This window comes from Pseudomonas gingeri, from assembly GCF_013386115.1.
In the GTDB taxonomy this organism is placed as follows: domain Bacteria; phylum Pseudomonadota; class Gammaproteobacteria; order Pseudomonadales; family Pseudomonadaceae; genus Aquipseudomonas; species Aquipseudomonas gingeri.
In genome coordinates this window covers 656,684-1,118,056 of record NZ_JACAOR010000001.1, presented here as the reverse complement: position 1 = coordinate 1,118,056, position 461,373 = coordinate 656,684, and the positions used below count along the sequence as shown (strand labels likewise).

Annotated in this window: 413 protein-coding genes and 5 pseudogenes (2 of these 418 only partly in view); 242 read left to right on the top strand and 176 right to left on the bottom strand. The window is 62.2% G+C overall.

Translation table 11 applies throughout. From position 1 onward, the window contains the following. Both HX881_RS04820 and HX881_RS04815 read left to right on the top strand, forming a co-directional pair. Positions 1-497 carry the 3' portion of an outer membrane protein gene (locus tag HX881_RS04820; protein ID WP_017126109.1) on the top strand. The gene continues 292 nt to the left of window position 1, outside the view, so the window shows 497 of its 789 coding nt (coding positions 293-789); the start codon falls outside the window, past its left edge; it ends in the stop codon at positions 495-497. Positions 498-626: 129 nt separating this feature from the next. After that, complete coding sequence (locus HX881_RS04815; RefSeq protein ID WP_177083157.1) at positions 627-1,262, top strand: DNA-3-methyladenine glycosylase I; 636 nt, start codon at positions 627-629, stop codon at positions 1,260-1,262. Between the two features lies 1 nt (position 1,263). Here the strand turns inward: HX881_RS04815 and HX881_RS04810 are convergent, their stop codons facing one another. The 7 genes from HX881_RS04810 to HX881_RS04780 all read right to left on the bottom strand — a co-directional run bounded on the left by HX881_RS04810 (position 1,264) and on the right by HX881_RS04780 (position 7,192). Then, on the bottom strand, positions 1,264-1,593 hold the full coding sequence (locus tag HX881_RS04810; RefSeq protein WP_218169225.1) for a type II toxin-antitoxin system HicB family antitoxin: 330 nt from the start codon (positions 1,591-1,593) through the stop codon (positions 1,264-1,266). Between the two features lie 8 nt (positions 1,594-1,601). Further along, positions 1,602-1,853: a type II toxin-antitoxin system HicA family toxin gene (locus HX881_RS04805; RefSeq protein ID WP_017126106.1), complete on the bottom strand. Its 252-nt coding sequence runs from the start codon at positions 1,851-1,853 to the stop codon at positions 1,602-1,604. A gap of 202 nt (positions 1,854-2,055) precedes the next feature. After that, complete coding sequence (gene ppnN, locus HX881_RS04800; RefSeq protein ID WP_017126105.1) at positions 2,056-3,429, bottom strand: nucleotide 5'-monophosphate nucleosidase PpnN; 1,374 nt, start codon at positions 3,427-3,429, stop codon at positions 2,056-2,058. A 103-nt stretch (positions 3,430-3,532) separates the two neighbouring features. Beyond that, positions 3,533-3,931 (bottom strand): RidA family protein, encoded by a 399-nt coding sequence (locus HX881_RS04795; RefSeq protein ID WP_017126104.1) that lies wholly within the window; start codon positions 3,929-3,931, stop codon positions 3,533-3,535. A 112-nt stretch (positions 3,932-4,043) separates the two neighbouring features. Beyond that, positions 4,044-5,357 carry a sensor histidine kinase gene (locus HX881_RS04790; protein ID WP_017126103.1) on the bottom strand — a complete coding sequence of 438 codons (1,314 nt, stop codon included), beginning with the start codon at positions 5,355-5,357 and terminating at the stop codon, positions 4,044-4,046. After that, a complete protein-coding gene (locus tag HX881_RS04785) occupies positions 5,354-6,094 on the bottom strand; it encodes a response regulator (protein WP_017126102.1) in 741 nt (246 codons plus the stop codon). Before HX881_RS04785 ends, HX881_RS04790 begins: the two co-directional genes overlap by 4 nt. 126 nt (positions 6,095-6,220) lie before the next feature. After that, the gene (locus HX881_RS04780; RefSeq protein WP_017126101.1) at positions 6,221-7,192 is read right to left on the bottom strand and encodes an MBL fold metallo-hydrolase; all 972 of its coding nucleotides are present in this window, start codon (positions 7,190-7,192) and stop codon (positions 6,221-6,223) included. A gap of 257 nt (positions 7,193-7,449) precedes the next feature. Here HX881_RS04780 and HX881_RS04775 point away from each other — a divergent pair, with 257 nt between their 5' ends. The 4 genes from HX881_RS04775 (at position 7,450) to HX881_RS04760 (ending at position 9,887) form a co-directional block, all read left to right on the top strand. Further along, positions 7,450-7,713, top strand: coding sequence for a DUF2790 domain-containing protein (locus HX881_RS04775; RefSeq protein WP_017126100.1), 264 nt, complete (start codon positions 7,450-7,452; stop codon positions 7,711-7,713). A 62-nt stretch (positions 7,714-7,775) separates the two neighbouring features. Beyond that, entirely contained in the window at positions 7,776-8,000 is a 225-nt protein-coding gene (locus HX881_RS04770) for a hypothetical protein (RefSeq protein ID WP_177083155.1), read from the top strand. Between the two features lie 190 nt (positions 8,001-8,190). Then, the gene (locus HX881_RS04765; protein WP_177083154.1) at positions 8,191-9,117 is read left to right on the top strand and encodes an extracellular solute-binding protein; all 927 of its coding nucleotides are present in this window, start codon (positions 8,191-8,193) and stop codon (positions 9,115-9,117) included. Between the two features lie 2 nt (positions 9,118-9,119). Next, positions 9,120-9,887 carry a molybdate ABC transporter permease subunit gene (locus HX881_RS04760; protein WP_177083145.1) on the top strand — a complete coding sequence of 256 codons (768 nt, stop codon included), beginning with the start codon at positions 9,120-9,122 and terminating at the stop codon, positions 9,885-9,887. 78 nt (positions 9,888-9,965) lie between these two features. Here the strand turns inward: HX881_RS04760 and HX881_RS32645 are convergent, their stop codons facing one another. Next, positions 9,966-10,160, bottom strand: coding sequence for a hypothetical protein (locus HX881_RS32645; RefSeq protein ID WP_146049170.1), 195 nt, complete (start codon positions 10,158-10,160; stop codon positions 9,966-9,968). Between the two features lie 256 nt (positions 10,161-10,416). On the opposite strand from HX881_RS32645, the gene HX881_RS04755 reads away from it, so the two are divergent. Then, the gene (locus tag HX881_RS04755) at positions 10,417-11,745 is read left to right on the top strand and encodes an OprD family outer membrane porin (RefSeq protein WP_177083219.1); all 1,329 of its coding nucleotides are present in this window, start codon (positions 10,417-10,419) and stop codon (positions 11,743-11,745) included. Between the two features lie 94 nt (positions 11,746-11,839). On the opposite strand, the gene HX881_RS04750 is transcribed toward HX881_RS04755, so the two are convergent. Then, positions 11,840-12,784 carry a sensor domain-containing diguanylate cyclase gene (locus HX881_RS04750; protein WP_017126095.1) on the bottom strand — a complete coding sequence of 315 codons (945 nt, stop codon included), beginning with the start codon at positions 12,782-12,784 and terminating at the stop codon, positions 11,840-11,842. A gap of 217 nt (positions 12,785-13,001) precedes the next feature. Here HX881_RS04750 and fabV point away from each other — a divergent pair, with 217 nt between their 5' ends. Continuing rightward, entirely contained in the window at positions 13,002-14,198 is a 1,197-nt protein-coding gene (gene fabV, locus HX881_RS04745) for an enoyl-ACP reductase FabV (RefSeq protein ID WP_177083143.1), read from the top strand. A gap of 81 nt (positions 14,199-14,279) precedes the next feature. On the opposite strand, the gene HX881_RS04740 is transcribed toward fabV, so the two are convergent. The 6 genes from HX881_RS04740 to gltP all read right to left on the bottom strand — a co-directional run bounded on the left by HX881_RS04740 (position 14,280) and on the right by gltP (position 19,620). Next, positions 14,280-14,657 carry a cupin domain-containing protein gene (locus HX881_RS04740; protein ID WP_177083141.1) on the bottom strand — a complete coding sequence of 126 codons (378 nt, stop codon included), beginning with the start codon at positions 14,655-14,657 and terminating at the stop codon, positions 14,280-14,282. A gap of 79 nt (positions 14,658-14,736) precedes the next feature. Next, positions 14,737-15,564 (bottom strand): AraC family transcriptional regulator, encoded by an 828-nt coding sequence (locus tag HX881_RS04735; RefSeq protein WP_177083139.1) that lies wholly within the window; start codon positions 15,562-15,564, stop codon positions 14,737-14,739. 120 nt (positions 15,565-15,684) lie between these two features. Beyond that, on the bottom strand, positions 15,685-16,197 hold the full coding sequence (locus tag HX881_RS04730; RefSeq protein ID WP_177083137.1) for a RidA family protein: 513 nt from the start codon (positions 16,195-16,197) through the stop codon (positions 15,685-15,687). Further along, positions 16,187-17,095, bottom strand: a complete 909-nt coding sequence (locus HX881_RS04725) for a PhzF family phenazine biosynthesis protein (RefSeq protein ID WP_017126090.1) — start codon at positions 17,093-17,095, stop codon at positions 16,187-16,189. The genes HX881_RS04730 and HX881_RS04725 overlap by 11 nt, the downstream gene beginning before the upstream one ends. Before the next feature lie 99 nt (positions 17,096-17,194). Next, positions 17,195-18,034, bottom strand: a complete 840-nt coding sequence (locus HX881_RS04720; RefSeq protein WP_177083135.1) for a helix-turn-helix domain-containing protein — start codon at positions 18,032-18,034, stop codon at positions 17,195-17,197. Between the two features lie 260 nt (positions 18,035-18,294). Continuing rightward, the gene (gene gltP / locus HX881_RS04715) at positions 18,295-19,620 is read right to left on the bottom strand and encodes a glutamate/aspartate:proton symporter GltP (RefSeq protein ID WP_177083133.1); all 1,326 of its coding nucleotides are present in this window, start codon (positions 19,618-19,620) and stop codon (positions 18,295-18,297) included. 225 nt (positions 19,621-19,845) lie between these two features. On the opposite strand from gltP, the gene selD reads away from it, so the two are divergent. Continuing rightward, positions 19,846-20,880: a selenide, water dikinase SelD gene (gene selD, locus HX881_RS04710; protein ID WP_017126087.1), complete on the top strand. Its 1,035-nt coding sequence runs from the start codon at positions 19,846-19,848 to the stop codon at positions 20,878-20,880. Beyond that, positions 20,880-21,974 carry a tRNA 2-selenouridine(34) synthase MnmH gene (mnmH, locus tag HX881_RS04705; protein ID WP_177083131.1) on the top strand — a complete coding sequence of 365 codons (1,095 nt, stop codon included), beginning with the start codon at positions 20,880-20,882 and terminating at the stop codon, positions 21,972-21,974. Before selD ends, mnmH begins: the two co-directional genes overlap by 1 nt. A gap of 138 nt (positions 21,975-22,112) precedes the next feature. Here the strand turns inward: mnmH and HX881_RS04700 are convergent, their stop codons facing one another. Both HX881_RS04700 and HX881_RS04695 read right to left on the bottom strand, forming a co-directional pair. Continuing rightward, a complete protein-coding gene (locus HX881_RS04700) occupies positions 22,113-23,168 on the bottom strand; it encodes a permease (protein ID WP_177083129.1) in 1,056 nt (351 codons plus the stop codon). A 218-nt stretch (positions 23,169-23,386) separates the two neighbouring features. Continuing rightward, positions 23,387-23,824 carry an Lrp/AsnC family transcriptional regulator gene (locus tag HX881_RS04695; RefSeq protein WP_017126084.1) on the bottom strand — a complete coding sequence of 146 codons (438 nt, stop codon included), beginning with the start codon at positions 23,822-23,824 and terminating at the stop codon, positions 23,387-23,389. Between the two features lie 132 nt (positions 23,825-23,956). On the opposite strand from HX881_RS04695, the gene HX881_RS04690 reads away from it, so the two are divergent. Beyond that, on the top strand, positions 23,957-24,853 hold the full coding sequence (locus HX881_RS04690; protein ID WP_177083127.1) for a DMT family transporter: 897 nt from the start codon (positions 23,957-23,959) through the stop codon (positions 24,851-24,853). A gap of 144 nt (positions 24,854-24,997) precedes the next feature. On the opposite strand, the gene HX881_RS04685 is transcribed toward HX881_RS04690, so the two are convergent. Continuing rightward, entirely contained in the window at positions 24,998-25,780 is a 783-nt protein-coding gene (locus HX881_RS04685) for an SDR family NAD(P)-dependent oxidoreductase (RefSeq protein WP_177083125.1), read from the bottom strand. Between the two features lie 102 nt (positions 25,781-25,882). On the opposite strand from HX881_RS04685, the gene HX881_RS04680 reads away from it, so the two are divergent. Continuing rightward, positions 25,883-26,437 (top strand): TetR/AcrR family transcriptional regulator, encoded by a 555-nt coding sequence (locus tag HX881_RS04680; RefSeq protein WP_177083123.1) that lies wholly within the window; start codon positions 25,883-25,885, stop codon positions 26,435-26,437. 4 nt (positions 26,438-26,441) lie between these two features. Here HX881_RS04680 and cuyB read toward each other — a convergent pair whose 3' ends face one another. Then, positions 26,442-27,917, bottom strand: a complete 1,476-nt coding sequence (gene cuyB / locus HX881_RS04675; RefSeq protein ID WP_177083121.1) for a cysteate racemase — start codon at positions 27,915-27,917, stop codon at positions 26,442-26,444. Positions 27,918-27,928: 11 nt separating this feature from the next. After that, positions 27,929-29,215, bottom strand: coding sequence for a cation:dicarboxylate symporter family transporter (locus HX881_RS04670; protein WP_177083119.1), 1,287 nt, complete (start codon positions 29,213-29,215; stop codon positions 27,929-27,931). Between the two features lie 281 nt (positions 29,216-29,496). On the opposite strand from HX881_RS04670, the gene HX881_RS04665 reads away from it, so the two are divergent. Further along, the gene (locus tag HX881_RS04665) at positions 29,497-30,408 is read left to right on the top strand and encodes a LysR substrate-binding domain-containing protein (protein ID WP_103032468.1); all 912 of its coding nucleotides are present in this window, start codon (positions 29,497-29,499) and stop codon (positions 30,406-30,408) included. A 29-nt stretch (positions 30,409-30,437) separates the two neighbouring features. On the opposite strand, the gene HX881_RS04660 is transcribed toward HX881_RS04665, so the two are convergent. The 3 genes from HX881_RS04660 to HX881_RS04650 all read right to left on the bottom strand — a co-directional run bounded on the left by HX881_RS04660 (position 30,438) and on the right by HX881_RS04650 (position 33,317). Further along, positions 30,438-31,466 (bottom strand): polysaccharide deacetylase family protein, encoded by a 1,029-nt coding sequence (locus HX881_RS04660; RefSeq protein ID WP_177083117.1) that lies wholly within the window; start codon positions 31,464-31,466, stop codon positions 30,438-30,440. A gap of 35 nt (positions 31,467-31,501) precedes the next feature. Beyond that, positions 31,502-32,812 carry an MFS transporter gene (locus tag HX881_RS04655; protein ID WP_246356438.1) on the bottom strand — a complete coding sequence of 437 codons (1,311 nt, stop codon included), beginning with the start codon at positions 32,810-32,812 and terminating at the stop codon, positions 31,502-31,504. A 103-nt stretch (positions 32,813-32,915) separates the two neighbouring features. Further along, on the bottom strand, positions 32,916-33,317 hold the full coding sequence (locus HX881_RS04650) for a tautomerase family protein (RefSeq protein ID WP_017126076.1): 402 nt from the start codon (positions 33,315-33,317) through the stop codon (positions 32,916-32,918). Between the two features lie 97 nt (positions 33,318-33,414). On the opposite strand from HX881_RS04650, the gene HX881_RS04645 reads away from it, so the two are divergent. After that, positions 33,415-34,356: a LysR substrate-binding domain-containing protein gene (locus HX881_RS04645; protein WP_177083113.1), complete on the top strand. Its 942-nt coding sequence runs from the start codon at positions 33,415-33,417 to the stop codon at positions 34,354-34,356. A 40-nt stretch (positions 34,357-34,396) separates the two neighbouring features. Here the strand turns inward: HX881_RS04645 and HX881_RS04640 are convergent, their stop codons facing one another. The 3 genes from HX881_RS04640 to HX881_RS04630 all read right to left on the bottom strand — a co-directional run bounded on the left by HX881_RS04640 (position 34,397) and on the right by HX881_RS04630 (position 37,357). After that, on the bottom strand, positions 34,397-35,326 hold the full coding sequence (locus tag HX881_RS04640) for an AEC family transporter (protein ID WP_017126074.1): 930 nt from the start codon (positions 35,324-35,326) through the stop codon (positions 34,397-34,399). 159 nt (positions 35,327-35,485) lie between these two features. Next, the gene (gene ada / locus HX881_RS04635) at positions 35,486-36,550 is read right to left on the bottom strand and encodes a bifunctional DNA-binding transcriptional regulator/O6-methylguanine-DNA methyltransferase Ada (protein WP_177083111.1); all 1,065 of its coding nucleotides are present in this window, start codon (positions 36,548-36,550) and stop codon (positions 35,486-35,488) included. Between the two features lie 105 nt (positions 36,551-36,655). Continuing rightward, entirely contained in the window at positions 36,656-37,357 is a 702-nt protein-coding gene (locus HX881_RS04630) for a 2OG-Fe(II) oxygenase (protein WP_177083109.1), read from the bottom strand. 233 nt (positions 37,358-37,590) lie between these two features. Between HX881_RS04630 and HX881_RS04625 the strand changes: the two genes are divergently transcribed. Continuing rightward, positions 37,591-38,109 carry an RICIN domain-containing protein gene (locus HX881_RS04625; RefSeq protein WP_177083107.1) on the top strand — a complete coding sequence of 173 codons (519 nt, stop codon included), beginning with the start codon at positions 37,591-37,593 and terminating at the stop codon, positions 38,107-38,109. A 140-nt stretch (positions 38,110-38,249) separates the two neighbouring features. Further along, positions 38,250-38,849 carry a flavin reductase family protein gene (locus HX881_RS04620; RefSeq protein ID WP_177083105.1) on the top strand — a complete coding sequence of 200 codons (600 nt, stop codon included), beginning with the start codon at positions 38,250-38,252 and terminating at the stop codon, positions 38,847-38,849. A 1-nt stretch (position 38,850) separates the two neighbouring features. Here the strand turns inward: HX881_RS04620 and HX881_RS04615 are convergent, their stop codons facing one another. Together HX881_RS04615 and ftrA are read right to left on the bottom strand one after the other, a co-directional pair. Beyond that, positions 38,851-39,492: a LysE family transporter gene (locus tag HX881_RS04615; RefSeq protein ID WP_177083103.1), complete on the bottom strand. Its 642-nt coding sequence runs from the start codon at positions 39,490-39,492 to the stop codon at positions 38,851-38,853. Positions 39,493-39,514: 22 nt separating this feature from the next. Further along, positions 39,515-40,483: a transcriptional regulator FtrA gene (gene ftrA / locus HX881_RS04610; protein WP_177083101.1), complete on the bottom strand. Its 969-nt coding sequence runs from the start codon at positions 40,481-40,483 to the stop codon at positions 39,515-39,517. 100 nt (positions 40,484-40,583) lie between these two features. On the opposite strand from ftrA, the gene HX881_RS04605 reads away from it, so the two are divergent. Then, on the top strand, positions 40,584-41,018 hold the full coding sequence (locus tag HX881_RS04605) for a rhodanese-like domain-containing protein (protein WP_017126068.1): 435 nt from the start codon (positions 40,584-40,586) through the stop codon (positions 41,016-41,018). A 90-nt stretch (positions 41,019-41,108) separates the two neighbouring features. On the opposite strand, the gene HX881_RS04600 is transcribed toward HX881_RS04605, so the two are convergent. Genes HX881_RS04600 through HX881_RS04590 form a run of 3 tightly spaced genes read right to left on the bottom strand, consistent with a single transcriptional unit; the run spans position 41,109 to position 46,888 of the window. After that, positions 41,109-42,530: an efflux transporter outer membrane subunit gene (locus tag HX881_RS04600; RefSeq protein ID WP_103032472.1), complete on the bottom strand. Its 1,422-nt coding sequence runs from the start codon at positions 42,528-42,530 to the stop codon at positions 41,109-41,111. Continuing rightward, positions 42,514-43,677 (bottom strand): efflux RND transporter periplasmic adaptor subunit, encoded by a 1,164-nt coding sequence (locus HX881_RS04595; RefSeq protein WP_177083099.1) that lies wholly within the window; start codon positions 43,675-43,677, stop codon positions 42,514-42,516. Before HX881_RS04595 ends, HX881_RS04600 begins: the two co-directional genes overlap by 17 nt. Next, a complete protein-coding gene (locus HX881_RS04590) occupies positions 43,670-46,888 on the bottom strand; it encodes an efflux RND transporter permease subunit (protein ID WP_177083097.1) in 3,219 nt (1,072 codons plus the stop codon). The genes HX881_RS04595 and HX881_RS04590 overlap by 8 nt, the downstream gene beginning before the upstream one ends. 220 nt (positions 46,889-47,108) lie before the next feature. On the opposite strand from HX881_RS04590, the gene HX881_RS04585 reads away from it, so the two are divergent. From HX881_RS04585 to HX881_RS04565, 5 genes are all read left to right on the top strand, one after another. Continuing rightward, positions 47,109-47,513 carry a PA0061/PA0062 family lipoprotein gene (locus tag HX881_RS04585; protein WP_017126066.1) on the top strand — a complete coding sequence of 135 codons (405 nt, stop codon included), beginning with the start codon at positions 47,109-47,111 and terminating at the stop codon, positions 47,511-47,513. Between the two features lie 31 nt (positions 47,514-47,544). Then, on the top strand, positions 47,545-47,955 hold the full coding sequence (locus HX881_RS04580) for a PA0061/PA0062 family lipoprotein (protein WP_177083095.1): 411 nt from the start codon (positions 47,545-47,547) through the stop codon (positions 47,953-47,955). A 193-nt stretch (positions 47,956-48,148) separates the two neighbouring features. Continuing rightward, complete coding sequence (locus tag HX881_RS04575) at positions 48,149-49,633, top strand: tyrosinase family protein (RefSeq protein WP_158683231.1); 1,485 nt, start codon at positions 48,149-48,151, stop codon at positions 49,631-49,633. 56 nt (positions 49,634-49,689) lie between these two features. Beyond that, on the top strand, positions 49,690-50,397 hold the full coding sequence (locus tag HX881_RS04570; protein WP_177083093.1) for a copper chaperone: 708 nt from the start codon (positions 49,690-49,692) through the stop codon (positions 50,395-50,397). 59 nt (positions 50,398-50,456) lie between these two features. Further along, positions 50,457-50,789: a YdcA family protein gene (locus tag HX881_RS04565; protein ID WP_103032978.1), complete on the top strand. Its 333-nt coding sequence runs from the start codon at positions 50,457-50,459 to the stop codon at positions 50,787-50,789. On the opposite strand, the gene HX881_RS04560 is transcribed toward HX881_RS04565, so the two are convergent. The 4 genes from HX881_RS04560 to HX881_RS04545 all read right to left on the bottom strand — a co-directional run bounded on the left by HX881_RS04560 (position 50,790) and on the right by HX881_RS04545 (position 57,281). After that, on the bottom strand, positions 50,790-52,805 hold the full coding sequence (locus HX881_RS04560; RefSeq protein ID WP_017126061.1) for a hypothetical protein: 2,016 nt from the start codon (positions 52,803-52,805) through the stop codon (positions 50,790-50,792). It lies immediately after the preceding gene. Between the two features lie 153 nt (positions 52,806-52,958). Then, a complete protein-coding gene (locus HX881_RS04555) occupies positions 52,959-54,641 on the bottom strand; it encodes an alpha-keto acid decarboxylase family protein (protein WP_177083091.1) in 1,683 nt (560 codons plus the stop codon). Next, positions 54,628-56,385 (bottom strand): flavin monoamine oxidase family protein, encoded by a 1,758-nt coding sequence (locus HX881_RS04550; RefSeq protein WP_017126058.1) that lies wholly within the window; start codon positions 56,383-56,385, stop codon positions 54,628-54,630. Before HX881_RS04550 ends, HX881_RS04555 begins: the two co-directional genes overlap by 14 nt. Positions 56,386-56,582: 197 nt before the next feature. After that, positions 56,583-57,281 carry a YoaK family protein gene (locus HX881_RS04545; RefSeq protein WP_177083089.1) on the bottom strand — a complete coding sequence of 233 codons (699 nt, stop codon included), beginning with the start codon at positions 57,279-57,281 and terminating at the stop codon, positions 56,583-56,585. 130 nt (positions 57,282-57,411) lie between these two features. Between HX881_RS04545 and HX881_RS04540 the strand changes: the two genes are divergently transcribed. The 3 genes from HX881_RS04540 to HX881_RS04530 all read left to right on the top strand — a co-directional run bounded on the left by HX881_RS04540 (position 57,412) and on the right by HX881_RS04530 (position 62,296). Beyond that, the gene (locus HX881_RS04540; protein WP_177083087.1) at positions 57,412-58,062 is read left to right on the top strand and encodes an HD domain-containing protein; all 651 of its coding nucleotides are present in this window, start codon (positions 57,412-57,414) and stop codon (positions 58,060-58,062) included. A 66-nt stretch (positions 58,063-58,128) separates the two neighbouring features. Beyond that, positions 58,129-59,775: a phospholipase D-like domain-containing protein gene (locus tag HX881_RS04535; protein ID WP_177083085.1), complete on the top strand. Its 1,647-nt coding sequence runs from the start codon at positions 58,129-58,131 to the stop codon at positions 59,773-59,775. Between the two features lie 97 nt (positions 59,776-59,872). Then, positions 59,873-62,296, top strand: coding sequence for a P-loop NTPase fold protein (locus HX881_RS04530; RefSeq protein WP_177083083.1), 2,424 nt, complete (start codon positions 59,873-59,875; stop codon positions 62,294-62,296). Here HX881_RS04530 and HX881_RS04525 read toward each other — a convergent pair. Beyond that, positions 62,293-63,531: an NADH:flavin oxidoreductase/NADH oxidase family protein gene (locus HX881_RS04525; protein WP_177083081.1), complete on the bottom strand. Its 1,239-nt coding sequence runs from the start codon at positions 63,529-63,531 to the stop codon at positions 62,293-62,295. The genes HX881_RS04530 and HX881_RS04525 overlap by 4 nt on opposite strands. Before the next feature lie 78 nt (positions 63,532-63,609). On the opposite strand from HX881_RS04525, the gene HX881_RS04520 reads away from it, so the two are divergent. After that, positions 63,610-64,050, top strand: coding sequence for a MerR family transcriptional regulator (locus HX881_RS04520; RefSeq protein WP_017126052.1), 441 nt, complete (start codon positions 63,610-63,612; stop codon positions 64,048-64,050). 36 nt (positions 64,051-64,086) lie between these two features. On the opposite strand, the gene HX881_RS04515 is transcribed toward HX881_RS04520, so the two are convergent. Beyond that, entirely contained in the window at positions 64,087-65,625 is a 1,539-nt protein-coding gene (locus HX881_RS04515; protein WP_177083080.1) for an MFS transporter, read from the bottom strand. Between the two features lie 269 nt (positions 65,626-65,894). Between HX881_RS04515 and HX881_RS04510 the strand changes: the two genes are divergently transcribed. The 7 genes from HX881_RS04510 (at position 65,895) to HX881_RS04480 (ending at position 72,757) form a co-directional block, all read left to right on the top strand. Beyond that, entirely contained in the window at positions 65,895-66,782 is an 888-nt protein-coding gene (locus HX881_RS04510; RefSeq protein WP_177083078.1) for a LysR family transcriptional regulator, read from the top strand. Next, positions 66,775-67,674: a LysR family transcriptional regulator gene (locus HX881_RS04505; protein ID WP_177083076.1), complete on the top strand. Its 900-nt coding sequence runs from the start codon at positions 66,775-66,777 to the stop codon at positions 67,672-67,674. Before HX881_RS04510 ends, HX881_RS04505 begins: the two co-directional genes overlap by 8 nt. A gap of 120 nt (positions 67,675-67,794) precedes the next feature. Then, positions 67,795-68,985 carry a CaiB/BaiF CoA transferase family protein gene (locus HX881_RS04500; protein ID WP_177083074.1) on the top strand — a complete coding sequence of 397 codons (1,191 nt, stop codon included), beginning with the start codon at positions 67,795-67,797 and terminating at the stop codon, positions 68,983-68,985. Between the two features lie 19 nt (positions 68,986-69,004). Then, positions 69,005-69,979: a hydroxymethylglutaryl-CoA lyase gene (locus tag HX881_RS04495; protein WP_017126047.1), complete on the top strand. Its 975-nt coding sequence runs from the start codon at positions 69,005-69,007 to the stop codon at positions 69,977-69,979. Then, positions 69,976-70,371 carry a VOC family protein gene (locus HX881_RS04490; RefSeq protein WP_017126046.1) on the top strand — a complete coding sequence of 132 codons (396 nt, stop codon included), beginning with the start codon at positions 69,976-69,978 and terminating at the stop codon, positions 70,369-70,371. Before HX881_RS04495 ends, HX881_RS04490 begins: the two co-directional genes overlap by 4 nt. Then, a complete protein-coding gene (locus HX881_RS04485) occupies positions 70,368-71,309 on the top strand; it encodes a D-2-hydroxyacid dehydrogenase (RefSeq protein WP_177083072.1) in 942 nt (313 codons plus the stop codon). Before HX881_RS04490 ends, HX881_RS04485 begins: the two co-directional genes overlap by 4 nt. Positions 71,310-71,425: 116 nt before the next feature. Continuing rightward, entirely contained in the window at positions 71,426-72,757 is a 1,332-nt protein-coding gene (locus tag HX881_RS04480; RefSeq protein WP_177083070.1) for a dicarboxylate/amino acid:cation symporter, read from the top strand. A gap of 64 nt (positions 72,758-72,821) precedes the next feature. Here HX881_RS04480 and HX881_RS04475 read toward each other — a convergent pair whose 3' ends face one another. After that, entirely contained in the window at positions 72,822-73,937 is a 1,116-nt protein-coding gene (locus HX881_RS04475) for an MDR/zinc-dependent alcohol dehydrogenase-like family protein (RefSeq protein WP_017126043.1), read from the bottom strand. Positions 73,938-74,085: 148 nt separating this feature from the next. Continuing rightward, positions 74,086-75,096, bottom strand: a complete 1,011-nt coding sequence (locus tag HX881_RS04470) for a substrate-binding domain-containing protein (RefSeq protein ID WP_017126042.1) — start codon at positions 75,094-75,096, stop codon at positions 74,086-74,088. Between the two features lie 338 nt (positions 75,097-75,434). Here HX881_RS04470 and rpiB point away from each other — a divergent pair, with 338 nt between their 5' ends. Both rpiB and HX881_RS04460 read left to right on the top strand, forming a co-directional pair. After that, positions 75,435-75,896, top strand: a complete 462-nt coding sequence (gene rpiB, locus HX881_RS04465) for a ribose 5-phosphate isomerase B (RefSeq protein WP_017126041.1) — start codon at positions 75,435-75,437, stop codon at positions 75,894-75,896. Positions 75,897-76,044: 148 nt separating this feature from the next. Continuing rightward, positions 76,045-78,129, top strand: a complete 2,085-nt coding sequence (locus HX881_RS04460) for a putative bifunctional diguanylate cyclase/phosphodiesterase (RefSeq protein WP_177083068.1) — start codon at positions 76,045-76,047, stop codon at positions 78,127-78,129. Here HX881_RS04460 and HX881_RS04455 read toward each other — a convergent pair. Both HX881_RS04455 and HX881_RS04450 read right to left on the bottom strand, forming a co-directional pair. Further along, a complete protein-coding gene (locus HX881_RS04455; RefSeq protein ID WP_177083066.1) occupies positions 78,126-79,586 on the bottom strand; it encodes a DHA2 family efflux MFS transporter permease subunit in 1,461 nt (486 codons plus the stop codon). The genes HX881_RS04460 and HX881_RS04455 overlap by 4 nt on opposite strands. 161 nt (positions 79,587-79,747) lie before the next feature. After that, positions 79,748-80,395, bottom strand: a complete 648-nt coding sequence (locus HX881_RS04450) for an FMN-dependent NADH-azoreductase (protein ID WP_177083065.1) — start codon at positions 80,393-80,395, stop codon at positions 79,748-79,750. Positions 80,396-80,492: 97 nt separating this feature from the next. On the opposite strand from HX881_RS04450, the gene HX881_RS04445 reads away from it, so the two are divergent. After that, positions 80,493-81,347 (top strand): LysR substrate-binding domain-containing protein, encoded by an 855-nt coding sequence (locus HX881_RS04445; protein ID WP_177083063.1) that lies wholly within the window; start codon positions 80,493-80,495, stop codon positions 81,345-81,347. 16 nt (positions 81,348-81,363) lie between these two features. On the opposite strand, the gene HX881_RS04440 is transcribed toward HX881_RS04445, so the two are convergent. The 3 genes from HX881_RS04440 to HX881_RS04430 all read right to left on the bottom strand — a co-directional run bounded on the left by HX881_RS04440 (position 81,364) and on the right by HX881_RS04430 (position 84,464). Further along, a complete protein-coding gene (locus tag HX881_RS04440; RefSeq protein ID WP_177083061.1) occupies positions 81,364-82,296 on the bottom strand; it encodes a TIGR03571 family LLM class oxidoreductase in 933 nt (310 codons plus the stop codon). A 222-nt stretch (positions 82,297-82,518) separates the two neighbouring features. After that, positions 82,519-83,439: a transaldolase gene (tal, locus tag HX881_RS04435; protein WP_017126035.1), complete on the bottom strand. Its 921-nt coding sequence runs from the start codon at positions 83,437-83,439 to the stop codon at positions 82,519-82,521. Between the two features lie 131 nt (positions 83,440-83,570). Further along, positions 83,571-84,464, bottom strand: coding sequence for a LysR family transcriptional regulator (locus HX881_RS04430; protein ID WP_177083059.1), 894 nt, complete (start codon positions 84,462-84,464; stop codon positions 83,571-83,573). Positions 84,465-84,593: 129 nt separating this feature from the next. On the opposite strand from HX881_RS04430, the gene HX881_RS04425 reads away from it, so the two are divergent. From HX881_RS04425 to dctM, 8 genes are all read left to right on the top strand, one after another. After that, positions 84,594-85,421: an HTD2 family dehydratase gene (locus tag HX881_RS04425; protein ID WP_017126033.1), complete on the top strand. Its 828-nt coding sequence runs from the start codon at positions 84,594-84,596 to the stop codon at positions 85,419-85,421. Between the two features lie 21 nt (positions 85,422-85,442). Continuing rightward, on the top strand, positions 85,443-86,606 hold the full coding sequence (locus tag HX881_RS04420) for an acyl-CoA dehydrogenase family protein (RefSeq protein WP_177083057.1): 1,164 nt from the start codon (positions 85,443-85,445) through the stop codon (positions 86,604-86,606). Between the two features lie 10 nt (positions 86,607-86,616). Then, positions 86,617-87,966, top strand: coding sequence for an MmgE/PrpD family protein (locus HX881_RS04415; RefSeq protein ID WP_017126031.1), 1,350 nt, complete (start codon positions 86,617-86,619; stop codon positions 87,964-87,966). Continuing rightward, the gene (locus tag HX881_RS04410) at positions 87,966-89,180 is read left to right on the top strand and encodes a CaiB/BaiF CoA transferase family protein (protein ID WP_017126030.1); all 1,215 of its coding nucleotides are present in this window, start codon (positions 87,966-87,968) and stop codon (positions 89,178-89,180) included. Before HX881_RS04415 ends, HX881_RS04410 begins: the two co-directional genes overlap by 1 nt. A gap of 172 nt (positions 89,181-89,352) precedes the next feature. Further along, positions 89,353-90,165 (top strand): HpcH/HpaI aldolase/citrate lyase family protein, encoded by an 813-nt coding sequence (locus HX881_RS04405; protein WP_017126029.1) that lies wholly within the window; start codon positions 89,353-89,355, stop codon positions 90,163-90,165. A 90-nt stretch (positions 90,166-90,255) separates the two neighbouring features. After that, entirely contained in the window at positions 90,256-91,242 is a 987-nt protein-coding gene (locus tag HX881_RS04400; protein ID WP_017126028.1) for a TRAP transporter substrate-binding protein, read from the top strand. Between the two features lie 190 nt (positions 91,243-91,432). Then, the gene (locus HX881_RS04395) at positions 91,433-92,071 is read left to right on the top strand and encodes a TRAP transporter small permease (protein ID WP_017126027.1); all 639 of its coding nucleotides are present in this window, start codon (positions 91,433-91,435) and stop codon (positions 92,069-92,071) included. After that, positions 92,071-93,354: a C4-dicarboxylate TRAP transporter large permease protein DctM gene (gene dctM / locus HX881_RS04390; protein WP_017126026.1), complete on the top strand. Its 1,284-nt coding sequence runs from the start codon at positions 92,071-92,073 to the stop codon at positions 93,352-93,354. Before HX881_RS04395 ends, dctM begins: the two co-directional genes overlap by 1 nt. 138 nt (positions 93,355-93,492) lie before the next feature. Here dctM and HX881_RS04385 read toward each other — a convergent pair whose 3' ends face one another. Further along, positions 93,493-93,930, bottom strand: a complete 438-nt coding sequence (locus HX881_RS04385; RefSeq protein WP_017126025.1) for a hypothetical protein — start codon at positions 93,928-93,930, stop codon at positions 93,493-93,495. Between the two features lie 183 nt (positions 93,931-94,113). Next, positions 94,114-94,644, bottom strand: a complete 531-nt coding sequence (locus HX881_RS04380) for a winged helix-turn-helix transcriptional regulator (protein ID WP_103032682.1) — start codon at positions 94,642-94,644, stop codon at positions 94,114-94,116. Positions 94,645-94,888: 244 nt separating this feature from the next. On the opposite strand from HX881_RS04380, the gene HX881_RS04375 reads away from it, so the two are divergent. The 3 genes from HX881_RS04375 (at position 94,889) to HX881_RS04365 (ending at position 97,581) form a co-directional block, all read left to right on the top strand. Then, the gene (locus HX881_RS04375; RefSeq protein WP_017126022.1) at positions 94,889-95,983 is read left to right on the top strand and encodes an NmrA family NAD(P)-binding protein; all 1,095 of its coding nucleotides are present in this window, start codon (positions 94,889-94,891) and stop codon (positions 95,981-95,983) included. A gap of 192 nt (positions 95,984-96,175) precedes the next feature. After that, positions 96,176-96,427, top strand: coding sequence for a hypothetical protein (locus HX881_RS04370; RefSeq protein ID WP_017126021.1), 252 nt, complete (start codon positions 96,176-96,178; stop codon positions 96,425-96,427). After that, the gene (locus HX881_RS04365; protein ID WP_177083055.1) at positions 96,424-97,581 is read left to right on the top strand and encodes an NnrS family protein; all 1,158 of its coding nucleotides are present in this window, start codon (positions 96,424-96,426) and stop codon (positions 97,579-97,581) included. Before HX881_RS04370 ends, HX881_RS04365 begins: the two co-directional genes overlap by 4 nt. A 62-nt stretch (positions 97,582-97,643) precedes the next feature. Here the strand turns inward: HX881_RS04365 and HX881_RS04360 are convergent, their stop codons facing one another. From HX881_RS04360 to HX881_RS04350, 3 genes are all read right to left on the bottom strand, one after another. Then, positions 97,644-98,570 (bottom strand): transglycosylase SLT domain-containing protein, encoded by a 927-nt coding sequence (locus HX881_RS04360; protein WP_083875316.1) that lies wholly within the window; start codon positions 98,568-98,570, stop codon positions 97,644-97,646. A 137-nt stretch (positions 98,571-98,707) separates the two neighbouring features. Further along, positions 98,708-99,127 (bottom strand): cupin domain-containing protein, encoded by a 420-nt coding sequence (locus HX881_RS04355; protein ID WP_017126018.1) that lies wholly within the window; start codon positions 99,125-99,127, stop codon positions 98,708-98,710. A gap of 81 nt (positions 99,128-99,208) precedes the next feature. After that, entirely contained in the window at positions 99,209-99,484 is a 276-nt protein-coding gene (locus HX881_RS04350; protein WP_017126017.1) for a putative quinol monooxygenase, read from the bottom strand. A 228-nt stretch (positions 99,485-99,712) separates the two neighbouring features. Between HX881_RS04350 and HX881_RS04345 the strand changes: the two genes are divergently transcribed. Both HX881_RS04345 and HX881_RS04340 read left to right on the top strand, forming a co-directional pair. Beyond that, the gene (locus HX881_RS04345; protein WP_103032683.1) at positions 99,713-100,153 is read left to right on the top strand and encodes a carboxymuconolactone decarboxylase family protein; all 441 of its coding nucleotides are present in this window, start codon (positions 99,713-99,715) and stop codon (positions 100,151-100,153) included. Between the two features lie 44 nt (positions 100,154-100,197). Further along, positions 100,198-100,833, top strand: coding sequence for an FMN-dependent NADH-azoreductase (locus tag HX881_RS04340; protein ID WP_017126015.1), 636 nt, complete (start codon positions 100,198-100,200; stop codon positions 100,831-100,833). Positions 100,834-100,847: 14 nt separating this feature from the next. Here HX881_RS04340 and HX881_RS04335 read toward each other — a convergent pair whose 3' ends face one another. Next, positions 100,848-101,174, bottom strand: coding sequence for a hypothetical protein (locus HX881_RS04335; protein ID WP_177083053.1), 327 nt, complete (start codon positions 101,172-101,174; stop codon positions 100,848-100,850). 318 nt (positions 101,175-101,492) lie between these two features. Here HX881_RS04335 and HX881_RS04330 point away from each other — a divergent pair, with 318 nt between their 5' ends. The 4 genes from HX881_RS04330 to HX881_RS04315 all read left to right on the top strand — a co-directional run bounded on the left by HX881_RS04330 (position 101,493) and on the right by HX881_RS04315 (position 104,371). After that, positions 101,493-101,957 (top strand): hypothetical protein, encoded by a 465-nt coding sequence (locus tag HX881_RS04330; protein WP_177083051.1) that lies wholly within the window; start codon positions 101,493-101,495, stop codon positions 101,955-101,957. 173 nt (positions 101,958-102,130) lie between these two features. Beyond that, positions 102,131-102,841: a TonB-dependent outer membrane receptor gene (locus tag HX881_RS04325; protein ID WP_244861735.1), complete on the top strand. Its 711-nt coding sequence runs from the start codon at positions 102,131-102,133 to the stop codon at positions 102,839-102,841. After that, complete coding sequence (locus HX881_RS04320) at positions 102,838-103,383, top strand: sigma-70 family RNA polymerase sigma factor (RefSeq protein WP_103032684.1); 546 nt, start codon at positions 102,838-102,840, stop codon at positions 103,381-103,383. The genes HX881_RS04325 and HX881_RS04320 overlap by 4 nt, the downstream gene beginning before the upstream one ends. A 37-nt stretch (positions 103,384-103,420) precedes the next feature. Next, a complete protein-coding gene (locus HX881_RS04315; RefSeq protein ID WP_177083041.1) occupies positions 103,421-104,371 on the top strand; it encodes a FecR family protein in 951 nt (316 codons plus the stop codon). 188 nt (positions 104,372-104,559) lie between these two features. Here the strand turns inward: HX881_RS04315 and HX881_RS04310 are convergent, their stop codons facing one another. Together HX881_RS04310 and gspH are read right to left on the bottom strand one after the other, a co-directional pair. After that, positions 104,560-105,168, bottom strand: a complete 609-nt coding sequence (locus HX881_RS04310; protein WP_017126009.1) for a prepilin-type N-terminal cleavage/methylation domain-containing protein — start codon at positions 105,166-105,168, stop codon at positions 104,560-104,562. Then, positions 105,165-105,620 carry a type II secretion system minor pseudopilin GspH gene (gene gspH, locus HX881_RS04305; RefSeq protein ID WP_177083039.1) on the bottom strand — a complete coding sequence of 152 codons (456 nt, stop codon included), beginning with the start codon at positions 105,618-105,620 and terminating at the stop codon, positions 105,165-105,167. The genes HX881_RS04310 and gspH overlap by 4 nt, the downstream gene beginning before the upstream one ends. A 128-nt stretch (positions 105,621-105,748) precedes the next feature. On the opposite strand from gspH, the gene HX881_RS04300 reads away from it, so the two are divergent. After that, on the top strand, positions 105,749-106,180 hold the full coding sequence (locus tag HX881_RS04300) for a general secretion pathway protein GspC (RefSeq protein WP_177083037.1): 432 nt from the start codon (positions 105,749-105,751) through the stop codon (positions 106,178-106,180). Here the strand turns inward: HX881_RS04300 and gspI are convergent. After that, positions 106,140-106,565 carry a type II secretion system minor pseudopilin GspI gene (gene gspI / locus HX881_RS04295; protein WP_017126006.1) on the bottom strand — a complete coding sequence of 142 codons (426 nt, stop codon included), beginning with the start codon at positions 106,563-106,565 and terminating at the stop codon, positions 106,140-106,142. The genes HX881_RS04300 and gspI overlap by 41 nt on opposite strands. Positions 106,566-106,873: 308 nt before the next feature. Between gspI and gspG the strand changes: the two genes are divergently transcribed. From gspG to gspF, 7 genes are all read left to right on the top strand, one after another. Continuing rightward, positions 106,874-107,323 carry a type II secretion system major pseudopilin GspG gene (gspG, locus tag HX881_RS04290; RefSeq protein ID WP_017126005.1) on the top strand — a complete coding sequence of 150 codons (450 nt, stop codon included), beginning with the start codon at positions 106,874-106,876 and terminating at the stop codon, positions 107,321-107,323. A gap of 8 nt (positions 107,324-107,331) precedes the next feature. After that, complete coding sequence (gene gspK, locus HX881_RS04285; RefSeq protein WP_177083035.1) at positions 107,332-108,318, top strand: type II secretion system minor pseudopilin GspK; 987 nt, start codon at positions 107,332-107,334, stop codon at positions 108,316-108,318. Beyond that, positions 108,315-109,475: a type II secretion system protein GspL gene (gspL, locus tag HX881_RS04280; protein ID WP_177083033.1), complete on the top strand. Its 1,161-nt coding sequence runs from the start codon at positions 108,315-108,317 to the stop codon at positions 109,473-109,475. Before gspK ends, gspL begins: the two co-directional genes overlap by 4 nt. Beyond that, positions 109,468-110,010 (top strand): type II secretion system protein GspM, encoded by a 543-nt coding sequence (gspM, locus tag HX881_RS04275; RefSeq protein WP_177083031.1) that lies wholly within the window; start codon positions 109,468-109,470, stop codon positions 110,008-110,010. The genes gspL and gspM overlap by 8 nt, the downstream gene beginning before the upstream one ends. Then, positions 110,007-112,412 (top strand): type II secretion system secretin GspD, encoded by a 2,406-nt coding sequence (gene gspD, locus HX881_RS04270; protein WP_177083029.1) that lies wholly within the window; start codon positions 110,007-110,009, stop codon positions 112,410-112,412. Before gspM ends, gspD begins: the two co-directional genes overlap by 4 nt. A gap of 112 nt (positions 112,413-112,524) precedes the next feature. Beyond that, positions 112,525-113,931 (top strand): type II secretion system ATPase GspE, encoded by a 1,407-nt coding sequence (gene gspE, locus HX881_RS04265; RefSeq protein ID WP_017126000.1) that lies wholly within the window; start codon positions 112,525-112,527, stop codon positions 113,929-113,931. Then, on the top strand, positions 113,931-115,142 hold the full coding sequence (gene gspF / locus HX881_RS04260; protein ID WP_103032685.1) for a type II secretion system inner membrane protein GspF: 1,212 nt from the start codon (positions 113,931-113,933) through the stop codon (positions 115,140-115,142). The genes gspE and gspF overlap by 1 nt, the downstream gene beginning before the upstream one ends. A 219-nt stretch (positions 115,143-115,361) precedes the next feature. On the opposite strand, the gene HX881_RS04255 is transcribed toward gspF, so the two are convergent. Beyond that, positions 115,362-118,454, bottom strand: a complete 3,093-nt coding sequence (locus tag HX881_RS04255) for an efflux RND transporter permease subunit (RefSeq protein WP_177083027.1) — start codon at positions 118,452-118,454, stop codon at positions 115,362-115,364. Between the two features lie 2 nt (positions 118,455-118,456). Beyond that, positions 118,457-119,614: an efflux RND transporter periplasmic adaptor subunit gene (locus HX881_RS04250; RefSeq protein ID WP_177083025.1), complete on the bottom strand. Its 1,158-nt coding sequence runs from the start codon at positions 119,612-119,614 to the stop codon at positions 118,457-118,459. 155 nt (positions 119,615-119,769) lie between these two features. Here HX881_RS04250 and HX881_RS04245 point away from each other — a divergent pair, with 155 nt between their 5' ends. Next, on the top strand, positions 119,770-120,471 hold the full coding sequence (locus HX881_RS04245; RefSeq protein ID WP_177063752.1) for a response regulator transcription factor: 702 nt from the start codon (positions 119,770-119,772) through the stop codon (positions 120,469-120,471). Between the two features lie 4 nt (positions 120,472-120,475). Then, complete coding sequence (locus HX881_RS04240; RefSeq protein WP_017125995.1) at positions 120,476-121,774, top strand: ATP-binding protein; 1,299 nt, start codon at positions 120,476-120,478, stop codon at positions 121,772-121,774. Between the two features lie 370 nt (positions 121,775-122,144). Here HX881_RS04240 and HX881_RS04235 read toward each other — a convergent pair whose 3' ends face one another. Next, a complete protein-coding gene (locus HX881_RS04235) occupies positions 122,145-123,002 on the bottom strand; it encodes a LysR substrate-binding domain-containing protein (RefSeq protein WP_017125994.1) in 858 nt (285 codons plus the stop codon). 242 nt (positions 123,003-123,244) lie between these two features. Between HX881_RS04235 and HX881_RS04230 the strand changes: the two genes are divergently transcribed. The 10 genes from HX881_RS04230 (at position 123,245) to metC (ending at position 133,911) form a co-directional block, all read left to right on the top strand. After that, positions 123,245-124,078: a transporter substrate-binding domain-containing protein gene (locus HX881_RS04230; RefSeq protein ID WP_017125993.1), complete on the top strand. Its 834-nt coding sequence runs from the start codon at positions 123,245-123,247 to the stop codon at positions 124,076-124,078. A gap of 138 nt (positions 124,079-124,216) precedes the next feature. Continuing rightward, positions 124,217-125,038 carry a transporter substrate-binding domain-containing protein gene (locus tag HX881_RS04225; RefSeq protein WP_017125991.1) on the top strand — a complete coding sequence of 274 codons (822 nt, stop codon included), beginning with the start codon at positions 124,217-124,219 and terminating at the stop codon, positions 125,036-125,038. Then, positions 125,035-126,444 carry an FAD-binding oxidoreductase gene (locus HX881_RS04220; protein WP_177083023.1) on the top strand — a complete coding sequence of 470 codons (1,410 nt, stop codon included), beginning with the start codon at positions 125,035-125,037 and terminating at the stop codon, positions 126,442-126,444. Before HX881_RS04225 ends, HX881_RS04220 begins: the two co-directional genes overlap by 4 nt. Continuing rightward, the gene (locus HX881_RS04215) at positions 126,441-127,655 is read left to right on the top strand and encodes an aminotransferase class I/II-fold pyridoxal phosphate-dependent enzyme (RefSeq protein WP_177083021.1); all 1,215 of its coding nucleotides are present in this window, start codon (positions 126,441-126,443) and stop codon (positions 127,653-127,655) included. Before HX881_RS04220 ends, HX881_RS04215 begins: the two co-directional genes overlap by 4 nt. After that, positions 127,655-128,377 (top strand): amino acid ABC transporter permease, encoded by a 723-nt coding sequence (locus tag HX881_RS04210; RefSeq protein WP_177083019.1) that lies wholly within the window; start codon positions 127,655-127,657, stop codon positions 128,375-128,377. The genes HX881_RS04215 and HX881_RS04210 overlap by 1 nt, the downstream gene beginning before the upstream one ends. Then, on the top strand, positions 128,367-129,056 hold the full coding sequence (locus HX881_RS04205; protein WP_177083017.1) for an amino acid ABC transporter permease: 690 nt from the start codon (positions 128,367-128,369) through the stop codon (positions 129,054-129,056). The genes HX881_RS04210 and HX881_RS04205 overlap by 11 nt, the downstream gene beginning before the upstream one ends. Continuing rightward, positions 129,043-129,864: an amino acid ABC transporter ATP-binding protein gene (locus HX881_RS04200; RefSeq protein WP_017125985.1), complete on the top strand. Its 822-nt coding sequence runs from the start codon at positions 129,043-129,045 to the stop codon at positions 129,862-129,864. The genes HX881_RS04205 and HX881_RS04200 overlap by 14 nt, the downstream gene beginning before the upstream one ends. Before the next feature lie 29 nt (positions 129,865-129,893). Then, on the top strand, positions 129,894-130,490 hold the full coding sequence (locus tag HX881_RS04195) for a cysteine dioxygenase family protein (RefSeq protein WP_177083015.1): 597 nt from the start codon (positions 129,894-129,896) through the stop codon (positions 130,488-130,490). Beyond that, a complete protein-coding gene (locus HX881_RS04190) occupies positions 130,487-131,143 on the top strand; it encodes a glutathione binding-like protein (RefSeq protein ID WP_177083013.1) in 657 nt (218 codons plus the stop codon). The genes HX881_RS04195 and HX881_RS04190 overlap by 4 nt, the downstream gene beginning before the upstream one ends. Positions 131,144-131,169: 26 nt before the next feature. Beyond that, a complete protein-coding gene (metC, locus tag HX881_RS04185; protein WP_177083011.1) occupies positions 131,170-133,911 on the top strand; it encodes a cystathionine beta-lyase in 2,742 nt (913 codons plus the stop codon). Positions 133,912-134,135: 224 nt separating this feature from the next. Here metC and HX881_RS04180 read toward each other — a convergent pair whose 3' ends face one another. The 3 genes from HX881_RS04180 to HX881_RS04170 form a co-directional block, all read right to left on the bottom strand. Next, entirely contained in the window at positions 134,136-138,218 is a 4,083-nt protein-coding gene (locus HX881_RS04180) for an Ig-like domain-containing protein (RefSeq protein WP_177083009.1), read from the bottom strand. 266 nt (positions 138,219-138,484) lie between these two features. Then, positions 138,485-139,369: an EamA family transporter RarD gene (rarD, locus tag HX881_RS04175; RefSeq protein WP_042935272.1), complete on the bottom strand. Its 885-nt coding sequence runs from the start codon at positions 139,367-139,369 to the stop codon at positions 138,485-138,487. Positions 139,370-139,486: 117 nt separating this feature from the next. Further along, entirely contained in the window at positions 139,487-140,449 is a 963-nt protein-coding gene (locus HX881_RS04170; RefSeq protein ID WP_177083007.1) for a class I SAM-dependent methyltransferase, read from the bottom strand. Positions 140,450-140,620: 171 nt separating this feature from the next. On the opposite strand from HX881_RS04170, the gene HX881_RS04165 reads away from it, so the two are divergent. Beyond that, positions 140,621-141,496 carry a DNA/RNA non-specific endonuclease gene (locus tag HX881_RS04165; protein WP_042935271.1) on the top strand — a complete coding sequence of 292 codons (876 nt, stop codon included), beginning with the start codon at positions 140,621-140,623 and terminating at the stop codon, positions 141,494-141,496. Between the two features lie 53 nt (positions 141,497-141,549). Beyond that, positions 141,550-142,446 (top strand): LysR family transcriptional regulator, encoded by an 897-nt coding sequence (locus tag HX881_RS04160; protein WP_017125958.1) that lies wholly within the window; start codon positions 141,550-141,552, stop codon positions 142,444-142,446. Positions 142,447-142,461: 15 nt separating this feature from the next. Here the strand turns inward: HX881_RS04160 and HX881_RS04155 are convergent, their stop codons facing one another. Then, on the bottom strand, positions 142,462-142,896 hold the full coding sequence (locus HX881_RS04155; RefSeq protein ID WP_017125957.1) for a GNAT family N-acetyltransferase: 435 nt from the start codon (positions 142,894-142,896) through the stop codon (positions 142,462-142,464). A gap of 196 nt (positions 142,897-143,092) precedes the next feature. Here HX881_RS04155 and HX881_RS04150 point away from each other — a divergent pair, with 196 nt between their 5' ends. Further along, entirely contained in the window at positions 143,093-144,025 is a 933-nt protein-coding gene (locus HX881_RS04150; protein WP_177083005.1) for an alpha/beta fold hydrolase, read from the top strand. Positions 144,026-144,035: 10 nt separating this feature from the next. Here HX881_RS04150 and HX881_RS04145 read toward each other — a convergent pair whose 3' ends face one another. After that, a complete protein-coding gene (locus tag HX881_RS04145) occupies positions 144,036-144,926 on the bottom strand; it encodes an AraC family transcriptional regulator (RefSeq protein ID WP_177083003.1) in 891 nt (296 codons plus the stop codon). Positions 144,927-145,059: 133 nt separating this feature from the next. On the opposite strand from HX881_RS04145, the gene HX881_RS04140 reads away from it, so the two are divergent. After that, entirely contained in the window at positions 145,060-145,815 is a 756-nt protein-coding gene (locus HX881_RS04140; RefSeq protein WP_177083001.1) for an SDR family NAD(P)-dependent oxidoreductase, read from the top strand. A 16-nt stretch (positions 145,816-145,831) separates the two neighbouring features. Here HX881_RS04140 and HX881_RS04135 read toward each other — a convergent pair whose 3' ends face one another. From HX881_RS04135 to HX881_RS04125, 3 genes are all read right to left on the bottom strand, one after another. Continuing rightward, positions 145,832-147,223 (bottom strand): class II fumarate hydratase, encoded by a 1,392-nt coding sequence (locus tag HX881_RS04135; RefSeq protein WP_177083000.1) that lies wholly within the window; start codon positions 147,221-147,223, stop codon positions 145,832-145,834. A 68-nt stretch (positions 147,224-147,291) separates the two neighbouring features. Further along, positions 147,292-148,593, bottom strand: a complete 1,302-nt coding sequence (gene dctA / locus HX881_RS04130) for a C4-dicarboxylate transporter DctA (RefSeq protein WP_017125954.1) — start codon at positions 148,591-148,593, stop codon at positions 147,292-147,294. Between the two features lie 68 nt (positions 148,594-148,661). After that, positions 148,662-150,017, bottom strand: coding sequence for a class-II fumarase/aspartase family protein (locus HX881_RS04125; RefSeq protein ID WP_177082998.1), 1,356 nt, complete (start codon positions 150,015-150,017; stop codon positions 148,662-148,664). Positions 150,018-150,122: 105 nt separating this feature from the next. Here HX881_RS04125 and HX881_RS04120 point away from each other — a divergent pair, with 105 nt between their 5' ends. After that, positions 150,123-150,863: a GntR family transcriptional regulator gene (locus HX881_RS04120; protein ID WP_017125952.1), complete on the top strand. Its 741-nt coding sequence runs from the start codon at positions 150,123-150,125 to the stop codon at positions 150,861-150,863. Between the two features lie 109 nt (positions 150,864-150,972). Beyond that, entirely contained in the window at positions 150,973-151,353 is a 381-nt protein-coding gene (locus HX881_RS04115; protein ID WP_177082996.1) for a COG4315 family predicted lipoprotein, read from the top strand. Between the two features lie 53 nt (positions 151,354-151,406). Here HX881_RS04115 and HX881_RS04110 read toward each other — a convergent pair whose 3' ends face one another. The 6 genes from HX881_RS04110 to HX881_RS04085 form a co-directional block, all read right to left on the bottom strand. After that, positions 151,407-152,942: a tyrosinase family protein gene (locus HX881_RS04110; RefSeq protein ID WP_177082994.1), complete on the bottom strand. Its 1,536-nt coding sequence runs from the start codon at positions 152,940-152,942 to the stop codon at positions 151,407-151,409. A gap of 99 nt (positions 152,943-153,041) precedes the next feature. Further along, the gene (locus HX881_RS04105) at positions 153,042-153,464 is read right to left on the bottom strand and encodes a hypothetical protein (protein WP_017125949.1); all 423 of its coding nucleotides are present in this window, start codon (positions 153,462-153,464) and stop codon (positions 153,042-153,044) included. 22 nt (positions 153,465-153,486) lie between these two features. Continuing rightward, positions 153,487-155,685, bottom strand: coding sequence for a multicopper oxidase family protein (locus HX881_RS04100; protein WP_177082992.1), 2,199 nt, complete (start codon positions 155,683-155,685; stop codon positions 153,487-153,489). Between the two features lie 111 nt (positions 155,686-155,796). After that, on the bottom strand, positions 155,797-156,546 hold the full coding sequence (locus HX881_RS04095) for a DJ-1/PfpI family protein (protein WP_177082983.1): 750 nt from the start codon (positions 156,544-156,546) through the stop codon (positions 155,797-155,799). A gap of 307 nt (positions 156,547-156,853) precedes the next feature. Beyond that, complete coding sequence (locus HX881_RS04090) at positions 156,854-157,162, bottom strand: hypothetical protein (RefSeq protein WP_177064013.1); 309 nt, start codon at positions 157,160-157,162, stop codon at positions 156,854-156,856. Positions 157,163-157,203: 41 nt separating this feature from the next. Then, positions 157,204-158,316, bottom strand: coding sequence for an AbrB family transcriptional regulator (locus HX881_RS04085; RefSeq protein ID WP_177082981.1), 1,113 nt, complete (start codon positions 158,314-158,316; stop codon positions 157,204-157,206). Between the two features lie 109 nt (positions 158,317-158,425). Here HX881_RS04085 and HX881_RS04080 point away from each other — a divergent pair, with 109 nt between their 5' ends. Further along, complete coding sequence (locus HX881_RS04080) at positions 158,426-159,031, top strand: TetR/AcrR family transcriptional regulator (protein ID WP_177082979.1); 606 nt, start codon at positions 158,426-158,428, stop codon at positions 159,029-159,031. Positions 159,032-159,040: 9 nt separating this feature from the next. On the opposite strand, the gene HX881_RS04075 is transcribed toward HX881_RS04080, so the two are convergent. Together HX881_RS04075 and HX881_RS04070 are read right to left on the bottom strand one after the other, a co-directional pair. Continuing rightward, positions 159,041-159,355 carry a hypothetical protein gene (locus HX881_RS04075; protein WP_177064010.1) on the bottom strand — a complete coding sequence of 105 codons (315 nt, stop codon included), beginning with the start codon at positions 159,353-159,355 and terminating at the stop codon, positions 159,041-159,043. Positions 159,356-159,517: 162 nt separating this feature from the next. Next, positions 159,518-160,282, bottom strand: a complete 765-nt coding sequence (locus tag HX881_RS04070; protein ID WP_177082977.1) for an SDR family NAD(P)-dependent oxidoreductase — start codon at positions 160,280-160,282, stop codon at positions 159,518-159,520. A gap of 321 nt (positions 160,283-160,603) precedes the next feature. Between HX881_RS04070 and HX881_RS04065 the strand changes: the two genes are divergently transcribed. Further along, positions 160,604-161,473, top strand: coding sequence for a helix-turn-helix domain-containing protein (locus tag HX881_RS04065; RefSeq protein WP_177082975.1), 870 nt, complete (start codon positions 160,604-160,606; stop codon positions 161,471-161,473). 55 nt (positions 161,474-161,528) lie between these two features. Here HX881_RS04065 and HX881_RS04060 read toward each other — a convergent pair whose 3' ends face one another. Then, positions 161,529-162,716: a hypothetical protein gene (locus HX881_RS04060; protein WP_177082973.1), complete on the bottom strand. Its 1,188-nt coding sequence runs from the start codon at positions 162,714-162,716 to the stop codon at positions 161,529-161,531. A gap of 545 nt (positions 162,717-163,261) precedes the next feature. On the opposite strand from HX881_RS04060, the gene HX881_RS04055 reads away from it, so the two are divergent. Beyond that, entirely contained in the window at positions 163,262-163,873 is a 612-nt protein-coding gene (locus HX881_RS04055) for a hypothetical protein (protein ID WP_177082971.1), read from the top strand. 101 nt (positions 163,874-163,974) lie between these two features. On the opposite strand, the gene HX881_RS04050 is transcribed toward HX881_RS04055, so the two are convergent. After that, complete coding sequence (locus HX881_RS04050) at positions 163,975-164,379, bottom strand: helix-turn-helix domain-containing protein (protein WP_177082969.1); 405 nt, start codon at positions 164,377-164,379, stop codon at positions 163,975-163,977. A 431-nt stretch (positions 164,380-164,810) separates the two neighbouring features. On the opposite strand from HX881_RS04050, the gene HX881_RS04045 reads away from it, so the two are divergent. Both HX881_RS04045 and HX881_RS04040 read left to right on the top strand, forming a co-directional pair. Continuing rightward, positions 164,811-165,707 (top strand): glycine betaine ABC transporter substrate-binding protein, encoded by an 897-nt coding sequence (locus HX881_RS04045; RefSeq protein WP_177082967.1) that lies wholly within the window; start codon positions 164,811-164,813, stop codon positions 165,705-165,707. After that, positions 165,686-165,904 carry a transposase gene (locus HX881_RS04040; protein ID WP_177082965.1) on the top strand — a complete coding sequence of 73 codons (219 nt, stop codon included), beginning with the start codon at positions 165,686-165,688 and terminating at the stop codon, positions 165,902-165,904. The genes HX881_RS04045 and HX881_RS04040 overlap by 22 nt, the downstream gene beginning before the upstream one ends. Before the next feature lie 90 nt (positions 165,905-165,994). Here HX881_RS04040 and HX881_RS04035 read toward each other — a convergent pair whose 3' ends face one another. After that, positions 165,995-166,858 (bottom strand): LysR family transcriptional regulator, encoded by an 864-nt coding sequence (locus HX881_RS04035; RefSeq protein ID WP_177064003.1) that lies wholly within the window; start codon positions 166,856-166,858, stop codon positions 165,995-165,997. 107 nt (positions 166,859-166,965) lie between these two features. Here HX881_RS04035 and HX881_RS04030 point away from each other — a divergent pair, with 107 nt between their 5' ends. Next, a complete protein-coding gene (locus HX881_RS04030; protein WP_017125934.1) occupies positions 166,966-167,358 on the top strand; it encodes a tautomerase family protein in 393 nt (130 codons plus the stop codon). Next, a pseudogene (locus tag HX881_RS04025) lies at positions 167,359-167,508 on the top strand (IS5/IS1182 family transposase); the annotation flags it as partial. It lies immediately after the preceding gene. Between the two features lie 269 nt (positions 167,509-167,777). On the opposite strand, the gene HX881_RS33110 reads toward HX881_RS04025, so the two are convergent. Together HX881_RS33110 and HX881_RS04020 are read right to left on the bottom strand one after the other, a co-directional pair. After that, the gene (locus HX881_RS33110; protein ID WP_425503449.1) at positions 167,778-167,954 is read right to left on the bottom strand and encodes a DUF6124 family protein; all 177 of its coding nucleotides are present in this window, start codon (positions 167,952-167,954) and stop codon (positions 167,778-167,780) included. A gap of 136 nt (positions 167,955-168,090) precedes the next feature. Then, positions 168,091-168,486: a RidA family protein gene (locus HX881_RS04020; RefSeq protein ID WP_177082963.1), complete on the bottom strand. Its 396-nt coding sequence runs from the start codon at positions 168,484-168,486 to the stop codon at positions 168,091-168,093. 116 nt (positions 168,487-168,602) lie between these two features. Here HX881_RS04020 and HX881_RS04015 point away from each other — a divergent pair, with 116 nt between their 5' ends. Together HX881_RS04015 and HX881_RS04010 are read left to right on the top strand one after the other, a co-directional pair. Further along, positions 168,603-169,529, top strand: coding sequence for a LysR family transcriptional regulator (locus HX881_RS04015; RefSeq protein ID WP_017125931.1), 927 nt, complete (start codon positions 168,603-168,605; stop codon positions 169,527-169,529). A 103-nt stretch (positions 169,530-169,632) separates the two neighbouring features. Next, positions 169,633-169,734: pseudogene (locus HX881_RS04010) on the top strand (transposase); the annotation flags it as partial. A gap of 26 nt (positions 169,735-169,760) precedes the next feature. Here HX881_RS04010 and HX881_RS04005 read toward each other — a convergent pair. Continuing rightward, positions 169,761-171,266 (bottom strand): DUF1214 domain-containing protein, encoded by a 1,506-nt coding sequence (locus HX881_RS04005; protein ID WP_177082961.1) that lies wholly within the window; start codon positions 171,264-171,266, stop codon positions 169,761-169,763. Positions 171,267-171,397: 131 nt separating this feature from the next. Between HX881_RS04005 and HX881_RS04000 the strand changes: the two genes are divergently transcribed. The 3 genes from HX881_RS04000 (at position 171,398) to HX881_RS03990 (ending at position 173,568) form a co-directional block, all read left to right on the top strand. Further along, positions 171,398-172,087, top strand: coding sequence for a helix-turn-helix transcriptional regulator (locus HX881_RS04000; protein WP_177082959.1), 690 nt, complete (start codon positions 171,398-171,400; stop codon positions 172,085-172,087). 20 nt (positions 172,088-172,107) lie between these two features. Next, positions 172,108-172,464, top strand: coding sequence for a TfoX/Sxy family protein (locus HX881_RS03995; RefSeq protein WP_177064000.1), 357 nt, complete (start codon positions 172,108-172,110; stop codon positions 172,462-172,464). A gap of 78 nt (positions 172,465-172,542) precedes the next feature. Beyond that, on the top strand, positions 172,543-173,568 hold the full coding sequence (locus tag HX881_RS03990) for a hypothetical protein (RefSeq protein WP_177082956.1): 1,026 nt from the start codon (positions 172,543-172,545) through the stop codon (positions 173,566-173,568). Positions 173,569-173,722: 154 nt separating this feature from the next. Here HX881_RS03990 and HX881_RS32720 read toward each other — a convergent pair whose 3' ends face one another. Continuing rightward, complete coding sequence (locus HX881_RS32720) at positions 173,723-174,070, bottom strand: DUF6124 family protein (protein ID WP_246356437.1); 348 nt, start codon at positions 174,068-174,070, stop codon at positions 173,723-173,725. Between the two features lie 595 nt (positions 174,071-174,665). Here HX881_RS32720 and HX881_RS03980 point away from each other — a divergent pair. Next, complete coding sequence (locus tag HX881_RS03980; protein ID WP_177082954.1) at positions 174,666-175,031, top strand: DUF3742 family protein; 366 nt, start codon at positions 174,666-174,668, stop codon at positions 175,029-175,031. Between the two features lie 9 nt (positions 175,032-175,040). Here HX881_RS03980 and HX881_RS03975 read toward each other — a convergent pair whose 3' ends face one another. Genes HX881_RS03975 through HX881_RS03965 form a run of 3 tightly spaced genes read right to left on the bottom strand, consistent with a single transcriptional unit; the run spans position 175,041 to position 177,129 of the window. After that, positions 175,041-176,570 (bottom strand): conjugal transfer protein TraG N-terminal domain-containing protein, encoded by a 1,530-nt coding sequence (locus tag HX881_RS03975; protein WP_177082952.1) that lies wholly within the window; start codon positions 176,568-176,570, stop codon positions 175,041-175,043. Continuing rightward, entirely contained in the window at positions 176,567-176,917 is a 351-nt protein-coding gene (locus HX881_RS03970) for a hypothetical protein (RefSeq protein WP_177082950.1), read from the bottom strand. Before HX881_RS03970 ends, HX881_RS03975 begins: the two co-directional genes overlap by 4 nt. Then, a complete protein-coding gene (locus HX881_RS03965) occupies positions 176,914-177,129 on the bottom strand; it encodes a hypothetical protein (RefSeq protein ID WP_177082948.1) in 216 nt (71 codons plus the stop codon). Before HX881_RS03965 ends, HX881_RS03970 begins: the two co-directional genes overlap by 4 nt. 226 nt (positions 177,130-177,355) lie before the next feature. Here HX881_RS03965 and HX881_RS03960 point away from each other — a divergent pair. Together HX881_RS03960 and HX881_RS03955 are read left to right on the top strand one after the other, a co-directional pair. Beyond that, positions 177,356-177,549, top strand: a pseudogene (locus tag HX881_RS03960) (DUF7740 domain-containing protein). Between the two features lie 54 nt (positions 177,550-177,603). After that, on the top strand, positions 177,604-178,227 hold the full coding sequence (locus tag HX881_RS03955; RefSeq protein WP_177082946.1) for a hypothetical protein: 624 nt from the start codon (positions 177,604-177,606) through the stop codon (positions 178,225-178,227). A 343-nt stretch (positions 178,228-178,570) separates the two neighbouring features. On the opposite strand, the gene HX881_RS03950 is transcribed toward HX881_RS03955, so the two are convergent. Further along, positions 178,571-178,918 carry a winged helix-turn-helix transcriptional regulator gene (locus tag HX881_RS03950; RefSeq protein ID WP_218171547.1) on the bottom strand — a complete coding sequence of 116 codons (348 nt, stop codon included), beginning with the start codon at positions 178,916-178,918 and terminating at the stop codon, positions 178,571-178,573. An 18-nt stretch (positions 178,919-178,936) separates the two neighbouring features. Next, positions 178,937-179,881: a LysR family transcriptional regulator gene (locus tag HX881_RS03945; protein ID WP_177082944.1), complete on the bottom strand. Its 945-nt coding sequence runs from the start codon at positions 179,879-179,881 to the stop codon at positions 178,937-178,939. A 220-nt stretch (positions 179,882-180,101) separates the two neighbouring features. Here HX881_RS03945 and HX881_RS03940 point away from each other — a divergent pair, with 220 nt between their 5' ends. Next, positions 180,102-181,751, top strand: coding sequence for a GMC family oxidoreductase (locus HX881_RS03940; RefSeq protein ID WP_177082942.1), 1,650 nt, complete (start codon positions 180,102-180,104; stop codon positions 181,749-181,751). 48 nt (positions 181,752-181,799) lie between these two features. Here HX881_RS03940 and HX881_RS03935 read toward each other — a convergent pair whose 3' ends face one another. From HX881_RS03935 to HX881_RS03925, 3 genes are read right to left on the bottom strand one after another with little or no spacing between them, the layout of a single operon-like run. Continuing rightward, positions 181,800-183,260: an efflux transporter outer membrane subunit gene (locus tag HX881_RS03935; protein WP_177082940.1), complete on the bottom strand. Its 1,461-nt coding sequence runs from the start codon at positions 183,258-183,260 to the stop codon at positions 181,800-181,802. A 34-nt stretch (positions 183,261-183,294) separates the two neighbouring features. Then, positions 183,295-184,869 (bottom strand): MDR family MFS transporter, encoded by a 1,575-nt coding sequence (locus HX881_RS03930; RefSeq protein WP_177082938.1) that lies wholly within the window; start codon positions 184,867-184,869, stop codon positions 183,295-183,297. 44 nt (positions 184,870-184,913) lie between these two features. After that, positions 184,914-185,942: an HlyD family secretion protein gene (locus HX881_RS03925; RefSeq protein ID WP_246356436.1), complete on the bottom strand. Its 1,029-nt coding sequence runs from the start codon at positions 185,940-185,942 to the stop codon at positions 184,914-184,916. A gap of 154 nt (positions 185,943-186,096) precedes the next feature. On the opposite strand from HX881_RS03925, the gene HX881_RS03920 reads away from it, so the two are divergent. Continuing rightward, positions 186,097-186,999 carry a LysR family transcriptional regulator gene (locus tag HX881_RS03920; RefSeq protein WP_177082936.1) on the top strand — a complete coding sequence of 301 codons (903 nt, stop codon included), beginning with the start codon at positions 186,097-186,099 and terminating at the stop codon, positions 186,997-186,999. Positions 187,000-187,042: 43 nt separating this feature from the next. On the opposite strand, the gene HX881_RS03915 is transcribed toward HX881_RS03920, so the two are convergent. From HX881_RS03915 to HX881_RS03905, 3 genes are read right to left on the bottom strand one after another with little or no spacing between them, the layout of a single operon-like run. Next, a complete protein-coding gene (locus HX881_RS03915) occupies positions 187,043-187,516 on the bottom strand; it encodes a nuclear transport factor 2 family protein (RefSeq protein ID WP_177082934.1) in 474 nt (157 codons plus the stop codon). A 15-nt stretch (positions 187,517-187,531) separates the two neighbouring features. Then, positions 187,532-188,368 (bottom strand): SDR family NAD(P)-dependent oxidoreductase, encoded by an 837-nt coding sequence (locus tag HX881_RS03910; protein ID WP_177082925.1) that lies wholly within the window; start codon positions 188,366-188,368, stop codon positions 187,532-187,534. Further along, the gene (locus HX881_RS03905; RefSeq protein WP_177082923.1) at positions 188,365-189,264 is read right to left on the bottom strand and encodes an NAD-dependent epimerase/dehydratase family protein; all 900 of its coding nucleotides are present in this window, start codon (positions 189,262-189,264) and stop codon (positions 188,365-188,367) included. Before HX881_RS03905 ends, HX881_RS03910 begins: the two co-directional genes overlap by 4 nt. 410 nt (positions 189,265-189,674) lie before the next feature. On the opposite strand from HX881_RS03905, the gene HX881_RS03900 reads away from it, so the two are divergent. The 14 genes from HX881_RS03900 to HX881_RS03835 all read left to right on the top strand — a co-directional run bounded on the left by HX881_RS03900 (position 189,675) and on the right by HX881_RS03835 (position 205,349). Further along, positions 189,675-190,994 (top strand): OprD family porin, encoded by a 1,320-nt coding sequence (locus HX881_RS03900; protein ID WP_177082921.1) that lies wholly within the window; start codon positions 189,675-189,677, stop codon positions 190,992-190,994. 155 nt (positions 190,995-191,149) lie between these two features. Then, positions 191,150-192,619, top strand: coding sequence for a benzaldehyde dehydrogenase (locus tag HX881_RS03895; RefSeq protein ID WP_177082919.1), 1,470 nt, complete (start codon positions 191,150-191,152; stop codon positions 192,617-192,619). A gap of 89 nt (positions 192,620-192,708) precedes the next feature. Continuing rightward, positions 192,709-194,424: an FAD-dependent oxidoreductase gene (locus tag HX881_RS03890; protein WP_177082917.1), complete on the top strand. Its 1,716-nt coding sequence runs from the start codon at positions 192,709-192,711 to the stop codon at positions 194,422-194,424. 71 nt (positions 194,425-194,495) lie between these two features. Next, positions 194,496-195,209 (top strand): SDR family NAD(P)-dependent oxidoreductase, encoded by a 714-nt coding sequence (locus HX881_RS03885; protein WP_218171546.1) that lies wholly within the window; start codon positions 194,496-194,498, stop codon positions 195,207-195,209. A gap of 47 nt (positions 195,210-195,256) precedes the next feature. Beyond that, positions 195,257-195,982: an SDR family NAD(P)-dependent oxidoreductase gene (locus HX881_RS03880; protein WP_246356435.1), complete on the top strand. Its 726-nt coding sequence runs from the start codon at positions 195,257-195,259 to the stop codon at positions 195,980-195,982. 82 nt (positions 195,983-196,064) lie between these two features. Then, entirely contained in the window at positions 196,065-196,526 is a 462-nt protein-coding gene (locus tag HX881_RS03875) for a nuclear transport factor 2 family protein (RefSeq protein WP_177082912.1), read from the top strand. A gap of 171 nt (positions 196,527-196,697) precedes the next feature. Further along, on the top strand, positions 196,698-197,957 hold the full coding sequence (locus HX881_RS03870; protein ID WP_177082910.1) for an alpha/beta fold hydrolase: 1,260 nt from the start codon (positions 196,698-196,700) through the stop codon (positions 197,955-197,957). Between the two features lie 38 nt (positions 197,958-197,995). Further along, positions 197,996-198,886, top strand: coding sequence for a VOC family protein (locus tag HX881_RS03865; protein ID WP_177082908.1), 891 nt, complete (start codon positions 197,996-197,998; stop codon positions 198,884-198,886). Positions 198,887-199,031: 145 nt separating this feature from the next. Next, on the top strand, positions 199,032-200,699 hold the full coding sequence (locus tag HX881_RS03860; RefSeq protein ID WP_177082906.1) for an AMP-binding protein: 1,668 nt from the start codon (positions 199,032-199,034) through the stop codon (positions 200,697-200,699). Then, positions 200,696-201,181 (top strand): acyl-CoA thioesterase, encoded by a 486-nt coding sequence (locus HX881_RS03855; protein ID WP_177082904.1) that lies wholly within the window; start codon positions 200,696-200,698, stop codon positions 201,179-201,181. The genes HX881_RS03860 and HX881_RS03855 overlap by 4 nt, the downstream gene beginning before the upstream one ends. Then, positions 201,178-202,329, top strand: a complete 1,152-nt coding sequence (locus HX881_RS03850; RefSeq protein ID WP_177082902.1) for an FAD-dependent monooxygenase — start codon at positions 201,178-201,180, stop codon at positions 202,327-202,329. The genes HX881_RS03855 and HX881_RS03850 overlap by 4 nt, the downstream gene beginning before the upstream one ends. A gap of 87 nt (positions 202,330-202,416) precedes the next feature. Further along, positions 202,417-203,772 carry an MFS transporter gene (locus HX881_RS03845; protein WP_177082900.1) on the top strand — a complete coding sequence of 452 codons (1,356 nt, stop codon included), beginning with the start codon at positions 202,417-202,419 and terminating at the stop codon, positions 203,770-203,772. A gap of 24 nt (positions 203,773-203,796) precedes the next feature. Then, on the top strand, positions 203,797-204,531 hold the full coding sequence (locus HX881_RS03840; protein WP_177082898.1) for an SDR family NAD(P)-dependent oxidoreductase: 735 nt from the start codon (positions 203,797-203,799) through the stop codon (positions 204,529-204,531). A gap of 110 nt (positions 204,532-204,641) precedes the next feature. After that, positions 204,642-205,349: a TetR/AcrR family transcriptional regulator gene (locus HX881_RS03835; RefSeq protein WP_177082896.1), complete on the top strand. Its 708-nt coding sequence runs from the start codon at positions 204,642-204,644 to the stop codon at positions 205,347-205,349. 42 nt (positions 205,350-205,391) lie between these two features. Here HX881_RS03835 and HX881_RS03830 read toward each other — a convergent pair whose 3' ends face one another. From HX881_RS03830 to HX881_RS03810, 5 genes are read right to left on the bottom strand one after another with little or no spacing between them, the layout of a single operon-like run. After that, entirely contained in the window at positions 205,392-206,156 is a 765-nt protein-coding gene (locus tag HX881_RS03830) for an SDR family oxidoreductase (RefSeq protein WP_177082894.1), read from the bottom strand. A 30-nt stretch (positions 206,157-206,186) separates the two neighbouring features. Beyond that, positions 206,187-207,023, bottom strand: coding sequence for an aldo/keto reductase (locus HX881_RS03825; protein WP_177082892.1), 837 nt, complete (start codon positions 207,021-207,023; stop codon positions 206,187-206,189). Positions 207,024-207,057: 34 nt separating this feature from the next. Beyond that, positions 207,058-207,999, bottom strand: a complete 942-nt coding sequence (locus HX881_RS03820; protein WP_177082890.1) for a nuclear transport factor 2 family protein — start codon at positions 207,997-207,999, stop codon at positions 207,058-207,060. After that, the gene (locus HX881_RS03815) at positions 207,996-208,985 is read right to left on the bottom strand and encodes a TIGR03571 family LLM class oxidoreductase (protein WP_177082888.1); all 990 of its coding nucleotides are present in this window, start codon (positions 208,983-208,985) and stop codon (positions 207,996-207,998) included. Before HX881_RS03815 ends, HX881_RS03820 begins: the two co-directional genes overlap by 4 nt. A 16-nt stretch (positions 208,986-209,001) precedes the next feature. Next, on the bottom strand, positions 209,002-209,397 hold the full coding sequence (locus tag HX881_RS03810) for a nuclear transport factor 2 family protein (RefSeq protein ID WP_177082887.1): 396 nt from the start codon (positions 209,395-209,397) through the stop codon (positions 209,002-209,004). A 124-nt stretch (positions 209,398-209,521) separates the two neighbouring features. On the opposite strand from HX881_RS03810, the gene HX881_RS03805 reads away from it, so the two are divergent. The 4 genes from HX881_RS03805 (at position 209,522) to HX881_RS03790 (ending at position 216,379) form a co-directional block, all read left to right on the top strand. Then, positions 209,522-210,412, top strand: a complete 891-nt coding sequence (locus HX881_RS03805; RefSeq protein ID WP_177082885.1) for a LysR family transcriptional regulator — start codon at positions 209,522-209,524, stop codon at positions 210,410-210,412. Positions 210,413-210,542: 130 nt separating this feature from the next. Further along, positions 210,543-211,316 carry a maleate cis-trans isomerase family protein gene (locus HX881_RS03800; RefSeq protein WP_177082883.1) on the top strand — a complete coding sequence of 258 codons (774 nt, stop codon included), beginning with the start codon at positions 210,543-210,545 and terminating at the stop codon, positions 211,314-211,316. Between the two features lie 416 nt (positions 211,317-211,732). After that, the gene (locus tag HX881_RS03795) at positions 211,733-212,617 is read left to right on the top strand and encodes a hypothetical protein (RefSeq protein ID WP_177082881.1); all 885 of its coding nucleotides are present in this window, start codon (positions 211,733-211,735) and stop codon (positions 212,615-212,617) included. Between the two features lie 702 nt (positions 212,618-213,319). Continuing rightward, entirely contained in the window at positions 213,320-216,379 is a 3,060-nt protein-coding gene (locus HX881_RS03790) for an FYVE zinc finger domain-containing protein (RefSeq protein ID WP_177082879.1), read from the top strand. Between the two features lie 159 nt (positions 216,380-216,538). Here HX881_RS03790 and HX881_RS03785 read toward each other — a convergent pair whose 3' ends face one another. The 4 genes from HX881_RS03785 to HX881_RS03770 form a co-directional block, all read right to left on the bottom strand. Continuing rightward, positions 216,539-218,485: an alkaline phosphatase family protein gene (locus HX881_RS03785; RefSeq protein WP_218171545.1), complete on the bottom strand. Its 1,947-nt coding sequence runs from the start codon at positions 218,483-218,485 to the stop codon at positions 216,539-216,541. A gap of 467 nt (positions 218,486-218,952) precedes the next feature. After that, a complete protein-coding gene (locus HX881_RS03780) occupies positions 218,953-220,164 on the bottom strand; it encodes an MFS transporter (RefSeq protein WP_177082877.1) in 1,212 nt (403 codons plus the stop codon). Next, positions 220,161-220,553, bottom strand: a complete 393-nt coding sequence (locus HX881_RS03775; RefSeq protein WP_177082875.1) for a GlcG/HbpS family heme-binding protein — start codon at positions 220,551-220,553, stop codon at positions 220,161-220,163. Before HX881_RS03775 ends, HX881_RS03780 begins: the two co-directional genes overlap by 4 nt. 85 nt (positions 220,554-220,638) lie before the next feature. Next, a complete protein-coding gene (locus HX881_RS03770; protein ID WP_177082873.1) occupies positions 220,639-221,346 on the bottom strand; it encodes an IclR family transcriptional regulator in 708 nt (235 codons plus the stop codon). 386 nt (positions 221,347-221,732) lie between these two features. On the opposite strand from HX881_RS03770, the gene HX881_RS03765 reads away from it, so the two are divergent. After that, positions 221,733-222,872, top strand: coding sequence for an extracellular solute-binding protein (locus HX881_RS03765; protein WP_177082871.1), 1,140 nt, complete (start codon positions 221,733-221,735; stop codon positions 222,870-222,872). Positions 222,873-222,970: 98 nt separating this feature from the next. Here HX881_RS03765 and speB (HX881_RS03760) read toward each other — a convergent pair whose 3' ends face one another. Then, positions 222,971-223,921, bottom strand: coding sequence for an agmatinase (speB, locus tag HX881_RS03760; RefSeq protein ID WP_177082869.1), 951 nt, complete (start codon positions 223,919-223,921; stop codon positions 222,971-222,973). A gap of 119 nt (positions 223,922-224,040) precedes the next feature. Between speB (HX881_RS03760) and HX881_RS03755 the strand changes: the two genes are divergently transcribed. Beyond that, complete coding sequence (locus HX881_RS03755) at positions 224,041-224,931, top strand: LysR substrate-binding domain-containing protein (protein ID WP_177082867.1); 891 nt, start codon at positions 224,041-224,043, stop codon at positions 224,929-224,931. Here the strand turns inward: HX881_RS03755 and HX881_RS03750 are convergent. Next, positions 224,909-225,058: a hypothetical protein gene (locus HX881_RS03750; RefSeq protein WP_177082865.1), complete on the bottom strand. Its 150-nt coding sequence runs from the start codon at positions 225,056-225,058 to the stop codon at positions 224,909-224,911. The genes HX881_RS03755 and HX881_RS03750 overlap by 23 nt on opposite strands. A 154-nt stretch (positions 225,059-225,212) precedes the next feature. Here HX881_RS03750 and HX881_RS03745 point away from each other — a divergent pair, with 154 nt between their 5' ends. The 16 genes and pseudogenes from HX881_RS03745 to HX881_RS32715 form a co-directional block, all read left to right on the top strand. After that, complete coding sequence (locus HX881_RS03745; protein WP_177082863.1) at positions 225,213-226,637, top strand: APC family permease; 1,425 nt, start codon at positions 225,213-225,215, stop codon at positions 226,635-226,637. Positions 226,638-226,702: 65 nt separating this feature from the next. Then, positions 226,703-227,659, top strand: coding sequence for an agmatinase (gene speB, locus HX881_RS03740; RefSeq protein WP_017128643.1), 957 nt, complete (start codon positions 226,703-226,705; stop codon positions 227,657-227,659). A gap of 14 nt (positions 227,660-227,673) precedes the next feature. Further along, entirely contained in the window at positions 227,674-228,504 is an 831-nt protein-coding gene (locus tag HX881_RS03735) for a polysaccharide deacetylase family protein (protein ID WP_017128642.1), read from the top strand. A gap of 9 nt (positions 228,505-228,513) precedes the next feature. Beyond that, positions 228,514-229,437, top strand: coding sequence for an NAD-dependent epimerase/dehydratase family protein (locus HX881_RS03730; RefSeq protein ID WP_017128641.1), 924 nt, complete (start codon positions 228,514-228,516; stop codon positions 229,435-229,437). Positions 229,438-229,460: 23 nt separating this feature from the next. Continuing rightward, positions 229,461-230,186, top strand: a complete 726-nt coding sequence (locus tag HX881_RS03725; RefSeq protein ID WP_177082861.1) for an SDR family NAD(P)-dependent oxidoreductase — start codon at positions 229,461-229,463, stop codon at positions 230,184-230,186. Between the two features lie 36 nt (positions 230,187-230,222). Continuing rightward, positions 230,223-231,134 carry a LysR family transcriptional regulator gene (locus HX881_RS03720; protein WP_177082859.1) on the top strand — a complete coding sequence of 304 codons (912 nt, stop codon included), beginning with the start codon at positions 230,223-230,225 and terminating at the stop codon, positions 231,132-231,134. Positions 231,135-231,306: 172 nt separating this feature from the next. Continuing rightward, positions 231,307-231,651 carry a hypothetical protein gene (locus tag HX881_RS03715; RefSeq protein WP_177082857.1) on the top strand — a complete coding sequence of 115 codons (345 nt, stop codon included), beginning with the start codon at positions 231,307-231,309 and terminating at the stop codon, positions 231,649-231,651. 129 nt (positions 231,652-231,780) lie between these two features. Then, positions 231,781-232,134, top strand: coding sequence for a copper-binding protein (locus tag HX881_RS03710; protein ID WP_177082855.1), 354 nt, complete (start codon positions 231,781-231,783; stop codon positions 232,132-232,134). Between the two features lie 273 nt (positions 232,135-232,407). After that, positions 232,408-233,010, top strand: a complete 603-nt coding sequence (locus tag HX881_RS03705) for a hypothetical protein (RefSeq protein WP_017128636.1) — start codon at positions 232,408-232,410, stop codon at positions 233,008-233,010. A 345-nt stretch (positions 233,011-233,355) separates the two neighbouring features. Further along, the gene (locus HX881_RS03700) at positions 233,356-234,156 is read left to right on the top strand and encodes a transporter substrate-binding domain-containing protein (protein WP_177082853.1); all 801 of its coding nucleotides are present in this window, start codon (positions 233,356-233,358) and stop codon (positions 234,154-234,156) included. Positions 234,157-234,166: 10 nt separating this feature from the next. Beyond that, entirely contained in the window at positions 234,167-234,820 is a 654-nt protein-coding gene (locus HX881_RS03695) for an amino acid ABC transporter permease (RefSeq protein WP_177082851.1), read from the top strand. Continuing rightward, positions 234,817-235,476: an amino acid ABC transporter permease gene (locus HX881_RS03690; RefSeq protein WP_218171544.1), complete on the top strand. Its 660-nt coding sequence runs from the start codon at positions 234,817-234,819 to the stop codon at positions 235,474-235,476. The genes HX881_RS03695 and HX881_RS03690 overlap by 4 nt, the downstream gene beginning before the upstream one ends. After that, complete coding sequence (locus HX881_RS03685) at positions 235,473-236,273, top strand: amino acid ABC transporter ATP-binding protein (protein WP_177082849.1); 801 nt, start codon at positions 235,473-235,475, stop codon at positions 236,271-236,273. The genes HX881_RS03690 and HX881_RS03685 overlap by 4 nt, the downstream gene beginning before the upstream one ends. Beyond that, a complete protein-coding gene (locus HX881_RS03680) occupies positions 236,266-237,456 on the top strand; it encodes an oxamate carbamoyltransferase subunit AllG family protein (RefSeq protein ID WP_177082847.1) in 1,191 nt (396 codons plus the stop codon). Before HX881_RS03685 ends, HX881_RS03680 begins: the two co-directional genes overlap by 8 nt. A 24-nt stretch (positions 237,457-237,480) precedes the next feature. Beyond that, positions 237,481-237,903, top strand: a complete 423-nt coding sequence (locus HX881_RS03675; protein ID WP_017128630.1) for a RidA family protein — start codon at positions 237,481-237,483, stop codon at positions 237,901-237,903. A gap of 27 nt (positions 237,904-237,930) precedes the next feature. Continuing rightward, positions 237,931-238,059 (top strand): annotated as a pseudogene (locus HX881_RS32715) (metallophosphoesterase family protein); the annotation flags it as partial. Between the two features lie 32 nt (positions 238,060-238,091). Here the strand turns inward: HX881_RS32715 and HX881_RS03670 are convergent. The 5 genes from HX881_RS03670 to HX881_RS03650 all read right to left on the bottom strand — a co-directional run bounded on the left by HX881_RS03670 (position 238,092) and on the right by HX881_RS03650 (position 242,247). Beyond that, on the bottom strand, positions 238,092-238,805 hold the full coding sequence (locus HX881_RS03670) for an SDR family oxidoreductase (protein ID WP_177082844.1): 714 nt from the start codon (positions 238,803-238,805) through the stop codon (positions 238,092-238,094). Between the two features lie 52 nt (positions 238,806-238,857). Continuing rightward, positions 238,858-239,406 (bottom strand): nuclear transport factor 2 family protein, encoded by a 549-nt coding sequence (locus tag HX881_RS03665; RefSeq protein WP_177082842.1) that lies wholly within the window; start codon positions 239,404-239,406, stop codon positions 238,858-238,860. 63 nt (positions 239,407-239,469) lie between these two features. Then, on the bottom strand, positions 239,470-239,895 hold the full coding sequence (locus HX881_RS03660) for a MarR family winged helix-turn-helix transcriptional regulator (protein WP_042936608.1): 426 nt from the start codon (positions 239,893-239,895) through the stop codon (positions 239,470-239,472). Positions 239,896-240,132: 237 nt separating this feature from the next. Further along, entirely contained in the window at positions 240,133-240,333 is a 201-nt protein-coding gene (locus HX881_RS03655) for a hypothetical protein (protein WP_017128625.1), read from the bottom strand. A gap of 24 nt (positions 240,334-240,357) precedes the next feature. Further along, positions 240,358-242,247: an MAC/perforin domain-containing protein gene (locus tag HX881_RS03650; protein WP_177082840.1), complete on the bottom strand. Its 1,890-nt coding sequence runs from the start codon at positions 242,245-242,247 to the stop codon at positions 240,358-240,360. 260 nt (positions 242,248-242,507) lie between these two features. Here HX881_RS03650 and HX881_RS03645 point away from each other — a divergent pair, with 260 nt between their 5' ends. Beyond that, positions 242,508-242,702: a DUF7740 domain-containing protein gene (locus HX881_RS03645; RefSeq protein ID WP_017128623.1), complete on the top strand. Its 195-nt coding sequence runs from the start codon at positions 242,508-242,510 to the stop codon at positions 242,700-242,702. Between the two features lie 657 nt (positions 242,703-243,359). Here the strand turns inward: HX881_RS03645 and HX881_RS03640 are convergent. The 3 genes from HX881_RS03640 to HX881_RS03630 form a co-directional block, all read right to left on the bottom strand. Continuing rightward, positions 243,360-244,775 (bottom strand): amino acid permease, encoded by a 1,416-nt coding sequence (locus HX881_RS03640; protein WP_177082838.1) that lies wholly within the window; start codon positions 244,773-244,775, stop codon positions 243,360-243,362. Between the two features lie 151 nt (positions 244,776-244,926). Beyond that, complete coding sequence (locus HX881_RS03635) at positions 244,927-245,979, bottom strand: ornithine cyclodeaminase (RefSeq protein ID WP_177082836.1); 1,053 nt, start codon at positions 245,977-245,979, stop codon at positions 244,927-244,929. Between the two features lie 50 nt (positions 245,980-246,029). Beyond that, positions 246,030-247,064, bottom strand: coding sequence for a histone deacetylase family protein (locus tag HX881_RS03630; protein WP_017128620.1), 1,035 nt, complete (start codon positions 247,062-247,064; stop codon positions 246,030-246,032). Between the two features lie 119 nt (positions 247,065-247,183). Between HX881_RS03630 and HX881_RS03625 the strand changes: the two genes are divergently transcribed. From HX881_RS03625 to HX881_RS03610, 4 genes are all read left to right on the top strand, one after another. After that, complete coding sequence (locus tag HX881_RS03625; protein WP_177082834.1) at positions 247,184-247,684, top strand: Lrp/AsnC family transcriptional regulator; 501 nt, start codon at positions 247,184-247,186, stop codon at positions 247,682-247,684. A gap of 124 nt (positions 247,685-247,808) precedes the next feature. Next, on the top strand, positions 247,809-248,363 hold the full coding sequence (locus tag HX881_RS03620; RefSeq protein ID WP_177082831.1) for a hypothetical protein: 555 nt from the start codon (positions 247,809-247,811) through the stop codon (positions 248,361-248,363). Positions 248,364-248,427: 64 nt separating this feature from the next. Beyond that, on the top strand, positions 248,428-250,179 hold the full coding sequence (locus HX881_RS03615) for a Shedu anti-phage system protein SduA domain-containing protein (RefSeq protein ID WP_177082829.1): 1,752 nt from the start codon (positions 248,428-248,430) through the stop codon (positions 250,177-250,179). A 176-nt stretch (positions 250,180-250,355) separates the two neighbouring features. Continuing rightward, on the top strand, positions 250,356-250,700 hold the full coding sequence (locus HX881_RS03610) for a cupin domain-containing protein (RefSeq protein WP_017128616.1): 345 nt from the start codon (positions 250,356-250,358) through the stop codon (positions 250,698-250,700). A 16-nt stretch (positions 250,701-250,716) separates the two neighbouring features. Here the strand turns inward: HX881_RS03610 and HX881_RS03605 are convergent, their stop codons facing one another. Next, entirely contained in the window at positions 250,717-251,622 is a 906-nt protein-coding gene (locus HX881_RS03605; protein ID WP_177082827.1) for a LysR family transcriptional regulator, read from the bottom strand. Positions 251,623-251,722: 100 nt separating this feature from the next. Between HX881_RS03605 and HX881_RS03600 the strand changes: the two genes are divergently transcribed. The 5 genes from HX881_RS03600 (at position 251,723) to HX881_RS03580 (ending at position 257,281) form a co-directional block, all read left to right on the top strand. Further along, positions 251,723-252,592, top strand: coding sequence for an MBL fold metallo-hydrolase (locus tag HX881_RS03600; RefSeq protein WP_017128614.1), 870 nt, complete (start codon positions 251,723-251,725; stop codon positions 252,590-252,592). A gap of 20 nt (positions 252,593-252,612) precedes the next feature. Continuing rightward, positions 252,613-253,560, top strand: a complete 948-nt coding sequence (locus HX881_RS03595) for an alpha/beta hydrolase (RefSeq protein ID WP_017128613.1) — start codon at positions 252,613-252,615, stop codon at positions 253,558-253,560. 514 nt (positions 253,561-254,074) lie between these two features. Beyond that, positions 254,075-255,013, top strand: a complete 939-nt coding sequence (locus tag HX881_RS03590) for an SAM-dependent methyltransferase (RefSeq protein WP_177082825.1) — start codon at positions 254,075-254,077, stop codon at positions 255,011-255,013. A gap of 51 nt (positions 255,014-255,064) precedes the next feature. Continuing rightward, positions 255,065-256,174 (top strand): terpene synthase family protein, encoded by a 1,110-nt coding sequence (locus HX881_RS03585; RefSeq protein ID WP_177082823.1) that lies wholly within the window; start codon positions 255,065-255,067, stop codon positions 256,172-256,174. A 39-nt stretch (positions 256,175-256,213) separates the two neighbouring features. Next, on the top strand, positions 256,214-257,281 hold the full coding sequence (locus HX881_RS03580) for a Rieske 2Fe-2S domain-containing protein (protein ID WP_177082821.1): 1,068 nt from the start codon (positions 256,214-256,216) through the stop codon (positions 257,279-257,281). A gap of 72 nt (positions 257,282-257,353) precedes the next feature. Here HX881_RS03580 and HX881_RS03575 read toward each other — a convergent pair whose 3' ends face one another. Beyond that, on the bottom strand, positions 257,354-258,268 hold the full coding sequence (locus HX881_RS03575; protein WP_177082819.1) for a LysR family transcriptional regulator: 915 nt from the start codon (positions 258,266-258,268) through the stop codon (positions 257,354-257,356). A 165-nt stretch (positions 258,269-258,433) separates the two neighbouring features. On the opposite strand from HX881_RS03575, the gene HX881_RS03570 reads away from it, so the two are divergent. Next, positions 258,434-259,444, top strand: coding sequence for a zinc-dependent alcohol dehydrogenase family protein (locus tag HX881_RS03570; protein ID WP_177082816.1), 1,011 nt, complete (start codon positions 258,434-258,436; stop codon positions 259,442-259,444). A 348-nt stretch (positions 259,445-259,792) separates the two neighbouring features. Next, a pseudogene (locus tag HX881_RS33105) lies at positions 259,793-260,020 on the top strand (DUF1652 domain-containing protein); the annotation flags it as partial. A gap of 261 nt (positions 260,021-260,281) precedes the next feature. Here HX881_RS33105 and HX881_RS03560 read toward each other — a convergent pair. From HX881_RS03560 to HX881_RS03550, 3 genes are all read right to left on the bottom strand, one after another. Then, the gene (locus HX881_RS03560; RefSeq protein WP_177082814.1) at positions 260,282-261,010 is read right to left on the bottom strand and encodes a Crp/Fnr family transcriptional regulator; all 729 of its coding nucleotides are present in this window, start codon (positions 261,008-261,010) and stop codon (positions 260,282-260,284) included. Positions 261,011-261,058: 48 nt separating this feature from the next. After that, a complete protein-coding gene (locus HX881_RS03555; RefSeq protein ID WP_177082812.1) occupies positions 261,059-269,758 on the bottom strand; it encodes a glycoside hydrolase family 94 protein in 8,700 nt (2,899 codons plus the stop codon). Between the two features lie 209 nt (positions 269,759-269,967). Further along, on the bottom strand, positions 269,968-270,858 hold the full coding sequence (locus HX881_RS03550; RefSeq protein WP_177082810.1) for a LysR family transcriptional regulator: 891 nt from the start codon (positions 270,856-270,858) through the stop codon (positions 269,968-269,970). Positions 270,859-270,963: 105 nt separating this feature from the next. On the opposite strand from HX881_RS03550, the gene HX881_RS03545 reads away from it, so the two are divergent. Then, positions 270,964-271,257, top strand: a complete 294-nt coding sequence (locus HX881_RS03545; RefSeq protein ID WP_177082808.1) for a hypothetical protein — start codon at positions 270,964-270,966, stop codon at positions 271,255-271,257. Between the two features lie 48 nt (positions 271,258-271,305). Beyond that, entirely contained in the window at positions 271,306-272,301 is a 996-nt protein-coding gene (locus HX881_RS03540) for an aldo/keto reductase (RefSeq protein ID WP_177082806.1), read from the top strand. 64 nt (positions 272,302-272,365) lie between these two features. Here HX881_RS03540 and HX881_RS03535 read toward each other — a convergent pair whose 3' ends face one another. Continuing rightward, positions 272,366-273,295 carry a LysR substrate-binding domain-containing protein gene (locus HX881_RS03535; protein WP_244861729.1) on the bottom strand — a complete coding sequence of 310 codons (930 nt, stop codon included), beginning with the start codon at positions 273,293-273,295 and terminating at the stop codon, positions 272,366-272,368. A gap of 156 nt (positions 273,296-273,451) precedes the next feature. Here HX881_RS03535 and HX881_RS03530 point away from each other — a divergent pair, with 156 nt between their 5' ends. From HX881_RS03530 to HX881_RS03510, 5 genes are read left to right on the top strand one after another with little or no spacing between them, the layout of a single operon-like run. Continuing rightward, positions 273,452-274,654, top strand: coding sequence for a mandelate racemase/muconate lactonizing enzyme family protein (locus HX881_RS03530; protein ID WP_177082802.1), 1,203 nt, complete (start codon positions 273,452-273,454; stop codon positions 274,652-274,654). Between the two features lie 22 nt (positions 274,655-274,676). After that, the gene (locus HX881_RS03525) at positions 274,677-275,936 is read left to right on the top strand and encodes an aromatic ring-hydroxylating oxygenase subunit alpha (protein WP_177082800.1); all 1,260 of its coding nucleotides are present in this window, start codon (positions 274,677-274,679) and stop codon (positions 275,934-275,936) included. Further along, the gene (locus tag HX881_RS03520) at positions 275,933-276,973 is read left to right on the top strand and encodes an Ldh family oxidoreductase (RefSeq protein ID WP_177082798.1); all 1,041 of its coding nucleotides are present in this window, start codon (positions 275,933-275,935) and stop codon (positions 276,971-276,973) included. The genes HX881_RS03525 and HX881_RS03520 overlap by 4 nt, the downstream gene beginning before the upstream one ends. Next, a complete protein-coding gene (locus HX881_RS03515; RefSeq protein ID WP_177082796.1) occupies positions 276,970-278,487 on the top strand; it encodes an HAL/PAL/TAL family ammonia-lyase in 1,518 nt (505 codons plus the stop codon). The genes HX881_RS03520 and HX881_RS03515 overlap by 4 nt, the downstream gene beginning before the upstream one ends. Positions 278,488-278,538: 51 nt before the next feature. After that, entirely contained in the window at positions 278,539-279,492 is a 954-nt protein-coding gene (locus HX881_RS03510) for a PDR/VanB family oxidoreductase (protein WP_177082794.1), read from the top strand. A 19-nt stretch (positions 279,493-279,511) separates the two neighbouring features. Here HX881_RS03510 and HX881_RS03505 read toward each other — a convergent pair whose 3' ends face one another. From HX881_RS03505 to HX881_RS03495, 3 genes are all read right to left on the bottom strand, one after another. Further along, a complete protein-coding gene (locus HX881_RS03505; RefSeq protein ID WP_177082792.1) occupies positions 279,512-280,006 on the bottom strand; it encodes a DUF2878 family protein in 495 nt (164 codons plus the stop codon). Beyond that, complete coding sequence (locus HX881_RS03500; RefSeq protein WP_177082790.1) at positions 280,003-280,197, bottom strand: hypothetical protein; 195 nt, start codon at positions 280,195-280,197, stop codon at positions 280,003-280,005. Before HX881_RS03500 ends, HX881_RS03505 begins: the two co-directional genes overlap by 4 nt. A gap of 93 nt (positions 280,198-280,290) precedes the next feature. Continuing rightward, positions 280,291-281,322, bottom strand: a complete 1,032-nt coding sequence (locus tag HX881_RS03495; RefSeq protein ID WP_177082788.1) for a GlxA family transcriptional regulator — start codon at positions 281,320-281,322, stop codon at positions 280,291-280,293. A gap of 94 nt (positions 281,323-281,416) precedes the next feature. Here HX881_RS03495 and HX881_RS03490 point away from each other — a divergent pair, with 94 nt between their 5' ends. Further along, the gene (locus HX881_RS03490; protein ID WP_177082786.1) at positions 281,417-281,878 is read left to right on the top strand and encodes a tautomerase; all 462 of its coding nucleotides are present in this window, start codon (positions 281,417-281,419) and stop codon (positions 281,876-281,878) included. A gap of 21 nt (positions 281,879-281,899) precedes the next feature. Here HX881_RS03490 and HX881_RS03485 read toward each other — a convergent pair whose 3' ends face one another. From HX881_RS03485 to HX881_RS03460, 6 genes are all read right to left on the bottom strand, one after another. Continuing rightward, positions 281,900-283,573 carry a methyl-accepting chemotaxis protein gene (locus tag HX881_RS03485; protein WP_017128594.1) on the bottom strand — a complete coding sequence of 558 codons (1,674 nt, stop codon included), beginning with the start codon at positions 283,571-283,573 and terminating at the stop codon, positions 281,900-281,902. A 398-nt stretch (positions 283,574-283,971) separates the two neighbouring features. Then, complete coding sequence (locus HX881_RS03480; protein WP_177082784.1) at positions 283,972-286,128, bottom strand: AAA family ATPase; 2,157 nt, start codon at positions 286,126-286,128, stop codon at positions 283,972-283,974. A 447-nt stretch (positions 286,129-286,575) separates the two neighbouring features. Beyond that, complete coding sequence (locus HX881_RS03475) at positions 286,576-286,854, bottom strand: DUF3077 domain-containing protein (RefSeq protein ID WP_177082782.1); 279 nt, start codon at positions 286,852-286,854, stop codon at positions 286,576-286,578. Positions 286,855-287,254: 400 nt separating this feature from the next. Next, entirely contained in the window at positions 287,255-287,686 is a 432-nt protein-coding gene (locus HX881_RS03470) for a low affinity iron permease family protein (RefSeq protein ID WP_177082780.1), read from the bottom strand. A gap of 151 nt (positions 287,687-287,837) precedes the next feature. Then, positions 287,838-288,314, bottom strand: a complete 477-nt coding sequence (locus HX881_RS03465; RefSeq protein ID WP_177082777.1) for a PA2171 family ribosome-binding persister protein — start codon at positions 288,312-288,314, stop codon at positions 287,838-287,840. A 152-nt stretch (positions 288,315-288,466) separates the two neighbouring features. Then, positions 288,467-288,997 carry a GNAT family N-acetyltransferase gene (locus tag HX881_RS03460; RefSeq protein WP_017128589.1) on the bottom strand — a complete coding sequence of 177 codons (531 nt, stop codon included), beginning with the start codon at positions 288,995-288,997 and terminating at the stop codon, positions 288,467-288,469. 330 nt (positions 288,998-289,327) lie between these two features. On the opposite strand from HX881_RS03460, the gene HX881_RS03455 reads away from it, so the two are divergent. Together HX881_RS03455 and HX881_RS03450 are read left to right on the top strand one after the other, a co-directional pair. Further along, a complete protein-coding gene (locus tag HX881_RS03455) occupies positions 289,328-291,109 on the top strand; it encodes a DUF1302 domain-containing protein (RefSeq protein WP_258014205.1) in 1,782 nt (593 codons plus the stop codon). A gap of 10 nt (positions 291,110-291,119) precedes the next feature. Next, on the top strand, positions 291,120-292,478 hold the full coding sequence (locus HX881_RS03450) for a DUF1329 domain-containing protein (RefSeq protein WP_177082775.1): 1,359 nt from the start codon (positions 291,120-291,122) through the stop codon (positions 292,476-292,478). A 138-nt stretch (positions 292,479-292,616) separates the two neighbouring features. On the opposite strand, the gene HX881_RS03445 is transcribed toward HX881_RS03450, so the two are convergent. Further along, positions 292,617-293,810 carry a citrate synthase family protein gene (locus HX881_RS03445; protein ID WP_017128586.1) on the bottom strand — a complete coding sequence of 398 codons (1,194 nt, stop codon included), beginning with the start codon at positions 293,808-293,810 and terminating at the stop codon, positions 292,617-292,619. A gap of 126 nt (positions 293,811-293,936) precedes the next feature. Between HX881_RS03445 and HX881_RS03440 the strand changes: the two genes are divergently transcribed. The 3 genes from HX881_RS03440 (at position 293,937) to HX881_RS03430 (ending at position 296,973) form a co-directional block, all read left to right on the top strand. Next, positions 293,937-295,301, top strand: a complete 1,365-nt coding sequence (locus tag HX881_RS03440; protein WP_177082773.1) for an acyclic terpene utilization AtuA family protein — start codon at positions 293,937-293,939, stop codon at positions 295,299-295,301. Between the two features lie 2 nt (positions 295,302-295,303). Continuing rightward, positions 295,304-295,615, top strand: coding sequence for a DUF4387 domain-containing protein (locus HX881_RS03435; RefSeq protein WP_177082771.1), 312 nt, complete (start codon positions 295,304-295,306; stop codon positions 295,613-295,615). A gap of 74 nt (positions 295,616-295,689) precedes the next feature. Then, positions 295,690-296,973: a CitMHS family transporter gene (locus HX881_RS03430; protein ID WP_177082769.1), complete on the top strand. Its 1,284-nt coding sequence runs from the start codon at positions 295,690-295,692 to the stop codon at positions 296,971-296,973. A 54-nt stretch (positions 296,974-297,027) separates the two neighbouring features. On the opposite strand, the gene HX881_RS03425 is transcribed toward HX881_RS03430, so the two are convergent. The 6 genes from HX881_RS03425 to HX881_RS03400 form a co-directional block, all read right to left on the bottom strand. Beyond that, positions 297,028-297,762, bottom strand: coding sequence for an SDR family NAD(P)-dependent oxidoreductase (locus HX881_RS03425; RefSeq protein ID WP_017128582.1), 735 nt, complete (start codon positions 297,760-297,762; stop codon positions 297,028-297,030). Positions 297,763-297,793: 31 nt separating this feature from the next. After that, complete coding sequence (locus HX881_RS03420) at positions 297,794-298,612, bottom strand: ABC transporter permease (RefSeq protein ID WP_177082767.1); 819 nt, start codon at positions 298,610-298,612, stop codon at positions 297,794-297,796. 13 nt (positions 298,613-298,625) lie between these two features. Beyond that, the gene (locus HX881_RS03415; RefSeq protein WP_246356432.1) at positions 298,626-299,804 is read right to left on the bottom strand and encodes an ABC transporter permease; all 1,179 of its coding nucleotides are present in this window, start codon (positions 299,802-299,804) and stop codon (positions 298,626-298,628) included. A gap of 146 nt (positions 299,805-299,950) precedes the next feature. Beyond that, positions 299,951-301,003 carry an ABC transporter substrate-binding protein gene (locus tag HX881_RS03410; RefSeq protein WP_177082763.1) on the bottom strand — a complete coding sequence of 351 codons (1,053 nt, stop codon included), beginning with the start codon at positions 301,001-301,003 and terminating at the stop codon, positions 299,951-299,953. A gap of 149 nt (positions 301,004-301,152) precedes the next feature. Further along, entirely contained in the window at positions 301,153-302,259 is a 1,107-nt protein-coding gene (locus HX881_RS03405; RefSeq protein ID WP_177082761.1) for an ABC transporter ATP-binding protein, read from the bottom strand. Beyond that, a complete protein-coding gene (locus HX881_RS03400; RefSeq protein WP_246356431.1) occupies positions 302,259-303,650 on the bottom strand; it encodes an aminotransferase in 1,392 nt (463 codons plus the stop codon). Before HX881_RS03400 ends, HX881_RS03405 begins: the two co-directional genes overlap by 1 nt. A 187-nt stretch (positions 303,651-303,837) precedes the next feature. Here HX881_RS03400 and HX881_RS03395 point away from each other — a divergent pair, with 187 nt between their 5' ends. From HX881_RS03395 to HX881_RS03380, 4 genes are all read left to right on the top strand, one after another. Continuing rightward, a complete protein-coding gene (locus HX881_RS03395; RefSeq protein WP_177082759.1) occupies positions 303,838-304,722 on the top strand; it encodes a transketolase in 885 nt (294 codons plus the stop codon). Further along, entirely contained in the window at positions 304,719-305,729 is a 1,011-nt protein-coding gene (locus HX881_RS03390; protein WP_177082757.1) for a transketolase family protein, read from the top strand. Before HX881_RS03395 ends, HX881_RS03390 begins: the two co-directional genes overlap by 4 nt. After that, positions 305,719-307,002: an aspartate aminotransferase family protein gene (locus HX881_RS03385; protein WP_177082755.1), complete on the top strand. Its 1,284-nt coding sequence runs from the start codon at positions 305,719-305,721 to the stop codon at positions 307,000-307,002. The genes HX881_RS03390 and HX881_RS03385 overlap by 11 nt, the downstream gene beginning before the upstream one ends. 134 nt (positions 307,003-307,136) lie before the next feature. After that, positions 307,137-307,811 (top strand): FCD domain-containing protein, encoded by a 675-nt coding sequence (locus tag HX881_RS03380; protein ID WP_177082753.1) that lies wholly within the window; start codon positions 307,137-307,139, stop codon positions 307,809-307,811. 2 nt (positions 307,812-307,813) lie between these two features. Here the strand turns inward: HX881_RS03380 and HX881_RS03375 are convergent, their stop codons facing one another. Then, a complete protein-coding gene (locus HX881_RS03375) occupies positions 307,814-309,073 on the bottom strand; it encodes an MFS transporter (RefSeq protein WP_177083203.1) in 1,260 nt (419 codons plus the stop codon). A gap of 258 nt (positions 309,074-309,331) precedes the next feature. Between HX881_RS03375 and HX881_RS03370 the strand changes: the two genes are divergently transcribed. Both HX881_RS03370 and HX881_RS03365 read left to right on the top strand, forming a co-directional pair. After that, a complete protein-coding gene (locus tag HX881_RS03370; RefSeq protein WP_017128571.1) occupies positions 309,332-310,459 on the top strand; it encodes an MFS transporter in 1,128 nt (375 codons plus the stop codon). 58 nt (positions 310,460-310,517) lie between these two features. Beyond that, on the top strand, positions 310,518-311,618 hold the full coding sequence (locus HX881_RS03365; RefSeq protein ID WP_042936503.1) for a LacI family DNA-binding transcriptional regulator: 1,101 nt from the start codon (positions 310,518-310,520) through the stop codon (positions 311,616-311,618). 40 nt (positions 311,619-311,658) lie between these two features. Here the strand turns inward: HX881_RS03365 and HX881_RS03360 are convergent, their stop codons facing one another. Genes HX881_RS03360 through HX881_RS03350 form a run of 3 tightly spaced genes read right to left on the bottom strand, consistent with a single transcriptional unit; the run spans position 311,659 to position 315,784 of the window. Further along, on the bottom strand, positions 311,659-313,257 hold the full coding sequence (locus tag HX881_RS03360) for an FAD-dependent oxidoreductase (RefSeq protein WP_017128569.1): 1,599 nt from the start codon (positions 313,255-313,257) through the stop codon (positions 311,659-311,661). Positions 313,258-313,274: 17 nt separating this feature from the next. Continuing rightward, entirely contained in the window at positions 313,275-315,062 is a 1,788-nt protein-coding gene (locus HX881_RS03355; protein WP_177082751.1) for a thiamine pyrophosphate-binding protein, read from the bottom strand. Beyond that, positions 315,059-315,784: a ThuA domain-containing protein gene (locus HX881_RS03350; RefSeq protein ID WP_042936501.1), complete on the bottom strand. Its 726-nt coding sequence runs from the start codon at positions 315,782-315,784 to the stop codon at positions 315,059-315,061. The genes HX881_RS03355 and HX881_RS03350 overlap by 4 nt, the downstream gene beginning before the upstream one ends. A gap of 391 nt (positions 315,785-316,175) precedes the next feature. Between HX881_RS03350 and hisD the strand changes: the two genes are divergently transcribed. Continuing rightward, positions 316,176-317,459: a histidinol dehydrogenase gene (gene hisD / locus HX881_RS03345; RefSeq protein WP_177082749.1), complete on the top strand. Its 1,284-nt coding sequence runs from the start codon at positions 316,176-316,178 to the stop codon at positions 317,457-317,459. A gap of 168 nt (positions 317,460-317,627) precedes the next feature. On the opposite strand, the gene HX881_RS03340 is transcribed toward hisD, so the two are convergent. The 4 genes from HX881_RS03340 to HX881_RS03325 form a co-directional block, all read right to left on the bottom strand. Then, positions 317,628-318,707 (bottom strand): ABC transporter ATP-binding protein, encoded by a 1,080-nt coding sequence (locus HX881_RS03340; RefSeq protein WP_177082747.1) that lies wholly within the window; start codon positions 318,705-318,707, stop codon positions 317,628-317,630. 5 nt (positions 318,708-318,712) lie between these two features. Continuing rightward, positions 318,713-319,504, bottom strand: coding sequence for an ABC transporter permease (locus tag HX881_RS03335; protein ID WP_017128564.1), 792 nt, complete (start codon positions 319,502-319,504; stop codon positions 318,713-318,715). Positions 319,505-319,532: 28 nt separating this feature from the next. Then, positions 319,533-320,468 carry an ABC transporter permease gene (locus tag HX881_RS03330; RefSeq protein WP_017128563.1) on the bottom strand — a complete coding sequence of 312 codons (936 nt, stop codon included), beginning with the start codon at positions 320,466-320,468 and terminating at the stop codon, positions 319,533-319,535. A gap of 96 nt (positions 320,469-320,564) precedes the next feature. Continuing rightward, complete coding sequence (locus tag HX881_RS03325; RefSeq protein ID WP_017128562.1) at positions 320,565-321,725, bottom strand: ABC transporter substrate-binding protein; 1,161 nt, start codon at positions 321,723-321,725, stop codon at positions 320,565-320,567. Between the two features lie 560 nt (positions 321,726-322,285). Here HX881_RS03325 and HX881_RS03320 point away from each other — a divergent pair. Continuing rightward, positions 322,286-323,386 (top strand): thiamine pyrophosphate-dependent enzyme, encoded by a 1,101-nt coding sequence (locus tag HX881_RS03320; RefSeq protein WP_177082745.1) that lies wholly within the window; start codon positions 322,286-322,288, stop codon positions 323,384-323,386. Here the strand turns inward: HX881_RS03320 and HX881_RS03315 are convergent. After that, complete coding sequence (locus HX881_RS03315) at positions 323,377-324,243, bottom strand: helix-turn-helix transcriptional regulator (protein WP_017128560.1); 867 nt, start codon at positions 324,241-324,243, stop codon at positions 323,377-323,379. The genes HX881_RS03320 and HX881_RS03315 overlap by 10 nt on opposite strands. A 65-nt stretch (positions 324,244-324,308) precedes the next feature. On the opposite strand from HX881_RS03315, the gene HX881_RS03310 reads away from it, so the two are divergent. The 6 genes from HX881_RS03310 to pip all read left to right on the top strand — a co-directional run bounded on the left by HX881_RS03310 (position 324,309) and on the right by pip (position 330,519). Then, positions 324,309-324,542, top strand: a complete 234-nt coding sequence (locus HX881_RS03310) for a hypothetical protein (RefSeq protein ID WP_177082743.1) — start codon at positions 324,309-324,311, stop codon at positions 324,540-324,542. Positions 324,543-324,719: 177 nt separating this feature from the next. Next, positions 324,720-325,781 carry a glycoside hydrolase family 3 N-terminal domain-containing protein gene (locus tag HX881_RS03305; RefSeq protein ID WP_177082740.1) on the top strand — a complete coding sequence of 354 codons (1,062 nt, stop codon included), beginning with the start codon at positions 324,720-324,722 and terminating at the stop codon, positions 325,779-325,781. Next, positions 325,768-326,790, top strand: a complete 1,023-nt coding sequence (locus HX881_RS03300; RefSeq protein ID WP_177082738.1) for a glycoside hydrolase family 3 N-terminal domain-containing protein — start codon at positions 325,768-325,770, stop codon at positions 326,788-326,790. Before HX881_RS03305 ends, HX881_RS03300 begins: the two co-directional genes overlap by 14 nt. Before the next feature lie 109 nt (positions 326,791-326,899). After that, positions 326,900-327,781 (top strand): sugar phosphate isomerase/epimerase family protein, encoded by an 882-nt coding sequence (locus HX881_RS03295; RefSeq protein WP_177082736.1) that lies wholly within the window; start codon positions 326,900-326,902, stop codon positions 327,779-327,781. 63 nt (positions 327,782-327,844) lie between these two features. Beyond that, complete coding sequence (locus tag HX881_RS03290) at positions 327,845-329,431, top strand: GMC family oxidoreductase (protein ID WP_177082734.1); 1,587 nt, start codon at positions 327,845-327,847, stop codon at positions 329,429-329,431. A 143-nt stretch (positions 329,432-329,574) separates the two neighbouring features. Further along, positions 329,575-330,519, top strand: coding sequence for a prolyl aminopeptidase (gene pip / locus HX881_RS03285; protein WP_177082732.1), 945 nt, complete (start codon positions 329,575-329,577; stop codon positions 330,517-330,519). Between the two features lie 29 nt (positions 330,520-330,548). Here pip and HX881_RS03280 read toward each other — a convergent pair whose 3' ends face one another. Then, complete coding sequence (locus tag HX881_RS03280; RefSeq protein WP_017128554.1) at positions 330,549-331,364, bottom strand: AraC family transcriptional regulator; 816 nt, start codon at positions 331,362-331,364, stop codon at positions 330,549-330,551. A 78-nt stretch (positions 331,365-331,442) separates the two neighbouring features. Between HX881_RS03280 and HX881_RS03275 the strand changes: the two genes are divergently transcribed. Next, positions 331,443-332,672, top strand: coding sequence for an MFS transporter (locus HX881_RS03275; protein WP_343054647.1), 1,230 nt, complete (start codon positions 331,443-331,445; stop codon positions 332,670-332,672). Positions 332,673-332,864: 192 nt separating this feature from the next. Continuing rightward, positions 332,865-333,311 (top strand): GFA family protein, encoded by a 447-nt coding sequence (locus tag HX881_RS03270; RefSeq protein WP_177082728.1) that lies wholly within the window; start codon positions 332,865-332,867, stop codon positions 333,309-333,311. Positions 333,312-333,364: 53 nt separating this feature from the next. Here HX881_RS03270 and HX881_RS03265 read toward each other — a convergent pair whose 3' ends face one another. After that, positions 333,365-334,114: an SDR family NAD(P)-dependent oxidoreductase gene (locus HX881_RS03265; RefSeq protein WP_177082726.1), complete on the bottom strand. Its 750-nt coding sequence runs from the start codon at positions 334,112-334,114 to the stop codon at positions 333,365-333,367. A gap of 94 nt (positions 334,115-334,208) precedes the next feature. On the opposite strand from HX881_RS03265, the gene HX881_RS03260 reads away from it, so the two are divergent. From HX881_RS03260 to HX881_RS03220, 9 genes are all read left to right on the top strand, one after another. Next, on the top strand, positions 334,209-334,553 hold the full coding sequence (locus HX881_RS03260) for a winged helix-turn-helix transcriptional regulator (RefSeq protein ID WP_042936497.1): 345 nt from the start codon (positions 334,209-334,211) through the stop codon (positions 334,551-334,553). A gap of 242 nt (positions 334,554-334,795) precedes the next feature. Next, entirely contained in the window at positions 334,796-335,692 is an 897-nt protein-coding gene (locus HX881_RS03255) for a nitrilase family protein (RefSeq protein WP_177082724.1), read from the top strand. 37 nt (positions 335,693-335,729) lie between these two features. Then, entirely contained in the window at positions 335,730-336,893 is a 1,164-nt protein-coding gene (locus HX881_RS03250; RefSeq protein ID WP_177082722.1) for a substrate-binding protein, read from the top strand. Between the two features lie 58 nt (positions 336,894-336,951). Then, positions 336,952-337,785, top strand: coding sequence for a branched-chain amino acid ABC transporter permease (locus HX881_RS03245; protein ID WP_177082721.1), 834 nt, complete (start codon positions 336,952-336,954; stop codon positions 337,783-337,785). Then, positions 337,778-339,589, top strand: coding sequence for an ABC transporter permease subunit (locus tag HX881_RS03240; protein ID WP_177082719.1), 1,812 nt, complete (start codon positions 337,778-337,780; stop codon positions 339,587-339,589). The genes HX881_RS03245 and HX881_RS03240 overlap by 8 nt, the downstream gene beginning before the upstream one ends. Continuing rightward, the gene (locus HX881_RS03235; protein ID WP_177082717.1) at positions 339,586-340,293 is read left to right on the top strand and encodes a branched-chain amino acid ABC transporter ATP-binding protein; all 708 of its coding nucleotides are present in this window, start codon (positions 339,586-339,588) and stop codon (positions 340,291-340,293) included. The genes HX881_RS03240 and HX881_RS03235 overlap by 4 nt, the downstream gene beginning before the upstream one ends. 5 nt (positions 340,294-340,298) lie before the next feature. After that, a complete protein-coding gene (locus tag HX881_RS03230) occupies positions 340,299-341,300 on the top strand; it encodes an asparaginase (RefSeq protein WP_177082715.1) in 1,002 nt (333 codons plus the stop codon). 63 nt (positions 341,301-341,363) lie between these two features. Continuing rightward, on the top strand, positions 341,364-342,461 hold the full coding sequence (locus HX881_RS03225) for a transporter substrate-binding domain-containing protein (RefSeq protein ID WP_017128543.1): 1,098 nt from the start codon (positions 341,364-341,366) through the stop codon (positions 342,459-342,461). A gap of 4 nt (positions 342,462-342,465) precedes the next feature. Next, positions 342,466-343,074 (top strand): ANTAR domain-containing response regulator, encoded by a 609-nt coding sequence (locus tag HX881_RS03220; RefSeq protein WP_017128542.1) that lies wholly within the window; start codon positions 342,466-342,468, stop codon positions 343,072-343,074. Between the two features lie 70 nt (positions 343,075-343,144). Here HX881_RS03220 and HX881_RS03215 read toward each other — a convergent pair whose 3' ends face one another. After that, positions 343,145-343,804: an O-methyltransferase gene (locus HX881_RS03215; protein ID WP_177082713.1), complete on the bottom strand. Its 660-nt coding sequence runs from the start codon at positions 343,802-343,804 to the stop codon at positions 343,145-343,147. A gap of 81 nt (positions 343,805-343,885) precedes the next feature. Between HX881_RS03215 and HX881_RS03210 the strand changes: the two genes are divergently transcribed. Next, a complete protein-coding gene (locus HX881_RS03210) occupies positions 343,886-344,518 on the top strand; it encodes a TetR/AcrR family transcriptional regulator (RefSeq protein ID WP_017128540.1) in 633 nt (210 codons plus the stop codon). A gap of 5 nt (positions 344,519-344,523) precedes the next feature. On the opposite strand, the gene HX881_RS03205 is transcribed toward HX881_RS03210, so the two are convergent. Then, entirely contained in the window at positions 344,524-345,141 is a 618-nt protein-coding gene (locus tag HX881_RS03205; RefSeq protein WP_177082712.1) for a LysE family translocator, read from the bottom strand. 256 nt (positions 345,142-345,397) lie between these two features. On the opposite strand from HX881_RS03205, the gene HX881_RS03200 reads away from it, so the two are divergent. Further along, positions 345,398-345,850, top strand: a complete 453-nt coding sequence (locus tag HX881_RS03200) for an Lrp/AsnC ligand binding domain-containing protein (protein WP_177082710.1) — start codon at positions 345,398-345,400, stop codon at positions 345,848-345,850. A gap of 42 nt (positions 345,851-345,892) precedes the next feature. Here the strand turns inward: HX881_RS03200 and HX881_RS03195 are convergent, their stop codons facing one another. From HX881_RS03195 to HX881_RS03185, 3 genes are all read right to left on the bottom strand, one after another. Continuing rightward, complete coding sequence (locus HX881_RS03195) at positions 345,893-346,294, bottom strand: type II toxin-antitoxin system MqsA family antitoxin (protein ID WP_042936492.1); 402 nt, start codon at positions 346,292-346,294, stop codon at positions 345,893-345,895. A gap of 2 nt (positions 346,295-346,296) precedes the next feature. After that, complete coding sequence (locus HX881_RS03190; RefSeq protein WP_177082708.1) at positions 346,297-346,593, bottom strand: type II toxin-antitoxin system MqsR family toxin; 297 nt, start codon at positions 346,591-346,593, stop codon at positions 346,297-346,299. 105 nt (positions 346,594-346,698) lie between these two features. Further along, on the bottom strand, positions 346,699-348,273 hold the full coding sequence (locus tag HX881_RS03185) for an MFS transporter (protein ID WP_017128536.1): 1,575 nt from the start codon (positions 348,271-348,273) through the stop codon (positions 346,699-346,701). 180 nt (positions 348,274-348,453) lie between these two features. On the opposite strand from HX881_RS03185, the gene HX881_RS03180 reads away from it, so the two are divergent. Continuing rightward, positions 348,454-349,416 carry a LysR family transcriptional regulator gene (locus tag HX881_RS03180; RefSeq protein WP_042936491.1) on the top strand — a complete coding sequence of 321 codons (963 nt, stop codon included), beginning with the start codon at positions 348,454-348,456 and terminating at the stop codon, positions 349,414-349,416. A gap of 25 nt (positions 349,417-349,441) precedes the next feature. On the opposite strand, the gene HX881_RS03175 is transcribed toward HX881_RS03180, so the two are convergent. Then, positions 349,442-350,401, bottom strand: coding sequence for a LysR family transcriptional regulator (locus tag HX881_RS03175; protein ID WP_017128534.1), 960 nt, complete (start codon positions 350,399-350,401; stop codon positions 349,442-349,444). Positions 350,402-350,690: 289 nt separating this feature from the next. Here HX881_RS03175 and HX881_RS03170 point away from each other — a divergent pair, with 289 nt between their 5' ends. The 8 genes from HX881_RS03170 (at position 350,691) to HX881_RS03135 (ending at position 358,863) form a co-directional block, all read left to right on the top strand. Continuing rightward, positions 350,691-351,206 carry a flavin reductase family protein gene (locus tag HX881_RS03170; protein WP_017128533.1) on the top strand — a complete coding sequence of 172 codons (516 nt, stop codon included), beginning with the start codon at positions 350,691-350,693 and terminating at the stop codon, positions 351,204-351,206. A gap of 53 nt (positions 351,207-351,259) precedes the next feature. After that, positions 351,260-352,246: an ABC transporter permease gene (locus HX881_RS03165; protein WP_017128532.1), complete on the top strand. Its 987-nt coding sequence runs from the start codon at positions 351,260-351,262 to the stop codon at positions 352,244-352,246. A 58-nt stretch (positions 352,247-352,304) separates the two neighbouring features. After that, complete coding sequence (locus tag HX881_RS03160; protein ID WP_177082706.1) at positions 352,305-353,255, top strand: sugar ABC transporter substrate-binding protein; 951 nt, start codon at positions 352,305-352,307, stop codon at positions 353,253-353,255. A 21-nt stretch (positions 353,256-353,276) separates the two neighbouring features. Continuing rightward, positions 353,277-354,788 (top strand): sugar ABC transporter ATP-binding protein, encoded by a 1,512-nt coding sequence (locus tag HX881_RS03155; protein WP_177082704.1) that lies wholly within the window; start codon positions 353,277-353,279, stop codon positions 354,786-354,788. 13 nt (positions 354,789-354,801) lie between these two features. Beyond that, positions 354,802-355,599 carry an SDR family NAD(P)-dependent oxidoreductase gene (locus HX881_RS03150; protein WP_177082702.1) on the top strand — a complete coding sequence of 266 codons (798 nt, stop codon included), beginning with the start codon at positions 354,802-354,804 and terminating at the stop codon, positions 355,597-355,599. A 188-nt stretch (positions 355,600-355,787) separates the two neighbouring features. Beyond that, positions 355,788-356,891, top strand: coding sequence for an LLM class flavin-dependent oxidoreductase (locus HX881_RS03145; RefSeq protein ID WP_177056761.1), 1,104 nt, complete (start codon positions 355,788-355,790; stop codon positions 356,889-356,891). Positions 356,892-356,973: 82 nt separating this feature from the next. Beyond that, complete coding sequence (locus tag HX881_RS03140; protein WP_177082701.1) at positions 356,974-357,879, top strand: transketolase; 906 nt, start codon at positions 356,974-356,976, stop codon at positions 357,877-357,879. Positions 357,880-357,882: 3 nt separating this feature from the next. Next, positions 357,883-358,863, top strand: coding sequence for a transketolase family protein (locus HX881_RS03135; RefSeq protein ID WP_017128526.1), 981 nt, complete (start codon positions 357,883-357,885; stop codon positions 358,861-358,863). Between the two features lie 58 nt (positions 358,864-358,921). Here the strand turns inward: HX881_RS03135 and HX881_RS03130 are convergent, their stop codons facing one another. Next, positions 358,922-359,827 (bottom strand): NAD-dependent epimerase/dehydratase family protein, encoded by a 906-nt coding sequence (locus tag HX881_RS03130; protein ID WP_042936587.1) that lies wholly within the window; start codon positions 359,825-359,827, stop codon positions 358,922-358,924. Positions 359,828-359,971: 144 nt separating this feature from the next. Between HX881_RS03130 and HX881_RS03125 the strand changes: the two genes are divergently transcribed. Both HX881_RS03125 and HX881_RS03120 read left to right on the top strand, forming a co-directional pair. Next, positions 359,972-360,895 (top strand): LysR family transcriptional regulator, encoded by a 924-nt coding sequence (locus tag HX881_RS03125; RefSeq protein ID WP_103032494.1) that lies wholly within the window; start codon positions 359,972-359,974, stop codon positions 360,893-360,895. Between the two features lie 113 nt (positions 360,896-361,008). Continuing rightward, positions 361,009-361,791: an SDR family NAD(P)-dependent oxidoreductase gene (locus HX881_RS03120; protein WP_177082699.1), complete on the top strand. Its 783-nt coding sequence runs from the start codon at positions 361,009-361,011 to the stop codon at positions 361,789-361,791. Between the two features lie 14 nt (positions 361,792-361,805). Here HX881_RS03120 and HX881_RS03115 read toward each other — a convergent pair whose 3' ends face one another. Further along, positions 361,806-362,279 carry a MarR family winged helix-turn-helix transcriptional regulator gene (locus HX881_RS03115; protein WP_017128522.1) on the bottom strand — a complete coding sequence of 158 codons (474 nt, stop codon included), beginning with the start codon at positions 362,277-362,279 and terminating at the stop codon, positions 361,806-361,808. Positions 362,280-362,664: 385 nt separating this feature from the next. On the opposite strand from HX881_RS03115, the gene HX881_RS03110 reads away from it, so the two are divergent. The 4 genes from HX881_RS03110 to yghU are packed head-to-tail and all read left to right on the top strand — an operon-like array spanning position 362,665 to position 369,419. After that, positions 362,665-365,853 (top strand): efflux RND transporter permease subunit, encoded by a 3,189-nt coding sequence (locus HX881_RS03110; protein ID WP_177082697.1) that lies wholly within the window; start codon positions 362,665-362,667, stop codon positions 365,851-365,853. A 1-nt stretch (position 365,854) separates the two neighbouring features. Beyond that, positions 365,855-367,042 (top strand): efflux RND transporter periplasmic adaptor subunit, encoded by a 1,188-nt coding sequence (locus HX881_RS03105; RefSeq protein WP_177082695.1) that lies wholly within the window; start codon positions 365,855-365,857, stop codon positions 367,040-367,042. After that, on the top strand, positions 367,035-368,522 hold the full coding sequence (locus HX881_RS03100) for an efflux transporter outer membrane subunit (RefSeq protein ID WP_017128520.1): 1,488 nt from the start codon (positions 367,035-367,037) through the stop codon (positions 368,520-368,522). The genes HX881_RS03105 and HX881_RS03100 overlap by 8 nt, the downstream gene beginning before the upstream one ends. A gap of 18 nt (positions 368,523-368,540) precedes the next feature. Further along, the gene (gene yghU / locus HX881_RS03095) at positions 368,541-369,419 is read left to right on the top strand and encodes a glutathione-dependent disulfide-bond oxidoreductase (RefSeq protein ID WP_017128519.1); all 879 of its coding nucleotides are present in this window, start codon (positions 368,541-368,543) and stop codon (positions 369,417-369,419) included. Between the two features lie 64 nt (positions 369,420-369,483). Here yghU and HX881_RS03090 read toward each other — a convergent pair whose 3' ends face one another. The 3 genes from HX881_RS03090 to HX881_RS03080 all read right to left on the bottom strand — a co-directional run bounded on the left by HX881_RS03090 (position 369,484) and on the right by HX881_RS03080 (position 371,447). Next, positions 369,484-369,849 carry a hypothetical protein gene (locus HX881_RS03090; protein WP_177082693.1) on the bottom strand — a complete coding sequence of 122 codons (366 nt, stop codon included), beginning with the start codon at positions 369,847-369,849 and terminating at the stop codon, positions 369,484-369,486. Between the two features lie 160 nt (positions 369,850-370,009). Beyond that, positions 370,010-370,567 carry a hypothetical protein gene (locus HX881_RS03085; RefSeq protein ID WP_177082691.1) on the bottom strand — a complete coding sequence of 186 codons (558 nt, stop codon included), beginning with the start codon at positions 370,565-370,567 and terminating at the stop codon, positions 370,010-370,012. 316 nt (positions 370,568-370,883) lie between these two features. Beyond that, complete coding sequence (locus HX881_RS03080) at positions 370,884-371,447, bottom strand: TetR/AcrR family transcriptional regulator (RefSeq protein ID WP_177082689.1); 564 nt, start codon at positions 371,445-371,447, stop codon at positions 370,884-370,886. Positions 371,448-371,545: 98 nt separating this feature from the next. Between HX881_RS03080 and HX881_RS03075 the strand changes: the two genes are divergently transcribed. Beyond that, entirely contained in the window at positions 371,546-372,190 is a 645-nt protein-coding gene (locus HX881_RS03075) for a glutathione S-transferase family protein (protein WP_177082688.1), read from the top strand. Positions 372,191-372,211: 21 nt separating this feature from the next. Here the strand turns inward: HX881_RS03075 and HX881_RS03070 are convergent, their stop codons facing one another. After that, on the bottom strand, positions 372,212-373,090 hold the full coding sequence (locus tag HX881_RS03070; RefSeq protein WP_083875452.1) for an AraC family transcriptional regulator: 879 nt from the start codon (positions 373,088-373,090) through the stop codon (positions 372,212-372,214). A 221-nt stretch (positions 373,091-373,311) separates the two neighbouring features. Here HX881_RS03070 and HX881_RS03065 point away from each other — a divergent pair, with 221 nt between their 5' ends. The 5 genes from HX881_RS03065 to fhuB are packed head-to-tail and all read left to right on the top strand — an operon-like array spanning position 373,312 to position 380,807. After that, complete coding sequence (locus tag HX881_RS03065; protein ID WP_017128513.1) at positions 373,312-375,330, top strand: TonB-dependent siderophore receptor; 2,019 nt, start codon at positions 373,312-373,314, stop codon at positions 375,328-375,330. Positions 375,331-375,336: 6 nt separating this feature from the next. Then, positions 375,337-377,043: a cyclic peptide export ABC transporter gene (locus tag HX881_RS03060; protein WP_083875451.1), complete on the top strand. Its 1,707-nt coding sequence runs from the start codon at positions 375,337-375,339 to the stop codon at positions 377,041-377,043. Between the two features lie 56 nt (positions 377,044-377,099). Beyond that, positions 377,100-377,867 carry an ATP-binding cassette domain-containing protein gene (locus HX881_RS03055; protein ID WP_042936582.1) on the top strand — a complete coding sequence of 256 codons (768 nt, stop codon included), beginning with the start codon at positions 377,100-377,102 and terminating at the stop codon, positions 377,865-377,867. After that, positions 377,864-378,811 carry an ABC transporter substrate-binding protein gene (locus tag HX881_RS03050; RefSeq protein WP_177082686.1) on the top strand — a complete coding sequence of 316 codons (948 nt, stop codon included), beginning with the start codon at positions 377,864-377,866 and terminating at the stop codon, positions 378,809-378,811. Before HX881_RS03055 ends, HX881_RS03050 begins: the two co-directional genes overlap by 4 nt. Further along, the gene (fhuB, locus tag HX881_RS03045; protein ID WP_177082684.1) at positions 378,804-380,807 is read left to right on the top strand and encodes a Fe(3+)-hydroxamate ABC transporter permease FhuB; all 2,004 of its coding nucleotides are present in this window, start codon (positions 378,804-378,806) and stop codon (positions 380,805-380,807) included. Before HX881_RS03050 ends, fhuB begins: the two co-directional genes overlap by 8 nt. Positions 380,808-380,810: 3 nt before the next feature. Here fhuB and HX881_RS03040 read toward each other — a convergent pair whose 3' ends face one another. Continuing rightward, entirely contained in the window at positions 380,811-381,794 is a 984-nt protein-coding gene (locus HX881_RS03040) for a DNA-binding protein (RefSeq protein WP_103032496.1), read from the bottom strand. A 178-nt stretch (positions 381,795-381,972) separates the two neighbouring features. Here HX881_RS03040 and HX881_RS03035 point away from each other — a divergent pair, with 178 nt between their 5' ends. From HX881_RS03035 to ahpF, 3 genes are all read left to right on the top strand, one after another. Next, positions 381,973-382,917: a site-specific integrase gene (locus tag HX881_RS03035; RefSeq protein WP_177082682.1), complete on the top strand. Its 945-nt coding sequence runs from the start codon at positions 381,973-381,975 to the stop codon at positions 382,915-382,917. A gap of 132 nt (positions 382,918-383,049) precedes the next feature. Next, the gene (gene ahpC / locus HX881_RS03030) at positions 383,050-383,613 is read left to right on the top strand and encodes an alkyl hydroperoxide reductase subunit C (protein WP_017128507.1); all 564 of its coding nucleotides are present in this window, start codon (positions 383,050-383,052) and stop codon (positions 383,611-383,613) included. 125 nt (positions 383,614-383,738) lie between these two features. Continuing rightward, on the top strand, positions 383,739-385,304 hold the full coding sequence (gene ahpF / locus HX881_RS03025) for an alkyl hydroperoxide reductase subunit F (RefSeq protein WP_017128506.1): 1,566 nt from the start codon (positions 383,739-383,741) through the stop codon (positions 385,302-385,304). A 210-nt stretch (positions 385,305-385,514) separates the two neighbouring features. On the opposite strand, the gene gloA is transcribed toward ahpF, so the two are convergent. The 4 genes from gloA to HX881_RS03005 form a co-directional block, all read right to left on the bottom strand. After that, positions 385,515-386,045, bottom strand: coding sequence for a lactoylglutathione lyase (gene gloA / locus HX881_RS03020; protein WP_177082680.1), 531 nt, complete (start codon positions 386,043-386,045; stop codon positions 385,515-385,517). A 652-nt stretch (positions 386,046-386,697) separates the two neighbouring features. After that, on the bottom strand, positions 386,698-387,057 hold the full coding sequence (locus HX881_RS03015) for a histone-like nucleoid-structuring protein, MvaT/MvaU family (RefSeq protein ID WP_017128504.1): 360 nt from the start codon (positions 387,055-387,057) through the stop codon (positions 386,698-386,700). A 257-nt stretch (positions 387,058-387,314) separates the two neighbouring features. Further along, positions 387,315-388,859 carry an EAL domain-containing protein gene (locus HX881_RS03010; RefSeq protein WP_177082678.1) on the bottom strand — a complete coding sequence of 515 codons (1,545 nt, stop codon included), beginning with the start codon at positions 388,857-388,859 and terminating at the stop codon, positions 387,315-387,317. Between the two features lie 66 nt (positions 388,860-388,925). Next, a complete protein-coding gene (locus HX881_RS03005; protein WP_177082676.1) occupies positions 388,926-389,798 on the bottom strand; it encodes a LysR family transcriptional regulator in 873 nt (290 codons plus the stop codon). A gap of 88 nt (positions 389,799-389,886) precedes the next feature. On the opposite strand from HX881_RS03005, the gene HX881_RS03000 reads away from it, so the two are divergent. Both HX881_RS03000 and hppD read left to right on the top strand, forming a co-directional pair. Then, entirely contained in the window at positions 389,887-390,825 is a 939-nt protein-coding gene (locus tag HX881_RS03000) for a DMT family transporter (RefSeq protein ID WP_177082674.1), read from the top strand. 211 nt (positions 390,826-391,036) lie between these two features. Then, complete coding sequence (gene hppD, locus HX881_RS02995) at positions 391,037-392,113, top strand: 4-hydroxyphenylpyruvate dioxygenase (protein ID WP_177082673.1); 1,077 nt, start codon at positions 391,037-391,039, stop codon at positions 392,111-392,113. A 147-nt stretch (positions 392,114-392,260) separates the two neighbouring features. On the opposite strand, the gene HX881_RS02990 is transcribed toward hppD, so the two are convergent. Then, positions 392,261-392,902 (bottom strand): DUF1345 domain-containing protein, encoded by a 642-nt coding sequence (locus HX881_RS02990; protein WP_177082672.1) that lies wholly within the window; start codon positions 392,900-392,902, stop codon positions 392,261-392,263. A 366-nt stretch (positions 392,903-393,268) separates the two neighbouring features. Between HX881_RS02990 and HX881_RS02985 the strand changes: the two genes are divergently transcribed. From HX881_RS02985 to HX881_RS02885, 21 genes are all read left to right on the top strand, one after another. Further along, on the top strand, positions 393,269-394,402 hold the full coding sequence (locus tag HX881_RS02985; RefSeq protein WP_017128498.1) for a substrate-binding domain-containing protein: 1,134 nt from the start codon (positions 393,269-393,271) through the stop codon (positions 394,400-394,402). A 265-nt stretch (positions 394,403-394,667) separates the two neighbouring features. Beyond that, on the top strand, positions 394,668-407,144 hold the full coding sequence (locus HX881_RS02980; protein WP_177082671.1) for a filamentous haemagglutinin family protein: 12,477 nt from the start codon (positions 394,668-394,670) through the stop codon (positions 407,142-407,144). Between the two features lie 199 nt (positions 407,145-407,343). Then, entirely contained in the window at positions 407,344-407,946 is a 603-nt protein-coding gene (locus tag HX881_RS02975) for a transposase (protein WP_017128496.1), read from the top strand. 74 nt (positions 407,947-408,020) lie between these two features. Beyond that, positions 408,021-409,631, top strand: coding sequence for a ShlB/FhaC/HecB family hemolysin secretion/activation protein (locus HX881_RS02970; RefSeq protein WP_017128495.1), 1,611 nt, complete (start codon positions 408,021-408,023; stop codon positions 409,629-409,631). 23 nt (positions 409,632-409,654) lie between these two features. Further along, a complete protein-coding gene (locus tag HX881_RS02965) occupies positions 409,655-411,499 on the top strand; it encodes a DUF2341 domain-containing protein (RefSeq protein WP_177082670.1) in 1,845 nt (614 codons plus the stop codon). A gap of 11 nt (positions 411,500-411,510) precedes the next feature. Further along, positions 411,511-411,936: an ExbD/TolR family protein gene (locus HX881_RS02960; protein WP_017128493.1), complete on the top strand. Its 426-nt coding sequence runs from the start codon at positions 411,511-411,513 to the stop codon at positions 411,934-411,936. A gap of 2 nt (positions 411,937-411,938) precedes the next feature. Then, positions 411,939-412,646, top strand: a complete 708-nt coding sequence (locus tag HX881_RS02955) for an energy transducer TonB (RefSeq protein WP_017128492.1) — start codon at positions 411,939-411,941, stop codon at positions 412,644-412,646. Positions 412,647-412,686: 40 nt separating this feature from the next. Beyond that, positions 412,687-414,411, top strand: coding sequence for a putative porin (locus HX881_RS02950; RefSeq protein WP_017128491.1), 1,725 nt, complete (start codon positions 412,687-412,689; stop codon positions 414,409-414,411). A gap of 16 nt (positions 414,412-414,427) precedes the next feature. Beyond that, positions 414,428-415,075, top strand: coding sequence for a DNA repair protein (locus HX881_RS02945; RefSeq protein WP_177082669.1), 648 nt, complete (start codon positions 414,428-414,430; stop codon positions 415,073-415,075). Between the two features lie 20 nt (positions 415,076-415,095). Continuing rightward, positions 415,096-415,584, top strand: coding sequence for a YbjN domain-containing protein (locus HX881_RS02940; RefSeq protein WP_042936570.1), 489 nt, complete (start codon positions 415,096-415,098; stop codon positions 415,582-415,584). Continuing rightward, positions 415,581-416,534, top strand: a complete 954-nt coding sequence (locus tag HX881_RS02935; protein WP_177082668.1) for a peptidylprolyl isomerase — start codon at positions 415,581-415,583, stop codon at positions 416,532-416,534. Before HX881_RS02940 ends, HX881_RS02935 begins: the two co-directional genes overlap by 4 nt. A gap of 57 nt (positions 416,535-416,591) precedes the next feature. Continuing rightward, complete coding sequence (locus HX881_RS02930; protein WP_177082666.1) at positions 416,592-417,569, top strand: LysR family transcriptional regulator; 978 nt, start codon at positions 416,592-416,594, stop codon at positions 417,567-417,569. A 435-nt stretch (positions 417,570-418,004) separates the two neighbouring features. Next, positions 418,005-418,937 (top strand): NAD-dependent epimerase/dehydratase family protein, encoded by a 933-nt coding sequence (locus HX881_RS02925; RefSeq protein ID WP_042936480.1) that lies wholly within the window; start codon positions 418,005-418,007, stop codon positions 418,935-418,937. An 80-nt stretch (positions 418,938-419,017) separates the two neighbouring features. After that, entirely contained in the window at positions 419,018-421,837 is a 2,820-nt protein-coding gene (locus tag HX881_RS02920; RefSeq protein ID WP_177082664.1) for a bifunctional glycoside hydrolase/polysaccharide deacetylase family protein, read from the top strand. Then, entirely contained in the window at positions 421,815-425,405 is a 3,591-nt protein-coding gene (locus tag HX881_RS02915) for a tetratricopeptide repeat protein (RefSeq protein ID WP_177082662.1), read from the top strand. Before HX881_RS02920 ends, HX881_RS02915 begins: the two co-directional genes overlap by 23 nt. Positions 425,406-425,433: 28 nt before the next feature. Further along, entirely contained in the window at positions 425,434-425,955 is a 522-nt protein-coding gene (locus tag HX881_RS02910; protein ID WP_177082660.1) for a penicillin-binding protein activator LpoB, read from the top strand. A gap of 5 nt (positions 425,956-425,960) precedes the next feature. Further along, entirely contained in the window at positions 425,961-427,331 is a 1,371-nt protein-coding gene (locus HX881_RS02905; protein WP_103032588.1) for a PelD GGDEF domain-containing protein, read from the top strand. Then, positions 427,309-428,298 carry a HEAT repeat domain-containing protein gene (locus HX881_RS02900; RefSeq protein WP_177082658.1) on the top strand — a complete coding sequence of 330 codons (990 nt, stop codon included), beginning with the start codon at positions 427,309-427,311 and terminating at the stop codon, positions 428,296-428,298. The genes HX881_RS02905 and HX881_RS02900 overlap by 23 nt, the downstream gene beginning before the upstream one ends. Then, positions 428,295-429,827: a GT4 family glycosyltransferase PelF gene (gene pelF / locus HX881_RS02895; protein WP_177082656.1), complete on the top strand. Its 1,533-nt coding sequence runs from the start codon at positions 428,295-428,297 to the stop codon at positions 429,825-429,827. The genes HX881_RS02900 and pelF overlap by 4 nt, the downstream gene beginning before the upstream one ends. After that, complete coding sequence (pelG, locus tag HX881_RS02890; RefSeq protein WP_017128481.1) at positions 429,828-431,198, top strand: exopolysaccharide Pel transporter PelG; 1,371 nt, start codon at positions 429,828-429,830, stop codon at positions 431,196-431,198. Between the two features lie 191 nt (positions 431,199-431,389). Next, positions 431,390-431,908: a GNAT family N-acetyltransferase gene (locus HX881_RS02885; protein WP_042936559.1), complete on the top strand. Its 519-nt coding sequence runs from the start codon at positions 431,390-431,392 to the stop codon at positions 431,906-431,908. 292 nt (positions 431,909-432,200) lie between these two features. On the opposite strand, the gene HX881_RS02880 is transcribed toward HX881_RS02885, so the two are convergent. Genes HX881_RS02880 through HX881_RS02870 form a run of 3 tightly spaced genes read right to left on the bottom strand, consistent with a single transcriptional unit; the run spans position 432,201 to position 436,181 of the window. Beyond that, entirely contained in the window at positions 432,201-433,622 is a 1,422-nt protein-coding gene (locus HX881_RS02880) for an efflux transporter outer membrane subunit (protein ID WP_177082653.1), read from the bottom strand. 1 nt (position 433,623) lies between these two features. Further along, positions 433,624-434,652: an HlyD family secretion protein gene (locus HX881_RS02875; protein WP_042936476.1), complete on the bottom strand. Its 1,029-nt coding sequence runs from the start codon at positions 434,650-434,652 to the stop codon at positions 433,624-433,626. Then, entirely contained in the window at positions 434,649-436,181 is a 1,533-nt protein-coding gene (locus tag HX881_RS02870; protein WP_177082651.1) for an MFS transporter, read from the bottom strand. The genes HX881_RS02875 and HX881_RS02870 overlap by 4 nt, the downstream gene beginning before the upstream one ends. 96 nt (positions 436,182-436,277) lie before the next feature. Between HX881_RS02870 and HX881_RS02865 the strand changes: the two genes are divergently transcribed. Further along, complete coding sequence (locus HX881_RS02865) at positions 436,278-437,036, top strand: IclR family transcriptional regulator (protein WP_017128475.1); 759 nt, start codon at positions 436,278-436,280, stop codon at positions 437,034-437,036. 92 nt (positions 437,037-437,128) lie between these two features. Here HX881_RS02865 and HX881_RS02860 read toward each other — a convergent pair whose 3' ends face one another. Further along, on the bottom strand, positions 437,129-437,395 hold the full coding sequence (locus HX881_RS02860) for a DUF2790 domain-containing protein (RefSeq protein ID WP_017128474.1): 267 nt from the start codon (positions 437,393-437,395) through the stop codon (positions 437,129-437,131). Positions 437,396-438,238: 843 nt separating this feature from the next. Between HX881_RS02860 and HX881_RS02855 the strand changes: the two genes are divergently transcribed. From HX881_RS02855 to HX881_RS02820, 8 genes are all read left to right on the top strand, one after another. Next, a complete protein-coding gene (locus HX881_RS02855) occupies positions 438,239-439,087 on the top strand; it encodes a transporter substrate-binding protein (RefSeq protein ID WP_017128473.1) in 849 nt (282 codons plus the stop codon). 53 nt (positions 439,088-439,140) lie between these two features. Beyond that, positions 439,141-439,803: an amino acid ABC transporter permease gene (locus HX881_RS02850; RefSeq protein ID WP_177082649.1), complete on the top strand. Its 663-nt coding sequence runs from the start codon at positions 439,141-439,143 to the stop codon at positions 439,801-439,803. Positions 439,804-439,812: 9 nt separating this feature from the next. Next, positions 439,813-440,475 carry an amino acid ABC transporter permease gene (locus tag HX881_RS02845; RefSeq protein WP_017128471.1) on the top strand — a complete coding sequence of 221 codons (663 nt, stop codon included), beginning with the start codon at positions 439,813-439,815 and terminating at the stop codon, positions 440,473-440,475. Continuing rightward, on the top strand, positions 440,472-441,263 hold the full coding sequence (locus HX881_RS02840) for an amino acid ABC transporter ATP-binding protein (RefSeq protein WP_017128470.1): 792 nt from the start codon (positions 440,472-440,474) through the stop codon (positions 441,261-441,263). The genes HX881_RS02845 and HX881_RS02840 overlap by 4 nt, the downstream gene beginning before the upstream one ends. Positions 441,264-441,284: 21 nt before the next feature. Beyond that, complete coding sequence (locus HX881_RS02835) at positions 441,285-441,671, top strand: RidA family protein (protein ID WP_017128469.1); 387 nt, start codon at positions 441,285-441,287, stop codon at positions 441,669-441,671. An 87-nt stretch (positions 441,672-441,758) separates the two neighbouring features. Further along, positions 441,759-442,523 (top strand): IclR family transcriptional regulator, encoded by a 765-nt coding sequence (locus tag HX881_RS02830; RefSeq protein WP_017128468.1) that lies wholly within the window; start codon positions 441,759-441,761, stop codon positions 442,521-442,523. Positions 442,524-442,558: 35 nt separating this feature from the next. Beyond that, positions 442,559-443,776 (top strand): amino acid deaminase, encoded by a 1,218-nt coding sequence (locus HX881_RS02825; RefSeq protein WP_017128467.1) that lies wholly within the window; start codon positions 442,559-442,561, stop codon positions 443,774-443,776. 111 nt (positions 443,777-443,887) lie between these two features. After that, positions 443,888-444,814: a sugar kinase gene (locus HX881_RS02820; protein WP_017128466.1), complete on the top strand. Its 927-nt coding sequence runs from the start codon at positions 443,888-443,890 to the stop codon at positions 444,812-444,814. 119 nt (positions 444,815-444,933) lie between these two features. Here the strand turns inward: HX881_RS02820 and HX881_RS02815 are convergent, their stop codons facing one another. Together HX881_RS02815 and HX881_RS02810 are read right to left on the bottom strand one after the other, a co-directional pair. Further along, positions 444,934-445,209 carry a peptidylprolyl isomerase gene (locus HX881_RS02815; RefSeq protein WP_007932676.1) on the bottom strand — a complete coding sequence of 92 codons (276 nt, stop codon included), beginning with the start codon at positions 445,207-445,209 and terminating at the stop codon, positions 444,934-444,936. A gap of 58 nt (positions 445,210-445,267) precedes the next feature. Then, positions 445,268-447,802: a PAS domain-containing hybrid sensor histidine kinase/response regulator gene (locus HX881_RS02810; RefSeq protein WP_177082647.1), complete on the bottom strand. Its 2,535-nt coding sequence runs from the start codon at positions 447,800-447,802 to the stop codon at positions 445,268-445,270. A 135-nt stretch (positions 447,803-447,937) separates the two neighbouring features. On the opposite strand from HX881_RS02810, the gene HX881_RS02805 reads away from it, so the two are divergent. Further along, positions 447,938-449,107: a PilT/PilU family type 4a pilus ATPase gene (locus HX881_RS02805; protein WP_042936475.1), complete on the top strand. Its 1,170-nt coding sequence runs from the start codon at positions 447,938-447,940 to the stop codon at positions 449,105-449,107. A 30-nt stretch (positions 449,108-449,137) separates the two neighbouring features. Here the strand turns inward: HX881_RS02805 and HX881_RS02800 are convergent, their stop codons facing one another. From HX881_RS02800 to HX881_RS02755, 10 genes are all read right to left on the bottom strand, one after another. After that, on the bottom strand, positions 449,138-450,373 hold the full coding sequence (locus HX881_RS02800) for a hypothetical protein (protein ID WP_177082645.1): 1,236 nt from the start codon (positions 450,371-450,373) through the stop codon (positions 449,138-449,140). Between the two features lie 162 nt (positions 450,374-450,535). Beyond that, positions 450,536-450,973, bottom strand: coding sequence for an SRPBCC family protein (locus HX881_RS02795; protein ID WP_177082643.1), 438 nt, complete (start codon positions 450,971-450,973; stop codon positions 450,536-450,538). Positions 450,974-451,082: 109 nt separating this feature from the next. Beyond that, positions 451,083-452,021, bottom strand: coding sequence for a carbohydrate kinase family protein (locus tag HX881_RS02790; protein ID WP_177082641.1), 939 nt, complete (start codon positions 452,019-452,021; stop codon positions 451,083-451,085). Between the two features lie 6 nt (positions 452,022-452,027). Then, positions 452,028-453,518, bottom strand: a complete 1,491-nt coding sequence (gene xylB, locus HX881_RS02785) for a xylulokinase (protein WP_177082639.1) — start codon at positions 453,516-453,518, stop codon at positions 452,028-452,030. 30 nt (positions 453,519-453,548) lie between these two features. After that, positions 453,549-455,030: a mannitol dehydrogenase family protein gene (locus HX881_RS02780; RefSeq protein WP_103032590.1), complete on the bottom strand. Its 1,482-nt coding sequence runs from the start codon at positions 455,028-455,030 to the stop codon at positions 453,549-453,551. A gap of 19 nt (positions 455,031-455,049) precedes the next feature. Then, positions 455,050-456,153 carry an ABC transporter ATP-binding protein gene (locus HX881_RS02775; protein WP_177082637.1) on the bottom strand — a complete coding sequence of 368 codons (1,104 nt, stop codon included), beginning with the start codon at positions 456,151-456,153 and terminating at the stop codon, positions 455,050-455,052. Positions 456,154-456,285: 132 nt separating this feature from the next. After that, positions 456,286-457,122, bottom strand: coding sequence for a carbohydrate ABC transporter permease (locus HX881_RS02770; RefSeq protein ID WP_017128457.1), 837 nt, complete (start codon positions 457,120-457,122; stop codon positions 456,286-456,288). Between the two features lie 10 nt (positions 457,123-457,132). Continuing rightward, a complete protein-coding gene (locus HX881_RS02765) occupies positions 457,133-458,059 on the bottom strand; it encodes a carbohydrate ABC transporter permease (RefSeq protein ID WP_042936471.1) in 927 nt (308 codons plus the stop codon). 155 nt (positions 458,060-458,214) lie between these two features. Beyond that, positions 458,215-459,525 (bottom strand): ABC transporter substrate-binding protein, encoded by a 1,311-nt coding sequence (locus HX881_RS02760; protein ID WP_177082635.1) that lies wholly within the window; start codon positions 459,523-459,525, stop codon positions 458,215-458,217. Between the two features lie 384 nt (positions 459,526-459,909). After that, positions 459,910-460,815, bottom strand: a complete 906-nt coding sequence (locus HX881_RS02755; protein ID WP_103032591.1) for an AraC family transcriptional regulator — start codon at positions 460,813-460,815, stop codon at positions 459,910-459,912. Positions 460,816-460,947: 132 nt separating this feature from the next. On the opposite strand from HX881_RS02755, the gene cobF reads away from it, so the two are divergent. Continuing rightward, on the top strand, positions 460,948-461,373 hold the 5' portion of the coding sequence (gene cobF / locus HX881_RS02750) for a precorrin-6A synthase (deacetylating) (protein WP_177082633.1). 333 nt of this gene lie beyond the right edge of the window; the window shows 426 of its 759 coding nt (coding positions 1-426); the start codon lies at positions 460,948-460,950; its stop codon lies beyond the right edge, outside the window.

Genomic DNA, 461,373 nt, shown 5'->3' with positions numbered 1-461,373 from the left:
ACTACCAGTTCGGCCAGTGGGTGGCCGGTGTCGAGACCGACCTGTCCTATACCGACCTGAATGACAGCCGCAATATCGGCACCCGCCAGTTGAACACCGGCGCCGCGCTGAACAACAAGTTCGAATCGAAGATCAAGTACCTCGGTACCCTGCGTGGGCGTTTCGGCTATGCCTTCGACCGTACCCTGGTCTACGGCACCGCCGGTCTGGCCTATGGCGAAACCAGCCAGAGCGTCGATATGTTCGGTCCGACCGGCAACACCCAGTTCAGCGGCAGCCAGAGCCGGTTCAAGGTCGGCTACACCGTCGGTGCCGGTATCGAGCAGATGCTGACCAGCCAGTTGTCGCTCAAGACCGAATACCTCTACTACGACCTGGGTGAAGACAAGCTCAACGTCAAGGTCATCCCGGGCAGCGGTGGGGCCGGCACCGGTTATGATTCCAGGTTCAAGAACGACGGACAGATGCTGCGAGTGGGCTTGAACTACCGCTTCTGATCCCCGCGAGTGCGTTCGTGCTGCGGCCCGCCCTGGCAACAAGGCGGGCCGTTGTCGCACAAGATCCTCGCAACGGCGTTGCCCGTCGTGTCAGGATTGACCACTACCATTGGCAAGCAAAGGCAGTGCATGGACACGATTTCCCCGGGCCTGATGGTCGACGAGTCGGGCATCACCCGATGCCTCTGGCGTTCTTCCATGCCGGAGTATGTCCATTACCACGATGCGGAGTGGGGGCGTCCCGTCACCGACGATATTCGCCTGTTCGAGAAAATCTGCCTGGAAGGTTTCCAGGCGGGCATGGCCTGGATCACCATCCTGCGCAAGCGCGAGAACTTCCGTGAAGCCTTCGAGGGATTCGATTTCCGGCGTGTGGCCCGCTACACCGACGCCGACGTGGCCCGGCTGATGGATAACCCCGGTATCGTGCGCAATCGCAGCAAGATCCTTTCGGTTCTCAACAATGCCCGCCGCGCCTGCGAACTGGTGGAGGAGAGCGGGTCGCTGGCGGCCTGGATGTGGTCGTTCGAGCCTTCGGCGGATGAGCGGCCCGCCGTGGTGGACTTCGACTACTGGAAGGCCAACCCGACGTCGCCGGCCTCCGTCCGCTTGTCCAGGGCCCTGAAGCAACGCGGCTGGACCTTTGTCGGCCCAACCACGATATATGCCCTGATGCAGGCCACGGGCATGGTCAACGACCACCTCGCCGACTGTGCCTGCCGGGCTGAAATCGAGCAACTGCGCCAGGGCCTGAGGCGTCCCTGAGTCAGGCGTGGCGCAGCAGGTATTCGCTCAGTGCCTGGCGGGTCAGGTCGTTCAATGTCAGTTTCTGGCGCGTGGCGCTGAGGGCGGCGGCCAGGTGCAGGTCATGGCCGACACGGACGTTGAACGAACCCTTGCACGGTACTTCGGGAGACTGCTTGAGGCGCTGGCAGTTGTCGAGATAGTCCTCCACCGCCTCCTTGAAGGCTGTTTCCAGCTCCGCCACGGTCTGCCCCTCATAGCTCACCAGCGCCCGGATGAACTGAAGTTTGCCGAACAGGCAGTTGTCCTCGACGCTGGCTTCGATGGAGCCGTAATAGCCCTTGTAGTGCATCTGATTGGTCACGGAATCAGTCCTCCTGAGCGTAGATGGTCGATCACCTGACGCCTGATATAGGTTCTCAGCTCATTGCCTGGATGAGGTTTATGCAGGCTGATCGCTGCAAGCGGATCGCCGTTGTCGAACTTGACCCGGCTGCCTGAACCTTCAAGCCGGCGGTAGCCGAAATGGCCCAGCAGCGTGACCAGTTCCGGCCATGTGAAGGCCATCCATGGGTTGAGCAGTTTTGCGAGCAGCTTTTCATTCCTGGACACCGGGCCTCCTGCCTGCAACTAAATATAGTTGCACTGATGTTGAGGGTCAAGAATGAGTGGGTTTGCCCAGGCGATCAAGAGGGGATCAGGCGCTGTTTACGTTTCCTACAGGCCTTGAGGAAAGGGTGCTGCGAGCGTTCGCGGGGATGGGGAGCTGGCGGCTGGAGCAGCCGCCAGAATGATCCTGGCGGATCAGCCGATTTCAGGTAACGACCCGATAGCAAGGCTCGTAGGCTGCGCCGCCCGGCAGTTTCATCCGGTGTTGCGCGACGAAGGCCTGGAGCAGTTTATCCAGCGGCCGCATGACTTCGGCATCGCCGTGGATTTCGTACGGGCCGTGTTCTTCGATCAGGCGAATGCCCTTGTCCTTGACGTTGCCGGCGACGATCCCGGAAAACGCCCGGCGCAGGTTGGCCGCCAACTGGTGCGCCGGCTGGTTGCGGTTCAGTTTCAGGCTGGCCATGTTGGCGTGGGTCGGGTCGAACGGACGCTGGAAACCCTCGTCGATCTTCAACAGCCAGTTGAAGTGAAAGGCGTCGTTGCGTTCCCGGCGGAACTGCTTGACGGCTTTGAGACCCAGGGCCATCTGCCGGGCGACCTGGGCCGGATCGTCGATGATGATCTGGTAGTGCTGGTGCGCCGCTTCGCCCAGGGTGGCGCCGACAAAGGCGTGCAGTTGCTGCAGGTAGGCTTCCGCGCTTTTCGGTCCGGTGAGGATCACCGGGAACGGCAGGTCACGGTTGTCCGGGTGCATCAGGATGCCCAGCAGGTAGAGGAATTCCTCGGCCGTACCGGCACCGCCCGGGAAGATGATGATGCCATGGCCGACCCGCACGAACGCCTCCAGGCGCTTCTCGATGTCGGGCATGATCACCAGTTCGTTGACGATCGGATTCGGCGCCTCGGCGGCGATGATGCCCGGTTCGGTCAGGCCCAGGTAGCGGCCGGTGGTGATGCGCTGCTTGGCGTGGGAGATGGTCGCGCCCTTCATCGGTCCCTTCATCACGCCGGGACCGCAGCCGGTGCAGATGTCCAGGCTGCGCAGGCCCAGTTCGTGGCCGACTTTCTTGGTGTACTGGTACTCCTCGCTGCTGATCGAATGACCGCCCCAGCACACCACCATCTTCGGCTCCAGGCCGGGACGCAGGGTGCGGGCGTTGCGCAGCAGGTGGAAGACGTAGTCGGTGATGCCCTGGGAACTGTCCAGGTCGATGCGCTGGCTCTCCAGCTCGTTCTCGGTGTAGACGATATCGCGCAGGGCGCTGAAGAGCATTTCCCGGGTGCTGGCGATCATCTCGCCGTCGACGAAGGCATCGGCCGGGGCGTTCAGCAGCTCCAGGCGTACGCCGCGGTCCTGCTGGTGAATGCGGATCTCGAAATCCTTGTAGGCTTCGAGGATGGTCTTGGCGTTGTCGACATGCGCGCCGGTATTGAGGATGGCCAGGGCGCACTGGCGGAACAAGGTGTAGATGCTGCCGGAGCCGGCCTCGCTCAGTTGTTGCACTTCACGTTGGGAAAGGGTTTCAAGGCTGCCCTTGGGGCTGACCGAAGCATTGATTACGGATCGTTGGGTCATTCTCTATTCCATGAAAGCGACGCGGCCGGGCGACAAGGTGCCGGCGGCATCAGAAAGGCCGGCGTCGACCGTGGTCGTACGCCAGGGGTGAGGCAAGGCGCGATCATGCGCTGCGTTGTACCGCCACGCACTTGATCTCCGCCAGCAGGCCGGGGTGTGCCAGTTCCGCGACGCCGATGGACGTCCAGGCACAGTGCCCGCGTGGAAACACACGATTCTTGACCTCGCGAAAGACTGCCATGTGCTGGCTCATATTGACATGATAGGTGGTCATCTCGACCACGTCGTCAAATGTACAGCCGCCGGCGGCGAGGACCAGGCGCAGGTTTTCCCAGCAGGCGACGAACTGCGCCTCGGGATCGGCGATCACTTCCAGTTGTGCGGTACGGCCCACCTGGCCGGCACAGTACAGCGTCGCCCCGACCTTGACGGCGGGCGCGTAGCCGGCGCGTTCGACGATCGGACGCATGGATTCTGGAATGATGATCTCGCGGTCTGTCATGGGGCGTTTTCCTGATAATGCTGGAAGCGGGCACTCAAAAAGTGCCCTAGCATAGCTAAATCAGGCGCCCAGGTGTGCCTCGCCGGTCCGAGACACGCCGTCGCGGGAACGGTCAGTGCTGAGCCGTCCCCAGTTGCAGTTCCGCGCACAGGCCGCCGCCTTCGCGGTTGCTCAGGGTCAGCGCACCGCCGAGGGCGACCGCCAGTTGCTGGGCGATTGCCAGCCCCAGGCCGGTGCCGCCGGTGCTGCGATTGCGCGAGCTTTCCACACGGTAGAAAGGCTTGAGCACTTCCTGCAGTTCGTCCTCGGCAATTCCCGGACCGCGGTCGAGCACCAGGATCGACAGGCCCTGGTTGTCCTTCGAAGTCACCACCAGTTGGGCGGAACCGGCGAACTTCAGGGCGTTGTCCACCAGGTTGACCAGCACCCGGCGCAGGGCATGGGGGCGAATGTCGATCAGCGCGCCGTTCTTGCCTATCAATTCCACTGCCTGCCCGGTGTCCTGGTAGTCGAATACCAGGCTGTCGAGGAAAGAATCCAGGTCGATACGGCAACTGACTTCGGTGGCGCCGTGCACGCTGCGGGCATAGGCGACGCCTTCGCGCACCAGGTGTTCGATTTCACCCAGGTCCTGCCAGAGCTTGTCCTTTTCCGTGGACTCGTCCATGAACTCGGCGCGCAGTTTCATGCGGGTGATGGGGGTCTGCAGGTCATGGGAAATCGCCGCCAGCAGTTGCATGCGTTCCTTGAGGTAGTCGGCGATTCGTTTTTGCATGGCGTTGAACGCGGCGGCGGCATGGGCGACCTCGGAAGGGCCGGCTTCGTCCAGGTGCACGCCGTGGGTATTGGGGTCGAGGTTTTCCACGGCCTGGGCCAGGCGGGTCAGCGGACGCACGGCGATGCGTACGGCGAGCCAGGTGCAGGCGAGCATCAGCAGCAATTGCCCGAGCAGGACCACCGGTAGCCAGGGCAGCATGGGCATGATCGCCGGCCGTACGTCGATGGTCACCGGACTGCCATCCTTGAGCGTCAGGTGCGCCTGGAAGTGTTTCTGCGGGCCGGGGATATCGTTGAAGGTCACCGGGTAGTCCGGGCCCAGGGCGTCCTCGATCGAGGGCACGGCAACCGGCAGGTCGCCTGCGCTCATGGGCACGCCCTGGGTTCCTTCGTCCAGCAGGTAGCTGTAGTTGTGCCGCGCCAGGCGGGGCAGCCAGCTGTCGCGCTCCACCGCCGGCAGGCGCTCGAGAATGGCGATGGATGTCGACACATCGGTTTCCAGATTGCCGAGCATGGCGTTCTTCGCGCTTTCGTAGCGCTCATAGGCTTGTGCGGCGAAGGACAGCGCCTGGGCCAGGATCAGGCAGATCAGGAAAATCAGCGACAGCCGCGACGCCAGTGTTCGCGGCCAGTGCAGGACGCGTTTCATGACTCGGCACCGAGGATTTCCACCGGCAGGGAGAACACATAGCCTTCGCTGCGCACGGTCTTGATATAGGCCGGTTCCCGCGCATCATCCAGCAGGCGCTGGCGCAGGCGGCTGACCAGCAGGTCGATGGAGCGGTCGAACAGGTCGGCGTCGCGACCCTGGGTCAGGTTGAGCAACTGGTCGCGATTGAGCACCCGCTGCGGGTGGTCGAGAAACACCCGCAACAGGCGATACTCGGCGCCGCTGAGGGCCACCAGGGTGCCGTCCTCGTCCAGCAGGTGACGGGCGGTGGTGTCCAGTTTCCAGCGGCCGAAGCCCAGCAGGCGGCCGCTTTCGGTCACCACCAGGTTGGGCGGCAGCATCCGTGTGCGGCGCAGCACGGCATTGATCCGGGCCAGCAGTTCGCGGGCGGCGAACGGCTTGACCAGGTAGTCGTCGGCCCCCATTTCCAGGCCGATGATGCGGTCGGTCTCATCGTTGCGGGCGGTCAGCATCAGGACCGGGGTGGTCTTGTGCTTGCCGGCGCGCAGCTCACGGCACAGTAGCAGGCCGTCGTCGCCGGGCATCATGATGTCCAGCACGATCAGGTCGACCGGGGTGGTTTCGAGGAAGGCGCGCATTTGCCGGCCGTCGGCGACGACGGTGGTGCGCAGGCCGTTTTTCTTCAGGTAGTTGCCCACCAGCTCCCTGATCTCCCGGTCATCGTCCACGATCAGAATGTGATCGACATGTTCCATCGTTTCAACCTCTGTCAAAAATGAGTCATGGCCCAGTCTAACCGGGGCCGTGATGCTTGCCTGCGGTGCTTTGTATTGCAGTGTATCTGGTGGGCGGCGGATACATGGATATTCAAAAAAGCCGGCTCAGGGACGGATTCGCTGCCCATCCTCGGCGAAATCCAGCGGGCCGCGATAGTTCTGGCGAATGGAGCGGCTGGCGGCGTCACGGAACTCGTCGGTGTCGTTGGGCAGGTGGCTGAGCAGCAGGTGCGTTATCCCGGCCAGATGGCTGATCCTGCCGATATCGACGGGGGCGCTGTGCAGGGTGTAGAGAATCGGCGGGGCGCTGGGCGGGTCGAGCACCGGATCGTTGAACACCAGCAGTTGCGAGCCCTTGGCGATGCGGGCCAGCGCGGCATGGCCGTGGGTGTCGATATCGCCGCTGAACGTGATGCTCTTGCCCTTGTAGTCGACCCGGTAGATCACGGCTGGCGCGTCGCCGTGATGGCCGATCGTTGCGCTGATCAGCAGGCCGTCCTGGTCGAGGATGACCTGGGGCGTATCGTCGTCGGTACTGGTCGGGGCGGACAGGTCGGTGACGTCGAAATTGACATGCCCGGCAAAATCCTCCAGGTAACTGAAGGCGCCGAAGGTTCCGAAGAGCAGGTCGACAAACTGGCTGGTGGCGGGGAAGCGCGCGCCAGGCTTGCCGTTGCCGGCGGTGGTGGGTGTACTGGCGCCGGGGCCGAAGATCCGGAAGTCGATATCGGTGCGAGTGCTCACGGCGCGGGCCTTGATGATGCCCGGCAACTCGGCGGCGTGATCGACGTGCAGGTGGGTCAGCAGCACGATATCCAGCTTGCGCAGGTCGAGCCTGGCCTCGCCGATCCGGGCGAAGGTGCCGGGGCCGGCATCCACCAGGATGCGTGGCGTGCCATCCAGCAGCAGGGCATAACCCGCGCCTGCCCGGCCGTTGGCACCGGGGCCGCCGGAACCCAGTACCAGCATTTCCAGCGCGGCGGGGGCGGGTGTTTCCTGTGCGGCCAGCAGGCCGCCGCTGCCCAGTAGCAGGCTGAACAGGGTCGCGCCCAGCAGCAGGTTTTTCGGGAAAGGCATTGTCTGATTCCTTGCGTCGATCATGTCGGTGATGCAGTTCACCGCAGTCATGTATCCAGGATATTTCCAGCGCGCATGTTGTTCGCCGTACTTTTTTCGTCGGTGTGTATCGCTGTGTATCCCAGGCGGCTCCAGACACTTGAGGTTTAACAGCCACCGGTTCGCGACACACTCGGGATACCTGCCGGGCATTCAATGGGCCCCATCGAGACAACAGCGCTCGCCCCACTGAATCCAACTACCGACGGGAGTCCCTCATGAACACCAAAGCCATCTACGCCGCCTGCCTGTTTGCCGCCCTGAACATCTGCACCCTGTCTGCCCGGGCCGAAGCCCAGGTGCAGCCGCAAACCTACAGCTACGGCACTCACCTGGATGTACGCAAGGTGCTGTCCCTGACCCAGGAAGCCGGTCCGGAGTGCGGCGTGGTCAATGCCCGGATGAGCTACCTCGACTCCCAGGGCCAGCCGCACATCCTCGACTACCGCAAGTTTTCCGATATCTGCCACGAAGGGGGATAAGCCTTGCGTCGTTTTGCCTTTGCCCTGTTTTGCCTTCTATTCCTGATACGAGAGTGCATGCCATGAACCATATTAAAACCTACCTGAGCGCGATTGCTTTCTCCCTGGCCGGTGCCGCGGTGCACGCCGATGCCGCTACCGAAAAGCGCCAATGCCCGGACGGCGTATGCTTCCAGCTGACACCCGTGGCCGCCCAGCCGTCTGCGCCCTTGCTGGGCGAGAACGGTTCCAGCCGTACGCCGCAAGGCCGTTATCTGGAGGAACAACAGGCCAGTGCCCAGGCCTGAACGGCTCCCGCTGACCCAGCGTCCCGGCCCCGAGTGCCGGGCGCCCGGGTCGCCGGCCAAGGCTAACGGACAAAAGATAGCGCCCAAGTCTCAATATCGTGCTTTCCCGCGCCAGCCCCGTTCCCTGCCTTTGTGCGGGGCGTTAGGCTGCGCCGCTATATACATGACCCTATAGCGGTGGAGCGACAGCATGAGCACGCATCTGTGGAAAATGGCCCTGGGCGGATTGGCGTTGTTGATGTCCCTGGTCGTCCAGGCAGCCGAGACCCTGCACGTCACCTATGCCGGCTCCATGGGCGTGGTCATGGACAAGTCCCTGGGGCCGGCGTTTGCCCGGCAGCACCAGCTGACTTACCAGGGGCAGGGCGAGGGCGCCTATGGCCTGGCGCGCATGCTCGCCTCGAAGACGGTGGTGGCGGATGTGTTCGTCTCGATCACTCCGGGGCCCATCGAGATTCTTCGCCAGGCCGGGCTGGTGGATGAGGCGGTGCCGGTGGCCAGCACGCGCATGGTGATCGCCTATAACCCCAGGAGTTCGTTCGCCAAGGCGTTAGAGGCGAGCAAGGCGGCGAATGCCGAGCAATCCTGGTGGCAGGTGCTGCAGCAGCCGGGGCTGCGTTTTGGCCGGACCGACGCGGCGACCGATCCCCAGGGCCAGAACATCGTGTTCGCTATGCAACTGGCGGAAAAATACTACCGTCAGCCCGGCCTGGCGCAGCGGGTGCTCGGCGATGTACAGAACCCGGCCCAGGTGTTTGGCGAAGGTGGCTTGCTGACGCGCCTGGAGGCCGGGCAGGTCGACGCGGCTTCGGGCTACGAGAGTGCGACCTTGTCGGCGGGCCTGCCCTATGTGGCGTTGCCGGACGAGATCAACCTGAGCAACCCGGCGTTCGCCAAGGACTGGTATGACACGGTCAGCCTCAGTCTCAAGGACAAGGCCGGCAAGGATCAGGTCCTGCGTCCGCAACCGCTGGTGTTCTACGCGGCGGTCCTGAAGAACGCGCCGAATCCCGCGCAGGCCAAGGCCTTTGTCGCTTTCATGCAGTCGGCCGAAGGCCAGGCGCTGTTTGCCCATGATGGTTATGGCCGGCCCAAGGGCGATGCGCTGGTCAATTGACGATGTCGATCCTGAGCCTGCGGCTGTCGACCTGGCTGTGCGTGCCGGCGGTCCTGCTGCTGGGCCTGCCGTTTCTGGCGCTGGTACGGGAAACCGCCTGGAGTCATCTGCAACTCGCTTATGGCGACTGGAGTGCGCTGGGTGTGTCGCTGGGGCTGAGTCTGGTATCCAGCGCATTGATCGTGCTGCTGGGCCTGCCCCTGGCCCGCTGGCTGGCGCGGACCCGCTCGGCGTTCAAGCGGAGCGTGGAATCATTGGTGCTGATGGCGCTGCTGACCCCGCCGCTGGCCATGGGCATCCTCCTGGTTTCGGCCTATGGGCCCTATGGCACCCTGGGCGGGCCGCTGGCGCGACTGGGCGTATCGCTGACCAACAATGCACCGGCGTTTATCCTGGCCCAGTTGTATGGCGGCCTGTCCTATTTTGTCCTGGCGGCCCGTGGGGCGTTCGAGGCGGTGCCGTTGTCCCTGGAAGAGGCCGCGCGTGGCCTGGGTTGCTCCAGTGTCCAGGTGCTGTGGCGCGTTACCTTGCCCCTGGCGGCGCGGGCGCTGGCCGCCGGGCTGGCGATTGTCTGGGTCCGGGTGATCGGCGAGTTCGGCATCGTCATGGTCTTTGCCTATTTCCCCCAGGGCATTCCGGTCAAACTGTTCGTCAACCTGCAGAACGACGGGGTCGATGCGGTCTATGCCTTGCTCTGGTTGCTGCTGCTGGTGACCTTGCCGTTTCCGCTGTGGTGCCTGTCGGCGTTTGGTCGGACGACCAGAGGGTAGCGCGGGTAAATGTTGTTATTTACATGGCAACCAGGAATAGCGCCCATGACGAGTTCCTTGAATTGATCAAGTTATGAATTATTGTTTCCGGTTAAAAAAAGCTACTGCACCAGGTACAGTAGCTAAAGTCTTAACCAAAGGATGATGAAGAAGAGTATGGCCCAATAACTGTTCCAGCAACGCACCGGAAAATAATTGAGGCATAACTTTGCCATCGGCGAGAACAGTACCACTGTCGTTCGATGATCGCTTATCACCCGTATCAATAGTCACTATTGATACAAACCTGCCGGATTGTATCGGCGCTCATGCTAAAAAATCGCCACTCGGGGAGCACCCGATACAACAAGAAGGGCATGAGCCTGTCATTGCGTCGTGACCATCGAGCACGACATCGCTGTATTAGCTCGCCTGCCATTACCCGGTTTCCTTCGACCATCCGCCCGGACCCGCAACCTTCTTGCGCAGCCCACGGTTGGCGCTGGATGCCTTATTGATAGAACCAAGGGGAAGTGTAATGAGGAGCGCAATCAAGTCGGCAAAATGGAACCTGGTCACACTGGCGGTTTCACTGGGGCTGAGCCAGATGGCGAGCGCCGCCGCGGTCAGCGATCAGGCCGATAGCAAGGGGTTGGTGGAAGACAGCAGCCTCAATCTTCATCTCAAGAACTACTACTACAACAGCGATCGCAAGAACGGCAACGCGGACCGCAAGGACTGGACCCAGGGCGTGCTCGGCAACTTCAGTTCCGGCTTCACCCAGGGCACGGTCGGCTTTGGCGTGGACGCCTACGGCTTCTGGGGCATCAAGCTCGACGGGGGCGCCGGGACCTCTGGCACGGGCAACCTGCCGGTACGACGCGACGGTTCGCCGGAAGATGACTACGGTACGGCGGGTGGCGCACTCAAGGTGCGGATCTCCAAGACCGAATTGCGTTTCGGCGACCTGCAACCCACCGCGCCGGTGTTCGCCGCCGGCGGCACGCGCCTGATGCCGCAGACCGCCACCGGCTTCAACCTGCTGAGCAGCGAGATCGCCGGGCTGGACCTGGACGCCGGGCACTTCACCGGAGGCAATGGTCCGGTCACCACCAACCACGACCATGACCTGTTTGCTTCCTACGCCAATATAGCCGCCAAGAGCATCGATTATGTCGGCGGCAAGTACACGGTCAATGACAATCTGCTGTTCAGTCTCTACGGCTCCGAACTGGAAGATATCTGGCGCCAGTACTACGCGAACGCCAACTACACCCTGCCATTCTCCGAAGGCAACTCGCTGAACTTCGATTTCAATATCTACCGCACCAATGACGAAGGCCAGGCCAAGGCCGGCAGTATCAATAACACCACCTGGTCGCTGGCGGCCGCTTATACTTTCCTGACGGCCCATACAGTGACCGTGGCCTATCAGAAAGTGCATGGCAATACACCTTTCGATTATGTGGCCTTTGGCACTAACGGCCCTGGCGATACGGGCGATTCGATCTTCCTTGCCAACTCCGTGCAGTATTCGGACTTCAACGGTCCGGGGGAAAAGTCCTGGCAGGGACGTTATGACCTGAACATGGCCAGCTACGGTGTGCCGGGCCTGAGTTTCATGGTCCGTTATGTCTACGGCGATGATATCGACGGTACGAAGATGGCCGCCGACAGCCCGTATCGCAACTACCAGTACGGTGAGGACGGTAGCCATCACGAAACCAACCTGGAAGCCAAGTACATCGTCCAGGCCGGGCCGCTCAAGGATCTCTCGGTGCGCATGCGCCAGGCCTGGCATACCGCCAATAACGACCAGGCCGAGGGCGACGTGAAGGAGTTCCGCCTGATCCTCGACTATCCGATCTCCATTCTGTGATGGATTGACGGGCGCGCACCGCTGGCGCGCCCGACACGTCCCTGCAGGAGCCGGCAAGCCGGCTCCTACATGTTCTGCATTCCGGGCATGCTCGTCAGTCGCTGAAATTGCCGTACTCGGCACCCATCCGGCCGTTGCGCTTGACCCGGTACAGCAGTTCGTCGACCTTCTCGACAAAGCTCAGTGCCGCCTCATCGACCGCGGGGCGGATGGTGCCCACCCCGAGGCTGAGGCTCAACAGCCCGGAAACCGCTGACTTCTCGTGCTCGATCTGCTGCTGGCGCACCAGTTGCAGGCATTTCTCCGCCACTTGCCGGGCCTTGTCCGCCGGCGTTTCCGGCAACAGCCAGATGAACTCCTCGCCGCCGATCCGGGCAATGAAGTCCCGTGGTCGATTGGTCGCCAAGGACAGTGTCTGTGCCACCTGGCGCAGGGCTTCGTCACCCTTGATATGCCCGTAGTGGTCGTTGTACTGCTTGAAGAAATCGATATCGAGGATGATCAGCGACAGCGGCAACTGGTTGTTCTGGGCATACTCCCACTCGCGGGCGAGCACGGTGTCGAACATGCGGCGGTTGGCGATGCCAGTCAGGCCGTCCTGGAACGAGTATTCCTCCAATTGCTTCTGCAGGCGGATCAGGTGTTCTTCGGTCTTCTTGCGCTCGCTGATATCGAACATGAAGCCGATCAGCGCCTCGACTTCGCCGTCCTTGCGCACCACATGCACCACGTCACGGATCCACACGTAGTCGCCGCCGCTGGTCAGCGCGCGATAATCGGCTTCGTGGTCGACGCCGGCCTTGGATTGCGACACACAGAAGTTCACCACATATTCGCGATCATCCGGGTGCATGCGTGCCACCCAATCATCGACCCCGACCCAGCTGTCCGGGGTCCAGCCCAGCAAGGTCTCGATCTGCGGGCCGATATAGCTGAAGGTCATGGTCCGCCAGTCGATTCGCCAGGGAATCGCCTTGGTGGATTCAAGCAGGGTCTTGTACACGTCACTATCGGTTTCGGCGGAAGGCGTGGCGCTCATGGTCGGGTCAGGCTTCGCTGGCGGAGATGGGCGCTAGAATGTTGCGCACACGGCGCGGAATCAAGATCCAGGCGATGCAAGGCAAGGGATTTTGCTTTCCCCGCGCGGGCCTGTGTTGTAAAAGCAGTGACGCATCGGCTTTTTGAACGTCTATGACTAGAATCCGCGACGCTGCAATCGTCAGTGTCGATATCGGCCTAAGAGAAAAGGGGACCTTATGATCATCAAACCACGCGTTCGTGGCTTTATCTGTGTGACCACCCATCCGGTGGGCTGCGAAGCCAACGTCAAGCAACAGATTGACTACGTCACCCAGCAAGGCCCGGTCAATGATGGACCGAAGAACGTCCTGGTGCTCGGCGCCTCCACCGGCTATGGCCTGGCCGCACGCATTACCGCCGCGTTCGGTTGCGGCGCAAAGACCCTCGGGGTGTTCTTCGAGCGTGAAGGCGATGAAGGCAAGCTCGGCACCGCCGGCTGGTACAACAGCGCGGCGTTCCACAAGTTCGCCGACGCCGAGGGCCTGTACGCCAAGAGTATCAATGGCGACGCCTTCTCCGACGAGGTCAAGCGCCTGACCATCGAAACCATCAAGCGCGACCTGGGCAAGATCGACCTGGTGGTCTACAGCCTGGCGGCACCACGCCGTACCGACCCGAAGACCGGCGAAGTCTACAGCTCGACACTCAAGCCGATCGGCAAGTCGATCACCCAGCGTGGCCTGAATACTGACAAGGAAGTGGTTGTCGAGACCACCCTGGAGCAGGCGACCCAGGAAGAAATCGACGGCACCGTCAAGGTCATGGGTGGCGAAGACTGGCAACTGTGGATCGATGCCCTGGACGAAGCCGGCGTGCTGGCTGACGGCGCAAAAACCACCGCCTTCACCTACCTGGGCGAAAAGCTGACCCACGACATCTACTGGAACGGTTCCATTGGCGCGGCCAAGAAGGACCTGGACCAGAAGGTCCTGAAGATTCGCGAGCGTCTGGCGGCCAAGGGCGGCGACGCACGGGTATCGGTACTCAAGGCCGTGGTGACCCAGGCCAGCTCGGCGATCCCGATCATGCCGCTGTACCTGTCGCTGCTGTTCAAGGTGATGAAGGAGCAGGGCGTCCACGAAGGCTGCATCGAGCAGGTCTATGGCCTGTACAAGGACAGCCTGTACTCGCCGACGCCGATTCTCGACGAAGACGGTCGCCTGCGTGCCGACTACAAGGAACTGGCGCCTGAAGTGCAGGATCTGGTCGGCAAGCTGTGGGACCAGGTGACCACCGACAACCTCAATGAACTGACCGACTTCGCCGGCTACAAGGCCGAGTTCCTGCGTCTGTTCGGCTTCGGTATCGAAGGCGTGGACTACGAGGCGGACACCAGCCCGGACGTGGTTATCCCCAACGTGATCCAGGCCTGAGCCAACGGCCTGCGGGCGCGGACTTGAATCCGCCCCGCAAGCCGTCGACCGATGATGATCCGCGGCGTCAACCCTGGCGCCTCAGATCCATACGTCGTTGGCCGCCGTGCGCTCGCCCACTTCGGCGCCGGTGTTCAGTACCCCACGGGGTTCCACCAGCAGCAACTTCACTTCCTTTTCCGCATACGGCTTGTGCTCGACTCCCTTGGGCACCACCAGCATCTCCCCCTGTCCGAGCATGACCTGGCGATCACGAAAGTCGATGCGCAACAGGCCCTCCAGGACGATAAAGGTTTCATCGGTGTCGGCATGGGCATGCCAGATGAAATCACCCTCGATCCTGGCCACCTTGAACTGATAGTCGTTCATTTCGGCCACGACCTTGGCCTGCCACTGTTCGTCGAACAGGCTGAATTTTTCGGCGAAGTTGACGGGTACGAGTGTCTGCGGGGTATTCATGGGACCGGCCTCCGGGGAAATCACGAACCGCCAGCCTAGCGCCGTCCACCCGGGGATTCTTGTACGATCGTGCAACGCCTCAGCGGCGTGGGTTGCCGGCCAGTCGCTGCATTTTCTGCCAGTGTCCCGGGGCCAGGCCGAAGGTGGTACGGAACTGGCGGGTCATGTGGCTCTGGTCGGTGAACCCGGCCATCAGCGCGGCCTCGCTCAGCGAGTGGCCCTGCACCAGCAGCGAACGGACCAGGTCCAGCCGGCGCATGCTCAGGTAGCGATAGGGGCTGGTGCCGAACAGCAGGCGGAAGTCGCGGCACAGGTTCCAGCGGTCGCGACCGCTGTGCTCGGCCAGTTCATCGAGGGTTACGGTGCGGTCCAGCGCGCTGTGAATGAACTCGCGGGCCCGCTCCGCCGCCTGGTAGTCGAAGCTGCGACGTTTGCCCGGCGCACCGCAGACCGCGTTCAGGGCCTGGGCCAGGTCGAAGATCGCATCCTGTTCTTCCAGCGGGTCGAGGGCGTTGTCCATGCTCTGCAGCAAGGCTTCGGTGGCGACCCGCAGACGCGGATCGGCACTCAGCCCGCCGGGCACGAAGGGCAGGGGCTGGCCGCCGAGGGCCGACTGGATCAGCGAAGGCTGCAGGTAGATCATCCGGTACTTGAAGCCGTCGCGGGTTCCGGCCTCGCCGTCGTGCACCTCGTCCGGGTGCAGCACCATGGTGCCGCCGGGCAGGCTGTGACGCTGGCTGCCGCGATACTTGAAACTCTGCACGCCGCTCAGGGTGCGGCCGATGGCGTAGGTGTCGTGGCGGTGGAGCGTGAAGCCGTGCCCGGAAAAGAACGCTTCGAAGCGTTCCATCTGGCTGGACTGCGGTGCGCGCTGCACCCAGTCGACATTCGGCGTTTGCTTGCCCATGGCCCTGTCTGCCCTTTTCCTGACCGAGATACGCGGCATCGGCCTGGCCGAATGTCCGCGTCCTCGGATAGTAAAGGAAAATGCCGGGCGCTGCTTGGCGCCAAGCTCCAGTGCCGCCCTCTAGTCCCGCAGGCGCACCACCCCCTCGATCTCGACTGCCGCGCCACCGGGCAGGGAATGCACGCCGATGGCCGAACGGGCGTGCCGGCCGCGCTCGCCGAATACCTGGGTCAGCACCTCGGAAGCGGCATTGATCACCTCGGACTGGGCACCGAACTCGGCCTGGGCACGCACGTAACCGGTGATCCGCACCACCTGCCCGACCCGTTCCAGGTCACCGTCACAGGCCGCCGCGACAATCGACAGGAAGTTCGCCAGGCACAGGCGCGCCGCTTCCCGGGCCTGCTCGATCGACAGTTGCTGGCCGACGATCCCGGTATGGCGGATTTCCTCGTTGTAGCGCGGCACCTGGCCGGACACCCACAGCAGGTTGCCCTCGCGCAGGCCCAGCTGGAAGTGCAGGGGGGCCACGAAACGCTGCGGCGGATCGGGGTAGAGTGCCTCCAGCCGGGCCTTGAACGGCGGCAGGAGGTCACTGAACGGCAGCCACTGGGGCTTCGGATCAGGCGCCATGAACGTCTCCCGCCGGCTGTTGCTCGGTGGCAAAGGCGCTGTAGCCGCCGACAAAACAGCCGGTCGGTGTGGTGCCGCCGTGGCCCAGGTCGAAGCGTACGTAGATATCCGAGGGACGCCCCATGGCGCGGCCCTGATGCACCAGGATCGGCGTTTCACCGGCCTCGATCATGCCGTACTCCAGCAGGCCGAAGGCCAGGGCCGTCGCGGCGATGCCGGTGGCGGCGTCTTCGGGGTAACCCGAGGCCTTGGGGAACTGGCGGCTGTCGAACTGGCGCTCGACGCCAGGATGCGGGCAGAACAGGTAGAAACCGGTGGAGTCCAGCAGCTCGCACAAGGCTTCGATCCGTGGCGAGTCAGGCCGGGCGGCATCCAGCAACTCGGGGCTTTTCACCGGAATCAGGGTCTTGACCCGGCTGGTGGCGGCGTTGAGGAACGGCAGGTCGAGGATATCGGCGGGCTGCAGGCCGATGGCTTCAATGATCTGCCCGCGCAGCTCCGGACGCTGCAGCGTTTCCACGGTGCCCAAGGGCTGGGAAATCTCGATAAACGGGTCTTCGAGTCCGCCGTCCTGGACATGGGCGGTCACGGTGCCGCTGAGGGTCTCGATGGACAGCCGGCTGCGGTCCAGCTTGCCGAGCTTGTGCAGCAGCCAGACCGTGCCGATGGTGGCGTGGCCGCACATGTTCATTTCGTGCAGCGGGACGAAAAAGCGGAAGCGGTAGTCGTTGGCGCCGGGTTGTTCGGGGTTGAACGCAAAACCGCTTTCATGACCGTAGGCGCGGGCGATGGCGGTCATCTGCTCGGCCGCGAGGCCTTCGGCATCGACGACGATGGGCGCCGGATTGCCGCCGCCACGCTTGGACTTGAACACTTCTACAACCTGTACATCACTCATACCAGACCTCGAAAGACGGGAGACGAGGTCGATTGTGGCAATGGCGCCGGGACGGCTCTAGGTCGATCGGGTCGACGATGCGGACATTTGGGCCATGCCTCAATGAGGCTTGCGCAGGTCGCTGGGCACCCGCCCCAGGTAACGCTTGAACAGGCGGGCCAGGTAGGAGGGTGAATCGATGCCTACCGCCAGGCTGACTTCCAGGATCGACAGCGAGGTGCTGGAAATCAGCCGGGCGGCGGTCTCCACCCGCGTGCGGTTGGTGAAGTCCACCAGGGTTTCCTCGGCAAAGGCCTTGAACAGACGGGTCAGGTGGCGGCGCGACAAGTGGAACTGGTAGCCGATGGTGTCGACATCGAGGTTGTCCTGCAGGTGATCGCGCACGTACATCTGGATGTCGCGCACCAGCAGGGCGTTGCGATGGCTCTCGGTGCCTTGCAGCGTCGGCTGCTGGCGCGCGATCAGTCGTGCGCATTCCTCGAACAGCAGGTGATTGAGATGCGGCAACTGGCGATTGAAGGCTTCGGCGGACGAGGCCCGGGCGAGCTGGTCGTGCAGGCGCAGGATGCTGTCCAGTGCTTCGCTGCCCTGCCAGATCCCGGAGCGCGTGGCCTGGGTGGCGAAGCGGTCGTAGCCGGCGAGCTGCCCATGGTGGGCGATGTAGTTCGAGTCGATATACAGCGTGATGTGTCTTTCCCGGCCGGGGGCGGCCTGGGTCGAGTGGGCGAAGTCCGCCGGTACCAGGGAAAACGCCTGGCGCGAGACGTGCACCGCGTTGCTCGTGCTTTCGGTCGACAGGAACAGCCCGCCCTGACGCGGCAACAGCAGCATATGACAGTCGTGGGCGTGCCAGTCCTGGGCATAGCCGGTGCTTTCGCTGATCTCGAAACGGAACACATTGGGCGACATGCCGCTGAGCTTGGGCGATAAATGGGCCATGGGATTGACCTCCAGGGTGGTCATTCAGGGGGATCGCGTCATCGTTCACGTCCATCGCCAGCAAGCCGGCTCCTACAGGCTGGCGTTCCACCACGAAGATAGTGTCACGGGCAAGACTTGCAGGAGCCAGCAAGCCGGCTCCTACAGGCTGGCGTTCCACCACGAAGATAGTGTCGTGGGTAAAACTTGTAGGAGCCGGCTTGCTGGCGATAGGGCCCGTCAGAACACCGAAGGCCTCTGTGGCGAGCCTAGTCTATCCGTTAACGCACCGGGACAAACGCCTGCTCGTCGTCTGGTTGTGGCTTCGACAGCGATTTCCAGTAGCGCTCGCCAACGGCATCGTCGTACATGCCTTCCCAGCGGGCCACCACCAGCACCGCCAGGGCATTGCCGACGATGTTCAGGGCGGTGCGGGCCATGTCCATGATCCGGTCGACACCGGCGATAAAGGCCAGTCCTTCCAGGGGAATCCCGACGCTGCCCAGTGTCGCCAGCAGCACCACGAAGGATACCCCCGGCACCCCGGCAATACCCTTGGACGTGACCATCAGCGTCAGCACCAGGGTGACCTGTTGCCCCAGGGACAAGTCGATGCCGTACAACTGCGCGATAAAGACCGCCGCGATGCTCTGGTACAGCGTCGAACCGTCGAGGTTGAACGAGTAGCCGGTCGGCACCACGAAGCGGCTGATGGCCCGCGGTGCACCGTAGGCTTCCATCTTCTCGATGATCCGTGGCAACACGGTTTCCGAACTGGCGGTGGAATAGCCGAGGATCATCTCGGCCTTGAGGATCCGCATCAGCTTGAATACCGAGAAGCCGCAGGCGCGGGCCACCAGGCCGAACACCACCACGCCGAAAAAGGCGATGGCGGCATAGACCAGGCCGACCAGGCGCGCCAGCGGCCACAGCGAGGCGAAGCCGAAGTTGGCGACCGTCACCGAAATCAGCGCGAACACCCCCAGCGGGGCATAACGCATGATCATGTGGGTGACCTTGAACATGCTCTGGGAAACCCCTTCCAGTACACTCACCAGCGGCAGGCGCAACTCGTCCTTGAGGCTCGACAGGCCCAGGCCGAACATCACCGAGAAAAAGATGATCGGCAACATGTCGCCGCGCACGATGGCCGCGAAGACATTGGACGGCACCAGGTTCAGCAGGGTGGTGATAAAGGCGTGGTTGGCCTGGACCTCGTTGGTGGTCTTCTCGTACTGCGAGATATCGGTGGTGCCCAGCAGGCTCATGTCGATGCCATGGCCCGGCTGGAACAGGTTGGCCAGGACCAGCCCGACAATGATAGCCAGGGTGGTGATGACCTCGAAATAGACCATGGTCTTGAAGCCGATGCGCCCGAGCTTCTTGCCGTCGCCGACCCCGGCGATGCCGACGATCAGCGAGGAAATGACGATCGGGATGACGATCATCTTGATCAGGCGGATAAACAGGTCGCCCGCCGGTTGCAGGATCGTGCCGATCCACCAGGCCTTGTCGCTGCCTGCGTGATGGAGTAGCGCGCCGACGGCGATGCCCAGGATCAGACCGATCACGATCTGCCAGGCGAGGCTCAGTTTTGCCTTGGTCATAGTAGGTGGGTTCCCATGTTGTTAGATGTAGATGCGGGGCGCCGGGGTGAGCAGAGGCTCGCCGCTTGTGCCGTGCAGCGGTAGCGCAGTTCGATGTTGAGCTTCGGATCGGCACTCATGGATGCCGATCGGGCCGGCCATGCTCACGATTGGGCCATGGCTCGTACGGGCTGAGCGACGGCGGCTCTGTTAGACTCGGTGAATTTGAGATCGCGAGGTGTACCGATGAGCGAACCGATTCGCCTGACCCAGTACAGCCACGGCGCAGGCTGTGGTTGCAAGATTTCGCCCCAGGTGCTGGAAGTGATCCTCGCCGGCAGTGGCGCCCAGAACCTGGACCCGAAGCTCTGGGTCGGCAACGCCTCCCGCGACGACGCGGCGGTGTATGCCATTGATGAGGAACGTGGGGTGGTCTCGACCACCGACTTTTTCATGCCGATCGTCGACGATCCCTTCGATTTCGGTCGGATTGCCGCCACCAATGCCATCAGCGACATCTACGCCATGGGCGGCGACCCGCTGATGGCCATCGCCATTCTCGGCTGGCCGGTGAATGTCCTGGCGCCGGAAATCGCCCGTGAAGTGATCCGTGGCGGCCGCGCCGTCTGCGACGCCGCCGGTATCCCGTTGGCCGGCGGGCACTCGATCGATGCCCCCGAGCCGATCTTCGGCCTGGCCGTCACCGGCCTGGTGGACAAGCGCCATATGAAGCGCAACGACACCGCCACCGCCGGTTGCACCCTGTACCTGACCAAGCCCCTGGGCATCGGCGTGCTGACCACCGCGGAAAAGAAGGGCAAGCTGCGCAACGAGGACGTCGGCGTGGCCCGCGACTGGATGTGCACCCTGAACAAGCCTGGCAGCCGCTTCGGCAAGCTGGCGGGCGTGACCGCGATGACCGATGTCACCGGCTTCGGCCTGTTGGGGCATCTGGTGGAGATGGCCGACGGCAGCGGTCTCACCGCGCGCATCGTGTATGAACAGGTGCCGCGCCTGCCGGCGGTGGAGTACTACCTGGACCAGGGTTGCGTGCCCGGCGGTACGCTGCGCAATTTCGACAGCTATGCGAGCAAGGTCGGCCCCCTGCGCGAACTGCACAAGCGCGTGCTGTGCGACCCGCAGACCAGCGGCGGCCTGCTGGTAGCAGTGACGACCGAAGGCCAGGCGGAGTTTCTTGCCGTCGCCGCCGAACTGGGCCTGGCCCTGGAGCCCATCGGCCAGTTGGTGGAGCGACAGAGCCACGCGGTAGAGGTGCTCTGATGTCCGGCGATATCACCGACTACCGCGAACTGTTTCTCAACGATGTGCCGATGATGGACACCCGGGCCCCGGTCGAATTCGCCAAGGGTTCCTTTCCCGGCGTAATCAACCTGCCGCTGATGACCGACCTGGAACGCCAGCGGGTCGGCACCTGCTACAAGCAGCACGGCCAACAGGCGGCCATTGTCCTCGGTCACCAGCTGGTGTCCGGCGATATCAAGGCGGACCGGCTGCAGGCCTGGGCCGATTTCACCCGGGCCCATCCCGATGGCGTGCTGTATTGCTTCCGTGGCGGCCTGCGCTCGAAGATCGTCCAGCAATGGCTCAAGGAAGCCGGGATCGACTATCCGCGTGTGACCGGCGGCTACAAGGCCATGCGTACCTTCCTGCTGCAGAGTATCGAGCAGGCGGTGGCGCAAGCCGACTTCCTGCTGTTGGGCGGCATGACCGGGACCGGCAAGACCGATGTGATCGTCCAGTTGGACAACAGCCTGGACCTGGAGGGACACGCCAATCATCGCGGTTCCAGTTTCGGCAAGCGCGCCACCGGGCAGCCATCCAATATCGACTTCGAAAACCGCCTGGCCGTGGACCTGCTGAAGAAGCGTGCCCGGGGTATCGGGCAGTTCGTGCTGGAAGACGAGAGCCGCATGGTCGGACGTTGTGCCTTGCCGCTGGCGCTGTACCAGGGCATGCAGCAGTTCTCCATGGTCTGGCTCGAAGACAGCCTGGAAAGCCGGGTCGAGCGGATCCTGCGCGACTATGTGGTGCAGCTCTGCGCGGAATTTGTCGCGGTGCATGGGGAGCAGGGGTTCAAGCTGTTCGCCGAGCGGTTGCTGGCGAGCCTCGACAACATCCACAAGCGCCTGGGCGGCGAGCGTCATCAGCGCATGCGCGGGTTGATGGCCGATGCCCTGGCGGAGCAGGAGCGCAGCGGCAGTGTCGACCTGCACCGCGCCTGGATCCAGGGCCTGCTCAACGAATACTACGACCCGATGTATGCCTTCCAGCGGGAAAGCAAAGGTGCGCGCATCGAGTTTGCCGGCGAGCAGGCGGCGGTGCTGGAGTACCTCAGGGCCCGTCGGCGCACCTGAGAGTCTGAAGATGCCGCCTATGGGAACGGGCTTGTGTCGGAGCAGAACCTGTGGGAGCGGGCTTGCCCGCGAAGAGGGCCTGGAGGCCGCCAGAAGCTTCGCGGGCAGGCACCGCTCCCACACGGATTCTCGGTGGGTCTAGAGAATCACCACCGCCACCAGGCCGCTGACGATCCCCACCAGCATGGTCAGCACGGCCACGGTAACCAGGACCCGGGCATCGAAGTCCTTGCGCAGCATCAGCAGCGACGGCAGGCTGATGCTCGGCAGGGTCATCAGCAGCGCGACAGCGGGGGCGGTGCCCAGGCCCAGGGTCATCATGGTCTGCACGATAGGGATTTCCGCCGCAGTCGGAATCACGAACAATGTCCCGATGATCGCCAGCGGCACCAGCCACAGCAGGCTGTTGCCCATCGCCCCGTCGACATGGGGAAACAGCCAGACCCGTGCCGCGCCCAGCAGCAGGACCGCCAGGATATAGATCGGAATGGTGCTCCAGAACAATTGCCAGAGGGTCTTGCCCCAGCGGGCGAAGAAGCCCCGGGTGTCCGCGTTGCTGGCTTCGGCCACCGCTTCCACGGCCGGTTCGGGCAGGGTTTGCGGGCGCGAAATGCGCTGGGCGATCAGTGATACCCCGAGCACCAGCACCAGGCCGGCCACCAGGCGGATCGCACTGAAGCCCCAGCCCAGTACAAAGCCCATGAACACCAGCGTGGCCGGGTTGAGCACCGGGTTGGCGATCCAGAACGCCAGTGCCGCGCCGACCGAGACATTCTGCCGGCGCATCCCCGCGGCCACCGGGGCCGCGCAGCACGAGCACATCATGCCGGGCAGGGCGAACAGCCCGCCGCGCAGGGTCGAACCGAAGCCGGCGCGACCGAACAGGCGCAGCAGCCAGTCCCTGGGAATCAGCACCTGCAGCAACGAGCCGAGGATCACCGCCAGGACCGCGGCTTTCCAGATCGCCAGGAAATACACCTGGGCATAGGCCAGCGCGGCGGCGACCGGCGAGGCCGGATTGTCATTGATGATCGACGCGCCGATGCTGTGGCTGTCGGCGGCGACAAAGGCCTTGGCGTAATAGGGCGACCACTTGACGTAGTACAGGCCGATGGCGGCGATGGCGAGAAACAGCAACGGTTTCCACCAGAGCGACCAACCCCGGGCAGGGGCGGTGGAGGTAAGTGAAGTCATGGGGAGCGGTGTCCGGAAGCGAGTGAAGGATGATGGGTGAATGATAACCCAGGCCCTGGCCTTCGCCACGTCATTCCCCGCCGAAAGCCTTGTAGGAGCGGGCTTGCCGGCTTGACACCGTGGGAGCGGGCTTGCCCGCGAAGATTTTGAGCGGACGCGAAGCGTCCCATAAGGCATGCCCACGCCGGAGCATGGCCACGATCAAAACCTGTGCGGGATCAGGTCATCGGTGGCAGGCGCCGCTTGACCGGGGTTTTCTTGACGATGGCGGTGTTGGTCTCGGCATGGCTGTTGAGGCGGTCGAGCAGGGTATCCAGCTGTTCCATGTCACGCACATGCAGGCGGGCGATAAAGCAGTCGTCGCCGGTGACCTTGTCGCATTCGGTGAATTCCGGGATGGCCTGGATCTGTCGCTCCACCACCTGCAACTGCCCGGGCAGCGGCCGGATACGCACGATGGCCTGCAACAGGTAACCGAAGGACTTGGGCTCGACTTCGACGGTGTAGCCCCTGATCACCCCGCGTTCCTCCAGGCGACGCAGGCGTTCGGCGACGCTGGGCGAGGACAGCCCGCTGATCTGCGCCAGGGCCTTGAGGGAGCGCCGCGAGTCTTCCATCAGCGCCGTGAGCAAGAGTTGGTCAATCGCGTCAGTCATACTGGCCTCGTAAGGTGATATGAAGATTCTGCCTTGATAAAAAAGGCAAGTTCGATATTCAGCCTGTCATAGGCGCTGGAGAAGCGCCAGGCCCGCTTGGCATACTTTTGTCATCTGCCAAGGAGTCGAATCATGCATCAATCACTGCATCGCGGGTCGCTGGAAATGGTCGCGGCCATGTTGATCTCGGGAACCATCGGCTGGTTCGTGCTGGTGTCCGGCCAGCCGGTACTGGACGTGGTGTTCTGGCGTTGCCTGTTCGGCGCGCTGACCCTGCTGGCGATCTGCGCCGCCATGGGCTTTTTGCGGCCGGGCATGCTGACCCGGACCACTTTCCTGCTGGCGGTGCTCAGCGGGGTGGCGATCGTCGGCAACTGGGTGCTGCTGTTCGCTTCCTACTCGCGGGCCTCGATTGCCATCGGCACGGCGGTCTACAACGTCCAGCCCTTCATGCTGGTGGGGCTGGCCGCGCTGTTTCTCGGCGAGAAGATCACCGTGCAGAAACTGTTCTGGCTGACCCTGGCCTTTGCCGGAATGCTGGCGATTGTCAGTGCCCATGGGCAACAGGGGGAAAGTGGCGGTGACTACCTGTTGGGCATCGGTCTGGCCCTGGGGGCGGCGCTGTTGTATGCCTTTGCCGCGCTGATCATCAAGCGCCTGGCGGGGACGCCGCCGCATCTGATCGCACTGATCCAGGTCTGTACCGGCGTGCTGTTGCTGGCGCCATGGGCGAATGTGTCAGGACTGCCGGCGCAGACCAGTGCCTGGGGTAGCCTGCTGACCCTGGGTATCGTCCATACCGGCGTGATGTATGTGCTGTTGTATGGGGCGATCCAGAAGTTGCCGACGGCCCTGACCGGAGCGCTGTCGTTCATCTATCCGATTGCGGCGATCTTCGTCGACTGGTTCGCCTTCGGCCATCGCCTGGAGCTGTTGCAGTGGCTCGGCGTGATCGCGATCCTGCTGGCGGCCGCGGGCATGCAACAGGGTTGGACGCCCTGGGCACGCCGGGTTGCAGCGCGCGGATAATGATCGTTCCCACGCTGGCGCATCTGATCGTTCCCACGCTCCAGCGTGGGAATGCCTTTCTGGACGCTCTGCGTCCGCTCTTGTGACGCAGAGCGTCACGATCTGCATTCCCACGCGGAGCGTGGGAACGATCATGCCCCTGAATCAGTTGCGATAACGCGCCGCCGGCAGCACCTGCATGTAGTTCGGCAACATCGCCAGGCGCGCGGCTTCCAGGGCTTGCCACTGGCCTTCGTCCGGCAGTGGCGGAATGGTCACGGTTTCGCGGCGATCGAAGCCCACCAGCGCCGCATCTACCAGGTCATCGACCTCCATCACGGCTGACAGATCCTCGACCCTCTTGCCGGAACGCTCCCAGATCTCGGTGCGGGTGGCCGACGGCAACACCGCCTGCACATACAGGCCCTGAGCGCCCAGTTCGATATTCAGCCCCTGACTGAGGAACAGCACGAAGGCCTTGGTCGCCCCGTAGACCGTCAACTGGATTTCCGGGGCCAGGCCGACCACCGACGCCACGTTGATGATCGAGCCGCCACCGGCCTTGACCAGGCGCGGGGTGATGGCGCTGGTCAGGCGGGTGAGGGCGGTGATGTTGAGGTTGATGATCTGGCTCACCACGTCCGGCGTCTGCTCGATAAAGGTGCCGGTGCCGTTCATGCCGGCGTTGTTGACCAGGATACCGATGCTGGCATCGTCCTTGACCCGTGTTTCGATGCGGGCCAGGTCGTTGGCATCGGTCAGGTCGGCCTGCAGCACGTCCACCGTCACGCCGGTTTCGCCGCGCAGGCGCTCGGCCAGCACATCCATGCGGGCCTTGTCCCGGGCAACCAGGACCAGATTGTGTCCACGCTTGGCGAAACGGTCGGCATAGACGGCGCCGATACCGGTGGAGGCGCCTGTGATCAGAACGGCAGGTTTGACGGTCATGGCAAGTAATCCTCGTTGCGTTGATTTAATCATGATGAATGTCATGTTTAGTAAATATGATCGCTGTCATGTATACTGTCAAGCCTATCAGCGGAGGTTCGGATGAAAGTCAGTCGCGAGCAGGTTGCGCAAAACCGCGTGAATATCCTCGAGGCCGCCAGCCGGCTGTTTCGGGCCCACGGCTATGAGGCGGTCACGGTCGCGCAGGTGATGAAGGCCGCGGGCTTGACCCATGGCGGTTTCTACGGATATTTCGCCTCGAAGGACGATCTGGTGGCCCAGTCCCTGGCCCATGTGTTTTCCACGGCGCCGCCGGCGGGAGCCGATGTGGCGGCTTATGTCACGCAGTACCTGAGTGCCGCGCACCGCGAAGACTGTGCCGGCGGTTGTCCGATGGCCGGCCTGGCCTCGGAAACCAGCCGCCAGGCCCCCGAGGCGCGGGCGCAGATGAGCAGCAGCATCCGGCGCCAGATCGCCCGCCTGAGCGAAGGCCTGCCCGGCGCCACGGCCGGGGAAAAACGCCGCGCCGCCACCGGCAACTGGGCGGCGATGGTCGGTGCCATGGTGCTGGCGCGGGTGTGTGACGATCCGCTGATGGCCGACGAACTACTCAAGGACACCCGCGACTGGTTGCTGGAGAAAGACCGGCCCGCCTGACGGCTCAGGCTTCGGGTTGCGACTCGCAGGCCAGTGCCTGGCGCACGCAGCATCGGGCGAGCAGGGTGGTCGGGTCGATCAGGCTGACCACGCCGCTGTCCAGGGCAAACCGCTCGGCATGGGGCAGGATCAGGGGCAGTTCGGTGCACCCGAGAATCAGCACCGAGGCCCCGGCCTGGCACAAATGGTCGGCGGCTTCGAGCAACTGCTCGCGGCAAAGGCCGTCGGTGTACCCGGCCTTGACGCCCCGTTCGCCATAGATGGCCGCCATGACCAGCGCCTGCACCGCAGGTTCGGGCTCGATCAGCCGCAGCCCCAGCTGCTGCGCAACCTCATGGTAGACACGACTCTGCAGGGTGCCTGAAGTGGCGAGCAAGCCGACGATTTTCCCCGCGCCATGCCGATCGGCGATATGGCGGACGGTCTCGCTGAGCATATTGATGATCGGCGTGCGCAGGTAAGGCTGGATGCGCTCGACAAAGGCATGGGCGGTGTTGCAGGGAATGGCGATGGCGTGGGCGCCTTCCTGCTCCAGGCGTTTGCAGGTGGCGTACAGCGCCATGCTCGGGTCGGTGGCCTGGTGCAGCAGGTTGGCGGTGCGGTCGGGAATCTGCGGGTTCTGCTCGACCACCATCCTGATATGGTCCTGATCCTTGTCCGCCGGTGTGTGCCGGATCACCTTGGCCATGAAGTCGACCGTCGCCGCCGGGCCGACACCGCCGACGATGCCCAGCTTGAACCGCGGCGGCGGACCCTGGTCGCTGGCCCGGGTCGCGTAGTCGGCGTAGAGCTGGTTGGCATCGAGCAACGGAACGCCGCGGCGTTGCAGATCGAGGCTGACCAGCGACAGCTCGGTCATGCCTGGCAGGATCAGCGCCACGTCCTGCTCCAGCAGTTCCAGGCAGGCCTGGTGCAGGTGTTCCAGGGGCGGTCCGTCGAAACAGCCATCCTTGATCCCGTCGACACCGTACATGGCGTCCATCAGGCGGGCCTGAGTGGCATCGCCGGGATAGACCAGTTCATGGTCGGCGCCGAAGTAGCGCTCGAACAACCCGCCATGGCGCACATAGTCCGAGGTCAGCACGCCCAGCCGGCTGCCCCGGGGCAATGTCCGCTCGACCTGCTGGCGCAACGCGCCGAGCAGGTCGAATACCGGGATGTCCAGCTCGGCCTGGATCTCCTCGCGAAAGGTATGGCTGGCAAAGCACGGCAGCAGAATGGCATCGGCACCGCCACTCTCCAGGGACTGGCACATCTGGAACGCATAGAACTTGCGTGAGCTCATGCTGGCGTCGCGGTCCAGTGGCAGCAGCACATCCTTGAACGGGTGTTGCTCGAACAGAAAGTGATAGCGGCCCTGGTCGGCCAGTACCGAACGGCTCCTGATCAGCTTGAAGAACAGGTCGCCTCCGGCCAGCGAGCCGAGGCCCCCGACGATGCCGAAGGTCTTGCCGGGTGTGCTGGAGTTGTTTGCTTTCATGATGACCAGACTCAAGCCAGGGACGATACGGTGGGTGCGCTGCGAACGGGGGTATCGGCGGGCGTGTCCGTTTGCGCGCCGTCTTCCATCTTCGCCACCACGGCGGTGGCGATGCTGTTGCCGACGATGTTGGTCGCGGTACGGCCCATGTCGAGGAACTGGTCGATGCCGATGATCAGCAACAGGCCGGCCTCGGGCAGGTTGAACATCGGCAGGGTCGCGGCAACCACCACCACCGAGGCCCGGGCCACGCCGGCCATGCCCTTGCTGGTGACCATCAGGGTCAACAGGATCAGTGCCTGCTGGGTGAAGCTCAGGTCGATGTTGTAGGCCTGGGCGATAAACATGATCGCGAAGGCCTGGTACATCATCGAACCGTCGAGGTTGAACGAATAACCCAGGGGCAATACAAAGCTGGAAACGCGCTTGGGCGTGCCGAATTTCTCCAGGGCCTCGATGGTCTTGGGATAGGCCGATTCGCTGCTGGCGGTGGAGAAGGCCAGCAAGACCGGTTCGCGGATCAGCTTGCCCAGGCGCCATACCGAACGGCCGAGGAACAGGTAGCCGGCACCGAACAGCAGGGCCCAGAGCAGCAGGATGCCGAGGTAGAACTCACCGATCAGCTTGCCGTAGTCCAGCAACAGGCCAAGACCCTCGGTGGTGATTGCGGCGGCAATGGCGCAGAACACGCCGATGGGCGCGAAACACATCACATAGTCGGTGATGCGGAACATGATTTTCGCCAGTTCATCCACCAGGTTGCCGATGCCGCTGTGGCCCTGTTTTTTGAGGAAGGACAGGGCAAAGCCGAAGAACAGCGAGAAGATCACGATCTGCAGGATCTCGTTGTTGGCCATGGCTTCGGCGATGCTGCGGGGAAACACGTGGCCGATAAAGGTCTTGAGGCTGAAGTCGCCGATATTCACTGGTACCGCGGCCGCGCCGGCCTGTACTTGCAGGTTGAGGCCCGCACCGGGCTGGAACAGATTCACCAGCAACATGCCGATCAGCAGGGACAGCACCGAGGCGCTGACAAACCAGGTCATCGCCTTCAGGCCGATCCGGCCCACGGAGCGCGAGCTGCCCATGCTGGCGATCCCGCCCACCAGGGTGGCGAATACCAGCGGGGCGATGATCATCTTGATCATGCGCAGGAAGATATCGGTCACCAGGCTGAAATAGCCGGCCAGTTCCCTGGCGGCCTTGGCGTCGCCGGCGTAGCGGTGGCACGCCCAGCCCACCAGGATGCCGAGGACAATCGCCAGGGCGATTTGTTTTGGAAGTCGTTTGCTGTTCACAGGAACACCCTCAAGGACAGATCGTTGTTTTTTTCATCACGTGGCGACACGTTGGATGGGGTTTCAGCAGGGGCAAGTCGAAGCAGCGGCCGCTTGTTCTTGTTGTGTGTGGCAAGGGCCGATGTCGCCAGTCTATGGGCGACCGCGGGACTCGATGATGAGTAAATGCCATACACTCATGCGTAATCGGAATAGTTTGCCGGCGCTGATTGCCCGACACTGGCGCCTGTCTCCGACTACCCGTCCTCATCATCGCCCCATAGCCATCGTCGGGAGCCACCATGCAGATCAAGTGGATAGACGACATCCTCGCGGTTGCCGAACTGAAGAACTTTTCCCGCGCGGCTGAAGTGCGCTGCATCACCCAGTCAGCGCTGTCGCGGCGGATTCGTTCCCTGGAGGAGTGGGTCGGGGTGGAATTGGTGGATCGCGGCACCTATCCGGTGCAACTGACCCCGGCGGGCCGGACTTTTTGCGAGCAGGGCCGGGAAACCCTCGCCGACCTCATGGAACTGCGCTCGACCCTGCGCCATGGCGACCGCATGCCCGGGCGTTCGATCCAGGTCGCGGCCGGGCACAGCCTGTCGATGACCTTCCTGCCCAAGTGGCTGATGCGCTTCCAGCGCGGCAACGCCGGCTTCAATGCCCGGGTCGTGGCGGCCAATATCCATGACGCGGTCATCGCGCTGGCGGAAGGCGGCTGCGACCTGATGATCGGTTATCACCATCCCCAGGCGCCGATCCTGCTCGACCCGGAGAAGTTCATCAGCCTGACCCTCGGGCATGACTCGTTCATCCCGGTGTCGGCGCCGGACAAGCGCGGGGCGCCGCTGTATGCCTTGCCCGGCAAGAAGAGCGCGCCGTTGCCTTACCTGGCCTACACCGCCACGACCTTTCTCGGGCGGGTGGTGGAGGTGATCCTGAAAAACGCCGACAGCCCCTGCGAACTGAACCGCTGCTATGAAGCCGACATGGCCATGCTGCTGATGAAGATGGCCCAGGAAGGCTACGGCATCACCTGGCTGCCCGAGAGCGCGGTGCTCGACGAGTTGCACAAGGGCACGCTGGTCCGCGCCGGCGGCCCGGCCTGGAGCGCCGACCTGGAAATCCGTTCCTATTGTTCGGTGGCCAATGCCAACCCGACCATGCGCGAGTTGTGGAAATCCCTGGAGGCCGAGCGGCGCCCGATCTGAACGCGCTCGCCCGTTGCCGCGCGCAAGCCTCAGATCGTCTCGGTTTCCCTGAACGAAAGCGGGCTGCCCAGGGTGTAGCGAGCGATTTCATCCTTGCGCATGAACTTCACCCCATGATGACTGTTGGCGTATTTCAGGAACTCATCCCAGACCCTGACCATCTGGGGTGAGCCGCTGATGCGGTCGTGGGCGCTGATGGACATCATCCGACGGCGCGTGCTGCCTTCTTCGTAAAGCTGGTCGAAGTCGAGCTTGACCTGTTCCAGGAACTGGCTCGGCGAGTAGTTGCGACCTTCGATCAGGAGGATGTCGTTGTTGCGCAGGGTATAGGGCACCACCACGAAATCCTTGTCGTTCACGGGCTCTATAAAGGGTTCGTCGCGACTGAGATCGTCGATATGGTAGAGGTAGCCGAGTTCCTGGAGCAGCGCCAGGGTGTTCGGGCCGCGTCGCAGCCAGTTGCAGTTGTAGCCGACGGGTTTCTGGCCGGTGACCTCTTCGATCATGTCCCGCGCCTGTTGCAGGAACAGTCGCTCTTCGTCACGGCTCATGGCGTATTGCGAACTCCAGCGTGGCCCGTGCCCCGCCGCTTCGTGACCGCGCCTGACGATCTCCCGGGCCAGTTCGGGATGATGTCGGGCGGCCTCGCCGATCATGTGGCAGGTGACCTTGACCCCATGACGATCCCAGAGGTCCAGCATCCGTGGGATACCCTCCCGGTAGCCGTAGGCGAACCAGGTATTGGTGGCTGCGTCCGAGGGGACGCTGTCGGGAAAGTCGACGCGGGGGAAGGGGCTGTCAGTGCCTTTTGGCGGTTGGCCACCGGCTTCGAACTGCATGGACACCGACACCACCAGGCGGGCATCGGCGGGCCAGAACCGGCCTTCGCCGCTTCGCGCCTTGCCGGCGGCGGTGCTGCCCGTCGCCGCCATTGCCGGAGATATCAACGTGCCGGCCGCGAGAATGGCCGCCCCGGCCCCGGCCTGCTGGATGAAGGTCCGCCGCTGGGGATTTTCGGGCAGGTGCTGGGCGTCGGTGGTCGAGTCGTTCGGTTTCATGGGGTTGCCTCGGGGTTGGGCGTGACAAGGCACTGTCACGACATCGGTTTGAATGCTGGGGTGCGTGCGGGCCTGTTGTTCGCGCCGTGGCCCAGCGTCAGCAGGCCCGCCAGCAGCGCCGTGACACTCAGGAACACGATGGCGGTGCCGGTGTGTTGGCTTCGGTCGATCAGCCAGCCCATGACGCTGGGGCCGACAAACCCGGAAAGGTTGCCTACGGAGTTGATGAACGCAATGCCGGCTGCGGCCGCCACACCGTTCAGGCGTTGGGTGGGCAGGTTCCAGAACAGCGGCAATGCGGACAGGATGCCGGCGCTGGCCAGCGTCAGGCCGAACAGCGACAGGACCATCTGCTGGTCGCTGAGGACCGTGACGAGGAAGCCCGCGCTGGCGACCAATGCCGCGAGTCCCACATGCAGGCCCCAGCGGCGGGTCCTGTCGGCACTGCGTGCCACCAGATTCATCGCCACCGCCGCGCACAGGTACGGGATTGCCGATAGCCAGCCGATGGTCAGCGTGTCATTGACGCCAGCGCCCTTGATGATCGTGGGCAGCCAGAAATTGATCCCGTACAACCCCATCAGCAGCAGAAAATAGATCAGTGAAAACATCAGGGTGATGGGGTTGAGCAGTTCCTTGAAGCGATGGGCATGTGGTTGGCGGTCGGGCGTGGCCAGGTCGTTCAGCAGCAGGGCTTTTTCTTCACTCGACAACCAGGCGGCCTGCTTGGGCGTGCTTGGCAGCAGCCAGTAGACCAGGCCCGCCACCAGTACCGATGGCAGCCCCTCGACCAGGAACATCCAGCGCCAGCCTGCCAGGCCGTGGGCTCCGTCCGTCACCGACATGATCCAACCCGAGACCGGGCCACTGATCACTCCCGCCAGCGCGCTGGCTGTCATGAACAGGGTGGTCATGCGGCCACGCCGCTGTGCCGGAAACCAATAGGTCAGGTACAGGATCACCCCAGGAAAGAAACCGGCCTCGGCCACACCGAGAAAGAAACGCTGGAGATAGAAAGCTGTCGGTGTCTGGATAAACATGGCAGCGGCCGAGACCAGTCCCCAGGTCAGCATGATGCGGGCGATCCATCCCCGCGCGCCCAGGCGGTGCAACAGCAGATTGCTCGGCACTTCGAAGAGGAAGTAACCGAGGAAAAAAATCCCGGCGCCGAGTCCATAGGCACTGGCACTGAGTTGCAGGTCGGTCGCCATCTGCAATTTTGCCGTGCCGACGTTGACTCGATCGAGAAACGCCAGGACCTGAGCCAGCAGCAACACCGGCATCAAGCGCCAGGTGATACGCAGGTACACCGGGTCCAGTCGCCGGGACGGCTCGCTGGGAGGCAAGACGGTATCCGGGCTGCCGTCTTGGGGTGGGAGCAAGGGATCGCTGGAGAATGACGAATTATTCGAGTTGTATGTCATGACGACTTTCCAAGAGGGGCGTAGGTCAGGAAATCGGCGCGGCGTTGAATGTCAGGCCGCTCTGTTGTCGCGAATCGGTTTTCAGGTAGGAAGAGCGCTCGGCACTTTCGATGAATACGCAGCATTGCCACCAGAAAGGGCTATCGAATGCGTTGATCGCCGCCACCAGGCGGTCGTGGATGATCTGCGCCATTTGCCGCTGGACTTCCCTGGGGCGGGGGTTGGTGGTGATCAGCCTGGCAATCACGAATTCCGCGTGCGGATCGTTGCCGGCCAGTGCCGCGTGGCAGGCATGAACGCGACTCTTGAAATCGCCCAACTGCGCATGGCCGGTCGCGGCGAGGTCGATATGGATCGTGTGCATGATCTGCATGAAATCCAGGCGGCTTAAAAGTCCGGCCGTGCTTTCAACGACGATGTGGGGCATGGCGACTTTCTCTCGAACGGCAGGTGAGGCTTCATTTAAGCAAGCGTGCACCGCATAATAAAATTATGTCTGTCTTGCTGAAATATAAGGCTGCCTTATGAATACCGCCGCTATCGACCTTCGCCTGCTGCGCAGTTTTATTGCCACCGCCCGCCTGGGCAGCGTGACCCGGGCCGCCGACCTGCTGCATCTGACCCAGCCGGCGCTGTCGCAGCATCTACGTGAATTGAGGGGCTTGATGGGCGTGCAGCTGCTGGATCGGGTCGGGCGCGGCGTGGCCCTGACGCCGGCGGGTATCGAGCTGTTTGGCCTGGTGGAGCCGTTGCTCGAGGATCTGGACACGGCCCTGGCTTCGGTGCACGGGTTATCGAGGGAAGTGAAGGGACGGTTGCGGATCGGGGCCATCGACACCTACTCACGGGCGCTGGTGATTCCGGCGGTCGCCGAACTGCTGGTCGCTCACCCGGAACTGAAAGTCTCGATTGAAGAAATGCCCGCTGCGCAGATCGACAGGGCGCTGATTGAAAACGAGATCGACATTGGTCTGGCGTTTTCCAACCTGTCCAGTCCCGACATCAGCCAGTGCACGCTGTTCGAAGAGGTCCTGGCGCTGATCCGCCTGCGCGCGGATAACGACAGTGGCGGTGCGCGCGTTTCGATGCAAGAGTTGGCAGGCATGCGGTTGGCCTTGCTCAATCGCAACTTTGCCATGCGACGGCAAATCGACTCGGCGTTCTCGCGAGCCGGACTGCCGTTGGATGTACGTGTAGAAGCGGCCAACGTCGATTCACTGGTGCGGCTGGTTGACCGAGGCGATTGGGCGATCATTGCCAGTCCGCTGGCCATCGATGACGTCGAGCGATTTGAGGTGCGGCAAATCGACCACGGCGACCTGAGTCGTATCGCGGCATTGCGCTGGCGCCGCGGTCGCTCTTTCTCCGCCGCCACTCTGGCGTTCAATCACGTGCTGATGGGGCGACTCCAGCGATTGCCAGGCATCCGCTTGTCCGATGAGGCGCAAGCGATGTCGCAAGCCTGATGGGCCTTGTTCAGTCTCGACAGTGGCCGGGACGTGGTCGTCAGTTGCCGATCAGGTAGAGGCAGATCGACAGGGTCACCAGCGATCCCAGGGTGGAAATCAGGATCGCGCTCGATACCACCGAGGCTTCGCGCTTGTAGTACTCGGCCAGCATGAACGGCCCGGTGCCGGTGGGCAGGGCACTCAGCAACAGGGCCGAATTGGCCCACAGCGGTGGCAGGTGGAAGACCTTGAAGGCAAGGAACCAGGTCAGCAGCGGGTGGGCGATCAGCTTGATCAGCACCAGCAGTGTCACGCCCTGACGAGGGCCCTGTTGCTTGTGGGCGAGGAACAGCCCGAGGGAAATCAGCGCGCACGGAATGGTCGCGGCGCCCAGCAGGCCGAGGAACTTCTCGAACGGTGCCGGCAACGGCGCGCCGCCCCAGGCCCACAGCGCGCCGAGCAGCGGTGACACCACCAGCGGGTTTTTCGCCAGGGCCAGCAGTACCTTGAAGATGATCCGATGCACCTGACGCTCGGTCTGCAGGCCGATCTCGATACACACCAGGGCCAGTCCGAACAGTACGCAGACCACCAGCAGGGAGGCGATCAATGCCGGTTCCAGACCATTCTGACCCAGCACCATCACGCACAGCGGAATGCCGATATAGCCGGTATTGGCATAGGACGCACTGAGGGCGTCGATGCTCGCATCGGCGAAATGCCCGGCCTTGCGCCAGCGCAGCAACAGGGTCAGGACAAACATCGCCAGCGTACCGAGAGTGAACGCAAGGACAAAACCCGGGTGCCAGATCTGCTCCCAGGTGGCTGTCGCCGTGGCCTTGAACAGCAAGGCCGGCAGGCACAGCCAGACCACCATGCGATTGATCTCGGAGGCCGCGTTGGGCCCCAGGCGATTGGTGCGACGGCAGATGAAACCGACCAGGATCAGGGCAAAGATGGGCAGCAGAACGCTTAATACGGAAGACATTGAAGCGGAAGCCTTGGACATGCGCGGGTGGGTGGGGAAGGGTAAAGGGGGAGATCGTTAGCTTGCAATCTTTACCCGCGATGTTTCATGAGAAAGCGATCCGGCGCAATCGCGGTTCCCGGGCCGGTCGCGCCGGGTCGGCGGCGCGACCTTGTCGTGTCAACGGGCTTCGCGGTCCAGCAACTGCCGCTTGCGTTCCACCCCCCAGCGATAACCGGACAACTCGCCATCGCTGCGCACCACCCGATGGCAGGGGATCGCCACCGCCAGGCTGTTGGCGCCGCAGGCCTGGGCCACGGCGCGGAAGGAGGTCGGCGCGCCGATCATCCGGGCGATCTCGGCATAACTCGCGGTACTGCCCACCGGAATGCTGCGCAATGCCTGCCAGACCCGTTCCTGGAAGGCTGTGCCGCGCAGGTCCAGTGGCAGGTCGAGGCCGATGGCCGGCGCCTCGATAAAGCCCACCACCTTGGCCACCAGTTGCTCGAACTCGCCGTCGCCGCCGATGAAATGGGCCTGGGGGAACTTGTCCTGCAGGTCCCTGGCCAAGGCATCCGGATCATCGCCGAGGAGGATCGCGCAAACGCCGCGCTCGCTCTGTGCCACCAGGATCGCGCCGAGGGAGCACTGGCCGATGGCAAAGCGTATGGCGGTATTGGCGCCGCCGGCGCGGTAGTCGGAGGGTTTCATGCCGAGCACGCCGTTGGAAGCTTCGTAGAAACGGCTGCTGGCATTGAAGCCGGCCTCGTACAGGGCCTCGGTGACCGAACCGCCGCGGGCCAGTTGCGCCCGCAGCTTGCCAGCCCGGTGGGCCGCTGCGTAGGCCTTGGGCGTCAGGCCGGTGACCGACTTGAACACCCGGTGGAAGTGAAACGGACTCAGGCCCAGTTGTTCCGCCAGGGGATTGAGCGAAGGCGTGCTGTCCGACGCCTCGATCAACTGGCAGGCACGGGTCACCAGGGCCACGTGCTGCTCATTGGCCGAGGTCTGGTCGGCGGCGGCGCGGCGGCTGGGCCGGTAGCCGGCGGCCTCGGCCTGCTCGGCCGTGTCGAAGAATTCGACATTCTCCGGCCGGGGCCGGCGGGCGCCACTGCTGGGCCGGCAATACACGCCCGTGGTGCGCACGCCATAGACAAAGTCGCCATCGGCACTGGCGTCGCGCGTCAGCACGGCCTGCCAGCGTGGATCGCGTTCCACCGGGGTTGCCTGGATCGAAGTATTCATGGTGCTCTCCTATCGGAAGATTCAGTTCTCGCTCAGCTTAAGGGCGCTACGAGACCGGAAAACTCCGAGTCTTGCGGTTGAATTCTACTGTTTGTGAGCAGGATGTCAGGTGGCGTCATGAAAGATGATGCCCAGGGTATGCCGTCGACCCGTGTGCACGCGGCTGACACCATGGCGCATGTTGACCCGATAGGAACCGCGACTGCCCTGCACCGGTCGTTGCGACACGGCAAAGATCAGTGCGTCGCCCTGTTTCAGCGGTGCCACCTGTGGGCGGCTCTGCATACGCGGACGTTGTTCGGTCAGGACGAACTCGCCGCCACTGAAGTCATCTCCCGGACGCGACAGCAGTATCGCCACCTGCAAGGGAAACACCTGCTCGCCATACAGGTCCTGATGCAGGCAGTTGTAGTCCCCGGCGTCATATTGCAGCAGTAGCGGTGTAGGACGTTGCTGGCCGGCTTCATGGCAATGCTGGAGCAGCGCCGGGTGGGTCACGGGAAAGATAGTGGCGACCTGCATGCGCTGGTTCCAGTCATTGGCGATCAGCGCCAGCGGCGGATAAAGCGCCGTGCGCAGTTGCTGCACGGGGTCCGGCAACGGGTAGGCGAAATACTGGTATTCACCCTGGCCGAAACCGTGGCGGGCCATGACTACCCGCGAACGAAATACCTCCTTGCGCGGGTAAAGGGCCGCCAGTTCCTGGCATTCTTCGGGACTGAGCAGGCTGGGCAGCAGCGCGTTGCCTTGCTGGTCCAGGTCGTCGCGGATCGCCTGCCAATCCAGGGCGCGTATTCGGCTGTGCATGATGAGGTGGCCTCGAACTGTCTGCGGAACCGGCAGTCTGGCGAGCTGACGGGGCGCGAACACTCCGACTCTTGCGGTCGAATTGGCAGGAGTGGGCCAGTTATAGGGAAAGATACTACGTGCTATTCGGAAACTGTCTATAAACCTGTCATTTCTGACAGTAGATCGACTTGTAACTCGTGACCAAGATATTCAGTAACTATCTCTCGGGCACAATAACAAGGAGCACTGTCATGCAAGATGAACATACCCCAGATGATCGTGAAAACCCTGAGCAGGCAATTCAGGGCGCCCCAGGGTCGCCTGTAAAAATCCAGCAGGGCGTCTACAAGATTTACACCCATTTAAGTGGCAGCAAGCTGGTTAGCATGTCTTTGAGCGGAAACGACCCGGATTCTCGTAATGTCAGGTTGTATCAGGATAGCAGCGCTGCGGAGTCCACCTGGAGTATCAGCCCCCTGAGCAACGATGCCTATTTGATGCGCAACGGAAAAATGCCTCAGTTGGCGATCCGCCAGGTCAGCGGAAATAATATATATGCTGAATATCAGGCATCCCCAATCAGTTTTTCTGCCTTTTATTGGTTTTTCAAGAATGCGGGTAATGGTTATATGTATATCGAAAATAGATCCTATGGCCATGTAATGGAGGTGAAAGGGTCGAATACGGCCGATAATACCGACATTATCGGCTGGCCCTATGCTGGAACGGCAAGCCAGAAGTTCAGGTTGGTAAAAATCGGAGATCTTTAACGTCATGTTGACGCTGTGGTGGTGACGCAGGGATATCGGCGCAAGATGAATGTCAGGGCGTCTGGATCGAGGGGGGCTGTGCTTCCCCGGCGCGCTCGCCTAGGATGCTCGCTCTGTACCCTTGCCAGGAATCCTCGTCCATGTCCGCCGCCCATCGTCTTGCCGTGCCGTTGTCCAAAGCCTACCGCCTGCTCAATCACGGCCCGACCGTACTGGTCAGCGCCGCCCACGACGGCCAGCGCAATATCATGGCGGCCGCCTGGGCCATGCCGCTGGATTTCGAGCCACCGAAGATCGCGGTGGTGGTCGACAAATCGACCTGGACCCGACGCCTGCTGGAAGCTTCGGGAACCTTCGTGGTGAACGTGCCCTGTGTCGCCCAGGCCGATATCGTTCAGACCGTGGGCACCACTTCCGGCCTTGAGCTGACCCAGAGTCACAGTCGCGACAAGTTCGATGCCTACGGCCTGGAAACCTTTACCGGCGAGAAAATCGCTGCACCGATGCTGGAGGGCTGCGTGGCCTGGCTGGAGTGCCGGTTGTTGCCGGAGCCACGCAACCATGAACAGTACGACCTGTTCCTCGCCGAAGTGATCGCGGCCCAGGCCGACTCACGGGTGTTCAGCGAGGGCCGTTGGCATTTCGAAGGGCATGACGCCTTGCGGACCTTGCACCACGTCGCCGGCGGACATTTCCTGAAGATCGGCGACGCGGTGGACGGCGAGTTGCTGCAATCCTGATTCAGCGATTGGCCATCAGGTGGGCGCCGAACAGCAGGTAGCAGGTGCCGGCGAAGCGGTCCAGACCCTTGCGGCAGCGACTGTAGAACGCCGACATACGCGTGCTGGCAAACACCAGGGCGACGCTGCAATACCAGCAGAAGGATAGGCTCGCCATGGTCGCGACGGCCATCGCCAGCAACGGCGCCGGGGGGGAGCTGGGCATGGTGGTGGCGAAGATCGTCGCGACGAACAGCGCCGACTTGGGGTTGGTCATGTTGCCCAGCAGACCGCGCATGTAGGCGTAACCCAGGCTGCGGCGCGGTTCGCCGAGGGTCGGTTGCTGCCCGGCCACGGTCGGTTGCCGGCGCAGGAACAGCTTCACGCCGAGATAGACCAGGTAAGCGCCGCCGGCGATCTTCAGGATCAGGTACAGGGCCGGCGCCGCGGTAAACAACGACTTGATACCCAGGCCACCGGCCAGCCCCCAGAGCACCGTGCCGGTGGCGACGCCAAGGGCACAGGCCACGCCATGCTTGCGCGAATTGCCGGCGGCGAGCTGGGCGGTGGTGAAGAAGTTCGGGCCGGGCGTCACCACGGCGACCGCCCAGAGCAGGGCGAGGGAAATCAGGGGGCCGGCATACATCAGGTGCTGGGTATCCATGGGGTAGGGATCTCGGTGCTGTTCAAGATTTTTGCGCCCGCCCGAAGCGTTCGCGATAAACCGATGGGGGCAGGCCCACCACGCTGCGAAAGGCCACGCGGAAACTCTCGACGGAGCGATAACCGCATCGCTCGGCGATACGATCGCTGCTTTCGTCGCCACTTTCCAGCAATTCCCGGGCCCTGGCCAGCCGTTCCTGCTGCAGCCAGGTCTTTGGGGTGATGCCAGTGGCTTCGCTGAAGCGGCGCAGGAAGGTGCGTTCGCTCATGGCCGCCTGGCTGGCGAGCTGGCGCACTTCCAGTGGTTCATGCAGACGTTCGCGGGCCCACTGCATGATCAACGACAGATCATTGCGCGGGGTCCGGCCGACCGGCGCGGGAATGAACTGCGCCTGGCCTCCGCTGCGCTGGGGCGACATCACCAGGCGCCGGGCCACGGTATTGGCCACCTGGGTGCCGAAATCCCGGGCCACCAGGTGCAGGCAGGCGTCGATACCGGCCGCGCTGCCGGCCGAGGTGATGACCTGCCCGGCATCGACGTAAAGCACGTCGGGATTCACTTCGATGGCGGGGAAGCGCTCGGAGAGCTCCTGCGTGTATCGCCAGTGGGTGGTCGCCTGGCGGCCATTCAACAACCCGGCGGCGGCCAGCACGAAGACCCCGGAACAGATCGAGACGATCCGCGTACCACGGGCATGGGCCCGTTGCAGGGCTTCGAGCAATGCGGCCGGCGGCGGCTCGCTGCGGCTGCGCCAGCCGGGCACGATCAGCGTGCGGGCATCTTCCAGCGTTTCCAGGCCGCCATCGGCGAGCACCTGGATGCCGCCCATGGCGCGCATCGGGCCGGGGTCGACACCGACGATCCGGTGCTCATACCAGGGGAAGTCGAACTCCGGACGCGGCAGGCCGAAGATCTCCACGGCGATACCGAATTCGAAGGTGCAGAGGCCATCGTAGGCCAGGATCGCAACCAGACCGGGGAAAACAGGCATTTGGCGGAAACTTACCAGTGAGTGTCTTGTCCGCCACTGTAGCGATAACACCGGGCTGGATAAAGTATTTCCACACCCACCGATTGAAAAGGTTCACACCATGACCAGCCTGGTTCGCAGTATCCCCGCGGCGCCTTCGGCGATTGCCCTGATGCATTTCAGCAGTCGCCTGACGTTCGAAACCGATTGCTCTGACGTACAGGCCAGCCAGCAAGGCGGCGAGGTCGATTTTGTCCTGGTGGATGTGCGCGGCGAAGCCGCCTTCGCCCGTGGGCATGTGCCGGGGGCGATCAATATCCCGCACCGGCTGATGACCGCCGGGTTCCTCGCGCACTACCCGAAAGGCACCTTGTTCGTGGTGTATTGCGCGGGGCCTCATTGTAACGGCGCCCAGCGTGCGGCGTTGAAGCTGGCCGCACTGGAGTATTCCGTGAAAGAGATGATCGGCGGGCTGACCGGTTGGCTGGACGAGGGCTTTGCCCTGGCGGGAGAGGCGCCGGCGCAACCCCGGGACGGGATTGCCTGCGCCTGTTGAGGTCGTGTGCAGGCAGGTCCCCAGGTGCTCTGCCGTGCACCCGGCCTGGGTGATGGGCGTTCCCACGCCGCGAACGTGGGAACGCTCAACTCAGGCGTCCGGTTGCCAGCCACCTCCCAGCGCCGCCATCAACCCCACGCTGGCCTGCAACTGCCGGGTCTGCAGGGCCTGCAACTGCCGCTGCGCCTGCAAGGCGGCGGTCTGCGCGGTGACCACGTCGAGGTAGTTCACGGCTCCGGCCTGGTAGCTGTTCATCGCCAGGGTCTGGGTATGCTGCGCGGCGTTCACGGCGGCCTGTTCATCCTGCGCCTCCTGTTGCAGGTCGCGCAGTTGCGCCAGGTTGTCCTCGACTTCCCGCACGGCCCGCAGCACATGGCTGCGGTACTGCGCCGAAGCTTCCTCGAACTCGGCCCTGGCCTGCTGTTCCTGGGCATCGAGCCGACCGCCGTCAAAGATCGGCAGGTTGACCAGCGGCCCCAGCGCCCAATAGCGATTGCCGGCCGAGAGCAGGTTGCCGACCCCCTGGGTCTGTCCGCCGAGCAGGCCGGTCAGGCTGAAGTCCGGGTACCAGGCTGCCTTGGCCACGCCGATCCCGGCGTTGGCGGCAAACACCCGGCGCTCGGCGGCGGCGATATCCGCACGGCGTTGCAGCAGGTTACTGGGCAAGGCAGCCGGCACTTTGGGAATCGCCAGGATCTGCACGGTCGGCGCCAGTTGGAAATCGCTCGCCGACTCACCCACCAATTCGGCAATCGCATGCTCGGCCAGGTTGCGCTGACCGCGCACTTCATCCAGCTGGGCCTCGGCCTCGGCCAGTTGGCTCTGGGCGCGGGTCAGGTCCAGTTCGGACGCGATCTTGCCTTCATACCGGTCACGGGTCAGTTGCAGGGCCTGGCTGTAGTCGTCCAGCGAACTGGAGAGAATCCGGCTCTGGGCATCCAGGCCGTTGAGCTGGATATACAAGGTCGCCAGTTGCTGTTGCAGGCTCAGTCGGGCCACCGCCAGGTCGTCGCCCGAAGCCTGGGCCTGGGCATCGCCGGCGGCGACCTGGTTGCGGATCCGGCCCCACAGGTCGAGGTCGAAGTTCAGGGCGAAACCCGCCGTGTTGCTGTTGTACACCGACGGCTGGGTACTGCCGCGCAGCGGTCGCGTGTCCGACTGTCGCTGGCGTTCGGGTTGCGCGCTGGCGGTGATCTGCGGGAACAGCCCGGCATGCAACTGGCTGGCGAAGGCCTGGGCGCCGTCATAGTGGGCGAGGGCGGCGGCGAGGTCCGGGTTGGCCTTGAGCAGCCGCTGTTGCAGGTCGTTCAGGTGCTCATCCTGGAACAGCAGCCACCATTGCCCGGACAACTGATTGCCGGGCCTGGCCAGGTGCCACGGGCCGTCGCTGGTCTGCTCGCGGTAGTGCTCCGGCAGGTCGATCCGTGGTGGCTTGTAGGTTGGCGCCAGCGAGCAGCCCTGCAAGCTGGCGATCAACAGCAGCCAGGCGCTGCGCTTAAGCCTTGGGGACATGCTGGCCTCCGGCGTCGGCAAGCTTGACCTGGTCGCCTTCGCGCAGCGCATCCGGCGGGTTGTCGATCACGGTATCGGCCGGCTTCAGCCCCTGGTCGATGACCAGGCGTTCACCGAGATCGAGGCCGATATGGATATCGCGCAGGTGCACATGCTGCTGCGTGTCCATGACCGCCACCTGGGTACCGGCGGATCGAAAGATCAGGGCGCTGGCGGGAATGCTCACCCCATGGGTGTCGGCGGGGATCGGGATGGTCGCTTCGGCGTAGTCGCCGGGCAGCAGGGCGTTGTCCGGGTTGTCGGCGACGAACTGTGCCAGCAGGGTGCCGGAGCGCGAATCGACGGCGGTCGAGTTGCCCACCAGGCGCGCGGTAAAAGTCTTGCCCGGATGCTCCGGCACGCTCAACCGCACCTGCAGGCCGGGACGGATCACGCTGGCGTAGTTCTGCGGGATCGGCACGTAGAGACGCAACTGGTGGGTGTCGGCGATATCGAACAGTTCCGGGTCGCTGTCACTGTCGGCCTTGATCAACTGGCCGATATCGGTGTTGCGCGCGGTAATGGTGCCGGCAAACGGCGCGCGGATGGTCTTGTAGGCCTCCAGCGCCGACAGTCGGGCGTAGTCGGCCTGGGCGGCTTCGGCATTGGCCTGGGCGGCCGCAGCGTTGGAGCTCTTCTCATCGGCTTCCTGTTGCGAGACCGAGTGGGTGCTCACCAGGTTTTTCCAACGGGTCGCGGTGGTTTGCGCCAGGCGCGCATTGGCCTGTTCCTGGAGCATATGGGCATGGGCCTGGGCGACCTGCTGGTCGAGGTCCGGGCTGTCGATCCGGGCCAGCACCTGGCCGGCCTGGACCTGGCTGCCGATATCGCTGTTCCACTCCTTCAGGTAACCGCTGACCCGTGCATGGATCGGTGCCTTGCTCCAGGCCTCGAGGTGGGCGGGCAGGCGCAGGGTGTCGCCGGCGGCGTTCTGCCTGGGCTGGAACACACTGACCAGGGGCACGGCGGCGGTTTCGGTCCAGGCGGTCACCGCCTGTTCATGGCGGGTTCGCGCGGCAATCCCGTTGGCCACCAGCAGGGCGGCCAGGGTCAGGCCGCCAACGCCCATGTAGAGCAGGCGTTTGCCTGAGGGTTTGCGATCAGTCATGGGTACTTTCTCCAGCAACGGCGCGAGTAGGGTGACGTCCGTGCACCAGGCTGAACACCACGGGGACGAACAATAGAGTGGCAGTGGTCGCCAGGATCAGACCGCCGATCACGGCGCGTCCGAGGGGGGCGTTCTGTTCTTCGGAAATGGCCAGCGGCAACATGCCGATGATCATCGCCAGGGCGGTCATGCACACCGGGCGGAAACGGGTATAGCCGGCTTCCAGCGCGGCCTTGAGGGCATCGCCGTGCTCGGCCAGGCGTTCGCGACAGAAACTCACCACCAGGATCGAGTTGGCGGTGGCCACGCCCATGCACAGGATGGCCCCGGTCAATGCCGGGACCGACAGCGAGGTGCCGCTGAGGAACAGCATCCAGACAATCCCGGCCAGGGCCGCGGGCAGGGCGGTGATGATCACGAACGGGTCGACCCAGGACTGGAAGTTGACCACGATCAGCAGGTAGATCAGCACCACGGCACCGAGCAGGCCGAAGCTCAGGCCACTGAAGGCTTCATGCAGGGCGTCGATCTGGCCATGCAGGCTGACAATCGCGCCCTTGGGCCGGAGCGACGAGGCATCGTCGAGGATCTTCTGGATGTCATGGGCCACCGAACCGAGGTCGCGGCCCTGGACGCTGGCGTAGATATCCAGGGTCGGCTGGATGTTGTAGTGGGTGACCACCGCCGGGCTCTGCACCCGGCTGATGGTTGCCAGGCCGCCGAGGATCTGCGACTGGCCGTTACTGCCGGTGACCGGCAAGGCTTCCAGCGACGGCAGGCTGTCGAGACGGTATTGCGGGGTGGCCGCGACCACGCCGTAGGACACGCCGTTGGCCGGGTTGAGCCAGAAGGTCGGCGCTACCTGGGAACTGCCGGCCAGGGAGGCGACCATGCTGTTGGTCACGTCACGCTCGGTGATGCCCAGGCCCTTGGCGCGCATCCGGTCGACCTTGACCTGCAACGATGGATAACCCACCGACTGCTGGATTCGCAGGTCGGCGATGCCCGGCACATGTTGCAGGCGTCGTTGCAGTTCGAGGGCGAACACGCGGTTCTCCTCGGCACTGCGTCCGGAGATCTTCACATCCAGCGGCGCCGGGGCACCGAAGTTGAGGATCTGGCTGCTGATGTCTGCCGGGAGGAAGGCGAAGTGGCTGCCGGGGAAGCTTTCCGGCAGGGCGCTGCGCAGTTTCTTCACGTAGTCGGCGGTCGGCTGGTGGTCCGCCTTGAGGGTGACCTGGATATCGCCGTCCTGCGGGCCGATGGTGCCGCTGCTGCTATAGGCCATGTCGATGCCGCTCAGCGGGATACCGATGTTGTCGACGATATTGTCCAGTTCCTCGGCGGGAATGATCTCGCGGATGCGTGCTTCGATGCGGTCGAAGGCCGCCGCGCTTTCCTCGATCCGCGTGCCCAGCGGCAGGCGCACATGCAAGGCCAGGGCGCCGGCGTCGGTGGCCGGGAAGAAGTCCTGGCCCAGGCTCGGCAACAAGGCGAAGGACGCCAGCACGCAGGCCAGGAAACCCAGCAGGAAACGTTTGCGGCAGCCCAGGGCGAGGGTCAGCAGGCCATGATAGACGTCCCGCACGCTGGAGAAGCCGCGTTCGAAACCCTGCTGGAAATTCAATACGCCCTGCAGCAGCGCATTGCGTGGGCGGGCGTGCTGCTCGCCTTCGTGATGGTTGATGAATTCATCCTCGGGATGATGGCCGGCACCGCCTTCGACGACATGGGGCTTGAGCAGGAACATCGCCAGGGTCGGGACCAGGGTCCGCGAGAGGATGAAAGAGGAGGCCATGGCGAAGATCACCGCCAGGGCCATCGGCCGGAACAGGAAGCCGGCAATGCCCTGGAGCATGAACATCGGCACGAACACGATGCAGATACACAGCAGCGAGACAAAGGCCGGGCCGACGATCTGCCTGGCGCCGTCGAGGATCGCGTCCTTCACCGCCTTGCCTTGTTCCAGGTGCCAGTTGATGTTCTCGATAGTTACCGTGGCATCGTCCACCAGGATCCCCACCGCCAGCGCCAGCCCGCCCAGGGTCATGACGTTGAGGGTCTGGCCGGTGGCCGCGAGCAGGGCGATGGCCGAGAGCACCGCGAGGGGAATCGAGGCGGCGATGATCAGGGTCGAGCGCCAGCTGCCGAGGAACAGCAGGATCATCGCACTGGTCAGCAGGGCGGCGATGATCCCTTCGCGGGCGACGCTACCCACCGACTGCTTGACGAACACCGAGGCGTCGCCCAGCAGCGAGGTCTTGAGTTCCGGCGGCAGGGTTTCGTTGATCAGCGGCAGCATGTTGCGGATGCCGTCGACGATCGACAGGGTGGAGATATTGCCGTTCTTCATCGCCGGCATCAGTACCGCGCGGCGACCATCGACCCGCACGATATTGGTCTGCGGCGGCGAGCCGTCACGCACGTGGGCGACCTGGCCGATGGTGATCAGGGCGCCGTCGACGGTCTTGATCGGCAGGTCGTTGAGTTCCTCGATGACTTTCGGGCTGTTGTTCAGCAGCACCGTGTATTCGTAGGGGCCGAGTTTGGCGGTGCCCACCGGAATGATCTGGTTCTGCGCGGCCAGGGCATTGCCCACGTCCTGGGCCGACAGACCCTTGGCGGCCAGCGCCTGGGGATCGAGGTCAAGGGTGATCTGGCGTTGCTTGCCGCCCATCGGCGTGGGGATCGCCAGGCCGGGAACGGCGGTCAGCGGCAGGCGGATGTTGTTCTGTACCAGGTCGCGGATCTTCGCTTCCGACAGGGTCGGGCTGGAAAACGCCATCTGCAGGATCGGCACCGTCGAGGCGCTGTAGTTGAGGATCAGCGGCGGGGTGATACCCGGTGGCATCTGTTTCAGCACGGTCTGCGAGACCGCCGTCACCTGGGCGTTGGCGGTGCGGATGTCCACTCCCGGTTGAAAGAAGATCTTGACGATGCCCATGCCGGGCAGCGATTGCGACTCGATATGTTCGATGTCGTTGACCGTGGTGCTCAGGGAGCGTTCGTAGGTGTAGATCACCCGGCCGGCCATGTCCTCGGGGGACAGGCCGTTGTACTGCCAGACCACCGCGACCACCGGGATGCCGATGTCGGGAAACACGTCGGTGGGGGTACGCAGGGCCGCCAGTGGCCCGATGATGCAGATGAAAATCGCCAACACGATAAATGTGTACGGCTTGAGCAATGCGGTCTTTACCAGCCCGAGCATGCGTTGAACCTCCGGAGAGTGGAATTGCAGACCCCGGCAGTCTTGCCGCTGGAACTTAACGTTTGGCTTTCACCAACATGAAGGATCTTTTAGATAAGGACTGAAATTCCCTTCATCTCTATTCACTTGTTCAAAACGCTCTGCCTCGCCACTCTTGACCTCGATTCGACGGCCGGTCCGTCCACGAAAACAACAGATCAATGTGAGAGGAATTCATACGATGACACTTAAGCCGCTGATGCTGATCCCGACCCTCGGCCTGGTTTGCCTGCTGTCCGCCTGCGCCGGTCCCGTTCCCAAGGCCGACCCGAGCCAGGCCTGGATCGGCCTGCAGGGCGAGTCCAGCGACGACTTGCTGGCCGAGCGTGTGGATGGCAAGCGTGTGGATGATGGCCGCTACTTCGAAGTGACACCGGGCAAGCACAACCTGGAAGTGACCCTGATCCAGGGCGCCAACGGTGACGACGACCAGCCCGAGTGTTCCGGGCATGTGGTGTACGACCAGTTCAAGGCGGGTCGGCAGTACCACCTGGTGGAGTCGGGCTCGGGCACCGATGTCGGCGCGGTGCTGATGAATGACCACGGCAAGCAAGTGGCCGAGTCCCATCTCTTCTCCTGTATCTGAGCAACGAATTTTCCATTCGAGGTAATGCGTCATGACACTCAAACCCCTGATGTTGCTGCCAACCCTGGGTCTGGCTTTTCTCCTGTCGGCCTGTGCCGGCCCCATGCCCAAGGCCGATCCGAACCAGGCCTGGATCGGGCTGCAGCAGGAGACACCGAATGATCTGCTGGCGGAAAAGGTCGATGGCAAGTCGATCGATGACGGGCGCTTTTTCGAGGTGAGCCCGGGGGCGCACAAGCTCGATGTGATGCTGGTGGAAATCCCCACGGGCGACGCCAACCAGGAAGACTGCTCGGGGCAGGTGTCCTATGACCAGTTCAAGGCCGGTGAGCACTACAGACTGGTGGAATCAAGCCTGGGCCAGGAAGTCAGCGCACGGCTGATGGATTCCCATGGCAAGGAAGTGGCGGACACCGGCGACTTCCAGTGCATGCCGGGCTGAGGTCGTCGGGCGCCTGATGTGCCGCGGGGACCGCCGGTCTGGTTCATGGGCGCGCTCAAGGCAGATTGACATCACCTGATCTACTGTTGCTCTCGGGCCAGCCAGTCCCCGGCCCGATGGAGGTTCAGGGAGATCGATCATGGCACATGTACGTCGCGATGTATGGAAGCTGGAGCCGGGCTGGAACGACACCTTGTTGTGGTATGCCCGTGCGGTTGAAGCACTGCGTAAAAAACCGATCACCGATCCTGCCAGCTGGCTGTTCCTGGCGGCGATACATGGCATTACCCGGCCGCTCTGGGAAAATGCCGGTTATGTAACCGCGCAGACGCCGTTTCCGCCGCCAGCGCAGCAGAAGCTCTACTGGAACCAGTGCCAGCATCAGAACTGGTACTTCTTTCCCTGGCACCGAGGGTACCTCGGTGCGTTCGAGCAGATCGTGCGCGCCACTATCGTCGATCTCGGAGGCCCGCCAGGCTGGTCGCTACCTTACTGGAACTACAACGGCAGTACCCAGGCACAGGAGTTGCCGAAGTGCTTTGCACAGCAGAACTGGCCGGACGGTGCGCATAACCCGTTGTATGTCGAGCGTCGTTATGGGTTGAACAAGACCCCGATTGTCATCCCTGCGCAGTACATCCGGCTGAAAGCACTGCGCGATCACACCTTTGCCGGCTCTGAAACCGGCGTTCCTCCCGGTTTTGGTGGGCCGGAATCGCTCTTTATCCAGCATGGCGTCGCCAACGGACTGCTCGAGTCCGAGCCCCATAACAACGTCCACGGTGTCGTGGGCGGCAGTTCAGGCAAAACCAGTGGTTTGATGAGCAATCCCAATACCGCGGCGCTGGACCCGATTTTCTGGTTGCACCACGCCAATATCGATCGTCTCTGGGAGGTCTGGCTCAAAGCCTATGGCGGTAATCACAACCCCCCGAATCCGGACTGGGTGGACGGTCCCCTGGATGCCGGACCACCGTTCATCATGCCGCAGGCCGGTGGTGCCGCGCCCTGGAAATACAAAGTGCGCGATGTATTGGATACACGTGTGCCCAAGTTGGACTACACCTATGAAGACACGACCGCGCCGCAGGATAAACACCCCCTGCTCCAGCGCCGTCTGTTGAATCTTGGAGCCATAATCGCAGCGCCGATCCCGGAGGTGCTGATGACCCGTGATACCGATGTCGAACTGATCGGTGCCAATTCCTCGGTGCTCAACCTCTCGGGCGGCAGCGTCGACACCTCCGTGCACCTGGACAAACCAGGCTCGCAGAAAGTGCTGAACAGCCTGAGATCGGTCGCGAATTTTTCCCTGGCGGTTCCGACGTTGCCGGATCGGGTGTTCCTGAACCTGGAGCATATCCGCGGCAACAAGGATTCGGCGCTGTTTGAGGTCTACGTCAATCTCGCTCCGGAGGCCGTTCCCGACGAGCATCCGGAGTTGCATGTCGGGACGATCTCGCTCTTCGGTGTCGAGCAGGCCAGCCAGGCCGATGGTCACCATGCTGGCAATGGTGTCAGCCAGGTATTGGATATCACTGAAGTGGTGGATGCCCTGCATCTCGGCGGAATCCAGGACCTGAGCAAGCTGAATGTACGTTTTGTGCCCGTCACGCCTGTCGGTCCCGACGACAAGATCACGATCGGTCGAGTGAGTCTCTACCGTCAAGGCGATTGAGCATGGGACGGTATCTGCTGCTTTTCCTGACCCGGGGCAGCCGGCCGTGGCTGATAGTGATCAGCCTGGCCGGTTGGGGCTGGCTGGTGGGGGGCGTACAGAGGCTTTCGGTCCCGGCGTTCTGCGGGACCTGGCCTACCCTGGGTTATGCAGCAAGCTGGCAAGGTATTGAACAGGCGCTGCTGTTCAACCCGCCAGGGCAACTGCTGGGCGGCTGGAGCCTGATGCTGGTGGCGATGATGCCCTTGTTGATGGTGCATCCGCTGGAGTATCTATGGCGGACCAGTCTGTCGAGAAAGCGCTGGCAGGCGCTGGGCCTGTTCGTGATCGGTTTCGGCAGCGTCTGGGTCCTGGCGGGGGTGGGGCTGTTGAGCCTGGTGGTGAGCGTGCGGGTGCTGCTGGGTATCGAGCCCTCAGGCGTTTTTCTGCTTGGTTTGTCGATCTGCCTGTTATGGCAGGCCTCTCCCGTCAAGCAGCACAGCCTGAATCGTTGCCATCATCAACCCCGCATTTCGGCCTTCGGTTTTGGTTTCGTCACGGACTGCCTGAGGTTCGGAGTTGTCAGTGGTGTCTGGTGTGTGAGTTCGTGCTGGGCGTTGATGCTGCTGCCGATGTTGATGGAACAAGGGCATCTGGTCTTGATGGCGTTCGTCATGGTCTGGATGCTGCTGGAGCGTTTCCTGAGAAATCGACCTCCACACTGGCGCTGGCCTTTTCTGGCCGAGATCGATGCGTTGAGGGCGCGAGCGTTGAAGCAGAGATGATATCGTAAGGCCATCTATTGCACGGATGCGCCGCCATGAACTGTCCTTCTCGTTCCCGAATGTTTTCCCGACTGCGTCACCTGACCCTGGTAGCGCTGCTGCTGGGCAGCAGCGCCGTGCTGGCCGCCAATACACCCTGTTCCGGCAGCAAGGGCGGGATCGCCGGGTGCGATGGCGAGACCTTCCTGTGCAATGACGGCTCGATCAGTGGCTCGAAGAAGAACTGCTCGGCGGTGCTGGGTATCCGCGAGGACGCCCGGCCGGCGCGCCCGCAGGGCTTGCTGCAGGGCGCCGAGGGTTGCCAGTGTGGCAGCGGCAGTTACTGCACCGGGCCCCGGGGTGGGGTCTATTGCCTGACGCCCGGTGGCAGTAAAAGCTACAAGCGCAAATAGTCAGTAGGGCGCGGCACTGATGGTCGCGTTGCGCCAGGCGGTCTGCAGTTGTTCATTCAGCAGGGGCGGAACGCTTTTCCCCGGCTGCTTCTCCAGGCTGAGTTTCAAGCCATTGAGCGAACGACCGCTGAGACGATTGCCCGCCAGGTCCTCGCGGAACACCCGCTCCGCGTCGGCATACTGGCCCTGGTCGAGCAATGCGTAGCCGAGGGATTCACGCAGGGTGTAGTACCAGTCCGGTGGCTCGTTGTAGCTGAGGTTGTCCTGGATCTCGACGGCCTTGCGCCAGGCGTCGATCACCTGGGCCTTGTTGTCCCCCTGCAGGGCCTTGAGGTCGGTGAGCAGCGCCTGTGGCGAATCCTTGGTGAACACTTGCACGGCGGCCTCCTTGAGCGCCATCAGGTCCAGCTTGCCCTGGCTGCTGTCCTGGGCCTTGTTCAGAAGGATCAGGTCGGCAATGCGAAACAGCTCGATGGCCTTGTTGCTGCCGTAGTTCAAGTCCGGGGTGTCCTTGAGGCTGGCATTGACCGCCTGCCAGTAACCCTTGAGCGCGTCGCGCGCGGCGGCGGTGTCGAGCCCCGGCTTCGCCACTTGCCGATAGGCTTCGGCATAGGCGGCCATGGCCTGGGTGTAGGGATTGGTCAAGGCTTTCCAGGACGTCTTGCTGTCCTTGTTGGCCGCGGTACAGGTGTCGTTGATGGTCTGCAGGCCGGCCTTGATCTTCGGCTCGATACGCTGCAGCGTGTCCCAGTCCTGGAAGCGCACGGCGAAGTAATAGGGCACCGCATAGAAGTAGTCGGACTTGACGCGGATCTCATCGGGATACTGTTTGCAGAGGAAATCCAGCGCCGCGTAGCGGGTGGTGTTTTCCACCAGTTCCTCGGCCATGTTCATGGCTTCGTTCTGCCGGCCTTCGATGGACAGGGTCCAGACCAGGAAGTGGATGTTGTGCCCCAGGTAATGCAGCGGGTAGGGGCTCTGCGGGTTGACCTGGTGGGTGTAGGCACGGTCCACCGAGACCGCGGTGTAGTTGGCGACGCTGGCCAGGGCATTGTTGCCGGTGCGCTGGTAGATGTGCGAGGCCATGTGCACCAGGTGGCCGATCGCCGGGTTCTGGTCGCGGAAGCGGTCGGCCATGGGCAGGCCGCTGGTGGGGAAGGGCGACTCTTCTATGGCATGGATATAGAAGTGGTTGGCGCCGGTATGGAACTGGTCCTGCACCAGTACCCGGTTGAGCACCTGCAAGGCCTCGTAGGCCGCGGGAGTGGGACGCACTTCATCGGAGATCGCTTCGGCGCCTTGCCACCATTTCCACGGGGTGAGGTTGAGCAGGGCGTCGGCATACAGCGTGGCGGCGTCGAGATCGTCGAAATAGGTCTGCGACAGGTTTTTCATGGCGTCGGCATAGCGCTGGTTGCCTTCCTTGCTCAGGAATACCTTGCCGTCCCTGGCCGTGTACAGGGTCAGGAAGGCATCGGCGTAGTCGACCTCGCGCTGCAATTGCCGGTCGCTGAAACGCTCTTTGCCGGCCGGGTCCTTGAGGCGGGCCCTGGCGTTGTCCCGGGCGATCTGCGCCGAGCGATAGGCCAGGCGATCGCAGCCGGTGGTGGCATCGCTGTTGATATTGGAGTTGGCCGACAAGGCGATCCCCCAGTAGGGCATCGCCGCGCCTTCGTCGAAGCGACTGGCCTGGTAGAAGGCCCGAATGGCTTCGGAAAAGTTGAAACCATATTGCAAGGCAATGCCCTGGCTGTAGAACGCCTCGACCTGGTCGGCGTCCTTGAAGCTGACCAACGGATAACGGGTGCCGCCCAGGCCCGAGAGCAGGTGATCCTTGGCGGTGTCCTGCTCGCTGACACACTCGTGCAGCACATCGAGGTAGGGTTCGTCCGGCGTCGCCGGGATGAAGCTTTTCGGTTCTGCGGGGGCCTCATGACCCAGGGTGTGGGCCTGGGCCGTGCCGGCCAGCAGGAGCAGGGCCATCAGTGGCGGGTGGATCAGGTTGCGGACGTCCATGCAGCAATTACTCCGAACGGGGTGTCAGTTGTGTATGCAGAGGGTTGCCGGCTTCTTCGCTGGCAAGCCAGTTCCCACCAGTGCCCGGTTATACGGGCTCGGACACTGTGGGAGCGGGCTTGCCCGCGAAAGGGCCCGCAAGGTGGACACTGTCTAACCGGCCAGACGGGCAATCTGCGGCGCCAGGTCCTTCTGTGGAATGACCACCTGTACCAGCACGGTCTTGCGGTTGTCGAGCAGCTTCGGCAACAACTCGTCCAGCTCGCCCTGGGTCGAGACCCGATGGCCCTCGGCGCCGAATCCCTTGGCCAGCGCCAGGTAGTCCCAGGTCGGCAGGATATCGAACGGAGCGAACTCTCCGTCCTCCTTGAACGCATCGATATCCACGAATGCCTGCTCGATGGCATAGACCTCGTTGCTCATGACAAACACCACGGCATTCACCCGGTTGCGCACCAGGGTCGAGAGCGACTGGCACATCATCATGAAGCCGCCGTCACCGGCCACAACGAACGGCCGGCGGCCGCTGCCCATGGCCACGCCCAGCGCACAACCGGTCTCATGGCCGAGGGAGCCCCAGATCGCATCGGCGACAAAGCTGTCCCGGGGCATGTCCATCAGGTTGCTGGCGGCATAGAGCGACGAACTCTCGCCGAGGATCAGGCTGCCGTTTTTCCACCAGCCATGGGCACGGGCGAAGCCGTCCAGGGTTTCGAGAAAGCGCGTGTAGCCCAGCAGCGGGTCGTCGCCGTGGGCGGCTTTCAACAAGGACGGCACGGGCTCACGGAGCACGGGTGGTTGCGGGAACTCGTCATCCAGGCCCAGGGCCCGGGTCAGGGCCGTCAGGTACTGGGGCAGCGGCACATGGGGGTAGTACTGCAAGCCGGTACGGGCCAATTGGGTATTGACCAGCGTGATCTTGTCGAACTTGTTGTCCAGCAGTTGCAGGTAGTCGTCGGTGAAAATCACCCCCAGGGCGAGGATGCAGTCGGTCTGCTCCATCAGGGCCTGGGTCTGCGGCAGTGACGCCGTGCCGGCATAGGTGCCGATAAATTGCGGATGGCTTTCGTCGAGAACGGTCTTGGCTTCCAGCGACGTGGTAAACGGCAGGCCGCTGGCTTCGATCAGGTGCAGGGCCTGTTGCTGCAGACCGAAGCGAGCGATCTCGATGCCGAGCATGATGATCGGTTTGCCGGCTGCCCTCAGGCGTTCCACCGAGGTTTCCACGGCGGCTTTCAGGGACGTCTCGTTGCACCGCGTCGGTAGCGGCAGCAGGCTGCCGACCGGGCGCTCGCAACAGCCGCCCCAGACATCCTGCCAGGCTTCCAGGTAGACCGGCCGCCGCTCGCTGATGGCGGCGACCAGGGCCTTGTCGATCAGGGCCGGGGCGGTCTTTCTGTCACTGAGCAACTCGCAGGCGACGGTGATGTTTTCAAAGACCTTGCGCCCCACCTCGAGATCACCGGTGGAGTGATGGAACAGGACATCCTCGGACCAGATCCGCTGGCGATTCTTCGCATTGGGGCTGGCGCTGATCACCACCACCGGGTTGCGTTCCACATAGGCGCCGGCAATGGCGTTCACGGCACTGAACGTGCCGACGCCATACTGCAGCGAAACTGCGCCAATCCCCGTGTAGCGGGCATAGCCATCGGCGGCATAGGCGGCGCTCATTTCATTGATTTCGCCCACGGGGTGGATATCCGGATCGCGCTCCAGGGCATCCATGAACTTCGAGACATAGTCGCCCGGCACCTGGAAGACCTTGTCCACCCCCAGTTCCTTGAGGCGGGCCAGCAGGTAGTCGGCGACGCTGAAATCATCAGTCTTTTCCATGATCGATCCCCTTGTACGCGAACTCGGTCACGTCATTGAGCGTCTTCGCGCAATCCTTGCAGGGCGGACGATGGTCCGGGTCGAGGTTGCAGCCATCGGGTGTCGGCACCGGCAGCAGGGCATAGTCCTTGGGCAGCCAGGCCGGACGCTTGAGACCGAAGAAATCCTGCAGCGTCGATTCGGCCACGGTGACCGCGCCTTCGACCCAGCCCTGGCCAATGGAATAGGCTTCGCCGACGATATAGATCTGCTGTTGTTCCACCGGGTGGCGCATGCGGCAGATGATCCGGTCGATCCGGTAGTTGGCCTTCCACTCGTGCCAGCCGCCGCCATACGGATCGCTGTCCCAGGCGTGGTAGACCGCCGAATAGGGCCGCGGCAGCTCGACCTGGTCGTGGACCTGGGTCACCTGCATCTGCGCGACGCGGACCATTTCGTCGCTGACCGGGAACTGGGTCCTGGGCACCACGGGTTCGGCCTTGAGCTTGCCGGCCAGGCTGGCCGGAGTGAAGCCGACAAAGGGGGCGCCATCCTCCAGGCCTTTCCAGAACGGTACGGTCCCGATGTCGTTGTAGGAGGCCATCAGCAGCGAGTTGAGCGTGTGTTCGCCGCCTTTCTGCTCGCACTCGGTGCCCATGTAATAGATCTGCCGCACCGGCAGGTCGGTGACCGAACGCCCGGCCACCAGGCCGAGGGCGCGCCACCAGGGTTGTTCGTAGGCCAGGAACAGCTTGAAGGCCGATTGCACCAGCACCGAGCCGAGGTTTTCCTTGAGCCACGGGTCGCTGAAGAACGGCGAGTCGATCAACTCCAGTGCGCGGCGCGGCATGGCGAGGATGATTTTCTTCGCCTTGACCACCTGGCCGCCGCTGCTGTCGCGAGTGGCACCGTCGACGCTGACGGTGTTCTGGAAATGCAGGCGATAGGGGAATTCGGCGTCCTTGGCGTAGAGGATACTGGCCAGGCGCTGGTTCATCTGCACCCGCTGCTGGCCCGGCAGCTTGCCCGGCAGTTTGGCGAACTTGGCAGCGAGGGTCAGCGGCAGGCTCTGGAAACCCTTGGTCAGGGTCAGGAACTCGGTGGTGTCGCTGTATTCGGTGGCCGGCAACTGGGTCACGGCGCTGGCGTTGGCGACGTTGGCGTCATAGCCGCCGGCGTCCTTCATGAACTGGTAGCCCTCGTTGCTCATCACCCGGTACAGCAGGTCCCAGAAGCCGTACTTCCAGATCTCCTTGCCGAACACCTTGACCTGCATCTGCTGGCACAGGCTGAGCTTGTCGAAACCGGGATAGACGTAGTTCATCACCTTGACCTGCAGGTCCTCGGGGCAGAAGCCGCGCTCCGACCAGGCCAGGTCATAGGGGATTTTTTCCGGCGCCTCGACGAAGTCGCGGTAACGGAAACGCTTGCCCCGCAGGTAGAACAGGTTGTTCTTCGAATACACCGGCTTGGGCGCGCCCATGGGGAAGTCCTGGCTTGGCAGCTTGAGGTGCTTGACCAGGTTGTCCACCAGTACGTGGCCGTCCTTGCCGGGGATGTAACGCATGCCGCCGACCTCGGCGACCACGTTCGGCAGGCCCGGTAGATTGATGCTGAAGAGCCGGCCGCCGATGCGGTCGCTGTATTCGAACAGGGCAATGTCCTGCGTATCGCCATGGGTCTGTTGCAGACGCCAGGCGCTGTAGGTGCCTGACACTCCGCCGCCGATCACGGCAACGTCCAGTTCCAGTTCTTGCGACTTCATGACGAACTCCATTTCGGGAAGGAGAGGGACCGCGTTTTCCGGTCGCGACCTAGTATCGTCGAGTTTTGGCGGAATGCCAGTTTGCCATCATCGGGGTTTCGAGGCGGCGGGTCACCTGTCCGTCGATGGACGAAAAAAGGCTGGGAGAGAGAGGGGAATCAGGTCCTTTCGATGCGTTGAAAGGACCTTTGCAGCCGTTACGCCTGGGGCTGGCGCCGGTCGCTGCGGTAAACCCGCAGGCAGACGCCGGTGGCGACCAGTACCGGCAGTATCAGTGCCCACAAGCCACAGGCCAGGTAGAGCAGGGCCGCACCGATACAGCCGAGGGCAAAACCCAGCAGGGTGGTGCAGATCGGCTTGAGGCGTTGCTTGATGACGAGCCGCTGGGCGTCATCATGCTCGGTCCACAGGGCGAATACATCGACGGCGAACTGGGTGACATTGCCGGTCATCAATGTGGTCGGTGGCGTGCCTTTCATATGTTGGCGGGAAATGGCGTTCTGGATCGCCATGGCGGTGACCCCGGTCATGCCGGTGACCAGCGCCGTGGCGCTGTCGCCATCGGTAAACGGCCCCCAGACAATCGCCAGCAGGGCAAAGGCCGCAAGCATCAGGGTGTGGGCGATCAGCAACAGGCGCAGCGGTACCCATCCGCGCCGATGGATCGCCACGGCGGCCAGGTGGGTCAGTCCCACCACCAGGACGAACACCGGCAGGGCGATCAACTTGGGCAAGGCGCCGGAAGTGCCATGGACGATACTCACCCCCAGGGTCACGAAGTTGCCGGTGACATGGGCGGTAAACAGGCCCTGCAGGGCGAGGAAGCCCAGGGTGTCGACAAAGCCGCCGTTGAAACTGAGGGCCGGGCCCACACTGGGGTGCAAGGGGGATTCCATGGCCTGTCCTCGGGTTTGGGTGACGCAGGATTGATCGGGGTTGCCGGGTGGCAGCAGACGGTAACTCGCCGCTGGTCGTCGATCAAGGTAGAGTCCGGCTCCTGTGTCGTTGCCACTTCGAGGCCCGTGAATGACTGCCGTGTGTTTTGCTCCCTGCCACTCCTTGGCCGGGCGCTTGCTGGAACTGTTGCCCGTGGTCCAGGGGGACGGTTCCCATGACCTGTCGCATATCCATCGGGTATGGAAAAACGTCTGTGCGATCCAGCGCGAGGAAGGCGGGGACCTGGACATCCTGATCGCCGCGACGCTGTTGCACGATTGCGTGGCGGTGGAGAAAGACTCGCCGCTGCGGGCCCGTGCTTCGCGCCTGTCGGCGGAAAAAGCCTCGACCCTGTTGACGCAACTGGACTGGCCGGAACCGAAGATAGCCGCCACCGCCCATGCCATCGAAGCCCACAGCTTCTCGGCGGCGATCGCCCCGACCACCCTCGAAGCCCGGATCCTGCAGGATGCCGACCGACTGGACGCGCTTGGCATGATCGGCGTGGCGCGCTGTTTCCATGTCGGCGGGCGCCTTGGGCTCAGCCTGTACGATCCGGCGGATCCGCTGGCGCAACACCGTGGGTATGACGATCAACGCTTCAGCCTCGATCATTTCCAGACCAAGCTGCTGCACCTGGCCTCGGGTTTCCAGACCGCCACGGGGGCACGCTTGGCGGCGATCAGGCATGAGCGTCTGCAGCGTTTCATGGAAGATTTCATGGAAGAAATAGGCGTGTGAACTGCCTGGCGCTATGAAAATTCGCTACGCTCGATGGCCACAGCAAACGGCTCAAGGATGTGATTCATGCGCGTACTGCAAACCAACGCCCAGGACGATTTCCGGGTCAAGGCGTATGCCGGCACCAGCGGGGTGCTGCTGGCAATGGACCTGGCGGAGTCGAAGCGGGCTGGCCTGTTGGGTTTTGCCATCGAGCGCCAGGTGGGGACCAAGCCCTGGTTGTTTCTCTTCAACAGCCTGACCTTTCCCGGCAAGGAGCACACCTTTCCCCAGTACCACGCCACCCCCAGCGATCTGGCGCCGTTGCAGAAATTCCGCTGGGCCGACTACAACGTCGAGCCCGGCACCACCTGCAATTACCGCGTGCACCTGGCCTACGGCACGCCCGATGCGCCACAACTGGGCGAGTCGCTGGCGGTCACGGTAACCACCGACAACGGCCTGCCGAAAAACCAGCGGGTGATCTTCAATCGCGCGGTGGCGGCGAGCCAGGGTTTCGAACGCAAGTTTCCCGACCTGGACAAGCAGCTCACCACCCAGAAAGACCTGCCTATCGAGGCCTGGCCCGACGCCGCGCGCCTGTGGCTGGAGAATGGCCTGCTGGAAGAACTGCTCGGTTTTATCGCCCGTGCCACGGATGCACAGTGGGGGCTGGATATCGCCATCTACGAGTACCAGTTGAAGGCGATTGTCGATGCCGTCAACGCCGCCCAACAGCGCGGCGCGCGGATCCGTGTGCTGTACCACGCCAAGGTCGGTGACGACGACACCACCCTGAACGAACAGAACCTGGCGGCGATTCCCGCCGAGGGCAAGCGCGGGCGGGTGACCAGCAATATCTTCCACGACAAGTTCATCGTCCTCAGCCAGCGCGATGCCGCCGGCGAGTATCGGCCCGAGGCGGTGCTGTGCGGCAGTACCAACTTCACCGCCAATGGCGTCTACCGCCAGGCCAACGTGGTGCACATACTCGACGACAGTCGCCTGGCCGGCGAATACATCCAGGTCTTCGAACAGATCTGGGCGGCGCCGGCGAATGTGGCGGCGACCCGCAAGTGGATTACCCAGAACAACCCAATGGACCCGGCCCAGCCCTTGTTCGCCGGGTTTTCCCCGCGCACCGGCCAGGGCGACCTGAAGGAATTCGAGCAGATCATCACCGCGGCGCGCAAGGACCTGCTGTTCGCCACGGCCTTCGCCTTGCCCCAGCAGATTCTCGATGCCTTGCTCGGCCAGCCCCATGACGATGTCTTGCGTTATGGCCTGCAGAACACGGCCAGCAGTATTTCCGGCATCCACGCCGACCGCACCGATGACTTTGTCGCCACGGCGCTGCTCAATACCGGCCTGGAAGGCTGGATCAAGGAAGGGCTCAACGGTCAGAAGGGGCGGCTGCTGGTGCACACCAAGGCCATCGTCACCGACTTCACCACCGACTCGCCGACCATCATCAGCGGCAGCCACAACCTCAGCGTCGGCGCCAGTGACGGCAATGACGAGAATTTCCTGGTGATACGTGGCGATGTCGACCTGGCGGACCGTTATGGCCTGGAGATCCTGCGTTTCTACGAGCATTACCGGTTTCGCTATTACGCGAAGAAACTGGCGCTCAAGCAGGTCCAGCCGCTGTCGCCGGACAATAGCTGGAGCGACGGGTATTACCAGGACGGGGACCTGAAGATGTTGTCGCGGTTGCGGTTTGCCGGGCGTTGAAGTGGATTCGATGATTGCCAGGTTCAAGACTGGATGATATTAAAGGGCCATTTTTATTTCGGGCCTTGCCCGGCAATCGAGCAAGGAATCGCCAGGCATGGACAGCAGTGATGGATCGAGTGGCAATGAAGAGCTGATTCCACTCAGCAGTGTCATTAAAAATACCGTTCTGAGCGGCCTTTCCTACCCGGTCCCCAAGGATAAGGAAAACGTCGAGAAAAACCCGGCTCTTGCCCCCGTTCACTTCGTCACCACGCACAATGATGATCCCTGGTCGGCAGGTCTGGATGATCGTCTGGGAGTGGCTGAAGAAGCCAAGGCATTTGCCCGCATGGCGTTAGCCAAGGCGTTTACACCGCCCTTGGCCATCGGCTTGTTTGGCGACTGGGGCAGCGGCAAGTCGTTTTTCATGAGGTTGGTGTACGAGCATATCGAGCGTCTGACCTCAGCGACGCTTCCGGTCAAGGGCGCGCCAGAGGCTGGCTCATCGGACTTTCACCGTGAGGTGGTGCAGATCCGCTTCAATGCCTGGCACTACGCCGAGACCAACTTGTGGGCCAGCCTGGTCGAGCACCTTTTTACGGAGCTGGATCGTTGGTATGGCGCCAACCATCACGATGATCCCCATGCACTCCTCGATGGCTTGTCAACGGCAAGGGCGTTGACGCTGGAGGCCGCGAAAGAACTGGTGGAGCAGCGGCTCGAGCAGCGCAAGGCCTCCCAACGGTTGAGTGAGGCCGAGACGCAACTGGCGGTGGCCCGTGCGTCATTGAAAACGTCTGCTGACCTCTATGTGGGAGCCGTGATCTCTGTATTCGCTGATCCGAAGTCTGATTCTGAGTCTGATCCGGGCATCGAAGAAATCAAGACTGAATTCAAGGCGGCGGTAAGCGAGCTGGGTATTGCACATCTGGCCGGAGAGGTTGAAAGCTTCCAAAAGGTCTCATCGTCACTGCAGGGCGAAGCTACACGGGCTCGCCTCTTGTTTGACGGCTTCAAGTACCAATTGCAATCGGGTTTTTTCATCGGACTTTTCGCAGTGATCGTATTGGCGACGCCCTTTGTTGCGGCGGCGGCAGTGAAGCTCATTCCGTTTCTACAGGGATTGCACGAGGGCGTTTTCGCGCTGGCGTTCGGATTGGCAGGCGTGACCGGGTTGGCCACAAAACTGTTGAAAACGGTCAGGGGCTCCCTGGATAAACTGGAAAGATCCAAGCGTGCGCTGGATATTGCCGTAGAGAAGAAACTCAAGGCTGAAGTGGCGCAGGTGCAGAAGGCGCAAGCGAACCTTGGCAAGATCAGCGCCGATGTGGAAGCGGCCAAGGCCCGTGTGCAAGTAACCAGTGCGAAGCTGGCGCAGGCAACGCAGGACTTTCAGGAGGGCACCGGCGCCGGGCGCCTGAAGCAGTTCATTCGTGAGCGGGCTGATGGGCGCTATGCGCAGCACCTTGGCTTGATCGCAACCATTCGCAAGGACTTTGAGCAGTTGGCGTCCAATATCGCCCAACTTGCAGGTAATGCTGTCGCCACCGGTAGCGATGGAAGCCGGGAAAAACCTCCCTCTGCGGTCCTGGCTGCGGAGCGTGCTTTCAGGGCAGAAATGGGCCGATTCCTGTGGCGCTATCGGCATGAGCTTGAAGCGGATGAGCTTCTGAAACTGCGCAAACCTCTTTCCTTGTCTTCACGAACTGCAGACGAGATCTCTTTCAAGCGGATCGTGATTTACATCGATGACCTTGATCGCTGCCCGCCAGAGAAGGTCGTGGATGTGCTGCAGGCGGTTCACCTGTTGCTGACATTTCCGATTTTTGTCGTCATGGTCGCCGTGGATGTGCGCTGGGTCAGCAATGCGCTGCTCAAGCACTATCGGGGAATGATGTCCGGTGTTCGAGACTCAGGAAAAGACATCGCGTCGGCTACCGACTACCTGGAGAAAATTTTCCAGATACCCTACTGGATGAGGCCAATGGACGAGCCGGCGAGCCGACTCTTCCTGAGCGATCGCCTGCAAGGCATTACACCTTCCTCCTTGGGGCTGCCTCCTCTGGCGAACGATTCCGGGAGCACGCGGGAGGAGGCGGTGCATCGTGTTACCAGGAACTTGTCGATCAACAATCGTGAAATCGACCTGTTCAATCAGTTGGCTCCCTATATCGGCGGTTCTCCCAGACGAACCTTGAGGTTCTTGAATATCTACCGGTTGATCAAGGTCAGCCTGAAAAGCATTGACCTGAAGGAATTTGAGGACAATGGGTTCATCGCACTCATGGCACAGATTGCCTTGGCTACAGGCCACCCGGATACGTTCGAAAGGTCGTGTTCGTTACTGGTTGAGGATGTTGGCTGGACGGAGCTGCGTCATGACCTGCTTGGAAAGGAAGAGGGACGCAGCCTGCAGATCAGGCAGGTCGCCAATATCCTGGATATCTACTTCAAGACGTCTCAACTGATTGAGGGGCGGCGGATGAGGCTGCTGAAAAAATACGCCGCCATTGCCCGCCGCTACTCCTTTGTCGGCTAGGCACCGGCCTTCAATCGGCTCATCTCGCGGCGATACTGCTTCGTCCGTCGACCGATAAACAACCGATCCAGCACCAAAGCCCACACCGCCGAAACCTCGGGCTGCGGGCGGCGGCCCTTGCTCAGGCGCTTGAGCTGGAATTTGACCACCGCCATGCTCGCCAGCGAGGCCAGTGGTTTTTGCTTCCAGCGGATCGGCTGCAACTGCGGATGGGTGTCACGGCCTTCGCGCCAATGCCGGGGCAGGTGCGGTTCCAGCGCCAGGGCGGTACCGATACCGGCCATGGCGATGCCGCTGTCCAGCACCTGCTCGACAACGGGCAGGCGGCGGATGCCGCCGGTGACCATCACCGGCATCGTCGCCACCTTCGCCAGTTCGCCGGCCATTTCCATGAAGTAGGCTTCCCGCGCCAGCGTCCGGCCATCCCGGGCTTCGCCTTGCATGGCCGGGGCCTCGTAGCTGCCGCCGGAGAGTTCGACCAGGTCCACCGGCAGCTCATTGAGCCATTCGATCACCTGGCGCGCATCGTCGGCATCGAAGCCGCCGCGCTGGAAGTCCGCCGAGTTGAGCTTGACCGCCACACAGAAGGTCGGCGCCACCTCGGCCCGAACCGCCTTGACCACCGACAATAGCAAACGGGCGCGGTTTTCCAGGGAGCCGCCCCAGCGATCGGTACGTTGATTGCTCAGCGGCGAGAGGAACTGGCTCAGCAGATAGCCGTGGGCCGCATGAATCTGCACGCCGGTAAAACCCGCCTGTTCGGCAAGCCGGGCGCTGCGGGCAAAGCGTCCGATGACGTCCTCGATATCCGCTTCACTCATGGGGCGCGGCTCGGCGAACATCTTCGAGAATCCACCCAGCTCCAGCGGAACCGCCGAGGGAGCCCAGGCGATCTGGCCGAGATTGGCCATGGTCTGGCGCCCGGGATGGTTGATCTGCATCCAGAACTGCGCGCCCTTGGCCCGGCCGATCTCAGCCCACTGGCGGAACTTGCGCAGATGCCGCTCATCTTCCAGCACCACGCCGCCGGGGCCGGTCATGGCGCGCCGGTCGATCATCACGTTGCCGGTCAGCAGCAGGCCGGGCTCGCCATCGGCCCAGGCGCGGTAGAGTTCCATCAGGTGGGAGGAAGGGGCGTTGTCCAGGTCGGCCATGTTCTCTTCCATGGCAGCCTTGGCAATGCGATTCGGGATCTGTACGCCGTTGGGTAGCGGCAATGCTTGGAAGGGTGACATGCTTGACTCCGGGGTAGTAGGGAGTTCAGGCTAAGCTTAAAGTAAACTTTAATGTCAAGCCCCGATACGAGGATTTCCATGAAGATCGGTGAACTGGCTCAACGCAGTGGCCTGGCGGCCTCGAAGATCAGGTTCTATGAAGCCCAGGGCCTGATCCGCAAGGTGCATCGCCAGGCCAATGGCTATCGGGAGTATCCGTCCGAGGTGTTGCAGACCTTGTCGATCATCCAGTGCGCCCAGCAGGCTGGCTTCAGCCTGGAGGAGCTGCGAGCGCTGGTGCCGGCTTCCGAACCGGGAGTCTGGGATCATGCGGAAATGATCGAGAGCCTGGAACGCAAGATCGCTCAGATCGAGGCCATGCAGGCCCGTCTGGCCCAGAGCAAGCTGCAACTGCTCGGGGTGGTGAACAGTATCAGGAGCAAGCCGGCGGACATGCCGTGCGCGGAAAACGCCGAGCGCTTGATGGCGTCGCTGAATGTGCCGCAGGTAAACGCCAAGGGGCGCGGCGTCGAGCAGTAGCTCGTCGAACCGCGCCTTTCCCTCAGCGCGCCGGTGTTATTCCCCGGCCAGGGAAAATGGTTGCGCTCCGGGGAGCGGATTGCGCATCAATGTGCCCACCACCAGCGCGCCGAACAGCGCCAGCAGACCCGCGACCCAGAGCACCGTGCCAAAGCCGCCGACGAAAGCCTGGCGGGCCAGTGGCTGCACCACGGCGCGTGCCGACTCCGGCAGTACGGCCATCGCCGCCGGCATATCGCCGGCCACCACCCGCGAAGCAATGGCCTGGGCCTGATCGCGCCACGGTGCGGCCTGCGCGCCGAGACTGGCCTGGAGCAGGTCCTGGGTATGGCCGGCGAGCAACGCACCGAACACGCCGATGGCCAGCATGATCGCGCTGAAGCGCATGGTGGTGCTCATGCCCGAGGCCATGCCGGAGCGCTCCCGGGGGACGCAGGCCATGATGTTTTTCTGGGTATCGCCATTGAGCAGTCCGGCACCGGCGCCCGTCACGGCAATCGCCAGGCCGAAGGCCAGGTAGCCGCCGCTGCTGACCGCCCAGGCACTGAGCAGATTGCCGCAGCCGACCAGGGTCAGCCCGCTGGCCATCACGGTCGCGGGCTCCAGGCGCGAGGCCAGTCGCACGCCGATACGCGGGCAGATCAGCATGGTCAGGGCAAAGGGCAGCATGCCCAGGCCAGAGGCGATGGCCGACAGGCCCAGGCCGTTCTGCAGGTAGAACGGCAGCAGCGTCATCATCACCTGGGCGCAGCCGGCGTAGGCGAACATCCCCAGCAAGGCCCCGATAAAGCGCGGATAACGGAACAACTGCAAGTCGACCATGGGGCGTTGCTGCACCCGCTCGACCACCACGAACACACCGAGCAGAGCGACCCCTCCCAGCAGTCGGGCGTAGGTCAGCGGATGGCTCCAGCCAATCTGGTTCGCTTCGATCAGGCCCCAGATCAGGCACAGCAGCGCGCCGCTGAAGGCCAGGCTGCCCCAGGGGTCGAGACGGGCCGACTGGCTGTCGCGGGACTCGGGTACCGCATGCCGGACCATCGCCATCAGCAGCAGGCCGATGGGCAGGTTGATAAAGAAGATCCAGCGCCAGCCCAGGTACTGGGTGATCAGTCCACCAACCGTCGGCGCGGCGGTCATCGCCACGCCCATGCAGGCGCCCCAGAAGGCCCAGGCCTTGGCCCGCTCGACTTCATCGTGGAAGGTGTGGCCGATGGAGGCGAGGGCGGAAGTCAGCAGCAGCGCGGCACCGACGCCCTTGATCGCCCGGGCGATATCGAGGAACAGGCTGCTGGGCGCGGCGCCGCAGCCGAGGGAGGCGAGAATGAACAGGCTCAGGCCCCAGAGCAGGGTCTTCTTGCGGCCGAAGCGGTCGGCGATGCTGCCGGCGGGCAGCAGCAGGGCGGCGAACGCCAGCATATAGGCGCTGACCACCCACTCGATATCGGCAAAGTTCGCCACCAGGTCACGGGCGATGCTCGGCAGGGTGACGGCGACGATATTGGTGTCGAGGACAATCAGCGAGCAGACGCCGGACGCCGTCAGCAGCGTCCGGCGCGGGCTGACCCGGCTCATGGGCGTACCTGCGCCGGCAGCCTGGTCGTGGCTGTCCCGACCAGGCGGCGGTCCGGTTGCCGTCGGAAGATTGCCTCGGGGGCAACGATGGGCGTCGGATCAGCCGCCGCGACCAACGGTATGCCCGAACAGGTACAAGGCAACGGCGCAAGGAAGTTGACGGACATGCTCAAGGCTCTCTACTGTGACGGTAAGACAGCTTAACGCGGGGTCGGCCCGGCTTTGTTAGGCCAGTCCTGGTACTTCATTACCTTTGAGCTAATGCCCGTATGGAAATCCGCCATTTCCGTTATTTCCTGGCTGTTGCCCAGCAGCGCAATTTCACCCGCGCGGCAGAACAGCTGGATATCGCCCCGCCAACCCTGAGCCGGCAGATCCAGGACATGGAAAATGCCCTGGGCACCCGGCTGTTCCTGCGGGGGCAGCGCGAGGTCAGCCTGACCGAGGCGGGCGCGGCGCTGCTGCCGGAGGCCGAGGCGACCGTGCGCCAGTTCGAGCACGCGCAGCGCAACGCCCAGCGGGCCGGGCGCGGCGAGATCGGTCATATCGAACTGGGCTATGTCGCCGGGGCGGTGTATTCCGGGGTGTTGCAGCGCCAGGTCAAGGCCTTTGTCCGGGCCTTCACCGATGTCAGCCTCAATGTGCGGGAAACCCCCATGGCGACATTGCCCGGGCTGATCGCCGAAGGGCGTTTCGATATCGGTTACGTGCGCTCGCCGATGTCCCTGCCCGAGGGCGTGGACGCCGTGCGTCTGAATACCGAAGGCTTTGTGCTGGCGATGGCCGACGACAGCTGGTTGTGCCGCCTGAAAAATATCGGCGCCGAGCACCTGCAGAACGAGACCTTCGTGCTGCCGGAGCAGATCAGCGGTACCCTGCAGGTCGCTGCCCAGGGCGGTTACGCGCCGAAGCTGGGGCCGCAGCCCGGCGGGCTGGTGGCGGTGATCGCCGCAATATCCCTGGGCCAGGGTGTGGCGGTGGTGCCGGAATCGGTGATCGGCCATATCAACCTGCCGAATGTGGTCTATCGGCCCATCGAGGGTTGCCAGGCCACGTCCTGGTTGTCGCTGATCCATCGCCGCTTCGAGAAGGCACCGGCCGTGGCCCGCTACATCGAGCGGGTCAAACGTGAATTCCCGGAGAAGCAGCATGATTAATCCCGCGCATTTCGACCTGCAGTCCCTGCGGGTGTTCCTGCTGGCCGCCGAGCACGGCAGCCTGACCAAGGCGGCCGAACACGCCAACATGACCCTGTCGGCCCTGAGCAAGCGGATCGCCGAACTGGAGCGCACCACCGACTGCCCGTTGTTTACCCGTTTGCCCCGGGGGCTGGAGCTGACCTCGGCGGGGCACGGATTGCTGGTCCATGTGCGCAGCATTCTCGACGGAGTCAACCGCATGGCCGTGGAGGTCGGCGATTTCGCCGTCGGCGTTCGCGGGCATATCAAGGTCTGGGCCAACACCTCCGCGGTGGTGCAGTTCCTGCCCCAGGACCTGGCCCGGTTCCTGTCCCACAACCGGCAGGTGCGAATCAGCCTGGAGGAAGCGCTGAGCGAGGCGACCATCGACGCGGTGGAAACCGGCCGGGCCGATATCGGCGTGTTTGCCGACAATGTCCCGTCCCCGGGGCTGGAGACCTTTGCCTACCGCACCGACCAGTTGGTGCTGCTGGTGCCCTCGGCTCATCCGCTGGCCGGCCTGGACAGCATCGCCTTCGTCGACACCCTGGACTTCGACTATGTAGCGCTGAACCAGGGCAGTTCATTGCTGCGCCGGATTACCGATGCGGCCCATCGGGCGAGCAGGGTGCTCAACGTGCGAATCCAGGTCAGCAGCTTCGACGGCATCTGCCGGATGATCGAGGCCGGGTTGGGCATCGGCATCCTGCCCCGGGCCGCGGTGCGTGCCGAACTGCTGGGCGCGGGTTTGCACGCGATCGAATTGAGCGATGCCTGGTCGCGACGGACCTTGTACCTTGGGGTGAAGTCCCGGGCCGGCCTGGCGCCGGAGGCCCTGCGCCTGTTCGAGTTCCTGCGCACGCCGCCATAGCGGGTGGCCGATGACCCTTTCCTGAATGGAAAGGGTCATGGATCAATCACGGATTTTCATGTCGCCTGTCCCCGCTGACAATCCCCCTCACTTCTTCAGGAACAGGTTAAAGGGGGCGCCATGCAAAAGCCGTTGCAGGGGATCCGGGTGATCGAACTCGGGCAACTGATCGCCGGGCCGTTCGCCGCCAGGATACTCGGCGAGTTCGGCGCCGAGGTGATCAAGATCGAACCGCCGGTCACCGGCGATCCCCTGCGCAAATGGCGCCTGCTGCACGACGGCACCTCGGTGTGGTGGGCCGCGCAGTCGCGCAACAAACGCTCGCTGACCCTCGATCTGCGCCAGCCCGAGGGCCAGGAACTGGTTCGGCGCCTGATCGCCGATGCCGATGTCCTGATCGAGAACTTTCGTCCCGGCACCCTGGAAGGCTGGGGGCTCGGCTGGGATGCGCTACATGCCTTGAACCCGCGCCTGGTGATGCTGCGGGTCTCCGGCTACGGCCAGACCGGACCTTATCGCGACCGTCCCGGCTTCGGCGTGATCGGTGAAGCCATGGGCGGCTTGCGCCATTTGTCCGGCGAGCCGGGGCGGACCCCGGTGCGGGTGGGCGTCTCCATCGGCGATTCACTGGCGGCGCTGCACGGGGTGATCGGTATCCTGCTGGCCTTGCGTCACCGCGATCAACAGGACGGGGAAGGGCAACAGATCGACGTCGCCCTCTACGAGTCGGTGTTCAACATGATGGAAAGCCTGTTGCCGGAATACTCGGTGTTCAACGCTGTGCGCGAACCGGCCGGCAGCAGCCTGCCGGGGATCGCGCCGACCAACGCCTATCGTTGTCGCGATGGCGGGTTTGCGCTGATCGCCGGCAATGGTGACAGCATTTACCAGCGGTTGATGGAGGTGATCCGGCGTCCCGACCTGGCCGCCGATCCGCGCTTGGCGCAGAACGACGGTCGTGTACTTCACGTGGAACGCATCGATACGGCGATCTCCCAATGGACCGCGCGGCTGCCCCTCGACGAGGTGCTGTCGATTCTCACCGAGGCACGGATTCCCGCCGGCAAGATCTACAACGCCGCCGACATCGCCCAGGATCCGCATTACCGGGCGCGGAACATGCTGCTCGACAGCCACCTCGATGACGGCACGCCGGTGACCTTGCCGGGCATCGTGCCCAAGCTCAGCCTTACGCCGGGGGAGGTCAGCCGTCCGGCACCGAGACTCGGCGAGCACACCACGCAGATTCTCGACGCACTCGGCATCGAACCGGACCGGCAGGCCGACTGGCGCCAGCGCGGTATCATCTGATCACAAGGAGCCCCATCCCATGCATCCGCAACGCCTGTACTTGCAGGAGGTCGCGCCCCGCGACGGCTTCCAGAACGAAGCCCGCTTCATCGACACCGCCGACAAGATCGCCCTGGTCGACGCCCTGGGCCTGTGTGGCTACGCCAAGATCGAAGTCACCTCGTTCACCTCGCCCAAGGCCATACCGGTGTTGCGCGACGCCGAGGCGCTGATGGCCGGTATCCAGCGCCGGCCCGGGGTCGAATACACCGTGCTGGTGCCCAATGTGCGGGGCGCCGAGCGGGCCCTGGCGTGCGCCATCGACGAGGCCAACCTGGTGATGTCGGTGAGCGAGGCGCATAACCGTTCGAACCTGCGCATGAGTCGCGAGCAGTCTTTCAGCCAGCTGTGCGAAGTGGTCCAGGTGATCGGCGCGGGGCCGGTGGCGGTCAATGTGTCGTTGTCGACGGTCTTCGGCTGCCCGATGCAGGGCGATATCGAGATCGACGAGGTGCTGCGCTGGGTCGAACGTTTTGCCCGTCTCGGAGTGCGTGGCGTGACGCTCTGCGACACCACGGGCATGGCCTATCCTAGCCAGGTCGAGGCGCTGTGCCGGGTGGTGCGCGAGCGTTTTTCCGACTTGCAGCTGACCCTGCATTTCCACAACACCCGGGGCATGGCCCAGGCCAACGCCCTGGCGGCGATTGCGGCCGGTATCGATCGCTTCGATGCATCCCTCGGCGGCCTTGGCGGTTGTCCCTATGCACCGGGGGCCAGCGGCAATGTCTGTACCGAGGACCTGGCGCACATGCTGCAACTGATGGGCTTCGACACCGGTCTCGACCTGGACCGGGTCCTGGCGGCCGCGGCCCGTCTGCCCGGACTGGTGGGTCATGAAGTTCCCAGTCAGATACTCAAGGCTGGCAAGCGCCTGGACCTGCATCCGATTCCGGCCCACGTCGCCAGCCTCGATAAACAACTGCCTTCCAACCGCCTTCAGGAGTTGAACCCATGATCGACCATCTCGACCACCTGGTGCTGACCACCATCGATCCCGTTGCCGCCGAGGACTTCTATGTCCGGGTATTGGGCATGCAGTTGGAAACCTTCGCCGGAGGACGCAAGGCGTTCCGCTTCGGTAACCAGAAGATCAACCTGCATGTGCGTGGCCATGAGTTCGAGCCCAAGGCCCACCTGCCGGTACCGGGTGCGCTGGACCTGTGCTTTATCGCCGCGATTCCCCTGGAGGCGGTGATCGAACGGTTGCGCCAGGCCGACTGGCCGATCATCGAGGGGCCGGTGATGCGCACGGGCGCCACCGCGCCGATCCGCTCGGTGTATGTGCGCGATCCGGACCTGAACCTGATCGAGATTTCCGAACTGGCCGGGGAGAGTGACGCCCGATGAACATCGTCTTTCTCGACAGTGCCAGCTTGCCGTCGAGTATCGCTCGTCCGGCCTGGGTCACCTCCTGGATCGATCGGCCCGATACCGCCCCGGACCTCCTGGCGCGGGTGGCGGCCGACGCCGAAATACTGATTACCAACAAGGTCCGTCTGGGCGCCGCGGAACTGGAGCGCCTGCCGAAGCTGCGCTTTATCTGTGTCGCCGCGACCGGCTATGACTGCATCGACCTGGCGGCCTGTCGGGATCGTGGCGTGATGGTCTCCAATGTGCCGGCCTATTCGGCGCAGAGTGTCGCCGAGGCGGTGATTGCCTCGATATTCGCCCTGCGTCGACAGCTGTTCGCCTACCGTGAGGCGGCCCTGCGGCAATGGCCGGAGTCCCGTCACTTCTGCGTGCACGACCAGCCGATCCTGGATGTGCGTGGCAGTGTGCTGGGCGTCGTCGGCAAGGGCGGCATCGGTTCGTTGACCGCACGTATCGCCGAGGCGGTGGGCATGCGCGTGATCTTTGCCGAGCATCGTGGCGCGAGCCAGGTCCGCCAGGGCTATCTACCGTTCGAGGCGGTGCTGGAGCAAAGCGATGTGATTTCCCTGCATTGCCCGCTGACCGAGCACACCCGCCATCTGATCGGGGCCGCCGAACTGCGGCAGATGAAACCCACGGCCTTGCTGATCAATACCGCGCGAGGGCCGTTGGTGGACGAAGCGGCACTGCTGGAAAGCTTGCGCAGCGGCCGGTTGGGCGGTGCGGCGCTGGATGTGCTGGCGGTCGAACCGCCGGAGGCCAATCATGCGCTGCTCGCCTGCCGGCACCCGAACCTGATCATCACCCCTCATGTCGCCTGGGCCAGCCAGAGCAGTCTGCGACGCCTGGCCCAGGCGATTGTCGCCAACCTGGAAGCCTTCCAGGCGGGAGCGCCGATCAACCGAGTGGCCTGAGTGGCCCGGCGGCACCCGTCTTCAAAACAATAACAAGCGTGCTCCCCACGGGGTTGGCCGATTCAGGGCCCGGCCCCCTGCTGCCCGGGGAACGCCCATGCTGACGAGGACCTACCATGACAAAAACAATCGCTCCCTCGCTGACTGCCGCCATACCCCGTCGACTCCGCTGGCTCTCGATCCTGCGTCATCTCTATGTGCAGGTGCTCGTCGCCATTGTCCTGGGTATCCTCTTCGGGCACTTCTATCCGCAATTGGGGGCCGACATGAAACCCCTGGGCGACTCGTTCATCAAGCTGATCAAGATGCTGATCGCGCCGATCATTTTCTGCACCGTGGTCAGTGGGATCGCCAGCATGCAGAGTCTCAAGCGCATCGGTCGGGTCGGGTTCAAGTCACTGCTGTACTTCGAAGTACTGACGACCCTGGCCCTGGTGGTCGGCCTGATAGGTGTCAACCTGCTCAAGCCCGGTGTCGGCCTGCATATCGATCCGGCCAGTCTCGATGTCCATGCCATCGAGTCCTACAGCAAGGTGGCCCATGAACAATCCGTGGTGGGCTTTCTCACCCACATCATCCCTGCCACGGTGTTCGGTGCCTTTGCCGAGGGTGACGTCCTGCAGGTGCTATTCATCTCGATCCTCTTCGCCTTTGCCCTGCAGATGCTGGGGGCAGCCGGCAAACCTGTGCTGGAGTTGATCGACCTGATCGCCCAGGCGTTCTTTCGCATGGTCAGGATCGTGATGTATGTCTCGCCATTGGGAGCCTTCGGCGGTATGGCGTTTACCATAGGCCAGTATGGGGTTGGTTCCCTCGGCCACTACGGCAGCTTGCTGCTCTGCTATTACCTGACGGCTGTGTTTTTCGTGTTCGTGATTCTGAATCTCGTCGCGCGACTCGCCGGCTTCAGCCTCTGGAGTTTCCTGAAGTACATTCGCGACGAGTTGTTCCTGGTGCTGGGCACCTCTTCATCGGAGTCGGCGCTGCCACGTCTGATGGGCAAGCTGGAACGCCTGGGCTGTGAGAAGTCAGTGGTGGGCCTGGTGGTGCCGTCGGGCTACTGCTTCAACCTGGATGGCAGTTGCATCAACATGACGGTGCTGGCGATCTTCATTGCTCAGGCCCTGGACATCCAGTTGTCCCTCGGGCAGCAGGTCACGCTGTTGCTGATCCTGTTGTTGACCTCCAAGGGCGCGGCCAGCGTCACCGGTGGCGCGTTTATCACGCTGGCGGCGACCCTCGGCAGCCTGGGGGTGATCCCGGCGGCGGGGTTGGTGCTGGTATTGGGGATCTACCGGTTCATTTCCGAAGGTGGCGCGCTGATCAATGTGATAGGCAATGGCATTGCGACTTTGTTTATCGCCAGGTGGGAAGGCGCTCTGGATAAGCAACAGTTGGCCTCGGAGTTGTGCCAGGGAGCGCCCCGCGAGGTGGATGCACAGCCTTGACCGAATCGCCCAAGGGCGGTGCCGCGACCACCCGGTCCACGAAAGCCGGGTGGTCGAGTACGGCTCAGGGTTCCAGTACGACTTTCAGGGAGCGATCGCCGCGCTCCATCACCGCGAAGGCATCCATGAAGTCCGCCAGGGCGAACTTGTGGGTCACCACGTCGCGCATGTCGATCTTGCGTTGGCCGATAAAGTCGATGGCCCGCGGGTACATGTAGGGCCCCAGGTGCGAGCCGAGCACATCCAGTTCCTTGCGGTCGCCGATGATCGACCAGTCCACGGTGGCCTCGTCATTGAACACGCTGAATTCGACGAAGCGTCCGAGCTTGCGCAGCATCGCCAGGCCCTGGTTGACCGCCTTGTGATGGCCGGTGGCTTCGATATAGATATCGCAGCCGTAGCCGTCGGTGATGGCGCGGATCTTTTCCAGGACGTCCTCACGGGCCGGGTTCCACACTTCGTCGGCGCCCATGCGCAAGGCCAGTTCGGCGCGTTCTGGCTTCATGTCGAGGACGATCAGGCGCTTGGGGTTGCGCAAGCGCACCGCGCCGATGATGCCCAGGCCGAGGGTCCCGGCACCGGCCACGACGACGATATCGTCGAAACCGACATCCGCACGATCGGCGGCATGCAGCGAACAGGCGAGGGGTTCGATCAGGATCGCCTCGTCCGGCGGGATGCTGTCCGGCACCTTGTGCACGATGCCTTCCCTGGTGAAGATCATGTACTGGGCCATGGCGCCCTGGACGTTGTTCTGGAAACCGTACAGGTCGTGTTTCTGGCACATCCAGTACTGGCCGTGGTTGCAGAAGCGGCAGCCCCAGCACGGCACGATCTGTTCGGAAATCACCCGGTCGCCGATCTTCACGCCACGTTTTTCCGCACCCGGGCCGAGGGCGACCACGCGGCAGACGAACTCATGGCCGGGGATCATCGGCGGCTTGACGTAGCGCGGTTGTTCGGCGTCGCCCCAGAACGACGGCGCGCCGCGAAAGGTCTTGATGTCGCCCATGCAGATGCCGCACAGCTCGACCTTGGTGAGAATCTCGTCGGGGCCGGGTGTCGGTACCGCGACTTCTTCCAGGCGGTAGTCCTCGGGGCCGTAGCAGACCACGGCCTGCATGGTGGCGGGGATGACCGGCTGGTCGTGGCGGGAAGGTTGCTCGATAACACGGGTCATGGCAGTGGACCTCGGAAAACACGGGGTGACGGCGTGCGGCAGTGGTCGATCGGTCGGTTTGCACGGGCGATCACCGGCGCCGCGACGCGGGGGGCACCAGCCCGGTGACTGCGCGGGGCTGGGCTCGGTGGTTCCTGATGGCTCGGGGCTACTTGGCGGTGCCGGAAACCTGCAGGTACAGCGCGTCGGCATTGGCGTTGGTGACCGGAACCCATGGCAGGATGTAGGTCTTGTCGGTGCCGTCACCCCACTTCAGGTCCTTGGCGTAGCGCTGCCAGATCACTGACTGCGGCTTGTAGTCCTTGCCGACGAGGGTTCGCAGGGCCACGTCGAGAGCGCCCTGGGACTGCGCCTGGGCATCCTGCAGGAAGGTGGTGACTTCGTCTTTCTTCGCCGCCTGGATGGCATCGGGCATGCCGTCGATCGCGGTGATGGGGACGTCGTTTGGCGACAGGCCACGGGATTTCACCGCTTGCAGGGCACCCAGGGCCATGTCGTCGTTCTGCGCGATGATGCCGGAGATGCCGCCGTTGGGGTGGGCGTTGAGCCAGTCCTCGGTCAACGAAAGGGCTTCGGCGCGCGACCAGTTGGCGGTCTTCATCTCGATGACCTTGATGCCCGGGTTCTTCAGCAACACTTCGACTTCGCCCTTTTGCCGATCGATTTGCGCCGACTGGCCGATCGGGCCCTGGATGATCACCACGTTACCCTTGCCCTTGAGCTTGTCGACCATGGCCTGGGCCTGGAGGCGCCCGCCCTCGATATCGTCGTTGCCGATGTAGGGCACATTGGCGCTGGCGACCTTGGTGTTGGAGGCGATCACCGGCACGTCGCTTTCCTGGGCGCGGGCCACGGTGGCAACCCCGGCCTTGGTGTCGATCGGCACGAAGATGATCGCGTCGTAGTGCTGGGTGACCATGGTCTCGATCTGGTTGTTCTGGGTCAGGGCGTCGTAGTTGCCGTCGAACACGGTGATCTGCACCGTGCCGTCCTTGACCGCCGGGTGCTCCTTCAATTCGCGGACCCAGTTCTGCATGAACTGACCCTTGAGGCCATAGACGGCGGCACCGATCTTGTAGGTCTTGCCCTGGGCGAAGCTGACGCTGCTGGCGAGCAGGGAGACGGCCAGCAGGGCGAGTACTGTTTTACCTGACTTCATGGAGAACACCTTTATTGTTGTTGTCGTTCGTTTTTGGCGAAGGCAAATGGCGGGTCAGCGTTTTCTCTTGCTGTGAAATTCCTGTGGGTCGCAGCGTCATGTCTCGCTGTGAATCTATGTGTATCAAATGAAATTCTGATCAGTCAATGGGTTTTTGTTCAAAAAATTATGAAGGGCTGCCAAAGGCGGCATGTCGATGGTTTGCCCTGTTTTCTAGTGGCTAAAGCAAATCATGCTTGACAGTAGGGGGTGTAATGCCTGAGAAATGACTGATCAAATTCTCATATGAAGATCATATGATCAGTTTTTGCCTCATCACGGCAGCGGAGTGAAACGCCATGAATACAGCATTCTCGGTGGCCATCGGGTGTGACGAAGCGGGTTATGAGCTCAAGGAGGTGCTCAAGCGGTATATCGAGACCCTGGGGCATCCGGTTGAAGACTTCGGCACCCATTCGCTCGACCCGGTGCTCTATCCGGACATCGCCCTGGCCGTGGCCAATGCGATCAAGGGCGGCGCCCATCGACTGGGAGTGCTGGTCTGTGGCACGGGAATCGGCATGGCCATTTCCGCCAACAAGGTGTTCGGAATCCGCGCGGCCCAGGCCCATGACACCTATTCCGCCGAGCGCGCGCGCAAGAGCAACGATGCGCAGATCCTGTCCATCGGCGCGCGGGTGGTGGGCGCCGAGCTGGCCAAGAGCGTGGTCAAGTCGTTCCTGGAATCGGAGTTCGAGGCGGCGCGGTCCGGAGCCAAGGTCGAGCGCATCAATGCCATCGAGCGCGACGGGCACCCCTAGCCGGCATTCCCCGGCCTGCGGGCTCGCACCGGATGATGCAGCACGTCGCAGCGAATTTCTAAACCCGTGCGTTCGTAAATGAAGCAGGTACAATCCGGGGTTTTAACGGGCTGATATGCCGTCCGGTCCGCTGCTCCAGAGAATTTCGATGCTCATTGGTAGTTATTCCCCCGCGCTGGTCTTCATCTCGCTCTGTGTGGCGATCCTGGCCTCCTATACCGCCCTGGACCTGACCGGGCGCATTGCCACCGCCCGTGGCCGCGCCGTCTATCTGTGGATGGCCGGCGGCGCCCTGGCGATGGGCGTCGGGGTCTGGTCGATGCACTTCATCGGCATGCTCGCATTCCGCCTGCCGATCGAGCTCGGCTACGACGCGCCGCTCACCGCGCTGTCGCTGCTGATCGCGATCCTGTCCTGCGGTTTTGCCCTGTGGCTGGTCAGCCAGCCGCGCCTGCCGTTGTGGCAGCTGGCATTTGGCGCGCTGGTCATGGGTGCCGGTATCAGTGCCATGCATTACTGCGGCATGGCGGCATTGAAGATGCAGCCCGGCATCGACTACGACCCGACCCTGTTCAGTGCGTCGCTGGTGATTGCGGTGGTGGCCTCCGCGGCGGCACTGTGGATTGCCTTCCACCTGCGGCACAACACTCCCCATGTACGCCTGGCGCGCAGCGGGGCGGCGGTGGTCATGGGGATTGCGATTGTCGGCATGCATTACACCGGCATGGCGGCGGCGAATTTCGCCGAAGGCAGCTTCTGTGGCGCGGCTGCCAGCGGCCTGGCGCTGAAGGGCCTGGACCTGCTGGTGTTGGTGACCAGTCTGGCGGTGCTGTCGATCGCCTTGTTGACCTCGATCCTCGATGCCCGGCTGGAGGCGCGCACCGCCGATCTGGCCGATTCGCTGACCCTGGCCAACCAGGAACTGACCCAGTTGGCGCTGCATGACACCCTGACCGGCCTGCCGAACCGGGTGTTGCTGGCGGACCGCATCGACCAGGCGATGCACAAGGTGAGCGCCGATGGCGGCTGTTTTGCCCTGATGTTTATCGACCTGGATGGCTTCAAGCCGGTGAACGATGCCTTCGGCCACCACATGGGCGATCAGTTGTTGCGTGAAGTCGCGCTGCGCCTGCGTGAGGACCTGCGGACCCAGGACACCCTGGCGCGGATCGGCGGCGATGAATTCGTCCTGCTGGCGCAGCTGGCGGAACCGGACGATGCGCTGCAGGTGGCGTCACGCCAGGTCAATCTGCTGTCCCAGGCGTTCCGGGTATCCGGTCATGACCTGCAGATCTCCGCCAGCATCGGCATCGTGATGTACCCCGGCAACGGCCAGACCGCCGAAGAATTGCTGATGAACGCCGACGCGGCGATGTATCACGCCAAGGGCGCGGGCAAGAACGGCCACAGTTTCTTCGATGCCTCGATGAACGGTAATGCACGCAAGCAACTGCAATTGCTCCAGGATCTGCGCCAGGCGCTGGAGTGCGATCAGTTCCGCCTGCACTACCAACCCAAGTTCGATGCGCGGGGCGGCTTGCCCATCGGTGCCGAAGCCCTGTTGCGCTGGGAGCATCCCGAGCAGGGCCTGTTGCCACCCGACACCTTTATCACCCTGGCGGAAAAGAGTGGCCTGATCATCCCCATCGGCGAGTGGGTGTTGAACGAGGCTTGCCGGCAGATGCGGCTCTGGTACGAACAGGGCTACCAGCACTGGCGTATCGCGGTGAACCTCTCGGCCTTGCAGTTCTGTCATGGCGGCCTGGTCGCCAGCGTTGCCGGCGCCCTGGAGCGGCACCGGTTGCCGGCCAACAGCCTGACCCTGGAAATCACCGAAACCACCGCCATGAGCGATGCCGACGCGAGCATGACGGTGTTGCAGCAACTGTCGGACATGGGCGTGGACCTGTCCATCGATGACTTCGGCACTGGCTATTCGAGCCTGATGTACCTCAAGCGGCTGCCGGCCAACGAGCTGAAGATCGACCGCGGTTTTGTCCGCGACCTGGAGCACGACACCGACGACGCGGCGATCGTTTCGGCGATTGTCGCGCTGGGTCAGGCGCTGGGCTTGCGGATTGTCGCCGAAGGTGTCGAGACCGACATGCAGCAGGACTTCCTGACCCGGCTGGGCTGCGATTCCCTGCAGGGTTATCTGCTGGGGCACCCGTTGCCGGCCGATCGCTTCATGGCGGATATCAGCCGGGCCGAGCAGCAGAAGGTGCTGGGTTAATGACCGCTGACCAGCGGAGCCTCGCCGCCAAGGCTGCTGCCGGTTTTCGTGCGCATCAGGGTCGCGGCGATGCCGGCGCCCAGCGCGGAAAACAGCGCGCCCGCCAGGAAGGCTGCCTGATAGCCGTCATTGAGGGCATCCAGGGGCGGCAACCCGGCACTCAGGTGCAAGTGGGTGCGCGCCGCCGCGAGACTGGCGAGCGCGGCCAGGCCCAGTGCGCCGCCCATCATGAACGCGGTATTGACCACTCCGGACGCCAGGCCTGATTCGGATGGCGCGACATCGTTCATCGCTGCCAGCAGCAGCGGGTTGAACGCAATGCCGGCCCCCAGCCCCAGCAGCACCATGCCCGGCAGGATATGGTGCATGAAGGTGCCGTTCACAGGCGCCTGGGCAAACAGCAGCAGGCCGATGGTCGCCAGTGCCAGCCCTGCCGCGAGGGGCAGGCGGATACCGAAGCGCATCACCAGCCTGGCCGAGATACCCAGCGAGAAAACCGCCATGATCAGGTTCGCCGGCAGGAAGGCCAGGCCGACTTCCAGCGGCGTGTAGCCCAGCACCAGTTGCATGTACAAGGCCGAGAGGAAGAACCAGGCAAACATCGCCGCGGCCCAGAGCACGCCGACGACATTGGCGATGGCCAGGTTGCGCAGGCGAAACAGGCGCAACGGCATCAGCGGCACCCTGACCCGGGTTTCGATCACCAGGAAGGCCACCAGCAGGCCGGCGGCCAGGACCAGTTGCCCGACGGTGCGGGTCGAGCCCCAGCCCATCTCGTTGCCATTGACGATGGCGTACACCGCCAGCATCAGCGCGGCGGTCACCGTCAGGGCGCCGGCCACGTCGAGGTCGCGGGAGGGATGTTCGTTGAGGGTTTTCGACAGCAGGCGCAGGGACAGCAGGATCACCGCCACGCCGATCGGCAGGTTGACCAGGAAAATCCAGTGCCAGCTCAAGGTACTGGTCAGGACCCCGCCGAGCATCGCGCCCAGGCTGCCGCCGCCGGCACAGACAAAACCATAGACACCCATGGCCTTGGCGCGGTCGGCCGGTTCGCTGAACAGGTCCATGATCAGCGACAGGGCCACGGCGGTGACCACGGCAGCGGCCAGGCCCTGGAAGGCGCGGGCCCAGACCAGCACCGCCTGGGTCTGGGCGATGCCGCAGGCCAGGGAGGCCAGGGTGAAGAAGCCGATCCCCAGCAGGAACAGCCGGCGATGCCCGTACAGGTCGCCCAGGCGTCCTCCGAGCAGCAGGAAGCCGCCGAAGGTCAGCATATAGGCGTTCACCACCCAGGCCAGGGAGGTTTCGGAAAACTGCAGGTCGGTCTTGATCGACGGCAGGGCGACGTTGACGATGGTGGTGTCGAGCACAATCATCAGGACCCCGAGGCACAGCACGATCAGGGCGATCCAGCGTTGTCGGGCGTCGTGGGCAGGGGTATCGGGGGCAGTCATGATGATCTCTCACTGGGGCAGGCGCGAGAGTGTAGGCACCCGCGGGTGCCGGGCTCAATGGTGAGATTGTAGTGGGGTTGTGAAGGGTTGTTGCAAGGATGTAAGCGCATCACCCGGGGGCGTCAGTGCAAGGATCTGCCGATGACGCCGGGGTGAGTTCATCAGCGTTGTCCGGCCAGCCTGTCCGCCAGGGCATGCGCCTGTTCCGCGCCCGCGCGGCGTGATGCTTCATCCATGTCCTGGCCGAGCAGGGTCTTTTCGACCGTCACCGAATGCACCTCGGTAATCCCGACGAATTGCAGCCATGCCTCGACATAGGGTTTCTGGAAATCGAAGCGTTCGGCGGGGGTGGCCGATTGCGCGGAAAAGTCCAGGCCGCGGGCGTAGGTGACCACGGCGATCCTGCCGCCGAGCAGGCCTTCGAGCCCGCGCTCGGGACCGAATTCGAACAGGATGCCCTTGTGGGACACCAGGTCGATAAAGTGCTTGAGCTTGTAGGGAATGCCGAAATTCCACAGCGGCACCGACAATACGATCAGATCGGCCTTGAGCAGGGGCGCGCCGAGTGCCTCCAGTCGTTGCCACGCTTCGGCCTGTTCCGGGCTCAGGGCGAGGCCGGCAAGGGCGGCGTACTTGGCGTCCATGGCGGGCTGGTCGAGGTCCGGCAACGGCTCGCTCCACAGGTCCAGGGTCATCACTTCGGTTGCGGGGCGGTGGTGCCGGTAGCGTTCGATAAAGCCGTGGGCCGCTTCGAGGGAGGCGGAGCGGTGTTTGCGCGGCGAGCATTCGATATGCAGCAGGGTGGTCATGACGGCCTCGGTTCGGTGGGAGGAGGCGGACATTGCAACATAGTTGTTTTCATTCTATAAATCGTAAATATATGAATGATTGATCACAGTTATCACTATGTTTGACCCCTTGCTGTTGCGCACCTTCGTCGCCGTGGTGGATGAAGGCGGTTTCACCCGCGCCGCGGAGAAGCTGCACCTGACCCAGTCGGCGGTCAGCGGGCACCTGCGTCGCCTGGAAGGCCAGGTCGGCAAGCCTCTGCTCAAGCGCACCACCCGTTCCCAGCAGATGACCGGGGAGGGGGAGCGGCTGATGACCTATGCGCGGAGCATTCTTTCCCTCAATCGCGATGCCTGGGCCGAACTCACGCGCTCGCCGTTCCAGGGCCGGGTGCGGATTGGCGTCTCGGAAGATTTTGCCGAACCCCGGTTGTTGCGCGCGGTGCAGGAGTTTGCCGCGCAGTACCCGGGCATCGACATCGAAGTGCAGGTGAATATTCCGGGCACGCTACTGGGGCTGATGGCGCAGGGGGAGCTGGAGCTGGTCATCGGCTCCTTGTGCGAAACCCGCCAGGCCGGGCAACTGCTCTGGCAGGAACCCCTGGTCTGGGCCGCTTCCGCCCAGGCGTCGACGACCTTGCCCACGCCCTTGCCGCTGGCGCTGTTCCCCGAGCCCTGTCCGTATCGCGAGGTGGCGCTGACCCGGCTGGCCCAGGCCGGCATCGCCCAGCGCACCGCGATGCTCTGCACCAGCAACAATGCCTTGCGCGCCGCTGCCGTATCGGGATTCGCCGTGGCCCCGATGGCCTTGAGCCAACTCGGTCCGGGCTTGTCGATACTGGGCCCCGAATCAGGACTGCCGGCGTTGCCTGACGCGGAGTTTCGCCTGTTCGCCTCGCCGCAGGCCGATCAGGCCATTATCGCGGCCCTCGGCGAAGTGATCGTGGCGTACTGCGCGGCACGACGGAGCTGATCGGGGCAGGTGGGACTCAACGCGGGTCGTGAAACATCGGCAGCACGTGTTCCGCCAGTTCCTCGATCACCTCGTCCAGGGGGCGTTCGCTGTAGCGCAGATGCAGTCCGACATGCTGTACGCCGACCTCGCGCAGTGCCTGCAATTCATCGATCAGGGCCAGTCGCCCGGCGCGCCCGCCAAACCGCAGGCGCTGCATCGGCGCGTGGGGATTGGCCGCCAGGTCGAGGTGGAAGAAGGTGACATAGGGTTTGTCGTCGCCGACTTCGCGCCACAGGCCGACGCGCCGACGATGGTCTTCCGGGGTGCCCGGGTAGCTCAGCCAGCCGTCCATATGCTCGCCGATCCAGGCCGGCGATTGCTGGCCGAGACCCGCCACCAGCAGCGGCAGGGCTTGCTCGGGTCGTGGCAGCAATTGTGCACCCTCGGGCAGGCGTTCCCGGCCCTGGCTGCGGAGCAGTTCGACGGTGTCGCGGAACGATTCGCCACGCTGCTGGTAATCGACACCGAACAGCGGGTATTCCATCGGCCGGTCGCCGCTGGCGACACCGAGCAACAAGCGGCCGCCGCTCAGGTGGTCGATGCTGTTGGCGGCCTTGAGGGTCAGCCAGGGCTGGCGCAGCGGCAGGACCACGGCGGCGGTGCCGAGCATGATCTGGTCGGTGATGCCGGCCAGGTAGCCGAGGTAGGAGAAGGTTTCGAAAACCTGGGCCGCGTCGCCGAAATTCGGGTCGTAGACCGGCACGTCGCGCACCCACAGGGCGCGGAAGCCGGCCTGGTCCGCCGCACGGGCGAGCTGGGCATGGAGGGCCAGGTCGGGAACGCCGAAGGGGCGTTGCTGTTCGTTGCGCGAGCGCTGGCCGTGACTGGACCAGTCATTGTCCAGGGGCAGTTCGAGACCGATGGAGAATTGCTGGCTGCCGAGCAGCCGTTGAAAGCGAGGGTGCATGACACGGGCCTGTAGGTGACTGGAGATGACAGCCAGTATCACAGGGCTCGTTTGTGAGAAAAATGCAGGAACAGGAACAACGCTTTTGCGTTCAGGGCAAAGCACCATAGATCGTTCCCACGCTCCGCGTGGTAACGCAGCCCGTGACGCTCTGCGTCACAAGAGCAGACGCAAAGCATGCACAGACGCATTCCCACGCGGAGCGTGGGAACAGGGCAGGGATTACCTGGAGAGCAGGGCTTCCAGTTTTTCCTGGTCGCGGGCGAACTGGCGAATGCCTTCGGCCAGTTTCTCGGTGGCCATGGCGTCTTCGTTGGAGGCCCAGCGGAATTGCGCCTCGCTCAGGTTCAGGCGCGCTTCGCCGGCATTGCCCGGAGCCAGCTTGCGGGCCAGGGTGCCCTGGTCCTGGGCCAGCTTCTCCAGCAGGTCCGGGCTGATGGTCAGGCGGTCGCAACCGGCCAGTTGTTCGATCTGGTTGATATTGCGGAAGCTGGCGCCCATGACCACGGTCTTGTAGTCATTGGACTTGTAGTAGTTGTAGATGCGGGTCACCGACTGCACGCCCGGATCGTCGGCACCGGTGTATTCGTTGCCGGTGGACTTCTTGTACCAGTCGTAGATGCGGCCCACGAACGGCGAGATCAGGAACACCCCGGCATCGGCGCAGGCGGCGGCCTGGGCGAAGGAGAACAGCAGGGTCAGGTTGGTCTGGATACCGGCCTTTTCCAGTTTCTCGGCGGCACGGATGCCTTCCCAGGTGGACGCCAGCTTGATCAGCACGCGGTCACGGCCGACGCCGGCCTTGTCATACAGCTCGATCAGCTGGTTGGCCTTGCTCAGCAGGGCGGCTTCGTCGAACGACAGGCGGGCATCGACCTCGGTGGAGATGCGCCCCGGAATCGCCTTCAGGATGCCGCTGCCGACCGACACGGCAAAGTGATCGCAGGCCAGGCCGACATCGCCCTTGGCGTGGGCCACGGCGCTTTTCAGCAGCTCGGCGTAACCCGGCAGCGCCGCGGCCTTGAGCAGCAGGGACGGGTTGGTGGTGGCGTCGACCGGCTTGAGGCGGGTGATGGCGTCGAGGTCGCCGGTGTCCGCGACCACGGTGGTGAACTGCTTGAGTTGTTCCAGCTTCGAAGTCATGAGCGTCTCTGTCGGGAAGGGCGTGGATCAATGCACTGATTGAGTGCCTGTGGCGTAAAAAGTTCTGTCGGGGGAATATCCCAAGAATGCCGCCGAACGCAGGTGTTGTGCAACCCAAAACGTCGGACAATTCATGCGGGCGTCGTCGGCATCAGGGTCGCGATCAGGGCCCGGATGGTGCCGGGCAGGGCCTCCAGTTCACGCACCAGAATGCTGCGCTCGCGGATCGCCCAGGGTTCGTCGAGAGTCACTGTCACCAGTTGCATGGTCCGGCTGTGCCGCAGGGCGGCGGACTCGGGAATGATGCCGATGCCCACGCCGGCCTCGACCATCCGGCAGATCGCTTCGAAGCTGGAGACCTGGATCCGCAGCGACAGCGTCTTGCCCAGCCGCTCGACGTGTTCGCGCAGGAAACTCAGCAGGGTGCTGCCTTCATGCAGGCCGATATGCTGGTAGGCCAGGGTCTTGCCCAGTGTCACCGATTGCTGGGTCGCCAGTGGGTGATCCACCGGCACGATCAGCACCAGGCGGTCGGTGCTGAAATGCATCACCTGCAAGCCGCTGGCCTCCACGGGGCCGGCGATGATGCCCATGTCGCTGGTGCCGTCGAGCACGCCGCGCACGATATCCCGCGACAGGCGCTCCTGCAGGTCCACCGTCACCCCGGGGCGTTTCGAGAGGAACCCGGCGAGCACCTCCGGCAGGAATTCGGTGACCGCCGTGGTGTTGGCGAAGATCCGGATATGTCCGGCGGAATCGCCGCCATAGCTGGTGAACTCGCTTTTCAGGTAGTCGACCTGGCGCATGATCAGCCGCGCATGTTGCAGCAGCCGCTGGCCCGCCGGGGTCACTTCGACGCCGCGACTGTCGCGGTACAGCAGGCGGGTGTCGAGCTGCGCTTCCAGGGCCTTGATCCGCGCGCTGGCGGCGGCCGGCGAAAGAAAGGCACGCCTGGCGCCCTGGGTCAGGCTCGGCGATTCGGCGATATGGATGAAGAGACGCAAATCCGCCAGGTCGAAATGCATGGGCGACTCCAGTCAACGGCTAGGCGTTCAGCATAACTGAACGCCGGCTTATTGAAATGCAAATTCTCGGAACGGCGATCAGCTTGCATCATCGGCACACAACGACAATCGGCAAGGGGAAACCTTCCAATGAGTGTGACGGATCTGAGTGCCTGGCTGGGACGGACCGAAGAAGCCCACGACCAACTGAGTCGCAACCTGCTCAAGCGGATTGCCGCGACCTTTGGTGAAAGCGCGCCTTCCCACGGCGAGGCCCTGCCGCCGCTCTGGCAGTGGTGCTTTTTCCAGGATCCGGTAGCCGAGAGCCAGTTGGGCGGCGACGGTCACCCGGCCCGCGGTGGCTTCCTGCCGCCGGCGGACAATCGCAACCGCATGTGGGCCGGTGGTCGCCTGGAGTTCTTCCACGACCTGCGCGCGGGTCACGATGCCACCCGGGTCTCGACCATCACCCGGATCGAGGAAAAGCAGGGGCGTACCGGTTCGCTGCTGTTCGTCACCGTGCAGCATGAGTATTCCCAGGATGGCCGGGTGGCGATCCGCGAGGAACAGGACATCGTCTACCGCGAACCCACGCCGCCCAAGCAGGGCAGTGGCGAGGCGCTGGTCGAAGGCGAGTGGCGCGAAGCCGTCGAGCCGACACCGACCCTGCTGTTCCGCTACAGCGCCGTGACCTTCAACGGCCATCGCATCCACTACGACTACCCCTACGTCACCGCCACCGAAGGTTATCCGGGCCTGGTGGTACACGGGCCGATGATCGCCACCCTGAACCTGCGGGCCTTCTGCCGGGCCCATCCCGAGGCGAACCTGCGGCGCTTCGCCTATCGCGGCTTGCGCCCCCTGATCGCTCCGCAGCCCTTCGAGGTCGGCGGGCGGATCGTCAGCCCCGGCGTCGCCGAACTCTGGGCCGGCAATGCCGGCGGTATCGCCCAGCGCGCCGAAGTGCACTTCGACTGACAAGAAAAAGGACATCCACCGATGAATCCGAATCACAACGAAGAACTCAATGCCATCCGCGAGGGCGTGCGCGCCCTGTGCGCCGAATTCGATGCCGCCTACTGGCGCAGGATCGATGACGAGAAGGGGTTTCCCGAAGCCTTCGTCAAGGCCCTGACCGACGCCGGCTGGCTGTCGGCAATGATTCCCGAAGAGTACGGCGGCTCCGGCCTGGGCCTGGCCGAAGCCTCGGTGATCCTCGAGGAAGTCAACCGCTGCGGCGGCAACTCCGGCACCGTGCACGGCCAGATGTACAACATGTTCACCCTGTTGCGCCACGGCAGCGAGGCTCAGAAACGTTTCTACCTGCCGAAGCTGGCCAGCGGCGAGTTGCGCCTGCAATCGATGGGGGTGACCGAGCCGACCACGGGCACCGACACCACCAAGATCAAGACCACCGCGATCAAGCGCGGCGACAAGTACGTGATCAACGGCCAGAAGGTATGGATCTCGCGGATCCAGCACTCCGACCTGATGATCCTGCTGGCCCGCACCACGCCCCTGGCCGAGGTCAAGAAGAAGTCCGAAGGCATGTCGATTTTCCTCGTCGACCTGCGCGAAGCCATCGGCAACGGCCTGACCGTGCAGCCGATCGCCAACATGGTCAACCACGAGACCAACGAGCTGTTCTTCGACAACCTCGAACTGCCGGCCGACAGCCTGATCGGCGAGGAAGGCAAGGGCTTCAAGTACATCCTCGACGGCCTCAATGCCGAGCGCACGCTGATTGCCGCCGAATGCATCGGCGACGGTCGCTGGTTTATCGAGAAGGCCAGCGCCTATGCCCGCGACCGCGTAGTGTTCGGCCGGCCCATCGGTCAGAACCAGGGCGTGCAGTTCCCGATTGCCGAGGCGCATATCGAGATCGAGGCCGCCGACCTGATGCGCTGGCGCGCCTGCGAGGAGTACGACTCGGGCCAGAACGCCGGGGCCAGCGCCAACATGGCCAAGTACCTGGCGGCCAAGGCCTCCTGGGAAGCCGCCAATGCCTGCCTGCAGACCCACGGCGGTTTCGGCTTCGCCTGCGAGTACGACGTCGAGCGCAAATTCCGCGAGACCCGCCTGTACCAGGTGGCGCCGATCTCCACCAACCTGATCCTGTCCTACGTGGCCGAGCACCTGCTCGAACTGCCACGCAGCTTCTGAGGAGCACGCCATGAGCCATACCCGAGTCCTGGCCGCCTTCCTCGCCGAGCTGCGTTACGAGCAGGTGCCCGAGGCCGTGTTCGAACGCACCGAAGACCTGTTCCTCGACTGGCTGGCCTCGGCCCTGGCCAGCCAGGGCGCCCATCCGATCCCGCTGTTCGAGGCCTATGCGCGCAAGATGGGCCCGGTCTGCGGTCCGGCGCGGATCCTGGTCAACGGCCAGAGCAGTTCGGCGTACTTCGCCGCCCTGGTCAATGCCGCCTCGTCCCATCTGGTGGAGCAGGACGACCTGCACAACAGCTCCGTGCTGCACCCGGCCACCGTGGTCTTCCCGGCCGCCCTGGCGGCAGCCCAGGACCTTGGCAAGTCCGGTCGCGAACTGCTGCTGGCATCGGTTGCCGGCTACGAGGCGGGGATTCGCATCGGCGAGTTCCTGGGGCGTTCCCACTACCGGATCTTCCACACCACGGCCACCGTCGGCACCCTGGCGGCCGCCGTGGCCGTGGGCAAGCTGATGGACTTCGACGAGGAACAATTCATCAACCTGCTCGGCAGCGCCGGCACCCAGGCCGCCGGGCTCTGGGAATTCCTGCGCGATGCCGCCGACTCCAAGCAACTGCACACCGCCAAGGCCGCCGCCGATGGCCTGCTGGCCGCCTACCTGACCGCGGACGGCCTGACCGGTGCGCGCAATATCCTCGAAGGCGACCAGGGCATGGCCGCCGGGATGTCTAGCGATGCCGACCCGACCCGGCTGTCCGACCGCCTGGGCAGTCGCTGGGCGCTGGTGGAAACCTCGTTCAAGTTCCACGCCTCCTGTCGCCATACCCATCCGGCCGCCGATGCGCTGCTGGACCTGATGTGGCAGCAAGGTCTGGAGCACCAGCAGATCCGGCACGTGGAAACCCGCGTGCACCAGGGCGCCATCGATGTCCTGGGGCGGGTCGAGGTGCCGCAGACCGTGCACCAGGCCAAGTTCTCCATGGGCACCGTGCTCGGCCTGATCGCCGTGCATGGCAAGGCCGGCTTGCCGGAATTCCACCAGTTGTCCCTGACCGATCCGGCTGTCTCGGCCTTTCGCGACAAGGTCAGCATGACGCTCGACCCAGAGGTCGATGGTGCCTATCCCCAGCGCTGGTTGGGCCGGGTACGGGTCACCACGGTCGATGGCCGCACGCTGCACGGGGCGATCGACGAACCCAAGGGCGATCCGGGCAACAGCCTGTCGCGGACCGAACTGGAAGACAAGTTCCGCCGCCTGCTGCAGTTCTCCGGCGCGCGCACACCCGAGCAGGGCGAAGCCCTGATCCGCCAGGTCTGGGACCTGCGCAACACCACTGATCTGAAGGAGCTGCGCTGATGAACACGGCAGCAGGCAACACCCCGGCCCCCCGTCCGCTGGACGGCATCACCGTCATCAGCCTGGAACACGCCATCGCTGCGCCGTTCTGTACCCGGCAACTGGCGGACCTCGGTGCGCGGGTGGTGAAGATCGAACGTCCCGGCAGCGGTGACTTCGCCCGTGGCTACGACCAGCGGGTGCGCGGCCTGGCCTCGCATTTCGTCTGGACCAACCGCTCGAAGGAAAGCCTGACCCTGGATCTCAAGCAGGACCGGGCCGGCGACATTCTCGAAGACCTGCTGGGCCAGGCCGACGTGCTGGTACAGAACCTCGCACCGGGTGCGGCCGCGCGCATGGGCCTGTCCTTCGAGGCGCTGCACGAGCGTTTTCCGCGGCTGATCGTCTGCGATATCTCCGGTTATGGCGAAGGCGGTCCCTATGAAAAGAAAAAGGCCTACGACCTGCTGATCCAGAGCGAAGGCGGCTTCCTGTCGGTGACCGGCGGCCCGGGTGACGACCAGCTGGCCAAGGCCGGCTGCTCCATCGCCGATATCGCCGCCGGCATGTATGCCTACAGCGGCATCCTCTCGGCGCTGCTGCTGCGGGGCAAGACCGGGGAGGGCAGCCGGGTCGACGTCAGCATGCTGGAAAGCCTGGTGGAGTGGATGGGCTACCCGATGTACTACGCCTTCGATGGCGCGGCGCAGCCACCACGGGCCGGCGCGGCGCATTCGACGATCTACCCCTACGGCCCGTTCCCGGCGGGCGATGGCGGCACGGTGATGCTCGGCCTGCAGAACGAGCGCGAATGGGCAGCGTTCTGCGACAAGGTGCTGCTGATGCCGGAACTGGCGGTGGATGAGCGTTTCTCGGCCAACTTCAAGCGCTCGGCCAATCGTGAAGTGCTGCGCCAGATCATCGTCGACAGCTTTGCCCGGCTCAGCGTCGAGCAACTGATCGCCAGGCTGGAGGAGGCGCAGATCGCCAATGCCCGGGTCAACGACATGCAAGGCGTATGGGATCACCCGCAGCTCAAGGCGCGCGATGGTTGGCGTGAAGTCGACAGCCCTTCGGGGAAACTGCCGTCGCTGCTGCCGCCGGCGCGCAATGCCGCCTTCGCGCCGCGGATGGACGCGGTGCCGGGGCTGGGCCAGCACACCGAGGCGATTCTCGGCGAACTGGGTTTCTCCGCCGAGGCGGTGGAGCAGTTGCGGGCGGGTGGGGTGGTCTGATTGATGTGCTGCTCTCACTGGCCTCTTCGCGGGCGAGCCCGGCTCCCACAGGTTTTATGCCGTTCGCAGGATTTGAGTCCGACTCGAACCTTGTAGGCGCCGGGCTTGCCCGCGAAGAACGATAACGCGGTCTCCCGGATACCCCGCACAACCGAACAACAAGGAACACGACATGTCTTCATCCATTGCCCGCTCCGCGCTTTTCGTGCCCGGCAGCCGTCCCGAGCGTTTTGCCAAGGCCCTGGCCAGTGGCGCCGATGCGGTGATCGTCGACTTCGAGGATGCCGTCGAGGAACCGCTCAAGCGCATCGCCCGCGATCACCTCGGGCAGTTCCTCACGGCCAACCCCCAGGCCCGGGTCCTGGTGCGCGTGAATGCTCCGGATCACGCCGAACACAGGGCCGACCTGGCCTTCTGCAAACAGCATCCCGGTGTGGCCGGCGTGCTGCTGCCCAAGGTGGAAAGCGCCGCCCAGGTCCAGGCCGTGGCGGATACCGGCAAGGCGGTCTGGCCGATCATCGAAAGTGCCCGTGGACTGTTGGCCCTGGCGCAGATCGCCGCGGCACCAGGGGTCGAGCGCCTGTCCTTCGGCGGTCTCGACCTGGCCCTGGACCTCAACCTGAGCAGCGGTTCGGCCGCCGCGCAATTCGCCCTCGACCAGGCGCGCATGGCGCTGATCGTCCACTCGCGGGTCGCTGGCCTGGTGGCGCCGCTGGACGGCGTGCATCCGGCGATCGATGATCCCGAGGGCTTGCGCCAGTCGATTCGTCACGCCTACGAGATGGGTTTTGCCGGGGCCTTGTGCATTCATCCCCGCCAGGTCCCGGTGATTCATGCCGCCCTGGCCCCCAGCGCCGAGGACCTGGCCTGGGCGCAACGGGTGGTGGATGCCGGCAGTCACGGTGCCGGCGCCTATCAGGTCGACGGGCAGATGGTCGACGCGCCGGTGCTGCTGCGGGCGCGTCGTTTGCTGGCGTTCGTCTGAACCGAACGCAGGTACTCAAAATTCGAAATTCACTACACGCATTGCTTTAGGCAACCTGCCTGACAACACAACAATAAGAAGGTGATTTCCATGCTCAAGCTGACCCGGGCGCTGTTCTGCGCCGCCACCTTGATCACCGCCAGCCTCGCGCAGGCGGCCGATCCCATCGTTATCAAGTTCGCCCATGTGGTTGCGGAAAACACCCCGAAGGGGCAGGGCGCGCTGCTGTTCAAGAAGCTCGCCGAAGAACGCCTGCCGGGTCGGGTCAAGGTCGAGGTCTACCCGAACTCCTCGCTGTTCGGCGACGGCAAGGAAATGGAGGCCCTGCTGCTCGGCGACGTGCAGATGCTGGCGCCGTCCCTGGCCAAGTTCGAGCAGTACACCAAGCAGGTGCAGATCTATGACCTGCCGTTCCTGTTCAACGACCTGGCCGCCGTCGACCGCTTCCAGGCCGCCCAGGGCAAGGCGCTGCTGACCTCGATGACGGACAAGGGCATTCTCGGCTTGGCCTATTGGCACAACGGTCTCAAGCAACTGTCGGCGAACAAGGCGCTGCGGGTGCCGGGCGATGCCCGTGGCCTGAAGTTCCGCGTGCAGGCTTCCAGCGTGCTCGAAGAGCAGTTCAAGGCGATCCGCGCCAACCCGCGCAAGATGAGCTTCGCCGAGGTCTACCAGGGCCTGCAGACCGGTACCGTCAACGGCACCGAGAACACCTGGTCGAACTATGAGAGCCAGAAGGTCAACGAAGTGCAGAAGTACTTCACCGAGACCAACCACGGCCTGATCGACTACATGGTGATCACCAACAGCAAGTTCTGGGACAGCCTGCCACCGGATGTCCGCGGCGTGCTGGAAAAGACCATGGCTGAAGTCACCGTCGAGGTGAACAAGCAGGCCGAAGAACTGAACCAGACCGCCCGGCAGAAAATCATCGACTCCAAGACCAGCGAGATCATTCCGCTGACAGCGCAGGAGCGCGGGCAATGGCGCGAAGCGATGAAACCGGTGTGGAAGAAGTTCGAGGGTGAAATCGGTGCCGACCTGATCAATGCGGCGGACAAGTCCAACCAGCCTTGATACGCAGTTGCGAACACCGAACACCTGCAGGAGCCGGCTTGCCGGCGATGGTGGCCGATCATGCGCCGCAAGGCTCACGGGCCCCATCGCCGGCAAGCCGGCTCCCACAAGGGATCGTGTCCGGCCTTGATTGATCGGCATCGTGGCCCACGCCCCGGTACCTCCTTTTCTCTCTCGCGGAGTCCTGTCCATGCAAGCGCAATCCTTGCGACGCATCTGGGAACATTTCGAGGAAGGCCTGATCGCCTTTCTCCTGGCCGCCATGACGTTGGTGACCTTCGTCTACGTGATGGCCAACAACGTCTACACCCTGTTCTTCAGCCTGGCCGACCGCTGGGCCTGGAGCAGCGGCTTCTTCAACACCCTGGGCGACGCGACCATGACCGTGGCCCAGGACATGACCTGGAGCGTGGCGCTGACCAAGGCCATGTTCGGCTGGCTGATCTTCTTCGGTATCTCCTATGGCGTGCGCACCGCCGGCCACCTCGGCGTGGACGCGCTGGTCAAGCTCACCCCACGCCCGGTGCAACGCTACCTGGCGCTGCTGGCCTGCACCTGCTGCCTGGCTTACGCCGGGTTGTTCATGGTGGCCAGCTACAAGTGGCTGAGCGCGGTCCTCACTGCCGGTATCGGCGCCGAGGACCTCGATCAGTTCGGGGTCAAGGTCGGCTACATCGTGGTGATCGTGCCCATCGGCTTTGCCCTGGTGCTGATCCGCTACCTGGAAATCTTCTATCGCATCTTTACCCGTCGCCAGAGCGGCCTCGGCCTGGCCGATGAAGCCGGCGAAGCCAGCAAGCTTGCCGGTGAGCACAAGGAGCAGCACTGATGGCCGTACTCTGTCTGTTCCTGCTGTTGTTCACCTTCATGTTCCTCGGGGTGCCCATCGCGATTTCCCTGGGCCTGTCCGGGGCGGTATCGATCCTGATCTTCAGCCAGGACTCCCTCAGTTCCCTGGCGATCAAGCTGTTCGAGACCTCCGACGCCTACACCTTCCTGGCGATTCCGTTCTTCCTGCTGTCGGGGGCCTTCATGACCACCGGCGGCGTGGCCAAGCGCCTGATCGATTTTGCCAACGCCTGCGTCGGGCATATTCGCGGCGGCCTGGCGATTGCCGCGGTGCTGGCGTGCATGCTGTTCGCGGCCTTGTCCGGTTCGTCGCCGGCGACCGTGGCGGCAGTGGGGTCGATTGCCGTGGCGGGCATGGTGCGTTCCGGTTACCCGAAGGAATTCGGCGCCGGGATCATCTGCAACGCCGGCACCCTGGGTATCCTGATTCCGCCGTCGATCGTGATGGTGGTGTACTCGGCGGCGACCGAAACCTCGGTGGGCAAGCTGTTCATGGCCGGGGTGATTCCCGGGCTGCTGCTGGGCCTGATGCTGATGGTCGCGATCTATATCGTCGCGCGCATCAAGAAGCTGCCGGCGCAACCGCGGGCGACCTTCCGTGAATGGCTGTCGGCGGCGCGCCGGGCGTTCTGGGGCCTGCTGTTGCTGGTGATCATCCTGGGCGGGATCTACAGCGGCCTGTTCACCCCGACCGAAGCGGCGGCAGTGGCGGCGGTGTATTCGGCGTTTGTCGCGCTGTTCATCTACAAGGACATGAAGATCCGCGATTGCCCGAAGGTGCTGATGGAATCCGGTCGCCTGGCGATCATGCTGATGTTCATCATCGCCAACGCGATCCTCTTCGCCCACGTGCTGACCACCGAGCAGATCCCGCAACAGATCACCAACTGGGTGATCTCCGAAGGCCTGACGCCCATCGGCTTCCTGCTGATGGTCAACGTCGTGCTGCTGGTGGCGGGCAGCTTCATGGAGCCGTCGGCCATCGTGCTGATCCTTGCGCCGATCTTCTTCCCGATCGCCATGAAGCTGGGCATCGACCCGATCCACCTGGGCATCGTCATGGTGGTCAACATGGAGATCGGCCTGGTGCATCCACCGGTGGGCCTGAACCTGTTCGTGACCTCGGCGGTGACCGGCCTGACCCTCGGCCAGACCATCCGCGCGGCGCTGCCGTGGCTGATGATCCTGCTGGCGTTCCTGATCCTGGTGACCTACGTGCCGATCATCTCGCTGGCCCTGCCGCACTGGCTGGGGATGCCGTGAAAAAGTCGCGCGTTATCGGCTGATCGAAATCGCCGCCAGCAGAGTGCCAGGCTCTGCTGGCGGCGATTTTGCCTGGTATGCCGACAGGCATGGCGCAAGGTTGCGTTTTGCGACAGCTGTATTACCGGGCTTTCGGAGTTACCCGGTGATTTCGAAATTGTTGATCCTTACCTGATAATGAAAGGAATCAACCGTTTCGGTATCGAAGATCAAGTCGCCCGAGATGTAGGGCCTCGAGTCGTTTTCCCTGATGGTCAATCTGGCGCGTTCGGCCCGGTAGATCAGCTCGGGAAAACCTGGCTGCACCATCATGTAGTAGATGTGATCCACTTCGTCGCCGGGAAACTCATACTCACCCGGTGGCAGTTGTCCGTTGCCGAGTGTGAAGCTTACCGAGTGCCGGACACCCCCCTCCAGCATGACGCCGAGGATGCGTGTGCCTTGCGTGTCGCGAAAGACATCGTCAGCGACAAAGTTCTTTTCGTCGCTTACAAACAGATTTTCGATCACCCCGATCATGACGCCTTCTGCCTTGGCGGAGCCCTTTTTGTGCTTGGCGTTCTGGAAGTCAGACATGTCGTTTCACCCTTCAATTGAAATATTGATGATGTTGATGCCCGGCTCATGTCTGAAGAACGGCGAAGTGTTTTTTCTGCTTCGAGCCGAGAAGCCCAGCTTCTTCCCGTTCCCGCGCAAGGGCTACTGTCAGAAATGACAGTTCAAAAGGCCGCCGGTCGGAAACCGGCCGGGCTCCACGGGTCAAACGCTTGGCGAGGCGACCGTGTCGTCGACCTTGTGGCGGCGTTCGGCATGGGACAGCCTCCAGCGGATCAGTTCGTCCGCTCCCGGGCCTGCCTCGATAGCCAGGTCCCTGGGGCTGATGGGCTCGCCGGTATCCTGGTCGATGAAACTCCACCCCACATCGCCCCCGGTCTTTCGATTCACGACCTTCAGCGGCGGTGTCGAAGCGCCCGAGACTCCCAGGCGATCGCCGATCTGCGCGAGTATCGGCAGGATCACGGCGATCTGCCGGCCCTTTGCGGTCAGCAGATATTCGAAGCGCTCGGGATTCGTCTGGTAACGCTGCCGCTCGACCAGATCGTGAGCCTCAAGGTGCTTGAGGCGGTCGCTGAGCGTCGCGTTGGTCACGCCGGATGACTGGCGAAAGTCGTCATAGCGGCTGAGACCGAGAACCAGATCGCGCAGGATGAGCAGGCCCCAGCGATCACCGATCGCGGCCATCACGCCGGCGATCGGACATACCATTCCGTCGAAACCTTTCGAACGCATAAGTCATTTCCTCGGGGGGCAGGGGAGGTTCGGTGCATCACTCTCTTCATAAGAGTCTAACTGATTCGCGGTGCCGACACAGGCATGCCGGCCCAGGACGTGGATCGTGTTCGAGTTTCTTCGAGCAGAAAGGGTGCTTGTTCACCTAGTAACTCTTATTATAAGATCGACTTGGGCCGTTACCGATGAAACCCTCGCCGCGAATGCCCGGATGCCCCTTTTCGTCATGTTCAAGGAGATATCGATGCCTTCCCAAACCCCTTCCAGGATCTTTGTTGTCGGCGGTACCGGTGCCCAGGGCTTGCCCGTCATCCGTGCCCTGGTCGCCGACGGTAAATACACCGTCCGGGCCCTCAGTCGCGATGCCAACTCGCGTCGGGCCAAGGCCTTGCTCGCGCTGGGTAATGTTTCGATCCTCGAGGGCACGTTTGCCGATGAGGCCACCCTGCGGGAAGGCTTTCGCGGGTGCGACGGCGCCTATATCAACATCGACGGGTTCAACACCGGCGAGAAGACCGAGATCTACTGGGCCATCCGCAGCTATGAGATCGCCATCGAAGAAGGCGTCCGCTTCTTCGTCTACGGCAATCTCGACTACGCGCTCAAGAAGGCCGGTTATGACTCCAGGTTCCGGACCGGTCACTACGACGGCAAGGGGCGAATCGGTGAGTGGATCCTGTTCCAGAACCAGGTCAACAGGGACCGGATGGGGGCGGCCGTGTTCACCACGGGGCCCTACATGGAAATGGCGATCTCGGCGATGACACCCATGACGCCTTCGGTAGAAGACGGTGTGGTGACCTGGCGGGTGCCGCTCGGCACCGGTGCCATACCCCATGTAGCACTCGAGGACTGCGGGTATTACGCCCGCTGGTTGTTCGACAATCAGCAGCAGGCGAACGGCATGAACCTGGAGGTTGCCATCGAACATGTCGACTATCACGCCCTGGCCGCGGCGTTCGAGAAGGTCACCGGGCATCCGGCGCGCTACATCGACACGGAGCTGGAAACCTACTGGAACGGTCCGCTGAAGATGGCCGCCCAGTTGCCTGCCGGTTACAACGCCGATCCCAACGACAAAAGCACCATGAGTTTCCGCGACAACTTCACCGGCTTCTGGAATGTCTGGAAGCATGGAATCGTCGAGCGCGACTACGCGCTGCTGGATGAAATCCATCCCAACCGCATCAAGAGCGTCGAGCAATGGCTCCAGCGCGAAGATCAGGCGGGCAGGGCTTTGGGCAAGGGCGGCCTCTGGGAACGGCTCCAGCCGGAAAACCTGTACACCGCGCCACCGCTGCTCAAGCTGGCCGAGGACAAGCGGCAGGGTCGCTTGTAATCGCCGGATTCGGTGGCGGCGGTTGAATGGGGTAGAGTCATAGTGACCTCTTTTCGTGTCTTTATGACTACTCTTCGGTTGTGGTCAAATTGACTTGTATGCCTCTAACTGTTTGATTTTAATTGATTATATGACTGGCACGATTCGTGATGCAGTTCAGGTGTCACTGAACTGCACCGGGAGTGCCATGTCATGTTCGCCTTTCTCGAATCCCCGCTGAATGTCCTGCACCTGTCCACTCGTATCCTTGTCCTCGGGCTGCTCCTGTTAAGCCTGGGCATCTATGGTGCCTACCTCTACGACGGTCATCTCGGCCTGCCGGTGCTGGTGTCGATGCACGCGATGGTGATTCTCGGCCCGACCCTGTTGAAGATCGGCTATGTGATGCGCCTGCTCGCCCAGCGCCAGTTGGGTCTTGCCGGCCAGCGGCTGCAAATTGCATGAAGTCGCTACCGCTCTGGAGCCTGGGCTTTCGACCATTCTTTCTCGGTGGGGCGCTGTTCGCCTGTATCGCCCTGGCGGGCTGGGGTGTCTGGCTGTACGGCGGTTTCGGCAACTGGCAGCCGTTCGCCGGCGGACTGGCCTGGCACCGGCACGAGATGCCGTTCGGCTTCACCGGCGCGCTGATTGCGGGCTTTCTGCTGACCGCCGTGCCCAACTGGACCGGAGGCCCTGGTACCCATGGCTGGCCGTTGATCGGCTTGTTCGCGCTCTGGTCATTGGCGCGTATCGCCTGGTGGCTGCCGCTGCCCGGTACCTGGGTGATTGCCCTGCAACTGCCGTTCCTGCCCACGCTGGCCTGGTTGCTCGGGCAGCAGTTGCTGGCGGCGAAGAAGCGCAACAACTATCCCATTGTCGCGGTGCTGGGCTTGTTGGCTGTCTGTCAGGGACTGACGCTGTGGGGCATCGTGGAGCAGGACGACGGCTTGCAGCGTCGTGGGGTACTGGCCGGAATATGGTTGGTTGCCGCCCTTATGAGCGTGATCGGCGGGCGGGTCATACCGTTCTTCATCCAGCGCGGGCTCGGTAGCAGCGTGCCGTTCGTGGCCCTGGCCCATGAGGACAAGGTGCTGTTGCTCGGCACGTTGCTGGTGGCCTTGTTGACGGCCTGTGGTCTCGGCGAGTCTGCCCATTCATGGTTGGCGGCGCTCTACCTGCCGTTGGCCGGGTTGCATGGCCTGCGCCTGTGGCGCTGGCATGATCGCGGACTCTGGCGGGTGCCGCTGCTCTGGTCGCTGTACCTGGCCTATGGCTGGCTGTTGATGGCCACGCTGGGCATGGCCGCCTGGCATCTGGGGTGGCTGGTGCAACAGAGCCTGGTCAGTCATGGCCTGGCGGTTGGCGGTATCGGTGGGATGATCCTGGCGATGATCGCCCGGGTCAGCCTGGGGCATACCGGACGTGCCCTGCAGCCGCCCAGGGCGCTGGGCTGGGCATTTGCCGCGTTGCAACTGGGGGCGCTGTGCCGCATTGTCCTGGTGCCGTTCCTCGATCTCGGCCTGGGGATCGCCGCAGCGCTCTGGAGCCTGTCGTTCGCGCTGTTCCTGATCCATTACACGGGCATGCTGCTGCAGCCACGGATCGCGTCCCGGGCGTAGCGCCACGCCGGCACTTCAACGGGCTCGAAATGCCGGCAGGACCTATGGGACGGCGGGTATCCTCAAGCTACGTTGTTGCGCAACTGCTGGGCAATCTTTTCTACACTGGCGGCGTACTCGTCGGCCTTGATCACCCGGCCATAGGAGTCCGTCGCGCCCGGCTTCCAGTTATCACCGCCGTTGTACTTCTGCAGTTGGGAGGTCGTGTCGCCACCTTTGCTGCCCATGATCAGCGCGGCCATTGCCACCTGATCCGACTGGCTGCCATGGTTGTAGGCGTGCCCGGTCTTTTCCTGGAACTGGCTGGCGTAGGCGGCCCGTGTGCTCGGTTCCACCTGCATGACGCCGTCGCCGCCGCTGGGGCCGGAAAGATCCTTGCCGAAGTTGCTTTCCTGCTTCGACTGCGCCGCCAGTACGTAGGGGTCGACACCGAATTTCTTGCCGGACTCCACGCAATCTTTCCAGAGGCTCTGGGGCATGCCTTTGGGGGCGTTGCCGACATCGGCCGTACTGGCGGCGCCGTCGGCACCTTGCGCTTTCTGCGGGCTGTTGCCGGGTTGAGCCGCGAGGTTCTGCGGCGCGGGCGAAGCGCCGCTGCCTGATGGACGGCTGTTGCCGGCTCCGGCAGCGCCCCCGGCTTTGTCCGAGTCGCTGTCGCTATCGTCCGCGTTGCTACCGCCCATCATTTTCATCAAGGCTTGCAACAGGGACTGCAGCAGCTTGATGACTTCGTCCATGCCACCGGCTTCGCCCTCGTTGCCGGGCGATTGCACCGAGCGGTTATGGGCTGCCGAGGCGTGTGAGGCGTCATGTGTGCCCTCGATTCGCGACGAGGGCGGGGCAAAGTTCACCGCACCACCGTTGCCACTGCCGAACAGCAAGGAGGCGGCAAGGTTGTTCTGTCCGTTGTGGCCAGCCGTTGCGGAATGTTCGTGTGGCGTGAGGTTCTGCGGAATGAACGCAGATCCTCCGTTTACGGATAACGACATATGTGTGCTCCCTTGTTATCGCAGTGGTGAGATACCCGTCACGCAAGCGGATCTGGAAGGCTCATCGGAACGAGGTCAGAGCCTGTAGAAATGCCGCTTGCGTATCGGTGAGTGGTCGGGAGCGTGAATCAGGTTCCTTACTGATTCAGCGGAATCAGCACCGCGTCCTTCTCGTCCATGAACATGAACACCAGCAACCTGGCGGGCTTCTTGTCGCTGGCGTTCTTCGATACCAGGTGTTCGGAGCCGGCCGGTTCGTACCAGGATTGCCCGGCCTTGTAGGTGATCGCCTGTTCACCCTTGACCTGGGAGGTGATCTCGCCTTCCAGCACATAGGCCATGGCCGTGCCCTGGTGCTTGTGGGCAATCGAGGACTGTCCCGGCAGGTAGTCGACCGTCAGCATCATGGCTTTCTTGCCCGGCGCATTGAGCAGCGGGTGTTCCTGCAGCACGGTGATCTTTTCCTGACTGGAACCGGCTTCATGGGCAAAGGCGCCGGTGCTGGCGAGCAGGGTCGCGGCGATCAGGGTCGAGGTGACGAACTTCAGGGTTTTCATGATGTGTTCTCGCGTGGGAAGTGAATGCTGGAGCGCTCATGACCTGAGCGCTCGGAAATCAGGCACTCGGAAATCAAGAGCTCAGTGCTGGAAATCGATGCCGCAAGCCAGGCCGCCCAGCAGGTCGATAAAGCCCTGCAACGCCGGCAACTGGAAATGCGCTTGCAGCGCCGCGGGAGAGTGCCAGTGCCCGGTCACGGTCCAGTCGCCCGCCTCAGCGCCGCACACCACCGAATAGTCCAGGCAGCCGGGTGCGGAGCGCAGTGTTTCGACCAGGGCGTTCAACTGCTGTCCGAGCGCTTCGCTATGCCCCGGGACCGCCTTGAACCGGACAATGTTGATCACGTGAGCGGGCATTCTGGATTCTCCTGTGTGACGGCCGACCCGACGGCAGGGCGGTGTCGACAAAGAGTAGGGCGCGGGGCCGGCCGGACCTATAGCCAATTCCCGGCAAATCCCACGGGCCAATCCGGGGGCGCAGTTGGCCTCCGCAAAAAAGCCGGGATTGGCTATCCGTCATTTGGCGTCCGGGCCTTAGGCTGGGCGTCACTGAATCACGTCAATGAACCACGAGGGAGTCGCGCCTTGGAGCCACGCCTGGATTTCTATACCGCGTCACCCCAGGCTCTCAAGGGGTTGCTGTTGCTGGAAGAGGCCACCTTCGGCCTGTCCATCGAAAAGCCGCTGCTGGACCTGGTGAAGCTGCGGGTCTCGCAACTCAACCATTGCGCGTTCTGCGCCGATCTGCACAGCCAGGAGGCCCGCGGCGGGGGCGAGAGCGAACGGCGCCTGTACGGCATATCGGCCTGGCGCGACTCGCCGCTGTACAGCGCCCGCGAGCAGGCCGCGCTGGCCTGGAGCGAGGCCCTGACCCTGCTGGCCCACGATCCGGTCAGTGACGAGTTGTATGCCCAGGCCCGCCTGCAGTTCAGCGAGCGCGAACTGGTGGACCTGAGCATGGCGATTGCCGCGATCAATTGCTGGAACCGCCTGGCCGTGGCGTTTCGCCAACCGCTGGCGGTCTGAAGCCACCTTCTTCTCTTACATCTGTACCAAAGAGGTTATCTGCAATGAAACTGATGCACGTCGACGCCAGCGCGAAAGGTGAATGGTCCAACTCCCGGGCGTTGTCCCGGCATTTTATCGAGCAGTTGCGCGAGCTGGGGGTCGAGCTGGAAGTCGATTACCTGGACCTGAGCGTCGAAACCCCGCCCCATGTCACCGAGGCATTCGCGGTGGCGACCTATACCCATCCGCAGGCTCGCACGGAGGCGATGAAGCAGACGCTGGCGTCCTCCGATGCCCTGTGCAAGCGGGTCATGGCGGCCGATGCCTGTCTGTTCGCGATGCCGATGTACAACTGGTCGATGCCTTCGACCTTCAAGGCCTTTATCGACAGCATCACCCGTACCGAACTGACCTACCTGAATACCCCGGAAGGCATCGTCGGCCAGTTGACCCGGCAGAAGGTGCTGTTCCTGACCAGTCGCGGCGCCGACCTGCGGCCGGGCAATCCCATGGCCTGGATGGATGCGCTGACCCCGGCGCTGAAGGCGGCGTTTGCCTTTATCGGCGTGCGGGACCCGCAGTTCGTCGACGCGCAGCCATTGCAGTTTTCCGATGCCGAGGCTCGTCTTGAAGCCCTGGAGCGGGCCAAGGCAGAGCTGGCGGTCGTGGCCCGGCAGTGGGCGCTGCAGGCCGCCTGATCAGGCCGCCGGGCCTACTGCCCCGATGGCGGCCGTTGTGGCTTTACCGAGGTACCGAAGGTATTGCCCATGCGGATACTGGTCGCCGCCGGGGTGGCCAGGCCGACCTGGTTCGGCGCTTTTTTGCTGATGCCGGCTTTCAGGGCTTCCTGGTTTTTCTGATTGGCTTCGGCACTCTCCGGGCTGCTCATCTGCTGACTCAGGCAGTTGTAGTCCGGCGCCTTGTAGCCACCGACACTGACTTCGACGCAGCCGACCGGCGTGGCTTCCGCGGCCTGGCCCGGGCCGGACACACCGGCGGCGAGCAGAAGGATGCAGGCATAACTCGACAGGTACTTCATAAGGCCCTCCTGGCCGACCCCGAAGTGGGGTCCTGGAGCCCTGAGTCTAGTGCAAAGGCCGCGCCGGTTGGGTGATGGTTTTTTTGCAGTAGCCGAATGCCAGATAGCCTGTCCAGGCCCTGCCGATGACACCGGCTCCACGGCCGGTTTCCGATCAAAGGTCCTTCGAACTGTCATTTCTGACAGTAGGCATCACTCTCCAGGTAGGTAGAGACTGATTTATCGGTCCGACGTGCAAAGTCGTGGGCTGTTTCCCCTGCACATCAGCCAGGACTGAAAATCCGCATTTTCACGATTTAAACGCAAGGGTGAACCCACATGGCAGACATCGAGGATTTTGAAACGGGAGAAAGCGCGGCGAATACACCGCAGGCAACCACCGGGGAACTGGTCGGTACGCTCACCTCCTTGGGCATCAGCCTGGATTTTGAGACCACGTCAATGTATCGGGGCACAGTCGTATCGGGCGGCACTCGCGTACTGGTGGATATCGGTGACGCGGGTACGGGTAGGCGTAAACTGGAATTCACCCTGTCTGAAGCGGACCTGCCGTCGGGCACCTACCCCCTTCCCAGCGAAAAAATAAAAAACGTCCTCTACGCAACGCAACCGAATAATGAAGGTGCAATCAAGACCTACCCCGTCAAGAGTGGCGAGTTCGTACTGGTCAATCGCGCGCCAGAATTGTACCTGGCGGGCCACTTCAGATTTGAAACCCATCCAGTCGAAAACCTGGCCTATCTGGTTGCGGTTCATCGATTTGAAATCAAGGGACAAAATTGACGATACATCCACCAGGCATCGGCAGGGGCAGTAACCTCGGCACTTTGCCGTGCTTCGGATATCGGCAAACCGCAACGGCCACCCGAGACGCCGTAACAACAGGTTCATAAACAGCCATCAGGATAGCGGTTTTGAGGGACACGTCAGCAGTGCAGGGACTTCGATCCGTGGCCATGCGTCTGTCGTTTTTTCGCTTGAGCCTGGTGACCGTCGTCCTGGCCTGGCTGGTCGGTGGCGGGTTGTCCGCCTGCCTGGCCGCCGAGCCGCTCATGGTCGATCCCCAGGCCCGCGTCGAACTGGATATTGCCGCCCAGGACCTGGCTGGCGCACTGGATTCCTTCAGTCGCCAGACCGGGATGGCAGTGCTGGTGGATCGCGACCTGACCCGCGCACGGCGTTCGCTGGCGGTTCACGGGCGTTATCGCGCCAGCGAGGCCTTGAGCCTGTTGCTCACCGGCAGCGGGCTGATGGCGCGTTATGCCCGGGCCGATGCCTTTACCTTGCAGGTGGCGCAGGTCAGCGATGTACCGTCGCCCCGGGATCCTGGCGGCAGCAAGGGAGCGGCACTGGCCAGCAGTTATGCCCGGGCGATCCAGCTGGCGATTGAGCAGGCGCTGTGTGCCTTGCCGTTGACCCGGCCGGGGACCTACCGGGCGGTGTTGCAGGTGTGGATCGGCCAGGGCGGCGAGTTGCAGCACAGCCGCCTGGTCAGTTCGACCGGAGATGTTCAGCGCGACGGGGCGCTGGTGGAGCGCTTGCGCACGGTCCGGGTAGAGCGTCCGGCACCGTCGTCGCTGCGCCAGCCCGTGACCCTACTTTTAATGCCGGATTCAGCAGGAACAAGCATGGATTGCACAGAACGCAAAGGAGCCGCCGGAGTATGAAGAATATCGGGCACAGTCCGATGGTCCGGTTGTTCCTGACCTCCTACGACGACTTCAAGGTGCGCCTGCGGCGCCGCCTGGGTTCGGAGGATCTGGCCAATGACGTCCTGCATGAAACCTACCTGCGGGTCGACCGCATGGAGGCACCGCTGAACCTGACCCAACCCAATGCCTATTTGTACCGCATGGCCCTGAATATCGCCGCGGACCGGCGCCAGGCCGATGCCCGGTTGCTGACCGGCGAGGAAGTGGAGGAACTGTTGCAGCTCAGCGACGAAGCCCTCGACCCGGAGCGGGTGGTGGGGGGCCAGAAGGAAATCCAGTCGCTGCTCAAGGCCTTGTATGAATTGCCCCCGCGGCGCCGGCGGATCTTTATCGCCGCCCGCCTGGAAGAGGCGCCGCACCTGGAGATCTCCCAGCGTTTCGGCATCTCCACGCGCATGGTCGAGAAGGAGTTGAAGGCCGCGCTGGGCCATTGCGCGGCCCGCCTGGAAAGAAAAGTGATTCAGCGGTTCGGTCCCGGGGCGGGAAAACCGTCTTAGTAATACATCAGCGAAATCTTCGTGAGTACCTGTGCGCTTGAACACGACTTCCATCACCGAATTGCCGGGCGGCCAGACCGCCCGATTGCAGAGCGAAGCCCAGGATTGGCTGATTCTTCTGACCTCCGGCCAGGCCACCGGCGCCGATGCGCGCGCCCTGCGCCAATGGTGCGAACAAAGCCCCGAGCATGCCCGGGCCTTTGAACAGGCCAAGGTGTTGTGGCAGTCCCTCAAGCCGGCCCTCGAACAGTTGCAGCATCCGCCGCGGGCCCGACATTTCGGGCGCCGGGCGTTTCTCGGCGGGGCGATTGCCGCGTCGGCGGCTTTTTTCCTGGTGCGCGCCACGGTGCCGGGCGGTTTCTCCGGCCTGGGCGCCGACTACACCACTGAGGTCGGCGAGCAACGGCGGGTCGACCTGGCCGATGGCATCAGCCTGGAGCTCAATACCCAGACCCGGATCAATCGCCTGCCTTCGGTCAACGGTGACTCGCAGATCGAACTGGTCAGCGGTGAAGTGGAAGTGCTGGCGCGGACCCAGGCGCCGGTCAAGGTCCAGGCCGGCAGCGGCCTGCTGACGGCGGAACGGGCGCGGTTCAACCTGCGCAATCTCGACCAGAGCGTCTGCGTCACCTGTATCGAAGGCCTGTTGACGGTCGACGTGCAGGGGCGCCGGTTCCGTCTGGAGAGCGGTCGCCAACTGGTGTACGACGCCCATCAGGTCGGCGAGCTGCAGAATGCCGATCCGTCGGCGGTGATCGCCTGGCGCAACAAGATGCTGGTGTTCAACGACGCTACCCTGGCCAGCGTGATCAGCGAGATCAACCGCTACCGACCGGGCATGCTGGTGTTGCTCAACAGCGAGCTGGGCAAGCGCAAGGTGCAGGCGCGTTTCAGTCTCGATCAACTGGCGGGCGTGGCCTTGCTGATCCGCGATGCCTACGGTGCCAAGTGCACCGAATTGCCGGGCGGGGTGGTGTTGCTCAGCTAGTGTTGTTGTAGTGCCTGTTGGGCCTTTTCGCGGGCAAGCCCGCTCCCACGGTTAAAACTCCCATTGCGGGGGCTCGCCTGCGAAGAGGCCCTCAGCCCCCCCTGAAAATTCCTGATTCACCCGTGTTCCCTTGTGGGAGCGGGCTTGCCCGCGAAAGGGCTCTCAAGGTTTGCCACCCATTCCCGAGTTCACTCCAGCGGCCCCAGCACCTGCCGATAGCGCTCCAGCCCTTGCGGTGTATTGCGCACCAGGCTGATCTCCAGTCCCGTCGGATTGTCCTGCTGAGTGCCGGTCAGTCGCCGCCAGCCCTTGCCGGGCTGCCACACCCGCAGTTCCATCGACGTCACCTGCTCCAGTACCGCCACGCCGTCCTTGGGCGCCGGCAACGGGAAGCGCGTACGGGCAGGCGCCACCGCGCGATACAGCGTGCCGCCCTGCAACCACCAGCGCACCCGTTGCAGGCTGCCGTCCTGTTCCGCGGCCGTGCGAATCAGGTCGAGGCGAAAGCCCTTGCCCTCCGGGCTGCGCACCGTCAGGGCAGCGGGGGCCTGCGACGGTGGCGGCTCCTTGTCGGCAATCGGCGGTTCCACCAGTTCGATACCGGCACGCAAGGCCACGTCGCGCTCCAGTTGGCCCAGCGCCGCGAGCAGTTGACGGGTCTGTCCGGCGCTGGCCTTGAGGTGTTCGTCGGCGCGATTGACGCTGTCCAGGCCACGCCAGGCAATGATGCTGACCACCGCCATGAGCATGATCGCGATCATCACTTCGATCAGGGTAAAGCCGGCCTGGCGCTTCATTGCACGCGAATCTCGCCATTGGCAGCGCGCACCACGCCGATGCTGTGCTGGCCGTCGGAAAGCGAGACACGTAGCGGTGGTGCGATCCATTCGGCGTCCAGCACCAGGCTCTTGCCACGGTCGAGTTGCACCTGCATCGGTGTGCTTTGCCAGCGGGTCGGGCGCAGTTGCGGGTCGCCGTTGAATTGTTCGAGGCCGCCCTGGATATCCGCGCGACTGAAGCGATAGCCCCTGGCGTCGCTCAGCCAGCGGATTGGCCGGCCATCGGCGCGGGCTTCGGCCTGGGCCACCTGCAGGGCCTGGGCCAGGCGCTCGGCGTCCTTGCGCAGCAATTGCAGCGGATCGGGCTTGATGCTCAGGCTGATGGCCGCGCTGGCGATGCCGATGATCACCAGCACGACCATCAGTTCGATCAGGGTAAAACCCGCCTGGGCAGGGTATGGGGCATCCATTCGACAAGGCTCCTTGAGTCTCCTTGCATGCTGCGCGGCAAAGATGATGGGCGTGTGAAATAAAAACGTGAGAATTGCCTGTTAGGCTGAAAAGGTTTCGGATCACCCACGAAAAAGGAGCCTCGACGATGCAATGGACCCCGCGCTTTTCCCAGCCCCAGATTGTCCAGTCGGTGGGCCTGCTCGCGGCCCTGGCGGGCGCGGTGGTCTGGTCGACGCTGCTGCTGACCCCGGCCGTGTCCCAGGTGCCCGAGGGCCAGTCGCCGGGCGCGGTCGTGCGCAGTGACAATCCGGCGCTGCAGTGGTTTTCCAATCAGCCGGCGCAGCTCGATATCAAGGTTTCCGGAGTGATGGCCGGCGTGCGCGGCGCGGTGGCGATTCTCAGCCTGAACGACGGTCCGCCCCGCAGCTTTCTGGCCGGCGAGCGCCTGGGGCAGGGGGTGAAGCTGCTGGCAATCGAGGGCGATGGCATTCTGATCGAGCGTGGCACGGAAAAACTGCACCTGACCGTGACCCGTCTCAGCGAGGCGCCGTTCCTGCCGAAACTGACCCGACCCTGAGGTCCGACACCGCCGGCGGCGGGCTCAACAGGGTCTCCAGCCGCGCCAGCGGCGGCGCCTCGTGGCGTCGATCGAGCACCAGGATCTCGACCCTGAACAGCCGCGGACCGCCCCCCGGCCCGATGGTCTGGTCGCAGCGCAGGGCCATGCGGCCCTGATCGCATTCAAAGGATTTGCGCCCAAGGGGCAGGCGGCCCTCCAGGCGTAGCTCGGCCAGGCGACTCTGTGCCGCCAGCAGGGCCATGGAACGGTCGCGCAACAGACCGTTGCTCTGGGTCATCAGACCAGCCACGCGGATCGCCGCGGCCATCGCCACGGCAATGATTGCCAGGGCCACCAGCACTTCGATCAGGGTAAAGCCGCGTTGGCGGGGAGGGCGTTGCATGGGCGTCTCGGAACGGGAAACCGAGGCAGGAGCCTAGCGCGCTTGTTTGACCGCTTGCTGACCAAAGCTCCCGAGCTTTTCAGGCGGTAGCGGACTCTACCAGATCGTTCCCATGCTCTGCGTGGGAACGCTTCGCTGGACGCTCCGCGTCCGCTCTCGTGACGTGCAACGTCACGGGCCGCATGCCCACGCAGCGCGGGGGAACGATCTTCAAACCAAGGCCCTGTTCACCCGAGGATTTTCAATACCAGTGACATATCTTCTTGCAACAATCCGCCGCGAATCGAATCAAGCCAAGGATTGTCGAGATGGATATCGCGCGCATCAATTCCCGTTCCAGCACTCGTCGGGCACAACAGGGATTCACGCTGATCGAGATCATGGTGGTGGTGGTGATCCTCGGGATTCTCGCCGCCATGGTGGTACCCAAGGTCCTCGATCGTCCCGACCAGGCCCGGGCCACCGCGGCCAGGCAGGACATCGGCGGATTGATGCAGGCGCTCAAGCTCTATCGCCTCGATCACGGCGGCTATCCGAGCCAGAACCAGGGCCTGAAGATCCTCGCCGAGCGTCCGGCGAACGCCAAGGACAGCAACTGGCGCTCCTACCTGGAGCGCCTGCCCAACGATCCGTGGGGGCGTCCTTACCAGTACCTCAATCCTGGCGCCAATGGCGAAGTCGACGTGTTTTCCCTGGGTGCCGACGGCAAGCCGGACGGTGACGGGGTCAATGCCGATATCGGCTCCTGGCAACTGTAGCGCCAGCCATGAACGCCTATTCGCTGACAGCGGCGAAGCAACAGGGCATGGCGATCATCAGCGCCTTGCTGATCGCCGCCGTGGTGGCGGTGATCGCCGGCGGCATGCTCACTCGCGAGACGGTCTTTACCCGTGGCCTGGAGGCCGAGCAACTGCGGGTCCAGGGCTCCTGGCAGTTGCGCGGCGGCCTTGAGCTCAGTCGCCAATTGTTGTGGGAAGCCCGCCAGCGCGATCCGTTGACCCATCTGGCGCAAGCCTGGGCCCAACCCTTCGTCGCCTCGCCGTCGGGCGAGCGTGGCGGCCAGTTCGACGGCCGCCTGGAGGACGAGCAGGGCAAGTTCAACCTGCGCAACCTGGTGCAGGACGAGCGGGTCGACGCCGAACAGATGCAGGGCTTTGCCCGCCTGTGCGAGTTGCTCGGCGTCAAGGCGGCGGTAGGCCAGCGTATCGCCCAGCGGGTGATTGCCTCCTATCCACGGGTGTCGGACCCCGACCGCGTGCCGGCGACGACCGTGCGCGGCAGTTTCGACAGTGGCCGGCTGACCTCGCCCGGAGCCGCCCTCAAGCCACTGCCGGCGACCCGGCCGATGCTGCGCAGCCTGCAGGACCTCAGGAGCGTCGAGGGTGTGGATGAGCAGACCCTGGCCTTGCTCGCGCCCCATGTGACCATCCTGCCGGCCAACACCTGGGTCAACGGCAATACCGCGACCGCCGAGGTGCTGGCGTCCCAGGTCCCGGGACTGTCACCGCAACGTGCCCGGGGCCTGATCAACGAGCGCGATGCGGGGCAGTGGTTCATCAACCGCGGCGACTTCGTCAATCGCCTGCGCATGCCGCAATTGATCGTCACCGATATCAAGGTCGGGATCACCAGCGACTGGTTCCTGCTCACCGGGCAATCGCGTGGCGAGCGGCGTCGCGTCAGCCTGGCGGCGCTGTTGCACCGCAGCCAGGAGCAGATGCCCCAGGTGATCTGGTCGCGGGTGGGCGTATGACGTTGCTACGCGTGGCGCTGTCGCCCCTGGACAGCCTGGACCTCGACAGTCCGCTGGCCTTTGCCCGGCTGGATCGCCAGGGCCAGGTCGAAGCAACCGGCCAGGCCAGCCTGGCGCGCCTGGCCCAGGCGCATAAAGGCCTGGCCGTGGAGTGTTACCTGCATCCACGGGACAGCCTGCTGGCCAGTCTCGAACTGCCGGTCCTGGCGCCGGCGAAGGTTCGCGCAGCGGTCGACTGCGCTGCCCAGGCGTTGATCCTCGGCGGCTGCGAGTCGATGCATATCGTCCATGGCCCACGGGACACCGAGGGCCAGGTCCAGATCGCCTGGCTGCAACGTGCTGCGCTGGAACGCTTCGGCGCGTTGTTGCGACAGGCCGGGATCAAGCTGCGCGGCCTGTATCCGGCCGCCGGTTGCCTGCCGGTGATTGCCGGCGAGCCGGTGGTGGAGGCCCTGGATGAACACCTGCTGATCCGCCTGGGCACCGACCGGGCCGAGGTGCATCCGGATATCGATCAGGCGCTGGCGCAACTGCTCGGACGGGGCGAAGTGCTGCACTGGCTGGGCGAGCCGCCGCTGAGCCATGCCCTGGTCCAGGTATTGCCCGCCAATCGGCGCTGGAGCGGCCCGACACCGACCTGGGGCTTGCACGGTGCGTTGCGTCAGCCGGGAGCCGAAGGCGGTCACTGGGGCCGGGCGCTGGCCTGCTGCGCGCTGGCCGTGGTGGTCTGGGCGGTGGGCTTGAACCTCTATGCGGCGCGGCAGGTCGAGCAGGGCCAGCAGCTCAAGTCGTGGATGGTACAGCGGGTCAAGCAGGCCTTTCCGGCGCTGCCGATGGTGCTCAATCCCCTGCAGCAGGCCCGTCAGCAACTGACCCAGCGGCAGACGGCCGGTGACGGCGACAGCGATTTCTCCCGACTGGTCCAGCAGGCCGGCCTGGCGATGCCGTTCATGGTCGGTGGCGTGCAAAGCCTGGTGTTCGACAACGGTGAACTGCACCTCGATACCCTGTCGGACATGCGCAAGCCGGGCAACGGCGGTACCTGGCAGGCCACGCTGGTCCAGGCTGGCGTGCTGGCCACGCCGGCGCCCGAAGGCTGGACCCTCAGGGTCCAGGCCGAACCGATACAACCGGTGGCGGAGGCGGAAAATGAGTAACCCCTGGTTGAACCGGTACCGGGCCCGCTGGCAGGTCCTGGCAAGTCAGGCACAGGCGTACTGGAGCGGCCTGGCGTTGCGGGAAAAACGCCTGGTCAGCGGTATGGCCCTCGGTGTTTCGGCGCTGTTCGTCTGGCTGGTACTGATCCAGCCGCCGCTGAAGAAAATCGATTTCTGGGCGCTGGAAACTCCCAGGCTGCGCACTCAGGCCCAGACCCTCGACAGCTTGCTGCAAGGCCTGGCGATGCCGGGCGTCGACGGTGTCGAGCCGGGCCTGCGCGCCAGCCTCGAAGCCAGCGGGCTGGCCGGGCATTACCAATTGCAGGGCAGTGCCGAAGGCTGGCTGCTGACCTTCGACGACGCCCCGGCCGATGCGCTGGTGGGCTGGCTGCTGGGCAACCCCCGTTCTTTCACCCTGGAAGTGGTCGAGGCCCGTCTGCAACGCACGGGTACGACCGAACCCGATGGCTCGGCCGGCCGATTGTCCGGAACCGTTCGCATGGATCAGGCGCGTGGCGCTAAGGAAGCTTCATGAAGTGGTCAGGTTCTTTGTATGGGTTGCGTTGCCGGCAAGCGGCGGCCCCGTGGTTGCTGCTGGCGTTGACGGCGTGCAGCAGCGGCACGACACCGCAGGCTCCGCTGCTGGTGGAAAGCGAGCTGGGCCGGCCACTGGGCTCGACGGTCAAGAGCGGCGACGCCGTGGCGGATCGGCAGCGGGTCCAGGCCCAGGTCGAACAGCAACGGCGCGTGCAACATCCGCTGAACACCACGGGGAAAGGCAAGGGTGCTGCCGGTAAAAGCCTGCCGGCGAGCAACCCCCTGGGTGACCAGCCCGTGCAACTGAATTTTGTCGACGCCGATATCCAGGCGGTGGTCCGCGCCTTGTCGCGCTCCACCGGGCGGCAGTTTCTGGTCGATCCGCGGGTCAAGGGCAACCTGACCCTGGTTTCCGAAGGCGAAGTGCCGGCCCACCGGGCCTATGACATGTTGCTGGCGGCCTTGCGCATGCAGGGTTTCAGCGTGGTCGATGTCGGCGGTGTCAGCCAGGTGGTGCCGGAAGCGGACGCCAAGCTGCTGGGTGGGCCGATCTACAGTGCCGATCGCCCGGCGGAAAACGGCATGCTGACCCGCACCTTCCGCCTGCAATACGAGAATGCGGTCAACCTGATCCCGGTGCTGCGGCCGATCGTTTCGCCGAACAACCCGATCAATGCCTATCCGGGCAACAACACCGTGGTCATCACCGACTATGCGGAGAACCTGCAACGGGTGGCGAGCCTGATCGCCAGCATCGATACGCCGAGCGCCATCGACACCGATGTGGTGACCATCCAGAACGGCATCGCCAGCGATATCGCCAGCATGGTCGCCGAGCTGCTGGAGAACCAGGGCAACGATCCGACCCAGAAGATCAGCGTGCTCGGCGACCCGCGCTCCAACTCGATCATCATCCGCGCCAGCAGCCCGGAGCGTACGCAACTGGTGCGGGAACTGATCTACAAGCTCGACAATGCCCAGAGCAATCCGAGCAACCTGCATGTGGTCTACCTGCGCAACGCCCAGGCCGGCAAGCTGGCCCAGGCCCTGCGCGGCCTGCTCACCGGTGAAAGCGACAGCGGCGAAGGGCAGGGCGACCCGACCCGGGCGATGCTCAGCGGTGGCGGGAGCAACAGCAGCAGCCAGAACAACCAGAACAGCAGCCAGGCCAATGGCAGCACCCAGGGCAGCACCGCCACCAGCGCCAGCAGCGGCTCGGTTTACGGCCAGGGCGCCCGCTCCGGCGCCAGCCAGGCCGGTGGCGCGACGGCGTCCGGCGAGCAGAACGTGGCGTTTTCCGCCGGTGGCGTGACCATCCAGGCCGATGCCACCACCAACACCTTGCTGATCTCCGCACCGGAGCCGTTGTACCGCAACCTGCGCGAGGTCATCGACCTGCTCGACCAGCGTCGCGCCCAGGTGGTGATCGAAAGCCTGATCGTCGAAGTCAGCGAAGACGACGCCAATGAGTTCGGCGTGCAATGGCAGAGCGGCAACCTCGGTGGCAACGGTGTGATCGGTGGCGTCAACCTCGGCGGCACCGGGCTGGTCACCACCGCCAAGAACAGCATCGATGCCTTGCCCCAGGGCCTGAGTGTCGGCGTGGTCCGCGGCGCCGTGGACATTCCCGGGATCGGCCGGGTGATGGACCTCAAGGTGCTGGCCAAGGCCCTGAAAAGCAAGGGCGGCTCCAATGTGCTGTCAACGCCGAACCTGCTGACCCTCGACAACGAAGTGGCGAGCATCTTCGTCGGCCAGACCATTCCCTTTGTCAGCGGCCAGTACGTGACCAACGGCAGCAACTCGAGCAACAACCCGTTCCAGACCATCCAGCGCGAGGAAGTCGGTCTCAAGCTCAATGTCCGGCCGCAGATCTCCGAGGGCGGCACGGTCAAGCTGGATATCTACCAGGAAGTCAGCAGCGTCGATGATCGCGCCACCGCGACGGCCGCCGGCACCGTGACCAACAAGCGCGCGATCGACACCAGCATCCTGCTCGACGACGGGCAGATCATGGTCCTCGGCGGCCTGTTGCAGGACGGCTACACCCAGAGCAACGACGGCGTGCCGTTCCTGTCGGACATCCCCGGCATCGGCGCGCTGTTTCGCCACGAACGACGTACCACCAACAAGACCAACCTGATGGTGTTCCTGCGGCCCTACATCATTCGCGATGGTGCAGCCGGGCGGGCGATCACCTTGAATCGCTACGATTTTATCCGCCGCGCCCAGGGCAGCCTGCAGCCGGATCGCAACTGGGCCATGCCGGACATGCAGGCGCCGCAGTTGCCGAATGCCGCCGAAGCGATCCCCGGTTCGCAGCCGTCGCCCGTGCCACAGACGCCACGGGCGCCGATCCGCGCGGTGCCGGTGTCGCTCAATGACAGGTCGCAGCCATGAACCCTTGTGGGAGCGGGCTTGCCCGCGAAGCTTTTGGCGTCCTCGAGGTCCTCTTCGCGGGCAAGCCCGCTCCCACAGGTAGGGCGCAAGCGGCGCGAAGGGAGTGTTCACCATGAGTGCGTTGCCGTATGCCTGGGCCAAGGCGCAGCGGGTGGTGTTGTGCGACGGTGTGCTGAGTGCCTGTCCCTCGACGCCGGGCTGGGCCATCAGCGAGGTGCGCCGCCAGTTCGGTCCGGCGCGCCTGGAGCGGGTGCGCGACGAAGAACTCGACGGCCTGCTCGCCAGCTCCTACGCCGATACCGGCAGCGCGGCGGCGGTGGTCGGCGCGGCGGAAAACGAGGTGGACCTCGACCGGCTGATGCAGGACATCCCGGAAATCACCGACCTGCTGGACACCCAGGACGGCGCGCCGGTGATCCGCATGATCAATGCCTTGCTGACCCAGGCGGCACGGGACGAGGCCAGCGACATCCATATCGAGCCGTTCGAGACCCATTCGGTGGTGCGCTACCGGGTCGACGGCACGCTGCGCGACGTGGTGTCGCCACGCAAGGCGCTGCATGGCGCGCTGGTGTCGCGGATCAAGATCATGGCGCAGTTGGACATCGCCGAAAAACGCCTGCCCCAGGACGGTCGGATTGCCCTGCGGGTGGCCGGGCGTCCGATCGATATCCGCGTCTCCACCGTGCCCACCGGGCATGGCGAGCGGGTGGTGATGCGGCTGCTGGACAAGCAGGCCGGGCGCCTGCAACTGGAAACCCTGGGCATGGACCCCGACGTGCTGGCCCGGCTCGATCACCTGATCCGCCAGCCCCACGGCATCGTCCTGGTCACCGGTCCCACGGGCAGCGGCAAGACCACCAGCCTCTATGCCGCGCTGGCCCGGCTCGACGCCAGTACCAGCAATATTCTCACCGTCGAGGATCCGGTGGAATACGACCTGCCGGGCATCAGCCAGATCCAGGTCAACGCCAAGATCGACATGACCTTTGCCCTGGCCCTGCGGGCGATCCTGCGCCAGGACCCTGACATCATCATGATCGGCGAGATCCGCGACCTGGAAACCGCGCAGATCGCCGTGCAGGCCTCGCTCACCGGTCACCTGGTGCTGGCGACGCTGCACACCAATGACGCGGTGTCGGCGGTCAACCGCCTGATCGACATGGGCGTGGAGCCGTTCCTGCTGGCGTCGTCGATGCTCGGGGTACTGGCCCAGCGGCTGGTGCGACGGCTGTGCCAGCACTGTCGCGAGGAGGACCCGGCCACGCCGGGCACCTGGCGTCCGGTGGGCTGCAGCGCCTGCAATCACACCGGCTACAGCGGCCGTACCGGCATCCACGAACTGTTCTGCATCGACGATGACGTCCGCACCCTGATCCACCAGGGAGCCGGGGAACAGGCCCTGCGCCTGGCCGCTCGCGCGGCCGGCATGCTGAGCATGCGCGAGGACGGTGAACGCTGGGTGCGCAGCGGTGCCACGGCGCCGGAAGAAATCCTTCGCGTGACACGGGACGCCTGATGAATCGCTATCGCTTCGAAGCCGCCGACGCTCTCGGCAAGATCGAATCCGGCCATCTGGAGGCGGACAGCCAGAGTGCGGCGATGGGCGTGCTGCGCAGTCGCGGCCTGACCGCCTTGTCGGTCAAGGCCGACGGGGGCGAGAGTGGCGGGGCGGGCGGCGGTCTGTTCAGCGCCAAGCTGTCGGACAACGACCTGGCCTGGGCCACCCGCCAGCTGGCGAGCCTGCTGGGTGCCAGCCTGCCACTGGAGGCGGCGCTGAGCGCCACGGTGGAACAGGCCGAACGCAAGCATATCGCCCAGACCCTGAGCGCGGTGCGCGCCGATGTCCGGGGCGGCATGCGCCTGGCCGAAGCCCTGGCCAAGCGCCCCAGGGACTTTCCGGAGATCTACCGGGCGCTGATAGCCGCGGGCGAGGAGTCCGGCGACCTGGCCCAGGTCATGGAGCGACTGGCCGACTACATCGAGGAACGCAACAACCTGCGGGGCAAGATCCTCACCGCCTTTATCTATCCGGGCGTGGTCGGGCTGGTGTCGGTGGCCATCGTGATCTTCCTGCTCAGCTATGTGGTGCCGCAGGTGGTCAGCGCGTTTTCCCAGGCGCGCCAGGATCTGCCGGGGCTGACCCTGGTGATGCTCAACGCCAGTGACTTCATCCGCGCCTGGGGCTGGCTCTGTTTCAGCGTCATGGCCGGTGGTTTCTGGGGTTGGCGCCTGTACCTGCGCAAACCCGCGGCACGTCTGGGCTGGCACAGCCGGATCCTGCGCCTGCCGCTGATCGGGCGTTTTGTGCTGGGACTCAATACCGCCCGGTTCGCCTCGACCCTGGCGATTCTCGGCGGTGCCGGGGTGCCGTTGCTGCGGGCATTGGAAGCGGCGCGGCAGACGGTGTCGAACGATCGCCTGAGCCTGAGTGTGAGCGAGGCCACGGCGCGGGTCAGGGAAGGGGTGAACCTGGCAGCGGCGCTGAAGGTCGAGAAGGTCTTTCCGCCGGTATTGATCCACCTGATTGCCAGTGGCGAGAAAACCGGTTCGTTGCCGCCGATGCTGGAACGCGCGGCACAGACCCTGTCGCGGGACATCGAGCGGCGGGCCATGGGCATGACCGCGCTGCTCGAACCGCTGATGATCGTGGTGATGGGCGGGGTGGTGCTGGTGATCGTGATGGCGGTATTGCTGCCGATCATCGAGATCAACCAGCTGGTGCAATAGCCGAGACAGGAGTGTTGCCTGTGCCGGCCTCTTCGCTGGCAAGCCAGCTCCCACAAGTGTCCGAGTCGAACACAAACGATGCGCACGACCCGATTTCCTGTGAGAGCTGGCTTGTGCCAGCTCCCATAAGTGCCCGAGTCGGACACAAACAATGGGCACGACCCGATTCCCTGTGGGAGCTGGCTTGCCAGCGAAGGGGCCCTCGGGATCACTCCCTGATCAAGGCTCCTTGCGCTTGACCAGCTTCATCACCACCACAAAGAACACCGGCACGAACACCACGGCCAGGGTCGCGCTGATCATCCCGCCGATCACCCCGGTACCGATGGCCTGCTGGCTCGCCGAGCTGGCCCCGGTGGCGATCGCCAGGGGCACCACGCCGAGAATGAACGCCAGCGAGGTCATGATGATCGGCCGCAAACGCAACCGTGCGGCCTGTACCGTCGCGTCCAGCAGGTCATGGCCCTCGTCGTACAGGCTCTTGGCGAACTCGATGATCAGGATCGCATTCTTCGCCGACAGACCGATGATGGTGATCAAGCCGACCTTGAAGAACACATCGTTGGGCATCCCGCGCAAGGTTACCGCCAGCACCGCGCCGAGCACGCCCAGCGGCACCACCAGCAGCACCGAGGTCGGAATCGACCAGCTCTCGTACAGCGCCGCCAGGCAGAGGAACACCACCAGCAGCGACAGGCCGAGCAGGATCGGTGCCTGGGAGCCGGACAAGCGCTCCTGCAACGACAGCCCGGTCCATTCCAGGCCCAGGCCCGCCGGCAGTTGCGTCACCAGGCGCTGCATTTCCTCCATGGCCTGGCCGGTGCTGTAGCCGGGCGCCGACTCGCCGGAAATGGCAATCGCCGGGTAGCCGTTGTAGCGGGTCAACTGCGCCGGGCCCTGGGTCCAGCGGGCTTCGACAAAGGCCGACAGCGGGACCATCTTGCCGTTGCTGTTGCGCACATGGATCTTCAGCAGGTCCGCGACCTGGGCGCGCTGGTCGCCCTCGGCCTGGATCACCACCCGTTGCATGCGTCCCTGGTTGGGGAAGTCGTTGATATACGACGAACCCACCGCGGTGGAGAGGATATTGCCGATATCGGCAAACGACACGCCCAGGGCGTTGGCCTGCTTGCGGTCGACTTCCAGCTGCACCTGAGGCGCCTCGGCCAGGGCGCTTTCGCGGACATTGGCCAGTACCTTGCTCTTTGTCGCCGCCGCCAGCAGCTCGGTACGGGCCTGCATCAAGGCTTCGTGGCCGACGCCGCCACGGTCCTGCAGGCGGAACTCGAATCCGCTGGAGGTGCCCAGGCCATCCACCGGTGGCGGCAGGATTGCGTAGGCCACCGCATCCTTGAGGTCGCCGAAGGCGATATTCGCCCGTTCGGCGATGGCCGCCGCCGAGTCCTGGGCACTGCGCTGCGACCAGTCCTTGAGCGTGGTGAAGGCCAGCGCGGCGTTCTGGCCGCTGCCGGAGAAGCTGAAGCCGAGGATCATCGTGGTATCGCCGACACCGGGCTCCGTGGCGTTATTGGCCTCGATCTGTTCCACCACCTTGACCGTGCGGTTCTTGCTCGCCCCCGGCGGCAGCTGGATATCGGTGATGGTGTAGCCCTGATCTTCCACCGGCAGGAACGAGGCCGGCAGGCGGCTGAACAGCAGGCCGAGGACCACCACCAGCACGCCGTAGAGCAGCAGGTAGCGGCCGCTGCGTTTCAGGGCCTGGACCACCCAGCGTTCGTAGCCGGCGCTCATCTGTTCGAAGCGGCGGTTGAACCAGCCGAAGAAGCCGCCCTTGGCATGGTGTTCGCCCTTGGCGATCGGCTTGAGCAGGGTGGCGCACAGGGCCGGGGTCAGGGTCAGGGCGAGGAACGCCGAGAACAGGATCGAGGTCGCCATGGACAACGAGAACTGCTGGTAGATCACGCCCACCGAGCCCTGCATGAACGCCATGGGAATGAACACCGCCACCAGCACCAGGGTGATGCCGATGATCGCGCCGCTGATCTGGCCCATGGCCTTGCGCGTCGCTTCCTTCGGCGACAGGCCTTCATTGACCATGATCCGCTCGACGTTCTCCACCACCACGATGGCGTCGTCCACCAGGATACCGATGGCCAGCACCATGCCGAACATGGTCAGCACGTTGATCGAGAACCCCAGGGCCAGCATGGTGGCAAAGGTCCCCATCAGCGCCACCGGCACCACCAGCGTCGGAATCAGCGTGTAGCGGATGTTCTGCAGGAACAGGAACATCACCGCGAACACCAGCAGCATCGCTTCGCCGAGGGTGTAGACCACCTTGGTGATCGAGACCTTGACGAACGGCGAGGTGTCGTAGGGGATCTTGTATTCCACGTTCGCCGGGAAGTAGCGCGACAGCTCATCCATCTTCGCCCGTACCAGCGTCGCGGTCTTCAGGGCATTGGCGCCGGGGGCCAGTTGCACGCTGAAGGCGGTCGACGGCTTGCCGTTCAGGCGCGTCGAGTACTGGTATTCCTGGCTGCCGACCTCGACCCGGGCGACATCGCCGATACGTACGCTGGAGCCGTCCGGATTGGCCCGCAGGACAATGTCGGCGAATTCCTGGGGCGTCGACAGCTGGCCCTTGACCAGCACCGCCGCGGTGATTTCCTGGGTCGACGGCCCCGGCAGGTCGCCGATGCTGCCGGCCGATACCTGGGCGTTCTGCGCGGCCACGGCGGCGCTGACATCGGCGGCGGTGAGGTTGAAACCCACCAGCTTCTGCGGATCGATCCAGATCCGCAGGGCGCGTTCGGCACCGTACAGCTGGGCCTTGCCGACACCGTCGAGGCGCTTGATCTCGTTCATCACGTTGCGCGCCAGGTAGTCGCTGAGCGCGGTGTCGTCGTACTGGCCGTCATTGGAGGTGAGGGTCGCCAGCAGCAGGAAACCGGCGGAGACCTTCTCCACCTGCAGGCCTTGCTGGGTGACGGCGGCGGGCAGGCGTGGTTCTACTGCCTTGAGGCGGTTCTGCACGTCGACCTGGGCCATCTCCGGGTTGGTCCCGGGCTGGAAGGTCGCGGTGATGGTGGCGCTGCCCAGGCTGCTCTGGGATTCGAAATACAGCAGGTGGTCGGCACCGTTGAGTTCCTGCTCGATCAGGCTGACCACGCTTTCGTCGAGGGTCTGTGCCGAGGCGCCGGGATACACCGCGTAGATTTCCACCTTGGGCGGGGCGACGTTGGGGTACTGCGCCACCGGCAATTGCGGGATGGCGAGGACACCGGCGAGGAGAATAAACAGCGCGACCACCCAGGCGAAGATCGGGCGGTCGATAAAGAAGTGCGGCATGCTCACTGTCCTTTGGACTGGGCGAGGGAAACAGGGCTGTCATCGACCTGCACCAGCTCGCCGGGACGGGCGTGCTGCAGGCCTTCGACGACGATGCGGTCGCCGGGCTTGAGGCCGTCGTTGACGATCCAGCGGTCGTTCTGCACGGCGCCGAGGCTGACCGGGTGTTGGCTCACGCGCTGTTCGGCGTCTACCAGCAGCACCTGGGGAATCCCCGCGCTGTCGCGCAGGATCGCCCGTTGCGGCACGCTGATGCCTTCGCGGTTGAAGGCCTGCTCGACCTTGACCCGGACGAAGCTGCCCGGCAGCAGGTCGAGGTCCGGGTTGGGGAACTCGCTGCGCAGGATGATCTGCCCGGTGCTCGGGTCGACGCTGATATCCGTGAACAGCAGCTTGCCCGGCAGCGGGTAGGCGCTGCCGTCGTCCTGGATCAGCGTGGCCTTGGCCTGGTTCTGCCCGACCTGTTGCAACTGGCCGGCGCGGAAGGCCCGGCGCAGGTCGTTCAACTCGCGGGTGGACTGGGTCAGGTCGGCGTGGATCGGGTTCAGTTGCTGAATCAGGGCCAGGGCGGTGGTTTCGTTCTGGCCGACCAGCGCACCCTCGGTGACCAGGGCCCGGCCGATGCGCCCGGAGATCGGCGCGGTGACGGTGGCGTAGCCCAGGTTGAGCTTCGCCCGCTGCACCGCGGCCTGGTTGGCGGCGACATCGGCGGCGCTCTGGCGCGCGGCGGCCTGGGCGTTGTCGTAGTCCTGGCGGCTGATGGCGTTGCTGTCCACCAGTTCGCGGTAGCGCTGGTGCTGCAGTTTCGCCTGGAACGCATTGGCCTCGGCTTTCTGCAGGCTGGCGACGGCGCTGTCGAGGTCGGCCTTGAACGGTGCCGGATCGATCAGGAACAGCACATCGCCCTGCTTGACGTCGCTGCCTTCGTGGAACAGGCGCTTGAGCACCACGCCGGCGACCCGCGCGCGGACTTCGGCGATCCGTGGCGCGGCAATGCGCCCGCTCAGTTCGCTGCTGATCGACAGGGCTTGGGTACGGATGGTCTCGATCCGGACCTTGGGCGCGGGCGGGGCCTCGGGCGGACCCGCGGACTTGTCACAGGCGCTCAACGCCAGGGCCAGGGCCGACAGGCAGAGCGGGGCAAACAGCTTCTTCAACATAATCGAGTCCCAGTAATGACCCGGGCATGCTAAGGGCGGCTGTCAAGCGGTGCTGTGAAGCTATGTAGGTCGTTGGTGAAAAAGTGTGAAGCTTGTGCTCGCGCACGCGAAAGGGCGTATATCCTTCACGGTTTTCCACCTACCTGTAGTTATTTATGCCGACGATTCTCCTGGTCGAAGACGACACCGCACTTTCCGAACTGATCGCCAGCTACCTGGAGCGCAACGGCTATCAGGTCAATGTGCTGGCCCGTGGCGACCAGGTGCGCGAGCGGGCCCGGCAGAATCCGCCGGACCTGGTGATCCTCGACCTGATGCTGCCGGGCCTCGACGGTTTGCAGGTGTGCCGCCTGTTGCGGGCCGATTCGGCGACGCTGCCGATCCTCATGCTCACCGCCCGTGACGACAGCCACGACCAGGTGCTGGGCCTGGAAATGGGCGCCGACGACTACGTGACCAAGCCTTGCGAGCCGCGGGTGCTGCTGGCCCGGGTGCGGACCCTGTTGCGCCGCAGCAGCCTCAGCGAGCCGCAGGTGGCCAGCGACCAGATCCTGATGGGCAACCTGTGCATCGACCTGTCCGAGCGCACCGTGACTTGGCGCGAGCAGCCGGTGGAACTGTCCAGCGGCGAATACAACCTGCTGGTGGTGCTGGCCCGGCATGCCGGCGAGGTGCTCAGCCGCGACCAGATCCTGCAGCGCCTGCGCGGCATCGAGTTCAACGGCACCGACCGTTCGGTGGACGTGGCGATCTCCAAGCTGCGGCGCAAGTTCGACGACCATGCCGGCGAGGCGCGCAAGATCAAGACCGTGTGGGGCAAGGGCTACCTGTTCAGCCGTTCCGAGTGGGAATGCTGAGTCGATGCTGAAGATTCTGATCCGCCTCTACCTGGTGACCATCGTGACCTTCAGCGCGGCGATCTACCTGGTGCCCGACCTGGTGATCGGGCTCTTTCGCGAGCGCTTCATGAGCTACAACATCGACCAGTCCCGGGGCATGCAGGGGCTGTTGGTCAAGCAGTTCCACGAAGTGCCCAACGGCCAGTGGCCGGCCCTGGCGATCGAGCTGGACAAGCGTTTCGCGCCGCTGCGGGTGGCGCTGATCCGTATCGACGACATCAGCTTCAGCGAGCCCGAGCAGAAGCGCCTGCGCCGCGGCGAGAACGTGATCCGCCTGGGCGACTGGGGAGCGCCGAACCTGGTGGCCTCGCCGCTGGACGGGCAACTGGCGGTGGAACTGGTGGTGCCGCCCGATCCGCTGGACGTGAACCTGCTGTACTGGAGCATGAACGTGCTGATCGGCGCGGCGTTGCTGGCCTGCCTGCTGTTCTGGCTGCGCCCGCACTGGCGTGACCTGGAGCGCCTCAAGCAGACCGCCCGGCGCATCGGCCAGGGCCAGTTGAGCGAACGCACGCATATTTCGCCGCGCTCCAATATCGGCGAGCTGGCGTCGGTCTTCGACACCATGGCCGGCGATATCGAATGCCTGCTCAACCAGCAGCGCGACCTGCTCAATGCCGTCTCCCATGAACTGCGCACGCCCCTGACCCGGCTGGATTTCGGCCTGGCCCTGGCGCTCTCGGATGACTTGCCGCAGCCTTCGCGCGAGCGCCTGCAAGGGCTGGTGGGACATATCCGCGAACTGGACGAGCTGGTGCTGGAACTGCTGTCCTACAGTCGCCTGCAGAACCCGGGGCGGGCGCCGGAGCGGGTGATGGTGTCGCTCGACGAGTTTGTCGACAGCATCCTTGGCAGTTTCGACGAAGAACTGGAGGCTCCGGACATCGTTATCGATGTGCTGATGCACGGCTCCCTGGAACGCTTTTCCCTCGATCCGCGACTGACCGCGCGGGCCGTGCAGAACCTGTTGCGCAATGCCACCCGGTATTGCGAGCGGCGGATCCAGATCGGTATCCGCGCCAATGCCGAAGGCTGCGAACTGTGGGTCGACGACGATGGCATTGGCATTCCCGAGCAGGAGCGCGAGCGGGTCTTCGAGCCGTTCTACCGCCTGGATCGCAGCCGTGACCGTTCCACCGGCGGCTTTGGCCTGGGGTTGGCCATCAGCCGCCGGGCGGCCGAGGCCCAGGGCGGTACCCTGACCGCCGAACCGTCGCCGCTGGGCGGCGCGCGTTTCCGCCTCTGGTTGCCGGCGGTCTGAAGTCGTTGGCAACCTCAAGTCCGCCTTCGGGGGCAAGCCCCCTCCCACAAGGTTGAGTGGCTACATGGAAGGGAGGCAGTCTCCTGCCACAAGGTTGAGTGGCTATGTGGAAGGGAGACAGTCTCCTGCCACAAGGTTGAGTGGCTATGTGGAAGGGAGGCAGTCTCCTGCCACAAGGTTGAGTAGCCATGTGGAAGGGAGGCAAGCCCCCTCCCACAAGGTTGATCGGCTATGTGGAAGGGAGTCAGTCTCCTGCCACAAGGTTGAGTAGCCATGTGGAAGGGAGGCAAGCCCCCTCCCAAAAGTTTGATCGGATACTGTGGGAGGGGGCTTGCCCCCGAAGAGGCCCTGGAGGGCGGCATCCATCTTCCTAGAGCCCCTGGCTGGCGCGGATCAGGTCATAGGCCCGGCGCACCAGCGGATTGACCGTGTTGGGCCGGATCCACAGGTGATAGGTGACGTCCGGCAGCCGTGGCAGGCCGTCATTCTCTCCCAGCACGCGCATATCCGGGCCCAGCAACTCCATGCTGCGGGGCGTCACTCCGAGTCCGGCACGAATCGCCGCCTTGATGCCGATCAGGTTTGACGCCAGGTACGCCTGGCGCCAAGCGATGCCCTCCCGCTCCAGCGCCTCCATGGCATAACGCCGATAGATGCTCGGTTCCTCCACCAGGATCAACGGCAGCGGCTCGCTGGGCACATGGATGTACTGCGCCGAACAGATCCACCACACCGGCGAGGTGCGCAGGGCAAAGCCTTGCAGGCGCGAGTCCTCGCGGGTGGAGATGACCATGTCGATCTTGCCCCGGTGCAGGTCGTCCATCAGGTAGGGGCTGCGTCCCACATCGATTTCCAGGCGCAGCCGTGGCGCCGAGCGGGCGATGTGGCTGAGGATCGGCGGCAGGATGGTGTCGGCGATATCGTGGGGCGAGCCGATGCGCAGCACGCCGCTCAGGTGGCTTTCGTGCAGCGAGTTCAGGGCTTCATCGTTCAGCGAGAGCATCTGCCGGGCATGGCGCAGCAGTTGCCGGCCGGGCTCGGTGAGCTGTTTCTGCCGGCCCTGTTTCTGGAACAGGCTGACCCCGACCTGATGTTCCAGGCGTTGCATCTGCTGGGTCACCGACGATTGGGTACGGGCCAGGTGCTGGCCGGCTTCGGCAAAACTGTGATGGTCAACCACCGCGACGAAGGTGCGCAGCAGTTCCAGGTCCAGGGTCGGGGAGGGCATGGCGGCTCGAATTCATATCAAGGGCGATCCTCAATAGATTACGTATTCTTATGTATTTGGCGAGAGGAAATTACAGGTGGCTTGAAAGGTCCCAGTAAACAGGGGTTATGCCGTTTTTCTCAAAAGCTAATAACCAGAAAGTTATAACAATATTAGATATTTGCATTTCCGTTCCGGTGGAGCGCTCCCTAGCATGCGGGCAAAGAGGTCGGGAGACGCCGATCGCCACCGAGGGGATATTCATGCAGTTCACGCGCACATCGATCCAACGTTTCCTACCCGCCGTGCTCGGAACGGTGCTCGCCTTGGGCGCGGCCGGTGCCGCCCAGGCCGATGCCACCCTCGACAAGATCCAGCAGCGGCACAAGCTGGTGGTCGGCGTGCTGCTGTCCGGCGGGCCGTTCGGTTCCATCGACCCTGCAACCCAGGACCCCAAGGGCCTCAACGTCGACCTGGCCAATGCCCTGGGCAAGGACCTCGATGTGGCGGTGGAGCTGGTCGCGGTATTGCCGGCCAACCGGGTGCAATTCCTGCAACAGGGCAAGGTCGACCTGCTGATCGCCAATATGGAGTGGACCGCCGAGCGCGACACCCTGCTGGGGCATGTGCCGACGCCGTTCTACAAGGTCGGTGGCACCGCGGCAGTGCCGAAGGACAGCAAGATCACCCGCTGGGAAGACCTCAAGGGCCAGCCGGTGTGCACCTCCCAGGGCAGCAGCTACGTCAAGCCGCTGAGCGAACTGGGTGCCGACCTCAAGGCCTTCAAGAGTTCGTCGGAATCCCTGCTGGCGCTGCGTGGCAACAACTGCGTGGCGGCGGTCCATGACGCGACGCTGATCAATCCGTTGCTCGCCGGCAACCCGGAGTGGAAGGACTACCGTGCCCTGACGCCGGAACTCAACCCGGCGCCGTCGGTGATCTGGACCCGTCTCGGCGAAACCGACACCCAGAAGCGCCTCGATAGCGTGGTCCAGGGATGGCATCGCAGTGGCTGGCTGATCGAGGCCGAGAGCCGCAATCACATCACCCCGGCATCGCCTGCGCTGGTTGAATTGCATAACCAGTTCAAGGGCTGACCCTTACCTCACTTCGATCGTTCCCACGCGCAGCAACGGCGCGCAGCCCCTGAGGCCCGGCGTCACAACAAGGACGCAGAGCGTCCAGTGAGGCATTCCCACGCAGAGCGTGGGAACGATCATCAAGGAATATTCCACATGTTCAGATACCTCCCCGTCGCCCTGGCCCTCCTGACCGGCCTGGCCCACGCCGATGCCACCCTGGACAAGATCCAGCAGCGCCACAAGATCAGTGTCGGCGTGATCCTCAGTGGTCCGCCGTTCGGCACCATCGACCCGGCCACCGGTGCCCACCAGGGCTATAACGTCGAACTCGCCAAGGGCCTCGCCGAACGCCTCGGCGTCGAGCTGGAAACCGTCTCGGTGCTGGCGCCCAACCGCGTGCAGTTCCTGCAGCAGGGCAAGGTCGATGTGCTGATCGCCAATATGCAGTTGACCGAAGAACGCGCCGAGATCCTCGACTACGTGCCGACCCCCTACGAGGAAGTCGGCGGCGCCGCGCTGATCCGCAAGGGCGCCGGTATCAGCCGCTGGGAAGACCTCAAGGGCAAGCCGGTCTGCGTTTCCCAGGGCAGCAACTTCATCAAGCCGCTGCAGGAAACCTATGGCGCGCAGATCAAGGCCTTCCGCAGCCAGTCCGAGTCGCTGCTGTCGCTGCGCGGCAACGGCTGCGTGGCGGCGGTGCACGTCAGCCCGACCATGCACAGCCTGCTCGACGAAGCGGAGTGGAGCGGCTATGAGATCCCCTTGCCCGACGACCTGATCCCGTCGCCGTCGGTGATCTGGGTGCGCAAGGGCGAGAAGGACACCCAGGCCCGTCTCGACGCCATCGTGCGTGACTGGCACCGCAGCGGCTGGCTGATCGAGCTGGGCAAGCGTACCGGCATGCCGCCGTCCCAGGCCCTGCTCAAGCTGCATGAGCAATATCGTGGCGCAGCACCCCTGGCGGCCGCGCAATGAGTGCTTTGTTCACGCAGTTGCAGCAATTGCTGGGCGCCGCCCATGTCCATGAGGGGGCCGACGCGGCCGCCTGGCTGAGCGACAAGCACCGGGTCTATCACGGCAAGGTGGTCGCCGTGGTGCATCCGGCCAGCACCGAGGAAGTCGCCGCGCTGGTCCGCGTCTGTGCCCACCATGGCGCGCCGCTGGTGGTGCAGGGCGGCAATACCGGCCTGATGGGCGCGGCCACCCCGGATGACAGCGGTCGCAGCGTGCTGGTACGGCTGGACCGGATGAACCGCATCCGCCAGATCGACACCGACAATGACACCTTCACCGTCGAGGCCGGCTGCATCCTGCAGAACCTGCAGGACGCCGCGCGCCAGGCTGGACGCCTGTTTCCCCTGAGCCTGGGGGCCGAGGGCAGTTGCACCATCGGCGGCAACCTCGGCACCAATGCCGGCGGTACCGGCGTGTTGCGTTATGGCAATACCCGCGAGCTGACCCTCGGCCTGGAAGTAGTCACCGCCGACGGTGAAATCTGGAACGGCCTGCGCGGCTTGCGCAAGGACAATACCGGCTACGACCTGCGCGACCTGTTCGTCGGCAGCGAAGGCACCCTGGGCATCATCACCGCCGCGACCCTCAAGCTGTTTCCCCTGCCCAGGGCCCAGAGCACAGCGTTGCTGGCATTCGATTCGCTGGAGCAGGCGGTCGGTTTCCTGTCCCATGCCCGAGGCGGGTTCGGCGCCGACCTGACGGCTTTCGAACTGATGTCCGCGGCTTGCCTGGTATTGCTGCGCGAGCAGTTCCCGGACGGCCCGCAGCCGTTTGCCGGGGCCGCACAGCCCTGGTACGCCTTGCTTGAGCTCTCCGACAACCACAGCGCCGAACATGCCCGCGAGTCGTTCGAACGGGTGCTGGGCGAAGCGTTCGAGGCCGGCCTGCTGGCCGATGCGCTGATCGCCGAAAGCCTCGCCCAGAGCGACGCGCTGTGGCAGTTGCGGGAGAACATGAGCGAAGCCCAGGCCCGCGAAGGGCGCAACATGAAGCACGATATTTCGCTGCCGATCTCGCGGATCGCCGAGTTTGTCAGCCGCACCGATGCCTTGCTGCAAGAACACTTCCCCGGCGTGCGCAACCTGACCTTCGGCCACCTGGGCGACGGCAACCTGCACTACAACGTCGCGGCGCCCATCGGCCAGTCGGTCGAGGCGCACATGGCCAACTACGGCGCCTTGAGCGCCCTGGTCCATCGCAATACCCACGCCTTCGGCGGTTCCATCAGCGCCGAGCACGGCATCGGCCAGCGCAAGCGCGCGTTGCTGGCCGAGGTCAAGAGCCCGGTGGAGCTGGACCTGATGCGCCGGATCAAACAGGCCCTCGATCCTCGCGGGCTGCTCAACCCAGGCAAGGTGCTGCCATGACCGTTCAACTTTCCCGGCGGGTGCAGAAAGTCTCGCTGTCGGCCAATGCCGCCGCCAAGTCCCAGGCCACTGCACTGCGCGAGGCCGGACGGGACATTCTCGACCTGACCACCGGCGAGCCGGATTTCGACACGCCCGAACATATCAAGCAGGCGGCCTACGCGGCCATCGCCGGCGGCGCCACCAAATACACCGCCACCCCGGGCGTGCGGGCCCTGCGCGAAGCGGTGCAACGCAAGCTCAAGGGCGAAAACCGGCTGGACTATCCGTTGTCCGGCATCGTCATCGCCAATGGCGCGAAACAGATCATCTTCAATGCCTTCGCCGCGACCCTGGACGAAGGCGACGAGGTGCTGGTGCCGGTGCCGTACTGGCCGTCGTTTCCCGACAGTGTGCGGATCAACGGCGGCGAGCCGGTGTTCGTGCAGTCGGGCCTGGAGCAGGGCTGCAAGCTGCAACCGGCGCAACTGGAGGCGCTGATCGGCGAGCGCACCCGCTGGCTGATCCTCAACAGCCCGGGCAACCCCAGTGGCGCGGTGTACAGCGCGGCCGAGCTGCTGGCCCTGGCCGAGGTGCTGCGTCGCCATCCCCGGGTGCTGGTACTGCTGGACGAACTCTACGAACATATCCGCTTCGACGGCCAGCCGCCGCTCAACCTGCTGAATGTCGCGCCGGACCTGCAGGAGCGCTGCCTGCTGGTGGGCGGGGTATCCAAGACCTACGCGATGACCGGCTGGCGCATCGGCTTCGGTGCCGGTCCGCAGGTGCTGACCAGTGCCATGGCGGTCGTGCAGTCGCAGTCGGCGTCCGGGGCCTCGTCGGTCAGCCAGGCCGCGGCCCTGGCCGCCTATGAAGGCGGCCTGGCGTTTCTGCAACCGCAGGTGGCGGCCTATCGCGAGCGTCGCGACCTGCTGTTGGCGGCGCTGAAGGACGTTAACGGCCTGGAAGTGCTGACCCCCGAGGGCGGTTTCTTTGTCTTTGTCCGCTGTGCCGGGCTGATCGGTCGGCGGCGTCCGGACGGGCGCCTGATCGGCAGCGACAATGACCTGGTGGATTACCTGCTGGAAGAGGGCGTGGCCGGTGTCGCGGGTAGCGCCTATGGCTTGTCGCCATGGTTCCGCCTGTCGATCGCCACCGCCACCGACAGTGTCCGCGAGGCCGGCCGGCGTATCGCCGCGGCCTGTGCCAGGCTGGTCGAGGACCACGGCTGATGGAAAGCTTTGTGCAATGGGCGGCGCACCTGGGCCTCAACTACCGGTTCCTGCTGGATGCCTATCAGCGTGGCAGCCTGATCGACGGTGCCTGGACCACCATCCTCCTGTGCCTGCTGACCATTGTCGGCAGCCTCCTGGCGGGACTGGCCCTGGCGGCGATGCTCACCAGCGGCAACAGCTGGCTGGCGCGCCCGGCGCGAGTGTTTGTCGAAGTGACCCGCAACACGCCGACGCTGGTACAGCTGTACTGCGCGTTCCTGGTGCTGAACATGCTGCTGACCCAGGCCGTCGGCGCGGCCAACCCGCTGACGCCGTTCGCCTGGGTGGTGATCGTGATTTCCCTGCACAAGGGCGCGTTTCACGCCGAAGCGCTGCGGGCCGGGATCGAGGCGGTACCGGCGGTGACCCTGGAGGCCGCCAGTTCCCTGGCCTTCAGCAGCCGCCAGTTGCTGTGGAACGTGCAACTGCCGCTGGCCTTGCGCTTTGCCTTGCCGTCCCTGGTCAACAACCTGATCGACCTGGTGAAGATGACTGCCGTGGCCTCGGCCATCGCCGTCGGTGATATCACCTACGCCTCGATCATGATCTGGACCCAGAGCGACAACGTGCTGGAGCTGATGATCCTGATCCTGAGCTTCTTCGGCCTGCTGAGTTTTATCGTCAACTGTGTCGGCCGCTATCTCGAAGCGCGCCTGAGGATGCCCGGCTATGGCCATTGAATTGCCGGTTATCGAATCGCTGCTGCGCTGGTCCCCGGCGTTGGCGGTGGGCTTTGGCCAGAATATCCTGATCAGCCTGCTGGCGATCGCCATCGGCTCGGTCCTGGGCCTGCTGATCGGCGCCCTGGGGCTGTCGCCACTGCGCCTGTTGCGCTTGCCGGCGCGGCTGTGGGTGCAGGTGTTCCGCAACGCGCCGTGGCTGGTACTGATCTACTTCACCACTTATGTATTCCCGTTCGAAATCCATGTCGGCAGCCACTACCTGCCGTTTCCCGACTGGCTGAAAGTCACCATCGGCCTGGCCTTGCCGGCCAGTGCCAACGTCGCCGAGATCTTTCGCGGGGCGATCGGCTCGATTCCCGCCACCCAGTGGGAAGCCGCGCGTTCCCTGGCCTTCAGTCGCGGCCAGCTGTTTCGCTCGATCATCCTGCCGCAGTGCTTCAAGCGCATGCTGCCACCGTGGATGAACCTCTATGCGGTGATCACCATGGGCACCGCCCTGGCGTCGCTGGTGGGCGTGCATGACCTGATCGACACCGCGCAGATCGCCAGCAACACCGTCAACCGCACCGGATTCACGGTCCTGATCTACTTCAGCGTACTGGCGTTGTTCTTCGCCTATTGCTACCCGATTTCCCGTCTGACCCAACGCCTGGAGCGACGTTATGCCTTCTACTGAAACGCTCGTCAGCCTGCGCGACCTGCACCTGTCGTTCGGTGCCAACCCGGTGCTCAAGGGCATCGACCTGGATGTCCAGCGCGGCCAGGCGGTATCGATCATCGGCCCGTCCGGCTCGGGCAAGTCGACCATCCTGCGGTGCATCACCGGGCTGCTCAAGCCCCAGCGCGGCAGCATCCGTGTCGGCAGCACCGAGGTGCACCAGTTGCAGCGCGAGGCCGAACTGATCGAGCTGCGCAAGCGGGTCGGCTTCGTGTTCCAGCAATACAACCTGTTCCCGCACCTGTCGGTCCTGGAAAACCTGCTGATCGCTCCGTGCAAGGTGCTCGGGCGCAGCCGCGCGGACGCCGAGCAGCAAGCCCGACAACTGCTGGCCAAGGTGCGCATGGAGCACAAGGCCGAGGCCTTTCCCGGCCAGCTATCCGGTGGCCAGCAGCAGCGGGTGGCGATTGCCCGGGCGCTGGCGATGCGTCCGGAACTGATCCTGTTCGACGAAGTGACCTCGGCCCTCGATCCGGAAACCGTCGGCGAAGTGCTGACGGTGATTCGCGAACTGACCGAGGAAGGCATGACCTGCGTGCTGGTGACCCACGAAATGCGTTTCGCCGAGGACATCAGCGACGTGGTGTATTTCACCGAGAACGGCCGGATCGTCGAGTCCGGCAGTGCCTACCAGATTTTCCAGGAGCCGCAGAGCGAACGCACCCGCGAGTTCCTCCGGCATGCCCTGGGCGACGCCAACCGCCGCCCGGTGCAGGCCGACCCGTTCCGGCTGAGCAATATCAGTCCCTTTAGCCTGTCCATCTGACCGTGATTCACCTGATAAGGAGCCTGCCCATGAGCACCACCGAACGCGCCAACGTGATCGAATCTTTCCTGGTGAAGATCCGCGCCATCCACCAGCGCGGCGTCGATCGCGCGGCCCTGGAGCACATCGTCGCCTTGCTGGAAGAGCTGGCCGAGCGCCGCGACCTGTTCAACTTCGAGTATTTTCCGGCACCTGTGGCGGGCGAGGGCAACACCGCCTTCCGCTACCGCCTGAACGATGACGGCGAGACCCCGACCCTGTACCTCAACTCGTTGCTGCCGGGCAAGAACACCATCGCCCACAACCACGAGACCTGGGCGGTGATCAGCGCCATCGAAGGCCAGGAACTGAACCGCGTGTACACCCGCAGCGACGATGGCTCCGACCCGAAGCGCGCGGTACTGGCGCTCGAACGTGAAGTGGTGGTGCAGCCCGGCACCTCGATCGCCTTCCTCGGCGAAGACCTGCACAGCATCCGCGTCGATGGCGAACAGGCCACCTTGCACTTCCACCTCTACGGTCGTCCACTGGAGTCCCTCGAAGGCCGCTACGGCGTGCAGGACGATGGCACCGTCCTGAACTACAACAAGTCGCAGATGGCGCCTTCGATCAAGGCCTACGCATGATCGACTTCCACTACTGGCCGACGGCCAATGGCTTGAAGGTCGGCATCCTGCTTGAGGAGCTGGGGCTGGAGTATCGCCTGCAGGCGGTGAATATCCGCACCGGGCAGCAGCGTGACGCGGCTTTCCAGCAGATCAGCGCCAATGGCCGGATCCCGGCGATTGTCGACCATGCCCCGAACACCGGCAGCGAACCGCTGAGCCTGTTCGAGTCCGGGGCTATCCTCACTTACCTGGCGGACAAGAGCGGGCGCTTCGTGCCGGCGGCCGGCAGTGTCGAACGCCAGCGGGTGCAGGAGTGGCTGTTCTGGCAGGTCGGGCATATCACGCCGTACCTGAGCCAGTGGCAACTGTTCCGGGAAAAGGCCCCCGAGCCGATTCCCTTTGCCCTCGACCTGTTGCAGGGCGAGGCCACCCGTTTGTATGAGGTGCTGGAGCGGCGCCTGTCCCAACGGGCCTTCGTGGCGGGTGACTATAGCATCGCCGACATGGCGATCTTTCCGTGGATCCAGCCGCAGCGCCAGGGTTTCGACTTGCTCGACTACCCGGCGATCAGTGCCTGGCGCGAGCGGATCAAGGCCCGTCCGGCCGTGCAGCGGGCCTATGCCCGCGGCCGCGAGCTGGCACCGGCTGAACGTTCACTGGTGCTGGAATGACTTCTTTATCCCGAGGCGAGGCTTTCGTGAGCACAACCATTACCCCGGCACAGTTGCAGACGTGGCTGTTCGATGGCCGGGAAATCGCCCTGTTCGACATTCGCGAGCACGGGCAGTACGGCTCGGCGCACCTGTTCCACGGCGTGCACCTGCCCTATAGCCGCCTGGAGCTGGAAGCCCGGCGCCTGGCGCCGAATCCGGCGGTACGCCTGGTGATCTACGACCAGGACGGCGGCGATCTGTCATTGCGGGCTGCCCGGCGGCTGGCCGAACTCGGCTACAGCCAGGTACACCGCCTCGAAGGCGGCGCCGAGGGTTGGCAGGCTGCCGGCCTGAAGCTGTTCGCCGGCGTCCATGTGCCGTCCAAGGCCTTTGGCGAGCTGGTGGAAGAAGCCTGTCACACACCGCATATCAGCGCCGGCGAGCTGGCGGCCTGGCAGGCCGAGGGCAAGCCCCTGGTGCTGCTCGACGGTCGGCCGTTCGACGAATACCGCAAGATGACCATTCCCGGTTCGATCTGCTGCCCGAACGGCGAGCTGGGCTATCGCCTGCACGACCTGGTGCCGGATGAGTCGACGCCGGTGGTGATCAACTGCGCCGGGCGTACCCGCAGCATTATCGGCGCGCAGACCCTGATCAACCTGGGGGTGAAGAACCCGGTCTATGCCCTGGAGAACGGTACCCAGGGCTGGTTTCTCGCCGACCTGCAACTGGAGCACGGCAGTAGCCGGCGTTATCGCGACGAGGTGGCGCCGACCGGTCTGGAGCAGCAGCGCGAAGCGGCCCGGCAACTGGCGCGGCGTGCCGGCGTGCCCAGCGTCAGCGCGGCGCAGGTCAGTGCCTGGGCCGCAAGCGGCGAGGGCAGCCTGTTTCTCTGCGACGTGCGCAGTGCCGAAGAGTTCGCCCTGGGCAGCCTGCCCGGTGCGCAACACACTCCCGGCGGCCAGTTGATCCAGGCCACCGACCTGTATATCGGCGTGCGCAAGGCGCGGGTGGTGGTGTTCGACGGCGATGGCGTGCGTGCACCGATCGTGGCCAGCTGGTTGCGCCAGTTGGGTCACGATGCGCGAGTCCTCGACGAAGGCCTGCACAGCGGCCTGCATTTGCCGGTGGCGACGTTGCCGGCATTCTCCGAACTGCCCGCCATCGACGCGGTGAGCCTGGCGCGGGCCTTGGCCGAAGACAGCGTGGCGCTGATCGACCTGCGTCCGGGCATGACCTTCCGCAAGAGCCATCTGGCCGGTTCGCAATGGTCGATCCGCTCGCTGCTGGCGGCGCAAGTGGCCGCCGAGACACGGCCGCTGGTGCTGGTCGCTGACGATCTGGCGGTGGCGCAACTGGCGTTGCTGGAATTGCCGCCGGCTCAGCGCGCCCAGGCCCGTGTGCTGTCGGGAGATATCCAGTCCTGGCAGGACGCCGGCCTGAAGCTGATCACCGATGCGTCGGCCTTGCCGGATGAGCAGTGCATCGACTTCCTGTTCTTCACCCATGACCGTCACTCCGGCAACAAGGACGCGGCGCGCCAGTACCTGGCCTGGGAAACCGGCCTGCTGGGGCAGATGACCGAGGCCGAGATCGCCAGCCTGAGTCCATTGGCACCGGCCAGCGCGCCGGTCGATGTGCGCACCCGCCTGGTCCACGCCGCGCGGACCCGCGAGGGTAGCGGGGCGCGGGCGGTGAATGTGCCGGTGACGCGTCTGAGCACGGTGCTGTTCGACAACCTGGCGCAGATGCGCGACGCCCGTACCCGACGCGACAGCGAGCGGGTGCTGAGCTACGGCGCCCGTGGCAATCCGACGGCCTTTGCCCTGGAAGACCTGGTGACCGAGCTGGAAGGCGGTTACCGCACGCGGCTGTTCGGCACCGGCCTGGCGGCGGTGGCTCAGACGCTGCTGGCGTACCTGCGCCCGGGCGATCATGTACTGATCACCGATGGCGTGTACGGACCGGTACGCCGGCTGGCGAAGGAGTTTCTCGCGCCGTTCGGCATCGAGGTCGAGTATTTTCCGGCGGATGGCCGGGATCTCGAATCCCGGTTGCGGGCGACGACACGGATGGTCTACTGCGAGGTGCCGGGTTCGCTGCTGTATGAGTTGAGCGACCTGCCGGCGATCGTCGCCTTGTGCAAGCCGCGCGATATCCTGGTGGCGGTCGACAACACCTGGGGTTCGGCGTACCAGTATCGGCCGCTGGCACTGGGCGCGGATATCTCGATCATGGCCCTGACCAAGTACCTGGCCGGCCACAGCGATGTGGTGATGGGCAGCGTCTGCACCAACGAGGTCGCCTGGCAACCGTTGGCGCGCATGAGCGACAGCTTTGGCAACACGGTCAGTCCCGACGATGCTTTCCTGGTGCTGCGCGGTGCGCGGACCCTGGCGGCGCGGTTGGAAGTGCACCAGCGCCAGGGCCTGGAAATCGCCCGCTGGCTGCAGGCACAACCGCAGGTCCGGCAGGTCTTTCATCCGGCGTTGCCGGAGCATCCGGGGCATGAGGTGTGGCAGCGCGATTTCACCGGCAGCAACGGACTGGTGTCGTTCGAGTTCGCCGAGACCGATCCGCAGCAGGCCGAGCGCTTTATCGGCGCCTTGAACCTGTTCGGACTGGGGGCGTCGTGGGGCGGCTATGAAAGCCTGGTGACGCTGGCCGACCTGGAAGATCGCGAGTTCCCGGTACCGTCGCGCAACCCGGTGATCCGCCTGCATATCGGCCTGGAGGCCGTGGCGTCGTTGATCGAGGATCTGCAACGCGGATTTGCCGCGCTCTGAGTTGGGGGCAGGCAACCTTTTGCGCATTCAGGTAACGACCCGAAAGTCCGGATGGCGAGTCGTGACGGTCATTCAACGCCGTGAGGGGTTGGCTAGCTGTCAGCAATGACAGTGGCGACGAGTGGTTGAGGTTGCCTGGCGGGGGGCTGATACAAAAAAAGGGGAGCGGGGCTCCCCTTTTTACAAGGTTTTAAATCCGTTTCAAAACAGTCACGGATGGTTTGTTAATTATATTCAGTTATGCAAAATGCTCCCCACGAGCTGGCAGATGTCGGGCTGCAGGAAACATTTCCAGTGGTCGATGAGTAGATCAGATTCTGGCCCAGGCTACAGCCGGCGCCTGAGGTGTCGCACCAATATGCATTCTGCAGTAAATTACTCCGTGGAAATGGGCTGGTGTAATACCTTTTCAATAAGTCCATATCACTCTGAGGTAAATTGCTTCCTCTCCTGTTGATTCTCCAGGTATTCGCTTCATAAGATGCCAGTCGTGAGTTGTTGATATTCAATTCCCACACATTGCTGACCGTCACGTCATATCCCAGGGTTTGCCCGGTCCGTTCGTCCCGGACGGTGATCCGTGCACTGCCGTTTCTCAGGCCTACGACTTTGCCTGTTTCCGATACGGGGGCGATGCTGATGTTGTTCGAGCTGTAGGTGTATGAGCCGGAACCTGCCGTCGGGGTGCGGGTAGCCGTGTTGTTGAGAAAATCGTTTCCGGTCTGCGGCCAACCGAGGCTGGTACGGATGGCTTTCCCATTCAGAACCATCGGTGAGGTGTTCATGGCCAGGGGCGGGTGTAATTGCACCGTAAAAGTCCTGATATCCGATGAAAGTGTCCCACCCACTATTTTAGCGACAAGATCGTATTTCTTTTCCGATAAGTTATGGATGTGGTCGCTCCAGGCGTTGGAACCGTTGACACCGGTGCTCAAGAGGATATCCCCACCATTTCGTACTTCTATCGTGGAGTTGGGCGTTGCGGTGCCAGAGAGTGTCAGGCTCGTCTGGTTCGTGGTGCCATTGTGGGGGACTGAAAGTCCTGAGGAAGTATGTACGCCGGTGATATTCGGTTTCACCTCGTCGGTGACGTTAAAGGTGCGTACGTTCGAAAAAACCGTGGAGGGGTGATAGAGCGACCGGACATAAAACCTTCTTTCACCGGTTGGTCGGGTGGATGTGGTGAAGGTCCATATACCCGAGGCGTTGGCAGCCGCGGTGCCCAGGACTTGAGCTGAGGGGCCGTTGCCGTCTTCGATCTGGACGCGTTGAAGATTGCTGGCGACCCCTGTCAGGGTGAAAACCCTTTCCCGGGTAGTAGTCCCTTGTTCGACTTCAACCCCCTTGGGATCTTTCACGGAAGTCAAGCTAGGGGCCACCAGCGCCGTGACGGTAAAGGTGCGCGGCGGCGTGGACACCGGGTTGCTGTCATAGACGCCGCGCGCGTTGATGCTGTAGGCCTTGTTCGTCACCGTCAATGCGGATGAGGTCCAGACACCGCTGCCGTTGGCGTTGGCGGTGCCCATCACGTTATTGACGTCCCGAATTTGCACTTGTTGCCCATTGGGGGCGGTGCCTGTGACCGTCACTGTTGTGGTGACCACCGTGGAGCCATTGGTGATTTCACCGTTAGCGGCGTTCTTGACGGAGGTGATGGTCGGGGCCTCTACCTGCACCGCGTTACGGACGATATAGCTGCGCACCGGGAAAGTCAGCGCATCGGCTTCATTCGAGCCACCGCCAAAGACGACCTTGAACGTGACGCGCAATTCGCTGCCATGCGCCAGAGCTCGCAACCATGTGGCGTAGTCGGGATTGCTGGTAATGACCCGGGTCAGGAATTTCTGACCGAATTCCGCGGCACTGATCGGCGAAGCGGTCCAGATCGGTAACCGATTGAGCGTGCCATCCGGGTTGTCGCTTTCCAGGGCCAGCCAGACCCGGTCACCCTGGCGATAGAACGGCCAGGCATCGACCCGGAACGTCACGGTGCCGTTGACATCCACCTGGCCTGAGCCAGCCTCCAGTATCTGCAAGGGCGGCAGTCCTGAGTCCGGTAGGCTTTGGAGGGTCAGGTTCAGCGGAGCCGAAGGCGTGGTGGTACCGGCGCGGGTCATGGCGTAGCTGACTTCCACCTGCTTGCCGATATTGATCGCGACGGTCGTGTCCGGGACGTCAAAGTCGACGTATTGCTGGCTCTCGTTCCCCGGCTTGGGAACAATGTCCGGGCTGCCTATCGATCCCGCAACCCCTTTCCAGAACGCCTGGATATTGTCTGAGTTCTTCATGCCGTCATAGCGAACCCGTATTGTCGCCCCGTGCTGGGCATGGATCGGGTTGAGCAGGTGACCACCTGGCTCGGTGGTTTCCAGGACATGGGGCATCGGCAGGTCCAGCGCGCCGCCGACCTTCATGATGAAGGGATGGGAAAAGCGGGGCCGTGCGCCAGCCCGGGCGAGGGTGTAGTACAGGTGCATCGAGCGGTCGAGGTTGGGCAGGATGTACTCGCGCTTGAGGGTGAAGGGCAGGTCCCGACCGACCCAGGTCGCGGTGACAGGGAAGACGAATACCGGCGCGCTGCCCCCGGCGACGCTGCCCTCGGCGTGGAGGTTGATGATGTCGTTTTCGATGATGTCCACGTTCGCCTTGACCAGTACCCTGGCATCGAACGGTGACACCTGGGGGTCGAAAATGTGATCGGGGGGTGGCGCCTCATCCACCTCTACCGGTGGTAGAGAAGCCTGGGGTTGGCCGACATCGAGTAGCAGGTCCTCGGACGGGAATTTCCCCCTCTCGTTTTCCACCCAGTAGTAGAGGCGCAAGGTCCCGCCTTCGAGCCGGGCGATATCGCCATTGGGACCGTTCTGCAAGTGGAAGACGATATCGCCGGTGCCGGCGATATCGTCGACTTCCTTGTAGTACGACCGGCCATTGGCATAGGTGCCGTCGAGCACCAGGATGACCCGGTCGAAAGGATCCTGGCCCACATATTCCTTGATATGGACGATCAGGAAGGCGATATCCGGCGGTAATACATCGCCGGGCGCGCCCTCGACCGTGGGGGCGGGCAGGCCGGTACCGACCTGGGTGCCGGTGATATAGACGATGACGCTACGCGACCCGCGCTCCGGCGCGGAGGGGCGGATACGTTTATAGGAAATCTGTACCCGGCCCTTGATCAGCGACCTGATCTCGGCGTTGTCCCAGGGAATTCTCGCGCTGCGTCCCACTTCGTTGGCCGCGACGGGATGATCGATATAGCGGATGACAGGCAGCCCCGTCGAAGTCTTGCTATTGAGCTTTATCCGGATCGTATCGCCAACCGCGAAATCATCCCGGTGCACCACCACGACGATGGTGGCATCGGCGCCGTCGAGCGCATCGGCATCGAGTTCATTGTGCTCGTCGGATTCCTCCACATAGGGTTCGTAGAGCAGGGGCTCGGCCTGATCGTCCAGACGCACTTCAAGTAGCTGCGCCGGTGACCAGCCATCGGAGTAGTTGCCGACCTCGTCGACCACCTCGTATTCACAGACATGCTCGCCGCTGCCGATCTTTTGCCAGTCGCCGGTATTGACCCAGAGGGTGATCGGGTCGGTGCTTTCGATTTCGCCCTCGGTGACCCGGTGCTCGATGATATGGCCGCCGATGCTCAGGCGGATGCGATCGCGTACGGCGCGGTTGATGTCCGGTGCCGGGTTGCTGACCGCGGGGTAGAAATCGATGCGGACCGGGACCGGGGCGATGATGTCGCCTTCGCCGACCCCAAAGTCGATCAGGTCCTGGGGAAAGACCGGCATGGCCAGGTTTTCGTTGTAGTAGGTGCTGGCGACGGGATTGCGACCGCCTGGGGAGACGGTATCGACCTTGAGGCGAAAGCGCGCGGTTTCATCGTCGTTGCCACTCACCCGGGTCAGGTGAAAGAACACCGGATCGGCGGGGCCGTCGGGCAGGCGTGCGCGGGGGATGAACAGTGATATCTGCGCGTTGTTGGCGGCCTCGATATCGCTGACGGTATGAAAGGCCACAGGAGTGACGGTGTCACGGCAGAACAACTCGATAAAGTCGTTTTCGGCCATGGGCCGGTAGGGCAGCAGGATGCACTGCAGGCCCTTGTCCCGGTGGGCATCGAGGGCCGCGCGGTTGATGCCGCCGTCGAAGCCGACCACGGGCGCGGTCATGTTGGGGATGTAGAGATCGAGCTCGTTGAAGGGCACGGGGGTGATAGGTTCTGGCTGGCTCAGATCGAAGGTGCGCACGGGCAGCGGGTTGTCGGCGAGGCGTGTGGGATCGAGGCTGTCGTTCATGGTCGGGGTTCCTGACAGGTCACGGAAAAAGGCGACCCGAAAGCCCGGATGGCGAGTCGTAAAGACCATTCAACGCCGGGAGGCAGTGGCTGACTAGCTGTCAGAAATGACAGTGGCGACGAGTGGTCAGCCCACGGTGGGAGGTGCGCGCAAAGCCTCGACAGTACGACGAGTCAGGGAGCGCAGGTTTCAACGGCAGCCGTGTGCTGCTGCCGTTCGCGTTCGCCAAGGCCAGCCCCTTGGTCTTGAGCCTGCTCGGGCTGTGGTCAGTGTGAGCGGCGCTGTCCCAGCAGGCGCTTGACGCCTTCGAGCACCAGTACCACCACCGCCAGCCAGATCGGGATATAGGTCAGCCATTCCCCCGCGCGGATGCTTTCGCCCAGCAGCAGGGCGACGATCACCAGCAACACCGGTTCGACATACCCCAGCAGGCCGAACAAGCCGAACGCCAGCAAGCGGCTTGCCAGCAGGTAGCAGATCAATGCCGCCGCACTGATCACTCCCAGCAACGGAATCAGCACGTACAGCGAAGGGCGTCGGTCGAGCACGGCAAAACCCTGTTCGCCGTGCTGCACGAACCACCAGGCCACCGGCAACAGCAACGCCATGTCGAGCCACAGCCCGCCCAGGTTGTCGGTGCCGTTGCGCCGACGCAGCACGAAGTACACCGGGTAACCGAGGGCCACCAGCAAGGTGGTCCAGGAGAAACTGCCCACCTGGTACAACTCGTTGAGCACGCCGCAGAGGGCCAGCAGGGCGGCGATGGTCTGCAACCGCGAGAGCTTTTCGCCGTAGACGATACGCCCGGTCAGGACCATGGTCAGGGGCAGCAGGAAGTAACCGAGGGACACGTCCAGGCTATGGCCGTTGAGCGGCGCCCAGAGGAATATCCACAACTGTACGCCGAGCATCGCCGAGGACAGCAGCAACTTGGCCAGCAGCATCGGCTGCTGGCGAATGCGGATGAAGATCGCCGGCACCAGTTTCCAGTCACCGGACAGCAGCATGAACACCGTCATGCAAGGCACGGTCAGCAGCATGCGCCAGCCGAAGATGTCCTCGCCGTTCAGGGGCTCGAGCAAGGACGTGTAGAAATACATGATGGCGAACAGGCAGGACGCCAATACCGATAGAACAATGCCTCTGGACACAACAGCCTCACGGGTGGGCAAACATGGGTTTCTTATAGTCGACAGCTTGATACTTTGTAGCGGTCGAGGCAAACCGGCCGGCCATTTTCCAGGCGCGGCCAGGGATCGGCGTCGCTTTCAGTGTGAAGGCGTGTCGCCCGTCTTGTGCTGACGGAACACCAGGGCCTTCAAGCCGCTTTCGACATCGCTGTCGGGAAACTCCGGCGGGTTGTCCAGGCGCTGTTCGAAGCGCAGGCTCGGCGCCTCGCGGGTGACGCCGTCGATCAGGAAGTCCGAACCCGTGGACGGGTCGTTCATGCAGGCCAGAACCGTGCCCTGGGCCGTCAGCAGTTCCGGCAGGCGACGCAGGACCCGCTGGTAATCCTTGGTCAGCAGGAAGCTGCCTTTCTGGAACGAGGGTGGATCGATGATCACCAGGTCATAGGGCCCGCTGTTGATCACCTTGCCCCAGGACTTGAACAGGTCGTGGCCGAGAAAGCTCACCTTGCCCAGGTCGTGGCCGTTCAGGCGGTGATTGTCGCGGCCACGGCTGAGGGCGGCGCGGGACATGTCCAGGTTCACCACATGCTGCGCGCCGCCGGCGATGGCCGCCACCGAGAAGCCGCAGGTGTAGGCGAACAGGTTGAGCACCCGCTTGCCCCCGGCATTGGCCCGCACCCAGTCGCGGCCGTAACGCATGTCGAGGAACAGGCCGTTGTTCTGCTTCTTGCCCAGGTCCACCCGATAGCGCAGGCCGCCTTCGGTCAGGGTCCATTCGTCGATGGCTTCGCCGAGCAGCCATTCGGCCGGGCTCAATGGCAGGTAGCGGTGTTGCAGCAGCAGGGTATGGGCGCCACTGCCGGTCCAGGTCGCGGACTGGCTCAGTTCCCCCAGCACCCGCTTGAGTTCCGCCAACTGCTCGGGCTCCGGTTCCTTGAACAGCGAAACCATGACCACGCCCTGAAGCCAGTCCACCGTCAGTTGCTCCAGTCCCGGCCAGCAGCGTCCGCGCCCGTGGAACAGGCGCCGGGTTTCGGCCGGGGCCGCCGCCAGGGCGTCGAGCAGGTGAGCGTGGAGGGTGGAAAGGGCTTGGGGATTCATCGGGCAGGGTCGGCAATCTGAAAGGGCCGGCATTTTAACCCCATTCCCGCGAAAAAACGGCATCGAGGAATCGCTGTCATTTGCCTGCGGTAGATGGTAAAAGCCCCTCCGAACCCCGATCCAGAGGGCTTTTTCGTTAGTTTCCGGCCATCCAATTCGAAGATTTCAAGCATGCACCCAGGCAAGATCGCAGTGGGGTTGTCAGCCCTTTTATTGTTCACCAGCGGCACGGCGCAAGCGCGCAGCCTGCTGGATCTCATCGCTCCACCGGCCCAGCACGAGAAACAGGCACACCGTTCCGGCTCCATCAGCCAGGACGCGGCGCTCGACCTGTATTCCAGCCAGGAGCGCCAGCCCTCGTTCGACGGTTGTGCGCAGTTGTTCCCGAACGCCAGGCCGATCAATCCCGGCAGCGTGCCGGCGACCATGAAGCCCCTGGCCCTGTGTTCCGACAACTTTGCCGTGCTCTATTCGCAAACCAGCAAGACCCCGCTGGTGGTAGTCGAACGCCTGAGTTCGGCGCAACTGAAGGACGCCAAGGGCGAGGAGCGCACCAACCAGTTCTACCCGGACCCGCGTATTCCCAAGGGCGGCCGGGCCGAACTGAGTGACTATCGTGGCCAGCATCCGGCGGTGGACCGCGGGCATCAGTCGCCGGCGGCCGATGCGCCGAGCCCCAATGCCATGGCCCAGTCCTTCGCGTTGTCGAACATGGTGCCGCAGGACCCGACCAACAACCGCAAGATCTGGAGCAAGGTCGAGGCGGATGTGCGCAAGTTCGCCATGCGCGCCAATGGTAATGTCTATGTATTTACCGGCCCGTTGTTCGACGAGGGCCACGGCACCATCGGCGACAACCGGGTCTGGGTGCCGACCCGGCTGTTCAAGCTGGTCTATGACAGTGCGTCCGGGCGGGCCTGGGCCTATGTGCTGCCGAACGCCGAAACCGCCATCGAGCGGCCGATGGACTACGCCACCTTCGTCAAGACCACGGGCCTGCGACTGCTGGACAGCCTGCCGGTGTCGGGCTCGCTGGCCAAGGGGTAGTCGGTGCCGGGTGGGTGCCCGGCCACCCGTTGCTTACAGAGGAGGGCGTTTCGATGTTGCGCACCAACCTGAATGAAATCCTGATCTTCATGGCGGTGGTCGACGCTGGCAGCTTCGTCGGTGGCGGGCAGGCGATGGGGCTGACCCGTTCGGCGGCCGGCAAGGCCGTGACGCGCCTCGAGGAAACCCTCGGTGTGCGCCTGCTCAACCGCACCACCCGGACGCTGAGCCTGACCGAGGAAGGGCGGATCTTCTACGACCAGGGCTTGCAGATCCTCGCGGCGGTCGATAACGCCCAGACCAGCGTCGGCGGGGCGACGGGCACGCCACGGGGTCTGTTGCGCCTGACCGTGCCCGATGCCTTTGGCCGGCTGGTGCTGCTGCCGTTGTTGCAGCAGTACCTGGAGCAATGGCCCGAGGTGCAGGTCGAGGTGAGCTTCAGCGATCGCATGGCCGATATTGTCGAGGAGGGCTTCGACCTGGCGGTACGGGTCGGCGGTGCCAACCTGGACCGGCAACTGGTGTCACGGGTGGTTACCCGCTACAAGGCCGTGCTGTGCGCCGCACCGGGCTATATCGCCGGGCACGGGCAGCCGTCGAACATCGATTCGCTGGTCGGCCACGACTGCCTGTTCTTCAGCAGCCGCACGCGCAAGCAGAGCTGGCGCCTGCGGGACAGCGACGGCACCTGGGTCAAGGCCCAGGGCCGCAGCCGCATGCGCCTGGACAGCGCCGAGGCGCTACGTGAAGCCGCCCTTGCCGGATTGGGTATTGCCCAAATGCCGGATTTCCTGGTGGCCGCGGACCTGGCGTCGGGACGCCTGGTGCCGGTGTTGCCGGCGGTGGATGCCGGCGAGGTCGAGATCCTGGTGATTTACCCGACCAGACGTTTCCTCGAACCGCGTGTGCGGCGCTTTATCGACCTGATGGTGGACAAGCTGGGCAACTGACCGTGGGCCGTGCACCTAGACGTTGTGATTGTCCGAGCGGGTAAACGAGTAGCGGTCGATATCCTGGCGCAGTTGCCAGCCCTGGCTGTGCCAATACTCGGCGGCGCTGGTGTTGGTCTTGATCACATCGAGATGGCACTTGAGGATGCCGTGGGACTCCAGTGTCGACAGGCAGCGCTGCACCAGGGCATTGGCGATGCCCTGGCGGCGGTGACGCGGCAGTACCACCAGGTGCTGCAGGTAGCCCCGGCGCCCGTCATGGCCGGACATGATGCAGCCAGCGGGTTCGCCGTCGATTTCAGCAACAAAACTCATCCCGGGATTACGTTCCAGGTAGCGGGCGGTCGACTCGCGGGAGTCCGCCTCGCGCAGGGAAATGCCGGGGGTACTGCGCATCAGGTCGATGACGGCCGGGTAATCGTCCAGGGTCATGGTACGGATAGTGAACATCGGAGGGGGCCTGGTGGGGTTGAGGGTCCGGCCTGGCAGCCTAGCAGAAGCGCTATGACGGTTGTTGTGCCGAACATGAATCTTGCGGGGCCGCAGGCGGTTCTGCTTGTGTTGCCGGCACGCCAGCGGGGAGACTGCTGCCATGAGTCGGCAGTGGTGAACATGCTGCCGCGAATCCAGCCCCGGAGAAGCCTTGATGCTCTTGATCCTTGCCCTCATCGCTCTGGCCGTTGCCTGGGCGTGGTGGACCTATCCCCGTGTAGGAGGGCTGCTGTTCGACCTGATTACCGCGATCGAGGCGCGGCTTTCACGCCTGACACAGATCCCGGTGTCGATCGACTCGATGACCCTGGCGACCTTCCAGGGCGGCACCCCGGGCAATACGGCGCCCTTGCTGTTGATCCACGGCTTCAGTGCCGACAAGAACCTGTGGATCCGCTTCGCCCGCGGTTTTGTCGCCGACCACCAGGTAATCATTCCCGACCTGGCCGGCCACGGCAAAAGCGGCTTCAAGGCCGGCGGCGACTACAGTATCGCCGCCCAGGCAAAGCGCATGGTCGAAATGCTGGACGCCTGCGGGATCGACCAGGTGCATGCGGTCGGCAGCTCCATGGGCGCGTATGTCGCTACCTGGCTGGCGGCGCATTACCCGCAGCGGGTGCTGTCCCTGGCGTTGATGGGGCCGGTGGGGGTCAACCTGCCGCAGCCCAATGAAGTGGAAGAGCTGGTCAAGCAGGGTCGCAACCCGTTCCTGATCCGCTCGCGGGCGGAGTTCGACCGTTTCTTCGCCATGACCATGGCTTCGCCGCCGTGGATTCCGGGGGTGTTGCTGGCGTCGGAGGCGCAGCTCTATATGGATCGACGCAGCGAGCTGGCGGAAATCTTCGATGACTTTCATGACAGCCCGCGCATGGAGCCCTGGTTGGGCCATATCCAGGTGCCGACCCTCCTGCTATGGGGACGCGAGGACCGCATGGTGCCGCTGGCCAGCGCACAGACCTGGATCGCCGGGATTCCCCATGCCCGCCTGGAGTGCTGGGACGGCGTGGGCCATCTGCCGATGGTCGAGCGCACGGAGCAGACGGTGGCACAGTACCGCCAGTTCCTCGGCGAGGCGCGGTCGGTCTGAGCCATGGCGCTCAGGCTTCCTGCGCCCAGCTGCGCAGTGCCTCGGTATCCTTCGCTGGCGGCAGACCGAACATCCGACCGTACTCGCGGGTGAACTGCGAAACGCTTTCGTAGCCCACGGCAAACGCGGCGCTGCTGGCCGAGGTGTTTTGCGAGAGCATCAGCCGGCGGGCTTCGATCAGGCGCAGTTGTTTCTGGAATTGCAGCGGGGTCAGGGAGGTCACCGCCCGAAAGTGCTGGTGGAACGACGACAGGCTCATGCCGGCCGTCGCAGCCAGGCGCTCGACTGGCAGTGCCTGGGTGAACTCGGCCCGCAGCAGCGCCACCGCCCGGGCCACGCGCTGGGCATGGCCGCCGGCACCGCCGAGGCGGCGGATCGCCGGGCCGTGCTCGCCGGCCAGCAACCAGTAATGCAGCTCGCGCACCAACTGGGTGTGCAACACCGCCGCCGATTCCGGACGGTCCAGCAGGCGCATCAGCCGCAACGCCGCGTCGGCCACCTCGCTGTCGGTGGGCTCGACCCGTACCGGGCCGCCATCGGCGACCGCGGTTTCCTTCATCTGCAACACCAGCTCGGCGATCACCGCGAGGTCCAGGTCCAGCACCAGGGAAAGGTAGGGCGTGCTGGCACTGGCCCGGGTGATCTGGCTGACGGTCGGCACATCGGCGGTGATCAGCAGTGAATCGCCGGCATGGAAGTCGAAGCTCTGTGCGCCCATAGCCACGCGCTTGGAACCTTGCAGCACCAGGCACACGAGTGGCCGGGTAATCGCGTGGACCAGGCCGCTGGGGCTGGTCGTACGGATTGTCGTCAAGCCGGGCACCGGTGTCTGGGCAATGCCCGTGGCGTCGGCATTGGCTTCGACGTAGCGGCGAACGGCGGTCAGCAAGGTATCGCTCATGCAGCGTTCCTCAGGTGGGGCAACGGCGGTGTTCAACATTTGGAGAAATGGGCAGGGAACGTCCATTTTTCGGCAAAACCGGGTGGTGGCGCGCTCCCTATCATGGCATCACACCCCACACAGGAGCTGTCACATGACCAAGATCGCTATCATCACCGGCGCCAGCCGTGGCCTGGGCCGCAACACTGCACTGAGTATCGCCCGCCATGGCGGCGATGTGGTTATAACTTACCAGAGCCGGGCCGAAGACGCGCTGGCCGTGGTCGCGCAGATCCAGGCCTTGGGCCGCAAGGCCGTGGCCTTGCAACTGGACACGGGCAATGTCGCCGGCTTCGCGGCTTTTGCCGAGCGCCTGCGCGTGGCCCTGCAGGAAACCTGGCAACGCGAGACCTTCGACCATCTGGTGAACAATGCCGGCCACGGCGACTACGCACTGATCGAACAGACCACCGAAGCGCAGTTCGACGGCCTGGTCAACGTACACTTCAAAGGCGTGTTTTTCCTCAGTCAGGCGCTGCTGCCGCTGATGGCCGACGGTGGTCGCGTCGTCAACCTGTCCTCCGGGCTGACCCGGGTATCGTTCCCCGGCTACGGCGCCTACGCGGCGGTGAAGGCGGCGGTCGAGGTGCTGTCCCTGTACATGGCCAAGGAGTGGGGAGGTCGTGGCATCGCGGTCAACACCGTGGCGCCGGGTGCCATCGAAACCGATTTCGGGGGCGGCGCGGTGCGCGACAACCCCGAAATCAACCGGCTGTTCGCCGACATGACCGCGCTGGGCCGTGCCGGTGTGCCGGACGATATCGGGCCGATGATCGCCAGCCTGCTGTCCGAGGACAATCGCTGGGTCAACGCCCAGCGGATCGAAGTCTCCGGCGGCCAGGGCATCTGATCGCGACAACGCCCCGTTACGCTGGATGGATCATCGTTTCGGGGCGTACCCACTGGTTGTATTCCTGCGCCGTCATGAAGCCCAACCGCACGGCAGCCTCCCTCGGCGTCAGCCCTTCCTCGGCGGCCTTTCGCGTGATCCGCGCCACCTTGTCATAACCCAGCACCGGGTTGAGGGCCGTTGCCAGCAGCAACGAGCTGTCGACATTGCCGGCCAGCCGTTCACGATCGACTTCCAGGCCCTTGATCAGTTTCTCGGTGAAGATACCGACACTGTTGGACAGCACGTCGATGGACTGCAGCAGGTTGTGGATCAACACCGGCTTGGCCACATTCAGTTCGAAGGTGCTCGAGGCGCCGGCAATGGTGATGGTGGTGTGGTTGCCCATGACCTGCATGGCCGCCTGGACCAGCACTTCGGCGATGGTCGGGTTGCGCTTGCCGGGCATGATCGAGGAGGTGAGGCCGTCGTCAGGCACCAGCAGTTCGCCGAATCCGCAGCGCGGACCGGAACCCAGCAGACGGATATCGTTGGCGATTTTCGTCAGGGACACGGCCAGCACATTCAAGGCCCCGGAGACTTCCACCAGCGCATCATGGGTGCCCATGCCCTCGAACTTGCACGGGTTCGGCTCGAACTGCTCAGCGCTTATTTCGCTCAATGCCTTGCAGAACGCCACATCGAAACCGACCGGGGTATTGAGCCCGGTGCCGACGGCGGTGCCACCCTGGGGCAGGCTGCGCAACCTGGGCAGGCAGGCTTCGACGCGGGCGATGCCATGGCCGATCTGCCGGGCGAAGCTGTCGAAGGCCTGGCCCTGGCTCATGGGCACCGCATCCATCAGGTGGGTACGGCCGATCTTCAGCACGTCACGCCAGGCCACGGCCTTTTCGTCCAGTCCGTCACGCAGGCTCGCCAGCGCCGGCAGCAGGCGGCCGCACAGTTCCAGCAGGGTGGTCAGGTGCATGATGGTCGGGAAGCTGTCGTTGGAGGACTGCGAGCGGTTCACGTGGTCATTGGGGTGCACCGGGGACTTGCTGCCGAGGGCGTTGCCCAGTATCTCGTTGGCCCGATTGGCAATGACCTCGTTGGCGTTCATGTTGGTCTGGGTGCCCGACCCGGTCTGCCAGATAGACAACGGGAAGTGCTCGTCGAACCGGCCATCGATCAGTTCTCCGGCCGCCTGCTCGATGGCCGCCGCCATGTCGGCCGGGAGCGCGCCGAGTTGCACGTTGGCGCGCAGGGCGGCCAGTTTCTGCTGGCCGAAGGCGCGTACCAGACACGCTGGAAACTGCTCCCTGCCGCTGCCGAAAACGGCCAGGGCGCGTTGGGTCTGGGCGCCCCAGTAACGGTCGGCGGGGATGGATACGGGCCCGAACGCGTCGTGTTCGATGCGCATGCTGGACATGAAGATGACTCCGGGAAAAGGGTTTCGAAGGAGATCGCGCGGGCCGAACCGACCCGCGCCGCAAAAGGTCAGAGCGCGGCGCCGGGCGCTCGGCCGAGGGTGCGCTCATACTCGACCTGGGCCGCCTGCTCGGAGAACTCGCCGGACCATTTCGACACCACCACCGTCGCCACGCTGTTGCCGATGGTGTTACAGGTGGCGATGGCCATGGACATGAAGCGATACACGCCGAACAGCAACGCCAGGCCTTCCACCGGCAGCACGCCGATGGCGGTCACCGTGGCCGCGAACACCACGAAGCTGCCGCCCGAGACCGCCGCCGCGCCCTTGGAGGTCAGCAGCATGATGGCGATGACGCCCAACTGTTGTTCCCAGCTCATGGGTACGCCATAGGCGTTGGCGATAAACAGCACGCTCAGGGACATGTAGATCGAGGTGCCGTCGAGGTTGAAGGCGTAGCCGGTGGGCAGCACCAGGCCGACGCTCTGCTTGGAGCAGCCGAACTTCTCCAGTTTCTGCAGCAGTCGCGGCAAGGCGCTTTCCGAGGAGGCGGTGCCGAGGACGATGAAGATCTCGTCCTTGATGTACTGGAGGAAACGCCACAGGCTGAACCCCCACAGGCGACACACCAGTCCCAGTACCACGAAGATGAAGAACAGGATCGCCACGTAGAACATCAGCACCAGGTTCGCCAGCGACATCAGCACTGCCGTGCCGTTGCTGCCCACGGCGTAGGCCACCGAGCCGAAGGCACCGAGCGGGGCGAACTTCATGATCAGGTTGATGAACTCGAAGAAGCATTCGGAGATCCGGCTCAGGCCGTCCTCGATCACGGCACGGCGTTCGGTCTTGAGCGCCAGCAAGGCGAAACCGAACAGCACCGAGATCACCAGTACCTGCAACAGCTGACCACCGGCAAAGGCGCCGACGAAGTTGTCGGGGAAGATCTCGTAGATGAATTCCAGGGTCGATGCCGGGGCATGGCCCTTGGCGACGGCCGCCGAGGCCGCGGCGGCGGTGGCCGTGCTGGGATGGGCGTTGTGCATGCCCGCGCCGATCTCCAGCAGGTTGCCCCACAGCAGTCCGATGGCCAGGGCCACGGTCGACACCACCTCGAAGTAGATCAGCGCCCGCAGGCCGACCTTGCCGACCCGCTTGATATCACCGGCCGAGGCGATACCGTGGACCACGGTGAAGAACACCAGCGGGGCCACGGCGGTCTTGATCAGCTTGAGGAAGATATCGCCGAGGATCTTGAACTTGGCGGCCAGCTCCGGGGCGAGGAAGCCGAAGGCGATACCCAGGGCCATGGCGGCGACGACCTGGAAGGTCAGGTCCTTGTAGAACGGTTTTTTGCTCAGAGTAGTCATGTCGCGATCTCATTGTTGTTATTGGCGAGAGTCGGGTCGGGGGCTCGCTCGTCATGAGCCCCTGACGATCAGCGTCTGACGGAGCCTTCGCGCGCCAGGGCGATGTCCACCATCCGTGGGGCCAGGCCCAGGTAGTTGGCCGGATCGGTCAGGCGCTTGAGTTCCTCGATGTCCAGCTGCGCGGTGGCTTCGCCCTGGGCGAGCAGCGCATCGAGCAGGCTGGTGCCCTGGTCGTTGGCCAGGCGGCAGGCGGCATAGACCACGTCGTGGGCGACCTGGCGTCCGAGTGCCGGGGCCAGGCCCATCATCACGGCTTCGGCGACGATCAGGCCCTGAGTCATGTCGAGGTTCTTGCGCATGCGCTCGGTGCGCACTTCCAGTCCCGCGAGCATGAACCGGGCCTGGCCGAGGGAGGCGGCGCTCAGGGCGAAGGCCTCCGGAATGGCGATCCACTCCGCCTGCCAGGGACCGGTGGAACGCTCGAAGTCCTGGATCATCGCGTCGAGCATCAGGCCCGCATGCTGGCGCACGCCCTTGGCGGCGGCGTACATCAGCTCGCAGGAAATCGGGTTGCGTTTCTGCGGCATGGTGCTGCTGGCGCCGCGGCCCTTGACGAAGGGTTCGTACACTTCACCCAGCTCGCTGGTCATCATCATCATGACGTCGAGGGCGATCTTGCCCAGGGACCCGGTGACCAGGCCGAGGAAGTTCAGGGTTTCGGCCAGGCCGTCGCGGGCCACGTGCCAGGTGGCCTGCGGGATTCCCAGACCGAGCTCGGCCATCAATGCCTGCTGGACGTCCAGGCCCTTGTCGCCCAGCGAGGCGAGGGTGCCCGCGGCGCCGGCGAACTGGCCGATTTCCACCCGTGGACGCAGCTCCACCAGGCGCTCGGCATGGCGGTCGAACATGCTCAGCCAGACCGCGCACTTGTAGCCGAAGGTGATCGGCAGGGCATGTTGCAGGTGGGTACGGCCGGCCATGGGCGTGTCGCGATAACGCAGCGCCAGTTCGGCCAGCAGTCCGCGCACCGCCTGGATATCGCGCTCGACGATAGCCAGGGCGGCGCGGACTTGCAGGACCACGGCGGTGTCCATGATGTCCTGGGTGGTGGCGCCCCAATGCACGTAGCGACCGGCATCGCCGCAGATCTTCGACAGTTGTTCCACCAGCGGCAGGATCGGGTAGCCGACGATCTCGGTCTCTTGCTGCATCAGGGCCAGGTCGAGGGCGTCGTAGGTGGAGAGGGCGGCGATCTGTTCGGCGGCCTCGGCGGGAATCACTCCACAGCGAGCTTCGGCTCGGGCCAGGGCGACTTCCACTTCGATGTAGCGTTCGATCAGTGCGCGATCGGAGAACACACCGCGCATTTCGGCCGTGCCGAACATGTCGCGAAAGAGGGCGGAATCAAAGACGGTACTCGACATGGCGGCAATCCTGATTTGTATGTTTTATTAAGTACATATATATTATGTCCGTACATTATGATTGCCTGACTGCTGATACACTGTCAACTCGATAGCGAGGTACCAATGGAAGGCGTGAATCAGAGGCGTTATGCGGTGGTGGCTCGGGATCTGATCGACGGTATCGGCAATGGCCGTTACCCCGTCGGCTCGTTGCTGCCGACAGAGTTCGAGCTCTGTGCGCTGTATCAGGTGAGCCGGCAGACGGTGCGCGCGGCCATCGATCAGTTGCAGGGGCAGGGCATGGTGTCCCGGCGCAAGCGGGTGGGGACGCGGGTGGAGGCGGCATCGCCCCAGGGCGGTTATTCCCAGGCCCTGGCCTCGGTGGCCGACCTGGTGCAGGTGGCGGAAACCCATGTCCGGGATATCCAGGATGTCCGGCACTTCGTCGCCGATATCGCGCTGGCGCGGCGACTGGGCCTGGAGCCGGGCGGGCACTACTTCTGTGTGTCGAGCATCAAGGTCGACAACAGCGAGGCCCATGCGCCGCTGTGCTGGACCGACGTCTATGCCGAGCAGGCCTTCGCCGAAGTGATCCCCCAGGCCAGGGAGCATCCCGACGAGCTGATCGCCGCGCTGATCGGCAAGGCGTTCGCACGGCAGATCGATGTGGTCGACCAGCAAGTGCGACCGGTGCAGTTGGGCGCCGAGCTGGCGGGCAGCCTCAAGGCCCAGGCCGGCTCCCTCGGGCTGAACATCATTCGCCAGTACCGGGACCAGGACGGGGCGCTGATTGCCGTGTCCGAGACGGTCTATCCCAGCGATCGTTTCACCCTGGTCATGCAGATGAAGCGCGACCGGGTATAAATATTTTCCAGAGGGGGCGAATAAAACGCCGGGTGATGTGTTTGCCGTATGTGGCGCCTGCCTGCGCCACCGCCATACGGCCACTTAACCTGAAAACAGAGAGCTTCCCATGCTGAAGAAAATCACCCTCGCTGCTGCTGTCGCCATGACCTGTCTTTCCGGCGTGGCCTTTGCCGACGCACCGGCCAAGGTCGTCGACACCGCAGCGGGCAAGGTCCTGGTCGATGCCAAGGGCATGACCCTGTACACCTTCGCCAAGGACAGCGCGGGCAAGTCCGCCTGCAACGGTCCTTGCGCGAGCAACTGGCCGCCGCTGCCAGCCGCTGCCGGTGCCAAGGCCTCCGATGGCTACAGCATTGTCACCCGTGATGACGGCAGCCAGCAGTGGGCCTACAAGAACATGCCGCTGTACAGCTGGGTCAAGGACAGCAAGCCGGGCGACACCAGTGGTGACGGTGTCAACCAGGTCTGGCATGTCGCCAAGCCCTGATTGAAGGGGGTGCCGGGCCCGCAAGTCGTCATCGTGCGGGCCCGGCGGCACGCTCACTCGGTTTGCAGCAGCAGGGTCACGTCGATAGTGGGGTCGCCCATCAGCTTCTGCGGAAACCGGTCGCCGACGAAGTCCTGGTTCACCGGTTCCACCCAGACACTGAGCTTGCCACCCTGCACCGTGGCCAACGGCAGTTCGAAGTCGAAATGGGCCAGGGCATTGGCCACGCAATTGGCACAGGTCTGGGCTTCCTCCGGCTGAAACAAGGCCTTGGAGGCGATGGTCTTGCCGTCTTTCTGCAAGTGCACCGAGAAACTGCCCGGAATTTTCAGGCGGTTGATGCCGCTGACCCGCACATTGACCCGATCGGCCGCGACGGTGAAACGTTTTGACGCGGGCAACGTGCGCTGGGTCTTGGTCAGGAAAGCCACCTTCGACGCCACCGCCGGTGAGTGGTAGTCGATGTCGAGCTGAGCCACCGAATCGATGATCGTCACGGTGTTCAGTTTCGGCGGATCGTTGGTGAACGGGTTAAGCAACTGCAGTGCCGGAACGGTGAAAATCTGGTAGCTGACCGGGTCGATCGCTTCGTTGATGGTGGTGAGCAGGCCATGCAGGTCGGTGGCCTCCATCTTCTTCTGCCATTCCCAGAACAGCCGGTCCCAGTTGCAATGGAAGAACCAGAACACCGGGTCGAAGGCCGCTATCCCCTGGTCCTGCATGGTCGGGCCGATCGAGTTGTGGCCGGCGTCGTGGGCGGCAATGATGGTGTTGTAGGCGGCGCCGGACCAGAAGCCGTGGAAGTCTTCCCAGTCGGTCTTGCTCATGGCGCGGTTGACGTCGCCGGTCACGTCATACGTCACAAGATTCCGGGCAATCTCGTCATAGGCGAATCGCTGGGTGGTGTAGCCCTGCGGGTATTTGGGGCTGGCGTCCTTCTGCAGCACATAGCGGTCGAAGGGGGCGCTCTTGAGCACGTCGGGAAAGGGCGTGGTGATATCCCAGTACGGCAGGGTCACGTTCTCGCAACCGGGTATCGACCTCATGGCATTTTCGAAGCTGACCAGATAGGCCCGGTGCCAGGGGTTGTAGCCAGGGACATGGTGCATGCAATAGGTGTTGGGCGCCGGAAACCAGTGGTAGGCGGCCTGGACGAAAAAGCTGTTGGGGTCGCTGGGGTCCTTGGCGACCATGGCGGAAAACGCCTTCTTGAGCAGGTCGAGTTCCTTGCTGGATAACGTGGTGATGTCCTTGCGGATCCGACCGGCCGGAGCCGCGGCGCTCAACCAGGCGCGGGCGGTGAAGTTCGTCACGCCGGACTTCGCCGGAGGCGTGCCTTTCGGGTAACCGTTGTTCATCCAGTTGAGAAAGGTACCGACCCAGTCGGCGGGCCAGGGATTGTGCGGTGGCATGTTGCCGCCGGCGACCTGCTGGTAGATGTCGCCGGCATGGGTCATCACGGCGTCGTAGCTGGCGAGGTCGAGGCCTTGCGCGGCCATATGGTTCCTGTCTACCGAGGTAAACATATCGCGGATCTGCCCGTACCAGGTCGGGTTCGCGATCGGGGCGGTCTTGGTGGTCGATGGCATGTCCAACTCCTTGTCGTCAACAGCATTCGGGCGCTCCCGTGGCACGAATCCCGGAGGCCAGTGCCCTGGCGATCCGGGAGTGGGGAGCGCAGAGGGTGTCTAGCCAGCCTTGACGCTGATGAACGAGGCCACCAACCCCGCCGGTGCGCCATCATGCGGCTTCACGCGGATGACCGAGCCGGTGATGGCCGCGACCTGGTTCACGCCATTCGGCCAGTGTTCGGTCAGCGAGCCGTCATAGTCGTAGAAGTAATCTTTCGTCGCGGTGCCGGGGCGTCCGCTGCCCTGGATATGCACGTGGGCGGCCACATTGCCGTGGGCCGGGGTGATGACGCCTTTCAGGTCCATGGCGTCGGTGCCGAAGCTGAGGACGCCGATAAAGGTATTGTCGGCGGTGTTCTCCACGTTCCACACGCCTTCGGCGAACAGCAACTTGATGAGTTTGGCCGGGTCGCCGTCGGTGAGCGCCGGGTTGTTGAGGAAGCTTCTGTAGGTCCATTTTCCAGCAAAGGGATTGCTCATGCGTGACATCTCCTTATCAGTGCTACGGTTTGTCCGGGTGTTGATGCGCGGTGTGCTTCATGCCGGCCATCCCGATGCCGCCGCCGGCGGCACTGAGGTCCGGGACGATCTGGATGTTGGTCATCATGCCGCCGTCCTCGTGGTCGAGGATGTGGCAGTGGATGACGAACTCGCCGATATAGCGGTCGTAGTGGGTGCGTACCAGAACCTGATAGTCGTTCTGGACGAAGATGGTGTCCTTGAACTCGTGCCACATGCCGCAGTACTGGTTCTGCAGGCCCAGTTCGTCGGCGGGCACCAGGCATTCGCCGTTGGGGCCGAAGATGCTCCTGGCCGTCTCGCCGGGCTTGCCGTAGAGCACATCCATCACCTGGAACGGATTCACATGAATATGGAAGATATGGGGTTCACCCCCTGAGGTCAGTTTCCAGTCGTCCGTGGTGTTGACCTGGCGGGTGAAGTCGATGCGATCCGGATCATAGGATTTGTGGTTGATGTAGAAACCAAATGCCCCGGTCCAGGGGTCGCCCGGCTTGGCCGGTGGTGTGGCAGCCGGCGACGGTGGCGAGGGCGGGTTGCCGATGAAGAAATGGGCGAGTTGCAGCTCTTTGTCGGGCGTCTCGTCCTTGAGGTCCGGCATCCCGCGCCAGGGCGACAGGTTGCCGCTGCGCAGGCCTTCCAGGGCGGCGGCGGGAAGATCCTTGTCGGCCTTGTTGGCGTCGTAGAGCGCCTGCTGGATGTACGCCTGGGGATCGCTCGTCACGACCTTGCCACCTTTGACCACGACCGTCGCCAGCAACTGGGTTTCGTTCGGCCCCTGGCCGCCCGGGCCCTTGCCGGGACCACCGGCATTGGCGCGCTCGGCGGGTGTCGCCGCCTGGTTCAGCACACAGTAGGTGCCCTCGCGGGGAAACATCAGCAGGACATCGCTGCGGTAGCCCGGCTGCAGGAAGTTGCTGCCGATGCCGCCGCTCACGCTTTTCCTGTTCACGCCGATGGGGCGGATCGAGGTACGGGTGAGTCCATCGGCGGCGATCTCGAACTGCGGCACCAGTTCGACGGGCGCCTTGCTGTCCGCAACGGTAATCGGACAGAGATCGGCAATCCGCTGTGCCTGTTCTTTCGGGGTGCCAACCAGGGGGGCCATGGCGTTTGCGAGCTTGGCCTTGGGGCTGGTGGTGTCGAGGGGGACGATCTGCAGGTTCACCGTGTCATGGATGCCGCCGTGAATGAAGCGCCAGCGCACTATCTCGCCGGCCTGGATGTTTTTCCCGGCAGATGTCTGTGTGATGGTCGGCTGCACCACACCGTTGATGCTGGTGAATCGCCCGCTGTTGTCCCACACGGTGGGTGAGGAGAGCTGCGCGTCGAAGTTCTCTATCACGCCGGTTTTCCCGTTGGGGCAGATCCAGGTGCCGAGTTGATCCTGGATAATGTTTCCCTGGTCATCGAAGCAGGCATAGGGGATCTGCTGGAACAGCAGCACCTGCTCGGGAATGGGCTGACCTGCCGCATCCTTGAGAATGGTATCGATGTCTCCCGGCTTGCCTCCGGTGTAGGGGCGGTCGCCGCGAATGATCAGGGGGCCGGCAGCGCCGCTGGCGACTTGCAGCGCGGTGGAACCGTGGCGGTGGGCGTGGTACCAGAACGTGCCGGAAGGGTGGTCGGTGGGGATATTGATCTCGTACTCGAAACGGGTTTGCGGGCCGATATTGAGCAGCACGTTGTCGCTGTTGCCCGCCGGCGAGACGTGCAGCCCGTGGTAATGCAGGTTGATGGTGTTGAAACAGCCCGGCGAGCCATCCGCCGGATCGCCGCCGTTCGGACAGCTGGGATCGTCCTTGGTCAATTGGTTGTCCAGGTGCACGCGCAAGGTATTGCCCGGCCGCACGTCGATCTGTGGGCCGCCCAGGCAGCCGCCGTAGGAGCGCAGCTTGACGGTGTCTTTCGCGCCGTCGGGATTGTTCGGGTTGTTGATCTGGTTCTCGCGCTTCTGCACTTGCAGGTTCAGCTCGACGGTCTGGCCATCGCGAGTGATATCGCCCGCCGGGTTGCACCCTGTGCCCGCCAGTTCCAGTTCGGTGGTCTTCAGGGGACCTAGCGCCCCTTTTTCAAGGAGCCTGGGCGGTGTGAGGAAGGCTTGGGACGTCAGGTCGGCGAGTGCCGCCGAAGAGCTTGCACACACCAACAGTCCAGCCAGGACCCTGCGAAGTGAAGCCATGTTGTTCTCCCTGCGCAATGCGCGAGTAACGGCGACGACCATCGCGGCCGCGTGTCCCTTGATCATTCGAGTGTTATCGGAGCCGACATCAGGTCCCGGATTACCAGCGGTTCACGGGGCGTGGCCTCTGCGTCGGAGGACCTGGGCGATGGTTCCGGCCATGCCGGAAACATCACAGCGGCTGGCGTCCCCAGGGGTGTAGACCGGCGGTTCGGCAACCGAGGGATCGCCGCTGTTGAAGGGCGGGCAGGGGTTGTACTGGATGTTCAGCTGGACCTTTTGCGCCACGGTGTCGCTGGAAATTTTCGCGATGATTTCCAGCGCCTCGTCGAGCCCCGACGAAATGCCGCCACCGGTGATGCGCTGCCTGTCGCGCTTGTAACGCGGATAGCCGGGCACCACCTCGATCTCCGGGAACAGTTTCAGGCAGGCGATAAAGGCCCAGTGGGTGGTGGCCTGGTAGCCATCGAGCAGTCCCGCGGCGGCGGCCAGCAGGGCGCCTTCGCAGACCGAGGCGGCCAACTGCGCGGCCTGGCCCTGGCGCAGCAGCCAGTCCATGCGCGGTTGATCGAGCATCAGGCGTTGCAAGTCCCGGGGATCGCCGCCGGGAATCCATAACAGGTCGATCTGTTCGTGGGTATCGACGAAATTCGGCAAGTTGCCGCCCAGGGTCAGGCCATCGCGAGTCGTGATGGCCGGCCCGTCGAGGGAGACCAGCCGCACCTCTCGGGTCGGTGTATCGGGCAGTTGCGGTTCGAGCAGAGCCATCCAGTTGAACAGCTCATAGGGCACGGAGACGTCGAGCAGATCGACGCCGTTATAGACCGGGATTGCGATCAGGTACCGTCCTGGTACTGGCATGGCTCCCTCCTTGGGGAACACCGCGCGGCGAACGCATGGGCGTCGTCAGGGTGAACTTCCTGCTGATCAGCGAGGCGGTTTCCGGGATGGGCAAGCCGCAGGCCTTGCTGCCGGGATCAATATCCTGGGGGGCAGCGGCTGGAGCATAGTCGGTGGCCTATCGAGTGCAAGGCGTTTCGTCGGCAGCCGCCGAGTGGTAGGCCGTCGAGGTTGTCGTCGGATTTGCGGTCTGTCGGTGGGCGATGATGCGCAGGGGCATCGCTCGTTTATCGCCACTGGCGTGAAGCCGACCACGGGCCCTGGGTCATCAGTCCGGGGCAGAAGGGCGCCGCTGCTTGCCGAAATGGATCGACAGGTAGGTCCCGATCGCCAGTGCTCCCGCCATCAGCGCGATAAACGCCGGGTCGTAACCGATCGTCACCGGTTGCCTCGACAACAGCACCAGACCCACCAGCAGGTTGAACATGCCCCAGAGAAAGTTCACCAGCGGCGAGGAGGGACCTTTCCCGCGCGGCCTGGCAAAGGGCGTGGGGAAGATTTCACCGCGCAATCCGGCGGCGAGGTGTGGCAGGGCGTTGCAGATGAATACGCCGGCAAGGAATGCTGGAATGTACATGGATCACCTTCCGTAACGAAGAGTAGGTAGCGACTGGGTTTTCAGGTATCCACACGACTGCCCGACGGGGCGAGGCGTCGGGAGATAAACGCCGCAATCGCCGGACCCGCCAGCAACACGACGGCAAAGCGGGCCATCTGCATGGTCATGACAAAGGGCATGTCGACCTGGCTGGAGGCGGCGATGATCGCGACGGAATCGGCGCCGCCGGGGCTGGTGGCCAGGTAGGCGGTGAGAGGATCGATACCGGCGGCAAAGACAAACACCGCAGCCAGGGCGGCACAGGCGGCGATCAATGCCAGGGTGCTGGCGAGAATCGCCGGAAAGGCCTTCAGGGCATATTTCACCAGGGGCCGGGTGAAGGGCATGCCGATCCGCCAGCCGATCACGGCGTAACCGAGTGCCAGCAGCCAGTGCGGCATCTCGAGGGTGATCAAACCGAAGTGGGTGAGGGCAATTGCGCCCAGCAGCGGCACCAGCAGCGAGGCGACCGGGATCTTGCTCAGGCGCGCCACCAGCGGGCCGGCGGCTACCAGTCCCAGAGTCTGGGCCAGCGCCAGCCAGTCGATGGCCGGGAACCAGATGAGGGTGTGCACCGCATGCACCACGCCGGCACCGGTGAAATGGGTAATCAGCGTGGCGATCACCGCGACCAGGATCACCCGTGTGTACTGCATGCAGGCGACCAGTTGCGCGTCGGCGCCGGCATTCTCGGCCATCAGGATCATCACCGTGGCGGCCCCCGGGCTCAGGCCCCAGACGGCGGTGGTCCCCGGCAGCACCCGCAGGCGGGTCAGCAGCCAGCCCAGCGCGGCGCTGATGGCGATCACCGCCAGTACACCGACGATAAACAACGGCCAGTTGCCGATGGCCGCGCCGGACAGCGACTGCACCAGGGTTTTCCCGATCATGCAACCCAGGATGCCTTGGGCGAAGGCCGAGGCTGACCGGGCAATCCGTAGCCGGTTCTCGACAAAGGTGATCGCCACCATGATTGCGCCAAGCATCGGTCCCAGCAGCAGTGCCGCCGGAATACCGCTCCAGGTCAGGAACATGGCCAGCAACGCCGACAACCCCAGCAATACCGCCCACTGCCAGACCGAGACGTACTTGCCGGCTCCGGCACTGGCGGCATGATTATCCGCGTTGGACATGAAAGGCCCCTTGAGTGAGCCGGCGTGGTTGCCGGGCGTTGCTTCGGGTTGGGGGAGTGCTAATATGAGAGGATATCCTCTATTAAGATAGTGAAGGGCATCCTCTCATATGTCAACAAAACCACCCGCCAGGGGGCAGGAGCCACAGCGTGCCCGGGGGCACTTGCGCGTGGCGGCGATCCTCGAGGCCGGCGTCGAACTGTTCACGCAGAAGGGTTTCGACGCGACGACCATGACCGAGATCGCTGCCCGCTCGGGAACGGCGATTGCCTCGCTGTACCGGTTCTTTCCGACCAAGCAAGCCGTTGCCGAAGCGCTGTTGCTGAACTATGTCGAGCACGCCCTGACGTCCCTTGAAGCGCTGGCCATGCAGGCGCGCGCAATGACCCCGGACGAACTGGCGACGGCGTTTATCGATTTCAGCCTCGGCTTGCAGTCCCAGCGTCGCTTCGCCATCAACCTGGCCGATATCGGCGGGGCCAGTGACAGCGAGCGCCAGCGTTTTCGCAAGGCCATGCTGGAAGGGATCGAGGCGGTGGTACGCGAGGTGATCCCGGCCCTGTCCGCCGTCAGGTTGAAGGCCGTGGCCGGGACGCTGCTGATCCAGTTCAAGGGGGTGGGTCTGATCAGTCAGGAAGCGCCGGCCCGGCAGCGGGTGTTATTGGCGGAAGCCAGGGAGATGCTGCGGCTCTATCTGCTGTCGCTGGTTGGATAAGGGCCTGCGCTATATCGGTTTGTCGTCGGCGTCGACCTGGTTGATGCGGTTGTACAGGTTTTGCAGATAGGCAAAGTCGGCGGAAAATAGCTCTTCGATCACCCTGGTATTGATCATCTCGAGACTGCCCAGCCGCACGATCACCCGCGACAGCACGATGATCGGCAGGTAGGCCGGGTTGGCCTGGACCCGGTGGTCTTTCAGCGGCAGGATTTCATCGCCTGCCGTGGCCAGGCGCATGACACCGTTCTTGTGCAGATTGCCGTCCCCGTCGCGGTAGCCAATGGGCAGGGTGAATTCCACTTCGGTGGTGATGATGCTCATGCGGGAAGCTCCTGTCGGGATATGCGGGTCATGTATAGCCAAGGTTGTTCAGGGCGTCGAGTGCGGCGATTGATTCAGTGCGTTGGCTGGAGTCGAATCGATACGCGCCAGAAGTTGCTGACCTTACCCGTTTGCGCCCTGATCCGTTGGAATGCAGGTTGACTACCCGGCAGTGACGGTCATGCCGCCGTCGACCATGACCACAGAGCCGACCATGAAACTGGCGCGATCCGATGCGATAAAGGCGACCACCTCGGCGATTTCCCCGGGTTGTGCCGCGCGGCCGATTGGCGCGGCTTCGCCGTGTTTGGCAAGGAAGGCCGGGCCGTCATCGACGACATCGTTGAGGATGTTGGTCACCACGTCACCGACGCCGATGGCGTTGACCCGAATGCCATGTTCGATGACTTCCAGGGCCAGGGTACGGGTCAATTGGGCGAGTGCGCCCTTGGAGGCCGTATAGGCCGCGATGGTCGGGAAGGCGAAATAGGACGCATAAGACGCGATGTTGACGATCGCCCCGGATTGGTTGGGCATCATCGCCTTGACCGCTTCGCGGCTGTGCAGGAACGCCGCCGTGACATTGACCGCCTGAATGCGCTCCCAGTCTTCACGGGTCATGTCGATGACGAGTTTGTTGAGGATGATGCCGGCGTTGTTGACCAGGATGTCCAGCCGGCCGAACTGCTCGACGGCCAGGGCGACGGCACGCTCGGCGGCGCCGTCCCGGGTGATGTCGGCAACCAGTGGCACCAGGCCCGGGAGGGCGAGTTCCTCGACCGCGGGGTTCAGGTCCTCGGCAATCACTTTCGCGCCACGGGCGTGCAGCAACAGTGCGATGGCCCTGCCAATCCCGCTGGCGGCACCGGTCACCAGGGCGACTTTGCCTTCCACTTCCCGAGGCATGTTGTGCTTGATATCGATCATGCTGTTCTCCAGCGTTGTGATCCGGCGAGATATTCACCCGATCGGCACCTGCAAGGTGCTGTCGTCAGCGACAGGCCTACTGTCTCGCAACGCTGGAGAGGGGGCTTTCGCCGACTTGCCGAGACTGTCGGGGTTTTGCGCCGGATGTCGTTGGGGGGACGCTTGTCCCTCGCTTGTCGATTGGCGAAAGCCCCATACTGTTCGTCCAATCACATGGATCGGCATGTGCAACGAGGGCAGGCTCTGATGGTGCAAGCCAGGCGACAAGGCACGACACAGACTGCGACTCCCTGTGCGGATCAACGCATTACCGGGGAGTCGATGTGCGACTATCTGCCGGGAGAATCCAGGGATCAGCCGTCGCGACCACAGATCCAGGACGTAGTGATACAGCTGTTCAGCCATCACAGCATCGTCGAGCCCATTCTGGTGCCCGCCGTGGTTGAGCCGTTGCTGGTGCTTGTTCTTGCCGGGGCGGCGAGGGTGGAGGAGCGCGCCCTCGGCGGGGACTGGGACGTGGCTGAAGTCAGTGCCGGCGACTTTTTCCTCACCAGTTCGGCTGAGCCTTATGAGATGCGCTGGCAGACCCTGGGCGGCGATACATTCGAAGTCATGCACCTGTACCTGGGATTGCCGCTGATCGACCATGCCGCGCGCGAGTTGTTGGGAGAACGGGCTGCTCCCGTGGCCTTTCGCGATCTATCGGGTGCACGAGACGCTCGCGTGGCGTTTGTCATGGAACAGCTGCGTACCGAACTGGTAGATGAGCGCTCGCCGAGCCCACTGTTCGCCCAGAGCCTGGCACAGGCATTGGCTGTCCATCTGGTGCGTACTTATCTCGCTGCGCGCCGTCCGGGGCGGCGGGTGAACGCGTTGCAGGCTTACAAGTTGCGCCGGGTCATCGACGCGATGAACGCGCAGTTGGCTGACGACTTCAACCTGGCCCGACTGGCCGGGCTTGCCGAACTCAGCGCGTACCACTTCAGTCGAATGTTCAAACGTGCGACGGGGCTGTCGCCTTCGCAGTACTTCATCCGCTTGCGCATGGCCCGTGCAAGGCATCTGTTGCTCGAGACCCACCGCAGCGTCATCGATGTAGGGCTGGAGGTCGGCTATTCCAGCCCCAGTCATTTTTCGCAGGTGTTTCGCCGCGAAGCAGGCGTCACGCCCAGCGAGTTTCGCCAGGCTTGAAGCCGATTGGCCGAGAGCTGTCGTGATTCTGCCATCGCTGTCGCGGGGGCAGAGCTCAATGGTCGTCCGCATCCGGCTTGTAGCCGTTCACGACGATCTCCGCGATTTCTGGCTGTGCCAGGTATCCCGTATGGGCTACCAGTGGGTTCTCCAGAAGCCCAAACCAGGTCCGGGCATTCGAGACCACGACGTCCACGGTGGCATAGGCTGGCCGTCGTGGTGAGTTTCGAAGCGAATAGGAAAGAAGATCGTTGGGATCTGACAGGAAAACCACCAGCGGCGTATTGCTTTTCAGGTCGGTGCCTTCAGTGGTCAGTCTCATCCGCGGTGCATAGGTACTGAGAAGTCTGGCCAGTGAATCGTCGGCCACTGGCTGCTGCCTCACGTTCAGATCGCCGGCCTCTTCGAGTGTTTGATCGGCAAGTTGCAGGATGGGGATCTGGTTGGCCGACATGAAGATACTCTGCACGCGTGTGAAAAGCGCTTCAGCCGCGGCGTTATCTGCTCCGCCATGGGCCCTGAGGGCGTCGATGGCATCGAACCCCACCTTGCTACCCAGGCTTGAAGTGAAGATGACGAGTGGCGTGTGGCGGGCAGCGACTTCAGTTCTCAGTTCATCATGCTTGCGGGTGTGCTTGCCGGGCACTGCAGCAGCCAGGATTGCTTCCTGGACTTGCAGGCTGATGCCTTCACGGGCACGCCCCTGATAGGCCACGGCATCTGCCAGGCAGTCGTCCATCAACCGGTCCTTGCCCAGGCGATTGACCAGGGCGCGGGTCTCTTTGAAGTCGGGTGAGGTGATCTCCTTGGGCAAAAAGTCAGGCTTGTCAGAGCCACGGCCGCACACGCCGGTTTTATTCGATTGGTCATAGCACAACTGGGCCTTGAGGGGCGTCAGCACCGGTGACCACACCAGGGCGGCGATATTGACCGTTCCCTCGCTGAGGTTGAGGGACCGTTTGTAGATCAGGGCATCCGATGCTTCTACCTGGGTAGGAGCGATGGATTCAACAGGAGCGGCGCCCAACTGTTCCGAGAGGGCGTTGATGGACTCTATCGCCCAGGATGAATCGTGGGTGCACATGCCATGGACGGCGATAATGTCCATCTCCGGCCGCTCTTTATGCTGGCTGGCCAGAATTTGCTTGATGCCCTGAATACTGGGTTTTGAGTTGTCGTGGGTGAGCAATATCGGATGTTTATAGGGAGTCGTGCAGCCCATCAGGCACATCGCAGAGGTCATTCCCCATACCGTGGTTGAGAGCCAAGAACGATGTGCCATAGCAGCCTCCGATCCGTGGTCATGGTGTTCGTTCGAGTTTAGTTGCAACTGGCCATCTCTCCAGGGCGCAGATCTTCTTTTTTCAATGTGAAACACGACCTTGAAAAATCAGTTGGTTATAGCGGAGCAGAAAAGAGGGGAGGCGGTGTCGCGGGTCATTTGTCTTTGTGGACGATGGGTTATCTTCTGATTGTTCTAGTTCACTGTGGTGTAGGCAGCTCAGAAACTTTGGTCAACATCTCGCCTGGTGCCAAAGGGCACACATTGGGTAGTCGCCTGGCTGCTGCACGATGAATCAACCTGAGTTCTCAAGAAATCTTCGTTTGTTACATCATGGCATTTGGCTATTGATCTACGCTCTCGGAAGGCATCGACCAGGAGAGTAGTGTTCCTGCCTTGCCTCATACCGGTTTGTCGTGCTGATGAGCAGGCTGGGTTCATTCGAACACCTGTCAGTCAGTGGCGCTGGCGCTAATGAAGCAGGTCAAATCTCAAGGAGCGATTCGATGCCTCAAAGAATATCCATCGATAAAAATGTCATGGCTCTGATAATGGATGGCGTTGATTTTGACACGGTGTCCATTTTTTATATTGTCGGGCATGGGACAAAAATTGATAAAAGATTCATTGCCGACATGAGTGTGTATTTTCCATGGGGAATAGACAACTATGGATGGTATGAGTCGGATACTGGTTTTCCACTACTCGAGATTTACAACTGCTACCGCCGACGCGGCCAAATGGGGCGTACGCCTAGCTCTAGCTACGATATCCAGAAAGTGGCGACTCCCTCCAAAGGGGCTTCCAATGAAACGCCATTGCTCTCCACGCGAAAGAGTGTAATCCCTGATATCAGCCTGACGCCAAAGGACCTCAACGTGGCGTTCTGCGAAAGAATGCTGGCCAAGTATTACCTTGATGGCGGCGGTTTGGACGATGTGGGGATTGTGTGCCTGACTGGAGATAAAAAATTAAGCGAGGTATTGAGTAGCCTGAACAAGGCTCCACATGGGGGGCAGTATTCTGATTTATTGGTGATTTGCCTGTGTTGCAGTGTCGCGCGTGGAGACGAGCACAACGCTGACAGTAGAGCGCAAGGGTATTCCCAGCTGCTGTGAGACGTAAGTGTCCGGTTGCGTCGTGAATGTAGGCAGCCCTCCCAGTGCGCTTGAAGGGTCAGCGCACTGAGGGAAAACCGCTCTCTGGACTGGCAAAGAGGTTACTCGGCAAAGCTGAACTCAATCTGCTGAAGGGTTATTGCCGAGCTTCTGCTGCGGGGTTGAGGGCGACGCTGTGGCATCGGTGGTTCCTCGTTGAACGGGATCTGCAGTTTCTTGAGTACGCCCGACTCTGCCAACTCGGCGGCTTCCCGTTCCATGCGACTGGCCAACATCTTGATGGACTGTCCGGTCTCTGCCCCCAGTGTGATAGCGACCAATGTCAGCGGGCTCACGTTGAGGGGGACACTCAGGGCGCTGATCATCTCCATCGTCGGACAGCACTGGCCACGTTCCAACTTCGAGATGTAGGTCCGACTGCTGACCTCGGCGAGATTCTTCTGTGAAAGACCTCGAGCGGCGCGCATGGCTTTGAGCACGGTGGCAAAGGCTGTTTTGAGCGACATAAAACGTTCCTGACAGTGGTGCACTTCTGTACCCATCGGGCGACTTGTCCAGATGTAAATCGACGTTCCAGAGCCGTGAGGCTACCACAGCACCGGGCGTCGTTGTCTCATGGTTTCAGGACATCATGATTTTCCTCTAGGCGGCAATGGAAATACGCCAGGCCGACTTGTGAGAGGGGTTGTCGGCTCTAAGCTCCTGCGGGTCCTTAGATAATCGCACTGGTTGGCCTTGGATCCACTAGAGAACGGTGGGGGGCGTTGGGCTACTTGCCTTCGAACGTACCCTAATCTCTTTTTGCAACTGGCGATTATCAATTTTTTGAAGAAACTAAATCGCTCCCAAGCGTGCTTTTTCTCGTAAAAATAAACATTCAAGCTGCTGGGCAAATTATGTATGAGCGGGTTACATATCAGCCATCTAGAGGCCAGCTATGCCAAAATTAAATGCAACGAACAGCGCACGGATCGCTAACGGTGCAGCCCTTGCGACTCCGTTTTTCGATCACGGGACGCCCAAACGCCGCACGGTCCGGTTGGGGGTTACGGATTTATCGTTTCATCGAGCAACCGCGGCACTCGTTGCGGTGGTTTTACAGCAGATGGGGTTTACGGTAAAACGCAGCTTCGCCTTGCATGAGGCCAATTTCGAACAACTCCGTACAGGGGAGATCGATATGGTCGCCTCCGCGTGGATACCCTCAAGTCATGGGATCTACAAGGCGCGGGTGGAGGAGGTGGTTTTGACCCGCGAACTCGGTCTTCACTATCAGCCATACGCACTGTGGGGAGTACCGGATTACGTTCCACAGGAAGAGCTTTCAACGATTGAGGATCTGCTCAAGCCGCAGGTTCTTGCTCGCATCTGTACCACTATCCAGGGCATTGGTCCTGGTGCGGGTATTACTCGATTTTCCCTGCGAATGATGGATGACTACGGCTTGAAAGCCGCGGGCTATTCGTTCCGCACGGGTACGCAGGACGAATGCATTGCGGCATTTGAAGACTTGGTGGATGCGCAACGCTGGGGGGTAGTACCTCTTTGGCAGCCCCAATTCCTCCACCATCGCCATCGGATCCGCGATCTCAAAGATCCCAAGGGGCTGCTGGGCGAAATTGATAAGGCGGTTTTATTGGCGCGTACTGATCGCCTGGACATCTTTACCGATGCTGAGCTTGACGTGCTGGACAATATCCGTCTCTCCAACGCCATTGTTGCAGAACTCGATTACGCCATTAACCGTCAGGGAAAAAGCCCCGATCAGGCTGCCCACGACTGGTTGGAGGCGCACCCTGAAGCACTCCTTAAATGGAAAGCCCCTTTGTTCTAAAAGGTGATAACTTCCCGTTTTCCAAGTCCTTCAAGGCCCAAGTCATTCAAGAGTGTGCCCAGCCCGGCACTTCGATTGCCAACATCGCGCTCGGCCATTGCCTCAACGCGAACCTCGTCCACAAATGGATTCAGCTGCATGCGCAGAACAGCCTGGCGCAGCCACCTGCATTTGCTCCGTTAGCCATGCCGCTGTGAACCACTGGAAAAACAAGGTCATGCCACCGACTCAGACAGGAACCTAGTCTCTGGGCAGCCGCCGGGAGCACACTGGCGGGTGCTGAGCCCCTAGGAGAAGTGCGTGACCAACATCTCTCGAACCGCGCTGACCAGCGGCGCCTCACCAGGGCGCGGCGGTAACAGGCTGAACTCAACATCGGGCAGCGCCGGAAGCGATTGAGTCGACCGGTAGACTTCGGCTCCAGCAGGCACCGCTGAGCTGTTCAGGCACGCCACTCCCAGCCCTGCCATCAGCGCCGATTGCAGGCCCCCGACACCCGACGCTGAATGCGCAATGACATACGGTACACCACGCGCATCCAGTAGATCGATGGTGAATCGCTGCAAACTACAATCCTGGGGAAGCACCACCAACGGCAGCGGCGCCAGGTGCTCGCGCTGCGCGTCAAACCCACTGAGTGCCACCCACCGCAGGGCCTCTCGTCGCACGGGGATGCCTTCGGGAAGGCTGCGCCCGTCAAGGATGCGCATCGACAGGCCGATATCGAATTCGCCGCTGTTGGAGCCATTTTCGATTTGCAGGCTTTTGCGCACCGAAACATGCAACCGAAGCTGCGGATAGCGCGTGCGCAACCCCTTCAACATACCAGCGATGGCGCTCGGCAAAAAATAGTCGGTGATGGCCAGGCGCAATTCCCCGGTCAGGGTCACACCGCGCATGTCCTCCAGCACACAATCACTCAAAGCGAGCAATTCAAGCGCATGTACCAACAACCGCTCTCCGGCGGGGGTGGGACTCACGCCTTTTTTCCCGCGCTCCAGCAGCGTCACACCGGTAAATGTTTCCAGCTTGCGAAGTTGTTCACTGAGTGCTGACTGCGAGCGGCATAGCTTGGGCGCGGCCGCCGACAGGCTGCCGCACTCCAGGATCGTGACGAAGGAGCGCAGTTGCTCGAGATCAAACGGGCGCATATCTATCCTGCGTTTTTTCCGATAGATACCATTATATCTTCCCGTTTTTCAGAACCGGATAATTTTTTTACTCTGGCGCCTCACCCTATCCTTACGAGGAATTCCCCATGCCAGGCATCACCCTGAAAATTTCCGGCGAGCGCAATCCCGAGCTTGTCCGCCAACTCGTCCCGCAGCTCACCGCGCTGACGTGCGAAGTGCTTGAGAAGCGTCCGGAACAGACCTTGCTGATTCTCGATTTTGTGCCTCATGAGCAGTGGTTCATTCATGACCGCTCGCTGGCCGAACATGGACGTAATGCATTCCGCCTGGAAGTGACCGTCACCGATGAGACCAACACCAAAGCGCAAAAAGCGCGCTTCCATCGTGAAGCCTACGTGCTATTAGCCGAGTTGATAGGCAACCTGCATCCGCACTCCAATGTGCACATCATCGACTGCCGAGCCAGTGCCTATGGTTATGAAGGGGTTACCCAGGAGTACCGATATCAGCATGCTTAAGAGCAGGCGTTGTATGCGGACGCTGGATACACCGGTGTCGAGAAGCGTGAAGAGCACGAAAATCTTAATGTGATCTGGCAAGTGGCGGCTCGCTGCAGCACTTACTCCAAGCTGAATAAACGCGGCGTGCTCTACAAGGCCAATCGCAGATGGGTGCTGCTCCATGGTTTGACGTGCGATAGCCGATTCGGCTGTGCCCGGGGAGGGCGCCGCAATGGTAATGCAGCACAGTCAGATGTTGCGCACCGGTTTGTGAGCAAGGATGTATTTTTCTGACGTTCAACAACCGCACTGAATGGAGTGAGTGAGCTGATATACGAAGTCGATAGTGACAGGCCGGATACTCGCTTCATCGACTAAAAACTGTTGGTCATTCCAAAAAACGGGAAGCGAGGCTTCCCGTTTGTGCTTCTGGCGCGTCAACCTCTGACGCGGGCTTCCCGCATATCCAGCACTGAATCTATCTTCTGCTGCGCCAACTCGATCAGGTGCACCACACCCATCGCGACCTTGCGATTCGTGCCGGTCTGGTTGTCGGCGTTTTCATAGGCCGTAGCCGCTGCCGATTGCAGAATCGAGTAGGCGTCGAGCAGGATGGTTTCCCGATCCGGCCAAGCTTAGTAGGCATGACCCGTATGACTACTTGAAGGGCGTTCTGGAGCGACTGCCAACGCAGCGCGCGATTGAAGTCGTTGAGTGATGCCCGCTCGCTTAAGGGGAGCAGGCGTAGACTCAGTCGTTAGGGAGTTTAGCGACAACCTTGATCTCAACATCGAAACCGTACAGCCAAGTGACCCCTACCGCCGTTACGGTGGGGAAAGGCGCCTCGCCCCAATACTCCGGCACGACCTCCCACACCTGTTCGAAAATCTTCTGCGGCTCAACCATGAAGACGGTAACGTCTTGGACATCATCAAAGCTGCAACCTGCTGAGGCCAGCACCGCGTTGAGATTCTCGAAAGCGCGTCGAACTTGTGCTTTGAGCTCTGGCTCTGGTGACCCATCTTCACGGCTGCCCACTTGCCCGGAAACGAAGAGCAAGCCATTGGCACGTACCGCAGCTGAATAACGATTGCGCTCGTAAAGGGCCTGACGGCGGGCGGGGAATACAACATCTCGTTGGTTCATCAGAAAACTCCAGCAGTTGGGAAGCGACATGAACACTTTACGGAGCTTGCTCGGGTGCAATAAACAGGTAATGCTGGCCATCACTGTTTGTAATATCCAAACAATATGGAGCCCCCATGGATCGTTTCGATGCCATGCAAGCCTTCGCGCGGGTGGTAGAAACCGGCAGCTTTACTCGGGCCGCCCACACCTTGCACATGAGCAAAACCACAGTGAGCCAACTTGTCCAGCAACTGGAGGCGCGCTTGCGCGTGAAGCTGCTCAATCGCACCACGCGCAAGGTGAAAATGACCGCCGATGGCACCGTCTACTACGAGCGGGTGCAATTCTTGTTGGCGGCGTTAGATGATGCTGAAACCGCGCTATCCAGTGCCGCAGCTGCGCCGCGTGGGCGCTTGCGGGTGGATGTGCCCAGTCCGCTGGCCCGGTTGCTACTGATTCCGGCGCTACCGGCATTCCATGAGCTCTACCCGGATATCCAGCTAGATCTGGGCGTGAGCGACCGTCATGTGAGCCTGATAGATGAGAGCGTCGATTGTGTGATTCGCGGCGGAGAGATCACCGACACCTCCCTGGTCGCGCGGCACATCGGCGACCTGCTGCTGGGAGTGTACGCAGCACCCTCATACCTGGCTCTCTATGGCGTGCCGGCACATCCACGCGAATTGCAGGAAGGCGAGCATCGTGTCGTGGGGTATCGATGGGCGCGAACAGGCAAAGCGCTCCCTTACACCTTGCGGCGCATGGGCGAACAGCTGGAAGTGCACGGCCGACATGTGCTGGCCGTAGACGATGGCAATGCCTATCTAGCAGCCGGACAGGCTGGCCTGGGGGTACTATGGCTACCGCGATATATGGCTTTGCAACCAGTGGCGAGTGGCGAACTTGTGCCGCTGTTCGAGGACTGGGACATCGCGTCGATGCCGCTATATATGGCATATGCACCGAACCGCCATGTTAGCCGAAAATTACGTGTGTTCATGGACTGGGTAATGGAGTTGATGATCAAGCATGTGCCGGAGATTGCTCCGCCCACGCGCTGACACTCCATAGATCTCTGACATCGCCGCGCCTGGTTGCAGTGTAGTGGTCCAATGAAACCGGCCACCCATTCAGGCGAGAATACTCGCCAGATAGAGGTGTCTGATGACCAAGCAACGTCGTTCCTTTTCCGCTGAATTCAAACGCGAGGCCGCAGGCCTCGTGCTCGATCAAGGCTATAGCCATATCGAAGCCAGCCGCCCCCTCAGAACTGTGGGTTTGTGAGCAGTGACCTAAGCCTGTATCTGAAGCACGGGCTCAATATCCGCCAGTACCCATGATCGTTCGAAATAAGGTTCGAGTGGGCCGAAGAGGCGAAAGTAGGTGTACCAGGACTTGGCCGGTGTCGTCGGAATCCAGTTTCTTTCATAGCCGGCCGGCGCAGTAGGGCCAAGGATGATGTCTATGGACCCATCGGGGTTCTTGAGCAGGTCCTGGCGTGAAGAGCGATCGGCGATCTCCCGGGTGTTCCCAATCAGGCCGCGCGTCTGAGTGTCGTACAGCGTGATGGACCAGAACAGTTTTGCCGGGACATGCGCCGGTACCCGCAGGCGATAGGTTCTGCCGCCGTCGAACGCTGCTCCTGATTTGTCCTGATAAGCGGCGAGGTACGCGGAGCCCACCCCTGGCGTCTGGGTGAGGACTGCGGCCGATGTCCCGGTGACTTCGTAAAAGAATGCCGTCCGTTCCTCCAGCAGCGCTCCTGTAGGCCCGTCTTGTTCATTGTCGTAATGGGGGGCGATGAGGTACTCCCAGCGAGTGTCCTCGCGATAGTGGATACCGGCCAGGCGCTTGCTGAAAGCGGTCACTTTGGCCATGGCCTCGCCCATCGATGCAGCTTTTTCCAGGATAAGCCGCTGGCGTTCGTCCGGCGCAAAGGCGCGGTTCGTTTCGATACCCAGAGGTCTGAGCATGGCCGCGAAGAAGCAGTCGCGTTCCTCCACGGGCTCGTCCCGTAGCGCGTTCGCCAGTCTGGACCAGTAAGCCATGCCGCCAGGATGGGCCATGCTGGTGAGTTCGCCTTCAGGCTTGAAACGCAGCAGGCGTGCGGACTGCCGCACCTGGCCGCTGTTGTAGAAGGTCACTTTCGTGGTTGAGAACACCGTCGCCACCTTGTCGGGGTCGGTATCCAGACCACGGCAGAACATCATTACCTTGCAGGTGCGTGAGTGCAGGATATGTGCGTCGGCAGGGACGGCAGCGGGAGCAACATGGCCCGGCCCGACCAGGACATACACCGCGCCGTTGCCAGCATCCGGGCCGGTCATGCCGACATCGGTCAGTGGGCGATCCCACCAGTCAATCAGCGAACCCGCCGTGGCGCCGGGCGGGTAATGAAGCATCATCGGCCCGTGGGACAGATCGAAGTAGGCGAAGACATAGGGGGTTGTGACGTTCGAGCCCAGCATCACGCTGACCTCACGATAACCATGGACGAGCACAAGATCACCGCTATGGGCGCCTGCATTGTCGACGAGCATTTGTCGCGCGCTCTCCATGCCGACGATGGGCACGCTCCACAGGTAGCACTGGGTGGCCCGTTGGAAATCCATCTCGTCGTACAGGTGCTCAACGGCATCGGGTGTCGGCATACCGAGGTTGAATGTCATAAACTCATCTCGAGTCTTCAGGTGGTCTGCGATGTGGGTTGCATGCTCGGCGCCCATCGTGGTTCTGATGGCGCTCAGGACAGCCAAGCCAGCCGTCATTTTTAACGCGTCTCTTCTGTTGATCGACATTACCCAATCTCTATTTTTCAAACTGGATAAAATCCTAGCATTGGCCTGTTGCCACCCTTGTGGCAACAGTGTCGATAACCTGTGTCATCGCGGGTTCATGTTCAGCGCAGTCATCGCGTATAAGGAGTGTCATGCGTCGAGCAGATCGTTTATTTCAGGTCATCCAGATATTGCGCAGGCGAGGAACGGTAACGGCTGCGGGCATCGCCGAAGAGCTGGAGGTGTCGCGCCGAACCGTCTACCGGGATATCCAGGACATGATGGCCAATGGTGTGCCTATCGTGGGCGAAGCCGGCATCGGTTTCGCGTTGCGCGCTGGGTATGATTTGCCGCCGTTGATGTTCAACGAGCAGGAACTGGAAGCGTTGGTGCTGGGCGCTCGAATTCTCCAATCCTGTGCGGACCCGCAATTGGGAAGGGCTGCGGACGACGTGATCGCCAAGATACGCGCAGTATTGCCACAGAAGCTGCGGCCGCATATCGACGCGCTATCGTTGTGGGCGCCTGGCGATCCTCAACAGGAGTCGATTTCCATCGACCGTGCGGCGCTGAGAGCGGCCATTCGATACCAGCGCAAGATCAATTTCGCTTACGTCGATTTGCAAGACGTCGCTTCTGTTCGCACCGTTCGCCCGCTCATCATGGCCTTCTATGGCCCCGTTTGGCTGTTGGCGGCCTGGTGTGAAATGAGGAACGCATTCAGGGTGTTCCGCCTGGATCGCATGGCCGAGATGTCAGTGCTCGATGAGCCATTCCGACAAGAGCGCGGAAAAACGGCGGCCGACTTCCTCAAGCAAGACGCCGGGTACAAGCATCAGTGACGCCACAGGGAGGCACCGTCATGTCCAGTTCTCGCCAATATCTGAATTTTGTCCTGGAACAACTGGAGCCTCTGGGCTCGGTGGCCAGCAAGCGCATGTTTGGATGCACGGGCATTTACCTGAACGGCCTGATGTTCGCACTCATTGATGGCGACGACGGTGTGTATGTCAAATCCGACGCCGACAGCGTAGGCTTTTTCGAGGCCGCGCAGTGTTATCCCTTTACCTATCAGTCACGCGGTCGCGAGGTGGCTTTGTCGTATTGGTCCATTCCCCATAGTGCGCTGGATGACCGCGATGAGCTGCTGCTGTGGGCGCGGCGCGGCGTGGAGGCTGCGGTCCGTGCCTCACAGAAAGGTCGCCTTTCAGGCAGCTGATACGCCTGCCGTCAACTACGCTCCACTCGACAGGGCGCCCCGGGGCGTCACCATGGACGCTGTTGGGGAGGGAGTTCAATGTGCAGTTGGGGGCTTAACGAAGTCAGGGTCGCGGTGCTGGATGTCATTGATACCTACGTCAATGACCTTTGCACGTGTGCTCCGGCGCAGGGTGGCACTCTCCTGTATCCGGGCTCGGGCGCTGACATCGCCAACGCATTGTTCTCCTCAGCCAGCCGGATCGACACTTTTGTCTTTGTGGACAATTGGCAAGGTGGCGGCGGTGTCGAGGTCGCGTTTGAGAAAATTGCTGAAGCCTTGCGCAAAGCCATCCCTGATGATGCTACTCCCGAACCGCTTGCCGCTGAGGATGTGCGGGCGTTCGCAACCCAGATCAATATCGCCTCTGCCTGTCCGATGCTGGCCTTCCAGTTCATGTTCAAGGGCAGGGCCAGGCGGCTGCTGTTCTTGCGAACCTCGTTGGAACGCTTCTTTACCGACAATGGCGGCTTTCGATGCCATGTGGTTTTCGTCAAGGACCTGGGCGGAACCACCTCCACGGTCTCCTGCGAGATGGCGCTACCGTGCCTGCATCTGCACGGACTGTTCGTAACCAACGAAACCATTCTGCACATTCAACTGTATGGCCTCAGACGACTGGTCAGTCTTGTCGGGGTCGGGTATGGGGATACGGTCGTGGCGCATAAAGTGCGCGATTTGGATGTGGGTATTCTTCAGGGCGTGAGTGAATTCGCTGATCAACTCAAGCGCGCCGCCGATGCGTTTTTTGCGGAGTATGAGGACACCTATGACTTTCTTTCCCTGAATTATGGGGCCGTACAGCCTCATGAGGTCAAGATCCTTGCCGACGGTATGGCACGGATAAAACCCCTGCTGACACCCTACGGGTTGACACCTGACGAGCAGTTCGAGATCTGCAAGAGCGTGCTCCAGGCCGGCACCTGGGTGCCTCAATGGGATCATGACATTCCCGCCTACCTGGCTGCGTGGCAGTTACAGCATATGCAGGCGCACACGGCCATGCTCCTGAACCGACCACGCCCACCTGGACGCCCTCGTACGATCAAGCCGAGTTTTCACTAGGTCGTCTCCCATTGTAGAACGCGGTGAAAGTTTCCTTGCTCACGGAGCGACCGGGGGAGGGGCGCGATTACCGGCTGCTCGGCGCCAGGGCGCGCCCAGCGTTGGGCGATAAGCAAAACGGGAAGCCAGGCCTCCCGTTCGGTGCAGCGCCTTGTCAGCCGTTGGCGCTAACGCTCAACTCATTGAGCATCGTATCCATTCTCAGCTGTGCCAGCTCAATCAGGTGCACCACGCCCATCGCTACCTTGCGATTCGGGCCGGTCTGGTTGTCGGCGTTTTCATAGGCCGTGGCTGCCGCGGATTGCAGAATCGAGTAGACGTCGAGCAGGGTGGTTTCCCGATCCCTGGGCAGAGGCAAGTCCTCCAGCAGCACGGTGACAGGGATGGACTTCGAACCTGCCTTGGGCCCAAGGTCATAGTGAGACAAGGCCAGGTCGGCGATACGAGAGTCGATGTTTACGGCGTTGGGTGATGCAGGCGGATTGGGGGTTACTTTGAACATGTGGCGTGACTCCAAGTCAGTCAACGAGGGAGCCGCCACCATCGCTACTAAACGATGTAAGGGTGGCGGCCGAACGCAGGTTAGTAGACCGGTGACTAGGCCCGGCGCGCACGAAGGCGCCCTGCGCACGGCCACCATAAAGCCAGGTCGAAGAAACATACCTTGCAGAAGGGGGCACTTTGCGCCTAGTCACACGGCGGGCTACTAAACCCGATCACTGATGAGCAGTGACGAGTTGAAGCCTAGCGAGGTGATCAGGCGCAAACAAGCGGTCAGGATTTTCTAGGAAATTTCACTCAATGGAAAGAGTTCTATCCTGCTGGCGGCTCGAAATCACTGGCCATAGGGGACAAATAAAACATGTTGTAACATTTGACGGTTTTGAACGAGTGTCCTCCCATTTTTTCAGTGCTGTTTCAGAGCAATTCTTCAAACCGGCGTGTCCCTCAAAAAGCAGCCACGTTCTGTTGGCGAATCAGCTTCTTGTTTACGAAAGGCCCTACAGTGTTTTTTGTCGACTATCTGCAAAGCTGACCTGAGCGTCGCCCCTTCGGGGCGTCCGAGGAGCGAAATCATCAGTTACGAGGTCAGAAGCATGGTTGCCGACACCAAGAAGAAAGGACTCATCTACCGCCTGGGCTGTGTCTACGGCTGGCTCTCCGGTTGTTACCGCAGGTATGAGGAACCAGTGATTCGCTGGGCAATGAGGAAGGGCATGCCCGCCACATTGGCGGGCATGCTGAGCGGGCTGGTACGGCTGGCGTTGATTGGGGCTTTTTTGTACCTGGCGTTCTGGGTTCTGGTCGCGATTATTGTATCTGTTGTACTCATGGAGATAGTGATCTGTAGTTTTTCTTCGGACCCTACTGAGGAAATAGTTACCTTTAATGCTGATGAAGTATTCCCTGATCCTTACTCGCCGGAAAATATCAATGATCCTGCATTTTATCGTGACGTCTAATCAATAAATTTAGTTTTGTTTATATTTAGCTATTAATTTTTTTGAGGATTTCTGCACTATGCCTTTGCCTTGGCCTCCGAGCTGCTGTGCACTATTTGTTCCTTCTGCAAGACCTCGTAAAATTTGTCCTGATTGAAGCCCAACCCAAGTCAGTGATGTCATCCAGAAAGAGGGCATCAAAAGAAACATCGCCCCCATCACAATGTTCAGCAGAAAATCCGCCTGCTGATTGTTCAATCCCATCAACGGATTCAAATTCGCATGCGGCGAGGTGAACCCATACAGGGTGTCGAAGATGGTGCTGTCGATCCAGCGTGCTAGCTGGAACCAGAAGTCCACGAAAATCATCGCGAACTGCATCACCGATATCGTAATGGCTGCTTTCAGGTCGTAGCTGCCGAACACCAACACCAGCGGAATGCAGATCACCAACGCCATCTTCAACGCCGCCATCACCATCGGTAGCGCCTGACGCACAACGTCCATGGCGGGAAGGTTCGCCAGACTGCCCGTGGCCGTTCCCACAGCCCCGGTCACACGGATGGCGGTATCGGGTATCGACGCCCCGATCCGCCCGCCGTAATCCGTATAGACGTTGCCCTGGGTCATGCGCTGGCTACTGGGAGAAACAACCTGCCGGATGATCGAGTCGTTCACCTCATCCTGACTGGCGAAGCTGGCCCATCGGGCGAAACGCTCCAGCAGGCTGCTGTCCACCTCGGCAAGCAGCCGATTGCGCAACCCTTTGTCACCGTCATTCCACCACTGATTGCAGGTCGGGTATCCGCCGCCATTGCTGACCTGCGCCAGGCCCATGTCCCGATCCGGGTCATAGGGCCACTCAGCACGCGGGGTCTTGGAATGGTAGGTATCGTAGTACCCTGACTGCTCCAGGAAGTACCGGGAGCCGATCCAGTTGATGTCGTTGGTTATCTCTTCGGTGAGGGTGGGGCGGTTCATGAACAGCTTCGCCCGGGCGTAGCCGTAGCAGTCGTTGGTGAAGTCGGCGACCTCCTGACCGAGCAGAGGATCGTTCAAGCGGGTGTTGTTCACCTGCATGCGCATTTGCCGCAGATCCGTTCCACAAGGGATGGCCGCGACTGCTGCACCACTCACCGCCTTGGACATCGAATGCACGAAGAACCACCACACCGGCACCTTGGCGCTCTGGTCGTTCAGGGTGGTGAAGGACCGTCCCCAGCCGGTGTCCTGAGGATCGGGTTGCAGGTACTGACATTGCTCTGAACGGCTCTTGTCGAACTGCAAGGTGCTGAGGTCTAGCTGAATGAACGGTACCCCGGCAAACAGGATCACTGCCGTCGCCAACCACAAGCGATGTTCGATGCTGGCGCTGGCGGCCAGTGCTCTGTCACCGTCACCGCCTTCCTGGCGCGCCTTGAGCCACTCCTGGAGCATGATCACCACAAAGGGTAATGCGAACAGGCCTGACTCCATCAGCACGTTCCAGATCCCGTTACCGACCAGCCAGCCCACCAGGGTCAGGTAGTACTCCAGATAATCGTTGGTGTAGAGCGTCATGTCAGGACGTCCCACTGGACGTACGCCCGCAGTATCTCCACCACTAGCAGCGCCAGAGCAACGGCCTTTTCGGATCGTCTCAGCCCCTTGAGAAAGGCCGGCTGAGCCCTGAGCAGCTTCTTGCGAAAGCGCATCCATCCCAACACGCCCAGGCCGTACAACGTGAGGCGTGAAACCAGGAAGTGCCAGTAGGTATCCACTTGCCACCCCTGCCAGGCGGTGAGATGCATCAGGGAAAGGCCACCCACGTTCATGAGGGTGGCGACGAGGAGGGCCAGCAGGGCGAACACCATCGGCCCGAAGAGAATCAGCCCGAGCAATTGCACATATTGGCGTGTGATCATCATTTCACCGCCTGCTTGCACGCGAGCGAGACATGGCAATAGTCGGCAGTCAGCGAGCGCTGGCCGGCGACCTCAAATGGCGAATTGAATGCAGCGCTGAAGGTCGGTACGAGGAGGGCAGAACAGCGCTTGATGACGCTGGCCGGCGACCAGACCCTCTTCATCGATGCAACAGCAACAGTGGAGATCGAGAGTTGAAAGCAGGGTAGAGGCATGGCGTGGCTCCTGAGAAAGAAGCCTCGAATCCTCCTCAAGACGTCGCAGGATCACAGCCGGAAAACTGATATGCAAAGGGAGCTTTTGCTTATGGTGATTGCGCAATAGTTGGTTCAGCTTCTGCGCTGATCCCGCCTGCCGACCGAGGGACGATCCGCCCGGCCTTTGGAGAAAACCCCGAGGGCGCCGATAGCCTCTCGTCCAGATCGACCGAGCCACTGATTCATGAACCTCACCGACGCTGTCCTCATCCTGCTACTGGCCGCCCGTATCCACGGTACGGACGAAGCCGTGCGGGCCTCCGCCAAGAGCTGCGTGAAGAAGCTGCCGCGGGGCAGCGCGACCTGATCTACAACGTGATCAACAGCCGCAGCCCCATGGAACTGGTGGCCTTTCTGGCTGAAAATCTCAGTGACTGAACTGTTCTACAGTACAGAGGAAAGTCCAACCAACGGAATAAAAAGAGAGGGACCATGACCATTTTTAACGTGAACTTCGCTGTCGACGACATGGAAGGCCGGACTGTATTGGTCTTCCTCAAGCCGCAACAACCGCAGCGCGACTACCAGATTCATGCTTGGCAGGTACTGGAGGGGGCGCCGGGCGCTACCGAATCGTTCAACTACGAGGCGATCATCGAAACCGATGTGACTACATTCGGCGGAAGGGATGACAAGAGGATTGTCTCGGAGCGCCGGGTTATGACTCCTGGCGCGCTGTTGCAGGCGATCAGTCCGAACGGATTGTCGCCGCTTTTGCAACCGGCCCCGACCTCGCTGGCGATGGAGAAACTGACCCCCCAGCAGTGCGGGGTAATCAACAAGACCAACCCCTACTTCCAGTTTGACTGCAACTGGTACGTCAACGGAAGCCCGGTGGTGACCATGCCCAAGGTGGATGTAATGATGACAGTGAGCTTCGAATACTTGCCGAACTTCTACTTCATGGTGGCGACACCACCGAGGGTTGGGCAGACCTATATCGTGCAGAACTTCTCTGATACGACCCAGTACGTCCTACCCATCACCGCCACGGAGGTGGATGTCATCCTGACCCGGGAGCATGGGCTGTGGAACTTCGACTTCCAGGCCAAATGATCCTGGCGCACGGCGGCGCTTGGTTGCTGCCGTGCGTTTCTTCGAGGGCACGGGAAAAAGAGGCTGCGTTATCCGCAACCGGTGATTGGGTTAGAGGGTACGACCTGATCCACAAACGGGAGGCCAGGCTTGAGGGCCGTCTGCTGTCGACCCATAGGGACTCACGAATACGCTGCTAAGCTCTGTGATGTGGCCAATGGCCATTTTTCACTTCTTTCTCGTTTCGAGCTGTGTTTCTGGTATGGCACTCAAACCATACAAGGAGTTACGCATGGACAAGGAAAGGGTTGAGTCGCATCTGAGGCATGACATGCGCCTTCCAAGGGGAAGGTATGTACGCAAGTTACTCGCATTCCTCCGCAGCCCGCTCGCCGGGTACATCACCGGCATCAATTTGCGGGTCGATGGTGGCTTGTCTCCCATGCTCTGATTCCTGGCGCATCGCAGCTCTCATCAGGCCATCCTCTGCCAGCTCGCGCAGATGCTGCGTCAGCATTTTCTGCGAGATGCCGGGCAGGTCCCGCTTCAACTGCAAGGTGCGCAGGGAGGGATCGGCATAGAGCCTGAAGATAATGGGCAGCTTCCAGCGCCCAGGATCATCCGTATCGCCCTCGCCACGTGTGCGACTGAGTCTCCATAGCGGTGCGCTGCCAGCGCTTTCTGAAGACCCCAATCGAATCGAAGCCGTCATCTGTACAGGGGGGGCTGCTCATGTCGCCGACAGGACCTGCTGTGCATCACATACCGATTCGATCGCCAGATCCCAGGTCGCCGGATTGCCGAGGCGCACCTTGAGCAACTCGACGAGTGCATTGATTTTTTTCGAGCCACGTTTCGATGGTTTGAAAATGACCGAGATCATGCTGTCCTTTGGCGCGTAATCCTCCAGGACGATCACGAGCTCACCGGCCACGATGGCATCGGCCACGATAAAGGTTGGCATGATGGTGATTCCCAATCCGGCCTTTGCGGCATCAAGCAACTGGAAGCCGCTGTCACTTCGCAATCTGGAGTGAATAGCGAATCGCTGCAGTTCATCGCTCACGGGCAAATTCCAGAAACGGTCGTTTTGTCCCAGGCTGTAGAACAGTCCGTCGTGATCGCTCAGGTCGCTGGGATGCAGGGGCACTCCACGTTTGGCCAGGTACTGTGGGCTGGCGCAGATGACATGGCGGTTGGGCAGCAACGGTTTGGCGACGACTGCGCCATCCGGGATTCGCCCTGCACGAATGATCAGGTCGAAGCTTTCGTCCAACGGATTGACGAAGTCGTCACTGGCCCGAATATCCAGGTGCAGGTCGGGATGGGTCACGGCGAATTCGGTCAGGATCGGGGACAGATAGCGAAGCCCCAACACCATGGGTGTGGCAATTCGCAGATGGCCACTGAAACCGGCGCAGGAGGATTGCAGGCTGTCTTCGGCACTGGCGACATCATCCAGGATGCTGACGCAGTGCTCGTAGAAGCGCAGGCCCGCCTCGTTGACGTGCAACTGCCGGTCGCGGCTGAACAACGCGACCTTCAAGCGCGACTCCAGTGCGGCGAGTCGAGTACTCACCACGGATTTGCTTGTGCCCAGCGCGCGTGCGGCGGTTGCCAGGCTGCCGGCATCGACCACCGCCACGAACGTGCTCATTTCGACCAGCTTGTTCAAATCCTGAGCCCTTTATTCGGATGGCCTGACAACGCGGGCCCCGATGGGAGCAGGGCCTTAAACGTATCAGTCTATGCCATGACCTTCTGTTCGGTCTGCCCCGGGATGGTTCTTAAAAGCCGAACGCCGGATCGATTTTTACTGCCTGTTTCCGATAGCCGGTCGCGCCTAGATTCCGCCTTGATTATTCCCGGAAAAGCTGACTTAACGAGGTGGTTTCATGAGTGACTCAAGCGATTTGATCAATCCTGGTCGAAGAAAAGTCCTTGGCCAGACGCTGGCGCTGTCCGCCGCAACCCTGGTCGGTGCGGGCCTGGGTATTGGTTGTGATGCCTATGCGGACAACAAGCCCGCCGGCAAGGGACAGGGGGAGGCGCCGTTCGATGTGATCATCGTCGGGGCGGGATCGGCAGGCGCGGTCCTGGCTGCGCGTTTAAGTGAGAACCCCAGGCGCCGGGTGTTGTTGCTTGAAGCGGGCAACAACTATGCGCCCGATCGCTATCCCAAGGAACTGGTGAAGTCGGACACAGTGGGCGCGAACCTGGATCCGCGCTTCGAGTGGGGCTACAAGACCGAGCCGGGCTATGTCGGCCATCCGATCCTGGCCATCCGCGGCAAGGTTGTGGGCGGAAGCTCCGCGATCAATGGCGCCGTGGCCGTCAGGTCCCGACCTGAAGATTTCGCCCGCTGGAACCTCCCGGGCTGGAGCTACGAGGACATGCTTCCCGCCTTTATCAAGCTTGAGGCCCACAGTGGCGGTGCGACAGGCCGGCATGGCGCGAAGGGGCCGTTGCCGGTCCATCAGTTGGCCCGTGCCGATGTCACCCCGATGCAACGTGCTTTTATCGATTCAACAGTCGCATCAGGATTCAAGGCAATTGCTGACTTTGATGGGGAGGAGGCCAACGGGGTCGGCCCTTATGCCATGAACGTCGTCAACGGCGAGCGTATCAATACCGGGATGGCTTACCTGACCAGCGCCGTGCGCACCCGACCCAACCTGACCATCATCTCGGATGGCCTGGTGGATAAGGTGTTGTTCGACAACAAACGTGCAAACGGCATCAAGTTGGCCAACGGAGCGTCTTATCGCGGTCATGAAGTCGTTCTGTCTGCTGGCGTCTATGGCAGCGCTGCCGTGCTCATGCGCTCCGGTATCGCGCCTGCGGACCATTCCCGGCGTCTGGGCTTGCCGGTGTTGGTGGACCTGCCCGTGGGACAGAACCTGGTTGACCATCCGTTCTACTACAACGCCTATGCCGCTCGTCCGGAAAAGCTCGGTGCGCAATCGCCGGCGATTGGTGCGTTTCTCTGGACGCACAGCTCGACGGCTGCTCGGGGAGAGTTGGACCTGCATATCACCGCGACGCACCTTTTTCCTCAGGACAAGAGTCCTACCGGGGCGGGGTTTGTGCTGGCCGTCGCCCTGACACGGCCCTTGTCACGTGGCAAATTTTGGCTGGACAGCCTAGACCCGTCAGCCGCGCCGCGTATCGATCTTAACTTCCTGGCCCAGGAGCATGATCGCCAGCGCTTGCTTGAGGGGGTCAAGCTGTCGCGTCGGATTGCCCAGCGGCCTCCGCTGAGCGAGATGATCGCCAGCGAACTGATGCCGGGCGAGGACGCCCGCAGTGATGAGGAGATACTCGCTGCCATCAAGGCCACGCTGGACAGCTACGAGCACCCGGCCGGTACCGCACCTATGGGGCTGGCCAGCGATCCAGCGGCGGTTGTGGACCTGCAGGGGCGTGTGCATGGCATCACCGGACTGCGGGTCGTGGATGCATCGATTTTCCCGGACGCCATGTCGGCGGCCACCAACGTGACCACCATTGCGGCCGCCGAGCACATCGCATCGATGATGGGCTGACGGGCTCATGAAACCCGCCAGGGCGCTCCAGCCCTGGCGATCAGCCGATCAACGGGGCTGATGTGTCTTGGGGAGGGGCGCCTGGGTGATCGAACCGGCGGTACTGACGATCAAGACGGCGCTGTCGGCTAACTGTTGTGCTCGCACTCCGACGTTCTGGTAACACCGTGACTGCCACTCCCGCTGCGCGTCCAGGCGTTGCAGTTGGCTGGCACCGCCCGCCGAATAGGCTTTTTCCGTACGTGCCAGGGAGGTTGCGGCCGAGGTCAGCGCGGTGTCGCTCGCCTCACTGAGCGCAACATCGTGGGTCAGCGCCTGAAGGCTGTCGGCCACCTGTCCGAAGGCCTTGATCACCACCTGCTGGTAGTCCGCCTGGGCGGCTGCATAGTCAGCCTTGGCGGCGTATTGGGCCGCGTGCAAACTGCCGCCATCGAACAGCGGCGCCGTTAGCCCGCCAATGGCATTCCAGGCGAGACCTGCCGGCCCGGAAAAAACACCCTGTTCACTCAATGCTGCGCGCAACTCGATGTGCGGATAACGATTCGCGGTGGCGATGCCCACGCTGGCGCTGGCGGCATGTAAGTGAGCCTGGGCGGCAAGGATGTCCGGGCGCTGGCTGGCCAGTGCCGAGGGAAGGGTCAGTGGTAAATCAGCCGGTAATACCAAATCCTCCAGGGCCAATTCGTTGGAGTGTTCTGGGGCCGGTAGTGCTCCGGACAACACGGCCAGTGCGTTTTGTGCCTGTGCTCGCTCTTGCTGGAGTAGAGGCACTTGCCCTGCGGTGTCGGCGATCAGGCGCGACTGGCGATCAAGCTCGTCCTGGGTGGCCACGCCGCTGAGCATCGCCTGTTGCATCAGTGTCAGTCGGTCGCGCTCGATCTCCAGCAACGTGTTGATAATGCGGAGCCTGGAGGTGGCTGAAGCCGCTCGAATCGATTGATAGACGACCTGCGCGCTGACATTGAGCATCACCGCATCCAATTCGTTGCTGGCCAGGATTTCCTGTGCCTGATGCTGCTCGACGGTGCGTTTGATCGCACCAAAGAAGTCGAGATCAAAGGTGGCTGCCAGCCCCGCCGAGTAAGCGCTGAAGGTCGGTGTCTGGCGGTAGTCCGGACCCAGCTCGGCAGCCCCGATGCGGGTTCTGCCGATGCCGGCGTTGGTATCCACCTGCGGTTTTGCGCGCCCCGCCACGCTTTGCGTGATATAGGCCGCACGTTCCAGGTGAGCACGAGCGGCCTGGATATCCAGGTTGCCTTGCAAGGCGTGCTCGACGCTGTCGTTGAGCTCGACGCTGCCGAAGGGGCGCCACCAACCCCAGCCCACCGCGCGGGTGTCGTGCAGCGTCTGCGTGCCAATGCGCCGCGGTTGTGTTGCCAGGTACGTCGCTGTCGCAGGCGTCTGGGGCGGCTGAAAGTCCGGGCCCGCGGCGCAGCCGCCCAGCAGCATTGCGCCGACCAGGGGCAGCCTCACGCACACGGACAGTTTTCTATCGGTCTTCAAACTCATGGTGGATAATCCCATCGAAGTCATTGAGGCAGCGTCAGTCATGCTGACGTTTGAAAAACAGCACCACCACGAATGCAGCGAACAGGCAGGTGCCTTGCAGCCAGATGGTGTCCGCGTAGGCCAGCAGCGAGGCCTGTGTCCTGATCTGTTCGCCCAGGGTCATGTAGGCTTGATGCTGGGCTCGGAGCGGATCGGCACTGGCGATACTCATGAAGTGTTCGGTCAGGGTGTGCAGCCGGGCGCTGGTGGCCGGGGAAAACAGCGTGACCTGCGTGGTCATGACTTCGGAGTGGTATTGTTCGCGGTGGGTGATAAAGGTTTGCAGCAAAGCGATGCCGATGGCGCCCCCGAGGTTGCGCATCATGTTGAAAATCGCCGCAGCCGAACCGACGAACCGACGTTCGACATTACCGGTGGCCAGCGCCGCCAGAGGCGTCATCACCAGCACCTGGGCCAGCGCGCGGATAATGTTGGAGAACATGAATTGTTCTCCGGAGAAGTCCGGTGAGAGCGGCGTGGCGAACACGGTACCGACGCCGTACAGGAGAAAACCCAGTGCGGCGAGCATGCGCGGATCGATCAGGCGCATCAGTCGAGGCAGAAACGCAATCAACAACAGCTGCGGCAGCCCTAGCCAGATCATCACTGCGCCGATCTGCCGCGAGTTGTATCCGTGCAACCTCGCCAGGTACATCGGCAAGGTGAAGATCCAGCCGTACATGGTGAAGCCAAACACAAAGTTGAGCACCGTACCCAGGCCGAAGTTGCGCTGGCCAAGAATGCGCAGATGCAACAACGGCTCCTTGCGCCAGAACTGGATCACGGTGAAGATGATCAGCGACACTGTGGCGATGACCGACAGATTGAAGATATAGGACGAGCCCAGCCAGTCCTTGCGATTGCCTTCTTCCAACACGGTTTGCAGGCAGCCCAGGCCGACTGCCATGGTGAGGATGCCCCACCAGTCTCCTTTGGCGAGTAAATGCCATTCGCGCTCCGTCGCGGCAATCGTGGTCCAGAGAATCGCCACGGTGAGCAAGCCTGGCAGTACGCTGATATAGAAGATCGATTGCCAGCCGAACCGATCGTTGAAATAGCCGCCGGCCACCGGTCCGATGGAGGGGGCGAGCACTGCGGCCAGTGAGTACACCGCCATGCCGATTGCCAATTGATGGCGGGGCAGGCTGGTCATGATGATGGAGAAGGCCAGGGGGATCAGCGCCCCTCCGGCGAACCCCTGGATCGCACGCATCACGATCATCTGCCCCAGGGTATGGGTGAAGGCGCAGGCAACGGTAAAGACGATGAACGCCACGGCGCTGCCGATCAGGTAGGTACGCATCGACAAAATACGTGTCAGCCACCCACTCATGGGAATGACAATGATTTCCGCGACCAGGTAGGACGTGGTGATCCAACCGCCTTCGTCGGCTCCGGCGCCGATGGCACCTTGGATGTCGGCCAATGAAGAGCCGACGATCTGGATATTGAGGATGGCGAGAAACGCGCCCAGGGCTGCGCCGCAGACAGCGATCCAGGTTTTCAGCGAGGCACCGGCGGGCGGGCTGGAGGCTTCCTGTGAGGCCGAGTCACGGCTGGCGACAGTCATGGCATGCTCCCAGGTACTTTAGATGTGGATGAGGCATGGTCGGCTTACCCCTGGTGGCCTGTCGTGACGTCGACCTGCACCGACATGCCCGGACGCAACCTGCCTTGCAATTGGCTGGGCACATCAAGGGTGATCCGCACCGGAATACGCTGAACGATCTTGGTGAAGTTGCCAGTGGCGTTGTCCGAGGGCAGCAGGCTGAACTCCAGCCCGCTGGCCGGGGAGAGGCTCTGTACATGCCCGCTGAGGTCTTCGCGGCCAAAGCTGTCCACGTGAATTCGTGCTCCATCGCCTTCGCGCAGATTCTCCAACTGTGTCTCCTTGAAGTTGGCGATGACATAGACCGCTTGCAGCGGCACGACAGCCATCAAGGCACTGCCCGGTTGCACCCATTGGCCGGGACGAACAGTCCGTGAGCCCACCGTTCCGTCGAAGGGCGCGATGATTCGGGTGTAGGTCTCGTTCAGTTCGGCTTGTTGCAGCGCGGCTGCGGCCTGCTGCAATCGTGCCTGTGCGACGATTTTATCGGCCGTCAGTGTCTCGACCCGGCGTTGGCTGGCGCGGGCTGATGCACGTTGCTGCGCCAGTTGGGCTACGGCGATCTGTTGTTTCGCGTCGTCCTCCTGGGCGCTCTGCTGCGAGGTGTAGCCGATGCCATTGAGGGTGCGTGAGCGATTACGGTTGAGCGAGGCGATATCCAGTTGTGCGGCCATGGCGGCAACCCGGGCGTTGGCCTCGTCGATGCGGGCTGATTGTTCCCGGATCCCCGCGTCCAGGCTGGTGAGGGCAGCGGCTGCCGCATCTCGTGCGGCAATGGCTGCGGCGAGCGCCGCCTGGAAGTCATGGTCATCGAGCCGGGCCACTACCTGACCGGCCCGGACCACCTGATTGTCCTCGACATCGACCGAGGCTACGTAACCGCAAACCCTGGGCGCAATGACCGAGAAATCGGCTTTCACATAGGCGTCGTCAGTGCCTTCGATGAAGCGCCCGCTGGTCCAGTAGCGGATCGCTGCATAGGCGACGAAGGCAAGACAGACAGCAGCGACAAGGACAATGAGCAGCCACCGCAAGTAGCGTCTCGATGATGTAGGGGAGGGGGAAGATAGGGAGTGTTCCAACACAGATGCTCCAGCAAGAATAGGCGAAGTACATGACATCACGGGTGCTGCGGTCTTGGCGCCGGGCCTGGCGATGGCTATGCTTCCGATTTTCGGAAGCATGTTCATGGCGGATGAAATCAACGATCTGCGGCTGCTCGTTCAGTTGGTCTCCTCGGCGGGAGTCACCAAGGCTGCGATTACCCTGAACAGCTCGCCAGCGGCTGTCAGCCGTCGTCTCACGGCCCTGGAAAATCGCCTCGGGGTGCGCTTGATCGATCGTCACGCCCGGCGTTTTCGCCTGACCGAAGAGGGGGCGCTGCTGCATGAACGGGCACTGTCGATCCTGGAGCAGGTGGATGAAGTCGAGGCTGAAATCAGCGTCGGCAGCCAGCCGAGCGGGCGGTTGCGGGTCTGTACTCCCGTCCATATCGGTCGAACGGACATCGGTCCGTGGGTGGCGCAATTCACGCAACGCTATCCCCATGTCAGTGTTGAGTTGGTGTTGACGGATGCCGAGGTCAATCTCGTTGAAGAAGAGATCGACATCGTGATTGGCGTTGGCGAGCCAGATTCACAATCGGTGGTCAGGCGTAGCTTGCTGGTGAATCGTCGAGTGATCGTTGCCTCGCCCGACTACCTTCAACGCAAGGGGGCGCCACGGGTGCCCGAGGACCTGCTCAAACATGATTGCCTGCTGTTGGTACGTGGACGGCGGGTGTTCGATCGCTGGCGTTTTGTCGAAGATGGCAAAGCCTATGAGCTTCAAGTGCGCGGCCGCATGCTCACCAACAGCAGTGAGGTCACTCATCAATGGGCGTTGAGCGGCTACGGTATTGCGGTGAAGATGCTTTATGACATTACCGAAGACCTGGCTGCCGGTCGGCTGGTGGAGTGCCTGCCGGAGTTCGCCAGTGATGGCATCGACCTGTACATCTGCTATGCCGCCAGACGCCATCTGCCGGGGCGGGCCCGGGTATTCATCGATTTTCTGGTGGAGGCAATGGCGCGTCGCGCGCTGTCGAGTTGAGTCAGACCGGACGCTGGTCACCCGCGCCCGGCCTTGTCGGTGGTCAGAGGCCAGTCGCTTCGCTACCGGCTACCGGCTTCCATTTCTCCAATGGCGTCAGGTAGTGCAGTTCAAATCGACGCTCGACAAAAGCCCAGCGCCCGCTTCGTCGCTCAAAGTGGTCGTGGTACAACCCGCTGATCTGCGTCGGGCCCATCTCCACGTGAATCACCAGACAGTCCACGGCGACCTTGGCGGTGGCACGATCACCTTCCAGCTCAAGCAAAGTGTTGGCCATCCAGTGATGCATGTGTGGCATATGCGACCAGTTCTGGTGCGCGGACGCGATGATGGCTTCGATACCTTCGAAATAGCCGAAGGCATCGCCCAGGTCCAGGATCGCGCCTTCGTGCCAGATGCTGCGCAGCAGGGTTTCATCGCGACTGTCGAACGCGTGCCCGTATTCGGCGACCAGGCGGTGAATCGCCAGCTCGCTTTCTATCGCGTCCAGACGGGCTTCCAGCGCTTGCTTGCTCATGATGTTGCCTCTTGATCAGTGTTGAAAATCAGTGCTGAGGGTGAGTGCTCGCCAGCGAGCGCTTTCCTCGGCGACGGCGGCCAGCTTGTCTTCGACGACCTTCAGGGCGTCGGCACCGGCGATAAAACGCAGGGGCGGATGTTGTTCATTGACCAGTTGCACCACAGCGCTACCCAGGCGCGCCGGGTCGCCCACCTGCTGGTGGTTGCGGGCGGCGAAGACCGCTTGGGCCCTGGCCCGGTATTCGTCGTAGTCGGCAATTTCGCCGCTGCCCAGTTTCAACGAACGGCTGTCGAGAAAGTCGGTGCGAAACGCGCCAGGTTCGACGAGGGTCAGCTTGATACCAAAGCCGGCGATTTCTTGCGCCAGAGACTCGGAGAAGCCTTCCAGGGCGAACTTACTGGCCGAATACATCGAGGCTCCCGCGACGCCCTTGAAACCGCCGTTGGACGACATGTTGATCACGTGCCCGCCACGCTGCTTTCGCAGCACCGGTAGCACAGCACGGGTGACATTGAATGTCCCCAGGACGTTGGTGGCGAACTGGCGTTCTATGGCCTTGGATTCAATCTCCTCGAACGGTCCGAATTGGCCATAGCCGGCGTTGTTGACCAGCACGTCGAGACGCCCGAAGCGCTCAAGGCCGGCTGCGACAGCGGCATGGGCCTGGGCCTGGTCGCGGATGTCCAATGGCGTACAAAGCACCTGGTCACCGTAGCCGCCGTAAGTTGCGTTCAGTCGCCCGAGGTCGAGGTCGGTAGCGACAACCTGGTCACCCGCCGCCAGCGCGGCCAGGGCGATACCGGCACCGATGCCACCGGCGCAGCCGGTAATCAGCCAGACCCTGCTCATAGCGGCATTTCCTGCTCGATCCAATCCTGTACCGAGTTGAATTCAGGTGCCCAGCCCAGCTCCTGGCGGGCGCGTTTGGCGCGGACCCGGCTGTTGCTGCCGAAGGTGTAGTGCGCGTGCAAGGCGCCCCAACGCTGCGAGGCTTCGTCAACGGTCCAGAACTGCACCGGGCCGAGCTTCAGGCGGCGGGCGATCGACTGGCCGATATCGAGGTAGGCGGCTTCGCCGTTTTCCAGGAAGTAGAAGGCGCCAGCGGGGGCCTTTTCCAGGGCCAGCAGATAAAGCTCGGCGACATCCAGGACATGCACGTTGGACCAGCGATTCACCCCTGTGCCGACGATGCGAACCACGCGACTTTCCCGGGCCTGCTGCACGAGCCAGGGAATCTGTACGCTTTCCTTGTGCACGCCGGTACCGGTGCCGTAAATGGTGCTCGGGCAGATCACCACCGAGCGGATATTCTGTTCGGCGGCTGCCTGTACCTGCAGCTCAATGTCGCGACGTGGCTGCTTGGAGCAAGCCACCACAAAGGGTGTGTCTTCATCAAACACCGAGGGATTGACCTCAAGGCCTTGTGCGTCATCACCGATCACGCTGGACCCACTGGTGTGCAGCAGGGGTTTGCCGGTACCGGCAAGCGCCTTGATGAACGCCTCGATGGCACCCGGGTGGTCACTGTCGGCGGTATGAATGACGCCGTCGCTGGCGCTGGCTTCACGCAGCAACAGGTCGGTGTCGTCGAGGCTGCCGACCACCGGTTCAATGCCCAGCGCCTTTACCTGGCGGGCTTTTTCTTCGTCGCGAACCAAGCCACGGATGGCGTAGCCGGCCCGGATCAATCGCAGGGCGACGGTTCCGCCCACATAACCGTTGGCGCCTGTCAGGAAAATGCTCATGTGTACCTCATTGGGTTGATGACTGAATCCGACGGCGCCCCAGGGCGCCTCGATGTGGACCAATCTATCGGTGATCGGTAGGGCGGATTAAGGGGGGGAAGCGTCGTCTGATAAATGACACTGATGTCATCAATGTGATGCAGAGCGTTCAGCGCGTCCGCCGCATGCGAGAAAATTCACTAATACGTCTAATATTAGACGTATGTGATTGACTGGTCGGTCACTCGAGATCAAGATGGATTTCGGCAAGAAGGGAAGGCCTGCCGGGCGCCCAACGGTAATGGGTGTCGTTACATGCTTGACCCTACAAACAAGGGGAGTGGCGTGCCGAGGCATTGCAACCCTGATGGCCCGGCCGTACTCCGAACATAAATCCTGAACAAATCCAAAAAATACAGGATGCGCCGAACATGACCGTTATCTCTTCAAAGATGACCTGGGCCGCGGTGCTCATTGGTTTCTCACACGCCTCGTTTGCTCTGGACCAAAGCGATGCCGCCGGCTTTCTGGAAGACAGCAAGGCAAAGCTGCTCAGCCGCAACTTCTACTTCAACCGTGATTTTCGTAGCGACTACGGTCCCACCAGCCTGCGCCAGGAGTGGGCCCAGGGATTTATCCTGGATTACAAGTCCGGTTACACCCAAGGGGCCGTGGGCTTCGGTCTCGATGCCTACGGCATGCTCGGCATCAAGCTCGACGGTAGCCCCGGACGCTCGCCCCTGATGCTGCTGCCGATCGACAAGCAGGGCGATCCGAAAGATCAATGGGCCGAAGGCGGTGGGGCGGTGAAAGTTCGCTGGTCCGCGACAGAACTGAAATACGGTAACTTGATGCCGCTCAATCCAGTGTTCGCCATGGCCAATGCCCGTTTGTTTCCTTCCAGCGCCGAGGGCTTTCAACTGCTCAGCGGCGATATACCGCGTCTGAGCATTGACGCCGGGCATTTCACTTCGGGAAACGGTGTCAACGCCACCAGTCATGAGGGGCCTCTGAGTGCGTTCTATGCCCGGATCGACGCCACGCGCGTGGATTACTTCGGAGGCTTCTACAAGGCCACTGATTCCCTCAAGCTGGGAGCCTTCGCCGCTAACTACCAGGATATCTGGAAGCAGTACTTCGCCAGCGCCGACTATCTCTGGGCCATCGATAATCTGCAGGCCGTCAGCCTGTCCCTGGCCGGTTTTCATACCCGGGACAGCGGCCAATCCCTGGCAGGGAAAATCGATAACACCACGTGGTCGGCCAGCTTGGCTTACAAGCGTGGCCCGCACAAATTGACGTTGGCGCGACAGGTGGTCAACGGTGATCAGCCCTATGACTACCTCGGGTTTGGCAGCATGCCGGGTGATGCGGTGGGCTTTCTCGCCAACAAGTCGCAAAACGCCGATTTCAACCTGCCCCATGAGCATTCCTGGCAACTGCGCTATGACCTGGACATGGTGGCGTTTGGCGTTCCTGGCCTGACCCTGATGGGACGCTATCTCACCAGCGATGGCATCGACGGTAGCGGTTATGGCACGGGTGCTTACTCGCGTTTCAAGACCATCAACGACGGCAGTCGTTGGGAGCGAGACCTGGAGGTGCGGTATGTGGTGCAGAGCGGGCCGGTGAAAGATCTGTCGTTTCGGGTTCGACAAGCCACGCTGCGTTCGGATGTCGCGGTACAACGCGCGGACCTGCCCAACCTGGATGAAGTGCGGGTGATCATCGACTACCCGATCTCGTTCTGAGCCGCGGCATTTTCTTGGGTTTGCGAATTGACTATATCGTCAAATATTAGACTTATGTGATTGACAGTGATTTTTCAGGGGAGCAAGATCATTTCACAACGACTTCAACGGGGCATTTTTACCCCGCGATCAATAACAGCGAAAGGAGTTGAACCATGAGTCACCAACAGCTTGCACCCTCTGCCTTGTGGGGTGGCAAGATCTATAGCGCAGGTTGGGTCGAACCTGGCCTGGGTGTCGAAGCGGTCTATGAGAAGGCCACCGGTGCCGAATTGGGTCGAATCGGCTTTGCCTCTGCCAGCGATGTCGCGGCTGCCGCCGCTAGCGCCAAAGCCGCCCAAGTAGGCTGGGCCGCCTTGCCAGCCCCACAGCGCGGCGATGTGATCCGGCGTTTCTCGCAACTGGTCCTTGAGCATGGTGATGAAATTGCCGAGATGATCGTGCGTGAAACCGGCTCCATCCGACCCAAAGGGCAATGGGAAGTGCACATGACCGCTCGTGAGGTACTGGAAGCCGCAGCGCTGGCCAGTCAGCCGGGTGGTGTACTGGCGGCCTCGGCGGAGGTCGGCCGGCAGAGCGTAGCCCGGCGCATTCCCATCGGTGTGGTCGGAATCATCACGCCTTGGAACTCACCCTTTTTGCTGGCCTCGCGCGCCGTGGCTCCGGCATTGACCATGGGCAATGCCGTCATTCTCAAGCCGGACCCGCAGTCGCCGATTTGTGGCGGAGTGTTCTTCGCCCGGTTACTGGAGGAGGCCGGACTGCCCAAGGGGCTGTTCCATGTCTTGCCAGGCGGGGCAGAAACCGGCGATGCACTGGTTCGCGAGCCCTTGGTGAACATGATCAGCTTCACCGGTTCGACCAAGGTCGGCCGCCAGATCGGCGGGATCGCTGGCGAAATGCTCAAGCGGGTTTCGCTGGAGCTGGGCGGTAACAATCCCTACATCGTCCTCGACGATGCCGATATCGAGGCCGCCACCAGTGCTGGCGCCTGGGGCTCGTTCTTCCACCAGGGGCAGATCTGCCTGACCACCGGTCGTCACCTGGTGCATGAGCGGATTGTCGACCGGTACGTCGAATCGCTGGCTACTCGTGCGAAGAAACTGTTGGTGGGCAACCCGGCAGCAGGCGAAGTGCACCTGGGCCCGATCGTCAATGAGCGCCAGGCTGCGGGTGTCGACCGCATTGTTGCCGCCTCGCTGGCCAAAGGCGCCAAGCTGGTGGCCGGTGGTTCGCGCGATGGATTGTTCTATCAACCGACCGTGATCAGCGGCGTGGTACCCGGCATGTCGCTGTTTGACGAAGAGATCTTCGGGCCAGTGGCCGCCATCACCTCGTTCAGTGACGACGAGCAGGCCATCGCGCTGGCGAACCAGACCGACTACGGCCTCAGTGCAGCCATTGTTACCCCCGATCTGGCGCGGGCTCAGCGCATCGCTGATCGCCTGCACTCAGGGATCATTCATATCAACGATCAGACCGTGCTGCATGAGGTCTACGGCCCCATCGGCGGTGTCGGTGTGTCCGGCAACGGGTTCAACCACAGCACACTGACCAATGCCGATCAATTCACCGAGTGGCAATGGGTAACCACCCGAATGGAGGTGCCCCCTTACCCGTATTGAGTCACGTATCTGAACAAGACACGAGAGCACGCTGTCAGGCTGGCTCGACAGGCCAGCCTTCCTGAGAACAAGAATAACGAGGAAGAGCCATGTCCCTTTCAGGATTTGCCACTGAATTGATGCACGAATCCGATATTCGCTTCGATGACGAAGCCGACATTGTGGTTGTCGGTTCCGGTGCCGGTGCCTTCTCTGCGGCGATTACCGCCAGCAAGCACGGTGCTTCGGTGATCCAGCTGGAGAAAGCTGCGCAAATTGGCGGCACGACCAAAAAGGCGGCTGCCGCCTACTGGGTGCCGAATAACCACTTCATGCGCGGTGATGGTCGTGAAGATCCCAAGGCCGATGCCCTGAAGTACATGGCTCGGTTGACTCGCCCTGCCTCCTATGACCCTGCCAAGCCCTGCCTGGGCCTGACCGAATGGGAATACCGCCTGACCGAGGCGTTCTATGACTACGCTGGCGTGGCTATCGAACAATTGACCGAGTGGGGCGCCCTTGAGCCGGTACGCTGGGATATCCAGCCGGACTACTATGCGCAGATGCCGGAGAACAAGGCCCCCTATGGGCGGATCATCTATCCGCATCTGTTTGACGGTGGTGTCGATGAGGTCGGTGACGGCACGGACATGATCAAGGTCTTCGCCCGGGCGGCTTCGGGGCAGGGTATTGACCTGCGCACCGGGCACCAGGTGAGCCAGGTGGTGGTCAACGACCAGCAGCAGGTGGTGGGCGTGATTGCTCATACCGATGCCGGCAGCGTCGCTATTCGAGCCCGCCGGGCAGTGATCTTTGCCAGCGGCGGGTTCACCCATAACGTCGAGTTGCGTACTCAGTCGCTGCCCGGACCGGTGTTCGGTGGTTGTGCGGCCAAGTCCAATACCGGTGACTTTATTCCTATCGCCCAGGCCTTGGGCGCTGAACTGGTCAACATGAACGGTTCCTGGCTGGCGCCTATGGTCCTGGACCGCGCCATCGCCAATCGGCCGGATGCCACCTGCTCGTTCAGCATTCCCGGCGACAGCATGATTTTCGTCAATCGATTCGGCCGACGTGTAGTGAACGAGAAGGCACCCTACCAAGATATCGTGCCGACGTTCTGGGCTTGGGAGTCGCAGAAAGCCGAGTACCCGAATCTGGTTCTGGTGATGTTGTGGGACGAAGCCACTCGGCAGTTTCACGCCGGCGACAAATACGGCAATCCCATTGGTCGAGCGAAGAGTTCCGGCGGTACGGGCCCCGACGGCGGCGACACCTCGCATATTCTTGAAGGCGCCACGTTGGCGGAGCTGGAGCTCAAGATTCGCCAACGCCTGGAGCGCTTTGCCGCCCATACCGGCGGCTTCAACCTGGACGACAGCTTTCTCGACAACCTGCATGACACCATCAAGCGTTTCAACGGCTTTGCCGAGAACGGTCGCGATGAGGACTTTCATCGAGGTGAGACGCCCATTGAGCTGTATTTCAACATGGGGGCGAGACCAGGCAACAACAAGAACGAAACCCTCTGGCCCATCTCCGCAGAGGGACCTTACTACGCGACCTTACTGGCGCCCGCGACCCTCGATACCAAAGGCGGTCCGCGTACTGACATCACCGCACAGGTCCTGAACCGTTCCGGTGCACCCATCGACGGCCTGTATGCCGTGGGCAACTGCGCGGGCGCGATGTCCGGTGGCAGCTACTGGGCCGGGGGCGCCACGCTGGGACCGATCATCACCTTGGGCTATGTCGCGGGAATCAACGCGGCCCAGCAGCCTATCCGGGCAGCGCTTACCCAGAAGTCCCCCGGCCTTTCAGCCTGATCATTATCGGCCGGCCGAAGGTCGGCCTTCATTGGAGACGTATCATGAGTGATATCCGTAGAGTGGCCGTTGTGACCGGCGCTGCCCAGGGATTTGGTCGGGCGATCAGTGTCGGTTTCGCCAGGCGTGGCGTTGATGTCATCGGCGTCGATCTGTCCGATTGCGATGAAACCGCCCGAGAGGTGACTGCCTTGGGCGCTCGCTTCGTGGGGTTGGAAGCCGACGTATCAAGCCCCGAATCCACCGCGACGCTGCAGCAGTTGATCGACAGCGCGTTCGGTCGCTGCGACATCCTGGTCAACAACGCCGGTATCTATCCGAACAAGCCCTTTGCCGAGGTCGATTTCGCCCTGTGGCAACGGGTACACCGTGTCAACCTCGACTCACAGTTCCTGATGGTCAAGGCGGTGTTGCCGGCGATGACCCGCAACCGCTGGGGCCGCATCGTCAATGTCACCAGCAATTCGCTAGGGCTGGCAGCGCCCGGGCTGGCTCATTACATGTCGAGCAAAGCCGGGGTAATCGGCTTTACCCGTGGCCTGGCCACCGATGTTGCCGAACATGGCATCACGGTCAATGCCGTGGGGCCTACTGCGTCGCTGACCCCTGGCGGCAAGTCAGGAATCGACCCTCAGGTGATTCAGGCGCTCGCCGCAACCCAGGCCATCAAACGCCCGGGCACTGCTGAAGATATCGTCGGCACGGTGATGTTCCTATCCAGCGAGGACAGCGCCTGGGTGACGGGCCAGACCATCATGGCTGATGGGGGCCTGGTGCGTTTGTAGTCCTGGTCCGGCTTGAATTTACAGGTCATCAGTACAAGAGGGTATTCATGATGAAACTTGAAGGAAGAGTAGTCATTGTCACGGGAGGGACCGGCGGCATTGGGCGCGCCGTCTGCGATCGTTTCACCGCTGAGGGGGCGAAACTTGTGGTGGTGGTTGACAGGGCCGAGCCCGGTTACGAGTTGCGCCCGGGTCAAACGTTCCGCCAGGGCAGTGTCTCCGATCCGCAGTTCTGGGGCACTTTGGTTGCTGAACTCGAGGGGGCTCACGGCAGTATCGACATATTGATCAACAATGCCGGGATTATCGATCACACGCCGTTGCACGAAGTCGACCTGGATAAATGGGACGAAGTCATTGCTGTCAATCAGACCGCCGTGATGCTTGGCATGCGGGCGGTCATCCCCGGTATGTTGAGAAAGGGCAAGGGCGCGATCATCAACACCTCTTCGATATGGGGCACCGTGGCGGTTGAGGGGGTCGCCAGTTACCACGCCAGCAAGGGCGCGGTCCGAAACTTGAGCAAAAACGCGGCGTTGACTTATGCCAAGCGCGGCATCCGGGTCAATTCCGTGCATCCGGGACTGATCCGTACGCCCATCGTCGACCAGCAGGCCGAGGAGAAAAACGCCTGGGTGATCGCCCAAACACCCATGGGGCATATGGGGCGACCGGAGGACATCGCGGCGGGCATGTTGTTTCTCGCCAGCGATGAGGCCGCGTTCATTACCGGTACGGAGTTGTACATCGACGGTGGCTATACCGCGCAGTGAGCCGTCGAGTTTTTGCACCCACAAATTGACGATTTAGTCGATTAATAAACCTGATGTTCAATAATAAAGTGAGGAAAACATCATGACCGATCAAGCACTGCTCGCTCGCCTGGACGCCCTGGAAAGCCGCGTTGCTATCGAGCGCCTGATCAATACCTATGCCCAGGGCTTCGACAGCCGGGATCCGGAGTTGGTCAGGTCATTATGGTTTAACGATTCCAAGCTGCTGATGGGCTCGTTCGGCAACTACGAAGGACTTGACGCCATCGTCAAGGCCGCCGATGGCTTCTGGAGCCAGATCCGCCACATGCACCACTGGATGGCTGACGTCATCATCGATATCGACGGCGACAAGGCCACCTCGCGGGCCGCGCTGGACTGTTTCGTTATCGATAACACGGATGGCCCGACGCAGATTGGTGGGCTCTACACCGACACCTTTGAGCGCCGCAATGGCCGTTGGGGCATCGTGGTACGCCGCTTCGAGCTGCATTACCAGACACCGCTGACCGGCTGGAAGTCGAAGCAGGGGACTGATGCCTGACGTCCTCGTCTGTGGTTGATGCCCGGTCCGTCCGGTCGCTACGTCCTGACGGATCGAGGCGTGATGAACATTTGCTTTTTAATTGACGTATTAGTTTTATATTTGACATATGTGTCGAATTAAGCGATTTTAGATTCACATACACCGCTGCCCGGATGTTTGGAGAACACCATGAACCACCACGCTTCTTCCCAGGCCACTGCCGGATTCCTCAATACCGACTGGAATCCACGCAACGTACCGGCCGGCACCACGACCACCAATGTGGTGTTGCGCACGGCCGACAAGGCGGCGACTTCTGGCTCCCTGTACCAACCCGCCGTGGCTACCGACACGGTCGTCTGTGTCATGCACCCACGTGAGTTCATGGCTTGTCACTACCTGATTCCGGATATTGTCGAGGCTGGCTTCGCCGCTTGGTCTCAAGCGCCTCGTTCGGTTGGCAATGACCTGCGTCTGGAGCACGAACTCGCCCTGCACGATGTGGCCGCGGGCCTCAATCATCTGCAATCCCTCGGTTTCAAACGCATCATCCTGCTGGGTAATTCTGGCGGTGCCGGTTTGTATGCGTTCTATGCAGAGCAGGCTTCGTTGCCGGGGCATGAGCGGATAGCCAGGACCCCGGGTGGTCGTCCGACCTTGCTGACCGAATTGAACATGCCGGTTCCGGCGGGCCTGGTGTTCGTTGGACCGCATCCCGGGCAAGGGGCGTTATTGCTGAACTGCATCGACCCATCGGTGAGCGACGAGAATGACCCGTTGTCGATCGACCCCGACCTGGACCCGCTGAGCCCGGCCAACGGCTTCAACGGCCCGGGCGATACCCGTTATTCGGCTGATTTTGTCCTACGCTATCGCGCGGCCCAACGTGAGCGGGTGGCGCGACTCGATCAGCGGGCCCGCGAGTTGATCCAGCGGCGCCAGGCCGCCCGCAAACGGGTCAAGGAACTGGGCCGTGACGCCAGCGCCGCGGACCGCCGGGTGGCAGGGCACACGCCGATCATTAACGTCTGGCGCACCGACGCGGACCTGCGTTGCTTCGACCTGAGCCTGGATCGCTCCGAGCGCCGTTTCGGCTCCCTGTGGGGCAGCGATCCTTATGTGTCCAACTACGGAGCGGTCGGTTTTGCCCGCCAGTGCACACCGGAAAGCTGGCTCTCCACCTGGTCGGCCCTGTCGTCCAATGCCTCGCTGGCGCGCACGGCCTACGCGCTGACGCAGCCGATACTGGTGATCGAGTACACCGGTGATCAGGCGTGTTTCCCCGGCGATGTGCAGAAGATCTTCGACGCGCTGGGCTCCAGCGACAAACAACACTATCGCGTCAGTGGCGATCATCACGGCCGCTCGATTGAACCTGACGGTCCGTTGGGCCGCCAGGAAGCCGGCCAGCGACTGTCGACCTGGCTGCTACAGACCTTTGCGCGCTAACCCCTTCCTATCCCATTCGAACCACGCTGGAGGCGTCCATGACTGTATTGGAACCCACACCCGTCACGTTGCAGTTGCACGGTGTCGACCACACCGCGCGACCTACCTGGAAGTTGCGCGAAACCATCGAGTTTTACCGTGACAAGCTCGGCTTGCCGCTGATTCATGTGATTTCTGCAAGGGGTTGGGGGCCCGATACCCATCCCGACTTCCTGCACTTTTTCTTCGACAGTGGAAAGGGCAGCACCATCGCTTTCTTCTATTACCTGGGCTCGGATCAGCCGGACGCCCTGGAAGGTCGTAGCGATATGCGCCCAGTACCGGACGATCATGTCTTCGATGCCACCCACACCGCCTGGGAAGTCCGGAGCGAAGGTGAGTTGCAGGCTTGGAAACAGCGACTGGAAAGCCACGGATTGAGCGTCTCGGTGGAAACCCGGCATGAAGTCATCGAATCGATCTATGTACGCGATCCCAATGGTTACTTCATTGAGTTCACCCGCAAGTTACGGGCCCTGGGCGAGTTGGATGCCAGCGACGGTGCGTTGACCCTGCAGGCTGCGCTGGACGCCGAGAGCAAGGCACGGGAAGAAGGTCGGCGGGTGACCGATATCGACGAGGTCTGGACGCGCAAGGCGCAGTTGATTGATGCCCGCAACGCCGGCGCCAGCGCGCCGATCCGTTTATATATCCCGCAGCTCGAAGAGTTCTCCTCGATTGTCCGGGATGCCGCGCAGCGCACCGATTGTCGGATCGTAGCGATGGCCGGTTACGACCGCATCGACGCCGACGCGCCGATCGAGTTCCGTCGCAGCGTACTGGGGATCAAACCGGCTATCTGGTACGGCCTGTTCACCGGTGGCGTTCACGGCACTATTGAACTATTGGATCGGGAGCACGTGCGGATCGTACCGGCCCTGGCGAACTGAGGGTTTTTGGGACATCGAGTTGTCTGCCTGACATGAAAGCAACCGTCCCAGCCATGCCCTGAACACATGCCCTGAACACCGTGCACTTGCATAAGAATAAGTAACCGCTACGGGAAGGTTTTCCCGGGCAGGAGGCAAGAAGTCAATGAAAGGTATACACAGCCCCATCGCCGGGGTCGTTTATCCGGTGGCGCAACGCGCCGACCAGTATTTCGCCAATGGCGCCTGGGTCGACAGTACCGTCGGTCAGGTCTTGCGTGACACAGCCGCGCGTCACCCTGATCGCATCGCGTTCGTCTGTGACGATATCAACCTGACGTTTGCCGAACTGGATGCCGCCAGCGAGCGACTGGGTGCAGCCTTGCTGGAGATGGGGCTGAACACCGGTGACCGGGCGATTTTCCAGCTCGGTACCTCACTGCAAACCGTGATCGTGCTCATGGCCTGCTTCAAGGCAGGTATCGTGCCGGTCTGCTCGTTGCCGCAGCATCGGGAAGTCGAAATCGGTCAATTGGCCGTCAAGGCCTCGGCCCGGGGCTATTTTGTCCAGGCCGATTTCGGCCGCGACGATCTGGTGGCATTCGCCCGCGGCATGTTGGCCCAGAGCAGTACCCTTGAGCATCTGATTGTCGTGCGTGGCGAATTGACCGGCTTGGCCAATGTCGAGTCGCTGATTGCCAACATGCCGCTGGATCTTGCTCGCCATCGCCTGGCGCGAATCAAGCTGGGTAGCCAGGATGTTTTGAGTTTCCAACTGTCTGGCGGCACCACCGGTACGCCCAAGATCATTCCACGGTTCCACGCCGAATACCTGGGGCATTCACGTGACCTGGCCGGGCTGTATCAGGTCGACGAACGCAGCAAGGTGATCTGGTCACTGCCGCTGTTGCATAACGCCGGGCAGCTTTATGCCTTGCTGCCACCGCTGTTGTTCGGCATGACCACAGTCCTGATGTCTCGGGTCGATATCGCACTGATGCTTGAGCTGATCGAACGGCACCAGGTGACCCATGCTTTGTCCATCGGTCCGGTTGCCCCGCAATTGCTGGCCTATCAGGACGTCGGCAAACACGACCTGAGTTCACTGAAGATGTTTGCCACCATGAGCCGCTCGGAGATTCTCGAAGCTCATCTGAATGTCCCTTGTTCAAACCTCTACGGCCTGACCGAAGGCCTGCTGTTCGGTTCGGCCCCGGATGCGCCGCTGTATGTGCGACATCAGACCCAGGGCGCCTCGGGCTGTGCCCACGACGAGCTGCGCCTGCTCGATCCTGACAGTGAACAACCGGTCGGCGCCGGGCAAATGGGGGAACTGTGCTTTCGCGGGCCATCGACTCTCAATGGCTATTTCAATGACCCCGTCGCCAATCAGGGCGCGTTTACCTCGGATGGTTTCTATCGCTCGGGCGACATGATGACAGCCCATGTGGTCGACGGGGTGACGTATTACACCTTTGAAGGCCGTTTGCGCGACAACGTCAATCGCGGTGGTGAGAAGATCGGCTGTGAAGAGGTGGAAGGCTTTGTCTGTCGGCATCCGGCGATTGCTGACGCCAAACTGGTGGCCATGCCCGATCCGATCTACGGCGAAAAAGGCTGCATTTTCATCATCCCGCGTACCGACGCGGTGCTGCCCGATCTCAAGGGGCTCAGTGACTTTCTGGTCGGGCAGGGGTTGGCCAAGTACAAGTCACCGGAGCGCATTGAGTTGATCGATGTCTTTCCGGTGACCAAGGTTGGCAAGCTCGACAAACCCGCGCTCAAACGAATTCTGGCCGAGCGCATGATCCAGGAAGAGGCCCGTGCATCATGAAAACCACTGAAGCGGTGATCAGTCGGATGCCGTTCATTGTCCGGCGCCGGGTGAAGTGGGGCGATTGCGATCCGGCTGGTGTGGTCTACACGCCAGTGTTCGGGGAGTACGTGATTTCTACCGCCGAACTGTTCTACGAGGAGTTGCTGGGCATGTCGCCCCAGCATGCCAAGCAGTTCCATGGCTTTGGCACGCCGACCCGGGCGCTGGCGTTCGATTTTCGCGGTTCGCTGCGCCCCGATGATGAGTTCGATATCGAGGTGCAGGTCAGTGAAGTCCGCAGTCGCAGCTATGTGTTGACGCTGACCGCGCGGACCCAGGTCGGCGACATTGTCTTCGTGGCCACCCACACACCCGTGTGCGTCGCCCGTGACGAGCGCAAGGGCATCGTTATTCCGGACGTGTTCCGTGAAGCCCTGCTGAGTTATCAGAGTAGTTATGCCCGGGTGCACAAGGCCCCGGCGGGTGAGGTGTCCTCATGAAAATCGCAATCGTTGGCGGTGGACCTGCCGGCCTTTATTTCGCCTTGCTGGCAAAAAAACACAACCCGCGTCATGACATCAACGTTTATGAGCAGAATCCTCGCGATGCCACCTATGGCTGGGGGGTGGTGTTTTCTGATGTCGGCCTGGCTGCCTTCGCCGAAGCAGATCCGGAGTTTCATCGGGAGTTCATTGCCCACCATGTGGCATGCGATTTTCTCGAAATCGTCCATCGCGATACTCATGTGCAGGTTCACGGCAATCATTTTTCCCGTACTTCCCGTATCGATATGCTGCGCACCCTGCAAGGCGCCTGCGAACGTGCCGGGGTGAAGGTCCATTATGGCCAGCGCATCAACGACTTTGACCAACTGGCCAGCCAGGTCGATATCCTGGTAGCAGCCGATGGCACCAATAGCCGGGTCCGCGGCCACTACGCCGAACACTTTCGGCCGAGTTTCGAAGGCCGACGCAACAAGTTTGCCTGGTACGGCACACGGCAACGCTTTCACCCCGTGTCACTGATTTTTCGCGAGAGCGAGCATGGCGTGTTCATCGCCCACAGCTATCAGTACAGCCCGCAATTAAGCACGTTCCTGGTCGAGGTCGATCCGCAGACCTGGCGGCGAGCCGGGTTGGATCATGCCGACGAGGAGCAAAGTCGCCGTATTTGTGGCGAGATTTTTGCCGCTGATCTAGGGGCCAACGAATTGCTGAGTAATCGCTCGTTGTGGTTCGAGGCGAGTGTCGTGCGCAACGAACGTTGGACCCATGGCAATGTCGTGCTGCTGGGTGATGCCTTGCGCACGGTGCATTTCTCCCTCGGGTCGGGAACGCGCATGGCCATGCAGGACGCTATTGCCTTGCATCGGGCACTGGTGGAGCACCCTGCCGACGTGCGCGCGGCATTCGACCTGTTCGAGTCCGCACGGCGGGGCGCTTCCACCAGCTTCCAGAGTGCGGCGTCGCGCAGTCTGGACTGGTACGAAAACGTCGCGAACAAGTTGCACCTGGACCCTGTCAGTTTCGCCTACGACTACATGGGACGTACCGGCCAAGTCTCCCATGACGATCTGCGCCAGCGCGACCCGCACTTTATCGCCGCTGTGGAAAAGCGCATGGCGGCACCGCAGGTCGCGGCGGGCTGAGCCCGGGGGCTGTAGCGTCGCCCGCTGTCAAAGGGGCGGCGCGTATCAACCAATAACAACAATAAACAATGCTTGATGGAGCCACTCATGAACACGATCGACGTGGGCGAGGTTATCGACAACAGTCGACTGAGCCGTTTGCAAGTGCTGGTGCTGGTGTTGTGCGGGTTCTGCATGATCATTGACGGATTCGACGTCCAGGCCATGGGCTACGTCGCACCGGCCATTATCCAGCAATGGGGTATCAACAAGTCAGACCTGGGGCCGGTGTTCGGTGCAGGGCTGATCGGCATGGCCCTGGGCGCGCCGCTGGCCGGTGTGCTGGCCGACCGTTTTGGACGCAAGCTGGTTTTACTCGTTGCCCTGGTCGGCTTGAGTGTTGGCATGGCCGCCACCGCGACGGCCGAGAGTGTCCGCGAGTTGTTGGTGCTGCGTTTTCTCGCCGGTTTCTGCATGGGCGCCATTGTGCCCAATGCCATGGCCATGGCCGGAGAGTTCAGTCCGGCGCGTAATCGCGTCACGCTGATGATGCTGACCTCTTGTGGTTTTGTCGTCGGAGGCGCGTTGGGCGGCACCCTGGCGGCGGTCATGATCGAGCCTCTGGGTTGGCACTCGGTGTTTCTGGTCGGCGCGTTGGCCCCGTTGCTGCTGGCGGGGGTGATGCTGGTGCTGATGCCGGAATCGATTCAATTCATGGTCCTGCGCCAGCGCCAGTTGGACCGCGTCAAGGCCTGGTTGCTGCGTATCGATGGCACGCTGCGACTGGACCAGGCTACTCGCCTGCAGATGCGCGATGCCCCAGCAGGCCAGCGATCGTCGATGCTGGATCTGGTGCGTGACTCACGTGGGTTGGGCACGGCGATGCTGTGGATCATCCTGTTCATGAACCTCTTGGGTGCCTATTTTCTCGCCAGTTGGCTGCCGGTGATCATGCACGGCGCCGGTCATGACACCTCTTCGGCGGTATTGGCCGGCACCTTGCTGTGGATGGGCGGCATCGTCGGCAATCTGGTCCTGGGGTGGTTTGTCGATCGTCGCGGCTTTGGCCCGGTATTGCTATGCATGTTCGCCGTGGCCGCGGTGTCGATTGCCGCGCTGGGCCAAGTGGCAACGTCAATGGTCAGTGCGTGCGTGGTGATCGCCATCGCCGGGTTTTGCATTCTAGGCGGGCAAAGCGCACTCAACGCCCTGGCCACTGTGTTTTATCCCACGACCCTTCGTTCCACGGGGGCCGGCTGGGCATTGGGCATCGGCCGACTGGGATCGATTCTCGGTCCGTTGATTGGTGGCGAGCTGATGCGTTTGGGCTGGAGCCCGCAGGCGCTGCTGCTGGCAGCCGCCGTTCCAGCCACGCTGGCGATGCTGGCCAGCCTGGTGTTCTGGTCCCGAGGCGGTTTGCCGGGGCCGATCGTACCTGCCGCAAGGCAACCCATCGCTGTGTAAACAATAAGAAAGGGAGACACCCAGATGACGCGTTTCAACGGCAAGACGGTGGTTGTGACCGGCTCGGCACGAGGGCAGGGCGCGGCAGAGATCCGGCGATTTCACCAGGAAGGCGCCAATGTCGTGGTCAGCGATCTGTTGGTCGATGACGGTGAGACGCTCGCTGCCAGCCTGGGCGAGCGGGCCATGTTCATCGAGCACGATGTGTCCAGCGAGGGCTCGTGGCGTGAACTGTTCGGTCAGGTCGAGCAGACCTTCGGTGGCTGCGACGTTTTGGTCAACAATGCCGGGATCTATCGCCCAGCGACCATCGCTGAAACGGACAGCGAGTTGATGGAGAAGATGTTCCGTGTCAATCAGCTCGGCGTCCTGCTGGGCATGAAGTACGCCATGGAACCGCTCAGGCGCCGGGGCGGTGGGTCGATCATCAATATCTCATCGGTGGTCGGCTTGCGCGGTTCGGCCGCGACCGTGGCTTATGGCAGCACAAAATGGGCGGTGCGCGGCATGACCAAGGTTGCCGCCAATGAGTTCGCCGAACACCGGATCCGGGTCAATTCGGTGCATCCAGGGTATGTCAGCACCGAGATGCTCAAGGCCAACAGCGAGGCGAGCAATAACGCCGGTACACTGGCGACACCCTTGCAGCGCCAGGGGGCTCCCGAGGAAATCGCAGCCCTGGTGGCGTTCCTGGCCAGTGATGAGAGTGCCTTTATCACCGGCGCTGAAATCGCGATCGATGGTGGCTGGACGCTCTAGGCGATGCTCCGCCGCGCCCTGCACAAGGGCGCGGCGGACATGACTGATCTTGTTCTGAGCCGCTGGCGCTGGCATGCTGCGGCTACTCTGTACGGGATTTACTGCACCTCATGTCCAATACCGCAAAAACCAAGACGCCAGCCCGTTACGAGCTGGTGATGAACCAGCTGATGGAAGCCGCTGAACGCCTGTTCGCGCAGAAAGGCGTGGCCGGTACTTCGCTGCAGGAGCTGGCGGAGGCCGTTGGCCTGACGCGCACCGGTATCTACCACTACGTCAAGGGCAAGGATGAAATGCTCGAGGCGCTGGTGCGTGGTTTCACGCTGGAAACCGCACGGGATCTGGAGCGCCTGGCGGCAGCCGAGAGTGGCAACGCGATCGATCGGCTGCGCGAAGGCGTGAGTAACATGGCCTGCAAGGTGGCCCAGCATCCACAGCGCTTTCGTTTGCTGTTGACCAGTGAAGGGGCCTTCCCGGAAGCCTTGGCCAAACAGTACCGTACCGCCCGCAAGCGTACTTTGGCGGCCTTGACCGAGCTGGTGGCGCAATCGATCCGTGAAGGCTCCTGCCGCGCAGTGAACGATGAGATGGCGGCGTTCTCGTTGTTGGGTGTCTGTAACTGGGTGGCTTTCTGGTATCCCCATGGCGAGAAGACCAGCGACCTGACCCCCGAACAGCTGGCCAGCCAGCTGACGGCGGTTGCGCTGGAAGGCCTGGTGGCCGGGCGTGATGCGTCGGGTGCCGGCGGGATTTCCCAGATGATCGGATTGTTGCGCGAAGACATCGATCGTCTTGAGGGCATGATCGCCCCTCGTTGATTCGCTACCCGTGCCCGGCGAAGCGGGCACGGGCATCCTTTACTACCAGACCGAATCCCCTCGCAGCGCTACATCGGCGCCACCGTCGATGAAGATCGTTTGGCCGGTCATGTGTCCGTTTTTCTCGCTGGCCAGGAACGCCAGCAGTTCGGCGGCCTCAATCGGCTCGTACGGGCCTTTCAATGGCATTGGGCAACCGGCGTTGATCCGGTCCTTGGTGGCCTGGTCCTCGAACAGCCGGGACAACAGCTCGGTCTTGACCAGCCCCGGGGCGATGGCGTTCAAGGGAATCCCGGCGCCGGCCCATTCGGCGTTCACCGCCACACGGCGAATCCAGCGCGACAATGCCTGTTTGGTGCTGGCGTAGGCGTAAGGGGCTTCTTGTGCGCGGGCCATGGCCTGAGCTTCTGTGCCGTCGAGCATCGCGTCCACCAGTTGCGAGTCGAATGCATGGATCGACACGATGGATGACACGGCTACCGCACGGGGTTGCTTGGCCTTGAGCAGCAGCGGTCGCAGGCCTTCCAGCGTGGCCAGCGCGCCGTAGTAGTTGATCGCAACCGTAGCGGGACCGGCGATGTCGACACCTGCGATGGCCAGCACGCCATCAACGATACCGCCGCTGAGTTCGCTGGCCTTGTCGATCAGCGTCTGACGACCTTCGGCGTTGGACAGATCGGCAATGATCTCGGCATCGCGCAGGTCGGCACCGATTACTCGGTGGCCCTGGGACTCGAGCAACTGCCGCGTGGTCCGGCCAATTCCGGATGCCGTACCGGTGATGACATAGGTTCTTGGGGTGGTCATGAAAACCTCGGTTTCAAGGGGTTGGAGAAATCAGGCGCCCATCTCGAAGGTGTCGGGGTCGGGGCCCAGACGTCCGGTTTGCGGGATATGGGAAATTTGCAGCATGTCTTCGGCGTCCAGCACGAAGTCGAAGACATGGATGTTGGCGGCAATGCGTTCGGTGTTGGTCGAGCGCGGAATGACGATATGGCCGCTTTGCAGGTGCCAGCGCAGGACCACTTGGGCGCTGCTCTTGCCGAGCCTGGCGGCGATGCGAGCCAGGAGGGGTTCCTGCAGCAACGCGCCGCCCTGGCCCAGTGGGCTCCAGGATTCGGTGGCGATACCGTGCTGGCGTGAGAACGCCACCAGGGGGGCCTGAACGAAATCCGGGTGGATCTCGATCTGGTTCACCGAGGGGATGACGCTGGTGGCGTCGATGATGCGTTGCAGGTGTTCCTGGTGGAAGTTGGAGACACCGATCGAACGTACACGGCCTTCGTCACGCAGGCGCACCATGGCCCGCCAGCTGTCGACGTAGGCGCCTTTGCTCGGCAATGGCCAATGGATCAAGTACAGGTCCAGCGTTTCCAGTTGCAAGCGCTTGAGGCTTTCGTCGAATGCACGCAGGGTTTGGTCGTAGCCGTGCTCGGCATTCCACAACTTGGTGGTGATGAAAATCTCGTTGCGGGCGATATCGCTTTCAGCGACGGCACGACCCACCCCGACTTCGTTGCCGTAGATCATCGCCGTATCGATGTGCCGATAACCTGCCTGTAAGGCTGCTTTTGACGAGGTGTAGGCCTGTGCGTTATCGAGTTGCCAGACGCCCAGCCCCAATTGGGGAATCTGGGTGCCGTCGTTCAGGGTAATGAGTGGAGCGTGGATCATTGGAGGGTGTCCTGGTGAGGAAAAAGACTCGCGGTCATATCGACGAGGGGGTGGTGATCCAGCCTTCGACGTACTCGAACCAGAAGATGCGCCAGCGCTGGTTTTCCCGGCGTAACTTGATGCGGTAATGAGCGCCGTAGAGTGGCAAACCTTGCGGGGTAGTGGGTTGTTGCGCGATGACCCGGCCCAGCAGCATCTGCGCCTGGTTGCCCTCGATATCGACTCGCAGCGGCACGCAGAAGTGCTGCATCCACGGCCAGGGCTGACGAAAATTCTTGAGTTGGCCCATGACTTCATGACGGCCGTTGAGATCGCCGATGGGGGGGAAGGCGCCGGCGATGTCGTGCGCCAGGGTGTCGCGCATCTGGCCGAAATCTGCCTGATCCATGGCCCAGATGTAGCGCATGAATACCTCGGCCACTTCATCTTGCGCAGTCCCTGCGACACGGGCAAAGGGCAGGCGTGCCCAGGGCGAATCCAGTTCATTGAGCAGATGAGGCGCTGGGTCACCAACTTCCCAGAAGCGCCTTGATCGCGGCGGATTCCAGCGCGGGACGAGGGCATGATTGCCATCGAGCCAGTTGAGGGTCAGTTGCAGTTGGCTGAACAGCCACCCACCATCGGTGGCTGCGAGTTCACCTACCAGCAGTGCACCGAACAACAAGGGTGCGATCGACGTCCCGGGAGGGCTGATCCGTCCATACAGGTAGGCGCCCAGTACGGCGCGATCATCCTCGACGCCGACATGATGGTTGGTGGACTCGATGCGCACGATGTGCCCATGAGGCCAGTCCAGTGCAAGCGCCTTGGCCACTGCGGCGGGCCCCTGCAACTCGCCGTGGGCACTGCTGGACAGTCTCGCCGATGGGGCGAGGGTGCCGGCCATGCTGACCGGCGTGGCGGTAGCCCAGGCAGAGAGGAAATGTTTGAGCCGATCGAGAATATCCCCGCGTGGGGACACGGTGGTATGACTCATCGCGCAGATTCCCGAACGGTTGCCGTGTGCGCCGGGAACAGTGGCAGGATATGTCGGCCCAGCTCTTCGAAAATATCCTCCGGGCGCCGCCGGGTCGGTTTGAGATTGAGCACCAGATGGGTGACGCCGGCGGCCTGTTGCGCCTGCCAGAGTTCGATCAGCGCGTGACGTCCGCCACGCAGCACCTGGCCGCCCTGGATCGGAGCGTCAGGGTTGCGGTCAAGATCGAACCAGCAGCCGTAGCCGTATGGCTTGTAGCCGTGCTCGGCACAGGCATCGTTCCACTGTGGAAGGATATCGGTCATGCCGCGCGGGTCGAAGCCATGCCAGATCCAGGCATCAACATGGGCGGCGAGCCATTCCAGGGATTGTCCTGCACGCCCGGCGGCAATGAACGGAAAACGCTGGATAGCCGGTTTGGGGATCAGGTCCAGGTTACCGTCCATATTGCCGTGGTACTGCGAACGGTAGCTGGGAAATGATTGTTCGCTGACGGTATGGATGATCTGCAGCGCCTCGCGAAAGCGTGCTGCACGCTGATTGAACGTCTGCCCGAATGCGGGATACTCGGCCGGCCGGTCACCGGAGGACAAACCCAGCAGCAAGCGCCCACCGAGTAGCTGGTCGACGCTGGCTGCCTGCTTGGCAACGATCAGAGGATCGCGCAGCGGGGCGACGATACCGGCAGTACCGATAGCGATATTGCGGGTCACGGCGCTTAACCAGCCGGCATAGACCATCGGATCGAGAATCTGCCCGACATCACCGAACGTCGGGTCAAAGAACGGCACATCTCGCAACCACAGGGCGGCGATGCCGACGTCGTCGGCCAACCGCGCCATAGCGGCATGGTTGGCCAGGGTGGGTGCAGGGCTGTCGGGGTAACCCTCCAGGGGCGCAATGAAACCGATACTCAAGTGGCCGGGGCGGAAGACGCGTGTAAAGCCCGGATGTCCGGACAGCGCGGGGGGGAGTAACTGGGTCATGCACGGCTCCTGGCTATCAGCTTTGTGGCAGCGAGGTGGTTTGGTGACCCAGCAAGCGCCAGGTGCCCGACTCCTTGCGCCAGACGACGAGGAACAAGGTGTGCAGGTTCCTCAGTGTGCCGGCTACCGTGGCGATCATGCGCACGCTACCGGTGGCCATGAGCGCGTTCTCGCCCAAGGCGCTGACTTGTTCCAGGTGCTGTTCGGCACTGTGGTAGACGAATGCTCCCTCGCGGAACTTCTTCAGATAACTGGTTTTGTCATCAGTGAAGCCGCTGGAGTGGACGTAGACCACCTCATCGGAAAGCAGTTGTTCAAAACTATTGACGTCTGCGTCTATCATTAGACGAAATCGTTTGTCTTCAAGTTCGGTGGCCAGGGTGAACAGGTCCGTTTCGGTAACTTGATTCATGGGGGGGCCTCCTGAGGCATCACCGGCTGATGTAGCCGGCTTTCACCCTAATGGGGTGGACGCCTTAGAAAAACGGGCTGAATGTCCCTTCACAAAGGACCTCGACGTCATCAATGGAGAATTCATGGACAGTTTGGGTGCGATCGGCGTATTTGTTCAGGCTGCCGAAAGTCGAAGCTTTGTAGCCGCTGGCAGGGTGTTGGGGGTTTCAGCTTCCGCGGTCAGTAAAAGCGTTGCCCGGCTTGAGGAAAAGCTCGGTGTGAGGCTGTTTCACCGCAGTACGCGCAATATTTCATTGACCGCTGAAGGTGCCCGCTTTCTGGAGCGTTGCAGAAGGGTGATCGCCGAGCTGGAAGCGGCAGGGGAGGAACTGCAGCAGACGTCATCAAGCCCGCAAGGTTGCTTGCGTGTCAGCTTGCCCATGGTGGGCAACCATTTCCTGCCGGTTTTTGCCGAGTTCCAGTCGCTTTACCCCGACATTCAGCTGGACCTGGAATTCACCGACCGCCTGGTCGATGTGATCACTGAGGGGTTTGATGCTGTGGTGCGCAGCGGTACGCCGAAGGATTCAAGCCTGTCGGCCCGTTGCCTGGGCAGTTATCGAATGATTGTGGTGGGGGCACCAACGTATTTCGCCACCCATGGAAAACCACTGCGGCCAAGCGACCTCCAGGCGCACAGTTGCATCCATTTTCGCTTTCCGCAAACCGGCAAGCTGCAAGGCTGGACCTTCACCGGTGGCGTCGATGAACCTGAGTTGGATCTGCCACGTTCGATTATCTGCAATTCGGTCGAGGGCCGGGTCTGCTTCGCAGTGAGGGGATTGGGCATCACCTATGCGGCTGACTTCATGGTACGAGATGCGTTGTCGAGCGGTGAGCTGGTGAGCGTGCTGGATGAGTACACCAGTGAAACCAGTGTGTTCAATATCCTGTGGCCGTCCGGGCGTCTTGTGGCGCCCAAGTTGCGTGTGCTGATTGACTTTCTGAGCCACCGGATTCCGTTTCTTTCCTGAACGCTGCTCCTGCTGCAATGGGGGCCACTGGGGGTTAGGTCTCTATTTGACTAATATGTTTTATATTTGACATTTATGTCGATTTTGATAGATTCGAAATGACAACCCTGCCCATCTTCCGGAGAAATCCATGACACGCGTTCGTCCCTATCGAATCGGCCAGATCGTACCGAGCTCCAACACCACGATGGAGACTGAGATCCCCGCCATGCTGCATGCTCGCGAAGCCCTGCTGCCGGAACGCTTTACCTTTCATTCCAGCCGTATGCGCATGCATAAGGTGACGAAGGAAGAACTGGCCGCGATGAATAAGGAAGCGCTGCGTTGTGCGGCTGAGCTTTCGGATGCGCGGGTAGATGTGATGAGCACTGCCTGCCTGGTGGCGATCATGGCCAGTGGTCGTGGTTATCACCGGCAGACCGAGCATGAGTTGTTGGAGATCGCACGTGCAAACCAGTGCATGGCGACAGTGATGACTTCTGCAGGAGCGCTGATCGAGGGACTGAAGATCATGGGGGCCAAGCGGATTTCCCTGATGGCACCTTATATGTGCTCGTTGACTGAGTTGGTGGTGGACTATATCCAGCACGAGGGCATTGAGGTGATCGATGCGCTCAGTTTTGAAATCCCGGATAACCTGGAGGTTGGGCAACGCGATCCCCTGCAACTGCTCGAGGATGTCAAGCGGCTGAACACCCAAGGGGCTGATGTGGTAGTCGCCTCGGCCTGTGTGCAGATGCCTTCGCTTGCAGCTATCCAGCTCATTGAAGACAGGCTAGGCATCCCGACCATCTCGACCGCCGTGTGTACGGTAAGGCGCATGCTCGATCACCTGGATCTGGAGGCGCTTGTGCCGAACGCAGGCTCGTTGCTGGCTGGGAAGTACCCCGGACTGTCGTTGTAGTCTCCATATTTTCTGGAGGGCCTGGCCCTACGGGCGAGGCCCGTAGGGGGGAAACAGTGAAGCGACAGCAGTGCTTCCATCGGCGGCAATGGCAGTCGATCAATTGCACTACCAGAGGCGGCTCAGGATCCAGAGGGCAGCCAGGCTCCCGTGCTTCCAGTAGCTAAGCGCTGTTACGTTCAACTTTGGGGCGTGCTTGAGGCCCTCGAACGGTACCTCAGCAGAGACTTTTCGGTCTGGTTTGCATCAGCGCCATACCCTCCCGCCTTGCGAACCTGCGTTCCGGTGCTAGGATGCCAAAAGGCCACTAATTCTACAGGGATGTTCCCATGCATCGGGCAGGCACAGTCGCATTGATGGTTGGCATGACAATCACCGCTGGGTGCTCAACCAGAAATCTGAAAGAGCCAGATTACGTGGATATATTCAAACCCGTGGCGCTGGGAAAAAACAGTAGCGGAGAAGTTGAGTTTGAGGATTCGCGAGTAGCCCCTATCTCCAATATGTTGCACGCATACATTCCCTATCGGGATGGGGCCGCTACAAACAAGGCAACATTGAGTTCGGTTGCTCTTGGCGGTGCCGGAGTCGCTGCAATTGGGCTGGCGACTGACTCTCACACGGATCTGTATAAGTCATCCGCTGCCATTATCGCAACGGCGTTCGGGCTGGAAAGCTGGGGCAATTTTAAAGGGCAGTTCAATATCTATAATGGTGCTGTGAGTTATCTGGCTTGTGTAAAAACGTATACTTTAACCATAGTTGATAATTCTGATGTGAGTGAGTTTCAGCGTGCCGTTAATCAGCTTCGCTCAAGTTCGGGTAATATAAGTTCAGCATACGGCGTTGGCGTCGGTAATGCCGCTGTCGAAAGCATGGGGGATGTTCCGGAAAAAAGCTTGGTGGATGCATCTAAATATAGCCTTCCTGATGGTTCGGGCTCCGTTATTCCTACCTTGAAACAAGCTGTCAGTGCCAACGCTCTTGCAGAGGCGGAAGTGGCCGATATTGTCAAGGCGGGCGAGATTGTTGCCCATCATAAAAATAGGGTTTTGGCGGATATGACGGATCTGCAGGAAAGAGTTTCAAAGGCAATATCAGATAGCTCGTTTGATACCAAAAAATCGGTGATCGAAATAGCGCCAAAATTATCCGTCCCTTCGAGTCTGGGCAGTGGTGACGCCCAGTCATTAATTAACTCTCAGGAGGTATCTTCGACATTGGGCAAGGCTCATGCGATTATAGATGCCTACAATTCATATCAGCTTTGCAGTACGAAACTAGAGGTTCAGACTAAGTAATTAGGGTGTGAGACGATGATGCCTGAAGATAGTGGTATCAAAACTGCGGTATCGAGTCATTAGAGCTTGCCGAACAATAGCGTCAACATCTTTTTTCGAAGGTGTAGGCTGATCTTCAATTGGAATGGCTTGCAACCTGAACCGTATGTCGTACGGGAGGCTGGATGCGCGTATCCAGATACCCAGGCCAAAGAGGTTCTGCTGCGCAACGCACTCTGAGCTTCGTTAATCTTACGGGTAGCCTGAGCATGGATACGATGGCCTTCTTGAATCATGCGACAACAACGATGTGCGTTCCTGTCACCCTGAGCGCTGATCGTTCTTTTTTTTCGGCATTAAGCTGTTCGTGCCGATGCTAGTCATCCGCCACGCACAGAGAGTCGCCTTTCTCGAAACCTTTGTTTCGTGGACCATCGCTTATCTGAATGCAAGATCAGCCACCAGGCAATCTGCACCTCGTTTCTTCGGTGGGAGGGCGTGCGACGAGGTTGCCCTGCGCCAGTGCGTCGAGGCGACATGCGAGCGTGGCCTGGCCGTCGGGATTGAGGACACCCGTCTGTTGTTTCGTCTCATCCTGATTGTCATTGAGGCGCCTCCTGAATTCCTGGCAGGGGCTGAGCCGGCCCGTATCCTGAGTGATCGCACAAGGGACGCTGACCATCGTCTGGATCAGTTGGCCAAGTGCCCTGAGAGGATGCATTAATGCCTTATCCGCCACTGATCGACGATGCCCTCATGTTTCCGGCACCACCCGTCGTCGCCATCGTTGCTGCTTGCCCACATGGAGTGAACACTTGCGCTCTCACCGCGTTATCGCTTGATGGGCACCCTTCGGCGCCCACCCACTTTGATGCACCCGCTGGAGCGCCCCTGGATTCCGCCGCTGGCGGGCGGTATGTGTTGGCGCCTCTTGCTGAGCAGTTTCCCATCTGTTGGACGCTGGATGGGCATGAGAATGTCCGACGCCTGCGCCTGGAACTTTACCGGCACGGTGATGCGGTAGCGTTCTGGAGCAAGACCCTGGATTACGGAGAGGGTGCACCGGCTGCCGAAGGTTCCACGAACTTCAACGGTGACCTGCACGACAATGTGCATCTGGCGAGCTTACCTGTCTCGCAAGTGGCTGTTGGGGCGCCAGGGGGGGGCGATTTTCCCATGCAGGTGCTCACTGCGGAACATGCACCGTACAAGCTGGTGATGCGAATCCAGGAAGTCCAGCCCAACACTCGGGTTACCTGTGCGGCAAGGTGGATTTACCTGGATGTCATCGTCCACGGTATTACGCTTACCCTGGAAAACGATGGCTGGATACCTCCTGCAGGCGCTGCAGCCGCGTACGCAGATGTACGTTATCGCAGGCTCACGGTGGACACCGTCAATGCGGTGGCCGCGCAACTGCAGGGCCGTGACCTGGGGGTGGATGCCCAAGCCAACGTGAATGTGCCATTGGAAATGAATGTCTTTTCACGAACGTCGAATGACTTCTATTCGAACGCGTTATTCACGGCCAAGAAGTTGCGCTTTCGAGATGGTCCCACGCTTCCGCTTAGCGCCACTGTGCGCCTGCGCCTATCGAATGGAGCAGCGGCAGCGGTTCAGGCGTGTGCAAGTGCCTTGGGTAATCTGAGGTTGCTGTGGGACTGGGAGAGCGGTGTGCGGCCTGTCCACCCCAACCCCACCGCTCAAGCTTTTATCGCCGATGCCTTGGCCTATAAAACCACGGAGTGGCCTGGTGCACGGTCCAATTGCCACATTGATCACGGTGGTAAGCGTGGAGTAGGGGGTGGTGGGCCGCATCCGCATTTCATGGCATTGCATCCGGGCACGCTGGTTGCGCCGGCGGACGCCATTGCTGGCATCAACAATCGTCCTTGGGCGACGTCCTCCGGATTGGTGGCAGACTCGGCCAACGTCAATGGCGGGAAGGCAGGCGTGCTGTTTCTGCCATCGCGCATTGCTGGTGATACCTATCGCCTGCGGGTTTATCTGGGGTATCCGGCACTGGCCGCTTTTGATGTGGCAACAGACGATGACCTACTGACAGCCGCTGGCAACTCTGTGTGCGTGAGAAGCGCGGCTACCTTGACCGTACGCCATCGCATCGATGTCATCCGCCAGTGGAGAAAGAATGCCCAGGCGGATGACGCACTGCTCGACTGGCGGCAGGTTCAGGCCTACCTGTCGGCGGCGTGCATTGACCTCAGGCCGCCTGCTGGGACGCAGAATATCGTAGCGCTGGATTACCAGAATGCTGTCAACGCCGGTCTTGCGAATCTGGGGCCCGCGTTGGAAATTGCGCTGGGACCTGCGATCAATCAACCCAACGGCGAACATGGCATCAACTTCGTTGACTATGCCGCGTTCCGTGCCGGGGTGGGTGTCCACGCCATCGCGCTGGCTGGGGCCCTTGCGGGCCAAGTATTTGCTACCGATAACGCTTTTAGACTGGCACAGATACACCATTTGAACCTGCAAAGGCCTAACGGCTATTACGGGACAGACTTGATTTTTCCTACCCGGGCCGACCTTCCCGGTACAGCTGATCAGCGTCGGGACGTTCTGCTTGCAGGGCTTGGTATCACCAGCGAGCAAACCTACAAGGACAAATGCCGAGAATGGGGTGGGACAATCATCGCCGAACTGTGCAGCCAACACGCCCGCGCCAGAAGCCAGGATATGGCAGGTATTCATTTCTACCACTTTGACTTTGCCGATCAGTGGCACCAGCAGAATATGGTGGCAGAGGCAGTGACGACCATCACCAATTTTGCTGTTTGCCCCGGGTGTGGGGTAGCAACGGCGACGGTCATCGAAGATCAGGACCATCGTGTGTGCAACAACATCGTCAACAACAACGTTTGCGGTTGCCGATTGGACGAGAGTGCAATGGTTGTCAGTTACGCACCGTTTCGCTACATGAACGGTGTGCTGGATCCTTGGGCGAAAGCTAACCTGAACTTTAAGGAGCGTGCCAAGATCCGAGCGGGAGGTTTGTGCAGAACCAGCGCGGCATTGGTGATTGCCCACGAAATTGGGCATCAGTTGGGCATGCCCCATGCGAAATCGACCACGCTTAACCCGTCTGCGGGGGGAATCTCTCCCCTTCAACATGATGCTGGTGACAGTGCCTGCATCATGAGTTACAACTTTACCAATGCCCTTAATCTTCATTTCTGCGGCATTTGCAGCCTGCGTCTGGCCGGTTGGAGCCTGGGTAGATCTGACATCAACGATCTGGACAATCTGCTTCATGATCAATGGACCGTCGCGTTGTCCAACCACTCGGCGTTCAACAAGGCGCTTGCACCGGCTCCCGCAGCTGCGTGGGTGACACCGGACCCCGTTGGGTGCATGACGTGCAACCGTCCTTTTGGGGGGCTGACGCGAGCTCATCATTGCCGTCTCTGTGGCAATGTCTTTTGTGCTGACCATTCAAACCATACGCGTCCTGTACGTAATCCGCTCAAGGCCAATCAGGTTTCAGAGGAGAAAGTATGTGCGGGTTGCCACTTTCAAGGTGGCGTGATCGCGCCCGTGCCGGGTGCCCGCTGGGTGCCTGACGAGATGAAAAACCAATGTGCGCATCAAGGATGCAATGTGGTGTTTTCCTCGGCCAACCGAAAGCATCACTGCCGCAGTTGCGGAAAAATCTACTGCAGTGTGCATGTGCAACATCGCCAGCAGGTTCGCAATGCTTTGACGGCCGAAGGGCCGGTCTCATTGCAAAGAGTCTGCGACGGTTGCGATGCTCGGTATGGGTGAAACCACTGCTTTTCCCGGCTTCAAGCCAGGCGCTTGCGGTGAAAACGATAGGCAGTTCGAGTAGCTGTGCCTGTTGCTGCTGGCAGGCCACAGGCAGGAGCCTGTCAGCCGATGGTTGACTTGGATGGGTTGGACGCGCCTGTAGACCCGATCATTTGCCTACGGTTGCCCGCCTTTATCTTTCGCCAACCGTCGCTGCTCTTTCACCAGACGAACCCTTTCCAGGATGGATCCGGCATATCGTTCCGCACTGTTACGGCTTTGACCCGCGGTAAACACGAGTGGCACGTCGGTGGGCGCGGGAGGAACTCCAGCCGCTGCCAGCTCAGCTTCTGTCTTGCGCAGAATTGCCAGTGTCCCTGCCAGGTTGCCCGATGGGGGAACAGGCGCGGCTGCAAGCGCGGCTTTCTCGGTCAGGGCCATCGGTGTCATGGTCTGTTTGATCGACGGTGTCGGGAGGGGCAATGCGCTGAGGGTGTCACGCGGTGTGGACAGCGAAAGCAGACCGAGCGGTGAGTTGGCCTGGGCGTCGCGCTGTGTCAGAGGCTTGAGGCCCCAGAGTCTTTCCAGCAGCGCAGGTACCGAAGCGTGATCGTACTGGGTCGAGTCAACGGTGCCAGCTGGAATGAGGGGCGAGGCGATGACAGCCGGTACCCGAACGCCAGCGGTGGTGAAGTCAAAACCGTGGGTGTTGTAGTCGTTGTGCGGGTTATCCCCGGGTGCTGGAACGGTTGCAGGTGGAACAGAATCATAGAAGCCACCGTGTTCGTCGTAGATGACGACCAGCAAGCTGGTGTCCCAGTAAGGGGAGTTGCGAATAGCCGAGTAGACGGCACTGATGAGATGCTCGCCCCCATAGACATCATCCATGGGGTGTTGGGAGGAGCCGCCCTCATAGTTGCCAGTCAGGTCTCCGTAATGCGGCTCGATGAAGGTGTAGCAATAGGGATATGGGCCTTGCAGGTCGTCATGAAAGGTCTGCAAAGACTGAGCATCCAGCAGGCTCACGCCGCTGAGCGAACAGACCTGGGGGATTGCGCCGAGCTTTGATCCCTTTTGCGGATCGTCGCTGTAGAGACTCAGGAAATTGTTGTGATCGATATCGTGGTAGATACGGTGCCGGATGTTGGCGCTGTCCAAACGTTGGAATATCGACCCGTTGGGGTACTGGAATCCGCTGACACCCCACTCAAGCATCTCGGCATAGGTTGGGCTGTTATCGAGCCCGGAGGATGAGGCGCCATGCACGAAGAACCGGTTCGGCCATGTCGGTCCCGGCAGTGAAGAATACCAGTGATCGCAGATCGCGAATTCAGTCGCCAGGTTGTAGATCGCCGGCAACTGGCTGGGGGTGTTGAAGCAGGACATGATGTTGATGATGTCTGCGGAGTCTGGACGTTTGTGAGGCGCTTCCGAGGTCGATGTAGCATAACTCTGGGCGAACCCTGAGTTGTTGATGGGGGGATAGGGCGAGCAGGGATTCGGCGGAGTGACCTGGCCGGTCAACTGCTGGAACACGTCGGCAAACTCGTGTCCGGGATCTGTCGTCAGGTTCAGCGGCGCGCCGTCCTGAACGCTATAGCGCTCCTCTCCAACGGCGTTGAAGTCATCCCGTGTGGCGGCCTGAATACCGGGGATCCTGGACATGGCGAAGATGTTGTCGAATGAATGGTTCTCCAGCATCAGTACGAACACGTGCGTAACGGGGGAGGCAGGTGCCAGCCTGGTCATGGGGTTGGTACAGCCACCGGATCTCAGTGCGACGTTGAACGTGCTGGCACTGACCGACAGCGTGATGTCGTGCCCGGCATCCGCGCTTTGCAGTTGGCATTCTTTCCAGTCGCTGTCTGCGGCACTACCGGAACTGATGTAGTAACCGGCTGATGTGCCGTCCGTGACGCGTAGCAGCACCGACCAGTAGTCCAATATGTCTTCGGTGCCAAAGCCCGTCTCGAAAGAGACAATCAGCGGGCCAACGGTCTGTCCGGGTTGAGCCGGCCATTCCCCGCGCTGCTCCCCACCCGTATTTTTGTGGAACAGGAGGATGCTGGCGTTCCCGTCCGTGGCATTGGTGATGTAGATGTTTGCCGTCTGTGGCGTACCCATATCTATACCTCCCTGTATGACCCTCATGAAAAAGCGGTTCGGCCTTGTAGACATGGTTCAATGAGCCAGATGCAGGATTTACTCGTAGTTTCAATAGAGTGAGGATTAAATGAAACCCATGCTCAACTGTCTCAATGGGACTTGCTGAGAGGTGATCCTGAAATAGCGTGGGTTCTTGATAGCAGTGGCCGAACGCTATTTCAAGAATTGCTTAGACCGAGTAGTGCGTATGCAGCATTAACGTTATGTTGTTTTGCTATCGTTCTTTCATGCGGGATACTGGTTGATTCTGTCCGAGTTTGAATATTGGCAGGACCTTGGCGCTCACAAGTGCCAAATCAGCCTGCTGATCTCATTACCCTGCAGGTTTGCTGGGGATAAAATGACACTATGTAGGGTCGTGGGGGCAAATGGGGTCGCCAGCGGTTCGATTAATCGTCTAGGTCTATCCGGGAACACCCATCGCCTCAACCGGCAGTCGTGCGGGGACGATGCAGGCGCTGGTCTTTTCGGTCGAGCGACACCAGCCAGGCCAATGGCAACTGGGCAATGATCACTGTCACGACGCCCGCCCAAGGGGTATGGGCGATTTGCCCGTGATCGACCAGGGCACTACCGCTGGTTTCTCCCAGGGCAATGCCCAGGTTGAAGGCCGAAATGTTCAGTGCCGAGGCGAAGGCCACCGCCTGCGGGGTGTAGCGTTCGGCGGTCGCCAGCATGCCGGCCTGGGCCGCAGGGGAGAGGCCGAACGCCAACACCCCCCAGAAAAACAGCATGACCACCGTTGGCAACTGATAGGGCAGGAGCAGCGCAAGCGCGGCCAGCACCAGTGTCAGCAGCATGAAGATCGTTCGCAGCGCCGCTTGCCAACCCATCGAACTGGCGAGTCGACCCCCGGCGAGATTGCCCGCCAGGGTCGCCAGGCCGAAGACGATCAACAGGAGGCTGGCGCTCGCGCTGGAGAAGCCACTGATGCCTGTGAGGAGGGGCGTAATGAAGGTGAAGGCGGCAAAGCTTGAGCCGAAACCCAGTACCGTCACGGCCATCATTGCCAGAATCGCCGGATGCCTGAGTGCCGCCCATTGAGCGCTCGCCTTGCCCGACGATGGCGTCGGTGCAGGGGGCAGCCACCGGGCGGTTGCCATCCAGGCCAATGCGGCCAACAGCGCCACCGCATAAAACGGCAACCGCCAGCCCAGCGCATTGCCCAGGAAGCTGCCAATCGGTACACCGATGACCATCGCCAGTGTCAGGCCGGCGAACATCACCGCGATGGCTTTGCTGGCCTGCCCCTTTGGTGCCAGGCTGGCGGCAACGGTGGCGCCGATGGCGAAAAAACTGCCATGGGCGAGCGCGGTGATGAGGCGTCCGGCCAGTAACCAGGGGTAATCGGTGGAAAGCGCAGCCATCAGGTTCCCGCCCAGAAACACGGCCACCAGGGTCAGCAGTACCGGCTTGCGCGGCAGGCGGGCCAGAGCCAGGACGGTGAGCGGTGTACCGAGCGCCAGCGCCAAGGCATACAGCCCCACCAGGCTTCCAGCGCGCGTCAGGGGAATGTCCAGGTCAGAGGCGATCGCCGGGAGAATGCCGACGACAATGAACTCGGCCATGCCAATGGCGAAGGCCGTCACCGCCAACGCCAGCACGCCTGGATGAATACGTGGCGTGGTTCGATTCATGGACGACCCGCCGCCTGCAGGGCGATCCACTGATCGGCCTCAACGGTGGCTCCCGCAACGCCCACGGCACCGATGACCTTGCCGTGCTCATCGCACAGCACCACGCCGCCACCGAAGCTGATCAGCCCGCCATTCGTGGCCTCCAGCGAGTAAATGGCGCCACCGGGTTGTGCTTCGGCACCGAGTTGGGCGCTGTCGGTACGAAACAATGCCGCGGTGCGCGCTTTCTTGAGCGAGACATCGATGGCGCCAGGAACTGCCTCATCCATGCGGATAAAGTGACGTAGAAGCCCGGCATCGTCCACGACGCTGATGCAGACGGCGAAACCTTGATCGCTCGCCAATGCTTTTGCACGATTGATGACTTGCTGGGACAGTTGCTCAAACATTCGCAAATTCCTTTGAATCAAACGACAGAATCCAGATGATCCCGGCGATTGCTTTTCAAGGGAACACGGCCACACCCACTGGCGGCTAAAGTTTGAGCATGTCGAACATTTTCCTCATGGCGAGGGTCGCCAGCTTGCGCAGCTCTGCTTCGGGCAAGCGTGGCGCAGGGGCGGCGACACCCAGTGCCGCGACTACGCGACCTTGCAAGCGCAAGGGCAGCGCCACGCAGTTCAAGCCTGGCTCGGCCTCTTCGAGATCGAGCGCGTAACCCTCGCGGACGATGCCACCCAACTCGGTTTCCAGTTCCGAGGGCAGCAGACCCGATCGGCGCAGGTCCTCGTCGAACGCCAGGAATACCTTGCCGATGGCCGAAGTGGTGAGGCCCGCGCGACGCCCTCGTGGACTGGCGACGCGCAAGGTACCGCTGCCCTCCAGGGCATCCATATACAGGTACTCGCGCATACCGCAGGGCACCGCCAGAAAACACGTTTCGCCACTGAGTTCGGCCAGCGCACGCAATGCGGGGGCAAAGGTTTCACGCAGCATCGCATCCGTGTCGTTCAGCGGCTGGGCGATCTCACGCAAGCGCAACCCCAGGGCGTAGTGGGTGCCGCGGCGGGAAATGTAGCCCATGGCGGCCAGGGTATTGAGCAAACCGTGCAAGGTGCTCTTGTGCAAACCGGATTGCATCGCAAGGTCCACCAACCGAATTTCGCCCCCTGCTGCCGCGAGGGTTTCAAGGATCATCATCGCGCGCTCGACGGACTGTATGCCTTTGTTCTCGTTAATCATGTGAGGAAGGTTCGTTGAAATAAGGCCGTAGCGAAGGCCAGCAAACCGCCGAAGCGTTTGGTGGCTTTGGTTTTTTACGGGTGAAATGATTGCATCGTTTAGTTTTGTTAATCGATCGTCAGCGATTTTATATCAATTGATTGATGTGTGGGGGCGCTGAATAATCGGAGGGGCAATGCAGTCAGTACATTGAAACGTTGTGCCAGTGAAGTTGATAAACATTCTATTGAACAATGTCAATTGTTTAAGGGGGTTATTTGTCTTCAAATCAAGAGAGTACTTTATGAGCAGGTACTTGAATGTATGGCGGACGCGACAAACAGACTGACTGCGCGATTAGAATAATGATAAGGGTAAGTTGGATGATAGCCACTCAATCAGGTTTCATGAACGCGCTGAATACGACTCGCTTGGAAAGCCTGCTATCTGCCTTTGGCGGTTGGCTCAGGGCGATTGTTTTTGTCGTTGTGCTTGCGATTTTCTCAGTGCCTGTATCTGCTACGGAAAGGGTCGTGCGGGTGTACGGATGGGCGGAATACATCGGTCTGAAGACCCTGAAGGATTTTGAAGCGCAAACCGGGATCCGGGTCCAGTACGACGTCTTCGACAGTGCCGATATTCTAGAGGCAAAGCTGCTGGCCGGACGCAGTGGCTATGATGTCGTGGTTCCCGGCATCGCCATGCTGGACCGCTTGTTGAAAGCAAACGCACTTCAGCCCAGCGGCCTGCAACAGATGGATCGATTGAGTGAACTTGATCCTGTGCTGCTGTCACAACTGGCGGCGCTGGACAAAGGCAATGTCTACGCGGTCCCCTATACCTGGGGCACTACAGGCCTGGCGATCAACCGCAAGGAAATCGAGAAGCGTATTGCCGATGCCCCCCTGGACAGTTTTGATCTGCTGTTCAAGCCACAGTTCGTGAGCAAACTGAAGGACTGCGGCATTTCGATCCTCGACGCTCCTCAGGAAGTGATCAGTATCGCCTTGAACTATCTGGGAAAACCGCCACATAGCCAGGCCCCGGCAGACCTGAAGGCTGTCCAGCTACTACTGGATCAGCTACGACCATCGGTTCGCTACATTGGCTCGGGCACCCAACCCAGTGATCTGGCCAACGGCGATCTGTGTGTGGCGCTTACCTACAGCGGTGATGCCGTCCTGGCCGAGGCCATGGCTGAAGGCGCAAAGTCATCCGCCAAGGTGGAGTACGTCTCTCCCAAAGAAGGTACGCTCACCTGGATTGACACACTGGCCATCCCGGTCGATGCACCGCATCCCGAAGAGGCCAAACTCTTTATCGAGTTCATTACGCGCGCGCAATCACTTGCAGAACTCACGAACAACTTCTTCTTTGCCAACGCCAACACTGCCGCGACCCGGTATGTCGACAAGGACATTGCTGAAAACCTGGCCATCTACCCCTTGGCCGCCGTGCGCGACAAGCTCTTTGCGGAGGAGCCGATGACGTTACGACTCATGCGTGAGCGCACTCGGATCTGGTCCTCGTTCCGGACCCAGCGTTGACGGGAAAGAGAAAAGGCGCTGTTGATCGACATCAGAGTGTGCCGTCTGGACCCAGGGTCAACCGGCCGGGGCCTGGGTCCGACTGGCTGTCCGTGCTTTCAGCGGTTGGGATTTGCCGCGTACAGGCACACCATTTCCATCGCGATCGCCGCCCCGGCCAGCGCGGTGATCTCGGCGTGATCGTAGGGAGGCGCTACCTCGACGATATCCATGCCGATCAGGTTGATGCCTTGCAGCCCACGCAGAATTTCGAAGGCCTGGTGCGTGGAAAGACCGCCACAGACCGGAGTACCTGTTCCCGGTGCAAACGCCGGGTCCAGGCAATCGATATCGAAGGTCAGGTAGACGGGGTGATTTCCAACGCGCGCGCAGATGGCGGTGGCAATCTCAGAGGGCGACAGCGTGTGTACCTGGCGCGCATTGATGACTTGGAACCCCATCGGTTCATCGTTGCTGACACGAAGTCCGATCTGCGTGGAACGGGAGGGATCAACCAGCCCTTCGCGCACCGCGTGGTAGAACATCGAGCCGTGATCGATACGCTTGTTGACGCCGTCTGACTCGGTGTCGTGATGCGCATCAAAATGGATCAGGGACAACGGCCCGTGCCTGGCCGCATGGGCTTGCAAAAGCGGGTAGGTGATGAAGTGGTCTCCACCCAGCGTCAGCATGCCCGCACCCGCGGCGAGGATATGCTCCGCGTGGGCCCTGATGTCTTCCGGTGTGTCTTGCGGGGTGCCGTAGTCAAAATCGCAATCGCCATAGTCGATACAGGCCAGGACATCGAAAGGGTCGACTTTCCAGGGCCAATGGCGCGCCCATGCGGACTGGACCGAGGCCTGGCGAATTGCACGGGGGCCAAACCGACTGCCTGGCCGATTACTCGTGGCGGTATCGAAGGGAACGCCGGAGACGACGAGGTCGACGCCGGACAAGTCTTTGCTGTAACGGCGCCGCATGAAGCTGGTGATACCGCCGAATGTACTTTCCGCGTGGGTTCCATAGAGGTTTGCGCGGGTGATGGCCTGATCAATGACGGGGTGTTCCATGGACGTGCCTTCCTGAGGGGTGGGGTCATTCAGGACTACGATTGTTGAACGCCGCATGATTGATAGTAAATTGATATAAAGTGTTGGAAAAATCGATAAAAAAACTAAACGGTAAGCTCATGAACCTTCCTCCACTCAAGGCGCTGCGCGTATTTGAATGTGTGGCCAGACTGGGTCATGTCGGCGCCGCCGCTGCTGAACTGCATGTCACCCCCGGCGCTGTCAGCCAGCAGTTACGGGCACTGACCGATGCCCTGGGAACAAAGCTGCTGGTCAAGCAAGGTCGGTCATTGGTACTGACTCCAAGGGGGTTGGCACTTCAGCAGGCGGTGGCCCGCGGACTGACCGAGTTCGCCGAGGGTGTTCGCCTGGCCAGTGACCCTGCGCATTCCCTGCCTGCGCCTGCCGTCTTGACGGTATCGACCGAGCCGATCTTCGGGGCTTCCTGGCTGATGCCCAAACTGTTTGCCTTCAGGGCGGAACACCCGCAGATCCGCCTGAGGCTTCTCGCCGCCGATGGCCTGACAAACGTGGATTGGAAGAGGGCAGACGTCGCCATTCTTTACGGCGCGCCCCCTTGGGAAGGGTTCTGGTGGAGGCCCCTGATCAACCTCCATATGTTCCCGGTCTGCTGCCCACAACTGCTGCATGGACGCAATGGGCTGAAGCATCCCGCAGACCTCATGCACCACCGTCTCTTGCACGAGGACGATGGTTCCCAGTGGCGCCGCTGGCTGGTTGAGGCGCGTATACCGTACCCGGGTGATGCGGATGTGCACCTGGAGGACTTCGGCATGGCGTTGCAGGCGGCCAGGGACGGTTTCGGCGTTGCCCTGAGCGATGAAATCTGCTCGTCGCGGGATCTGCGCGACGGCACGCTCGTGCAGCCTTTTGCGCTCAAGGTGCCGACCGCAATGGACTACTTTTGCGTCTGCAACGAAGAGCGCAGCGCTGAGCCCGAAGTCATGCTGTTCATCGACTGGATCGTCAATCAGGCTCGAAACGTTTGAGTGTTTCATAGCGCTGCTCCACCGCGCATGCCTGCTTCCTTTTTCCTGACAGGCCTGCCAGCCAGGCCGCGACCGCACCGCTGGCCGTCGAGATGACGTCGCGCGGCATCCGTGCGGATTTGCGCAAGTCAGCTTTCGTCTTTGGTAATTGTTGCTGCGCAGCCGACTCCCTATCTTGAATCGATGTAAATGCCCGGCATGCATCGGGTATTGCTCAAGAGCTCCGTCCTACAAGAAGCGTTTTCGCTACCTGCCAATAAAAAACGAGCCTGGGATGAATCATGAAACTCTACGAACTTTTCGGTTATGACAGCCACGGTGTTGTCAGCGAACTCGACACCGCGCTCAGTAAAGGAAAACTCAATACCAAGGACGTCAGCTTTTCTGCTTTGGGCTTCAACGCGCCGGCCTGGGTGGCCGCATCCTCGATGTCGATCCTCTATTCGATCTCCGGCCATCAAGCGCCCCTGGCGATCCTGATCGCCTTCTTCTTCCCCATGCTGGTACTGGCCGTGTGCATGGTGTCGCTGACACGCCAGGCACCGTCGGCGGGGGGCATCTTCACCTTCTGCTCGCGCTTTTTGCACCCGGACGTCGGCTGTATCCTGGGCTGGACCTACGCCGTCGCCTGCATTGCCGTCACGCCGATGTGCGCGCTGATCGGCTCCGAATACATCCAGGCGCTGATTCCTTCGCTGGCCGGCGAGCTCAACGCGAAGATCATCGGTACGTTGCTAATCGCAACCTTCTTCGCGGTGTCGGTGCGCGGGGTCGGAGTGACCGCGAAGCTCGCCAGTACCTTTCTGGTTTTCGAGATAGCCGTGGTCGCCGGCCTCGGCTTCATGGGGTTGATCCATCCCCAGGTCGAGAACCTGTCCTTTGCCTCGATGTATTCGCTGCAAGGCGCCGGCGGTCTGGCGGCGATCGGCCCGGGCGTGCTGTTTGGCGTGTGGATGCTGGCGAACTTCGATTCGGCCATCAACTACATCGAAGAGGCGCGTGTGCCGGTGCGTACCGTGCAGCGCTCGCTGCTGATCGTCCTGACCTCGGCGTTCGTGATCTACAGCCTGGCGGCCATCGGCTGGCAGTACGCGGTTCCGGTGGAGCAATTGGCCGCGATTGTTGAAAACGGCAACGGCGGGCCCATCGCCGCGGTCGCCAATGTCTACCTGCCACCGGCCATGGCCTGGCTGGCGCTGTTCGTGGTGATTACCTCGGCCTGTGCCGGCCTGCAGATTTCGTCCAATTCATCGGCGCGCACGCTGTATCGGATGAGTGAAGAGGGTCATCTTCCCGGTACGTTTCGCGCGGTCAACCGTTTCAAGGCGCCGTGGTTCACCCTGGGCCTGGTGTCGCTTGCCGGTATCGCCCTGGTCTGGTGGAAGCCGCTGGACAAGATCGTCTGGTATTACGACGTAGTCACCATCACCCTGGTGATGTCCTACATCTCGGCGCTGGCGGCCTTCATGGTCATGACCTGGAAACAGCACAAGGCGCCCACCGCAATCCTGCTTTCGATCCCCGCCTTGCTGGCGCTGTTTGTGCTCGCCTATATCGGCTACACCGCCGGAGCCAACCCCGTGTCCCCGGAAGATCTTCATACCGCCTGGTACCTGGGTGCGCTGTCACTGGTGACCGGCGTGCTGATCGTGGTCTCGGGCAAGCGCCGCCGCAAAGTGGCCGGAGCGATACCGGCGAAGGCGTGAAGCCGTCCCCTGAGCTTCCCCTTTCTTATCGCCCATTCATCTGCTGACAACCAGGAGCAATATTGATGGCCAACGATTTTCCGCAACCTCTGGACGCTGCCGTCATCCCCCGTTTTGCCGGTATGCCGAGCTTTATGCGCCTGCCGATATTCACCGACCCGGCCGACGTGCAGATCGCCTTGCTGGGCATCCCCTGGGATGGCGGCACCACCAACCGCGCAGGCGCCCGGCATGGTCCGCGGGAGGTGCGCAACCAGTCGAGCATGATGCGCAAGGTGCACCACGTCAGTCATATTGCCCCCTATGACCTGGTGCGGGTTGGCGACCTGGGGGATGCGCCGGTCAATCCCATTGATCTGCTCGATTCGCTCAAGCGTATCGAAGCGTTCTATCGGCAGGTCCATGAGGTCGGCACCGTGCCGCTGTCCGTCGGTGGCGATCATCTGGTGACGTTGCCGATCTTTCGCGCCATCGCCCGGGACCGGCCGATCGGCATGGTCCATTTTGACGCTCACTCCGACACCAATGACCGTTATTTCGGTGACAACCTCTACACTCACGGCACGCCGTTTCGCCGTGCGATCGAGGAAGGGCTGCTGGACCCCAAGCGCACGGTGCAGATTGGTATCCGCGGTTCGATCTATTCCGCAGAAGACGAAGACTTCGCCAGGGACTGCGGTATCCGGGTGATCCACATGGAGGAGTTCGCCGACATCGGCGTTGCCGCAACCATTGCCGAGGCGCGGCGCATCGTGGGTGACGAGCCCACCTATGTCACCTTCGATGTCGATGTGCTGGACCCGGCCTTTGCCCCGGGGACGGGCACCCCCGAGATCGGTGGCGTCACCACCTTGCAGGCGCAGCAACTGATTCGAGGCCTGCAAGGCCTGAACCTGGTCGGTGCCGATGTCGTGGAAGTGTCGCCGCCCTTTGACGTGGGCGGGGCCACGGCGCTGGTGGGGGCAACCATGATGTTCGAGTTGCTGTGCATTCTCGCCGACTCGATCAAGCGTCGCTCGTAGAAGGAATCGCATCGATGATCGCCTGGCCTGAGAACAAACGCTTCGCCGTGACCTTGAGTTTCGACCTGGATGCAGAAAGCGCCTGGGAGCCATCCAGCCTGTCCGGGCGCCGGCTCTCCCTGCTGTCGATGGGGGCCTATGGCCGCCGTGTCGGAGTGCCGCGCCTGCTGGAGCTGCTTGCCCGCTACGGTATCCGCGCGCAGTTTTATATTCCCGCCCGAGTGGCCGAGATCGACCCCGAGGGGGTGCGCAGCATTGCCGCTGCCGGGCACGGGATTGGCTGCCATGGCTACTTCCATGAGCGTGTCGACGAGCAGACGCCCGAGCAGAACCTGCAGATTCTCAAAGACTCCAAGGCCCTCCTGGAAGCCACCATCGACCGGCCGGTCACCCATTACCGCGCACCCTTGTGGGAGCTGACTCCGGACGTCGTCGATTCACTTCTCGCCCTGGGTTTTCACAGTGACAGCAGCCTGATGGGCGATGACCGGCCGTATCGTGTCGGCAGTCCTGAAAAGAGCCTGCTGGAGCTGCCCGTCAGTTGGCTGCTGGACGATTGGGAGCAGTTCGCCTACTCGGCGGAGCCGGCGGTGGGCAGTGTGATCGAAGACCCGGACAAGGTCTTGCGACTCTGGTCGGCGGAGCTGGAAGGCATGCGTCACTACGCCAGCCATTTCATTCTGACCATGCACCCGCAACTGATCGGTCGCGCCTCGCGCATCGCGATGCTGGAGCGTCTGATCCAGCAGATTCAGCGTTATGACGATGCCTGGATCTGTACGCCTGATGATGTCTACGCTCGCTGGCAGGCGGGCGACTTGGTGCTGCCGCTGTACCCTTACTGAGGACGGATCATGAACATACTGGTAACCGGGGCCAACGGGTTTCTTGGTCAGGAAGTGGTGCGTCAGTTACTGGCCCGGGGAGACGAGGTGGTGGGCTACGACCGCAGCCTGGTGTGCGCCATCGAGCACGCGGCGTATCGCTACGTGCAAGGTGACCTGGCCGACCTGGCGAGTTTGCTGGAGAGCTGCCGCAGCCGCCCGGTCGACGTGATCATTCATACCGCGGCGATCTCGCACCCGGTGGACTCGCGGCGCATTCCGCTGCAAACGGTGCTGACCAATGCCCTGGGCACCACCCATGTCTTCGAATGCGCCCGGCTCAGCGGTATTGCCCGGGTGGTCAATCTCAGTTCCGAATGCGCCTACGGACCCAATCGGGAAATGGACGTGATCGACGAGCGCGCGCCCCTTGAGCCGACCACGCCGTATGGCTGTACCAAGGTGTTCACCGAAAAGCTCGGCCAGGTCTACAGCGACCTGTATCAGGTCAGCGTGGTGTCGCTGCGTCCGGGCTGGATCTACGGTCCCGGGCAGTTCATGCAGTGCTACCTCAAGAGCATGCTCAGAAGCGCGATCGACAACGAGCCGTGGCATGAGGAGGAAGGTGGCGATTACCGCTTTCAGTACGTGCACGTGGTGGACGTCGCCCACGCCTGTGTCCTGGCGGCCAATGTTCAGGAAGAGCGCTTGCAGCAACGGGTGTTCAATGTGACGGCCGGCGAGCAGGACAGTTACCGGGCCGTCGCGGCACGGATTCGCAAGGTCTACCCCCAGGCCCAGCTCAGCATCGGTCCCGGTAGCTTGAGCGTGCTCGATGACAATGCGCGCTTCGATATTTCGGCGGCGGGCGGGCAACTGGGCTACCGCCCCCGGTTCTCCCTGGAGGAAGGCATTGCCATGTATGCGCAGTGGCTGGAACAGCATCCCTACTAATGGCCTGAAAGCCGAGGTGATTGATGAAAACCTATCTGGTAACCGGTGCTGCACAAGGCATCGGCCGCGCGGTCGCGCTTGCGCTCGGTGAACAGGGCAGTCTTGCCGTGCTTAACGACCTGCAGGAAAGCCCGGCGCTGCTGGTCCTGGCCGATGAGCTGAAGGCGCGAGGGGTGGAGGTGCGTCTTGCCCTGGGCGATGTGTCGGATCCGGCAACGGCGGAGCGCGCATTTTCCGGTCTGCAACGCCTGGATGTGCTGGTCAACAACGCGGGGTTCTTGCAGGAAGCGCCGCTGAGCGAGCTCAGCTTCGAGGCGTGGGACCGGATGATCCGCGTGCATCTCTATGGGGCGTTCCTGTTCTGCAAACCGGCGGCTGCCCTGATGACCCGCCAGGGCAGCGGCGCTATCGTCAATATCGCCTCCGATCTCGGGCAACTCGGGTGCGCCAATCTCTGCCATTACTCGGCTGCGAAAGGTGGAATCATTGCCCTGACCAAATCGTTGGCGCGAGAGTTGGCGGCCCATGGTATACGGGTAAATGGTGTTGCCCCCGGCGGCACGTTGACACCGATGGTCGAACGCCTGGGCGAGGCTTATATTCGCGAGGAAGCGTTACGTTACCCGATGCTGCGACTGGGCACGGCACAGGAAATCGCCGCCGCGGTGATCTTCCTGGCCTCGGCGCAGGCCAGTTTCATGACCGGGCAGATTCTGGGGGTCAATGGCGGCGGTGTAATGAACGGCTGATTGTGCTCGTACGCAAAAACACGAGGAGAGGGCGGCATGCTGGTGAACCTGACGGATGTGGATCTGCGCATGCTGCGGATTTTCTGCGCGATCGTGGATGCCGGTGGTTTTACGGCGGCGCAGGTCCCGTTGAACACCAGTCTGTCGCGTCTCAGCGTGCTTGTTCGCGACCTTGAGGTCAGGCTTGGCTACTCGTTGTGCAAACGCGGGAAAAGCGGTTTCCAGTTGACCGAAGAAGGTGAAGAAACCTACGCGGCAGCGCAGGAACTGTTCGCCAATATCGGCCATTTCCGCCAGCGCACGGCAGTGCTCAGCGGGCGCCATCGGGAGTTGTTGCGCATCGGCACGGTCGACAGCCTGATCACCCTCGAACACAGTCCGGTACCGGCGGCCATTGCCCAGTTGCGTGCGGGGCATCCCGGCGTTCATATCGATTTGCAGGTCATGCGGCCCGACGAGCTTGAACAGGCGGTCCTCGAAGAGCGCATCCAGGTGGCCGTCGGTGCCTTTCACCACCGCTTGTCCGGGCTTCACTACCAGGCGTTGTTTGAAGAGGAACAGCATCTGTATTGCGGCCGCGGCCATCCGTTTTTCCAGCGGCCCGATCAGGATCTGACGTATGAAGAGCTGAGCGCGGCGGATTATGTCGACCGAGGCTATGTCGCCGAGAACAAACGACCGTGCGAGCTTCGGTTCGCCAGCGCGGTCAGCGCTTTCTCGATGGAGGCTATCGCACTGCTGATTTTTTCCGATACCTACATCGGTTACTTGCCCACGCACTACGCAGCGAGCTGGGTCGAGCGAGGCCGGCTGCGATCGATCATGCCGCAGCGCCTGGCTTATCGCTCGGCCTTTCATTGCATCACCCGCCAAGGGGTTGAGCAGAAGAGCGCGGTAAGCCGCTTTCTCGACAGGCTCACCGCCCATGCCAGGCTGCATCTGCCTTAGACTCCAGGCGCAGGGCAGGGTGGAAGTCGCGCAGCATCGTGAAAAAACCGGACTGATAACACTGGCTTAATGCAGGTTTGGCGATATGGCCTTCACTCAACACCCTTGATGGGGTGTGGGTGATGTCTGTCCATGACGTTGAACGGCCTTTTGCGAGATTGCCCGGCACTCCATGAAGCGTTATCTGCGGTTTTGTCTCCTGCTCGTGATCAGCCTGGCGCTTCCCCTCAGCGGGATGGCGGGCGTTCGCGTATCGGCAGAACCGTGCCCGATGGAGATGGCGGACAAGACGACGATGGATGGCATGGGCCCGGACTGCTGTCAGGAGGCGAAGAACGGCGCCACCGAGCACGGCAAGTTGTGCAAGCCCGGCCAGGAGTGCAAGACCGCAAGCATGCTGCAAGTCTCGGTGATCAAGCCGCCGATCAGCCTATCCCTCCCTGCCGTCATTTCCTTCTCCAGCGATTTGCTGCCCCAGCAGACCCCGTCCGGGGTGTGGCGCCCGCCACGGGTTTGATTCCTGTCCCTCATTGAGCCTCATGCCGCGTTTGCGCAAGAGGACTGTTGCGCCTGTCTTTTGGCTCGCGCAATGGAAGAACACAGGAACAACAAATTGCCGAATCTACCTGTTTTGAAGGAAAAACCGATGAAACGTACTCTGATTACCGTTGTAACCGCCATGGCCGTGCTCTCTTTGAATGCCTATGCGGAAGAGATGAATATGGGCGGAGAGTCGATGCAAACCATGACCAGGAACCGGGCGCCCAATCAGGTGGCCGTGGCCAAGGCAGAAGGTGTGATCAAGGCGATAGACGCCGAAAAGCACACGGTGACCATTGCCCACGGCGCCATCGCGTCCATCCAATGGCCAGCCATGACCATGGCGTTTTCTGCGACACCGGCGCAACTGGCGGGGCTTCGCAAAGACGACCCTGTCACCTTCAGCTTCGGTCTCTCGGGCACTGCGACAAAGATCGAGTCCATTGAAAAAATGAAGTAACGCGGGGAGGGGCTACCGGCTCGATGAGTCGGGTCGGTAGCCCATGCTAAATCAAACCGCTATCGCCTTGCTCACGGGGCCGAAGGCGCTTCGGAGCTGAAACCTGGCACGGCTTGTCAGTGCAATGTCCTCAAATACCGACTAGTGTTCGCAAGTTCCCGGAGCACAGGATTCTGTCGGCTGGTGGCGTTAACGGACGGAGCCTTTCCTGACCTGGGACCACACCCTTATTTGCGCAATTGGAGAGCGACAGACATGGCAAGGTCGTACAGCTTGAGCCTGAAAAATAACTCCAGCAGGGCATGGACCTTTTATGTTTACCAGGTGCAGCCCAACGCAGGGATCGATAATGTTTTTCCCCTGGCCTGGCTCGCCAGTCCCTACAGCATAGCGCCAAGTGCGCAGATCACTTTCAACTGGAACACGGACTACGGTTTCATATGGGATGAGGTCGGGGTGGTCATGCCGGGGGTGACGTTCTCGGCCTCCGAATGCGTTCCGGGCGGGCTGCTGGAAAACAACACCATCAAGTTCAGTTGCAGCAACAATACGCCCAGATTTGAGGCGGCACTCACGGGCAACCCTGCCGGCTCACTGGTCATCAGTACCGACCAGACGGTGCCCAACCAGGTATTTTCCGTCGGTATCAGCATGAGCGGCGCCGGGACCTTCGTCACGCAAGCCGGCCCGAATCTGACCTCTGTCTTCACCCCGCCGTCGACACCGCGCTACTGGGTTGCCGCCGGGACAGGTGTGCACGCCGGAACTGTCCTGGATGCCACAGACGTCAATCAGAGTTTCGAAGTGATCTTCCCGGTCAACGTCTATGAAGTGGCGTTGAGCCTGGGGATGGACAACGTCTGGCGGCAAGGTTGAACGGTGCGCCGAGGGTCACTTGCAAGAGCGCGGATCCCGCGGGTATCGGATTGGCGCCGGCCCCAAGCATCATCATGCCGCGAGTGATGTGAACCGTAAAAGCACCAACGGGAAGCGAGGCTTCCCGTTGGTGCTCATGGCGCGTCCGCCGCGATCCCTCGCTCGACTTGGATATGTATTTTTAGAATATCAATAGATTTCAATATTCTTTTCCGGACTTACAAAACGCCGCTACGCTCGCTGCCATTCCCCAACATCGCAGCATCCTCCACAGGTCGATCCCTCATGACAGCGTTTCGCTTTGCACCGACAGTACGCAAGCCTGGTCATGGACGTTCCTTGCGCATGGCTTTGGCGCTCACCACTCTTCTGACTCCTTTCCTGACGCAGGCGGCGACGCTGGACGAGGTCAAGCAACGCGGCTACCTGTCGGTGGCCACGGAAGATGAATTCCGTCCCTTCGAGTTTGTGGACAACGGCAAGCCCACAGGCTTCGATAACGAACTGGTGCAAAAGCTCAAGGCTGCCGGGCCGCTGGATGTACACCAGCAGATCATGCCGTTCACCGGACTGCTGGCGGGTGTGGTCAGTGGCAAGTACGACGCCGCCATCACCGGTTTGCTGATCACCCGTGAACGCCAGCAGTCGCTGGATTTCACCACGCCGATTGCCGAAGCCACGGTGTTTTACCTCAAGCGCCAGGGCGATGACCGGATCAAAAGCGTCGCCGATCTCAATGGCCTGACCTTGGGCATCCAGGCGGGCAGTGCGATGTATCAGCGCTTGCCGGAGCTTGAAAAACTGCTGGCGGCCAGCGGTGGCAAACTGGGCAAGATCGTGCAGTACACCTCGTATCCCGAGGCGTACCAGGACCTCGCGCTGGGCCGTACCGACTATGTGGTCAACAACATCGTGGGCCTGAACGCCTTGCTCAAGGAAAAGCCTGGTGTGTTCGAACTGGGCCAGGCGGTGTCGAGCAAGACCTACGTGGCCTGGGGTGTGGCCAAGGGTAATCAGAGCGTGCTCGACTACCTCAACAACTTCCTCGACCAGGAACGCAAGAACGGCGATATCGCGCAACTCCAGCAGAAGTGGTTTGGCACGGTATTCCCCGAGCCGCCAGCGCATTTCATCTCCGAATACTGATTGAGCCCACATGAACTTCACTCAATGGGGCCTGGAGCCAGGCCCCTTGTTGATGGGGGCGCTGGTGACCCTGGGACTGACGGCGGTATCGATCGCCCTCGGCCAGGTGGTCGGCCTGGGACTGGCGCTGTTGCGGCGCCAGCGATGGCCGTTGCTCGGTCCGCTGCTGGCGGCGTATATCAGCGTGCTGCGCGCCACACCGTTGCTGACCCTGGCGCTGGCCGTGTTCTTCATCACCCCGGCGTTGGGGTATGACATCTCGGCACCGGCGGCAGCGGTCCTCGCCATGACCCTCAACACCTCGGCGTTCAACTGCGAAATCTGGCGCGGTGGCTTTGCGCAATTTCCCCGCGATCAACTCGATGCCGCCAAGGCCGGTGGCATGGGCGCGGCATTGCGTCTTCGGCGTATCGTGCTGCCACAGGTCGGACGCCAGATGTTGCCGCTGCTGGTGAACGAGATGACGATCCTGATCAAGAACAGCCCCGCGGTGGCGGTGATCGGCATTGTCGAGCTGACCCGCACCGCGGTACGCATCGGTGCCAATACCTACCGGCCGTTGCCTCCCTTGATTGCGGCGCTGCTGCTGTACATCGTGATCATCTGGCTGGTGGTGGCGGCGCAGCGTTATCTTGAACGTCACTACAAGGCGCGCCTCGCATGATCGCCCATGAGTTTGCGGTGGTCTGGGAGCACCTGGGCGACTTGCTCGAAGGGGCCGGACTGACGGTGGTGTTGTCAGTAATGGCAGGGGCCTTGTCGTTGCTGGCCGGCTGTGGCCTGACCTTGCTGCTGATGGGGCGTCAGCGTTGGCTGGCGTCGGTGTTGCGCGGCTTTATCGAGCTGATGCGCTGCACGCCGTTCCTGTTGCTGGCGTACCTGGTTTACTACGGCCTGCCATCCTTCGGGCTGCGCCTGGGCAATATCCAGTCCGGGTTGCTGGCGTTGTTGCTGTACCACAGCGCCTATATCGCCGAGATTCTGCGCGCCGGCTGGCTGGCGCGACCCCGTGAAGAGATCGAGGCCGGGTTGGCGTTCGGCTTTCGCGGTGTGCTGCTGGCGCGGCGGCTGATCCTGCCGAACCTGTGGACCAGCAGTGCGCCGGCCCTGGGCAACCAGATGATACAGGTGGTCAAGGACACCTCGTTCCTGACCATCATCGCCGTGCCCGAGCTGACCTCGGCGGCCAACAGCCTGCAATCGAACTACTACATTCCCTTCGCCGCGCTGTTCTCGGCGGTGTTTTTCTACTGGTTGATCTGCGTTGTCATCGAGTTGGGCGTTTCGATGCTGCGGCGCAAGGCGGAGCGTTATCAATGACTTCCTTGAATAACCCCACTCCCGTTGCCTTGCAGGTGGCGGGGCTGAACAAAAGCTTCGCCGGGCGCCCGGTACTGCAGGGCATCGACCTGCACGTGGCGGTGGGTGAGACCGTGTGCCTGCTCGGTCCTTCCGGCGCCGGCAAATCGACCCTGCTGCGCTGCCTGAACTGGCTGGAGGTGCCCGATAACGGCAGCATCCATGTCGCCGGCCAGCGCATCGGCTTCAATGAAGACGGCAGCAAGATGTCGGAACGCAACATCGCCAGTATCCGCACCCGAACCGGCATGGTGTTCCAGAATTTTGCCCTGTGGCCGCACTTGACGGTGCTGCAGAACATCATGGAGGCGCCGCTGCACGTACAGCGCCGTCCCAGGCTGGAAGTACAGGCTGAAGCCCTTGAGCTGCTGGCCAAGGTCGGCCTGAGCGACAAGGCGGATGTCTACCCGGCCACCCTGTCCGGGGGGCAGAAACAGCGGGTGGGGATTGCCCGTGCATTGGCCAGTCGCCCGCAATTGCTGTTGTTCGACGAACCCACCAGCGCCCTCGACCCCGAGCGCGTCAGCGAGGTGCTGGCGATCATGCAGTCCCTGGCCCAGGCGGGCATGACCATGATCGTGGTCACCCATGAAATGGAATTCGCCCGGCGTAGCGCCGATCGTATCGTGTTCATGGACCATGGACGGATTGTCGAGACCGCTACCCCGGACGCGTTTTTCAGTGCGCCGCAAACCCGTCGGGCGCAGGAGTTTCTGTCCCACCAGCATCGCCCGGAGGCGGTTGCCCAACATGTCTGAAGCTCACGCCAATGCGTTGGCCGTGCAACGTATTCTCGCCACCGAGCCGGTGCTGGTCGGGTCTGAACCGGCATCCTCGGCCCTGGGTCTCGAAACCGGCCACCTGGGGCATGCCGGCCCACCGTTTGCACATGCCGGGGAGATTCCGGCGGTGGTGCTCAACGCCCTGGCCGGTGCGACCTTGCACGAGGGCTGGGCGGGTGACGTCGATAGCGCCAGGCGGCTGATTCTCGACGGCGAAATCACCCTGCATGCCAACCACGATCTCGGCACCGTTTCGCCCATGGCCGGCGTGGTGCGTCCCGGTCAGTTGCTGATGCGCATCGAGAACCGCGCGGGCAGCGAGGTGGTGCATGCCACCCTCGCCGAGTCCGGGCGCCGGGCGTTGCGCTTTGGTTGCTACGATGGCGTGGTCGCCGAGCAACTCGATTACCTGGATCGGGTGATCGGTCCGAGTATCATCAAGGCGTTGCCCGCTGGAGGATTATCGCTGTTGCCGCTGATTGCCCAGGGCATCGCATTGGGGGATGACACCCATCAACGCAATGTCGGCGCGATGTACGCCTTCGCGGCTCAGTTGCCGGGCCTCGAAGCCGAAAGCCGGCAATGGCTGCTGGGCAACCCGCAGCACTTTCTGAACTATGCCATGGCGGCAGCCAAGCTGGCCCTGGACCGGGCCAGCGGCATCGCGGGTTCGTCGATCATCACGGCGATTGCGCGAAATGGCGTGCACTGTGGCGTGCGCATCGCCGGGGCAGGGCAGCGCTGGTTCACCCATGCAGCCAGCGAGCCGCAGGGGTATTTTTTTCCACCGCACCGGCCCCGCGACGGCCAGCCCGACCTGGGCGACAGCGCCATCGTCGAAGCCTACGGACTGGGCGGTACCATCGCCCATGCCGCCCCCGAACTGGCGCGCTTGATGGGCCAGGACTGGGTACAGGCCCGGGACTGCGGGCGACGCATGCGCCAGCTGTTTGTCGGCCAGCACCCACTGCTAGCCCCGGCGCTGGCCGGTCCTGAGGGCGTGGGGACGGGGCTGGATGCCCGGGCGGTGGTCGCGGCGGCGGAGCCCGTCCGGATTCATACCGGCATCGCCCACCGCGACGGCGTAACGGGCTGGATTGGCATCGGCGTGGCACTGGCGCCGGTGGAATGCTTTCAGACCGCGCTAGAGGCGCTCTGACTTTTTTGCTTGAGGACCCTACGAATGACCCAGGACACGCTGCACCACTTTGTGCCCAATGCCAGCCCACCGCCGCCCTCGGCGATGTATTCCCATGCGGTCCAGGCCGACGGCTGGCTGTACGTCACCGGGCAATTGCCCACCGACCCTGACGACCCCACCGCCGAGCTGCGAGAGGGGATCGAGGCGCAGGCGCAACTGTGTTTCGAGAACCTGCGCCGCATCGTCGATCATGCCGGTTACAGCCTGGATGACACGCTGTTCGTGCGCATCTACCTGAGCGACTACGACAACGACTTCGCGGCGTTCAACCGGGTATACGTGGAGCATTTCAATAACCCGCAAAAACTACCGTCACGCACCACCGTGGGGGTCACCCGGTTGGGACGCAAGGCGCTGGTAGAGATTGATCTGGTGTGTTTCAACCGCAAGCACAAGACGGTTTGACCAGGGCTACAGTTCGCAAGCGCTGTCCGCTATGAGCGTTTGTACCTGAATCCCGGCAGCGCCGGCCCGCGTCGCTTCAAGTTGCCGGTCACACTGGCGTTGCTCGAGGTGTTTGAAACCGCCCTCGAGCCCCGCCTGATCCTGTTGGTTCCGTGACGGCGGCCCATCAGGACCGTCGCTCATGCGCCTCAGGCGGACTGTGGTGGATGGAAATAGGCCGCATCGGCCTGCGACAGGGTGGACTTGATGAACCGGGTGCCTTCGTCCACCAGGACTTCGAGCGAACCATTGTTCAGGCCGTCGAACACGACCTGCGCGACCACTTGCGGATCGGTTTTCGGTACGTCGAAGCCTTTTGTCAGATCCGTGTCCACGAAGCCCACATGCACGGCGACGACCTGGGTATTTTGCGCACTCAGCTCCAGACGCAATGCGTTGGTCACGCTCCACGCCGCCGATTTGGACGCCGCATAGGCCGCCAGCATCGGCGGGCTCACCCAGGTGACATCCGACAACACATTGATCATTGCGCCGCCGCCATTGCTCGACAGAATCGGGGCGAAGGCTTGCGCGGTGCGAACGATGCCGAAGGTGTTGGTATCCATCAGGTGTCGGGATAGTTCGATCATGTTCGCCCCCAACGCACCGTCCTGAAGGATGGCGATGCCGGCGTTGTTGATCAGTACGGTCGTGTCCTGGCATCGCTCGGCAGCGGCAAGGACCGACGCTTCATCGGTGACATCGATCTGCACCGGAACAATACCGGGGACATTGAATCCTTCGACGTTGCGAACGCCGGCATAGACTTTGGACGCACCTTGAGCCAACGCGACCTTGGCAAAGGCCAGGCCGAGTCCGCGGCTGGCGCCGGTCACAAAAACAACGGATCCTGCGATATTCATTGAATGCTCCTTTGTTTCAGAAAGGTCGTGGCATTTGCCCCGACCGGAAGGGCTAAATGCTCGCGACCCGTGGAAGGTAGGGAGCGATCTCGTTCGCGGATTTGACTGGAGGATCCAGGCGGGTATTGGTTGTCGAACCACCGATGTAGCGTTCCGTGATTTTCCAGCCGTCGTGAGTACGGCGCAGGCGGTCCATCATGGGCGAGTAGAGCCAGATGGCGGGCAGATCATCGGGACTGTTCATGACATGGCCGGCCTGAAGCGCGGCAGCGGACTCGGGGGAGGCATAGCGCACCAGCAGGTTCTGATAGCGCACCACCACGCCGTCCTCGTCCTGATCGACGATGTGGTTGGTGGCATGACGACTCACTCCAGGGATCAGGTAGGGGTAGTCATGGGCGAAGAAATGCCTCATTTCCTCATGCCCGCTGATCGTGCCATGGAAATGATAAGCCACTGCATCAGGCAGAAACGCATCGAGCATGGATTCCACGTCCCAGGTTTCGAACCACCAGTTCACCCGGTTCACAAAATCGATGGCGCTGATTCGATCGGCGGGGTCAACACCCGCACCCGTCCCAACTCTTGGAAAAACCTTCATCTTCAGTCTCCTCAGTAACAGATGATCATGTGTGCAATTACACACATTGATTGAAAAAAAACCTCAGGTGTCAGGTATGACCGCCAACAACGACGCTCGAATGGATATGGCCCGATCCGCTCCGACCTGCGCCTCAAGCTCTTGCTGAGCCAAATGCCAGTAGGGCTCCGCTTCCTTGAGCCTGGCTTGCCCCTCGGAAGAGAGCGATAACCGTAATGCCGAGCGTGGCCCCTCTGCGCGACTGTGTATGAAGCCCGCGGTCTGGAGTGGCTTGAGTGCCCTTACCAGCGTGGTTCGCTCCATCACCATGATTTCGGTGAGCTCCGAGATTGAGATGTCCGGATGTTCGGCCAGCATTGCAAGCAGCGAAAATTGCGACACCGATAGATGCGCCGCCGCCATGTGTCGGTCGTAGAGACGAGTGAGGTATCTCGCATTGCGCCGTGCGGCAAGGCAATGGCAAAGATCTGGGCCGGTAATTTTATTCATGACGAACATAATATGTGTATATGCACATCAGTCAATCGATCTTTGATTTTTTTCTGCGTCCCGCAGCAGGATTCAGCACCTCGATAACCTGCAGATGCTGAACTTGCACATGGGTGAGGAGGGAAATGCGGTATCGCGTCGGCCCATGCCAGTCAGGTTGACCGGCATGGACCACCAGGTTCTTTACGTCCCCGTCTGGCGACGAGGTGCTGTTTCAGGCGCCTGGAACGCTTGCAGTCACTCCGGCCAGATCCTGGCCCGGGCCGGCTGGCGGTCGAGAGGGTATTTGTAGTCCTTGGTGTCCGAGGCCTCTATTTTGAAGTGGCTCAACGCACTGGCAACCCAGGCTGCGGAGAGGTCGTGATTGGCGAGTTTCTCTTTGCTGCAGAAGGTCATGCGGGTCGATTTCTGCAGAAACGATTGGTATCCCTTGGGCATTTCAATACTCCTTTCGGATAGGGGTCAGATCACACGGCTGACGTTAATGGGCGACCAGCGCATTTCCGTGTCCCTGGAACGGTACTCCGCCACTTTCACGCGCCGATCTTCAAAGGCGCGCAGGTCCCAGTTGGGGTTGTAAGACAGGCACAAAATGTAGGGGTAGCGCAGGTCCCACAGGTTGATGTCGAGATTGGGCGCGTAGGGCCGCAGCACAGCTTCCCTCTCCAGGGCCGAGCCGCCGCTGTCCCATTGCAGGACGCCGCAGGTCTGGGCGTTGATCAAATAGGAGGGGTGCATGTCGTATTTTGGCCCCGCCGGCTGCGCGTACCACAGCGCCTTGGCGGCATCGCCCGCGCTATCGTCCTCGAGTATCACGCGCTCCGGGACACGGGGATCGGCGGCCATCTGCCAGGTGTTCCAGTGATGGCTGCGGAACTTCAGGAAGGGGATGGCTTCCCCCTTGAAGATGTCATTGCAAGTGAACTTCGCCGTGCCGTCTTCAGTGGTGTAGATGTCAGCGAAAATCTCGAGCTCTGGCCGCAGCGTGCGCTGCGGATCGCCGAAGCCGATCACGTAGACATCCCCACCCTTGTCCTGTGAGGTGCCGCTGCCGTAGCCGATCAGCCCGTAGCTGACGCCGGCATAGGGGCACGGCACGCAGCGCAGGGAATCATCGCGCCAGCGATGCAGTGTCGCCTCCGAGCCGCCGCATTTGTTCTTCAGGAATGCGATGATGTGATCCGGCGGGCTGTAGCGGCTTTCCCGCGGCCAGAACTCCGTCGCCAGCAGTACGATGGCGCGTTCGAGTCCCATGGCTTCGACACCTGACTTGAACCCGTTCCAGAACTGGCTGATGTCGGCGGCGGCACTACCGATAGCGGGGGCCGGGAAATGCTCTTCGCGTCCTTCCAGCGTCTTGCGGTCAATCACGCGCACCTTGATACCGGGCCCGCCGGCGGCATCGCTTTTCAGCTCTCGCCGTGCCGTGTTGCCAACGACGAGGCTGCTGTGGACCCAGGTCGAATGGACGTTCAGATAGCGGCCCATGTAATGATCGAGGGCCGTCTGCGCGGCGATGCGTCGTTTGTCGTCGGCAATGAAGGCGTGGACAGGCTTGAATTCGCGCCCCACGACGACCGGCTTTTTCCCGACGGAGGTGATCCACTGGTTGGTCTTGTCGTCATATTTCTTCGGCTTTGTGAAGATGACGCCGGAGAAGATGTTGTTGTCGCCGCCCTCGGTGGTGACCGAGGCGTCGCGGCTTTCCATGTACTGCTTGCGCTCGACCGTATCATCGATCGAACCGTCAGCCGTGAAGAAGGTGCCGTACTCGGCCTCCAGTTCGATCTTGATCTTTTCGAGCTCCGTCACCTTGGATTTCTGCACCAGGGTCTGGAAGTACAGATTGCCGCCCAGGGTGATCGAGGTCACCACATCGGTGCCGAACAGGTCGAAGAACCGATAGAACTTATGCGCCTCCTCGTGGCTGAACGCCGTGGGCAGGCGTTCGACTTCTGCGTTGAACTTGGGCGAGAGCACCGCGGCCGAAACCGCATCGAGCTTCGCGCCGCCGAAGACCAGACGCAGGGTCCGTACGGCGGCCGTGTTGTCCTGATGGGAGGTGTATTTCTTTTCGAAGTTGAGGTGAAATTCGGCGGAGAACTCACCATAGCTGGCCGTGGTATTGAATTCGGCCTTTGTGGTGTGGCGATAATCCAGGATCGATCTGAAGAACGATGAGTAATCTTCGCGCCGTGTATCCGCGTGCCGCTGGATGCCTGTGCCGGAGGCCGGGTCAAAAACGCGTTCATCCGGTGCCCGGGCCGCGCTGAGGCGGTTTCGACCGTAGCCGAGATCGCCGTTGTGGTCCGCGGATTTGATGACGTGGGTTATGTCCATTTCGCCATTCATGGTTTGCTCCTGCCCAGTAGTGGGTGGGTAGATAATTGCGTTATTGAGTGTGTTCTTGGCCTTATCGGGGCGAGCCAATATGGGGCTGCGTCGCTGATGGCGACAGGCCACAGGGGTATCAGTTCGGGATCAGTTCGGTATCAGACGTTTCGCGCCGATCTGCTGGCCCGGGGAGGCCCTGTGACAATCCCGGCCCGCGCCTGGAGAAAACCATCGAGGTGCCGATACACTCTCGTCCAGATCGACCGAGCCACTGATTCATGAACCTCACCGACGCTGTCCTCATCCTGCTGCTGGCCGCCCGTATCCACGGTACGGACGAAGCCGTGCGGGCCTCCGCCAAGAGCTGTGTGAAGAAACTACCGCGGGGCAAGCGCGACCTGATCTACAACGTGATCAACAGCCGCAGCCCCATGGAACTGGTGGCCTTCCTGGCTGAAAACCTCCAGGACTGAAAGCGCTCGCTGCTTGACCCGGGGATATTCCTGGATGAGTGACAGCTGCAATCGTCCGAGGAAAAGACGGGCAGCCGAAAACAGATGGGCGTTTCTGTTCCGGGCATCGAGCCAGGGTAAATGGCTCCATGAAATGCATCGGAAGTGGATCTTCTTGTCGATCCATTCAACTCATATAGTCGCTCTGTGTCCTGAGCAGTGAGTGGTGGTTGTGATTGCCACTCAAGGTGCCGGGAGTTCCCACTTCACGGAAAGCCGATATATGAATTATAAAAAGTGCTCTATTGGCGTTGGGGCGTCCGCACTTTTGGTGTTGTCAGTCCTGCGTTTATCCGGCTACCAACCGCCTACTCGGGAAGACTTCATAAAGTACCCGTCCCTGCGACAAAAATGGTCGACGGTATGTGACCGGCGCAGCAACCTCGCAGAAGTCAATGCTGAAGGTTGCAAGCATTTGCATGAATGGCAGGCCGCCAGCGAATTCCCTGTCCTGGATAATCTGATGAATCAAAACCTGGGTAAGTAGCCCACAGCACAAAGCTCGATATTTTTCTGGTGCGCCATCAGGGTCATGCACGCCATCCGTGGCGTTGCCGCATCCACAGGACCGCGAGACTGCATTCAGTCTCGCTGGCCACTGACAGGCGCTGTTCTGGATCAGCTGTATTGGCCGGTCGAACCGCCAGCGAGTTCGGGCATCCTGGCGCGGGTGATCTGGAAGGCAATTGCCAGCCAGATGAACCACCCCGGCATGACCATCAAGGCAATACGGGTGTCAGGTCTCAACGCCAGCAGGCACAGGACAAAACCCAGGAACGCCAGGGAGAACCAGGCCATCGGCACGCCACCCGGCATCTTGTAGGTCGATTGCGCATGCAGGTCGGGCCGGCGTTTGCGATAGGCGATGTACGACGCGAGGATGGTCGACCATGTGAAGATCACCAGGATCGCCGACACGGTAGAGACGATGGTGAACGCGGTCATGACTTCCGGAACGATGAACAGCAACAGCACGCCCACCAGCATCAACAACGTAGTGAACCCCAGGCTCAGCAGAGGTACGCTATTTCCCGACAGTCGCCGAAAAGCCCCCGGCGCATTGTTGTGGCTGGCCAGTCCGAACAGCATGCGGCTGGAGGAAAAGACGCCGCTGTTGGCCGATGAGGCGGCAGATGTCAGCACCACAAAGTTGACGATACCGGCAGCCGCGGGAAACCCGGCAACCAGGAACAGTTCGACGAAGGGGCTCTTGCTGGGCGACACCTGTTGCCAGGACGTCACGGCAATGATGCAGGCCAGTGCCAGTACATAAAACAGGATGATTCTCAGCGGAATCGAGTTGATGGCTTTGGGCAGGGTCTTCTCGGGGGCGCGGGTCTCGGCGGCTGCGGTGCCGATCAGTTCGGTGCCGGCAAAGGAGAAGATGGCCATCTGGAAACCGGCAAAGAAACCGAACAGACCGTTGGGGAAGGCTGCCTGTTTATCCAGCAGGTGGTTCAGGGATGCAGTGACGCCGCTGGGGGAGACGAAGGAACTGGCAATCAGCACCATGCTGACGCCGATCAGGGTGATGACCGCGATGATCTTGATGATCGCGAACCAGAATTCCACTTCACCGAAAAGCCTGACGGTCAGCACGTTCAAGGCGAACAGCGTCAGGAGCATCGCGATGGCCGGGATCCAGGCGGGCACATCGGGGAACCAGTACTGGAAGAATCCACCGACCACCACCGCATCGCCCACCACGGCGACGCTCCAGCTCAGCCAGTACGACCAACCGAGGAAAAATGCCGCTCTTGGGCCGAGGTAGGCACCGGCAAAATCCGCGAAGCTTTTGAAGTTCAAGTTGGAGAGCAACAGTTCGCCCATGGCCCGCATGACGAAGTAGACGAACAGACCGATGATCATGTAGATGAGGATGATCGACGTGCCGGAGAGGGCGATGATCTTCCCGGAACCCATGAACAGGCCGGTGCCGATGGCGCCTCCGATGGCCATCAACTGAATGTGACGATTGCTGAGCGTACGCTGCAGCGCGGGCTGTTCAACCCGCCCGGAAGAAGTCGATTTCATTGCAAACCCTCTTGATTTTATGTTTTCGAGTTTTGGCAGAAAAGTGGATGTCCAGCGTTCTTGTCAGAGATGCAACGGCTACTGACGGTGATGGTTGCTGCGCGGCGAGCCGCCCCTCGGCACTGGGCTCGGAAGCTCTCACCGGTGGCGATCAACTGACGCTGCGCAGGCGTGAAGGAACCTCGGGGTGCTGGTCGAGCAACTGGTAGAGGTTTTTGATGTTGGCCGGCGTCGGCACCAGATGGATGCGCTCACCGATGGCATGCTCGCGCGCCAGGTCGTGTACGTAGCGCAGTGACGAAAAGTCTTCCAGGGCAAACCCCACCGAGTCGAAAACGGTGACCTGAGCGTCGTTTTCGCGGCCCGGGACTTCGCCCTGAACAATCCGGAAGAACTCGACGACGGGAGAGTCGGGCTCCAGTTGTTGAATATCGCCTTCAATCCGGGTTTGAGGTTCGAATTCGACGATGACCCGGGCCTTGCGCAGGATGTCGGCATGCAGTTCGGTTTTCCCCGGGCAGTCACCACCGACGGCGTTGATGTGCATGCCGGGCTCGATCATCTCGGGCGTCAGAATCGTCGCATAGGCCTTGTCCGCCGTGACCGTGGTGACGATGTGCGCGCCCTTGACCGCTTCCTGTACCGAGTCGGCCAGGATCACCTCGATGGCCGGGAATGCCGACAGGTTGTGCTTGAGCTTGAGTGAAGCGTCACGATCGATATCGAAAATGCGGATCTCCCTGATGGAGAGCATTTCATGGAAGGCGAGGGCCTGGAATTCGCTCTGGGCACCATTGCCGATGATTGCCATGGTGCTGGACCCCGGCCGCGCCAGGGACTGCGCGACCAGGGCGGAGGTCGCCGCGGTGCGTAAGGCCGTGGTCAGGGTCAGTTCGCTGAGCAGGGTGGGATAGCCACTGTGGACATCGGCCAGGACACCGAAGGCCATGACCGTCAGCAGGTCGCTTTGACCGTTGTCCGGGTGACCGTTCACGTACTTGAACGAGTATTGCCGACCATCGTCGGTCGGCATCAACTCAATCACGCCGTTGGCCGAATGATTGGCGGTGCGAGGCGACTTATCAAACTGCGCCCAGCGTGAGTAGTCGGCGTGGATATAGGTGGCCATCTCGCGGATGGCCCGGCGGATTCCGACGCTGGCGAACAGGCGCGCGGCATGATCGACATCGATAAAAAGAGTCATGTTCTTATTCTCCGGTTCAGGGGGTGAAACGCTGCGACTGAGGGGATGGCTCAGGCGCGCTTGCTTTCGTAGCCATGCAGCACGTTGACCGCGTTGATCCCGATCTCATCGACCATGTAGCCGCCTTCCATCACGAACAGGGTGGGGCAGCCCACACCCGCTATCAGCTCGCCGATACCGATGAAGTCGTCGCTTTCCAGCAGGAAGTGGCTGATGGGATCGTCCTTGAACGTGTCGACGCCCAGTGAAATGACCAGCACTTCAGGGGCGAATTGCTGGAGTTTCTTGCAGGCGTGGAGCAAGGCGTCGCGGTAGCTTTCCCAGGTGGTGTTCCTGGGCAGCGGATAGTTCAGGTTGTAGCCTTCGCCGTGGCCTGTGCCGACTTCGTGGCTGTAGCCCGAGTAGTACGGATAGGACACTGACGGTTCACCGTGCAGCGAGACAAACATGACGTCGCTGCGTCCGTAGAAAATGTTCTGCGTGCCGTTGCCATGATGAAAGTCGACGTCCAGTACCGCGACACGCCGGGCGCCTCGGGTAATGGCCTGCTGTGCGGCAATGGCGGCGTTGTTCAGGTAGCAGTAGCCGCCCATGTATTCACGCGCGGCGTGATGACCGGGCGGGCGGCACAGGGCGAAGGCGCTGTCGTGGCCTTCATCGATCAGGGCCAGGCCTGTGAGGGCGATATCGGCACTGGTTTTTACCGCTTGCCACGTCGTGGCGGTAATGGGCGAGCCGGCGTCCATGGCATAGAAACCGAGCTTGCCGTCGATGAATGTCGGCACCTGCTCGTTGGCCAGATCCCGCACTGGCCAAACCAGTGGCAGGGCGTCATGAGTCCGGCCGGTGGCACACCATTCTGTCCAGGCGCTTTCCAGAAAGCTGACGTAGCGCTCGCTGTGCGCGTTGACATAACACGCGCGGTCGAACGCACGCGGCTCGACGATCTGACCAAGGCCTACCTGCTTGACTCGATCATGGACAGTGTCGGCGCGGCTGGGTTGTTCGAACGACGGCTTGAGCACGCCATCCTTCAATTCGGTGCCGTGATGCAAGCGGTGTGAATCACTGAAAACTGTAAACATTCTGCGCATCCGTTAATGTAGGCCAGTGCAAATATTTTGTTCCGGTCAGGGTGCGATTTCTTTGCTTTATGTTCGTGGTTTTCCAGGTTGTTCGGGCGTTTTTACCCAGGAGTGGTGCAATGCAGAAAAAAATATCCAGGCGCATCAGTCTCGACGAGACCGACCTGGCGATACTCACGTTGCTGCAGGAGGATGCGAGCATTTCCAATGCCGAGCTCAGCGAGCGCTTGTCGTTGAGCCTGACGCCTTGCTGGCGGCGGCGTAAGAGAATGGAAGAGGCGGGCGTCATCAAGGGCTACCAGGCCAACCTCGATCGACGCATGCTGGGGTTGGATATCATGGCGTTCGTGCACATCCGCTTCTCCACCCACGCCGATCATGCTCCGGACGCCTTCGAGGCGGTGATCGCGCAGTTGCCCGAAGTGTTGTCCTGCCACAAGATCACCGGGGATGCCGATTATGTGCTGCAGGTGTTGGCAGAGGATCTTGATAGTTACAGTGACTTTATCGAGCAGGTGCTCAGGCGCCAGATGGGCATTGCATCCATCCAGTCCAGCCTGGCCCTGCGCGAGGTCAAGGCCAGCAGCCGTATTGCGATACCCAAGCCGGGCAAGGACTGAAGGGCAGGGCGTGGTGATGAACCGCCATAGCGGTATCATGGTTGGAGGGGGCCACTGCCTGCACACGGGTGCCAGACAGTGATGGGTCCTTTCAGCGTCTCACTCACCATGGATCATACAAGGCATGCCTGACACGAGTCTGTTGAACGATTTCGCAACTTTGTTTGCCTACAGCTGGTACCGCGACTTTCCCATGGATGGCTATAGCCGCGACATGGGCTCGACTTCTGATTGGAATATCCATACCGGCTATACCGTGCGGCGAGTCGCTGATCTGATGGGGTATTTCGCTCACTTCGAGTCCAGCAACCGCACCGACGCAGTGATACGCGACACACTGCAAGCCGCTGTGGTTTTTGCCGAGTGGGAGTGGTTGAGCCCCTGTGAAAATAGAATCAATGAGCCGAAAAAACTCTCCGACGCCGCCATGACAGAAAACCCCCGGTTCTGTTTCCTGTTCAGCTATGCGCCGACGGGGACTATCGAAAGACAGTTGGACTACATTTCAGGACACTGGCAAGCAGACGTGCCGTTGCTGGTATCGCTGGTTGAGTTCGAGGGCACTAGCAAGCGATTCTTCAAGGGCATGTCCATGCATCGCCTGCACGACGGTACCTGGCAGTTGCTGCGCGAACAGCGAGCCCTGGCGTGGGATGTGCCAGGTACGCGCTGGGCCTAGGCCGAGGCTACATCGATCCTATTACCACCAGGCACGAACTTCTTCATCGTACAGGGATTTCTTGATGGTCCATTCCAGCGGCGCTCAGTTCGAAGATCTTGTCGATCTATTTCGCCAAGCTATCAGTAAGGATAGCCAAAGCTTGAAGCGGGTACTCGCTGACACCGCAGTTGGGAGTGAACCTGTCGTTACCAACAAATATAAAGTGCAAGGCGCGAGCTTCAAAAAAGGCAAGGCTGTGGGTGCACCGACCGAGAAGAAAAAACCTCGCGGGTTTGCCCGTTTCGATGAACTGCCTCATGAGCGAGTGTTGCAGCAGATCATAGAAGATGACCCTGTATTGCTGCACACTCCGAAGCTTTATCTGGGTGGGGTATTTCTTGACTCCATCATCAGCCAGCGACCATTGCCCAACGGCCTTATTCCAGACTTTATGTACCTGACCTGCTCAGGTAACACCCTGAAATTGACACTGGTTGAGATAGAACGGTCTTCACACAGTGTGTTTGGCAATAGTTTTTCTCAGCGCTCCAGACTGAAGGCCGGCGCGCAGAAAGCCCTCGATCAAGTGCTGGAATGGAAAACCTATCTGGCGAGCGTCCATGCGCGCAAGGCTCTATTGGCGCTGCTCAGTCCGCTATTTGAAAAATACCCCCTGCAGGTATTTGATGATAACGGTGATGTGCGTGACTGCATTGTTTTTGATGTCGACTATTTGCTGGTGGTTGGCAACGAGATGCCCTTGCACGAACAGCATTGGCAATTGATTGATAGGATCTACGCTGAGCATGGAATTATTTTATTGACCTATCCAATGATGATCGAGCAGGTGGAGGGTAATCCTAGACAAAAAAATACTCTCAAGATCACCCTTCGAAAGGTCGAGGCTTTAAGTTTGCATGCGCCTGCTATGTTGCAGGCCAAGCTGCCGGCTCTGGTGGATGTTTTTGATCCGATGCAAGCGCAGGCTTTTGATCCTCATGGGATAAAACTGGGTGGTTTGGGTCATAAATTCGTTAACCAGGACTGCACGCAATTCATCGTCCATCCGTTGCGTCGACTTGGTGTGTTTCAGCGAGCACGAGCCCGTTGCGAGTACCCGGGTTGTGATGAAAGATATGATCCGAAGGATAATAATTCTCTAGTGATGCGCAGCTTCTACAATGCACACTGTGGTAAAGACCTGGCTTTGCTGTTCACCGAGAATAATACCGGCCTGCTCTGCAGGACACATGCTGAATTTATTGCCAAATCACCTCTGACAAGCCCAAAAACACCTCATGGCTACGAGGCTTGCATCAATTTGGCGCCACGTTACGATCATGCTGTAGACCAGCTATGGAACCAGTTTGAGCTTAATGAGACGTTGGGCTGCACTCAGGAAATATCGCAAGCAATGGGTTTGGTCGGGCATCCTGATACTCATATGCGGCGTGATATCGAAACGTTGATATGCTTATTGCCTTCGCTAGAGCATCAGGCGCGGAATACACTGCTGAATATTATTAATGATTGGCTACCCTATGTACTTCGTAGCCATGATATCTATATTTCCAATTTTCGTGGTAGCCGTTATCTACACGCTCAACATGAAACCCTTCCTGATTATCAGCAACTTCTGCGTATGAAGCAGATCAGGCTTTTGCAGGATGTCAAAGGGAATTCATGGTGGTTTCCCAGTCTGTTTGGTGATACAGCAATGCGCCATCTTTATGATCGCTATCCAGATCATTATAGCTTTGCACTGACTGCGCTATTTAAAATGGATGCGGAAAACTTGCAGCGTTATGCTGATAAAGCAAAGACGTCTTGCTGAGGTGCCGGATCGCCGTACCGGCAGGTTGAGCCTTACCGGCCCGACCTTTTGTCGCTTCCGGGCCTGACAAGTGATGTATCGCTGTCCCGAGTGCAAAAGTGGGGCTTCACTGATAGAGACAGCGCCCGGCTTTTCCCCTCACGATCAGACGCTGCCCTCACGGCGAGCAGACGACGATGAACAATGAGCAGGCGATACCCGCGACGCGCGGCGTCACGGTGGAGTTACTGACAATGGTTGACCTGGGGCCCGAGATCGAAGGCATGGACGGGCGCCAGTTGCGCATGCGCAAGGTGACCATCGAGCCGGGAGGAGTCTTCGGGCCCGTCCATGATCACAAGGACCGGCCCGGCACCGTCTACATCCTGCAAGGCACGCTCACCGATCATCGCGATGGCATCGCCACGGACTACGGCCCGGGCGTGGGTTGGCCCGAGGACAGGCACACCACGCACTGGCTCGAAAACCGCGGAACCGTCACTGCGGTGGAGATCTCGGTAGATATCGTCAGGCTGGGGTAAGTCCTGCTGCCGCTGCTCAAGCCTGTGCAGCGGCCCCCAGCATCTTGCGCAGCCAGCAGTGGGCAGCGTCCTTGTCGAAGCGTGAGTGCCAGGTGGCATACAGGTTGTAGCGCCGCACCTGCACGGGCAGGGGGAATGACTCCAGGGTTTCGGCATAGCGTGCCAGGAACTGTGCTGGCAAGGTGCAGACCAGGTCGGTCGCCTGCAACATCACCGGCACCAGGCTGTAGTACTGCACGGAAACGCCCACACGCCGGCTGAGGCCTTGTTCCGACAGCGCGTCATCCACGAATCCGTGAAAGCCGCCACCGTCGCCCGACACGATCACGTGTTCGAGCTGCGTGTATTCCGCCAGCGACGGCGGGTGGGTGCCACGGGAGTGACCGATGCGTTGCGCCATCCGGAATTCCTCTTCCAGCAACGATTGCTGAGAGGCTTTGGCGACGGCGTCCCTGGAGGTCAGGGCCACGTCGATTTCTCCGTTTTCCAGTTGTTCGGCCAGCTTGCTCTTGTCGAGGCCGCGAAACGCAAAACGAATGTCCGCACAACCCGCCTCACGGGTCAACTGGATCAAGCGCGGACCGATGATGGCGCCGGCATTGTCGTTGGCGGCAATCGAAAATGTCCGCTGCGCGGTGTGGGGATCGAACTCGGGCGTATGGTTGATCACGTCTTCCAGCGCTTGTAACGCCAGGCGCAAAGGCTCCTGCAAGCGGGCGCCATGAGGGGTGAGGATCATGCCTTTGCCCGAGAGCGCCGGGGTGAGCAGGGGGTCGCCAAACAGGTCGCGCAGTCGCGACAGTTGGGCCGAGAGCGCCGGTTGGCTGATGGCCAGGCGAGCCGCCGCGCGAGTGACATTGCGTTCGTCCAGCAGGGTACTGAGGGAGGCCAGCAACGCCAGGTTATGACCGGTGATATTCATCGTGCTTATGCCTCGTATCCTGAGAGTCGATTTCACCAACAAGGGGCGGCTATATAACATTTTCCCCAATCGACCGGTAACGGCTTGGAGAATCAACCGCATGCATACCTACCCATTTGGCAACGTTTCGGTGACTCGGGTGACCGAGCAGCGTGGCCCCGGATTTACGCCACAGGTGTTGTACCCCGACTGGGACTCCCTGGAGCTGGAACGGCACCGAACCTTGATGGTGCCGGACTGCTTCGATCCCGTGTTGAACCGCTTTATCGCCAGTATTCACACCTGGGTGGTCAAGACACCACACCACACGATCCTGATCGACAGCTGTGCCGGCAACCACAAGGAGCGGCCCGGCATGCCGCGCTTTCATCAGCAGGAACTGCCGTTCCTGGAGCGACTGGCCGAAGCCGGCGTGACGCCCGAGTCGGTGGATTACGTGATGTGCACCCACCTGCACGCCGACCACTGCGGCTGGAATACCCGGCTGGTGGACGGACGCTGGGTGCCGACCTTCCCCAATGCGAAGTACGTTTTTTCCAGGGCCGAACATGAATACTGGCTCAACCAGATAGGCCAGGAGGGCTTCAACGCGAATGTGTTCGAAGACAGCGTGCTACCCGTGATAGGCAAGGGCCAGGCGCTGATCGTCGATAACGAAGGCCTGATCAGCGACACGTTGCTGATTCACCCGACGCCGGGACACAGCGTCGGCCACCTGGCCATCGAGTTGTTGCATCACACCCAGGGCGGGCTGTTCAGCGGCGACATCATGCACCAGCCCCTGCAGGTGTTTCGGCCCGAGTGGAACAGCTGCTTTTGCAGCCACCCGGAACAGGCCCGGGCCTCACGCCGCTGGCTGCTGGAACAGGCGGCAGAACGTGGCTTGACGGTGTTCACCAGCCACTTCGCCCACACCTCCGCCGGTCTTGTGAGCGAGGCGGGCGGTCAGTTTGACTGGCGGTTTATCTGAATCCACGGGAGAGCTTTTGAATGTCCACCATCATCTGCAGCGAATTCAGGATTCCCAGCGATACGCCCGGGATCGAGCTGTATGTACGCAATAAACATCGAGCGGACAGGGAGACCTGGACGGGTGAGAAAACCGTGCTGTTCGTGGCCGGCTCGACTTACCCGGCCTCCAGCACCTTTGACCTGCCGCTTGACGGCCTGTCATGGATGGACCAACTGGCCCAACAGGGTTATGACACCTATCTGGTCGATGTCCGCGGGTATGGCCGCTCAAGCAAACCGCCGGAAATGTTGCAGCCGGCAGAGCACAATCCGCCGGTGGTGCGTGCTCCCGTCGCCACCCGCGATGTGGCCACTGCCGCGGCATTCGTGCGCCAGCGTCGCGGCGTCAGTCGCATCAACCTGATCGGCTGGTCGTGGGGCACATCGCTGATGGCGAGGTACACCGCCGAGCACAATGAGGCCGTGGTCAAGTTGGTATTGGTCGCGCCACAGTGGACTCGTGATACGCCGAGCCTGGCAGACAGCGGCGGCACGCTGGGCGCCTACCGCGTAGTGAAACGCACCGATGCCAAGGCCCGCTGGCTCAATGGCGTACCGGCCGAACGACAGACAGCGGTGCTGCCCGAGGCCTGGTTCGAAGCCTGGGCCGACGCGACATTCGGGCCAGGTGAAAGCCAACTAGATGCACCCAATGGCACCGTGCAGGACACCCGGGAATTCTGGGCGGCCGGCCGGTCCCTTTATGATCCTTCACTGATCCGTGTACCGGTGCTTATCGTGCACGCAGACGGCGATCGTGACTGTCCGCTGGAGTTGTCTCGTGCGGTGTTTTCGAAGCTGACCAATGCCGCCTACCGACGCTGGGTGGAGATCGGCGAGGGCACGCACAGCGTGTTCATGGAACGCAACCGCTGGCAAGTGATCGGGGCCGTGCAGGCGTTCCTTGACGAGCGTGCCCCGTATTGAGTCAGGGGCCGTTCATTGCCCAGGTGGTGTTTCTGGGCAGCGGGACAGGCCAATATATAGCCTTTCAGTATTAATCAGCAAAAAAACATAACATTGATTCTATTAAAAACTTGAAAACCCTAAAGTTGCCAACTAGATTTTCGCCTTGGCAATGTAAATGTCTGATTTTTCCTACGTCGTCTGGTCAGCAGCAACCAAGTAGCGAAGACACAACGGATGGAGTCTTCATTATGGCAGGGTTACTTGTTCGGGGCCCAATACGCCCGCAAAAAAGCTGCGCCGCCTCCTCAAAAAAACAGTGCCCCACCAAAAGGCCAGTCGCATCGAGCGTTTTCGAACTGCATTCTCGAAGGCGCAGGTCGTTTGTTTCTGCAACAACGCTCCTTTGGCAAATACCCTTCTCAAGGTTTGTGGATCAACGCCTGTTGCGGCCGCCTGCGTCCCCGTCGCCGTGGCGGGTAACGCTTCAGTCCGGACACGAACCTGAGCAGAATACCCATGAGGAAATAATCCAGTGAACAAACAGACTGCAAGAACACTCGTCGATGAGTTTCACCCGCCTTATAGAGTCATACAGGGGGCGAACATCAATCCCTACCAGGAAAGAGTTGTATGTGCCTATAGCGATAGTCCTGAAAATTGGCGAAAAGCAATTGGCAACGCCTTATGGTTCCAGTTCGGTGTCTATGATGACCCACGCTCTGCGCAGCCGGTCACACTTGATGAATCTGGTATTCGTTACTTCGAAAGGCAACTGAAACTGGCTGGCCTTGAACAAGGCGGCAACCAAGAAATCAAGCGTATTCTCGATGTTGGCTGTGGCTGGGGTTCGGTCCTGAAGTATCTGGCCGAATATTTTCCTGATTGCCCACATCTGGATGGCATCAATATCAGCGGGCGTCAGCTGGAGCACGCAGCAAAACTCCATATGGAGCACGGCCTGTCAGATCGTATTAACTTGTACCAGTGCAATGCCCAAGATATTGACTTGTTGCCCGCGGCAGATGAGCCCTATGATTTGGTAGTCATACGCGGGGTGATATCACACTTTCCTGATGATTTGTATAAAACAGTAATGGAAAAACTATGGCGGCGCGTCGCCACAGGTGGCACGATTGTTATTTCTGAAAATCTCTACAGTGGAGAGCTTGAAAGGTATACATCCGACATCCCTGATACCATTGACAGACTGGCCTGTAAATACCGGAAAACTCCTGAATATTTTTTAAGTGTAATAAAGCAAAGCGGATTTTCCACCCAGGACATGCGTGTCTTGCCGAGCAATGCCGACGCAATACGTTGGTTGCTTGCCATAAGGTCGAATATAGAAAGAAATTTTCCGAGCGGTGTCACCGGTGCGCTGGAAGAGTTACGTGTAATGTGCGAAAGCTTGGCGGTCGCGATAGTCAAGAATAAATTTTCTGTTTATAGCGCAATATTGAAGCGTTGCTGAGTTGTTGTATCAGTCATCCAGGAAAGTGTGATTGTCGTGAGGGATAAGTCCATGAGTGATTCATCTAATTTTGTGCATGCTCTAACCAATCTGCCAAAGCCTGGAGATAAAATATATCACCCTGATTTCAATTTGACGCTACAGCCTATGTGGCATCCGGATCACGAGGAGACGAACAGGCAGGTCGCGCTCACTGACAGCCCCTATATCCTGGCTCACTATGGTAGCCAGAAGGCAGTTGACCATTATTTATCCATGGAGATGACTGCCTATGGCGGCCTCGCCTATCCACACACTAAAAAGGACAGGATCTATAACTTGGAAAGAATGATGAGCATCACGACGCTCATTGATGACACCACTACAAATCCCGGAATACTCGCAGATCAACAGCGGCAGGCCGAGCTTCGCCAGCACTATTGCGATGCGATAGCAGGTATCAGGCCTCCTGAAGCGTTCCCAATTGCCCAGCTATTGTATGAGGGTTTGCTTCCCATCAAGCAGCAACTGTCTTCGACGCCACGAGTATGGAGGCGATTGGAAGAGTCATTGAACACCTTGATCGCCAGGCAAACCAACTCCCTGGCTTTGGAAATGGACACGCTGACCTTTGAGCGCTACCTGGAGCTACGGCGCGTGGATAATTATGGAGAGTGGGCTGCCATGATGACTGAATATGCGATTGATGTGGATATGACTGACACCTTGGCTGCCGATGAGTCGCTCGTTGCCGTAAGAACAGCTGCTATCGACTCGATCACGTTGGTGAACGATCCTTATTCGTTTCGAAAAGAAATACACATCGCCGATTCTGTCAACTCCGTCTGGCTGTTTATGCGCTTGGAAGGGATCACTCTCCAGCAAGCACTCGATAAATTAGCCGGCATCGTACTGGAAAATGAGAAGAAACTTATTGCCTCTCGCGACAAGGTCCTTGCCGGACCGCTCGGAGAGCGCAACGACGTACGTGAATACCTTACGGAACTGGAACATCTCTGCTCGGGAAATGCGGAGTTCCATGCGGTCAGCACGCGTTACCACGGAAGTGATTTCAAAGGTAAACGATTTATCTGCGGGGAAGTGACCATCAAACCATTGCCCTCTACCGATGAGATCGCCGCTGCGGATATTGCAGAAAAGCAGGCCGGCCGCATGAAGTGATTGTCACCAGGACTGCTATCAACCTCGAGGGTAGATGTCATGTACGCTCCGGATCACACCAACGAAACCGATCTCTCATCATTTCCTTATCCAGACGGCTGGTTTGTGATTGCCACCACTGATGAGCTCAAGCCTGGTGCAGTCATTACCAAACCTTTCATGGGGCGGGATGTTGTGCTCTATAGAACAAATTCTGGTGTCTTGTGCGCTGTTGGCCCCTATTGCCCTCATCTGGGTGCGCATCTCGGCGATGGCAAGGTAGAAGGCGAGGATATTGTTTGCCCTTATCATAAATTCGCCTTTGCGCCCGATGGTCGCTGCGTGCGTACTGGCTGCGGCGACAAGCCCCCACAAGCCCGGTTGGAGAACAGACACGTAAGGGATTGGAATGGCTTCATTGCTGTTTGGCAAAGTGCACACGGGCTGCCTCCGGAGTGGGAACTACCAGAGTTCGACTGGACGGGTTACGGCCCGGCGATAAAAGGCCTGCGTACCCACCCCGGCAGTCTTCAGAATGCGACCGAAAATGCCTTTGACACTGCTCACCAGCACACGCTGCATCGCTGGGAGAGCAACACCGTGTCGCAACAGCCGACAGCCAATGGCCATCGCATGGATATGCTTACTCGCTTAACCGCAAGAGGGCTTCCGGTCATCCTGGATTTCAAGTTGTACGGCCTCGGCTTGATGCGTGTGGAAATGAGCCTGAAGCGTGCCGACGTGCGCGCTACATTCCTGGTGGTGCCCGCCCAGATTGGTCCTTTGAAATGGACATATCGGGAAAGCATGAGGCTGCGTATCGCTTGGCTTGTGAAATGGCCGGCGTTTTTACAGAAACTTGTATACGGAGTGTTCTCTGTTGCTCTTTTCCATCTTTGGTATCTCCCACAGCTGAAACAAGACATGGATATCTGGGAAAAACGAAATTACCCCCTATACCCGAAGCCATCAGCTACCGATGCGCCGCTACTCACATATCGTCGTTGGGCGGCACAATTCTATCCGGTGGAAAAAAGTAAACGTTCCGCCAGCCCTGAAGCCGGAAGATTCGGAGCGGATATCTCTGATGCGAATATCCATTGCGGTAACCAACGCATCGGTAATTGAACCCTATGGCAGGTGATCGGGGCCGTGCAGGCGCTCCTTGATGAGCGCGCCCCGTATTGAGTCAGGGGCCGTTCATTGCTCCAGCCAATCGGCATAAAGACTCGGGAATTTCCGGCTGACCCAGTCGATAAACGCCTGCACTTGGGGGGCAAGATGCGAGCGGCTTGGATACAGCAGCGACACGGGGCGTGGCCGTGGCCTGAATGACTTGAGCACTTCGACCAGTGACCCATCGGCCAGACAGCTGTCCAGCGTGATGCCGGGCGCCTGCAGGATACCGAATCCCGCGACGCCGGATTGGACGTAGGCGTTGGACTCGTTGACGATGATGCCGCGTCGATTGACGTAGCTCCTTTCGGTTCCCTCCTGCAGGAAATGCCACGGTAGCGGTCGATGGTTTTGTCCGGAGAGAAAACTGACACCGCGGTGGGCACTCAAGTCATCCGGTGTCTGTGGGCTGCCAAACGCCTGCAGGTAGGAAGGTGCGGCACACGTCACCATGGTGGCCAAGCCTATGCGCCGCGCGATCAGGCTTGAATCCGGAAGTTCGCCGATACGCAGCACACAGTCCACGCCTTCGGCCACCAGGTCCACGGTTCTGTCGGTGACACCCAGGGTCATTTCGATATCCGGATGGCGGTGGGTGAACTCCTGCAAGCTGGCGATGAAGGCGGGCCGGGAAAAGGCGCTGGGAATGTCGACGCGCAACTTGCCGCGCATGGAGGCGCCGGTCAGATCGAACAGGGAGGTGGCGGCGGCGACATTGCCAAGGATGTCTTTCACCCGCTCGTAGAACTGCTCCCCCTCGGTGGTCAATCTCACTCGCCGCGTCGTGCGCTGGAAAAGCCTGACGCCCAGCGAGGCCTCCAGTTCCTGAATGGCCCTGGTGACCTGGGGCCGCCCCAACTGAATGGAATCCGCCGCTTTGGTGAAACTGCCCAGCTCGGCTACCCGGGCAAATACCTGCATTGACTGGAACAGTTCCATGGCGCCTCGGACGGGTTGTTTGTTGCCAATCATCATCTCCATCCGAAGATGATTGTTGCTCAATAGCATAACAGTCTTGTCATGGCCGACGCATTTATCGAGTCCGGTAGTGGGTAAACAATGGCGGCATTCCACCAGATCCCTGGTGTCCTTCGGAGAAACACAATGAAAGCCTGGCTTCTCAACGATTTCGGACTCGACAACCTGATCCTCGGCGAAACCCCCGCACCAGTACCCCAGGCCGGGGAGCTGTTGGTGAAGGTCGGTGCGGTTTCGCTGAACTTCCGTGACAAGGCAATCGTCGATGGCATCTACGAGCCGCACAAGGTGCCGAAACCGCTGATACCCGTGAGCGACGTAGCGGGCAGCGTCGTGGCGGTAGGCGAAGGCGTCGACCGATTCAAGATCGGCGACCGCGTCAACTCGCATCTCTATTCGCGGTGGCTGGACGGTGCGCCAGGCCCGGACGAACCCGACTATTGCTTCGGCTCGCCGCTGCCCGGTGGCCTTGCCGAGTACATGATCATCCATCAGGAAAGCGCCGTGCGCGCGCCTGACAACCTGTCTGACGAAGAGGCTTCGACACTGCCTATCGCGGCACTGACGGCCTGGTACTCGCTGGTGGATTTCGGGCAGATCAAGCCGGGTGAAAGCGTGCTCGTGCAGGGCACCGGGGGCGTCTCGATCTTCGCCGTGCAACTCGCCACGGCGCTGGGTGCCAAGGTCATCGTCACGTCGAGCCGCGATGAAAACCTGGAGGCCGTGAAGAAGCTCGGTGCGGTCGCGGGTGTGAACTACCGAACCCACGAAAAATGGGCGGAAGAAGTTCTGAAACTCACGGACGGCAAGGGCGTGGATCTGCTTCTGGATGTCGCCGGCGGCAATGGTCTCAACCAGTCGATCGCCGCAACGAAAGCCGCTGGCAAGATCGCCCAGATCGGCTTTCTGACCGGACAAACGACAGCGTTGAGCCTGATGCCCCTGATCTTCCGTCAGACGACTCTGCGGGGTATCGCCGTGGCTCCGCGCTCATCCTTTGATCGCATGAATGCGTTCCTCGAGAAAAACCGGATTCGTCCTGTCATTGACCATGTCTATTCATTCGAAGAGGCACGCCAGGCCTATGAGCACCTGGGCAAGGGCGCATTCGGCAAGGTGGTCATCAAGGTTTCGTAGCGAAAAACAATAGCAGGGTGCTGGTAATGCCCGAGGGCGTGAAATGATCACGCGCCTCGGTCAAGCCAGAGGGGCGTCAGGAAGAGGCCCATCGGCAAGCAGCTGAAGATGCTCACTCCCCTAGTTCAAAACGATCTTAGGCGCTCTTATATGTGGAGTATAATTATATGTGCCGACATCTCGCCAAGTGTTTTGAGATCAAGCGGTCAGGCTATTTCTTTATTCTCTGATCATCACATTTTGCATGAGTATTTTGGCTGACTCCTGTTTTTCAGGAGTCGAAATGCTTTCGGATATTCAGCTACGTCATCTTGTTGAGTCTTCTTTCCTCCCTCTTTCCTCCCTCTTTCTTGCCGATGCCAGATCGACTCTTCCCGGTCTCTGACCGTGAGAATAGTCGACCCTGATTCCGGTCGGATTGAGTTGTTGGTCAGTGTGGGGTTCGTGGCTGAGCTCATTGGTGTGAGAGAAATCGGAAAGCTGGTTGAGGAAATCAAGGAAGATTTGAGATTGACTCACGAGCGGGCTGATCTTTGCCCTGAATATATAAAGTCTAACGGTACTGATTCTGTATGAGCGATGAGCAACGACAGCAGGCGATGGCAAATTGGCGAAGGTTATTGACACAACCCCGAGCTCTTATGAATGCCGAAGAGCGTTATGACGCATTACTACGAGCGGCCGACGCGATGGAACTTGCGCAGCTCATTAGCAGCGATGAGTGGCGTAGATTGATACAGGAGGCCGGAGCGGCGTTCAGAGAGGGGTAGGATGGATTCGAGTTCGGGTAAACAGGCCGAACTGGCATGTTGCAGTATAGAACCGCAGGGACCGTGCTCACTCATGCCTGTGCTGGGGCAGGTAGGGCAGCAGACGATCGGTTTCCTGCCTGACCACCGCATAGCATTCGCAACTCAGTTGCTCGAGCTTGGGACGATCGATCACCTTGATGTGCCCACGGCTGTATTCAATGACTCCCTGGCGCTGCAATTTGCCGGCGGCCTCGGTGACACCTTCGCGACGCACGCCCAGCATGTTGGCGATCAACTCCTGGGTCATGGTCAGTGTGTTACCGGGCAGGCGGTCCAACGACAGCAATAACCAGCGGCAGAGCTGTTGATCGATCGAATGATGTCGGTTACACACAGCGGTCTGGGCCATCTGGGTAATCAGCGACTGGGTGTAGCGCAGCATCAGCAACAGCAACTCGCCGTGACGATTGAATTCGTCCTTGAGTCGCTGTCCGGGAAGACGAAACGCGTTTCCGGCACTTTGCACAACGGCCCGGCTTGGTGTGCTTTCACCGCCCATGAAGACGGCAACACCGACCAGGCCTTCATTGCCCACCACCGAGATTTCCGCCGAAGCGCCGCTTTCCATGACGTAGAGCAGCGAAACGATGCTGTCGATGGGGAAATAGACGTGACGCAAGGTGTCTCCCGACTCATAGAGCACCTCTCCGAGAGGGAGATGCACCGGCTCAAGATCGGGTACAAGGCGATTCTGGACGGCCTCGGAGAGCGCTGCCAGCAGAAGGTTATGTTGTGGCTTGGGTACAACGACCATTTAAAAAGCCACCATCGACTGAATGAACCAACGTCCGACGAGCATAGTTTAGAAAGGCTCGTTCCGTACGTGATCGCTCAGAACGGGCCGCTCAACTCGCGGGGGAACATACACTGCGGGACTGCAAAACTGGACCAGGACCTGGTGTTCGCCACCGTCGTCCTGCAACGCCAGCCTGGCATCGGCCTGTGTTTGGCCGTTGAGGCTGAGGCTGCTTGCCCCGGTGTCCTGCCTGCGGACCTCAATGTGGTAGAGCGTCGTGCCGAACCGGTACTGCAAGGTGTAGCCGGGCCATGCCGACGGCAGTACAGGCTCGATACGCAATTGCTGGCTTGTGCGCACCAGTCCCAGCAGTGACTCGACGATCAGCCGGTACATCCAGCCCGCCGCACCAGTATACCAGCTCCATCCACCTCGACCGACATGGGGGGCGGTGCCATAGACATCAGCGGCCATCACATAGGGTTCGACCTTGTAGGTGTTGATTTGAGCGGCGCTTCGGCGGTTGACCGGGTTGATCATGCCCAGCAACTCCCAGGCCTTGCCGGCGTCTCCCAGGCGTGCAAAGGCCATGCTAGCCCACACCGCAGCGTGCGTGTATTGGCCGCCGTTCTCGCGGATCCCGGGAACGTAGCCCTTGATGTATCCGGGGTCGAGCCCGCCCTTGTCGAAGGGAGGGTCCAGCAACAGCACCACCCCCGTGTCACGTTTGACCAGATAGTGGTTGAGGGCGGCCATCGCCGCGTGTTGCCGAGACGTGTCGGTGGCACCGCAGAGCACCGACCAGCTTTGGGCGATGGAGTCGATCCGGCATTCGTCATTGCTGCTCGAACCCAGGACCTGGCCATCGTCGAAGTACGCGCGACGGTACCAGGCGCCATCCCAGCCCTGACTGTCCAGGTTCGCCGCGAGAATGGCCGCATGCTCCCGGCAACGACGGGAAAAATCGGCATCCTCGTGGATCCGTGCCGTCTCGGCAAATTGCTGCAGCACCTCGCAACAGAAGAACCCCAGCCAGACACTTTCCCCCAAGCCTTTTTCCCCGACACGATTGAGGCCGTCGTTCCAGTCGCCTGTGCCGATCAGGGGCAGGCCGTGAGCGCCACGTCCGAGGCTCTTTTCGATGGCTTGCACACAGTGCTGGTAGAGGCTCCCCCTGAGTGGAGAGCTGCCTGGCAAATCGTAGTAGGACTCTTCACCAGGATTCAGTGCCCGGCCTTCGAGGTAGCCGATGCTCTCATCAAGCACACCGTTGTCCCCGGTGATCAGGACATAACGACTGGTTGCCAGTGCCAGCCACAGGAAATCGTCGGAGCAGGCCGTGCGTACCCCGCGATTGTGCGGTGGGTGCCACCAGTGCTGAACATCGCCTTCGGGGTATTGATGAGCGGCGCAGAGCAGCAGATGCCGGCGTGCCGCCGCCGGGTCCGCATGGATCATCGCCATACTGTCCTGCAACTGGTCGCGAAAGCCGATGGCGCCGCCGGACTGGTAGTAACCACTGCGTGCCTGAAACCGGCAGGCGATCACTTGGTACATCAGCCACCCGTTGACCAGGACATCGATGCCCGGATCCGGTGTCTGGATCTGGATGACCTCCAGGGTCTTGCGCCAATGCGTGATCACGGCGTCCAGTTCGTTGACCGCAGCCCTCAGGCCACGGTACTTCTGCACCAGTCGGGAGGCCGACTTTTCGTCCTGTTCGGCTCCCAGGCGGAAGACCACCTCCTGGGTTTCCCCGTCCGCCAACGCCAACCCTGCCTGAATCGCCCCGCAGGGATCAAAACCACCGCCACAGCGTCCGGACAGGCGCGCCCGTTTCAAGCCGGCAGGTGCGCTCAGTGTGCCGTTGCGTCCAATAAACTCCGCGCGGTCGGCAGTAAAACTGCTCTGTGGCGAATCGCAGTCAAGAAACGCCACTCGACTGGAAAAATCGATGGAATAAGCGTTGCGGGCAAGAAGGGCACCGCTGAAAGGATCCATTTCGGTCGCTACGTGCATCGCCGACTTGCTGCGCAGGTCCCCGAGCACCCATTCCACGTAACACGTCGCCGATATCCTGCGTGGCCGGCCACTGGTGTTGCGAATTTTCAGTCGCGAGAACTTTATCGGTGCATCCAGCGCCACATAGACCCACAACTCGGAGCAGATGCCGTCTTCCTCGTGTTCGAAAACGCTGTAGCCAAAGCCGTGCCGGGTGCGATAAGCGCCTCGGCCGGGGCAGGGCAGTGACGTCGCCGACCAGAAGTGCCCGGTTTCTTCGTCGCGCAGGTAGAGGGCTTCGCCGCTGGCGTCGGTGACCGGGTCGTTGTTCCAGGGAGTCAGGCGATATTCGTGGGCGTTTTCGCTCCAGGTGTAGGCGCTGCCACTTTCGGAGATCACCGTGCCGAACTGACTGTTGGCCAACACGTTGGCCCAGGGGGCGGGTGTCGGTTTGCCGGGCAGCAACGTCATCACGTACTCATTTCCTTCGGGGGAGAACCCGCCGTAGGGCGTGCCCAGGATCAACGAATCGTCTGTCGGATCCGCCTCGGCTGAAGGTGGGGGCGCGATCCGTGGCAGCCGAGGCTCGAGTTGAGGCAGCAGGGGATCTGCGTGGCGGCGCTGGACCTGTTCGACCAGGCTGCCCTTGTCGTCGTTCAGCACCAGCCGGGCAACCGAGAGCATCAAGGTGCGGTCTTCGCTGGACAACTGTTGAGCCGGTCGCACGAAAACTCCCCCAGGGCGATCAACCAGGCTCGCTTCGCTGCCGGAGGTCACCAGCCCCATGATCAGGTCCTGCAGTTGCTGACGGTACCCCACCTGGTCTTCATTCCATATCACCAAGTCTACTGCCAGGCCTTTCTGCCGCCAATAGGCGTGCGCCTTGATCAACTGGTGTACCAGCTCGATGTTGGCCAATTCCGAGATCTGCAGCAGGACAATCGGCAGGTCGCCGGAAATGGCTTGCCCCCACAGCCCGGACTGACTCCGGCGATTGGCGAGCAGTACCGTGCTTTGCGCCCGCAACGAAGGGCTGGCGTAAATGACCGACGCGGCCATCTGCTCGAACAGGCGAGCATCGGCAAGGGTGGCATTCAACTGTCGCAACAGCACCTGGCTGTGGGTCCAGGCCAGGTCAAAGACCCGATCCGCCAGGTGCCGGTCACGGTATTTGTTGATCAACTGCACACAGTGCTCGCGGCTGTCGGCCACCCCGGTCACCAGATCGATGGTTGCGGTCTGGCCCGGTTCCAGGCTGATGCGACAGCGAATGGCGACGATGGGATCGAGCACCGATCCGGCCGTGCCGGAAAGCTGCGGCACCGCGGGCTCCATGACCGCGGGCCGAACCACCGACCGGCCTCGGCCGATAAAGCGGGCACGGTCGGTTTCGTAGGAAATCTCATCGATGCCCGCGCCATGGGCTGCCAGCAGATGGCACATCCAGGGGGTGGATTCCTGGGTGGAGCGTGGGCGGCGCGTACACAGGATGGCCTGTAGCGGTTGCAACAGTTCTGTCTGCACGAACAGGTTGCTGAAGGCCGGATGCACGGCATCACTGATGGCGGGTGCCAGCACCACCTCGGCATAGCTGGTGAGCTCGATGCTGCGACGTACCCGTGCACGGTTGGTGATGTGCAGTCGCCGCAACTCGATATCGTCCTCGGGTGACACGACGATTTCGGTATGGCTGTCGAAGTCCTGCTCACGCACCCTGAATTCGGCGCGGGCATCGGTGAAAATCGCTTCCTGGCTCTGTGTCCTGCTCAGGCTCGGCTGATGGGCCGCCGACCAGAACACGTTATTCTCGACATTGCGCAGGTAACAGAACATCCCCCAGTTGTCACAGGTCACATCCTCGTGCCAACGGGTAATGGACAGCTCGTTGCATCGGCTGTAACCGCCGCCGCCACTGCTGACCATCACATGGTAGCGGCCGTTGGACAGCAACTGCACGGCTGGGCGCTTGCGATCGAGGTCGGTGAAGACCCGCAGCTTGGTTTCATTGATGCGTGCCGCTTCATCGGCCGCCGGCGCATTGGAAGCGTGCAGGTACTGGGCGGCGGTTTTCGGTACCCGTTCCTGAAGGAGCAGGGCCGTGGCCTGGAACTGTGGATCGGATTCAAAGCGGCGCTGCATGGGTCTATCGAGCAACACACTGGTCAAGGCCAGCAGGCTCATGCCCTGATGGTGGGCCATGAAGGACTGGACGATAGCAAAGTCCTGTCCGCGTGGCAGGCGTGCTTCGGTGAAGTCGACCGCCTCATGCAGGCCAAAGCGTCCGGTCAGGCCCAGTTCGGTGAGCCGTTGCAGGTTCCGGCAGGCCGCGATGGGGTCGACCATCAACGCCAGCACCGTGGCATAGGGGGCAACCACCGAATCTTCACCCAGGCCGCGCTTGAGGCCCAGTCCCGGCACCCCGAAGGCCCGGTACTGGTAGTTGAAATGAGCGTCGAGCGTGTTGTAGCCCGACTCGGATACGCCCCAGGGAATGCCCTGGTGATGGCCGTGCTGGATCTGCAAGGCCACCGCTGCACGGCAGGTCTGGTCGAGTAGCGTGCCCTCATAATTGGGCATCACCAGCATGGGCATCAAATACTCGAACATCGACCCGGACCAGGACAGGAGCACGGGTACGCCACCGTTGCTGGTGAGCAGGCGACCCAGGGTAAACCAGCCTTCTTGTGGGATCTGCCCTTGGGCGATGGCAACGAAATTGGTCAGCCGTACTTCCGAGGCCAGCAAGTCGTAATAACCCGTATCGAGCCTGTGTTCATCGACGTTGTAGCCGATGACGAACAGATCACGGCGCGTGTCGTAGAGGAAACGGAAGTCCATGTCCGCCATCTGCGCGGCGCTCTCGGCCAGCCGTGTCAACGTGGCGATACGTGCCGCCGCCAGAGAGCGTACCGCGCCGACCTGATTGCGCTGTTCGGGTAGCCACCGCGTCACGTCGAGTTGGGCCAGTTCGTCCAGGCTGTTCTTCGCCAGGCAGTCATTTGCCTGGGTGTCGGGAAGCTCGAAGCGCCGACTCTCGGCGAGCAGGTCCACGCATTGGGCGAGCGTCGCCTCATACCAGAACTCGCACTCATCGGTGGTCACCGAGCGCGGTGTGGCAACCACCTCGATGATCTGTTCCAGCGTTTCCTGCAGCAGGCTGCGTAACTGCTCTGGATGGGCCGTCGCCCGCGCCATGGTCAACAGGGTGTGTTCCCTCAGGGTGTTGACCGAAGGATCATCGAGTCCGGCGTTGACCAGGGTGTCTTGCAGTACCTCCAGGGTATCGTTCAGGCCATTGAACAGCCGCTGGTGAAGCAGCGGCGCACCGAGCAGTTCCAATAACCCCGGGCGTAGCGTCAGCAGCAGTGCTGCCAGGTTGCCGCTATCGACGGTCGAGACGTACAGCGCTGGCAGGGGCTTCAATGTCTGGGTGTCGTACCAGTTGTAGAAGTGCCGCTGATAACGCTCCAGGCCGCTCATGGTGGTCAGTGACTGCTCCAGCCGCTCAAGCAGTCGGGTGCAGCTCAGGTAGCCGAAGTCGTGGGCCGCCAGATGGGACAGCAACGCCATGCCCATGTTCGTTGGTGAGGTGCGGTGGGCAATGAGAAAACGTGGCGCCTCCTGAATGTTGTCAGGTGGCAGCCAGTTGTCCGCCGGACCGACGTATTGATCGAAGAACGCCCAGGTTCTGCGGGCCAAAGCACGTAGCAGGCGCAACTGCTGATGCGAAGGTTGCAGCTGTGCACGGGACGACGGGCGGCTGATCCACCAGGCCACGGCCGGACCTGCTAGCCAGGCGAGGATAAAGGGCGCCGCCAGGGCGAGTGTCGTCGGCGTCATCAGCAAGAAGACCAGGAGTCCGATCGCGAACACCGGCGCAATCCACATTTCCCGATAAAGATCCTGCAAGCGGTTTTGACCGTTGCGCTCGACCTCGCGGGATGGCTGCCATTGCAACAGCCTGCGTTGGCTGACGGTCATGCGCCATAGGGTGCGCGCCACGGCATCCAGGCTGTAGAAAGCCTCGAAGGGCAGCCAGAGCAGGGGTAGCAGGGCTCGGGTCAGATGTTGGCCGCAGAGCCTCATGGCCGCTATCAGATGCTGTTCCACTGGCACATCGACGGTTTTATTGATCAGCTCTCGCAGCGAACTCGACAGCGGTTGAATCAGAACAAGCATCAACAGGGCCAGTGTCCAGGACAGCGGTTGAGTCGAGCCGGACCAGCCCCATAGCAGCAGGGTGAGTAAGGCGGCCGGCTCCAGGCTGCGCCGCAGGTTGTCAAAGATCTTCCAGCGCGCTACCGCACACAGGCGATTGCGCTCGTTCCCACCGGGGGCCTTCGGGGTCCAGGGCATCAGCCAGGGCAACAATTGCCAGTCGCCGCGAATCCAGCGATGGCGGCGTTTGACGTCGGCGGTGTAACGGGCCGGGTACTCCTCGAACAGTTGCACATCACTGAGCAATCCCGAGCGGGCATAACACCCCTCGATCAAGTCGTGGCTGAGGATATGGTTATCCGGGAAGCGATCCTGCAGCGCATGCTCGAAAGCATCGACGGCATAGATGCCTTTGCCGATGAATGAACCGTGCAGAAAGAGGTCCTGATAGACGTCTGAAACCGCACGGGTATAGGGATCGACCCCGGCTTCGCTGCCGAACAGGCGGGCATAGGGGGAACGGGCGGTACTCGGCAGGCTGATGCCGACCCGAGGCTGGAGAATCGCATAACCACTGACAATGTGTCCGTCCCGCGAGTCGAACCGCGGATGGTTCAGCGGATGCTCCATCGCACCGACGCATTGGCGGGCGACATCACGAGGCAGCTGGGTGTCGGTATCGAGCGTGATCACGTAGCGTACCGATTGCAGGACCTGGATATCACCGACGATCAGGGAAAACCGGTCACGACCATGGCCGCGCAGCAAAGCATTGAGTTCCGCGAGTTTGCCGCGCTTGCGCTCGTGTCCCATCCAGACCTGATCGACGCTGTTCCAGCGCCTGGGGCGGTGGAGCAGAAAGAACCTGTCTTCATCGGGATGCGGGTATTTGCGGTTCAGCGCCTCGATCAAGCCCTGGGCCTGGTCGAGGAGCGCATCGTCCTGGGGGGTTGTCTGCGTCGTGCAATCCATGAAGTCTGTCAGCAGCGCAAAATGCAGATGGGCGTCGCGGTTGGCCAGGAAGCGCACCTCCAGGTTGTCCACCAGTTCGTCGATATCGCCGGCGCTGGCTATCAGGGTGGGAATGACCACCAACGTACGTGCCCGTGCAGGAATACCTGTGCTGTAGTCCAGCCGGGGCAGAACGCTGGGGCGCAAGGTGAGTGTGATCCAGGCGTTGACCAGGTCGATTGCCAGTCGACTGCAGATCAGCAGGACGGGCAGGGCCAGCAACGCCAATGCGTAACCGGGCAGGTGATCGCGATACAGCTCCGTGAAGAACGGCCAGGCCAACAGTGCGCTCACCGCAGCGACCGGTCCGAGGAAAAAGGTCAGCGGTGCACTGAGCAGCCATCGTTGGCAGCGCACGCTCCAAGGCATGCTGGCGCCGATGTGCCGCTCCAGAGTCTCGAGCCCCGGCCCGACCAGGTAGTACCCCACATGGCCGGCGACGTCATCCTGAAGCGGCGGCAAGGCACGTTCGCGGGTCAGGGCGATGGCCGCCTGGGCAATACTTTCCTGTGTCTGGTCAGCCCTTTTGGCCAGGCGTTCGATGACATGCCGGTAGTGGTCGCGGGTCGGGAAATCCATTTGCGGATACACACCGCAAGGGTCAGTGAGCAGGTGCTGCTCCACATGACTCAGGCTTTCGACGAATGCCTTCCAATCGGTCGCGGCGAGCAATCGCAAGCTGGTGATGCTGTTGCTGATCGACACCTGGTCCGCTGCCTGTTGCTGGGCATCGACCTGCACCTGGCGCTCAATGTTAAGTCCCGACTCGCCGAGCATCTGCTCGATCCAGGCCAATGGCAGGATCAGCGCAGCGTTCTGCCCCTGTAGGCGGCGTGCCAGTTCGGCAACGAAGGGAGACGTCATGGGCGGGGCGGAACGGGCCATGTCCGCCACGGTCAGCACGACACTCTTGGCATCGCGCTCGGCAGTCTCGATCAGGTGATCGGCCCAGTCATTGGCCAGGTTGCGGTCCACCCAGTTGGCCATCAGCCGTGAAGCCACCCGTCGCAGGTTTTCGATCAGTGCCAGGCGCAGCATGATCGGGATGGCCCAGAGTTCGCCGAGGGTCAGGGGGGTGACCTGCTGATAACAGCCGACGAACCGGCTCAGGCTCTCGGCATCGACACGCCCGTCGCCGTGGGAGATGGTTTCCAGGGCGATATCGTAGACCCGTGGCAGGCCGGCCGACGGGCCCGCGGCCAGGCACGGCAGCTCGCGGCTGTAACCGCGCGGCAGGTGAGTCTTGGTGGTGCGTATCTGCTCTTCCACCAGGTAGTAATTGTCCAGCAACCATTCTGCCGCCGGTGTGGCTCTGCGAGTGGATGCGGGGGCCGTGGTGAGTGCTCGGCAACTGCTGGCCAGGGTGGCTTCGTTGTCGGCCAGTCGAGCGAGCAGGGCGTCTTTCGATGAACGCCGGTTGAGATGGTGTTGTTGGGCGAGCAGGGTGCCATGACTGGCCATCTGTTCGGCGCTGAACAGCTCCGAGCGCAACAGTGGCTCGTAGGCGAAGGTACGGCGGGACTCGATCCAGTGTTGCAGGCGAACGGCAGGGAAGCGCCACAACTGAAGCAGTCGCATGGGCCAATGACTGTCCATGATTTCCTTGGCATGACATGCCCTAGACAAATGCTGATTAGCCAAGGGCAGGCAGGCATCGCCGGCCATGGGGTGGTCAGGCGAAAGCTCTCAATGATGGGCTTGGGCGCAGGCTTCAAGTGTCGTCGTTGAGGCAGGCGGATGTCTGTGCGCTAGCGAACATAAGAGCTCAGCGTCCGCAGGGCCGTCAGGACGATTCAGAGGCCGAATTAACGCTCGACGGCCATGAGCGCTCGCCGGAACATCGCCACCAGTGGCTTGGGGTCGTCCTTGCGCCAGATGGCATGGACCCTGACCTGTGACGGGTACCAGGGCAGTTCGCGAAAGATGACGCTGTCGACCAGGCAATCCCTGAGACTCGCCTGGACAAAGGTAATGCCCAACCCCGAGGCCACCAGCCGCAAGGCGGCCAGCAGGTCATCGGCTTCGACCTGGATGTCGGGCAAGAAACCGCACGCCGAGCAGTTCTCGAGAAAACGCTGGCGGGCCGCCGGGTTTTTCGCGCCGGCCAAGGCCACCCAGCGCTGGCCGTTCAAGTTCTGGGGGGCGAGGTTCGCTTGCGCGGCCAACGGGTGTCGTTTGCCCAGGGCCAGCAACAAGGCTTCGGTCGAGATCGCCATCGACGCTATGTCCGTGCGCTCAGGCACTGAATACACCAATCCGAAATCGAGGGTTCGGCCCAGCAGGGCCTCGACCTGCTCCGCGGAGCTCAGGGGATGGAGTTCGAAGGTGGCGCCAGGATGGCCTGATTGCAGGCCGGCCAGGGCCCGCGGCAATACACTGGAGTGCATGGCGGCCTCGACATAGCCCACGGCGATATGGCCGGTCTGGCCAAGGGCAATTCTGCGTGCCGTCGCTTCGACTTCAGAGGCATGGGCGACCAGGCTGTAGGCCTCTTGCAGGAAAAGCCGTCCTTCGTCGGTCAGGCGCATTCGCTGGCGCGTGCGTTCGAACAATTTCAGGCCCAACTGTGCTTCCAACTGCATGATTTGCCGACTCAACGGCGACTGCGAGATATGCAGGTGACTGGCGGCCTGCCCGACATTTTCGGTTTCCGCGACAGCGATAAAGGCAGTCAGTAAACGAATATCCAGGGTCATGTAAATCTTGTCTCAAGTCATGCAGAACGCGTCTTGGACCAGAGTAATGTTTTTTGCAACTATCGGTGAGCGATTTAAACCACCGACATCTTGAAGGAAACAGACATGCAGTTCATCACGCTGTCACGCCGTGTCTCGGAACGTTTTTCCGATGCGGACTTCGCCCCTCATCTCGAGGCCGAAGCACAGCAGGCCCGGGCGCTGTATCTGGAGGGTTTCATCCGCACCATCTGGCACCGTGGCGATATGGGCGGCGCTTGCCTGTTGGTGGAAGCCGAGAACGAAGCCGCCGTTCGGGAAAAGCTGGCAACCCTGCCGCTGGTCAATTCCGGGATGCTGGAAGTCATGTCGGTCGTACCGTTGAAGCCCTACGCGGGATTTGGCCCGAGAACCCGGTAACCGCTCTTCGCCCGATAATAGTTCGTACCAAGCCCGAGGAGGCACTCGATGCAATTCGTCAAACTAGGTAAGACAGGACTGGATGTATCGCGCATTTGTCTTGGCTGCATGACCTTCGGCGATGCCGGGTCTGGCACCCATTCCTGGACACTGGACGAAGGGGCGAGCCGGCCCATCTTCAAACATGCCGTGGACCGGGGCATCAACTTCTTCGATACGGCAAACAGCTACTCGGCGGGAACCTCGGAAATCATCGTCGGCAAGCTGCTCAAGGCGTTCACCCGCCGCGATGAAACCGTTGTCGCGACCAAGGTGTTCTACCCGCCCAACATGGGCCAGGGCTCGGACAGACCCAACGACAAGGGCCTTTCCCGCAAGGCGATCCTGTCGAGTATTGACGCGAGCCTGACCCGCCTGGGGCTGGACTACGTGGATCTCTATCAGATCCATCGCTGGGATTACACCACGCCGATCGAAGAGACCATGGAGGCGCTGCACGATGTGGTGAAAGCCGGCAAGGCCCGCTACATCGGCGCCTCGTCAATGTTCGCCTGGCAGTTCGCCAAGGCCCAGGAGGTTGCCAGGCGCAACAACTGGAGCCGGTTCGTGTCCATGCAGAACTATCTCAACCTGATTTATCGGGAAGAGGAGCGGGAAATGATCCCGCTCTGCATGGATCAGGGGATTGCCCTGATGCCCTGGAGCCCGCTGGCACGAGGGCGACTGACCCGGCCTCATGGGCAAGAGACCGAACGGAGCAGGACCGACGTCTTTGGCAAGTCAGTGCTGGACAAGACCGACCTGGTCGACGGCAAAGTCATCGGCGTCGTGCAGGAGATTGCCCGGGAGCGCGGGGTGTCGATGGCCCAGATCGCCATGGCCTGGGTACTGGGCCATCGCGGGGCACCCACCCCCATCGTGGGCGCGTCGAAGGCCGCCCAGATCGACGATGCGGTGGCGGCGCTCGATATCGTGCTGTCGCAAGAGGAGAGGGCGCGAATGGAGCACTTCTACGTTCCTCATGCGGTGACCGGGTTCGTTTGAGAAAACGATAGCGTCCTTGCACGGCACTCCGGCGCTCATGCCCCCTGATGGCAGATGACTTTCGTTACGTCATCGGGGCAACGAACGGCTCATGCAACGTCGGAGTGCTGCCGGTCGCCGCCGCTTGCAGCCACTCTCGCAGTGCACGAATCTTAGGCAACTGCGCCCGGTGCGCCGGGTAAATCAAGAAGTAGGAAATACCCTGGTTGAGCTCGATATCGAACGGCGCGACCAGTACGCCATCGTTCAGGCTTTCGCGCACCAGATTCAGATCCCCCAGTGCCACGCCGTGTCCCCGCGTCGCGGCCGACAGCGCAAGATCCAGGGTGTCGAACGATTGCCCCCGATGGGCCGCCACGCCCTCCACGCCAGCCGCTTCCAGCCAGCGACTCCACCCCTGGACGGGAAAGCAATGCAGCAGCGGCAAGTGCTTCAGGTCGGCGGGCACGGCCAGGCGTTTGCCCAGTTCCGCCGAGCAGACCGGCGTCAGGCGCTCTGGCATCAAGGGGATGGCCTCGACATCCTGCCAATCCCCGCGACCCTGAATGATCGCGGCATCCACGTCGCTGTCCTCGAACCGCGGCTCCCACGCATCGTAGGTCGTCACCCGCACATCCATGTCCGGCATCACCGCGCGCAACCCCGGCAAGAGGGGAAGGAACCAGCGCGTCGCCAGGGTGGGCGGCATTCGCAGGGTCAGTACCTGGCCGGCGTTGCGCAGGCTGTTGCACAGGGTGGTCAGGCGCGCGAAGGCGTCTTCGACCACGGGCAGCAGCGCTTCGGCTTCAGGCGTCAGCCGCAGGCCGGTCTTGTGGCGGATGAACAGCACGACGCCCAGGTGTTCCTCGAGCTGTTGCACCTGGCGGCTGATCGCACTCTGGGTGACGAACAGCGCCTTGGCGGCGCGACTGAAGGTGCCGCAACGAGCTGCCGCGGCAAACACTTCCAGGGCGTGCATGGGCGGCAGGCGACGGTTGAAGACAGGACTGTCCAATACATGATCTGAAAGCATGGATCGCATGAGAATTTACCGCGTTTACTCTTGTATCTGCGCAGCTTAGCTTAGTTGGGTCGACTCACATAACGCTGTTTATCGCATGGATAGCCCGGTGAGTCCGCTTCTCTTTTCATTCCCTGGAGCCGCTACGCGATGAAGATCAAAAGCATCAAGGCCACGCCCATCAACCTGCCGCTGGACGCACCCTACGTCTGGGTTTTCGGTGAGCTGCCAGGCTTTTCCACGACCATTGTCGAAGTCGAAACCGAAGACGGCCTGGTCGGTCTGGGTGAGGCACCTTCCTGGCAGGCCGCGGCGATCATTCGCGATCAGATCGCACCGAAACTGATGGGTCATGATGCCTTTGATATCGCCGGTGCCGAGTTCCTCTGCCTGCCTTACTTCGCGGGTGTCCAGAGCATCAACGACAACGCCCGGATCACTGCCTTCGGTGCCGTGGAAATGGCACTGTGGGACCTGCGCGGCAAGGCCTGGAAGCAGCCGCTGTACCAGTTGCTGGGCGGTGCGGTGCGCAAGGACATTCCCTTCACCGACTACTTCTCCCTGCGCAACGATGGCCCGTTGCAAAGGGATGGAAGCCGGGTGCGCGGCGAGCAGACCCCGGAGGCGGTGGCCGACTACTGCGTGATGCTCAACGAGACCTACGGCACGACGTTTTTCGAGGGCAAGTTCTCCACCCATGACCCGAAAGTCTCCCTGCGCATGCTGGAGCTGATTCGTCAGCGCCTGGGGGATGACGTGATGCTGCGCATCGATTCGAACCAGGCCTACTCGCTGGCCACGGCGCGCCGGCTGATCCGTCCGCTGGAAGAACTGGGCGTGCGCAACTGGGAGGACCCGGTCTCGACCCTCGACGAAATGATCGAACTGCGCCGCCATTGCTCGATTCCGTTTTCCACCCATAACACCGACATCGCCCGGGCGATGGTGCACAAGGTGCCCGATGCGATTGTCGGCAACCCGGCGGTCCTTGGTGGCATCGGCCGACTGCTGCGCTTCATCGGCGCCTGCGAGCACGCCGGCATCGACTTCTGGTGCTACAGCGGCGATTCGGGGGTGGGCAGCGCGGTGTACCTGCATCTGTGCGCCGCACTGGGCTGGATTCGCGAGCCGAATCAGTCGCTATTCCGCATGCAGGTGACCGACGTGATCGAAGAGGGGCCGTTCGTGCCACGCAACAACACCGTACGCGTGCCAGAAGGCCATGGGCTGGGTGTGACGCTGTCCCAGGAGCGCCTGGCGCACGGCCATAAACACTTCCTCGAACACGGCCCGATGAACAAATACCACGATCCGGAAAAGCCCGGCACCTTCCGCCGCCTGCCGCTCATTTGATCTTTTTTTGCGAGGTACCGCCATGCATCAGAATGTGATTGATCGTGCTTATGCGCTGCTGTCCGAGCGTCGCCCTGACTGGGGGCTGGAGCAGCCTTTCTATGTGGACCGGGATTTCTTCGAACTGGAAATGCAGGTGTTTTTCCGTCGCCAGTGGCTGTTCGCGGCCATGACCTGCGAGATCCCCAGGCCGGGTGACTGGCTGCGGGTGGAAGTGGGGCGTGACTCGGTGATTGTCATTCGGGGCAAGGACGGCGAGGTGAAGGCATTTCATAACACTTGCCGCCATCGTGGTTCACGGATATGCCTGGAGGAGCGCGGCAGTACCAAGCGACTGGTCTGCCCCTATCACCAATGGTCCTACGACCTGGACGGGCAACTGATCGGCACGCGCCTGATGGGCGATGATTTCGACCGTGGCGACTTCCAGCTGGCGCCGGTGGCGGTGGGCGTTGCCGGTGGCTACATCTTCATCAATTTCGCGGATGAGCCGAGCGACTTCGAGCCGTTTCGCCAGGACGTCGAACCCTACCTGCTGCCGCACGGCCTGGACGATGCCAAGGTGGCCTGCACCCAGACACTGGTGGAAAAGGCCAACTGGAAGCTGGTGATCGAGAACAACCGCGAGTGCTACCACTGTGTCGGTTCACACCCGGAGCTGATGCACATCATCACCGAGTTCGACGATCCGAACGACCCGCGCATGAGGCCCGAATACAAGGCGTTGGTCGAGCGCAAGGCGGCGGACTGGGACCGCCTGGGTATTGCTCATGCCCATACCCAGGGTAACGACCGCTACCGCGCCGTGCGCCTGCCTTTCACCGATGGTCGTGTGTCGATGACGGCCGACGGCAAACCGGGATGCTCGCGCCTGCTGGGCGACCTGACCGACCCTGACCTGGGCTCGGTGCGCCTGATGAGCCTGCCCAACACCTGGAACCATATCCAGGCAGACCACGCCGTGACCTTCCGCGTGCTGCCGATCGGCCCGGAAGAAACCTTGGTGACCACTCACTGGCTGGTGCACAAGGATGCCCGCGAGGGCGTGGATTATCAGGTCGATCGGCTCAGGGAAATCTGGGCCGTGACCAATGACCAGGACCGTCTTCTGGCCGAAAACAACCACCTGGGGATTCGTGGCAGTGCCTATCGCCCCGGTCCGTACTCCGAGTTGATCGAAGGCGGTACACGCGACTTCATCCGCTGGTACGCCGAGCAGTTCCTGGCCGAGCTGGCACCGCTGGCTCAAACGCAACTTATTCATCGGGAGAGTGCAGCATGACCCCTACGTTGATTGTCAGCCTGGCTGATATCGAAAACCGTGCCACCGCCGCGCTGGTTGCCAGCCATGTCAGCCCCGGCAATGCGCGGGCGGTGGCGCGCTCGATTGCCTTTGCCGAGCGTGACGGGCAGCAGATAGTCGGCTTGTCCTACCTGCCTACCTATTGCGACCACGCCGCGTGCGGCAAGGTTGATGGCAGTGCGCTACCGAGTGTCGAGGCGCTGACGCCCTCGCTGATTCGCGTCGATGCCCGCACCGGTTTCGCCCACCCGGCGTTGGCGGCGGGTATGCCCTTGCTAGTCGAGTCCGCACGGCGCCAGGGTATCGCGGCGCTGGCGGTAGGGCAGTCCTACGCCTGCGGTTCGCTGGGTTATTTTGTCGAAGCATTGGCCGAGCAGGGGCTGGTCGCCCTGATGGTTGCCAACGCCTCGCCGTCGATTGCCCCCCATGGCGGCAAGCGCGCATTTTTCGGGACCAACCCGTTGGCCTTTGCGACCCCGCGGGAAGGGCGCCCGCCACTGGTGATCGATCAATCCTCAAGTGTGGTGGCCAAGGTGGCGGTGATTGATGCGCACCGCCGGGGTGTCGCGTTGCCGGCTGGCTGGGCATTGGATGCCGAGGGGCGACCGACCACCGATGCGGCGGCGGCAATAGCCGGTAGCCTGAGCCCGATCGGCGGGTACAAAGGCGCCAGCCTGGCCTTGCTGATCGACATCCTGGCCGGTGGATTGAGCGGTTCCAACTTTTCCTTCGAGGCGTCTTCTTTCGGTGATTGCGACGGTGGGCCGCCACGCACCGGGCAACTGGTGATCGCTTTTGATCCCGCGGTCTTCGGTGGGGCGGCTTTCGTGGCGCGTACCGAAGCCCTGTTCAGTGCGCTGCAGGCCGAACCCCAGGTACGCCTGCCCGGTGAGCGTCGACTGCAAGCTCGCCAACACAACGAAAATGGCATCGAAGTGCCTGTTGAACTCTGGGAATTGATCGGCCGGTATGCCGACCAGGGATCGCCCGTTGCGCGTGCAGGAGGTGCCCGATGAGCCTGGTTCTGCTTGACCAGCCCTTGAGCGTCGCGCAGGTGGCCGAGATTGCCACCCGGCAAGCGGTACTGGAGTTGTCGAATGCCGCCAGAACGCGTATCGACAACGCCCATGCCATCGTGCGCAGCGTGGTGAACAACAACCTGCGGGCCTACGGGGTCAATACCGGCGTCGGTGCACTGTCCGATACGGTGGTGCCGCCCGCGCAGCAGAAGGCCTTGTCGCGCAATATCCTGATGAGTCACGCCGTGGGGGTTGGCAGGCCACTGGGTGTCAGCGAAACACGGGCGATCATGGTCGCCGCCATCAACAACTATGCGCACGGATATTCCGGCTTGCGGCTGGCGGTGGTCGAACGTCTGGTCCTGCTGCTCAACGCCGGTTGCACCCCGCAAGTACCGCGTCACGGCTCGGTCGGCTACATCAGTCACATGGCGCATATCGGCTTGCTGTTGATCGGTCAGGGCCAATGCGTGCTGGATGGTGCGCGGATGTCCGCCGCGGTCGCGCTCGATCGACTGGGGGTCAAGCCCCTGGTACTGGAAGCGAAGGAGGGCTTGTGTCTGGTGAACGGTTCGCCCTGTGTCACGGGATTGGGCAGTTTGCTGCTGGAGCGCACGCGTCGACTGTTGACCTGGGCGGATACCGTGGCCGCGCTCAGCTTCGAGACCCAGCGTTGCCAGATCCGCGCCTTGCACCCTGTATCCATGGCCTTGCGCCAATCGCCGGGACTGATGCAGGTCGGCCAGCGGCTGACCACCTTGCTCGCCGGTTCGGGCATTCTGCTGGCCGCCACCGGACGCAAGACGCAGGACCCCTTGAGCCTGCGCAGCATTCCGCACGTCCATGGCGCGGTGCATGACGTGTGGGCCCAGGCGCTGACGGTGGTCGAGCGTGAATTGGCCAGCGTCACCGACAATCCGGTGGTTTGCGGCAGCCCCGAAGCACCCGAGATCTACTCCCAGGCCCATGCCGTGGGGGCGGGCATTGGCCTGGCCATGGACCAGATCGCCGTTGCGGCGGCGCAACTGGGGGCCATCTGCGAGCGGCGGATCGATCGCATGGTGAATCCGCTGGTGAGCGGCCTGTCGCCTTTCCTGGCGGGCAGCAGCGGAGAGGAATCGGGGTTCATGATCGCGCAATACACCGCCGCGTCGCTGGTGGCCCAGAATCGCCGCCTTGCCGCCCCGGCCAGTCTCGATGGGGGTGTCACTTCCGGATTGCAGGAAGACATCCTGTGCCACCCGACGCCGGCCGCGCTGAAAGCCCACAAGATCCTCGACAACCTCGAAAGCCTGTTGGCCATTGAACTGCTGGCGGCCTGCCAAAGCTATGACCTCCTGGAGCCGGACCTGAAACCGGCGCCCGCGACGCTGGCCATTTATCAGGCGGTGCGCACACGCGTGACGCGCTACGCCGATGACCGTCCGCTGGGCGAAGACGTTGCCGCGATCAGTCGACTCATTGCCCGCTACAGCCCCGACGACACGCTGTTTCTTTGCCGGGTGCAATGAACACGGGTCAGAGAACCCCGCAGAAGGCCAAGCCGATAGGAGAGGGCATTGATGTTTGAAGTCATCGTCGTAGAAAAACGCCAGGAGGCCGAAGGTGTTTGCAGTTTCGAGTTGCGTCGTGAAGACGGGCAGCCCTTGCCAGGCTTCACGGCGGGCGCGCACATCGATGTGGGCGTGAGTGCCGGGATCACCCGCCAGTACTCCCTGTGCAACAGCCCGTTGGAGCGTGATCGCTATTTGATCGGCGTGTTGCATGAACCGATGTCACGAGGCGGATCGCGTGGCATGCACGAGGGGATTGGCGTGGGGGACCGGCTGTCGATCAGTGCGCCGAGAAACCACTTCCCGCTCACCGCGGGCGCGCGTAAATCAGTGCTGCTGGGCGGTGGTATCGGCATTACGCCGATGCTGGCGATGGCATTTCAGCTTGCCCATCTGGAGGCTGAGTTCGAACTGCATTACTGCGTACGTGAGCCTCGACGCGCGGCATTCCTGCAGCAGATTGCCGCGTCCGCTTTTGCCAGAAGCGTGCATCTGCACTTCGACAGTGGTGAGCGGGATCAATGGCTGGACGTCAACCAGGTGCTGGCTGCGCCCCAGGCTGATACGCACCTGTACGTCTGCGGACCGAAGGGTTTCATGGACCATGTGATAAACACCGCGCACCGCCTGGGTTGGCCGACCGAGCAGATTCACCGCGAGTATTTTGCGGCGCCGGTCGTGGCGCACGCTGTCGATCAGGCCTTCGAAGTCGAGCTGGCGGAATCGGGGTTGGTGCTCCAGGTGCCGGCGGACAAGAGCGTGCTTGAAGTGCTGTGTGCCTCTGGCATCGAACTGCCTGCTTCGTGCCGGCAAGGGGTTTGCGGTGCCTGCATGACAGCGGTCATTGACGGCGTTCCGGATCACCGGGATGTCTTCATGAGCGATAAGGAGCATGCGCTGAACGACCAGTTCACGCCGTGTTGTTCGCGCTCGAAAACCCCACGACTGGTGCTGGCGCTTTAGCAGGCCGACGTTCTGCGGCCTAGCGTCCGGCCAGTCGGTGGAGTAACGGCAACAAGATCGCCCATATCAAGGCCAGCAGCACCGCACTGGGCCACACCCCGAACGGCAGGCCGATGCCTGCCAGTTTGGCGCCAGCCAGATAGGACAGCGGCCCGGCACAGGCGCCCAACAGGCTGCCCAGCCACCAGGGGCGCGCGGTCCACCTCAGGCTGTGACGCAAGGTACTGGCAAACAGCAGCCAAAGGATGGCCAACCAGAGGGGTAGCACCACTTGGGAACCGGGGAAATCAAACAGCCCAAGGTGCAGCAGGGCGCTGTCCAGGACCCAGCCACACGCCGCCACTTGCAACAACAGGCGCCACTCGTTGCGGTCGTCGGCAATCCACAGCAGATGGGCAGCCAGGCAGGCCATGGCAATCAACAGCAGCCACGGCCGCTGCGCGCCCAGCACGCAGGCAAACCAGCCGAGCTGGAACAATCCGGCGTTCAGCAACAGCCGCCCCTGGTTGCTCACGCCGAAAGACCGCTGGCTACAAAGCCGATGCCGCAGTGATCGCAGTAAAAGCCCTCCACCAGTTGTTGCAATGGGGGCTCTTTCAGCAGCTCTGGTTTGCACTCATCAACAGCCAACTGATCCACACGTCGAAAGCCTGCCTTCTCCTCGCCGTTGAAACGCTTCCTGGGGCTGGCCGCGCCGATCAGCATCTTCTTCTCCCGGACGTGTTGGGCAGATCCACAGTGTGGGCGTTCTTCAGGATTGTGCGGCATAAGATGACTCGACTCGAGGCGGTAGTGGTTTTATGCCGGAGCAGGCGATGCTTTGCCATATCTATCATCCGTGGGTGTTGGCGGTGCTTTCGGCCGCGATGCCCGAAAGCGGCTCGGATTGGCCCCAAACACCCTCAGCATCAACCGACGCAAGGCGGTCGCGTCTTCATAACCCACGTGCGCCGCGACCTGCTCGATGGTCATCCGGCTGCTCTCGATCAATTGCCGGGCGCGGTTGAGTCGTACGCTCTGCAGGAGCGCCAGGGTGCTCTTGCCCGTGGCGGCCTGGACGTGGCGGGAGAGGGTGCGCGTGGACATCGCCAGTTCATCCGCCAGCTCCACCACGCTGGGCAGGTCCGGCAGGGCCGATTCGATGCGCTGTGTCAGGCGGGTCACCAGGTCGTTGCCGTTGGACAGCATCATCGGGACGATAAATGGCGACTGGGCCTGGCGCCCGTCGATCAGCAGCAGCCGACTCACCTCGTCGGCCAGCGGCGCGCCAAACCGCGAGCGCAGCAGGTGGAGCATCAGGTCTGTCTGTGCAAAGGCCGCGCCCGCCGTGGTCACCGGACCGTCGGTGCACACCATGCGGTCGGCGTCGACCACACAACGCGACTCCAGTCGGCGCAACTCGCCGGCCAGCCACCAGGAGGTTGTCGCCCGACGCCCGGCCAGCAACTGGGCCGCTTGCAGCAGGAACACCCCGGTGCACGATGCCGCGAACGACCCCCCGTGCGCGCCGTGGGCCCGAATGGCCTGGATCGCCTGTTGCGCATCGGCGCTCGCCATTCTTGCGTCGATGTCCTCGGAGCTCTCAAGCCCCAGGCCCGGAATGATCCAGGTGGACTGATCGTCGGCGGCGCTGTCGGGCAGCGTTGTGGTTTCGAGGCTCAGGCCGCCACTCAAGGCCACCGACTTGCCGTCGGGGGAAACGATGCGCCAGGTGGGACGCGCCGCCTTCAGGCGCGGCGCCACCGCCACCGCGGCACCGAGGATATCCAGGGTGGCCGCCACGCTGCTGGCGTAGCTGCCGGGCAGGACCAGGAGGGTGAAATCATGCATTGTCATAAACCGCCGTAAAGGTGTCATAACGGACACTGGCAGCCTACAGGTTTGCGCCGCCTAATGCATGGCCTCTCATCCACTGGAGCCGTCCATGCCTAACATCCTGTTGAAAATCCCCAAGGGCGCTTTTCCTGGCGCAGCCCGTGCCACCCTGGTGCGTGGCATCAACGAAGCCGCCGCCATTGCCGAACGGATTCCGGCGGATCCCGCCAAGCGCTTCTTGTGCTGGGTCGTTATCGAGGAGGTCGAGCCGGGCAACTGGACCTGCGGCTCGGTCGACATGACCGCGCAGCTGGTACCGTGCATCGCCAGGGTTCATGTGCCGGCCGGCGTCCTCGACGAGACATCGAGGGGCCGTTATGTCGAGTTGATACAGCAGGCTTTCATCGCGGCACAGCCCGCCGATGATCCGCGACGACTGATGACGTCGGTGATGCTGAATGAGGTGGCCGACGGAGCCTGGGGCGCCAACGGCGCGATCTGGAATCTGCCGGCCTTCGCCAGGGCGGCAGGTTTCGAGCACCTGCAGTACCTGGTGACGGGGCAGGACTGACGACCCGGGAAAACCCGGGCGTTACAGCGAAAAGCGCGCCAGCATCCCATCCAGTTCCGCCGCCAGACGCCCCAGCTCCTGGCTGGCGGTGCTGGTCTGGGCGGCGCCGCTGGCCGTCTGCATGGACAGATCACGAATCAGCACCAGGTTGCGGTCCACTTCACGGGCCACCTGGGCCTGCTGCTCGGCAGCGGTGGCGATCACCTGGTTGCGCTCGTCAATGCCGGCCACCGAGCGGGAAATGCTCCCCAGCACATCCTTCGCCACCTGCGCCCGCTCGCGCGTGCGGCCCGCCTGGGCGGCGCTTTCGGCCAGGGCCTGGACGGTCTGGCCGGTGCCCAGGTGAATACCGTCCATCATCTGCTCGATCTCCCGCGTCGAGGCATCGGTACGGTGCGCCAGGCCGCGCACTTCATCGGCCACCACGGCAAAACCACGCCCCGCGTCACCGGCCCGGGCCGCTTCGATGGCGGCATTGAGGGCCAGCAGGTTGGTCTGCGCGGCCACGCTGCGGATCACCTCCAGCACCTTGCTGATGCCCTGGGTCTCCGTCGCCAGGGCCTGGGCACGCAGGCTGGCCTGTTCGACCTGATCGGCCAGGGCGCCGATGTCGGTCATGGTTTCGTCCAGTTGTTGCTGGCCCTCGCGCACGGCGGTGCTTGAGTCGCGCGACTCGGTGGAGGTTTCCAGGGCGTTGCGGGCCACTTCCTCGACCACCTGGCTCATCTGCGTGACCGCCGTGGCGGCCTGTTCGATCTCGCCGCATTGCTGCTGCAAGTCCTGGGCGCTGTCATGCATGATCGCGCCCATCTCCTGGGTTGCCGCGTTGAGGCGGCCAACGGCGCCACCGATCTGCTGGATCACCGCGTGCAACTGGTCGCGCATATGCCCGAGCATCTGCAGCAGTTGCGCCACTTCGTCCTGGCCATGGGCGACCACCACCTGACTGAGATCGCCGGCGGCGACGGTCTTGGCCACCTGCAAGGCCTGGCGCAGCGGCCTGGTGATGCTCACGCTCAGTCGCCAGGCCTGCAACAGCATCAGGGCCAGCGCCACGCCAATGACGATGGGCAGCAACAACTGCACCTGATGGAAGGTGCTGGCGGTGCTTTCCAGGGCCTGGGCGGTGGTCTGCTTGTTCAGTTCACGGAGCAACTGCACCTGCATGTCCATCAGCGAGCCCTGGTTGGACAGGTCGTTGTTGGAGAGGGTGGTGGCCTCGCTGATCTTCTTCTGTTCGACCAGATCGACGGCCTGCCTGAACAGCGTGACAAACTGCTGCGCGGCGTCCTGCAGCAACTTGATCGAGTCCCGCTCCGTGCCTTCCGGGACCTTGGCCAGGTACTCGGTGAACCCCTGGTCCACCTCGGCGCTGAGCTGTTGCAGGTTGATCTTGCGGTTGACCAGTTCGGCCGGGTCGTTGGCATACACCAGCAACAGCGCGGCCTCGGTGCGCATCTTGGCCAGGTCGATGGCGATGGCGTCGGCCTGGGCGATACTCGACAGCGGTCCTTGCTCGATCAGTTCGCCCTCATGGCGAATATGCTGCATCGCCACCAGGCACAATCCGCCGATGGCGGCCAGCAACAGGGCGCACAGGCCGAAACTGGCCAGCAGGCGCTTGCCGATGCTCAGGCGACGCAGCAGGGCGGGGCGGTGGGACGGCTTGCGGAGAAAGGCAAAACGAAGGTTCACGGGCGCGGGCTCTTATGAGAACTACGCCAGCGGTTGTAGCAGGGCTGCGTGATGGCTTTATGTCATTAACGTGGATATAGAAAATTTAATGTTGGGTGTCTGGTAATGAGTGCCATGGCTGGGGGAGGGCTGATGTTGTTGGGCGTCGGTGGCAGGGGGCGGTGTCCAGCCGAGCGGGCGATTCAGTCTGGCGAAGGCATTGGGCAAAGGTCTGCTTTCGGCCAGGAGTGGACGGTCACCCAGTAAATAAATCTGCCCCCTTTTCCACCGCCCCCCTTTTCCACCCACCTGGTTTCGTGATGGGGCTGGGTTCACCCGTCCTGACAAGGAGAGAGCCTGGCTAATAGCCGATGAGACGGAGTACTCGCCATATGGTGAATGCCCGTCTCATGTCGGATTTACTTATTCATCGCCTGGTAATGCTCTCCATACCCTGACTCTTCGAAAATCAACCTCAAGCCGTCCTTGAATACTTGATGGTCAAACTCCTTGATATCAAAAATATTTTGTCCCAACGAATGGGACTCTCGATTCATGTATCTATAGAATGTCACGAATTTATCGCCTGACAGGGCTGGTTTTTGGAAAACATTATTAAGGTCTTTCTTTTGAACAAAATTAAAGAAGTACTCGACAATGTTGCGCATGCAGTTAGCAATTAGCGCAGGTGGTGAGGCTTGGTCCTTTATAATTGACCAGTAAGACTGGTAATCATTCTGGATTTCCTCATAGCTCATTGAAATTACAGAGCTTCCATTTGCATTTTTGATAACCCTGAAAAGATGCTGCGTCTCGGCCCGTTTCTCTTTGTTAGTGTGCGTTAGCTCATAGAAAAAATACAAACTATGAGTCAGGACAAACACTTGGGCATAGCTTTTATCATTGATGAAATATCTCTTGATCAACTGTCCGATATTGAAAACATAAAGGTGGGAAAGGCTTGAGATCGGGTCATCAATGACCACTACTTTCGTCTGCGGAACAGCATTGGCCGTCTTCTGCCCTTTACAAAGCTCAATGAAGTACAGAAAGCTAATGACTGTTTTCTCGCCCTCACTCAGCGAGTGAAATGCATTCCCTTGATCAATGGACCTTGAAACACGATAAAAGTCCTCGCCATGTGATATCACAGAAAAGCCATCGATGCCGATCTCTACCAGTCCGCGATTTATATTTTCAATAGATTCTTCGATATTAACAGTTTGCTTTCTAAGATCAGAGATTTTGAGATTAGAGGCCTCGATAGATTTATTTATTTTGCTGGCGTCTTGGCTGATTTGGCTGGCCTCATTTTGAATGCCAGTGGCCGATTGAGAGTAGGCAGAAATGGTTTGATCGTAGTCCCAACGCATCAAAGCCCAAAAACGAGCCTTTATATCATCCCGAGTTTTTTTCTTGTTCGTGAGTTTGTCATTATGCGATTCGATCAATGTGTTAAGGTCGTTGACCAAACCGTTAAGCACATCAACAGTTGCCTTGGTGTCGGTAAGACTAACTGCCGCGCTCGGGCTCTTGATCTTGTTGCCAATAAGCAGGACGTTCTCACGTATTGACGCTTTCAAAGCCTCAAATGCGATATTCCATGCTTCTGCTAGTTCTTTACTCGCAAGCGCAGAGTTTGAGATGTCCTGGAGGTTCAGGCTAGAGGTTAGTGTTTCATAGGTATTTTTCATTGACTCCAGCGAGTTAACATCATCCTTGTAAGCCTCATCGAAGACTGAACTTACGGAGTCAATAAAACTTTTGGTGATCGTTTCTTGCTGGCAAAAGGGGCATTCCTGTTGATCTTTGTCATTCGAAACGAACTGGAGCCCCTCCTTCACCCAATCAAAGTTCCCTGCCTTGGCTATGAACTCGGCTACTGAACCTTCTTGGCTGCCAACAATGATCTTCGACCAGAGCGAATTGCCCTCAATACTTAGCCAACCAGCAGAAATGTTTGGGATTTTATTGTACGTGACAGCACCTTCACCCTCGATTGATGAGGCCTCTGTCTTTAAATCATCTGCCGTGTAGTCCGGTGCAGCCTCTGGCAAGGGAAGCCCAAGAACATGCTGAAAAAGAAGATCTGTCTTTTTCAAGCCATCCAGGCAGAACTCCAATACACGATCTCCACCAGCATACTTCGTTTTTATTTCCCAGATCTTTGTACTCGCTTTCGATTTCTCTTGGTCTAATTTGGCAGAGTTTGCTGAAGAGGCCGCGGAGTTTTCCTGTTGCGCAGTACGATGTTTGTCCAGCTCTTTCGTTTCTGCTTCAATTTGCTGGAGTGCCACCTTGTTTTCTTTCGAAAGAGTAAAAATTCCTTTTAAATTATCTTCTTCGTAAAAGTAGTCGCTGAGGAAGCTTTGGTTATAGACTAGAAAATCACACGGCTGACTTAATTTTACACTGCATTTAGCAAACCGCGGCTCACTCTGGTTATATAGAAACTCGGAAATAGTGCTTTTCCCGGCTCCATTAAGCCCATAAATTAGCGATGTCTTTCTGGTTGGAGAGAGAATAGATTTGGACTTGTAGCTAGCGACGCCATTTATGTTCAATTCCGTGATCACAGCCTGACTCCTAGTTGTTAAGTGGCTTTGGGCCATTATTATTGGCAGCAAGGAGCATAGGCGACGACGGAAACACCTTCCACACTACTTTAGGCGAGGACAAAGAATTTTGGGCGTGTACAAACCTGGCTTGAGACCGAGGTAGAGCCCCTGCGGGGCGTAGCAGCCCCGTTTTTTCTAGTAGATCATATGCCTAGGCGCTGAGTGGGTGTCCACTGCTGTCACCAGCCACCGCTGGCTGCCTTCCACCTAGTGGCTGATCTGTCTGGATCCAACGCTCATTCACACGGAATAGGGGACCACGGAATAGGGGACACACGGAATAGGGGACAGAGTTATTTATTGGGCAACAGTCCGCTTCTGGCCGGTTGCCGCCGCTGGAAGGGATGCTCCACAGCACCTGTTTTGTATGGGCCAGCCATTGTGGCCGGCCCGTAACTGCCTAGGCTAGACCTTTTGGCCGGACAATATTCTCTGATTCAGATCATCAACCACCGCCTTACCCATTTCGCAAAGGTAATGAGACGCCCAGGCATAACGCTCTCCATCTTTCTCCATGGCAGCGTCCAGGGCCAGATGCTTGGCGCAGTAAAACAGGTTGGAGGCGTGCTCCATGGCGTCCTTGATCGGGATATCGGCGTTGACCCGAAACAACTGCTGATCACCCGCGCCGCAGGAGGCAAAGGTAATGACGCCGAGGGTCTTGATGGGAGGATGGTCGGTCATTGGAAGCCTCCAGAAGTGGTGGAGGCAGAACGAGCATTGGTGCGAAACAACGAGAAAATACAAACTTCCATGGCATGACTCCTGATTTCAAGGAGCTGCAACAGTTCGTTTCCAGGCGAAGGGTGGCAGCTGTACGCGGGCTGGAAACCGGGAAATCAGGACCCCGGCAGACCCGAAGGCCTCCCGCGCACAGCCGCCATGACAGATTAGCGGGCACAAAAAAACGCCTGCAATCGTAATCTATGGAGGCGTCGAGCGCCTGATTTCTTGCCGGGTTTCCAGGCCCGGTCGCTGAATGAGCAGCGACATCCGAAGCCTAGTGCCCAGGCTGAACAGCGACAAGGCCAGGATTATTACCGATTGTGGCGGCAGAATTTCATTGGCGTAAAGCATCCTGGCGCTATGAGTCAGATGGCTTTTTTTCCGCCATTTCCTCCGCAGACGAAGAGGAAACCGGATTAGGGAGCAGCGTCTGATCCGCCTCTTCACCGGAACCGATTTCGCTGTACTCCTTGCGCAACTCACGCAGTTCGCGGTTCTCCAGTTTGTCGAGGCACAAGGCGGCGTTTTGCGCGTCCTTGGTCACTCGCAGCAGCTCATCTATCTTGATGTGCAGAATGTCATTGTCACGGTTCTGGGTGTTCTGGATCAGGAAAACCATCAGAAAGGTGATGATGGTGGTCGAGGTGTTGATGATCAGCTGCCACGTATCGTTGTAGTGGAAATAGGGGCCCGTGGCGGCCCAGATGATGATCAGCACCACGGCGATCATGAAGGTCTTCGAGTTCCCCGCCCATTTTGAAAGCTGTTGGCAAAACTTGGCGAATTTCATGATGGGATTCCTTGTTGTGTGTCCAGATATGGACATCAACTCATTCGTGAAATTCTTTGTTACATCCTGCCGCGTGTGGTCATTTTCTGGCCCTTGTCCGATGGGCACCGAGAGCTCGGCACGCGACCGGGCTCTCGGTGGGTGGCACGCATCAGGCGGCTATCTGTGCGGCACTCAGCTCTTTCTTGTGCTGCGCCTTCATGGCTTCCATCTGCTCGCCCAAGGCATCCAGGGTTTTCTTGCCCAGCAGTTTTTTCGCTTGAGGAAACATCTCGGTTTCCTCTTCTTCAATATGGTGCTCCAGCAGTTCCTTGACCACCTTGGCCCGGCCGGCAAACTCGGGGCTGCTGGGATCGGTGGTCTTGAGGTCGGGCAGTACCAGCGAGTCAACGGTGCGATGCTCTTCCTTGGCTTCGTAATACATTTCATCCTGCTCTTTTCCACCGGCTTTCTTGAACGCCGGATACAGGATTTCTTCTTCCAGCCGGGTATGGATGGAGATTTCCATTTCGAGCTTTGCCACCAGGTCCATGCGCTTTTTCAAGGCACGGTCGGTGGACTCGCTCAATTGGGTCAGGATGGCTTTTACACGTTCGTGGTCGGATTTCAGAAGGTCGATGGCGTTCATTGTTGTTGCCTCTGCTGTCACGGAAGGGCACGGGCAGCTCGATGGCTACGCCGCGGTGTTCTCCCGTTGAAAGCAGCATGACTTGTGCCAGCCCCTTTTACTTGAATTCTCATTATTTATCAATGGGTTGAAAATCCAGTTGGGGGAAGGCGTCATGCAGAGTGCACGGACTGCGCCGCCAGGCATTGCAAATCAGCAAGTCGATATGCGTCTGCGGCCCTGTCCGGCGAGGAGGGCGCTTCAAGCAGGAATCCGCAGCGCCCCAGCACCTTTTTCGAGCCCATGTTTTCCTTGTACACCGTGGCCACCAACTGCGTCAGTTGCCAGTGGGTCTGTGCCACATGGATCAGATGCCTCAGCGCCAGGGTTGCCAGGCCTTGTCCGCAGACATGTTGATCGATCCGATAGCCGACTTCCGCCGAGCCTTTGGGTGAGTTGATGCTTTTCAGGTTGGCCCGACCGACGATTCTCGCGCTGGCATCTTCGATGACAAACGGATGCCAGGTCCCGGCGGCGAAACCGGACAGGTAGGAGTCGATATGGTCGGCTACACCTTGCGGCGAATAAAAAGAAGGCGCGCGGGCCTCGATCTGCGATTCGAACCACTCACGGTTACGTGATTCGAATGCCAGCAAGGCTTCAACATCCGTGCTCTCCAGTTTGCGAACGCTGAACGGTTTCACTGGGTGACGCTCCTGTCTGCCAAATATCCTGGTTTTGTATCCCTCCTCATGGGGTTTCTGCAAGCGTTGAGTGCGCGGTGAGGTTTGCTGCGCTGCCCACTTGCTGTTCCAACAGCGCCCCCATCCCCCCACCTTACAAGACCGCGCCTATCGAACCCCGATAGGGGCATGTGTTGACGAAATTCGTACAGATTTACATCACAATATTGATTGATTAGTCTCAATCTTGTTTCTGTTTGTATATATTGATTTATAAATCAATGTATTTCTGCGAACTGGAACGACCTCCGCATTCTGCTTGTAAAAACACAATAATAAGGTGGACGGGACGTGAGACTTATCACAATAAAAAAAGGCGGCCCAGGCCGCGGTCGTGGTTGGCTCGGGGCACTGGCGCTGGTCTGTCTGTCGCCGGCCAATGCTGTGAGTTTCAACCTCGGTGAGATCGAGGGGAAACTGGACTCTTCACTGACCTTCGGCACCAGTTGGGCCCTGCGCAATCCGGACAAGGACTTTGTCGGCATCGGTAATGGCGGGCGTGGCGACTCACGCACGGCCGATGACGGACGCCTCAACTTTCGCAAGGGAGAAGTCTTTTCGCAGGTCTTCAAAGGCGTGCACGACCTGGAGTTGAAGAGCGGCGATACCGGTGCCTTCCTGCGCGGCAAGTACTGGTACGACTTCGAGCTCAAGGATGGCCACCAGCATTTGTATGACATCCAGGATGATCATCGCGATGCCGGCGCCCAGTCTTCGGGTGTGCAACTGCTGGATGCCTTCGTTTATCACAACTATGAACTGGCGGATCAGACGGGGTCGGTGCGCGTCGGCAAGCAGGTGGTCAGCTGGGGCGGCAGCACGTTTATCAGCGGCGGCATCAACAGTATCAACCCCCTGGACGCCAGTGCGTTGCGCCGGCCCGGGTCCGAGCTCAAGGAAGGGTTGATTCCGGTCAACATGATCTATGTCCAGCAGTCGCTGAATGACGTCGTCAGCGTCGAAGGCTTCTACCAGTTGCAGTGGCAGAAGACCGTGATTGATAACTGTGGAACGTTCTTCGCCAGTTCCGACATTCTCGCCAGGGGCTGTAATGACCGCTATGTGGTGGCGGGCGCCGACATGAAACCGGGGGCCTCCGATAACAGCGGTCTGAATGGCAATACCATTTATCTGCCGCGCGGGCCTGACCATGACGCGCGTGACAGCGGCCAGTTCGGGATCGCCTTGCGTTGGCTGATGCCCGAGCTCAATGACACGGAATTCAGTCTGTACGGCATGAATTATCACAGTCGAACGCCGGTCGGCAGCTCGACGATGACCACCGTCAACCCCTTTACCAGCCCGGCGTTTGGAGCCGCGCATGCTTCCTACTTCCTGGATTATCCCGAGGATATCCGGTTGTACGGCTTGAGCTTCAATACGACGGTGGCGGGCGCTTCCGTGGAAGGGGAAATCAGCCATCGGCCGAACATGCCGCTGGCTTATGACGACCTGACCTACGCCACTTTGCGCCTGTCGCCGCTGGTGCCTTCGGTCATTCCGAACTCTGGCATCCCGGGCGATACGATCAAGGGCTACACACGCAAACCCTTTACCCAGGCCACCCTTAGCGTGACCCAGACGGTGGACCAGATCCTCGGTGCCAGCCGCCTGACGATGCTGGGGGAGGTGGGCTACAGCCACATCTCGGGTATCTCCGAAGGCCAGGACGGCAAGCCAAGGTTCGGTCGTGCCAGCGTTTTCGGTCCGGGTGAATACACCGGGGCCGGCGGTGTCGATCTGTGCCGGACCGTGCTGAGCGGGCGGCCGGAGTACTGCAATGACAAAGGTTTCTATACCCGCGACTCATGGGGTTACCGGCTGCGCGCCGGCCTTACCTATAACGGCGTGATCGGCGGTCTGGACTTGAGTCCGAACATCGCCTTTTCCCATGACGTGGACGGCTACGGGCCGACTTTCACCGAAGGCAGCAAGGCCATCAGTATCGGCATCAATGCCACCTATCTCTCCAACTACAACGCCAGCATCAGTTACACCGATTTCTTCGGGGGTGATTACACCACCAATACCGATCGGGATTTCGTGAGTGCCAGCGTTGGTGTGACGTTCTGAGGAATTGGATATGAGCAGAACAATAAGAACCCTGGGCCCATTGCTGGTCTGGGCATCACTGGCTTCGACCCCGTTGCAGGCCGCCGTGGACGCGGGCGAAGCCGCGAAACTGGGGACGACCCTCACTCCCGTGGGCGCCGAGAAAGCCGGTAATGCGGCGGGCAGCATTCCGGCCTGGACCGGTGGCTTGCCCAAGGATGCCGGCAAGGTCGTTGACGGCTTTCGCCAGGACCCGTTTGCCGCGGAGAAGCCGCTGTTCATCATCGACAGCAAGAACGTCGCCCGTTACCAGGCCAACCTCACGCCCGGTCAACTGGCGATGTTCAAGCGCTATCCGGACACCTACAAACTCCCGGTATACACAACTCATCGCAGTGCCAATTGGCCGGAGTCGACCTATGCACAGATCAGGAAGAATGCGACGCAAACCGTGATGATCGGCGGCGGCAACGGGTTGGAAAACTATTCGAGCCCATTGGCGTTTCCCCTTCCCAGGAACGGCCTGGAAGTGATCTGGAACCATATCACGCGCTATCGCGGCGACAGTTATGTGCGTGTCACTTCAACCTACATGACGACACCCTCCGGGGATTATTCGTGGAAGACCGAGCGGGACACGCTGGCCTTCAGTGAACAGTTGAGCGACTACGATGCGGACAAGCAGAAAAACATCCTCTACTACTTCACTTCGGAAAATATCGCCCCCGCGCGCGACGTGGGGGGCGTACTGCTGGTGCACGAGACACTCGACCAGGTGAAAGAGCCCCGCATGGCCTGGCAGTACAACTCGGGCCAGCGCCGGGTTCGCCGGGCGCCGCAGGTGGCCTACGATAGCCCGGGACCGGGCAACCTGCGCACCAATGATCAGATGGATATGTTCAACGGTTCGCCGGATCGTTACGAATGGACGTTGGTGGGCAAGAAGGAACTCTACATTCCCTACAACAGCTACCGGCTGGCAGACCCGGCCAATACCGTTGATGAGCTGATCCGGCCCGGTCATCTCAATCAGGACAAAACCCGTTATGAGTTGCATCGGGTCTGGGAGGTGATTGCCACCCTCAAGCCCAGTGAGCGCCACGTCTATTCCAAGCGGCACCTGTTCATCGACGAGGACACCTGGAGCATTGTCGAGGCGGATCATTACGACAGCCGTGGCGATCTGTGGCGCGTGTCCGAAAACCACCTTATGGCGCTGTATGACGCTCGACTGACGATCTCGGCGGCGGAAATGACCTATGACCTGACATCCGGTCGCTACCTGGCCAACTACCTGATCAACTCGATCAAGAATGCCTACCAGTTCGGAGTGAAAACCAAGAGTTCGGATTTCACACCGGCTGCCTTGCGTAATATCGGCATTCGCTGAGCTGATGCCATTCACTTGAAAGCATCACGTAGTCTGTAGGAGCCTGGCTTGCCAGCGAAGAGGCCCGTGAAATCGCTAAAAGCTTCGCGGGCAAGCCCGGCTCCTACAGGGGGGGCCGTGTTCTCCCGCGAAGCCTGATCAATCGGGCAGCAGCCCGACATATTTGGCCCTGGGGCGTAGCAGGGGTTGTTGCTGATACTGCTCGTTGGCGTGAGCCAGCCAGCCGATGACGCGACCAATGCCGCCGAGGGCTACTTCCTGGCTGTTGAGGTTGAGCTTGCGGCCGATGAAGCTCAACAGCAGCAGAAACGCCGGTGGCTGTTGAGTGAGCTCCCGGGCGACTTCTATCGCCTTGAGCAGCTTGATGAATTCGGCATCGCCGGCGAATACCTCCGACATGGCGTCGAGCAGGCATTGCGCACGGGGATCGGTCAGCGCGTGCTGATTGGTATCAAATCCCGGTATCGACTCGCCCTGGCGAAAGCGCTGCAGGATCGGCGCGGTAGCGTCTCTGGCCATGCAGATTTCTTCCAGTAGCCGCGTGACGGTTTCGCTGCGTCCGGTGCTCAACCGCCGGCCACGGCTGGCCGCGAGCCCGACGATGGCGGCGTAGTAGGGCGTTACGCCCACGTTGGCGGCGACCCGTACCGTGTAGGTCGTCGGGTCCAGTTCATGGTCGATGCAGAGAATCAGGGCGCGACGTATCAGGTCCGCGAAGGCGGCGTCGACTCCCAGTGATTCGGCGATGAATTGATGCAAGGGCCGCGCATCCGGGCCGTTTGCGCCGACGGCCAGGGCTGCCAGCCAGCGCACGACATCGACGCCGGTACGGGCGTAGCCCTCGGGCGACAGATCATGGGCCCGAGGATTCTCATGCTCGATCAGCGGAAACAGGGCAATGGCTTTTTGCGCGGTGGTCATGTTCTCCAGCGATTTGAGCAAGGCGCCGATGCCCTTGGGGCGCTTGGGCAGGGGCGTGCTGTCGAACACACCGGGGGTCTGCCAGATCCATTGCGCCACTTCCTCGACGCTCGAGTGCTGTGCCAGCTCCACCACGTCACGCCCACGGTAGTACAGGCCCTTGTCGGTCAACAGGGTGATCGCACTGCTGGCCGCGATGCGCTGCAGCTCCGGCATCCCGCCGGCATCTTCCTTGCCCTTGCCCAAGCGATCTATATCCGCCGCCCAATACCGTCGGCTGCGCGAACCCTCGACCTTCAGCGAGCGCAGGTTCTTGCGGCTGACATAGGCATATAGCGTCGGCAGGCTGATGCCCAGTCGGCTCGCCGCTTCATCGGCGGACAGGTACAGATCTTCTTCTTGCGCATCCATCGGCAGGGCTCTCAGGTTGATGAATCTTGTCCAGATTTACACTTGATATATGGCTGTATATCGTACTGTCAACAATCATAACAATACATATATTGATCAATATATGGCAGTGCTTGGAGGCATATCGTGGAAGTAAGAGTATTGGCGCCCACCGGCGTGATCGGAGCTGGTTTCAAGGCCAGCTCTCTGGAGCGGGGCGTATCCCTGAGGCCGCATGTCATTGCTTGTGACGCAGGTTCCACCGATTCCGGTCCGGCCGCGTTGGGCAGCGGCAAGGCCAAGCTTTCCCGGGATGCCTGCAAACGTGACCTGCGGCTGTTGCTGCTGGCCCGGCAGACACTGGACGTGCCGCTCATCATCGGTTCTTGCGGCACCAGTGGCCGGGATATCGGGGTGGACTGGATGGCCGATCTCGCCCTGGAAATCGCCGATGAAGAGGGGCTGCATTTCAAGCTCGCGCTGATTTATGCCGACCAGTCGCCACAAGTCCTCAAGGAACGCATGGCACAAGGCAAGATCCAGCCCCTGGTGCCTGCGCCACACCTGGATGACCAGGTGATCGACAGCAGCCACATCGTGGCGATGATGGGGGCCGAGCCGTTGTCGGCCGCGCTGGATACCGGTGCCAACGTGATCCTGGCCGGCCGTGCCAGTGACTCGGCGTTGTATGCCGTGGTGCCGGAGCGCATGGGGGCCGATCGCGGGTTGACCTGGCACGCGGCAAAAACCATCGAGTGCGGCGCGGCCTGCTGCGTCACGCCGGCGGCTGACGGCTTGATGGCCTACATCCGTGACGATCACTTTGAAATCGAGCCGCTGGATCTGGAGGCACAGGTCACGCCTCTGTCGGTCGCAGCGCATACGCTCTATGAAAACAGCAACCCGTTCCTGTTGACCGAGCCCTCCGGCGTGGTCGATACCGAGCACGCCGTGTACTACGCGACCAGTGCACGTACGGTGCGGGTCAGCGGATCGGATTTTCATCATGCGCCGACCTACAGCCTGAAGCTTGAAGGCTCGCAATTGGTCGGCTACCAGACCGTGGTGATCGGCGGGATTCGCGATCCCAAGATCTTCATGGCCCTTGAAGCCTTGCTGCCCAAGGCCCAGGTGTATTTTCGGGCACGCATCGCCGAGCTGTATGGCAGTCAACTGAGTCCGGAAGACTACGACATCGATTTCCGCATCTACGGCCGCGGCGCGGTGATGGGCCCGCTGGAGGTCGAGACCGCTGTCGTACCGACCGAGGTGGGTATCCTTATCACCATTACCGCCCCCTCCCAGGAACTGGCGAGCAAGATCGCCAAGTTTGTCAGTCATGTCAGCGCGCACTTGCCGGTGCCCGGGTACGAAGGCTTGATCAGCACCATCGCCTACCCCTTTTCGCCACCGGAACTGGAGCGCGGCGCCACTTACCGCTTCAGCGTCAATCATGTGCTGCTGCCGGAGAATCCGCTGGAAATGTTCCGAACCAAGTTGCTGGAGGTATGACCATGACGACCATTGCCGAATTGTGCAGCCTGGTGCGCTCCAAGAATGCCGGGCCCTTCGTGCTGACCTTTGACCTGATGTTCACCAACCAGGCCAACTACGAACGCGTCAACAGGACCCGACCGATCACCAAGGCGCTGCTGGCGCAGATCTACCGGCAGAAAGAGGAAGACATCACCCTGGTCTACCACGACCAGGCGCGGGCGATAAAAGCCTCTTTTCCCCGACCGGTCTTCCAGGGCGAACTGCGTGACAGTGACTGCTATGGCGGTCAGCAATATGTGCCGCTGATGTCCATCAGCGTCCCGGCGTAATCTGCCTTGGCACGGCGCTGTGCGTTTGCTTGCGTCGTGCCGGCTTGGCTCCCACAACAATAAGGAATACAGGCATGGCGCTGGTAGGTTTTGGCATGGTCATCACATTCATGTACCTGATCATGAGCAAGCGGCTTTCCGCGATTGTCGCTCTGATCCTGGTCCCGGTGCTGTTCGCCGTGGCCAGTGGCTTCGGCTCCACGGCCGGGACCATGGTGCTCGACGGCATCAGGCAATTGGCACCGACGGCGATGATGCTGATGTTCGCCATTTTGTTCTTCGCGATCATGTACGACGCCGGATTGTTCGAGCCGCTGATCAGGCGGGTAGTGGCCTCGGTAGGCAACGATCCCCTGCGGGTCACGGTGGGGACGGCGCTGCTGTCCTCGGCGATATCCCTGGATGGCGATGGCTCGACCACAGTCCTGGTGGTCGTGACGGCACTGTTGCCGATTTATCTGCGCCTGGGCATGAACCCCCTGATCATCGCGGTCCTGTTGTTGCTGACCAACAGTCCGATCAACCTGGTGCCCTGGGGCGGTCCCACTGCCCGCGCCGCGAGCGCATTGCACCTGGATGCGATGGTGCTTTTCGTTGGCTTGATTCCAGTCATCCTGGGGTGCCTGGTCTTTGCCTTTGTTGTCGCCTGCTGGCTCGGTATGCGTGAGCGCAAGCGCTTGAACTGGCAGGGAAGCGCCGTCCCCTCATCGATAGATAACACGCCGGACAGTGCTGTCGATAGCCACCGTCCCGGTCTGATCTGGGTCAACCTGGCGCTGACACTGGCGTTGGTGGCGGCGATGGGGTTGCGGCTGGGGCCGCTGCCTGTGCTGATGATGGTGGCGTTCGCGCTGGCACTGCTGATCAATTATCCGAAGCTGGAGGACCAGAAGCGGCGTATCGCGGCTCACGCAGACAGCGTGCTGAGTGTGCTGGCGCTGATCTTCGCGGCCGGTGCCTTTACCGGCATTCTCACCGGCACCGGAATGGTCGATGCCATGTCGAACCGGTTTATTGCCGTGCTGCCCGACAGTGCTGGCCCGCACCTGGCGATCATCACGGCGTTTGCCAGTCTGCCGTTTACATTTTTCATGTCCAACGATGCCTTTTTCTTTGGCATCGTTCCCTTGCTGGCCAAGGCCGCGGCCCAGTACGGCATCGACCCGATGCACGTGGCCCGGGCCGCCGTACTGGGCCAGCCCGTGCACGCACTCAGTCCCTTGCTGGCCGCCGGCTACCTGATGAGCGGCCTGCTGAATCGCGAGGTCGGTGAATTGCAGCGCTTCTGTTTGAAATGGTCGGTACTCAGCGCCCTGGTTGCCATCGGCGTGGCTTTGCTCTGTGGGGCGATTATCTGACCGGCTGACGGCGGCACCGCCTTGGACATCCCTGTCCAGGATCACTGCCGAAGACTAGGACCGGGGAGTCAACAATCCAGCTGTCTCCCCACCGTCCACGGTGAGTGTCGTGCCGTTCACGTAGCTGGAAGCGGGTGACAGCAGCCAGTAGATGGCCTCGGCCACCTCTTGCGGACTGGCGAGGCGCCCCTCGGGGATTCGGGCTGTCAGGGCGGCCAGCCGCGAAGCGTCGTTGACCACCTTGTCCATCATGCGGGTGGCGATCTGGCCCGGGCAGACGGCGTTGAAGCGTACCTGCCCGCCATATTCCAGGGCCAGGGCCTGGGTCAGCCCGAGGAGGGCGGCCTTGCTCGCACAGTAGGTGGCCAGCCCTTGTTCGCCGGTCTTGCCGGCGATCGAGGAGACGTTCACCACCGCGCCTTTGCCTGCTATCAGCCCGGGCAGGGCATGCTTGGTGTAGAAGAATACCGAACGGGTGTTGACCGCAAACAGCGTGTCCCACTCCTGCTGCGTGGTCTCGACGAAGGCCTTGCGCCCGGACATGCCGGCATTGTTGACCAGCCCGGAGAGCTTTCCGTCACTCAGTTGCAGGGCGGTGGCGACGACGTTCCGGCAATCGCTTTCGCTCAGCACATCCCCGGCCACGAAGGTACAGCCGGGCAGGCTTGCGGCCAGTTGCTCGCCGGATGCCTGGTCGCGCCCGCTGAAGACCACCGGATGGCCGAGGCCGGCGAGTTTAGCCACGGTCGCGGCGCCGATGCCTTGGGTCCCGCCTGTGACGATATACATAGGGGTTGCTCCTGTTCTGGATGGGGCTGGGTTACGCCGCCGGTTGTTTGAGGGTTCTGCTCGAACGCAGGGAAAGCCAGGTGGTGCTCAGCAAACCTGCGAGGCCGACCACCAGCAGGAACGATGACATCGCGACAATCGACGGATCGATGGTGTCACGAATGCCGTCGAACATCTGCCGTGGCAAGGTGCGTTGGCCGGGGCCGCCGATAAACAGCACGACGACGATTTCATCGAACGAGGTCATGAAGGCGAAGAGGGCGCCGGAGACCACGCCGGGGGCAATGATCGGCAAGGCGATGGTGACGAACGCCCGAACCGGCGCCGCCCCCGACATGGCCGCCGCGCGCAGCAGGCTCATGTCCAGGCCCTGCAGGCTGGCGGCGACGTTGATCAGGACAAAGGGCGTGGCGAGCACGGTATGGGCGAGGATCATTCCGCTGAGGGTGCCGGTCAGGCCCAGTTGGCCGAACAGGAAGTACATGCCCAGGCCGGAAATCACCGGCGGAATGATCATGGGGGAAATCAGCAGCGCCAGCAGGTTGGTCGCGCCCGGCAGGTTGCGACGGGCGAAAGCGAGCGCGGCCAAGGTCCCCAGCAGGGTCGCCAGCGCGGTCGCGGCGACTCCGACGACCAGGCTGTTGCGCAGCGCCTGCATCCACGGTCCGGCACTGAAGACTTTTTCGTACCAGCGCAGGGACAGGCCCGGCAGCGGATAAGACAGGAACGTGCCGCTGCTGAAGGAAATGGGCACCACCGCCAGCAAGGGCATGATCATGAACACGATCATGGCGATGCCGAACAGGCGCAGTAGGTTGCGGCTGATGAAACAGAGGGTGAAATGATTCATGGACGTTCCCCGATTACCTGATCCCGGCGATCTGGCGGATACCCACCAGTCGGGCCGCGAGCAGATAGATAGCCATTACACAGAGTATCAACACCAGGCCCAGCGCCGAGGCCATCCCCCAGTTCACGGTGGTGTTGGTATAGAAGGCGATGAAGTAGCCCAGCATCTGTTCGCGCGCGCTGCCGACCAGGGTCGGCGTGACGTAGTAGCCCGCCGCGACGATAAAGGTCAGCAGGGTGCCGGAGCCGATTCCGGTCAGCGTCATGGGCAGGTAGACGTGGAAGAAACCCCGCACTGGATGAGCCCCCAGGGAGCCCGAGGCGCGCATGTAGTGCGCCGGAATGCCTTTCATCACGCTGTACAGCGGCAGTACGGTGAAGGGCAGCAGGATATGCACCATCACGATGTAGACCCCCAGCGCATCGAAGATCATCGGTAGTGGATGATCGATCAGGCCCAGGTTCATCAGGAAGGTATTGACGATGCCTTTCTCTTGCAGCACCACAATCCAGGCGGTGGTCCTGGCCAGCAGGGACGTCCAGAACGGCAGCATGACCGCCAGGATCAACACCACCTGGAAGGGCCGCGATGCCTTGACCAGCAGCACGGCAAATGGAAACCCCAGCACCAGGCACAACAGCGAGACCACGAAGGCGATCTTCAGTGTCTTGAAGGTGAGGTCCAGGTACACCCGCTTGTCCGGCTCGACCCGCTGGATACCGTGGGCGGTGCGCTCCAGATCCAGGGCGCTGAGCAAGTAGTAGGCGGTATAGGCCGGGGAGGCCCGTTCGAAGGCATCCCACAGTTCGGGCGTGGCCCAGCGCGGGTCGATGGCGGTCAGGCGGGCACGTGCGGAGTCACCGGCGACGGGCTGTTGATTGGCCTGCCACTGGTAGCGGCGGGCGGTGGTGGTGATGAGAAAACGATAACCGCTGTTTTCGTAGTTCATGCGCCGGGCGGCTTCGCCGACCGCGCCCAGGTTCTCGACATGGACAAGATCCTGTTCCAGGGCCGCAAACACGGCGTCACCGGGTACGCTCAGAGGGGCGCTGCGTTTTTCCTGGTCCAGCGCCTGTACGGTCCGGGGAAAGGCCTGGACCATCTCGGGATTGCTGACCGCGCGATAGAGCATCATCCCGATGGGCAGGACAAAGAACACCGCGGTGTAGATCAGTAGGGGTAAAAGCAGCATCACGGAAACCAGTCGTTTTTGCCGACTCGACTTCTGATGCGCGCTTGCAAGTGAATCCAGCGCCATGGCGGACATATCGACAGACCTCGAAATTCTCTGTCGGCGGCTTCGTCACGCACGAAGCCGCCGTTCAAGCAGGGGGTGACTTACTTCGCCGCCCAGTTGGTGAAGCGGGCCATCAGGTCTTCTTCGTAATTGACCCAGAACGGGGTATTGAGCAACAACGCGTGTTCCAGGTTGGCCGGGGCGGTGGGCAGGCTGCCCAGGGTCTGCTTGTCCAGTGCCGCCTGGGCCTTGTCGTTGACGATGCCGTAGGGAATGGCCTGGGCAAAGGCGCCCTGCGCCTTGGGACTGAGCATGTAGTCGAGTATCGAGTAGCTCTCCTTGAGGTTGGGCGTGCCCTTGATGATCGTCCAGTAATCCATGCTGTAGAGCTGCTGGTTCCAGATCAGCGGGAAGTGCGCGCCCTGCTGGTTGGCGATGGCGATCCGGCCGTTGTAGGCGGCGGTCACCGCGACACTGCCGGACGACAGCCATTCAAGCGGCTGGGCGCCAGTTTCCCACCACTGGATGTAGGGCTTGATCTCATCCAGCTTGGCGAATGCGCGATCCTGCCCGGCCTTGGTGGCCAGTACGCTGTAGACCTCGGCAGGCTTGACGCCATCGGCCATCAGGGCGATTTCCAGGGTCATCCGCGCCTGTTTGCGCAGGCCACGCTTGCCCGGCCATTTCTTCACGTTCCAGAAATCCGCCCAGGTTTGCGGACCGTCGCTGGCGAATTTCCGGTTGTCATAGGTCATGACTTCCGACCAGACGATAGCGCCCACGCCGCAGGGAGCGAACTTGTCCGGCGGGATATCCGCCGCGCTGCTCAGCTTGCTCTGGTCGAGGGGCTCCAGCAGGCCTTGCTCACAGGCCAGGGCCATCTCGTTTTCGTCCATCTGCACCACGTCCCACGTCGGGTTGCCGGCCTGGACCATGGCTTTCTGTTTGGCGATGCCGCCGTCGTAGGTGTCCTGCACCACAGGCTTGCCGCTTTGCGCGGCATAGGGCTTGAAATAGGCCTTGTCGAAAGCTTCCTGGGTGGCACCGCCGAATCCCACCACCGTCAGGTCGCGGGCCAGGGTGGCCTCGCTGGTGAGAAAGGTCGCGGCGCAAATCGAACATACAAGGACGGTACGGCTGAATATCGAGGACATGTCTGTCCCTCCTGCTGTTTGAGGATGTAAGGGATTAGCCAGGTTCAAACGGGGCAGTAGCGAACTAAACGGTGTCGGAAGTGGTTTGCATGGTTGCCTCTCGGGTCATTGTTATTTTCGAGACTTTGGGTTTGGGGGCGTGCGCGGGATCAGGTCAGTTCGAATAGATGGGCGTCTTCGGTACTCCAGTCAAAGCCAGTGATCTGGCCGGGTTGCAGTTGTTTGGAAGCGAGATTGTTGGCGACTTTCACAATCAGCGGTTGCTGGTTGTCCAGGCGCAGATGCACCCGCAGGTGATCGCCCAGATAGACGCTGTCGGTCACGGTGGCTTGCCAGGGCATGGCCGCGGCGGGGCCCAGGCGGATGTTCTCGGGGCGGATGACCAGTTCCACGCGCTCCGGCCGGCGACCGTTCAGGGCCTTCGCCGAGCCGCTGACCTGCAGGCCGTTCTCCAGGGTCACCTGGCAGACCTGGTTGTCGAGGCTGCGGGCGGTTCCGACCAGGACGTTGTTTTCGCCGATGAAGTTGGCGACATAGGCGTTTTCCGGATGTTCGTACAGGGCGGTCGGCGAGCCGATCTGCGCGATATCGCCCTGGTGGAAGACGGCCACCCGATCCGACATGGTCAGCGCTTCGCTCTGGTCGTGGGTCACGTAGACGATGGTGACGCCCAGGGACTTGTGCAGTTGCTTGATCTCGTACTGCATGTGCTCGCGCAGGTTCTTGTCCAGGGCGCCGAGGGGTTCGTCCATCAGGATGATTTCCGGTTCGAAGACCATGGCCCTGGCCAGCGCCACGCGTTGTTGCTGGCCGCCGGAGAGTTCGGTGATGCGCCGCTGCTGCATGCCATGCAGTTGCACCATGTCGATGGCGCGCTTGACCTTGGTTTGCAGGTCGCTGCGGTTCAGGCCGCGCATCCTCAGCGGGTAGGCCAGGTTTTCTTCGACGCTCATATGGGGGAACAGGGCGTAGTTCTGGAACACCATGCCCATGCCGCGTTGATGGGCCGGCTTTTTCTGGATCGGCGTGCCGCCCATGCGGATTTCGCCGCGGGTCGGGGTTTCGAAACCGGCGAGCATCATCAGCGTCGTGGTCTTGCCGGAGCCCGAGGCGCCCAGCAAGGTCAGGAACTCGCCACGGCTGATGCCCAGGTTGAGGTCCTTGATGACCAGGGACTTGCCGTCATAGCTTTTCTGCACGCCCTTGAATTCGATCAGCGGTTCGGTGGTATGAGGTACATCGGCCTTGGCGTTCATCACAGCGACAACCCGTTGGCGACAGCGACGATATCCAGCGCGCGGGTCAGGCGTGCCACCAGTTCGACAATTTCCTCGGCTTCGATGATGAAGGGCGGGGCCAGGGCAATCGAGTCGCCCATGTTGCGCACGATCAGTCCCTGTTCGCGGGTGGCCCGTTCGACCTGGGCGCCTATGTTGACGGAGGCGGTGAAGGAGGCGCGGGTGTGTTGGTCGGCGACCAGTTCCAGCCCGGCCACCAGGCCGATTCCGCGGATTTCACCGATCAGTGGGTGCTGTAGCAGCGGTGCCAGTTGCCGGTGCAGGACGCGCCCCATCTCCCGGGTGTGCTGCGGCAGGTCCATTTCCTGGTAGATCGTCAGGGTTTCCAGGGCCACTGCTGCTGCCACCGGGTGCCCGGAATAGGTGAAACCATGGCCGAAGCCGCCCAGTTGCTGGCTCTGCTCCTCGACGGCCTGGTAGACGTGGCCCGCGACGACGACGCAGGAGATGGGCTGATAACCGGACGACAGGCTTTTGGCACAGGCCATCATGTCGGGGGCGAAACCCAGGGTCTGATGGCCGAACCACTGCCCCGTGCGCCCGAAGCCGCAGATGATTTCGTCGGCCAGGAACAGGATGTCGTGCTTTTTCAGCAGGGCCTGCACGCCGGCAAAATAACCGGGTGGCGGCACGATCACTCCGCCGGCGCCCATGACCGGCTCGGAAATGAAGGCGGCAATGTTTTCCGGGCCAGCGGCTTGGATGCGCTGTTCCAGTTCCAGCAGCAAGCGTTGGGTGAACTGCGCTTCGCTTTCACCCTCGACCCCGTGGCGATAGAAATGCGGGCACTGCACGTGCAGCACGCTGTTTTCCAGGGGCAGGCCGAAGGCTGCGTGCATGTTGGGCAGCCCGGACAGGCTGGCCCCCATGACCGTCGATCCGTGGAAACCCTTCTGATGGGCAATGATCAGGCGCTTGCGGCTATTGCCCCGTGCGCGGTGGTAGGCCCAGGCCAGCTTGATCATCGAGTCGTTGGCTTCCGAGCCCGAACAGGCAAAGAACACCTTGGGCTGCTCGAAGGGAACCAGGCCGGCGATACGTTCGGCCAGCTGCGCGACCACGTTCGGCACCCGGTGGTTGAAGGTGTGGTAGTAGGGCAGGACTTCCATCTGTCGCTGTGCCGCCCGCACCAGCCGCGCATTGGAGAATCCAAGCCCGGCACACCAGAGTCCCGACATCCCTTCGATGTAGTCGCGGCCCTGTTCATCGATCACATGAATCCCTGATCCACGCTCGATAACCAGCGGGCCTTGCTGCTGATGCGCCCGCAGATTGGTCTGCGAATGCAGGTGGAAGCGCACGTCCGTGCGGGCCAGTTCGGTTAGGGGGAGGGTGGTTTCCTGCATCATGACAAGCCTCGTTTGGCGTTACTGATCACTTATAACTTATATGATTGGCACTGAAATGGATGTCGCGCAAGCCCTCGGCGAGAAAAAATAAAAACGCCAGGCGGTGGTTGATTCTACAAAATATAACTTATAAGTTGTAAGAAGAAGGCCATTTCAGGCCTCGATCAACCCACTCAGGAGTGCCCTCATGCCCGCTGCAAATCTTGCGGTTCGTGATCCCGTAACGCCGTTGACGCCCGAGCAGATTGCTCACTTGAAGGAGCGCGCATTGTTCGTGCGCCTGGAAACGGTGCGGCTGATTTCCATCGCCAAGGTCGGCCACTACACCTCGGTGTTTTCCTGTGCCGAGATTTTTTCCGCGCTGTACTACGACGCCATGCGCCTCAAGCGCGGCGAGCCGAAATGGCCTGAGCGGGACCGCTTCCTGATGGGCAAGGGCCACGCTGCCGTGGGGCTCTACCCGTTGCTGGCCGACTGGGATTTCTTCGACAAGTCCTGGCTCGATGACTACACCCGGCTGGGCAGTCCGCTGGGAGATCACCCGGACATGCGCAAGGTGCCGGGCGTGGATTTCAGTTCCGGCTCCATCGGTCACGCCTTGTCTGGCGGTCTGGGCATGGCCCTGGGTGGACGGCTGCGGGGCAAGGCATTCGATGTCTATGTGTTGCTGGGCGACGGCGAGATGCAGGAGGGGCAGGTCTGGGAGGCCGCCCTGGCCGCCGCGCACCACAAGACCGGCAACCTGATCGCCATTGTCGACCGCAACGGCTATCAGCTCGATGGCAAGGTCGATGACGTGGTCGGCATCGAACCGCTCGCCGACAAATGGCGGGCGTTTGGCTGGGACGTGCGCGAGGTGGACGGCCATGACGTCGCCGCCGTTGCCCTGCTGTTGCGCGAACTGAAGGCCGAGCTTGAACGCGAGCGCCCCGTCTGCGTGATCGCGCTGACATCCAAGGGCAAAGGCGTGGAGTACATGGAAACCGAACCCGGATGGCACCTGGGCTGGCTCGCGCCAGAAGATGAAGCGCTTGCCATCGAAGAAATCAAAGCCAAAGGAGGTGTCCAATGAGTGCGCCCATCAACCCCGATAGCTGGCAATACCGCCAACTGAACGCAATCAATCCCGGGCTCAACTACCTTTCCGAAGGCCTGATCGATCTGGTTGCCCAAGGGCATGCGATTGCCGTCGGCACGGCGGATCTCCAGTACTCCAACGGCCTCAACCGGTTTGTCGAGAAGCACCCGGAACTGTTCATCCAGTTCGGTATCGCCGAGCAGAACATGGTGTCCGCCGCGGCGGGGATCGCCACCACCGACACCATGCCGTTCGTGGCCACCTTCGCGTCGTTCCTGGCGTTGTTGTGCTGCGAGCAGATCCGCATGGACGTCGCCTATTCGGCCCTGCCGGTGCGCCTGATCGGTCACCACGCCGGCATCAGCCTCGGTTTCTACGGCACCTCGCACCACGCGACGGAAGACATCGCGATCATGCGCAGCATCGCCGACCTGACGGTGGTCGCGCCAGCCGATGGCCCGCAGTTGGCCGCGGCGATCCGTGCCTCGATTGATCATCCGCAGCCGATCTATTTCCGCATAGGTCGTGGTCAGGAGCCCAACGTCTATCCGGACGATGTCACTTTCGAGTTCGGCAAAGCCATCGTTCATTCCACCGGTCGCGACGTGACCCTGATTGCCACCGGCTCCATGCTTCACCCCACGCTGCAGGCCGCCAAGGCGCTGACGGCGAGTGGCGTTTCCGTCGGGGTCATCGACATGCACACGCTCAAGCCGATCGACCGGGACGCCATCTTGAGCGCCGCCGAAGGCTCGAACCTGCTGATCACGGTCGAGGAACACAATGTGCTCGGCGGATTGGGTGGTGCTGTCGCGGAAGTGCTGACGGAGGAAGGGGCCGGGGTCCGTCTGGTGCGCCACGGTATCTATGACGAATACAGTTTGATCGCACCGCCGACGCACCTTTATCGGCACTACCGCCTGGACGCCATCGGCATCGAGGGCGTCGCGCGTGAAGCACTGGCGAAAGTGAAGAGCGCAGGGGGCCGTCATGTCGATTAATCAATCGTTGTATGCCCGTGCGGAAAAAGTGCTGCCCGGAGGGCATCTGAGTCCAAGCCGCAAGCTGGGCCAGCCCTATGCGTTTGTGCGGGCTGAAGGCGCCTATCTGTTTGACGCCGACGGCCAGCGCCATACCGATTTTCACTGCGGGTTCGGTGCCCACGTTCTCGGGCATGGGCACCCGGCGATTCGCGAGCGCGTGTATGAGGTCACGCAGCGTATCGACCTGATCGGCGCGGGGATCACCGACCTTGAAGTCGAGGTGGCCGAGGCCCTGGTCCGTTACATCCCCTGCGCCGAACAGATTGCCTTCTGCAACAGCGGTTCCGAGGCGACCTACCATGCCTTGCGGCTTGCGCGAGCGGCCACGGGCAGAAAGCGCATCATCAAGTTCCAGGGCGGTTATCACGGCTGGCACGACTACGTGGCGATGAACGGCCAGACCGCCAGGGAACGGATCGGCCAGTTCGATCCCATGTCCGACGGGATCCTGCAGGCCGCCGCCGACTTCACCACGGTCCTGCCGTACAACGACGCCGAGGCGGTCGAGCGGTTTCTCAAGGCCCACCCCGGGGAGGTGGCCGCCATCATCGTCGAACCTATCGCTCACAACATGGGCTCGGTGGCGGCCACGGACGCCTTCCTCAAGGATCTGCGCAGGCTGACCACGGATCATGGCGTGGTCCTCGTTTTCGACGAGGTCATCACCGGTTTTCGTCATGCGCTGGGCGGTTATCAGTCGATCGTCGGGGTCACGCCCGACCTGGCGACCTTTGGCAAAGCCGCCTCGTCGGGGTATCCGGTCGGCTTTATCGCCGGCAAGCGCGAACTGATGCACCTGATCGGCGAGAGCGGCGCCAGGGGCGTGTTCATGGGCGGCACCTGCAACGGCACGCCATCGACGCTGGCCGCGGTCCAGGCGACCCTCGAGGAGTTGGCGCGTCCGGGAACCTATGAAAAGCTGTTTGCCCTGGGCGACTACATGCGCGCGCAGTTGAACGCCATCGTGCAACGGCTGGGCATTCCCGCGCAGAGCGCCGGTTATGGTTCGGCCTGGCTGCTGTATTTTTTCGAAGGGCCCTACAGTCAGTACACCGACCTGCTGCGCAACGACGACAGGCGCGACATGGCGTTTCGTCGGCGCCTGATCGAGCGGCACCACATCTTTCAGCCGCTGCAACTCAAGCGCCTGTATCTCTCGACGGCACACACCCGCGAGATCCTCGATGAGTCGCTGGATGTGATCGAGAGTGTCCTGGCCTCGTTGGCCTGACCGTTGCTTCGGCGAGGCGGCACGTGCGCGAAACACGGCGCATTTGTTGCCTCGTCTCTGGCAGGACTGCATGGCTTATATGTTATAAGTGGTGTCTTATCGCGACCCAAGACCGCAGCTATCAGGAGTCAAGTGTGCAGATTCAACCCTTGGAGCAAGGCAATCTTTCAGCCCGGGCCTACTACTCGCTACGTGAAGGCTTGATCGCCGGAAATTTCCAACCGGGGGAACGGTTGGTCATGCAGGACCTGGCCGAGCGACTGGGTACCAGTGTCACGCCCGTCAGGGAAGCCTGCCTGCGCCTGGTCAGCGAACGTGGCCTGGAACTGCGCTCCGGCCGGTTCGCGACAGTGCCGGCGCTGACTCGCGAGCGCTACCTGGAAGTGCGTACCATCCGTATCGCCCTGGAAGGGCTGGCGGCGGAAATGGCCACCCAGCATGTCACCGAGGCCGACCTGCAGAAGCTCGCGCAACTGCACAGTCTGTTCGAAGAGGCCGACCGCAAGAACGACGGTCTCGCGGCGATGCATCACAACCGCGAGTTCCACTTCACCCTGTATCGCCTGTCCGGAATGGACATGCTCACCGCCCAGATCGAAGGGCTGTGGGTTTCCATGGGGCCGATACTGAATCTGTTCTACACCTTCGGCCACAACTCCTACATCGGTGCCGACGAGCACCTGGTGCTGATGGAAGCGCTGCGGGACAAGAAACCGGCCAAGGCCCGCAAGGCCATTGCCGATGACATCTTGCGGGGCGGGGTCAGCATCTTGAAGTTCATTGATGAAAAGGAAAAAAGACCGGCCTGATTCTACAGGGCGTTGGTTTGCGCCTTTGCACAGGCGACGGCTTTCGGCTTGCGCATCAGCAGCGGGCCGAATGTCGCCAGCAGGCCGAGCATGATCAACGGGAAGAACATCAACCGACCCAGGCCTAGATGGCTGACGATCAGGGTGATCACCGCAGGCCCCACCAGCATCCCGGAAAAGCCGATGCAGTTGACGATGCCGATGTTGCGCCCGGCATGCTGGGGATCCCTGCGCCCGGCGGCGGAGATCATCAGCGGGGCAATGCAGGAAAGACCCAGGCCAAACAGGGCGAAGCCGATAATGCCGGTCGTGGCGCTGCCGCCGACGAGGGTGATGATCATGCCGAGGACGCACAGCGTTCCGCAGGCGAAAACCACTTGCGCATTGCCGAACGCCGCCGCCAGCCGGTCACCGAAAAGACGCCCGACAAAGGCGGCGCCGACGAAGATGGAGACAGCCATGCCCGCCGTGGAAGTGGTCGTCGAGAACTCGCGGCGAATGTATTCCTGACCCCAGTCGGCAATGGCGTTCTCGCCCATCATGCTGCCCAGCAGCAGCGTGCCGAGGGCGATCATGACCAGCAGGGTCCTGGCCGAGGGCCCTTTGCCGGACTCATCGGCCACCCCGGCGTTGTGCCATTCGGCGGCCTGCGGGTCGGGCACATCATGCTTGCCCAGCAGCCAGCGACTCAATACACATCCCAGCACCAGCATGGCGATGCCCAGCAAGGTGTAGGGGACTTGTACGCTGTCGGTGTAGAAACCGGTCAACCCACTGCAGGCCATGCCCAGCAGGAAGCCGCCCAATGAATAGAACGCGTGGAAACCGGACATGATCGAGCGTTGGTAAAACCGCTCGACCTGCACGCCATGGGCATTCAGGGCGGTGTCCAGGGCGCCTCGCAACAGCCCGAGCAGCGTGCCGAAACACAGGGCGAACCAGAAGCCGCTGACATACCCCAGCGGGATGATCGAAAGGGGATAGGCCAGGGCGCCCACGGTGATGACCGGTTTGGCGCCAAAGGTGTCGAGCAGGCGGCCCACCAGCAGGGCGCCGGCCGCGGAACCGACGCCGACGCCCAGGGCGATCAGGCCGAAGTCGCTGTCACCCGGTTCCCCGGCGAGACCCAGTTGGGCCCGGAATACGCTCACGCCCGTGGACCAGATGTACATCATGGCGCCGATCATCATGAAACCGAGAAACGTGGCGATACGTGCCTTGCGGATACGCGGGGGAACGGCGGTCTTCTGGATACGGTTTATCACGCTGCAGGGTCCCTTTTATTGTTGTTGGGTGATGATACGGTTGCAGGTTTGCCATCAAAGTTATACGAATAACCTTTCGAAAAGTAAAACGTGTGGATCATGACCTGTCAACGCTTTTTGGACAGCCTGCATAACCTGTGCACTGGGCTATTGGCCTAATGAATCGTTTTGGGTTATACGTATAACTCAAGTCGTTCAAGCGCAGGGGGTTGCGTGTCATCTCAAGAATTGGTTGTCCCGTGCGCCACGCCGCATATGTCGGCCTACCGGCTGACGTTTCTGATATCGGGTCTGTGCATGGGCGCCTGGGCGCCACTGGTGCCCTATGCGCGCAGCCGCGCCGGGGTCGATGATGGCGCGCTGGGCATCCTGTTGCTGTGCCTGGGCCTGGGCTCGCTGGTGATGATGCCGCTGGCCGGCATCCTCAACGCACGCAGGGGTTGCCGCTTCACCATGCACGTCGGCATCGCCCTGGTGCTGCTGACGTTGCCCATCCTCGCCACGATCGATTCATTCGTCGGCCTGATGTTCGCCCTGACAGTGTTCGGTGCCGGCTGTGGCGCGGTCGACGTGACGATGAATGTCCAGGGAGTCATGGTCGAGCGCGCCACTGGTCGCACTTTGATGTCGGGCTTTCATGGCTTGTTCAGCCTGGGCACGATTGTCAGTGCGGCGGGAATCACCGCCTTGCTCTGGCTGGGCGCCACGCCATTGCAGGCCAGCGCCGCGGTGATGGCGGCACTCGCGGCCTTTGTCCTGACCTGTGGACGGCATATGCTCGGGCGCAGTGGCGACGAGGGCGGTCCGGCTTTTCTCAGGCCCAGCGCGAAAGTCCTGGTGCTGGGGGTGTTGTGCCTGTTCGCCTTTCTCGCGGAGGGCGCGATTCTCGACTGGAGCGCGGTGTTTCTGACCCAGGTGCGCGGCGTCGAACATTCCATTGGCGGCCTGGGCTACGCGGTCTTTGCCGTGATGATGGCACTGGGGCGCTTGAATGGTGACCGCATCCTGCTCAGGCTCGGTCCGCGGACGGTGCTGGTCGGCGGCGGCCTGATCGTGATCCTCGGGTTCCTGGTGGTGGTGCTGGCGCCGAACTGGCTGGTCAACCTGGTGGGGTTCGCGGTCATCGGCACCGGCCTTGCCAACATCGCGCCGGTCTACCTGTCCTTGGCCGGCGCGCAACGGACGATGCCGGGCGAGTTGGCCATTGCCGCCGCCACCAGCCTCGGCTACCTCGGCATCCTCATGGGGCCGGCGGTCATCGGCCTGTTCGCCCACGCGACCAATCTGTCCTGGGCGCTGCTGGCCGTGGCCTCGTTGATGTTCGCTATCATGGGCAGTGCCACGCGACTGGTTCCGAAGGGTTCCCCGCAGCGGTTACACTGAGCGCAGTTACAGTTCAAGGACCTCGTCAGAGGTATTCAGAGAGAGTGGGAAGCAAGCGATGGCAGCCGTTTCAATGAAAGACGTAGCACTGGCGGCAGGGGTGTCCCAGCCTGCGGTGTCCTACGCCTACAATCGCCCCTCGAAGTTGTCCCCGGCGCAACGCGAGCACATCCTCGAGGTCGCCGCGTCACTCGGCTACCCGGGCCCGAATGTCCTCGGGCGCAGCCTGCGCTCGGGCAAGATCGGGGCCATCGGGCTGATGATGATGGACAAGTTGTCCCTGGCGTTTGCCGACCCGTGCACCATCGCCCTGTTGCGGGGTATCAGCGAAGTGGGGGAGCTGGAGAACGTCGCGCTGACGTTGTTCCCCCTCAACAACAACCGCCTGGTCGGGCGTGCCCAGGCCGCCAGTCACAGCAGCCTGGCCCTGCGCGGTCTGGTGGACGGGCTGATCATCTCGACCCTGCCCGATGATCATCCGGCGGTGCTGGCGGTGGTGAAGCAGAATATTCCGTTCGTGGTGATCGATTCGCCGCTGGTGGAGAATTCGTTTTTTGTCGGCATCGACGATCGCGGCGCGGCCCGCACTCAGATGCAACACCTGCTGGACCTGGGCCATCGCAAGATCGGCGTCATCATCGATCGCCTCAATCCGGACGGTTATCGCGGCCCTATCGATCGGCAACGCTTCAAGAGCGCCAGCGAGCGTATTGTCCGCGAACGTCTCACCGGTTATGTGGAGGCAGCCAGCGCCGCCGGCCTGGCTTTCGAGGACCTGAGCGTGATCGAGGCCGGTGGGCTGGATTCAACATCGGGGCAGACGGCGGCCTTCACGCTGCTGACGTCCAACGACGTCACCGCGGTGGTCGCCTGTTCGGATGTCATGGCGATCGCCTGCATGAAGACGGCCCACGCCCTCAATCGCCCGGTCCCGCAGACGCTTTCGGTGATCGGTTTCGACGATATTCCCGAAGCGGTGCAGCTTGGCCTGACCACCATCGCCCAGCCCATGGTGGAGAAGGGCCTCCACGCCGCCCGGCTGTTGACCGAGCAATTGAACGCGCCGGCCGATGCACCGTTGCAACCGCAGCAGAAGATATTCGCCACCCGCCTGGTGGTGCGCACGTCGACCCTCAGCGTGCAGCCGTCCGGCGCCTGAGCCCCTGAAAGCGGCGGTGTGAAGTTCACACCGCCTTTTCCTATTGCCCGGTCTTGAAATGCGCCGCCACCCTCAGGGCATTGGCGGCGATGGTCAGCGCCGGGTTGACCGCCGCGGATGACGGGAAGAACGAGCTGTCCACCACCCAGGCGTTGTCCAGGTCATGCAACTTGCAATTCAGGTCCAGTACGCTGGTGGCCGGGTCGCTGCCCATGACGGCGGTGCCGCACTGGTGCGAGTTGGTGGCGATGCCCATGCGCGCCTTCAGGATCACCGGATAGCCCGCCGCGCGCATGATCTTGCTGGTCTTGTCGACCAGGCCTTCATGCGCCTGCAGGTTGTTCGGCGTCCAGTGGACCTTGATCGCGCCGCGCGCCTTGTCGTAGGTGACGCGGTTGTCCGGGGTCGGCAGATCCTCCGAGGTCAGGTACAGGTCGACGCTGTGGTCGGTGATGTAGCGTGAGGCGAACCTGGGCAGCCAGGGGCGCATCGCGGTGATCATCGGCTCGCGGATCTTCCCCAGCATCTGCACGTTACCCAGGGGGAACGCATTGTGGGGGCTGGCGCTGTACCAGTCGTTGATGGCCAGGGTCTTCTGGAAGGTCACCTTGTTCTTGCGCCGCGGGTCCACCGCGAGCATGAAGGTGCTGTTGTGGACCATGTAGTTGCGGCCCAGTTGCCCGGAGCTGTTGCCCAGGCCATCCGGATGCCTGGCGTTGGCCGACTTGAACAACAGCGCGGCACTGTTCACCGCGCCGCACGCCAGGACAAAGCGCCTGGCGCGCAAGGTCACCTCGCGGCCATCCATCACCCCTTGTGCCTCGGTGACGGTCCGGCCATCGGCGCTGGTATTCAACTGCCTGATCGTGGTGCGCGTCATCAGTCGGATGCTTGCACCCGCTAACGCGGGCCTCAGGGCCGACACTTCGGCATCGGCCTTGGCCTCCACCAGGCAGGGGTAGCCGTCGCAGGTGGAGCACAGCACGCAGCCACCGCCATCGCCATGGTCCACCGCCGCCGGCATCACGAAGGGCTTGAGTCCCGAGCGCCGCATGCTCTGCTCCAGCGCGAGCAGGGCCGGGTCGTGTCGCAGCGCCGGTTGCGGGTAGGGGCCCGAACGCCAGGGTTCGCTGGGGTCGATGCCGGCCTGGCCGTGGACGCGGTAAAGCCTTTCCGCTTCGGCGTACCAGGGTTCGAACTCGGCGTAACTGATGGGCCATGCCGGGGACACGCCCTCGGCGTGCTGGATTTCGCCAAAGTCCGCCTCGCGAAATCGCGGCAGCATGGCGCCGTAGAACTTGGTATTGCCGCCGACGTAGTAGAACACGCCCGGCGAAAATGCCTGGTTGTCCCGGTCCAGCCAGGGTTCGGCGTTGCGGTAACGGCCTTGGCCGAACACCGATTCGGCGCTCCAGTTCTGGATCTCGCGGGGCAGGAAGTCGCCTCGCTCGACCACCACGACGTCCAGCCCGCTATCGCGCAGGGCATGGGCGAACGTCGAACCGCCCATGCCCGAGCCGATAATCACCACATCACAATTGACCGTGCCATCTGCATCAGGTGTCACCACGTCGAGGGCGCGAGGCGCCCTCGGTTGTGGCTTCAGCTCTGCATGATGCGAAATCAATGCATCACTCATTTGAGCCGCTCCAGCGCTTACAGGTGTTGTTCGGAGTTGCGGATTTCCCAGTATTCATCCTGGCGTTCGTCGGTGATGTACTCCGGAATCGGGAAGTCCCACCAGCCGGGCACCCAAGGGCCTGCGGCGTCGCGGTCGGTCGGGACTTCGATCAGCACGGGCACGTTGAGGTCCAGGGCTTCCTGCAGGATCGGCTCGAGGTCTTCCGGGCGCTCCACACGGTAGGACTTGAGGCCGAAGGCTTCGCCCACCGCCTTGAAGTCCGGGCTGTAGGGCGTACCGTCCGGGTGGTTGAACTCGGTGCCGATATGGCGACTGGTCTGCTTGCGCTGGCCACCGCGGATCGACATGTAGCCGGCGTTGTTCTGGATCATGAACACCACCGGGATGTTGTTGGTCACGCAGATCGCGATTTCCTGGGAAGTCATCAGGAAATCACCGTCGCCCAGGATGCACACTACCGGTTGATCCGGCGCGGCCAGCTTGGCGCCGATGGCGGCGGGCACGGCCCAGCCCATGGAGGAGAAACCGCCGGAGGTCAGGTGCGTGCGCGGGGTGTACACCGGGAAGGTCTGCTTGACCGCGCCCTGGGTGTTGCCGGAACCGACGACCACGATGGTGTCGCGGGGGAAGACCTTGCGCAGCGCGCCCAGCGGGCGTTGCGAGGTAAACGGGAAACGCTCGGAATCGCGTCGGCCCGCCAGCTTGGTTTCCCATTCGTCCTGGTAGCCACGCAGATCGCTCAGGTACGCCTCGCGTTCGACGGTCTGGCCTTTCAGGCCTTCGACGATAGCGGCCAGGGCATACCTGGCATCGGCGCAGATACCGACGGTCACCGGGTAGTTCTTGCCGATTTCGTGGGGGTCGATGTCGATGTGGATCAGTTTCGACGGCGGAATGGCAAAGGTCACGCCCTTGGCATAACTGGACGACGACCAGTCGGTGAAACGACAGCCCACGGCGATGATCACATCGGCGGTGGAGGCGACCTTGTTGCCGCACAGGGTGCCGGTCTGGCCGACGCTGCCGGCGAACAACGGATGATCTTCCGGGAAGCCGCTCTTGCCGTTCCAGGTGGTGACCACCGGGATTTTCCAGGCTTCGGCAAGGGCGAACACTTCGGCGCTGGCTTCGCCGGTGATGACACCACCACCGATGACCAGTACCGGGCGCTGGCAGGCCTGCAGCTCTTGCACCGCCCGTGCCGTGGCGGCCGGGTCGGGGAAGCATTTGCCGATGGGAGTACGCTCTTCCAGGGCGTGGAGGGTCACCTCCGCGGCCTCGGCCTGGACATCCATCGGGATTTCCAGATGGACCGGACCGGGACGGCCGGTGACCATCGCGCTCCAGGCCCGGTGCATCATGAACGGCAGTTCTTCGACGCGGGTCGCCACCCAATGGCGCTTGGTCACGGCTTCGGCGATTTTCGGGAAGTCGTTATCGGTGTAGCGCTCCAGCTCCTGCAGCAAACCGTGGCCGCGCATGTGGGTGGGTGGCCCGCCGGTGATCAGCATCAGGCTGGTGGAGTCGGTGAACGCCGTGGCCATGCCGATCACTGTGTTGGCCGCACCGGCACCGATGGAGGTGACGGCCGCCATCGGCTTGCCGCACACCCGGTAGTAGCCGTCGGCGAGGTGTACCGCGCTCTGTTCATGGAAGACCTGGATGAACTTGAGCTTCGAGTCTTCCTCGAGGAAGGCATCGGTGAGGGTCCAGATACCGTGGCCAGGGATACCGGCGACGTATTCGACACCATAGTTTTTCAGGGTTTGCGCCACGATCTGGCTGCCGGTCAATTTGGTCATGACAGGACTCCTTGGGTTGATGAAGTCGGGTGGGATGCATTGGGGATGTCAGTGCCGGCGGCGCGTCCGCGGGTCGCCCAGTTCAGGCCCTGCTTGGTCAGGCGGCGGATATTCGGGTCGGCCAGGTTGCTGGTGTCGTGCCCGATGGAGTGATAGAACACCCGGCCTTCGCCCCACTGGCGCACCCAGGCCACCGGGCTGCGATGGCCCTCCAGCCAGGGGAACGGGTTGCCGTCGAAGGTGGTTTCGGCCAGCACGTGGATGTTCGGATCGACCTGCATGTAGTACTGCTCGGAACGCACCTCGAAGTCCTCGACGCCTTGAGTGACCTCGTGGCTGCGATCGATGAAGTTGACCTGGTACGGATGGGGAAAGCCTTCGCCCATCGGATGCTCGAGAAACGAGCCGCCCAGGACCCAGTGGTACTTGAGGCTGGCGCGAAAGGCCGCGCCCGCACCGTGCCAACCCACCAGCCCGGTGCCGCTCTCGATCGCCTGGAGCAGGCGGTTTTCCTGGGAGGCGGTCAGCGTCTCGGTGGTGACGGCGTTGTTCCAGCCGATCACGATCAGGTCATAACCGGTCAAGTCCCTGTCCAGGGTGAAGATATCGGTCGACTCCTCGACCTCGAAATCCAGCTCCTGGAAAACGGTCCGTGCCCATGCCGCGATTTCATAGGGGTAATGGCCGGGCCAGCCACCGAACAAATACAAGACTCGACTCACGGTTGGTCACCTCTTCAAGTGGGTGTGATTATTAGGTTATACGTATAACCGTTTATTTAAACTATCACTCCGAATTTCTAAGTCAATGGCTCTTTCATATTTTTCGTGCAGGCACCGTTTCGTGCTACGAATAGCCCTGTTTACCGGGATTTAACACTAAAGAAGGGCGGGGAATCATGCCGTTGGTACGGGGAGTCGGAGGTTTTTAAAAGAAAAAGTTATACGAATAACTTATTGGTCATTTGATGTGCTTCAACTGTGCGTCTGTGCTGCGTCAGGTTGCGTCATCAATAAGAGCGCTGCGAAATTGCCCGGGGCAGGGGGGTGGGAAAAGATGATCGCTGACGCCGAGTGCGTCTGGCATGCACTCAGAACCACCTGGAGTACGTTGATGATTCGTTATCTGAAAAAAAGCAAACCGGTCGAAGCCCAAGCCGAGATCGCCGCCCAAGTCCGCGATACCGTTGAGCAGATCATCGCCGACGTCGCCCGCAATGGTGACGCCGCCGTGCGTGAGTACTCGCGCAAGTTCGATAAGTGGTCGCCGGTGTCCTTTCGATTGACCGACGAAGAAATCGCGGCGTGTGTAGCGAGTCTGTCCGAACAGGAAATCGGCGATATCACCTTTGCCCAGGCCCAGGTACGCCGTTTTGCCGAAGTGCAGAAGGCATCCATGCACGATGTCGAGGTCGAAACCCTGCCAGGCGTGATCCTCGGGCACCGCAATATTCCGGTGAACTCGGTGGCCTGCTATATCCCGGGCGGGAAATACCCGTTGTTGGCCTCGGCCCATATGAGCGTGCTGACCGCCAAGGTGGCGGGGGTGAAGCGCGTGGTTGCCGCGGCGCCGCCCTTCGATGGCAAGCCCCATCCGGCCATCGTGACCGCCATGTACCTGGCCGGTGCCGATGAAATCTATTGCGTGGGCGGTGTGCAGGCGATTGCCGCGTTTGCCCTGGGTACCGACACCTTCAAACCGGTGGACATGATCGTCGGCCCGGGCAACGCCTATGTCGCCGAAGCCAAGCGGCAACTGTTCGGCAAGATCGGCATCGACCTGATCGCCGGCCCCACCGAGACCCTGGTGATCGCCGATGACAGCAGCGATGTCGAAATCATCGCCGCCGACCTGCTGGGCCAGGCCGAGCACGGTATCAACTCGCCCGCGGTGTTTCTCACCAACAGCGCCGGGCTGGCGGAAACCCTGCCGGCGGAAATCGAACGCCAACTGACCCTCCTGTCCACTGCGCCCGTGGCCTCGGTCGCCTGGCGTGACTACGGCGAGATCATTCTCTGCGACACCGTCGACGAGCTGGTGCAGGAAGCCGACCGCATAGCCTCCGAGCATGTGCAGGTGATGACCGAGGACCCGTTGTACTTCCTCGAGCACATGACCAACTACGGCGCGCTGTTCCTCGGCGAGCGTACCAACGTCTCCTACGGCGACAAGGTCATCGGCACCAACCACACCCTGCCCACCACCGGAACCGCGCGCTACACCGGCGGTCTGTGGGTCGGCAAGTTCATCAAGACCTGCACCTATCAGCGTGTGCTGACGGATGAAGCTTCGGTGCTGGTGGGCGAGTACTGCTCGCGCCTGTGCGGCATGGAAGGTTTCGCCGGGCACAAGGAGCAGGCCGATATCCGCATTCGTCGCTACCGGAAACCCGCTTGAGGCTTGTCACTCGGTAGCACCAGGCTCCCCACTTCGGGGAGCTTTTTTTTGCCTTCGGGAATACACGAAACGCCGGCGCAAAAAAACGCCGGATCATGCTCTCATCAAAGAGGTCATGAGCCAGCGTCAGGGAGAGGTTCGCAAACTTGTCGTTCAGCGCCTGGTCATTCAGGCCGGGATCACCACGAAGCTCTCGGGTTTGCAGGTCAGCGCCACATCCGTGCCCGGCGGCAGGGCATGGCTGCCGGGCGTCGGCAGTTGCTGGCACTTGAGGTCCAGGGTGCCGCCGGCCACCGCGACGCGGTAGATCACCCGGTTGCCGATGAAGGAGGTGTCCTTGACCTTGCCGGCGAAGGCACCGTTGGCCAGGGCCTCACCCAGCGCCGGCTCCAGGCCGATGGTTTCCGGACGGATCGAGACATTCACCGGTCCGGCCCCCACGCCGCTCTTGGCCGCATGGGCGTAGCGCCCGAACGGCAGCTCCACATAGCCGTCACGGCTGTCGCCGAGGCCGTAGGTGCCATTGATGATATTGGTATCGCCGAAGAACTTCGCGGCGAACAACGTACGGGGCGACCAGTACATCTCCTGCGGCCCGCCGATCTGTTCGATGCCGCCCTTGTTCAGCAGCACCACGCGGTCGGACAGGATCATCGCTTCGTCCTGATCGTGGGTGACATAGACAAAAGTGGTCGAGGTCTCTTCGTGGATCCGCTTGATCTCGTTGAGCATATGGTGGCGAATCTTCAGGTCCAGGGCCGCCAGCGGTTCGTCCAGCAGCAGTACCGCCGGACGATTCACCAGGGCGCGGGCCAGGGCCACGCGCTGCGCCTGCCCGCCGCTGAGTTCGGAGATCCAGCGGTTCTTGAAGCTGTCCAGTTGCACCAGCTCCAGGGCCTTGGTCACTTCACGCTTGATTTCGTCCTTGGGCTTCTTCTTCAGGCGCAGGCCGAAGGCCACGTTGTCGAATACATCCAGGTGCGGGAACAGCGCATATTTCTGGAACACCATGTTCACCGGACGATGTTCGGGTGCCAGGGCCGTGGAATCCTTGCCATCGATCACCACCTTGCCGGTGGTCGGTTCCTCGAAGCCGGCGATGATGCGCATCAGGGTGGTCTTGCCGCAGCCGCTGGGGCCGAGCAGGGTCAGGATTTCATTGCGCTTGACCGTCAGGTCGACTTTGCCCAGGGCGGTCAGGTTGCCGTAGCTCTTGGAGATTCCGGTCAGTTCAATACTGTTGGTCATGGCGATTACTCTGCAATTTCAGCACGTTCAAGTTCAAGGCGGCGACGACGCAGGGTCATGACCAGGCCGGCGATGGCGATGATGGCGATGGTCACGACCAGCATGAACACCGAGGCGGCATTGATGGTGGGGCTGACTGCGCGACGCATCATCGAAAGAATCATCAGCGGCAGGGTGGTGTCGCTGCCGGTGACGAAGACGGTGATCAGGAACTCGTCCATGGACAGGGCCACGGCCAGGATCGCGGCACCGGCGATGGTCGGACCGATGATCGGCAGCGTCACCAGCCAGAATGCCTTGAGGGGCGAGGCACCGAGGTCGCGCGCGGCCTCTTCGAACGACAGGTCGAAGTACTCCAGTCGCGAACGCACCGACTCGACGAAAAACGGAAAGGTGAACAGCGTGTGGCCGATGATCACCGTCAGCAGTGAACGGGGCAGGCCGACCAGCGAGAAGAAAATCACCAGGGCAATGCCCAGGAACAAACCGGGCAGGGCGATGGGGGCGAAGTTCATGAAGGCGAACACGGCCTTCACGCGCCCTTTCATGCGCATCAGCGCCAGTGCCGAGAACGTGCCCAGCAACGTGGTGAGGATGGCCGAACCGGCGGCCACGATGGCGCTGTTGGTCAGGGCCGTCATGAAGTCCGAACTGTTGAACAGCGCCTCGTACCATTGGGTGGAGAAGCCTTCGAACGGGAACGACAGCGATGCGGACGAGTGAAAGCTGAACAACGCGATAATCGCGATGGGGGCGTAGAGAAACAACATGTAGACGTAAGTGAATAGCCGGATCATGGCAGGTTACCTTTTTTGTGGACGGCCATCAGTCGTGGTAGCGCTTGCCGGGTGCCAGGTTTGCAGCGCGCAATACGCCCAGCAACAGCGCGTACACCAGCATGAAGACGATCAGCAGCAGATAGGCCATCGCCGCCCCCAGCGGCCAGTTGCCGACCGAGCGGAACTGGTTGGCGATCACCAGGCCGGTGGTCATCGCATCCCGGCCCCCGAGCAATTGCGGGGTGACGTAGTCACTGGCGGCCAGGACGAAGGTGAACATGAACGAGCTGACGATGCTCTTGTGCGCCATCGGCATGATCACCCGCCACAGGATGGTGGTGCCGCCGGCGCCCAGGTCGGCGGCGGCTTCCAGGTAGTCGCGCTTGATGTCGCGCAGGCCCGATACCAGCAACAGCAGGGTAAAGGGCAGCATGATGTGCACCAGGGTCAGCACCACCGAGAACTTGCTGAACACCAGCCATTCCAGTGGCTGGTCGATCAGGCCGAAGTGCTGCAGGGTGGAGTTGATCACGCCGTTGGTGCCCAGGATCGAGCGCCAGGCATAGACCCGCACCAGGTAGCTGGAGAACCACGACACCAGGGCCAGGTACAGCACGGCGTTGGAGCGTGTGCGGTAGACGATGTAGTAGGCCACCGGCGCACTGATCACCGTCGACAGCAGGGCGGTCCAGAAGCCGTTTTGCAGGGCGATCCAGAGTGATTCATAGAAGCCGCTGGCATTCAGCGCCTTGGCATAGTTGGCCAGGGTGGCGGCGGGTTCCATGCTGAAGGTCTTGGCCGTCCAGAAGCTGGCGATCAGCAGCAGCACCGATGGAATGAGAAAGAACACCACCAGGAAGAACAGCGGAGGCGATGCCAGCCAGTATCCGCTGAGGGTTTTCCGGTCGATTTTCACGCGTTTGCCAGCTTTCGCATCCCGGTCGTCCAGGGTGATGGGCTCGCTGTTGTTGACTACGGTCATGATGAGTTGCCTGTGCTTTTTTTTCGATGACGTGGCGCTTGGGTCAGAGAGCGCGTGTTCGTGGACACGCCCCCCTGCGACGGCTTGCCAAACGCTTTAGAACGAGCCTTTGAAGTTCGCCCACTGGTCGATCCATTCGGCGTAGGTCACGTACTGGTCGGAACTCAGCGGCGGTTGGCCGTAGAGTTTGGATTTCTCGAAGAAGCTATCCAGGTGCTCGTAGTCGAAGGTGTTCCTCAAGTCGCTGGGCAGCAGGGGAATGGCCTTGGGGTTGACCACGCCGGAGAACATGGTGGTCGCCATCTTGGCCTGGGTTTCAGCTTCCAGGGTCTTGTTGATGAACTCCAGGGCCAGGGGTATGTCCTTGGCGGTCTTGGGAATGAACAGGGCGTCGCACCAGAGCGCAGCGCCTTCCTGGGGGACGGAGAGGGCGGTGGTGATGCCACGCTTGATGGTTTCACTCGGGGTGTTGGCAGAGGCCGAGAACACGACGTCCACTTCGCCCGAGACCAGCAGGGACACGGCGTCGCCCGAGGAGGCGGCGAACACGCGGCACTGATCACGGTAAGGCTTGAGTTTCTCGAAGGCGTCGTTGAACTCGGCATGGGTCAGGTTCGGGTATTTGTCGGCGTAGCCGCCAATGGCTGCGATCAGGGACCAGTTCGAGGTGCCGTCGTCGACGAAGGTCAGCCGGCCCTTGAGTTTCGGGTCCAGCAGATCCTTGTACTCGGCAGGTTTGCTCACTTTCCCGGGGTTGTAGACGATGGTGTTCATCCCCCACAGCAGCGGGATGCCCCACTGCTTGCCATCCCAGTACCAGCGGCTGCCCTTGTAGAACAGTGGCAGGGTATTGTCGGCCGAGTAGTTGGGGATCTTCGCGGTGTCGATGGCCTTGAGCAGGCCCATCTCCTTGTAGATCTTCTCGTAGCCCAGTGCGTACATGGTCAGGTCGAGCTGCACCGGATCGGTGCCGGCCAGCCGTGCGGTAATGTCGTCCTGGTTGCTGGCGTAGCTGGAGCGGACGGTGACGCCACGCTGCTTGCGCCAATCGGCCAGTTCCGCTTCGCCGGTTTCACCTTCCCAGCCGAGGATTTCCAGGTGGCCTGTGCTCGCGGCGAAGGCGCTGGGCACGAACGATCCGATATACAAGCCCGCGGCAGAGGCGGCGGCGCCCAGCAGGAACGAGCGCCGTTTCAAGCTGATGGAGTTGAGGTCAATGCCGGTCAAACCATAACCCGTCTCTGTTTCTTTTTTCATTTCGAGTTCCTGCCTAGGGTGGTTGTGTGCAAACGTTGAGCGACTGGCAAGGCGAGCGCCCGGCGGTGGTCGCCGGACGTCTCCCTTTTCCTGCAGTCAGTTGGATCGGCAGTGTTATGACCAGCATTGATTCCCTGCAGCTGGAGAGGTTGGTAAGGCCTCTACTGGACCGATTGACTCTTCCCTGGCTGGGCGACGCGCGCTTTTCCCGGTTTACGGGATAAAGCCTGGAGGCGGCGCGCCCAGCGCTTGATAGGCTCGGCTTTTTGTTTTCATGGATCGAGTATTGGCCGGGCAGGCAAGGCACTCAATTTCGCAGCCCTTTTAAAAGCGACGCACTCTGACGCATCAAAGTGACCTAATCGGCGCAGGCGGCTCCCTTGAGGATAGTTCTCACCCTGGCCGGCGTCGGGGTCGATCATTTGCGTCAACCTGCGTCTCTTTTGCGTGCGCTGCGAAATTGAGCCGGGCCCTGGCTGGGCGAATACTCCAGGGGTGATCCTCGGGCGAGGCGCGGCGCATTCGCGCCGACGCCCGCGCCTGTTTGACTGGAGTATTGCGTGAAGCTCACTGGTGGCCAGATTGTTGCGAAAGCGTTGAAAGCGAACGGTGTCGACTATGTGGCCGGGATACCGGGCGACGGTTCATGGGCGTTGGTGGAAGCCTTGCTGGCGCCGGGGACGGATATTCCGTTCATCCACGTCATGCAGGAGCACAGCGCGGTGCACCTTGCCGACGGTTACTTTCGCGCGTGCGGGCGCCCCATGGCCGTGGTGCTGGCCGGCGCGCTAGGTATTTCCAAGGCCCTGGGCGCCGTAGCGGCCGCGCGCGAGCAGTCCTCGGCGCTGCTGGTGATCAGTGGTGGTCGTGGCGAAGCGGTGACGGGCGGCATTACCCGGGAACAGGTGGCCGTGTCCGCGATCGAGCAACTGCCCCAGGCCCTGCGCCAGGCCTTCGATACCATGTTCAGCGGGCGCGTCGGCCCGGTCAGCCTGGCGATTGAAAACGCCGTGCAGAACGCCGCGATCGATGCCAGCCTGCCGCCGGCCACCTTGCGCGCGGAACCGCCGGTGATCCCACGCAGGAAAGCCGTGTTGCGCGACGAGCGAACGTCGCGTTCGGTCCTGGAAAAAGACGCGATCCTGGTGGTCGGGGCAGGGCGTATCCAGGCCCGGGTCAGTGCGATGTTCCCGGTCCACTATCCCCACAGTCACTTGTGCGCCGGCCCCCTGGGCACCCTGGGCTGGGCCGTCCCCGCGGCGATCGGGGCGAAGCTCGCCATGCCGGCCCGCCAGGTGGTGTGCGCGGTGGGCAATGGCGATCTGTTGCAGTCGATGCAGGAGATGGCCGTGTGTGTGATGCACAGCATTCCGGTGGTGTTCCTGGTCTTCAACAACAGTGCCGACGGTCCCGCGGGCGGCAGGCAGGCCTCGCCTGTCGAGCAGCATCGGGCCGGCGAGTTCAATTTGCCGGACGGCAAGCCATACGCCCCGGATTTCGCCGGCATCGCCCGCAACTTCGGCCTTGAAGCCTGGCGGGTCGAGCACGCTTCACAGCTCAATCCGACCCTGGTCAAGGCACTGAACAGCAAGGGGCCCTCGCTGGTCGAGGTGATGGTGGTGCGCGAGGGCCACGACGCGCCCCTCCCGGCTCAGTCCTGACCGCCCCAGACGATGGTGGCGTTGTCGCCGGTCATGTATTCGCGCACCTCCAGGGGAATCGACTGGTCGCTGGGCAGCACCACGGTAGCGTTGCGCAAGTGATGCTTGCGGATCTTGCCCTTGTCCACGAGCCCCAGGGCCATGCGGGTGGAGAAAGGCTGGCGGAACGAGGACGAGGCCACGCCGGTGACCAACCCGTAGAGGAAGCGGATCGGCCGGCGATGCTGGGGCGTCAGGATCGAGAAGGTCATCTCGTTGCGTTGCTTGCCCTCGAAGTCGACCATGAACAGGCGGTCGCCAAGCAGCAGGCAAAACCCGTGGTAGGTGAAGGAGTAGCCGATCTTGCCGCTGCCATCGCGCAACGGAAAACGTTCGATCGTGACGTATTGCACCATCGAGTCGGCGCGATACAGGCAGGTGACCGAACGCAGGATCCGCCCCTTGTAGATCGATGAGTTGTGGTAGCGGTAATAGACACCCAGATAGTCTTCGAGCAAGTCCGCCGACTGCTTGGCCAGCGGCAGGAAATGATTGAACTGCTCCGAAGCACGCAAGTCCGTCGGCAATTCGTTTTCATAACCTTCATAGAACTTCTTGAACTCGGCGGGCGGGCGAAAAAGATCTTCCGCTTCCATCATGAAATAACGGCCGATCTTCTGCAGGATCTTCTGTGAAGGCACGTGCTGGCCCACCAGGTACTTATTGAACTGCTGGCGGTTCACATCAACTTTTCGACACATATCAGCAACCGACCGGCAGGACTCGACGAGCGTACTCAGGTTCTTTTGCACATTGGCCTGCAAGTCGCTGCGTACCTGCTGGCGCTCAGGGTGCGAAGTGGCGGCCGCTAACGACATGGTGGGGGTCTCTCCTCGACTGGGCATGATTCTCTCGACGGGTCGGCTCGGTTAAGACGCAAGTTATGAAAGTTATAGCCCAGTTATCGAATAACCTTTTGCTTAACCGACATAACCTCTTCAAGCATTTGAATGTCCTGGTGTTGGATAAAGCATGTTCCATGCCGCTTTGTTCGATTGAAACGGGGCGCTTCATGAATAAATGCCTGCGTCAGATTGTAAGCGGTTTGTATCGTCTTGCGGCATTGGCAATCTGCGCGAAGTTGCCGCGCCAGGGCGGAAAAACTTTTATTTGTTGATGATTGGGTTACGCCTGAGGTGAGTGGGTAACACATTGAATTTGCGCGGGTAACACTGCTTGTCGGCGTGGGGTGCTTCAGTTCGCGTCAGGTATCGATCGGGTGCGAAATGGAGAAAGAAAACACCCCCCGTGATACTCGGTGGCAGGTTCTCCCTAACGCTGCTGAGGAAAAACAATGTCAAGCGAACTGCATCGCGCCGCGTATTCGGTGCTGCTTCCCGCATTCGGGGATCTGCGACTGGACGACAATCTGCGCCGGTACCTGAGCCGGGGCGGTGTCTCCCTGTTGCTGGGTGAAACCCGGGAAGAATATGTCGGCCGCGACATGAGCGCGGAGCGCAAGGCCGGCGAGTCCCGTGCCGATTTTATCGATATCGTGCGGGAGGCCACGGCAATTGCCGGTGCGCCGCTACTGATCGCGGTGGACCAGGAACTGGGCGGCATCGAACGCCTGCACCAATTGGTGCCCGCCGTCGCTTCCCGGGCACAGCTGCGGAGCCTCGCTGCCGGGGAAATCGAGCAGCGCTGTTTCGAGATGGCCAGCGCGGCTCGCGACCTGGGCGTCAATCTGTTCCTGGCGCCCATCGTCGATGTGGTCACCGGGGCCAACCCGTGGTTGCTCAACCGACACCTGGGAGCCGATCCGGTTGAGGTCAGCCGGGCGTCCTGTGCCTTTATCCGTGGCGTGCAACGGGCAGGTGTCATTGCCACGGCCAAGCATTTTCCCGGGCACCCTGTCACCGAGCAGGACCCGGCCATTGCCGAGGCTACGGTGCCGGGACCGCTGGAATTGCTCCATGACAACCTCGACGTCTTCAAGACGGTCATCGCCAGCGGCGTGAAAGCCGTTATGCCAGGGCCGGCAGTGATCCCGTCCATCGACCCCGATCACTCCGCCTCGACCTCGTCCAAGGTGATCGCGGTGCTGCGCGATACCCTCGGCTTCAAGGGCCTGATCATTTCCGACGACCTGGACGCGGTGTCCATCCTGCGGGGCAACGGCATCACCGAGACCGCCGTCGCGTCGCTGCTGGCCGGGGCGCATTTGCTGCTGGTGTCCAGTGAGTCGGGCCTGGAGGCCATCGCCGAGGCCATTGTTGCTGCCGTGCATGAGGGCACGCTGGAGCGCCAGATGTTGCTGGACGCTGCCGCCAGGGTTCGCCAACTGGCCATCGCCACTCACGCTGCCGACACCCACGATGCTGACAGCGACGGAGCGGGCCATGAACAGCAATGAACGCAAGGCCTACGGCGTCCTGTTTCCGGTAGTGCTGGATCTGCGGATGACGGATGACGTGCGCCGCTTTCTCGGCGATGGCGGGCGTAGCCTGTTGTTTGGCGAGACTGCCCAGGAGTATGTCAGCGGAAAAATGAGCGCGGACCGCCTGCAGTCGGAAACCCTGGATAAATGGCAGCGCTTCGCCGGCACGGCCACCGAGCTGGCTGGGCCACTGCTGCTGGCCGCCGATGCCGATATCTCCGCTGTTCACCGCTTGCAGGGGATCACCCCGGCGTTGCCCGAGCCGGACGTGGCTCGGGCCATGGACAGCGCCGAGCTGGAGGAGGCTTGCTTTCAGGTCGCGACGGCGGTGCGCAATACCGGCGTGAACCTGCTGTTGTCACCGACCGCCGATGTGGTCGGCGGTACCAATGTCTGGCTGGCGGGCCGTACGTTATCCGACGATGTCCCGCAGGCCGCGGCGATGGTGGCAGCCTATGTCCGGGGTGTGCGCCGGGCCGGGCTGGCGAGCACGCTCAAGCACTTTCCCGGGCATCCGGTGTTGTTGCGGCAGCCGGCGACGGAAGAAGCGCTGGTCGGCGAGTCCATGGCGCAACTGCGTCGTTACTGGCCGGCCTTTCAGGCCGGGATCGACGCCGGGGCGGATGCGGTGATGATGGGGCCGGCGATATTTGCCGCCTGCACCCCGCCGGTGGCCGCATCGGTTTCACCCGAACTGATCGGTGTGTTGCGCCAGGAGTTGGGTTTCAAGGGGCTGGTCATGACCATCGACCTGGACCATCGCTCCACCCAGGGGCAGTTGTCCCTCGGCGAGGTGGCCGTGGCGGCGTTGAAGGCCGGGGCGGACCTGCTGCTGATTTCCGCCGGGGCGATGCCGCAGATGGCGCAGGTCGTGCGGACGATTGTCGCGGCCGTCGCCGACGGCTCCTTGTCGCAGGAGCGCCTGGATGCCGCGGCGCGGACAGTCTCCGGCTTGGCCAATCGCCTGCCGCTCGGCGCCAGATGATCCTGCCTGACGCAGCTTCTGCGTCAGGTTGCGGCGTATTTGGCGGGACTGCGAAATCTCCAGGTGGACCTCATCTCCCTACAATCAACGGCAATGGTAGGAGTGTCATATGACAACCCAGAACAACATCCTGACCCTGCATTCCACCGTCGCGAAACACTCGACCCTGGCCATGGATATCGACATCGCACAGACGGTGGGTTTCGACGCGCTGGAAATCAACAGCAGCAAACTGGAAGCGTATCTGCAGGCCGGTTATACCGAGTCGCAGCTTCAGGAAGTACTCAGGCACGTCCGGGTGCCCGGCATCGGTTACCTGCGCGATATCGAACGCCAGGGCGCCGAGCGCGATGAACTGATGAAGGAAGCTGAGCGGCTGTTTCAACTGGCCAACCTGGCGGGGGCCAAGGGCGTGCAGGTGCTTACCGGTCCCATCAATGTCCAGGCGGTGCTTGATTTCCAGCGGTTTGGCAAGAGCGCCCATTACTCGGGCCTGCTGGGATTCGATCAGGCCGAGCAGTACGCCTTGACCGCGAAAAACCTCGCCGCCCTGGCCGACCTGGCCGGGCAATACAATCTGCTGCTCTACCTGGAAGCCTTGTCCTGGACGCCTCTCAACAGCCTGGAGCATCAACTGCGGCTGATTGATCGCACCGGGCGCGGCAACGTCAGGATGGTGATCGACTACTGGCATTGCTTTACCTCGGGCGTCACCCCCGATGACGTCGCCAGGATGAACAAGGACGTGATCTACGGCGTGCATGTCTGCGATTCGTTGCCCTTCGAGGGCGGCATTCCCAATGAAGAAGTCCTCAGGGATGTTCCCACGGGCAGCGGGGTCCTGGATCTGGCCGAATGGACCTCGGCGGTCAAGGCCACCGGTTACGTCGGCTGGTGGAGCTGTGAGTTGTTCTGCAAGAAGCAGCAGCAACAGAACAGCTATGCCGTCGCCCGGGAGCTGAAGGCGCTGCTGACCCGCCTGGTGCTTTGATCGGACGGGTTGATCGGTCAGGTTTCAACATTCGGCTCAATACTAAAAAGATCTGAGGTCGTCATGGTGGATTTCATCGTAATCGGGGGCGGCTCCACGGGCTGCACGATCGCATCGCGTCTGAGCGAGGACGCGGCGGCATCCGTTGTCCTTTTCGAGGAGGGGCCTCGCGATCGCAGCCCCTATATCCATATTCCCGGGGCCTACTACAAGACCGCCCAGGGCCCGTTGCTCAAACGCTATGCCTGGGAGCCCACCGCGGACCAGCAGCGCAGCGAAACGCCGACCATGGTCCAGGCCAGCGTGCTGGGTGGAGGCAGTTCGGTCAACGCCATGATCTATATCCGCGGCGTGCCCGCCGACTATGATGGCTGGGCGGAGCAGGGCGCTGCCGGCTGGTCTTACAACGACGTGCTGCCTTACTTCAAGAAGGCCGAGGACAACGAGCGTTTCTGCAATGACGTGCATGGCGTCGGCGGGCCGCTGGGGGTGTCCGATCCGATCAATATCCACCCGCTGACCAAAGTCTGGCTGCGGGCCTGCCAGCAGTACGGGCTGCCCTACAACGAAGATTTCAACTCGGGCACGCCCGAGGGCTGCGGGTTGTACCAGATCACCGCCAAAAACGGTTTTCGCAGCAGCGCGGCGGTGGCCTACCTGGCACCGGCCAGGCGGCGGGGGAATCTCACGGTCAAGACCGGTTGCCGGGTGATCCGCATTCTGATGCAGGGCAACAAGGCCGTCGGCGTCGAGTACATCGAGAAGGGCGTGCGCCAGGTGATGCATGCCGACAAGGAGATCGTGCTGTCCTCCGGCGCGATCAACTCTCCGCGGTTGTTGATGTTGTCCGGTATCGGGCCCGCGGCGCAGTTGCAAGAGCATGGCATCCAGGTAATCCAGGATTTGCCTGGCGTGGGGCAGAACCTGCAGGACCATATCGAAGTGTCGCTGGTCTATGAACTGACCGGTCCCCACAGCTATGACAAGTACAAGAAGCCGTTCTGGAAAATGCTCGCGGGGTTGCAGTACGCGCTGTTCAGGCAGGGCCCGGCCGCCTCCAACCTGATCGAGGGCGGGGCCTTCTGGTGGGGCGACAAGGCCGCCAGCCATCCCGATATCCAGTACTTCATGGTGGTGGGCGCCGGCATCGAGGAGGGGGTGGACTCCGTGCCCGGCGGCAATGGTTGCACCCTCAACCTGGGGCAGATCCGGCCACGGTCCAGAGGTCATGTCGGGCTGTATTCGGCCGATCCGATGTCGCCACCGCGCATCGTGCCCAACTATTTTTCCGACCCCTACGACATTGAAAGCCTGGTGGATGGCTGTCTCGTGGGCGACGAGATCATGGCCCAGGCGGCCTTCAAGCCCTATGTGGCCCGGCGTCATGTGCCGGACTCCGGCATCCGTTCGCGCGAAGCCATGAAGCAGTTCTGCCATCGGGAAGCCCACGCCGCGCTACACCCTTCGGGGACCTGCCGCATGGGCGTGGATGAGCTGGCCGTGGTCGGGCCCGACCTCAAGGTGCATGGCATCGACGGGCTGCGGGTAGCCGATGCGTCGATCATGCCGACGCTGATCTCGGGCAACCCCAACTCGGTGTGCATCATGATCGGCGAAAAAGCGGCGGACCTGATCAGAGGTGCCCGCTAGGTCATCCCGTTGCGCTGGTGGTGATAGCGGCCTGATATGGCTTTATCGACGGCCAATGGCTTGCGCGCAGTATGATGCATGCGCAGCCATGGCCGTCGACATATTGGTCAAGCCATGCTTTCCAGCCCATCGCGAGGTCGCCCATGCGTGATTTTTATCCCGAAATTACTCCCTACAAAAGCTATCACCTGCCCGTGGATGCCCTGCATCGGCTCTATGTCGAAGAAGTCGGTAACCCCGACGGACAGCCTGTCGTGTTTTTGCATGGCGGTCCGGGAGCAGGTGTGGCGCCGACGGCCCGGCGTTTTTTCGACCCCGAGCGCTACCGGGTCATCCTCTTCGATCAGCGCGGTGCAGGTCAGTCGTTGCCGCCCGCGGAGTTGACCGATAACACGACCTGGCACCTGGTCGCCGACATCGAGGCCCTGCGCACGCATCTGGGGATTGAGCGCTGGATTGTCTTTGGCGGTTCCTGGGGTTCGACCCTGGCGCTGACCTATGCGCAGACGCACCCCGAGCGAGTCGCCAGCCTGGTGTTGCGCGGCATTTTCCTGGCGCGGCAGGAGGAAGTGAACTGGTTGAATGAAATGGATTCCGGTGCTGCCTGGGTATTTCCCGAGCGCTGGGCGCGATACCGGGATTTCATCCCTGCGCAGGAGCGGGGCAATATGGTCGAGGCCTACTGGCGTCGGCTGGACAGCCCGGACGCGGCGGTGCGCCTGGAAGCTGCCCTGGCGTGGGGGAACTGGGAAGGCGGCATCATGACCCTGGTGCACGAGCCCGACGGCGCGGGGTTGTTCGAGACACCCGAGATAGCCATCAGCATCGCCCGGGCCGAGGCGCATTATTTCCGCAACCGGTTCTTTCTGGAGCCTGGTCAGTTACTCGCCAACGTCGACCGCATCAGGCACATCCCGGCGGTGATCGTGCATGGTCGATACGATCTCATATGCCCGGTGAAGAGTGCCTATGACCTGGCCTGCGCATGGCCGCAGGCGCAGTTGAGGATCGTACAGGCCGGACATACCGCGAATGATCCGGAGATAAGGTCCGCGCTGATCGAGGCGATGGACAGCCAGCCGGTCTGATTCAGGGGCGAGCAGCACCTGCCGTGCGCTCAGCCCCGATCCAGATAGTCCCGTGGCGACTCGCCCAGTATGCGCTTGAACATGGCCGAGAAAGCGCTCGGGCTGGCAAACCCCAGGCTGTCGGCGATGCGATTGATGGGCTCGCCGGCCTCGAGCATGATGAGGGCCTGGGCCAGGCGCACTTGCTGTACCCATTGGCGGTAGGTGATCCCGGTTTCCTTGATGAAGAGTCGGATCAGGGTTCGAGTGCTCGCCCCGACCACTTCGGACCATTGCTCGATGGTTTGGGGCATGGCCGGGGACTCGAGGATCTGCTGGCAGATCGAGACCAGGCGGCGGTCCTGCGGCCAGGGAATTTCCAGCGGGACGGTTCGCGAGTGTTCGAGCTTGTGCAGGATCAGCGCGACCAGGCTTGTGTTGTGCACATCGTCCGGATAAACCATGGGTTGCTCGGCCAGCGCCAGTATCAGCTCGCGCAACAGCGTATCGACCTCGATCACCTTGACCCGCGTACCCAATTGGTCGGCCTGACTGCGTTCGATGTAGAGGGTGCGCATCCGCGTGTCGGTGAGCATGATCTGGTCATGCACGATACCCGCCGGAATCCATAACCCCCGCTGCGGTGGAATGGACCAGATGCCATTGCCGCTGGCGACCCGCATCAAACCTTCGCTCGCGTAGAGAAACTGCCCCCTCGGGTGGCTGTGCGGCACGTTGTAGCTGCCCGCCTTCTGGTCTCGGGAGAAGGCGGTGATCAGCCGTGGCACGTCTTGGTAGTCGTTGTAGTCGTCGCTTTTGCCGTGTGCGTTGAAGGTGTCACTTTGGCGACGAATCTTGGCATTCATGAAAAACCGTCCAGTCCTGGGGCGAGCTTAGTATTTGCCACACAAATGCACTCAGCGATAGAGCCCCGGGGGGATCACGTGTCAGTCCAAGTCAATCGAAAATCGAAGGCCGTTGCATCGGTAGCGGGCCTGGGCCTGTTCATCATGGCCCTGGCCCTGCGGCCAGGTATTGTCTCGGTCGGTCCGCTGGTTCACGCCATTCAGGTCGAGTTTGCCCTGCGTCATGCCCAGGCGGCGTTGCTCACCGCGATACCGGATGTGTGCATGGGGTTCTTCGCGATCTTTATCCCGCGCATCGGTCGTCGCTTCGGCAACGATCGCGTGATTCTTTTCTCCCTGGTACTGCTCGGATTGGCGCTGGTGCTGCGGGCACTGGCGGGCTCGTCGAGCAGTCTCCTGCTGTCGACCTTCCTGGTGGGCGTCGGGGTCGCTATCTCGGGACCGCTTATCGGTGGCTGGATCAAGAGCCACTTTGCGAGCTGGGCGGCATTGCTGATGGGCATCTATGCCGCCGGGCTGGGTGTCGGTGCCACGATGGCGGCCGTAGGCAGTGAGTACGTGGCGCTCGCCGAGGGTGGCTGGCGCCTGGCGGCGGGTGTCTGGGCGATCCTCTGTGTGTTCGCCATTGTCAGTTGGCAACGGCTGGCCTCGATCTTTCCCTCCCGGCCTCACGCTGAACGCGCTTCGACAGCCGTTGTCAGCCAGTCTCCGGCCCGTACTGGTCGGGCCTGGTTGATCGCGGTGTACTTCGGCTTGAGCCAGTTTGTGTGCTACGCCTGCTTTGCCTGGGTGGGTGAAAGCAGTCGGGAGCTGGCGATCAACAGCCTGGGCCCCGGTAGCAACCTGGGCCTGTTCACCGCCATTGTCGCGGCCAGCAGCCTCGTGTCGGGGATCATGACCCGCAACACGCCGGATCGTCGCGGGTGGCTGACCGGGGCCGCGGTCCTGTCCACGGTGGGGGCGGCGCTGCTCTGGCTGTCACCGCACGCACTGGGTGTGATACCGGTGATGGTCATCGCGTTGGGGCAGGGTACGTGTTTCGCCCTGGCCATGACGCTGCCGCTGGACAACACCACTTCCCAGGAAGAGGCCAGCCAGTGGACGGCCTTCATGCTGTTTGTCGGCTACCTCACGGCAGCGCTGGGGCCCTTTGCCTTTGGCTTCCTGCGTGACCGGACAGGCACCTTCGAAGCCTCCTATGGCGTGCTCGTGGCCGCGTCCCTGGCGCTGCTGCTCCTGACACCCATGCTCAAACCACGCGCACAGGAGGCGAACAGTCGTCAGTGCGTAGTGCTTCGCACGCAGTAGGGATCGGACACGGCTTCGCAGAGCTGAGGGGTGGTTCCTTCGCCTGGGTTGGGAGAGGCTCATACATTCCTGACGAGCAGCAGGTCAGTTTTGCCCAATAGGCTTGTCTGAGTATCTGCGCCATGCTGTTTGCAGGTGCCAGGCGGAGGGACTCATCCGCAGGCTTTGGCAGCATCACGAATCGGAGACAGCATGACCCACTCGATCACCACCACAGGCAGTTGCCGTTGCGGGGCAGTCGCTTTCGAACTGCGCGCCGAGCCGATCATTACCACTGCCTGTCATTGCACGGGCTGCCAGAAGATGACGGCCAGCGCGTTCTCCCTTACTGCACTGGTGTTGGCGGAGCACTTCGTGGTCACCCGGGGCACCCCGGTGACCGGCGGTTTGCGAGGCGCGACACGACATCTGTTTTGCCCCGATTGCCTGACCTGGGTGTTCACCCGCCCCGACGGCAACGATTCGGTGATCGGTGTGCGCAGTACCTTGCTGGAAAACCCCGAGCGCTTCAGGCCATTCATGGAAACCTGGACGAGCGAAAAACTGTCATGGGCCGCCACCGGGGCGGCTCACAGTTTCGAGCGATTTCCCGAGCCCCATGAGTACGCGGCGTTGGCCGAAAAATACAGTCAGCATTGAGCTGGCGGCAGGCTGCGCCACCCTCGCGTCTTACTAGGCCGGGCCCTGGGCATCTAGACCTGCGCCGCACCGCCATCGACGAACAGCTCGCTACCGTTGACGTACGAGCTTTCGTCCGAGGCCAGGAACAGCGCCGCGTTCGCGGACTCTTCGGCTTCCGCCAGGCGCCCCAGGGGGGTGGTGGCTTCGACAAATCGGACCATTTCCCGATGCGCTTCGTCATTGTCTGCCAGTGCGTGCCAGCCAGGAGTCGAGGTAGCGCCGGGCACCAGCACGTTGACGCGGATCCTGCGTGGCGCCAGGTCCAGTATCCAGCTGCGGGCGAAGTTGCGGATGGCTGCCTTGGAGGCGCTGTAGACACTGAACGCAGGCGTGCCGGTGATTTGCGTGGTTGAACCGGTGAGGATGACCGAAGCGCCATCCTTGAGTAGCGGCAGGGCCTTTTGCACGGTGAACAGGGTGCCTTTGACGTTGGTGGCGAAGGTGGCATCGAACTGTGCTTCGGTGATCTCACCCAGTGGGGCGAAACTACCACCGCCAGCATTGGCGAACAGGATATCGATCAACCCGGCTTCCTGTTTGACGATGTCGAAAAGGCGATCCAGGTCGGCAAGGCTCGATACGTCAGCCTGGATACCCCGGGCATTTGCGCCGACTTGCGCGACCGCCGCATCCAGTTCTTTCTGCCGACGGCCACACATGAATACCGTCGCGCCTTCTGCCGCAAAACGCTTGGCGCTGGCCAGGCCGATACCGCTGTTGGCGCCGGTGATGACCGCGACTTTTCCTGCGAGCTTGCTCATGTTTTTTCTCCCGGTGGGTAGGTTCGGGATGAGTGTGCATGGATACATTCTGATATGGTAGTACCTACCAAAAGGTGTGTAGGCAGAAAAATTCATGAGCACGACTGAACGTGATTGCGGGTTGGAAGTGGCCCTGGCTGTGATCGGTGGCAAGTGGAAGCCGATCGTGTTGTTCCACCTGAACGGTGGGCCACGACGCTATGGCGAGTTGAAGCGACTGGTGACCGGGATCAGCGAAAAAGTGCTGATTCAACAACTGCGCGAACTGGCTCGCGACGGGATCATTGTGCGTCGTGACTATCAGGAAGTTCCGCCCAGAGTGGATTACGAGATGACGGCGTTTGGTCAATCCCTGGCGGCGGCGTTGGTGCCGTTGTGTGAGTGGGGCAGCGCCAATCGCGCGAGGGTCCGTGAATTACTCGATAGCGTTCTTCCCTGAACGGTTCCGTCCGTGACACGCAGGTGCCGACGCTGTCGACGGGGACTTCGCGGGTTCGATGGCCGTCGATTGAAATGCGTTGACAGCATTCGGTGGACCTGTGTAATTTGATTTCACAGGTCGCCTTTTCTTTTCGAGAGATCGCAGACCCTCAGCAATAGTGCTGAGTACATACCGGCTATAGAAGCCCCTGATTTGCGTTAACAGCGCATTCGGGGGCTTTTTTTTTGGAAAAATTTTATATGTCGACCTTGCAACCCTCCGATTCACCCCAGGAATTTCCCGGCCTCAGCGTGGCCGCCGTGCAAATGGAGCCACGCGTGGGCTGCAAGGCGCACAACCTGGAAGTGTCATTGCGCCTGATCGATGAGGCGGCGAGCGCCGGTGCGCGGGTCGTTGTCTTGCCCGAACTGGCCAGCAGCGGTTACGTCTTTTCCAGCCGCGAAGAAGCGTTCGACCTGGCGGAGCCGGTACCGGCAGGAACCAGCACCCAGGCCTGGACAGACATCGCCCGGCAACGCGACATCTACGTGATCGCCGGCCTTGTGGAACGCGTGGGCAACAAGCTCTACAACTCCGCCGTGATGGTCGGGCCGCAAGGTTACGTCGGCACTTATCGCAAGCTCCATCTGTGGGGCGACGAACACCTGTACTTCGAGGCCGGGGATCTTGGCCTGCCGGTTTTCCATACGCCTTTTGGCCGCCTGGCGATGATCATCTGTTATGACGGCTGGTTCCCCGAAGTCTATCGACTGCTGGCCATGCAAGGCGCGGATATCGTCTGCATGCCCACCAACTGGGTGCCCATGGCGGGACAGCGCGATGACGCCATGATCATGGCCAATACCCTGGCCATGGCCAATGCACACGCCAACAGCCTGAACATTATCTGCGCCAACCGCGTGGGCACCGAACGGGGCCAGCGCTTTATCGGCAACAGTCTCATCGTCGGGGCCGACGGTTGGCCATTGATCGACCCAGGCAGTGCGGACCAGCAGCAAATACTCTACGCCGAGATCAATCTCAAGGCGTCCCGCCAATCCCGGCACCTGACCCTGTTCAACACGGTCCTGCGTGACCGACGCAGCGACATCTACGACCCCATGCTCGGCACGGGCTGGCAACTCCCTCGCTACTAACCCCTACCTACAATAAAAATCAACCGAGGATATTCAGATGAAATCCACTCAGTCGCTCATCCGCATCGCTGTTCTGGCCGCCACTGCGTTGCTGACAGCCCAGGGCCAGGCCGCAGAGCCTGTCAAGATAGGTGTGGCAGTCGGGCTGTCAGGCGCCAACAGCGTCGTGGCGCCTGCCGTCGTGCAGTCCTCGCAGCTCGCCGTTGAGCAGATCAATGCCAGCGGAGGAATACTCGGCCGTCCCGTGCAATTGGAGATTGTCGATGATGCGTCCGGTGCCATCGGGGCGCAGAAGGCTTTCGATACGCTGGTCCTGGAAAAGAAAGTCGACGCCATCATCGCGATGGAAAACAGCGCCGCGCGCAATGCCGCGTTGCCGGTCGTTTCCCGCGGTCGCGTGCCGTACATCTACACCTCGTTCTATGAGGGGCGCTCCTGCAACAAGTGGATGTATGTCAACGGCTGGGTGCCGGAGCAGCAGGTAGCGCCGGTGGTGGATTACTTCAGCCAGAAGCTCGGCGCGAAAAACTACTTCCTGGTGGGCAATGACTACGCCTTCGGCCGCGGCATGCTCAAGTTCACCAAGGCCTATATCGAGCAACACGGTGGCAAGGTCATCGGCGAAGAATACCTGCCGATGGATGGCAGTGACTGGACCGCGGTCATTTCCAAGATCCGCTCGCTGCAACCCGATGCCCTGATCAGTGCCACGGCCGGTGGCGCGCCGAACGTGTCGCTGGCCAAACAGCTCAAGGCGGCTGCCTTGACGCTGCCCTACGGCAACCTGGCCATCGACGAAGGTACGGGCAAGACCATGGGCGATGTCGCGACGGGCATGTATATGTCGGCCTCGTACCTGACCAGTATCGATACGCCGGAAAACAAGAAATTCCTGGCGGACCTCGGGCAGAAATTCGCTGGCAACCTGTCGACGCCCAACGAGCTTTCCGAGCCGCAATACGAAGCATTTTTCCTCTACAAGGCCGCGGTTGAGAAAGCCGGTTCCACCGACTCCGCCGCGGTCGTCGAGGCGCTGAAGGAGGTATCGGTGGTCGGGCCCCGTGGCGTCGTGCGGATGAACGCCAGCCGTCATACCCCGCTGGCGATGCGCCTGGGCCAGATCCAGGCCGATGGCTCGATTCGCATCCTCGCAACCCAGGAGGGTGTCAGTCCGGGTGACCAATGTCCGGGCCTGAAATGATCAAGGGCCTGATCACCAGGCATTGCTTCACGTTGCATTCTCCCCGGAGGGAGACGTCATGGTTCTGATGCTCGATATAACAACAACTATCGCCATGCTGTTCATTGTGACAGCCGGCCTGATGATGATTTTCGGCATCATGAAAATCGTCAATTTTGCCCACGGTGCGTTACTGACCATGGGCGGCTATGCGGCTTTTGTCGTCACTCAACTGGGCTGGAGCCCCTGGCTGGGTTGGCCGTTGGCCCTGGCGACCGGGATGCTGGTCGGCGCGGTCATCGAATACCTGATTGTCCGGCCACTGTACAAGCGGCCCCTGGACGCCATCCTGGCAACCTGGGGCCTGGGTATCGTCATCGGTCAATTGATCATCATCGGCTTCGGTCGGGATGTGAAATTCGCGGACGTGCCCCTGACAGGCACCTGGTCGTTCGGTGGCACGCAATACTCCTCGTATCGGTTGCTGCTGATTCCCCTGGCGCTGGGTTTGTGCGCACTGCTGACGGCGCTGCTCAACGGCACGCGTTTCGGGGTCAAGACCCGGGCAGTGATCATGAACGAGGAACTGGCCAGTGGCCTGGGCATTCACGCCGGGCGCATACGTTTCATCACGTTCAGCCTGGGGGCGGGCCTGGGTACCCTGGCCGGTGCCCTGATCAGTCCGCTGTCGAGCATCGATCCGGGCATGGGCATCACCTGGCTGGTGTCCGCCTTCATGCTGGTCATGGTCTCCGGGCATTCGATGCTCAGCCTGATTGCAACCTGTGCGGTCTTCGGGGCGTGCCAGGTCATCGTCAGCTCCTACGCCAGCCCGGTACTCGGCGGACTGACGATTGCCGTACTGGCGGCCTTGACCTTGCGTATTCGTCCAAAGGGGTTCGCACATGACTAACACCACGTTGCAGGCGGCGAACCGCCCATCCACGCGATCCGTTCGCCAGGGGGCATGGGGACGCTCAGGTGCATTGGCCCTGGTCGGTCTCGTATTGCTGGCCGTGGGTCCCTGGATTTTCGACAGCTACGTCCTCAACCTGCTGATCAAGGCCTTTCTGTTTGCGATCGTGGTCATCACGGTGGATGTGTTGTGGGGCTATACCGGCTACCTGACCTTCGGCCAGTCGGCATTCTTCGGCATCGGGGCCTATGCCGCGGGGCTGGTGTTCACGCACTTCGGTTTTTCGCCCGGCACCATTGCCATCGCCATCGGGCTGGCGATTGTCGTCCCCATGGCGGTGGCCGGCCTGGTCGGCTGGTTGTCGTTCTATCGGGGGGCATCGCCGTTCTTTGCCACGGTGATTTCCCTGGTGTTGCCCATCGTCATGACGCAGCTGCTGCTGTCCGGCGGCGAATGGACCGGTTCCAGTTCGGGGCTGACCGGCTATGACACCTTCGATCTGTCGCTGCCGGCCTGGTACTGGATCGCCGGTGGCGGTGCCGCGCTGACCGGTATCGTCGCCTGGCTCTTCGTGCGCAGTGACGCGGGGCGGGTGCTGGCGTCGATACGTGACAACGAATCCAGGTGTGCGTACCTGGGCATCAATGTCCCGTCCATCAAGATCGTTCTGCTGATCGTGACGGCTGCGATCAGCGGGATCGCCGGCTTTGGCTACGGCGCCTTCAGCGGCGTGGTGGCCCCCGAGTTATCCGGTTTCGTCCTGGGCACCGAGCTGATCATCTGGGTCGCGCTGGGCGGGCGCGGGACATTGTGGGGACCCATGGCGGGGGCGATCCTGATCAACGTCGCCACGGCCTACCTGGGCAGTCGGATGCCGTTCCTGTGGCAGTTGATCCTCGGCCTGTCCTTTGTGCTGGTGATCGTCCTGCTCCCGCAGGGCATCGTCCCGGTATTGCTCAAGCCCTTCGGCTTCGGCGCTCGTGCGCGGCAGGCCCCCACGCTGGTCGAGCGCGCCACCCGAGAGGCGCCCGGGTCGGGCGGTGCTCCCGCCCTGGTCATGGACGAAGTCACCAAGAGCTATGGTTCGCTCAAGGTATTGCAAGGCATCAATCTCACGGCGCAGGCCGGTGACCTGGTCGGCCTGATCGGACCCAATGGTGCCGGCAAGACCACCCTGATGCGTTGCATGAGCGACGGCGCCGATCGTACTTCGGGGACGGTGCATCTGTGTGGCAACGATATCCGCCGGCTTCCGGCCGAGGCCTGCGTCCGTTTCGGCCTCGGGCGCAAGTTCCAGAATGCCAATATCTTCGAGTCGCTGACCGTGGCCGAGTGCCTGCGCATGGCGAGCCTCCTTCACGGGCGCCCCTTGTTGTTCCGTCGGGCCGATACCCTGGCCTTGCCGTCCTATGCCCTCGATGTTCTGCGGGTCACCGGGCTGGATACCCTGCTCGACGTGGTCGCGCGCGATCTGTCCCACGGCGAGCAGCAGGCGCTGGAGCTGGCCATGGTGCTGGCCCTTGAGCCGCGCGTCGTGCTTCTCGACGAGCCGACCGCGGGACTGACGAAGACCGAGCGCACGCAAATCGGTGTCGTGCTGTCCTTGCTCGCCAACCGCTACAAGTTGTGTTGCCTGCTGGTTGAACACGACCTGGATTTCGTCGAACAGATCGCTACCCGTATCGTGGTCTTGCACCAGGGGAGGATGGTCATGCAGGGGACTTTCGAGGAAGTCGTCAACTCCGAGCTGGTCAAGACGATCTATGCCGGATCCGCAATCGTCCCACGGGAGGTCGTATGAACGGTGCTACGTTGCAACTCGATGCGGTCACCAGTGGCTACAGGGCTTCGGTGGTCATCCGCGATTTGTCGTTCAAGGTCCGCGCCGGCGAAGCGGTGGCCTTGCTCGGCAAGAACGGCATGGGCAAGACGACATTGCTCAAGACCATCATGGGCTACCTGCCGAAGCAGCAGGGCACCGTGCGGATCAATGAAGGCGACATCACCGGGTTGTCGCCGCATCATGTCGCCCGGGTCGGCGTGGCCTATGCCGCCCAGGAAAAGGCCCTGTTCACCGAACTGAGCATCCGCGACAACCTGCGCATGGGGCTCGACAAGGATTCGTTGTTCGATGAGCGCTTCGCGGCGATCGAGCCGGTGTTCCCGGTGTTCAAGGACCGCTTGAAGCAGTACGCCGGCACACTGTCGGGCGGCGAGCAGAAAATGCTCCTGGTGGCGCGGGCCCTGATGATGCGTCCCGCGATTATTTTGCTGGACGAAATCACCGAGGGCCTGCAGCCTTCGGTGATTGAGCGGATTGCCGTGGCCCTGGTGCACGAGCGAGAGGTCCATGGCACGACCCTGCTGCTGATCGAGCAGAATGTGCCGTTCGCCTTGAAGGTCGCGGATCGCTACCTTGTACTCAAGCAAGGTGAAATCGAGGAGGAGGGCGATGCCAATGCGCCGGGTGCCACCGAAGCCATTTTCAACCATCTGAGGGTGTGACGCTCATGGTCCTGTCAAGTTCTGGCGAGCTGCCGGCGTGCCTGTTCATCGCCACGGGCGGCACCATCGCCATGCAAGTCGACCCTTCGACGTCGGCGCCCATTCCGGCATTGTCAGGCAGCGATTTGCTCAAGGCGGTGCCTGAGCTGGCGACGATGGCGCGACTGGAAGTCAACAACCTGTCCAATGTGCCGTCAGTCGAAATGGGGCCGCTGCGCTGGCGGCGGCTGCATCGGGAGATCGAGGCCGCGCTGGCGCGCGAGGCGATCGTCGGGGTACTGGTATCCCATGGCACCGATACCCTGGAAGAGACCGCCTGGTTTCTCGACCTGACCTTGACGTCCGACAAGCCGGTGGTGCTTATCGGTGCCCAGCGCAATGCCTCCGAGGCGGACTTCGACGGACCGCGCAACCTGAAGAGCGGCACACGGGTATGCATTGCGCCTGAATCAGCGGGCAAGGGCGTGATGGTCGTCCTCAACGATCAGATCAATGCCGCCCGGGAAGTCAGCAAGACCCACACATCGGACGTCGAGTCATTCAATTCCGGCGACGCCGGCCTGCTCGGAAGGGTGGACGGCGATCGTGTCACCTTTTATCGCGCCTCCTGCCGTCGGCAGTCTCTGCCGCTGGGGGATGCCGAGCTGCCGCGGGTCGATATCGTGCCGATGTACGCCGGCGCGGACGGGGCGTTGCTCGGCGCCGCCGTGCAGGCGGGTGCCCGGGGCCTGGTCATCCAGGCCCTGGGGGCGGGCAATGTGAATGCCGCGATGTATGCCGCCATTCTCGAGGCCATCGCAGCGGGCATCGCGGTTGTCATCGCCAGCCGTGTGCCGCGCGGGCGGGTAAGGCCCATCTATGGCTTTACCGGGGGCGGTGTGACGCTGAAAGATGCCGGTGTGATCTTCGCCAATGACCTCAGCCCGCAGAAAGCCAGGATCCTGTTGATGCTGGCTATGCAGGTCCCCCGGTCTTCGACCGAACTACAAGCCATTTTTGATCGATAGGTGAGCGCCATGCCCAGCACCAGGACAGCAGTCACCAGGGATCAGGGATGGCCGGTTGGCATCTTGTACTCGCGCTCGGGGGCCACCGCGGTCACCGAGTCCGAGCATTTTTTCGGCACCGCGCTGGCCATCGAGGAAATCAATGCGCTCGGTGGCGTGCTGAATCTGCCGTTGATCCCCACCGCGTATGACCCCAAGGGGTCACCGGAGGAATACCGGCGCCTGACGGGCAAGCTGCTCATCGAAGACGAGATCAACGTCATTTTCGGCTGCTCCCGTTCCTCCAGCCGCAAGGCCGTGTTGCCGCTGGTCGAGCGCCATAATGCATTGCTCTGGTATTGCTCCTTCTATGAAGGCTTCGAATACTCGCCGAACATCATCTACACCGGCGCCGTGCCCAATCAGAACAGCATCCAGCTCGCCGCCTACCTGTTGCAGAACAAGGGCACCCGGTTCTTTCTGGTGGGCGCGGACTATATCTATCCGCGCGAATCCAATCGCATCATGAGGGACGTGGTTGAACAATACGGCGGTGAAATCGTCGATGAGGTCTACCTGCCCATCGACGCGGGGCTGGAGCAGCTCAAGGACGTCCTCAACGAAATCCGCGACGCGCAGCCGGATGTGGTGTTCTCGACCCTGGTCGGGCAGTCGGCCCGTTCTTTCTACCAGCACTATGGCGAGCATGGACTGGATCCGAAGAAGATCCCCATCGCCAGCCTGTCCATGGCCGAGGAAGAAATCCGCCTGATCGGCCCACCGTTGTGCGAGGGCCACATCACGGCGGCGACCTATTTCGGTTCGTTGCCCAACGACAGCAATCAACGCTTCATCGAACTGTGGCGCCAGCGCTTCGGCGACCGCCCGACCAGCACCTGGTCGGAAATGGCGTATTCTCAGGTCCACCTGTTTGCACGGGCCCTGGAGCGCGCCGGCAGCCTGGACCGGCGCAAACTGGTCGATGCCGTGCACAAGGTCAAGTTCGCCTCCCCGGAAGGGCCGATCGCCATTGATGCTGAAAACAACCATTGCGCCCTGACTCCCCGGATCGGTATCTGTCGCAGTGACGGACAGTTCGACGTCGTATGGGAAGGTTCAGGCCCGGTGAAACCCGATCCTTACCTCTCCACTTTCGGCTTCTCCGAGTTTTGGTTGAGGTAACGCCATGAGTTCCAGTCTTCGCCGTCTCTATGAAGATCTGCGCAGTATCTGCGTTGCCCTCGTCTATCCGCCCGGGGACGACCGCGATATTGTCATGCAGCAGTTGAAACGCATTGGTTGCCGGGTCAAGGTCGTATGGCCATTTCCCTCGGAGCCGCCCGCGGACGTCGATGTCATTCTCTTTCAGATCACGCAGGAGCTGGAAGGCAACCGGATCTGGTCGGGCGCCTCGGTCAACGCGGCGCTGATCGCCCTCAGCGACTACGAAAGCCCGACCATCCTCAAGTTGCTCCTCGATACCCGTGCCCACGGGGTGATTTCGAAACCCTTTCGTTCCTCCGGGATTCTCAGCACGCTGGTGCTGGCGCGGGCTTCGTACAGCTATCAGGAAAAGTTGCAGGGCAAGATCGACAAGCTTGAACTGACGATCAAGTCGCGTCGGCAGATTGAAAAGGCCATTCGGGTGCTGGTCGAACGCCAGAATCTTACCGAGACACAGGCCTACGAACATATGCGCTCACGGGCCACCAGCCTGCATGTCACGGTCGCCGAGGTCTCCGGGATGATCATCGAGGCCCATGAGGCCATGGAGCGGCTGGGATTGAAGCCTTGACCAGGGGGCGTTGCGGCACCGCCGGCAACAGCCGGCGGTCAGGGCAATACGGATAGATGCTGTCAGTCGTTCAACCCAGGCGCATGGACAGCTCGACATCCTCGGCGAACGGCACGGACAGATACCCCGCCCCAGGCGCACGCACTCGCTCCAGGTACTCGGGGCTGTAGTCGGCGTTATCGGCAATGATCAACGCCCCGGGTTTCAGGCGGCTCTCCAGCAGGTTCAGGATGTCCGGATACAGCGCCTTGGCGCCATCGAGCAGGACCAGGTCGATGCTGTCGGGAAGGTCCCTGGCCAGGGTCTGCAAGGCGTCCCCCACGCGAATCTCCACCAGGTCGAGCAACTCGCCGGCCTCCAGGTTCGCGCGCGCCCGCTCCACCTTGGACGGTTCGAACTCGCTGGTGATCAGCCGACCACCGCCGTTGTCGCGCAGTGCCGCGGCCAGGTGCAGGGTGGAGATACCGAACGAGGTGCCGAATTCGACGATGTTCCGGGCATTGCAACCGCGGGCCAGCATGTAGAGCAGGGTGCCGGTCTCCCGGGAAACGGCCAGCGGGAATTCCTTCAGTTGCGTATAGAGGTCCAGGTATTCGGTCTTGCTGCGCATCAGGCGCGTGCGCTCTTCATTCGAGATATCCGAGAAGACGCTGCTGGTCATCGGCGACTGCGTCTGGGCGAACAGGCGATCCAGCAGGGGCGCGAGAGGCGCGCGGGTCAGGGTGGTCATGGGGGTTTCCTTGGCAAGTCGGTGAGGGGTTATAATGCGAACAAACCTTCATGTTTTCTATTCGCATTGCGAGCCTTGCCCATGACCGAGCGCCCAACCCCGCAGATTGCCTCACGTAAACAGCCACGGCAGGTTCGTTCCAATGACCTGGTTACGGCCATTCTGGAGGCGGCTGTTCAGGTTTTGGCGAAGGAGGGCATGCGCCGTTTTACCACTACGCGGGTGGCCGAGCGGGCCGGCGTCAGTGTCGGTTCGGTGTACCAGTATTTTCCGAACAAGGCGGCGATCCTCTTTCGCCTGCAGAGCGATGAATGGCGCCAGACCAGCGATATGCTGGGCAGCATTCTTGAAGATTCGCGGCACCCGCCATTGGCGAGGCTGCGCAGGCTGGTCCATGTGTTCATCCAGTCCGAGTGCGACGAGGCCGAGGTCCGTGTCGCCCTCAATGATGCGGCGCCGCTGTATCGCGATGCGCCCGAGGCCCGGGAGGTCAGGGCCCGGGGGCGCGGTATTTTCCAGGCTTTCATGCACGAGGTGCTGCCCGGTGCCTCGCCGACGACACGGGCGTTGGCTTGCGAGCTGATCACCACGACCCTCAGCTCGGTGGGCAAGTCCTTTTCGGAAACCCCGCGCACCGGCGCTGAAATCGAGGCTTATGCCGAGGCCATGGCGGATATGTTTTGTGCCTATCTCGATCGGCTCGAGGGTGCCTGAAGCCCTCAGCGCGACAGTTGCTCCATCAACAGGATCACGGCGATCAGGACCATGATCGCCCCCGACAGGCGGCTGACCCTCCTGGCGGCGACGGGACGTGCCTGCAGCACCAGGCGGGAGCCGAACCCCACCAGCAGATAGATCACCGCGCAACTGAAGGTGTGCAGCAGCCCCAGCGCCATGATCTGCAACGGCACCGGCCAGGCGGCGCTCGGATCGGTGAATTGCGGCAGCAAGGCCAGGAACAGCAGGAAGACCTTGGGGTTGAGGCCGCTGACGCAGGCGCCCTTGACGGTCCAGCGCGCCCAGGAGCCCGAAACCTGGCCCTCTGCGGCACTGGGCACGGAAGGATGCAGGAGCATGTTGATGCCCAGCCAGAGCAGATAACCGGCTCCGGCGACGGTCAGCACGGACAGGGCGACAGGATGGTTGGCCACCAGCCCGCCGACACCGGCGGCCACGATCAGCGTCGCCATCAGATGCCCGATCAACAGACCGGCCACGGCGGGCATCACCACACGACCGAACAACCCCGCCGATATCGCATAGGCCCAATCCGCCCCCGGGGTGACCACGAACAGAAACGACACCGCCCAGAAGGCGGCCAGAACACTGGGAGTCATGTTCGCCTACCTGTGAGAATTGCGTGGGGTGGATTGCCGATGACAGTCGGGCAGTGTTTTCAAGCCATTGTTGCAGGCACTTTCAGGGGGGATTCGCATAGTTCTTTCTCGTGGATGGAGGGAAGGCAGCTCGTCTGATTCAACCCGCGCAGATGGCCGGGAAGCTCTGAAGCCCACGAAAAGAATAATTAAAGTCGGTTAGAATATTTTCTCTATTATTCCAATGTGCCTGATGGTTTTGGGGAGATTTTTCCGAGTGGACAGGATTGACCAGAAGATTCTTGCCGAGCTGCAAATGGACGGGCGCCTGTCGGTGACCGAGTTGGCCGATCGGGTTGGCCTGAGCCTGTCGCCGTGTCATCGGCGGGTGCGGGCCCTGGAGGAGTCGGGGGTGATCCTGGGGTATCGCGCGCAGCTGGATCCACGCGCGCTGGGCCTGAATTTCTCGGCGATGGTCTTCGTGACCCTGCGTGAAGGCGACCACCGGGCAGTGGAGGCCTTCGAACAGGCGTTGACCCAGATACCGCAGATCGTCGAAGCGCAACGGCTGTTTGGCGAGCCGGACTTTCTGCTCCATGTCATCGCCCGGGACCTGCCGGCATTCCAGGTGCTTTATGACGAGCGCCTGTCGAGGCTTCCGAATGTCCAGCGCCTGACATCGACCCTGGTGATGAAGAACGTGATTCAGGATCGTTCACTGCCTTTGTGAACAACGCACGGTTGCGTCGTGGCTTGCCTGAACGGTGGTGATCTAGACCGCTCTTACTTCCGCCAGCAGTTCAGGATGGCGATCCAGCAGTTTCAAGAGTTTTACCAGCGCCAGTGGCGGTTTGGTTCGGCCATTCTCATAGCGTGAAAAAGCATTGACGCCACCACCGAAAATCTCGGCTGCTTCACGCTGATCCAGGGCGAGCCGCTTGCGCACTGCCGTGATGAAGCCGGGATCTACGATAGAAGCATTGACCTGCTTGTTGAATTGCAGCATCGCAGTGCTGACGCGCGAGGATTCAGCGGCATCCAGCAGACTCTCTCCGCAGGCGGGGCAGTAGTCTCCGGTAACTGCCGCGATGAACGTCGATTCACCTTTGTATGTATAAGGCATGTCACGGGTATCACGCACCAGTTCGGCGGCCGTACACACAGGGCATTTCATGTTTACAACTCCTTGAAGGACACGATCAGGACGTCATCGATGACCGTGAGTTTCAGGTAAATCTGACCAACGACCGTGCTGGGGCGGTACACATCCTGCCAGATGCGGTGGTCGGCATGAGTAGTCATGCTTTTATGGAAGTCACGGGCCGTCAGTGTCAGGACAATACCGATCATTTCTTCGAAGCCCAACCCCAGAGCAGCTGCGCTGACGAGGGCTGATGAGGTTGATTTCACACGTCCTGCGGCTATCAATGTTCGAAGGGTCGATAGCCTGCAATGGGGCGTTTTCTTTTCCATGGAGAAATTAACCCGGTAGGTTCTATTTAGCAAGTTGGTTAATTTTTTAAGGCGCTGGGTTTCCAATCTCCATGGAGGATGCTTGCAACGGCTGGAACCTGTCTGTCAGTCACATTCGGCAGGTTGGGGGAGTAAATGCTCCGCTTGGTGTGGGGATTTGAGGTGAGTGAGCATTTCATCATCGCTATCGTCCTCGACCGAGCCGCGATCGAGGAACAGGAACACCACGGCGGCCGTCAGTACGGTGATGGCGGTCAATACCAGCAGCAGGGTACTGAAAGCGGCACTGTAGCCCTGGGCCAATGCGGTGCGTCCGGCGGCGGGCAGCAGGTGTTCGGCGCCGCTCAGGTCGCCGGTCGCCAGGTGTTGCGCGGCGGCGACGATATTCGGCAGGGCATCGGCAGGCAGCGCGGCCAGGTTGCCGGCCGTGAAGGCCGAGAGCAATGCGGTCACCACGGCAATGGCCACGCCTTCACCGGCCACGCGAGTGGTGCTGAAAATGCCGGTGGCCATGCCCGCGCGTTCCTTGGGCACCACACTGACCGCCATGCCATCCATCAAGCCCCAGGGCAGGCTGATGCCGACACCGATCACCAGCATCGGCCAGGCCAACTGCCAGGCGCCGCTGCCCACCGGGACGTGACTCAGCCAGTACAGTCCCGCCGCACAGACCAGCAAGCCGCTGCCGCACAAGGTGGAGGGCGACAGCCAGCGGGTCAGGTAACCGGCGACAATCGGCAACACCAGCAGTGGCGCCGACAGGGCGATCAGCAACCAGCCGGCGGCGATTTCGCTCATGCCTTCGATGCCGACGAAGCGGATCGGCAGCAGGATCAGCAGCACCACGAAGGAGTAGGCCGGGGCCGCCGCCAGCAGTTGCACGCCGACAAAACGCGGGAAACGGAACAGCGACAGGTCGAGCATCGGTTGCGCGACACGCTGCTCGATCAGCACAAAGGCGACAAAGGACAGCAACGCGACGACGAACAAGCCCAGTGACAGCGGGTCGGTCCAGCCGCTTTCCGGCACCTTGAGGATGGCGAAGGTGAAGATGCCCAGCGCCCAGGTGAAGGTTATCGCCCCCGGCCAATCGATCCCGGCGGCCTCTGGATTGCGTGACTCTTGCATGCAGCGCGCGGCCAGGACCAGCGAGATGGCTGCCAGCACAGTGATCAGCAGGAAGATCAGGTGCCAGTCGAAGGCCTCGATGATCGCCCCGGCCAGCACAGGGCCGAAGGCCAGGCCGATACCGAAGCTGGCACCGACGAAGCTGAAGGCCCGGATGCGCCCCGGCCCGTCGAACACCTGCGCCAGCGCCGACATGCCGCCGGAGAAAGCGGCCGCCGCGGCCAGGCCCTGGGCTGCCCGCAGTATGTCGAACACCACCAGGTCGGGGGCGAAGGGCAGTGCCGCCGCGAGCACGGCAAAGGCGCTGGCGCCGCCGATAAAGACCTTCTTGCGGCCATAGCTGTCGGCCAGGGCGCCGGCGAGCATCAGGCAACTGCCGAAGGTCAGCATGAAGGCGTTGGTGACCCAGCTCAGTTCCATGGGCGAGCCGCCGAAGGCCCGGCCTATGGCCGGCAGGGCCACGGCGGCAGCGGTGAAGTTGAAGGGCATGGTGATGGCCGTGATGCACACGGCCAGCAAGATCAGGCGTTGTTGCAGAAGCGGAGTGGACATCGGTCGAGATCCTTGCGTCGGGCGAGTACCGCACCCGGGAAGTGAGCGTGACAGCGCCGGCGATCCGGTGGTTTACCGGGGCCGGCAGAACATGCAAGGATCTTAAAGAGCGAGTAATCGAGTTAAAAACGGTAAATATTCCGCCTATATCGGAATAAAAGGATCGAATGGGAGACGCAGGTGGATCGACTCAGTGGCTTGATGCCCTTTATCCGCACGGCAGAGTTGGGCAGTTTCGTTGCCGCGGGCAGGGCGCTGGGACTGTCGGCGTCGGCGGTCGGCAAGGGGGTGACCCGGCTCGAGCAACAGTTGGGTGTGCGGCTGTTCCAGCGCTCGACCCGCAGCCTCAGCCTGACCGACGAGGGGCGGGTGTTCCAGGAGCGTTGCCGGCGCATTCTCGATGACCTGGACGACGCCCAGGCGACCCTGTCGCAGTCCACGGAGGTTCCCCGCGGGCGCTTGCGGATCAGCATGCCGGCGGCCAGCTATGCGTTGTTCGAATCGGTGCTGATCGCGTTCATGGAACTGTATCCCGATATCGAACTGGACCTCGACTTCAGCGACAAGCTGGTGGACCTGATCGAGGAAGGCGTGGACATCGCCATCCGCAGCGGCGAACTGCCGGACTCGCGTTTGATGCGCCGTACCTTGCCCGGTGTGCAACCGGTGCTGTGCGCCGCGCCGTCGTACCTGGAGCGTCACGGCACGCCACTGACACCGGCTGACCTGGACGATCACCTGGCGGTGCGTTTCCGCTACTTCAAGAATGGCAAACTGCTGGATTTCCCCCTGCTGCGCGAGGAAGGCACGCGCGAGCCGCGGACCCGCACGGTGATGGTCAGCAACAACATGGAAATGGTCCGGGGGGCGCTGCTCAAAGGCTTCGGCCTGGGGACCATCCCCGACTTCCTGGCCCGCGAAGCATTGGCTGATGGCTCGCTGCGCTGCCTGCTGCATGGTTATCTGATCCCACCGGACACCATGAACATCGTCTGGCCCTCGAGCCGCCAGTTGTCGCGCAAGATTCGCGTGTTTGTCGACTTCATGTGCGAGCGCCTGGAACAGGAGGCCGCACAGTTACGGGCGACCATCGAGCAGGAATGTCTTTACTCGCTCAGGAGCGCCAGCGAGCTGGCCCGTTAGGGCCGATGCGTACCTGCGCGCCACGTCAGGACAGGCAGACGGGCATCGGGCGTCCATGGACGGGCGGAGTGAGCAGGTGCCGGGCCGGAGTGTCCAGGTGCTTGAAGTAGTCCACGGCGAAATCGACGAACAACTTCACCCGGCGCGGGAGCTTCTTGCCGCCTTCGGTGAGCAGGTGGAACTCGGTGGTCGGACACTGGTAATCCTCCAGCACCGCCACCAGGCGGTTTGACTGGATATCCTCGGCCACTTCCCAGGCCGACTTCCAGATGACGCCCAGGCCTTGCACCGCCCACTGGCGCAGGGTGAAGCCGTCATTGGCCAGGCGATTGCCCTTGACCTGCACCGTGGTGGCGGCGCCTTTCTCGAAGAAGCGCCAGCGATCCAGGGCGAAGTCGGCGCGCAGTTGCACCAGGCAATTGTGTTCCAGCAGGTCCTCGGGAGTACGCGGGGTGCCGAAACGCGCCAGGTACGCCGGAGAGCAACAGACCATCTGCCGGTCGAACCCCAGGGGGCGGGCGATCAGCGAGCTGTCCGGCAGGTCGCCGAAGCGAATGGCGATATCCGAGCCCGACTCGACAAAGTCCAGCAGCCGGTCGGTGAAGAACAGGCGAATGCTGACATTGGGGTTCTCGCCGATAAAGGCGTCGACCAACTGGCTGATCCGCTGGCGGCCCAGGTCGGTGGGGCAGGTCAGGCCGATGGTGCCCAGCAGGTCGCTATGGCCGCTCTTGATGATGCTGTCGAGGGCATCGACCTCTTCGAGGATCTTCAGCGCATTCTCGAACAGGAGCTGCCCCTCGGGCGTGGGGCTCAGGCAACGGGTATTGCGCTTGAGCAGGCGCAGCCCATAAAACTCTTCCATGGCCTTGAGTCGACCGCTCATGGCGGCAGGCGACAGGCCCATCTGCCGACCCGCGGTGGAAAGGGAGCCTGTCTGCACCACCAGGCGAAACAGTCGCATGTCCTGCAAGCGATCAACCATGACTGAATCCACTGCTCGATGAATGTTTCTTGTTGTGGATGAAGTATCGGCTGTTTATTCAAGTGACGCTATTGTCTTTATGTTGTCCGAATAAATCGTATTTGTTGCGCGGCCCCGTGAAATGGGCTGTCTGGGCATTGGTGAATTTAATTCAAATGTGTTTTTTGTTGGCTTCACCTTTCGCTGAAGTTGAAAAGTCAATTTTTCAAAGATGAATAGAAAAGCACGGCTGATTGTTAATAATGGAGACCCGGGCTGATGACAAAAACATAAGAAAGAGGGTTTATGTATGCGTGTGCATTATCAGGAAGTCGCCCATTCGGCCAACCTGGCGGGCGAGTTCAAATCGGCCATGGGGCGCTTCGCCGCGTCGATCACCCTGGTCACCACGATCGATGCCGAAGGGCTGCCCCACGGCCTCGCCGCCACGGCGTTTTCCTCGGTGTCCATGGATCCGGCCTCGGCGCTGATCTGTGTCAATCGCAACGCCAGTGCCTCGCCGATCATCAAGCGTTCCGGGCTGTTCTGCGTGAACATGCTGCAAAGCCAGCATGAACCGATCTGCCGGATCTTCAGCCAGCCCGACTTGCGCGAACGGCGCTTTGTCGAGGGTGAATGGAAGACCGGTATCCATGGTATCCGCTATCTGGCCGACGCCCAGGCGGCGATCTTCTGCGAAGTGGTGCGGGAAATCGAACACGGCACTCATACGGTGATGATCGGCAATGTCATCGATGTCATGACCCAGCCATTGGAACAACCGCTGCTGTATATGGGCGGACGCTATCGGGAGTTGCGCGGTTAGTTGTCAGAATGATGCTCGATCTTATAACAATCAAATAATAAGCGGATGTGGGTATGAATAATCAGTTGCTGGCGAAAACACGCCTTGGCGGTGTGCTGCCCAAGTGGATCGGTGTGGACAGCAGTGTCGCCGGCCCCTTGCTCGGACTGTTGTTGTTATGCGTGGTGTTGACGGTCTTCACAGACAACTTCCTGAGTGTGAGCAACCTGCTCAATGTACTGGACCAGGTCACGGTGCTCGGCATCATGGCCCTGGGCATGACCCTGGTGATCCTCATCGGCGGTATCGACCTGTCGGTGGGCGCGGTGCTGGCGGTGGCGATCATGGTCATGAGCTGGCTCGGCCAGGCTCTCGGCGTGCCGATGTGGCTGGCGATGCTCGCGGCCCTGGTGGTCGGCGCGGCTTGCGGCGCCACCACCGCGTTGCTGGTGGTAAGAGCCGGGCTGCCGTCGTTTATCGCGACGCTGGCGATGATGTCGGTGGCCCGCGGCCTGGCCTATATGGTCACCGATGGCGCCCAGGTCAGTGGTTTTCCCGAATGGTTCAGCAATCTCTCGGTGATCCGCTATGGCGGCGTGCTGTCGCTGACGGTGCTGTGTTTCCTGCTGCTGGCCCTGTTGTTCTGGTTCGTGCTGCGTTTCACCGTGGCCGGCCGCAGCCTCTACGCCATCGGCGGCAGCGCCAAGGTGGCGCGACTCGCGGGCATCCGGGTCAAGGGCTACACCAGCGCCGTGTACATCCTCTCCGGCATCTGCGCGGCACTGGGCGGAATCATCATGACCTCGCGCCTGGACACTGCCGGCGCCGGTGCGGGCGTCGGCTATGAGCTGGACGTGATCGCCGCCGTGGTGATCGGCGGCGGCAGCCTCAAGGGCGGCGCGGGCAGCGTGGTCGGGACCCTGGTCGGGGTGCTGATCATCGGCGTGCTGCGCAACGGCCTGAACCTGGCGGGCATTTCACCCTTTGTGCAGCAGGTGGTGATCGGCGCGGTGATCGCCTTCGCGGTGATGCTCGACCTGCTCAAGCGCAAGGGCGATTGAGGCGATGTCGCCGCTCTTCCCGATTTTCTCCAGAGCCGATAACAAGAAGGATAAAGACATGAATCGTTCCGCGTTTGTGCTGCGTTCCCTGTGGTTGCCGCTGTTCGCCTGCCTGCTGTCCAGTGGCGCTCACGCCCAGGGCAAGGCCGTGGACCAGATCACCGTGGGGATGTCGATCCCGAGCCTGCAATGGGTGTTCTACCTGATGGTGCGTGACGGCGTGATGGAGCAGGCCAGCGGTATGGGGATCAAGAAGGTGCTGGTCTCCGATGCCCAGGCCGATCCGGCGCGGCAGGTCAGCCAGATCCAGGACATGCTCAGCAAGGGTATCGATGTGCTGCTGTACACCGCCACCGGCAGCGCCGCCTCGGCCGTACCGGTACGCCTGGCGCGGCAACAGGGCGTGCCGGTGGTGTGCGTCGACAACTTTCCGAAAAACGTCGAGTGCGATGCCTATATCTCCACCGACAACCTCGCGGCGTCCGGCGAACTGGCCCGGCAGATGATCAAGCTCACCGGTGGCAAGGCACAGATCGGCCTGCTCCAGGGCACCCTCGGCGACTCCACCGAAGTCACCCGTGCCAAGGGCTTCGACGCGGTGCTGACGCAGGCGCCGCAGATGAAGATCGTCGACAGCAAGCCCACCGACTGGCTGCAGGACAACGGCTTCAAGGTGGCCCAGGACATGTTGCAGAAGAATCCACGGATCGACGTGTTCCTCGGCCGTTCCGATGCCCCGGCCCTCGGCGCCGCCCAGGCGGTCAAGGTCGCCAATATCGATCACAAGATCTGGGTGTTCGGTTATGACGGCCTGCCTTCGGCCCTGGAAGCGGTGCGCGACGGCAAGATGGACCTGACCATCACCCAGCAGGCGGTGGAGATGGGGCGCACCGCGCTGCGCACCGCCGTGGATCTGCAGCAGGGCAAGAGCGTGGAGAAAACCCAGTTGCTGCCGGCCTTTGTCACCACCCGTGAAAACGCGGCCGCCTTTCTTGAAAAGCACCCTTGAACTGCCGGAGGAGAGCTTGTGATGCACGCGATCGAGCCTTCGGGCCAAGCCGTTCAGGAGCCGCTGTTCAGGGCCTGCAACATCGGCAAGTCATTTCATGGGGTGCGGGTGCTGGAAGACATCAGCCTCGCTATCGGTTACGGCGAAGTGGTCGCTCTGCTGGGGGAGAACGGGGCCGGCAAATCGACCTTTTCCTCCATCGTCGCCGGCGCCCAGGGACCGTCGAAGGGCAGCATGTTCCTCGCTGGCCAACCCTATGCCCCGGGTGGGCCGGCCGAGGCCATGGCGCTGGGGGTCAATATGATCCACCAGGAGATCCACCTGTTGCCGGAACTCAGCGTGGCGGAGAACGTGTTTCTCGGCCACCTGCCGACCCGTGGCGGGCTGGTCGACCGTGGGCACATGTACCGCGAGACGGAAAAGCAGCTGCAACGCCTGGGCCTGGATATTTCCCCGGATACCCTGGTCGGCCAGCTGAAGATTGCCGCGCAGCAACTGGTGGAAATCGCCCGGGCGCTGACCTTGAACTCGCGCCTGCTGATTCTCGACGAGCCGACCGCGGCCCTGGGCAAGGAGGAAACCGACCTGCTGTTCCGGCAGATCGAGACGCTCAAGGGCCAGGGCGTGTCGTTTATCTATATCAGCCACCGCATGGATGAAATCGCCCGGATCGCCGACAAGGTGGTGGTCATGCGCGACGGCTGCCTGATCGCCCGTCATGACAGCGGCGCGGCGGATGTCGGCCTGCTGGTCTCGCAGATGGTCGGGCGTTCCATCGAGCGGCTGTTTCCGGCGCTGCCCGAGCCGACGGAAGAGCTGGTGCTGCGGGTCGAGCGGCTGTCGGACCGGGCAGGGCGCTTCGCCGATATTTCGTTCGCGGTACGTGCCGGGGAGATCTTCGGGATTGCCGGTATCGTCGGGGCCGGGCGCACGGAGGTGGTCCAGGCGATTGCCGGACTGAGCCCACTGGCCGCCGGCAGTGTCCGGGTCGCTGAGCAGGTCTTGCCGGGCAACGATGTGGCGGCGGCAATCCGCGCCGGGGTGGTGCTGATTCCCGAGGACCGCAAGGCCGAAGGCGTGGTGCTTGGCCAGACCATCGCCGAGAACCTGGCCTACTGCAACCTGGACCGCCTCAGTGCCTGTGGGGTCATGGACAACGGTCGGGTCATGGCCTTTGCCCTGGAGCGAATTGCCGCCCTGGGTATCAAGGGCCAGGCACGGCAGACCCTGGACAAACTCTCGGGCGGCAACCAGCAGAAGGTGGTGATCGCCAAGTGGGTGGCGCGGGGTCCGAAGGTGATCATTCTCGACGAGCCGACCCGGGGCATCGACATGGGCGCCCGCGCGGCGATCTATGAACTGATCGTCGAACTGGCGAGAACCGGCGTGTCGGTGATCGTGGTCAGTTCCGACCTGGATGAAGTGATCGGCCTGTCCCATCGGGTCATGGTCATGGCCCGCGGGCGTGCCCAGGGTGTCCTGCAGGGCCGACAGATCGCCCCCGACCGCATCATGACCCTGGCCACCGCCTAGAGGAAGTTTCAGCATGTCCCATCCTTATCAAGCCTTGCCTTACCCGCCCTTTGCCCAGCTGCTCGATCTGCGCGGCAAGACCGCGGTGGTCACCGGCGGCAGCAACGGTATCGGCTTTGCCATCAGTCGGCGCCTGGCCGAAGCCGGGGCCAGCGTGCTGATCGGCAGCCTGGCGCCCGAGCGCAGCGAAGAGCTGACGGAGGCGGGCCTGGCGGTGTCGTTCATGGCCTGCGACGTGCGCTACCCGCACGATATCCAGCGCCTGGCCGATGCCGCGGTCGAGCGCTACGGCAGCCTGGATATCTGGGTGAACAACGCCGGTATCTACCCGCTCAGGAATATCGACGAGATCGACGTGACCTTCTGGGACCAGTTGCAGGCGATCAATACCCGTGCGGTGTTCCAGGGGGCGCAGGCGGCACAGCGGCAGATGCGCAAGCAGGCGAGGGGCGGCAGCATCATCAACCTGTCCTCGATCTGCGGCCATCGACCCATGGCCAATCACTGCGCCTATGACACGTCCAAGGGCGCGGTATTGGCCATGACCCGCAGCCTGGCGAAGGACCTCAGCGCGTTCGGCATCCGGGTCAATTCATTGTCGCCGGGGCTGACCGCCACGCCCGGCAACCTGGAACCGGAGCTGCTGGAACAGCATCGGCAGAACAACGTCCTGGGGAACATTCCCCTGGGGCGTCCGGCCGAGCCTTTCGAGATCGCCAATGCGGCGCTGTTCCTCGCGTCGCCCATGGCGTCGTACCTGACCGGGGTCGACCTGCTGGTCGACGGCGGGTGGCTGCTGCACGGCAGTTGACCGCCCCGCAAGCATGGCGGTGCGACACCTGAGGCCGTCGCGCCAGCCCCGATTCGCTTCATTGCTTGAACACCGCGCCGGGCGGTGCGGGGCTTTGCATGCCCGCAAAACCGTCCCGGTGTGAAAAACGTCATGGCGCGAACCCCGGTTCGTCCCGTGGCGCTCATTGAAAACCGCAGGAGAACGACATGAAACTTGCCATGTTCATGCAGCCGCTACACCACAAGGGCTGGGACTATCACGAGATGTACGACCAGGACATCGCCTGCGCCGTGCATGCCGACGCCGTCGGTTTCGACGAGCTGTGGGTGGGCGAGCACACCTCGCAGCGCACGGAGCCGGTGACCAACGCCCTGCAGTTCCTTTCCACCCTGATTCCGCTGACCCGACGCATGAAGCTGTGCACCGGCGTGCTGAATCTGCCGCATCACTTTCCGGCACGCATCGCCGCCGACGCCGCGATGTTCGACCACATGGCCAAGGGGCGTTTCATCATGGGCATCGGCCCGGGCGGCCTGGCCTCGGACTTCGAGGTCTTCGGCAGCAACGGCAAGGACCGTGGGCAGATGATGGTCGAATGCTACGAGATGATCCGGGCCATCTGGGGCAGCAATGCGCCTTATGCGTTTACCGGCGAGCACTTCCAGGTCAGCCTCAAGGACTCGGTGAACCATGAACTGGAAATCGGCTACATGCCGACGCCATTCCAGAAGCCCTTCCCGCGGGTCGCGACTACCGCCATGAGCCCGTTCTCCAGCACCGCGAAGCTGGCCGGAAGCAAGGACTGGGACCTGATGTCGGCCAACTTCAACCCCACGGCCACCGTCGCCTCGCATTGGCAAGCCTACTGCAAGGGAGCCGAGGAGGCCGGGGTCAAGGCCGATGCCAACAACTGGCGGGTGGCGCGCTCGGTGTTCGTCGCCGACTCCCAGGCCCAGGCCGAAGACTACCTGGCCCAGGACAGCTGCACCCTGCGCCGCTACTTCGACTACATGATCGATAACCTGTCGAGCAACAACTACACGAAGATCTTCAAGACCCGCCCGGACATGACCGACGAGGAAGTGACGGTGGATCACTGCATCCGCGAGATGGTGATCTACGGCGACGTGAACTCGGTCACCGAGCAACTGGTGGCGTTCAGCGAGCAGACCGGGCCGTTCGGCACCTTGATGACCACTTTCCACGAGTGGGATGACGAGGCGCTGTGGCGGCGCTCGATGGAGCTGACGGCGCAGCAGGTCATGCCGCGCCTGAACGACTACATGACCCCGCGCCTGAAAGCGCAGTAACCGGCCGGCTGCCGGAGTCCGTGTGCGGCCGCGCGCCTGAGCGCCGCGGCCGATTTTTCCGTGATATGTCTGGACACTACCCATGACTGATTTGACAAGACAAGGCCTCGACCCGCGGCCATCGTCCGTGCAGGACGACGCGGCTTTCCAACTGACCGCGCAGGAACTGGCCCGCTTGCGGGACAAGGCGCAATTCATTCGCCTGGAAACCATCCGCCTGATCGAGATCGCCAAGGTCGGCCACTACACCTCGGTGTTTTCCGCCGCCGAGCTGTTCGCCGCGCTGTATTACGACGTGATGGACCTGCGCCATGGCGAACCGAAATGGCCGGATCGCGACCGCTTCATGATGGGCAAGGGCCACGCCGCCGTCGGGCTGTTCCCGGTGCTGGTGGAGTGGGGTTTCTTCGACCAGTCGATCCTCGATAACTACACCCGCCTGGGCAATCCCCTGGGCGACCACCCGGACATGCGCAAGGTGCCGGGCGTGGACTTTTCTTCCGGTTCCATCGGCCATGCCTTGTCCGGTGGACTGGGCATGGCCCTGGCCGGGCGCATGCTGGGCCAGTCGTTCAACACCTTCGTCATGCTCGGCGACGGCGAGATGCAGGAAGGGCAGGTGTGGGAGGCGGCCCTGGGCGCGGCCCACCATAAGGTCCACAACCTGTTCGCGATCATCGACCGAAACGGCTTCCAGCTCGACGGCAGCGTCGACGACGTGATCGGCATCGAGCCGCTGGCGGACAAGTGGATCGCCTTCGGCTGGGAAACCCATGTGGTGGACGGCCATGACCTGGCGACCCTGACCCCGCTGTTGCGCCGGCTGAAAGCCGACACCCAGCGTACCCGACCGGTATGCATCATCGCCAATACGGTCAAGGGCAAGGGCGTGTCCTACATGGAAACCGAGCCGGGCTGGCACCTGGGCTATCTCGATCCCGAAGATGCACAACGTGCCGTCGAAGAAATCAAAAGCAAGGTCATCTAAGCCATGAACAACGCACCTCAGTCGAGCAACTCCTGGCAGTACCGTGAACTCAACGAGCAGACCCCCAGCCTCAATGCCTTGTCCGATGCGCTGATCGAACTGCTCGATCAGGGCCATCCGGTGGTCGCCGGTACCGCCGACCTGCAGTACTCCAACGGCTTGTCGAAATTCGCCGGACTGCACCCCGAACGTTTCGTCCAGTTCGGCATTTCCGAGCAGAACATGGTCTCGGCGGCGGCGGGGATGGCAGCGGTCGGCATGCAGCCGTTTGTCGCCACCTTCGCTTCGTTCCTGCCGTTGCTGTGCTGCGAGCAGATTCGCATGGACGTCGCCTATTCGGCGCTGCCGGTGCGCCTGATCGGCCACCATGCGGGGATTTCCCTGGGCTTCTATGGCACCTCCCACCACGCCACCGAAGACCTGGCGATCATGCGTGCGATCGCCGATCTCACTATCGTCGCGCCAGCCGATGGCAACCAGCTCAAGGCGGCAATCCTGGCCTCGGTGCATCATCCGCAGCCGATCTACTTCCGCATCCAGCGCGGGCGCGACCCCGTGGTGTACGAAGAAGTGCCTGCGTTCGTCTTCGGCAAGGCCACGGTGCACCTCACCGGTGCCGAGCTGACCATCATCGCCACCGGTTCCACCGTGCACCCGGCGCTGGAAGCGGCGCGGGCACTGAATACGGCGGGGCGTTCGGTTGGCGTGATCGACATGACCACCATCAAGCCGCTGGACCGCGAGGCGGTATTGACCGCGGCGCGCAACAGCCGGGCAATTCTCACCGTCGAGGAACACAACATCATCGGCGGGCTGGGTGGGGCGGTGTGCGAGGTGATTGCCGAAGAGGGCATCGGCGTCAAGGTGCGCCGTCACGGGATCTACGACGAGTACAGCCTGATCGCGCCGCCGACGCACCTGTACCGGCACTATCGCCTGGACGCGGCGGGTATCGAGAGCGTGGCGCGGGAAGTGCTGGGCTGATCATCCGATCGTTCCCACGCCGCGGCGTGGGAACGATCACCTCAATACGGCCGGGGGTTTACCACTGCACGTCCGTGCTTTCGATCCACTCCAGGATCGATTCGCGCTTGGGCTGCCAGCCGAGCAATACCCGCGCATTCACCGCCCGCACACGACTGTTGGAACCGATGGCGAAGCGCGCCCAGTCACCCAGTTGGGCAATGGCCTCGTCGGCCGGCCAGCTCTGGATCCGTCCGCCATAACCCAGGGCCTTGCTGATGGCCGTGGCGATCTCGATAAACGAGGCCTCGCCGTTTTCCGCGAAGAACAGCGAAGCCGAGGGGGCCTTTTCGATCGCCAGGCGATAGAGCTCGGCCAGGTCCTCGATATGCACGTTGGACCAGCGATGCAGCCCGGCGCCCATGTAGGCGCCGGCACCATATTCACGGGACTTGGCATAGAGCTTGGGCAACTGGTCGCTCTTGACCGGCAGCCCGAGGGACTCGCCATAGATCATGGTCGGGCAGAACACGATGCTGCGAATACCGTCCTCGACGCCGGCGCGCCGTACCAACTGGTTGATTTCGACCCGGTCCTTGCGGATGTCCATCGGCGTGAACGGTGTTTCATCGGTAAAAATCTCGGCGCGCTCGTAGGCGCCCCGGGCATCGTCACCCACCACGCTGGAACCCGAGGTGTGCAGCAGGACCTTGCCGCTGCCGCGCAGGGCGTCGATAAAGGTCTGTACCGACCCCAGGTGGTCGGAGTTGGCGGCGTTGACCACCACATCGGCGGCACGCGCCTGCTCGGTGAGGATAAAGGCATCGTCCAGGGTGCCGAGCACGGGGGTGATACCGAGTTCCAGCAGGGCGTTGCGCTGATCCGGATTGCGCAGCAGCCCGCTGACCTGATGGCCAGCCTTGACCAGGTAGCTGGCCACCGAGCCGCCGATATAGCCGGTCGCGCCGGTAACGAAAATTTTCACTGAGATGTCCTCTTCTTGTCGTGGGGCCTGGCGCGGAAAAAAGCGCAGGCGCAGGTATTCCAGGTGCTGGAATCCATTCACGATACGATCCACCCCAGGTATGAGCTAGACTGCTGAAACTCCAATCATCTGTGAACTCGATTCATGCTCAATATCAAAGACATCAATCGCTCCGGCGAAATGGAAGTGTTCACCCGGGTGGTTGCGGCCGGCACCTTTTCCGAGGCAGCCCGCCAGCTGGACATGTCGCCTTCGGCGGTGAGCAAGTTGATCGCCCGCCTGGAGCAACGGCTCGGCGCGCGCCTGCTGCATCGCTCGACCCGGCGCCTGGAGCTCACCGCCGAGGGCGAGCGTTTCAACAGCGAGTGCCTGCGCATTCTCGAGCAGATCGACAACGCCGAGCGCGACGTGGCGAATGTCACCCGGCCCAGCGGGCTGATCCAGGTCAACGCCAACCTGCCGTTCGGCCTGCATTGCCTGTTGCCGTTGCTGCCGGACTTCCTCGCCGCCTATCCGGACATCACCCTCAATGTCGAACTGACCGATACCGTGGTCGACCTGCTCGAACGTCGCGCGGATGTGGCGATCCGCACCGGACCGATGAAGGAGTCGAGCCTGGTCCAGCGCCGGCTCGGCGAAAGCCGTCTGATCACCGTGGCGGCGCCGAGCTATATCGCCCGTTTCGGCAAGCCCGAGTCACTGGAGGCGTTGCATGGGCACAACCGCCTCAGCTTCGGTTTCCACCGCTACTCCCAGGCCTGGGTGTTTCGCGGCGACGAGGGCCAGCGCATCGAGATCGAGCCCCAGGGCAATATCCTCCTCAGCGACGGCGAGAGCATGCGCCAGTCGGCCTTGGCCGGACTGGGTATCGCCCGGCTGGCCAACTTCCATATCGGCGCCGATATCGAGGCCGGGCGCCTGGTGCCGTTACTGGAAACCTGGGACAGCGGGGAAAGCGAGGCGATCCACGCGGTCTTCATCGGCCCCGGACGGCAACTGCCCCATCGGGTGCGGGTGTTTATCGACTTCCTGCTGGAACGGATCGCCCCGCGCCTGTCCCAGGACTGAGCGGGCAACGCGGTTTTGCAAAAAGGCTTAATTCAGTCTTCGACAATTCTTGAAAATCCTTCGCCCGGCCCTGGGGCATGATGATCCGCACAAGAACAACCCAGGCGGATTTCATGGATTATCAACTGACCGGCAAGACGGCGCTGATCACCGGCGGCGCCACGGGGATTGGCAAGGCCATCGCCCACGGCTTCCTGCTTGAAGGGGCCAACGTAGTCATCAGCGGTCTGCTGGAAGAAGAGGTCGCCCAGGCCCTCGAAGAACTGGGGCCGCGCAGCAAGGGGCTGGCCGGCGACCTGACCCAGGCCGGCGTGCCCGAGCGACTGGTGGCCCTGGCCCGGGAATTCGGGCCCATCGACTTCCTGATCAACAACGTCGGTATCTTCGAGGTACGGGACTTTTTCGACACCGATGATGCCCGCTGGCTGCATTACTTCAACGTCAATGTCATGAGCGGCGTGCGCATGAGCCGCCTGGTGATGAACGACATGCTCAGCCGCGGCGAGGGTTCGGTGGTGTTCATCAGCAGTGAGTCGGCGGTCAAGCCGCAACCCTGGATGGTTCACTACGGCGCGATGAAAGCCTGCCTGCTGGGCTTGTCCCGGGCCCTGGCCGAACTGACCAGGGGCACGGCGGTGCGGGTCAATTCGATATTGCCGGGCCCGACCGCCACCGAGGCGGTGCGTCGTTATCACCGGGAGATTGCCGAAGAGAAGGGGATCAGCCCGCAACAGGTGGTGGCCGACTACTTCGACGAAACCGAGCCGACGTCGCTGATCCGGCGGATGATCGAGCCCGAGGAAGTCGCCCGCAGCGTTCTGCACCTGGCCGCCTCGCCGGCGCTCAATGGCATGGCGATGCGCGTGGAAGGCGGGACCATTCGCTCGATTCTCTGACGGTCGCGCGGGGTTCAGGCTCTGCCGAGCAGGGCCTGGGCGAAGTCGTCCGAGGAAATGAAGTCCATGGTCTTGCGCAACTGGAGGGTTTCTTCCGCGCCGAAGGCCTGTTCGAAGCGGCTCGACATCTGCCGGGAGACCAGCAGCGCCTCTTCGTACTTGCGCCGGCCTTCCTCGGTCAGCAGCACGCGACGACCGCGGCGGTCGAGTTCATCCACCTGCAACAGCACCAAGCCGTCGCGCACCAGCGGCTTGAGGGTATGGCCCAGCGCCGACAGGTCCATGACCAGGGACTGGGCCAGATCGCGCATGCGCGGTTCGTCGGAGCGGGCGATATGCGACAGCAGGGAGTACTGGGTGGCTTTCAGGCCGCAGGGTGCGAACGCCTCGTCGTAGATTTGCCCCAGGCGCCGGGACGCGCGGCGTACGGCACCGTTCGCGCAACTGCTGGCCTGTGGGCTGTCGGGACCGGGTGGTGCACATTTCAAGGGCTGATCACTCTCTTAAGGCTGGGTCGATGGGGTAATTATGCCTGCGACCGTCTCGAGAACAAGGTCTTTCATTCCCGAGGCGGCGATCTGGCCGATCACGTAATGATTCCATAATCCATGGATGCTTAAAGATCACTGCACAGATGACGGAAGGGCTCCTTCACCTCTGACACTGGATCTTCGACTGCGTTCTGCAAGAAATATACTTGCGTATGCCACTAAAATCTATATCGTGGCATATGCCTCTTTATGACCAGGATGTCAGTGCTGTTTGCCCGGGTTGAGGAGGGCGCGGGACGGGAGTAGAGCGCCGTATGAAGCGCCCCGCGAGCCTGCGTCATGCGCCTTCTTCACTGTCCAACCCCTTGTCTGGATCACCTCCATGCTGAGCCTTGTGCGCATTGCTTTGCGGCGCCCCTATACCTTTGTTGTACTGGCAATCCTCATCCTGATCGTCGGACCGCTCGCGGCCTGGCGCACGCCCACCGATATCTTTCCGGAAATCCGCATACCGGTGATCGCCGTGATCTGGCAGTACACCGGCTTGCCGCCGGACCAGATGGCCGGTCGGATCACTTCGCCTTTCGAACGGGTGCTGACCACCACGGTCAACGACATCCGCCATATCGAGGCGCAGTCGATGACCGGCTACGGGATCGTCAAGGTGTTCTTCCAGCCCGGGGTCAATATCAGTACCGCCAACGCGCAGCTGACTTCGGTGTCCCAGGCCATCCTGCGCAACCTGCCGCCGGGCACGGTGCCGCCGCTGATCCTCAACTACAGCGCCTCGACGGTGCCGATCGTGCAATTGGCGCTGTCGGGCAATGGTTTCAGCGAGCAGAAACTGGGCGACCTGGGCCTCAACACCGTGCGATTGATGCTGACCACGGTTCCCGGCGCGGCCGTGCCTTACCCGTTCGGCGGCAAGAGCCGCCAGGTGCAGATCGACCTGGACTCGGCGCGGATGCAGGCGCGGGGGCTTTCGGCGCAGGATGTCGCCACGGCCCTGGCGACGCAGAACGTGATCACCCCGGTGGGCACGCAGAAGATCGGCAGCTATGAATACACGCTGCAACTGAACAACTCGCCCACGGATTTCCATGACCTGGAGAACCTGCCGATCAAGACCGCCGATGGCACCACGGTGCTGATTCGTGACGTGGCGACGGTGCGTGACGGCAACCCGCCGCAGAGCAACATCGTCCACGTCAACGGCAACCGGTCGGTGCTGATTCCGGTGCTCAAGACCGGTTCGGCCTCGACCCTCGGGGTGATCGCCGGGATCAAGGACAAGCTGGCCGACAACAAGGCCGCCTTGCCGCCGAACCTGAATATCGACCTGATCGGCGACCAGTCGCTGTTCGTCCGTTCGGCCATCAGCGGCGTGGCCCGCGAGGGCCTGATCGCGGCGGCGCTGACCAGCCTGATGATCCTGCTGTTCCTCGGCAGCTGGCGCTCGACGGTGATTATCGCGGTGTCGATTCCACTGGCGATCCTGTCGTCGATTGTCACCTTGTCGGTGCTCGGCGAGACCCTGAACATCATGACCCTGGGCGGCCTGGCGCTGGCGGTGGGGATCCTGGTGGACGATGCCACGGTGACCATCGAGAACATCAACTGGCACCTGGAGCAGGGCAAGCCGGTGGAGCAGGCGATACTCGACGGGGCCGCGCAGATCGTCACGCCGGCCTTTGTCTCGCTGCTGTGTATCTGCATCGTGTTCGTGCCGATGTTCTTCCTCGACGGTGTCGCACGGTTCCTCTTCGTGCCGATGGCCGAGGCGGTGATCTTTGCCATGATCGCCTCGTTCATCCTGTCGCGGACCCTGGTGCCGACCATGGCCAACTACCTGCTCAAGCCCCATGTCCACGGGGATGACGGGCAGCCGCACGTGGCCCCCTCGAACAATCCGCTGGTGCGTTTCCAGCGCGGCTTCGAGGCGTGTTTCGAAACCCTGCGCGGGCATTACCACGGCGTACTGGACAGCGCCTTGCACCATCGACGCGTGGTCGTGATCGCGATGCTGGCTTTTGTGCTCGCCTCGTTCGCGCTGGTGCCGCTGCTGGGGCGCAACTTCTTCCCCGAGGTCGACTCCGGGCAGATCCTGCTGCATGTGCGGGCACCGGTGGGCACGCGGGTGGAGAGTACCGCGCAGCTGATCGCCGAGGTCGAGAAGTCGATCCGCTCGGTGATCGAGCCGGACCAGCTGGCGGCGCTGGTGGACAATATCGGCCTGTCCATCAGCGGCATCAACACCGCCTATAACAACACCGGTACGGTCGGCTCCCAGGACAGCGATATCCAGATCAGCCTGAAGGAAGGCCACAAGCCGACGGCCGACTATGTGCGTGAGTTGCGCGAGGTGCTGCCGCGGGAATTCCCCAATGCGGTGTTCTCGTACCCAGCCTCGGACATTGTCGGGCAGATCCTCAACTTCGGCTCCTCGGCACCGGTCAACGTACAGATCGCCGGCAACAACCTGGCGGCCAACTTCAGCTATGCCAGCCGCCTGCTGCGGGAAATCCGCCGGGTGCCCGGCGTGGTGGATGCACGGATCCAGCAGTCGCAGCAACTACCGACCTTCAAGATCGATGTCGACCGCACCCGGGCGCAACTGGTCGGCCTGACCGAGCGCGATGTCACCAACAGCCTGGTGGTCAACCTGGCCGGCTCCAGCCAGGTAGCGCCGACATTCTGGCTCAACAACGCCAACGGCGTGTCCTACCCGATCGTGTTGCAGACCCCGCAGTACAGCCTCGACAGCCTGGCCGCCTTGCACAACCTGCCACTGAGCGGCAGCGCCGGCGCGGCGTCCGACCAGACGCTGGGCGCCCTGGCGTCGATCCAGCGCAGCCATGGCAACTCGGTGGTGACCCAGTCGGATATCCAGCCGGTCGTGGAGATCCTCACGTCGATCCAGGGCCGTGACCTCGGTGGGGTAGCCGCCGATATCCAGAAGATCCTTGCGGCGCATGCCGGCGATGTTCCAACCGGTTCCAAGGTGCAGTTGCAGGGACAGGTGCAGACCATGAACGCGGCCTTCGGCGGGCTGCTGTTCGGCCTGCTGGGCGCCGTGGTGCTGATCTACCTGCTGATCGTGGTCAACTTCCAGTCCTGGAGCGACCCGTTCGTGATCATCACCGCGTTGCCGGCGGCCCTGGCCGGGATTGTCTGGATGCTGTTCATCACCCATACGCCCTTGTCGGTGCCGGCCTTGACCGGGGCGATCATGTGCATGGGGGTAGCCACCGCCAACGCGATCCTGGTGGTGAGCTTCTGCCGCGAGCGCCTGGCGGTCCACGGCGATCCGGTGAAGGCCGCCCTGGAAGCCGGCTTTACCCGCCTGCGGCCGGTGATGATGACCGCCATCTCGATGATCATCGGCATGGCGCCCATGGCCCTGAGCCTGGGCGAGGGCGGTGAACAGAACGCCCCCTTGGGCCGCGCGGTGATCGGCGGCCTGGGTTTCGCCACCATTGCCACATTGTTCCTGGTTCCACTGATTTTCAGTCTTGTGCACGGGCGTCGCCAGCACGCCACGCTTACGACCACCGTCACTCAAGGGGTTTGACATGTCCATCGACACCATCGTATCCAACCAGGGCCCGCGTCGGCGCTCGTCCCGTGGCCTGGTTGCACTCCTGCTGGGACTGGCCTTGCTGGTCGCCATCGTGGGCTTCGGCATCGCGGTGCGCGCCACCGAATCCCGCGACCTGAAGACCTGGACCAACACCCAGGCGCTGCCCAGCGTCAATCTGGTGACTCCGGGCGTGCAGCCCCAGGGACCGGTGCTGAACCTGCCGGGGCGACTGGAGGCCTATTCGCGGGCCTCGATCTTTGCCCGGGTCAACGGGTACCTGAAGTCCTGGAAAGTGGACATCGGCAGCCACGTCAAGTCCGGGCAACTGCTGGCCGAGATCGACACCCCTGAACTCGACCAGCAATTGCTGCAGGCCCGCGCCGACCTGGCTTCGGCCCAGGCCAATGCCACCCTGGCCGAAACCACGGCCAAGCGCTGGCAGGCGATGCTGGCTTCCGACTCGGTGTCGCGCCAGGATGTCGATGAGCGCACCAGTGACCTGACGGCCAAGCTGGCGAAGGTCAAGGCGGCCCAGGCCAATGTCGATCAACTGGTCGCGACCAGGGGCTTCCAGCGCCTGACCGCGCCGTTCGAGGGGGTGGTCACGGCACGCTCCACCGACGTCGGCGCCCTGATCAGCGCCGGCGGCAGTGCCGGGCGCGAGCTGTTCGCGGTATCGGATGTCAGCCGCCTGCGGGTTTATGTGCAGGTACCGCAGACCTTCTCGCCACAGATCCGCGTCGGTACCACGGCCCGGCTCACGGTGCCCGAGTACCGCCAGGAGGCGTTTACCGCCAAGGTGATCGCCACCGCCGACGCGGTGACGGCGGCGTCCGGCAGTACCCTGGTGCAACTGTTGGTGGACAACCCGGGCGGTCGCCTGCTGCCGGGTGGTTATACCAGCGTGCAGTTCGACCTGCCGGTGCAGGCCGATGTGCTGCGCCTGCCGGCCAGCGCCCTGGTGTTCGACGACCACGGCATGCGCGTGGCGACCCTGGATGCGAACAACCATGTGCTGTTCAAGACCGTCAGCATCGCCCGTGACTTTGGCGACACGGTGGAGATCGGCAGCGGCCTGGTGGCCAGTGACCGGGTGATCGATACGCCGCCCGATGGCCTGGCCGACAACGATGCGGTGCAAGTGGCCTACAACCCGTCGGAGGTCAAACCCCATGGCTAAGTCCCGTGTGCTGTGGTCATCGAGCCTGTGGCTGCTGGCGAGTCTCGGCCTGGGCGCCTGCTCGCTGGCGCCGGAGTTGAAAGTGCCCGCCACTCCGGTGCCCGGACAGTTTCACGATCAGGCGCCCTGGACGCTGGCGACGCCCGACGACCAGGCCAGTCGTGAAGACTGGTGGCGGATCTACAAGGATCCGCAACTGGATGCGATGCAGCAACAACTGCTGAAGAACAACCCCGACCTGAGCGCTGCGCTGGCCCACTACCTCCAGGCCCAGGCGTTTGTCGCCCAGGCCCGCTCCGGACTGTTTCCGACCATCGAGGGCATTGGCAGTGGCCAGCGCCTGCGGCAGTCGGACACGCGGCCGTTGCGTTCGAGCACCTCGCCGGACGTCTACAACTCCGCGACCCTGGGTATCGAGGTGGATTATGAGGTCGATCTCTGGGGCCGCGTGCGCGACACGGTCGCCGCCGGCAACAGCGAGGCGCTGGCCGCCAAGGCCGACCTGGCTTCGGTGCGCCTGAGCCTGCAGGCCCAGTTGGCGGACAGCTATATCCGCCTGCGCGGGCTCGACTGGCAGGACCAGTTGCTGCATGAAACCAGCGACGCCTATGCCAAGGCCTTGAGCCTGACCGAAGGCCTGCACGGCGGCGGTATCGTCTCCGGCCTGGACGTGGCGAGGGCGCGTACCCAGTTGTCGACGGTGAAGTCGCAGTTGACCCAGAACCTCGCCCAGCGGGCACTGATCGAACATGCCATCGCCGCGATGCTCGGTGAGTCGGCGTCGACCTACGCCATTGCCCCGAGCACCGCGCCTATCGCCCTGCCTGGCATACCGACGGGCGTGCCCTCGACACTGTTGCAGCGCCGCCCGGATATCGCCGCCGCCGAACGCCGGATCGCCGCGGCCAACGCACGGATCGGCGTGGCCCGCGCGGCCTGGTTCCCGGCCATTACCCTGAGTGCCCAAGGCGGCTACCAGAGCGACGAGTTCGCGCGCCTGCTGACCGCGCCGAACCTGTTCTGGGCCATCGGCCCCTCGCTGGTGACGACCCTGTTCGACGGCGGTGCGCGCCAGGCCCAGGTGGATATCGCCAGGGCGGCCACCGACGAGGCCGCCGCCAAGTATCGTGGGGTGGTGCTCGGCGCGTTCGAGCAGGTCGAGAACAATCTCTCGTTGATCGCCGGCCTGGGTAGCGCGCTGGACGACCAGCGCGACGCCGCCGCGGCCGCGCAGTACGCCCAGGACCTGTCCCTGGCACGCTATCGCCAGGGCGCTGTCGGATACCTTGACGTTGTCACCGCACAAGTCGCTTCGCTGCAGGCACAACGTTCGGTGCTCGAGTTGCAGACCCAGCAGTTGAGTGCCAACGTGGGCCTGATCAAGGCGCTGGGCGGCGGTTGGAACATCGCCCGGTTGAACGGTACAGCCGATGTCGCCGCCAATCGGGCCAGCGCAGTCGATACCGCAGTCATCCATTGAAACCAAGGAGTATTGAGCATGACCCACTCATCGGATTACCAGCCACCCAAGGTCTGGACCTGGATTACGGAGAACGGCGGGAAGTTTGCCAATATCAACCGGCCCATCGCCGGGGCAACCCATGACAAGGAGTTGCCGATCGGACGTCATCCGTTGCAACTGTATTCCCTGGCAACGCCCAACGGCCAGAAGATCACCATTCTGCTGGAGGAGCTCCTGGCCCTTGGTCACCAGGGCGCGGAATACGATGCCTGGTTGATCCGTATCGGCGACGGTGATCAGTTCGGCAGCGGTTTCGTGGACGTCAATCCGAACTCCAAGATTCCTGCGCTGATGGACCACAGCGGGCCGAAGCCGATCCGGATCTTCGAGTCGGGGGCGATTCTGCAATACCTGGCCGAGAAATTCGGCGCGTTCCTGCCGACCGAGCCCGCTGCACGCGCCGAATGCCTGTCCTGGCTGTTCTGGCAGATGGGCAGCGCGCCTTATCTGGGCGGGGGCTTCGGGCATTTCTACGCCTATGCGCCGACAAAGATCGAGTACGCGATCGACCGCTTTGCCATGGAAACCAAACGCCAGCTCGATGTGCTCGACAAGCGCCTGGCCGTCAGCGAATACATTGCCGGCGACGAGTACACCATCGCCGACATGGCGATCTGGCCCTGGTACGGTGGCCTGGCGAAGGGGCGGCTCTATGAGGCGGCGGAGTTCCTGTCGGTGCAGGATTACCGGCATGTCCAGCGTTGGGCCGATGCCATCGACGCACGTCCCGCGGTGCAGCGCGGACGGATGGTCAACCGCGTGTCCGGGGAGCCTTCCAGCCAATTGCGTGAGCGTCATGACGCCAGCGATTTCGCGACGCGCACTGAAGACAAGCTGGCTGCCGTGAGTCAGTGACACGATAGGGCGATAAAGAAAACCCCTTGCTCGCCCGGACAGGCGAGCAAGGGGTCGAGCAGCCTCAGTGAAGCTGGGGTATGGGGGTATCAGCGACCAGCGCCTCACGCCTGAGCATGATTTTCAGCGCTATCGGTGTCTCTTCGTCGTGGACGACGAGTAACCGCAGATCCAGCCAGGTGACACCCGACTGGCATGTCCAGGGGGCAAAGTAGTCAAGACTGAAGTCAAAGTACGGGGGTACCTCGACCCAGGTCTTGAACACGATTGCGCTGTAAGCCGCGTGCAGCACCGAACTCAGGCGAAAGCCATGTTTGGCGATGCTCGGCTGTCGATCAATGTCTACAGCTTCACTCCAGACATCGGCAGTGATAACAATCGGCAACTTGAGCAGTTCCAGTTGCTGTTGGGTACAAGCACTTGGTTTCATGGTTCTCTCCTGCAAGATGGAGCGCGGAGAGACACCGCACCCATACGGGGAGTGTTCCCCGCGCGGGTTGAAACGGTTTTGTAGCGAAACGCCTATCCTGTCCGGGCCCTACGGACTGCCGATCGATTGAAGCCGGTCGGCAGGCCAGCGGGGCTTCGGGTCAGAACATGTATTGAGCAAGGATGTGGTCGAAGCCGATCTTGAGGAGCGGAAAGAGCACACTTGCGACAACGATTCCCAGTTGCCAATAGACGAATCTGTTTTTCGACTTCAAGTCCTTGATGGAGGACTCGAGCAACGTGCTTTTTTCGTCGGTCAGGCTCTCCTGTTTCTTCATGGCGGCATGCAGGCTGTTGCCTTTTTTATCGATTGCGGAAAACACCTCGTCGCTCTGTTTTTCCACCAGCAACCGAAGGTCTTCGACCTGGTGGGTGATAGCGCGATTCAAGATGGCTATCTGCTCACTTTGCCGTTCGAGCAGGTTATGGAGTTGTGCGGTCTGTTCTTCGAACTGACTTCGAACCCCCCTGATCGAACCGCGCATCTCGCCGGCCACGTCCGAGATGGATTTTTTCAACTGGTTTTCGGTTCGCGCCAGATCGGGTTTCAGGGCAAGAATCTGCACGTCTTCCCGACAAGCCTCGGTAACGGCCCTGGCTTTCTCCGGTGGAACCCTGAGGGCTATCAGCGCGTCGTACAGCGACATTTTCAGGCTCATGGTGTCTCCTTGATCAAATGATTGACGGAGACACCCCCTGACGGCTGGTCTCCGTCAGGGTTGGCGTGGTGCATTCGGTCGGCGAGGGCGTCGACGACTGTTCGCGCTTGCGAATGCTGGGCGAACTTCGGGCGATCAATGCGCAATAAGCGCACCGTGGCCTTGAAGATCGCGACCACTTGGGCTGGTGCTGTCGATGACAGCTGACCAGATCAGATCATCCCTCCAGAGCGGCTGGACCGGCTAGTCAGCCACTTCCTTTCCTGTCATGGGAAAAGGCGTTCGGGGGCCTTTGCGTTCGATCAGGGCCTGTTTCTCAGGGAATCAGGCCGGCCATCCGATACGAGCCGATCAGCTGGTCATAGATCGCGATGTCGTTGCGTCCCCTCGACACCAGTTGTGCCCCCTGGATCGCGGCAAAGATCGACAGCGCCTGCTGCCTGAGGGCTTCGGGTTGCGCATCCGCCTGTTTCAAGACCAGCACCCGGGCCAGCCAGGCAATGTTGGCGTCCGTGAAGGCCTTCACTTCGACCTGCACTTCCGGCGGCAGGTCGTGGTGTTCGGCGGCCAGGATGCCGCACAGGCACATGCGGTTGCCGTTCTCCAGGGCGGCACGAAACACCGCCGTGTAGTTCTTCAGGACCGAGGAGGGATCCTGGGACGCCGCCAGGAACTGTTCGAAAAAGCCCAGGGCGTCTTCGGTATAACGCCGGGCCAGTGCGGCGCCCAGGTCGCCCTTGGTGGGGAAGTGGTAGTGGATGCTGGCACTCTTGATGCCGACGTCCTTGGCCAGTTCGCGAAAGCTCAAGGCGTTGTAGCCGCGAGCCTGTACCACCGCGCGCGCAGCTTGCAGGATGGTTTGTCGGGTGTCTGTGCTCATGAAAATTTTGCCTACCTATCGATAGATATACGTTGACAAGGGTATGCCGTTGCTCTCATTGTCTACCTTCCGATAGGTAGATGGCAATGGAGTCAAGAATGAAGATTTACGATATGCCCGGTTTTCCCAGCCCGTTGCGTGTTCGTGTGGCCCTGGCCGAGAAAGGCCTGGCCTCGCGGGTCGAGTTCATCCGCGTCGACGTGCCGGCCGCCGAGCACAAGCAGAAGGCCTTCCTGGAGAAGAACCCCACCGGCACGGTGCCGGTACTGGAGCTGGATGACGGCACCTGCCTGGCCGAATGCACGGCCATTACCGAGTACCTCGACAACCTCGACGGCAAGCCCACGCTCACCGGCACGACGCCGAAGGAGAAGGGCGTGATCCACATGATGCAGAAGCGTGCCGACGACCAGTTGATCGACGCCATCGGTATCTACTTTCACCACGCCACCGAGGGGCTCGGGCCGCAGTTGAAACCCTACAAGAGCCCCGAGTGGCAGGAGCGGGCGGTCTGGGGAGAAAGGAATCGCGAGAAGGCACTCAACGGCATGCGCTATTTCGACCAGGTCCTGCAGACCCGGCCGTACGTGGCTGGCGATCAATTCTCGATGGCGGATATCACCGTCTGGGCGGGCCTGGTCTTTGCCGGTTTTGCCCAGATTGCGATCCCGGAGGAATGCACGGCGCTGGCGGCCTGGAACGCCAGGGTCAGTGAGCGTCCCAGCGTGAAAAAACCGGCCTGATCGCGTCTGCGGTAAAGACGTTTACCCGGCACCGAGCAACTCGGTGCCGGTTTCGGCGCTGGACAGTCCCTGTCCGCCAGCCAGCACCCGCTCGACATACTGCGCCGGTGTGCTTCCGAGCAAACTGCGGAACATGTAGATAAAGGCACTCGAACTGCGATAACCCAGGGCCTGGGCCACTTCGTTGATCGACACGCCTTCCACCAGCCGGCAGATCGCCTCGTCGACCCGCACCTGCAAGCGCCAGTGGTGAAAGGTCACGCCGGTTTCTTCCTTCATCCGCCGCGCCAGGGTTCGTGAACTGGCACCGATGCGCTCACCCCATTCTTCCAGGGTGTCGTTGTTGTCCGGACTTTGCAGGATGGCATCGCAGACCCGCCGCAACCGGCGATCCAGCGGCATCGGCAGGTTGTTGTTCTGTCGGGAGGCCTGGCCCAACAGATGAATCAGCAATCCTGAAGCCTGTTGGCGGGGTTGTTCGGCCAGGATCGGGTTGTCGTTGAGCATCAGGATCAGTTCGCGCATCAACGGCGTCATGGTCAGCACACAGCATTCATCCCAGCGCCACGGCACTGCGTGGGGCTCCAGATACACCGAGCGCATCGAGATTTCCCCGACCATCCGTACTTCATGGGTCACCCCCGCCGGTATCCACAGCGCCCGCATGGGGGCCAGGGTCCAGGCTCCGGTTTCGGTGGTCACCCGCATCAGTCCCCGTGGCGAATACATCAGTTGGATCCGGGCGTGGGAGTGGGGCTGCTGCCTGGCCCCCGAGGCATAGTCATAGGCCCTGACCACCAGCGGCGGGGCGTCCTCGGGAAATTCTCGGTAGGGGGTAATGGCTGCTTTTGGGGCGGGATGGTCGTGAGCGGCAGAAAAGCGCCAATTCTGTCCTTTCATCGATACAAGTTGTCCTGAAGCCAAGTAAACAGACTGGCAAAATTAATGCAAACCAATCGCATTTACAACCATCAGAGCCATTGATTCTCATGAGCAGAAGTATGATTGAACGCTTTGCACACGTTCCCTCGCCTTGCCGGCTGACGTTTAACCACCTTCTGTTTGCTCCCCTGGCGCTGGCTGCGGCAGTGGCGCAGGCTCAATCGTCTTCGGAGACGGTCTTGCCGCAAACCCAGATCGTCGGTGACCAGATTACACAGAATGCCGCCGTGACTGAAGGCACCGACAGCTACAAAGCGTCCCTGGTGACGGTTGGCAAGGTGCCGGTGCAGCCCAAGGACCTGCCGGGTTCGGTCTCGGTGATCACCCGCCAGCGCATGGACGACCAGGCTATGACCACGGTGGACGACGCCCTGCGCAATACACCGGGAATCACTGCCGTGACCTATGGTGACGGCACGAGCTATTTCCAATCCCGCGGCTATGCCGCCGAGGTGCAGTTCGATGGCCTGCCGGCCAACAACGGCCTGCAGTATCTGCCACAGTTCGACCTCGCGATGTACGACCGGGTCGAGGTCCTGCGCGGTCCCGCCGGGCTTCTGCAAGGCTTCGGGAACCCGGGTGGCACGGTCAACCTGGTGCGCAAGCGTCCCCAGGATGTGTTCGGCCTGACTGGCGCGGTATCGGCCGGTTCCTGGGATACCTACCGGACCGAATGGGACGTCACCGGCCCGCTGACCGACAGCGGCAACATCAAGGGGCGCCTGGGTTTCAGCGGGCGGGATGAACGGGGCTTTCAGGATGACGGCAAGACCGGCCAGGGTCTGATCTACGGCTCGCTGGCCTTTGACCTGGATCCGGACACCGAGCTGACGGTCGGCATGGCCCAGCAGAAAATCAACCTGAATGGCGTGGACTACGGCTTGTCGACGTTCACCAACGGCCGCTTTGTCGATTCGAAACGTTCGGGTTTCTACGGCACCGACTGGAGTTATGCCGACACCGACATGACCGAAATTTATGCCGATCTGGTGCATCGCTTCGGCAACGGCTGGCAGAACCGCACGGCGATCAACTACCGGACTTCGGAGGTGAGTTCCAAGTACGGCTACATCGATGGCCAGGTCAATCCCGATCGTTCGGCCGACTACTGGTTGCAGCGTCAGCAGGACCGTTATCGCTGGGTTGGCGTCGACTCCTATGTCAACGGGCCATTCGAGCTGTTCGGTCGCACCCATGAACTGATGCTCGGGGTCAATTATGCCCAGAGTCACCAGCACAGCCTGTCGGGCGGCACCAGTGGCGGGGTGGTCGACATCGACAACATCAATGTGCCCAACACTGATATTCCCTACAGCTTTGGTACCACCTCCGACACCAGCCAGTATGGCGTCTATGGACAGGTCACCTTCAAGCCGGTGGACGACTTGTCGCTGATCCTCGGCGGCCGCCAGAACCACTATGAAAGCTCGCGGCAGAACCTGCTACCTTCGAACGGAGCGACGGTCAACGATCCTGACCAGAACAAGTTCACCCCCTATGCCGGGGTGGTCTACGGCGTGAATTCCTGGCTGTCGGCGTACGCCAGCTACTCGGACATCTTCACTCCGTCGCAGGCCTTCCAGACCACCGCCAGCGGCAGCGTGCTCAAGCCGCGCACCGGTCATCAGGCCGAAGTCGGGCTCAAGGGCGATTTCCTCGATGGCCGCCTCGACGCCTCGCTGGCCGTGTTCCAGATCGACGACCAGAACCGTCCGGTGGCCGACGACGCCAACCCCGGTCGTTGGCTGGCCCAGGGCAAGGCCCGCAGCAGCGGCTTCGAGGCGCAAGTCACCGGCAAGATCCTGCCGAACTGGGATGTACAGGCCGGCTATACCTACCTGCAGACCAAGCTGCTGGGATCGGCAGCCAGCGATGGCAGCATCCAGGACCCGGAAGAACCCAAGCACATGCTCAAGCTCTGGAACACCTATCACTTCGAGGGTGACGCCCTGAACAACTGGCGTGTCGGCGGCGGCGTTCGTGCCCAGAGCCGTACCACCCGCAATGAAGTCAGCTACCAGGGCGGTTACGCGGTGGTGGATGGCCTGATCGGCTACAAGATCGACGAGCATCTGGACCTGGCCCTCAACATGAACAACCTGCTGGACCGTACCTACTATGCGCGGGTGCCTTCAAGCTACTACGGGCTGTATGGCGATCCACGCAACGCGACGCTGACCTTGCGAGTGAAGTACTGATCACCGATGACTTCGACCAGACAAACCAACCCCTCGATTCCTGGCCAGGACACCCGGCCAGGAGATTCCAGCACGCCCTTCGCGCTGTTGCTGGGCATGCTCCACGGCGCACGCAGTTGGCTTGTGCTGGCGGCCGTGGCGAGCTTGCTCAGCGGTTTCGGCAGCGCTGCCATGGTAGCGTTGATCAACCAGGCACTGTCGGTCGAGGGCGATGAGCTGGGTGCCCTCGGCCTGCGCTTCATGCTGCTGGGGATCGGCGTGCTGCTGCTGCGCCTGTTGTCGCAGACCCTGTTCCTGTACCTCGGGCAACGGGCCAAGGCCAGCGTGCGCTTGCGCACCATCGGGCATATCGCCAACGCCTCCTATGCCCACCTGGAGCGCTATGGCGGCGGGCGGCCCCTGGCGATCCTGACCGGAGACCTGGATACGCTGGTGGTACTGTTCATTAATCTGCCGACCATCATGATGCAGAGCACGGTGATCATCGGCTGCCTGACCTACCTGGGCTGGCTGTCCTGGCAGATCCTGCTGTTCGCGCTGGTGGCCATCGCCATCGGCGCGGTGGGTTTCCTGTTGGTCAACAGCCGGGCCTTGGAGCATCTGCGCGGTTCGCGGCAGCGCGAGGACGATCTGATCCAGCAATTTCGCGCCCTGTTCGACGGTGCCAAGGAACTCAAGCTGCACCGCTCCCGCCGTCGCACCTTTATCGACGACACGCTGGCGCCGCATATCGAGTCGGTGCGGGTGCAACGTACCCTGGGCTATGTGCTGTTCAGCGCCGCGTCGAGCTGGGGCAACCTGGTCCTGTTCGCCTTTGTCGGCCTGACGCTGTTCGTGCTGTCACGCACCTATGACGTCGACCATCAGGTGATGTCCGGCTACGCGATGATCTTCCTCTACATGATCCTGCCGATCGAGGGCCTGCTGGCGGCCCTGCCGACCCTGGGCTCGGCGCGCATCGCCCTGGAGCGGATCGCCCGCCTGGAGGCGCAACTGCCGGCCGAGATCGCGGGCGAGCAGGGGGAGGACAGCGGCTTTCGGTCCATCGAGTTGCGTGGTCTGAGCCACCGTTACTTTCGAGAGAAGGAAAACAGCTACTTCATGCTCGGTCCCATCGATCTGCGGTTCTCGCCGGGGGAAATCACCTACCTGATCGGAGGTAACGGCAGCGGCAAGACCACCCTGGCCAAGCTGCTGGTGGGCCTGTATGAAGGCGAGGGCGGTAGCGTGCTGCTGGACGGTGAACCGGTTGAGGCGGCGACGCGCGATGCCTACCGACAGCGCTTTTCCACGGTATTCAGCGATTTCTTCCTGTTCGATACCCTGTTGGGGGTGATGCCACCCCATCTGGAGCCCCAGGCCCGGACGCTGCTCAAGGCGCTGCAACTGGAGCACAAGGTGAGCATCGAGGACGGTGCCTTTACCACCCTCAATCTGTCCCAGGGCCAGCGCAAGCGCCTGGCCTTGCTGGTGGCGTTGCTCGAAGACCGAGCCTTCTACGTCTTCGACGAATGGGCGGCCGACCAGGATCCGGCCTTCAAGGAGGTGTTCTACAAGAGCCTGCTGCCGGACCTGAAGGCCCGTGGCAAGGCGGTGTTGGTGATCACCCACGATGATCGTTATTTCTCCCTGGCCGACCGCTGCATCAAGCTCGACACCGGCCAGATCGTTGCCGATGTGCCGGGTGCCGTCAGTGCAGAGGAGCTTCGATGAGTATGCTTGAGTCCAATCCCATCGTCGGGGCCTGCGGGTCGCTCCAGGAGCCCGATCTGTTCCGCCTGGATGGCGTCAGTGTGAAGGTGGGGGCCCGGACCCTGTTGCAGCCCATGGACCTGCGCCTCGGGGAAGGCCGTATCTATGGCCTGATCGGTCATAACGGCTCCGGCAAGTCGACCTTGCTCAAGTTGCTGGCCCGCCAGCAGTCGGCCAGTACCGGTTCGTTGCAACTGGGCGACAAACCGCTGCATGGCTGGTCGTCACGAGCCTTTGCCCGGCAGATCGGCTATCTGCCCCAGCAGCCGCCCGAAGTCGATGGGCTGCTGGTGCGGGAACTGGTGGCGTTGGGGCGGCATCCCTGGCATGGCGCCCTCGGCCGGTTTGGCGCCGAGGATCGGGACCAGGTCGAGCAGGCGATGCTCGCCACCGATGTCGCGCAATATGCCGAGCGTCCCGTCGACAGCCTCTCCGGTGGCGAACGCCAGCGGGCGTGGATTGCCATGCTGGTGGCGCAGAACTGTCGCTGCATGCTGCTCGACGAGCCGACCTCGGCCCTCGATATCGGCCATCAACTGGCGGTGCTCGAACTGCTCCGCAATCTCTGCGGGCAGCGCGGCATGGGCGCGGTGATCATCCTGCACGACGTCAACATGGCCGCACGTTTCTGTGATGAGGTCATCGCCCTGCGTGAAGGTTGTCTGCAATTGCAGATCCAGGCGCGTGAGATGCTCCAGGAGGCGCATCTCGAGCGCGTCTACGGCGTGCCGATGGGGGTGGTGGCCGATCCAGCCAGCGGGCGCCTGATAGGTTTTGCGCGATGAGTGCGCGGCTCAGTCGTCGGCGCATCCTGCAGTGGCTGGCCGGCGCGCCTCCGGCACTGTGGATGAGTCTTTCGTGGACTTCACCATCGACCTTCACGCCTTCAAGGATCATTCCGCTGAGCTGGGAACTGAGCGAAACGTTGCTGGCGCTGGGGCATGCTCCCGTCGCCTTGCCGCTGCCCGACTGGTACACCCGGACCATCGTCGAGCCGCCGTTACCCGCCGGGGTGATCGATATCGGCCTGCTATACCAGCCCAACTTCGAGCTGCTCCAGCAACTGCGGCCCGACCTGCTGATCCTGACACCCGGGCATATCGGCTTGAAACCGATGCTCGAGCGCCTGGCGCCGACGGTCACGTTGGGCGGCTACATGAGCGCCCCGCAACCTTATCCGGCCTTGCAGCAGGAGACTCGGCAGATGGCCCGGGTGCTCGATTGCCCGGTGCGCGCCGAGGCCCTGCTTGCCGAGACCGAGGAGGTCTTCGCAGCGGTGCGTCAGCTCCTAGCCGAGCAGCCTGGCATTAACGCACGGCCGACCCTCGTGGCCGATGCGGTGGATGAGTATCACCTGCGGGTGTACGGCGCCGGCAGTCTGTTCGATGCGGTACTGGCGAGGATTGGCGTAAGCAATGCGGCCCATCCCGTCGATGCCGCGCCAGGTGGCTGGGTCAGCAATTCGGCGGGATATGCCCTGGTGCCCCTGCAACGTCTTGCCGGTGTTCCCGAGGCCAACCTGCTGCTGGTCGGGCCGGTGGCGCCAAACGTACAGGCGGCTCTGCGACGTAGCCCGGTCTGGCAAGCCATGCCTTGTGTTCGCGAGGGTCGTGTGGCGCGCCTGCCAGTGATCGCACCCTATGGCGGCCTGACGTCGCTGCAACGCTTCGCCCGTGCGGTGGAGGCGGCCCTGTCTCGAACGGCCCATCAGGAGCCTGCCAGTGTCTAGTGTTCGTCTACTTTTCGTCCCTCGAGGCTGCCTGTTGCTGGTGGTCGGCCTGTTGGCGGTGGCGGCGATCCTGGCTGTCCTGCAAGCGCAGGCGATGCTGGGGGGCCGGCCGTGGTTGCCGGCGTTGCTGAGCCCGAACCCTGCTGATCTGTCCCAGGTGTTGCTGCATGAGTCGCTGTTGCCCCGTGTGGCAATGGCGCTGCTGTGTGGCGCCGCACTGGGCCTGGCCGGCACGCTGATCCAGCAGGTGCTGCGCAACCCGCTGGCCGAGCCGATGACCTTGGGCATCTTCCCTGGAGCCTATCTGGCCTTGACGCTCTACACCCTCTATGCGCCCGAGAGCTGGGCCGCTGGCCGCGAGCTGGTGGCCCTCGGTGGTGGCGCCCTGGCGGTGCTGGTGGTGTTGGCGCTGGCCTGGCCTCAGCGATTGTCGCCGATGGCGGTGATTCTGTCGGGAATGGTGGTCAATCTCTACTGCGGGGCGGTCAGCCTGGCGATCGCGCTGGTGCACTTCGATTTTCTGCTCGGGCTGCAGATCTGGGGTGGTGGTGCGCTGGAGCAGGCCGGCTGGCAGCCCAGCCGGCACCTGGCGAGCGGCGTGTTGGCTTGCGCGTGGGCGGTGTGGAGCATACGGCGCCCGCTGGCGCTGCTCGACAGCGGGGAAAGCACCGCCCGCAGCCTCGGCGCGAAGGTCGAGCGGACACGACTGATCGCACTGCTGGCGGCGGTGGTCCTGACGGCCCTGGTGGTGGCCCAGGTGGGGGTGATCGGTTTTCTCGGCCTGGCGGCCCCGGCCATGGCGCGCCTGCTCGGTGCACGCACCCTGTACCAGCGCCTGTGGTGGTCGAGTGCTATTGGCGCGGCTATCTTGTGGGCCACCGACCAGATTGTCCTGCTGCTGTCGACCGCAGACTCGCTCTCGGCCCACCTGATTCCGACCGGCACCGTTACCTCGTTACTGGGCGTGCCACTGCTGCTTGTCATGCTGCCTCGCTTGCGTAGCGGTGGGGCCGCTCACTGGAAACCGGGCTGGCCGACTGGTAGGGGGCTGACGCGGGGGCGCTGCTGGGGCCTGGTGACGCTGTTGCTGGCCGGCCTGTTTCTGTCGTTTGCCGTGTCCCAGGGGCTGGATGGCTGGCATCTCGCAGGCCCGACCCAGGTGCAGGCGCTGCTGTTCTGGCAGTTGCCCCATAGCGTGATCGCAGCCGCGTCCGGGGGGCTGTTGGCGTTGGCCGGCACCTTGCTGCAACGGGCCACGGCCAACCCGATGGCCAGTCCCGATCTGCTCGGGGTCAGCTCCGGCGGAGCCTTGGGGATAGTCGTGGTGGTCTTCATGGTGAGCCAGCCGTCACCGGCCATTCTTTTCGGCGCGTGCCTGGCGGGCTCGCTGCTCGCCCTGGGTGGGTTGCTCTGGCTGGGACGTGGTGCCTTTACTCCACAACGCCTGTTGCTGATCGGTGTCGCGGTGAGTGCCTGGTTCCAGGCGATGGTCAGTGCCACCCTGGCCAGCGGCGATCCTCGTGCGGCCTTGATGCTGCAACTGGTGACGGGTTCGATCTACTACATTCCCTCGGCCCTGGCCTGGGCCGCCGCCATGCTGTTGCTGCTCGGCCTATGCCTGGCGCCGCTGTTCTCGCGCTGGCTCAAGGCGTTTTCGCTGGGAGAGGGCGCGGCAGCGAGTGTCGGCGTGCCGGTGAGCCGTGCGCGTCTGCTGATCCTGCTGTTCGCCGGGGTATTGACCACCATGGCGACCCTGCTGGTCGGACCACTGTCCTTTATCGGCCTGCTGGCCCCGCATATCGCACGGCTGGTCGGCGCTCGTCAGCCGTTGCAACAACTATGGGTGGCAGCGGCATCTGGCGTGATCCTGATGATCGTCGCGGAATGGCTGGGCAGGCAGCTGATCTTCCCCCAGCAAATGCCTGCCGGGCTGACAGCCACTCTGTTGGGTGGGCCGTACCTGGTGCTGCTGATGCTCTATCGGCGCAAGGCCTGACGCTCAGGACTGCGCAGGCAGGGCGGCTCGGGCCTGGTCGAGTGCCGCCTCGACCTCCAGGAGCTTGAGTTCCAGCGCCTTGCTGGCCGTGCGCTGTGCATCGCTCGTCTGCTGAAGCGCGTCCGTGGCCTGTTGCGCCACCCGCAGACGCTCCTGGAGGAGGGTGCGTTCGCTTTCCAGCTGGATCGCACGATCCAGTAGCTGTTCCTCGCGGCTGGCAGCTTTGTGCAGTTGTTCCTGCGACTGCTTCACTTCTTTCATCAGCCCACGGCTTTCCGCCAGCAGACGCTCGTTGTCGCGGTGCAACTGGGTGATTTCATCCTGGCGTACCAGTGCGCTCTGCTGGGCCTGACGCAATTCCATCTGTACCTGTTGCAACTGACCTTCATGGCGACGCTGCTCCTGCTCGCGCTGCTCCCTGGCGGCACTGCGGAAGTGTTCCAGGGCGTCACGGGCATGCTGGTGCTTGTCTTCCAGCGAGCGGATCTGTTCTTCCTTGTCCTTGAGACGCAGCTCGTTGTCGCTGAGGGCCTGGCTCAGGCCGGCATTGCGGGTCTGTTCGGTCTGCAGCATGGAGCGGGTGGTCAGCAGGTCCTGGGATTCCTGCTCCAGGGCCGCCGCCTGGACCTCGAACTGCTGCTGCAACTGCTCCAGCTTCTGTGTCGCCTCCGCCTGTCGCACCTGCCATTGGGCCTGCTGTTCCTGCCACTGCGCCTCGGCCCGTTCCAGCGGTTCCCGGGCCTGTTCCTGCAGGCGCTGGGCGAGGCGGGAGACCAGCGCGGCGAGCTCTTCCTCGAGATCTTCCTGGGGCACCGCCAGGCGCTGGTCGCTTTCGGCCAGCTCCTTCAGATAGCGATGGATGGTGGTTTTCGAGCCCGTATTGCCCATTTCGATACGTACCGCATCGATGCTGGGGTTTTCGCCACGGGCGAGGATCGCCAATCGTGCGGTTTGCACCACCGCCTTGTTCACGCCGCCGCGAGCCATGTCTTCTCCTACGATTTCGTACTGTGGTATGTAGCCTGTATTTACATAGCATATCACTAAAAACAGATAAGCCAATATCGAAGGTTTTTGACATGGGATATACTGGTATTACCCCTTGTGAGAAGCGGTTTTCAGTTTTTCCCCTGCTTTTTGCGTACACCTGTCGGGATATCTGCCCATGAGCGAGCTGGATCGCTATCTGCACGCCGCCACGCGGGACAACACCCGCCGCAGCTACCGGGCGGCCATCGAGCACTTCGAAGTGAGCTGGGGCGGGTTCCTGCCGGCCACCGGCGACAGTGTGGCGCGCTACCTGGTGGCCCACGCCGGGTTGCTTTCGATCAATACCCTCAAGCTGCGCCTTTCGGCCCTGGCCCAATGGCATGACAGCCAGGGTTTTGCCGACCCGACCAAGGCGCCGGTGGTGCGCAAGGTATTCAAGGGCATTCGCGCCCTGCATCCGGTGCAGGAAAAACAGGCCGCCCCCTTGCAGTTGCAACATCTGGAGCAGGTGATCGCTTCACTGGAGGGCGAGGCCCAGGCCGCGCTGGCGCAACAGGATCGGCCACGCCTGCTGCGCGCGCGGCGCGATGCGGCACTGATCCTGCTGGGCTTCTGGCGTGGTTTTCGCAGCGATGAGCTGTGCCGGCTGGAGATCGAGCACGTGCTGGCGCAGTCGGGTACCGGGATTACCCTGTACCTGCCACGCAGCAAGAGCGACCGGGACAACCTCGGGCGCACCTACCAGACCCCTGCGCTGCAGCGGCTTTGCCCGGTGCAGGCGTATATCGAGTGGATCAACTGCGCGGCGCTGGTCCGTGGCCCGGTGTTTCGTGGCATTGATCGCTGGGGCAACCTGGGCGAGGAGGGCCTGCACGCCAATAGCGTCATTCCTTTATTGCGCCAGGCGCTGGAGCGCGCGGGTATCGCTGCCGAGCATTACACCAGCCATTCCCTGCGTCGGGGCTTCGCTACCTGGGCTCATCGCAGCGGCTGGGACCTCAAGTCGCTGATGAGTTATGTCGGCTGGAAAGACCTGAAATCCGCCATGCGCTACGTTGAGGCCAGCCCGTTTGCCGGCATGGGCCTGCTCGATGAAAAGCCGGTCCGGCAGGGATCATAAGATTTCTTCTATTAATACAGTGGGCTTATAGCGAAAACCAATCGCGAGCATCAGCTTTGCCAATGAGCCAGAACGCAAAAGAATGGCTAGGATTCTCCCATCAACTTCTTAACCCCTGACGGAGAGTCAACGATGCCTATCATCAACAGCCAAGTTAAACCGTTCAAAGCAACCGCTTACAAAAACGGCAATTTCGTCGAAGTGTCGGACGCTGACCTGAAAGGCAAATGGTCGGTAGTGTTCTTCTACCCAGCCGACTTCACCTTCGTCTGCCCGACCGAACTGGAAGACCTGGCTGACAACTACGATGCGTTCCAGAAACTGGGCGTGGAAATCTACAGCGTGTCGACCGACACCCACTTTGCCCACGCTGCCTGGCACAACACTTCGCCAGCCATCGGCAAGATCCAGTACACCATGATCGGCGACCCGACCCTGACCATCTCCCGCAACTTCGACGTACTGATCGAAGAAGCTGGCCTGGCCGACCGTGGCACCTTCGTGATCAACCCTGAAGGCCAGATCAAGATCGTTGAACTCAACGATGGCGGCGTAGGCCGTGACGCTTCCGAGCTGCTGCGCAAGATCAAGGCCGCTCAGTACGTTGCTGCCCACCCGGGCGAAGTCTGCCCAGCCAAGTGGCAGGAAGGCGAGGCAACCCTGGCTCCGTCCCTGGACCTGGTCGGCAAAATTTAAGCCTGTGAGTCAGCCAAGGGCGGTCATCCGCACTTCATAAGTCAGCCGCACCGCCCAATAACGCCCGGGTGGTAATCACCTGGGCGTTGTTATTTCTACCGTATTGAAAAAGGGAAATCGCCCGCATGTTGGACGCCAATCTTAAAGCCCAGTTGAAGTCGTACCTGGAACGGGTTACGCAACCGATCGAGATCGTCGCCTCCCTCGATGACGGCGCGAAATCTCAGGAAATGCTCGCGCTGCTCAAAGACGTCGCCAGTCTTTCCACTCAGATCACCTTGTTGGACAACGGCACCGATGCGCGCAAGCCATCGTTCTCGTTGAATCGCCCGGGAGCCGATATCAGCCTGCGTTTCGCCGGCATCCCGATGGGCCATGAATTCACTTCGCTGGTGCTGGCCCTGCTGCAAGTCGGCGGCCACCCATCGAAGGCTAGTGTCGAAGTGATCGAACAGATCCGCTCGCTCAAGGGCGAGTTCAACTTCGAGACTTATTTCTCGCTGTCCTGCCAGAACTGCCCGGACGTGGTCCAGGCGCTGAACCTGATGGCGGTACTGAACCCGAACATCCGTCACGTCGCCATCGACGGCGCGCTGTTCCAGGACGAAGTCAACGATCGCAAGATCATGGCCGTACCGAGTATCTACCTCAATGGCGTGAACTTCGGCCAGGGTCGCATGGGCCTCGAGGAAATCCTCGGCAAGCTCGACACCGGCGCCATCGAGAAACAGGCGGAAAAACTCAACGCCAAGGATGCCTTTGACGTCCTGGTGGTCGGTGGTGGCCCGGCGGGTGCCGCGGCAGCGATCTATGCCGCCCGCAAAGGCATCCGTACCGGTGTCGCGGCCGAGCGTTTTGGTGGCCAGGTACTGGACACCATGGCCATCGAGAACTTCATCTCGGTCCAGGAAACCGAAGGGCCTAAGCTGGCCAGCGCCCTGGAAGAGCACGTCCGCCAGTACGACGTCGACATCATGAACCTGCAGCGCGCCAGTGCCCTGGTGCCGGCGAAGAATGCCGGCGAGCTGCACGAGGTGCGCTTCGAAAGCGGTGCCAGCCTCAAGGCCAGGACCGTGATCCTCGCCACCGGTGCCCGCTGGCGTGAAATGGGCGTGCCGGGTGAGCAGGAATACAAGGCCAAGGGCGTGTGCTTCTGCCCACACTGTGATGGCCCGCTGTTCAAGGGCAAGCGTGTCGCGGTGATCGGTGGCGGCAACTCCGGTGTCGAGGCGGCCATCGACCTGGCCGGTATCGTCAGCCACGTGACCCTGCTGGAGTTCGACAGCAAGCTGCGCGCCGACGCCGTTCTGCAACGCAAGCTGTACAGCCTGCCGAACGTCAACGTCATCACCAGTGCGCTGACCAGTGAAGTCAAGGGCGATGGCCAGAAGGTCACCGGCCTGGTCTACAAGGACCGCGATTCGGGCGAGTTCAACACCATCGACCTGGAAGGCATCTTCGTGCAGATCGGTCTGCTGCCGAACACCGACTGGCTCAAGGGCAGTGTCGAGTTGTCGCCACGGGGCGAGATCATTGTCGATGCACGCGGTGAAACCTCGCTGCCGGGGATCTTCGCTGCCGGTGACGTCACCACGGTGCCGTACAAGCAGATCGTGATCGCGGTAGGCGAGGGCGCCAAGGCTTCGCTGAGTGCCTTCGATCACCTGATCCGCACCTCCGCTCCAGCTTGATCCATCAGGCTTGATTGATCGTTCCCACGCTCTGCGTGGGAATGCCTTCCTGGACGCTCTGCGTCCGCTCTTGTGACGCAGAGCGTCACGGGCTGCATTCCCACGGGGACCGTGGGAACGATCATCATCAGCGTGGGAACGATCATCAGATCATCAAAAAAGCCCCATGGATCGACGATCCATGGGGCTTTTGCGTTTCAGGAGCGAGAATCAGGCGTCTTGCAGCGGCGCCGGCTGGATGATCTCGACCCAGTAGGCATCCGGATCCTTCACGAAGGCAAGGCTTTTCATGCGGCCGTCGCTCAGGCGTTTCTGGAATTCCACGCCCAGGGTTTCGAAGCGCTCGCAGGCAGCACGGATATCCGGCACCGAGATGCAGATATGGCCGAAGCCCCGTGGATCGGTATTGCCGTTGTGGTAGGCAAAATCAGGGTCATTCTCGGTGCCGTGGTTGTGGGTCAGTTCCAGGATGCCGGGAATCGACTTCATCCATTGCGTGCGCTGCGCCGCATCGGCCGGGATCTGCGACTTGTCCACCAGGGCCAGGAAATACAGGCTGAACTCGGCTTCCGGGAAATCACGTTTCTCCACCAGGGAAAAACCCAGTACGCGGGTGTAGAAGTCCAGGGACTTGGTAGCGTCCTTGACGCGCAGCATGGTGTGGTTGAACACGAAGCCCTGGGTGGCGGTGTCGGGTTGGGCGGTAACGCCGGGGAAGGTGTTCAGGTCGTACAGGCTCATAGGCCCTCCGCGAAGGTGATGAAGGCGGTCGATCGATGAGGCGCCAGCACAGGCTGGCCGGTCTCTGACCTTGTGGGACACAGGATGATACGGAAAGTGCGATCACGCTCCAAATCCTGTGGCTCGATTCTAGGCATTCGTGCCGGCGCGGAGGTAATAGCGGGGTACTTCAGAGGGGGGTAATGAGTTATATGAAGTGCGGGCAGATAAACATCGAGGCATAAAGAAGCCCGCCGAAGCGGGCATTGGGGCGCTAATCCTTTAGCAGCCTTCATCCTGTAAGAGTCGATGTGAAAAAAACGTGAAGGCTTCGAACGGGTATCTTTTATCCGACCGGCGTCGTGGCTGGCGGTGAAGGACGGATCTGTGCGGGATTTTTTACAGCGTCTGCTTCGAATGGAAATAACTGACAGCGTGCAAGGAATATGCGGTACTTAATGGCCAGTTGTCATTAGTTACGCGGGAGATGAAAGTAGCAACACGATGGAACTCCGTCGGACGCAACCTGTCCTTGCGCATGTTTACGGTGATGTTGGCGCGGGACACACTTTGAAAGAGTCGCGCGAAGGTATGGCTTGTTAATCCTGTTTCGTGTTGTTCTTCCATAAAAAAACCCTGCGTTTGCAGGGTTTTTAGTGGAGGGGGAAAGAAGTTAACCGCGCAGCCAGGAGTCCACGGTGGCGGCACCGTATTGTTCTTTCCAGGCTTTGAGCCCACGGTGATTACCGCCCTTGGTTTCGATCAGTTCTCCCGTATGAGGGTTCTGATAGACCTTGACCACGCGAGCACGGCGCTGCTTGGGCGCATGGGCGGCCTTGGCGCTGGAGGCCTGTGGATCGAGGATGGCGTTGACCTCCCGCAGGCTCTTGCCATAGGTCTTCATCAGGTCTTTGAGTTTTTTCTCGAACTCGATTTCCTTCTTGAGCCCGGCATCGTTTTTCAGGGCTTCCAGCTGAGCGAGTTGTTCTTGAAGGGCTTTTTCTGCGGCGCGAAATTCAGCGAGTCTGGACAAGATTTTTACTCCAATAGTCTATTCGGTTGCCATGAACCTATAACAAAGAGACAAGCCGTCGCTTACAGTCGATCCCACCAGACACTGTCCACAGTGCCCTGAATACGCTGGGTCATTATGTATAAACCCGAGGCTTTCCCGTCAATTTACTGCTGGCAGGAAAAAGTGTAGTAGTTATCGGCTCAGGAGTAAATCATAGAGCGAAAGTAGTACCGCGAAAGTACTGGAGTTACCGTCGCGGTGTTTTGCATGGCCGACTAATCGGCGCGTTGCTGCTTGAGACTGTTGAGAAAGTCGGCGGCCGGCAACGGTTTTCCAAACAGATAGCCCTGCAGGAAGTCGACCCCGCGCGAAGCCAGGTAATCACGTTGCTCCACGGTTTCCACGCCTTCGGCAACGATGCCCAGTTCGAGCTTGCCGCTCAACTCGATAATACTGTCCAGAATATGCCGCGACAGTGCGTCGTGACCGATCATGGCGACGAAACTCTGGTCGATCTTCAGGTAGTCGACATTGAACTTGCGCAGATAATTCAGGCTGGAGTGCCCGGTGCCGAAGTCATCGATGGCGACCATCACGCCCAACCCGCGCAACTGTTCGAACAGTTGGTGGGTAATGGCGCTGGGTTCGATCAACTCCCGTTCGGTCAGTTCCAGCACCAGCCTGACCTGCCCTGGAGCGAAGGCGGCGAGAAACTGCCGGCAGTCCTCCACCAGTTCCAGGTCATGGCAATGGCTGGCGGTAATGTTCACGCCGACGTGAAAGCCGGGCTCGAAGGTGTCCGAGTGCGGGGCGAGGAGGGTAGCGGTCTGCTGCAATAGCGAACGGGTCATGGGCACGATCAGGCCGGTATGCTCGGCGAAGGGAATGAACAGATCCGGGCGCACCAGGCCTTCGCGGGGATGATTCCAGCGCATCAACACTTCCAGGCCTGACCATTTCAAGCTGTCGCTGTGCACCACGGGCTGGAAATACGGAATGAACTCCCGGGCTTCGAGTGCCCGCTGCAACTCATGGCTCGGCGCGCCGGAGCGTTTCTGCAGCCAGCGTGTGGTGAGACCGGCCAAGACGCCGAATACCAGGAGCAGGGCCAGCAGTTCCGGATATTCCTTGCCGACGTAGCGCCAGGTTTCTCCCTCGGGAAAGCCCGCGCTGACGCTGAACGGAAAGCGCGTGGAGCGCAGGGTGGTAGGGGCAACGGCGAAGGAGGGCGCCTTGCCGGCGAGTACCTGGCCCTGGCCGGAGGTCCAGACATTGCCGACCTGCAGGACCAGGCCGGCCTCGCGGCCGATCAGGCGCAACAGATTGCCCAGGTGGTAACCGTCGATACTGACCATCGCCGCACCGTTGCCTTGCTGCAGGCGAAGGACCAGCAGCGACGACTTGGGCGTGACCGGATTGCCATCCATCAACCAGAGCCGGCCACCGACATAATCGCTCGGATTGACCACCTCCTGGTAAGGGCCGAACAACGAGGTGCAATACAGGTTGTTGTCCCAGGCCAGGTTGGCGGCGCGCACGAACGGGCGGCGGGTCACCTGCTCGCGCAGGGCCAGCTCGACCTCGGCGCAGGGCCGCCCCGCCAGCGGCACGATGGCATGGGCCGACAGCTCGGCATTGTCGAGCATCAGTTCGAACTGTTTCAGGGCTTCGTCGGCGGTTTCCCGGCTATGGGCGTTCAAGGCCCGGTCGGCCTGCCAGTGAAGGATGGCGATGCCCGAGAGGATGGGCAGCAGGCCGATCAACAGGCTCAGCCCGTAACGGGCAGACCAGGAGCGAGAACCCTTGACGGTCAGTGGCATTCGGGAAACCTGTGTGGGCAGGGAGCGGTAGACGGATGATAGTTGGCGGTTGTGGCGTGCGTATGCTCAGCGGTAATCGAAACCGGTCGCCAGATCGATGAATGCCTGGGTCGCTGGCGAAACCTCGCGGCGGTCGAGCACGGCGATACCGATTTTGCGCTTGACCGGCGGTGACAACGGTCGGCTGATATAGCCCGGGGCCGGGTGCTCGGGCAACGATTGTTCGGCGATGACCGTCAGGCCCTCGCCGCGGGCCACGGTCGCCAGGATGCTGAGCAACTGCGCGGTGCGGTAACGCACATCCGGCACCAGGCGCTGGGCCGCGAACAACCTGGAGACCAGTTCACCGGAGCCGGCACCGGTGAGAATGAAGGGTTCCCCGCAGAGATCCTGCAACTCGACCGACGCCTTCTGGCCGAGCGGATGGCCTGTCGGCAGCAGCGCGACCATCTGGTCTTCCACCAGGGCGAAGGTATCGAAGCGTTCCTCGGGCAGGACCACGAAACCGATATCGATGCGTCGATCCTCCAGCCACTCCAGCACTTGCCGGTCCGGCCCCTCGTCGACATGCACCTGGATCCCCGGGTGCTCGCGCCGGTAGCGTTCGAGGAGCGCCGGCAGCAGCTTGCTGGAGGCGGTCGGGCCAAAGGAACCGATGCGCAGGGTGCCGCTTTTCATGCCGCGGGCATCGGCGGCTTCCTGTTTCAGGGTGTCGGCCAGGCCCAGCATGGCGCGGGCCCGTTGCAGCAGGCGGGCGCCGATATCGGTCAGTTCGACCTTGTGCTGATGGCGGCGGATCAGTTCCACCCCCAATTCCTGCTCCAGCCCCTTGATCGCGTGGGATACCGCGGACTGGCTGATCCCCAGCCGCTGGGCCGCGGTGGTGAAGCCTTGCAGCTCGGCGACCAGGGAAAACACTTCCAGTTGGGTCAGAGTCATGAGCGTTTACTCATTTTACGATGATCGAGAATAAATAAAATAATGCGCGCAGGTTAGCAACAGGTCGGGCCAACGCCCAGGAGAAAACATGCATACCCAGGCACCTGCCTTCAGCCCCAGTCATGATCTGTGGGTGTATTTCAAGCTCGCCGGGGTCTCGATGATCTGGGGCGGGACTTTTGTCGCCGGGCGTTTCCTTTCCGCCGATATCGCGCCGTTGCTGCTGGCGAGCCTGCGCTTCCTGCTGGCCAGCCTGATCCTGCTGGTGTTTATCGCGGTGGCCCGGATTCCGCTGGTGCTGCCCGACAGAAAGCAGTTCGCCCAACTGGCGGTGCTGGGCCTGTTCGGTATCTTTCTCTACAACCTGTGCTTCTTCTACGGCCTGCACTACATCAATGCCTCGCGGGCATCGCTGATCGTGGTGTTGAACCCGGCGGTGTTCGGGCTGGCCTCGTGGCTGTTCTTCAAGGAGCGCCTGGGGCCCCTGAAAATCCTCGGCATCCTGGTCTGCATGGGCGGAGCGGGGCTGGTGATCGTCAGCGGCAACCGCAACCTGTTCGAAGGCGCGAGCCAGGCCTGGATCGGCGACCTGCTGATCTTCGGTTGCGTGCTGTCCTGGGCGGTCTACTCGCTGTTTTCGCGCCACCTGACGCGGGCCCTCGGACCGCTGACCACCGTGACGTATTCGATCTGGCTCGGCACGGCGATGCTCTGGCTGGCGACCTGGCTGCGCGGGGAGGCGAGCCTTGACGTGATCGACGCCTTGACTGCGCCCCAACTGCTGAGCCTGGTCTACCTCGGCGGCCTGGGTTCGGCCCTGGCCTATATCTGGTATTACGACGGTATCCAGCGTATCGGCGCGACACGCGCCGGTGTATTCATCGGCCTCAATCCGCTGACTGCGGTGATCTGCGGCGCACTCTTGCTGGGGGAGCAGTTGACGTCGATCATGTGCCTGGGCGGTGTGCTGATCATGGCCGGTATCTACCTGTGCAACCGGCCGGCGCGGCTGTTGCCCAAACGGTAATGCAAAAGGGATACGGACAAAACGGTTTACGCCATGTAGAATCAATTTACGCCTATAAGAATAAAGTCTCATGAAGCTACTTGGGTTCCAACTGATCTACGGCGACTTTCTTGCCCGCAGCGTGCGGGGAATTTCCTGTGCGCCACCCGCCAGCGTCCGCATCGACAGCAACTAACCGACCGTTACTTGATTGATATGATGAGGCGCCACCATGGCAGATATCTTCGAAAACCCAATGGGCCTGATGGGCTTTGAATTCATCGAATTCGCATCGCCGACCCCGAACACCCTGGAGCCGATCTTCGAGATCATGGGCTTCACCAAGGTCGCGACCCACCGTTCCAAGAACGTGCACCTGTACCGTCAGGGCGCGATCAACCTGATCCTCAACAACGAACCCCACAGCGTGGCCTCGTACTTCGCAGCCGAGCACGGCCCGTCGGTCTGCGGCATGGCTTTCCGTGTGCAGAACGCCCAGAAAGCCTATGCCCGTGCCCTGGAGTTGGGTGCCCAGCCGATCCATATCGCCACCGGTCCGATGGAACTGAACCTGCCGGCGATCAAGGGTATCGGCGGCGCGCCGCTGTACCTGATCGACCGTTATGGCGAAGGCAGCTCGATCTATGACATCGACTTCGTCTACCTCGAGGGCGTCGACCGTCACCCACAGGGCGCGGGCCTGAAGATCATCGACCACCTGACCCACAACGTCTACCGCGGGCGCATGGCCTACTGGGCGAAGTTCTACGAGACGCTGTTCAACTTCCGCGAGATCCGCTACTTCGACATCAAGGGCGAATACACCGGCCTGACCTCCAAGGCCATGACCGCTCCGGACGGCATGATCCGCATCCCGCTGAACGAAGAGTCATCCAAGGGCGCCGGGCAGATCGAAGAGTTCCTGATGCAGTTCAACGGCGAGGGCATCCAGCACGTGGCGTTCCTCACCGACGACCTGGTCAAGACCTGGGACCAGTTGAAGAAGATCGGCATGCGCTTCATGACCGCGCCGCCGGAAACCTACTACGAGATGCTCGAAGGCCGCTTGCCCAACCACGGCGAACCGGTCGCGGAGCTGCAATCGCGCGGCATCCTGCTGGACGGTTCCTCGCAAGAGGGTGACAAGCGACTGCTGCTGCAGATCTTCTCGGAAACCCTGATGGGCCCGGTGTTCTTCGAGTTCATCCAGCGCAAGGGCGACGATGGCTTCGGCGAAGGCAACTTCAAGGCGCTGTTCGAGTCCATCGAGCGTGACCAGGTCCGTCGTGGCGTGCTCGCGACCGAGTGACGTCCGACACGATCCCTGTGGGAGTCGGGCTTGCCCGCGGAGCTTTTAGCGCCTTCAAGGCCCTCTTCGCGGGCAAGCCCGCTCCCACACAAGCCAGGCCCACACACCCGCGCTTTCGCCGGGTCTTGCCGGGTCTTGCAAGCGTTTTCAGCCAAACAACCCCGCCGCGATATTGATCGAAAACCCCAGGATCGCCGTGTTGAACAGGAAACCGATCAGCGACTGCGCCAGCACCACCTTGCGCAACGCCTTGGTCGCGACCCCGACATCCGACGTCTGCACCGCCACGCTGATGGTGAACGAGAAGTACAGGAAGTCCCAGTAGTCCGGATGCTGCTCGCCATCGGCAAAGCGCAGCGGCGGGGCCTTCTCCTCGGACAGATAAAACTGCCGCGCATAGTGCACGCTGAAAATCACCCCGATCAGCAACCATGAACCCAGTACCGTCAATCCGGTAAAGGCGTAGCGCAGGGCCCTGGCATGGCTGTCCAGATCCTTGCTGCCGGCCAGCTCGAAAGTGATCGCCGCCAGGCTGGCAATCGCCGCGATGGACACCATCAACAGCACCAGGCCGGCATTTTCATCCTCACGTTCGACAAAGCGCTGCACATCCTCGGGCCTGGCCATCACCGTCAACCACATCATCAGTGCCAGGTAAGCCCAGACGCCGGCATTCCAGCCGACCAGGATCTTGTTCAGCAGCGGACTGACCGGGGCGAGTACACCCACGGCGAGGCCGAGGAGGGCGGCGATGGTCAGGCGCGGATGGGTGCGGGCTAAATGGGGCATAAAGGCTCGTGTTCGAAAAATATTCATGCACCTTAGCATGTGGCCCCGGCAGAACTCGGGTTCCTCGTTCTGTCATATCCGCTCAAGGGCCGCCCGTGTCTTGCCGCCTGTAGCGACGGGCTCTTTGCCACTCCCGTAAAACCCCCGCCATTACGGGGTGAAAGTGCTGCGAACACCCGAGAATTTATTTGAAAATCAATGAGATTCACCCGAGGTTTTTTCCCTGATCTGTCACCGGAAATTGAGAACTTCTGTCCCATGGCCTCAGCCCACAAGTCGTCTGGAACCAAGGCGACGCATCGAGTGCCATGGCGTCACGAACGAGCAAACAACTCAACGTACGAACACGACGAAAGGAGATTCTTCATGTTTAAGCGCACTCTGATGGCCGCCTCCCTGGCTGTTGCTGCACTGGCTTCGGCCCAATCGATGGCCGCCGTAGTGGGTGGCGGCGCCACTCTGCCAGAAGGCCTGTACAACGACTCGGCATTCCGTCCTTCGACCTTCGACGTTTACGTCGGTGTGGGTAGCGGCGCGGGCAAGACGGCCTTCCTGAAAAACGACGCCACTCAATTCGGCAAGGCCGCTGGCGTGCCAGTCAGCTACGCCGGTAGCGACTCGATCCTCAGCAGCGGTACTTCCACCGCCGAGCTCGAAACCTACAACACCGCTCACAACACCGCTGGTCTTCCTAACGCCGCCAACTGGGGTCCGCTGATCCAGATTCCATCGGTGGGCACTTCGGTCACCATCCCTTACAACAAGTCGGGTATCACCAACCTTGACCTGACCAGCGCCCAACTGTGCCAGGCTTTCTCCGGCCAGGCCGCTACCTGGGGTGCTCTGCTCGGCACTACCGACACCACGCCAATCGTCGTGGTCTACCGTTCCGGTAGCAGCGGTACTTCCGAAGTACTGTCGCGTCACCTGAACAGCCAGTGCCCAACCCTGTTCACCACCAGCAGCACCTTCACTACCGCTCAGACTGGCGCAGAACCAGCCAACTGGATCGCGGTGGCGACCAGCGGCGACATGGCATCCACCGTAGCCGCCACTCCAGGCGCCATCGGTTATGTCGGTCCGGACAGCGTCGACGCCACCAACAATGCTGTGGTAGCCAAGGTCAACGGCCTGCTGCCAACCGTTGGCAACGTCACCACTGCCCTGAGCGCCATCGCTCCTCCTACCGGTACTGCCCGCAACAACCCTGCCAACTGGGCGCCTGTGTTGGCTAACCCGGCCACTGGCTACAGCCTGGTTGCCTACACCTTCCTGGATATCGGTCAGTGCTACCGTGATGCTGCGGTCACCACTTCGGTGCGTGATTTCATGACCAAGCACTACGGCGCGATCTCGAACAACGACTCGATCATCACCGCCCACAAGTTCATTCCATTGAGCGGTACCTGGAAATCCGCAATTCGCGGTGCCTTCCTGACTTCCAACAGCCTGGCAGTCGGCGACACCAGCGTCTGCAACGGCATCGGCCGTCCGCTGTAACCTTCGGGTTTCATCGGTTTTCACCCGGAACCGGCGGTAGCCCAAGGCTATCGCCGGTTCTTCCATCAGGGGTGTTTTCATTTCCGGACCGGAGCCTGTCAGTGCCGGTCAATCGATCTGGCCCCGCCATTCACGTTTTCGTGAACTTTCCATGACAAGCGTTCGGTCCCGCCCCTCGCCAACCGCCTTCTTCTTATTAGCCGTCCCTGCGTCCCGGGTGCCGGTGTTCAGCAATTTCCGTGCAACAGGAAAAGGAACAGTCGTGATGCGTCTCCTCAAAAACCAATCCGAAGCGTTTTCCGGCAACACGGGCACCGGTCCCTGGCACCTCAAGCCGCTGGCCCAGGCCATTGCGCTGCTGCTGGTCGCCGGTGGCGCCCAGGCGCAGCCGCTGGCATTCAGTTCGAATTGGTTCGCGGCCAAGGGCGCGGCCCAGGCCTCGGGCGCGGCGCGGCCCGGGGTGACGCCAGGCTCGCCACCGCCGCTGGCGCAACAGCAACGGGCCAACCAGGTCCTGCAACGCTCCCTGAGCAACCTCAACAACACCGTGGCGGCCATCGCCGCCCAGCAGGCGGCGCAGGCTGCCGGCCGCTCGGCCGCGCTGATCGCGCCGCAGACCATCCACAACGGCCTGGGCGGCAACGGCCTGAACTTCGTGATCGGGCCGGACGGCAAGCCGCTGTTCGTCAACGCCGAAGCACCGGTGCAGACCGATAGCAACGGCAAGACCAATGTGTCGATCAAGCAGACCGCCGACAAGGCAATCCTCAACTGGGAAACCTTCAACATCGGTCGCGATACCACCCTGGAATTCCAGCAGAACGCCGATTGGGCGGTGCTGAACAAGGTCAACAACGCCACTGCGCCGAGCCAGATCCAGGGCCAGATCAAGGGCGCCGGCACCGTGATGGTACTCAACCAGAATGGCGTCATCTTCAGTGGCAGCAGCCAGGTCAACGTGCGCAACCTGGTGGTGGCGGCCACCACCATGAAGGACGAGGATTTCCGCGACCATGGCCTGTACAACGGCACCCAGCCGGTATTCACCGGCGCCGCGGGCAAGGTCGAGGTGCAAAGCGGGGCTCGGATCGAAACCCATGCCCCGGCATCCTCCACGGCAGGTGGCGGCTATGTGTTGTTGCTGGGTTCGGAAGTCGAGAACGCCGGCACCATCAGCACGCAGAAGGGCCAGACACTGATGGCCGCCGGCGACAGCTTCGTGATCCGCAAGGGCTATTCCACCGACGGCAATCCCAACTCGACCACCCGTGGCAACGAGGTCAGCGTTATCCGCGACAACGCCAGCGCCGCCGGCAAGGTCACCAACAGCGGCATCGTCATGGCTGCCACCGGCGATATCACCCTGGCCGGTCACGAAGTCATGCAGAACGGCGTGCTGCTCGCCAGTACCTCGGTCGACACCCGTGGCACCCTGCACCTCAATGCCACCGGCAACGGCGCCAGCGTGGTCCTCGGGGAGGGCAGCACCAGCGCGATCCTGATCGATAACAGCAGCGCCCTGAACAGCCAGCTCTCCGGACAGACCGGACCGATCACCAACGCTACCGACAACATCGTCGGCGCCGGCAACGACCGTCGGGCACTGTCACGGGTCGAGGTCAACAGCGACGGTACCGTCGATTTTCGCAATGGCTCCATCACCCTCGCCACCGGCGGCCAGGTGATGGTCAATGCCGGCCAGCGCAGCCTCGTGCGCGACGGCGCGACCATCGATGTGTCGGGGGCTGTCGGCGTGCAGGTGGCGATGGAAGCCAACAGCATCAAGGTCAATATCCAGGGTAACGAACAGCGTGATGCCGCGGTCAACCGTGATGGTGGCAAGCTCAACAGCACGGATGTCTGGGTCGATGTCCGCGACCTGGTGTTTGTCCCGGCGGGCACCAACGGCTACCCCACCGACCGCTGGTACACCGCCGGTGGCCTGCTGGAAGTCAGTGGTTACCTCGGCACCCAGGCCCACAGCATCGGCGAGTGGATGGCCCAGGGTGGCGTGGTCAACTTCACCGGCAACGATGTGGTGACCCAGGCCGGCTCGCAGATCAACGTGTCGGGTGGCACCCTGGATGTGCAGGGCGGAATGATCAAGCAAAGCTGGCTCAAGGGCGCCAACGGTCGCCTGTACGAAATCTCCAGCGCCCCCGGCGATATCCTCTACACCGGCATCTACAAGGGGTATGAGTCCACCAGTACCCGCTGGGGCCAGACCGAATACTTCTACAATCCGTTGCTGGCACCTCGCGAGCGTTATGAAAGCGGCTATGTCGTCGGTCGCGATGCCGGCAGCCTGGTGATCGGCACCCGCAATGCGGTGCTCGAGGGCAATGTCGTCGGCGACACCTTCCAGGGCGATCGCCAGACCCGCGCGGCCCAGGCTGGCCTGGATGGCTACAACCAGTCGCAAAAGGCCGCGGCACGCGGCGCGCAGCTGGTCGTCGGCAACTACGTGCCGTATTACGTCAAGTCCAGCGGACTGCTGCAATACGCATTGGGCGCCGATGCCAACACCCTGAAGAATGTGGTGCTGAACCAGAGCAGCGAGCAGATCGCCGCCGGACTGGACCTGAACACCGCCTTGCCCACGGATCGCCAGGGCACGCTGGTGCTCAATACCGACCGCCTCAATGGTTTCAACCTGGGCGCCCTGAAGGTCGCGGCCACCGGCAATATCACCGTCGACAGCGCGGTGCAGGTCGGCAATGGCGGGAACATCACCCTGTTCGGTCCTCAGGTCGACGTGAACGCCAACCTCACCGCACGCGCGGGGAGCATTCAGGTCGGCAACGTGCTGCAGCAGTTCGGCAGCAACGGGCTGGCTGACAGCACGCTCGGCGGCGCGGGCCGGGTAACAGTAGGGCAGGGAGTGAAACTCGATGCCCGTGGCCTGTGGACCAACCAGATGCTGGAGACCGGCAATAACAGCGGCCTGGCCTATCTGAATGGCGGCACCATCTCGCTGCGTAGCAGCGGTGACCTGACCCTCGGCACTGACAGCGTGGTCGATGTGTCTTCAGGTGGCGCCCTGTTGTTCAAGAACCGGCAGCAGGGCGGCAAGGGCGGTGACGTGACCTTGGCGGCCAATGCCAATGTCTCCACCGGCACCGGCAAGCTGACCCTGGGCGGCGAGATTCGCGGTCAGGGTGTGAACGGTGGCGGGACCCTGTCGATGCAGGCCGGCAAGGTCCTGATCAGCGACTCGGCGACCGGCGCCCCCGCCGATACCCTGCTGCTCAATGGCGGGTTCTTCAACAAGGGCTTCTCCGCCTATGACATCAAGGGTAACCAGGGCCTGATCGTTGCCGATGGCACCCAGGTCGATGTCAGCATGCCGGTGTACCGTTTTGGCGAGCAGGCGCTGGTGACGCCTGGCGGCGGGGATCCGTCCGCGGCGCTGGAAACCTGGACGCCGCCGGTCTATCAGGAAGATGCGATCAAGGGTGTGCTGACCCAGCGCAAGGGGGCCAGCCTGAGCCTGCAAGCCGGTACGTTCCAATCCACCGCGGCGGATATGGCCACGGTCGAGGCCGTGATCGGCAAGGGCGCAGTGATCAATGTCGATCCCGGCCAATCCATTGCCGTGCGCAGCATCGGCCAGTTGACGGTGGACGGCCGGCTCAATGCCTGGGGCGGGAACATCACCCTGGGGCAGGTGGCGCAATCCGGCACGACGACGGAAGTCCCCAATGCCGCCGGCCATGGTCGCTCGATCTGGATCGGCGAACAGGCCGTGCTGGATGTGGCGGCCCGCGCAGTCACCGCCGTCGACGCGAGGGGCAACCGCTACGGGCAGGTACGTCGTGGCGGCAGTATCGTGATCGGAGGTGAAATCGATCACGCGACGGGCCAGGCCAGTGCCGCCGATCTGTTCGTGGTTATCCGCGAAGGCGCGACCCTCGATGCCTCGGGGGCACAGGCCACGCTGGATATTCCGGGGCAGGGCGCCATTCAGGTCGCCAGCGATGGCGGCAGCATCTCCATCGCTTCGCGTAACGGCGTCTATCTGGACGGCGACATGTTTGCCCGGGCAGGGGGTGTAGGGGCCGCGGGCGGCAGTCTCGCCGTGGCGCTGGAGTCGAACAGTTACCTTTTGCCAGCGGCGGATCGGGTCCTGCAATTACGTGAACTGATCATCAGCCAGCATCGCGATGCCAGCCTGTTGCCGCTCGGCAGCGATGCGGGCTCGGTCGCCGACAGCCTGGCGTACGGTCATGGCCGGCTGGCGGCCGATCAGGTCCGCGATGGCGGTTTTGGCAACCTGGCCTTGCTCAGCAACGGCGTGCTCAGCTTTGACGGTGATGTGAACCTGGCCTTGAACCAGAGCCTGTCGCTGTATTCCGGCGCCCTGGGCCTGGCCGAATCCTCGGCGGCGAATGCGCGGATCCAGCTGTCCGCGGCCTATGTCCGCCTGGCCGGGTTGGCGCCCATGGGCAAAGATTTCCATACCTCGCCAACCTTGCGTACTGGTACTTCCACGCAAGCCACCCAGGGCGTATTCGAGGTACAAAGCCAGCTGCTGGATGTCCGCGATCAGGTTCGCTTCGGCGCCCGGGGCACCATTGCTCAACAGGCAGGCAGCCTGACCCTGGACCGCCGTGGCTTCGAGCAGGTGAACCTGCGCAGCGAAGGCGACATGCGCTTGCTCGCCAGCACCGGCACCATCCCGACGACCTCCCTGATCACCCCCGCGGCGCTCGGCCTGATCGCCGCGCAGATTTACCCGGATACCAATGCCCAGGCGCTGATTTCCGCCAGGCGCGTGGATATCGGGCGTACCACGGCGACCACGCCACGCGTACCTTATTCGGCATTCGGCCGCTTGACCGTCGAGGCGGACCTGATCAACCAGGGCGGTGTCCTGCGGGCGCCACTGGGGTCGCTGATTCTCGGCCGCAGCGACGCCGGTCCGGGTAATCCTGCCGCCACAGCTGAGGTCAACCTGTTGTCCGGCAGCCTGACCTCGGTCAGCGGCAAGGGCCTGATCATGCCCTATGGCGGTACGGTCGACGGTATCACCTACCTGTACAACGGTGTGCCCCTGGACAAGTCGCTGTTGAGCAATGAAGACGGCAAGGTCCCGCGCGGTATCGAAATGCGCGGCCAATCGGTGGCGGTGGACGAGGGCGCGGTGGTCGATGTCTCCGGCGGCGGCGACCTCACCGGTGCCGGCTTTATCTCCGGGCGCGGCGGTTCCACCGATGCGCGTTTCAACCCGCTGGTGCAGTTCAATGCCGATGGCAGTTTCACCTTGCCGGGGCTGTCGACCAATCCGATCTATGCAATTATCCCCGGAGTCCAGGCCGGCTATGCCCCTGGCGGCTCATCGGACCCGGTAGTGGGCCGGCAGATCACCATTGGCGCTGGCGTGCCCGGCCTGCCGGCGGGTATCTACACCTTGCTGCCGTCGTCCTATGCGCTGCTGCCGGGAGCATTCCGGGTCGAGATCAATGGCCTCTCCGGGCAGGGCGGTGCCTTGGGCGCGCAGGCCATGCGCAATGGCTCCTGGTCGACCTCCGGGTCGCTGTCCATCGCCGGCACCGGCATTCGCGACAGCCTCTCCAGCCAGGTGATCGTGACTTCCGCCGATGTGCTGCGACGCTATTCCCAGTACAACGAAACCAGCCTCAGCAGTTTTATCCTGGCCGATGCCGCCAAGCTTGGCGTGCCACCGATTCTGATGGCCCGCGACGCCAAGGCCTTCGACCTCAAGTTGGACCTCAATACTACCGGGCGTCCCAGCTTCAGTTTCTCCGGCCAGTTGCTGGCCGAGCGGGGCGCCGGAGGCAATGGCAGCACGACTGCGATCACGACAACCCAGGGTGGAATCGAGGTGGTGGCCAAAGGCACGGCTGCAACACCGGGGTTCGTTGGCGTTACGCTGGAAGATGCCGACCTGAATGCCATTGGCTCCAAAAGCCTGGCACTGGGCGGGGCGGCGACGGCTGTGTATGGACAGGGTGGCAACTACCTGACCTTCAAGAACGGCAGTAACGTGACTTTACGCAGCGGTGCGGGGCTGGTCGGGCCTGAAGTTTTCCTGCTGGGTAATGTCCTGGTAGAACAGGGAGCCAGCATCAGCACCCTGGGCCAAGGGGCGGCTGCCCGTCAGGGCGCGGGCTACATCTATGCGCCCGGGACCGTCAGCGTGTTGGCCGTATCGAATGATCGTCTGAATGTGCTCGCTCCTGAAGCCGGGGGCAGTGGCAGTATTCGTGTCGGCGGCTGCGACACCACGTGCACCGGCACTACCAGCCTGTATTCCGAAGGCACCATCGTCATGGCGACCAACAACACCTTCGCCCTGGACGAGTCCGTGCGCTACGGAACCCGCCACCTGACCCTGGCGGTGGGCGCGATCAATGCCGGCAGTGCCCAGTCACTGGCCGACATGGCCGCCAACAACGCCTTGCCCAGCGGCCTGACGCTTAACCAGAGCGTGCTCGACCGCCTGTTGCGTGGCGATACCAGCACCGGCGCCCCGGCCCTGGAAACCCTGGAACTGAGTGCCCGCGATGCCTTCAACTTCTACGGCGACGTGGTCCTCGACACCTACGACAGTGTGACCGGCCAATCGCGGCTCAAGGAGCTGGTGCTGACCACGCCGGCCATCTATGGCGCCGGCACCAGTGCCAACAACGCGACCATCCGCACCGCCGACCTGATCTGGAACGGTGCCCAGGGCAAGCCCGGCACGGTGGTCAACGGCGGCGCGGGGACCGGCAGCGGCAATCTGAATATCCAGGCCGAACGCATCGAGTTCGGCTATGGGCCCAACACCCAGCCCGGCACGCTGCCGTCCTACGATCGCCTGGCCCTGGGCTTCGCCAATGTCAACCTGAGTGCCAGCGACCGCATCACCGCCAACCACAAGGGCAGCCTGGCGGTGTACCAGAGCCAGGGCGCCTATGTGGAGGGCAAGGGCTACAGCTACAGCGGCGGCAACCTGAATATGCTGACGCCGCTGCTGACCGGCGAGGCTGGCTCGGTCAACAAGATCACCGCCGGCGGAGCGATCCGGATGTCGGCGCCGGCGGGCTCGACTCCTGGCGATGCCACCCTGGGCTCGGGGACCCTTGGCGCCGAGCTGGCGTTGTCGGGCAAGAGCATCGTGCTCGACACCCGGATCGCCTTGCCCAGCGGCAAGCTGACCCTCGACGCCGAGGGCGACCTGACCCTCACTGACGCGGCGCGGATCGATATGTCCGGGCGCAAGGTCAGCCTCAACGATGTCGACAAGTACAGCTGGGGGGGTGACGCGACCCTGCAAAGCCGTACCGGCAGCATCCGCCAGGCCGCGGGTTCGGTGATCGACCTGCGGGCCGTCAACAACCAGGCCGGCACGCTCAAGGTCGTGGCACTGGATCCTTCGGCCGGCCTGGTGGACCTGCAGGGGCAGATCCTCGGCAGCAGCAGCGGCTACTACGACGCTGGCGGCACCCTGGTGCCTTACAAGTCCGGTGGCGTGGATATCCGCGCCCAGCGCCTGGGCCTCACCGGCACCCTGGACAGCCAGTTCGCCGCCCTCAACCAGCGTCTCAACGACGGCCAGGTGTTCGGCTCGCGCAGCTTCCAGCTCAAGCAGGGCGACCTGAATATCGGCAGCGATATCAAGGCAGGAGATGTCAACGTCTCCGTCGATAACGGCCGCCTCACCGTCAGCGGTACCATCGACGCCAGCGGCGAGCGGGTGGGCAGCATCCGCCTGGCCGGCAAGAATGGCCTGACCCTGGATGGCAACGCGGTGCTCGACGCCCATGGCAGCGTGCTGCGGGTGGACAGTTACGGCAAGATCATCGATTCGCCCAACCGTGCCATTGTCGAGCTGAGCTCCGGCGACGGCACCCTGACCCTCGCCAGTGGGGCGCGCATCGACCTGCGTCACGGCACCGCGGCCAAGCCGGGGCAGGGCGATGGCCAGGCCCGTGGCACCCTGGAACTCAATGCGCCGCGTATCGGCAGCGATGGCCGACCGACCTCGGCCGATGGCAGTCAGGGCCAGGATGCGGCGACCCATGGCGATATCGCCATCGACGCCCGCACCGGGCTGATCATCCAGGGCGCCAAGTCCATCGCCCTCAATGCGGTCCAGCGCTACACCGATGCGAAGGATGGCGTCGATCCGGCGGTCAGCGGTCGTCCTTATCAATACATCGATCAGGACTACCTGGACCAGAAAGACAAGGAGAGCGCCAAGTTCATCGAAAACGCCGTGCACAACAACACCTTGCTCGACGACAAACTGGCGGGCCTGCACAACGCGACCTATGACGATGTCTTCCACCTGCGTCCGGGTGTCGAGGTCGTCGCCAAGGGCGACCTGGTGGTCCAGGGCGACCTCGACCTGTCCGGCTACCGCTACGCCAGCCTGCGCGCCGGTGAAGCAGGAGCACTGGTCATGCGGGCCGGTGGCGACCTGGATATCTACGGCAGCATCAACGACGGCTTTGCCCCACCGCCGAAAACCCAGGACGACACCGGCTGGTTGTTGACCGAAGGCAAGCAGATGTTCGGCGGCGACGTGGTCCTGCCCAAGGGCGGTATCGTGCTGCAGCAGGACACGGCCTTCCCGGCGGGCAAGGTACTCAACTACGACCTGCCGATCCAGGCGCTGACCGTGGCGGCGGGTACCGTGCTGCCGGCCACAGGCACCTTGGGCGCCGATATCAGCCTGCCGGCTGGCACGGTGCTGTCGGGGGCGATCTACAACGCCAACGGCACGCTGGCTTATGCGGCGGGTACGCTGCTCGATCAGCCGCTGGTGGTTGTCGCGGGCATGAAACTGGGGGCGGGCACCCGGCTGGCCGGCAATACCGCGCTCGGCGCCATGACCTGGCCGGCCGGCGTACCGCTGCCAAGTCGGCCGCTGGCTTCGATCAACGACAGCAACCCCAATGTCGTCATGCTGGCGGGCTCGATCACCCTGCTCAAGGGCTCGGTGATTCCGTCCATGACCGATCTCAAGCTGGGTGGGAAGTCGATTGACCTGCGTGACGGCGCCCAGGGCAGCAACTGGGCGGTGGCGCAGATGTTGCCGGAAGGTTCGCAGTCCTGGTCGATTCGTCTGGTGGCGGGTGCCGATACCGCAGCGGCGGATACACGATTGACCGATCCGTATGCCGAGCACGGGACTATCCGGCTGGCCGACACCCACTATGGCATGACCGCCGTTCCTGCCGCAGGCGCATTGGTCTGGACCAAGGAAGGCTCGCTGGATATCTACGGTGACGAGAGCATGGTCGGCAAGCCGATCGATTTTGATCTCATCGGTTGGCCGACCATGTGTCAGGACTCGCCGAGTTTTTGTGCCGTCCCCCCGCCTGTCTATCTCTGGACCAGGGAAGGTTCGCTGGATATCTATGGCGACGAAAGCATGGTGGGCCAACCGATCGATTTCGCGCTCATTGGTTGGCCAACCATGTGCGAGGACTCACCGGGCTTCTGTAAGGCGCAGGCATCCGACTATACCCTTGAGCCGAGCAAGGCGAACTTCAGTGTCCTGCGCACTGGCACCGGGGATCTGGAGTTGCTGAGCGCGGGCAACCTGAATATGAACTCTCTGTATGGTGTCTACACGGCGGGCTCATCGACGCCTGTCAGTGCCGAGTTCAATCGACCCAGGGGACGCAATGGCACTCTTCTACCCGACCAGTTGGGCGGTTACGAGTCACTGGTCGACGGCGGTACGGGCAGTCTCTATCGGGCCTGGTATCCAGACCACGGCGGCAATCTGCTGCTGAGTGTGGGGGGGAATCTGACAGGTGATGCCCTGGCCATGCGGGAGAAACAAAGCGGTGATCCCGCACAATTACCGAGCGCGTCGCTGGGTAACTGGCTCTGGCGCCAGGGCAGTGGCACTCCCCTGGCCGGGGGGGACAATATCCCGACGGCCTGGTGGATCAACTTCGGTACCTACACCAGTCTCAACTCGGGCAGTGCGCTGACCGGCTTTACCGGCTTCGGCACGCTCGGCGGTGGTAATGTCGATGTTCGTGTAGGAGGGGACGCCGGCACCCTGGTGCAAATGGGTGACTCCGTTTCCGGTAACCAGAGTGCCGCGCTTCGCAGCCAGGGGTTGATACTGGCCGTTGGGAGTACGGGGCGTGTGGGGGCCGATGGCCAGCTTATGCTGACCGGAGGCGGGGATTTGAATCTCCAGGTCGGTGGTGGTGTGAACCCGACCCTGGCCGCCCGGAACCCGCTGGACAAGAACGGCAATCCCCTGGCGCCGATCCATGACTTGCAGGGGGCCTTGATCAACCTGCGTGGCAACCTTCAGGTACAAGCCGGTGCGCTGGGTGGAATTGATCTGCACTATGGGGCTGTGTCTGTCGATCACGACAAGACCGACACCCGCTCCTTTGATCCTTACACGGCCTCTCTGGCCAGTTCCACCGGCGGTCTGGTGCTGATTCCCGGCGACGCCACGATCAGTCTTTCGACGCGTGGCGATCTGGTCGTGGGCGGCGCCACTGATCCGGGCCGAGTATCACTGCCAAACAGTGTTGCGCTCGACCTGAATCCCGCTGCTGCTACCCCCAATCCATTTTCGGGCATGGGCTACAGCTGGTTCTCGCTCTGGACCGATCACACGGCCATTGACCTGTTCTCGGCAGGTGGCAACCTCACGCCCAGTACCCAACTGGGGGAGATCAAGACCTCCGGCACGGCTGCGCTTGAAGGACGCAACAGCTCAGCCACCGACGGTCGCTTTGTCTATCCCTCGATCCTGCGTGCGGTGGCAGCCAACGGTAGTTTCTACTACGGCCCGTCGGCGCTCTACAGCGCGAGCAACCTGGCGAACGCCAACAATTACTCACTGCTGCTGGCACCATCGGCCAATGGGCAGCTCGAATTCCTCGCGGCTGATTCGTTGTACGGTGGCGGATATGCGATCAACCAGTCCGGTGCGGCAGCCAGCGCCATCGCCACGCCGTTCAAGCCGGCTTTCATTGCTTATGACGCCGGCGGCAACAAGGTGATCGATAATCAGGGCGGCACCGCTATTGTCGCAGATCCCTTGGCCGTGGGTGGGCGCTACCCGTTGTTCGCCTTCGGCGCGGATACCGCCTCGACCCGCAGCAATGTCCTGCCTGCACGGTTCTATGCCCGGGACGGCGATATCGTCGGCTTGCGCACCGGTGAAATCCTTTCCTTCGCCAATGGCAGCACCTGGTACGAAAGCGCGGGTCCGGTACGGATCATGGCCGGGCGCGATATCGTCAGCAGCGGGAAGGCTGCTGGCGGTTCGAGCATACCGACCGATCAGGGACTGGCGGCCGGGGAGACCAGCGGCAACCTGTTCGCCCACAACGACCCGACCGATATCTCCGTGATCCAGGCGGGTCGCGACCTGCTGTACAGCGCATTCAACGTCGCCGGCCCCGGCACCCTGGAGGTCACTGCCGGGCGCAATATCCTGATGGAGGACAAGGTCAGCATCACCAGCCTGGGCGCCGTGGTACCCGGCGATTCACGACCCGGGGCGGACATCGTGCTGCAGGCCGGTGCGGGCAGCAACGGGGCGGACTATGCGCGTTTCATCGCGGCCTACCTGGATCCGGCCAACCTCGCTCAGCCGGGCGAATCCTTGTCCGGTCAGGGAGCCAAGGTGGCCAAGACCTATGAAGCGCAACTGGTTGCCTGGCTGGCCGGGCGCTATGGCTTCAGCGGTGATGTCGGCCAGGCCCGGGCCTACTACGCGGCCCTGGCACCGGAGCAGCAGCGGGTGTTTGCCCGCGAGGTGTATTTCGCTGAGCTCAAGGCCGGCGGCCGCGAATACAACCAGGTCGGCGGGCCGCGTGAGGGCAGTTACCTGCGCGGCCGCGAAGCGATTGCCGCGCTGTTCCCGGAAACCGATGTGGCAGGCAACCCGATTGGTTACCAGGGCGATATCACGCTGTTCGGTGGCTCCGGAGTACACACCAACTTCGGTGGTTCGATCCAGATGCTGACGCCGGGCGGAAAGCAGGTGTTCGGTATCGAGGGGGCCGCGCCACCGTCCACGGCGGGGGTCATCACCCAGGGTTCGGGGGATATCCAGCTGTATTCCCAGGGCAGCATCCTGCTCGGCCAGAGCCGGATCATGACCACCTTCGGCGGTTCGATCATGGGCTGGTCGGCGCAGGGCGATATCAACGCCGGACGCGGCTCCAAGACCACCGTGGTGTACACGCCGCCCAAGCGCGTCTATGACGACTGGGGCAATGTCAGCCTGTCCCCGGCGGTGCCGAGTACCGGTGCCGGTATCGCCACCCTGAACCCGATTCCTGAAGTGAAGCCAGGCGATATCGACCTGATCGCACCGCTGGGCACCATCGATGCGGGCGAGGCGGGGATCCGGGTTTCGGGCAACGTCAACATCGCCGCCCTGCATGTGGTGAACGCGGCGAACATCCAGGTCCAGGGTAAATCCTCGGGCGTGCCGGTGGTGGCGTCGGTCAATACCGGGGCGATCACCTCGGCCAGCGCGGCGGCAAGCTCGGCGACCCAGGCGGCGGACGACGTGGCGCGGCAGCAGCAGGCCAATGCCCGGCAGAACCAGCCTTCGGTATTCACCGTGCAGGTATTGAGCTTCGGCCAGGAACGCCTGGAACCTTCACGCGAGGGTGCCAGCCGCTCGCCGGCCTACAACCCCGACAGCCCCGTGCAAGTGCTGGGCGCCGGTCCCCTGGACGAGCAGGCGCGCCAGCGTCTGACCGCAGAGGAACGGGGCAACCTGACCTTGTAATCACCTGGTGTTTCACCCCAGGGGCGGCCGTGATGGCCGCCCTTTTTTTTGCCCGGCAGCCCGTCGTGGAATGAAGCTTTTATGACAAAAGTTCGGTAGCACAAGGCCAGCCCCGTCATGGATATGTGAAGTGTGCAAGGTGCCGCAAGGCAACGATTCCTGAGGATGACGGGAAGGCGGGGAGATCGAGGTGGGGACTATGGAACGTTACTCGAAAGTGGGCATGCAGGAGCTGGATCAGCGTTTGTCGAAGATCGTCGAAGCGGCGCGCAAGAAGCCGGTGTCGGTCTACCGCTACGGTGCGCCATGGGTCTGGATCGTCTCGCAGGAGGACTGGCAGGGCGCCTTGAAGGAGGTCTCCAGCTACATCCCGCCGGGACATTCGCTGGTGCTGCTACGCCCGCAGATCGATGACCTGCTGGACGACCACCGTGAGGTCCTGCTGGCGCTCAATGCCGACTCCAGGATGCTTATCGCGCCGCAGACGGTCATGCACATCCTCCTGCTGCAACTGCTGTATTCGGTGCCCAGCGAGCAGCAGTTGTACGAACAGCTCAATTACAACCTGCTGTTCCGCTGGTTCGTCGGCCTGGACCTGAACCAGAAGGTCTGGAACTTCAACATCCTCAGCAAGGACATCGCCACGCTGCTGGACAACCCGCAGGCGGTGACGCTGATCCAGAAAATCATCGGCGAGGTGTTCTGTGGCGCGTTGCTGCAGATGCCGGAGTTCTCCCTGAACTTTGCCCTGTTGCACACCTGGCTGGCCAGGCACGCGGTCACGGCGCTGTCGAGCAATTGATCGAACAAGCGACGGGAAACACCGTCGCGACGGTTTCGAGTTGATTCGAGACCTTTCTGAATTTAGGGGGCGGTGTGAAGCATCTGTTCTTCAAAGAGGCGCGAGCGATAAACGCCGGGCGCTGGCTGCCGGTGTGCGCGGGATTGGCCCTGGCACTGCTGGGACGGCCATTGCTGGCCGAGGAAGCCGCCGCGCGCCTGGTGGATGTCAACGAATACGTCGTGCGTGGCAATACCGTGCTCGATGCCCGGGATATCGAGGAAGCGGTGTACCCGTTTCTCGGCCCGCAGAAGGCACTGAGCGATATCGAAGGCGCGCGGGATGCCCTGCAGAAAATCTATCAGGCCAAGGGCTATCAGTCGGTCTTCGTCGAATTGCCCGAGCAGAAGGTCGAGGAAGGCATCGTCTTCCTGCAGGTCAGCGAGACCAAGGTCGGACGGGTGCGCGTGGTCGGCGCCAGGCACTATTCCCCGGTCGAGATCCGCGATGACGTGCCGGCCCTGAAGGAGGGCGAGGTGCCCAATTTCGCCAACGTCCAGGGCGAGCTGGCGGCGTTGAACAAGACCGCGGGACGGCAGGTAATGCCCCTGGTTCGCGAGGGCCAGCGGCCGGGCACCATGGACGTCGACCTGCAAGTGGAAGACAAGAACCCCTGGCACGCCAGCGTGGGCCTGAACAACGACTACAGCGCCGACACCAAGGAGCTGCGGGCGGTCACTTCGCTGGGCTACGACAATCTCTGGCAACTGGGCCACAGTGTCTCCCTGACCTATTTCACCGCACCGGAAGACCAGGACAACGCCAAGGTCTGGTCAGGGTCCTATACCGCGCCGCTCAGTGATCGCTGGTCGGTGCAGCTCTCCGGCTACCAGTCCGACAGCAACGTCGCGACCATCGGAGGCAGCAACGTCCTCGGCAAGGGCCACTCCTACGGGATTTCCGGGATCTACAGCCTGCCGGCAGCGGACGCCTGGGCCAACTCGTTTTCCCTGGGCGTGGACTTCAAGGACTTCGAGGAGCAACTCAAGTTCGGTGGCAGCAGCGACACCGTGCCGCTCAAGTATGCCCCGATCACCCTGGGCTACAACGGCTATCGCTATACCGAGAGTTCCCAGTTGGGCCTGGGTCTGAGCCTGGTGGCCGGTACCCGGGCGTTCTTCGGCTATGGCAGCGACGGTCAGGAATTCGGCCGCAAACGCTACAAGGCCAGCCCCAGTTTCACCGTGCTCAAGGGCGACCTGAATTACACCTGGAACTTCCTCGGCGACTGGCAGAGCGCTTCGAAAGCCTCGTTCCAACTGACCTCCAGCCCACTGGTTTCCAACGAGCAGATGTCCGCCGGCGGTGCCACCTCGGTACGCGGTTACCTGGCCGCCGAGCGCACCGGTGACGAAGGCTACCTGCTTTCCCAGGAGCTGCGCACCCCCTCGCTGGCCAAGTTCCTCGGCAGTTATGTCCAGGAGTGGCGCTTCTATGTCTTCGCCGAAGGCGCCCAGCTGTACCTGCGTGAACCGCTGATCGAACAGGAGTCGGACTACAGCCTCGCCAGCGTCGGCCTGGGCACCCGCGCCAGCCTGGTCGACTGGCTGTCCGGCAGCCTCGACTGGGGCTACCCGCTGCTGGACGGACCGAACACCAAGAAACAGGACCCACGTTTGCACTTCAGCCTGCAAGCCACTTTCTGAACCCATAAAAAGGAGCATTTTTCATGCAGCGCCTGATGACTTTCCTGTTGATCTGCCTGGGCTTCGTGCTCCCGGCCACCGCCCAGGCCTGGTGGCAGGATGACTGGCACTACCGCAAGCAGATCACCGTCGACACCACGCCCCAGGGCGCGGCCATCAACGATGCCCTGGGCCGCACCAGCCTGCTGGTGCGCCTGCACACCGGCAACTTTACCTTCGACGGTGTCAAGGAAGACGGTTCGGACCTGCGCTTTGTCGCTGCCGACGACAAGACCGTGCTCAATTACCAGATCGAAAGCTTCGATCCGCTGATGGGCATGGCGCTGATCTGGGTCGATGTCCCGAAGATCGACGGCGGCCAGCGCCAGGATATCTGGATGTACTACGGTAACCAGAAGGCCCCGGCCACCAGCAACGGGCAACTGGCGTTCGAGCCGAACTACACCGCCGTCTACCACTTCGACGGTGCGGTCGCCACGCCGCCCAGGGACGCCACGGCGTTTTCCAACAATGCCCAGAACGCCACCGGCAGCCGTATCGACGGCGTGATCGGCGCGGCGTTGCAGTTCGGCGGCCAGCCGCTGATGCTGCCGGCCAGTCCGTCGCTGCAATATGCCGCGGGCGGTGCTTTCACCCTGAGTGCCTGGGTTCGCCTGGACCAGGCTTCGGGTGAGCAATTGCTGATGGCTCGTCGCGAAGGCACTCATGCCTTCCTGCTCGGCACCAGCCAGGGCACGCCGTTCGTGGAGATCAACGGCCAGCGCGCGGTATCGACCCAGGCGCTGAATCCGGGGCAGTGGCAACACCTGGCACTGACCGCTCAAGGCAGCAAGGTCTCGCTGTTCGTCAACGGTCGCGAAACCGCGACCCTGGCCCAGGAAGTGCCGGCCTTCAACTCGCTGATCGCCATCGGTGGCGACGTTCCGCCGGTGGCGGCCGCCGACCCGGCAGCACCGGCTTCGAGCGCCTTCCAGGCCTTCAACGGCGCTATCGACGAACTGCGCCTGTCCAAGGTCGTGCGTCCCGCCGCCGCGCTGCTGGCCGATGCCACGGCCCAGGGCGCCGAATCGAAACTGGTGGCCTACGGCGCCGACGAAGAACAGTCGGGCTTCGGCTTCGGCAGCCTCGGCTTCCTGCTCAAGGCGGTGCCGGTGGACGCCTGGGTGATCATCGCCGTACTGGTGCTGATGATGATCCAGTCGTGGTTCATCATGATCCGCAAGAACCGCGCCTTGGGTCGCGTCAGCCGGGCCAACGAAGCGTTTCGCGAGCAGTTCGGGCAGATCGGCACGCGCCTGGAGATGTTCGCCGACGACCAGGACCTGGCCCGGCGCCTGGAGCACTCGTCGCTGTGGCGCCTGTACCTGGTGGCGGTCAAGGAAATCCGCACCCGTCGCGCCCAGGGCGCCGATACCTCGTCGGTCTCGGCGGCCACCATCGAGGCCATCCGCTGCTCGATGGACGGCGTGCGCACCCGGGAAAACCAGCAACTGAGCTCGAAACTCTCGACCCTGTCCAACGCCATCGCCGGCGGTCCGTACATCGGCCTGCTGGGGACCGTGCTGGGGATCATGGTGGTGTTCCTCGGCACGGCCATGGCCGGTGATGTGAACATCAATGCCATTGCCCCGGGCATGGCGGCAGCCTTGCTGGCCACGGCCATGGGCCTGTTCGTCGCGATCCCGGCGCTGTTTGGCTACAACCGCCTGATCACCCGCAACAAGGAAGTCAGTGCCGACATGCGCGTGTTCGTCGATGAGTTCATCACGCGCCTGGCGGAAATGCATGGCGAGGGCCAGTCCCACGACAACGCTCGCGGGCGCGCCGCGCATGCCGATCATCACGTCGCCGACATGTTGTCGATCTGAGGGGAACTGCCATGGCTTCCGTAAACACCTCCCATGACGACGATGACGATGCCGCCGTCGACAGCATCAACATCACACCCCTGGTGGACGTGCTGATGGTGGTACTGGTGATGTTCATCCTCACCGCCACGGCCCAGGTCTCGGGTATCCAGATCCACCTGCCCAAGGCCAGTGCCTCGGTGTCGTTGTCCGAGGCCAAGACCAAGGCCATCTCGGTCAACGATGGCGGCCAGGTGTTCCTCGACGCCTACCCGGTGACGTTGCCGGAGCTGGAGGAGCGCCTGCGCATCGAGAAGGCGCAGAGCCCGGACTTCCCGATCATCGTGCGTGGCGACGCCACGGTGCAGTACCAGAAAGTGATCGAAGTGCTCGACCTGCTGCGACGCCTGGAGCTGTCCCAGGTCGGGCTGGTCACCGGCAAACCGAACCAGGGCTGACCATGACCGCCAAATTACCGATCAGCCCCGATCCCGTGAAGAAGTCGCCCTTGCGCCTGGTGAAGTGGGGCGCCGGATTGCTGCTGGGTGCCGCCGCCGCGTGGTTCCTGTGGCAGTGGGCCCACGACATGAGCGGGGTCCGTCGCGAAGCGCCGAAGGTGCCGATGATCATCCCGTTGCCGCCTCCGCCACCACCGCCGCCTCCCGAGCCGGAAAAGCCCAAGGAGCCTGAGACACCGGTGGAAGAGAAGGTCCCCGAGCCGACACCCGAGCCCGAAGAGGTCAAGCCCCAGGAGGAAGCCCCGCCATCGCCGGCGGACGACCTGGCGAACCCGATGCAGATCGACGGCGATGCCCAGGCCGGTGGCGACGCTTTCAACATCGGCGCGGGCAAGGGCGGTGGCATGGCGGGCGCGGGCGGTGGGCGGCTGGGCAACGGCACCTACAGCCAGTTCCTGGCGTACACCTTCCAGCGCGTGCTCAAGGAGAACCCGGAACTGCGCAACCTGGCGTTTTCGCTGCAGACCGATGTCTGGCTCAGCGCCGCCGGAGATATCACCCGGGTCGAGCTGGTCAAGTCCAGCGGCGATCCCAGGCTCGACACACAGGTGCTGGCCGCGTTGCGCGCCGCTCCTCGATTAAACGAACGGCCGCCGGCCTCGATGACCTTGCCGGTGCGCATTTCCCTGCAAGGCCGCCGTCCCGGCTAGCCCCATACATGTGCAGTCTTGTCTAAGGAGTTCAGTGCAAATGGTTTCCAATGTGAATCGATTGAGCCTGGCGGTCGGCCTGGTCATCGCGACCCTGGTCGGACAGGCGACGGCCCAGACCGCGCCTTCGGAGAACGCCACGATCAATCTGATCCGGCTGCTGGTGCAGCAGGGCGTACTGAAAAAGGAGCAGGCCGACGGCCTGATCGCCCAGGCCGAGAAGGAAGCGGTCCAGGCACGCCAGGCCAACGCCGTCGCAGCCAGCGCACCGGCGGCCACGCCGGGTGAGGTGCGGGTGCAATACGTCCCGGCGATCGTCCGCGACCAGATCCGCGACCAGGTCAAGGCCGAAGTCATGGCCACCGCCAAGCAGGAGAACTGGGCGCAACCGAATACCTTCCCGGACTGGGTGTCGCGGATCAGTTTCGACGGTGATATCCGCCTGCGCGACGAGTCGCGCTATTACGCCGGTGGCAATGACAACGATGCGAACGGCAGCTCGGGCATCAACAGCAAGGAAATCATCGATTTCGCCAAGCTCAACGCCAACGGTCCCTATGACGTCAACCCACAGAGTTCCACCGGCCTGCCGCCATTGCTCAATACCCGTGAAGACCGCGAGAACCTGTTCCGGATCAGAGCCCGGCTGGGCATGAAAGCAGTGATTTCCCCGGAGTGGATGGCCGGCGTGCGGATCGGCACCGGTTCGGACAACAATCCGGTGTCCACCACCCAGACCCTGGGCGGCGGCTTTGCCAAGAAGGATATCTGGCTCGACCAGGGTTATCTGACCTGGAAGCCCTACGACTATGTGAGCATCACCGGCGGGCGGATGGCCAACCCGTTCTTCTCCACCGACATGTTGTACTCCACCGACCTGAACTTCGACGGCATCGCCGCCGTCTTCGACCGCAAGCTGAACGCCGATTGGGGCCTGTTCGGCACGGTCGGCGCGTTCCCGGTGGAATACAGCAACGATACCTTCACCAGCAATGGTTCGGACAAGCAGGCCAGCGACAACAAATGGCTGTATGGCGGCCAGATCGGCGCCAACTGGCAGTTCAGCCAGCACAACCGGCTCAAGGGGGCACTGGCCTACTACCGCTTCGACAATATCGAAGGCAAGCGCTCCAGCCCCTGCGAGCCCTGGAATGGCGATCCCGGCTGCGACACCGACGGCACGCGCTCGGCGTTCATGCAGAAAGGCAACACGGTGTTCCTGCTGCGCAATATCACCCCGGACCCGACGAACCCGGCCAAGACCCCGCAACCGCAATTCGTCGGCCTGGCTTCGGAGTTCAACCTGATCGACCTGAACCTGGTGCTCGACAGCGAACTGCCGGAAGACTTCAAGCTGCGCAGCCACGTCAACTACGTGCATAACCTGGGCTACGACGAAGGCGAGATGACCAAGCGCTCCGAAGGCCAGATCGTCAACAACCTGGACAACGACGGCAAGGTGGAAAGCGGCGCCAACGCAATGATGGTGCAGTTCACCCTCGGCAATGCGCTGGAACTCAAGCGCAAGGGCGACTGGAACGTCTTCGGTGGCTACAAGTACATCCAGCCGGACGCCTTGCCGGACGGTTTCAACGATTCCTCGTTCCACCTCGGCGGCACCAACGCCAAGGGTTTCTTCCTCGGCGCCAACTACGGCCTGGACAAGAACGTGATCGCCACCGCGCGCTGGCTCAATTCGGAGACGGTGTATGGCGCGCCATTCGATATCGATGTCATGCAGCTTGAAATCAACACGCGCTTCTAAGCGCGAGGGAGGTCCCATGAACATGCGAGCCCAGGTGCGCTGGTCGACGTTGTTGCTGGTGGTCGGCGTGGCACTGGCCAGCGGCGCCAGTGCCGAAGGCATGGAAGAGCGCCTGCGCACCCAGTTGCGCAGCACCACCCAGCAATTGCAGGCGCTGCAAAGCGAACAGGCCCAGGCCAGCGCCGCGCGGCTGGCCGCGGAAAACCAGGCCAAGGCGGCCCAGGCGCAAATCAAGCAGTTGACCGCCGAACTGGCCAAGGCCAAGGGCCTGAGCGAACAGCTGGCCGGCCAGCAACAGGCCCTGCAAAGCCAGGCCCAGGCCTTTTCGGTGGCCGCCAACGAGCAGTTGGGCAAGTTCAAGAAGGCCTATGACGACCTGCTGGTGATGGCCAAGGCCAAGGAGGCCGAGCGCGCCCGATTACAGGGACAACTGAGCGAGCGTGACACACAAGTGCAGCAATGTTCGGCCAAGAATCAACAGATGTACGGGATCGCCAAGGAGATCCTCGCCGCCTACGAAAAAATCGACGTGGCCGAGGTGATGAAAATCCGCCAGCCCTTCGCTGGCAGCGCCCGGGTCAAGTTCGAGGAAATGGCCCAGGCCTTCGGCGATGACCTCTACAAGAACCAGTTCGATGCGAGCCACGCATCTCTCAATCAATGATCGACAAGGAAGCACATTTCATGAGCGAACAACTGATCGAACACGTCACCCCGGACAGCCTGACCGAGCTGCTGCAAGGTGCCGGCTACCGCGTCAACCGCACCGACCAGAACGGTATCGTGCAACTGCTCAGTGCCAGCCAGGGCATCGGCTACGCCGTGCGTTTCGGTAACCTGGCGGCACAAGAGGGCAACTATGTCGACTTCACCTACAGCTGCGCGCTGCGGGTCCAGGGTGAGCTGCCAGCCGGCCTGGCGGAACTGTGGAACGCGTCGCGGCGTTTTGCCCGCTTGTCCGTGCAGGGCGAGTTCCTGGTGATGGAGATGGACGTGGTGGTGGCCGCGGGTGTCAGCGTGAACTACCTGCGTGGCAACCTGGAGCTGTGGGATCGCCTGCTGCAGGAGTTCATCGTCTACCTGCGCGAGTACAGCCAGCATGCCGCGCAGTTGCAGGCACAACCGCAAGCTTCGGTTGAACCGGCGGCACACGAGGAGGAGGCGGCCCTGTGAAAAAAAGCAACCTGTTGGCCGGCGCGGGTGCGCTGGCCGTGCTGGTCGGGGCGGTCGCCCTGGCCATGCGCCCGGGTAACGATCCGGTGGCGGCGGTACAGCCGACGCCCTCCGTCGTGCAGCCGGCGGCGAGTGGCCCGGCCGTCGCGCGCCTGGGTAACCAGCACGTGGCGCCCGAGGAACTGAAGGCGCTGTTCGCGACCCTGCCGCCGGAATCGCGTGAGCAACTGCGGGGTAATCGTGCAGCGCTGGAGAGCTGGATCCGTAGTCGCCTGGCCGAGAAGGCGGTGCTCGAACAGGCCGATGCCCAGGGCTGGCGCCAGCGTCCGGAGATCGAACAGCAGACCCGCGCCGCTACCGAACAGATCGTCTTTCGCAATTACCTGGCGTCGGTCAGCCAGGTGCCGGCGGACTATCCGAGCGACGAGGAATTGCAGCAGGCCTACGAGAGCGGCAAATCGGCCTGGCAGACGCCGCCCTTGTATCGGGTCAGCCAGATCTTCCTGGCAGTGCCCGACCCGCAGTCGCTGGAAAGCGTGCGCAAGCAGGCCGTTGACCTGAGTCGTCGCGCCCAGGCCGCACCGGCCGAATTTGCCGCGTTGGCGACCCAGTATTCCCAGGACCGCGATACCGCCAGGCGTGGCGGCGACTCGGGCCTGCAGCCTTTGCAGCAACTGGTGCCGGAAATACGCGGGGCGTTGTCGCGGCTGAAGGTTGGCGCGGTGGCGGACCCGGTGCAGAGCCCGGCGGGTTTCCATATCGTCAAGCTCACCGAGTTGCAGCCGTCGCGTACGGCGACCCTCGGCGAACTGCGCGACCGCCTGCGTGACGCCTTGCGCAGCCAGCGCCAGGAACAGATTGCCAAGGCGTACCTGGAGGGCATGTTCAATACCGCGACCCTGAGCATCGACGGCGCGGTCCTCAATCAGGTGCTGGAAGAGAAACGCTGACAAGAAACTGCCAATGGATGGTTGGGCGCCGTCAGGCGCCGACAGGGAGTCTGAATGATGTCATTGAATGAATCCGCCCAGCGCATGGGCGTCATGGAGTACCACGGCGCGACCGAACCTCGCGACTCATGGTTGACGCTGGCCGAACGGATCGAAGCGCAAACCGCGCAGTTCTTCCTGGCCAGCGCCCGTTGCGGCTGCTTCATGCAGGCGGCGCGCAGCCTGAATATCAAATCGACCCAGTTGCGCAAACAGTTGGGCTTGCTCGAAGAGCAGCTCGGTCGTCCGCTGTTCGTGTACCAGGGCAGCGCGCTGATTCTCAGTCGCGAAGGCCAGCAGTTGCAGGCGCAACTGATTGCCCTGGCCCATGAACGGCGCCTGCCGATCGTGGAACAACCGCTGGTGCGCCTGGCGATTGCCGAATCGATCCTGCACGACATCCTGGGCCGTGACCTGATCGGTCTGCTGCGGCGCAATGCCAGTGTGCGGCTGGAAATCATCCCGGTGGACAGCGCCTTGTCCTTGCAGGCCCTGAGCGCCGACGTGGTGGTCTGGCTGGCGGGCGTCGATTCACCGTGGCCGGGACCGAGCTTCGACATCAGCGAACCACGGCCCCTGGCGCGACTGGACTATCTGCCGCATATCGCCAAGCGTTACTCGCGGGTAGCGGTGCGCCCGGACTCCCTGGACGACCTGAAGGACTACATGCTCGTGCAATGGCAGCACGACCGGCAGATCGAGGGTTTCCAGCCGTGGAACAGCCTGGTCGAACAGCGCCTGGCCGGGGTGGTGCAAGTGCATTCCTACGAACTGATGCTGGAGATGATCCGTTGCAGCGCCTGTATCGGCCTGCTGCCGCGCTACATCACCCGCTTCGACCGCGGGCTGGCGGCGCTGCCCGGCTTGTTCGACGAGAGCATGCAGCGCCGCGCCTGGCTGGCCATCCAGCGCGAAGCCGGGGGCCGGGAGGAGGTGCAGATGATTGTCGAGCTGATCCTGCACACCTTCAAGGAACGGCGAGAGTGGTTTGAGTAGCACCCGCCGATCGTTCCCACGTCGAGGCGTCTGAGCGCCCGCGTGGGAATACCTCCCAGGACACTCCGCGTGCGCTTTCGTGACACCGTGCGTCACGGACTGCATCCGTCTTGCCCGCTCATCCTTGCCGATTTTGGCCTCGCCAGCCAAAATATTGGCTTATTCATGGGTCTCGCCCGAAATTTCATAAATCTCGACATATTGTTGACGCTGGCTCCGCAATATCACACTATGTCTCCGTTGATTGCTTGATTTTACTCATGTTTTTTTGACGCCAGCGTTCTGAAGACTCTCCATGAAAAGGCGGTACAGCCTGTGAGGGAGGGTGGGTACTACAGGGAAGGTCAGTGATTGCGGCTTATTGCCATGCCTTATTCCCCGGGAGTGCTAGCTTCAAACGCTGGGATTGCGGTGTTTTTTCTTTTGGGATGATCTATGTCTGCCGAACGGATACTGGTAACTGGGGGCGCTGGCTTCATTGGTTCGCATCTTGTGGATGCGCTGCTGGCCAAGGGGCATGCCGTTCGGGTCCTGGACGATCTCTCCACCGGCAAGGTGAGCAACCTGCCGATGGACAATGCCTCCCTCAAGCTGGTGGTCGGCGATGTCGCCGATGCCGCCACCCTGGCTGAAGCCATGCAGGGTTGCAGCGCGGTGGTGCACCTGGCCGCCGTCGCTTCGGTGCAGGCCTCGGTCGAAGACCCGGTACGCACCCATCAGAGCAATTTCATCGGCACCCTGCGGGTGTGCGAGGCGATGATCGCCGCCGGTATCCGTCGGGTGGTGTTTGCCTCCAGTGCCGCGGTATACGGCAACAACGGGGAGGGCACGGCGATCGGTGAAGACACGGCCAAATCGCCCCTGACACCCTATGCGGCGGATAAGCTCGCCAGCGAGTACTACCTGGATTTCTATCGGCGCCAGCATGGCCTGGAGCCGGTGATCCTGCGCTTCTTCAATATCTTCGGCCCCCGCCAGGACCCGTCGTCGCCGTACTCCGGGGTGATCAGCATTTTCAGCGAGCGGGCAAAAAACGCGCAGCCCATCACCGTCTTCGGCGATGGCGGACAGACCCGCGATTTCGTCTATGTCGAAGACCTGGTGAAGATCCTGGTCCAGGGCCTCGAACGCCCGCAGCCGACTCCGGATGCCACCAACGTCGGCCTCAGTGGGGTAACCACCCTCAATGATCTGATTGCCGCCCTGGAGCAGATCGCCGGCAAGCCGTTGACGGTGAGCCATGCGCCTGCCCGCTCCGGGGACATTCGCCATTCCAGGGCCGACAACCGCCGCCTGTGCGAGCGTTTCGACCTGGGCACGCCGACCGTCATGGCCGAAGGTCTGGCGCGACTTTACCGCAGTCTCTAGTTCTATCGCCTTGCAGGCGCCCCGTTCGCGGGGTGTCGGTAGTCTGATGTTGTGCGGATTGATCTACTGAAGAGTAAGTTATGGAAATCGAGTTTCGCAGGGCGCGTGTCTGCCGTATCTGTAAAGCCGTACGGCGGCTGTTCACCGCGCTGGCATTGTGTGCGACCCATTCGGTCGTACAGGCCGCACCGCCGGCACCTGCCAGCGTCGGGTTCTGGTACGCCGAGCGGCCACCGCTCGAGGAACTGGCGCAGTTCGAATGGGCCGTGGTCGAACCCGGCCATATGAGCAGCGGTGATGTCGCCACCTTGCGTAAACTCGGCAGCCAGCCGTTTGCCTACCTGTCGGTGGGCGAGTTCGACGGCGACCGTACGGCCCTGGACAAGGAAGCCCTGAGCCAGGGCGCAAGCAGCACCCGTAACAAGGCCTGGGACAGCCAGGTCATGGACATCGCCACGCCGGCCTGGCGCGAACACCTGTTCAAGCGCGCCAAGGCCTTGCAGGAGCAGGGCTATGCCGGCCTGTTCCTCGATACCCTCGACAGTTTCCAACTGCTCCCCGAAGCCAGCCGCGAACCGCAACGCAAGGCGCTGGCATCCTTTCTGCGGGAGCTGCACAGCCGTCAGCCGGGCCTGAAGCTGTTCTTCAACCGGGGTTTCGAAGTGCTGGGTGAACTGGATGGCGTGGCCGCGGCCGTCGCCGTCGAATCGATCCATGCCGGCTGGGATGCCGCGGCCAAGCGCTATCGGCCAGTGTCCGAATCCGACCGCAACTGGCTGGAAGGCGAACTCAAGCCGCTGCGTGCACGCAATATCCCGCTGGTGGCCATCGACTACCTGCCGCCCAACCGTCGCGAAGAAGCGCGCAAGCTGGTCCGCCAGTTGAGCCAGGAAGGTTTTATCCCGGTGGTCACCACGCCGGAGCTCAATACCCTGAGCCTGAGCAGCGTGGAAGTACAGCCGCGTCGCATCGCCATGCTCTACGACCCCCGCGAAGGCGAACTCTACGACCACGCCGGGCACCGGATGCTCGGCGGCCTGCTGGAGTACCTCGGCTATCGGGTGGATTACCTGCCGGTCGACGACAGCCTGCCGTCCTACGGCTTCGCCGGCCTGTACGCCGGAGTGGTGGTGTGGATGACCAGCGGTCCGCCCCAGGACAGCCGTGCCTTTTATAGCTGGATCGGCAAGCGCCTGGACGAGCAGGTGCCCCTGGCGATCATGGCCGGCCTGCCGATCGAGGATCGCGCGCTGCTCAAGCGCCTGGGCCTGAACCTGTCGGCGCCGGGGGCTCGCGATGGGCTCCATGTGCTGAGCCAGGACAAGGCGCTGATCGGCGCCTTCGAGGCGCCGGTGGTGGCGCGCAGCCGTGAACTGACCCGGGTGACGCTGCTGCCCGACGGACCGAAACCGGCCTTGCTGCTGGGTGACGACAAGGGCGGCAAGTTCGCTCCGGTGGTCACCGGCAACTGGGGCGGCATGGCACTGGCGCCTTATGTCGTGGAGGCCAACGTCGAACGTACCCGCTGGATTCTCGATCCGTTCGCCTTTATCCAGAAAGCCCTGCGCCTGCCGGTCCAGCCGCGCCCGGACACCACCACCGAGAACGGCCGGCGGATCGCCACGGTGCATATCGACGGCGACGGTTTCCCGTCCCACGCCGAAGTCCGTGGTACACCGTATTCCGGACGCCAGGTGCTGGACGACTATATTCGTCCCAACCCGTTCCTGACGTCGGTGTCGATCATCGAAGGCGAGGTCGGGCCCAAGGGCATGTCGCCGTTCCTGGCCAAGGAGCTGGAGCCGATCGCCCAGGAAATCTTTGCCGATTCCAAGGTCGAGGTCGCCAGCCACACCTACAGCCATCCGTTCTACATGCAGCCGGACAAGGCCAGGCAGGACGAGGACTTCCACGCCGAATACGGCCTGCGCCTGAATATCCCGGGCTACAAGACCCTCGACTACAAGCGCGAGATATTCGGCTCACGGGACTACATCAACAGCCGCCTGACCACCGCGAAGAAGCCGGTGAAGATGATCTTCTGGCCGGGCGATGCGTTGCCGAGCGCCGAGACCATCAAGATGGCCTACGACGCCGGGCTGAAGAACGTCAATGGCGGGCAGACCATCCTGACCAAGGCCAATCCGTCGCTGACCGGCCTCTATCCGTTGCTGCGTCCCACCGAAGGCGGCTTGCAGTACTACGCGCCGGTGATCAACGAGAATATGTACACCAACCTGTGGAAGGGCCCGTACTACGGTTTCCGCGATGTGATCGACACCTTCGAGCTGACCGACAGCCCACGGCGCCTGCGTGGTATCCACCTGTACTACCACTTCTATTCGGGCACCAAGCAGGCCTCGATCAAGGCCATGACCGATATCTACCAGTTCATGCGCGGCCAGCAACCGCTGTCGTTGTGGATGAGCGATTACCTGGATCGGGTCCACGGCCTGTACCAGGCCAGCCTGGCCCGCACCGTCAATGGCGACTGGCAGGTTCGTGGCCTGGATGGCTTGCGTACCCTGCGACTGGATCCTGCGCTCGGTTGGCCGGACCTCGCTCGCTCCCAGGGTGTGGCCGGTGTCCGCGATCTGCCACAGGGCCGTTATGTGGCGCTGAGCAGCGACCACCCACTGTTGGCCCTGCGACCTGAGCGTGACCCACGCCCGGCGCTGGAGCTGGCGAATATTCCGTTGCGGGACTGGCGTTATGTCAATGAGCGACAGGTGACGTTCTCCTTCGCCGGTGAGTTCAACCTGGAGTTTTCGGTGCGCTCGGCCAGTACCTGCCGGGTCGAAGTCCAGGGCCAGCGCTACGCCGGCAAGTCCGAACAGGGCCTGTGGCATTTCCAACTTCCAATGAAGCAGGTGAGTGATGCCCAACTCCTCTGCAACTAAGGCCAAAAGCGCGCGGCTGCTCAATCCCTGGGCGCTGCTACTGGTGGCGATCGCTGTCGGCGTGTTGCTGTGGGCGACCTTCCGCAACGAGGACGCATTCCGTCCCAAGGGCGGCCAGCCGGACGAGGTATCGGCCAGCTATGCCGAGGTGCTGTTGGCGGCGCATCCGGAAAACAGCGAATTGCGCACCCAGTTGCTCGACCTGCTGATCCAGCTGGGCGATTACCCGCGGGCGGAAAAACATCTGCTCGACTGGCCGCAGGCCGATCCGACGCTGAAGAACTATTACCGCTTGCAGCTCGATGCCCTGGCCCTGAACAACAGTACCGACAGCGTCGCGTTGCAGGCCCTGGCCGCGCGCTTCAAGGCCTTTGACTACAAGCCATTGCCGACACCGCAACTCGAGCGTCTGCCCGCGCTGGCCCTGAGTGCCCAGGCCCCGGGCCTGGCGGCCGATGCCTATGTCGAACTGGCCCGTCGCGATCCCAGGCAACGCGACAAATGGCTGGCCGAAGCGGGGAAATGGTACCTGGCCAGCGAGCAGCCAGGCCGGGCTGCCGATCTCTATGTGCAATTGCTGGAGGGCAGCCAGAAACCGGAAGAGCGCCGGCAGTTCCTCGAGGAAGCCTTCAAGGGCCTGGTGGCGGCGGACCGTGGCGATCAGGCCGCCGAATTGCTGGGCAAGGAATTGCTGGCGCATCCCGAGAGCGATTTCAATCCGGTCCTGCTTGACCAGGGCGTCGATGTGGCAGTGGCCCACAACCGCGTCGGCCTGGCCGAGCAATTCTTTACCGCATGGCGCAAGTTGCAGCCCGACAGCCCGGAAATCCTGGCCAAGGAATTCAAGCAGCGCCTGGCGTTCGGCGACCTCGAGGGCGCCCACACCGTGGGCTTGCAACTGCTCGAACAGCGCCCTGAAGACCCGCTGCTGCTGGAGCAGATGGCGCATATCGCCGAATGGCAGGGCGATTCGGCATCGGCCCTGGGCTACTGGATCAGCCTCAGCAAGCTGCGCGACAACCCGGCCGAGTTCGAACACACCTGGCGCCTGGCGATGCAGACCTACGACTTCGACCGGGGCATCCCGGTCCTGGCGGGGATCATGCACAAGCGCGCCTTGACCGATGTCGAGCTCGATGCCCTGGTCTATGCCGAGGAATCGCGGGGTACGCCCGAGCAGGCGGAAAAGTGGCTGCGCGGCTATGTCGCCAAGTACCCGAAACACCGCCTGGCCTGGGTCCGCCTGTTGCAGAACCTGGAAAACACCGAGCAGTACCCGGAGCGCCTGCAGGTCTGGAACAACTTTGCCAAGCGTTATCCGTTGAGCAGCACCGAGCGCGTGGACTGGGCCAACAACCACCTCAAGCTGTTCGACAGCCAGTCGGCCTGGAAGGTGATCACCGCGGTCGATGGCAACAAGATCGACGATATCAATTACTGGCAGTCCCGCGCCGCGCTGGCCTGGGACCTGGAATTGGACGAGGAACTGCGGGTCGCGCTGGAGAAGATGCTGGCGATCAAGGGCTCGCTCAATCTCGGCGACGAGAGCGAGCTGATTGCCCTCTATCGTACCCGCGATCCACGCAAGGCCCTGCAGTTGACGGTCGACAGCTGGCGCCAGGGCCACAACCCGCAGCGCCTGGTGGCGGCCTTGCAACTGGCCCAGGAGCTGCAGGACTGGCCGCTGGTGATCGACCTGCTCAAGGAGGCCGAGGCGTACCCGGATGCCTCCGATCGTTCCCAGGTGCTGGCCGCCCGTGGCGCGCTGGCGGTGCAGCAGGGGCAGACCGACGAGGCGCTGCGTCTGTATCGCCTGGGGTTGAGCCGTTTCCCGGATGACAACACGTTCCGCGAACGCCTGATGTGGCTGTATGTCGACCTCGGTCGCACCCGTGAGATCAAGCCGCTGCTGCAGCAATGGCGAGCCCTGGCGCGCAGTGACAGCACCCTGTGGCTGCCGTTTGCCGCCGCCAGCCAGTTGGTCGGGCGCAACAGCGAGGCCCTGGCCTGGTACCGCCTGTACCTGCAGGCCAATCCCCAGGACTGGATGGTCCAGGCGGCCTACGCCGATGCCCTGGAAGGTGCCGGCTACGCCGATTCGGCCCAGCGCTTGCGGCTCAAGCTCAACCGCGAGGTGACGCCGGAGCTGATTCGCGCGACGCCGCAGGGCTACTCGACCTGGTTGCGCCTGCTGGCCAGCAGCTACTCGTCGCGCAAGGCGCAGAACAAGGCGATGCAATGGCTGGATGGTTCCAAGCCGATGCTGCAACTGTGGTTCGATCAGTTGCTGGCGCGGCTGGATGATATCAACCAGTCGGCTCAGAAGGACGACTGGTTGGCCTGGGCCCGCAGCCGTGGCCTGAAGATCAACAGTTACGAGCAGATCCAGGAAGCCTTGCGCGGCAGCAATCGCCAGGCCCTGGAACGCCTGGTGGCCAGCGGCGACCTCGATCCGGCGCAGCAGGTCGAGGCTCTCAACAGTCTTGGTCGCGGCGGTGAAGCGCTGGCCGTGGGCTTGTCGGCGCTGGGTGACGAGCAGCCGCCGGCGATCCGCGAGCAACTGCGTCGCCAGGCCATCGAGATGACCGAGCGGACCCCGCAGGGCATGCTGTTCTCGTGGCAGCGGCAGGACTATGGCGGACTGGTGTTCAACGGTCCGCGCCTGACCACCGCGCGCTACCTGAACGACAACTGGTACGCCAAGCTGGTGCTGGAGCAGGGCCAATACAGTGGCGATACCCTGGACTCATCACGCCTGGGCAGCGAGACCAATACCGAGCTGACCTTGCAGCGGCAACTGGAGAATGGCAACTACAAGCTGATCTTCGACAGCAGCCTGCGCAAGGACGATGACCGCAACGGCCTCGGGGTCAGCCGCACCTGGCAGGTGGACAGCGGCAACGAACTGGATGTCGGCGCCGACTGGCACCGCAAGAACGAGGACACCGGGCTGATGCGCGCCTTCGGTCGCCAGGACGACGTCTGGGTGGGCGGGCGGCATCGCTACTCGGCTCGTGACCAGCTGTCGTGGAACCTGGCCCAGCGCTCGTTCTCGACTCGCGGCGGCGATGACCTGGGCAACGGCCAGGCCCTGAAGATCGAGTTCGATCACACCTTGCAGTTCGAGGGGCCGAACTGGGAACTGCGCAGCGGTATCGACTATCAGCAGAACAGCCTGAACAACCGCTCGTTGCCCAACCTGGCCAATACCCTGGGTGGCGCGATCGACCTGGTCGGGGTCGAGCTCGACGACCCGAGCGAGATCACCAGCCAGACCCTGCTGCAGAAACGCTACGGCCAGCTGTTCTTCGGCAGCTCGTGGCGACGGGGCTTCCCGGGGGCACTGAACCGCACACGCGGGCAGTACACCTGGCTGGTGGATGTCAGCTCGGGCTGGCAGTGGACCGACAACACGATCAACTATGCCATCAGTACCGGGGTCGGTACCGAGGTGCTGGGAGATGACGAATTGGCAGTGACCTTCGGCTACCAGTCGGCGCCGGAAGGTGGCACGGGCAAGTCCGGCGGTACCGCAGGTGTCAGTTACAGCGTGCGTTTCGGACGCTGATCATGGAATTCAAAGAGGAGTTAACCTTATGCAATCCATTCGTTGCGTGAGTCTGGCGATGGTCGCGGTATTGATGGCCGGCTGCAGCAGCTTTACCGGTCAAAGCAGCCCGCAATTGTCCAGCAAGGCCCGGTGGGGCGTGTTGCCGCTGGTCAACTATTCGCAGACGCCCCAGGCCGGCGAGCGCAGTGAGCAGATCCTGCTCAGCGTGCTGAGCAGCCGTGGCCTGCAACCGCAGGTCTATGCCGGCGCGCCGGGGCAGGGCGAACAGGCGTTGCTCGACGACAACGAGCGCCTGGCCGGGGCGATGGACTGGGCCCGTGAGCAGAAGCTCGACTACGTGGTCTCCGGTAGCGTCGAGGAGTGGCAGTACAAGAATGGCCTGGATGGCGAACCGGCGGTGGGCATCAGCCTGCGGGTGGTCGAGGCCGGCACCGGCAAGGTGCTCTGGAGCAACAGCGGCGCCCGTGCCGGCTGGTCCCGCGAAAGCCTGGCCGGCGCGGCCCAGAAGGTCCTCGACAAACTTGTCGGCGGCCTGCGGATCGAGTGACTGCGATGAACTCTCCCCACATGGACTACGTACTGGCGCCCCGCGCCAGCGGTCCGGCGTCATGGCTGGAAACCTTCCTGGTGACCGCGCTGGTCATCGGCTTCGGTCTCTGGTTGACGCCGGAGGACCCGCTGCAGGTACAGGGTGAATTTCCCTGGTCGGTGCTGGCACCGCTGTTGCTGGGTGTGCGCTACGGTTTTGTCCGTGGCCTGATCAGCGCCAGCCTGCTGGTGGCGGCATTCTTCGTCCTGCGCCAGGCGGGGCTGGAAGGCTATGCGCAGGTTGCGCCGTCCTACATTGTCGGGGTGCTGGTCTGCGGCATGCTCGTGGGCGAAGTGCGCGACCTGTGGGAACGGCGGCTGCTGCGCTTGCAGATGGCCAACGAGTATCGCCAGTACCGGCTCGACGACTTCACCCGGGCACACCAGATCCTGCGGGTGTCCCACGATCGCCTGGAGCAGCGTCTGGCCGGTAGCGACCAGAGCCTGCGCAGTTCGCTGCTGGGCCTGCGGGACCGCTTGCGCGCGGCGCCCAATGGCGATGACTCGCTGATCCTGCTGGCCGAGCCGGTACTGACCCTGCTCGGCCAGTACGGCTCGCTGCGGGTGGCCGGGCTGTACCGGGTGGAGCAGGCGCGCGGCACCGCGCCGGTGCTGACCCTGCTGGCGGCCACCGGGACCATGGGCCCGCTGGACAACAAGGACCTGCTGGTGCGCCTGTGCCTCGAACGCGAGGAACTGGTGAGCGTGCGTGAAGAGCTGATCGATGCCGGCGGCCAGGCCGCGGTGTCGTCATTGCAGGCCTGTATTCCGCTGGTGGATACCCACGGCCGGATGCTGGCGATTCTCGCCGTGCGCCAGATGCCGTTCTTTGCCTTCCAGGAGCGCACCCTCAGCCTGCTGGCCTTGCTCGCCGGGCATATCGCCGATTTGCTGCATTACGATCCGCAAGTCCTGCAACTGGAGAGTGCCGACGCCCAGCACTTCACCCGCCAGCTCAAGCGTTCGCTGGTGGATGTCGAGCGCCATGGCCTGTCCGGCTGCCTCTATGCGTTCGAGCTGACCCAGCCCAACGATGAACTGGCCCGGTTGTTCGAGCGCAGCCAGCGTGGTCTCGACCTGCACCTGACCCTGGTCAACGACCGCGGGCATGCGCTGTTGCTGGTGCTGCTGCCGCTGACCAGTGCCGAGGGCGCCGAAGGCTATATGGCCCGTCTGGGCAAGCTGATCCACGAGCATTTTGGCATGACCGTCGACCTCGCCGGCCTGGGGGTGAACGTGCTGCCTTACGATCTGGAGTCGGCCCGGCAACGGGACGGCTTGCGCAACTTCCTGCATAACGAGTGTGGCCTGAATGTTCAGCAAGTGGCTGTTTAGCGGGGCGCTGTTTTTCGAGGCGGGGAGCTGGGCCAGTCTGACGGCACAGCTGCCCGACCTGCAGATCGCGCTCCTGTACGCAATGACCCACGGCATCGCCTGCGGCCTGCTGACGGCGGCGGTGTGGCTGTTGTTGCCGGCGCGCTATCGCAGGCCGTTGCCGTGGAGCCCGCTGTTCATTTTCAGCCTGGCGTTCTTTGTGCCGTTGATCGGCGCTGTCGGGGTGATCGCGGCGATCTTTCCGGCGCTGTACCTGCCGCGCAAGCGCGAAACGCAGATGTGGCAGGCAGTGGGGATTCCCGACCTGCCGTTCCGTGCGCAGACCCAGTTGCACTCGCCGACCTTTGGCGACAGCGGCCTGCAGGATGTGCTGCGTCATGCCCCTGATCCGGACCAGCGCCTGGCGGCATTGCTCGCCACCCGGCGCATGCCGGGCAAGGAGGCGGTGCCGATTCTCAAGCTGGCCCTGGGCGATCCGAGCGATGACGTGCGCCTGTTGGCTTACTCGATGCTGGACAAGCAGGAAAGCGATATCAACCAGCGGATCCAGTCCTCCCTGGAGCAGTTGGCCGGCGCCTCGGCGCAGAAGGCCGGTGCCTTGCACGGCACCTTGGCCCGCTGGTACTGGGAACTGGCCTACCTGGGCCTGGCCCAGGGCAGTGTCCAGCAGCACGTGCTCGGCCAGGCGGGGGAGCATGCCGAACTGGCGCTGAAAGCGGGCGAGGGTGGCGAGCTGCTGTTGCTGGCGGGGCGTATCGCCCTGGAGCGCGGCGATATCGGCAAGGCGCGGCTGCATATGCACCAGGCCCAGGAAGCGGGGATGGACCCGGCCAAGGTCGTCCCGTTCCGTGCCGAAATCGCCTTTGAGACCGGGCGCTATGCCGAGATTCCCGGACTGCTGAAAAGCCTGCCGCTGGAGATGCAACAACGTCCGCCCTTTGCCGGGCTGGTAAGGACCTGGACATGAAAAAGCCCGTTGAGCCGATCCCCATGGCCGATGTCTGCCTGTTGCTCGAAGGCACCTGGCCCTATGTGCGCGGCGGTGTGTCCGGCTGGATCCACCAGATGATCCTCGGGCTGCCGCAACTGACCTTTTCCGTACTGTTCATCGGCGGCCAGCGCGAGGCCTACGGCCAGCGCCGCTACGAGATTCCGCCCAACGTGGTGCATATCGAAGAGGTGTACCTGGAGGAAGCCTGGCGCAACCCCAAGCACAAGCGTATCGCTCACACCGCTTCCCTCGAGGAGCTGAGCAACCTCTACCGCTACCTGCACAATCCGGAGAAGCCCGCGGCCGAGCTGGGCTTTGGCGTGCTCGATGCCCTGGCCCAAGGCAGGATCACCCTGGACGACGTGCTCTACAGTCGCCCCAGTTGGGAGGCGCTGACCGAAGGCTACGAGCAGCATTGCGCCGATCCGTCCTTCGTCAACTACTTCTGGACCCTGCGAACCATGCAGTCGCCGCTGCTGATGCTGGCCGACGCCGCCCGGCGGATGCCGCGGGCACGGGTGCTGCATTCGATTTCCACCGGCTATGCCGGGTTGGTGGGCTGCATCCTCAAGCAGTTGTGGGGCTGCCAGTTCCTGCTCAGCGAGCATGGTATCTACACCAAGGAGCGCAAGATCGACCTGGCCCAGGCCAGCTGGATCGCCGAGAGCAGCAACCAGGCGCTCAACGACAGCATGGACGCCGGCTCCGGCTATATCCGCATGCTCTGGGTACGTTTCTTCGAGCGCATCGGCCATCTGGTGTACGAGAGTGCCGACCAGATCATTGCCCTGTACGACGGCAACCGCCAACGGCAGATCAAGGATGGTGCGCCGGTCGAGCGAACCCAGGTGATTCCCAACGGGATCAACCTGGAACTCTGGACCCAGGCCCTCAATGCGCGGGCCGAGGGGATCGCGCCGGTGGTCGGCCTGATCGGTCGTGTGGTGCCGATCAAGGACGTGAAGACTTTCCTGCGGGCCATGCGCGGAGTGGTCAGCGTCATGCCCCAGGTCGAGGGCTGGATCGTCGGGCCGGAAGAGGAAGACCCCGAGTACGTCGCCGAATGTCGCAGCCTGGTGGCGAGCCTGGGGCTGGAGAAAAAGGTGCTGTTCCTCGGTTTCCAGAAGATCCAGGAGATCCTGCCGCAACTGGGCCTGATGGTGTTGACCTCCATCAGCGAGGCACAGCCCCTGGTGATCCTCGAAGCCTGGGCCGCCGGTACCCCGGTGGTCAGCAGCGACGTCGGTTCCTGCCGCGAGCTGATCGAGGGCGGCGAAGCGGCCGACCGCGATCTCGGCCTGGCCGGGGAGGTGGTGGCCATCGCCGATCCGCAGGCCACATCCCAGGCGATCATCGACCTGCTGCGCAGCCCCGAACGCTGGAAGTCCGCCCAGGCGGCGGGCCTGTTGCGGGTTCATCGTTACTACAGCGAGACCTTGATGATCGACCGTTATCGCACGCTTTATCAGACGGCCATGGGCACTGCACAAAGGGAGATCGGATAAATGGCCGGCATCGGTTTCGAACTGCGCAAGATTCTCTCGCGCGACTCCTACACGGCGACGCTGCACGCCTATGTCTATGCGGGCCTGATCAGCTCCGGGCCCTGGGTCCTGTCGATTCTGAGCGTGATGCTGGTGGGGATCATCAGCCTCGGCCTGGTGGTCCCGGAAGTGCTGATCCGTCAGTTCCTGATCACCGTGACCTATCTGATGGCAACGTCGCTGATCCTCACCGGCGGTTTGCAGCTGTTCTTCACCCGCTTCGTCTCCGACCGCCTGTTCGAACGCAGGTACGAGCAGATCCTGCCGAACCTGGTGGGGGTGCTGTTGCTGGTGACCCTGGGTTCCGGGCTGCTGGGCATCATCCTGTTGACCACGCTGTTCGACCAGCCGCTGGTCTACCGGCTGTTGACCCTGGCCAATTTCGTCGTGCTGTGCAACCTCTGGCTGGTGATCATCTTCCTTTCCGGGATGAAGGCCTATAACCGCATCCTGCTGGTGATGCTGGTGGGCTATGCGCTGATGGTCGGCAGTGCGTTCTTCCTGCGCTACATGGGCATGGAAGGGCTGCTGCTGGCGCTGTTGCTGGGCCACAGCACGCTGCTGTTCCTGTTTCTCTACGATATCCTGCGCGAATACCGGGCCGAGAAACTGGTGGCCTTCGACTTCCTCGACCGGCGCCAGGTGTTTGTCAGCCTGCTGCTGACCGGGCTCTGCTACAACCTGGGGATCTGGATCGACAAGTTCATCTTCTGGTTCAACCCGGAAACGTCGAGCCAGGTGATCGGGCCGATGCGTGCCTCGATTCTCTACGATTTGCCGATCTTCCTCGCCTACCTGGCGATCATTCCCGGCATGGCGGTGTTCCTGGTCCGGATCGAAACCGACTTTGCCGAATGGTACGACCGCCTGTTCCGTGCGGTACGCGACGGCGAGACCCTGCAGCATATCGGCTCGCTGAAGGCCGAGATGACCTTCTCGATCCGCCAGGGCCTGCTGGAAATCTGCAAGGTCCAGGGCCTGACGGTGGTCCTGCTGTTTCTCTTCGGCCCACGCCTGCTGGAATGGCTGGGGATGTCCAGCTACTACCTGCCGCTGTTCTATATCGACCTGATCGGCGTGAGCATCCAGGTGGTGTTCATGGCGATTCTCAACGTGTTTTTCTACCTCGACAAACGGGCGATCGTACTGGAACTGTGCCTGTTGTTCGTGGCGCTCAACGCGGCGTTGACCCTGCTCAGCCTGTACCTGGGCCCGAGTTTCTTCGGCTATGGCTTCACCTTTTCGCTGCTGGTTTGCGTACTGCTGGGGCTGGCGCGGTTGTCGACCGCGCTGGATGACCTGGAATACGAGACTTTCATGCTGTCACGCTGATCGTTCCCACGCTCCAGCGTGGGAACGCCTCCCTGGACGCTCTGCGTCCGTTCTTGTGACGCAGAGCGTCACAGGCTGCATGCCCACGCAGAGCATGGGAACGATCCCGCAATCCTGGGTGCAGGCTTTGCCAGCCTGTCGCCAATCCCTCTACACTGGCTGGCCTTGTTGTTTTTATGGATGAAAAAACGATGCCTGCCGACACCCCCTCCATCGTGATCGAGCGTTTTCGTGAAGCCCATCTCGAAGGCATCACCGCGCTCTACAACGAGCCCGCCGTTTGCCGCCAGGTGCTGCAGATGCCGTTCCAGTCCGTCGAGGTCTGGCGTCAGCGCCTGATCCAGCGTCAGGACAACGAACGCCTGCTTTCGCTGGTGGCGTTGCATGAGGGCGTGGTGATCGGCAGTTGCTCGCTGGAGCAATACGCCCGCGTGCGACGTAGCCATGCCGGCACCGTCGCGATGGGCGTTGCCACCGCCTGGCAGGGCAAGGGCGTCGGTTCGCAACTGCTGGCAGCGGTGCTGGAGGTGGCGGACAACTGGATGAACCTGCAGCGGGTCGAGCTCTGCGTGTATGCCGATAACGCAGCGGCCCAGGGCCTGTACCGCAAGTTCGGCTTCGAGGACGAAGGCGTGATGCGTGACTACGCGATTCGCGACGGCCGATTGGTGGACACCCTGAATATGGCGCGCTTGCGCCGGCAGGGTTGATAGACAACCTCTGTGGGAGTAGGTGAGGGACATGTTGGATAGGTTTCATGTAGAAGAGGTTTTATGTAGAAGAGGTTCTATGTAGAAGAGGTTCTATGTAGAAGAGGTTCTATGTGGGAGCGGGCTTGCCCGCGAAGCTTTTCAGCGCTCTTGAGGACGCCTTCGCGGGCAAGCCCGCTCCCACAATGATCCAATCCCACAGTAATCCATCGTCACAGTGACCCGCTCCCACACAGGGCCATTCCCATACAAGCGCTCTTTCACACAAACCCGTGCCGACAAAAACCTGCTGTCACAACACCGTCTGCGGCCAGCCACCACCGAGAGCCTTGTACAACTGCACCAGATCGGTCGACACCTTGGTCGAACTGTCGGCCAGGGCGCTCTGGGTGGCGATCAACGCGCGCTGTACCCCGAGCACATTGATAAAGTCGATGGCGCCTTCCTTGTAGCGTTGCCGGGCGCTGTCCAGGGCGATGCGGTTCTGCCTCACGGCTTCCTCCAGCGAGGCATGATGGCGCTGTTCGGCGCTGTAGTCGGTCAGGGCATTGTCCACTTCGTGCCAGGCCCCGAGCACCGTGCGCTGGTAGTTCAGCGCCGCTTCCTGCTGCTGGTGTTCACGCAGTTCGAGGGTCCCGGTCAGGCGACCGCCCTGGAAGATCGGCAGGTAGAGGCTGGGGCCGAAGTTCCACTGTCGTGAGCCCCAACTGCCGATGTCCGAACCTTCCAGGGTCTGGAAGCCGAAACTGCCGCCGAGGCTGACCCGCGGATAGAAGTCGGCCTTTGCCACGCCGATGGCGGCGGTGGCCCGGTGCAGGGTGGCTTCGGCCTGCTGGATGTCCGGGCGGCGTTGCGCCAGTTCCGAGGGTAGGCCGACCGGTACCCGGGTCGGTGGCAGCGGAATCGCTGCCGCCGGCGACAGTCGTGCGCTGAGGCTGCGCGGTTGTTCGCCGAGCAGGTAGCTCAGGGCATTGATCAGCCGGGCCTGTTGCGCTTCCAGCAGGGGCAGGCGGGCTTCGATATCGGCGACCTGGGCGGCGGCGTTGGCGGTGTCGAGCCGGGTGGTGACACCGTTGTCGTAGCGGGTCTGGGTCAGGTCGCGGCTTTGCCGGGCGATATCGAGGTTCTGCCGGGCGACCTCCAGGCGTGCCTGGGTGCCGCGCAGGCGCAGGTAGTCGTCGGCGGTCTCGGCGGCGACGCTGAGCAACACGCCGTTGCGCTGGGCCTGGCTGAGGTCGACCGCCGCATCGGCGCTTTCCAGGCCGCGCCGCACATGGCCCCACAGATCGACTTCCCAACTGGCATCCAGGCCCAGGGTCCACAGATCGAAGGGCGAGCGACCATTGTTGTTCGACGCATCCAGCAGGCCGGTGGCGCTGTTGCGTTCACGCTGGTAACTGCCGGAAGCGGAGACACCGGGCAACTGTTCGCCGCCGGCGACTTGCCGGGCCGCGCGGCTTTGCAGCAGGCGCTCATTGGCGGTGCGCACATCGAAGTTGGCGCGCGCAGAGCGTTCGACCAACTCTGACAGCAGCGGGTCGTCGAACTGCCGCCACCAGTTCACGTCGATGGCCTGGGCCGCCGCATTGCTGCGTACGTCCTGCGGCGCGACGCTCCAGGCGTCGGGCAGTTCGGCACGGGGCGTGGTGAAGTCCGGGCCGACACTGCAGGCGCCGAGCCCGGCGAAGGCCAGCAGGCAAAAATAGCCACGCATGCTATCGGCTCCCCTCAGTGATGACCCGGGCGATCACCGACATGCCCACGCGCAAGTCGTCCAGGCCCGACTGGTCGTGGTCGAAGACGATTTTCACCGGGATCCGTTGCACCACCTTGGTGAAGTTGCCGGTGGCGTTGTCCGGGGCAATCGCGGAAAAGCTCAGCCCGGTGGCCGGGGCCAGGCTGTCGATATGGCCGCGATAGGTGCGGTCGGGGAAACTGTCGATACTGATGTCCACCGCCTGGTCGGGGCGCATATGGGCCAACTGGGTCTCGCGGAAGTTGGCGACGACATAGGCATCGCTGACCGGGACCACGGCCATCACCGCCTTGCCCGGGGCGACATAGGCCCCGACCCGGACGCTGCGCTGGCCGATCAGTCCGTCGCGGGGAGCGACCACATGGGTGTAGGAGACATTCAGATCGGCCTGGACCAGTGTCGCATGCGCCTGCTGCACCGCCGCCTCGGCCATTTCCAGGCGAGCCTTGAGCACCTCCCGGTTCTTCTGCTGTTCCAGCGTGGCCGCCGCGTCATGGTCGCGCGCCGCTTGCCAGCGGGCCAGATCGGCGTCGGCCTTTTGCTGTTCTTCGCGGGTTCCCGCGCCAGCACTGGAGAGGTTGCGATAACGCTGCGCATTGGCCTCGGCAAAGCGCAGGGACGCCGCCGTCGAGCGCAGGGTCGCGTCGGCCTGGGTGATCAGCGTGGCCTGGCGCTCCAGTTCCGCGGCGAGGTTCTTCACCTGGGCCTGGGCGGCGTTGACCGCGGCGATGGCGGCAGCCTGCGCGGCCTGGTAATCGCGGGCGTCGATTTCCAGGAGCAACTGGCCGGCCTTGACCGGTTGGTTGTCGGCCACCGCCACCTTGCTCACCACCCCGGCGATTTGCGGGGCGATCAGCACCGAGTCGGCGCTGACACGGGCGTCGTCGGTGCTTTGTGCACCATCGCTGTGGAACAGGTGATAGCCGGTATACACCACGGCCAGGAGCACGGCGCCCCCGACCAGGCTGAGAGAGAGTCTGGGTTTCATGGCATTTTCGGTGGTTGAGGTGGGAAGGGCCGGGTCGGCAGGGTCAGCAGGAGAATCGCCAGGATCGCGATCAGCCCGATGATTGCCAGGAAGGCATCGCTGAAGCTCAAGATGAAGGCTTGTTCACGCAGGCGGCCGGCCATGGCCGCGATCGGTTGTTCTTCCAGTAGCGGGGCCAGGGCCTGCTGGCTGGAGGCCCACTGGTCCACCAGGACATTGGAGTGCCGGTGCTGGCGGGCGGTGATGAAGTTTTCCAGCAGTACCGCGCCGATCACCGAGGCCAGGCCGCGAATCGAATTGACCATGGCCGAGGCGAAGGGACCTTCCATGGGCTGGATCACCCCGGTGGCGGTCATCAGCAGGGGGACGACGATCATCGGCTGGCCGAAGGTCTGCAACAGTTGCAGCCCATAGAAATCCTCGCGTACCCAGGCGCTGGTCAGGTACGAGCCCCCGAGACAGGCGAGTGTCATCAGGACCAGGCCACAGGCGATCACGTAGCGCGAGTCGACCCAGTTGCGGTTGATCACGGTTGCCACCAGCGGCGCCAGCAGCAGTTGTGGCAGGGCGATCAGCAGCGCCAGGGGCATGGTCTGGGCAGCCCGATAGTCCTGGATGTGGCCCAGGTAGTTGGCGGGCAGCGCGACCCCCGACATCGACACCATCACGAACAGTGCCAGGGTAGCGATGCCATAGGCGAAGTTGCGGCGCTCGAGCAGTTGCACCTTGAACAGCGGCAGCGGATGGAACCACTCATTGAGCAGGAACAGCGGCAGGCAGATGGCCGCTCCGCCCAGCAGCAGGCAGATCAGTGGCGACTCCAGCCAGTCCAGGCGTTCACCCTGCATCAGGCCGATCACCAGCATCGTCAGGCCACCGCAGCCGAGCAACGCGCCACGCCAATCGGCCTGCCTGAAACGCTCCAGGCGCAGCGGGTCCTGCGGAATGCCGTAGGCGATAAAGGCGGTGGCGAGCAGACCGAAGGGGGCGATCTGCCAGAACACCAGGCGCCAGTCGAGGTTTTCGGTCCAGGCGGCGGCCAGGGGCAGGGAGATATTCGGGCCGAAGGTCGCGGTCATCGCGTAGGCCGACAGCCCGTACAACTTGTAGTGCCACGGCAGGAATCGCAGGGCCACGGTCATCAGCAGCGGCGGCAGGGCGCCGCCCGCCAGGCCTTGCAACACCCGCAGCAGCAACAGCACGTCGAGGTTGGGCGCCAGCGGGCACAGCACACCGAAGAAGCTGAAGGCCAGGGTCATGGCCATGGCGAAGCGCCGCAGGGAAAAGGTCACTGCCAGCCAGGGTGCGATCAGCATCGCCGAGACCTCCGCGGCTGCATACAATGCGCTGATCCATGTGCCCTCGTCATGGCCGATGCCGAACACGCCCAGCACATCCGCGAGGGCGAGTTCGGTGACCCGATCGTTGATACCCGAGGTCAAGGCCGCAATCAGTACGCCCACCAGCCCGATGATCAGGCGCCGGTCGAACGGTACTGCCGCGGGTGGCGGGGGAAGGGGGGACACCATGCACGCAAATCCTGTGAGAGGCGGTTGCGTGAAAACGTGACCGCTGCCAATAATTCGGTACACTGTATCATTCAGTGGTACAGAGGAGCAATATCCATGTCAGTGCCTGAAACTGAACGCGGCAGCATCCAGGTCATCGCCCGAGCGGCGGCGATCCTGCGCTGCCTGGAAAACGAACCGGGTGGCCTGAGCCTGGGAGCGATCGCCAAGCGCATCGACTTGCCGCGCTCGACGGTCCAGCGCCTGGTGGACGCGCTGGCCCTGGAGCAGTTGCTGGAAATCCAGGGACCGGCCGGCGTACGGCTGGGGCCGGCCCTGATGCGCCTGGCCTCCCACAGCCATGTCGATGTGACACAAAAGGCCCGGCCTTATCTGGAGCAGTTATCCCGTGAAACCGGAGAGACCGTGGTCCTGTTGCATGCCAGCGGCGCCGAGTTGCTGATCCTGCAGATGGCCGTGTCGAACCAGCCGTTGCGGGTGGTGCCGGATGCCAGCTCGTTCCTGACCATGCATGCGACCTCGGGGGGCAAGGTGCTGCTGGCGCGCATGAGCGACGAGGCGGTGACGCAACTGTTGGGGAAAAATCTCAAGAGTCTGACGCCGAGGACCCAGACCCACCTGCCGGACCTGCTGGCGGAGCTGGCGCATGTGCGGCGCACGGGCGTGGCGTTCGACGCCGACGGGCATATGCCGGGCGTCAGTGCGATGGGCGTCGAGCTGGTGATCGACCAGACGGCCTACGCCTTGTGCGTGGTGGCGCCGTCGGTGCGTCTTGAAGGCGCGCGCGATGAGGTGCGCGAGTGTCTGCTGGCTACGCAGAAGTCCATGCTGAAGGCTTTTGACAGCGTCAGATAAGCCGCCCCACAGGGGCTTCGATCGTTCCCGCGCAGAGCGTGGGAACGATCAGGGAAGCTGCGTGGGCGGGCCCACTCCTGAAAGCGCTGGTATCAGTTATTGAAATCGCAGGCTTGCGACATCTTGCGATAGGTAACGTCCTCGATCTTCCCGGCCTTGTCGACAAACTTCATATCGGCGTTGATCACCTTGCAGACCGAAGTGGGCTGTTCGGTCATGGAGATCAGCTTGTCGATGTTCAGTGGCATGCCGTAGTGATAGGGCACCGCCTGGGGCGCGGCGCTGGTGTCGGCCTGGGCCACGCCGGCAACGGCGGTCAGGGCCAGGGCACTGGTCATCAGCAGGGTACGAAGTTTCATGATGTATCTCCGAAGCAGGCTTGAGGTTCCGTTCAACACCCGATGCGTTGAACATGCCGCGGAGGGCGACAGAAAGGCTCTGCGCTGACGCGGTCGATTTCACTTTCCATTGCCGGGATTAACCCTGAATTAAGTGTAGGGCTTTTTATTAGGTAGCTAACGGAATCAGCAAGTGGCCAATCGCCATTGATCGGAATACCAAAGGATTCATACGAAAGTTAATGTCAAAAACATGCCGCTCATTGCTAGAATTCACCAATGCCTGCCAATAGGGTCAAAAAAACGGCAGGCCCCGGCGAAATTCAATTCAGGTGATCAGCGTGGCTAGAGGATTCGTACTGTACATGGCCGGGATGGCAGCGGTTCTGCTGGTGTTTGCCGTGTTGCTGGTGATGGTGCTGCGTTGAAGCACCGGCAATCCGCTCCCTTGCAGAACGTTTTGCCCCAGTGAGTGCTCAATTCGGCTGAGGTTGTTTCGGTGCCTGTGCAATGCCGGCCAGCTTGAGAACGCCTTCAACGCCGGGTGCACGCGCAAAGCGCTTCGAACCCTCCTGTCCCGACCTGTAACCCTCCCTCGCCACCCAGGGGCGCCCGCCCCGAAATCACCCACCTGCGCACTGCTTTGGGGCCTTGGCACCCACTGTCACGTTGCTTTCCGTAGCACTGTGCTTTGCCACCTCCCGTAACAGTGTTTTCCTGGAAAATTCTATCTGTTTGATTCGTATGGCCTTTTTCGTATGGCTAGGTGATGTCAGGTTCCTGTGGCACACTTTCTGCTCTCTATTCCGTTGTTACATACTAAGTTCCGTTATAACGGAATACACATCATCGGAGTGCAACGTCATGCATCGCGTACCTTCCTTGTTCAAAGCGTGTGCTTTTCTTTTTGCCGCCACGGCGGTCGTGGCCGGGGCCGCCCAGGCTGCCGACAGCAAGCTCGACAGCGTACTCAAGCGCGGACACCTGATCGTCGGCACCGGCAGCACCAACGCGCCGTGGCACTTCCAGGGTGCGGATGGCAAGTTGCAGGGCTTCGATATCGATATCGGCGCGATGATCGCCAAGGGCCTGTTCAATGATGCGAGCAAGGTCGAGTACGTGGTGCAGTCTTCCGACGCACGGATTCCCAACCTGCTGACCGACAAGGTCGACATCAGTTGCCAGTTCATCACCGTGACCGCCAGCCGCGCCCAGCAGGTGGCGTTCACCCTGCCGTACTACCGCGAGGGCGTTGGCCTGCTGCTGCCCGTCAACAGCAAGTACAAGGAAATCGATGACCTGAAGGCCGCCGGCGACAAGGTCACCGTGGCCGTGCTGCAGAACGTGTATGCCGAAGAACTGGTGCACCAGGCGCTGCCACAGGCCAAGGTCGACCAGTACGACAGCGTCGACCTGATGTACCAGGCCGTGAACTCCGGTCGTGCCGACACCGCCGCCACCGACCAGTCCTCGGTCAAGTACCTGATGGTGCAGAACCCTGGCCGCTACCGCAGCCCGGCCTACGCCTGGAGCCCGCAAACCTACGCCTGCGCGGTCAAGCGCGGCGACCAGGACTGGCTGAACTTCGTCAACACCGCCCTGCATGAATCCATGACCGGCGTCGAGTTCCCGACCTATGCGGCGTCCTTCAAGAAATGGTTCGGCGTGGACCTGCCGTCCCCGGAGATCGGTTTCCCCGTCGAATTCAAGTGATCCGTCAAGGGCAGGGCGCCGCTGGCGGCGCCTTGTCGAAGGTACTCTGAACCATGAACTATCAGTTGAACTTTGCCGCCGTCTGGCGCGATTTCCCCAGCTTGCTGGCAGGGCTTGGCCTGGGCCTGGAACTGGCCCTGCTGTCGATTGCCATCGGCTGCGTGATCGGCCTGATGATGGCGTTTGCCTTGCTCAGCAGGCATCGCGCATTGCGGGTGGTGGCTTCGGTGTATGTCACGGTGATCCGTAACACGCCGATCCTGGTGCTGATCCTGTTGATCTACTTCGCCATGCCCAGCCTGGGCATCCGGCTGGACAAGATCCCCTCGTTCATCATCACCCTGTCGTTGTACGCCGGTGCCTACCTGACCGAAGTGTTCCGTTCCGGCCTGCTGAGCATTCCCAAGGGCCAGCGCGAGGCCGGGCTGGCGATCGGCCTCGGCGAATGGCAGGTGCGGGCCTACGTGACCGTCCCGGTGATGTTGCGCAACGTGTTGCCGGCGCTGTCGAACAACTTCATCTCGCTGTTCAAGGACACCTCCCTGGCCGCGGCCATCGCCGTGCCGGAGCTGACCTATTACGCCCGCAAGATCAACGTGGAGAGCTACCGGGTGATCGAAACCTGGATGGTCACCACCGCGCTCTACGTGGTTGCCTGTTACCTCATTGCCATGATGCTGCGTTACCTCGAACAGCGTCTGGCGATTCGCCGCTAGGAGTCTCCCATGTACGAATCCCCAAGCTGGCTGCATGAGTTGTGGGTCGCCCGGGACACCCTGTGGCAGGGCTTTCTGACCAGCGTGCAGTGTTCGGCCCTGGCCATTGTCTGCGGCACGCTGATCGGTATCGTCGCCGGGCTGGTGCTGACCTACGGCAGGTTCTGGATGCGCGTGCCGTTCCGCCTGTATGTCGACCTGATCCGCGGCACCCCGGTGTTTGTCCTGGTGCTGGCCTGCTTCTACATGGCCCCGGCGCTGGGCTGGCAGATCAGTGCGTTCCAGGCCGGTGCCCTGGGCCTGACGCTGTTCTGCGGCTCCCACGTCGCGGAAATCGTCCGGGGTTCGCTGCAGGCGATCCCCCGTGGCCAGCTGGAAGCGGGCAAGGCCATCGGCCTGACCTTCTACCAGTCCCTCGGCTACGTGCTGCTGCCCCAGGCACTGCGGCAGATCCTGCCGACCTGGGTCAACTCGTCGACCGAGATCGTCAAGGCCTCGACCCTGCTGTCGGTGATCGGTGTCGCCGAGTTGCTGCTCAGCACCCAGCAGGTGATCGCGCGGACCTTCATGACCCTGGAGTTCTACCTGTTCGCAGGGTTCTTGTTCTTCATCATCAACTACGCCATCGAACTGCTCGGTCGGCATATTGAAAAGCGGGTGGCGTTGCCATGATTCCGACTACCAGTCAAAACGACAAGCAAGCGCTGCTCAGCATTCGCGGCCTGCACAAACAGTACGGCCAGGTCGAAGTGCTCAAGGGCGTCGACCTGGAAATGCAGCGTGGCAACGTGGTCACGCTGATCGGCTCCAGCGGCTCGGGCAAGACCACGCTGTTGCGCTGCGTGAACCTGCTGGAAGAGTTCCAGGGCGGGCAGATCACCCTCGATGGCGAGTCCATCGGCTACAGCGAAGTCAACGGCAAGCGCGTTCGCCACCCGGAAAAAGTCATCGCCCAGCATCGGGCCATGACCGGCATGGCGTTCCAGCAGTTCAACCTGTTCCCGCACCTGACCGCCTTGCAGAACGTCACCCTGGGCCTGCTCAAGGTGAAAAAGCTGCCCAAGGACCAGGCCGTCGCCCTGGCAGAAAAATGGCTGGACCGGGTCGGCCTGCTACAGCGCCGCGATCACTTCCCGGGGCAGTTGTCCGGTGGCCAGCAGCAGCGCGTCGCGATTGCCCGGGCCATTGCGATGAACCCGAGCCTGATGCTGTTCGACGAAGTGACCTCGGCCCTCGATCCGGAACTGGTCGGCGAAGTGCTGGCGGTGATCAAGGGCCTGGCCGAGGAGGGCATGACCATGTTGCTGGTCACCCACGAGATGCGCTTTGCCTTCGAAGTCTCGGACAAGATCGTTTTCATGAACCAGGGGCGCATTGAAGAACAGGGACCACCCAAAGAACTGTTCGAGCGTCCGCAATCGCCGCGTCTCGCGGAGTTCCTCAAGAACACGCGTTTTTAACTTTCATTCAAGGAGAACATCATGAGCATTACTCGTTACGGCACCGGCAGCACCGCGGGTGGCGGTCAGCCTCGTCCTTTCGCCCGTGCCGTCGAAGCCGATGGTTGGCTGCATGTGTCCGGCCAGGTACCGGCACTCAATGGTGAAATCATTGTCGGCGGTATCGTCGAGCAGACGCACCAGACCATGAAGAACCTGATCGCGATTCTCGAAGAAGCCGGTTATGGCCTGGAAGACGTGGTGCGCGCCGGCGTCTGGCTGGAAGATCCACGGGATTTCTGGAGCTTCAACAAGGTCTTTTCCGAGTACTTCAAGCCTGAACACGCCCCCGCGCGGGCCTGTGTGCAGGCAAACATGATGGTCGACTGCAAGGTCGAGATCGACTGCATCGCGTACAAGAAGAAGTGATCGCCTGAGGGCCGCGAAAGCGGCCTAACGGTCGGCGCGGGACAATGGGTAAACTCCCCGGCAATTTTTCAATGGGATTGCACTGACATGACCGAAGACACCATCAAGCGCCGGGCAAAAGGGTTGGACCGGGCGTTCGATATCCTCGATTACCTCAAGGAAATCGGCCAGCCATTGCGCCCCAACGATATCGCCAGCGGCATCGGCAGCCCCAAGTCCACGGTCTACGAACTGGTGGCGTCGCTGCTGGAGCGACGGATCCTGGAAACAGTCGGCAAGGAGGGGCATGTCTACCTGGGCCGCCAGCTGTATTTCCTCGGCCAGGCCCACCTGCGTCATTTCGATCTCAGTCGCGAGGCCGATCACGCCCTGCAGGAAATCGTCAGCCAGACCCACGAAACCGCACAGATGTGCCTGCTCAACGGGCGCAAGTACACCGTGGCGCTGATGAAGGAGGGCGAGCGGCATTTCCGTATCTCCTCGGATATCGGTGAAAACGCGCCGATTCCGTGGACCGCGTCCGGGCGCCTGCTGCTGGCGCACCTGAGCGACCAGGAAATCATCGACCTGATCGACCACGACGACTTTATCCTGCCGGACGGCCAGCGCCTGCCACTGGAGGTGTTCCTCGGGGAAATCCGCCAGGCCGGTATCGACGGGTTCTTTTCCTTCGATAGCGTCGCCGACACCTTTACCCACTGTTTCGCCGCGCCCGTCAAGGACGAGCGCGGCATCTGCATCGCGACCTTGTGTATCGTCGCGCCACGGGCCGATGCGAAGAAAAACTACAACGACTATCGCCGGGTGCTGATCGACAGCGCGAACAACCTGGCCCGTCGTATCAACGAATAGCCGCGGCTGCGGCCGTGCCTGTCAAGGAGTCTGAAATGCCTGTTGCCATGAACATTCCCGCCGTGGAGAAAGGCGCGGCCGCCGTCGGTGCCCAACTGGTCCGTGACGTCAGCCTGCCGGCCCTGGTGCTGCACCGCGAAGCGCTGGAACACAATATCCGCTGGATGCAGGACTTCGTCAGCCGCAGCGGTGCCGAACTGGCGCCCCACGGCAAGACCAGCATGGTCCCGGCACTGTTTCAGCGTCAGTTGGCCCAGGGCGCCTGGGGCCTGACCCTGGCCACGGCGGTACAGACCCGCGCGGCCTATGCCGCCGGTGTGCGGCGGGTGCTGATGGCCAACCAGCTGGTCGGTACGGCGAACATGGCGTTGATCGCCGAGTTGCTGGCCGATCCGCAGTTCGAGTTCCACTGCATGGTCGATCATCCGGACAATGTCGCGGCCCTGGGCGAGTTCTTCGCCGGGCGCGGCCTGCGGCTCAATGTGATGATCGAATATGGCGTGGTCGGCGGGCGTTGCGGCTGCCGCAGCGAACAGGAAGTGCTGGATCTGGCCAAGGCGATCAAGGCCCAGCCGGCCCTGGCGCTGACCGGTATCGAAGGTTATGAGGGGGTGATCCACGGCGACGAGGCCGTCAGCGGCATCCGCGCCTTCGCCGGCTCGCTGGTGCGCCTGGCGGTGCATTTGCAGAACAGCGGTTCGTTCGATATCGGCAAGCCGATCATCACGGCCTCGGGTTCGGCCTGGTACGACCTGATCGCCGAAGAGTTCGAGGCCCAGGATGCCGACGGGCGTTTCCTCAGCGTGCTGCGCCCCGGCAGCTACGTGGCCCACGATCATGGCATCTACAAGGAGGCCCAGTGCTGTGTGCTGCATCGTCGTGGCGACCTCGGCGAAGGTCTGCGTCCGGCACTGGAAGTCTGGGCCCATGTGCAGTCGATGCCCGAGCCGGGTTTCGCGGTGATCGCCCTGGGCAAGCGCGATGTGGCGTTCGACGCCGGCCTGCCGGTGCCGTTGCTGCGCTACAAGGCTGGCGTGGTGCCGGCAGCGGGCGAGGACGTCAGCGCCTGCAAGGTCACGGCGGTGATGGACCAGCATGCCTTCATGACCGTGGCGCCAGGCTGCGAGCTGCGGGTCGGGGATATCGTTTCGTTCGGCACCTCCCACCCGTGCCTGACCTTCGACAAGTGGCGCGTCGGCTGCATTGTCGATGAGCAACTGAGCGTGATCGAGACCTTCGACACCTGTTTCTGAGGGAATAGCGCTTTTGCGGGCAAGCCCGCTCCCACAAGGCTCGACACTTGTGGGGCGGGCTTGCCGGACTGCCGCGAAGAGCCCCGCCCCGATACCGCGAGATTATTCCGTATGAGCACCCTGAACCTGCCACCACCGCGCATCGCCCTGATCGGCGAATGCATGATCGAACTGCAACAACACGCCGATGGCAGCCTGCAGCAGAGCTTCGGCGGCGACACCCTGAACACCGCGGTCTATCTCAGCCGTGAACTGGCCGGCCGCGGCTCGGTGGATTACGTCACGGCCCTGGGGGACGACAGCTTCAGCGACGCCATGTGCCGGATCTGGGCCGAAGAGGGGATCGGCCTGGACAAGGTCCAGCGCCTGCCCGGACGGTTGCCCGGCCTCTACTGCATCCAGACCGACGCCCGTGGCGAACGCCGTTTCCTCTACTGGCGCAACGAGGCGGCGGTCCGCGATTGCTTCACCACGCCGGCGGCGGTGCCGATCCTCGCGGCGCTGCCGGACTACGATGTGCTGTATTTCAGCGGCATCACCCTGGCAGTGCTCGGCGAGCTTGGCCGGGAGAAGCTGATTGCGGTGCTGCAGGAGGCTCGTCGTGGCGACACCCGGGTCGTCTTCGACAACAACTATCGGCCGCGTCTCTGGACGGGTGTCGAACAGGCACGCGCGGCTTATCGTTCGATCCTGCCGTATGTCGACCTGGCCTTGCTGACCCTGGAAGACGAGCAGGCACTGTTCGACCATGCCGACGGCACGGCGGTATTCAGTGCCTACGAGCAGATCGGCACGTCGGAAGTGGTGCTCAAGCGCGGTGCCGAGAGTTGCTTGATCCGCTGTGACGGCGAGGCGTTCGAAGTGCCCGCGCAAAAGGTCGAGACCGTGGTGGACACCACGGCGGCCGGGGATTCGTTCAGTGCCGGGTATCTCGCCAGTCGCCTGACCGGCGGCGATCCGCAGCAGGCCGCGCTGGCCGGGCATCGGCTGGCGAGCCGGGTGATCCAGGTGCGCGGGGCGTTGATTCCCCGAAGTTGAGTGTCGTTCCTGCGGGCCTCTTCGCGGCGATGCGGCGTCCCGACAAGCCCGGCTCCCACACGACTACGATCCGTGGGAGCCGGGCTTGCCCGCGAAGAACGATGACGCGGTTCTGCGCTTCAGTCGCGGTAGAACACTTGCACCAGGTGATAACCGAACTTGCTCTTGATCGGTCCGTGCACAGTACGCAACGGCTTCTTGAAGATCACCTGGTCAATCGCGCCGACCATCTGCCCCGGGCGGACTTCCCCCAGGTCGCCGCCGCGCTTGCCCGAAGGGCAGGTGGAGTATTTCTTGGCCAGGACATCGAACGCTTCGCCCTTGGCGATGCGCTGCTTGAGCTGTTCGGCTTCCTCGGCGGTCTTGACCAGGATATGACGGGCTTGGGCTTTCATTGACGGGTTACCTTGAAACGGTGGGGCGGACGACAGGGCGCGCGATTATGCCTGAAGATCAGTCCGCGTGGCCGATCATGTCGCGCACCCGGTTGGCCAGCAGATCCAGGGTAAAGGGCTTGGCGATCAGGTCCATGCCTTCTTCGAGAAAACCCTGGCGCTCGGCGGCTTTCTCCGCATAACCGGTCATGAACAGCACCTTGAGTCCCGGCCGATGCTGGCGGGCGATCTCGGCCAGCTGCCGGCCGTTCATCCCCGGCAGGCCGACATCGGTCACCAGCAGGTCGATGCGCAGCGACGACTCCAGCAACGGCAGGGCGGTGCGCGCATCGGCGGCCGGATGGACGGTGTAGCCCAGCTCGTCCAGCACGTTGAGCACCAGCATGCGCACCGCCGGATCGTCCTCCACCACCATCACCGATTCGTCGGCGGCGGCCGTCGGCGACTGCGGGTGGTCGGGCGCGGGTAGCGCTTCGTCGGCCATGGCATGGAAACGCGGCAGGTAAAGACGCACGCAGGTGCCGGCACCGGGCTCGCTTTGCAGCGTGACATGGCCGCCGGATTGCTGGGCAAAACCATAGATCATCGACAGCCCCAGGCCGGTACCCTGGCCGATGGGCTTGGTGGTGAAGAACGGATCGAAGGCCTTGGCCAGGATCAGCGGACTCATGCCGGTGCCGTTGTCGCTGACGCCGATCATCACGTAATCCCCGGCCTTGACCGACTCCAGGGTGCTGATATCACTGCCGTCGAGGTAGCTGTTGGCCGTCTCGATCAACAGCGTGCCGCCGTCTGGCATCGCATCGCGGGCATTGATCACCAGGTTGAGCAGGGCGCTTTCCAACTGCCCGGTATCGGTGTTCACCGGCCAGATATCCTGGCCCAGGCGGACCTGCAGTTCGATATGGGCGCCCTTGGTGCGACTGAACAGTTCTTCCAGCGAGTGCACCAGCTGGTTCGGGTCGATGCGCTTGCGGTCCAGCGATTGCCGGCGGGAGAAGGCCAGCAGGCGGTGGGTCAGGGCCGCCGCGCGCTGGGCCGAACTGACCGCGGCATCGGCAAAACGGCCGATCTCGGTACTGCGCCCGGCGGCGATGTAGCGCTGCATCAGGTCAAGGCTGCCGATGATCCCGGTCAGCATATTGTTGAAGTCGTGGGCGATACCGCCGGTCAACTGGCCGACCGCTTCCATCTTCTGGGCATGGCGCAGGGCATCTTCGGCGCGCTCGCGCTCGAACATTTCGTTCTGCAGGCGCTGGTTCGACTCGGCCAGCGCCTGGGTGCGCTGGGCCACGCGCTCTTCGAGGGTTTCATTGAGGTTGCGCAGGGCCTCTTCGGTCTGTTTGCGCTCGGTTTCGTCGCTGACGAAGATATAGAAACCGTTGACCGCTCCGTCCTGGCCATAACGTGGCAGGTAGCGCATCGCCGCATGCCGGTCGCGGCCGTCGCGGTGCGGGCTGTCGACGCTGAAACTGCAGGCCTTGCCCGCCAGCGCGCCGGCGATATGCTCGGCGCGCTGGGCGTAGGCGTGCTCGCCGAGCACTTCGCGCAAGGTCTTGCCGTAGAGTTCCTGGGGCGTCTTGCCGAACCAGTCGAGATAGGCGCTGTTGTTCAGGCGAAAGCGTTCCTCGCGGTCGACATAGCCGATCAGCGCGGGCACGGCATTGATCACCAGTTGCAGCTCGGTCTGGCTCTGGCGCAGGGCCTGTTCGCTGTGCTTGCGCTCGGTGATGTCCAGGGCCGCGCCGACAAAGCGCTGGGCCCGGCCGTGGGGGCCCTGGTAGCAACGGCCACGGGCGAACACCCAGCGTATCTGGCCGTTGGCCTGGACCCGGTATTCCTCGGCGTGCTCGGTGTTGTTCTCCAGGCAATGCTTGATGCCGCGGGCCACCAGGCCACGGTCTTCCGGGTGAACGCTCTCCATGTACACGCTGAGGGGCGTCTGCGCCGCCAGTGCCGGGTCGACGCCGTGCAGCCGGGCAAATCGCGCATCGGTGACGAAGCGGTCCTGGTCGATATCCCAGTCCCAGGTGCCGAGGGTGCCGGTGGCGGCCATTGCCAGTTGCAGGCGCTCCTCGCTGTCCTGCTGGGCCTTGATGCTGGCTTCGGAGCGCTGTTGCAGTTCGAGGGCCAGGCGCCGGCGTTCGTTGGTTTCGATCGCGGTGACCAGGATGCCGGCAACCTTGCCCTGTTCATCGCGCACCGGGCTGTAGGTCAGGTCCAGCCAGAGGTCGATTCTCACCCCGCCGTGGTGCACGCCGAAATGCTGCTCCGGCAGGCTGCGGGTCTGGCCTTCCAGTACGGCCTGGAAGATCGGCGCGTTGAAATCCTGGTAATCCGGCCAGGTGTCGTCTGCCGGCCGGCCGAATGCCAGTGGGTGGCGGTCGCCGATCAGGCGCCCGAAGCCGTCGTTGTAGATCTGTACCAGCCGTGCGCCCCAGAGCAGCAGCATCGGCATGGGCGAATGGGTGACGATATCCGCTGCGGTACGCAGGCTCTGGGGCCAGCCATCGATGGCGCCCAGGGGGCCGTGGGACCAGTCCTGGTGGCCCATGAGAGTGGCGACGTCGTTGTCGGGGATCGATCCGTTCATAAACCTGCCTTGAAGGTGAAGCTTTGAGTTGCGCGGCGGCTTATTATCCCGCCAAGCTGTAGACCATTGCCAATTCGAAATGACACCGGATTAATTGTTCAAACCTCAATTGACTGTATTGCGGACACCTTTGCCATGGAAATCCACGCGTTATTGAAAACCCTGGCCGCCCAGGACGGTTCGGACCTGTACCTGTCGACCGGGGCACCACCGTGTGCCAAGTTCAACGGCGTGCTCAAGCCATTGGGCACCGAAGCCCTCAAGGCCGGGGAGGTGGCGCTGATCGCCGACGGTATCATGGACGCCGAGCAGCGCCAGCAGTTCGAGCGGGAATTGGAGATGAACCTGGCGATGTCATTGCCGGGTGTCGGGCGTTTCCGGGTCAATATCTTCAAGCAGCGCAACGAGGTCTCGATTGTCGCCCGTAACATCAAGCTGGAGATTCCCCGCTTCGAGGACCTCAAGCTGCCGCCGATCCTGCTGGAAACCATCATGGAGAAGCGTGGCCTGGTGCTGTTCGTCGGCGCCACGGGCTCGGGCAAGTCCACCTCCCTGGCGGCCCTGATCGACTACCGCAACCGCCACAGCAGCGGCCATATCATCACCATCGAAGACCCGGTGGAGTATATCCATCGGCACAAGAAGTCGATCATCAACCAGCGTGAAGTGGGGGTCGACACCCGCAGCTTCCATGCGGCGCTGAAGAACACCCTGCGCCAGGCTCCGGATGTGATCCTGATCGGCGAGATCCGTGATCGCGAAACCATGGAGCATGCCCTGGCCTTTGCCGACACCGGGCACCTGGCGATTTCCACCCTGCATGCCAACAACGCCAACCAGGCCCTGGACCGGATCATCAATTTCTTTCCGGAAGACCGTCGCCCGCAACTGCTCAACGACCTGGGCAACAACCTGCAGGCCTTTGTCTCGCAACGACTGGTGCGCACCACCGACGGCAAGCGCCGGGCGGCGGTGGAGGTGATGCTGGGCACGCCGACGATTCGCGATTTCATCAAGCGCAACGAGTTTTCCGAGCTCAAGGGCATCATGGAGAAGTCCGAGATCAGCGGCATGCAGACCTTCGACACGGCCTTGTTCCACCTGGTGGTGGAAGGCGCGATCGACGAAGAGGAAGCGCTGAAGAATGCCGACTCGGTGAACAACCTGCGCCTGCGCCTGAAGTTGCATCAGGACAACGGCGCGCTCGCCCAGCAGAACACACCGCCCGCACCGCCGGTGGCGGCACGGGAGCTGGATGTGAAGGATTGGGGCCTGGTGGACGATGGCGAACGCGGTCCGGGTTGAACCTGGCGACCCAGCGTCCCCGGGCGTGGCTCAGGGGAGTACCGCCCTGAGGGCGACGATTTTCCCCGCGACAGTGGCCGTGGCGGCGGCATAGCTGCCGCTGGTGTCTATATCGATGCCCCTGACAGGCTGCCCCTGGTAGGCCCCCAGGGGTTGCACGCCGTTTTCAACGGTCCAGGTGGCACCGCTGATGACCTGGGCGGTGTTCGTCTGGTCCAGCAGTAGTCGATTGCTGTCGGCCAGGGCGGCGATGGCGAGGGAGGTGATGTTCGCTGCCGGGTTGACGAGGAATATCTGGCTGGTGGCTGGATGCCAGAGCCCGGCGCCGAAGCCGCCCGATGCCAATTGGTAGGTAACCGCCACATAACCCAGGTTGTTGGCGAACTTGGCTTGATTCGCCGGATGACCGGACATGTTCAGCAATTTCGGCACGCTGGACGGGGTTGCCCAATAGGTGGCTGTCGGTTTGGATGTCGCCGGGTCGACGCAGGTGCCGAAGACCTGGCGCACCGAGTTCACCCCCACGGCTTCGCAGTGACTGTTGGCGGGGAGCGGCAAGTTGGCCACGGTAAAGCCGAGCAGTCCGTTGGTGGCAAGCTTTGGCGTCACGGAGCCATCGGGGTTGGGGCAATTGAGCGCGATATCGACGTTGTTGAAGGCCCGGTCGTTGACGGCGACCGGCACGCAGTTGTCGCGCACCAGTGGCACGCCAAGCAGGGCCAGGGCGACGGCGTTGCCCTGGCTCCAGGCGACGGAGGCGGCTTGGCCTGCATTGTTCAGGCTCCTGCCGGCGGTAATACCCGTGACTTTGCTCCGAGCGGTGGCCTGGGCGCTGGTATCGGGCAGCAGGCCGGTGCCGAGCAGCGACAGGGGCTTGTTTTCCGTCGGATTGTTGTTGGCGGATGACCAGGTTGTCACATTCTCCTCGCCGGTGAGGGTTGTGCAAGTGCCGAGTATGCGATTGGCAGCCCCTGTCTGCGGTTCGTTGCTGATGCTGTTGGCCCGGCACGAGTTGCCGGGATTCAGCGGGGTCAGCGCGACCCCCGGATCGACCCAGGCGCGATCCGGCCCGCCCGGGGTATCGGAACCGATGGCACCGACGACCCTGCCGGAACTGTTCACCGATTGCGCGATGCTGCTGGCGGTCGCGCTGACAGGCCCGACGGGTTGAAAGGTGGCGGCTTGCGTGGACGTGGTCGTGAGGCCGGCGAACAAGGCACCGGTGATGACGAGAGCGGCGGTTGGGGGGGGCAGGCGGCTTTCCATGGTTGATCCATCCCTGATGAGCAAAGGTTCTTTGACCCACCTGTGACAGCCTTTCTACAAGTGACCGATCCAGTTAACTCCACTGCTTTCCTTTTGCCACCTGTCAGAAATGACAGTTCGAATGACCGCTGATCGAATTTCCCCGCGCCTGCGGGGGGCTCCTCAAGGGCCGTGCAGCGCGGCCTGGATCTGCTGGTGAAAATAGGCCAGGGCCGGCTCATTGCGCCCGAACACGATGTCCTGGCGGGTGGTTGCGGCGAATCCCCGCTGTATCTGCTCGGCCAGGGGGAAGTCTTCCTCGTCGACGGTGCGTACCAGCAGTTCCATATTGCGGTCCCAGTGGGCCCTGGCCTTGTCCGTCAGGGCTGGTTGCGGGCAATACAGCGAGGCTTGCACCCGGCAACGGTCGGCTCGAACCTCATCGGGAAAGAAGCGGAACATCTCGAAATGATCGCCTTGCCAGATCAGCACGGCGTTGGGGAACAGCACATAGACAATCGCCGAATGCCTGAGGAAGTCCCACTCGGCCTCGGGCTGGTCCCGCAGTTCCAGCAGCGCGAAGGCGCGGTGGACCAGTTCGACCTGGGTTGCATGTTTCATGGAAAAGGCTCCCTGTCCGTGGGGGGAGCCCATACGTTGAGTCAGGGCAGGCGGGTTTGTCTGCTGTCAGAAATGACAGTTCGCAGCGCCGTCTGTCGCTTTTTGCCGGTCAGGCCACCTGATGCCGATACGGCAGGTCCGGGCCGGTGCGGCTGCAGGTGATCGCCGCGGCGCTGACGGCGAAGTCCAGCATGCCGTCGATCTGGGCCTTGTCCAGGCGTTCCAGGCCCTCCACCGAGTCCAGTCGCTGCTCGGTCAGCCAGGCGATCAGGGCGGCCTGGAAGGTGTCGCCGGCACCGACGGTATCGGCCGTGACGACTTCGCGCGCCGGCACCGACCAGTGGCCATGGCGGCGGCTGAACACACTGGCGCCCTGGGTACCACGGGTCAGGAAGACCACCTGGCAGCGCTGGGCCAGCCATTCCTCGGCAACGCTGCGCGGGTCGCGATCGGGGTAGAGCAGGCCCAGGTCCTCGTCGCTGACCTTGATCATGTCGGCATGCTCGGCCAGTTCCGCGATGCGCTGGCGCCACAGTTCGATATTCGGCTCAGGGTTGAGGCGCACATTGGGGTCGAGGGTGATCAGCCGGCGACCGCTTTCCCGACGTACCAGGCTCAGCAGGGTATCGGCGATCGGCTGCACCACCAGCGAGAACGAGCCGACATGCAGGCCACGTACCTCGTCGCCGAGCCTGGGCAGGTGCCCTGGCAGCAACTGGCGGTCGGCACAGCCTTCGCCGCGAAAGCTGTAATGGGGCGAACCGTCGGCACCCACGGCGACCATCGCCAGGGTGGTGGGGGCATCGAAGTCCAGCAGGTAATCGGCGCGCACGCCTTCTTCGCGCAGGACCTGTTGCAGGCGGCGCCCCAGGTAATCGGTGGACAGCCCGGCCAGCAGCGCCGAGTCGACGCCCAGGCGGCGCAGGCCGACCGCGACGTTGAACGGCGAGCCCCCGGCGATCGCCTTGAAGTTCACTTTCGATGTCTGCCCGCTTGCGTCGGGCTCACTGAAAAAATCAAACAGTGCTTCACCACAGACCAGATACATGGATGCTTACTCTTGAATGGCCGCGACCTGTTGGCGGTAGCGGTGATAAATCGGTTGATAGGCGCTGACATTGGCCGGGATCGGCCGGGTTTCGCTGGCGGCATCGAGACTGACGCAACGCTCGCACAGTTCGGCCAGACTGTGAATCGCCCCGGACTCGCACCAGGCGGCCTGGATCGCCGCACCGAGGGCGGCGGCTTCGCCCTGTTCGGTACAGACCACCGGGGTGTCCATGATATCGGCGACCATCTGTCGCCACACCGCGCTTTTCGCACCGCCGCCGGTCAGGCGGATACCGTGGCTCTGCAGGCCGTTGCCGCGCAGCAGGTCAAGGCCGTAGCGCAGGCCGAACGTGGTGCCTTCGACCACGGCCCGGCAAAGATTGGCCTGGGTCAGGTTGGTCAGGGTCAGGCCGAGCAGGCTGCCGGTGGCCTGGGGCAGGGCGGGCACCCGTTCGCCATTGAGGAACGGCAGCATGCTGACACCGTCGGCGCCGATGGGGGCCTCGCGCACCCGGGCATTGAAGTCATCGAGCCCGAGATCGAACAGTTCGCGCACCGCGCCGGTGGCGTTGGTCAGGTTCATGGTGCAGATCAACGGCAGCCAGCCGCCGCTGGAAGAGCAGAAGGCCGCGACCGAGGCGTCGGGGCTGATCAGCGGTTGTTCGGCGTAGGCGTACACGGTGCCGGAGGAACCCAGGCTCATGGTGATCACGCCCGGTTGGATATTGCCGGTGCCGATGGCGCCCATCATGTTGTCGCCGCCGCCGCTGGACACCAGGGCGTCGGGGTTGATCCCCAGTTGCCGGGCGATTTCGGGCAGTACCCGACCGACCGGCTGGTGGGCTTCCAGCAGCTCCGGCAAGGCCGCTTGCAGGCGCCCGCTGGGGTCGATGTCGCGCAGCAGTTGCAGGTCCCAGCTGCGCTTGCGCACGTCGAAGTAGCCACTGCCCGAGGCGTCGCCGTATTCCGCGCAGGCACGACCGGTCAGCCAGTAGTTGAGGTAGTCGTGGGGCAGCAGGATATGGGCGATCCGGGCAAACAGCTCGGGATGCTGTTCCCGGGTCCAGAGCAGCTTGGACACGGTGTAGCCGGGAGCGATCACCAGGCCCAGGCGTTCGAGCGAACCGGCTTCGCCGCCCAGGTGTTCCAGCAGGCGCTGGTTTTCCGGGGTGGTTTCGGTGTCGCACCAGAGCTTGGCCGGGCGCAGGACCTGGCCTTGCTCGTCGAGCAGCACCAGGCCGTGCTGCTGGCCGGAAACACCGATGCCGAGGATGGCCTGGCCGTCGACCCCGGCGGCCTGCAATGCCTGGCGGGTGGCCAGGACAAAGGCCTCCAGCCATTGGCCGGTGTCCTGTTCGCGGCGGCCATTGGCACCGCTGATCATATCGTGGGGGGCCGAGCCCTGGCCGAGCACCTGGCCGCTGACGATGTCAAGGACAATCGCCTTGGTGCCCTGGGTGCCGCAATCGATGCCGAGGTAGAGTTTCTGGTTCATGGCAGTACCTGGTGGTTGTGACTCGGTCATTCAATCCCGTTTGGCCAGCATACGCTCCAGTGTCTTGCTCACACCCACTTCCCGCAAGCTGTTGAAGCAGTTTTCGAAGGCGGCGACAAACGCCGCCGAGCGGGGAATGGCCGTACCGAAGATTTCTTCCACCGCCAGCAGGCGCTGGACGATCAGGCTGTCATCGGCCACCAGCGCCTGGCAAAACTCGGCCCGCGGGTCGGGAATGCGGTAGGTCGTGCCGTTTTCATCGACGCCCTTGAGGTACAGGGCCCAGGCCGCCACCACCAGCGCCGCGCGTTCGGTTTCGCGACCGTCGGCGATCAGCCGGTTGATGGTCGGGATGGTGAACTTGGGAAACTTCGACGAACCGTCGGAACAGACCCGTTCCAGCTGATCGGCAATCGCCTGGTTGGAGAAACGCTCGACCAGGGTGTTCTTGTAGTCGGTCAGGTCGATTCCCGGCACCGGCGCCAGTTGCGGGGTCACATCCAGGTCCATGTAGGCCCGCATGTAGGCCACGAACAACGGATCGTTCATGGTTTCGTGGACGAAGCGGTAGCCCTTGAGGAAGCCCAGGTAGGTGAGGGCCAGGTGGCTGCCGTTGAGCAGCTTGATCTTCATCTCTTCGTAGGGGGTGACGTCGTCGGTGAACTGGACGCCGACCTTCTCCCAGGCCGGCCGGCCGTTGCCGAACTTGTCTTCCAGGACCCACTGCACAAAGGGTTCGCAGACCACCGGCCAGGCGTCGTCGATACCATGCTCGTCATGCAGTTGCAGGCGATGGGCGGCACTGGTCATCGGGGTGATGCGATCGACCATGGCGTTGGGGAAGCTGACATGCCCGGCGATCCAGTCGTGCAGGTCGGCGTCGCGCAGGGCGGCAAAGGCCAGCAGTGCCTTGCGGGTTACCGCGCCGTTGTGCGGCAGGTTATCGCAGGACATCAGGGTGAAGGCCGGGATGCCGCTGGCGCGGCGCTTGGCCAGGGCCGCGCAGAGGAAGCCGAAGACGGTCTGTGGCGCGTCAGGATGGCGCAGGTCGTGCTGGATCTGCGGCAGGTGGCTCATGAACTCGCCGTTGCTGTCGTCGATGCAGTAGCCGCCCTCGGTGATGGTCAGGGACACGATGCGGATCTGCGGCGAGGCCAGTTTGTCGATCAGCGCCTGGGCGTCGTCCTGGGCCAGCAGCATGCCGCTGATGGAGGCGATCACGCGGGTCTCGGTGTCGTTGCCGTCCCCCAGTTCATAGAGCGTGTAGAGATAGTCCTGGGCCGCCAGGGCATCGCGTACGCCCTGGTCTTCCTTGCGCAGGCCGACGCCGCAGATGCTCCAGTCCAGGCCTTCGCCGAGGTTCATCAGGGCGTCGGTGTAATAGGCCTGGTGGGCACGGTGAAAACCGCCGACGCCGATATGGGCGATGCCTTGCCGGGTGTTGGCCGCCGCGTACTGCGGCAGCGCCACTTCAGGAGCCAGGTTGTGCAGGTTCTGTTTGTTCAGGTTCATTGCAAAGTGCTCTCGTCAATCAGGCGGCAGCGCGCAGCGGGCGGGCGACCGCCACACCGTCGTCATCGAATAGGTGGCAGTGGGTGCTGTCCAGGTGCAGGTTGAGCGTTTCGCCGTACTGGCTGGCCAGGTCGCCGCGGATACGCATGGTCAGCGGCTCGCCGGAGCGGGTCACGACGTGGCAGAAGGTGTCGCTGCCCAGGCGCTCGCCGACATCGGCGGTGACTTGCAGGGTGCAGTCCCCGGGTTTGGCTATTTCCAGGTGTTCCGGGCGGATGCCCAGGGTCACCGGGCTGCCGACGCTGAGGCTGGCGCCGCTGTGGGGCAGGTTGATACGGGTGCCGGCCTCCAGTTCGACTTCACAGCCCTGGCCGTCGACGCGGCTGACCTTGCCCTTGAGGAAGCCCATCTTCGGCGTGCCGAGGAAGCCGGCGACAAACAGGTTGGCCGGAGAGTGGTAGAGCTCCAGGGGCGAGCCGACCTGCTCGACGCGACCGCTGTTGAGGACCACCACCTTGTCGGCCAGGGTCATGGCTTCGACCTGGTCGTGGGTCACGTAGATCATGGTCGCCTGCAGTTCCTTGTGCAGCCGCGCCAGTTCCAGGCGCATCTGCACCCGCAGGGCGGCGTCGAGGTTGGACAGCGGTTCGTCGAACAGGAAGATCTTCGGATTGCGCACGATCGCCCGACCGATGGCGACCCGCTGGCGCTGGCCGCCGGAAAGTTGCTTGGGCTTGCGTTCGAGCAACGGGCCGAGTTCGAGGATGCGCGCGGCCTCGTTGACCTTGCGCTCGACCTCGGCCTTGGCCACGCCGGCCAGGTCGAGGGCGAAAGACATGTTCTTGCGCACGCTCATGTGCGGGTACAGGGCGTAGGTCTGGAACACCATCGCCAGGTCGCGCTTGGCCGGGCTGACTTCGGTAATGTCGCGACCGTCCAGTTCGATGGTGCCGGAGGTGACTTCCTCGAGCCCGGCGATCAATCGCAGCAGGGTGGACTTGCCGCAGCCGGACGGACCGACGAAGACCACGAACTCGCGGTCACGGACCTCCAGGTCGATGCCCTTGATGATGGAAAAGCCTTCGAAGCCTTTTTGCAGATTCTTGATTTTCAGGTTGGCCATGGTGAGGCTCCTCTTGAATTGTGGGAGCCGGCTTGCCGGCGATGAGGCCCTTGGGCCTGGCGGCGACCATTCGGTCGTCATCGCTGGCAAGCCAGCTCCTACAGGGGTTCTGTGGTGTTCAAAAATGCCGGTCTATTTCACGGCGCCGAAGGACAGGCCGCGTACCAGTTGTTTCTGGCTGATCCAGCCGAAGATCAGGATCGGTGCGCAGGCCAGGGTCGAGACGGCGGACAGCTTGGCCCAGAACAAGCCCTCGGGGCTGGAGTAGGACGCGATCAACGCCGTCAGCGGCGCGGCACTGGAGGAAGTCAGGTTCAGCGACCAGAACGCCTCGTTCCAGCACAGGATCAACGACAGCAGCATGGTCGAGGCGAGCCCGCCCTTGCTGATGGGCAGCAGCACCCGGACCATTTCCTGCAGCAGTGTGGCGCCATCGAGGCGGGCGGCTTCGAGGATGTCCTTGGGGATGTCCTTGAAGTAGGTGTACACCATCCAGACCACGATCGGCAGGTTGATCAGGGTGTAGATCACGATCAGCGCGATGCGTGTATCGAGCAGGCCGAAGGACTTGGCCAGCAGGTAGATCGGCATCAGCACGCCCACCGGCGGCAGCATCTTGGTGGAGAGCATCCACAGCAGGGTGCGCTTGGTCCGCTGGGTTTCGTAGAACGCCATGGAGTAGGCCGCCGGTACGGCGATCAGCATGCACAGCAGCGTGGCGCTGAAGGAGATCACCACCGAGTTCCAGGCGAAGTGAAAGTAGTCGCTGCGTTCCTGGATATGCAGGTAGTTCTCCAGCGTCGGGGTGAAGAAGAACTGCGGCGGCGTGGCGAATGCATCGATCTCGGTCTTGAAGCTGGTCAGCACCATCCAGAAGATCGGGAAGAAGATCAGGATCGCGATGGCCCAGGCCAGGATGCCGAGCAGCACGCTTTGCAGGCGCCGGGATTGTTTGAGTGTGAGGGTCATGGCGCGGGCCTCAAGGCTTGTCTGTCAGGTTTTTGCCGATCATCCGCACCAGGATGATCGCGGCGATATTGGCGATGATCACGGCGATCAGGCCGCCGGCCGAGGCCATGCCGACGTCGAACTGCACCAGGGCCTGGTTGTAGATCAGGTACGCCAGGTTGGTCGAGGCATAACCCGGACCGCCGTTGGTGGTGGTGAAGATTTCGGCGAATACCGAGAGCAGGAAGATGGTTTCGATCATCACCACCACGGCAATCGGCCGGGCCAGGTGCGGCAGGGTCAGGTGCCAGAAGATCGCCACGGGACCGGCACCGTCCAGGCGCGCGGCTTCCTTCTGTTCCTGGTCCAGGGACTGCATGGCGGTCATCAGGATCAGGATGGCGAAGGGCAACCACTGCCAGGAGACAATGATGATGATCGACAGCAGCGGGTAATGGGCCAGCCAGTCCACCGGCTGGGCGCCGAACAGGCGCCAGAGAGCGGCGAGAATCCCCGAGACCGGGTGGAATATCAGGTTTTTCCAGATCAGCGCGCCGACCGTGGGCATGATGAAGAACGGCGAGATCAGCAGGACCCGGACGATGCCGCGACCGAGGAATTCGCTGGCTTCCAGCAGGGCCGAGATCAGCACGCCGAACACCACGCTGATCAGCAGCACGCTGCCCACCAGCAACAGGGTGTTGGTGGCGCCGGGCAGGAAGCCCGAGTCGGTGAGGAAGTAGGTGTAGTTCTCCAGGCCGACAAACTGGTTTTCGCCCGGATAGAGCAGGTTGTAGCGGATCAGCGAAAAGTAAACGGTCATGCCCAGGGGCACGATCATCCACAGCAGCAACAGGCCGACTGATGGTGAGACCAGGAACCAGCCGGGATTGCGCAGACGGCTTTTGCGCAACGGCTGGGGTATATCCATATGGGCTTTGGCAGTGGAGGTATTCATGGTGTTCAAAACCGATTAGGTGCAAGGAGCGGGCAATCTGTAGGAGCTGGCCTGTCGGAACGCCGCATCGCAGCGATAGCGACCGAAAGGTTGCCGCAAGGCTCAAGGGCCTCATCGCCGGCAAGCCGGCTCCTACAGGGGACGGTGTGTCCCTGTTACTTCGGATAACCCGCGCGTTTCATTTCACGCTCGGTGAAGGTCTGGGCATCGGCCAGGGCCTTGTCGACCGTGGTCTGGCCGGTCAGTGCGGCGGAGAACTGCTTGCCGACCTGGGTACCGACAGCCTGGAACTCGGGAATGGTCACCAGCTGGATCCCGACATAAGGCACGGGCTTGGCGCTCGGGTCTTTCGGGTTGGCGGCTTTCAGCGATTCCAGGGTGATCCTGGCGAACGGCGCGGCCTTCATGTAGGCCTCGCTGTAGGTCGAGGCCCGGGTGCCCGGCGGTACGTTGGCGATACCGTCTTCCTTGGCGACCAGTGCCCCGTATTCCCTGGAGGTGGCCCAGCTGCTGAACGTCTTCGCCGCGTCCTTGGCCTTGGAACTGGTGGGGATCGCCAGGGCCCAGGAGTAGAGCCAGGCCGAACCCTTCTCGGTGACCTGGTGCGGTGCATAGGTAAAGCCGACGTGATCGCTGACCTTGCTCTGGGTCTTGTCGGTGACGAAGGAGCCGGCCACGCTGGCATCGACCCACATGGCGCACTTGCCGCTGTTGAACAGCGCCAGGTTTTCGTTGAAACCGTTGCTCGAAGCACCGGGCGGGCCGGACTTCTTCATGGTCTCGACGTAGAAGTTCAAGGCGTTCTTCCACTCGGGGCCGTTGAATTCCGGTTGCCATTTCTCATCGAACCAGCGCGCGCCATAGGCGTTGGCGACGGTGGTGATCAGCGCCATGTTCTCGCCCCAGCCGGCCTTGCCGCGCAGGCAGATGCCGTACTGTTCCTTCTCGGGATGGTTGAGCTTGGCGGCGAACTCGCCGATCTGTTCCCAGGTCGGCCGCTCGGGCATGATCAGCCCGGCGTCCTTGAACAGGTCGGTGCGGTAGTAGGTCATGGAGCTTTCGGCGTAGAACGGCAGGGCGAACAGGGTGCCCTTGACCGACAGGCCGTCGCGGACCGACGGGAAGACGTCGTCGATATCGTAGGCGGCGGGGAGGTTGGTCATGGGCTCCAGCCAGCCCTTGGCGCCCCAGAGCGCGGCTTCGTACATGCCGATGGTCAGCACGTCGAACTGGCCGCCCTGGGTGGCGATATCGGTGGTCAGGCGCTGGCGCAGGACGTTTTCTTCCAGGACCACCCAGTTCAGCTTGATATCCGGATGCTCGGCCTCGAAGGTCTTCGAGAGCTTCTGCATGCGAATCATGTCGCTGTTGTTGACGGTGGCGATGGTCAGGGTCTGGGCGCCGAAACTGACGCCACTGATGGTCAGGCAGGTAGAGACGAGCAGAGCTTTTGCAATGGCTTTCATCGAACACTCCTCTTCTTGCGCGCAGTGGCGGTCGAAGGTCGGTTTATTGTTTTTGTGTCTTCCGGTGTCCAGGAAGAATCTGCAGATGATTACAGCCCTCAATCGCCGTGCTGACAAATCCTTGACGACACTTCAATCGATACTTTTTTGCACTGAGGCGGAATGTCGCAGGCCGGCGAAACAGTGGTTCGGGAGGGGATGGCCCGCAATCGGGGCTCGGAGAAGGGGTAAATCAGTACAGGTTTCACGGCAAAAAAGCGTCAGCCGCGCGCCCGATCGTTCCCACGCTCTGCGTGGGAATGCCTCACTGGACGCTCCGCGTCCATTCTTGTGACGCAGAGCGTCACAGCTGCAAACGCTCCGTCTGGGAACGATCGGGGTTGCCTAGCCGAGGTTCTGCTCGGTCAGGCGCTGCACCACCAGGCGTCGATAATGCGAGGGGGTCATGCCCTTGAGCTGCTGGAAGCGCCGGTTGAAGTTGGAAATATTGTTGAAACCGGACTCGAAACACACATCGGTCACCGGTTTGTCGCCGTCGGCCAGCAGTTCGCAGGACTTGCTGATCCGCAGGCGATTGACGAACTCGACGAAACAGCGCCCGGTGGCCTGCTTGAACACCCGGGAAAAATAGGTGGGCTTCATCCCCAGGTACTCGGCGACCTCTTCCAGCGGCAGTTCCCGGGCATAGTGGGCAAAGATGTAGTCCACGGCGCGGTTGGTGCGGTCGATATTGTTCTCGTCGGCCAGTTGCGGGGTGGTGGCACCGGAAAGCAACTGGTAGTCGGTGCAGCCGCTGAGCAGTTCCAGGAGGATCAGGAAGTGCCCCAGGCGCGTCACGCCCTGGGCGTCGGCGATACGCTGCATCAGCTGCGTGGCCTGGCGGATGGTGTCCTTGCAGCGGAATTCGATGCCGTACTGGGCCCGTTCGAGCAACGGCGCCAGGGTTTTCAGTTCGGCAAAGATCTGGTGTCCTTCCTCGAACAGCTCCTCGGTGAAGTTTACCAGCATGTCGCGTTTGGGCACCACTTCGTCCTCGGCCACCTGGCTGATCCAGTTGTGGGGGAGGTTGGGGCCGGTCAGGAACAGGCTCTGCGGGTAGAAATTGCCGATATAGTCACCAATGAAGACCTTGCCGGAGCTGGCGACGATCAGGTGCAGTTCGTATTCCTTGTGGAAATGCCAACGCACCAGCGGGCAGGGAAAACCATGCTGGCGATAGATGATGGACAGGCCATTATGGTCGTCCATCAGTTCATAGGAAGGATCGGTGACGCGGGCTGTTCGGGTCATTGGAGGCGCTTTTATTGTTATCGCTGTCCGATAATGCCTCCTTCACGAGCCGGCTGCCAGCCTTGTGCGGACGGTCGCAGCGGACCGGACCGACGGCCATGGCCTTGCGGCCCTTTATTCAGGAGCAAAACAGTGAAGACCGTTCTATTGATTGGAATCGGTTCCGGTCATCCGGAGCAGATCACCGTGCAGGCTATCAAGGCCCTGAACCGGGCTTCGGTCTTTTTCCTGCTGGACAAGGGCGAGGCCAAGGATGAACTGGTGCGTCTGCGCAAGGAAATCTGCCAGCGTTACATCGAGCAGCCGGGTTATCGCCTGGTGCAGGTCAGCGATCCGGTCCGCGAAGATGCCGAGGCGTCCTATCGGGCCGGTGTCGAGCGTTGGCATGAACAGCGCGCCGAACTGTTTGCCCGGTTGATCGACGAAGAACTGGCCGAGAACGAGTGCGGCGCCTTTCTGGTCTGGGGCGAGCCGAGCTTGTATGACAGTACCCTGCGCATCCTCGATCGGGTCGTGGCCCTGGGCGGTCCGGCGTTCGACGTCGAGGTGATTCCCGGT

Coding starts and splice junctions, on each gene's coding strand:
- HX881_RS04815 (WP_177083157.1), top strand. CDS start 627: ATGGACACGATTTCCCCGGGCCTGATGGTCGACGAGTCGGGCATCACC.
- HX881_RS04810 (WP_218169225.1), bottom strand. CDS start 1,593: ATGCACTACAAGGGCTATTACGGCTCCATCGAAGCCAGCGTCGAGGAC.
- ppnN (WP_017126105.1), bottom strand. CDS start 3,429: ATGACCCAACGATCCGTAATCAATGCTTCGGTCAGCCCCAAGGGCAGC.
- HX881_RS04795 (WP_017126104.1), bottom strand. CDS start 3,931: ATGACAGACCGCGAGATCATCATTCCAGAATCCATGCGTCCGATCGTC.
- HX881_RS04790 (WP_017126103.1), bottom strand. CDS start 5,357: ATGAAACGCGTCCTGCACTGGCCGCGAACACTGGCGTCGCGGCTGTCG.
- HX881_RS04785 (WP_017126102.1), bottom strand. CDS start 6,094: ATGGAACATGTCGATCACATTCTGATCGTGGACGATGACCGGGAGATC.
- HX881_RS04780 (WP_017126101.1), bottom strand. CDS start 7,192: ATGCCTTTCCCGAAAAACCTGCTGCTGGGCGCGACCCTGTTCAGCCTG.
- HX881_RS04775 (WP_017126100.1), top strand. CDS start 7,450: ATGAACACCAAAGCCATCTACGCCGCCTGCCTGTTTGCCGCCCTGAAC.
- HX881_RS04770 (WP_177083155.1), top strand. CDS start 7,776: ATGAACCATATTAAAACCTACCTGAGCGCGATTGCTTTCTCCCTGGCC.
- HX881_RS04765 (WP_177083154.1), top strand. CDS start 8,191: ATGAGCACGCATCTGTGGAAAATGGCCCTGGGCGGATTGGCGTTGTTG.
- HX881_RS04760 (WP_177083145.1), top strand. CDS start 9,120: ATGTCGATCCTGAGCCTGCGGCTGTCGACCTGGCTGTGCGTGCCGGCG.
- HX881_RS04750 (WP_017126095.1), bottom strand. CDS start 12,784: ATGAGCGCCACGCCTTCCGCCGAAACCGATAGTGACGTGTACAAGACC.
- fabV (WP_177083143.1), top strand. CDS start 13,002: ATGATCATCAAACCACGCGTTCGTGGCTTTATCTGTGTGACCACCCAT.
- HX881_RS04740 (WP_177083141.1), bottom strand. CDS start 14,657: ATGAATACCCCGCAGACACTCGTACCCGTCAACTTCGCCGAAAAATTC.
- HX881_RS04735 (WP_177083139.1), bottom strand. CDS start 15,564: ATGGGCAAGCAAACGCCGAATGTCGACTGGGTGCAGCGCGCACCGCAG.
- HX881_RS04730 (WP_177083137.1), bottom strand. CDS start 16,197: ATGGCGCCTGATCCGAAGCCCCAGTGGCTGCCGTTCAGTGACCTCCTG.
- HX881_RS04725 (WP_017126090.1), bottom strand. CDS start 17,095: ATGAGTGATGTACAGGTTGTAGAAGTGTTCAAGTCCAAGCGTGGCGGC.
- HX881_RS04720 (WP_177083135.1), bottom strand. CDS start 18,034: ATGGCCCATTTATCGCCCAAGCTCAGCGGCATGTCGCCCAATGTGTTC.
- gltP (WP_177083133.1), bottom strand. CDS start 19,620: ATGACCAAGGCAAAACTGAGCCTCGCCTGGCAGATCGTGATCGGTCTG.
- selD (WP_017126087.1), top strand. CDS start 19,846: ATGAGCGAACCGATTCGCCTGACCCAGTACAGCCACGGCGCAGGCTGT.
- mnmH (WP_177083131.1), top strand. CDS start 20,880: ATGTCCGGCGATATCACCGACTACCGCGAACTGTTTCTCAACGATGTG.
- HX881_RS04700 (WP_177083129.1), bottom strand. CDS start 23,168: ATGACTTCACTTACCTCCACCGCCCCTGCCCGGGGTTGGTCGCTCTGG.
- HX881_RS04695 (WP_017126084.1), bottom strand. CDS start 23,824: ATGACTGACGCGATTGACCAACTCTTGCTCACGGCGCTGATGGAAGAC.
- HX881_RS04690 (WP_177083127.1), top strand. CDS start 23,957: ATGCATCAATCACTGCATCGCGGGTCGCTGGAAATGGTCGCGGCCATG.
- HX881_RS04685 (WP_177083125.1), bottom strand. CDS start 25,780: ATGACCGTCAAACCTGCCGTTCTGATCACAGGCGCCTCCACCGGTATC.
- HX881_RS04680 (WP_177083123.1), top strand. CDS start 25,883: ATGAAAGTCAGTCGCGAGCAGGTTGCGCAAAACCGCGTGAATATCCTC.
- cuyB (WP_177083121.1), bottom strand. CDS start 27,917: ATGAAAGCAAACAACTCCAGCACACCCGGCAAGACCTTCGGCATCGTC.
- HX881_RS04665 (WP_103032468.1), top strand. CDS start 29,497: ATGCAGATCAAGTGGATAGACGACATCCTCGCGGTTGCCGAACTGAAG.
- HX881_RS04660 (WP_177083117.1), bottom strand. CDS start 31,466: ATGAAACCGAACGACTCGACCACCGACGCCCAGCACCTGCCCGAAAAT.
- HX881_RS04650 (WP_017126076.1), bottom strand. CDS start 33,317: ATGCCCCACATCGTCGTTGAAAGCACGGCCGGACTTTTAAGCCGCCTG.
- HX881_RS04645 (WP_177083113.1), top strand. CDS start 33,415: ATGAATACCGCCGCTATCGACCTTCGCCTGCTGCGCAGTTTTATTGCC.
- HX881_RS04640 (WP_017126074.1), bottom strand. CDS start 35,326: ATGTCTTCCGTATTAAGCGTTCTGCTGCCCATCTTTGCCCTGATCCTG.
- ada (WP_177083111.1), bottom strand. CDS start 36,550: ATGAATACTTCGATCCAGGCAACCCCGGTGGAACGCGATCCACGCTGG.
- HX881_RS04630 (WP_177083109.1), bottom strand. CDS start 37,357: ATGCACAGCCGAATACGCGCCCTGGATTGGCAGGCGATCCGCGACGAC.
- HX881_RS04625 (WP_177083107.1), top strand. CDS start 37,591: ATGCAAGATGAACATACCCCAGATGATCGTGAAAACCCTGAGCAGGCA.
- HX881_RS04620 (WP_177083105.1), top strand. CDS start 38,250: ATGTCCGCCGCCCATCGTCTTGCCGTGCCGTTGTCCAAAGCCTACCGC.
- HX881_RS04615 (WP_177083103.1), bottom strand. CDS start 39,492: ATGGATACCCAGCACCTGATGTATGCCGGCCCCCTGATTTCCCTCGCC.
- ftrA (WP_177083101.1), bottom strand. CDS start 40,483: ATGCCTGTTTTCCCCGGTCTGGTTGCGATCCTGGCCTACGATGGCCTC.
- HX881_RS04605 (WP_017126068.1), top strand. CDS start 40,584: ATGACCAGCCTGGTTCGCAGTATCCCCGCGGCGCCTTCGGCGATTGCC.
- HX881_RS04600 (WP_103032472.1), bottom strand. CDS start 42,530: ATGTCCCCAAGGCTTAAGCGCAGCGCCTGGCTGCTGTTGATCGCCAGC.
- HX881_RS04595 (WP_177083099.1), bottom strand. CDS start 43,677: ATGACTGATCGCAAACCCTCAGGCAAACGCCTGCTCTACATGGGCGTT.
- HX881_RS04590 (WP_177083097.1), bottom strand. CDS start 46,888: ATGCTCGGGCTGGTAAAGACCGCATTGCTCAAGCCGTACACATTTATC.
- HX881_RS04585 (WP_017126066.1), top strand. CDS start 47,109: ATGACACTTAAGCCGCTGATGCTGATCCCGACCCTCGGCCTGGTTTGC.
- HX881_RS04580 (WP_177083095.1), top strand. CDS start 47,545: ATGACACTCAAACCCCTGATGTTGCTGCCAACCCTGGGTCTGGCTTTT.
- HX881_RS04565 (WP_103032978.1), top strand. CDS start 50,457: ATGTTTTCCCGACTGCGTCACCTGACCCTGGTAGCGCTGCTGCTGGGC.
- HX881_RS04560 (WP_017126061.1), bottom strand. CDS start 52,805: ATGGACGTCCGCAACCTGATCCACCCGCCACTGATGGCCCTGCTCCTG.
- HX881_RS04555 (WP_177083091.1), bottom strand. CDS start 54,641: ATGGAAAAGACTGATGATTTCAGCGTCGCCGACTACCTGCTGGCCCGC.
- HX881_RS04550 (WP_017126058.1), bottom strand. CDS start 56,385: ATGAAGTCGCAAGAACTGGAACTGGACGTTGCCGTGATCGGCGGCGGA.
- HX881_RS04545 (WP_177083089.1), bottom strand. CDS start 57,281: ATGGAATCCCCCTTGCACCCCAGTGTGGGCCCGGCCCTCAGTTTCAAC.
- HX881_RS04540 (WP_177083087.1), top strand. CDS start 57,412: ATGACTGCCGTGTGTTTTGCTCCCTGCCACTCCTTGGCCGGGCGCTTG.
- HX881_RS04535 (WP_177083085.1), top strand. CDS start 58,129: ATGCGCGTACTGCAAACCAACGCCCAGGACGATTTCCGGGTCAAGGCG.
- HX881_RS04530 (WP_177083083.1), top strand. CDS start 59,873: ATGGACAGCAGTGATGGATCGAGTGGCAATGAAGAGCTGATTCCACTC.
- HX881_RS04525 (WP_177083081.1), bottom strand. CDS start 63,531: ATGTCACCCTTCCAAGCATTGCCGCTACCCAACGGCGTACAGATCCCG.
- HX881_RS04520 (WP_017126052.1), top strand. CDS start 63,610: ATGAAGATCGGTGAACTGGCTCAACGCAGTGGCCTGGCGGCCTCGAAG.
- HX881_RS04515 (WP_177083080.1), bottom strand. CDS start 65,625: ATGAGCCGGGTCAGCCCGCGCCGGACGCTGCTGACGGCGTCCGGCGTC.
- HX881_RS04510 (WP_177083078.1), top strand. CDS start 65,895: ATGGAAATCCGCCATTTCCGTTATTTCCTGGCTGTTGCCCAGCAGCGC.
- HX881_RS04505 (WP_177083076.1), top strand. CDS start 66,775: ATGATTAATCCCGCGCATTTCGACCTGCAGTCCCTGCGGGTGTTCCTG.
- HX881_RS04500 (WP_177083074.1), top strand. CDS start 67,795: ATGCAAAAGCCGTTGCAGGGGATCCGGGTGATCGAACTCGGGCAACTG.
- HX881_RS04495 (WP_017126047.1), top strand. CDS start 69,005: ATGCATCCGCAACGCCTGTACTTGCAGGAGGTCGCGCCCCGCGACGGC.
- HX881_RS04490 (WP_017126046.1), top strand. CDS start 69,976: ATGATCGACCATCTCGACCACCTGGTGCTGACCACCATCGATCCCGTT.
- HX881_RS04485 (WP_177083072.1), top strand. CDS start 70,368: ATGAACATCGTCTTTCTCGACAGTGCCAGCTTGCCGTCGAGTATCGCT.
- HX881_RS04480 (WP_177083070.1), top strand. CDS start 71,426: ATGACAAAAACAATCGCTCCCTCGCTGACTGCCGCCATACCCCGTCGA.
- HX881_RS04475 (WP_017126043.1), bottom strand. CDS start 73,937: ATGACCCGTGTTATCGAGCAACCTTCCCGCCACGACCAGCCGGTCATC.
- HX881_RS04470 (WP_017126042.1), bottom strand. CDS start 75,096: ATGAAGTCAGGTAAAACAGTACTCGCCCTGCTGGCCGTCTCCCTGCTC.
- rpiB (WP_017126041.1), top strand. CDS start 75,435: ATGAATACAGCATTCTCGGTGGCCATCGGGTGTGACGAAGCGGGTTAT.
- HX881_RS04460 (WP_177083068.1), top strand. CDS start 76,045: ATGCTCATTGGTAGTTATTCCCCCGCGCTGGTCTTCATCTCGCTCTGT.
- HX881_RS04455 (WP_177083066.1), bottom strand. CDS start 79,586: ATGACTGCCCCCGATACCCCTGCCCACGACGCCCGACAACGCTGGATC.
- HX881_RS04450 (WP_177083065.1), bottom strand. CDS start 80,395: ATGACCACCCTGCTGCATATCGAATGCTCGCCGCGCAAACACCGCTCC.
- HX881_RS04445 (WP_177083063.1), top strand. CDS start 80,493: ATGTTTGACCCCTTGCTGTTGCGCACCTTCGTCGCCGTGGTGGATGAA.
- HX881_RS04440 (WP_177083061.1), bottom strand. CDS start 82,296: ATGCACCCTCGCTTTCAACGGCTGCTCGGCAGCCAGCAATTCTCCATC.
- tal (WP_017126035.1), bottom strand. CDS start 83,439: ATGACTTCGAAGCTGGAACAACTCAAGCAGTTCACCACCGTGGTCGCG.
- HX881_RS04430 (WP_177083059.1), bottom strand. CDS start 84,464: ATGCATTTCGACCTGGCGGATTTGCGTCTCTTCATCCATATCGCCGAA.
- HX881_RS04425 (WP_017126033.1), top strand. CDS start 84,594: ATGAGTGTGACGGATCTGAGTGCCTGGCTGGGACGGACCGAAGAAGCC.
- HX881_RS04420 (WP_177083057.1), top strand. CDS start 85,443: ATGAATCCGAATCACAACGAAGAACTCAATGCCATCCGCGAGGGCGTG.
- HX881_RS04415 (WP_017126031.1), top strand. CDS start 86,617: ATGAGCCATACCCGAGTCCTGGCCGCCTTCCTCGCCGAGCTGCGTTAC.
- HX881_RS04410 (WP_017126030.1), top strand. CDS start 87,966: ATGAACACGGCAGCAGGCAACACCCCGGCCCCCCGTCCGCTGGACGGC.
- HX881_RS04405 (WP_017126029.1), top strand. CDS start 89,353: ATGTCTTCATCCATTGCCCGCTCCGCGCTTTTCGTGCCCGGCAGCCGT.
- HX881_RS04400 (WP_017126028.1), top strand. CDS start 90,256: ATGCTCAAGCTGACCCGGGCGCTGTTCTGCGCCGCCACCTTGATCACC.
- HX881_RS04395 (WP_017126027.1), top strand. CDS start 91,433: ATGCAAGCGCAATCCTTGCGACGCATCTGGGAACATTTCGAGGAAGGC.
- dctM (WP_017126026.1), top strand. CDS start 92,071: ATGGCCGTACTCTGTCTGTTCCTGCTGTTGTTCACCTTCATGTTCCTC.
- HX881_RS04385 (WP_017126025.1), bottom strand. CDS start 93,930: ATGTCTGACTTCCAGAACGCCAAGCACAAAAAGGGCTCCGCCAAGGCA.
- HX881_RS04380 (WP_103032682.1), bottom strand. CDS start 94,644: ATGCGTTCGAAAGGTTTCGACGGAATGGTATGTCCGATCGCCGGCGTG.
- HX881_RS04375 (WP_017126022.1), top strand. CDS start 94,889: ATGCCTTCCCAAACCCCTTCCAGGATCTTTGTTGTCGGCGGTACCGGT.
- HX881_RS04370 (WP_017126021.1), top strand. CDS start 96,176: ATGTTCGCCTTTCTCGAATCCCCGCTGAATGTCCTGCACCTGTCCACT.
- HX881_RS04365 (WP_177083055.1), top strand. CDS start 96,424: ATGAAGTCGCTACCGCTCTGGAGCCTGGGCTTTCGACCATTCTTTCTC.
- HX881_RS04360 (WP_083875316.1), bottom strand. CDS start 98,570: ATGTCGTTATCCGTAAACGGAGGATCTGCGTTCATTCCGCAGAACCTC.
- HX881_RS04355 (WP_017126018.1), bottom strand. CDS start 99,127: ATGAAAACCCTGAAGTTCGTCACCTCGACCCTGATCGCCGCGACCCTG.
- HX881_RS04350 (WP_017126017.1), bottom strand. CDS start 99,484: ATGCCCGCTCACGTGATCAACATTGTCCGGTTCAAGGCGGTCCCGGGG.
- HX881_RS04340 (WP_017126015.1), top strand. CDS start 100,198: ATGAAACTGATGCACGTCGACGCCAGCGCGAAAGGTGAATGGTCCAAC.
- HX881_RS04335 (WP_177083053.1), bottom strand. CDS start 101,174: ATGAAGTACCTGTCGAGTTATGCCTGCATCCTTCTGCTCGCCGCCGGT.
- HX881_RS04330 (WP_177083051.1), top strand. CDS start 101,493: ATGGCAGACATCGAGGATTTTGAAACGGGAGAAAGCGCGGCGAATACA.
- HX881_RS04325 (WP_244861735.1), top strand. CDS start 102,131: ATGCGTCTGTCGTTTTTTCGCTTGAGCCTGGTGACCGTCGTCCTGGCC.
- HX881_RS04320 (WP_103032684.1), top strand. CDS start 102,838: ATGAAGAATATCGGGCACAGTCCGATGGTCCGGTTGTTCCTGACCTCC.
- HX881_RS04310 (WP_017126009.1), bottom strand. CDS start 105,168: ATGAAGCGCCAGGCCGGCTTTACCCTGATCGAAGTGATGATCGCGATC.
- gspH (WP_177083039.1), bottom strand. CDS start 105,620: ATGGATGCCCCATACCCTGCCCAGGCGGGTTTTACCCTGATCGAACTG.
- HX881_RS04300 (WP_177083037.1), top strand. CDS start 105,749: ATGCAATGGACCCCGCGCTTTTCCCAGCCCCAGATTGTCCAGTCGGTG.
- gspI (WP_017126006.1), bottom strand. CDS start 106,565: ATGCAACGCCCTCCCCGCCAACGCGGCTTTACCCTGATCGAAGTGCTG.
- gspG (WP_017126005.1), top strand. CDS start 106,874: ATGGATATCGCGCGCATCAATTCCCGTTCCAGCACTCGTCGGGCACAA.
- gspK (WP_177083035.1), top strand. CDS start 107,332: ATGAACGCCTATTCGCTGACAGCGGCGAAGCAACAGGGCATGGCGATC.
- gspL (WP_177083033.1), top strand. CDS start 108,315: ATGACGTTGCTACGCGTGGCGCTGTCGCCCCTGGACAGCCTGGACCTC.
- gspM (WP_177083031.1), top strand. CDS start 109,468: ATGAGTAACCCCTGGTTGAACCGGTACCGGGCCCGCTGGCAGGTCCTG.
- gspD (WP_177083029.1), top strand. CDS start 110,007: ATGAAGTGGTCAGGTTCTTTGTATGGGTTGCGTTGCCGGCAAGCGGCG.
- gspE (WP_017126000.1), top strand. CDS start 112,525: ATGAGTGCGTTGCCGTATGCCTGGGCCAAGGCGCAGCGGGTGGTGTTG.
- gspF (WP_103032685.1), top strand. CDS start 113,931: ATGAATCGCTATCGCTTCGAAGCCGCCGACGCTCTCGGCAAGATCGAA.
- HX881_RS04255 (WP_177083027.1), bottom strand. CDS start 118,454: ATGCCGCACTTCTTTATCGACCGCCCGATCTTCGCCTGGGTGGTCGCG.
- HX881_RS04250 (WP_177083025.1), bottom strand. CDS start 119,614: ATGTTGAAGAAGCTGTTTGCCCCGCTCTGCCTGTCGGCCCTGGCCCTG.
- HX881_RS04245 (WP_177063752.1), top strand. CDS start 119,770: ATGCCGACGATTCTCCTGGTCGAAGACGACACCGCACTTTCCGAACTG.
- HX881_RS04240 (WP_017125995.1), top strand. CDS start 120,476: ATGCTGAAGATTCTGATCCGCCTCTACCTGGTGACCATCGTGACCTTC.
- HX881_RS04235 (WP_017125994.1), bottom strand. CDS start 123,002: ATGCCCTCCCCGACCCTGGACCTGGAACTGCTGCGCACCTTCGTCGCG.
- HX881_RS04230 (WP_017125993.1), top strand. CDS start 123,245: ATGCAGTTCACGCGCACATCGATCCAACGTTTCCTACCCGCCGTGCTC.
- HX881_RS04225 (WP_017125991.1), top strand. CDS start 124,217: ATGTTCAGATACCTCCCCGTCGCCCTGGCCCTCCTGACCGGCCTGGCC.
- HX881_RS04220 (WP_177083023.1), top strand. CDS start 125,035: ATGAGTGCTTTGTTCACGCAGTTGCAGCAATTGCTGGGCGCCGCCCAT.
- HX881_RS04215 (WP_177083021.1), top strand. CDS start 126,441: ATGACCGTTCAACTTTCCCGGCGGGTGCAGAAAGTCTCGCTGTCGGCC.
- HX881_RS04210 (WP_177083019.1), top strand. CDS start 127,655: ATGGAAAGCTTTGTGCAATGGGCGGCGCACCTGGGCCTCAACTACCGG.
- HX881_RS04205 (WP_177083017.1), top strand. CDS start 128,367: ATGGCCATTGAATTGCCGGTTATCGAATCGCTGCTGCGCTGGTCCCCG.
- HX881_RS04200 (WP_017125985.1), top strand. CDS start 129,043: ATGCCTTCTACTGAAACGCTCGTCAGCCTGCGCGACCTGCACCTGTCG.
- HX881_RS04195 (WP_177083015.1), top strand. CDS start 129,894: ATGAGCACCACCGAACGCGCCAACGTGATCGAATCTTTCCTGGTGAAG.
- HX881_RS04190 (WP_177083013.1), top strand. CDS start 130,487: ATGATCGACTTCCACTACTGGCCGACGGCCAATGGCTTGAAGGTCGGC.
- HX881_RS04180 (WP_177083009.1), bottom strand. CDS start 138,218: ATGAACGACAGCCTCGATCCCACACGCCTCGCCGACAACCCGCTGCCC.
- HX881_RS04170 (WP_177083007.1), bottom strand. CDS start 140,449: ATGAATCCCCAAGCCCTTTCCACCCTCCACGCTCACCTGCTCGACGCC.
- HX881_RS04165 (WP_042935271.1), top strand. CDS start 140,621: ATGCACCCAGGCAAGATCGCAGTGGGGTTGTCAGCCCTTTTATTGTTC.
- HX881_RS04160 (WP_017125958.1), top strand. CDS start 141,550: ATGTTGCGCACCAACCTGAATGAAATCCTGATCTTCATGGCGGTGGTC.
- HX881_RS04155 (WP_017125957.1), bottom strand. CDS start 142,896: ATGTTCACTATCCGTACCATGACCCTGGACGATTACCCGGCCGTCATC.
- HX881_RS04150 (WP_177083005.1), top strand. CDS start 143,093: ATGCTCTTGATCCTTGCCCTCATCGCTCTGGCCGTTGCCTGGGCGTGG.
- HX881_RS04145 (WP_177083003.1), bottom strand. CDS start 144,926: ATGAGCGATACCTTGCTGACCGCCGTTCGCCGCTACGTCGAAGCCAAT.
- HX881_RS04140 (WP_177083001.1), top strand. CDS start 145,060: ATGACCAAGATCGCTATCATCACCGGCGCCAGCCGTGGCCTGGGCCGC.
- HX881_RS04135 (WP_177083000.1), bottom strand. CDS start 147,223: ATGTCCAGCATGCGCATCGAACACGACGCGTTCGGGCCCGTATCCATC.
- dctA (WP_017125954.1), bottom strand. CDS start 148,593: ATGACTACTCTGAGCAAAAAACCGTTCTACAAGGACCTGACCTTCCAG.
- HX881_RS04125 (WP_177082998.1), bottom strand. CDS start 150,017: ATGTCGAGTACCGTCTTTGATTCCGCCCTCTTTCGCGACATGTTCGGC.
- HX881_RS04120 (WP_017125952.1), top strand. CDS start 150,123: ATGGAAGGCGTGAATCAGAGGCGTTATGCGGTGGTGGCTCGGGATCTG.
- HX881_RS04115 (WP_177082996.1), top strand. CDS start 150,973: ATGCTGAAGAAAATCACCCTCGCTGCTGCTGTCGCCATGACCTGTCTT.
- HX881_RS04110 (WP_177082994.1), bottom strand. CDS start 152,942: ATGCCATCGACCACCAAGACCGCCCCGATCGCGAACCCGACCTGGTAC.
- HX881_RS04105 (WP_017125949.1), bottom strand. CDS start 153,464: ATGAGCAATCCCTTTGCTGGAAAATGGACCTACAGAAGCTTCCTCAAC.
- HX881_RS04100 (WP_177082992.1), bottom strand. CDS start 155,685: ATGGCTTCACTTCGCAGGGTCCTGGCTGGACTGTTGGTGTGTGCAAGC.
- HX881_RS04095 (WP_177082983.1), bottom strand. CDS start 156,546: ATGCCAGTACCAGGACGGTACCTGATCGCAATCCCGGTCTATAACGGC.
- HX881_RS04090 (WP_177064013.1), bottom strand. CDS start 157,162: ATGTACATTCCAGCATTCCTTGCCGGCGTATTCATCTGCAACGCCCTG.
- HX881_RS04085 (WP_177082981.1), bottom strand. CDS start 158,316: ATGTCCAACGCGGATAATCATGCCGCCAGTGCCGGAGCCGGCAAGTAC.
- HX881_RS04080 (WP_177082979.1), top strand. CDS start 158,426: ATGTCAACAAAACCACCCGCCAGGGGGCAGGAGCCACAGCGTGCCCGG.
- HX881_RS04075 (WP_177064010.1), bottom strand. CDS start 159,355: ATGAGCATCATCACCACCGAAGTGGAATTCACCCTGCCCATTGGCTAC.
- HX881_RS04070 (WP_177082977.1), bottom strand. CDS start 160,282: ATGATCGATATCAAGCACAACATGCCTCGGGAAGTGGAAGGCAAAGTC.
- HX881_RS04065 (WP_177082975.1), top strand. CDS start 160,604: ATGTGCGACTATCTGCCGGGAGAATCCAGGGATCAGCCGTCGCGACCA.
- HX881_RS04060 (WP_177082973.1), bottom strand. CDS start 162,716: ATGACCTCTGCGATGTGCCTGATGGGCTGCACGACTCCCTATAAACAT.
- HX881_RS04055 (WP_177082971.1), top strand. CDS start 163,262: ATGCCTCAAAGAATATCCATCGATAAAAATGTCATGGCTCTGATAATG.
- HX881_RS04050 (WP_177082969.1), bottom strand. CDS start 164,379: ATGTCGCTCAAAACAGCCTTTGCCACCGTGCTCAAAGCCATGCGCGCC.
- HX881_RS04045 (WP_177082967.1), top strand. CDS start 164,811: ATGCCAAAATTAAATGCAACGAACAGCGCACGGATCGCTAACGGTGCA.
- HX881_RS04040 (WP_177082965.1), top strand. CDS start 165,686: ATGGAAAGCCCCTTTGTTCTAAAAGGTGATAACTTCCCGTTTTCCAAG.
- HX881_RS04035 (WP_177064003.1), bottom strand. CDS start 166,858: ATGCGCCCGTTTGATCTCGAGCAACTGCGCTCCTTCGTCACGATCCTG.
- HX881_RS04030 (WP_017125934.1), top strand. CDS start 166,966: ATGCCAGGCATCACCCTGAAAATTTCCGGCGAGCGCAATCCCGAGCTT.
- HX881_RS04020 (WP_177082963.1), bottom strand. CDS start 168,486: ATGAACCAACGAGATGTTGTATTCCCCGCCCGCCGTCAGGCCCTTTAC.
- HX881_RS04015 (WP_017125931.1), top strand. CDS start 168,603: ATGGATCGTTTCGATGCCATGCAAGCCTTCGCGCGGGTGGTAGAAACC.
- HX881_RS04005 (WP_177082961.1), bottom strand. CDS start 171,266: ATGTCGATCAACAGAAGAGACGCGTTAAAAATGACGGCTGGCTTGGCT.
- HX881_RS04000 (WP_177082959.1), top strand. CDS start 171,398: ATGCGTCGAGCAGATCGTTTATTTCAGGTCATCCAGATATTGCGCAGG.
- HX881_RS03995 (WP_177064000.1), top strand. CDS start 172,108: ATGTCCAGTTCTCGCCAATATCTGAATTTTGTCCTGGAACAACTGGAG.
- HX881_RS03990 (WP_177082956.1), top strand. CDS start 172,543: ATGTGCAGTTGGGGGCTTAACGAAGTCAGGGTCGCGGTGCTGGATGTC.
- HX881_RS32720 (WP_246356437.1), bottom strand. CDS start 174,070: ATGTTCAAAGTAACCCCCAATCCGCCTGCATCACCCAACGCCGTAAAC.
- HX881_RS03980 (WP_177082954.1), top strand. CDS start 174,666: ATGGTTGCCGACACCAAGAAGAAAGGACTCATCTACCGCCTGGGCTGT.
- HX881_RS03975 (WP_177082952.1), bottom strand. CDS start 176,570: ATGACGCTCTACACCAACGATTATCTGGAGTACTACCTGACCCTGGTG.
- HX881_RS03970 (WP_177082950.1), bottom strand. CDS start 176,917: ATGATGATCACACGCCAATATGTGCAATTGCTCGGGCTGATTCTCTTC.
- HX881_RS03965 (WP_177082948.1), bottom strand. CDS start 177,129: ATGCCTCTACCCTGCTTTCAACTCTCGATCTCCACTGTTGCTGTTGCA.
- HX881_RS03955 (WP_177082946.1), top strand. CDS start 177,604: ATGACCATTTTTAACGTGAACTTCGCTGTCGACGACATGGAAGGCCGG.
- HX881_RS03950 (WP_218171547.1), bottom strand. CDS start 178,918: ATGACGGCTTCGATTCGATTGGGGTCTTCAGAAAGCGCTGGCAGCGCA.
- HX881_RS03940 (WP_177082942.1), top strand. CDS start 180,102: ATGAGTGACTCAAGCGATTTGATCAATCCTGGTCGAAGAAAAGTCCTT.
- HX881_RS03935 (WP_177082940.1), bottom strand. CDS start 183,260: ATGAGTTTGAAGACCGATAGAAAACTGTCCGTGTGCGTGAGGCTGCCC.
- HX881_RS03930 (WP_177082938.1), bottom strand. CDS start 184,869: ATGACTGTCGCCAGCCGTGACTCGGCCTCACAGGAAGCCTCCAGCCCG.
- HX881_RS03920 (WP_177082936.1), top strand. CDS start 186,097: ATGGCGGATGAAATCAACGATCTGCGGCTGCTCGTTCAGTTGGTCTCC.
- HX881_RS03915 (WP_177082934.1), bottom strand. CDS start 187,516: ATGAGCAAGCAAGCGCTGGAAGCCCGTCTGGACGCGATAGAAAGCGAG.
- HX881_RS03910 (WP_177082925.1), bottom strand. CDS start 188,368: ATGAGCAGGGTCTGGCTGATTACCGGCTGCGCCGGTGGCATCGGTGCC.
- HX881_RS03905 (WP_177082923.1), bottom strand. CDS start 189,264: ATGAGCATTTTCCTGACAGGCGCCAACGGTTATGTGGGCGGAACCGTC.
- HX881_RS03900 (WP_177082921.1), top strand. CDS start 189,675: ATGACCGTTATCTCTTCAAAGATGACCTGGGCCGCGGTGCTCATTGGT.
- HX881_RS03895 (WP_177082919.1), top strand. CDS start 191,150: ATGAGTCACCAACAGCTTGCACCCTCTGCCTTGTGGGGTGGCAAGATC.
- HX881_RS03890 (WP_177082917.1), top strand. CDS start 192,709: ATGTCCCTTTCAGGATTTGCCACTGAATTGATGCACGAATCCGATATT.
- HX881_RS03880 (WP_246356435.1), top strand. CDS start 195,257: ATGATGAAACTTGAAGGAAGAGTAGTCATTGTCACGGGAGGGACCGGC.
- HX881_RS03875 (WP_177082912.1), top strand. CDS start 196,065: ATGACCGATCAAGCACTGCTCGCTCGCCTGGACGCCCTGGAAAGCCGC.
- HX881_RS03870 (WP_177082910.1), top strand. CDS start 196,698: ATGAACCACCACGCTTCTTCCCAGGCCACTGCCGGATTCCTCAATACC.
- HX881_RS03865 (WP_177082908.1), top strand. CDS start 197,996: ATGACTGTATTGGAACCCACACCCGTCACGTTGCAGTTGCACGGTGTC.
- HX881_RS03860 (WP_177082906.1), top strand. CDS start 199,032: ATGAAAGGTATACACAGCCCCATCGCCGGGGTCGTTTATCCGGTGGCG.
- HX881_RS03855 (WP_177082904.1), top strand. CDS start 200,696: ATGAAAACCACTGAAGCGGTGATCAGTCGGATGCCGTTCATTGTCCGG.
- HX881_RS03850 (WP_177082902.1), top strand. CDS start 201,178: ATGAAAATCGCAATCGTTGGCGGTGGACCTGCCGGCCTTTATTTCGCC.
- HX881_RS03845 (WP_177082900.1), top strand. CDS start 202,417: ATGAACACGATCGACGTGGGCGAGGTTATCGACAACAGTCGACTGAGC.
- HX881_RS03840 (WP_177082898.1), top strand. CDS start 203,797: ATGACGCGTTTCAACGGCAAGACGGTGGTTGTGACCGGCTCGGCACGA.
- HX881_RS03835 (WP_177082896.1), top strand. CDS start 204,642: ATGTCCAATACCGCAAAAACCAAGACGCCAGCCCGTTACGAGCTGGTG.
- HX881_RS03830 (WP_177082894.1), bottom strand. CDS start 206,156: ATGACCACCCCAAGAACCTATGTCATCACCGGTACGGCATCCGGAATT.
- HX881_RS03825 (WP_177082892.1), bottom strand. CDS start 207,023: ATGATCCACGCTCCACTCATTACCCTGAACGACGGCACCCAGATTCCC.
- HX881_RS03820 (WP_177082890.1), bottom strand. CDS start 207,999: ATGAGTCATACCACCGTGTCCCCACGCGGGGATATTCTCGATCGGCTC.
- HX881_RS03815 (WP_177082888.1), bottom strand. CDS start 208,985: ATGACCCAGTTACTCCCCCCCGCGCTGTCCGGACATCCGGGCTTTACA.
- HX881_RS03810 (WP_177082887.1), bottom strand. CDS start 209,397: ATGAATCAAGTTACCGAAACGGACCTGTTCACCCTGGCCACCGAACTT.
- HX881_RS03805 (WP_177082885.1), top strand. CDS start 209,522: ATGGACAGTTTGGGTGCGATCGGCGTATTTGTTCAGGCTGCCGAAAGT.
- HX881_RS03800 (WP_177082883.1), top strand. CDS start 210,543: ATGACACGCGTTCGTCCCTATCGAATCGGCCAGATCGTACCGAGCTCC.
- HX881_RS03790 (WP_177082879.1), top strand. CDS start 213,320: ATGCCTTATCCGCCACTGATCGACGATGCCCTCATGTTTCCGGCACCA.
- HX881_RS03785 (WP_218171545.1), bottom strand. CDS start 218,485: ATGGGTACGCCACAGACGGCAAACATCTACATCACCAATGCCACGGAC.
- HX881_RS03780 (WP_177082877.1), bottom strand. CDS start 220,164: ATGAATCGAACCACGCCACGTATTCATCCAGGCGTGCTGGCGTTGGCG.
- HX881_RS03775 (WP_177082875.1), bottom strand. CDS start 220,553: ATGTTTGAGCAACTGTCCCAGCAAGTCATCAATCGTGCAAAAGCATTG.
- HX881_RS03770 (WP_177082873.1), bottom strand. CDS start 221,346: ATGATTAACGAGAACAAAGGCATACAGTCCGTCGAGCGCGCGATGATG.
- HX881_RS03765 (WP_177082871.1), top strand. CDS start 221,733: ATGAACGCGCTGAATACGACTCGCTTGGAAAGCCTGCTATCTGCCTTT.
- speB (WP_177082869.1), bottom strand. CDS start 223,921: ATGGAACACCCCGTCATTGATCAGGCCATCACCCGCGCAAACCTCTAT.
- HX881_RS03755 (WP_177082867.1), top strand. CDS start 224,041: ATGAACCTTCCTCCACTCAAGGCGCTGCGCGTATTTGAATGTGTGGCC.
- HX881_RS03745 (WP_177082863.1), top strand. CDS start 225,213: ATGAAACTCTACGAACTTTTCGGTTATGACAGCCACGGTGTTGTCAGC.
- speB (WP_017128643.1), top strand. CDS start 226,703: ATGGCCAACGATTTTCCGCAACCTCTGGACGCTGCCGTCATCCCCCGT.
- HX881_RS03735 (WP_017128642.1), top strand. CDS start 227,674: ATGATCGCCTGGCCTGAGAACAAACGCTTCGCCGTGACCTTGAGTTTC.
- HX881_RS03730 (WP_017128641.1), top strand. CDS start 228,514: ATGAACATACTGGTAACCGGGGCCAACGGGTTTCTTGGTCAGGAAGTG.
- HX881_RS03725 (WP_177082861.1), top strand. CDS start 229,461: ATGAAAACCTATCTGGTAACCGGTGCTGCACAAGGCATCGGCCGCGCG.
- HX881_RS03720 (WP_177082859.1), top strand. CDS start 230,223: ATGCTGGTGAACCTGACGGATGTGGATCTGCGCATGCTGCGGATTTTC.
- HX881_RS03715 (WP_177082857.1), top strand. CDS start 231,307: ATGAAGCGTTATCTGCGGTTTTGTCTCCTGCTCGTGATCAGCCTGGCG.
- HX881_RS03710 (WP_177082855.1), top strand. CDS start 231,781: ATGAAACGTACTCTGATTACCGTTGTAACCGCCATGGCCGTGCTCTCT.
- HX881_RS03700 (WP_177082853.1), top strand. CDS start 233,356: ATGGCTTTGGCGCTCACCACTCTTCTGACTCCTTTCCTGACGCAGGCG.
- HX881_RS03695 (WP_177082851.1), top strand. CDS start 234,167: ATGAACTTCACTCAATGGGGCCTGGAGCCAGGCCCCTTGTTGATGGGG.
- HX881_RS03690 (WP_218171544.1), top strand. CDS start 234,817: ATGATCGCCCATGAGTTTGCGGTGGTCTGGGAGCACCTGGGCGACTTG.
- HX881_RS03685 (WP_177082849.1), top strand. CDS start 235,473: ATGACTTCCTTGAATAACCCCACTCCCGTTGCCTTGCAGGTGGCGGGG.
- HX881_RS03680 (WP_177082847.1), top strand. CDS start 236,266: ATGTCTGAAGCTCACGCCAATGCGTTGGCCGTGCAACGTATTCTCGCC.
- HX881_RS03675 (WP_017128630.1), top strand. CDS start 237,481: ATGACCCAGGACACGCTGCACCACTTTGTGCCCAATGCCAGCCCACCG.
- HX881_RS03670 (WP_177082844.1), bottom strand. CDS start 238,805: ATGAATATCGCAGGATCCGTTGTTTTTGTGACCGGCGCCAGCCGCGGA.
- HX881_RS03665 (WP_177082842.1), bottom strand. CDS start 239,406: ATGAAGGTTTTTCCAAGAGTTGGGACGGGTGCGGGTGTTGACCCCGCC.
- HX881_RS03660 (WP_042936608.1), bottom strand. CDS start 239,895: ATGAATAAAATTACCGGCCCAGATCTTTGCCATTGCCTTGCCGCACGG.
- HX881_RS03655 (WP_017128625.1), bottom strand. CDS start 240,333: ATGCCCAAGGGATACCAATCGTTTCTGCAGAAATCGACCCGCATGACC.
- HX881_RS03650 (WP_177082840.1), bottom strand. CDS start 242,247: ATGAATGGCGAAATGGACATAACCCACGTCATCAAATCCGCGGACCAC.
- HX881_RS03645 (WP_017128623.1), top strand. CDS start 242,508: ATGAACCTCACCGACGCTGTCCTCATCCTGCTGCTGGCCGCCCGTATC.
- HX881_RS03640 (WP_177082838.1), bottom strand. CDS start 244,775: ATGAAATCGACTTCTTCCGGGCGGGTTGAACAGCCCGCGCTGCAGCGT.
- HX881_RS03635 (WP_177082836.1), bottom strand. CDS start 245,979: ATGACTCTTTTTATCGATGTCGATCATGCCGCGCGCCTGTTCGCCAGC.
- HX881_RS03630 (WP_017128620.1), bottom strand. CDS start 247,064: ATGTTTACAGTTTTCAGTGATTCACACCGCTTGCATCACGGCACCGAA.
- HX881_RS03625 (WP_177082834.1), top strand. CDS start 247,184: ATGCAGAAAAAAATATCCAGGCGCATCAGTCTCGACGAGACCGACCTG.
- HX881_RS03620 (WP_177082831.1), top strand. CDS start 247,809: ATGCCTGACACGAGTCTGTTGAACGATTTCGCAACTTTGTTTGCCTAC.
- HX881_RS03615 (WP_177082829.1), top strand. CDS start 248,428: ATGGTCCATTCCAGCGGCGCTCAGTTCGAAGATCTTGTCGATCTATTT.
- HX881_RS03610 (WP_017128616.1), top strand. CDS start 250,356: ATGAACAATGAGCAGGCGATACCCGCGACGCGCGGCGTCACGGTGGAG.
- HX881_RS03605 (WP_177082827.1), bottom strand. CDS start 251,622: ATGAATATCACCGGTCATAACCTGGCGTTGCTGGCCTCCCTCAGTACC.
- HX881_RS03600 (WP_017128614.1), top strand. CDS start 251,723: ATGCATACCTACCCATTTGGCAACGTTTCGGTGACTCGGGTGACCGAG.
- HX881_RS03595 (WP_017128613.1), top strand. CDS start 252,613: ATGTCCACCATCATCTGCAGCGAATTCAGGATTCCCAGCGATACGCCC.
- HX881_RS03585 (WP_177082823.1), top strand. CDS start 255,065: ATGAGTGATTCATCTAATTTTGTGCATGCTCTAACCAATCTGCCAAAG.
- HX881_RS03580 (WP_177082821.1), top strand. CDS start 256,214: ATGTACGCTCCGGATCACACCAACGAAACCGATCTCTCATCATTTCCT.
- HX881_RS03575 (WP_177082819.1), bottom strand. CDS start 258,268: ATGGAACTGTTCCAGTCAATGCAGGTATTTGCCCGGGTAGCCGAGCTG.
- HX881_RS03570 (WP_177082816.1), top strand. CDS start 258,434: ATGAAAGCCTGGCTTCTCAACGATTTCGGACTCGACAACCTGATCCTC.
- HX881_RS03560 (WP_177082814.1), bottom strand. CDS start 261,010: ATGGTCGTTGTACCCAAGCCACAACATAACCTTCTGCTGGCAGCGCTC.
- HX881_RS03555 (WP_177082812.1), bottom strand. CDS start 269,758: ATGGACAGTCATTGGCCCATGCGACTGCTTCAGTTGTGGCGCTTCCCT.
- HX881_RS03550 (WP_177082810.1), bottom strand. CDS start 270,858: ATGACCCTGGATATTCGTTTACTGACTGCCTTTATCGCTGTCGCGGAA.
- HX881_RS03545 (WP_177082808.1), top strand. CDS start 270,964: ATGCAGTTCATCACGCTGTCACGCCGTGTCTCGGAACGTTTTTCCGAT.
- HX881_RS03540 (WP_177082806.1), top strand. CDS start 271,306: ATGCAATTCGTCAAACTAGGTAAGACAGGACTGGATGTATCGCGCATT.
- HX881_RS03530 (WP_177082802.1), top strand. CDS start 273,452: ATGAAGATCAAAAGCATCAAGGCCACGCCCATCAACCTGCCGCTGGAC.
- HX881_RS03525 (WP_177082800.1), top strand. CDS start 274,677: ATGCATCAGAATGTGATTGATCGTGCTTATGCGCTGCTGTCCGAGCGT.
- HX881_RS03520 (WP_177082798.1), top strand. CDS start 275,933: ATGACCCCTACGTTGATTGTCAGCCTGGCTGATATCGAAAACCGTGCC.
- HX881_RS03515 (WP_177082796.1), top strand. CDS start 276,970: ATGAGCCTGGTTCTGCTTGACCAGCCCTTGAGCGTCGCGCAGGTGGCC.
- HX881_RS03510 (WP_177082794.1), top strand. CDS start 278,539: ATGTTTGAAGTCATCGTCGTAGAAAAACGCCAGGAGGCCGAAGGTGTT.
- HX881_RS03500 (WP_177082790.1), bottom strand. CDS start 280,197: ATGCTGATCGGCGCGGCCAGCCCCAGGAAGCGTTTCAACGGCGAGGAG.
- HX881_RS03495 (WP_177082788.1), bottom strand. CDS start 281,322: ATGCATGATTTCACCCTCCTGGTCCTGCCCGGCAGCTACGCCAGCAGC.
- HX881_RS03490 (WP_177082786.1), top strand. CDS start 281,417: ATGCCTAACATCCTGTTGAAAATCCCCAAGGGCGCTTTTCCTGGCGCA.
- HX881_RS03475 (WP_177082782.1), bottom strand. CDS start 286,854: ATGACCGACCATCCTCCCATCAAGACCCTCGGCGTCATTACCTTTGCC.
- HX881_RS03470 (WP_177082780.1), bottom strand. CDS start 287,686: ATGAAATTCGCCAAGTTTTGCCAACAGCTTTCAAAATGGGCGGGGAAC.
- HX881_RS03465 (WP_177082777.1), bottom strand. CDS start 288,314: ATGAACGCCATCGACCTTCTGAAATCCGACCACGAACGTGTAAAAGCC.
- HX881_RS03450 (WP_177082775.1), top strand. CDS start 291,120: ATGAGCAGAACAATAAGAACCCTGGGCCCATTGCTGGTCTGGGCATCA.
- HX881_RS03445 (WP_017128586.1), bottom strand. CDS start 293,810: ATGGATGCGCAAGAAGAAGATCTGTACCTGTCCGCCGATGAAGCGGCG.
- HX881_RS03435 (WP_177082771.1), top strand. CDS start 295,304: ATGACGACCATTGCCGAATTGTGCAGCCTGGTGCGCTCCAAGAATGCC.
- HX881_RS03430 (WP_177082769.1), top strand. CDS start 295,690: ATGGCGCTGGTAGGTTTTGGCATGGTCATCACATTCATGTACCTGATC.
- HX881_RS03425 (WP_017128582.1), bottom strand. CDS start 297,762: ATGTATATCGTCACAGGCGGGACCCAAGGCATCGGCGCCGCGACCGTG.
- HX881_RS03420 (WP_177082767.1), bottom strand. CDS start 298,612: ATGAATCATTTCACCCTCTGTTTCATCAGCCGCAACCTACTGCGCCTG.
- HX881_RS03415 (WP_246356432.1), bottom strand. CDS start 299,804: ATGCTGCTTTTACCCCTACTGATCTACACCGCGGTGTTCTTTGTCCTG.
- HX881_RS03410 (WP_177082763.1), bottom strand. CDS start 301,003: ATGTCCTCGATATTCAGCCGTACCGTCCTTGTATGTTCGATTTGCGCC.
- HX881_RS03405 (WP_177082761.1), bottom strand. CDS start 302,259: ATGAACGCCAAGGCCGATGTACCTCATACCACCGAACCGCTGATCGAA.
- HX881_RS03400 (WP_246356431.1), bottom strand. CDS start 303,650: ATGATGCAGGAAACCACCCTCCCCCTAACCGAACTGGCCCGCACGGAC.
- HX881_RS03395 (WP_177082759.1), top strand. CDS start 303,838: ATGCCCGCTGCAAATCTTGCGGTTCGTGATCCCGTAACGCCGTTGACG.
- HX881_RS03390 (WP_177082757.1), top strand. CDS start 304,719: ATGAGTGCGCCCATCAACCCCGATAGCTGGCAATACCGCCAACTGAAC.
- HX881_RS03385 (WP_177082755.1), top strand. CDS start 305,719: ATGTCGATTAATCAATCGTTGTATGCCCGTGCGGAAAAAGTGCTGCCC.
- HX881_RS03370 (WP_017128571.1), top strand. CDS start 309,332: ATGTCGGCCTACCGGCTGACGTTTCTGATATCGGGTCTGTGCATGGGC.
- HX881_RS03365 (WP_042936503.1), top strand. CDS start 310,518: ATGGCAGCCGTTTCAATGAAAGACGTAGCACTGGCGGCAGGGGTGTCC.
- HX881_RS03360 (WP_017128569.1), bottom strand. CDS start 313,257: ATGAGTGATGCATTGATTTCGCATCATGCAGAGCTGAAGCCACAACCG.
- HX881_RS03355 (WP_177082751.1), bottom strand. CDS start 315,062: ATGACCAAATTGACCGGCAGCCAGATCGTGGCGCAAACCCTGAAAAAC.
- hisD (WP_177082749.1), top strand. CDS start 316,176: ATGATTCGTTATCTGAAAAAAAGCAAACCGGTCGAAGCCCAAGCCGAG.
- HX881_RS03340 (WP_177082747.1), bottom strand. CDS start 318,707: ATGACCAACAGTATTGAACTGACCGGAATCTCCAAGAGCTACGGCAAC.
- HX881_RS03335 (WP_017128564.1), bottom strand. CDS start 319,504: ATGATCCGGCTATTCACTTACGTCTACATGTTGTTTCTCTACGCCCCC.
- HX881_RS03330 (WP_017128563.1), bottom strand. CDS start 320,468: ATGACCGTAGTCAACAACAGCGAGCCCATCACCCTGGACGACCGGGAT.
- HX881_RS03325 (WP_017128562.1), bottom strand. CDS start 321,725: ATGAAAAAAGAAACAGAGACGGGTTATGGTTTGACCGGCATTGACCTC.
- HX881_RS03315 (WP_017128560.1), bottom strand. CDS start 324,243: ATGTCGTTAGCGGCCGCCACTTCGCACCCTGAGCGCCAGCAGGTACGC.
- HX881_RS03310 (WP_177082743.1), top strand. CDS start 324,309: ATGAAAGTTATAGCCCAGTTATCGAATAACCTTTTGCTTAACCGACAT.
- HX881_RS03305 (WP_177082740.1), top strand. CDS start 324,720: ATGTCAAGCGAACTGCATCGCGCCGCGTATTCGGTGCTGCTTCCCGCA.
- HX881_RS03300 (WP_177082738.1), top strand. CDS start 325,768: ATGAACAGCAATGAACGCAAGGCCTACGGCGTCCTGTTTCCGGTAGTG.
- HX881_RS03295 (WP_177082736.1), top strand. CDS start 326,900: ATGACAACCCAGAACAACATCCTGACCCTGCATTCCACCGTCGCGAAA.
- HX881_RS03290 (WP_177082734.1), top strand. CDS start 327,845: ATGGTGGATTTCATCGTAATCGGGGGCGGCTCCACGGGCTGCACGATC.
- pip (WP_177082732.1), top strand. CDS start 329,575: ATGCGTGATTTTTATCCCGAAATTACTCCCTACAAAAGCTATCACCTG.
- HX881_RS03280 (WP_017128554.1), bottom strand. CDS start 331,364: ATGAATGCCAAGATTCGTCGCCAAAGTGACACCTTCAACGCACACGGC.
- HX881_RS03270 (WP_177082728.1), top strand. CDS start 332,865: ATGACCCACTCGATCACCACCACAGGCAGTTGCCGTTGCGGGGCAGTC.
- HX881_RS03265 (WP_177082726.1), bottom strand. CDS start 334,114: ATGAGCAAGCTCGCAGGAAAAGTCGCGGTCATCACCGGCGCCAACAGC.
- HX881_RS03260 (WP_042936497.1), top strand. CDS start 334,209: ATGAGCACGACTGAACGTGATTGCGGGTTGGAAGTGGCCCTGGCTGTG.
- HX881_RS03255 (WP_177082724.1), top strand. CDS start 334,796: ATGTCGACCTTGCAACCCTCCGATTCACCCCAGGAATTTCCCGGCCTC.
- HX881_RS03250 (WP_177082722.1), top strand. CDS start 335,730: ATGAAATCCACTCAGTCGCTCATCCGCATCGCTGTTCTGGCCGCCACT.
- HX881_RS03245 (WP_177082721.1), top strand. CDS start 336,952: ATGGTTCTGATGCTCGATATAACAACAACTATCGCCATGCTGTTCATT.
- HX881_RS03240 (WP_177082719.1), top strand. CDS start 337,778: ATGACTAACACCACGTTGCAGGCGGCGAACCGCCCATCCACGCGATCC.
- HX881_RS03235 (WP_177082717.1), top strand. CDS start 339,586: ATGAACGGTGCTACGTTGCAACTCGATGCGGTCACCAGTGGCTACAGG.
- HX881_RS03230 (WP_177082715.1), top strand. CDS start 340,299: ATGGTCCTGTCAAGTTCTGGCGAGCTGCCGGCGTGCCTGTTCATCGCC.
- HX881_RS03220 (WP_017128542.1), top strand. CDS start 342,466: ATGAGTTCCAGTCTTCGCCGTCTCTATGAAGATCTGCGCAGTATCTGC.
- HX881_RS03215 (WP_177082713.1), bottom strand. CDS start 343,804: ATGACCACCCTGACCCGCGCGCCTCTCGCGCCCCTGCTGGATCGCCTG.
- HX881_RS03210 (WP_017128540.1), top strand. CDS start 343,886: ATGACCGAGCGCCCAACCCCGCAGATTGCCTCACGTAAACAGCCACGG.
- HX881_RS03205 (WP_177082712.1), bottom strand. CDS start 345,141: ATGACTCCCAGTGTTCTGGCCGCCTTCTGGGCGGTGTCGTTTCTGTTC.
- HX881_RS03195 (WP_042936492.1), bottom strand. CDS start 346,294: ATGAAATGCCCTGTGTGTACGGCCGCCGAACTGGTGCGTGATACCCGT.
- HX881_RS03190 (WP_177082708.1), bottom strand. CDS start 346,593: ATGGAAAAGAAAACGCCCCATTGCAGGCTATCGACCCTTCGAACATTG.
- HX881_RS03185 (WP_017128536.1), bottom strand. CDS start 348,273: ATGTCCACTCCGCTTCTGCAACAACGCCTGATCTTGCTGGCCGTGTGC.
- HX881_RS03175 (WP_017128534.1), bottom strand. CDS start 350,401: ATGGTTGATCGCTTGCAGGACATGCGACTGTTTCGCCTGGTGGTGCAG.
- HX881_RS03170 (WP_017128533.1), top strand. CDS start 350,691: ATGCGTGTGCATTATCAGGAAGTCGCCCATTCGGCCAACCTGGCGGGC.
- HX881_RS03165 (WP_017128532.1), top strand. CDS start 351,260: ATGAATAATCAGTTGCTGGCGAAAACACGCCTTGGCGGTGTGCTGCCC.
- HX881_RS03160 (WP_177082706.1), top strand. CDS start 352,305: ATGAATCGTTCCGCGTTTGTGCTGCGTTCCCTGTGGTTGCCGCTGTTC.
- HX881_RS03155 (WP_177082704.1), top strand. CDS start 353,277: ATGCACGCGATCGAGCCTTCGGGCCAAGCCGTTCAGGAGCCGCTGTTC.
- HX881_RS03150 (WP_177082702.1), top strand. CDS start 354,802: ATGTCCCATCCTTATCAAGCCTTGCCTTACCCGCCCTTTGCCCAGCTG.
- HX881_RS03145 (WP_177056761.1), top strand. CDS start 355,788: ATGAAACTTGCCATGTTCATGCAGCCGCTACACCACAAGGGCTGGGAC.
- HX881_RS03140 (WP_177082701.1), top strand. CDS start 356,974: ATGACTGATTTGACAAGACAAGGCCTCGACCCGCGGCCATCGTCCGTG.
- HX881_RS03135 (WP_017128526.1), top strand. CDS start 357,883: ATGAACAACGCACCTCAGTCGAGCAACTCCTGGCAGTACCGTGAACTC.
- HX881_RS03125 (WP_103032494.1), top strand. CDS start 359,972: ATGCTCAATATCAAAGACATCAATCGCTCCGGCGAAATGGAAGTGTTC.
- HX881_RS03120 (WP_177082699.1), top strand. CDS start 361,009: ATGGATTATCAACTGACCGGCAAGACGGCGCTGATCACCGGCGGCGCC.
- HX881_RS03110 (WP_177082697.1), top strand. CDS start 362,665: ATGCTGAGCCTTGTGCGCATTGCTTTGCGGCGCCCCTATACCTTTGTT.
- HX881_RS03105 (WP_177082695.1), top strand. CDS start 365,855: ATGTCCATCGACACCATCGTATCCAACCAGGGCCCGCGTCGGCGCTCG.
- HX881_RS03100 (WP_017128520.1), top strand. CDS start 367,035: ATGGCTAAGTCCCGTGTGCTGTGGTCATCGAGCCTGTGGCTGCTGGCG.
- yghU (WP_017128519.1), top strand. CDS start 368,541: ATGACCCACTCATCGGATTACCAGCCACCCAAGGTCTGGACCTGGATT.
- HX881_RS03090 (WP_177082693.1), bottom strand. CDS start 369,849: ATGAAACCAAGTGCTTGTACCCAACAGCAACTGGAACTGCTCAAGTTG.
- HX881_RS03085 (WP_177082691.1), bottom strand. CDS start 370,567: ATGAGCCTGAAAATGTCGCTGTACGACGCGCTGATAGCCCTCAGGGTT.
- HX881_RS03080 (WP_177082689.1), bottom strand. CDS start 371,447: ATGAGCACAGACACCCGACAAACCATCCTGCAAGCTGCGCGCGCGGTG.
- HX881_RS03075 (WP_177082688.1), top strand. CDS start 371,546: ATGAAGATTTACGATATGCCCGGTTTTCCCAGCCCGTTGCGTGTTCGT.
- HX881_RS03070 (WP_083875452.1), bottom strand. CDS start 373,090: ATGAAAGGACAGAATTGGCGCTTTTCTGCCGCTCACGACCATCCCGCC.
- HX881_RS03060 (WP_083875451.1), top strand. CDS start 375,337: ATGACTTCGACCAGACAAACCAACCCCTCGATTCCTGGCCAGGACACC.
- HX881_RS03050 (WP_177082686.1), top strand. CDS start 377,864: ATGAGTGCGCGGCTCAGTCGTCGGCGCATCCTGCAGTGGCTGGCCGGC.
- HX881_RS03040 (WP_103032496.1), bottom strand. CDS start 381,794: ATGGCTCGCGGCGGCGTGAACAAGGCGGTGGTGCAAACCGCACGATTG.
- HX881_RS03035 (WP_177082682.1), top strand. CDS start 381,973: ATGAGCGAGCTGGATCGCTATCTGCACGCCGCCACGCGGGACAACACC.
- ahpC (WP_017128507.1), top strand. CDS start 383,050: ATGCCTATCATCAACAGCCAAGTTAAACCGTTCAAAGCAACCGCTTAC.
- ahpF (WP_017128506.1), top strand. CDS start 383,739: ATGTTGGACGCCAATCTTAAAGCCCAGTTGAAGTCGTACCTGGAACGG.
- gloA (WP_177082680.1), bottom strand. CDS start 386,045: ATGAGCCTGTACGACCTGAACACCTTCCCCGGCGTTACCGCCCAACCC.
- HX881_RS03010 (WP_177082678.1), bottom strand. CDS start 388,859: ATGCCACTGACCGTCAAGGGTTCTCGCTCCTGGTCTGCCCGTTACGGG.
- HX881_RS03005 (WP_177082676.1), bottom strand. CDS start 389,798: ATGACTCTGACCCAACTGGAAGTGTTTTCCCTGGTCGCCGAGCTGCAA.
- HX881_RS03000 (WP_177082674.1), top strand. CDS start 389,887: ATGCATACCCAGGCACCTGCCTTCAGCCCCAGTCATGATCTGTGGGTG.
- hppD (WP_177082673.1), top strand. CDS start 391,037: ATGGCAGATATCTTCGAAAACCCAATGGGCCTGATGGGCTTTGAATTC.
- HX881_RS02990 (WP_177082672.1), bottom strand. CDS start 392,902: ATGCCCCATTTAGCCCGCACCCATCCGCGCCTGACCATCGCCGCCCTC.
- HX881_RS02985 (WP_017128498.1), top strand. CDS start 393,269: ATGTTTAAGCGCACTCTGATGGCCGCCTCCCTGGCTGTTGCTGCACTG.
- HX881_RS02980 (WP_177082671.1), top strand. CDS start 394,668: ATGCGTCTCCTCAAAAACCAATCCGAAGCGTTTTCCGGCAACACGGGC.
- HX881_RS02975 (WP_017128496.1), top strand. CDS start 407,344: ATGGAACGTTACTCGAAAGTGGGCATGCAGGAGCTGGATCAGCGTTTG.
- HX881_RS02965 (WP_177082670.1), top strand. CDS start 409,655: ATGCAGCGCCTGATGACTTTCCTGTTGATCTGCCTGGGCTTCGTGCTC.
- HX881_RS02960 (WP_017128493.1), top strand. CDS start 411,511: ATGGCTTCCGTAAACACCTCCCATGACGACGATGACGATGCCGCCGTC.
- HX881_RS02955 (WP_017128492.1), top strand. CDS start 411,939: ATGACCGCCAAATTACCGATCAGCCCCGATCCCGTGAAGAAGTCGCCC.
- HX881_RS02950 (WP_017128491.1), top strand. CDS start 412,687: ATGGTTTCCAATGTGAATCGATTGAGCCTGGCGGTCGGCCTGGTCATC.
- HX881_RS02945 (WP_177082669.1), top strand. CDS start 414,428: ATGAACATGCGAGCCCAGGTGCGCTGGTCGACGTTGTTGCTGGTGGTC.
- HX881_RS02940 (WP_042936570.1), top strand. CDS start 415,096: ATGAGCGAACAACTGATCGAACACGTCACCCCGGACAGCCTGACCGAG.
- HX881_RS02930 (WP_177082666.1), top strand. CDS start 416,592: ATGTCATTGAATGAATCCGCCCAGCGCATGGGCGTCATGGAGTACCAC.
- HX881_RS02925 (WP_042936480.1), top strand. CDS start 418,005: ATGTCTGCCGAACGGATACTGGTAACTGGGGGCGCTGGCTTCATTGGT.
- HX881_RS02920 (WP_177082664.1), top strand. CDS start 419,018: ATGGAAATCGAGTTTCGCAGGGCGCGTGTCTGCCGTATCTGTAAAGCC.
- HX881_RS02915 (WP_177082662.1), top strand. CDS start 421,815: ATGCCCAACTCCTCTGCAACTAAGGCCAAAAGCGCGCGGCTGCTCAAT.
- HX881_RS02910 (WP_177082660.1), top strand. CDS start 425,434: ATGCAATCCATTCGTTGCGTGAGTCTGGCGATGGTCGCGGTATTGATG.
- HX881_RS02905 (WP_103032588.1), top strand. CDS start 425,961: ATGAACTCTCCCCACATGGACTACGTACTGGCGCCCCGCGCCAGCGGT.
- HX881_RS02900 (WP_177082658.1), top strand. CDS start 427,309: ATGTTCAGCAAGTGGCTGTTTAGCGGGGCGCTGTTTTTCGAGGCGGGG.
- pelF (WP_177082656.1), top strand. CDS start 428,295: ATGAAAAAGCCCGTTGAGCCGATCCCCATGGCCGATGTCTGCCTGTTG.
- pelG (WP_017128481.1), top strand. CDS start 429,828: ATGGCCGGCATCGGTTTCGAACTGCGCAAGATTCTCTCGCGCGACTCC.
- HX881_RS02885 (WP_042936559.1), top strand. CDS start 431,390: ATGCCTGCCGACACCCCCTCCATCGTGATCGAGCGTTTTCGTGAAGCC.
- HX881_RS02880 (WP_177082653.1), bottom strand. CDS start 433,622: ATGCGTGGCTATTTTTGCCTGCTGGCCTTCGCCGGGCTCGGCGCCTGC.
- HX881_RS02875 (WP_042936476.1), bottom strand. CDS start 434,652: ATGAAACCCAGACTCTCTCTCAGCCTGGTCGGGGGCGCCGTGCTCCTG.
- HX881_RS02870 (WP_177082651.1), bottom strand. CDS start 436,181: ATGGTGTCCCCCCTTCCCCCGCCACCCGCGGCAGTACCGTTCGACCGG.
- HX881_RS02865 (WP_017128475.1), top strand. CDS start 436,278: ATGTCAGTGCCTGAAACTGAACGCGGCAGCATCCAGGTCATCGCCCGA.
- HX881_RS02860 (WP_017128474.1), bottom strand. CDS start 437,395: ATGAAACTTCGTACCCTGCTGATGACCAGTGCCCTGGCCCTGACCGCC.
- HX881_RS02855 (WP_017128473.1), top strand. CDS start 438,239: ATGCATCGCGTACCTTCCTTGTTCAAAGCGTGTGCTTTTCTTTTTGCC.
- HX881_RS02850 (WP_177082649.1), top strand. CDS start 439,141: ATGAACTATCAGTTGAACTTTGCCGCCGTCTGGCGCGATTTCCCCAGC.
- HX881_RS02845 (WP_017128471.1), top strand. CDS start 439,813: ATGTACGAATCCCCAAGCTGGCTGCATGAGTTGTGGGTCGCCCGGGAC.
- HX881_RS02840 (WP_017128470.1), top strand. CDS start 440,472: ATGATTCCGACTACCAGTCAAAACGACAAGCAAGCGCTGCTCAGCATT.
- HX881_RS02835 (WP_017128469.1), top strand. CDS start 441,285: ATGAGCATTACTCGTTACGGCACCGGCAGCACCGCGGGTGGCGGTCAG.
- HX881_RS02830 (WP_017128468.1), top strand. CDS start 441,759: ATGACCGAAGACACCATCAAGCGCCGGGCAAAAGGGTTGGACCGGGCG.
- HX881_RS02825 (WP_017128467.1), top strand. CDS start 442,559: ATGCCTGTTGCCATGAACATTCCCGCCGTGGAGAAAGGCGCGGCCGCC.
- HX881_RS02820 (WP_017128466.1), top strand. CDS start 443,888: ATGAGCACCCTGAACCTGCCACCACCGCGCATCGCCCTGATCGGCGAA.
- HX881_RS02815 (WP_007932676.1), bottom strand. CDS start 445,209: ATGAAAGCCCAAGCCCGTCATATCCTGGTCAAGACCGCCGAGGAAGCC.
- HX881_RS02810 (WP_177082647.1), bottom strand. CDS start 447,802: ATGAACGGATCGATCCCCGACAACGACGTCGCCACTCTCATGGGCCAC.
- HX881_RS02805 (WP_042936475.1), top strand. CDS start 447,938: ATGGAAATCCACGCGTTATTGAAAACCCTGGCCGCCCAGGACGGTTCG.
- HX881_RS02800 (WP_177082645.1), bottom strand. CDS start 450,373: ATGGAAAGCCGCCTGCCCCCCCCAACCGCCGCTCTCGTCATCACCGGT.
- HX881_RS02795 (WP_177082643.1), bottom strand. CDS start 450,973: ATGAAACATGCAACCCAGGTCGAACTGGTCCACCGCGCCTTCGCGCTG.
- HX881_RS02790 (WP_177082641.1), bottom strand. CDS start 452,021: ATGTATCTGGTCTGTGGTGAAGCACTGTTTGATTTTTTCAGTGAGCCC.
- xylB (WP_177082639.1), bottom strand. CDS start 453,518: ATGAACCAGAAACTCTACCTCGGCATCGATTGCGGCACCCAGGGCACC.
- HX881_RS02780 (WP_103032590.1), bottom strand. CDS start 455,030: ATGAACCTGAACAAACAGAACCTGCACAACCTGGCTCCTGAAGTGGCG.
- HX881_RS02775 (WP_177082637.1), bottom strand. CDS start 456,153: ATGGCCAACCTGAAAATCAAGAATCTGCAAAAAGGCTTCGAAGGCTTT.
- HX881_RS02770 (WP_017128457.1), bottom strand. CDS start 457,122: ATGACCCTCACACTCAAACAATCCCGGCGCCTGCAAAGCGTGCTGCTC.
- HX881_RS02765 (WP_042936471.1), bottom strand. CDS start 458,059: ATGAATACCTCCACTGCCAAAGCCCATATGGATATACCCCAGCCGTTG.
- HX881_RS02760 (WP_177082635.1), bottom strand. CDS start 459,525: ATGAAAGCCATTGCAAAAGCTCTGCTCGTCTCTACCTGCCTGACCATC.
- HX881_RS02755 (WP_103032591.1), bottom strand. CDS start 460,815: ATGACCCGAACAGCCCGCGTCACCGATCCTTCCTATGAACTGATGGAC.